The sequence below is a fragment of the Nonomuraea sp. LP-02 genome, assembly GCF_036289125.1.
GTDB lineage: Bacteria > Actinomycetota > Actinomycetes > Streptosporangiales > Streptosporangiaceae > Nonomuraea > Nonomuraea bangladeshensis.
In genome coordinates this window covers 1354620-1797275 of sequence record NZ_JAXCLK010000001.1, presented here as the reverse complement: position 1 = coordinate 1797275, position 442656 = coordinate 1354620, and the positions used below count along the sequence as shown (strand labels likewise).

Below are 442656 nucleotides of genomic sequence, written 5' to 3'. Positions count from 1 at the left end.
CCCGGTCCGGCCCCGCCACCTGCCACAGCGCGTGCGCGCGGGCGAAGGCGTCCAGATCCTCGGCAAGCACCTTCTCCGCCGTGCCGTCGTGGTAACGAGCCAGCCGATCGGCCGGAACCGTGCTGTGCACCCGCTCCCGCACCTGCGCCAGCATGTCCTGCGGCCACACATGACCCGACAACCCCGAGGCGATCAGCACCAGCCCCGCCACCCGGTCCGGCGCCACCAACGCCGCCTCCACCGCGTACGAGCCGCCCATCGAGTCACCCACCAGCACCGCCCGCTCCACGCCGAGCCCATCCATCACGCGCAGCAGATCCCGGTGATGAACGACCTCACCCACCGGATCAGCCGACTCGCCGTACCCCCGCCAGTCGTAACTGATCACCCGATGACGAGCGGACAACACCTCCCGCTGATGCCTCCACATGCGCCGGTCGGCGATGCCCGCATGGATCAGCACCAGCGCGGGCCCCTCACCGGATTCCTCGCACGCCAGACCATCGATCATCACCATGTCCCCCAGCGTAGGAGCCGAACCCGCGCCCCGGCGGCGGGGTTCGCACTCGGCGTACCGCCACCGGCTCAGGAGGTCCGCCCGCACGAGCAGGGCGGGTCGGCCCAGTGCAGGGCGATGTACGGCTCGGCCTGACCGTGGTAACGGATCCGCTCGCGCGTGACGCGGTAACGGGCGTGCGTCTCGGGCTGACCGGGCGAACGGCACGGCACGGGGACGGCCAGCACGCCGATGTCCTGGTCGACATGGGTGAGCAGGCCGTGACAGGGACCCCCGAGACAGATGGCGTTGCCGTCATGACCGGCGCCGCGCGACGCGCCCTCGCTGACCCGAAACGTCGTCACAAGCCCTCACGATACCCTCCGCACTTACGAGGATGAATACCCGTTCTCTGGCGCAGAAGCGATACATCCTACGAGTTAGACATGGCATTCAAGAGAGCAGAGCAGAACATCCTCCCCTTCTCGCAGGCGCGGCCGTGTGCTAGGTGGGGCCAGGTTGGGGCGGGATCGGCCGGGCGCAGGATCCAGGTGGCGACCTCTTCGGGTTCACCGCGGCGGCCGAGCGGGACACGCGCGGCCTCGTCGAGCTTGATCTGCGCAACGACGGTCACAGGCAGACCGGCGGCGGCCAAAGCCTGGCTCTCGGCGGGGCCGGGCGCCAGGGCGTTGACGCGGACGCCGTCACCGGCCAGTTCCACGGCCCAGCTGCACGTGAGCTGTTCGAGGGCGGCCTTGGAGCGGCGTAGTGGGCCGCGCCCCTTCCCCGGGCTCCTGGACGCAGTGCTCGAAGCGGCCCACAGCGACGACGTCGCAGTAGCCGGCGATCCACCATCATCACCTTGTAAGAAGTGACACAGCCGAGCACATCTACGGTGGTCGGCATGAGCAACCTGCGAAGCGCAGCCGCCGCCATGATGACGCTCACCCTGCTGACCACCGCATGCGGCACCACCGCCCGCGACGAGCCCGAACCCGCGGCCACAGACACCTCCGTACCCGCGGCAACCCCACCGGCCCCACCCACCGGCAGTAACGAGGAGACAGGCAAGGCCACGGCACCCGCCGCACTGCGCTTCACCGCCCAAACCCTGGACGGCAAAACCTTCCAGGGAGAAAGCCTCGCGGGCAAGCCCATCGCCTTCTGGTTCTGGGCACCCTGGTGCACCAAATGCCTCTCAGACGCACCCGCCGTCAAAGCGGCGGCCGCCCAGCACAAAGACGTCGCATTCGTCGGAATCGCCGGCCTGGACACCGAGGCCGCGATGAAGCAATTCGTCCAACGCACGGACACCAGTGACCTCGTCCACCTGTCCGACCCCAAAGGCGCCGTATGGACGAAACTCGGAGTCAGCCAACAATCCACCTTCGTGTTCATGAAACCAGACGGCTCACTCGAAAAAGCGTCCGGACCACTCGGCCAGGACGGGCTGGAGGAGCACCTCCGCACACTGACCGCCCAACAGACGCCGTGACCTCCCTCACCCAGACACCACTGGCCCTGGCACTCACCGCCGGCATGGTGGCCGCCTTCAACCCCTGCGGCTTCGCCATGCTCCCCGCCTACCTCACCCTCCTCATCAACGACAAACAGGCCCACCCCATCCGCCGCGCGCTCGTCCTGGCGACCGCGATGACCGCCGGATTCGTCACCATCTTCGGCCTGTTCGGACTGGTCGTGACCGTACTGGCCGTATCGGTGGGCAACCACCTGCCATGGGCAACCCTCGCCATCGGCGCGATTCTGGTCGCACTGGGCCTATGGCTGCTGTCCGGCCGCGAGCTCATCCTGCGCCTCCCAGGACTGGCCACCGGCCGCCCCACCACCTCACCACTCTCCCTGTACGGCTACGGCCTCTCCTACGCCGTCGCCTCCCTGTCATGCACAGCCGGACCATTCCTGGCGGTCACCTCGGCCGCACTCTCCGGACAAGGAACAGGCGGCGGAGTCGCAGCCTTCACCGCGTACGCCCTGGGCATGGGCCTGATCATCGCCGTCCTGTCGCTGACGGTCGCACTGGCCCGCGCCACCGTCGTGACCCGGCTACGGCGACTACTCCCGTACGTGTCCAGAGCCAGCGGCGCCCTGCTCACCCTCGCAGGCCTGTACGTCCTGTATTACGGCTGGTACGAACTACGCGTCTTCGCAGGCCAGAACACCGACGACCCCATCGTGGGCACGGTGACCGCCATACAGACGACCATCGCCGACTGGGTCGCCGGACTCGGCCCAGGATGGCTCACCCTCGCCCTCGCCCTTCTGCTCGCCCTGGCGACGCTGCTCCTCCGCACGGCACGCCGCCGCGACCCAGCCCGCTGACCGACTGGACTCTCCCCCACGGGGAGACCTCATGCTGAGGGCTCCAACCCGGGCAACCACCCCCGCCCGGCCAACCGATGAAGGGACCCATGACACCGCAACTGGTCCACCGCGACCCCACCACCTGCCTCAACGTCACCGGCATGGGCGAGCCCGGCGGCACCGAACACCTCTCGGCCATCGGCGCCCTCCACGCCGTGGCCGCCGCCATGGGCGGCCCAGCCGGCCCCCTCGAAGGCCGCTGGTGGGTGGAGGACACCACCCTGCCCCCGCTGGAAGTGCCGCGCGACCAGTGGCGGTGGCACCTCCTGCTGCCGCTGCCCGACGTACCCGAACCCGGGACGGTCGAGGCGGCACGCGAGCAGGCTCGCCCGTCCGGCGCCGCCGTCGACCGCGTCCAGGTGGTCATCTTCACCGAGGGAGAGTGCGTGGAGCTGCTCCACGAGGGCCCCTACAGCGAGGAGAAGGTGTCACTCGACCTGATGGACGCCTTCATGGCCGAGCACGGCCTGGTACGCAACGGCCTGCACCACGAGATCTATCTGACCGACTTCACCGATCCCGAGCCCAAGACCTTGCTGAGGCAGCCAGTGGCACGACGGTGAAGCTTTCCGGTTGTTGAGGATGTACGGGCGAAGCCCGTTCCATTGTTGATCTTGAGGGTTTTGTGCAGCCCCGGCGCCTTTACAAAGTAGATTCATAACTGCCGGGCACGGACGGCGCCGTCCAGTCGGCGAGCAGGCGCAGGGCCTCCTCGGTCGAGGACCCCGGCTCCACGTTGTACACGCACAACGTCTGGTCGGGGTCCCCCGGAGGCTGCAGGGACTCGTACGAGAAGTGCAGGTCCCCGACCAGCGGGTGATGGTAGCGCTTGGAGCCGTGCGTGCGCCGCAGCACCCGGTGGTCGTTCCACCACGTGCTGAACTCCGGGCAGCGCAACGTCAGCTCCCCCACGAGGTCGGCGAGCCGGCGGTCCCCGGGGTAACGGCCGGCTTCGAGCCGCAGCATGGCGACGGTCTCGGCGGCGATGCGCTCCCAGTCCCCCGTACGCTCCCGGGCCGCGGGATCCAGCAGGTAGTAACGGGCGAGATTACGCTGCGGAACCGGAAGGGCGTCGAAGTCCGTAAGGACGGTCCGGGCCAAGCGGTTGGCGGCCAGGATGTCCGTACGCCGCCCGACGACGAACGCGGGCACGTGGTCGAGCGTACGCAACATCAGGTGGAGCCCCGGCCGGACGCGCTGCGGGCTGACCGGCGCCCGCCGGGCGGGCCGGGCGAGCAGGTCGGTGAGGTGCTCGCGCTCGGCGAGGTCGAGTTCGAGCGCCCGCGCGAGCGCCTCGACGACCTCGGGCGACGGGTTGCCGGCGCGGCCCTGTTCGAGGCGCGTGTAGTACTCGGTGCTGACCCCGGCCAGCCGGGCGACCTCGTCGCGGCGCAGCCCGGGCACCCGGCGGGCCCGGCCGTCGGCGGGGAGCCCCGTACGGTCGGGAGTGATCCTGGCGCGCCGGGAGCGCAGGAAGTCGGCGAGCTCGCGGCTACGGTCCATGCCTCCCATTGTGGCCGGACGGGGACCCGGCGGCCCCTGGCGTAGGTGGCCCTGTCAGTACCTGCCTCCCGGGAACCTGCCTGGTCAGGGCGCGTCCAGGCCCCCTGGCGAGGGGTCACGGGGTGGTGTGCTGAAGAGGCGGAACTCCCGCACCGGACCCCGGAAAGGACCCACCTCTCATGACCACGCACACCTCCGCTCGTCCCCTCGCCGGCCGCGTCGCGGTGGTCACCGGAGCCTCCAGCGGCATCGGCGAGGCCACCGCCGAGCACCTGGCCGAGCTCGGCGCGCACGTCGTCGTCCTGGCCCGGCGCGCGGAGCGCCTGGACGCCCTGGTCGACCGCGTCGCCACGGCCGGCGGCCAAGCCCTGGCCCTCGCCGCCGACGTGACCGACGAGGCAGCGGTGCGCGCGGCCGCCGGGCGCGTCGCGAACGAGCTCGGCGGCGCCGACCTGCTGTTCAACAACGCGGGCGTCATGCTGCCCGCGCCCGTGGAGGAGCTGGCGACCGACCAGTGGCGGCACCAGATCGACCTCAACATCACGGGACTCATGAACGTCATCGGGGCGTTCGTCCCCCAACTGGTCGAGGCGGCCGCCGAGCTCGGCGTGGCGGACCTGGTCAACACCTCGTCGATCGCGGCGCAGAACATCTTCCCGAACTTCGCCGTCTACTCGGCGACCAAGGCGTACGTCACCCACCTGTCCCGGCACCTGCGCACCGAGCTGGGGCCGAAGAACGTCCGGGTGTCGGCGGTCGAGCCCGGCATCGTCGGCACCGAGCTGCAGGACCACGTCACCGACGAAGGGGCGCGGGCCTGGCTGGAGGGGGCGCGGCAGGCGATGGAGTGGTTGACGCCGCAGGACGTCGCGCGCACGATCGGGTTCCTCGCGAGCCTGCCGCCCCGGGCGAACCTCCAGCAGGTCACCATCATGCCGACCGGCCAGGCGAGCTGACGCGGCGGCGAGGGCAGGGGCCGGCCGGGTTGAGCACCAGGGAAGAGACCCGGCAGGCCCCTGCGGGCGGGCGTTGACACCTCCCAGCCTCACCCGTCACACAGAGTGACGTCAAGGCAGGGTTGTATCACCTTCGGTCACCGGACGCGGGCCAGGAACACGTACTCGCGGCCCGGCCGGTCCGGGGCTTCGCGGACCTCCTCCACGACGTATCCGTGCGCGTCCAGGTCCTGCTCGACCTCCTCACGCTCCCGGAACCGCAGCGTGGACTCCGACGTCAGCACCGCCCCGTCGGCGGCGAACACCCACGTCCCACGGAAGGTGACCAGCGGGCCGCTGACGTCGAGCAGGTCGAACCACTGCTCGACCCGGCCCACGCCCTCGACGTCGGTCACCTGGTACGACTCCGCGCGGTTCCACGCCAGCCACGCCCGGCGGGCCGGCACCCGCGTCTCGAACACCAGCCGCCCGCCCGGCCGCAACGCCCGATGCGCACCGTCCAGGGTGGCGGCCCAGTCGTCCGGCTCGACGATCGCCTGGGCGACGTTCGCGGTCATCGTGGCCAGGTCCACGGCCATCGGCGGCAGCGCGCGGGCGTCGCCGTGGATCCAGCGCACCCGCTCGGCCCCCGGCTTGGCGCGGGCGACGGCCAGCGACGCCGCCGCCGGGTCGACGCCGGTCACCTCCAGGCCCCGCGCGGCCAGCATCAGCGCGAACGTCCCGGTGCCGCACCCGACGTCCAGCACGCTGCGCGCGCCCAGCTCGGCCGCGATCGCCGCGTAGACGTCGAGGTCGGAGCGGTCGGGGTCGAGCGGGTCGTACACGGCGGCCAGCCGCGGGTCCTCGAACTCCTCTGCCATGCCGCGACCCTAGGCACAGAGCCGGACAGGCGCCACCGGATAAACACCCGCTCAGGCGGCGGGCCAGAATGGGCGCATGACACGTGCGGTGTACGTCGCGGCGGGCGAGGCGGAGAGCAACAAGGGCACGGTCGCCCTCGGCATGGTCGAGCTGCTGTCCCGGCAGGTGGGGGCGGTGGGCGTGTTCCGGCCGGTGGTGCGGGCCGGCCGCGAGGACAACCTCATCAACACCATCCGCGGCCGTTTCCAGCTCGGCCTCCCCTACGACGCCTGCGCCGGGGTCACCTACGACGAGGTGCACGCCGACGCCGACCGCGCCGCCGGCGACATCGTGGCCCGCTACCGCGAGCTGGCCGGGCGCTGCGAGGCCGTGGTGGTCGTCGGCACCGACTACACCGACGTGGGCGCGCCGACCGAGTTCGAGTTCAACGCCCGGCTCGCCGCCGACCTGGGCACGCCCGTGCTCAACGTGGTCAGCGCCAGGAACCGTACGGCTGCCGAGGTGGCCGCCGCCGTGGAGCTGTCGACGCGGCAGCTCGTCCACCACCACGCCCACGAGCTCGCCGTCGTCGTGACGCGCGCCACGGAGCCGGCCGGGCTGCAGGCCGCGTTGAAGCATCCGACGCCCGTGTTCGTGCTGCCGGAGGCCGCGTCCCTGCGCGCCCCCACCGTCGCCGACCTGCTGCAGGCGTGCGACGGCGGGTTCTTCCTCGGCGACCGTGACGGGCTCGGCCGCGAGGCGAGCGGGCTCATGGTGGGCGCGATGTCGCTCCCGAACATCCTCGACCGCTACACCGAGGGCACCGCGCTGATCATCCCGTCCGACCGGGCCGCCGCGCTGCTGCCCGGCCTGATCGCCGCCCACACCTCGCCGGGCTTCCCCTCGCTGTCCGCGGTGATCATGACCGGGGGGACGGAGCTGCCCGCGCCGGTCGAGCGCCTGCTGCGCGGCATGGTCATCCCTCTGCCGGTGATCGCCACCGACCGCGACACCTTCGACACCGCGACCCGCCTGTCGGCCGTGGAGGGCCGCTTCACGCCCGCCGCCGAGGGGAAGATCGACACGGCGCTGCGGCTGTTCGCCGAGCACGTGGACGGCCCGGTGCTGCTGGACCGGCTGGCCATCGCCAGGACCGACGTCGTCACGCCGCTCATGTTCGAGTACGAGCTGCTGGACCGGGCGCGGGCCCGCCGCCGCCGCATCGTGCTGCCCGAGGGCGAGGAGCCGCGCATCCTGCGCGCCGCCGAGGTGCTGCTGCGCCGCGGAGTGGCCGAGCTGACCCTGCTCGGCGACCGCGAGCGCATCGCGGCGCAGGCCGCCCAGCTCGGTCTGGACCTGGACGGGGCCGACGTGATCAGCCCGTTCGACCCCGAGCTGCGCGAGCGTTTCGCCCGCGAGTACGCCGCACGCCGCGCCCACAAGGGCATCACCGTCGAGCTCGCCCGCGACGCCGTCACCGACGTGTCCTACTTCGGCACGCTCATGGTGCACCTCGGCCTGGCCGACGGCATGGTGTCGGGGGCCGCGCACACCACCGCGCACACGATCCGGCCGGCGTTCGAGCTGCTGCGCCTCGGGCTGGTCTCCAGCGTGTTCTTCATGTGCCTGGCCGACCGGGTGCTGGTGTACGGCGACTGCGCGGTCAACCCCGACCCGGACGCGGCCCAGCTCGCCGACATCGCGATCGCCTCGGCCCGTACGGCCGCGCTGTTCGGCGTGGAGCCGCGGATCGCGATGTTGTCGTACTCGACGGGCGCCTCGGGCGCGGGCGCGGACGTCGACAAGGTGCGGGAGGCGACCGAGCTGGTGCGCCGGAGCCGCCCCGACCTGCCGGTGGAGGGCCCCATCCAGTACGACGCCGCCATCGATCCCGCCGTCGCCCACGCCAAGATGCCCGGCAGCGAGGTCGCCGGCCGCGCCACCGTCTTCGTGGTGCCCGACCTCAACACCGGCAACAACCTCTACAAGGCGGTGCAGCGCAGCGCCGGCGCGGTCGCGGTGGGGCCGGTGCTGCAGAACCTCCGCAAACCGGTCAACGACCTGTCCAGGGGCGCGACGGTCGCCGACATCGTCACCACCGTCGCCATCACCGCCGCGCAGGTGCGCGACGACGTCCCCGCCGAGCCCGTGACGAGCGGCGCGGACGTGGCCCTCTCCCCCGGTGCCCGCCGATGAGCGCCGTGCTTGCCGCCACGGACGCCGACATGCCCGCCGTGCGGCGCATCGCCCGCCGCTTCGGGCTGCTGACCGGCTGGCCGCGCGGGGCCGACTTCCTGGACGCGGAGCGGGCGTTCGGCACCCTCCTGATAGCGCGCGCTCCCGGTGAGGACGCCGCCGGGTTCGGCGGGACGCTGCGCCGGGCGGACCTCACCCACCTCGGCGACCTGTTCGTGCTGCCCGACCGGCAGTCCGGCGGCGTCGGCCGGGCCCTGCTGGCCGAGTTGCTGGCCGGCGACGGGCCGAAGGTCACCTTCGCCAGCTCCGATCCCCGCGCCCTGGCCCTGTACGTCCGGCACGGGCTGCGTCCCTGGACCCCGCTGCTCTACCTGACGGGCCCCGCCGCGCCGCTGCCCGCGCCGCCCGTTCGCGCGGCCCTCCCGGGGGAGGTCGCCGACGCCGACGCCCGCGCCTCCGGCGGCGCCCGCCCCGGCACCCTCGCCTGGTACGCGGCCCAGCCGGACGTCACCCTGCACGCCACCGGCGCGGACGGCTACGCCTTCGCCCGCCGCTCCGGCGACGACGCCCTGATCGGCCCGGCGGGCGGCGCCACGCCGGGCGACTGCGCGGACGCGGTGCTCGGCGCCCTGGCCGCCGTCGGCGCGCGGACCGGGCGGATCGCCGTCCCCGGCCCGCATCCCCTCGTGCCCCTGCTGCTGGGCGCGGGCTGGCACATCGCCGACCAGGACACCTTCATGGCCGACGAGGCCGCGCTCGCCCGGCTGCGCCCCGACAGGTACGTCCCCCACCCCGACCTAGGCTGAGCCGTCGCCGGACGTCCTCGCCGCCGGCCGGGGGAAGGCGTCGCGGTGCGGACCGTGGTCGGGGTCGAACTCGTGCCGGATGCGGGCGCAGTCCTCCAGCAACGCTCCCTGCAGCATCCGCAGCCGGTCGTCGCGCGTCCGGCCGAACATCGACTGCGAGACGTGCTGCTGGCGATCGCCCTCGCGCAGGGCCGCGCGCAGCTCCCGCAGGTCCTCCTCGCGTCCGCGGCCGAGCTGCAGCCGCCCGAACGTGCCGAACACCCGCGACAGCGCGTCCAGCTCCTCGGCCAGCGGGCGGGGAACCTCGGCCGCCTCCTGCGCCGGCAGCCCGCGTACGCCCGACACGAGGTCCGCCAGCCCCCTGGCCACGCCCCTCAACTGGTGGCAGGCGTGGTCCAGGCAGGTCGCGGCCTCGGCCACCTGCCGCAGCCGGCGGTCGTAGCGGCGGCGGCGCAGCGACAGGCGTACCGACTCCTCCGCCTGGTCGCTCGCCTCCTTGGCCCGCTCCAGGCGCCGCGACAGGTCCCTTGCCCGCTCCAGCCAGTCGTCGGCCGCGTCCTTCCCCCAGTCGGAGCGCAGGCCGTCGGCGATGTCCTGGGCCAGCTCCGACAGCTCGCCGGACAGGTCGCCGAGCTCGCGCATCGCGTCGTCGACGAAGCGCGGCGGCAGGATCAGCAGGTTCGCGGCGATGCCGATGGCCGCGCCCAGCAGCACGTCGCCCAGCCGGGCGAAGCCGTAGGTCTTGCCCAGGGCGAGCACCAGCAGGGCCGTGATCGGGATCTGCACGTTGCGTTCCGGCAGGTTGAGCAGGCGGGTCAGCACCAGGCCCGCCAGCACGAGCACGCCCAGGGTCACGGCGTTGACGCCCATCAGCCAGATCAGCCCCGACGCCGCCGCCATGCCGACGAAGACCGCGCCGACCTGCTGCACGCCGCGCACCACGGTGTCGTACGCGGTGGCGGAGATCGTCAGCAGCACGCCGATGGGCACGAGCACCGGCAGATCGACCTTCAGCACGTACGCGGCCAGCCACCAGCCGAACAGGCACGCGACGGTCACCTTGATCGTCTGGATGAGCTCGTCGCGCTCCAGCTGCAGCCAGCGCCCGAGTCCCTGCCGGTGGATGCTGGCGAGCGCCGCCGCCCCGCTCCGCAGGATGCGCCCGAGCGGGGAGCCGCCGTTGTCGCGCCCCCGTCCCGGTTCGGTCTCCATGTCTTTCCCCTGCCCAGCCAGGACGCCTGATAGAGACCGGTCTGTCTGGGTAGCGGCAAGCGGAGTCACCAGACACGGGAGTCGCGCATGAGGACGTTAGTCGGAGCCGAGCGGATGGCGGTCACCGAGGGCTGGGCGCCCGGGGACCGGCTTCACCTGTTCAACGTCGGGCCGCGCCACGCCGGCGTCGAGCTGACCTTCTGCGCGGAGGGCCGGCCGCCGCTCGGACCGTACCGGACGGTCGTGCCCGCCCAGCGGCACCAGGCGCTGTCGCTGGAGGAACTGGCCGGGCCCGCCGTCCTGTCCCCCGCCATCGCCTACGCGGTCGTGATCGTCGCCGACGTGGACGTGCTCGTCGACCTGACCCGCGACACCCACGAGGCGAGCCGCCGCACGGCGGCGTGAGGTCCGGCCGGCGTTTGACGCAATCTTGCCGATCGGCCGGGCGTTGCCACGCGCTCCGGCCGGCGGCGAGCGGCTACTGTCCCTGGATCATGGGAAAGGGTAATCGCATCAGACGTCAGCGCAGGCGGCTCGACCAGCAGCACGAGCCGGCGCGAACCCCGCCGCGGACGGGCGCGGAGGACGTGACGTCCTCGTCGGAGGAGTTCCTGACACGCCTGGACGCGTACCTGTCGGAACAGCCCGGCTCGCACGACTGCGGTGAGGGCGGCGCGCCCGCCGCGGCGACGATGCCGGAGGTGCTCGCCGCGCTCGCAGACGGGCGGGAGCTGCGCACGCGCGACCTGGCGGCGGCCGTGCTCGCCGGGCGCGGCTGCGCGTGCGCGGTCCGTACGGAGTTCAGCCAGGCGCTGCTGGACCTGCTCAAGAGCGACGGGCGGGTCGAGGGCACGTTGCGGCGGCCGTCGTACTGGTGGCGGGCGACGCCGGAGGCATAAGGGTTACGGTGACGGGACCGGGGCGAGGCGTGGGAGCACGTACTCGCCCACCCGGTACGCCTCCTCCAGATGCGGCCAGCCCGACAGCACGAACTCCGACACCCCCGCCTCGGCGTACTCCCCCAGCAGCGCGGCGACCTCGGCGTAGGAGCCGACCAGCGCGGTGCCCGCCCCCTCGCGGACCAGCCCCACCCCGGCCCACAGCCCGGGGTGGATCTCCAGGTCGCGGGTCGAGCCGGCGTGCAGGTCCACCATCCGGCGCTGCCCGACGGAGTCGTAGCGGGCGAAGCGGCGCTGGGCCGCCTCGACACGGGCGGGGTCCATGCCGGCGAGGAGCCGGTCGGCCACGGCCCACGCCTCGGCGGCGGTGTCGCGGGCGATGACGTGCACGCGCAGGCCGTAGCGGAGCTCGCGGCCGAGCGGCCCGGCCAGCGCGCGCAGCCGGGCGACGCGCTCGGCGACGGCGTGCGGCGGCTCGCCCCACATGAGCACGACGTCGGCGTGCCGGGCGGCGACCTGTTCGGCCGCCGGCGAGGCGCCGCCGAAGTAGAGCGTGGGGGCCGGGTCGAGCGGCCGGGCCAGCCCGCCGCGCTCGACCTGGTAGTGCTCGCCGTGGTGGTCGAAGGGCGTGCCCGCCCAGGAGCGGCGCAGCACGTGCAGGAACTCGCCGGTCCTGGCGTAGCGGGCGTCGTGGTCGAGGAAGTCGCCGTAGGCGCGCTGCTCGACGGGGTCGCCGCCGGTGACGACGTTGAGCAACAGCCGCCCGCCGGAGATCTCCTGGAACGACTGCGCCTGCTGGGCGAGCAGCGTCGGCAGCGCGTACCCGGTGCGGAAGGCGACGAGCAGCTTCAGCCGCTCGGTGTGCTGGGCGAGCGCGGCGCAGACGATCCACGGGTCGGGGCAGCCCGCGCCGACGGGGGTGAGCGCGGCCTCGAACCCGGCCTGCTCGGCGGCCCGGCCCACCTGCGTCAGGTACGCGAGGCTCGCCGGGCGGTCGGCGGGGCGGAAGGCGTCGGTCGTGGTGATGGCCGAGCGGACGTCGTGGCCGTCGCCGGTCGTCGGCAGGAACCAGTGGAAACGGAGCATCCGGGCTACCTCGCCTGCTTCGTGTCGTCAATGTCATCATCGGCCGCGGCCTGGCGCACGGCCAGCGCCACGCTCTCGCGCACCGCGGGGAAGTCCGGGTGGGTGTGCGGGTCGGGCGCGTGGGGAAGGTCCGAGCGCTGGTCGAGCAGGACGCGGCCGGGCCGCCTGCTCATCACGATCAGGCGGGTGCCCAGGTAGACGGCCTCGTCCACGCTGTGCGTGACGAACAGCACCGTCGTGCCGGTGGCCTGCCAGAGCCGGCGCAGCTCCTCCTGGAGGCGTTCCCTGGTGAGCGCGTCCAGCGCGGCGAACGGCTCGTCCATGAGCAGGATCGCCGGGCCGGGGGCGAGCGCGCGGGCGATGGCGGCCCGCTGCTGCATGCCGCCCGACAGCTCGTACGGCCGCCGCTCCGCCACGTCGCCGAGCCCGACGAGCTCCAGCAGCCCGGCCGCCCGCGCCCGCCGCTCCGGCCCCAGCAGGCCCGCCGTCCGCAGCCCGAACTCGACGTTGCGCCGCACGTTCAGCCAGGGGAACAGGCGCGGCTGCTGGAACACCACGCCCCGGTCGGGCCCCGGCCCGGTCACCGGCGCGCCGCCCACCTCGATCCGCCCGGCGGTCGGGGCCGCGAACCCGGCGACCAGCCGCAGCAGCGTGCTCTTGCCGCAGCCGGACGGCCCGACGACGGCCACGAACTCGCCCGCATCGAAGCCGGCCGTGATGCCGCGCAGCGCCTCGACGGGCTCGGCCCGCGACCAGCGGGAGCGCGGGCGGTAGGTGAGCGAGACGCCGTCGAGCCGCACGCCGGCCGCCGTACGCGACCCGCCGGTCAGCTCATCCGCTGAACGCATCGCGCAGGTCCTTCGTGGCCAGGCCCTTCTGGAAGACCGTGAGCTCGGGCACCGACGGCAGCTTGTTCTGCGCCTTGAGGAACGCGGCCGCGTCCCGCAGGTTCTCGGCGAGCTTGCCCGGCGCGTCCGGCGTGCCGAGGTAGTCGGGCCCGGCCTGCTCCTTGCCGTCGAGCAGGATCAGCTCATCGAGCTGCGCGGCGGCCTCGTCCGGGGCGAGGTTGAGCTGGCGGCCGACCGCGGCGGCCGCGGCCTGCTTGTCGGAACGCACCAGCTTGACGGCCCGGTCCTGCTGGCGCAGCCAGGTCCGCAGGGTCTCGGGGTAGGAGGTCGCGAACTGGGTGCGCACCACGGCGAGGTCGGCGGTCAGCTTGCCCTCGGCGGCCAGCTCCTTGCTGGTCACCAGCGTCTTCCCGGTCTTGCGCAGCTCGCCGAGCACCGGCGTCCAGACGTAGGCGGCGTCGATGTCGCCGCGCGTCCAGGCGGCCTGGATGTCCGGCGGCTCCAGGTCGACGACGGTGACGTCGGACTCGGCGAGCCCGGCCCGCTGGAGCGCGGCGAGCAGGCTGTAGTGGGCGGTGGAGGCGAACGGGGTGGCGATCTTCTTGCCCTTCAGCCCGTCGGCGGAGGTCGCCTCGCGGGCGACGAGCGCCTCGTTCTCGCCGATGACGTCGAAGATCCACGGCACCTGGTACGGGATGTTCAGCGGCGCGGACAGCCCACGGGTGACCGGGCTGCTGCCGGCCAGGCCGATGTCGATGCTCCCCGCCACCATCGCGGTGTTGACGTCGCCGCCGGAGTCGAACTTGATCCAGGTCACCTTGGTGTCCGGCAGCTCGTTCTCCAGCCAGCGCTGGTCCTTGACGATGAGGTCGCCGTTCGGGATGAGCTGGTAGCCGATGCGCAGCTCCTTGGGGCTGCCGTCGGCGTTGGCGGCGTTCGCGGCGCCGCCGCTCGCGCCGGTGCCGGTCGAGCAGGCGGCCAGGCAGAGGGCGAGCGCCAGGGCGGGGACGAGGCGGAGTTTCATGGGCTGGTGCCTCCGGGGGTTTCAGGCCTTGCCGCGCCAGGGCACGAGCAGGCGCTCGATGGATTGCAGGAGCGTGTCGATGAGCAGCCCGGAGGCGCCGATGACGAGCAGGCCGAGCACGACGACGTCGGTCTGGTTGTAGCGCTGCGCGTCGCGGATCATGCCGCCGATGCCGGGGACGCCGTTGACGGTCTCGGCGGCCACCACCGTGGTGTAGGCGACCCCGACGGCCACCCGGACGCCGGTGATCACCTCGGGGAGCGCGGAGGGGAGCACCACCCGGTACGGGAGCTGCCATCGGCGGGCGCCGAGCGAGCGGGCCGCGTACAGGTAGTCGGCGTGCACGCCGCGTACGGCGTCGGCGGTGGCCACGGCCACGGGCGGCAGCGCGGCCACGAACAGCAGCGCGACCTTCGGCGGCTCGTCGATGCCGAGCCAGATGATCAGCAGGCTGAAGTAGGCCAGCGGCGGCAGCGTCCGTACGAACGTGATGAGCGGGTTGAGCAACGCCCGCACCGTGGGCACGAGCCCGACGACCAGGCCGAGCGCGACGCCGCCCGCGATGCCGTAGAGGCTGCCGAGCGCGATCCTGCGCAGGCTGGCCAGCAGGTGCTCCGACAGCAGGTAGCCGCCGTAGCCGCGCTGCCCGTCGTGGGTGGAGGAGGTGAGCAGGAACTGCTGCCACACCGAGCCGGGCGACGGCACGAACACCTCCGGCCAGAGGTGGGCGGCCGCGACCGCCCACCAGATCGCCCCGAGCAGGATCACGCTCGCGGCCCGGAGCGCGACGCCACGGAACACCGGCCCAACCCCTATTCCCTATAAACGACTGGTTTAGTGGGAAATACGGTAGAGGATCCGGCCCGCGCCGCGCAAGCTGCGGCGACGCCGCTTTCACGACACGGCGAACCCCGAGAACAGCGCCAGGGCGAGCGCGAGCGCGACCACCACGTTGACCACGGTCGCCGCCGCGAACACCGCGACCGGCCGCCAGCCCGCCTCCCGCAGCGAGGCCACCCGGAACTCCAGGCCGATGCTCACGAAGGCCAGGATGAGGAACCAGGTCCGCAGGTCGTTCGCCACCCCGATGACCTCCTTGCCGTGCCCGGCGGAGACCGTGGTGAGGTACCAGGTGGCCAGCACGGAGGCGGCCACGAAGCCGAGCACGAACTTCGGGAAGCGCCGCCACAGCTCCCCCGCGCCGGGCCGGGGCGCGTCCGGCCGCCGGTCCACGCGGAAGGCGAACCAGGCCGTCAGCGCCACCACGACGACGCCGATGAGCGCGTTCTGGGTGACCTTGACGATGGTGGCGATGGCCAGCGCGTCCTCACCGGCGAGCGCGCCCGCGGCGGTCACCGCGGCGGTGGTGTCGATGTTGCCGCCGATCCACGCGCCCGCGACCTCCGGGCTCAGCCCGAGCAGCGAGGCCAGCGCGGGCAGGACGAAGATCGACGGCAGCGCGAAGGCGATCACCAGGCTGGCGCTGTAGGCGAGCTGCTCGCGCTTGGCCTGCACGGCTCCGGCCGCCGCGATGGCGGCGCTGACCCCGCAGATCGACACGGCCGACGACAGCAGCGCCCGCAGCCGGTCGTCCAGCCCCAGCCGGCCGCCCAGCCACCAGGTGAACAGGAACACCGTGCTGATCAGCACGAGGGCCTGCACGATCGCCGGCCCGGCCGCGGTCACGATCACCTTGAGGTTGATCGACGCGCCGAGCAGCACGAGCCCGGTCTTGATGAAGAACTCGGTGCGGAACCCGCCCGACAGCCGCTCCCGCAGCCCGGCCGCGGTGAGCACCGCGTTGCCGAGCAGGCCGAGGACGATCGCGTACACGGGGAACTCGACGGCCTTGGCCAGGCCCGAGCCGGCGAACCAGGACGGGACGTTCTGCTCCAGGAAACGGGTGGCGGCCCCGAGCAGCAGGACGGCGAGCACGCCGAGCGCGCTCCACTGCCACGTGCGGGTCGCGGCGGCGGTCCCGGCGGTCATCACGGCACCAGACCGGGCGGGATGACGCCGGCGAGGACGAGGACGAGCAGGGCCAGGCCGACGAGGGTCGCCGCCCAGTCCTCGTTGAACGCGGTACGGCTCTCAGGAGGTTCTTCTCGGGTGCTCATGGGGTGCCCCTCTCCGGCGGTCGGCCGACTTGAGGACACCACGGAGGAGTAAATCCGTCAAGACCTACTGATTTAGTGGGTTAGTCGCGGCGACCGTCTCGTCCTCCAGCGAGGTCGCGCCCTGCTCCCAGCAGCCCAGCACGTGCTCCGCCCACAGCCGCTCGACGGCCAGGGCGCACGCCGCGCCGTACAGGATGTCGCCGGTCAGCGGCGGCTCCTGCGTCGCCAGCCCGGTGCACAGGTCGTGCGCGGCGACCTGCTCGTGCACGGCGTCGGCCTGGACGTGCTCGTCGTAGAAGCGGGTCGCCTCGGCGTCCCCGCCGAGCCTGCGCAGGGCCGTGGCGTAGCGGCGGTTGGGCAGCGACGAGGTCATCTCCAGCGCGGCGAGGTGCCCGGCCAGCGCGCCGCGCAGCCGGCGGTGCAGCCCGAACAGCGACATGACGTTGGAGACGGCCAGCGTGATGCCCGGCACCCGGCCCAGGTAGGCGCCGTAGGAGTCGTCCAGGTCCAGGGCGGTCATGGTGCCGCGGAACAGCTCGGCGTGCATGCGCTCGGGCCTGCCGCCGCCGTACTCGTCGGACTGGACCTCCACCAGCGCGGCCTTGGGCCGGCCGTGCAGGCGCGGGATGCCCCAGGTGTGCGGGTCGGCCTCCTTCAGGTGGTAGATCGAGCGGTGGACGACGAACTCGCGGAACCGGTCGAGGTCGGCCTCGCGCTGGAGGTACGCCGCCAGGCCCGGCCCCTGCTGCTCGTCGTGGGCGACCAGTTCCTTGAGCGCGCGGCGTACCTGCTGGGGCGGCACCGGCGCGGGACGCGGCACGGCGTCCGCGAGCGCGCCCTCCAGACGGCGTTCGAGCTCGCGCCGGAAGCCCAGGAGCGACGGCTGCCACTCCCAGCGGTCGTCCACGCCGGCGAAGCCGCGGTAGTGCAGCTCGTAGCAGGCGAACAGGGCGAGCTGCAGGTCGCCGTCCGCCAGGGCCGTGGCGCAGGGGCGCGGCGCCGCCGGCGGCGGGTCCAGGTCGGCGGGCGGCCCGGCGAGACGTTCGAAGAGCTCGGCGGTGATGGGGCCGCGAGCGGCGGGCAGGCGCATCAGGCTCCGCTGCCCGGGGCCCTGAGGCCCAAACCGCGCGCCCCGGGCAGCGTGGCGGTCGCGGGCCGGGCGCGACAGGCCCGCGATGATGGGAGGGAAGATCACGATGACAGGAGCCACGCATGCAGATCGGTGTCGTCTTCCCGCAGTCCGAGATCGGCGCGGACCCGGGCGCCGTACGCGCCTACGGCCGGCGCGTCGAGGAGCTGGGCTTTCGCCACCTGCTCGCCTACGACCACGTCGTGGGCGCCGACCCGGCCGTGCACCAGGGCTGGAGCGGCCCCTACGACGTGCACACCACCTTCCACGAGCCGATGGTGCTGTTCGGCTACCTGGCCGCGCTGACGTCGCTGGAGCTGGTCACCGGCATCATCATCCTGCCGCAGCGGCAGGCGGTGCTGGCCGCCAAACAGGCCGCCGAGGTCGACCTGCTGACCGGCGGGCGCTTCCGCATGGGCGTGGGGCTGGGCTGGAACCACGTCGAGTACGAAGCGCTCGGCGCGGACTTCCGCACCCGCGGGAAGCGGATCGAGGAGCAGGTCGCCGTGATGCGCCGGCTCTGGTGCGAGCAGACCGTCACCTTCGAGGGCGAGCACCACCGGGTGAGCGCCGCCGGGCTCGCGCCGCTGCCGGTGCAGCGGCCGATCCCGGTCTGGTTCGGCGCGCAGTCGCCCCCGGCCTACCGGCGGGCGGGGCGGCTGGCCGACGGCTGGTTCCCCCAGATGGCTCCGGGGCCGGAGCTCGACCAGGCCAAGGCCATGGTCGAGGAGGCCGCCACGCAGGCCGGCCGCGACCCGTCCGGGCTCGGCATGGAGGGCCGGGTGGGGTGGACGGGCGACGCCGGGGAGCTGGCAGACCTCGCCGGACGCTGGCGGGAGGCGGGCGCGACGCATCTCGCGATCAACACGATGGGGGCCGGCCTCGGCCCGGTCGAGGGACATCTGGACGCACTGGAGGAGGCCGCCGCCGCGCTCGGACTGGAACGCGGCTGAGAGCACACCGGCGCATTACCTTCGCCGCCCGTCATGGGGATTTCGTGACCGGGGAATGACGCAGGTCAGAGGGGTGTTGTACCGTCCAGTGAGCGTGGCCTCGACCTCAGCCGTGGAGCGAGTGACCACCGGGCCGCGCTCGCCTGCGTCCGCGTCGCGGGCGCCGCGTACGATCCCACTCCCACCGCGGGCCTTCGATGCCCGCGGCCGCTGAATCCGCCACAGGCGGAACCGGGGACCCGTTCTCGACCGGGGTGAATCGGCACGTCCGTGTGCCGTAGGGCAGCTTCCGCACGCCCGAACCCGTCAGCTAACCCGGTAAGCGGCACGGAAGCACAAAGGAGCAATCCCTCATGGCCATCAGCCGTTTCATCCGTGCCCCGAAGCTGAACGCCGCGAAGCTGGCGGTGAGCGGGGCCCTCGCCGTGTCCGCCCTGGGCGCCACCGCCGCCGTGACCGCGGCCGCCGACAGCACTTCCGCGCAGCCCGCGGCCGCCGCCCAGCAGGGCGTCAGCAACCGCGACGCGCGCGTGAACGTCACCGCCCATCAGGTGCTGGACCTCGCCCGCGCCCAGGTGGGCACGTCCGAGAACGCCGCCGGCGGCGGCACCAAGTTCCAGCAGTGGTACGCCGACTCGCCCCGCGCCGGCGAGACCGTCCTGCGCGACGGCGGCAACAGGAACGCCTACCTGAACGCCCCCTGGTGCTCGATGTTCGTCTCCTGGGTCGGCGAGCAGAGCGGCGCCCGCTCCCAGATCGGCTGGGACGCCTACACCGTCTCCCACGCCAAGTGGTTCGCCGCCAACGACCGCTGGGGCACCGAGGCCAAGCCCGGCGCCGTGGTGTTCTTCTCCTGGAGCGGCAGCAAGAGCCTGAGCGCCATCAACCACGTCGGTTTCGTCGTCAAGGACAACGGCGACGGCACGATCTCCACGATCGAGGGCAACACCGGCAACGGCAAGGTCGAGGAGCGAGTCCGCCCGACCTCCCAGGTCGTCGGCTACGGCTACCCGAACTACGCCGCCTGACCTCCCGGTTCGTCCGGAGGCCAATTCCTGAGCACCGAGTCGAGGGCGTCGAGGGTTCTCGCCCAGGACACGTCCACCTCTCGCGGGGTGCGGGCGAAGCCGCCCTGCGTCTCCAGGCTGACGAAACCGTGGAACGTGCTGTGCAGCATGCGCACGGCGTCGGTCTGGGCGGGCTCGGGCAGGTCGTAGCCGCGCAGGATGGCCCGGGTCATCTCGGCGTGCCGGCGGGCGGCGCTGGCGTAGGCGGTCTCGTCGTCGAGCTGGATCTGCCCGGCGGCGTACCGGCCGGGGTGTTCCTTAGCGTAGCCGCGGTAGGCGTCGGCGAAGGCCACCAGGGCGTCCTTGCCGGCGCGGCCGGCGAGGGCGGCGGCGGCCCGCTCGGCGAGCTCGGCCAGCGCGAGGACCGCCACCCGTACCCGCAGCTCCTGGGCGTCCCTGACGTGGGAGTACAGCGCGGCGGGCTTGACGCCGAACCGGCGGGCGAGCGCCGAGACCGTCAGGTTGTGGAAGCCGAGCTCGTCGGCCAGCTCCGCCGCCGCCAGGGTCAGGCGTTCCGCGGTCAGTCCAGCTCGTGCCACGTGCCCTCCATCACTTAAAGCCTTTAAGCATTTGCATAATAGCATTAAGGAAACTAGCCTCGCCGCTCATGAGACCTCTCACCGAGCGCGAGATCCGCGCGTCCCTCATCAACTGCTCGAAGGGTGAGGCCAAGCGCGCCGACGTGCCGAAGGACCTGCCCGACCAGCCCTGGGACGACCTCGACTTCCTCGGCTGGCGGGATCCGGGCGCGCCCGAACGCGCGTACCTGGTGGCCGAGCGCGACGGCGCCCTCGTCGGCGTGGCGCTCCGCGTGACCTCGGGCGCGGCCCGCGGCTTCACCGCGCGCAGCATGTGCTCGCTCTGCCTGACCACGCACACCAACGGCGGCGTCGCGCTCATGAGCGCCCGCCGCACCGGCGAGGCGGGCCGCCAGGGCAACTCCGTCGGCCAGTACATGTGCGCCGACCTCGCCTGCTCCCTCTACCTGCGCGGCGGGAAGAAGGCCGCGGGCGGCGGCGTCATCGACGAGTCCCTCACCCTGGAGGACAAACTCGCCCGCACCCGGACGAACCTGTACGCCTTCCTGGACAAGGTGGCCGCGACATCTGCATGAGACCGGTCAGACCGCAGGGCCGCGGGTCCGGAAGGAGGCGCGGTAGGACTGCGGGGTGACGCCGACCACCCGCTTGAACCGCTCACGGAACGCGGTCGCCGACCCGAACCCGGCCTGCGCCGCGACCCGCTCGACGCCGTGGTCCGTGGTCTCCAGCAGGAGCTGGGCCCGCCGCACCCGGGCGCGCAGCAGCCACTGCAACGGCGTGGTGCCGGTCTGCTCGCGGAAGCGGCGGCCGAAGGTGCGCTCGCTCATCCCGGCGCGCGCCGCCATGCCGGCCGGCGTCAGCTCGGCGGCGAGGTTGTCCTCGATCCAGCACAGCACCGGCTCCAGCAGCGAGCCGCGCGGCGCCGGCGGCCGGGCGTGCGTGACGAACTGCGCCTGTCCGCCCTCGCGTTCCAGCGGCGTCACCGCCAGGCGGGCCGCGTCGGCGGCCACCGCCGAGCCGAGGTCGCGCCGGATCAGGTGCAGGCACAGGTCCAGCCCGGCCGCGGCGCCGGCGGAGGTGAGGATCTGGCCGTTGTCCACGTAGAGGACGGCCGGCCGCACGTCCACCAGCGGGTACGCCTCCGCCAGCCGCGCCGCCGCGGCCCAGTGCGTGGTGGCGCTGAGCCCGTCGAGCAGCCCGGCGGCGGCGAGGGTGAACGCCCCCACGCAGATGGAGGCGATCCGGACACCGCCGGCCGCCGCGGCGCGCAACGCCTCCAGCGCCGCCGGGCCGGGCGGGGCGGCCCCCTCGGAGCAGCCCGGCACGACGACGGTGTCCGCCTCGCGCAGCGCCTCCAGGCCGTGCGGGGCGACGATCGTGAAGGCGTCGCTCGCGACCTGCGGCGTCACCGCGCAGACCAGCACGCGGTACGCCCGCCGTCCGTCCACCCTGACCCGCCCGAACACCTCGACCGGCGTCGCCAGGTCGGCCGCCACCACCTGGTCCAGCGCCAGGACCGCCACCGTGTGCATGCGGGACACCGTAGGCGGTGGCGGGAACCCGTGGGAAATTGTCGTTCCAGCCACTGGGGCCGGCGATCGGCCGGCCCTAGCGTGTTCCCCCGTGTCCAACCTCATGTCCATCCTCATGCCGATCCTCATCGGGATCGTCTGCGTCTGCCTGCTCTCCCTGATCCCCGACCCGCACCGCCGCCGGGCCAACGCCGTGCTGGTCGCCGGCGCGGGTGCCGCGTACCTGAGCGGCGGCGGGCTCGGGTACGCCGAGTTCGTCCTCCCGGTCGTCATGACCTACGTCGCCTTCCGCGGCCTGGAAAGCTGGACGTGGATCGGCGTGGGCTGGCTGCTCCACACGGCCTGGGACGTCCTCCACCACCTCAACGCCAGCCCCATCCTCGCCTTCGTCGGCGACTCCTCCTTCGGCTGCGCCGTCTGCGACCCGGTCATCGCGCTGTGGTGCCTCGCGGGCGGCCCGCCGGTGCTCGCCCGGCTGCGCGACCGGCTGCGCCGGGCCGCCCCCGCCGCTTAGACGCGCCCCGAAGGACCGGAGCGCGGCGCGAAAACGTTCCGGCTCCTCGACGGTGAAGGGGACGTCCAGGAAGGCGAGGCGGAGCAGCAGCCACTGCCAGGTGTCGAGCGCCAGCACGGCCCTGGTCCGCCGCTCCCCCAGTGCCTCCAGGTCGGCGTCCTCGTAGGCGAAGGCGTCGGCGACGTCGGCCAGCGACGCCTCGACGGTGAGGACGACGCGCTCGCGGTCCTTGCCGAGTCCCTGGCGCAGGTAGTCGAGCGCGGTGTCCGCGGGCAGGGGGCGGGGGTCGTACGTGCTGGTCGAGGTGCGCAGGCCGGTGACGCGGTCGAGGCGGAAGACCCGCCAGTCGTCCTTGGCGGTGTCGCGGGCGAGCAGGTACCAGCGCAGGTTGTGGTGCACGTGCCGGTAGGGCTCGGCCCGCCGGGAGGTGACCGCGCCGTCCCTGCCGGTGTAGTCGAAGGTGACGACGAGCCGGCGCTGGATCGCCTCGGCCAGCTCGGCCAGGACGTCGGCGCTGACGCTCGGGGCCCGCCCGGTGCTGGTCTCCAGGCTCGCCCGGAGCTGGGCGGCCCGGTGCCGCAGCCGTTTCGGCAGGAACTGGTCGACCTTGCCGTAGGCGCGGGTGGCGGCCTCGTCCACGCTGCCCTCGGCGGCCCGGCCGGTCGCGGCGAGAGTGGCCAGCCCGAGAAGGGTCGCGATCGCCTCGTCGTCGTCGAGCACCAGCGGCGGCAGCGCGCTGCCCGCCACGAGCCGGTAGTGGCCGCCGGGGCCGGGCCGCGTCCGCACCGGATAGCCGTAGGCGCGCAGGCGGTCGACGTCGCGGCGCAGGGTGCGGGGGCTGACGCCGAGCCGGGCGACGAGCTCGGCGGCGGTGAACGCCCGCCCGGTCTGCAATGTGGCGAGCAGGGCGAGGATGCGCTGGGTGACGTCCGCCATGCCTCCAGTCTTCCCCGGGATGCGGCCAGGAAGTGGCCACAACTGTTCGTAGCGTCGTACGCATGCCGAAGTTCATCCGCATCCGGGGCGCCCGGACCAACAACCTGAAGAGCCTGGACGTGGACCTCCAGCGCGGCCGGCTGACCGTGTTCGCCGGGGTGTCGGGGTCGGGCAAGTCGTCGCTGGTGTTCGACACGATCGCCGCCGAGGCGGGGCACCAGCTCAACGAGACGTTCCCGCCGTTCACCCGCAACCGGCTGCCCCGATGGACCCGTCCCGAGACCGACGAGATCGCCGGGCTCTCCCCCGTCGTGCTCATCGACCAGCGCAGGATCGGCGGGAACGCCCGCTCCACGGTCGGCACGATCACCGACGCCTGGACGTACCTGCGGCTGCTGTTCTCCCGGGCCGGCACGCCGTACGTGGGCGAGTCCAACCGGTTCTCCTTCAACGACCCCGCCGGGATGTGCCCGTCCTGCTCCGGGATCGGCGAGATCGTCGTGAGCGCCGTCGAACGGTTCCTGGACCTGGACAGATCGCTCGCCGACGGGGCGATCCTGCTGCCCGGGTTCGGCAACGGCGGCTACTGGTACAGCCAGTACGCCGACATCGGCGTCTTCGACGCCGGCACCCCGCTCCGCGACTGGACGCCCGGCGAGCGCGCCGCGCTGCTGTACGGCGGCGAGCACGCCGCCCGGCTCGGCACCCGGCCGCCGAAGGACTACGAGGGCGTCGTGGAGCGCTTCGAACGCATCTACCTGCACACCTCCGACGACCTGTCCGACCGCAAGCGGGAGACCATCGAGCGCTTCACCCGGTCGGAGACCTGCCCCGACTGCCGCGGCGACCGCCTCAACGAGGCCGCCCGCACCGCGACGCTCCTCGGCCGCACGATCGGCGAGATGGCCCGCATGGAGATCACCGAGCTCGCCGCCCTGGTGGAAGAGGTACGCGACCCGGCCGTCGCGCCAGTCGTGGCGGCACTCGGCGACAAGCTGCGCGCCATGATCACCATCGGGCTCGGCTACCTGCACCTCGGCCGCGCCACCCCCACGCTGTCCGGCGGGGAGTCGCAGCGCGTCAAGACCGTCAAGCACCTGGGCAGCAGCCTGGTCGAGATGCTCTACGTCTTCGACGAGCCCACCGTCGGGCTGCACCCGCACGACATCGCCTCCATGACCGCCCTGCTGCGGCGGCTGCGCGACAAGGGCAACACCGTCCTGGTCGTCGAGCACGACCCCGCCGTCATGGCGATCGCCGACGAGATCGTCGAGATCGGCCCGGACGCGGGCGCCGGCGGCGGGCGGCTGGTGTTCCAGGGGTCCTTCGACGGGCTCCGGTCGGCCGGCACCGCCACCTCGGCGGCCCTGGCCTCCCGTACGCCGCTCAACACGGCCCCGCGCCCGCCCAAGGGCATGATCACGGTGACCGGCGCCACCCGCAACAACCTCAGGAACCTGACCGTGGACATTCCGGCCCAGGTGCTCACCGTGCTGACCGGGGTCGCCGGCTCGGGCAAGTCCAGCCTCGCCGCCGAGCTGGTCGCCCAGCACGACGCGATCGTCATCGACCAGCGGCCGGTCAGCGTCAACCGCCGCTCCACCCCCGTCACCTACACCGGCATCGCCGGGGCCGTACGCAAACTGTTCGCCCGGCACAGCGGCCTGCCCGCCGGGATGTTCAGCGCGAACTCGGCCGGCGCCTGCCCCGACTGCAAGGGCCTCGGCGTGATCTACACGGACCTCGCCTTCATGGACGGCCAGGAGAACGTCTGCGAGACCTGCCACGGCCGGCGCTTCACCGACGAGGTGCTCCGCCACCGCGTGAACGGCCTGTCCATCGCCGACCTCGACGACCTGACCATCGCCGACGCCCTCGACCGGCTGCCCGACCGGCACATCCGCGACGGGCTGCGCCACCTCGACCGGGCCGGCCTCGGCTACCTGCGCCTCGGCCAGCCGCTCACCACGCTGTCCGGGGGCGAGTGCCAGCGGGTGAAGATGGCGCGGGAGCTGCGCGAGGCCACCGAGCCGGCGCTCTACGTCCTGGACGAGCCCACCACGGGCCTGCACCTGCGCGACATCGCCGCCCTGCTCGGCGTCCTCGACCAGCTCGTCGAGCAGGGACACACGGTGGTCGTCATCGAGCACAACCTGGACGTCATCCGGCACGCCGACTGGGTCATCGACCTCGGCCCCGGTCCGGGCCGCCACGGGGGCCGCATCCTCTACCAGGGCCCGGTCACCGACCTCAAGGACACAGCCACCGCCACCGCCCTCCACGCGGACTGACCGCCCTCACAGGCAGGGTTGACGGCCCGCTCGCCGCTCCCGGCCCTTCCCGCCGGTCGGCCACACGGCGGCGGGGGCTCGTGCGGACGCCGCCGCACCGCCGCGCCGTCGTCTCGTGGGCGCCTTCCCTCCGCTGGCGACAGATCCTCCGGCAGGGGCTACCTTCCGCGCGCGGTTTCGGGTCGAATGGATGGTGTGACCCCGTGGCGAGCGCGTCTCCGGCGGGCCCTGGCCGGGCCTCCCGGCGTGGCCCCGCCCGTCGCGGCTCTGCTCGCCGCAGCCCTCCTCGGCCTGGCCCTGCTCGCCGTGGTCGTGCTCGCGGGGGCCGTGCTCGCCTGGGCGGTCGGCCCGGACTGGTGGCGGCCGGTCCTGGAACGGCTGCCGGGCCACCTGGTGCCGCCGTACCCGGCGGAGGACCTTCCCCCGCTGGCGATGACCGTCCTCGCGGCGGCCTGCTTGCTCACCGGGGCCGGTTGCTGGCTGCGCCGCCGCGCCGAGTCGCGGTCGCCCGCGCCGGACGAGTCCGTCGACACGCTGCTGCGGCGGGTCAGCACCTGGGGGGCCGTTCTCGGGCTGCTGCTGGCCTCGGGCAGCCTGGTCTACGCCGACGCCCGGTCCATCGAGGCCGCGCCGGAGCGGCGCAGCCCCGACGGCTACGCCGAGGCCGTACGGCGGCTCGGCTCAGGGGAGGCCGAGGTCCGCCTGGCCGCGATCCACACGTTGCGACGCCTGGCTCGGGAGTCGGAACGGGACCGCGTGACGACCGCCGACGTCATGGCCGCGTACGTGCGCGAGCACGGCTCGGCGGCGCCGCCGGGGCAGGTCGGGCGGCCGGCCGCCGACGTGCAGACGGCCCTGACCGTGCTCGGCAGCGTCCACGACGTCCCGGACGCCGGGCGCGACTGGGTGTGCAGCTGCGACCTGGCGCGCATCCGGGTGCCGGGCGCGGAGCTGAGCGGCCTGAACCTGGGCGTCGCCATCCTGACCTCGGCGGACCTGCGCGGGGCCCGGCTGAGCGGGGCGAACCTGGACCACGCCGACCTGACCCGCGCCGACCTGCGGGGAGCGCTGCTGGACGGGGCGGTTCTGCCGTACGCGGTCCTGTTCATGGCGGATCTCGGCGGGGCGGACCTGCACGGCGCCGACCTGCGCGGCGCGGACCTGTTCCAGACGGACCTGGGCAAGTCCTCCCTGCGCCGGGCGGACCTGCGCGGGGTGGACCTGTTCGAGGCGGACCTGCGCGGGGCCGACCTGCGCGGCGCGGACCTCACCGGCGCGAGCCTCAGCGGCGCGGACCTGCGTGGGGCGGACCTGCGCACGGCGATCCTGCGCGACGCGGACCTGAAGGAGACGAACCTCAAGGGCGCGGACCTGACCGGCGCGAACCTGAGCGGGACGGACCTGACCGGGACGGACCTGACGGACGCGAACCTCACGGACGCGGATCTGAGCGGGGCGGATCTGAGCGGAGCGGACCTGGGCGGGGCGGAGACCGGTGGCAGGACGAAGCTGCCCCCGGGGGTGCGGCTTGGTGGAGCGGCCGGTCAGGCCGTGTCGGTGGGTACCCAGTAGCGCCGTTTCCGCTCGGTCACGTCGATCAGCCGCCCGCCGTTGGCCTCGATGACCCGCCGCGAGGCGACGTTCGACAGGTCGCACATCACCAGCGCCTCGCCGATGCCCAGCGCCCGCGCGATCGGCAGCGCCGCGCCGAGCATCGCCGTCGCGTGCCCCTTCCGGCGGGCGCCGGGCCGTACGTCGTAGCCGATGTGGCCGCCGAGCTCCGCCAGCGCGGGCGTCAGCCGGTGGCGGATGGCGAGCCTGCCCAGGAAGCGGTCGCCGTCCGCCCACCACAGCGTGGTCATCGGCACGAACCCGGGCCGCACCCCGGCCTGGGTCCGTTCGGCGAGCACGCGGGCGACGTACGCCTCGAACGCGTCCGGCTCGACCAGCGCCGGCGCGTCCACGTCCGACACGAACCACGACAGCGGGTAGTCGGTGTCGGCCCGGAACTCGGCCATCGCGGCCAGGAACGACGTACGGAACGCGGCGGCCGGGTCCACGAAGCGGGGCATGGCGTCATCATGCCCGGAGGGGGCGGCCGACGTCGTGGAGGTGGCGCAGGGCCTGGCTCCAGGAGGCGATCAGGCCGCATTCGGCGTAGTCGACGCCCAGCGAGCGGCAGTAGTCGCGGACGATGGGCCGGGCCAGGCGCAGGTTCGGGGACGGCATGCCGGGGAACAGGTGGTGCTCGATCTGGTGGTTCAGGCCGCCGAGCGCGATGTCCAGGAGGCGGCCGCCGGTGACGTTCCTGGAGGTCAGGACCTGGCGGCGGAGGAAGTCCAGCTCGTCCTCCGCGGTCAGCACCGGCATGCCCTTGTGGTTGGGGGCGAACGTGCACCCCAGGTAGACGCCGTAGCACGCCTGGTGGACGAGCAGGAACACCAGCGCCTTGGCGGGCGGCAGGACCAGGAACAGCGCGCCCACGTAGGCCACGACGTGCGCGACCAGCAGCAGCCCTTCGGCCGGGCGGTTCTTCAGCGTCGGGCGGCGCAGCGCGCGGAAGCTCGACACCTTCAGGTTGAACCCTTCGAGGGTGAGCAGCGGGAAGAACAGCCACGCCTGCCACCGCCCGACGAACCGGGACAGCCCGCGCGCCGCCTCGGCCTGCCCGCGTGACCAGATGAGCACGTCGGGCGCGACGTCGGGGTCGTGGTCCTCGTGGTTGGGGTTGGCGTGGTGGCGGGTGTGCTTGTCCATCCACCAGCCGTAGCTCAGCCCGACGGCCAGGTTGCCGACCAGCAGCCCGGCGATCCTGCCGGTCCGCCGCGAGCGGGAGATCTGCCCGTGCGCGAGGTCGTGGGCCAGCAGCGTGACCTGGGCGAAGGCCACGGCCAGCAGCACCGCCACCGGAAGCTGCCACCAGGTGTCGCCCACGACGGCGAACACCACCCAGCTTCCCGCGAACAGAGCGGCCACCAGCCCGATCCGGAGGGCGTAGTAGCCGGGCCGCCGCTCCAGCAAGCCTGCCTCGGCTATGCGGCGCGACAATCGGGCGAAGTCGCTGCCCCGCTGCGGTCGGTCGAGGTCTACAACACTCACATCTGCCTCCGATGCCGGCGAAGTCGTCCACATGATGATCGCTTGCCAGCATCGCCAGAACCAGAGGGTACGCGGACCCCCGCTGTCACCCCTTCCTCAGGTAGGGCCAGCCCTACCGGCGTCTCCCGAGGATTCACCGGGCGGCGTGCGGAAAGAGCGAAGGAGGATGCGGGCCTGGAGGGCACATGGACGAGTTCGTGCCGGAGCTGATGGAGTGCGAGACCACGCTGGCGGGCTACCGCCGGGCGGCCTCTCTGGCCAACGCGCTGCTGGGGCGCGGCTGGGCGCTGATGGCCGAGGTGACGCCCACCGGTCCCGGCCGTCGTGCGGAGCGGGACCGGTGGCACGTCAAGGTGATCGCGACGCCGGGCGCGGCCGGCAGGGTGACACGGTGCCTCAAGGAGGCCGGACCCGGCGGTGAGGTCACCGTGCACGCTCTCGCCCGCGGTCTCGACGACTTCCTCGGCGAGCTGCTCGGCGGCCCGGGCCGGGACTAACCGCCGTCGCGCATCCTGCCGGTGGCGATGAACTCGACGGCGACCCGGTAGAAGCTCGCGATCGACTCGCCGCCCTCCAGGCCGTCACGGAGCTGCTTGCGGACCTTGGTGAACGGGAAGGCCGTGCTGCCGTCGGGCAGGGCCACGCCCCACCCGCCGTCGTCCCGCCAGTGCCAGTGCCCGCCCGCGGCCGCCGCGACGCACGCGCCCAGGTAGGACCCGAGCACGTTCACCAGGCCCTCCGCCTGGTCCGGGTCGAAGCCGGGCTGGGCCCGCCGGCGCTCGATGAAGCCCTCCACCCACGCGACGGACTCCGCGTCGAGGCCGAAGTCGATGCCGCTGACGGGGCCGAGCTGCTCGATCGCGAGGTCGACGTTCCGCTGGATCTGCCGGAGCCCCTCATCGTCCATGCGTGGATGGTGGCAGCGCCCGGCGCGTGCGTTCAAACGATTAACGGGCTCAGCTCGCGAACCTGTCGGTCACGGTCCTGGAGCTCGGCGCCTTGACCGAGACCTTGCCGCCCCAGCCGGTGTAGCGGGTCTCGACGTTGATGATGCTGCCCTCGAAGTCGGCGTAGAGACGGTCCACGCCCTTCGCGCGGAACGAGCTCCACAGCCTGGTCGGCAGCCCGGACGGGGCCAGCGTCAGCGTGTACGAGATCGGCGTGTCGGCGGCCCAGGAGCTCAGCTCGGAGCCGGCGAACCACGGCGAGACCTTGGTCAGCGCGGCGAACGTGATCGTTCCGGTGACCTTGCTCCCCTCCCTCTTGCCCTTCTTCAGCAGCGCCGACAGCGTCGCCGGCTCGGCGGGGTTGAGCACCTGCAGGTAGACGCCGGGCATCGCGCCGCCGCCCTTGACGCTGAGCCACGACTTGCCCTTGGGCAGGTGCTCGGCGAGTGAGTCGCCCTTGTAGTACGTCCTCCCGCCCGTGGAGATCACCCGCTCCTTGGTGTCGTCCCAGGCGGTGATGGTGAGGTCGTAGTTCAACCCCTTCTTGGCGAACTGCAGCACGCCCTTGTTCTCGTACGCGTGGAGCGTGTCGGTGCCGTCGGACCATTCGGCCGTCTCGCTGAACCGCACGCCGTGGCCCGGGACCAGCTTGGCCTTCAGCGCCCGTACGGGGTCCTTGGGCGCCGCCTGCGCGGGTGCGGCGGTCACCAGGAACACGCCGCACACCGCTAACGCGGTGATCGTTTTCTTCAACATGACGGACGATCATGCCGTGGCCGGGTCACGGCCGGGCCACGGCGGGCGCGCATCCGTCAGTAGCCGGGGAAGACGCGGCGGAGCAGGTCGAGGTCGGCGGCGCCGGTCGTGGTCACGCCGCCCGGCGTGTGGCGCGGCGCGAGCCGGCCGGAGATCAGGCGCAGCCACGCCTCGGCGGGCAGGGCGAGGGTGCCGTCCGGCTGCTCGGGAACGTCGAAGCCGACGCTGATCGGCGGCTTCAGCCGCAGCACGAAGACGGACTCGGGGTCGGTCGTGGTGACCTGGAGGTCCAGGGTGCGGCCGTCGAGCCGGTCGACCTTGCCGATCCAGGCGAACAGGTCGGGCCCCTGGTGCAGCAGGGCGGCCGTCGCGTCGGGGGCGAGCGTGGCGTGCTCGTCGAAGGCGACGCGGACGTCCCAGGAGTGCAGGGCGAGCTCGTTGAGCCGCATCCGGCTCACGGTGGCGACGTCGACCGGGGCGGGCATGAAGCCCAGGTCGACGCGGAGGCCGTCGCGGGCGGAGGCGTCCAGGGACTCGTAGAGCGCGGTCAGGGTTTCGTTGGCCTGGAGGAAGCCGTCGGCGCGCTCCCGCCGGGTCATGGCGTCCCATCGGTCCCAGACGCTCTGGTTGAAGTCGTGCCCGGGGCCGGGAGCGCCGTCGAGCGCGGCCTGCAGAACGGCCCGCCCGATCTCGGCGCCGCTGCCCAGATGGCTGACGACCTGCGAGATGTCCCATTCCGCGGCGGCCGAGGGCCTGGCCAGGTCCTCGTCGGTGAGTCCGGACACCAGCCCGGACAGCTCGTCGTGTCCGGTCCGCAGTGCGGCGATGGCCGTGTCGGCGCTGCTCATCGCGTCTCCCAAACGTTCAGGCGGGGCAGGTCGTCCCGCCCAAACTACCGCCCGCGCCGAGCATGATCATCAGCGGCCCGGCGGCCTACAGGTTGCGCAGGACCGACACCACGACGCCCAGCACCACGGCCTCGTCGCCGTCGATGTCGGCGTAGGCCGGGTTGCGCGCCTCGAGCAGGACGTGGCCGCCGCGGCGGCGGAACACCTTGACGGTGGCCTCCCCGTCGATCATGGCGGCGACGATCTGGCCGGAGTGCGCCTCGGGCTGCCGGCGCACCACGACGAGGTCGCCGTCGCAGATCGCGGCGTCGATCATCGAGTCGCCGCGCACCCGCAGCGCGAACACGGTGCCCCGGCCCGTCAGGTCGCGCGGCAGGGTGAGCTGGTCGTCCACGTGCTGCTCGGCGAGGATGGGCGTGCCCGCGGCGATGTCGCCGACCACGGGCACGCTCACCAGGTCGCTCGCCGTCTCCTGCGCGGGCTCGCGCAGGAACAGGCGTACGTCGATCGGGCGCGTCATCGTGCCGGCCCGGCGGAGGAACCCCTTCTCCTCCAGGCTCTTCAGATGCTTCGAGACCGACGACGGCGAGCGCAGGCCGACCGCCCGGCCGAGCTCTCGGGTGCTCGGCGGATAGCCGTGCCGGACCACGTGGTCGCGGATCGCCGCCAGGATCCGCTGCTGGCGCGGCGGCAGGGCCGAGGCGTGCTCGAACGCGTCGAGATCGTCGTAGGCGGTCACCTGCGACATCGTAGCCCGGCGCCGCCCGCCGGGCTCAATCGCGGCGGCTGATGCGGATCATGTTGCCCGCGGGGTCGCGGAAGGCGCAGTCGCGCACCCCGTACGGCTGGTCGGTCGGCTCCTGCATCACCTCGGCGCCGGTCGCCTGCAGCTTGTCGAAGGCGGCGTCGACGTCGTCGGCGGACAGCAGGATGCCGCCGAAGGTCCCCTTGGCCATCATCTCGGTGATGACGCGCTGCTCCTCCTCGGTGACGCCGGGGTCGGCGCCGGGCGGGTAGAGCACGATGGAGGTCTCAGGCTGTCCGGGCGGGCCGACGGTGATCCAGCGCATGCCGCCGTGGCCGACGTCCTTACGGACCTCGAAGCCGAGGGTGTCCCGGTAGAAGGCGAGGGCGGCCTCGGGATCGTCGTGCGGCAGGAAGCTCGCGTTGATGGTGATGTCCATGGCCGTCACGCTAACGGCGTCCCCGCGGCCGGTGCTTCTCGATTCCTGACCGGCCTGGTGACCTGTTTGGCCACGCACGACGGCATGCCCGCCGTCGCCTCCGCCGCCTGCCGCCGGTAGGTGCTCGGCGGCACGCCGACGAGCTCGGCGAAGCGGGTGCTGAAGGTGCCGAGCGAGGAGCAGCCGACCTCGAAGCAGACCTCCGTGACGGTGAGGTCGCCGCGGCGCAGCAGCGCCATCGCGCGCTCGATGCGCCGCGTCATCAGGTACGAGTAGGGGGACTCCCCGTAGGCGCGCCGGAACTCGCGGCTGAGGTGCCCGGACGACATGTTCACGCCGCGGGCGAGCGCCTCGACGTCCAGCGGCTGGGCGTACTCGCGGTCGATGCGGTCGCGGACGCGGCGCAGCAGCGCGAGCAGGCGCAGCCGCTGCTGCTGCGCGGCGTCCTCGGGCCCTGGTTGGTTCGGTCGCACGATGCCATCTTCCCGAGCCGGTCTCCGGCTCGTCCACCTGCCCCCGGCGGGGGCAGTGATCAGCCGCCGACGTACGCCGCCAGGTGCTCGCCGGTGAGGGTCGAGCGGGCGGCGACGAGGTCGGCCGGGGTGCCCTCGAAGACGATCCGGCCGCCGTCGTGTCCCGCGCCGGGACCGAGGTCGATGATCCAGTCGGCGTGCGCCATCACCGCCTGGTGGTGCTCGATGACGATGACCGACTTGCCGCTGTCGACGAGCCGGTCGAGCAGGCCGAGCAGGTGCTCGACGTCGGCCAGGTGCAGGCCCGTGGTGGGCTCGTCGAGGACGTAGACGCCGCCCTTCTCCCCCATGTGGGTGGCCAGCTTGAGCCGCTGCCGCTCGCCGCCGGACAGCGTGGTGAGCGGCTGGCCGAGGCTGAGGTAGCCGAGCCCGACGTCGGCGAGCCTGCGCAGGATGGCGTGCGCGGCCGGGATGCGGGTCTCGCCCGCCGCGAAGAACTCCTCGGCCTCGCTCACCGGCATGGCCAGCACCTCGCTGATGTCCCGGCCGCCGAGGCGGTGCTCCAGCACCGCGGCCTGGAAGCGCCTGCCTTCGCACTCCTCGCAGGTGGTGCTGACGCCGGCCATCATCCCGAGGTCGGTGTAGACGACGCCGGCGCCGTTGCAGGCGGGGCAGGCGCCCTCGGAGTTGGCGCTGAACAGCGCCGGCTTCACGCCGTTGGCCTTCGCGAACGCCTTGCGGATCGGTTCGAGCAGCCCGGTGTAGGTGGCCGGGTTGCTCCGCCGCGAGCCGCGGATCGGCGTCTGGTCGACCGCCACCACGCCGTCCCTGCGCGCCACCGAGCCGTGGATGAGCGAGCTCTTGCCCGATCCGGCGACGCCGGTCACCACGACCAGCACGCCGAGCGGGATGTCGACGTTCACGTCCCGCAGGTTGTGCAGGCGGGCGCCGCGCACCTCCAGCGCCCCCGACGGCTTACGCACCGACGCCTTGAGCGCGGCCCGGTCGTCCAGGTGCCGGCCGGTCAGCGTGCCGGCGGCGCGCAGCCCGTCCACGCTGCCCTCGTACACCACCTCGCCGCCGCCGGTGCCCGCGCCGGGGCCGAGGTCGACGACGTGGTCGGCGATCGCGATCATCTCGGGCTTGTGCTCGACGACCAGGACGGTGTTGCCCTTGTCGCGCAGCCGCCGCAGCAGCGTGTTCATGCGCTCGATGTCGTGCGGGTGCAGGCCGATCGACGGCTCGTCGAAGACGTACGTGACGTCGGTGAGCGACGAGCCGAGATGCCTGATCATCTTGACCCGCTGCGCCTCGCCGCCCGACAGCGTGCCGGAGGGGCGGTCCAGGCTGAGGTAGCCCAGCCCGATCTCCACGAACGAGTCCAGCGTGTGCCGCAGCGCGGCCAGCAGCGGCGCGACGGACGGCTCGTCCAGGCCGCTCACCCATTCGGCCAGGTCGCTGATCTGCATGGCGCAGAGGTCGGCGATGTTCACGCCGTGGATCTTCGAGGAGCGCGCGGCCTCGCTCAGCCGGCTGCCGTCGCACTCGGGACAGGTGGTGAAGGTGACCGCCCGGTCCACGAACGCGCGGATGTGCGGCTGCATCGCCTCGCGGTCCTTGGACAGGAACGACTTCTGGATCTTCGGGATCAGACCTTCGAGCGTGAGGTTGACGCCCTCGACCTTCACCTTGGTCGGCTCGCGGTAGAGGAAGTCCCGCAGCTCCTTCTCGGTGAACTCGCGGATCGGCTTGTCCGGGTCGAACAGCCCCGACTCGGCGTAGACCCGGACGGTGAAGAAGCTGTCGGACTTCCAGCCGGGGATGGTGAACGCGCCCTCGGAGAGCGACTTGGAGTCGTCGTAGAGCTGGGTGAGGTCGATGTCGGAGACCGTGCCCCTGCCTTCGCAGCGCGGGCACATGCCGCCGGTGAGGGTGAAGTTCTGCTTCACGGTCTTGCCGGCGCCGCGTTCGACGGTGATGGCGCCGCTGGCCCGTACGGACGGGACGTTGAAGGAGAACGCCTGTGGCGAGCCGATGTGCGGCTTCCCGAGCCGGCTGAACAGGATGCGCAGCATCGCGTTGGCGTCGGTGGCGGTGCCGACCGTGGAGCGCGGATCGGCGCCCATGCGCTGCTGGTCGACGATGATGGCCGTGGTCAGCCCGTCGAGCACGTCGACCTCGGGCCGGGCCAGCGTCGGCATGAAGCCCTGCACGAAGGCGCTGTAGGTCTCGTTGATCAGCCGCTGCGACTCGGCCGCGATCGTGTCGAACACCAGCGAGCTCTTGCCCGAGCCCGACACGCCGGTGAACACCGTCAGCCGGCGCTTCGGGATCGCGACGCTCACGTCCTTGAGGTTGTTCTCGCGGGCGCCGTGCACCCGGATCAGGTCGTGGCCGTCGGCGAGATGCGACGCAGGCGACTGCGCTTCCGTTCGGGTGTCCATGCTCATCGTGTCTCCGTGGGGTGGTCGCCCGGCTCGGGTCAGTGCACCTTACCTGCCTCGGCGCGGCCCCGGGGCGCCTGGTCACGGTAGCCGGAGGGCGAGAGCGGGCGCTTCTCGATTCCTGACCCGTCGGGGTGAGGGCGCGACCCACCTCTAAGATCATTCGCATCGTCACCCCACTCCGGGCCGCCGTCGCCCGTCACCGCTTCGGGCGCACCGCCGTCGTCGTCGCCGCGCTCTACCTGACCGTGTGCGCCGCCGCGGCGGCGTACGGCGGCGTGTTCCTGCTCGGCCAGTTCGTGACGGGGATGGTGTGGCCGTGCCGGACGTCCTGTGGCCGCTGCTCGCAGCGGGCTGCGGGTTCAACGCGTGGCTGCTGTGGCAGGCGCTGCGCGGCCCCGCTCTCCCCCGCGCCGGCGCCCGCGCGGCCGGTGGTCTGGCTGCGGCGCCTGCTCTACGCGGACGTCGCCGGCGACCTGCTGCTGTGGGAGCTGGCCGACGAGCTGTCCGGCCGGGCGGTGTACGTGGTGCGCCAGGCCGTGTGGGCGGCCACGTTGGTCCTGCTGGTACGGACCCTCTCCGGCGTCACACCCCGGTTCCGGGTGATCGCCATCGGGCTCGGCCTGGGCGGTGTCCTGGGCGCGCTGCTGCGGCTGTGGCCCGGCGGCCCCTACGTCTCGTGGTTGCCGCTGCTGGTGCTGGGCGCCAGGGCGATGATCCTCATCGGGCAGCGCCGCGACGGGCGGTGGAGCGCGGCCACCGTCCGCTTCGGCTGGGTCGCGCTGCTCGCCCCGTCCGCCTTCGCCCTGCCGCGCGCCGCGCTCGGCCGCGGTGAGGCGCTCGACGGCCTGGACCTGGTGGCGGACGTGCTCGGCGGGCTGAGCATCGTGTGGGCGGCGCGCACCGCGAACGAGCTCACCGCACCCCCGGCGAACGCCGTGCCTCCTGCCGGGAGCCGCCTGCCGCGGTCGCTCGTCGCCGCCGTGCTGATGCTCCCGCTGGCCGTGGTCGGGGCCGAGCAGGGCGTCCGGCTCACCTACACCGGCGCGGACGACGGCTGCCGCGACCGGATCCGGCCGGTCGCGGCAGCCGGGCCCGAGGAGCGGCGGGAGGCGTTCCTCTGCCTGGCCAGGCACGACACCTTCGCGGGCGGGACGATGTTCCCCGAGGACCTGCCGGACCAGCGGATCCTGGCCCGCGCGGAGAAGCTGTGCGCGCAGGCCGGCGACTCGGAGCGGATGGCGCTCTACCAGCGGGACGGAAGGGCGGACGCCGTCGAGCTGGCCCAGGCCCTGGAGTACCTGTGTCCCGGCATCGTCGCACGGCAGACGGCGGACGCGGCCCGCCGGCAGGCCGAGCAGGACCGCGAGCTGGCCGCGTGGCAGGCCGAGTCCAACGCCCGCTGCGCCGACCCGTGGCCGGGGGCGCGGGCCCGTCGGCAGGGCACGGCCGCGTACTCGCTGTCCGAAGGAGGCGGCTACACCGTCTTCGACGACCGGGACGGCACCGGCGACGAGCCTGACCGTTTCGAGGTCCCCGAGGACGGGTTCATCGCCGTGGCCGGCAGCGGCGCGGTCGTCGCCACCCGCGCCGACCTCGCCACGATGTGCCTGACGGTCAAGGCCTTCCTGGCTGCCCCGCCGCTCCGGTTGACCGGCTGGGACGAGGTGGTCGAGGTGGGGATCCTCAGTCGCAGCGGCCGGCTGGTCGTGCCGCCGTACCCCGAGGACGGCGGCAGCGGGGCGCTTCGCCCGCTGCCCGACCTGGCGGTCGGCGGGCCCGGCCACTACCGCCTGCGCGTCCACACCCGGCTGCTCGAATGGGACGAGGACGATCCCGGCGCGCCCGAAGAGGAGCATCTGGTCGTCGTCTTCCCCGGTGGCTCGGCGGAGAAGGTCGTGCACCGCTCGCGAGGATGACCAGCGCAAGAATCGGTCTCCGGCTCCGACTTACCGGCAAAGGGCAACCGGAGGAGATGACATGAAGTTTCTGCTGATCATGCACAACAACCCGCTGGTGTGGGACGCGCTGACCGAGGAGGAGCGCCAGGAGGTGATGAGCGGCCACGGCCCGTTCATGGAGACCGTGCGCGAGTCCGGGGAGCTGGTCGGCAGCATCGCGCTGGCCGACCCGACACGGAGCGCGGTGGTACGGGTGCGCGGCGGCGTGCCGGCGGTGACGGACGGCCCCTACCTGGAGGCCAAGGAGTTCCTCGGCGGCTACTACCTGGTGGAGTGCGACAGCCGGGAGCGTGCCCTGGAACTGGCCGCGCTCATCCCGGACGCCCGGGTCGACGGGCCCGGCGTCGAGGTACGGCCGGTGATCTTCGACGGCACGGCCGGCGGCTGAGCACGCGGTGAAGTTCCTGCTGAGCCTCTACCCCGCCGCAGACCGGCATGGGGGACACGAGGAGTTCCTGGCCGCGGCCGGGCGGGAGGGCGAGCTGGTCGGCGCGTACGAGCTCGCCGATCCGTCCCTGAGCGCCGTCGTCCGGGTGCGGGACGGGGTCGCGGCGGTGACTGAGGGCCCGTACCCGCCGGGCCTGGAGCATGTCCGCGGCCAGTACGTCCTCGACTGCGAGAGCCGCGAACGCGCCCTGGAGCTGGCCGCGCTGCTGCCCGCGGGCGGCGGCGTGGAGGTGCGGCCGCTGATGGACCCGGCCGGGATGGAGATGTGACCGCCTCCCCCGGCCGGCTCGGGGACCTGCTGCGCGAGCTGGCGCCGCAGGTCCTCGGGGCGCTGCTGCGCCGGCACGGCGGGTTCGAGGAGTGCGAGGACGCGACGCAGGAGGCGCTGCTCGCCGCGGCGGCGCAGTGGCCGGTCGAGGGCGTCCCGGACAGCCCGCGCTCCTGGCTGGTCTCCGTCGCCCACCGCCGCCTGGTCGACCACATCCGCAGCGAGCAGGCGCGCCGCCGCAGGGAGGTCACCGCGGCGGCGCGTGAGCTCCCGGACGCCGCGCCCGGCTACGAGGACGGTCCCGGCGACCGGGACGACACCCTCGCGCTGCTGTTCCTGTGCTGCCATCCGGCGCTGACGCCCGCCTCGCAGGTGGCGCTGACGCTGCGGGCCGTCGGCGGGCTCACCACCGCCGAGGTGGCGCGGGCCTTCCTCGTGCCGGAGGCCACCATGGCGCCGCGCATCAGCCGCGCCAAGCAGCGGATCAGGGCGGCGGGCGCGTCGTTCGCGATGCCGTCGGCGCGGGAGCGGGCCGGGCGGCTCGCGGCCGTCCTGCACGCGCTCTACCTGATCTTCAACGAGGGTTACACCGCCAGCTCAGGTCCCGAGCTGCACCGCGGCGAGCTCACGTCGGAGGCGATCCGGCTCACCCGCGCGCTGCACCGCTCCCTGCCGGCCGACGGCGAGGTGGCCGGGCTGCTGGCGCTGATGCTGCTGACCGACGCCCGCCGGGCCGCCCGGACCGGCCCGGACGGCGCTCTCGTGCCGCTGGCCGCGCAGGACCGCGCCCGGTGGGACGCCGCCCTGGTCGAGGAGGGCGTGGCGCTGGTGTCCGGCGCCATGGCCGCCTCGCCGCTCGGCCCGTACCAGCTCCAGGCGGCGATCGCCGCGCTGCACGTCCAGGCGCCGCGCGCCGAGGACACCGACTGGGAGCAGATCCGCGTGCTGTACGGGATCCTCTGCCGCATCGCGCCGAACCCGATGGCGGCGCTCAACCACGCCGTCGCGGTCGCGATGACCCGCGGCCCGCGCGCCGGGCTGGCCCTGCTCGCGGAGCTGGACGCCGATCCCCGGATGGCCGGCCACCACCGCCTGCACGCCGTCCGCGCCCACCTCCGAGAGCTGGCCGGCGACCGCGCGGCGGCCCTGGAGAGCTACCGCGAGGCGGCCCGCCGCACCACGAGCCTGCCCGAACAGCGCTATCTGCTGGGCCGCGCGGCCGAGCTCGCCGACCGGCCGTAAACCATCGGTGTGGCGCAGGTCACCTCGTCCTCCTGTCACACGCCCTGGGCGGGCGGCATCTCGTGTTCGCCCAATGAGCGATGTGGAGGAATCATCATGAACGCAGCACTGGACACCCTGCGCCGCGACTTCGGCGGCGACGTGATCGGCCCGGACGACGCCGGCTACGCCGCGGCCGGCCGATCGCTGCTGGTGCCGGGCAGCCCCGCCCTCGTCCTGCGGCCCAAGACCGTCACCGACGTACGGGCGGGCGTACGCTACGCCGCCGCCACCGGGCTGCCGCTGTCCGTGCGCGGCGGCGGGCACGGCTTCGCCGGCTTCGCCACGAACGACGGCGGCGTGGTGCTCGACCTGGCCCATCTGGCGCAGGTCGAGATCGTGGACGAGCGGCGTCACCTCGTACGGATCGGCGGCGGCGCCACCTGGGGCCAGGTCGCCGACGCCCTCGCCCCGCACGGCCTGGCGATCTCCTCGGGCGACACCAGGAGCGTCGGCGTCGGCGGGCTGACGCTGAGCGGCGGCATCGGCTGGAAGGTGCGCAAGCACGGCCTGGCCCTGGACAGTCTGGTCGCCGCCGAGGTGGTCACCGCCGCCGGGGAGGTCGTGCGGGCGAGTGCCGAGGAGAACCCCGAGCTGTTCTGGGCGCTTCGCGGCGGCGGCGGCAACTTCGGGGTGGTGACCGCGTTCGTGTTCGCGGCCCACCCGACGACGGACGTCTTCCACGGCACGATCGCCTTCCCGGCGGCGGAGGCGGCCGCGGTGCTCCAGGGGTGGGCGGAGCACCTGCGTACCGCGCCCGAGGAGCTCACCTCCATCGCCGACTTCGCCAACCCCTTCGCCGGCGGCCCGCAGGCGCCGGTGCAGGTCCACGTCGCCTTCGACGGGGACGACCCGCGGCTCGCGGCGCGGGCGATCGACCCGCTCCGCCGGCTCGGCACGGTGACCGGCGACGGCGTCACGCTGAAGCCGTACGCGGAGACGCTCGCGGAGGGCCTGGTGCCGCCGCCCGGCATCCGGCTCGTGACGCGGAGCGGGTTCGCCGGGGCGGGTGCGGTGCCCGAGGTGCTGCGCGTGCTGGTCGCGGCGGGGGCGGCGGAGGGAGCGCCGTTCATCTCCCTGCGCGCGGTCGGCGGCGCGGTGGCCCGGGTGCCGGCCGACGCCACCGCGTACGCGCACCGCGACGCCGCCCTGATGGTGGTGACCACGAACGCGGGACCCGAGCCGGTGCTCGCGGCGGCCCGTCCGGCGCTGGACACCCTCTGGCGCGACCTCGCGCCGCACGTGGACGGCGCCTACGCCAACTTCCTGGCCTCGGCCACCGAGGAGGACGTCGCGGCGGTCTACCCGGCGCCGACGTACGACCGGCTCGCCGCCGTCAAGCGCCGCCACGACCCGGAGAACCTGTTCGCCCGCAACCACAACATCCGCCCCCGCTGACCAGCGGCTACACCCGGCGCAGTCCCGCGATGAGCAGCCCGACCAGGGGGCGGGCGTCGTAGCGGGAGTCGTTCTCCGCGCCGATGCACAGGTTGCCGACGCCGCGCATGAGCTGCAGGGCGGCGACGTCCGAGCGGATCTCGCCGGCCGCCGCCGCGGCGTCGAGCAGCCGCCCGCACACCGGCACGAGCCGGTCGAGGAAGTACGCGTGCAGCGCCTCGAACCCGGCCTCGTCGGAGCGCAGCACGGCGGCCAGGCCGTGCTTGGTGACCAGGAAGTCGATGAACAGGTTGATCCACTTGCCCAGGGCGGCGTAGGGGGTCGGCCCGGCCGCCAGCAGGGCCGGGCCAGCCTCGGCCAGGGCCTCGATCTGGTGCCGGTAGACGGCGATGATGAGGTCGGCCCTGGTCGGGAAGTGGCGGTAGATCGTGGCCGTGCCGACGCCCGCCTCGGCCGCGATGTCCCGGATGGGCGCCTCGACGCCCGAGGTGACGAAGACCGCCGCGGCGGCGTCGAGCAGGGTCTTCTCGTTGCGCCGGGCGTCGGCCCGCTTGCGCGGGGCGCCCTTCTCGCTGTCGCTCACTGCGCCCTTCTCGCTGTCGCTCACCGCGCCCTTTCCGCTGTCGCTCACCGCGCCGCTCCTTCCGCCGGCACCGCCCGGCTTGCTAAACGGGACACTGTCCCGTATGTTCTAAACGGGACACAGTCCCACTTGTTCTCTCTCCCATGATGCCAGAGCGCGCGCCCGCATCCTCCTCCGCGAACCCCCGGCCGTCCGGCCGGAAGGAGCACACCCATGCCCTACGACTCCCCGCCCAGCTTCGGGATCATGACCGCGCCGATGCAGGTCGGCTACCACGACGTCCTGCGGGTCTGGCGCGAGGCGGACACGATCCCGGCGATCGGCCACGCCTGGCTGTTCGACCACCTCCTGCCGATCGCGGGCGACCTGACCGGCCCCGTCCACGAAGGCTGGACCCTGCTCGCCGCCCTCGCCGCGCAGACCCGGCGGCTGCGGCTCGGCCTGATGGTGACCAGCAACCGGTTCCGGCCGCCCGCGCTGCTTGCCAAGATCGCCACAACCGTCGACATCGTCTCCGGCGGACGCCTCGACTTCGGCATCGGCGTCGGCTCGCGCCCCGACCACCCCCTGGCCCGGCGCGAGTACGAGGCCCACGGCCTCCCCTTCCACGACACCGCCCACGCCGTGGCCAGCCTGGCCGAGGCGTGCACGGTGATCCGGCGGCTGTGGACCGAGGACAAGCCGTTCGACTTCGACGGCGCCCACCACCGGCTGAAGGGCGCGTTCGGCAACCCCAAGCCGGTGCAGCGCCCCCATCCGCCCATCCTCATCGGCGGGCGCTCGTCAGCGACGCTGCGCGTGGCCGCCGAACACGCCGACCTGTGGAACATCCCCGGCGGCGGCGACATCAACGACCTCGCCGGCCGCTCGGCCCTGCTGGACCGCTACTGCGCCGAGATCGGCCGCGACCCGGCCGCGATCACCCGCTCGATCCACCTGCCCGTCTCCTACGACCGGCCCGGCCCCACCAGGGACGCGATCGGCGCGGCGGTCGAGGCCGGATTCCGGCACGTCGTGCTCGGCCTGCCCGCCCCCTACCCCGACGGCGTCGCCCGATGGGTCGCCGACGAGCTCATCCCCACCCACTGACGCAAAGGAAGACCGCTCCCATGAGCATGACGGACACGACGACCACCGCCGCCCAGGTCGTCTCGGTGAAGCCGGTGGTGCTGCCCGCCCCCGACCGCGGCGAGGACCTGCGGGTGCGGGTCTCCGCCCCCGCGACCGGGCGGAACCTGCCGGTCGTCATCTTCTCGCACGGCTTCGGCTGGTCGATGGACGGCTACGGGCCGCTCGCCGACCACTGGGCGGCGCACGGGTTCGTGGTCGTCCAGCCCACCCACCTCGACTCGCGGACGCTCGCCCTGCCGCCCGACGATCCCCGTACCCCGCTCATCTGGCGGTGGCGGGTGGCCGACCTGACGCACGTCCTGGACCGGCTGGACGCCGTCGAGGCCGCCGTGCCCGGCCTCGCCGGACGCCTCGACCACGACCGGATCGCCGTGGCCGGGCACTCCTGGGGCGGACAGACGGCCAGCATGCTGCTCGGCGCGCGCGTCCTCGACGCCGCGGGCCGGCCGGGAGAGGACCTGTCCGACCGGCGGGTCAGGGCAGGCGTGCTGTTCGCCACCCCGGGATCAGGCGGGGCCGACCTGACGCCGTTCGCGGCCGAACACTTCCCCTTCATGAACCCGGACTTCACGCGGATGACCACGCCGGCGCTCGTGGTCGCGGGCGACCAGGACCGGTCGGCGCTGTCGGTACGGGGCCCGGACTGGTTCACCGACCCGTACCGGCTGAGCCCGGGAGGCAAGAGCCTGCTCACCCTGTTCGGGGCGGAGCACTCGCTCGGCGGGATCGTCGGCCCCGGCGCCGCCGAGACCACGGACGAGAGCCCGGCCCGCGTCGCCCTGATCCAGCGGCTCACCACCGCCTACCTCCGCAGCGCCCTCGACCCGGGCGACCCCGCCTGGCCGGCCGCGTGCGCGGCGGCGGAGCAGGGCCCGCTGGGGCGGATCGAGACGCGCTGACCGGCTCAGCCCGCCAGGCGTGGCAGGTCCTGCCGTGACTGGTCGGCCAGCATGCGGGCGACGTCGGACACCAGCCCCCGCCGCCGGTACGCGGCCCGCTGCCGCGCCGCGCCCGAGCCGTGCCGGTGCAGCACGTCCAGCCCCTCGTCCATGAGGGGCAGGTCGCCGAGGGCGCGCAGCGCGGGGCCGATGTGGTCGATCAGCGTGTCCACCAGCCGCCAGACGGGCAGCCTGCGGCCGGTGAGCTGGTCGATGTTCTCCCCCTCCAGCCCGTCGCGGGCGGCCCGCCAGCTCGCGGCGGCGAGCAGGGTCTGGTCCACGTTCGGCGCCGGCCGTCCCGCGCGTACGTCCCCGAGCGCCGTGGCGGCCAGCGCCCTGACCAGCCCCGTGAGGAGCACCACCTCGGCCACGGTCTGGCAGGTGTCGGCCACCCGGACCTCGATCGCCGGCCCCTCGGAGGAGAGCCTGGCCTGCCACTCGGGGACCACCCCGGTGGCGTGCAGCCCTTCGACCAGCCAGTCGTGGTGCTCGGCGGACCGGAACCAGGGCGGCGGCCCGGCGGCGGGACGGTGGCTCCCGGCCATGGCGCGCCCGCTCGCGCAGCCGGTGTCCGCGCCGCCGCCGATCGGCGAGTTCACGGTCAGCGCCTGCAGCACGGGCAGCCAGGGCCGCAGGTGGTTGACCACCTGGACGGCCTCCTCCCGGTCGTCAACGCCGAGCCACACGTGACAGCCGGCGTCGCCCGGCAGGTCGCCCGACAGCGCGGTGCCCGTCGCCGCCACCCCGGCGCCCGCGCCGTCGGCCGCGGCGACCACGACGGCGCGCAGCCGCAGCAGCTCCTCCCGCAGGCTCGCCAGCTCGGTGTGCGGGCCGCTGCGGGTCTCGATCTGGAATCCGGTCCGCGTCGTCAACTGGTCCCGGGCGGCGCCGCCGGCGCGCTCGCGCACGTCGCCGGCGACCGGCATCACCTTCGCGGTGGCCGGGTCCAGAAGAATGAACCCCTCCTCGACTCCCATGGTCACATCCGTTTCAGCCATGGGACCCCCTCTTCCCCGTACGTACGCGGCCTTGCGGATCAGTCTCGTGCGGCCGGGCGCGGCGTGCGCGGGAACAGGACCGCGGCGGCGATCGTGACGATCATCACGGCGGCGACGGCCAGCACGACGAAGAGGAGCGCCGGCACCAGCAGGCGCTCTGAGGAGGAGACCGAGGGCGGGAAAGGGGAGAATTCGCTCCTTTCCACCTTCAACCTATAGCGCACCCGGGGGCTTGCGGCAAGACCCCGGTCGTGCTGGACAATCGGCGGCCGAGGCCGAGAACCTGCGAAAACGCCGGAGTGCACTACGTGAATCACCGATCGACCATCAGCGTGTTCGACCTGCCCGAGCGGCTGTCCGCCAAGGCCGACCCGGCGCTGATCGCCCGCGATGAGCAGCACTTCGCGGCCGTCGCCGCGGCCTTGGAGCAGACGGTGGCCGAGTTGTCGGACCGTCTCGACGCCACGCGCAGGGCCCCCGGCGGCGCGGGCCGGGCGGCGCTGGACCGGGACCTGGAGGTCCACCGGTTGAGCGCCCGCCTGCGCACGCTGCGCCGCTTCGGGCTCGACCTGTGCCTCGGCCGCATGGTCGGCGGGGACGGGGCGGAGCCGGTCTACGTCGGACGCCTGGGCCTGACCGACCGGGAGGGCCGCCGGCTGCTGCTGGACTGGCGGTCCCCTGCGGCCGAGCCGTTCTTCGGCGCCACCCACGCCAACCCGATGGGCCTGGCCAGCCGCCGCCGCTACCGCTGGACCCGCGGCCGGATCAGCGACTACTGGGACGAGGTGTTCACCGCGGACGGGCTCGACGGGCACGCCGCGCTGGACGACCAGTCGGCCTTCATCGCCAGTCTGGGCGGCAGCCGCTCGCCGCGGATGCGGGACGTGCTCGCCACCATCCAGGCCGACCAGGACGCCGTCATCCGGGCGAGCTCCCGCGGCGCGCTGGTCGTGGACGGCGGTCCGGGCACCGGCAAGACCGTCGTCGCCCTGCACCGTTCGGCGTACCTGCTCTACGCCGATCCGCGGCTCGGCCACAACCGGGGCGGCGTGCTGTTCGTCGGGCCGCACCAGCCGTACCTGGCGTACGTCGCCGACGTCCTGCCCAGTCTCGGCGAGGAGGGCGTGCAGACCTGCACCCTGCGCGACCTCGTGCCCGAGGGCGCGACGGCGGCGGCCGAGAGCGATCCCGAGGTGGCCCGGCTGAAGGCGTCCGCGGACCTGGTGAAGGCGATCGAGCCGGCCGTCAGGTTCTACGAGAACCCGCCGACCAAGGGCATGACGATCACCACCGAGTGGGCCGACGTCCGGCTCGGCCCCGATGACTGGGCGGAGGCGTTCGCGGCGCCGGAGCCCGGCACCCCGCACAACGAGGCGCGCGACCGCATCTGGGAGGAACTGGCCGAGATCATCGTCGGCAAGCACGACGACGAGGACGTCCCCGCCGACCTGGTCCGCAGGTCGCTGCTGCGCGACCGGCAGCTGCTGACGGCCTTCAACCGCGCCTGGCCGGTGATCGAGCCGGCCGACCTCGTCGGCGACCTGTGGTCGGTGCCCGCGTACCTGCGGCTGTGCGCGCCCTGGCTCGGCAAGGAGGAGATCCGGCGGCTGCAGCGTGCCGACGCGCAGGCGTGGACGGTGTCGGACCTGCCGCTGCTGGACGCGGCCCGGCAGCGGCTCGGCGACCCGGAGTCCTCGCGGCGCAGGCGCAGGCAGGAGGCCGCCGCCGCGGCGGAGCGCGAGCGCATGGCCGGCGTGGTCGACAACCTGCTCCAGGCCGACGACGACGGCGAGGCGGCGGTGACGATGCTGCGCGGGGCGGACCTCCGGGAGGCCCTGGTGGACGAGGGCGCGCTGCCCGCCGCCGAACCCGACCGGCTGGCCGGCCCGTTCGCGCACATCGTGGTGGACGAGGCCCAGGAGCTGACCGACGCGGAGTGGCAGATGCTGCTGCTGCGCTGCCCGTCGCGGAGCTTCACCGTGGTCGGGGACCGTGCCCAGGCCAGGCATGGGTTCACCGAGTCGTGGCGGGAGCGGCTGGAACGGGTCGGGCTGGACCGGATCACCCTCGCCTCGCTCACCGTGAACTACCGGACGCCGGAGGAGATCATGGCGGAGGCCGAGCCGGTCATCCGGGCCGCGCTCCCCGACGCCAACGTGCCGACGTCCATCCGCGCCGGGGGCGTCCCCGTACGGCACGGGTCGGTGGCGGAGCTGGACACGATCGTGGACGGCTGGCTCGCCGAGCACCCCGAGGGGGTGGCCTGCGTCATCGGCGATCCGGCGTTCGAGGCGCGGCCCCGGGTCCGGTCGCTGACGCCGCAGCTGGCGAAGGGGCTGGAGTTCGACCTGGTGGTCCTCGTCGATCCGGAGCGGTTCGGCGAGGGCGTCGAAGGGGCAGTGGACCGCTACGTCGCGATGACCCGCGCGACCCAGCGGCTCGCCATCCTGACCAGCTCCTGATCCCGCGTCGCCGCGGCACTGTGACAGGGGTCACAGTGCCGTGGTGTCACAGCGGGGCCGCGGGCGGTGTCACATGCGTGGCACTTTCGACGGCGAATGGGCAGGAGCGACCATGAGCGAACGCGGCACAGGCGGCGAGCACCGGCTGGACGCGGCGACCGAGGAATTCGTCGCCCACCGGAACCTGCTGTTCACCGTCGCCTACGAGCTGCTCGGCTCGGCCGCCGACGCCGAGGACGTCCTGCAGGAGACCTGGATGCGGTGGGCGGGCGTGGACCTCGGCACCGTACGGGACCGGCGCGCCTACCTGGTGCGGATCACCACCAGGCAGGCGCTCGGCCGGCTGCGCACGCTCGGCCGGCGCAGGGAGTCCTACCTCGGGCCCTGGCTGCCCGAGCCGCTGCTGACCTCGCCGGACGTGGCCGAGGACGTCGAGCTGGCCGACAGCGTCTCCACCGCGATGCTGCTGGTGCTGGAGACGCTGCAGCCGACCGAGCGGGCGGTGTTCGTGCTGCGCGAGGTGTTCGCCGTGGACTACGACGAGATCGCCGAGACCGTCGGCAAGAGCCCGGCCGCGGTCCGGCAGATCGCGCACCGGGCGCGGGCGCACGTCGCCGAGCGGCGGCCGCGCGGCAGCGCGTCCCCCGCCGAGATCAGGAACGCGCTGGCGGCCTTCCAGGGGGCGGTCGAGACCGGCGACCTACGCCGGCTGCTCGACATCCTCGCCCCGGACGTGGTCATGCTCGGCGACGGCGGCGGGGTCGCCAAGGCCGCGCTGACCCCCCTGGTCGGGCCCGGCCAGGTCGCCACGCTGGTGGCCAGGCTGCGCACGCCCGACGCGCCGGTCATGCTGGAGCAGGCACAGATCAACGGCCATCCGGCGCTGATCATCCGGCTCGACGGCGCGATCAGCACCGTCCTCACGGTACGGATCGACGACGGCCTCATCACCGGCATCTACGCCGTCCGCAACCCCGAGAAGCTGTCGCACGTCGAGCGGGAGACCCCGGTCAGCCGATGAGGCTCAGGCCAGGGTGGCGCCGCCGTCGACGGTGATGACCTGGCCGGTGACGTAGTTGTTCGCCATGAGGAACAGGGCGGAGGCGGCGGCCTCCTCGGCGGTGCCGACACGGCCGAGCGGCGCGCCCGCTCCGGCGGCGGCGACTCCCTCGTCGGAGTCCATGCCGGGACCGAGCGCAGGAGCGGGGTGTCGATCATGCCGAAGCGTACGGCGTTCACGCGCTGACGGGCCGGGGCGAGCTCCACGGCGAGGGCCCTGGTCAGGGTCTCCACGGCGCCGGCGAACGACAGCGGCGCGCTCATCCCGGGCCTGGGGCGGGTGACGAGCGTTCCCGAGCTGAACGTGAGCGAGCCTCCGGCGGGCAGGTGGGCCGCGGCCGCACGGGCGGCGGCGAACGTGGGCCAGAGGCGGGAGTCGAGGAGCGTGCCGAGGCCGTCGCGCGACACCCCGCTCACGGGGCCCGCGCCGGCCATGCCGCCCGCGGTGACGAGGACGTGGTCGGTGTGCCCGGCCCGGTCGAAGGCCTCGTCGAGGGTGCGCTCGTCGCCGCCGTCGCCGGCGACGCCCACCACGGCGTCGTCGGGGTCCTCCTCCTGGCCCGCCTCGCGTACCCGGGCGACGGCGGCCTTCAGCCGGCCGGGGTCGCGTCCGACCAGGACGACGCGCGCGCCGACGGAACGCAGCAGGACGCCCGCCGCGAGGCCGATGCCCGAGCTCGCGCCGATGAGGACGGCGGTCGCGCCGGCGAGGCCGGTGGGCAGCGGGGAGCGTACGGGGACGGGCGCGGTGGTGTCGGTGGGCATGGGATGCCTTCCTGCTGGATGGTGAGGAATAAACCATCTGGTTGTTTTATTTCTGTTCCCGATCCTGCCGCTCGCGCGGGAGTGAGTCAACCCGATGGTTTAATTTCTCCATGGCCTATGACGCGGAGGACACCAAGCGGCGGATCTTCGCGGCCGCCACCGCCGAGTTCGCCGAGCACGGGCTGGCGGGGGCCAGGGTCGACCGGATCGCCGCCGCCGCCAAGGCCAACAAGCAGGCCATCTACCTCTACTACGGCGGCAAGGAGAAGCTCTTCGCCGCCGTCCTGCGGGCGAAGCTGGAGGAGGTCCACGTCGCGATCTCCATCGATCCCGACGCGGTGGCCGACTCCGTCGGGCAGATCTTCGACTGGCACCAGCAACATCCGGAGCTGATCCGGCTGCTGCTGTGGGAGGCGCTGGAGACGCGTGACGGCGGGCTCGGCGGGCTCGGCGCGAGCGAGACGGAGCGCCGGGTCGCGTTCCGGGAGAAGGTCTGCGGCCTCGCCGACAGCGTCGCCCCTCACCTGCCCGAGCAGGAGCGCGTGCGCGCCGCTCAGGACCTGCTCTTCACCATCATGGGGCTCATCTCCTGGAACTTCGCGGTGCCCGGGATGTGCAGGATGATGCTGGGCGAGGAGAGCGACCAGGCCGCGCTGGCCCGCCGCCGCGAGGCGGTGATCGCCGCCGCTCGCCGGCTCGCCACCGCCCACGTCGCGCAGGTAACTCCTTGATCGTTTGGCTGGCGGGCCGCTAGGGTTGGGCGCCTTTGTCCCCCTTGCGAGGAAGCCGTCATGCGCCGGTACCGTTGCGGAAGGATCGCCGCGCTGGTCGCGGTCGCGTACGTGGCCGGCGTCGGGGTGGTCGTCGCGGCGGGCTGGATCACGGTGGCGGGCGCCGTCGTGCCGGTGGAGCGGCCACACCTGATGGAGCTCGGGCCGTGGGCGCGCTGGGTGCTGCTCGCGGTGGCCGTCCTGCAGGGGTGGGCGCTCTGGCAGGTGCTGCGGGGGCCGGTGTCGCGGGACCCGCTGCGGGTTGTTCCGCCAGGCGGTGCGGCGGGTTGGTTGCGGGTCGCGCTGTACGCGAGCGTCGCGCACACGCTGCTCCTGCCCCTGTGGCCGCTGGACGACGCGGAGTGGCCGATCTGGACGGGCGCGCTGGTCCGGCTGGCCGTCATCGGGCTGTACGTGCCGGTGCTGGCCGCGTCCCTGCCCCGGTGGGCGCGGCTCGGCGCGCTCGTGGCGGGCGTCGCGGCGGTCGCGGCCGACCTCGGATACGGCCCGGCGGACACCCCGCTCTGGTTGTGGTGGGCCGTGCCCGTGCTGGTGGGCCAGGCGAGGGATCCGCGCTGGAGTCGTGGCACGGTCTGGACCGGCGCGATCTTCTCGGCGGCGTGGCTGCTCCACCCCACGTCCTTCGCCCTCCGTTTTCCCCGCGGGTTCGATCCCGGGCTGCTGTTCGAGGTGGCCGTGGTGGCGCTGGCCGCGCTCGGCGCGGTGTGGGAGGCGCGCTCGGCACACGAACTGACCCGCCCGGCGGAGGCTCGGCCCCGCGCGGGCCGCGGGCCCTCGTTTCCGCTGCCGCTCGCCGGGGTGGCGGTCGCGCTGCCGCTGATCCCCGCGGCCGTCAACCTGGCCCATGGCGTGCCGCGCGCCGTCGGCCCCGGAGGCGCCGTCGCGGACCTGCTCGGGATCAGCGACCGGGCGTCCCTGGCGTGGTACGGCCTCGACCTGCTGCTCGGGGTCGGCGCTCCGGCGGTGCTCGTCCTCGCCGCCGTGGTGTGGCGCACCCGTGCGGCGGTCCGCGCCACGGCGCTGGCGCTGCTCGGCTGCGCCGCGCTCGTCACCGTCTCCGCGCTCACCCTCCCGCCCGCCCCGCTCGGCGGCACCGGCCCTGACCTGGTGCCCGGGGAGCCGCCGGGGCCGGACCCGGCCGCGCTCTTCCCTCTGTGGCACGCCGCCGCGCTGACCGCCGCCGCCCTCCTGCTGCTCGCCCTTCGCGAAGGAAGCCCGCGCCGGCACGGGCTGCTCGCGGCGACGGCGGCGGCCCTCGCGCTGTGCTTCCTCCCGGCGGCCGACCTGGCCCCCGGGAAGGTCACCACGGCCGAGGACTGCGCGCGGGCCCCGGGGACCGGCGAGCGGGCGTACCTGTGCGCGATCCGGGTGAACGCGGTGCTCGACGTCGCCGCCGGCACCCCCGATCACGTCCTGCTCGCGCGGGGCCGCCGCCTGTGCGCCGTACACGCCCGCCAGGACCCCGCCGAGCTGGCCCGGCTGCGCACCGAGGAGGGTGTGGACCCGGAGCGGTTGCCCTGGGTGGTCGACGACATCTGCCCGAGCGCGCACGCGGCGGTCGTGGCGGCGGAGGCCGTCGAGGAGGTGGAGTACGAGCAGTCCCTGGCCGAGGAACGGCGCAAGTGCGACGCCGCTCCGCGTCACCGCCCGCTGACCACCCCCGCGAAGGCGGTCCGCGTGGCGGAACCCCAGTGGCCGGACGGGTCTCTGAGCCTGTTCGAGGCGGTCGGCGACTCCTTCGATCCGCTGAGTCAGGGGGTGTTCGCCAAGGCGCTGGCCAACGGGCTGGTGGCGGGCGGGCGCGGCCACCTGGTGATCCTGACGCACTCCGACGTGCACGCCTGCGTCACGCTGGAGACCTACGCCCGCCGCCCACCGGTGGAGACCGGCGGCTGGGAGCACGTGGTGGAGGTGGGCTACGACAGCCCGGCCGGAGACCTGCGACTGCGGGACGATCTGTCCGGCATCGTCCTGCCCGACCTGTCGCTGCGCGGGCGGCCCGGCCACTACCGCGTCCGCGTGCACGTCGCCTGGCTGCCCTGGAACGGCGGCAAGTACGGCACCCAGCGGCTGCTCGTCATGGCGTACCCGGGTGACGGAGACGACGTCCGCACGTACCGGACCCCTTGAGCATATACTTGTAATAAGACATGTATATGCAGAAAGGCATACGCCATGGAACGTCCCATCGGCTACTGGCTCAAGCACCTCGACCGGCTCATCGAGGCCGAGGCCGAGCGAGTCCTCGCCGAGGAGCACCTCACGCGCCGGCACTGGCAGGTGCTGAACGTGCTGCGCCAGGCCCCGCAGACCGCGAGCGGCCTCGGCGAGACACTGCGCCCCTTCTGGCAGCCCGGCGCGATCACCCTGGAGAACGTCACCGGCGAGCTGGCCCGGCGCGGCTGGCTCGCCGAGGACGCCGAGGGCCGCCACACCCTCACGCCCGAGGGCCTGACCGGGCATGCCGCCGTACAGGAGAAGGTGCACGGCATCCGCTCGGCGTTCCTCGCCGGCCTCACCGAGGAGGAGTACACCGGCACCGTGCGCACGCTCCAGCGGATGGCCGCCAACCTGGAGGCGCGGGGCGGCGTCACAGCAGGCGGCGCTGGACCACGTCGGCGATGACGACCCGTACGACCTTCTCGACGGCCTCCGGATCCCGCACGGCGTGGTCGCGGTCGGCGAAGAGCAGGTGCCCCGCGCCGACGAGGGAGAGCGCGAGCGCGTCCACGTCGGCGTCGGCGGCGATCCGCCCCATGGCGCGCTCCTCGCCGAGGTAGCCGCCGATCATCTCGGCGGCCTCGGCGAGGACCGGGACGCCGGCCCCCGGGCGGTCCCGGCGCAGGCGGGCGCGCAGTTCGTCGCGGAAGATGACGAGGCCGACGATCGACACCGCGACCGGGTCGAACAGCTGGATCAGCGCGGCGGTGAGGTTGCCGGCGACGGTGCCGCGCCCGGCGGTCGCGCGGAGTTCGGCGGCCTCGGCGGCGAGCCGGCGCATGCGCTCGCGCACCAGGTCGGCGAGGAAGGCGTCGAAGTCGGCGAAGTGCCGGTGCAGGACGCCCTTGGCGACGCCGGCCTCGTCGGTGACGGCCCGGCTGGTCAGCCCGGTCGCGCCGTCCCTGAGCAGGACCCGCTCCGCGGCGTCGAACAACTGCTGCCGCACATCGCGGAGCGCCACTCCCGTCGGCATCGCCCGTTCTCCCTCTCGCACGCTCGACAAGTGGGCGAGTGCCCACTATGGTGGGCGCATGCCCACTTTAACTCAGGGAACCCCTCAGGAGCCCCATCAGGCCAGGCAGACGGCCGAATCGTTCGGGGTGGACGCCGAACGCTACGACCGCGCCCGGCCCACCTATCCGGACGCCCTGATCCAGCGGATCATAGCCGCGAGCCCCGGCCCCGACCTCCTCGACGTCGGCTGCGGCACCGGCATCGAGGCCCGGCAGTTCCTCGCGGCCGGCCGCACGGTGCTCGGCGTCGAACCGGACGAGCGGATGGCCGCGTTCGCCCGCCGCACCGGCGTCGAGGTCGAGGTGGCGACGTTCGAGGACTGGGACGCCGCCGGGCGCACGTTCGACGCGGTCGTGGCCGGCCAGTCCTGGCACTGGGTGGACCCGGTCGCGGGCCCGGCCAAGGCCGCGCGGGTGCTGCGCCCCGGCGGCCTGCTCACCGCGTTCGCCCACGTGTACGAGGCGCCGCCGCCGATCGCGGAGGCACTCGCCGGCGCGCTGCGCCGCGTGCTGCCCGGCTCGCCGGCCGTCGCCGGCCCGCCGAAGGCCGCCCAGGACGTCTACCGGCAGATGTTCGAGAGTTTCGCCGGCGGCATCCGGCGGGCGGACGCGTTCGGCGAGCCCGAGCTGTGGCGCTTCGACGGGGAACGCCACTACACCCGCGCCGAATGGCTCGACCTGCTGCCCACCACCGGCGGCCTCACCCGGCTCCGGCCGGACGAGCTGGCCGCGGTGCTGGAGGACGTCGGAGCCGCCGTGGACGCGGCCGGAGGCGGCTTCACCACGGCCTTCACCACGCTGGCGGTCGCCGCGACACTCCGGTCCTGAGCGGTGACCTGCGCGTTTCCTGTGCGCATTCTGGCAGCTCTGACCTGCGAAGACGTGGTACGCGTGGATCGCCGGGCCGGATACTCTCCCAGGTAGGCGTCCTAGGGTGAGGCCCGTCCATCCGGCCTGACGATCAAGGAGCTCCCGCGCGCATGTCCGTCTCTTCTTCCGAAACCACCGTCGGCGACGACGTGCGACGGGTGCGCGGCAACGACTACCGGATCCTCCAGCCGCCCGAGGACTTCGCGCCCGAGCTGCGGGTGAGCGTGATCGTCCCGGCGTACGGCGCCCAGCACAAGCTGGATCTGGTGCTGCGGGGGCTGGCGCGGCAGACGTACCCGGCGGAGCTGACGGAGATCATCGTCGTGGACAACGGCAGCTCGCCGCCGCTGCGCCTGCCCGAGGACTCGGCCGCCCGGCTGATCCGCTGGGACCGGCCGGGCCGGGCCGCCGCCCGCAACGCGGGCCTCGCCGAGGCCACGGGCGACGTCATCCACTGGCTCGACTCCGACGTGGTGCTCACGCCGGGCGCGATCGAGGCGCACATGCGCTGGCACCACGCCGCCCCCTACCTCTCGGTCACCGGGTACATCCGCTTCACCTCGGCCCCGCTGCCCGACACGCTGCCGGAGGACCTGGAGGCGGCGTTCGAGCCCGCCCTGCCGCACGCCTGGCTGGTCGGGCTGGTCGAGCGCACCGACGGCCTCACCGCCAACCCGGCACGGCCGTTCAGCCTGCACGTCGGCGGGGCCACGTCGGTCAGCGCCCGCCTGGTCGAGGCGGCCGGCCCCATGGACGAGGACCTGGTCGTCGGCCAGGACACCGAGATGGGCTACCGCCTGGCGCAGGCCGGGGCGGTGTTCGTGCCCGAGCCGCGGGCCCGCGCCTACCATCTCGGCCCGACCATGCGGATGCGCGAGCAGCAGCGCGTCGACCGGGTCAGCCACGCCTTCGTCGCCGACCGCATCCCTGCCTACCAGTGGCTGCGTACGCATCCTGCGCGGCGGTGGAAGGTGCCGTACGTGACCGCGGTCCTGGACGGCACGGCCGGCTACGAGGCCGTCCGCACCGCCGTGGACGCCCTGCTCGCCTCCACGGTCGCGGACCTGTCGGTGGTGCTGGTCGGCCCCTGGGACAGGCTCGACCGTGACCGCCGCGCCCCGCTCAAGGACCCCGACCTGGACCTGGTCCTGGTACACGGCCACTACGAGCACGAACCCCGGGTACGCCTGGCGACCGCCGCGGAGGTGGACCCGTCGGTCCCGTTCGTGCTGCGCCTGCCCGCCGGATGGGCGCCCGGCGAGGACGGTGTGGCCAAACTGCTCGACCTGGCCCGCGCCGAAGGGCTCGGCCTGGTCCAGGTGCTGTTGCGGGAGTCGCCCGAGGGTGTGGTCGCGGCCCGCCTGGAACGGATGTCCTTCTTCGCCCGCGCCCGGCTCGTGGTCCGGCCCGGCGAGGACCTGGACGACGCCGTGGCGGACGTCTCGGGCGTGCGATGGGTGACCGGCGAGACTTACGGGTTCACCGAGGAGCCGGGCGAGCCGCTGGGGCGGCGGGCGGCGTACCAGGCGAGGGTGCGGGCCGAGGCGGAGGCGGCGCGGCTGGCCGGCGAGGCCGAACGGCTGCGCGGCCAGGTCGCCAAGTGGCGTGACGAGGCGGCGCGCTGGCGCAAGAGCACTGTGGAGCTGCGGCGTGAGGTCGGCGCGCTGCGCCGCGAGGTGCACGCGGCACAGCGCGACCGCCAGCTGGCCCAGCAGCGCGGCATGCGCGCCGTCCTGTCCAGGAGGATGCGCCGCGCGCTGGGCCGCAGGTCGCGCGGCTGACTCCCGCTGGAGCGGTCGCCGGCCGCGCGGCTGATCTCAGCAGTCGCCGGCCGCGCGGGCGTAGTCAGCCATTCCTCCGGCGAATTCGTAGAGGATGACCGGTTCGTCGCCCACCACCCAGACGTCATGCCCAGGTGAGCAGACGAAGATGTCGCCCGGTCCCGCCTCTGCCTCCGCGCCGTCGTCCATGTGCCACCGCATCCGGCCCTGGACCACGAACCCTTGGTGACGGACCTGGCAGGAGCTGGTCCCCACGATCTGCTTGACCGACTCCGACCAGCGCCAGCCGGGCTCGAACGTGGCCACGGCGAAGCTCAGCCCGGACAGGCTGCACAGTTCCAGATGTCCCTTCGGGAAGTCGCGGCGCTCGTCCGGCTTCTCGATGCTCTTGACCTCGATCATGTTGCCTCCTTCCGTCACTTTCAGTCTTTCATCGGAAAACTCCCGTACAGGGAAGGACCTGGGCAAATAGCGGTCACATGCGGGCCTCGCGGCGCAGCAGCGCCGCCAGCGCCTCCGGGTCGGCCCCGGCGACGCCCTTGGCCGCGAACCAGGTGGCCATGTTGCGCGCGTCCCGGTCCAGGAACGACGGCCCGGCCGGATGCGCGACCACGTCCACGATCTGGGGCAGGTCGATGATGACCAGCCTGCCGTCGCGGACCAGCACGTTGTACGGGGACAGGTCGCCGTGCGCCAGCCCCTCCCCCGCCAGCGTCACCATCGCCTCGACGAGCTGCTTCCACAGGTCGTCGAGACCCTCGGAGACCTGGGCCAGACGCGGCGCCGCGTAGCCGTCGGGCGTCCCGACGAACTCCTGCAGGATCTCCGTGCCGAGGATCTGCACCGGGTAAGGAACCGGCACCCCCAGCTCCCACAGCCGGCACAACGCCCCGAACTCCGCCACCGCCCACTGCGTCGCGATCATCTGCTTGCCGAAGGCGGTGCGGTTGGCCATGGCGCGGTTCGTCCGGCTCTCGCGGGTCGCGCGGCCCTCCAGGTAGCTGGAGTCGCGGTGGAACAGGCGATGGTCGGACGACCGGTAGCGCTTGGCCGCCAGCAGGCAGACCCGGTCGGTGCCCGGCACGCCCCGCGAGATCAGGTGGACGTCGGCCTCCTTGCCGGTCTTCAGGATGCCGTGTTCGGTGTCAACGGCGGCCAGCTCGGTGACCAGCCAGTCGGGGTACGGGCGCGGCCCCTTCTCCGTGGGCGTGCTCTGGTCCCAGGTGGACCAGCGGTCGCCCTCGGGAGGGCCGTCGTCGGACGCCGTCTCGGGCGTGCTCTCCAGCCAGGCGATGTCGTCGGCGTCGAGGGCGTGCTTGCCACGGCGGCGGTGTTGCGAGTGCTTCGGCACGGTGGGAATGCTCCAGATGTGAGGCCCACCGGGGTGCCGATCGGTTCAGGTCAGCGGCGGACGCCCGGCGGGAAGGTGTGGGGACGCGGAAAACGGCACGCGAACAGTCGTCGTCACGGTCTCACCCTCCCTTCGACAGGCGATCAGCTTCGCCCGCAGTATTCCGCAACCGCTCCTTCTCCAGCAACGCATTTAACGCTCGCCGATGAGGAGCGCCGGGCTCTGAGCGTCCGGCCCCCTGGAGGCCGCCCTGGCCGGGCTAGGCGTGGGCTCCTCCCGCTTCTGACCCCGGCCGCGCTCACGGGCCCGGCAGGCGCCGCACCCGCCGCGCGGCCTGGGCGGCGTCCTCGGCGGCGCTGCTCCGACGAGGACGCCGATCACTGCTGGCACGAGCTGCCGCAGCAGTGGCTCGTTCACGCGACCGATTCTTCCTCGCCCTCGTGAACCCGGCCGCCTCCGACCGGACCACCGTGACCGCGCCGGTCGTCGTGGCCGAGCTGGCCGCCCTGACCGCCAGCGCCGTGCTGATCGCCGTGGCCGAGCTGATCGCCGTGACTGCCCTGGCTGGGCTGCTCGCTCTGGCTGAGCTGGTCGTGCAGGCGGGCGCAGGCGCGGGCGAAGCGGCTTCTGCCGCCCGCCGTCGCGTACGCCGACACCTCCGGGATGGGGCCGCGGGCCCCCGTCCAGGCCGCCACGTCCGCCGCCAGGGTCACGGCCTCGGTGTGCTCGACCCGCGGCCGTTCGCCGGGGGCGGGCAGCAGCGCGGGCAGCAGGCGGGTGAGCAGGCGCCAGACGGCTTCGTACGCGCCCTGCCGCGCGGCGTCGGCGAGCACGCCCACGATCGGCCGCTCTCGGTAGTGCGGCGTGCGCCGGAGCAGCAGCGCCACCTGCGCGCCCACCTCCTCGGCCGGCAGGTCGCCCCTGGCCGCCATGCGCACCAGCAACGCCGCCGCCTCGGAATCCGCCCTGGCGACCTGGAAGGCCAGGACCAGCGCCATCGCCTCCCCGGCGGGCCCGTCCGCGTCGGCCAGGTCCCGCACCCACCGCGCGGCCACCCCGGGATGGGTGAGGTCGGGCAGGTAGTCGGCGGCGACGACCTCGCGGTGCGAGGGCAGGAGCGACGGCCACCAGTTGAGCAGGCCGCGGGACTGGAACCAGCTCCAGCGGGCCCGCGGGCCCAGCAGCTCGTCGAGCGCTTCGAGGCCGGTCGGCTCGGCCCGCAGCGTCGGCCGCAGCCGGATCTGGTAGGGCCGCTCCGCCGGCTCGTGCTCGTCGAAGAAGCGGTCGGTGGCGCCGTCGAGGTAGGACCACCGTACGTGCGTCTCCGGGTCGCGCAGCCCGCCCTCGGCCAGCCAGCGCGCGGCGGTCGCGGCGGCCGGCGAGCCGATCCGCGCTGCCTGTCCGGCCGCCTCGGGGTGGCGTCCGCGGGGCAGCCGCAGCAGCGCCTGCGCCAGGTCGGCGGGCAGCGGCTCGGCACCCGCTGCGGCGCACTCCGCCAGCCGCTCCACCAGGACGGCGGGGTCGAGGTGGCCGGTGGTCAGGGTGGGGGTGGCCAGCAGCACGGGCGGCAACGTGCCGGCCCGCAGCGCGCGGTGGATCTCGTCGAGCCGGCGCAGCAGGAACAGGTGGGGCGGCGCGACCTCGTCCGACGGCGGCAGCTTCGGCCGTGCACCGGCCACCGGCCCAGCCGCCGGTCCGCCCATCCGTCCGGCCATCGATCCGGCCATCCGTCCAGTCGCCGGTCCGCCCATCGGTCCGGTCTGCGGCTGGAGGCCGAGCAGCCGCACGGCCCCGCTCCACGCCGCCTCCAGCAGCTCGCCGATGGTCTGCTCCAGCCCGCCGATGGTCTGCTCCGGGCCGCCGACGGTCTGCTCCGGCCCGGCGGCGGCCGCCGGCTCCGGGTCGGTCACCTCCCTGGCAAGGGCGCCGATCCAGTCGCTGACGTCGACCCAGGCCTCCCCGGGGTGCACCTGCGGGTAGACGCCGCCGAACTGCTCGGCCAGCGTGCGCCGCAGCCCCTCCCGGTCGGCGGCGGCCCGCCGGACGAACGCCGCCAGCCACCGCTCCCCGTCCACCCACATGTACACGCTCTGCCACACGTCAAGCGTGGGCTCAGGAAACGGTTCGGGCGCTGCGGGCGCGGGCAGCGGCGGCGGCGTGAACGTCTCGGGCGGTTCCTGCCGCGCCACCTCGCCCCCGAACCGGCCGGCCACCCGCGTCCCCAGCGCCTCGGGCAGCAGCGGCACCGCCTCGGCGAGAACCTGGGCGGCCGGGGCGAGGGCGGCGGCGCGCTTGAGCGCGATCCTGGCGGCCCGTCCCTGCACCTCGTAGGAGGTGTGCCCGAACGCCGTGGCCAGGGCGGCGGCCAGCTCGGCGGCGTGCGGGTGCCCGGCCGTCCCGCCGGTCTCCCCCTCGATGAGGCGCAGACCGCCCAGGGCGAGCTTGGCCTCCGCGCGGAAGGTGAGCGCACCGGCCGCCTCGGCCGTCTCGGCCGGCTCCAGCGGACCGACGCGGCGGAGCTGGGCGAGGGCCAGCTCGGCGACCGAGCCGGGCGCGACGGGCAACAGCCGCAGGTAGTCACGGATGCGGGCGGCGGCCTCCTGCGGCGTCGGGTCGAGCAGCTCGTGCACCCGGACGAAGAAACGCAGGCTCACGCCGTCGCCGCCGCGCAGGAAGCGGCGCAGGCAGCCGTCCAGCAGCTCCGCCCGCGACACCCGGCCCGTTGCCAGCAGCCGCCCCATCAGGGACAGCCAAGGGGTGGGGGCCGGGGTGAGGCGTTCTTCGCGCAGCTCGCGGCCCACGCCCTCCGCCTCGAAGATCCGCGGCAGCAGCGGGCCGAGCAGCGGGTCGTCGTCGGCCGGGCCGGTGCGCACCCAGGCGGTCACGAGCGGGTCATGCTCGGGCGGCGTGGCCCCGGTGGCCCGTAACACGGCCAGCACCAGCGGGACGTCCCGGTCGTCCGGTGTGCGGATCTTCCTCGTCAGACGGGCGGCCACGTCGGCCTGCCAGCCGCCCGGGCGCGCGGCGAGCACCCGGGCCACCTCCTCCAGCCTCGGCCACGGGTGGGCGAACTCGCGGCGGGTCAGCCAGGCTGCCGTGGCGGCGGGCCCGGACAGCACGCCCGCCCCCGCGATCCGCAACATCTCCCCGTAGCCGCCGGCGCCGTCGCCCTCGTCGGGACCGGAGTGCCACGACACGTCGCGGACGACGCCGCGCAGCTCGTCGCGGAGGTCGGGCAGATGCCGGGCGGCCTCGGCCCGTTCGGCGTCGGACAGGGCGATCACGAGGTCGGCCAGGCCTCGGGCGTCGCAGGCGAGGACGCGGTCGCGGACCCGCGCGCAAGAAGGGGGGCACGTCATGGCAGCACCCTAGGGATGATCTCCGACAATCCGCGTCCGCGCCGTCAGCAGGCCGTGGGGCAGAACGTGACCTCGGGGTAGCGCGCGGACGGCTTGTCCAGGAGGGGCTGGCGCTCGGCCTTCAGGTGCTGGTCGAGGAAGGCCGCCACGTAGGAGCGGGTGAGCTCGGCGGCCCGCGCCGCGGGCAGGACGCCGGACGGGGGCGTGACGCCCAGGGCGCCGGACAGCAGCGGGCCGTCGGTGAAGGACTGGTGCTCCGCGCCTGACAGCACGATCCAGCGTTTCCACCCGGTCAGCAGCTTCCAGTCGCGGTCCCACGAGGTGTCGCGGCCGCCCGGGACGTGCTGCGGCGAGCCCAGGAACATGAACGGCCGGGAGAACCCGCTCTTGGGGATGCGGGCGTAGGTGGTGCCGTCCATGTCGATCCCGGCGCGCACGCGGGAGTCCTTCACCATGGTCGCCAGGGCGCCGGCCCCGCCGATCGACTGCCCGACCATGGCGATACGGGACCGGTCGATCCGGTCGGAGCCAGCCCATTTCGCCGGCAACTGGTCGAGCACGAAGGAGACGTCGGCCGCCCGTACCCCGACCAGCCCCGTGCCGAAGCCCGGGTCGCCGTCGCTGTCGCAGGCGAGGCATTCCGCGACCCGCCCGCCGGGGAAGGTGGTGGCGTAGCTCTCGTAGGTGTGGTCGATGCCGGCCACGACGTACCCGCGGCTGGCCAGGTCCTCGGCCAGGGACGTGAGCGTGCTCATCGGCTTGGTGAAGCCCGGGGAGAGCACCACCAGCGGCAGGTTCCCGCCCGCGGGTGCGGCGTCCTCGACGGCGTTGGTGCGCGTCCTGCTGAGCGTGTCGCCGGGCACGCCCGAGACTCCCAGTCCTCGCAGGGTGAGCTCGGATTCCTTCGGCGTCATGTACGCCGCCCGCCGCCCGTCCCGCTGCTCGGTCGGGTACCACAGCGTGACCTTGAGCTCCCTGGCGTCGGCGTCGAGGTTCCAGGGATCGGGGCGGGAGGCGTCCTTCAGGTACAGGGCGGTGGTGCCGACCCGATGGGCGCCGGTGGGGGCGGGCAGAGCGGCGGGGCCGGTCGAAGTGGCCGACCGGACGGCGGACCGGGGCGGCGTGGGCGCGGCGCAGGCGGACGCGGCCAGGACGACCAGTCCCGCGACGGCCGCCAGGATCTGTCTCATCGGAGGTCCGTTCACTCGTTGAGCAAGGTCAGGGCCTTGGCCAGCGCGGGGTCGCGCCCGGCCGCCGCGTCCTGCGGGGTGAGGGGCACGTGGTGGTCGGGCGGCACGCCGATCCGGTCGATCACCTCGCGGTCCGGGCCCAGGTGGTGCCTGGCGGGGAAGCTCAGGACGGTGTTGTTCGCCAGCAGGTACGGCTGCGCCGGCCCCGAGATCACCCCGGCCGTCCTGGTGCCGACCAGCCGGCCGAGGCGCAGGTCCTTGACGGCGGAGCTGAAGTGCTCGCACGCCGAGGCGCAACCGCGGTCGGTGAGCACCACCAGCGGCAGGCCGACCAGCTCGACGGTGTCGTCGGTCCGCGTGGTCTCGCACCTGGCGTCCACGGTGCACTGGTAGGCGGTGACCTTGCCGTGGCCGAACGCGCTCACCAGCCGGGTCGCCTCCACGGGGCTGCCGCCGCCGTTGCCGCGCAGGTCCAGCACGACACCGGACAGGGTCCGGCCGGCGCGCAGCCGGCCGATGGCCCTGAAGACGCGGTCGGCGGAGTCGGGAGCGAACCCGCGCAGCCGTACGTAGGCGATGTCGTCGTCGAGCAGCTTCGACTGCACCACTTGCAGGGCGGCCAGGTCCCGCTGGTAGAGGCCGGGTTCGAGGGCCACGCTCCAGCGGCGGCCGGTGCTCTGCCGCAGGAGCCGCAGCCGGACCGAGCGCGCCTCCGGGTACGCCGGGTAGAGGGCGGCGATCGCGGGAGTGGCCTTCCCGTCGATGAAGGGCGCCGACCCGTCGACCGATTCAATGATGTCGCCGGGGCGCAGCCCGGCCGCCCGCGCCGCGCCGCCCTGCACGGTGGTGACGAACAGCGGGGGCAGGGCGACGCCGGGGTTGCCGTCCACCTGCGGGCCGTTGACGTTCGCCAGGAGACCCAGGCCGTAGCCGTCGCCCTCGTAGGCGTCGGGCGGCCGCTCGACGTCGTGCGTCCAGCGGGCGTGGTTGTCGCCGAGGCTTGCCACCATGGCTTCGAGGGTGACGACGGCCAGCTTGTCGCGCAGGCCGGGCACCTGGTCGGTGATCCTGCGGTAGGCGGCCTCGAAGGCGGTCCAGTCGCTCGTGCGGTCGCCGGTCAGCGCCGGCATGCCCGCCTCGGGCACGTCGCGGCCGTTGCGGTTGAGCTCCTGGGTCAGGGCGGCGAATCCGGCGCTCAGCAGCGAGCGGGCGTCCAGCGTGGCGCCGCCGTAGTAGTTGCCGAGAATGCAGAAGTACGCCTGCTCGATGACGTCGATCGTGGTGGTCGTCTCCGCGGCGGGAGCGCCCCGGGGGGCTGCGCAGACCGTACCGGCCGTGCTCGCCTGGGCGCGCGGCGGCGGCGGGGCCGTGCAGGCCGTCGCCGCCGCGAGGGCGAGCCCGGCGGCCAGGATCCTGACGGCGGTCATGACAGGCGCCTGCGGATCCACCAGAAGCAGAGCCACGACAGGCCGAGGGTGAGCAGGGCGTAGATCCCGGTCTCGATCCACTGGAAGGGCCAGAACCGCTCAAGGGGCTGGTAGGTCGCCTGCTGCCGGTAGCCGAGCCGGTTGATCTCGGCGATGCAGCCGTCCCCGTCGGCCGCCGAGGGCGCGCAGGGGCCCGACGTGGTGGAGACCCTCGCGGCGCCTTCGCCGCCGGCGCCGACCGTACGCCCGGACGCGTCGACCAGGTCGGCGGACAGGACCCAGGCGCCCGCGTGACCGGGGACGGCCGCGTTCAGCTGGATCTGCACGTATCCGCCTTGTTCCCGGTTGATGCCGACCCCGTCCACGTTCGTCTTGCCGAGCTCGAAGGTCGAGGTGATCGGGGGCATCAGGTGGGGCCTGACCAGCAGCGGCATGGCGAGCTGGAACGCGGCGAAGACGGCCAGGGTGATGGCCATGGCGGGCAGCGTGCGGCGTACCAGCATGCCGACGGTCACGCCGAGGACGAAGGTGAAGGCCGCGTACCCCATCGGGGCGATGCCGCGCGCGCCGAACACCAGGGGAGCCATCAGGGCCAGGTTCTCGGTGGCCGACTTGTCCAGAGGGTCGGACCACCAGGTCACCATGAGGCCGCACAGGCCGGCGAAGGTCACGGCGGTCAGGCCCATCAGCCCGAGCTTGACCGCCAGCCAGCGGCTGCGGGTGATGCCCTGGTTCCACACCATCAGGTGCGTGCCCGCCTCCAGCTCGCGGGTGATCAGCGGTGCTCCCCAGAAGAGCCCGGCGAGGGCGGGCAGGAGCAGCACGACGAGGGCCAGGGCCACGAACGGGGTGTCGTGCCCGTCGAAGAAGCGGTCGTAGAAGCGGTCGCAGGTGCCGTCCTGGGTGCAGGCCGCGATCCCGGCCGAGTAGTCGGAGGCCAGGCCGGGCCCGGTCAGGGCCAGGACGATGGCGAGCAGGACGAGCAGGGCGGCCGTCGTCACGGCGGAACCGCGGAACTGGCGCCAGGTGAGCCAGATCATCGCCGCACCTCCAGGGCGACCCGCCGGTCCACGGTGGTCTTGTCCATGTAGGCGAGGACGAGGTCCTCCAGGCCGAGCCGGGTGACCGTCCAGGCGGGGTCGTGGATCGGGCCGTCGGTGCGGACCACGTACGTGCTCTGCCGGGCGGTGTGACGCGCGCTGACCACGTGCTGGTCGGCGGGGAGCCGGTCGGGGTCGCGGCGCGCGCCGGTGAGCCGGTAGTGGGTCGCCAGCAACCGGTCGACCTCCCCGGCGACCTGGACGCGGGAGTCGACGAGCACGATCAGGAAGTCGCACACCCGTTCCAGGTCGGAGACCAGGTGGGAGGAGAGCACCACGCTGAACTCGTGCTCGGCCGTGGCCTCCATCAGCCCCTGCAGGAACTCGCGGCGGGCCAGCGGGTCGAGCGAGGCGACCGGCTCGTCCAGGATCAGCAGCTCGGGCCGTTTGGCCAGGCCCAGGGTGAGGGCGAGCTGGGCGCGCTGGCCGCCCGAGAGCCTGCCCGCCCGCTGGGCGGGATCGAGGCCGAGCCGCGCGATCCGGTCCCGCGCCATGGCGGCGTCCCAGCGGAGGTTGAGCCGTTCGCCCAGTCGCAGGTGGTCGGCGACGCTCAGCCCGGCGTAGACGGGGGTGTCCTGGGCGACGAACCCGACCCTGGCGAGCTGCGGCGGTCCGCCGGCTGGGCGGCCGCCCAGCACGGTGATCGTGCCCGCCGTCGGCTCCAGCTGGCCGCCGGCCAGTTTCAGCAGGGTCGTCTTGCCGGCCCCGTTGGGACCCACCAACCCCACGACGTGGCCTGCCGGGAGGTCGAGGGTGCACTCGCGCAGCGCCCAGCGCCTGCCGTATTTCCTGCCCAGTCCCTGGGTCTCCAGGACGGCGTTCACGCTATGTCCTCCTGAGCGGTGGTCCGAAAGGTGGTCATGAAGAGGGCCTCGATGCTCTCGTCGTCGAGGCCGGCGCGGCGGGCCTTGTCCAGCCAGCGCCGCAGTTCCTGCCGCAGCGGGCCGTGCGCGGCCAGTGAGGCGTCGGTGAGCGTCGCCGTCACGAACGTCCCCACCCCCGGCCGGGCCGCCACCAGGCCCTCGTGCTCGAGTTCCCGGTAGGCCTTCAGGACGGTGTTGGCGTTGATCGCCAGGTGCGCCACGACTTCCTTGACGGTGGGCATCTGGTCGCCCTCGCGCAGCACGCCCAGCCGCAGCGCGTGCCGTACTTGCTGGACCAGCTGCAGGTAAGGCGAGACACCCGACCTGGCGTCCAGATGGAACTCGATCACCGGCTTCTCCATTTATCTAGCCTGCTAGTACTTTAGGATCCCAGATGTTAAGGGATCATAAGGAACGCTGTACAGGCCGGATGCTGGTCAGGCGCTAGGCGCTAGGCGACGCCGCTGAGGTCGCGGGCCTTCTCCGGGAGGTCGGGCACCTGCTGCGCGGACGCGTAGGCGGCGTCGCGGACGTCGTTGAGCCAGCTCGCCGGGGGCAGCCCCGCGATCGGGTGGCGGAGGGGGTTGAAGCGTGTCGGAAGATCCGCGTCCGTCAGGACCGGCGCGGACAGGCGCACCTGCCCGAACGGCCGCCACGGCCCCGACGGGGCGGCGGCGAGGAGCGCCACGGTGAGCGGGCCGTGCTCGACGACCTGGGCGAGCGCGTCGAGCGTGGCGGGCAACCGTACCGGCGTGTGCAGCAACGCGCCCAGCAGCACCCGCCGCTCCCCCGCCTGGTACGGGAACAGGGAGCTGTAGAGCCCCGTCCACCGGGTCGCGGGCCGCAGCAGCCGTCTGCCGAGCGCGGTGCGCCCGCTGGTGGCCAGCAGCAGGTCGGCGCTGGTGTCGTCCTGGTCCCAGCGGAGCGCGAGGCCGAGGATGTCGGGAAGCGGCGGCGGCACGCCGACGGAGCGGGACAGCCGGGCGATGCCCGGCAGGTCCATCCGCTGGTCGAGGAAGGGCACCCCCCACGGCTCCGGCGTCCCGTGCAGGCACAGGTGCGCGTCGAGGACCAGCCCGGACGCGTGGACCGGCCGCCCGTGCCGCAGGCGGGCCGCCGCGCCGAAGGCCGCGGCCAGTCCTGACCTCGTGAGTGAGGTCCACGGCTGTCGCATGGGCTGCTCCTTGGCGTCGGCACGGCGTCGGGCAACTGCCTCCACGGGACGCCAGCTACCCCGTGGACGTCACGCAATCCCCTCGGGGACCTCGGCGGGCCTCGGCGGGATGGTGTGGTTGATCCGGAAGAGGTGGTCCGGGTCGTAGGCCGCCTTCAACGCGGCCAGCCGCCGGTAGGTCTCCTCGCTGTAGGCGCGGCCGACCCGGGCGGGGTCGGAGTCGTGGTCGAACTGGAACCCCGGGAGCTGGGCGCCGGTGTCCCATCGCCGCAGCCGGCGCAGCACCTCGTCGGCGGTCCTGCGTACCTCGTCGGCCCGCTCGGGCGGGGCGGGCATCCGCAGCCACAGGTGGAAGGCCGCGCCCTGGGTGCTGACCGCGTGCGGCCGGGCCGGCGGCCGGTCGAGCGCCCCGCCCAGGTGGCGCAGCTCGATGCCGGGGAACGGCCCTCCGGGCGCCGCCGGGTCGATGAACGACACCAGCTCCGCCACGGCCTCCTCGTCCAGCTCGTACGTCAGAGCGCTGCGCAGGTGCGCCATGACCGGGTTCCTGGGGTCCTGGTAGATGCCGGCGATCTCCGGGTACGGCATCGCGCGGCAGGTGTCCACGTCGGGCCCGAGCGCGCGCAGCGGCTCCACCAGCCGCTCTCCCCGCTCCTCGTCCCCCATGCAGACCACCCGGACCAGCACGAGCGAACGGCCGCGGAACTCCTCGGGCAGCTGCGGCGCGTCGGGGAAACGCATCAGCGTCACCGAGGACGACATCTCCTCCGGCTGCTCCTTGGCCCAGGCCAGGTAGGAGCCGAGCACGTGGGCGGCCTGCCCGGCGTCCTCGACCGGGTAGCGGAGCTCTCCGCCGTAGACGGTGCGCAGCGGCAGCAGCTCGATCTCGGCCGCGACCACGACGCCGAAGTTGCTCTTGCCGCCGCGTACCGCCCAGAACAGGTCGGGTTCGCGTGCCGGCGAGACGGTGCGGAGCCGGCCGTCGGCGGTGACGACGTCGAGCGAGCGGACGTGGCCGGCGGCGAAGCCGTACGTGCGGCAGGCCAGCGGGAGCCCGCCGCCGGTCAGGTAGCCCATCACGCCGACCTGCTCGGAGGAGCCGCAGAGCGGCACCAGGCCGTGCTCGGCCGTCGCGGCGAGCACCTCGCCCCACCGCGGGCCGGCGCCGATCCGCGCGGTGCCGGCGCGCGGATCCACCGACAGCTCGCGCAGCCGCCCGGTGGCGATGAAGACGGCGCCGTCCGCGGGCACGGACGCGCCGTGCCCGGTCGACTGGACGGCGACCGGGCGTCCGGTGTCGGCGGCGAACCGTACGGCGGCGGCCACGTCGCCCGCGTCGGCGGCTTCCACGATCACCGCGGGCCGGTGCTCGACCGTCAGCAGCCAGCCCGAGCAGGTCTCCTCGAAACCCTCGTCGCCCGGGTAGAGCGTGCGGCCACGGACGCGCGAGAGGGTGAAGGCGCTGGTGCGGTCGTCGTCGCGGACGCGACCGGTCCAGGTCCCTATGGGGGTTTCCGGCATGTCGATGATCCTTCGTCAATCCGTTGGTTTGTCCAACATTGGCCCGGCCAACAATACAGATAATCGTGGGTCTGTCCAACGATTGCTAGATTGGCGCTCGTGAACATCCCCGAGGGAGCGCCGCCGCGGCGGTTGCGCGGCCTGCCGAGCAGGCTGGCGAACCAGGCGGCGCTGACGGCCAACCGGATCGTGGACCGGGCGCTCGCCCAAGCCGGCGTACGGCGCTACCACTACGCCCTGCTCGCCACGCTGGAGGAGTACGGCCCCGCCAGTCAGGCCGGTCTCGTCCGCCGTACCGGCATCGACCGCAGCGACATGGTGGCGGTCGTCAACGACCTCGCCGGACGGGACTGCCTCAAGCGCGCGCCCGATCCCGAGGACCGCCGGCGCAACATCATCACCATCACCCCGGCCGGCCGCGAGCAGCTCATCGAGCTCGACCGGCTGATCGCCGCCGCCCAGGAGGAGTTCCTCGCCCCGCTGCCCCCGGCCGACCGCGAGCACCTGATCGACCTGCTCACCCGCCTGGTCGAGCCGGGCGACGACCAGCGGCAAGGAATCGGCAGCACACGGTGATCGGTACGCCCTGCCCGGAGTGGCGCCCGCTCCCGCGAGGTACGACCTGGTTCTGACACCGGCGAGCCATCGGAGGAAACGGTGCGGAGGACCTTGCCTGCCGCGGTGGCGGCGTTCGCGGCCGCGCTGGCGCTGACGGGCGGCTGCGGCGACGGCGGGTCCGGGGCGGGCGGCTCGGGAGAGGCCGGACCTGGCGCCCCCCGGCAGGCCCGGCCGGTCATCACCCCCGACGAGGAGCTCGTCCCCGAGGAGGACAGCGGCGACCTCCCCGAAGCCACCGTCCAGGTAGGGCTCGACTGTCAGCAGATGGGGCAGAGCCGCGACTTCGCGGGCACGGCGGAGAGGATGGGCCGCGCGGCGTCCTCCGGCGACAGCTCACCCGAGACGAAGGCGATCGCCAAGGTCTGCGAAGGGGCGGCGAAGGCGAACCAGGGGCTGATGGGCGAGGCATACCACGACGCCCTTCAGGCGGAGCAGCAGAGCTCCCACCTGCATCGCCGGATGCGCCGGCCGGGCCTGCGGATGCTCAACCACACGCTGCTGGTCGCCGCCGCCGCCGAGGGCGACCGCGCCACCGCCCTGCGGGCCCGCGCCGCTCTCGAACGGCTCGGCGGGCTGCCGCCGGAATTTCTCAGGGACGCGTGCTCGGTGGCCCCCGATCCCGCCATCCTCCCGGACTGCGCGACGCTGCCGCCCACCGGCACGCAGTCGTCGTCCTCGTCGTCCTCGTCGCCCTCCGCCCCGTCGTCGTCCTCCTCGACCAGGCCCGAGCCCGGCACGGGAGGCCCATCCGCGCCGTCCCCCGAGGAACCCGTCCAGCCTCCCGGCGACGGCGGCCCCACGCAGCCGGACACCGACCACGGCCCGGCGCCGGACGAGTCGTGACCGGACCGCCGCCCGAAGACGCCTCCGAAGCTGACGACACCGGGCCGTCCCAGGACCTCACCCGCGTCTGGAGCGTCCTCGCCCACGTCGTGACGCCCACCACTTTCGTCGCGGCCGTCATGATGTACGTCGGGGCCGTCCGCGCCAACACCATGTACGCCGGTCTCGGCATCGAGCAGAGCATGCTGGGCCTGTCGTTCCAGGAATACGTGCTGCGCAGCGTCGCGCCGGCGATAGAGCCGCTGATCCTGCTCCTGGTGCTGGCCCTGATCGCGCCCACGGCGCACCGGTGGCTGCTCCGGTCGGCGGACAGGCACCGTACGGCCACGACGCGGGCGATCACGGTCACGTCCGCGCTCGGGGCCGCGGGCGTCGCAGTGGGGATCGTGGCCCTGGCCGGCTGGTGGAGAACGTCGTTCTACGTCGTGCCCACCTGCCTGGGGTTCGGCGTCTTCGTCCTCGTCTACGGCGGCTCCCTGCGCCGGCGGATCCGTCCGCGACCGGCGGGCTCCTCCGCCGACCAGCTCGTCCGGCGCACGGTCTGCGCGGCGCTCCTGCTGGTCCTGCTGCTGTGGGCGGTCACCCTGTACGCGCAGCGGCGTGGCGCCGAGGCCGCCCTGCAGTACCGGGTGGACTCCGCGGGGATGCCCAGCACGGTGGTGTACGCGGCCAGGCGGCTGCACCTGGAGGGCCCGGGAATCAAGGAGACGGCGTTGCCGGACCCCGCCGCCATGTACCGCTACCGCTACACCGGCCTGCGCCTGCTGATCCACTCCAACCAGCGGTACTTCCTCCTGCCCGCCTGCTGGGCGAGCGATCCATGGGCGCGCGCGATAGCCCTGCCCGCCGACGGATCGCTGCGCCTGGAGTTCTCCGTACGCAGGACGCGGCCGGAATGCCCGCCCTGAGCCGCGGCCCCGGCTCGCGCGATCACGCGTCCAGGTCGCAGGACCGCTCCATCAGCTCCGTCATCGCCTGCCGGAAGTCGCGGCGGCGTCGCTCGCTCCAGCCCTCGGTCAGCCGGTCGAAGACCTGCTCCTGCCACTCATGGGCGTGATCCAGCAGGGCCAGGCCGGACGGGGTGAGCGCGGCCCTGCGCCGGCGGCCGTCCGCGTCCGAGGCCTCCATGGTCAGGTAGCCGGCCTCTCTCGCGCTCCTGACCAGCCGCGACGCGCCGCTCTGGTCGATGCCGATCTCGTGCGCGACCGCGTTGACCGTGGCCGGGACGCCGCGCCCGGTCAGCGCGTGGACGGCCTCGGCGACGAGCACGAGCCGCCCCTGCTCGGCCACCTCGGGGTCGCCGGCCTGGGGCCTGCGCGACCAGTACCGTACGAACGCGAACAGGACCTGCCCCGGCCCCGGGTCGCTCATTCGGTGGCCGCCATCTCGCGGCAGATGTAGGCCAGCTCCAGTGCCTGCCGGAGATCAGGCAGCCGCAGGGCGGCCGTCACCTTCCCGTCCGCCACCCGGAACACCGTCGCCACGCGAGTCGCGGTCCCGCTGCCGGGCCAGGTGGCGTCCTCCTCCACGACCATGAGCCGCTCGCTGACCGGATGCCACGACCGCGGGCGCAGGGTGATGCCCGAGCGCTCCACCCACTCCGCGAACTGTCCCGGTGTGATCGGCCCGGCGCCCTTCGGGCCCAGGACCACGATGGGGTCGCCGACCACTCGCGCCGAACGCCGCAGATCGGCGTCGTTCACACTCGCGTGCCACTCGTTGATCGTCGCCTCGAGTACCGATTCCATTCCTCGAACTATATGCGAAACGCATACATCTCCGGAAGCCCTGGCATGCCTGCCCTCACGTACGGGCGGAAACTTCGCTGATGAGCGACGATTTCACCCCGCGGCGAGAGTCTTCACCTTCGAATACCCTTATCGACTCGACGCAAGGACAACTGTGACCAACCACGAGAAGCCGTCCGGCACACCGAATCCGCAGCCGAACGCAAGGAGCGGCCGTGCGGCCGGCCTCTGGCCCCTGGTGCACGCCGAGCGCGCCGCCCTGGCCGCCGACCTCGCGGAGTTGACCGACGAGCAGTGGGCCACGCCGTCGCTGTGCGCCGGGCTGACCGTGCGCGAGGTGCTGGCGCACCTCATCGCAGGGGCGAGCCTCAACAGCGTGCGATGGATGGCGGGCGTGATCCGCTGCCGGTTCGACTTCGACAAGCAGGTCGCCATGCGGCTGGCCGAACAGTTGGGTGTGAACGCCGCCGAGACGCACGACAAGTTCCGCCGCGTCATCACGAGCACCACCAAACCGCCTCTCCCGGTCGTGGCGATGATGGGCGAGACGATCGTGCACGCCGAGGACATCCGGCGTCCGCTGGGCATCCACCACGACTACCCCATCGAAACCCTCACCCGCACAGCCGCGTACTACTCGGGCTCCGACCTCGTCCTGCCCGCCAAGAAACGCATCGCCGGCCTGCGACTCGTCGCCGACGACGGCCCTTTCACCACCGGCTCCGGGCCGCTGGTATCCGGCAGCACCCTGGCCCTCATCATGGCGATGGCCGGGCGCGCGGCGTACTGCGACGAACTCACGGGCGACGGCGTCAAAACCCTCCGCGATCGACACAACCTGACATGACCCAGGGCTGACCCCCACCGCCGATCCGGACCGCCACCCCTGCGGAACCGCCACCCCTGCGGAACCGCCACCCCTGCGGAACCGCCACCCCTGCGGAACCGCCACCCGTCCGCGACTGCCACCCCTACGCCCGTCGGCAGCAACCTCGTCGGTGAGGTCGCTGCCGACGGCGCCCCCTCGACAGCCGACCAGGCGCTCTTCCTCGACCTCGCGCCAACCGCCTGCGGACGCTTCACCTTGACTCCGCCCCAGAGCCGATGGCCGGCCACACCTCGTCCAACGCGTCATTGCAACTCCACAAGAGCCACGAGAAGCCCTACGTCGTACGTGCTCTGGATGGCCCAGTCGGAAGATCCGCTCAAGCAGCCGCCCCCTGTTCGCACCAGCCACCCGAGCCTCGTACGGGGCCGCCCCCGCAGGACGCCACATCCCCCCAGCTGCACGTTTCTTGATTTTAAATTTCTAGAAAATAAAAATGCTAGGGTCTGCGTGTGGCTTCGGAGACGGCTGTCGTGACACCTTGCAAGCACTGCGGAGCACCGATCGAGCAGCGTCGAGGCCGGGGCCGACCCAAGTCGTACTGCCCCGAGAAGAACTGCCAGGCAGCGGCCAAACGGGACCGGGAGCTGCGCCGGGCGACTCCCGGCCTGGAGGGCGCCCTGGCCAGGGCCGAGCAGTTGTACGACCGGATGGAGAGCGGCCTGGCGGCGGCCATCGAGCCGCTGGCGCGGGCGTTGGCCGAGGAGCTCAGCCCTGCCGGCGTGGAGGCGAAACTGAGCGCGGTGCAGGCCGAGGCGCACGCGCGGGTGGCGATCGCGCGTACAGAACGGGAGCAGGCGTTCGAGCAGGTACGCCTGGCGAGGGAGGCGACCGAACACGCCCGCCGGCAGACGGCCGAGATGCGCGTGCGCCTTGAGGAGGCGGAGAGCGAGAAAGAGACCGCGCTCAACGACGCCGAACGGGCCCGGGAGCAGGCGCTCGCCGCGTTGCGTGAGGCGTCCAGCACCGAACGGCAGGCGCTGCAGGCCGCCGAGGAGGCGGGGCGGCGGGCCAAGCTCGCCGAACGGCGGGCCGAGGAGGCGGCACGGCAGACCGAGCTGGCCGAGCGGCGGGCCGAGGAGGCGCAGGCGGAGGTGACGCGCGCCCAGGAGGAGGCGAGGGCCGAGATCGAGCGCGTACGGAAGGAAGCCGAACGCGACCGGGCGGAAAAGGAGCAGGCCCGCAAGGAAACGAAAGCCGCGCTCCAGAAGCAGGAGCGGGCCGAGCGCGAGCTGATCGCGGCCCGCGCACGAGAGGAAGCCGCAGCAGAGGAACGGGAAAGAGCCCTGGAGCGGGCCCTGGCGGCCGAGCGGGCGGCCACGGAGGCCGGCCGGGACCTTGCCTCGGTCCAGGCGGCCAGGCGAGCGGCGGCCGAGGAGAAGACACGGGCGGAAGCCGTCGCCAAGGAGCTCGACCAGGCCCGGATCGAGCTGCGCATGGAACGGGTGCGGATCGAGGAGCTGCGGGCGGAGCTGGAGGCGGCTCGGGCGGAAGCGGCGCAACTGCGCGAGCGGGCGGTCGCCGCCGAGCTGCGAGCCGAACGGTGAGGCCGGACGATGCTGACACTTGACCAGATCCGGGCGTTCGTGGCGGTCGCGGAGGAACTGCACTTCGGCCGCGCCGCCGAACGCCTCCGCATGACGCAACCGCCGCTGAGCCGCCACATCCAGAAGCTCGAACGCGCCATCGGCGTGACCCTCCTCGAACGCGACAACCGGCGGGTGATCCTCACCGAGGCCGGGCGCGGCTTCCTGGAGGACGCCCGTCACATGCTCACGCTGGTCGAGACCGCCGGCGACCGCGCCCGCCGAATCGCCGGCGGCGCCAGCGGCACGTTGCGGCTCGGCTTCACCGCCGTCTCGGCGATCAGCATGCTGGGCCGGCTCCTGCGCCTGCTGGCCGAGCGACTGCCGGAGGTCGACGTCATCCTGCACGAACAGGTGACCGCCACACAGATGGACGGCATCCTGCGCGGCGAGCTCGATTTGGGCCTGGCCCGCCCACCCTTCGACCTGCCTCGCCGAACGTCCCGCTCTGGCTCGGTCCGCCCGCCCTTCGACCTGTCCCGCCCAGCGTCCCATCTGGACTTGGCCCACCCACCGGCCGGTCCGGCCAGCCCAGCGTCCCGCCTTGACTTGGCCCAGCCACCGGTCGATCCGGCGCGCCCATCGTCCGGCCCGACCGTGGCCGGCTCCTCCTCCCCCCTGGACCTGGCCCGTTGCCCCATCAACCCGGTTCGCTCGCTGTCCGACCCGGCGGCGGCCCGCCCACCGGCCGACATGAATCTTGCCCGGCCGACGTACGGCCTGACCGGAATCGACTCGCGAGTGATCTTCCGTGAGCCGCTGTGCGCGGCGGTGCCCGCGGGCCACGCGCTGGCCGCGCTCGACCGGCCGCTCGCGCCAGAAGACTTCGCCGGCCTGCCCATGGTCAGCTATCACCCCGTACGGTCGCGCTACTTCCACGAGCTCACCGTCCGTTTCCTGTCCGCCGTGCAGCCCAGGGCCGAGCAGCAGGTGCACCAGATCCTCACCGCGGTGCTGCTCGTGGCCGCGGGGCGGGGCGTGGCACTCGTGCCCGCCAGCGCACGCTCCCTCGGCATCGAGGGCGTGGTGTTCAGGGACCTCGTCCATGGCGGCGGCAGCCCTGGCGCCGGAAGCCGTTGCGGCAATCCGATGACCGGGGACGAAGGCGACAAGCGCGCGACCGAGAACGACAGCGGTCGCCACCCTGTGGAACTGCATGCCATCTGGAACCCCGGATCGGCCAATCCGGCGCTGTGGCGCGTACTCGACCTTCTGCCGGGCGTCGAGGGCCAGGACTGAACCATACGTGGGCGGGGCGCCTCCAACCTCCGATACGCAGCGTGCATGCTCGGATCGTATGCGTGAACGGCCTGCTCGCGCATCGGACCCAGGTCGTACAACCGTGGTCTGCCTGAGCCGCGAAAAGAGCAGACGACGGTCCGATGCGGAGCGGCGGCCCGGCACGGCACTCTCGAACGCGTGATCCAGTCGAACCTTCTCCGGCTACGCCGTGCCCTGCTGTCCCTGTCCGTCGCCGCCTCGGTGGCGGCGCCGGTGATCAGCGCGGCGCATCCAGCGGCGGTCCCCGCGCCCGTCCCCGCGAGCGCGGCCCCGCTGTCAGAGCTGACCGCACAGGCCCTGGCAGACAGATACGCCACCAGCCGGAGCGACGTCCTGGCCGCCACCGACGCGGCCACCCGTCATGGCGACCTGCGGCGGGCCACGGCGCTACGCGCCATGGCCGATCCCGGCCGCAGGTTCCTGTCCTTCGACGGCCGGGACGGCGGGCGGGTCGTGGAGATCTTCGGCGACCTGGCGACGGCGGGGCACGTCGCCGTCCTGGTTCCCGGCGCCGACACCAATCTCGACAAGTACGGGCTGCTGCGCGGTGGTGCGCTCCGCCTGCACCAAGCGCTCGGCGAGGGGTACGCCGTCGTCGCCTGGCTCGGTTATCGGACGCCTGCGACGATCAGTCTGGACACGCTCACGTCCGACCTGGCGGACAAGGGTGCCGCCGATCTGCGCGGCTTCGTCCGGCGACTGACGGAGAACAAGGGCGGCGGCCAGGTGTCGCTACTGTGCCACTCGTACGGCGGAGTGGTGTGCGCACGGGCGGCACCTGGCCTGGACGTCGCCCGTGTCATCCTGACCGGCAGCCCGGGCGTCGGCGTGGACAACGTCCGCGAGTTGCGGACCTCGGCGGCCGTCTGGGCGGGTCGCGCCAGCCACGACTGGATCAGCCTGGTGCCCCACACCCGTCTGCACCTGCCCTTCGTCACCCTCGGCCTGGGCACCGACCCGGTCTCCCCCGGTTTCGGCGCGCGCGTCTTCGCGGCGGGCGACGGCGGCCACAGCGACTACCTCGCGGACGGCTCCCTGTCCCTGCACAACATCGCACGGATCATCACAGGCCAGGACCCCCTCCAGGCCGGCCCCGTCCGCTCCCGACCAGACGCCGCAGCCCTTCGGACAGACCAGAGACCGTCCCTGACAACACCAGAGCCACTCCTGAGAGCACCGGACGAAGCCTCGGCACCACCAGCGGACGCTGCCGCGAAACCGCTGACCAGCAGCACGAGGAATCAGGGGCCGGACACGGGATCGAACGCCCGCGTCACGCCGCAGGCGCGGTCGGACGCGGGACAGAGCGCGGTACAGGGCCTGGGCGGACATGCACCGACGTCGCCGCGCCGAGGCGGACACGTGACGCTGTCGCCGAGCGGGGGCGGACACGTCCAGATGCCGCTGGAGGTGGGCGGACGTGCGTGATCTCGTGCGGAAGGTCGAGGAGACGACGCCGGCCGGGCGTGACCGCAGCGCGGATGCCCTACGCGCCCTGGCCATCGGCGGCGTGGTGCTCGGCCACTGGCTGGTGAGCGCCCTGGTCGTCGAGAGCGGCAGCGTTCGGGTCGCCAGTCCGCTGCGTGACATGCCGTACCTCGCCCCAGTGTCGTGGGTCCTGCAGACCATGGCGCTCTTCTTCCTGGTGGGCGGCCAGATGACGGCCAGGAGCCACGCCTCCGCGCGCGCTCGCGGTGTCGGCTACGGGCGATGGCTGCGGGTGCGTGTGGCACGGCTGCTGCGGCCGGTCGCGGCGGTGGCGGTGGTATGGACCGTGGTGGCCTTGGTGATGCTCGCCTCGGGCGCCGACTTCAAGAGTGTGCAGGCGCTGGCCAAGCTGGTGTGGTCTCCGCTGTGGTTCCTGCTGGTGTACGCGGGGCTGACGGCGCTGACACCGCTGGTCGCCCGGTTGCATCCGGCGTGGCCGCTCGCCGTTGTCGCGCTCGTCGACCTGGTGCGCTTCGGGTGGGGCGGGCCTGAGTGGGTGGGTTGGGTGAACCTGGCGGCGGGGTGGCTGGTGCCGTACTGCTTAGGGGCGGCCTGGGCCCGCGACCGGCTGAACGAGCGGACGACCGGGTGGGCGTTGCTGGCCGGCGGCGCGGCCGTCGCGGCGGTGCTGATCGTCTGGGCCGGTTATCCGGCTTCCATGGTGGGCGTGCCGGGTGCGCGGATCTCGAACCAGTCCCCGCCCACGCTCGCGGCGGTCGCGTTCGGGCTGGCCCAGTGCGGAGCCGCGCTCCTCCTGCGCGATCCGCTGCGGCGAGTGCTGGCGCGGCCCACCGTATGGGCGTTCGTGGCACTGGCGAACCTGTCCGCGATGACGATCTTTCTCTGGCACCAGACGGCGATGATCGCGGTCACCACGCTCGGGCTGCTCGCCGACCGCCCATTGCTCGGCCTGCACACCGTGCCCGACGAACCGTCCTGGGTGTTGGCCAGGCTGGCTTGGTTACCGGCGTTCGCGCTGGCGTTGTGCGTCTGCTGGGGCGCGTTCCACGCCTACGAACGGGCGCGGCCATCTGAGCCTCGGATCCGGGCGGAGGAAGCCCAAGCCCGGTCGTGAGGCCCCTGGGGCGGAAAGCCGAGCACCGTTCCCGAAGAGCAGGGACCTGACGGGTGAACCACGGGACTCGGACCTGCGACGCCAAGGCATGGACAGGAGACGCTGAGGCCTAGGAACACAAGAAGCCAGGGCCCGGGCGTCGAACGCCAGGTCCGATACGAAACGCCGTACCTGGAGACGGAACCCCGGCGGCGCAGCGAGCCGCCGAACCCGGGTCGGGAAAGTCGGGCCGGAGAGGAAGAGCCGAGCCCCGGGGCGGGGAGAGGCGGGCCCGGCTCAGGCAGCCGATCCCCTGATCGTACGAAGCTGGGTTCCGCAGACGGGAAGCTCAATGGTCATGACCGACTACTGCCATACCGACAGAGAGAGCAATGCCCAGGGTCGCAGAGATGAGGGGACGGATGAGCGGCTTGCGGCGTCGCAGAGGCGGTGAGAACAGCGTCACGGTGACGGTGTTCTCTGCGGATCGTTGATTGCGAATTGTCCTCCTATGGCCGGACGGAGGTAGCTCTGCTACCAGGGCATTGTCACCGATTGTGTGCGGAAGGAGACTTCGCGCTAGCACTCGTAGAAGGGTGCTCGGACGCGAGGAGGGGCGCGATGACCATGATCGGGAAGGTGACGCAGGAGCGGTACGAGCAGTTGGTCGCCGACGGGCTGGAGCAGCCCGCCGTCCAGGGACGAACACAGCTTCTGCTGGGCGATCTCGCCCTGGAGATCGAGCCGATCAGCCAGCGAGGCGGGTCGCACGCCGGCCCGGGCGAAGAGCCGTTCGGCGTCCGGCAGACGCTGGCCCAGTACGCCGACGACCTGGACATGCCGCTGGCCACCCTGCTCGACAACCGGTGGGTGGCCACGCCATGCTGGCCCAAGGAGCGCCGCCAGCATGGCGTGTCCTACGTCGTGCACAAGACGCTGGCCGCGATCGCGGACGAGGACGTGCGCTTCGCCAAGATCCTCGACCCGCCCTGGCACGAGAAGTCCAAGTGAGCGTCGGCGTGCTTCTCCCGTTTGGGGGCCCCATGCGCATATCGGCGACCAAGGTCGAGCTGTATACGGCGATTCGCAACGTTTGCCCTGTCCGCTATCGGCACCTCGGGGCGATGTCCCCCGTCGATATGTCCGCGCGTTCGGGGGCACGGCCAGCGCGACTCCGAGCCGTCGTTCCGTCGCGAGGAGCGGCCAACGTGCCAGGATAGATCACGTCAAGCCGTAACTCGCGTTGGCCGGTATCGCACGGCGACCGCCCCCGACCGGAACTCACGGCGGTCCACGGGCTCGAGCTGGATGCGCTCGCGCAGACCGGCGAGCAACGTCGGCCCGTGTCCGGCAAGGATCGGCTGCACAAGGAACTCGTACTCGTCTATCAGTCCCAGATCTGCCAACGCCAGGGGGAGCGTCACGCCACCCACCCACAGGCCCTCGCCTGACTCCTGCTTGAGCCGCTGAACCGCTTGCCCGAAGTCGCCTCGCACCAGCTCGGCATTCCAATCGACCGCGCTCAGCTTGCTCGACACGACGTACTTCTTCGCCCGGTCGATGGTCTCGGCGAACGGGATCTGCCACTCATCCATCCAGTCAGGCCACGTGCCCGTGGCCGGCTTACGCCACGCCGACTCCATCATCTCGTAGGTCACCCGGCCGAATAGCAGGGCATCGGCTCGCTCCATCTCAGCGGTCCAGTAACGCATCGACTCCTCGTTCGGGGGGAGCCCTGCCTCGTGATGGCAGCAGCCGTCGAGCGTGACGTTGATCGAGTATCGAAGTGGTCTCATCTCGTTGCTCTCTTTTGATGCGCGCAGCGCGTTTTCACCGGACATCTACTTAGACGACTGTCGGCGCCATTTCTCATCGGCGCCCGCAGACCAAGCGCGTGACCGATTCGGGCGCTCGGGGCGTTCAGGTTCGCAACGGGTCTCGAAGCACCCTGCGAGACCTACTGCCCCTCCACGACACCCTCGCCAAACAGCCACCGTCCGGCCACCCAGACAGCCCGGAGTGACGTCAAAACTCACCGACATCGATCAAGGAATCGGCCCCCAACCGCCTCCCGAGGTCAGCGACAAACGCCTCCCGAAGAACCCGACACAGCCAGCATCACCGAAGGCAGGGTTCAGGCCATCGTGACCGACCTGCAGCAGGCGGGCTTTCTCACACGTGAGCGCGTTGGTCGGCGCAACCGCTATGAACTTCATCTCGACCAGCACTTTCACGAGCCTGGGCTGCCCGTCGGTCTGCTGATCGCCGTCTTCACCAGGCACGACTTGGGACCGCACTCGGACCGGCCGTCCTCAGCCGAATAGCCGCGCCGGAGTCACCAGGTGGCACATCGCTCGCATGATCAACAGCGACGGCGAGGTTCAGCAACACCCTCTAAAGAAGAACCGTGTGGTCAGCGGCGGCCTCGGAACGTCCGGCGCAGGTCGTCCACCCACTCCCCCGGAATCTCCCAGGGGATGAAGTGGCCGCCATGATCATGGACGGTGAGGTTGACGTGGTTGTACCAGGCGGCCCGGCCACTGTCGAGGAAGTGCTGCACGCGCTGGTCGGTAGTGACGCCCGGCGGGTTCTCGTAGCTGACGAACGTGATGCCGGTCGGCGCCTCCACGGGCGGCCACCGTTCGTGGGACGGGATCCACGGGTAACGGTTGTTGTTGGCGTACGTGCGGATGGACGTACCGATCGAGTTCGTGACCCAGTAGATCATGGCGTGGGTGAGGAGATCATCCTTGGTGAAGACGGTCTCGACGTCGCCGCCGTTGTCGCTCCACTTGATCCAGCGTTCGAGGATCCAGGCGAGCAGCCCGGCGGGCGAGTCCGACAGCCCGTACGCCAACGTGCTCGGGGCCAGCACGTGCGCGGCCAGGTGCACGGCGAAGCGTCTGTCCAGCGCCACGACCTGGGCATGGACGTCGGCCGGCAGCCCTTCGGGTATGGGCCGGCCGCCGCTGAGGTCCCAGGCCCGGTCGCCGTTGAACATCGTCAGCATCTGGCCCGAGCCGATGTGGATGCCGTACAGCTGGGCGGCGTACTTGTGGCCGAGCTGCCCGCACACCAGCGCGCCGACGTCGCAGCCGGCGGCGGCGTAACGGTCGTGGCCGAGGACGTCGGTCATGAGTGTGTGCCAGACGTCGGCGACCTTCCAGAAGTTCATGTCCGGGCGGCCGGGCAGCGGGCCGGAAAATCCGAATCCGGGGAAGGAGGGCACGATCACGTCGAAGGCCTCGGCCGGGTCGCCGCCGTGGGCGCCCGGGTCGGCGAGCGGGTCCACGACCTTGGACCAGTGCCAGAACGTCCATGGCCAGCCGTGGGTGAGGATCAGCGGCGTCGGGCTGGGGCCTACGCCGGGGCGGCGCATGAAGTGCACCGGTACGCCGTCGACCGTCACGCGGTAGTGCTCATAGGCGTTGATCGCTGCCTCGGCCTTGCGCCAGTCGTAGCCGGTACGCCAGTAGTCGACGAGCTCACGCAGGTAGTCGGCATTGACTCCGTAGTGCCAATCCTCGTTGCCGGCGTCGGAGGGCCAGCGGGTGAGCTCCAAGCGGCGGCGCAGGTCGTCAAGGACGTCGTCGGGCACGTGGATCGGCGTGGGTTGCAGGGGGAACGAGCGGTTCCCGTGTGCGGTGGGTTCCGTGGTGGGCATGATCATCTCCTCCTGTCCGGTGCGTCGGGTTCGCCGGCGAGCCGCCGGTTCACCTCGCTCATGCGGGCCAGGGCGGGCAAGGCCGCCGCGATGGTCGCCCGCTCGGCGGGGGTGAGCTCGCCGGTGAGCTCGGCGAGATGCGCCCTGCGGTCGGCGCGCCGCCCGTGCACGATCGCGGCGCCGGCCGCGGTGACGTCGACGAGCACGGCGCGGCGGTCCGACGGGTCCGGCCGGCGCTCCACCAGGCCGTCGCGTTCCAGCTTGGCGACCATCTGGGTGATGGCGGACTGGGTGACCTGCTCACTCGCGGCCAGCTCGGTGAGACGTTTGGGGCCCTGTCTGGCCAGCGTGTGGAGCACCGACAGCGTGGTGAAGCTCAGCCGCTGCACGGCGGGCAGGCGGATGAACATCCGGGTGAACTCCTCCAGCACGGAGGTCAGGTGGGCGACATCTAGCTCGCCGGGCTGCGGTGTGGGCGGCACCGGAGAAGTATATAAGGATCTTAATTAAGTTGCTGTTGTTTTCGTCCCCGTAGTGGCGCAGGTGCACGGTATGGCCCCTGGAGTGATTGCTGACGCGCCGCCCGGATGCGAGGTGAGTGGCGCAGGCGTGGCGTGGCGTGCGGGCTCAGCGCCGCTCCGAGGCAGGTCCCGGTGCCACCCTGGTGGGTGGGCTCCGCTCCACCTGGCGCGGGTGCGCGGCATGGGCCCTGGCGCAGGTGCGCGCGGCCCGTGCACGAGTACGCGGCACGGGCCCTGGCGCAGGTTCCGGCACGGCCCTGGTGCGGGTGCTTGCGCCCGGCATGGGGCTCGGGGCGGGTGTCCGGCATGGGGCTCGGGGCGGGTGTCCGGCACATCCCCTGGGGCCGATGTGTAGTGCCGTCCGGGACGGGTGTGCGTGCCGCCGCCATCGAGCTTGCCTCGGCGTCGAGACAGGCGGCGACGCCGTCGTACCTTTTCACCCTGGCTGACGCGGTAGGGGCGGCAGCCCTCTCAGCTCGGCGTGCCGATGAACTGGTGGTCGGTGCGGATGCGGCCGTCGTCCTGCAAGGCCAGGATGTCCAGGCCGCCGCCGACGGTCTCGCCGGTGCTGGTCGACACCATCGACCAGCGTACGGCGATCAGGCCGGGCAGCAGCGCGGACGGCTCCCCCTCCGCCTCGAAGACGTGCTCCCCCGGCGCGACGAACATCTCGTAGGCCCGCCGCACCCTGGCGTCCAAGCCGTCGTGACCGCGTGCCTCCAGCGGCGGCGCCGGGAACGCCAGCCTCCCCGCCTCCTCTCGGATCGCCTGCGGCGGATCGACCAGCACCTGGACGCCGTCGGGCGCCCACAGCTCCCGGATGAGGGCAGCGCGCCGGTCCGGGTCGGGTTCGTTCCGCTGGGCGACGTAGCGGCCGGCCCATTCCTTGATCTCGGTGGGGTTGCTCATGACCGGCAGTGTGCGCCGGACGAGTGCGGCGTCGCGATTCCCTGCAGGGAATCGCGCGACGGACGCCGTCCAGTATGAATGGGTTCATGACGGTGTCGGCCGAACCCAACCACTTCGCCCGCGAGCTGCGGCGCTGGCGTGCGCGTCGTCGCCTCAGCCAGCTCGACCTGGCCATCAGGGCCGACACGACGCAGCGGCATCTGAGCTTCCTGGAGCAGGGGCGTTCGCGGCCGGGGCGGGCCATGGTGGTGCGGCTGGCCGAGTCGCTGAGCCTATCGCTGCGGGAGCGGAACGGGTTCCTGCTGGCCGCCGGGTATGCGCCGGTCTATGCGGAGTCGTCGCTGGACGCGCCCGAGCTCGGCCCGGTACGCGAGGCGCTGGACCGCATCCTCGATGGCCACCTGCCGTGTCCCGCGGTCGTCGTGCGGCCGCACGGGCTGCTGGTCGCCGCCAACGCGGCCTTCGGGGTGTTGTGCGAGGGTGCGGCCCCGGAGCTGCTGAAACCTCCGGTCAACGTACTCCGGCTGGCGCTGCACCCTGACGGCATGGCCGGCCGGGTGGTGAACCTGGCCGAGTGGGGCCGCCACATCACCGGCAGCCTGCGTGACCAGCTCGACCGCAGCCCCGATCCGGAGCTGGAGGAGTTCATCGTCGAACTGGACGGTTATCTGCCCGGGCTGGGGGCACCCGACGGGCACCTCGGCTTCGCCGCGCCGCTGCGGCTGCGCGTGCCGGAGGGTGAGCTGCGGCTCATCACCACGCTGACGTCGTTCGCGACGGCTGTGGATGTGACGCTGGCGGAGCTGCGTTTGGAGGCGTTCCTGCCCGCCGACGAGACCTCAGCGCGCATCCTGCGTGAGCGCGCAGCACGGCCCACTGAGCGGCACAGTCTACTGAGCGGCACGGCCCGCTTATCGGGACGAACTCGTTAGCCAGCGCGGTCCGTTGGCCGGTGCGGCTTGGTCAGTGGCGGCGGGCCTGATGTGGGCTTGATCCCTCCCGCCAGAAGTCGATGACCAGTTCGTCGCCCTCGACGTGGGTCCAGACCACCTCGGTCAGCTCGATCCGGAACAGATGCGACCCGTCCTCCGGCACCTCCGGCACCTCCGGCGCTCCGAGCATGTCCGCTCCGGTGATCTCGATCGCGCGCCCCGCCAGCTTGACGTCGCCCTCCCAGGACGACGGGTCGTCGCCCTCGGGGGCGCGCGAGGTCACGTGGATGGCCATGCGCGGATCGCGCCGCAGGTCGAGGGCCTTGACTGCGCCGCCCATCGACCCGATCCACAGCTCGCCGTTCTTCAATGTCGTCTCGGTGCCGCTGACCCGCGGCGAGCCGTCCTGCCGCAACGTGGCCAGCACCTTGTGCCGGTAAGCCTCCATCAGCCGGCGGGCGACCTTGCCCAGCTCAGGGGCCTGCTGCTCGAACTCCTGCCATGACGCCATGCCCGCCATGATGCCTGAAGCCTCCGACAGGACTGGGGCTCATCAGCCGCCCCGGTCGTCGTGGGTGATGCAGAGAACGTGGTCGGGGTTTGGGGAGGATCAGACGGCCGGGACGCTGGTCAACGCAGCATGAGGCCTGGGAAGCGGGCCCGCTTCTGCACCCCGAGCAGCACGGCGAGCCCACCGGCGCCGCAGAAGGTGACCTGGGACGGGTCCGTCCAGGACGAGACCGCCGGCGCCCTGGGGGCAAGGAGGCTTATCAGCCGCTGGCGCAGCCGCGCCGTCGCGAGGGTCGGCGTCGGGCGGCCGCCGTGCCGAGCGGGCCGGCGTCGATGACGATCATGGAAGTCCCCTCGGCGGGGGGAGCCGGAAAGGACGCGGAGAAGCCTGCCGGCCGAAAAGCGGCCGGGCTGTCGGCACGGGCGGCTCCCGGGCTGCCCCCCGGCGGCTCCCGGGCTGCTTCCGGACTGCTCGATCCGCGTCGGCAGGCACGTCACAGGGGTCGGACGGTCGGGCGCGCGAGGAGGACGCCTGCGCTGCGGGAGACGGGATCGTCCTCGGCCTGCATACCGACAGGGAGGCAGACTCAGTGGGATGCGGGTGGCACCGGGGTCATGGCCGCCTGACCTGTTGAGGCCCATCGTGAACGGGGCCTGTGGTCGTGGTTCGCCGGAGGCGACACGACCTGGGTGACGACGCCCGAGAAGTCCTCGGTTTTACGAGGACGGCCGTTCGCGTGCGGCGGACAGGAGGGTGAGGGCGGCGGCGCGCGCCTCGGCGCCGGGGCCGTGCGCGTCGCGGTGGGCGGCGACGACGGTGGCGCCTTCGACCAGCATGAGGAGCTGGCGGCCCAGCAGGCCGGGTTCGGCGGCTCCGGCGCGGTCCGCGATGCCGGTCAGCAGGGCGAGGTGGCGGCCCAGGTGGCGGGCGGTGATGGCGCGTACCTGCGGGACGTGGTGCTGGGCGGCGGCGTTGACCAGGGCGCAGCCGCGGAAGGCGGGCTCCTCGTACCAGTGCTGCAAGGCGTCGAACACGGCGGCGAGCTGGGCGGCCGGGTCGTCGCCGGCCGCCGCGACGGCCGACTCCACCCAGGCGATCACCCGGTCGCTGCGCGCCTCCAGCACCGCCTCCACCAGGCCGTCCTTGGTGCCGAAGTGGCGGTAGAGGGTCTCCTTGGACACGCCGAGGCGGGTGCACAGCTCGGCGACGCCGATGCCGTCGAGGCCGCGTTCGTACAGCAGGGCGGTGGCGGCCTGGAGGATGGCGGCGCGGGTGCGGGCGGGGTCGATGGTCGAGCCCTTGGGGACCGGCATGACTTGGATCGTACCGGTCGGTGCGATGACTGCTACGATCGCCGGACCGTACCGATCAGTTCGATCTACTCCAGGAGCGACCGTGACCGACATCGTCCTCGTCCCCGGCATGTGCCACGGCGGCTGGTGCTACGCCGACCTCGGCGACGAGCTGCGCCGGCGGGGCCACCGGGTCCTGCCGATCACCCTCACCGGCGTCGCCGAGCGGGCCCACCTGCTCAACGGCGCCGTCAACCTGGACACCCACATCGAGGACGTGACCGCCCTGCTGGCCGCCGAGGACGTACGCGACGCGGTGCTGGCCGGGCACAGCTACGGCGGGATGGTCATCACCGGCGCCGCCGACCGGATGCCGGAGCGGGTGGCCTCGCTGGTCTACCTGGACGCGATGGTCCCCGGCGACGGCGACTCCTGCTGGGACCTGGCCTCGGAGAACGAGCGGCGCTGGTACCTGGACGTGACCGGCGACGGCTTCGCCACGCGCCCCCTGCCGTTCTTCGACCCGCGCGCCACGCCGCACCCGCTGGCCTCGGTGCTCCAGCCGCTGCGCCTGACCGGCGGGCTGGAGCGGGTGGACCGGCGGACGTACGTGTACGCGACCGGATGGGACGGCCCGTCCCCCTTCACCACCACGTACGAGCGGCTGCGCGTGGACCCCGCCTGGCGGGTGGTCGCCGTGGACGGCGGCCACAACCTGATGCGCGACGCCCCGCACGACCTGGTGCGGGTCATCACGGAATCGGCCTGAGGGCAGAGCTCACCGGGCGAGCAGGTCGCGCAGGGCCTTGGCGACCTCGGCGGGAGCCTCCTCGGCCATGAAGTGCCCGCAGGTGACCGTCCGGTGGTCCAGATCGCCCGCCCAGGCCCGCCACAGGGCCGTCGCGTCGTAGCCGAGCGCCGCACCCCAGTCCTGCTGGAGCACGGTGACCGGCATGGTCAGGCGCCTGCCGGCCGCCCGGTCGGCCCGGTCGTGCTCGGCGTCCACGCCGGCCGAGGCGCGGTAGTCGGCCACGATCGAGGGCACGGCGGCCCGGCAGGCGTCCAGGTAGGCGGCCCGGACGCCGGGCGGGATCGCCTCCGCGTCGCCGGTCCACAGATCGAGGAAGTGGCCGAAGAAGGCGTCCGCACTCGCCGCGATCATCGTCTCGGGGAGGCCGGGCGGCTGCGCCATCAGGTACAGGTGGAAGCCGACGGCCGCGTCCACGCCCCGCATCACTTCCCACATGTCGAGGGTGGGCAGGACGTCGAGGCAGGCCAGGTGGGTGATCGCGGCCGGGTGGTCGAGCCCGGCGCGGAAGGCGACCAGGGCGCCGCGGTCGTGGCCGGCCAGCGCGAAGCGCTCGTGCCCGAGCGCGCGGGCCAGCGCGACGACGTCGGCGGCCATGGTGCGCTTGCTGTAGATGCCGGGCCCGGTCTCGGCGGGTTTGTCGCTGGCGCCGTACCCCCGCAGATCGGGGCAGATCACCGTGTGGGCGGTGGCGAGGTCGGCGGCCACGTGCCGCCACATGAGGTGGGTCTGCGGGAAGCCGTGCAGCAGCACGACGGGGCTGCCGGAGCCGGTGACGGCCACGTTCAGCGCCACACCATCGGCCACCGGGACACGGTGGTAGTCGAAGCCTGGGATGCGCATGGGGTTTCCTTTCCTTCGGGGTCGGCTCCCAGCCTGCCGGGCGGCGATGAGCATCCGATGAGCACGCTACGGTCGACAGGGTGGGGGTGCGGTTCGGGGTGCTGGGGCCGGCGACGGCCTGGGACGACGCCGGGAACACGATCGACGTCAAGGGGCCACGGCACCGGGCGGTGCTGGCCCGGCTGATCGTCGCCCGCCGCCGCGTCGTACCCGTGGACCTGCTGGTGGCCGACCTGTGGGAGGACGGCGACCCGCCGCCGGGCGCGGTGAGCGCGGTGCGGACGTTCGTGGCGGCGCTGCGCCGCGCCCTGGAGCCGGAGCGGCCGCCCCGCGCGGCGCCCCGGCTGCTGGTCACCGAGGGCCCCGGGTACGCGCTGCGCGCCGAGGCCGGCGCGGTGGACGCCTGGCGGTTCGAGCAGGCGGTGGCCGACTCCGGCACGCTGCCGCCGCGGGAGGCGCTGGAGCGGCTGGAGGAGGCGCTGGGCTGGTGGCGCGGTCCGGCGTACGCCGAGTTCGCCGGGCAGGAGTGGGCGCGGGCCGAGCGTTCACGGCTGGCGGAGCTGCGGCTGCACGCCGTCGAACGGCGGGCCGAGGCGCGCCTCGCCGTACGCCCGGCCGCCGAGGCGGTGCCCGACCTGGACGCGCACGTGGCCGAGCACCCGTGGCGGGAGGACGGCTGGCGGCTGCTGGCGCTGGCGCTGTACCGGGCGGGGCGGCAGGGGGACGCGCTGGCGGTGCTGCGGCGGGCACGGGCGCTGCTGGTGGAGGAGCTGGGCGTGGACCCGGGCCCGGCGCTGCGCAGGCTGGAGTCCGACATCCTCCATCAAGCGCCGCATCTCGACCCCACCGCTTCCGGTACGGCGGACGCGGTGTGGGCGCGGGCGGCCGCCGCCTACGACCGCAGCGCGCCGCCGGGGCCGCGGGCGCGGCTGGAGTCGACCGTGAACCTCATGCGCGACCTGGCCGTCACCGGCGGCGCGGGGCTGGAGGCGGCCGGGCGGCACCGGATGGCGGCCGTCGCGGCGGCCGAGGAACTGGGCGATGCCGAGCTGACCGCGCGGGTGATCGGGGCGTTCGACGTACCGGCGATCTGGACCCGGTCCGACGACGCGGCGCGGGCGGCGCAAGTGGTGGCGGCGGCCGAGCGCACTCTCGCCGCGCTGCCCCCGGACGGGACGAGGGCGCGGAAGGCGACGCGGGCGCGGCTGCTGGCCACCGTCGGGCTGGAGTCGCGGGGCGGGCACGGGCCACGCGGCCCGGAGGCGGCGCGGCAGGCCGAACGGCTGGCCCGCGACCTGGACGATCCGGCGCTGCTGGCCTTCGCGCTCAACGCCGTCTTCATGCAGAGCTTCGAACGGGCGGGCCTGGCCGGGCGGCGGGATGCGATCGGCGCGGAGCTGGTCGCCTTGTCGGGACGGCACGGGCTGGTCACCTTCGAGGTGCTCGGCCATCTCGTCCGGCTGCAGGCCCGCTGCGCCCTGGGCGACTTCCGGGCCGCCGACGAGCACGCCGCCGCGGCCGGGCGGCTGGCCGAGCGGCACGAGCGGCCACTGGTGGGCGTGTTCACCGGCTGGTACCGGGCGCTGCGCCTGGACGTGACGGGCGCACTGCCCGGCACCGCGCCTCACCGCCCGCCCGACACGGGGCTGGGCGGCCGGCTGGGCGGCCAGCTCGGTGGAGGGTCGGACGCCGGGTCCGGGGTGGGGCCCGGGGTGGGGCCCGGCGCGGGATTGGGCGGAGGGCTCGGTGTGGGGATCGGTGCTGCCGTGCCGTCGGCGGCGGAGGTGGCCGAGGTGGAAGGGGCCTATCGGGAGGCGGCCGGGCTGCTGGTGGGGGCCGGGATGCCGGGGCTGGAGCGAGGGCTTGCGGCGTTGGCGTTGCTGTGCGCGCGAGTACGGCGCGGCCTGCCACCCCCGGGCGGGGACGCCGACTACGGCCCGTACGAGCCCTGGGTCCGCCCCCTGATCCTGGCCGCCGCAGGACACGCGGACCCGGCCGCGGCGGCGCTGGACGAGGTGCCGGACCCGCCGCGCGACCTGCTGCTGGAGGCCATGTGGTGCCTGGTGGCGCGGGCGGCGGTCGCCACAGGCCACCGGGAGGCGGCGCGCCGGGCCCATGACGCGCTGGCCCCGGCGGCCGGCGAGCTGGCGGGCGCGGGCAGCGGCCTGCTCACCTTGGGGCCGGTCTCCGATCACCTGGCCGCGCTCACGCGCGTGTCCAGGTAGGGCGGGCCGGTTAGGGTAGAAGATCTCCGGCGAAGGGACGCAGCGATGTCGGCCAGGACCGTGATCCTCACCGGGGCCAGCGACGGCATCGGCCGCGCGGCCGCCCGCATCCTGCACGGGCGCGGCGCGCGCGTCGTGCTCGTCGGGCGTTCGCCGGACAAGACCGAGGCGCTGGCCAAAGAACTGGACGCCGACTTCCACGTGGCCGACTTCGCCCGGCTGGCCGAGGTGCGGGCGCTGGCGGAGACGCTGCTGGAGCGCTGCCCGGTCATCGACGTGCTGGCCAACAACGCCGGCGGCATCATGGGCTCGCGCCGCGTGACGGCCGACGGCCACGAGACGACCTTCCAGGTCAACCACCTGGCGCCGTTCCTGCTCACCACGCTGCTCCTGCCGCGCCTGGAGGAGAGCCGCGCCACGGTGATCAACACCTCCAGCGAGTTCAACCGGGGCGCCCGCCTCGACCTCGACGACCTCGACGGCGAACGCCGCTACTCCGGCACCCGCGCCTACGCCAACTCCAAGCTGGCCAACATCCTGTTCACCCGCGAGCTGCAGCGCCGCCACGGGGCCGCCGGGGTCAGCGCGGCCTCCTTCCATCCCGGAGTGGTCGCCACGAACTTCGCCGACGGCACCGACAGCCTGGCCCGGCTGACCTACCGCTCGCCGCTCAAGCGGCTGATGCTCACGCCGGAGCAGGGCGCCGACACCCTCGTCTGGCTGGCCACCACACCGCCCAGTGAGGGCTGGGAGCCCGGCGGCCACTACGTGAAGCGCCGGCCCGCGTCCACCCACCGCCTGGCCGGCGACCCGGAGACAGCGCGGCTGCTGTGGGAGCGCAGCGAGGCGATGCTCACCACCTGAACGCGGGAATGCCCGCGGGGCCCCGACGGTTACATGGCGCAAGAAGTTGAAATTTCAACCTGGAAGGTGTGTCATGCCCGCCGTCACCGCAGACACCCTGACGCTGCCACGCGTCACCACCCCCGACCCGGCCGCCGCCCGGCCGCGCCCCGTGCGCTCGGTGACGACCGCGCCCACCGGCTACGAGGGCGAGGGCTTCCCCGTCAGGCGTGCCTTCGCCGGCCTGCCCCAGTCGCTGCTCGACCCCTTCATCCACATGGACCAGATGGGCGAGGTCGAGTACGCCCCCGGCGAGCCGAAGGGCACCCCCTGGCACCCGCACCGCGGCTTCGAGACCGTCACCTACATCATCGACGGCATCTTCGAGCACCAGGACTCCGCCGGCGGCGGGGGCACGATCACCGACGGCGACACCCAGTGGATGACCGCCGGCAGCGGCCTGCTCCACATCGAGAAGCCGCCGGAGCACCTGGTCGTGTCCGGCGGGCTGTTCCACGGCGTCCAGCTGTGGGTCAACCTGCCCCGCGCCCACAAGTTCCACGTCCCCCGCTACCAGGACATCCGCGGCCGGCAGTCGGCGCTGCTGGCCTCCGCCGACGGCGGCACGCTGCTGCGCGTCATCGCCGGAGAGCTGGACGGCCACCCCGGCCCCGGCGTCACCTTCACCCCGATCACGATGGTGCACGCCACCCTCAGCCCCGGCGCGCGCCTGGAGCTGCCGTGGAACCCCGGCTTCAACGCCCTGGCGTACGTGCTCGCCGGACACGGCACCGCCGGCGCCGAACAACGCCCGATCACCAAGGGACAACTGACCGTCTTCGGCGCGGGCGACTCGCTCACCCTCGCCGCCGCCCCCACCCAGCCGCAGGCCGAGCCCAACCTGGAGGTGCTGCTGCTCGGCGGGCAGCCCATCCGCGAACCCGTCGTCCACTACGGGCCGTTCGTCATGAACACCCGCGCCGAGATCGTCCAGGCCATGGAGGACTACCAGGCCGGCCGCCTCGGCGTCGTCCCCGCCGCCCGACTCCCCCACACCGGTCCGGGAAAGGAGTGACCATGATCGCCGACACCTACGCGCGCGGGCGCATGTTCTTCCAGCTCAAGGACTACATCGAAGCCGCCCGCCACCTCGCCGGCGTCGTCGCGGAAGCGCCTGACGACGTCGCCGCCCGGCTGCTGCTGGCCCGCGCCTACTACCACTCCGCCCAGCTCGGGCGGGCCGAGGCCGAGCTGCGGCAGGTCATCGAGCGCGACCCGGCCGAGGCGTACGCGTACCTGCTGCTCGGCCGGACGCTCGAACGCCGCAGCCGCCCGCAGGAGGCGGCGCCGTACCTGCGGCTGCACGCCGTCATGACCGGCACCGCCTGAACCACCACCCGGACGCGGGGCATCGCCCCGCGTCCGGGACCCGCCGCTCTCAGCCGATCAGGCCGCCGAGCCGCCCCTCCAGCATGAGCAGCAACTCCCCCAGCAACCCGGCCAGCTCACGCTCCCGCCCCGGAGCCAGCCCCGCCAGCAACGCGTTCTCGTACGCCAGCTGCTCCGGCACCAGCTCCAGCACGAACGCCCGCCCGCGCTCGGTGAGCGACAGATGCGCCACCCGGCGATCCCGCTCGTCCACCCGCCGGGCCACCAGCCCGATCTGCTCCAGCCGCCGCACCCGCTTGGTCACCGCCGCCCCCGAGGCGAACGTCTCCCGCGCCAGCCGCCCCGGCGTCAACTCGCCACCGACCCGCAGCAGCGCGCACAGCAGGTCGTACTCGGCGCGATTGACCCCCGCCCGGCCCAGCGGCGCGTCCGTCGCCTGCTGCAGCAGCGCCGCGCACCGGTTGAGCCGGCCGATCACGGCGATCGCGTCGAAGTCGGCGTCATCGGCGTCGGGAAGGACCTGCCGCCACTGACGCAGCGCGACCGCCACGGCGTCCTCCACCTGCCCGCCCTTCCTCTCGATCCCCGCCGGCCCGACCCCGGCGACGGACCGATCGTACGCGCCCGCCGTCACGAATGCCGCACGGCGGTCAGCTCGGCCAGACGACGGTGACCCGCACGCTCGGCCGCCACGATCCGCTCCTCCGGCAACGCCGCCCCGCGCCACTCCCCCGCCGCCAGGTCGGCCGCCTCACGCAGCCCCACCAGCGCCGAGCGCAGCCGGTCGGCCGCCGGACGAGGCTCGGCCACCAGCCGCTCCAGCCGTTCCAGCCCGTCGTGGACGCGCCCGGCGGCCCGCCGATCCCGCAGCACCACGCACGCCACCAAACCGGCCACCGCGCCCACGCAGGTGTCCAGCCACCGATCGGCGACCAGCACCGGCACCGGCTGCGTCCCCGCGAACTGCGTCATCAGGATCGCCGTCGGCGTCACGAACACGCTCCCCAGCCAGTAGTTCCGCGTCATCGCCCGCTCCGTCACGAACTGCAGCGCCAGCACCGTCACCAACAGCGCCACCGCCCCCAGCCGCGTCACCGGCGCCAGCAGCGTGAACAACGCCACCCCGAGCAGGTTGCCCACCACCCGCTGCACCGCCCGGCTCCACGACATGGCCGTGTTGGCCGCGAACACCGACGCCGCCGTCACCACCGCCCAGTACGGCCGCCCGACCCCGAACGCCATCGACCCCCACCCGGCCACCGCCGAGCCGGCGAACACCATCACGACCACCCGCCACCGGCCCGCGACATCCCGCGCCAGCGACCGCAGCCCACGCGCGGCGTCCTCCTCGGCGGCGATCCCGTCCAGCTCCGCCCGCTCGGCCGCCGCGGTGCTCCGGTCACCGGCCGGCGGCACGGGCACCGGCCGGCCCTTGCGCAGCTCACGCGCCCAGCCGCGCAGCGCCTCTGCCCCGACTCCGCCGCTCACGCCCGACTCCGCCCGCACCAGCAACCGGCGCAGCTCCTCACGGCCCGCGCCCGCGCGCAGCAGTGTCTGCCAGGCGGCGTTCACCGCCGCCGCGGCCGCGTGCCGCGCCTTATGAACGCCATCCGTCCCGTCGTGCTGCCCCTGCCGTACCCGGAGCAGGCGAGCGGTCGCCTCCAGGGCGCGGGCCACCGCCACCCGCTCCGGCCCGTCCGGCCGGACCAGCCACGGCGCCATCCCCACCGCCCAGGCCACGGCCCCGCCCAGCACTCCCACCCCCAGGTGCATCGGCACGTCGGCGAGCCGCTGCGGCACGAACGCCGCGCTCGCGGTCAGGAAGGTGAGCACCACGTTGCCCGGCGGGCCGATGCGCGTGGCGTCGCACACCGCCTTGTGCAGCCCCGCCAGCGCCGCCGCCACCGCCACCCGTACGGCGACGGCGTCGCTGAGCGCGGCGGTCACCAGGGCGATCCCCGTGCCGGCCAGCATCCCGGCCACGACCCACGCCAGCGCCCCGGCCCGCGCCCGGTAAGGCAGCGCATGACCGTAGAGGGCGCACATGGCGCCGGTGGCGCCGTACAGGACCAGATCCAGCCGCCCCGCCGCCACCAGCGGTCCCAGCACCACGAGCAGCGCGACGACCGAGCTGAACGCGGGCTTGTGCCAGACGTCACCGAGCGGTCTCAGCCGCAACGCGGACAGGACCGGCAGACGAACGGCAAAGGCAGAAGAACGCATCCCATAAGTTTAGCAAATGTTTCACTCGTAAAATAACGGCGGCCGAAGCGGACAGGACGTGACCGCCACTCCCGGCACAATGACTCCATGCCGAAGACGTCCGCGCGCCTGCTCTCCCTGCTCACCCTGCTCCAGACCCGCCGCGACTGGCCGGGAGCGCTGCTCGCCGAACGCCTCGACGTCAGCCCCCGCACCGTCCGCCGCGACGTCGACCGCCTGCGCGAACTCGGCTACCCCATCACCGCCGCCAAAGGACCCGACGGCGGCTACCGCCTCACACCCGGCACCGACCTGCCCCCGCTCCTCTTCGACGACGACCAGGCCGTGGCCCTCGCCATCGCCCTCCACCACGCCACCGCCACCGGCGCCGACATCGCCGAAGGCGCCGCCCGCGCGCTCACCACCGTCCGCCAGGTCATGCCCGCCCGCCTGCGCCACCGCATCGACGCCCTCCACGTCACCGCCGTCGAACCCCCCACCGACCGGCCACGCCCGCGCGCCGACAGCGCCCTCCTCATGACCATCAGCGCGGCCGTCCACGCCCGCGAGGTCCTCCGCTTCGACTACCCCGGCGCCGAGGACGACGGTCCGCCGCGCCGGGTCGAGCCCCACCATCTCCTCACCTGGCGGGGGCGGTGGTATCTCCTCGCCTGGGACCTCGACCGCCACGACTGGCGCACCTTCCGCGCCGACCGCATCACCCCGAAGGTCCCGACCGGCCCCCGTTTCACCCCCCGCGAACCGCCCACGGGCGACGTGGCCACCTTCATCGCCGCCCGCTTCCGCGGCTCCGATCCCGCGACCGGCACCGCCGACTGGCCCTGCCAGGGCGAGGTCATCCTTCACCTGCCCGCCGCCGACGTGGCCCCCTATCTCCGCGACGGCATCGTCGAGGAGCTCGGGCCCGGCCGCTGCCGGCTCGTCCTCGGCTCCTGGTCGTGGCACGGCCTGGCCGCCGGGCTCGGCAGGTTCGACGCCGACATCGAGGTCGTCGGCCCGCCGGAGCTCAGGAACGCATTCGAGCGCCTGGCCCGCCGCTACGCCAGGGCCGCCGCGGGCTGACTCGCCGCTGTCCTGGTTTTCGGGTGTCGGCGGAGAGGTGACCCAACCCGACGCCTTTACAATGTAGATTCCGAACTCTGGAGGAGTCTCTGGAGCCGCCTCGCCTCCTGGATCAACCGCGACGAGCCCTTGCGTGCCGCGATGGCCGCCACCTCCGGCAGGTCCGCGCGCACCCGCCCGATCCTCGCCGCCCGCGCCCCCGCCGCGAGCAGGTCCGCCAGCCCGGCACGCGGCCGTTCGCCCTCCTCCGGCAGCAGCCCGGGGAGCAGCCGCGCCACCACCTCCCACACCGCCTCGTGCGCGCCCGCCTGCGTCGCGTCGTCGAGCACCGCGACCACCCGGTTCAGCTTGACGTACTCGCTCTTGACCAGCTTCGTGACCACCTCGGCCAGCTCGGCGGCCGGGACCTCGCCGCGCGCGGCCAGCGTGAGCAGCGCGTCCCCCGCCGCCGCCCGCCCGGCCGCCTGGGCCTGCCCCATGCCGCAGGCCAGCGCGTACGCCATGCCCGCGCCGAGCGGCCCGTCGCCGTGGACGAGATCCACGAGCACGCGCGCGTCGCTGTCGGTGGCCTCGGTGCCCTCGGCCAGCGGGGACACCAGATGGGCGGCCACCACGTCGCGGTGCGAGGGCATGACCAGCGGCCACCAGTCCATCGACCACGAATGGGCCGCCCGGATCTCCAGCAGCTCCCGCCCGCGCTCCGGCGCTCCGGCCGCGTCGATGGTGACCCGCAGCCAGGACCAGGAATCCCGGCCGACCGTCACCTCGGGATCACCCAGGCGCTCCCCCCGCATCCAGGCGGCGCACGCCCGGCCCGCCTCGGACGCCAGCCGCCCGGCGCGGGCGACGTCGGCGGCGGCGATCTCACGGGGCAGGCGGAGCAGGGCCTGGGTCAGGTCGGCGGGCAGCGCCTCCACCCCTTCGGCCTCCAGGCGCTCCAGCCGGTCCAGCAGCACGCCGGGCGCCACGTGGCCGGTGACCGCCGTCGGAGTCGCGAGGACGACCGGGTAGCGGCCGCCGTCGGCGTAGCGGCCGGCCAGCTCCGCGCACCGGCGCGCCGGCGGCTCGTCGAGGACGGCCAGGGATATCGTCCACCGCCTGGACCGCGAGGGCAGCGATCTGCTCGCCGCCGACGCGGCGAAGGCCAGGAACGCCCGCCGCAGCGCGTAGCCGGCGTGCTGGTCGAGCCCGTCCGGCCAGTGACCGAAGAAGCTCGCGTCGAGCGGCTCGGTCCAGGGACGCAGCGCCGCGCGCAGTCCCTCCGGGTCACGTTCCGACCAGGTGGCGAGCCCGGCCAGCAGCACCTCGAACGTGTGCGGATCCTCGTCGGAGAGGAAGACGTCGATGCCGCGCGCCAGCTCCTCCGGCGACCCGTACGGCGCCGGCAGCCGCCGCCCGTCCCCCGCCGCCGGCAGCGGCACCGCCTCCGGCTCGTCGGCGTCGATGGCGCCTCCGTAGCCGGCGGCGACCTTCTCCCGCAGCTCGCCGGGCAGGCCCGCGGCGGCGGCGCGGACCGCCGCGCGCTCCTCGGGGCCGGCCTGCGGCGCCAGCCGCACCGCGAGCCGCACGGCCCGCTCCTGCAGCGCCAGGGTGTCCTGGGCGAACAGCAGCGCCATCGCCCGCAGCACCGTGCCCGTCCGGCCACCGTCGCGCAGCACCGCGTCGCCCGCCCACGCGATCACGCCCCGCAGCAGCTTCTTCTCCGGCCGGAACGCCAGCGCCTCCAGCGCCTCGGTGAACGACTCCTCGCTCAGCCGCCCGGCCTCCTCCAGCCGCCGGAGCTGCGCCAGCGCCAGATCGGCCACCGCGATCGGCCCGGCGGGCAGCAGCGCCACGTAGTCCTCGGCGTGCCGGGCGATCTCGTCGAGATCGGGGTCGAGCCGGTCGTGCAGGCCCGCCAGCGGCGGGAGCGCGGCCGGGCCGTCGCGCAGCAGCCGCCGGACCAGCCCGTCGAGCACGACCGTCCGCTCCAGCAGCCCGGCCTCGACCAGGCGGACGACGTTGTCGGCCACCTCCCACAGCGGCAGCGTGGCGAGCCCGTCGATCTCGAACAGCCTCGGTCCGTACGCGGCGAGCAGCGGATCGCCCGCCGCCCGGTCCGGCTCCAGCGTGCGCAGCCAGCCGGTCTTGAAGGCGTCGGCGTCCGGCGGCGGCTCGACGCCCGTCTCGCGGACGAGCTCCGCCGCCACCCGCCACGTCCATCCGTCCACGAGCCGCAACCGCCGGGCCAGGCGCACGGCCAGGTCGGCGCGCCAGTCGTCCGGCCGGGCGCGCAGCACCTCCAGCACGCGCGGGACGTTCCGGTCGCTCAGGTCGCGGAAGTCGCGCCGCAGCAGCCACGACGCCACCGCCGACGCCCCGCCGACGACGCCGGCGCCCGTCAGCAGCAGCGGCGACAGCTCCTGGCGGTGTTCCCACGGGGAGATGCCGGCCGCGCGCCGGCGGGCGAGGCGCCTGGCCGGCTCCGCGGCCACCGACCGGCGCTCGGCCGGGGTCAGCTCGCCGACGCGGCGTATCGTGCCCTGCACGTCGCCGGCCTGTGCGAGCTTCAGCAGGTCGTCCCAGGCGCTCACGCGGGGACCTCCGATCCATCACGGCTGATCATGCTCGGGGACGTTAGCGGGACCCTCCGACAGTTCCCGGCCGCCGGTGATCTTGCCGTCCGACGGCCCTCTGGGGCAGGGTGACAACAGCGGACAGAACGGGTGAAGGGGAGCGTATGACGCAGGCGGACGAGGCGAACGCCACCCACCCCCTCACGGCCGGCGCGCGCTACGTCGCGATCGGCAGCTCCTTCGCCGCGGGCCCCGGGATCGCACCGATCGTCGACCGGCGGGCACGCCGCTCCGGACGCAACTACGCCCACCAGGTGGCCGGCGCGCTCTCCCTCCGCCTGACCGATGTCAGCTTCTCGGGAGCGACCACGGCCGACGTCCTGGAGGGGCGGCGCGGGACGCCCGCCCAGATCGAGGCCGTGACCAGCGGCACCGCGCTCGTCACGATCACCGTGGGCGGCAACGACCTCGGCTACATCGGCGGCCTGATCGCCGCCGGGGTCGCCGACGCCGCCGCTCGGCGCCTCGGCCGGATCTCCCGCCGGGCCGCCCGGTGGGCGCGCGGCCGGGTGTCGCTGGAGGTGGACGGGCAGAGCGTGGAGGCGGCCGAGCGGGCCATGACGGCGGTCGGACAGGCCGCCCGGCGGCGGGCCCCGGCCGCGCGGGTGCTGTTCGTCGACTACCTGCCCGTCGCCGGCAGCCACGAGCGGGCCGGCGTGCCCGCGCCCCGGCTGCCGCTCACGCCCGGCGAGCTGTCCCAGGTCACCCGGACGGCCGAGCTGCTGTCCCGCGCCTTCGCCACGGCGGCCGCGCGCAGCGGATCCGAGCTGGTACGCGCCTCGGCGGCCGGCCTCGACCACGGGCCGCTGTCCCCCGAGCCCTGGGTCACCGGGTACGAGGGCTCACTGCTGCGGCGCGGCGCGGCGGTGCCGTACCATCCGACCCTGGCGGGCATGACGGCGGTCGCCCGCCTGATCGTCGAGCACCTGCGCGAGCCCGGAGCCGCTCAGCCCGCGAGCTGATCCAGGAGCCTGAACCGGTCGACCTTGCCCGTCTGGTTGCGCGGCAGCGACTCGACGAACACCACCTCGCGCGGCACCTTGTACGCGGCCAGCTCGGCCTTGACCGCCTTGCGCAGGTCGTCGGCCGACGGCGGCGCGTCCGGGTCGGGCACCACGTACGCGGCCAGCCGCTGCCCGTACTCCTCGTCCGGCACGCCCAGCACCGCCACGTCGGCCACGCCCGGCCGCCCGGCCAGCAGGTCCTCGACCTCCTGCGGGAAAACGTTCTCGCCCCCGGAGACGATCATGTCGTCGTCGCGGCCGTCGATGAACAGCAGCCCGTCCTTGCCCCGGTGGCCGAGGTCGCCGGTGGGCAGCAGGCCGTCGGCCGCGCCGGTGAAGGTCAGCCCGCCGGACACCAGCACCCGGCCCACCTCGCCGGGCGGCTGCTCGGCGCCGTCGGGGCCCGCCACGCGGACGGTCGCGCCGCGCGGCGGGCGGCCGACGGTGCCGGGCGCGGCGCGCAGCTCGGCGGGCGTGGCCAGCGCCGCCCAGCCGGCCTCCGTGGAGCCGTACAGGTTGTGGAGGACCTCGCCGTAGGCGTCCATGAACGCGGCGGCCAGGCCGGGAGGGAGCGCCGAACCGCCCGAGACCACCACCCGCAGGTCCGGCAGGCGGCGCGGCGGGAGGGCCAGCAGCCGCCGCAGCATGACCGGCACGGCCACCAGCGCCGCGGCCCGTTCGACGGCCAGCGCGTCCAGCACGGCGCCGGCGTCGAACCCGCGCAGCAGCACGACCGGGCAGCCGAGCACCAGAGCGGCGCCGTACCAGAGCAGGCCCAGGCCGTGGAAGAGCGGCGGCGCGATGAGCATCGGCTCGCCGCCGCGCAGCGGCACCGTGGTCAGCATCGACACGAACGGCTCGGCCAGCTCGGGCAGCGACAGCCGGCGCGGAGCGCCCTTGGGCGTGCCGGTCGTGCCCGACGTCAGCAGCACCAGCCGTCCCGGCCGGCGCGGCGGCTCGGGGGCGGAGCCGCCCGCCAGTCCCGCGGCGGCCAGCGCGTCGAGGTCGCCCACGCGCGGCCCGTCGAACTCCACCGGCGGCAGGTCCGGCGCGGCGATCAGCACGTCCACGCCCTCCCGCGTCAGCACCTCGCGCAGCCGCGGCCCGGCGAGCCCGGTGTTGAGCAGCAGCAGATCCGCGCCCAGCCGCGACACCGCCGCGATCGCCAGCGGGAAGCCCCGGTCGTTGGGCCACATGACGGCGACCGTGCGTCCCGGCCCCACCGCGTGCCGCCGCCGCAGCTCGGCGGCCAGCCCGGCGGCCCGCGCGTCCAGCTCGGCGAACGTCAGCGAACCCGCCTCGTCCACCACGGCGGTGCGGTCCGGCCAGCGCGCCGCCGCGATCGCCACCCCGGCCGCCGGGGTGACGTGGAAATGCCGGTACGCCTCCACCACACGGGCCAGCGCGGCGGGCGGAACCGGCCCCAGCAGCCCGTTGCGGGTCAGCGTGACCGCCGCCTCCACCCCGAAACCGCCCAGCTCGACCAGCCTTGCGAACATCCGCGCACCGACGCCTTTCGCTCGAACGGGGATCGACGGAGATCGTACGTGTACCCCGGCACGGCCCTCAGGAACCCGTCACCTCCAGCGCTATGCGGACGGTGGTGCCCGCGGGCCCGGTGAGGAAGACCACCTCGTCGGACAGGCGGCGCATCAGCCAGATGCCGCGCCCGCCCGGGGCGGACGCCGCCGGCAGCGACTCGCGTTTCAGCACCTCGATCGGGACGCCGTCCCCGTCGTCGGCGACCTCGCAGACCAATCTGCCGCCCGCCGGGCCGTCCTCGCGCCACAGGCGCAGCCGGCCCCGCCCGCCGCCGTGCTCGACCGCGTTGACCAGGCACTCGTTGACCGCCGACAGGAAGTCGCCCAGCCGCTCGCCGGCCAGCCCCTGTGCGCGGGCGCAGGCCAGGACCGCGTGGCGGGTGCGTACCAGGCAGCTCTCGTCGAAGTCCACCTTCAGCAGGCCCATGTCCTCACTGTCGGCGACTTCCGGCGTTCCGAACAGTGCTCAAGGTCACAACGACCGGAGATGTGGCCTTTACAATGTAGATCAGGAAGTCAGGCGGAACCGCCCGGCGAACGCCGCCAGCTCCTCCCGCCGCCCCTCGGGATCGGGCGAGGCCGGGCTGACGACGATCCGCGTCACCCCCTGCGCGGCCAGCGTCTCGACGTCCTCCTCCGTCATGTCGAGGGCTCCCCAGCGGGTGTACTCCAGGGCGCCGGGGTCCCGTCCCGCCCCGGCGGCCGTGGCCCTCGCCAGCTCCCACTGCCCGGCCCGCTCCCGCGCGTCGAGCCGCCCGCCGGGGAACCAGCCGTCGCCGCGCAGCCCGGCCCGGCGCGCGGCGGCCCGGCTGGACCCGCCGACGTGCACCGGCAGGCCCGCCCCGCCCAGCGGCTTGGGGAAGCTGCACAGGTCGTCGAAGGCGTAGAACTCCCCCTGGTGACCGACGCCCTCCTCGCCGCCCGCCCACAGCAGCCGCAGCACGTCGAGGGCCTCGTCGGCGCGCCGGCCCCGGGTGGCGAAGTCCACCCCGACCGCCCGCGCCTCGCCGGGCAGCGCGCCGACCCCGACGGTGAGCAGCCTCATCCGCCCGCCGGACAGCACGTCCACGGTGGCCAGCCGCTTGGCGAGCGGCACCGGATGGTGGTACGGGATCAGCAGCACGGCGGTGCCGAGCAGGATGCGCCGGGTCGCCCCGGCGACGAAGGCCAGGCAGTCGAGCGGATCCAGGTACGGCAGCGCCGGCGGCAGCTCGAAGGGCCCGATCCGGGCGCCCTGGTACATGACCACGTGCTCCGGCACGTACAGGGACTCGAACCCGCACTCCTCGGCGTGCCGGGCGAACGCCACGAGGTGCTCGGGGTCGGTGCCGAAATGGGCGGCGTTGTAGCTGATTCCGAATTTCACCGTCGCAGGCTAGAACCCTGACACCGGCGTCATGGCAAGCGCGAAAGTTTCACGATCGCTTGCCGCCCGTCAGGGTGACGGCTTTAATACGCCGAGACCCCGCTCCATGCCCCGTGAATTTCTTCGCCCATCGGGAAAGCGCTTACCTTACGAGGAAGGACCCGTGATGCGGTTACGAAAGGCCGCCCTCGCCCTGGCGACGGCGCTGGCGACGGCGGCGACCGGCGCCGTCGTGACGACCGGCGCCCCCGCCCAGGCCGCCCCGCCGACCAAACAGATGGAGGACCTGGACCGCGGGCTGATCAGCGTACGCTCCGGCTCCGGCAACCTCGTCTCCTGGCGGCTGCTCGGCACCGACCCCGACGGCGTCTCCTTCAACCTCTACCGCGGCTCCACCAGGATCGTCTCCGGCCTGACCGCCTCCACCAACTACCTCGACAACGGCGCCGCCGCCGACGCCTCCTACACCGTCCGGGCCGTGGTCGGCGGGGCCGAGCAGGCCGCCTCCCCCGCCTCGCTGCGCTTCACCGGCGGCGCGTACCTCGACGTGCCGATCCAGCCCCCGTCCGGCGGCACCACCCCCGACGGCGTCTCCTACACCTACAGCGCCAACGACGCGAGCGTGGGCGACGTGGACGGCGACGGCCAGTACGAGATCATCCTGAAGTGGGACCCGTCCAACGCCAAGGACAACTCCCAGTCCGGCTACACCGGCAACGTCTTCGTGGACGCCTACCGGCTCAACGGCACCCGCCTGTGGCGCGTCGACCTCGGCCGCAACATCCGCGCCGGGGCGCACTACACCCAGTTCCAGGTCTACGACTACGACGGCGACGGCCGGGCCGAGGTCGCCATGAAGACCGCCGACGGCACCAGGGACGGCGCGGGCGCCGTCATCGGCAACTCCGGCGCCGACCACCGCAACTCCAGCGGCTACGTGCTGTCCGGCCCCGAGTACCTGACCATGTTCAACGGCCTGACCGGCGCCGCCATGTCCACGGTGAACTACGACCCGCCGCGCGGCACCGTCTCCTCCTGGGGCGACAGCTACGGCAACCGGGTGGACCGGTTCCTGGCCGGGACGGCGTACCTGGACGGGGAGCGGCCGAGCCTGATCATGGCCCGCGGCTACTACACCCGCAGCGTCATCGCCGCCTGGGACTTCCGCAACGGCACGCTCACCAAGCGGTGGACGTTCGACAGCAACGCGGCCGGCTCGCAGTACGCCGGCCAGGGCAGCCACAGCCTGTCCGTCGGCGACGTGGACGCCGACGGCCGCGACGAGATCGTCTACGGCGCCATGGCCGTCAACGACAACGGCACCGGCATGTGGTCCACCCGCACCGGCCACGGCGACGCCCAGCACCTCGGCGACTTCGACCCGGCCCGCGCCGGCCTGGAGTACTTCAAGGTCAGCGAGGGCACCAGCCAGCCCGGCTCGCTCTACATCGATCCGCGTAACGGCCAGATCCTCTGGCAGACGGCGTCCGGCTCCGACAACGGGCGCGGCGTGGCCGGGGACATCTCGACCGTGCGGGTCGCCTCGGAGTTCTGGTCCGCCGCGGACGGGAACCTGCGCAGCGTCACCGGCAACACCGCCGGCCGCAAGCCGTCCTCGATCAACTTCCTCGTCTGGTGGGACGGCGACCCGGTGCGCGAGCTGCTCGACCAGACGCGGATCGACAAGTACGGCACGGACGGCGACACCCGCCTGCTGACCGCCTCCGGCGTCCACTCCAACAACGGCACCAAGGCCACGCCGTCGCTGTCGGCCGACCTGTTCGGCGACTGGCGTGAGGAGGTCGTCTGGCCCACCTCCGACAACCGGGCCCTGCGGATCTACTCCACCACGATCCCGACCGACCGCCGCCTCTACACGCTCATGCACGACCCCCTCTACCGGGTCTCGGTCGCCTGGCAGAACACCGCCTACAACCAGCCGCCGCACACGAGCTTCTTCCTCGGCGACCGCATGCCCACGCCGCCCCGCCCGGACATCTACGTCCGCTGACCTGACCGTTGTGATCCGGCCGCCCGGCGTGAGTCCTCACGTCCCGGCGGCCGGATCACGTCCGGCGGTGATCAGTTCCAGTTCTTCCACTGCTTGCTGCCGGGCCACCAGTACTTGTCCTGGTCGGCGGCCTGGCCGCTGCCGGCCTCGCTGGTGCCGGACACGGTGCTGCCGGACAGGGCGTTGCCCGGCCGGACGTTGTCGTACTGGTTGCCGTACTTGTTGTACTCGTCGTACTCGTCGTACTCGGGCGTGACCTGCTCGACCGACTTGTACGGGTCGGCCTTCTTGTAGTTGTCGTGCTTGAAGTCGTGCTTGAAGTCGTGCTTGAGTTCGCGCCTGAGGTCCTGGCGCCTGAACCGGTGGTGGCGGTTGAAGTTGTCGTTGTAGTTGTCGACGATGACGTCGACCCGCGGGAGACGCATGCGCGGGCTGCGCAGCACCGGCTTCTCCCTCGTGACGTATCTCGTCTGCGTCACGTGCTTCACCGGCTTCGGCGGGGCGCCCCCGGCCTCGACGGTGGGGACGATGGTGCTCGCGCAGGCCACACCGAGGCCCACGGGCAGGATCATGATGCTGGCGGCCGCGCCGGTCAGAGCCAGCGCCGCGAAGCGCGCGCGGCGCGGCGCCCGCGATTGCCCAGTCTTCATATTCACGTGCTCTCGTTTCCGTTCATGGTGATGTCTACCGAAAATCCGGCACTCGCACTTCGGCGTGCGCTCAGACGGAAGCAGACGTACCCATGCGGATGTTCTCTTTTATCCCTCCAAACTCAAAGGACCCATCAAAACCCCCAGAACTCACCTGTAACAGGACGCGCCCCTTCGTCTCGGTCTACTCGGTGATCTCGTTGACCAGCCGGGACCAGAACGCCGTCAGTGCGCCGCTTCTGTAGCGGGTGTGGCGGATGCGTTCATGGCCGCCGTCGGGGTCGCAGCGGTAGACGGCCACCTCGGTGTAGGGGACGCCGTCGTCGTCGAAGCCGGTGTAGAGGTGGGCCCAGTCCCCGGGCTGCGGCGTCCAGTCCGGGAACGCGAGCCGGGCGGCGTGGTCACGCAGCGCGCTCAGCCACCTGTCCTCCCCCGATGTCGCCATACTTCACCGTGCCAGGACAGGGGCAAAGGGCGGGCAAATGGTACAAACCAGACACTAGGCGCCGCGGCGGCGGGCGCGGTAGGCGGTGGCCTTGGCGCGGTTCTGGCAGGGCAGGCCACAGAAGCGCCGGGAGGCGTTCCTGGTGACGTCGAAGAAGACCAGCTCGCAGCCCTCGGCCTCGCAGGTTCGCAGCCGGACGCCCTGGCCGACGCCGATGACCATGGCGAGGGCCGTGGCGGCGTTCGCGGCCCAGGCGTCGGCGAGGGTGGCGTCCGGGGCGTGGAAGGCCAGGACCGGCGGGTCGCCGTACAGGCTGGGGACCGCGCGGTGCCGGATCAGGACCCGGTTGAGCGCGGCCACCGCGTCCGGGGCGCCGCCGAGGATCGGGCGCAGCTCCGCGGCCGTCTCGGCCAGGCGGGCGGCGTTCTCGCCGCCGAGCCGTACCGGCGCCTCCGCGCCGGGCGACGGGCTCCAGCCCGCGCGGGCGAGCGCCGCCTCCAGAGCCGGCCCGGGATCGGGCGGGGGCTCGACGTCGCGGCCGCGTACGCGGGTCACGGCCAGCTCGTTCACCAGCAGGACGGCCAGCTCCGCCCATCGTCCGACATAACTGTCTATTTGGGATTGACCAGTGATGCGCCATGCGTCTATCGTCACTGGCATAGCTTATCTAGACAGTGAGGAATTGCCATGGATGAGATGGCCCGGCTGGCCCGCCGCATGTGGCATCAGCTCGAACCCCTGCACGCCGTGCTCTACTTCTCCCCCGAGGCGTTCGCGGAGGCCGCCACCCTCGGATACGACGTGGAGTCGCGCTGGCCGAGCTACTTCGCGTACCGGACCGCCCCGCTCGGCCGCGCCGGTACGCGGCTGGCCACGGCGGCCTGCTACAGCTTCAGCCCGGCGACGGTGGCCGGGCACGTGCCCGCCGTGTGGTCGGTCGCCGCCCCGGAGCGGGTGCTGGAGGCGCGGCTGACGGCGGTCGACCGTACGTACCGCAGCCTGTTCGGCGACCTGCTCGCCGGGCCGGAGCTGCGGGAGGCCGCCGAGTTGGCCCGGCGGGCGGCCGAGAGCGCGGGCGTGGAAGGCCGGGCGCTCACCGCCGCGAACCTGGACCTGCCGTGGGCCGACGAGCCGCATCTGATGCTGTGGCAGGCGGCGACCGTGCTGCGCGAGCACCGCGGCGACGGTCACCTGGCGGCGTTGCTGGCGGCGGAGCTGGACGGGTGCGAGGCGCTGGTGTCGTTCGCGGCGATCGGGGCCGCGCCGGAGGAGTCGTTCGCCGGGCGTGGCTGGAGCGCCGCGGAGTGGGACGCGGCCCGCGAGCGGCTGGCCGCCCGCGGTCTGGTGGACGCCGGCGGCCAGGCCACCGAACGCGGGCGCGCGCTGCGCGACCAGGTCGAGCGGATGACCGACGAGCTGGCCGCCGGGCCGTGGCGGCTGCTCGGGCAGGAGCGTGCCGACCGGCTCGCCCGGCTCGGCGGGCCGCTGCTGGGCCCGGTCTTCGAGGCGGGCCTGCTGCCGATGACCAGCACGCTCGGCATCGCCACCGTCAAGGCCCCGGACTGAACGACGCCGGGCTCGGCCCCCGACGACATGGGTGAGTGACGGCTGAACGGGGGACGAACGGGGCTGAACGCGGACGGGGAGGGGCGGGATGGGCAGAGGCGCGATCGTGTTGGCGCTGGCGGCGCTGCTGGCCACGGTGCCGGCCGCCGCCGGCTGCACCGCCGCGCCCCAACCCGCTCCCTCGCGGCAACACCAGCGGAGCCCGGCCAGTCCGCAGCCCGAGCAGACCCCTTCCGCTCAGGCCCGGGGACGGGCGAGCGAGTGCTCGGCCGCGCCGGCACTCAAGGCGGGCCGCCGCACGATGACGCACGACGGCCTGCGCCGGACCTTCCTGCTGGCCGTCCCCAAGGGCAAGGGCCCGCATCCCGTCCTGCTGGACCTGCACGGGCTCGGCTCCGACGCCGCCCAGGAGAGCTTCTACAGCCGCCTGGCCGTGGAGGGCCCGCGCCGCGGCTACGTCGTGGCCACCCCGCAGGCCGCCGACGGCCGCATGGGCTGGACGCTGCCCGGCACCTCCGGCCCGGACGACGCCGGGTTCCTCGCCGCCCTGCTCGACCGGCTGGAGAGCGGCCTGTGCGTGGACCGGGGGCGGGCGTTCGCGGCCGGCATGTCGTACGGCGCCGCCATGTCCGCCGCCCTGATCTGCGCCCTGGACGGCCGCCTGGCGGGCGTCGGGGCGGTGGGCGGGCTGAGCGTCGCCCGGCCGTGCGACCGGCCCCTCCCCACGACGCTGCTCGCCTTCCACGGCACCGCCGACCGCGCGGTCCCGTACCGGGGCGGGCATCCGTTCCCCGACGCCACCGGCGCCCTGCGCGCCCTCGCCGACCTGGTGGTCCTCCCACCGGTGGAGCGGGCCGCGGACGACTGGGCGCGGGCGTTCGGCTGCTCCGGCCGGGCCACCACCCGCCCCGCCACCGGTGTACGGCTGCGGACCTGGGCGTCGTGCCCCGCGGGCGCCACCGTACGCCTCTACACCCTCGACGGCGGCGGGCACACCTGGCCGGGCTCCGTCGAGGTGCCCCGCCTCGGCGCCACAGCCCGCAACCTGGACGCCACCGCGCTCATCCTCGACGCCTTCGACCGGACCCCGGCCCGCTGATCGGCTACCCGGCGGAGCCGCCGCTCCAGCGGCTACCCTTGTCGCTCATGACTCAGGTTGGAGAGGCGACGGCCCGCGCCCTGCTGCGCCGGCTCGCCGTCGAGCAGGCCGAATGCAAAGTTCCCTCGCTGACGGCGGCGATCGTCCGCGACGGGCGGACGGCGTGGTTCGGCGGGCGCGGCCGGGTGGGCGACGGGCCGCCCACCGCCGCCACGCAGTACCGGCTCGGCTCGATCACCAAGTCGATGGTCGCGGTGGTCGTGATGCGGCTGCGCGACGAGGGCGCGCTCGAACTCAACGACCGTCTTGACGCCCACCTGCCTGACGCGCCGCACGGCCATTTCACCATCGCCCAGTTGCTCTCGCACACCTCCGGGCTGACCGCCGAGCCGCCCACCGCCTGGTGGGAGCGCACCCCTGGCGTCCCTGTCGACGACCTGTTCAAGCGCCTGGGCCCGGATGAGGCCAAGCACCGGCCCGGCCGCCGCTTCCACTACTCGAACGTCGGGTTCGCGCTGCTCGGCGAGCTGGTGGCGCGGCGGCGCGGCGGCACCTGGTGGGACGCCGTACGCCAGGAGGTGCTGACGCCGCTCGGCATGGACGGCACCACACCGCGCCCCCGGGCCCCGCACGCCACCGGCTACGCCGTGCACCCCTGGGCCGACGTCGTGCTGCCCGAGCCCGAGCACGACGCCGACGCCATGGGCCCGGCGGGGCAGCTCTGGTCCACGCCGCACGACCTGGCGCGGTGGGCGGCGTTCCTGTGCGGCGACACGGGCGGGATTCTGAGCCCCGGCACGCTGGCCGAGATGCGCGAGCCCATCGGCGTGGACGACGGCGACTCCTGGACCTCCGGGTTCGGGCTCGGCCTGCAGCTGGCCCGTTCCGGCGGGCGGCGCCTGTCCGGCCACTCCGGCTCGATGCCGGGCTTCCTCGCCACCGTGTGGGCCGACCCGGCCGAGGGCGTGGGCGTGCTGTTCATGGCCAACACCACCTCCGGGCTCAGCGGGCGGCTGCTCACGGACCTGCTCGACATCCTCGACGAGCACGAGCCGCGCCTGCCCGACGAGTGGCGTCCGGTCGCGGCCGACCCCGCCCTGCTGGCCCTGACGGGGGTGTGGCACTGGGGGCCGAAGCCGTACGCGCTGCGGCTGCTGCCCGAGCGCGGCCTGGCGCTGGAGCCGCTGAACGGGGGCGGGCGCGCGTCGCGGTTCGTGCCGCAGGACGACGGGACGTGGCTGGGGCTCGACGGCTACTACGCGGGCGAGACGTTGCGCGTCTCACCTGACCACCTCGACCTCAACACGTTCATCTTCACGCGGGAGCCGTACGACCCGGCCGCGCCGGTCCCGGGCGGCGTCGCCGACTGGCACGCCTGACCGCTCCCCCGGCGTCCGGGCTGCGCGGCGGTGGCAGCATGGTCGTGTGCGCGTGGGGATTCTGGGGCCGATCGAGGTCGAGTCGGCCGCCGTCGGCGGCGCCCGGCTGCGCCTGCTGGTCGCCCGGCTGGCGCTGGCGGCCGGGCGGGCCGTCACGGCGGAGGAGCTGGCCGGGTGCCTGTGGCCGGACGACCCGCCCGCCGACCCGGGCAACGCGCTGCAGTCGCTGGTCTCCCGCCTGCGGCGGGCGCTCCCCAGGGCCGGGGCGCTGGTGTCGGTGCCCGGCGGCTACCGGCTGGACGCCGGGACCGACGCGGAGGCGTTCGACCGGCTCACCGCCGAGGCCCGCCGTCAGGCCGATCCGGCCGTACGTGAGCGGCTGCTGACCGAGGCGCTGGCGCTGTGGCGGGGTCCGGCCCTGGGCGAGCTGGCCGCGCTGCCGTTCGCGGCCGGCCACGCCTTACGGCTGGAGGAGGCGCGGCTGGCGGCCGTCGAGGACCGCGCGGAGGCGCGCCTGGCCCTGCCCGTCACCCCCGAAGCCGATGTCGTGGGTGAGCTGGCGGAGCTGGCCGGTCGCCACCCCCTGCGGGAGCGGCTGCACGCCCTGCGGGTCCGGGCCCTGCACGCCGCCGGGCGGCGGGCGGAGGCGCTGGCCGCGTACGAGGAGTGCCGCCGCGCCCTGTCCGCCGAGCTCGGGACCGTCCCGGGGCCCGAGCTGCGCGAGGCCCATCTGGAGGTGCTGCGGGCCGAGCCGCCCCGCCCCCGGCGGACGAACCTGCGGGCCCCGCTGACCAGCTTCGTCGGCCGCGACGCGGAGCTCGCGCGGGTCCGCGACCAGCTCCGCGCCGGCCGGCTGGTCACGCTGGTCGGGCCCGGCGGCGCGGGCAAGACCCGGCTGGCGACCACGGCAGCCGCCGCTCTGGCGGCCGAGCACACCGCGACGTGGCTGGTGGAGCTGGCCGCCGTCACCGACCCGGCTGACGTGCCGCGGGCCGTACTGTCGGTGCTGTCCGTGCTCGGCGACCAGGCGAGCCGCCATCCCGGCCTGAGCGGGACGGTCGAGTCCCTGGCCGAGGCGCTGTCGCCGGGCCGCGTCCTGCTGGTGCTGGACAACTGCGAGCACGTGGTCGAGGCCGCCGCCCGCCTGGCCGAGGAGCTGCTCGGCCGCTGCCCCCGCCTCCGGGTGCTGGCCACCAGCCGCGAGCCGCTGGGCATCCTGGGCGAGACCCTCAGTCCCGTGCCGCCGCTGCCGCCCGAGCCCGCCGTGCGGCTGCTCGCCGACCGCGCCGCGGCCATCGACCCCGCCCTCGTCCTCGACGCGGACGTCGCCGCCGAGATCTGCCGACGGCTGGACGGGCTGCCGCTCGCCATCGAGCTGGCCGCGGCCCGGCTGCGTGCCCTGACCCCGCGCGAGCTCGCCGACCGGCTCGGTGACCGGTTCCTGCTGCTGACCGGCGGCAGCCGTACCGCGCTGCCGCGTCACCGGACGCTGCGGGCCGTCGTCGCCTGGAGCTGGGACCTGCTCGACGACGACGAGCGGGTCCTCGCCGAACGGCTCGCCGTCTTCGCGGGCGGCTTCGACCTGGCCGCCGCCGAAGGCGCCGGCGGCACCCTCGACGTGCTCGCCGCCCTGGTCGACAAGTCCCTCGTCCAGGCCGCCGGGCACGGCCGCTACCGCATGCTGGAGACGATCAGGGAGTACGGGCTGGAACGGCTGGCCGACGCCGGTCTCCTGGCCGAGGCCCGCGACCGCCACGCCGCCCACTACCGCGACTTGGCCGAGCGGGCCGAGCCGCACCTGCGCGGCCCCGACCAGCTCGCCTGGATCGCGCGGCTGCTGGCCGACCACGACAACATCCTGACCGCGCTGCACCACGCGGCCGACACCGGCGACGCCGACACGGCGCTGCGGCTGGCGGCGGCGATGGGCACGTTCTGGGTCATCCGCGGCTTCAACCCCGATTCGGTCGGCTGGCTCGAACGCGCGCTCGCCCTGCCCGGCCCCGCCCCGCGGCAGGCCCGCCTCATCGTCTCCGCCGTCTGCCTGATCAACGGCGCGCTGGCCGGTGGGCACATCCGGGCGGAGCCCGCGCTGCGCGAGCTGCGCCGTACCGCCGAGGAGGTGGGGCCGGAGCCGGAGCATCCGGTGCTGGCGATGCTGCAGCCGGCGCTGGCGCTGTTCACCGACGACTCGGCGTCCGGCATGGAGGTGATCGGGCGGCGGCTGTCCCACCCGGACCCCTGGACACGCGGCATGCTGTACGTCGCGCGGGCCGCGCTGAAGGAGAACGACGGCGACCTGGCCGGCTCGCGGGAGGACCTGCTGTCGGCGTGCGCGCACCTGCGGGTGGCCGGCGAGCGGTGGGGCCTGTCGATGGCGCTGACCTCGCTGGCGGAGGCGCACGCGGTGTTCGGCGAGTTCGACGCGGCGCTGGCGGCCATGGCGGAGGCCATGACGCTGCTGCGGGAGCTCGATCCGGAGGCGGGCCTGCTGCACCAGCAGGGCTGGCGGGCGCAGATTCGGGTCAGGCAGGGCGACGTCGAGCGGGCCCGCGCGGAGTTCCGCGCGATGCTGGAGCCGGACGGCGCCGAACCGTCGGAGCACGATCTCGCCTTCGCCCACCTGGGGCTGGGTGACCTGGCCCGGATGGAGGGCGAGTGGGGGGCCGCGGGGCGGTCGTACGAGCAGGCGGCGGCGCTGCTGGAGGAGTCCGCCTCGGTCGCGCCGCAACTGCGGGCACTGGTCCTGATCGGGCAGGTCCATCTGGCGGTGGCGCGCGGCGCGCTGGAGGAGGCGGCCGGGCGCGTGGCCGAGGCGGTCGAGCTGACGTTGCTGGTGCGGGACATGCCGGTGCTGGCGAGGGCCGCGGTCGCGATCGCCGAGCTGCGGGAGGCGCAGGGCGCGCCGGAGCGGGCGGCGACGCTGACCGGCGCGGCCGAACGGCTCCGGGGCGCGCCCGACGCGGCGCTTCCCGACGTGGCCCGCCTGACGTCCCGGCTGCGCGCCCGGCTGGGCGCGGCGCGCTACGCCGCCGCGCACGCCCGTGGCCGGGCCCTGCCTCCCGCCGAGGCCGTGTCGCTGGTCCGCGCGGCGACGGCGGACACACGCAACGGCAACCGAACCGGCCCGTGAGGCGCGACGGGCCGGCGGACACGCTTCGTCAGGCGCGGCGGCGGTAGGCGGCGACGGCGAGCGGGGCGAGGACCGCCAGCATCACCACGCCCGACACCAGCGTCCACACCACGCCGGTGGCGACGGGCCCGCCCAGCATGAGCCCGCGCGCGGCCTCCATGGCGTGGTTGACCGGGTTGACCGAGACCCAGGCCCGCAGCCATCCCGGCAGCGTGTCCTTGGGGGTGACCATGCTGGTGCCGAACGTCAGCGGGAACAGCACGATGAACGCCGTCCCCTGCACCCCGCCCGGCTCCCGCATCAGCATCCCGACCAGCACGAACGCCCAGCTCACGCAGAACGCCAGGAACACCGCGAGCAGGCATGCCGCCAGCACGGGCACGATCCCCGTGTGCGCGCGGAAGCCCAGCGCGTAGCCGAAGCCGAGCAGCACCGCCTCCGCGAGCACGTACCGGATGAGGTCGCCCAGCACCGAGCCGACGAGCGGCGCGGAGCGGCCGATCGGCAGGCTGCGGAACCGGTCGAAGACCCCCTTCTTGATGTCGGTGTTGAGGTTGACGCCGGTCGCCATCCCGGCGAACAGCACGGTCTGCACCATGATCGCCGGGAGCAGGAACTGCAGGTACTCGCCGGTCGAGCCGGCGACCGCGCCGCCGAGCAGGAACACGTAGACGACGACGAACACGACCGGCTGCAGGGTGACGTCGATCAGCTGCTCGGGCGTGCGCAGGGTCTTGCGGATGCTCCGCCCGGCCAGGGCGAGGCTGTGCCGGGCGAGCCGGAACGGGCGCCGCACCTCCTCGCCGGGGGCGACGGCACGTGAAGGGGCCGCGGTCCCGGTGGTGGTCATGCGGCGCTCTCCTGTCCGGTGCGGTGGCCGGTGAGGGTGAAGAAGACCTCGTCCAGGCTGGGGAGGCGGAGCGACAGCTCGGTGACGGCGAGTCCGGCCGCGTCCAGGCGGCGGACGATCTCGGTGAACGCGGCGGCGTCGTCCACCGGCACGGTCGTCACGTCGCGGCCGGCCGGCTCGGCGGGACGGCCGGCGACCCCCGCGGCGATGGCCGCCGCCTCGGCCAGGCGGGCCGGATCGGCGGGGCGCACCAGCACGGTCTGGCCGCCGACGACGCGCTTGAGCTCGGCGGCGGTGCCGTGCGCGATGACCCGGCCGTGGTCGACGACCGAGATGGCGTCGGCCAGGGCGTCGGCCTCCTCCAGGTACTGGGTGGTGAGCAGGACGGTGACGCCGTCGGCGACGAGGCGGCGGACGATCGCCCACACGTCCTCGCGCTTGGCCGGGTCGAGGCCGGTGGTCGGCTCGTCCAGGAAGATCACCTCGGGCCGGCCGACGAGGCTCGCGGCCAGGTCGAGGCGGCGCCGCATGCCTCCCGAGTAGGTCGCGGCGCGCCGGTCGGCGGCCTCGGCCAATCCGAAGTCCGCCAGCAGGCGGGCGGCGCGCGCCTTGGCCTCGCCGGAGCGCAGGTCGAGCAGGCGGCCGATGAGGACGAGGTTCTCCGTGCCGGTCAGGTCCTCGTCGACGGAGGCGTACTGGCCGGTCAGGCCGATGAGGCGGCGGACGCGGGCAGGGTGGCGCACGACGTCCACGCCGGCGACGGCCGCGCGGCCCGCGTCGGGGCGCAGGAGCGTGGCCAGGACGCGTACGGCGGTGGTCTTGCCGGCGCCGTTGGGGCCGAGGACACCGAGGACGGTGCCGGGCGGGGCGGACAAGGAGATGCCGTTCAGGGCGGTGGTCTCGCCGAAGCGCTTGACCAGGCCCTCGGCTTCGAAGGCGTACATGGGGCCCATCGTGGGGGGCGACCCTGCCGTTTCCCGCACATAACGCTGTCAGCCCCCGCCACGGCCTGACAGCCGGGTCAGCCGGTGAGCGCGCGGGCCAGGTCGGCGGCCGGGCCCGGGGGCAGCGTGCCGTGCAGGAGCTCGACGCGGTGGACGAGGCGCGGCGCGGACACCGGCACCCCCACCGCGCCCGCCACCGCACCGTTCAGGACGGAGGCCGGCAGGACGGAGGCGGGCAGCAGGGTCAGGCCGTGCCCGGCGGCCACGAGGGCGATCAGTGTGCGCACGTCGTCGCCCCGATGCTCCAGGGCCACCGGGAAGCCGTCGCCGACGAGGGCGCGCAGCCGGGACAGCGGGCAGAGCGGCGTCCGCAGCCAGCGCGCGTCCACCAGGTCGGCCAGCCGCAGCGCCGCCCGCCCGGCCAGGGGATGGCCGGCGGGCAGGGCCACGACCACGTCCTCCTCGCCGACGCCCGCGGTCGTCATCGGCCCGGCGTCGGGCGGCCGCAGCGGGTCGCTGGGCGCGGCGAGGCCGTCGACCAGCCCGAGGTCCGCCTCCCCCTCGGCCACCAGCGCGGCGACCCGCTCGCGCCCGCACGTCACCACGGTCACCTCCAGCCGGGGCCGCGCGGCGCGGGCCCGCGCCAGCCGGTCGGCGACAGCGGCGGTGAAGCCGAGCGGGGTGACGGCCAGGCCGATCCGGTCGCGGGGCGCGGCGGCGGTCCGCAGCACGTCGGCGCGGGCCGCGCGCAGCCGCAGCAGCAGCGGCTCGGCGTGCTCCAGCAGCCGCCGCCCGGCCGGGGTCGGCTCCACGGGACGCCGGCTCAGCAGCGGCAGGCCGAGGTCGGCCTCCAACGCGGCGATCTGCTGGGAGATCGCCGACTGTGTGTAGCCCAGCTCGGTCGCGGCGGCCGAGAAGGAGCCGCACCGGGCCACGGTCACGAACGTCGTCAGCAGATGAGGATCCATCAGCACCCCTTATAGCAGGGGCAGGGCTCATCGCCGGCGCTTCACCCGGCGGCGGTGGCCTTGAGCAGATCCCGCAGCAGGACGAAGTCGACGTTCTCCGGCTTGCGGAACCGCAGGCAGCCCTTGCCCATGTCCTGGCCGGCCAGCCGCTCCTCGAACGCCTCGCGGACGTCGCCGCGCATGAGGTAGAAGGAGATGTACTGCTTCTGGCTGGCGAACGCGATCTCGCAGGTGCCGTCCCGCCCGTACGCCGGCATCCCGTACGCCATGACCTCGTCGAAGCCCACCAGCTCCTCCCGGCAGAGCTGCCGCAGCCTGGTCAGCACCTCCCTGCGTTCCGCGGGGACCTCGGTCAGGTAGCCGTCGACGTCGCCGGCCTTGCTCTGCGCCATTCCGCCAGGCTATTCCATCAGCAACCCTTATGGCAGGTGCAGGAATCATCGTTGGCGCTTCACCGGTAAGGGCCGTCACGATGGGTGGCATGAGAATCGCCCTCGTCGGGGACCGCTCCCCCAGCGTCCGCTCGCACACCCGCGTCCCCTGGGTCATGGAGGCGCTGCGCGAGCACGACGGCATCGCCCTCGACCCCTACTGGATCCCCACCACGGACGTCGCCGCCGGACTGGACGGCTTCGACGGCGTCTGGCTGCTGCCCGGCAGCCCGTACCGGGACGAGGCGGGCGCGGTCGAGGCCGTGCGCGTGGCCAGGGAGGGCGGCCTGCCGTTCCTCGGCACCTGCGCGGGCTTCCAGCATATGCTCCTCGAGTACGCCCGCCACGTGTGCGGCCTCGACGTGGCGCACGCCGAGAACGACTCGGCCGGCCGCGACTTCCTGCTCACGCCGCTGGCCTGCTCGCTGGCCGGTCACGAGAGTCTGGTCCGGCTCACGCCCGGCACCCTCGCCGCCCGGATCGTGGCCGCGCCCGAGACGCTGGAGTCGTACGTCTGCTCGTACGGGCTCAACGAGTCCTACCGGGACGCCCTGTCCGCGGGCGGGCTGGTCTTCTCCGGCCACGCCGCCGACGACGGCACCGCCCGCGTCGCCGAGCTGCCCGGCCATCCGTTCTTCCTGGCCACGCTGTTCCAGCCGGAGCTGGCCGAGCGGGACGGCCGGCCGCATCCGGTGATCTCCGCGTTCGCCGCCGCCGTGGCCCGCCACGGCGCGGCCTCACGGGTCTGAGTCAGGGCTTCTCCCAGACCGAGACGTGCCGGGTGCTCTCGCCGGTGAACGGCTCGCGCGTCCAGCCCTCCCAGCGCTCGCGCAGCCGCATCCCGGCGAGGCGGGCCATGAGGTCGAGCTCGGCCGGCCAGACGTACCGGAACGGGATCGAGCGGAACCGGCCCCTGCCCCCTGCCACCTCGACGTAGTTGGAGCTCATGGCCTGGGTGGCCACGTCGTAGACGTCGTAGGCCCACGAGCCGTCGCCGGTGTGGAACGGCACGGCCGTCTGGCCGGGCGGCAGCCGCCGCAGGTCGGGGACGCCGACCTCGACGACGAAGCAGCCGCCGGGCTCCAGGTGGGCGGCGGCGTTGCGGAAGCAGTCGACCTGGGCGTCCTGGGTGGTCAGGTTCATGATCGTGTTGAAGACGAGGTAGGCGACCGTGAACGTCCCCGGCACCTTCGTGGTGGCGAAGTCGCCGATCGTCACCTCGACGTCCGCGCCGCCCGGCTTGGCGCGCAGCCGCTCGACCATCGCCCGCGACAGGTCGACGCCGTGGACCGGCACGCCGCGGCGGGCGAGCGGCAGCGCGAGCCGGCCGGTGCCGACGCCGAGCTCCAGGGCGCGGCCCTCGCCGGCCAGCTCGGCCAGCAGGTCCACGGCCGGTTCGACCGCGTCAGGGGCGAACATGGCGGCCGAGGACTCGTCGTAGGCGGCGGCGACGCTCTCGCCGAAGAAGCCGTCGTCCGGATCATCCACGTCCGGGACGTTACCCGCGCCGCCCGGCGCGCTGCCACCGCTTTTCCGCGCGGGCCGTCAGCCCGGCCGCCTGATGCTCTCGATGATCCTGGCGAAGCCCTCCTTCCCGTGGCCGGCGTCGATCTGGCGCTGCACGAGCCGCTGGACCATGGCGACGACCTCGGTGCTGATGCCCGCGTCGGCGCTGGCGGCCACGAGGTGCGCGAGGTCGGAGAACTCCAGGCTCTGCTGTCCCGGCACGGTGTAGTCGCCGCCGTCGATCACCGCGGCGAACCCTTCGAAGCCGCCGGTCATGGCGGTCAGCCACGGGGCGGCCATGGCGGCGAACTCCCTCGCGGTCACGCCGGCCGGGGCGACCATGGCGGCGCCGTGCACGAACCCGGCGAACATGACGTACATGCCGGACAGGAGTGCGAGGTCGTACAGGGAGGCGAGGCCGGCGTCCGCGCCGAAGTAGGTGCTGCTCCCCCACAGGTCGAGCAGGTGCTTGTGCTCGTGGAAGGCGTCCGCCGACCCGCTGTAGAGGACCGACGACCCCGGCCGGCCGATCATCGGCGGCACGGCCATGATGCCGCCGTCCAGGTACGCCGCCCCCACGCGTTCCGCCCAGGCGGCCATCTCCCGCGTCTGGGCCGGTGTCGTGGTGGTGACGTTGACCAGGGTCCGGCCGGCCAGGTCGCCCGCGAGCGGTTCGAGCACCTCGCGGACCGAGGCGTCGTCCAGCAGGCAGACGATCACCAGCCGGCCGGCCCGGACCGCGTCACCGGCGGTGCCGGCGGCCCGCGCGCCCTGCTCGACCAGGCGGTCCGCCTTGCCCGGCGACCGGTTCCACACCGTCACCGGATGCCCGGCCGCCACCAGGGCGGCCGCGAGCGCGCCGCCCATCTCCCCGAGACCGAGAACGCTTACCTGAATGTCATCGTGTTTCGTCATGGCCCCAATCCTGGCCACTACCGGTAGGATTGACCAGTACGGACTAATTAGTCAGGTACTCACCTGAAAGTAAGTACTCCTGAGGAGAGAGCGGATGACGGCATCGGCACGACGGGGTCCCTACTTCTGCGGCATCGACGCGGCGATGGACGTCGTCGCCGGCAAGTGGAAGTCGCTGATCCTCTGGGAGCTGCACCACCACGGCACCCGCCGGTTCGCCGAGCTGCGCCGCGGCCTGCCCGGCGTCAGCGAGAAGATGCTGGTCCAGCATCTGCGCGAGATGGAGGAGGACGGGCTGGTGCATCGCGAGGTCTACCGCGAGGTGCCGCCGAAGGTCGAGTACTCCCTGACCGAGCACGGCGTCTCGCTCAACGCGGCGCTCGCCCCCCTGGGTGCCTGGGGCATCGAACGCATGGGGCGGATCGGCGCGGAGAAGGTCTCCGTGGTCAGCTGAGCCCCGAGGTCACGTCCGCCGCTCGGCCGTCGCCAGGGCGGCGAGCTTGCGCAGGCTGTGGCGGAACACCGCCTTGGCCAGCGGGCGCACCAGCGGCCATCCGGCCCGCCCCAGCGCCCCGAACGGCGCCACCAGCTCCTCCGTCCAGATCACCCGGCTGCCGCTCCCGAGCGCGCGCACCCGGAACGCGCCCCGGCCGCGCACCAGCCGCCCGGTGTGCTCCATCACCACCAGCTCCGGCGGCTCCCACCGGGTGATCGTCATCGTGTCCAGGAACCCGACCGGCCGCACCCCGGTGTAGGCCTCGACGGCGTCCGGGGCCACCTGGCGGGTGTCGGTCAGGAACATCCACTCCCGCTGCCTGGCCCAGTCGGTGAGCAGCGCGAACACCTGCTCGGGCGGCGCCGCCACCTCGACGGCGGCGCCGACGTACACGGCTCTGCCCACGTCGCCTCCTGTCTCTCCCGCTCCCTCCTACCCCGCGCGCCCGGTGCTAGAGTCCGGTCCGGGATGGACGACCTGAGCGAGCATCTGCAGCCGGTCCCCGGGCAGCGGCTGCGCTTCGGCAGCGGCGCCGAGGGCATCGAACGGCTGGAGGCGACGCTCGTCGGCGAGGCGTTCGCCACCCACCGCCACGACACCTACGCCCTCGGCGTGACGCTGTCCGGCGTACAGACCTTCCGCTACCGGGGCGAGCGGCGGCACTGCCTGCCGGGCGAGTGGCACGTCCTGCATCCCGACGAGCCGCACGACGGCGCGGCCGGCACCGACGAGGGGTTCGGCTACCGCATCCTGTACGTGGATCCGTTCCTGGTGCGGGAGGCGCTGGGCGGCGGGCCGCTGCCGTTCGTGGCCGATCCGATCGTCGCGCCGTCCGGGATGGACCCGTCGCTGCTGACCTGCCTGCGCCGGATGGACGAGCCGCTGGGCGAGTTCGCGCGGCTGGAGGTCGCGGTGCTGGTGGCCGACGCGCTGCGCAGGCACGCCGGCGGCCCTGCTCAGGACGGGCCGGGGCCCCTGGCGGTGGCGGCGCTGGCACGGGTGCGCGAGCTGATCGCGGCCGATCCGGCCGCGCGGCTGACGGTGGCGGAGCTGGAACGGGCGTCGGGGCTCGACCGGTGGACGCTGGCCCGCCAGTTCCGCGCCGCCTTCGGCACCAGCCCGACCCGGTTCCGCACGATGCGCCGGCTCGACGTCGTACGGCGGGCGCTCCGGCACGGCACGCCGCTGGGCGAGGCGGCCCTGGAGGCGGGATTCGCGGACCAGGCCCACATGACGCGCATGTTCAAGCGCGCCTACGGCCTCACCCCGGGCCGCTGGCTGGCCGCGCTGCGCCCTTAGCGGCTCACAGGTCTTGGCGGTTCACAGGCCTCAGCGGTTCACAGGCCGCCGGCGACGTTCAGGACGGCGCCGGTCACGTACGACGCCTCGCCCGACAGCAGCCACGCCACCGCCGCCGCGATCTCCTCCGGCCGCCCGGGACGCCCCAGCGGGACGCGCTCGGCCACCCGCCACGCCCGTCCCGGCTCGCCCGCCCGCGCGTGGATCGAGGTGTCGATCGTGCCCGGCGACACGGCGTTGACCCGCACCTCCGGAGCGAGCTCCTTGGCCAGGCCGATCGTCATGGTCTCCACGGCGGCCTTGGTGGCGGCGTAGGCGACGTACTCGCCGGGCGACCCGGTACGGGCCGCGACCGACGAGATCGTGACGATGGCCCTCCCGCCCGCCGGCCGTCCCCGCCACCGCCGCGCCGCCTCCCTGCACAGGCGCAGCGGCGCGACGAGGTTGACCTCGACCACGCGCCGCAGGTCGTCGTCCGTCAGCTCGGTGAACGGGCCGAGCCGTCCGGTGACGCCCGCGTTGTTCACCAGCCCGGTCACCTCGCCCATCGCCTCCGCCGCGGCGAACAGCGGCCCGGGGTCGTCCCTGACGTCGTGGCGCAGGCCGCGGACCCGCGGCCCGAGCCGCCGCTCCAGCTCCCGCGCCTCCGCGTCGGAGCCGGAGTGCGTGAACAGCACGCTCGCGCCGTCCGCGCTCAGCCGCTCCACGATGCTGCCGCCGATCCCCCGCGAGCCCCCGGTGACGATGGTCACCATGCCCGTCCCCTCTCCGTCCTGGCCTCGATCGCGCGGATCACGGCCACCATGTCGAGCCCGCCGTGCCCCAGCCGCAGCGTCTCGGCGAACAGCGCGTGGCAGACGTCCAGCAGCGGCGCGGCCACCCCGCGCTCCCGTGCCGCCTCGGCGATGAGCCGGTTGTTCTTCAGCACGTCCGCGACGGCCGCCTGGGCGGCGTAGTCGCCCTCGACCAGCTTGCGCGCCTTGACCCGCGAGACGTCGCTGGCCATCGGCCCGGCGCCGAGCACCCGCGCGAACGTCTCCAGGTCCAGCCCGTGCCGGGCGGCGAAGTGGGCCGACTCGGCCAGCCCGCTCACCATCGTGATGAGGAACAGGTTCACCGCCAGCTTCATCAGCAGCGCGCCGGGGACCGGCCCGCACGGCACCGTCCCTGAGCACATCGGGGCCAGCAGCGGCCGTACCTCCTCCACGGCGCCCGGTTCGCCCGCCAGCATCGCCACGAGCCGGCCGGCCTCGGCGGGGCCGCGCGAGCCCGACACCGGGGCCTCCACGTACCGGCCGCCCGCCGCGAGCACGTCGCCGGCCAGCGCCGCGGAGTACGCGGGCGCGGTCGTCCCCATGTGCACCACGATCCGGCCGGACACGCGCGCCTCGAAGCTCGGGGTGCCGCGGCCCAGCACGGCGTCCACGGCGGCCTCGTCGGCCAGCATGAGCAGCACCACCCGCGCCCGCAGGAACAGCTCGTCCGGGTCCGCCGCCACCCGCGCCCCGGCCGCCCGCGGCGCCTCGGCGCGGGACGGGGTCCGGTTCCACACCACGAGCGGCGTGCCGGCCCTGGCCAGGTTGACCGCCATCGGCTGTCCCATGAGGCCCAGCCCGGCGAACCCCACCGTCATCCGCCCCACCTCCCTCTCCGACGGCATCCGTTGTAGCGGAGGGAGGGGGCGCGGGTCTTGAACGGTTGTGATCGGGCAGACCGGAATAGGAGCGGCGGGCAGGCCGTTGTCGTGGTTGCGGGCCCCGATCCGGTGGCCCGCCCGGACGAGACGCGCCGTACCCGGCCTGCAAAGACGACGCTCCCTAGGAAGGAGCCGTCATGGCCTGGTTGTTGGTCATCGCCGCCGGTCTGTTCGAGGTCGTCATGGCCTACTCGCTCAAGCTCACCAACGGGTTCTCCGCGCTCTGGCCGAGCGTCGCCTTCGGCGTGTCCGCGGTGCTGTCGTTCGGGCTGCTCGCGCTGGCGCTGAAGAACCTGGAGGTCGGCACCGCCTACGCGGTGTGGACCGGCATCGGCGCCGTCGGCACCGCCACGCTCGGCATGATCGCGCTCGGTGAGAACACGTCCCCGCTGAAGCTGATCTCGATCGGGCTCATCCTCCTCGGCGTCGTCGGCCTCAACCTGGCCGGCGGCGGCCACTGACAGAGCCACTGAGGGAGAGCGCCCCGCCCCTCGGGGCGGGGCGCTCTCCGGGTCAGCGGCGCGAGGCGTTCTTCTCCTTGCGCCGCTCGGCCACCCGTACCCCGATGAACACCAGCACGGCGAGCACGACGATCCCGATCACCACGTTGGTGCCGACCCCGACGTACGTCTCCACGAGGTGCCACTGCTCCCCGAGCAGGTAGCCGGCGTAGACGAAGATGACGTTCCAGATCAGGCTGCCCCCGGTGGTGAGGAGCAGGAACATGGGCAGCGGCATGCGCTCCACCCCCGCCGGGATGGAGATGAGGCTGCGGAAGACGGGGATCATCCGGCCGAAGAAGACCGTCTTGCGGCCGTGCCGCTGGAAGAACGCCTCGGTCTTCTCGATGTCGGACGTCTTCAGCAGCGGCATCCGCTCCACCAGGCGGATCACGCGGTCGCGCCCGAGCATCGCGCCCACCCAGTACAGCGCCAGCGCCCCGACGACGGAGCCGATGGTGGTCCACACGATCACGTCCAGCAGGTCCAGCTCCCCCTGGCTCGCGGTGAAGCCCGCCATGGGCAGGATCACCTCGCTGGGGAGGGGCGGGAAGAGGTTCTCCAACGCGATCGCGAGGCCCGCCCCAGGGGCCCCCAGCGTCTCCATCAGTCCGATGAGCCAGTCAGTCATGAGCCTCAAGGCTAGAGATGATCAGATAAGTTCGGAATGAAGCTGCTGCCCGGGTGCACCGGGGGTAAACCTCACCCCTCCGGCCTCACGGCCGTTCTCGGCGCGTGGCGGGCGACCAGTTCCGCGCCGATCCTGGCCAGCTCGGCGCGCACCTCCTCCGGCTCGACGACCTCCACCTGGGCGCCCCATCCGGCCAGCTGCTCGGCGATCGACAGGGCCATCGGGGCGGCGACCCGCACCCGGGCCCGGCCGTCCGGCTCGTGCCCGAGCACCTCGCAGTGGCGTCCGAAGTGGTCGCGCAGGATCCCGGCGTGCCGCCCGGCGACGAGCACCACCGCCGTCACGAGGGAGCGGCGGCGTTCGACCTCGCCGACGACGCGCTCCCATTCCGCCGCGAGGTCGAAGCCGTCCGGCCGCTCGGCGGGCAGCTCGGTGGTCTCGGCGGCGGTGACGCGGTCCACCCGGTACGTCCGCCGCCCCGCCCCGGTGCCCGCCACGAGGTACCACAGGCCGTCCTTGTCCACCAGTCCGAGGGGATCGACCAGCCGCTCGGCCGGCTCGCCGCCCTTGCGCGCGTAGGTGAGGCGCACCTTGCGCCCGGCGACGACCGCGTCCTGCAGCGTCCGTACGAGGGCGGGCGGCTCCCGTCCCGCCTCGCCCCAGCCGGCCGGGTCCGACACCACCGCCCGCGCGGCCGCCTCGGCGTCCGCGCGGAAGGTGGCCGGCAGCGCCCGTACGAGCTTGCGCAGGGCCGAGGTGAGCGCCGGCGCGGCGGGCGTGGCCGGTCCGAGGAGCAGGAACAGCGCCCGCGCCTCGGCGGCGGTGAGCCCGGTCAGGTCCGTACGCGCCCCGCCCACCAGCGACCAGCCGCCCCCGCGTCCCGGCTGCGGGTAGACGGGGATGCCCGCGGCCGACAGCGCCTCCAGGTCGCGGCGGGCGGTGGCGACGGAGATCTCCAGCTCCCCGGCCAGCTCCGAGGCGGTCAGGCGGCCGCGCCCCTGGAGCAGGAGGAGGGCGGCGACCAGGCGGTCTGCGCGCATGCGTTCATCCTGGCAGGAAAAGCGCTCAGGGGATGAGCGCTTTGGGCACGATGATGGACCCATGGAGATCTTCGAGGACGCCGCCGCCTGGCGGGACTGGCTGGAGCGGCACGCCGGCAGCGCGAGCGAGGTGTGGGTCGTGCTCGCCAAGAAGGGCACCGTCGAGCCGACCCGGCTGACGTACGAGGAGGCGCTGGAGGAGGCCCTGTGCCACGGCTGGATCGACGGGCTGACCCGCTCGCGGGACGCGGCGACGTACCTGCAGCGCTACACCCCGCGCCGGCCGCGCAGCGCCTGGTCGCGGTCGAACGTTGACCGGGTGGCGCGGCTGACGTCGGCCGGCCGGATGCGCCCGGCCGGGCTCGCGGCCGTCGAACGAGCGCGGGCCGACGGCCGCTGGCCCGCCTGACCCGCGTCCCTGCCCCTGTCAGGAGGTCACGCGGCAGAAGGTCACGCGTCAGGAGGTCACGTACACGACGTGGCCGGCGCTCGCCGGATCGTCCAGGAGGGAGAGCATGCAGTCGGCCGTGTCGGCGCGGACGGTGCTGTGGCCGCCCCTGACGCAGCGGTCCCAGGAGGTGCGGTAGCGGCCGGTCGGCGGGGCGTCGCGCAGCCGGCCGGGCCGGACCACGGTCCAGTCGAGGCCGGCGCGGCGCAGCAGCTCCTCCGAGGCCGCGAGGTCGGTGTAGGAGTGGCGGAGCAGCGGCTGCAGGATGAGCGGCTTGAGCACGTACCGGGTGAAGGGGCCGTCGCCCGCGTCGGCCACCATGCCGGCCGCGCCGACGGTCAGCACGCGCCGCACGCCGGCGCGGCGCATGGCCTCGGTGATGGCGGCGACGCTGCCGGAGTGGACGGTGGTGGGGCCGCGCTCGCGGCTGCCCATGGCGCTGAGCACGGCGTCGCGGCCCTCGACGCCGGGGGCGACGGCGGCGGGGTCCATCACGTCGGCCTCGACGACCTCGACGCGGTCGCGGAGCCCGGCGGGCAGCCGGGCGGCGTCGCGCACGACGGCGGTGACCGCGTGGCCCCGGTCGAGGCCCTGGCGGACCAGTTCGAGCCCGATGCCGCCGGTCGCTCCGAAGACTGCCAGCCTCATGGGCGTCCCCTTTCTCGGAGGGGTTAGTGAATGTTCACTCACCACCCTACCTCCGAGACCCCCCGCCCGCCCTGACGGCCCGATCTACGCGCCGGGCTCGGGCGCGTAGAAGGCGGTGACGGCGGTGACGTGGGCGGCGGCCTGCTCGGCCGGGATGCCGGCCGCCTGCTCCGCCTCGCCCCATGCCCGGGCCGAGGCGGTGATGACCTGCCGCCCCTCCGGCGTCAGGTGGAAGGTGTCCTCACCCACCTTCTCGCCGCCGGAGAGGTGCAGGGCCAGGCCGAGCAGCCCGAGGTCCCAGCCGACGCCGACCCCGCCGCAGCCGAACCCCTCCCACATCTCCGGCGGGACCTCGGCGACGTGCCGCAGCTCGAACAGGGTGGCGCCGCCCTCGGACGTCAGCTCGACCTCGACCTCCGACAGGCCCGGGGCGTCGCCCATCGCCCAGCTCACCTTGAACCGCCGGGGCGGCACGCACTCCAGGACCTCGCCGCCGGCGTTGCCCTCGAACTGGTATCTGCCGCCGAGTCTCAGCTCGCCGCTCACCGGCAGGAACCAGCGCTTGAGGCGGTCGGCGTCGGTGCAGGCGTCCCACACGTCCTCGATCTCGGCCTCGTAGCGGCGGCGGATGACCAGCTCCTTGCGCTCGCCGTTGAACAACTCCCGGTGCGCCCGGGTGATCTCGTCAACCATGTTCATCAGTAGTCTCCTTCTTCTCGGTGGCCGGTCTGCGTTCGCGCTTGCCGCGGGCCAGCTCGGTGGCCAGGGCGTCGAGGCGCTGGTCCCAGAACCCGCGGAAGCGCTCCAGCCAGAGGTCGACCTCCCGCAGCGGCCCGGCCTCGACGGCGTAGAGCCGCCGGGTGCCGGCGGCCCGCACACTGGCGAACCCGTTGTCGCGCAGCACCCGCAGGTGCTGTGAGACGGCCGGCTGGGAGATGCCGAACTCCTGCTGGATGACGGCGGTGACCTCTCCGGAGCTTCGCTCACCGCCGGCGAGGAGCTCCAGGATCCGGCGCCGGACCGGATCGCCGAGGACGTCGAATGCGTGCACGTCCCGAGTATTTCAGGTCGTGCTTATATAAGTCAAATCTGGGATAAGGGCGCGCGGGTCAGTCGTCCAGGCCGCGGGCGCTCAACGCCTCGCCCAGGGCGTCGGCGTGCCGCAGCGCGCCGACCACCAGCGGCACCGCGAAGGCCCGCAGGCTGCGCTCGACCCCGCGGGCCCGCTGCGCGTCGCGTACCCGGCCCGCCAGATCCGCCAGCACCGGCACCGTCCTGATCGTCAGCGACAGCAGCAGCGACAGCCGGAACGGGTCCAGCCCGACCAGCCGCGCCGGGGCCATCAGCCGCTCCAGCACGGCCATCATCTCCGAGGTGCGCGTGGTGACCGTCACCAGCCCGGCCAGCGCCACGGCGAGCACCACCCGCAGGGTCGTGACCGTCGCCCCCTCCACGCCGACGAACGCCCACTGCAGGGCGAACAGCGCCACCGCGAACCAGCGCACCGGCCGCACCTGCGCCCACGCCGCGGCCACGCCGACGCGGGACAGGGCGTACAGGGCCGCCGTGAGCGCCGCCGCGCCCCCCAGCGCGAGCGGCGAGCGCAGCAGCACCAGGGCCGTGCAGACGACGGCGAGCCCGGCCAGCTTGGCCCCGGCGGGCAGCCGGTGCAGCGGCGAGGCGCCGGGGACGTAGGCGCCGGCCCGGCCGTTCACGCCATGAGCTTCCGGTAGTGGCCGACGGCCTCCTCGGGGGCGCCGTCGGCGACCACGCGGCCCTCGTCGAGCACGAGCACGCGGTCGAAGCCGGCCAGCAGCGGCAGGTCGTGGGTGACCACCACCACCTGCTGCGGCAGCTCGCGCAGCAGGCCGGCCACCTGGCGCGAGTGGCGCAGGTCGAGCAGCGTGGTGGGCTCGTCCATGACGATCACCTGCGGCTCCAGCACCATCACCGAGCACAGCGCGAGAAGCTGTTTCTGCCCGCCGGACAGGTGATGGGCCGGATGGTCGGCGTGACCGGCCAGGCCGTAGCGGCCGAGGACCTCGGCGACCCGCCGGTCGGCCTCCTCGCGGGGCAGGCGGTGGCGGCGCAGCGAGAACGCGACGTCCTCGGCCACCGTCGGCATGACGATCTGGGCGTCGGGGTCGGTGAACAGGAAGCCGACGTCGCGCCTGATCTTCGCCGCGTGGCGGCGGGTGTCCAGGCCGAGCACGGTGACGGTGCCGGACGTCGGCAGCGCCAGGCCGTTGATCAGGCGCGCGAGCGTGCTCTTGCCGGAGCCGTTGGCCCCGACCACGCCGATCCGCCGCTCGCCGAGCGAGGCGGTGACGCCGCGCAGCACGTCCCGCTCGCCGAGCCGGACCCGTACGTCCGCGAACTCGATCACGTTCCCCCCACTTCACACCACCTCGAACAGGGCCGCCACGCCCATGCCGCCGCCGACGGCCGCCGCGGCCAGGCCCAGCGTGCCGGGCGGGGCGCCGTCGCGTACCAGCCGGGTGAACAGCCGGGTCACCACGACCGCGCCGGTCGCTCCCCAGGGGTGGCCGAGCGCCAGCGCGCCGCCGCCGGGACAGACGCGGCCGGCGTCGGCGCCGAGCGGGTCGAGCCCGAGGGCGTCGGTGACGGCCAGGACCTGGGCGGCGAACGCCTCCACGAGCTCCACGGCCGCCACCTCTTCCATGCCGGCCCCGGCGCGTGCCAGCACGCGCCGCACGGCGGGCACCGGACCCCAGCCGGGCAGCGCGGGGTCGCAGCCGGTCACGGCCCCGGCCACCAGCCGCAGCCCGGGCCGGCCGGCGCGCAGCCGTTCCGGCACCACGGCCACGGCCGCCGCGCCGTCGCTGATCGGGGAGGAGTTACCGGCCGTCACTGTACCGGCCGTCACGGATGTGGTGAACGCGGCCGGGAGGCGGGCCAGGGACGCCACGCGCAGCGGGCGCGGGCGCTGGTCGTCGTGCCGGCCGCCGACCGGGACGATCTCCTCGGTGAAGGCGCCCGCGTCGCGGGCGGCGAGGGCGGCGGCGTGGCTGCGGGCGGCGTAGGCGTCCTGGCGGGCGCGGGTGATGCCGCGGGCCGCGGCCAGCGCCTCGGCGGCGGGTCCCATGTCGGGGTCCGGGTGGCCGTCCGGCGCGAACGGCGCCCGCGCGTAGGGCTCGCTCTCCCCCTTGCGGGTACGCAGCGGCGCGGTCGAGGCGCTCTCGGCCCCGCCCGCGATCACCAGGTCCGCATCTCCCGCGCGTACGGCCTGCGCCGCCACCAGGATCGCGGCCAGCCCGCTGCCGCACTGCCGGTCCACGGTGAGGCCGGGCACCTCGTTCCCCAGCCCGGCGGCCAGTGCCGCGACCCTGGCGACGTTGCCGCCGGGGCCCATGCAGTTGCCGAGCACGACGTCGTCCACGGGCCGCCCGTCCAGGCGGGCGTCGCGGGCGACGGCGGCGACGACCGGGGCGGCCAGCAGCTCGACGGTGAGGTCCTTGTAGGCGTGTCCGGCCGTGCCGATGGGAGTGCGGCGGGCCGCCACGACGACGGGCGCGGCCGGATCGGTCACGCCGGCCGCGCTGACGCCGGAGCCGGTCACACCGGCCGCCCCGATGCCGGAGCCGGTCACGTCAGCCGCCTGATGCCGGGGTCGCCGCCGGCGAGCCGGGACGCGACCAGCGCGCGGGCCGGCTTGCCCGCGCCGGTGCGGGGCAGGCTGGGCACCGCGTACCAGCGGCGGGGCCGCTGCGCCGCGTCCAGCCCGCTCCGCGCCACCGCCTCCAGCAGCGCCCGCGACGGCGGCGCGCCGCCGTCGCCCTCGACGACCGCGGTCACCACCGAGCCCAGGGACGGGTGCGGCGAGCCGATCACCACGATGTCGCCCACGCCGGGCACCTTGCGCAGCACCTCCTCGACGTCCTCGGGCACGACGGTGGCCCCGCCGGTCTGGATCGCGCCGTCGCCGCGCCCGCGCAGCCGCAGCGGCTCCCCCGGCCGGTAGGGGTGGGCGACGTCGCCGACGGTCATCCAGCCGTCGCCGTCGCGGCGGAGCGGCCCGCTCGCGCCGCCCAGGTAGCCCTCGGCCAGCCAGGGCGAGCGCGCCCACACCTCCCCCAGCCCGCCCGCGCCGGGCCGGACCTCGATCTCGGTCCCGGGGAACGGGCGCAGCCCCGTCCCGTCGGCGTCGGCGGCGACGAACGACAGCTCGCTCGCCCCGTAGTAGGCCACCACCCGGATCCCGGCCCGCCCGGCGGCGGCACGTACGCCGGGGGCGAGCGCGGCCCCGCCCGCCACGGCGGCGCGCACCGATCCGGAGGCGGCGAGCACGGCGGGCAGCAGGTGCGGCACCACATGCACGACCGTGGCCCGGTCCAGGTGCGCGGCCAGGCCCTCGGGGCCGCGGCCGACCGGCCGGCGGCCGGGGACGAGCGCGGTCGCGCCGGTGGCCAGGGCGTGCACGGCGGCGAAGGCGTACAGGGAGGACCACAGCGGTCCCGGCACCAGCACCACGTCGTCGGCGCTCATCCCGGCCAGGTCCGCCAGGTGCGGGAACGACCCCGTCCAGGAGGCGCGGGTGCGGACGATCGCGCGGGGGCGGCCGGTGCTGCCGGAGGTGAAGCAGGCCCAGGCGAGGTCACCGGGGGCGGGATGGGGGACGATCGCGGGGCCGGGCGCGGCCGGCAGCGGCTCGTCGACCAGCAGGTCCGGGGGCGCGGCGGCGAGCATGCGCGCCCAGCGCCGCCGGTCCCAGGCCGGGTCGCCGACGAGCGGGGTGGCCCCGGCGAGGTCGGCCGCCAGCACGGCGGTCAGCAGCGCGACCGGGTCGGCGAGCCCGATCGCGACGAGCGAGCCGGGACGTATGCCTTGACCGCGCAGCCGCCGCGCGGCGCCTTGGACGTCGCCGGCCAGCCCGGCGTAGGTGAGCTCGCGGCGCGGCCCGCGCAGCGCGACGGCGCCGGGGCGGGCGGCGGCGTGCCGCAGGACGTGTGCTGCTACCGGCATGAGCCGCTCAACGCCCCCAGCCGGTCCGGAACCGTTCGCGGTGCACGGCGGGCACCGCGTCCGGATAGGCCCGCTGGACGCCCCGCGCCACGACCGCGGCCAGCACCGCCTTGATGACGTCGCCGGGCAGGAAGGCGGCGCTGAGCGCCGCGGTCGTCGGCAGCGACGCGCCGGTGACCAGCGCCTGCACCGGGATGCCGAACAGGTAGATCACGCCGATGCCGCCGACCAGGCAGGCCACGACGAGCTGGAGCAGGCTCGGGCTGCGACCGGCCCGCTCGGTGAGCCAGCCGGTCACGGCCGCGCCGGGCAGCCAGCCGATGAGGAACCCGGCCGAGGGCCCGATGAACGCGCCCAGCCCGCCGCGCCCGCCCGCCAGCAGCGGCAGCCCGGCCGCCACCAGCACCAGCAGCACGGCGACGGCCAGCGCGCCCCGCCGCGCGCCGAGGATCACCCCGGCCAGCATCACGCCCAGGGTCTGGAGGGTGATCGGGACCAGGTTTCCGAAGACGTTGACCGAACCCGCGAGCCCGAGCACGGCGATGAGCGCGGCGAACACCGCCACCCTCGCCAGGTCTCCGGTGGGGAACCGTCGCCACTTGCCTGCATTCTTCATGGAGTCGATCTCACACCAGAACGGCATGCTTCGGTCATGGAGGGTTCCCACAACAATCCGGCCGTTCATCTGCGATCGAACGATACCCTCCGGCGGCCGGTGGACAGGGTGAAGGGTCCTCGCATTCTGGCGACGAGCACGGCCCAGGCCGCGTCAGCTCACCGGAGGTCTTTGTAGAAGAAGCTGCAGGCGGCCGGCGTGCCGTCCGGGGAGGCGGCGTAGCCGGGGACGATGCCGTAGCGGGTCCAGCCGCCGGTGAGGTAGACGTGCTCGGCGGTGCTGCCGGTCTCGGTGTCGAGCATCAGCAGGTGGACGCCGTCGGCGAGCGCGGCCCGCTCGGCGGCGGCGAGCAGCGCGCGGGACAGGCCGCGGCCCCGGGCGTCGCGGTGGACCATCAGCTTCACGATCTCGCCACGGTAGTGGGAGTTGGGCTTGGTGGCCAGGGCGAGGCCGATCGTGCCGGCGACGCCGGAGGCGTCACGGGCGACCCAGACCCGGAACGTGCCCGCGGCCACGGCCGGGGCCTGGGCCCGCCACCAGGCGGCGGCCTCCTCCAGGCTGAACGGGGACAGGAAGCCGACGGACGCGCCGTCGTCCACGGCGTCGGCGAGCAAAACGGCCAGATCCTTGATCGCGGCGTCGAACTCCTCGGCCGGCAGCAGGTCGATGGCGTACATACGCGGGGTCCTTCCAGCGGGCGCCAGTGGGGGTCAGGGCAGGACGATGAGGATGACGTAGCGGGCCGGGCCGGGGCCCGGGCAGCGGAAACGGGAGGCGCCCCACAGCAGGAAGCGCAGGCAGTCGCCGGCGTGGAGGGCGTGCGTGCGCCCGTTCGCGGTGATCTCGACCGTGCCCTCCAGCACCCAGATGTGCTGCTCCAACCCGGGGACGGGCGGCACGTCGTACGCGATGTCCGCGCCGGGCCGCAGCGTGCCCTCCACGACCTCGCCGCGCAGCCCCGGGTGCGGCGGCGAGACCGACCGGCGGACGAAGCCGGACTCCTCGTCGCGCCACACCCGCTGCTCCGCCGCGCGCACCAGCAGCGGCGGCTCCGTCTCGACCTCGGCCAGCAGCCGTGACAAGGTCCGCTCGTAGACGGCGCAGAGCTTGTTGAGCAGGGCGGCGGTGGGGCTGATCTCCGCGCGTTCGAGCCGGGACAGGGTGGAACGGCTGACGCCGGCGCGGGCGGCCAGCTCGTCGAGCGACCAGCCGCGCTCGACGCGCAGCTCCGCCAGCCGGCCCGCGAGCCGGGCGTCCAGCTCCTCCGCGCTTCTCATATACGGGAGCTTATCCCATATCCGGGACAAGCGGTCGAAGAGGCTATCCGGCGTTGAGCAGCGGGACGAGCTGCTCCTCCTCGTAGTCGAGGTGCGCCTCCAGCTCCGCCGTCAGCCGCTCCACCTCGGCCAGCAACGCGTCCGGGGCGACGTCGTCGGCCGCGAGCAGCGTACGCAGCTCCTCCAGCAGCCGCGCCACGACCTCGTGCTCGGCCCGCAGCCGCTCCAGCGCCGGCCCCAGCTCCGGATGGCGTCCCTCCATCGCGGGGAACATGAAGCCGTCCTCGCGCGAGTGGTGCACGTGCAGCCCCTGGCAGAGGGTCAGGCAGTTGACCTTGAGCTGGGCCGCCACGCGCGGGCCCGAGGCGGCGACCTCGGCGCGGATGAGGGCCAGCTCCCGCCGGAAGGCGTCGTGCACGCGCTTGAGCCCGTCGCCCATGGGGCCGGCGGGCGGGCCGGGATCGGCGGCGACGAGCGCGACCACCGGCAGGGCGCGCCCGGACTTGGTCTCGTAGTCGGCCCAGCCCGGGCTCTGCTCGACGGCGCGGGCGAACAGCCGGTCGCGCTCCTCGCCCGTGAGCACGACCGCCTCGGCCTGATAGGTGAACGTGCCGTCCTCGACGGTGACGCGCGGGTCGGCGCGCAGGTTGTGGTACCAGGCCGGGTGGCGGGGCGAGCCGCCGGCCGAGGCGATGACGAGGACGCGGTCGCCGTCGGGCAGGCACGCGACCGGTACGGTGTGCGGCGCGCCGCTACGGGCGCCGGTGGTGGTCAGCAGGAGCAGCCTGGCGCCCTCGAAGGGGCCGCCGACCCGGCCGCCGTTGGCGCGGAACTCGTCGATGATCTGCTGGTTGAAGTCCATGGGCATGCGTGTTCGTCACTCCGTGCGTGGGTGTGTGAAAAGTCGGCGGGCATGGGAGAACCCGCACGGCATGCCGTCAGAGCGAACGGGACGGGCCGACTACACCGTCCGTGGCATGGGGTGACGCGCGGGGATCCGGTGGTCAGGCACGACCGAACGTGTGAGTGTTCACGGCGTCATCCCCTTTGATCGGGCGCCTCCATGCCGCCGCCGTACACCCCGGCCGGCGTCACGCGACGCGACGGCCATTACACGCGCCCTCCGTGGATCTTGTCAAGCGCGCCCGGGGACGTTACCCGAGGCGAGCGGCGGGAAGGGACATTCGATTCCGGGCGAATCCCACGGAAGGGACGGTCATATGAGCATGCCGCCGTTAGGGACGCATGTCTGGTTCGGCGACGACGACAGCACCTTCTCCATGGACCTGCGCGTGACCGTCGTCGGCCGGACCCCGGCCGACCTGCGCGCCCGCGCGCTCGACGAGGCCCGCCTCTTCTACGGCGCGCGGGCCGAGCACGCGGGCGTCACCGTTCTCAGCGCCGACGTGGAGAAGGCGGACGACGGCTACCGCGCGACCGTGGTGTTCCGCCAGGTGACCGGCTGAGCCGGGGAGCCCGGTCACGGGGCGTCCGTCAGCCGGGTCTCGTAGGCCCAGGACGCGATGCCCACCCGGTTGCGTACGCCCAGCTTCGCCTGGATGGCGGAGATGTGGCCCTTCACGGTGCTGAGGGAGATGAAGAGCTCGGCGGCGATCTCCGGGTTCGTACGCCCCCGGGCGACCGCGCGGGCCACCTCCACCTCGCGCTCCGACAGCGGCGACGCCGGACGCCCGGTGCCTGACGCCTGACCGGCGGCCGTGACCTGGCGGAGCAGGCGCAGGGTGAGCGACGGGGAGATCAGGGCGTCTCCCGCTCTGGCCGCCCTTACCGCCTCGACCAGCAGGGCCGGGCCGGCGTCCTTGAGCACGAAGCCGACGGCCCCGCCGCGGAGCGCGCCGTGGACGTACTCGTCGAGGCCGAACGTCGTGACGACGACCACCCGCAGCGGGGACGGGACGCCCGGACCGGCGAGCGCGCGGGTCACCTCGATGCCGTTCGCGCCGGGCATCTGGACGTCGACCAGGCACACGTCCGGGCGCAGCCGCCGGGCCAGCGCGATGGCCTCGTCGCCGTCCGCGGCCTCGGCGACGACGCGGATGTCGGGCTGGTCCTCCAGGATGACCCGCAGGCTGGCGCGGACGAGCGCCTGGTCGTCGGCGAGCAGGACGCTGATGCTCATCGCGGCTCCGATCCGGTGGGCGGGGGCAGCGGGAGGGCGGCGCGCACGGACCAGCCCGGCGCGCCGGGGCGCGGGCCGGCGTGCAGGGTGCCGCCGAGTGCCGTCACGCGTTCGCGCATGCCGAGCAGGCCGTAGCCGGCGGCGCGCCGGCGGCGGGCGGGGGTGGGCGGGGCGTCGTCGGTGATCTCGACGGTGAGCGTGCCGGGCTCGCGGGCGACGGTGACGTGGACCGCGCGGGCGGCGCGGGCGTGGCGGGAGACGTTCGTCAGGGCTTCGCGGACGACGCGGTAGACGGTGGCGGTGACCTCCGGCGGCCAGGTGGCCCCGTCCTCGTCGTGCTCGGGCAGGCGCAGGTGGACGGGCGGGCCGTCGAAGCGGGCGGCGAGGCCGGCGAGGCTCTCCGGGGGCGGCGCGGGCGGGGCCGCGTCGCGGAGCAGGCCGACGAGCCGGCGCATGGCGGCGAGGGCGTCGGCGCCGGCGGTCTCGATGCCGGTCAGGGCGCTTTCGACGCGTTCCGGCCGGCGGCGGGCCAGCACCTGGGCGGCCTGCGACTGCAGGACGATGCCGGTGACGTGGTGCGCGACGACGTCGTGCAGCTCGCGGGCGAGCTGGAGGCGTTCATGGCGGCGTACGGCCTCGGCCATGGCCTCGCGGCGGGCGGCCAGCGCACGCGCGCCGAGCCCGGCCGCCAGCCCGGCGAGCCACGCCCCGGCGTTCAGCGTGGTCACGGGCGGGATCCCGGTGGCGGCGCTCAGGCCGGTCGCGGCGACCACGGCCAGCCCGCCCAGGGCGACGGCGCAGGCGGCACGGGGCGCGAGGGTCCGTACCGCCGAGGCGGTGAGCACGGCCAGCGCCAGCGCCGCGGCCGGCCCCGGCTCTGCGGGCAGCCCGGCGAGGCGGGACACCAGCGCGGCCGACAGCGCCACGAGCTGTCCCGCGACCGCCGCGAGCACCCTCCCCCGTCGCCGCGCCAGCGCGATCGCGGACACGACCGCCCCCGCCACGCACCCGAACGGCCAGTAGCCGGGCCCCCAGGAGGTCGCCACGCTGTACGCCCAGAACGCCAGCAGGGCGGCGAGGATCACGCCGAGCCCGAGGTTCGCCGCGGCGGCGGCGCTCACGGCGAAGGCTCGGCCGCCGGACGCCCGGTCGCGCGCGGCCGGCTGGTCCCGGTCAGTCACGCCGCTCAGGTTAGAAGCCGGGCCCTTCCCGCCGTACCGGCCGAAAGTATGACTCGCGCCGCCCGCGAACCCTGCTTCCGGCCCGTACCGCCACTCCCTCGCGGTCCCGAGGATGTGGGGCCATGTCACAAGAACATCTGACACGGGATGCGCGCCCCAGGATCGTCGCGCTCGACGTGATCCGCGGTCTCGCGCTGTGCGGGATCCTGGTGGCCAACGTCCAGCCCATCGCGCACGCCGGCGACGCCCTGTCCGTGCGGACCGGCGGAGGGGAGGCCGGCGACGCCTGGCTGGGGCTGCTGGTACACCAGCGGTTCTTCCCGATCTTCTCGTTCCTGTTCGGCGTGGGTTTCTCCCTGCTGCTGGAGTCGGCCGGGCGGCGGGTGGGACGGCCGCGGCTGCTCCTGCTGCGCCGGCTCCTGGCGCTGCTCGCGCTGGGGCTGGCTCACATGTTCCTGCTGTGGTACGGCGACATCCTGACCGTGTACGCGGTCGTCGGCCTGGTGGTGCTGCTGCCCTCCTCCTGGTTGCCGCGCTGGGCGGTGGCCGGACTGTCGGGCGTGGTCGTCGTGGCCGCGCTCGCGACGGGGGCGGGGACGTTCGGGCTGGTGCCGGGGCTGTTCCTGCTGGGCTCGGCGCTCACCAGGTACGGCGTGATCGCGCGCATCGAGGACTCCACCCGCGTGCCGGCCCTCCTGTGCCTGGCCTTCTCCGCCGCGGCCGCGCCCCTGGCCTGGCTGCAGAACGGCACGGGCGACTCGCGGGCCATGGGGGCCGCCGGGCTGCTGACCGCGGGCGCGTACGTCTGCGCCGTGCTCGTGCTGCTGCGCACCCCGCTGCGGCCGTTCCTGCAGGCGGTGTTCGCCCCGCTCGGGCGGATGGCGCTGACCAACTACCTGGCGGCCACCGTGCTGGTCCTGCTGGCCGCCCGCCTGGTGGGCGGTTCGCCGGACGGCTGGTCCACGGCGACGGTGCTGTCGATCGCGGGCGGCGTCCTCGTTCTGCAGGGGGTCTGGTCGGCGTTGTGGCTGCGGTGGTTCCGGCAGGGGCCGCTGGAGTGGGCGTGGCGGTGGGCGACCTGGGCCCGCCGGCCGCCCTTCAGGCGAGGGAGTCGATCCAGCGCTCCAGCCGGCGTCCTTCCGCCCGCATGAGAGCGGGGTCGCGGAAGGTGTTGGTGAGCAGCGAGACCCCCTGGTACGCGGCCAGCAGGGCGACCGCGAACTCGCGCGCGTCGTCCCGCCCCAGGGCGGCGAACTGCCGTTCCATCCAGTCGAGCAGCGCCCCATGACGGCGGCGATGGCCCGGTCGAGGCCGTCGTCGCGTTTGTCCGGCTCGGAGGCGAGGGTGCCGAGCCGGCTGCCGCTGCTGCGGTGGCCGCGCTCGATGCCGCTCGGCGGCGAGCCCGCGGACGTGGTGGCGAGGATGGAGGCGTTCGGGCGGTGGGCGGCCGGCAGCCCCGAAGATCGGCTTCCGGCCCCCGGGATCGATGTGGACGCCGGAGACGGTCACATGGTGCGCCGAGACTATGGCCTCGCTCGAGGTGCGCGAGCACGACGAGGTGGCCGGGCACCACACCCCGGAGGACCGTCCGCTGGTCATCGCGGCGGACGTGTCGTCCTGGTCACGAACCTTGACCCGCTGACAGCCCGCCCCCTCTACGATCGGAAGGCTCGCTCACTGGCTCAAGGAGAACCAACGATGGTCCAGGACGTCGCCGTCCACGCTCTGATCAGCGCCTTCGCGGGCGAGAACGTCGAGGCCAGGTTCACCGGCCCGACGACCGTCAGCCTCAGCCTGCCGGAGATCGGCGACATCCCTGCCGACGTGACGACCTACACCGAGCACGCGGGCCTCCTGCCGCCGTCCGAGATCCCCGGGTTCGCCGCCGAGTTCGCCCGCGGATTCGTCCAGGGCGTGCGCCGCCACCACAGCCGGGCCCAGGCCGTCGCCGCGGCGTCCGCGGTCGACATCGAACGGCTGCTGGCCGAGGACTCCCTGCGGATCCGCCTCTACACCGAGCAGGCGCTGGCCGACCCGCCCGGTCTGCAGGCGGCCCTGGCGACCCGCCCGCTCGCACCGGGCCTGGTCGAGACGGTGGTCATGGACCTGCCCGACTCCATCGTCCCGCTCAACCGCTCCGACCTCGGCCACCGCACCGAGAACGAGGTGTTCGGCGCGGCGCTGCGCGCCTCCATCCACCGGGAGCCGCACTACGTCGAGACCCACCAGCTCTGGGGTGTGCCGATCATGCACATTGGGCAGACCCACCGCTACATCGGCGCCCACGCGCATGTGCTCAACCGGCATCTGCGGCACGAGGGGCTGGGCGCCCTGGTGTCGTTCCCCGTCCCTGAGTACGTGCTGGTGCACGCCATCGGCGACGTGCACCTGGTCGCGGCGATGGAGACGATGCAGTCGCTCAGCCGTACGCATGTCGAGCAGGGCGAGCACGCGCTCACCCCGCAGGTCTACTGGTGGCGGCCCGGCGCGCACGAGGACCTGCCCGAGGAGCAGGCGCTCGGCAGCGGGCTCGTCCCCGACCTGCGTCCCGTCGAGATCGAGGTGGACCACGAGGAGAAGAGCGTCACGCCGCGCACCGCCGCGGCCGAGGAGCTGCTCACCCTGTGGACCCACGACGTCTAGCCGGTTCGCGGTCCTTCACGCGCCGCGCAGCGCCCGGTCGGCCTCCGCGACGAGGGCGCTCGTCCGGTACGGCTGCCAGGCCGTCCGCAGCGCGCGCAGCTCGCCGCGGACGCGGGCGGAGGCCACCAGCCGGATGTCCTCGCTCAGCCCGAGCACGGTCACCGCGGCCCGCTCGACGTCCCCGGCGCGCAGGAACGCGTGCGCCGCGCGCAGCCCGATGAGGGTGCGGGTGCGCCGCTCGACCGGGCGGCGGGCGTCCATGGAGGCCGCGAAGTGGCGGGCGGCCCCCGCGTGGTCGCCGAGCCTGGTCAGGGTCAGCCCGATCTGGTGCTCCAGCGACTCGCGCCGGTAGTTGCCGGTCCACTCCGACTCGGGGCCGGAGTCGGCGCGTTCGAGCTGCGTCTCCGTACGGTGCAGCAGGCTCAGCGCGTCGTGGCGGGTGCCGGCGGCGGCGTGCGCCTCGGCGCGCATGCCGGTGACCCATGCCTGCGTACGCGGCGGGCCGTGGCTGCCGAGCGCGGAGGCGGCCGCCTCGGCCAGGGCCAGCGCCTCCTCGTCGTGGCCCAGCTCGGCGGCCTGCACGGCCATGCTCCGCAGGGCGGTCGCGCGTGACACGACGTCGCCGGCCTCGTCGGCGAGCCGGACGGCGCTGATGTAGTAGCGCTGGGCCAGGGCGTTCGCGCCCGCGTCCATCGCCATGTACGCGGCCAGATAGCTCAGCTCGGCGGCCGCCCCGAACAGGTCAGGGCGGCGGCGGCCGGTCGTGCCGTGCAGCAGCGGCGTGACCTCCCGCGCCAGGTAGGCGGCCACGGCGGCGCGGGCGTGGCCGCCGCCGTACTGGTCGTCGAGGTCGGCGAAGCCCGCGGTCGCGGCGCGGATCCTGGTGACGTCGGCCGCGCCCGCCCGAGCCCGCCCGCCGGACGTGATCCGCGCGGCCACTCCGGCCGCGACCCTCGCGGCCGCCGGGACGCGCGTCCCCGCCGCCAGGCCCGAGAGCGCGGCCAGCGTGTACGTGCCCGCCGTGAGCACCGCGCGCCGGTTCAGCAGGTCGTCCTCCCCCAGCGTGGCCAGGCGGGCCACCGGGTCGCCGTGCCAGGGGTCTTCGGGCTGCCCGGCGCCGGGGTCCGGCCAGTCGAGGTGCGCCGCGGTGAGCTCGGGACGGCCCAGCCTCCGCCGGAACGCCTCCAGCACCGCGGCCACCCCCTCCGGGCGCGGGACGGTGCCGGTCAGCCAGTGCCCGACGGCCGAGCGGTCGTAGTGCAGGGGGTCGCCGTTCGCGGCGGCGGCCGCGTTGACGTGGCGGGCGAGGGCGGCGTGGGTCCAGGCGGCCTGCTCGATCAGCGCGGCCAGGGCCCGGTTGGCGACGGGGTGGGTGCGGCGGGGCGGCATCGCAGCTTCACATCGCTTCACATCCTGGTGCCCTCGACTCTGCGCTCAACGCAGAGCACCGTCAATAGTGCGGAACGTGACACAGCGTTCCGAAGGACGATTTATGGCGGGGGCGGCGACATGTGCGGAGAGCCGGAGAAACGATCGTCCCGTCACACCGGCGCGGTCGTCGACAGAGACCGGGACCCCGGCGTGGTACGGGACAGGCGTCCGGACGAGGACCCCTGGACGGCGCGGTGGGACACGGAGGCCGCGCGGGAGGTCCTGGCCGGCCGGCCGCTGGTCGTCGTCGACCGGTGCACCAGCGCGCTGCGCACCGGCTACACCGGCCCGTCCGCAGTCGCGGCGCTGCGGCCCGCGCTCGCCATCGGCTGCTACGCGGCCTGGGACCCCGCCCTGGCGGACCTGGTCGTCGCCGCCGAGGACCGCACCCGCGTCCGCTCCGTGGCCGAGCGCCACGGCTGGCCGCGCCGGGTGCGCCACGAGGCCGCCAGGCACCTGCTCAAGCTGGACCGCCCGCCGGTCGTCGTCACCGGCGGCGCGGACGTCCGGCTCGGCGAGCTGGCCGGTCCCGGCAGCACGCCCGCCTCGATCGATCCCGGGGTACGGGCCACGCTGGAGTCCAAGCCGCTCCTCGACGACCTCCTGCGCGCCGCCGGGGTGCCGGTCGTGTCGCGGGTCCGCAGCGTGCACGTGGATCGGCTGCCGTCGCCGGCCGAGCTGCGGCGCGCGGTCGGGGCCGAGCGGGTGGTGGTGCAGGCCGGCGGGCCCGGCGGGAGCGGCACGGTGATCGTGTCCGGGGAGGGCGACATGGGCCGCGCGGCGCGGCTGCTCGGGCCGTACCGGGTGGCCGCGTACGTGGACGGCTGGCCGGTCGCGATCACCGTGCTCAGCGTCCCGGACGGCAGGGGCGGCGTCCGTGTGTACGCCGACCGGCCCGCGCACCTGACGACCGCCGTCGCCGAGCCGTCCACCGGCCCCGTGAGCGCCGCCGGGGCAGACTGGTCGCGACCCTGGCCCGCGCCCGCCGCCGCGCTGCTCATCGAGTGCGCGGAACGGGTGGCGCTCTGGGCCTGGCGCAGGTACGGGGCCGCCGGGATGTTCGGCGTGGACGCGCTCCTCACGCCGGACGAGCGGATCTACCTGACCGCGCTGCGGTGGCGGCGGCAGCGGCGCGACGAGGTGGAGGCGGTCAGCCAGCAGGCGATGGGGCTGCCGCCGTTCGTGCTGGGGCAGCTCGCGGTGATGCTCGGCCGGCCGGTGGGCTGGCTCGGCGACGCGGCGGAGTTCAACCAGCTCACGCTGCTGCGCGCCACCCAGCCTGGCGGGCCGTTCGCGGTGCGGCTGCGGCTGGCCGAGGGCCCGCCCGCGCGGATGGCGGGCGGGCAGGGCTCCGGCGTCTACCGGCTCGACCGGGACGGGCGGGCGCGCTGGGTGCGGCGCGCCGCGCATCCGTCGCAGGCCCGTTGCGACGACGGCGAGTTTCTGCTGGCCGACCTGCCGGCGCCCGACATCGCCTGCCACGCCGGGGCCGATCTGGGCACGCTGGAGGGGGTGACCGGGGGCGGGACGCGGCCGTTCCACGGGCCGGCGAGCGTGTCGCCGTTCACCCGGGCGATCCTGTCGGCCGTGAGCGACCTCCTCGTGCCCTGGTCGCGGCCGTAGCGGCGCGGCCCTCAGGGCAGGGCGGCCAGCACCCGCTGCCGCAGCAGCGCGTACTGCTCACGGCAGCGCCGGGGACCCTCCGGTGGCCGCTGCTGAACGGTGCCACCGGAGACGACCTCATCGGGGCCGAACTGATCGGCGGTGAGATCGGTCTCGGTGCCGTCGGGCAGCCGGTTCCAGTAGTGGTAGGAGGTCCGGGCCCCGTCGACGTGGACCTCGCCGAGGATGAGGTCGCCTCCGAGCAGGTCCTGCACCACCAGCGCCGTCGTCCCGCACTGGCCCCTCGCCGGGTTGTCCGGCCGCCACTCGTCGAGGCTCGCGGGATCGCAGGTGTCCGGCCCCCAGGCGGCGCGCAGCAGCGGCCGCAGCTCATCCACGTTCAGCACCCCGGAAGTGTCGCAGGCGGGTACGACAATTCCGTTGAGGGTCGGATGAGGTTGAGGAGCAGAGTGATGCCACGTACCTGGTTGACCGATCGGTTCGGGCTGGACGTGCCGCTGGTGGGGGCGCCGATGGCGGGGGTCAGCGACGGGAGGCTGGCGGCGGCCGTGTCCGCGGCGGGCGCGCTGGGCATGTTCGGGGTGCCGGCGAACGCGCCGGGCTCGTGGGTGGCCGAGCAGGCCGCCGTCGCCGCCGGGAGCGGGCGGCCGTACGGGGTCGGACTGATGGCGTGGGCGCTGCCGGACAGTCCGGGGCAGCTCGAGGCGGTGCTCGCCGCCCGTCCCGCGCTCGTCTCCGTCAGCTACGGCGATTTCCGCCCGTACGTGGAGCCGCTGCGCGCCGCGGGCATCACCGTCGCCGCCCAGGCGGGCACCACGGAGGAGGCGCTGGCCGCCGAGCGCGCCGGTGTGGACGTCGTCGTGGCGCGCGGCGGCGAGGGCGGCGGGCACGGGCGCGACGAGGTGGCGACGCTGCCGTTGCTGCAGAGCGTCCTGGACGCGGTGAAGGTCCCGGTGCTCGCGGCGGGCGGCATCGCGACGGCGCGCGGCCTGGCCGCCGTGCTGGCGGCGGGCGCCGAGGGCGGGTGGGCGGGGACGGCGTTCCTCGGCTGCGCCGAGACGACCCTCGCCGGGCCTGCGCGGGCGCGGGTGCTGGCCGCCGGCGAGACCGGCACCGCCTACGGGCGCGTCTTCGACGTGGCCCAGCGCCTGGCCTGGCCGCCCGAGTACGGAGGGCGCGCCCTGCGCAACACCTTCTTCGACCGGTGGCACGGCAAGGAGGAGGAGCTGAGCGAGGACGAGGAGGCACGGGCCGAACTGACCGCCGCGCGGCGGGACGGCGACTACGACGCCGCTTACGTGTACGCCGGGCAGGCGGTCGGCATGGTGCGGCGCGAGCGGCCGGCCGCCGAGGTGGTGGCCGGGTTCGCGACGGTGGACGAACTGCTGTCCCGCTTCAACCGGCACTGACGCCTCCGGGCCCGACCTCTCCCGGCGTTATCCCGGGGCCTGACGCCTCCGGGCCCGGCGTCCCCCGGCCATGTCCCGGGCCTGGCGTCCCGGCCCCGACGTCCTACATCCTCAGCCCAGCCCAGCTCAGCTCAGCTCAGCTCAGCTCCAGGGCGACCTCCACACGCAAGTAGGCGTCGGCCCAGGTCCGCTCGGCCGCTTCAGCGGAGCCATCGGCGCGGGCGGAGGCGAAGGCGGTGACGACCGCCGCGACACGGTGCAGGCCGAGCGTCGCCAGCCGGTGCGCGGCGGCGGCGAGCCGGGCCTCGTAGGTGGGCGGCAGGTGGGACAGGCCGTGGTGGGCGGCCTCGGCGAGCAGCGCGCGGGCGTGGGTCAGGGCGGCGGTCAGCGGCGGTTCTGGCTCCTCGTCCCATGTAGGTGTCAGCGTGCCGCCGGTCGCGGGCCGCAGGTCGGGGACGATCACACGGTCGCCGGCCACCAGCCCGATCGGCTCGATGACGATCCCGGCCCCGGCCCGGCCGGCCCCGGCCCGGCCGACGACGCCGCTGACGAAGCGCGGCTCTCCCTCCTCGCCGGCGAGTACGGCGGCCAGCGCGTCGAGCCGGCCGGGCGCGGCGGCGGCATGCGTGGCACTGACCGTGGCGAGGTTGCCCGCCCGGTCGGCGACGACGGCGTCGAGCCGCTGGTCGCCGGGCGCGTACGCGATGGACTCGACCCCGGCGATGGCGACGGCCCTGACCAGCTCGGCCTCGACGCGCGGCCGGACGGGGCGGAGCGGGAGGGCGTCGAGCTCCCGGCCGAGCACCGCGAGGTCCGTCACCTTCAGTGACGGCGGCAGGGCGTCCCAGTCGCCCCGCGACGGGCTGACGTCCGTCCTGGAGACACGCCCGGTGGCCAGCCTGACCGTACGGCTGGCGCTGCGCACGGCGGACTCGGTGACCACGGTGCCCGCGGCCAGCCCGGCCAGCGTGGACGTGGCGATCCGCCGCCGGGCCAGCGCGGCCCCGTCCTCGTCGCTCTCCCACTGGCGTCGCAGGACCAGCACCATGGCGGCGTCGGCGTGGGCCAGGTAGATCTCGGCGATCCGCCGGTCGCCGAGAGCGCGGACCCGGCAGCCCAGGGCCTCCAGCCGTGCCCGGCGCAGCGGGGTCTCGGCGGCCTCGGTGGTGCCGAGCACGCTGCTGCGCGGGACGGCGTCCTGGCGGGTCGCCGCGCGGTGACGGGCGTGCAGCTCGGCGAGGTGCCCGGCGAGCAGTTCGGGACGGTAGTGGGCGGCGCGGTCGCGGTAGGCGGCCAGTTGCTCGGCGAGGTCGCCGACGGCCAGCAGCGGCCAGCGCAGCCCGTCGGCCTCCAGGTGGCGCGAGACGTCGGCGACGGTCGCCTCCAGGCCCTGGCCGAGGTGCGCTGCGCCCTCACGCAGGACCGTGCCGGCCAGCGCGAGGGCGCGCTCCAGCCCGGCCACCGCCCCGGCCACGGCCTGCCCGCCGACATCGACGCGGGCGTCGGGAACGCCGGGATGCAGCTCGTCGGCGACCCGGAACGCCCACACGGCCAGGGCGATGACGTCGTCGCGGCTGCCCGCGACGGCGTCGGTGTGGACGAACCCGAGGTCGCCGGGGACCAGGAAGCGCACGGTCGCGGTGGGCAGCTCGACCTGCGGCACCGGATCGGCAGGGGTGGCCCGCCGGATCCGGGCGGTGTAACCGGCCCGTTCGGCGCGGCGGGCGGCGCTCATCAGGCGGGCTCCGAGCCTGGCGGCGAGCTCGTCGTCAGTGACCTGCCCCGGCGACCAGGCCCCCAGCGACCAGGGCTCCCGCTCCTCCCCCGACGTCACGGGCGTCCCGGAGGTCCCCGGCGTCCCGGATGGATGCGCGCCCGAATAACCGGGCGCCGCAGAACCAGGCTCCGCCGAGCCGCGCGCGACGGAACCGGGCGCCCCAGGCCCAGGCTCCGCCGAACCGAGCGCCGCCGAACCCGGCGCCCCAGGCCCAGGCGCCGCCGAGCCGAGCGTCGCGGAACCGGGCGCCGCAGAACCAGGCGCCGGGGAGGCAGGAGTGGTGTGCAAACTCTGGTAGGCGAGGATCACGGCGATCACATGCCGGCAGACGCCGGTCGCGCCGCAGGTGCAGCGGCCCGCCTCTAGGCCGCCCGGCGGCAGGCTCGTGTCGGGGCCGCCGGGGAAGCCGCCGTGCACGGTGCCGTCGGCGTCGAGCCGCAGCTCCGGCGCGGCCTCCTTGGCGGCCCGCTTGACCAGGCCGCGGTTGGTGAGCGCGGCCAGGGACTCGGTGGTGAGCGCGAGCAGATCGGTCCTCATCGGCCCACGTGCTCCGCGACGAAGGACGCGAGCTCGCCGGGCGTCATCGCGCCCACGTGCGCTCCGGCGTCGGCCAGGCGCTGCCCGAGCTCCCGGTCGTAGGCGGGGTCGGCCTGCTCGTCGAGCGCGGCCAGGCACAGCACCTTGCTGCCCTGCCCGGTCAGGCCGCGCACGACCCGTACGAGCCGGTGCGGATCGCCGCCCTCGTAGAAGTCGGAGATCAGCACGACGATCGCCCGGCGCGGCTGCTCCACCAGGCCGGCCCCGTACGTCGCCGCGCGCGCGATGTCGGTGCCGCCGCCGAGCTGGACCTTCATCAGCAGCTCCACGGGATCGTCGACGTCGGAGGTGAGGTCCACCACCTCGGTGTCGAACGCGACGAGGTGGGTGCGCACGCCGGGTAGCCCCCACAGGCAGGCCGCGGTGACCGCCGAGTGGATGACCGACTCGACCATGGACCCGGACTGGTCGACGAGCAGGATCACCTGCCACTGTTCGAGGTGGCGGCGGGTGCGGGAGAAGAACAGAGGGGTCTCGATCACGACCTTGCCGGTGTCGGGCTGGTAGCGGCCGAGGTTGGCGCGCAGGGTCCTGACCATGTCGAAGTTGCGAGCCAGCCGCATCCGGCCCGGCCGCCGTGCTTTGGTGCCCGAGAAGGCGCTGCGCACCTCGGTGGCGAGCTTTTCCATGAGCTGCCGTACGACCCGCTCCACGATCCGCCTGGCCAGCCGCAGCACCTGCGGGTTCATCAGGTGCTTGGTGCGCAGCACCGCCTGGAGCAGCGCGGGGTTGGGCTCGATGCGGGCCAGCACGGCCGGGTCGGTGACGACGTCGTGGATCTCGTAGCGTTCGACGGCGTCGCGCTGCAGCCGCTCGACGGTCTCCTTGGGGAAGAGCCTGGTGATGTCGTCGAGCCAGCCGAACGTGGTCAGCGACGACGGCCCGGATCCGCCCTGCCGGCGTACGCCGCGCCTGCGGAGGTCCTCGTCGCGCCCGTAGAGCCAGTCGAGTGCGGCGTCGCGGGCCGCGGCCTCCGCGCCGAGCGGCTGCCCGCCGAGGCAGGCGGCGCCCGGCTCGCCGAGCAGCAGCCGCCAGCGTTCGAGTGTGGGGTCGGTCATCAGGGGGTCAGTCCTTCCCTGCGCAGTGCGGCGTCGACCCGCTCGTCCAGCGCCATGCCGGCGGCCACCAGCTCTGGGGCCGCGTCCAGTCTCATCAGGTCCCAGGGGGACGCGCCGCCGCCCCGCAGCCCGGTCAGCCGGGTGGCGATGACGTGCCGCTCACGGGGCGGGAAGAAGCCGAACGCCTGGCGCAGCGCGGGCAGCGCCACCAGGAAGTCGTCGTCGGCCAGCGCCGCGACCAGTTCGTCCAGCAGTTCCAGCACGCCGGCGGTGTGCAGCACCTCCTCGCGGGCGAGCGCGAACAACCCGGCCAGCCAGTCGCCCGCCGTGGCGGGGACGAACGCGCCGCGTACCGCCCGCCCGGGGTCGCCGGCGGCGTGGCCCCGCAGCGACCAGGCCAGGCCCAGCGCCGCTCCCCGCAGGTCGGGCGGCGCGTCCCGGCAGGCGGCGACCCGGTCGGCGACGCCGAGCGCCGCCTCGGTGTCCAGGCCGAGCGGCGGGCCGGCGTGCATGAGCGCGTCGCGCACGGCGGCCATGGCCTCGATCCGCCGCAGGTCGGCCGGCGCGGGCCCGCCGCGTACGCCCTCGGCCAGCCACAGCGCCCGCTCGGCGGCGGCCCGTACGACGGCGCCGAGGGTGGCGCTGCCGCTGGTGCCGAACAGTTCGCCGTGGCGCCACATGGCGAGGACGACGGCGAGGGTGCGGCCCAGCGCGCCCAGGTCGGCCGCCCGGCCGACGGCCCGCGCCAGGTCGTCCAGCACCTGCCCGGTCAGCTCGCCGACGCCGCACAGCGCCGCGTCGAGCAGGACGCCGGCCAGCTCGTCGAGGTCCGCGCCGGGGACGCGCTCGGCGAGTACGGCCGCCGCGGCGTCCTGCGGATCGACGCCGTACGCCCCGGCCTCGATGAGGGCGGGCAGGCGGTCGTCGGAGTCGGACAGCTCCCACCGCTCGGTCAGCTCCGTGCCGCCGGCCGGGCTCGGCCCCGAGGTGCGCAGCACGCCGGGGATGCCCAGCACGCGCAGCCGGTGCAGCAGCCGGCTGCGCTCGCGGCCGGCCTCCTCGCCGAGGTCGAGGCGTTCCTCGCCGGGCTCGCCGAGGACCGCGAGGACGGCGTGGACCAGCGGCGGCAGCGGGGTGTCCTGGTGCAGCCGGCCTGTGCGGTCGCCGCTGAGCGCGGCGATCATCTCGACGATGACCGGATGGGCGCCGGCCTGGAGCGGGCCGCGGCTCGCCCAGGGCAGCGGCGTCTCGATCGCCTCGCTGACGAGCGCGCCGGCCAGGCCGTCGAGCACGTCCACGCGGGCCGGGTGGCGGTGGCCGCGCATCAGCGCGAGCCCGTCGGCGGCCGTGCGGGCGGCGATCAGGTCGGCGGTCGAGACCGGCTGGCGCCGGGCGCGCAGCCGGGCGACGACCGCCTCGACGAGCCGCCGGCCGGCCCCGGCGGGGCCGTGCTCCCACAGCTGCTGGTAGTAGCCGGGCGACGGCATGCCCGCCTGGTAGCCGTCGAAGGCGTCGAGCCGCCGGAACGAGTACGGCACCAGGTAGCTGCGGGCCGTCGCGCCGCCGGGCGGCCGGGGCACCTCCGGCCAGCTCCGGTCGCCGTCCTCGGCGAGCCGGATCAGCGCCGGGCGGTGGAAGCCGCCGGTGACCACGACCACCGGCCGCCCGTCCGCGTGGGCGGCGGCGGCCCTGACCCAGTGGGCCATGTACGCCTCGCGGGCGGTGTCGTCCGGCCCCGCCTCGGTGTCGCCGCGCAGCAGGTCGAAGTAGACGGCGAGCCGCTCGGCCAGCCCGTCGGCCGGCTCGATCTCGAACAGGTGGTCCCAGAGCGCGTCGGCGTCGTCCACGGCGAAGTCACGGCACAGCCGGGCGGTGACCTCGCCGTAGCGGGCCTCGGCGTCGGCGTACCGGTTGCGTACGCCGGCCAGCGCGGGATGCCAGGCGGGCAGGTCGATGAAGCGCAGCTCGGCGTCGGCGGCGCGGCCCGCGTTCAGCGCCGTCCACTCCGGGGAGTAGTCGCAGAACGGCGTCCACGAGCCGTGCCGGCGGCCGGGGTCGCGGTAGCCGGTGTGGACCGCGATCGGCAGCTGGTGGCCCAGCAGCAGCTCGTCCATCCGGTCGTTCATGTCCGCCGGGCCCTCGACCAGCACGTACGCGGGCCGTACGGCGGCGATGGTGTCGGCGGCCAGCCGGGCGCAGGCGGGGCTGTGGTGCCGTACGCCGAGGAACGTGACCGTCATCGTCAGCCCGGCAGGAGGTGGCGGGCGTCGTACAGGGCCTTCCACTGGCCGCCGTGCCGCCGCCGCTCCAGGTAGCGCCGGAGTTTCGCCAGGTCCTCCGGGCTGTCCTTGGCGGCGGTGCCGGCCAGGCAGGCGACGAGGTCGGCGGCGGTGCCCGGCTCGCCGCGCAGGAACCAGCCGCGCAGCCCGACGGCGTGGGCGACCGAGACGGCCTCGGCGGTGCTCATCACGCCGGACAGCCGGTCGGTGACGTCGCCGCGCGCGTTCTGGCCCTCGCGCAGCTCGCGGAAGGTGGTGACGAGCACCTCCAGCACGTCGCGGCGCGGCGGTGCGGTGACGCCCGAGCGGCGCAGCAGCGCGGTGGCCTCGGACTCCACCAGCAGCAGCTCGGTGTCGAAGTCGGCGATGGGGAAGACGGTCTCGAAGGTGAAGCGGCGCTTGAGCGCGGCGCTCATCTCGTTGACGCCGCGGTCGCGGGTGTTGGCGGTGGCGATGACGGTGAACCCCTCCTGGGCGAACACCATCGACTCGGGGCCGGTCAGCTCCGGGATCGCGAGCACCCGGTCCGACAGCGGCGACAGCAGGCAGTCCTGCACCTCGAGCGGGCAGCGGGTGATCTCCTCGAACCGCACCACCTTGCCCTCGGCCATGCCGCGCAGCAGCGGCGCGGCCACCAGCGACCGGGGGGACGGGCCCTCGGCGACCAGCAGCGCGTAGTTCCACGAGTATTTGATCTGGTCCTCGGTGGTGGCCGCGCCGCCCTGGACGGTGAGCGTGGAGGTGCCGCTCACGGCGGCGGCGAGCAGCTCCGACAGCAGCGACTTGGCGGTGCCCGGCTCCCCCACCAGCATCAGGCCGCGCTGGGTGGCGAGCGCGACCAGGGACCGGTCGATGAGCGAGGGGTCGCCCACGAACTTGCGGGTGATGCCCAGCTCGTCGTCGCCGAGGATGAAGCGCCGGGCGGCCCGCAGGCTGAGCGCCCAGCCGGGCGGCCGGGCGTCGGTGTCGTGCTCGCGCAGCCGGGCCAGCTCGTCGGCGTGGCGGACCTCGGCGGGTGGCCGCTGTACGCGCTCGCTCATTTGGTGATCTCCTTCAGGTCGCGCAGGATCTCGGAGGCGGTGATCGGGTCGAGGCCGTCGACGCTGACGCCCACGAGCGTCTGTGTCTCGTTCATGTCGATCCAGCCGATCGCCACGCCCGGGTCGAGACCGACGGTGACGGTGCCGCCGGGGACGTCCCGCTCGATCCCGCTCTGCCAGCCGGCGTCCGCGGGGTGGGTCCGATGCCAGCCGCGCCGTTCCAGGCTCAGCACCGCGTGGGTCGGGATCTTGGCGGCGCAGATCTCGGCCAGCAGAGCCTCGTCGGCGGTGTAGGTCTCCCTGCCCAGTTGCGGGAACGGCTGCAGGATCTCGTAGTCGGCGAACACCTCCGCCCAGGCGGCCACCTCCTCCCCAAGCTCCAGCGGGTGCGCCACGCCGACGACGGCGTCGCCGGGCAGGGTCAGCGGGTCGTCGGCGGCGTCGGCGAAGGTGCGGTCCTCGGCCACGCGCAGGGCGCCGACGAGCCGGCCGGAGACGTCGTAGCGGCCCCACACGAGGCGGCGGACGATGTGCCAGAGCAGCGGATGGCCGACGAGCAGCCGCTCGAAGTCGGGGGCGCTCCAGCGGCGCCGGTCGACCATCGCCCGCTCCAGGCGGCGGATGTTGTCGGCGGCGACGGCGCGCACGTCCTTCTTCAGCCCGGCGAAGCGCCGGTGGGCGGCGGGCGCGAGCTCGGGGTCGTCGTTGACGCCCGGTTTGGGGAGGTTCTTCAGCCGCTTGCCCGCGGCGTCGGTGACGTACGGCTTGAGCTGCTCGTCGAAGCCGACGACGAACCGCCTGCGGCCGTAGTCGAGGGTGAGGCTGCCGTCGGCGGACAGCCCGAAGGAGGGCACCAGCCGGTCGGCCAGCTCCTGCGGCGTGAGGCCGAGCTCGGCGGCGACCTCGTCCATCTTCTGGCGGGCCCGCTTCTTCAGCCCGCCGAACTTGGCCTTCTCCGCGATGCCGTGCAGGTGCATCAACGCGACCTCGGAGCCGATGCCGGCCAGCAGGTCCAGGCCCGCGACGGCGCGCGCGTGCCCGTTCTCGCCGGGCCAGGTCCTGATCAGCGGAGCCAGCCGGCGTACGGTCTCGTCGTCGCCGACCAGCGCCTGCGCGTCCATGATCCAGCTCTCCTTGGCGGGGTGACCGGCCGCCTGCCAGCGCTGGAACAGCGCCCAGCCGAAGTCCGCGAGGGTGCGGGCGTCGCACGCCCGCCGGACCTCGTCGAGACCGGGGTACGGCTCGCCGGGCCGGGAGATCGCCAGCATGGTGGTGACGTGGCGGGCCGCCTCGGCAGGCAGGGCGCCGGCGTCGCCGCGGAGCCGGATCGGGCTGAGGACCGCGACGTCCGCCCAGTCGGGCAGGACGGGCATCCTGGCGGGCAGCGCGTCGAGCGGGTCGGCCGCGAGCAGGTCGCCGATCGCGGCCTCGGCGGCGGGGCCGTAGCCGGCGGCGGCCCGTGCGACGGCGTCGCGGTGGCCGCCCGCGACCAGTGCTGTGAGCGCCCGTCCGGCCTGCCGGCGGGCCGCGCCCGGCTTGCCGAGCGCGGCGGGGACGAGCGCCCTGGCGGCCGCGTCGGGGTGGCGGGACAGCCAGGCCAGCGCGGTGGCGCGGACGGACTTCAGCCGCGTCAGCCAGTCGGCCATGAGGACGGCGATCTCCGGCGCGGCGAACGGGAGCAGCGACGGGCCGGCGCCGCTCGGGGTGTGCCGGGCGGTGTCCAGCAGCAGGGGCAGCGCCGCCAGCTCGAACCTGGCGGCCACCCCGGGCAGCCAGTCGGCGGTGCCCCAGTGGTCGCGAGGCCGCCAGGTGGAGATCAGCGGCGCGGCCAGCTCCTCGGGCCCGGCGAGGAACAGGGCGACCACGTCACTCCAGTGGTACCGCCCGCGGCCCTCGGCGACGTCCTTCCAGGTGCGGCCGTAGACCCGGCTCCAGTGGTCGGGCGGGGCGGCGAGCCAGGCGTCCCGCTCCCCCGGCCCCCACACCACGGAAGGCTCGTCCGGGCAGGTCAGGCCACTCACCACGACCGGCTTGCGCACCGTGCGCGGACGCGTCCACGGCGGGCTGACCAGCACCTCGGGCAGGGCCTCCGCCGGCGCGACGGCGACGGGCGGGGTCAAGGCGATCTTGCCGATCCGCTGGGCGGCGGCCTGGCCGAGCGCCGGGACCACCTCGGGCACCAGGTCCGGGTGGGCGAGCACGTGGGCGCGCAGCAGCCCGTCCACGGTCTTGCCGGATGAGGCGGCGAGCAGGCGCATCGCCCGGCGCGGGAAGCGGGTCGCCGCGTGCAGGAAGGCGGGCTGGGCGTATCTGGTGTCGATGCGGTCGAGTATGGCCTGCATGGCCGCGTCGACCGGCAGGCCGGCGAGCACGTCGAGCAGCCGGCGCTCGCTGTCGGCGTCGTAGTACTGGCCGAACCAGCCGGTCAGCAGCGGCACGGCGGCCGCCGGGCCCAGGCCGTCGACGAGCGTGGCGGGCAGGGCGAAGGAGTGCATCACGCTGGAGCCGTGCGCGTGACCGGCGATGAGCGCCGCCTGCTCCGGCGTGCCGACCGCGGCGAGCAGGCGGACGGCGAGCTCCCGGTTGACCTGGCTCACCTCGGCGCAGTCGGCGTCGACCCAGCCGGTCTCGGTGGGTGCCAGGAAGGAGGCGGCCACCCGGTGGTGCAGCCCGCCGTCCCGGGACGCGGCCAGCGCCGCGACGGCCTCGGCGTACACGGCGTCGGGCGCGGCCGCGAGGGCGGCGCGGACGCGCGTGGCGGCCTCGATCCGCTTCCAGGCGATCCAGTGGATGGGGGAGCTCGCGTCGTCCAGCCGCCGGACCAGCCAGCCGTGCTCGGTGGGCACCGGGTCCAGGCAGGCCTGTTCGGCCACGGCCGACGCCGCGAACACCGGGCCGGGTCCCGCCAGCCAGGCATCGGCGAGCAGCGGCTGCCAGGTCCGGTCGTCGTACGCCAGGGACGCGGACACCACCTCGGCCACCACCGCCGCGCCAAGAGGCGTGGCCGGGGACTCGCCCTCGACATAGGCGAGGCCGGCCGCGCGCAGCTCGGGATCGGGGCAGCGTGCCAGCGCGTCGAGGATCTGCTGACGGTGGCCGTCCAGCTTCGCGGCGAGCCGGCCGGGCGCGGCGGGGTCGGGCCGTTTGACCGCCACCTCGACGCCGCCCCGCCGGGGGTAGAGTGCGCGCAGCCAGGGCGCCAGCATGGTCAGCCGGTCCTCGTCGCCCTCGTATGCGGTCATGCCGATACCTCCACGCTGTGCCGGTCTTCTTGATCGTCAGCGGTGAGTATGGCGGGACCGACCGACAAACCGGCGGCCGTCGTGGGGTCAGGGGGCGGCGGGGACGATTCCCGCCAGGTAGGCGGCCAGTTCCGCCGGTCGCGACAGCATCACCATGTGGCCGCCGGGCATCTCGTCCGGGGTGACGCCGAGCCGTTCCTCGACGTGCCGGCGGACGAAGTCCGGGGTGAAGAGCCGGTCGTCGCGGCAGAGCAGGTATCGCGTCGGCACGTCCGGCCAGGCCGGCAGGGGCCAGGGCTCGGCGCACGCCCGGTCCATGTTCATGGTGGCGGCGAGCGCGCCGTCGTGGTCCGACACCCGCCGGGCCAGGTCGCGGGGGACGTCGTGGAAGTAGAGCTCGTGCTCGTCGTCGGTGCCGGACGGGGGCCGCCCGCTGCGTTCCCACCAGTCCCCCGGCGGCTCGCCGGGAGCCGGGATCATGGCGGTCACCAGGACGAGCGCGGCGGCCGGCACGCGCGCGCAGACGAGCGGGCCGACGAAGCCGCCCCAGGAGTGGGCCACCACCACGAGCGGCCCGCGCCCTGCGACCGCCCGGGCGACGGCGTCGGCGTAGTCCCAGAGTCCCGCCCCGGGGTCGGACGCCGGCAGGTCGATCGCCACCGTATCGTGGCCGCGGTCGCGCAGCTCGGCCTCGACCAGGTGCCAGTCGAAGGCGCTCCCGCCGCCGTGGATGAGTGCGTAAGTCGTCATGCCGGTGGAGACCGGCGGCGGCGCGGAAAGTCATCGGTACGAGCGCTACGGGGCGGTCTCGGCGGGCCTGCCGTAGGTGACGGAGCGGCGTACGGGCTCGGGCGCCGCGGCGCGCAGGGCGGCGTCGGGCCGCGCGCCGAGCGCGTCGTTCACCGTGGAGAACGCCAGCCGTAACGCGACGAACGCCGTCATCGCGAAGATCTGCCCGTCGGTGAACCCGGCCGCCCGCAACTCCTCGACGTCCTCCGAGCGGGTGGCGTTGGGGTCGCGGGCCACCTTCCGCGCCCACGCGGCCATCGCCCGCTCGGGCTCCTCCAGCCCGGCGTCGTCGCCGCGCAGCAGCCCGCCCGCCGCCTCGGCCCCGGCGACCGCCGCCAGCCTGGTCCCCCAGGCCAGCGAGCAGTAGGAGTCACCGATCGTGGACGCGCACGCGGTGACCAGCACGGCGCGTTGCCGCAGCGTCAGCCCGCCGGCCGCGGCGACCTCGCCGATCAGGCCGAACAGCTTGTCCTGCGCCTCCGGCTGGTGGGCCCACAGCCGGGACAGGTTCATCACATATCCGTGGTCGGCCAGGTCCTCGTCGTAGAGCCGCCGGGCCGCCTCGCCGAGCTCGGGCTCGGGAAGGAAGTTGCTCATGCCACCGCCAGTGCCGCGTCGTGCCGGACACCTCGCCCGGCCCTTCAGCATGCCCGCTTCCCGGGCGGCGGCACAGGCCCACTATGCGCCGGCGTCTCCGTCCCCGCGCAGGGAGGCGGCGAAGCGGCGGCCCGGCTCGGGATCGACGCCGAAGCGGGCGGCGTAACGCTCGTGCGTCTCCTCCCAGCCCTCGTGAGCCTCCTCCTCGGTGACGGTCCGGCCCGACAGGTACGGCTCCAGCCGCGACAGGTAGGCGTCCCACCCGCTGGCCGTCTGCGCCGCGAGACCGAGGTCGTCGATGACGTGCACGAAGACCAGGCGGCAGCCGTCGCCCTCGGCGGTCAGGTCGAAGCTGTACGGCTGGCCGGCGTACGTCCAGGCCAGGCGGCGGGGCGGATCGACCTCGGTCACCTCGACGGTCGCGCCGCCGGCGTCGAAGGTCTCGCCGGCCGCCGGCGTCCAGTCCACGGCCGCGGGGAACCAGGCCCGCAGCTCGTCCGGCACGCTGACGGCCCGCCACACGCGCTCGACCGGGAAGGCGAGCACGCGCTCGAAGCGCAGCGCCGGGCGGCCGCCGATGGTCTCCAGGGTGCCGTCGGTCATGGGTTGTCCTCCAGGTGTCGTTCCAGGGCGTCGAGACGCTGGGACCAGAGCATCCGATAGGGCTCCAGCCACTCCGCGACCTCGGCGAGCGGTTCGGGGCGCAGCGAGTAGACGCGCTGCTTGCCGTGCGTGCGCACGGCGACGAGCCCGGCCTCGCGGAGCACCTTGAGGTGCTTGGACACGCCGGGCTGGCTGAGGTCGAGGTGTTTCACCAGCTCACCGGCGGGCCGCTCACCGGTGCGGAGCAGGTCGAGAATCCGCCTGCGATGCGGCTCCGCCAAGGCTGCGTAGGCGCTCATGCCCTACATATTGCCAGATGGCTATATGAAACGGCAATCCGGCGGGGGCCGCAGCCCCCGCCGGTCTCCCTACAGAAGGATCTTCACGTCGTCGACGGCCGCCTCCACCAGGCTCGCGGTCGAGGCGTCGGCCGCCTCGACGATCACCCGTACGCTCTGGCCCGCGAACGCGGACACGTCGACCGTCGCGACCGCCCAGGCGCCGTCACGGTTACTGGCCGCGCCGAGCTGCTGGAACACGGTGCTCGTCGTGCTTCCGGCCACCTTGACCCGCAGGTAGTCGGCGCTGGAGGAGTTGCTGCCGTGCGCGAGGTACCAGGAGAACGACAGCTTCGGCGCCCCGGCCGGCAACGTGATCGGCGGCGACTGGATGGACGTCAGGCCCCCGTCCACGTCGTGGTCGCCGGCCGACGCTCCGGCCAGCCGGCCGGTGACCAGGTCGTTGACGCCGCTGACCGTGGTGCCGAGCTGCTTGGCGCCGCTGGAGGTGGTGGCCTCCGGGTCTCCCCGCTCCCACAGGCCGCTCGTGGCGGTGCCGGCCACGGTCGTCCAGCCCCGGTCGGTCTCGAAGTCGTCCGACCAGACCACGGTGGGCGGCACGGCGGTGCCGATGCTCCAGACCGCGTACGCGATCGCGTCGGCGTTGCGGTCGAGCGCGGTGTCGCTGATGTTGGCCGTCGTGTCACAGGAGCGGTGGTAGCACGGGTCGAAGGCCTGCCCCGCCGTGCCGCCCCACAGCTGCGCCTGGGCGCTGCTCTTGATGCCCTCCGCGCCGGTGAAGGTGCCGCCGGCCGGGATGCCCTGGGAGATGAACGGGCCGTAGTCCGAGCGGCCGTCGAAGTCGGTGCCGCGCGTGGGCACGCCGATCGAGGTGAAGTAGTCCTGCAGGACCCGTTCGAGCTGGGCGGAGCCGGCCGGGCCGGGGCCGGAGCCGACCCCGTCGGAGTTGTCGCCGTCGTAGATGAAGTAGCCTGCGTTGGGCGAGCCGACCATGTCGAAGTTGAGGTAGCCCTTGATCTTGGCGCGTTCGGTCGCGGCCAGGTTGGTGACGTAGAACTGCGAGCCGCGCAGTCCCAGCTCCTCGGCGCCCCACCAGGCGAAGCGCAGGTGCTTGGTGGGCTGGAGCGCCTGCCGGGAGACCTCCAGCGCGGTCTCCAGGATCGCGGCGCTGCCGGAGCCGTTGTCGTTGATGCCGGGGCCCGCCGTCACGCTGTCGAGATGGGCGCCGATCATGAGGACGTCGTTCGCGTCGCCGCCGGGCCAGTCGGCGATCACGTTGTAGCCGGTGGCGCCGTTGTAGGTGAACGACTGCAGGGTGGTGGTGAAGCCGGCGGCGTCGAGGCGGCCTTTGACGTAGTTGGCCGAGGCGAGGTAGCCGGGCCGGCCGTGGGCGCGGTTGCCGCCGTTGGCGGTGGCGATGCTCTGTAACTGGGTCAGGTGCGCTTTGACGCCGGCCAGCGGGATGTCGGGCACGGCGAGCGCCGCCGAGGCCGGCGCGGGCGCGATGGTGAGGGCGCCGGCCAGGGCCAGGGTCACGGTGGTGAGTGCGGCGAGCAGACGTGATCTCATGCCATTCCTCTGGGGTCTGACGGGACGAGACAATTCCCCCGCGATGGTGCTGTAAGGAACGTAATGGCACACAGGGAAGTCGCCTAGACCCGATCTCCACGCCTTCGTGGTGGCCGCGAAAACATGACAGTAGGTGTCGGGTTTCGGGAAGAAGGTTGATGCTTTCGCAACACCACCGAACCAAGGACCTCGATGCACGAGACACCAGAAGAGCTGAAGCGGCTCCAGTCCCTTCTCGACGCTTCGCTCTCCCGTTCCACCTCGCACCTCCGCTCGATCGTCGCCGAGCGCACGCTCACCGCCGAGCAGCTCACCCAGGTCCTGACCGGCATGTGCACGATCGCCCTGTCGACCGTGACGGCGAAGGGCGAGCCGCGGATCAGCGGCGCGGACGGGCACTTCCTGCACGGCATGTGGCACTTCGGCACGTCGCGGGACGCCGCCAAGGCCCGCCACCTCGCCGCCCGCCCCGCCGCCAGCGTCGCGCACATGCGCGGGGAGGACCTGGGCGTGTTCACGCACGGCACCGTCGAGATCCTCAACCCCCTGGACGGCGAGCCGGCCCCGGACTGGCCGGAGCTGCTCGCGTACTTCAAGGACTTCTACGGCGCCGACGCCTTCGACTGGGAGACCGAGGTGGTCTACTACCGGCTGCGTCCGCACTGGATGACGGTGTACGCCCCCGACTTCGCCAAGCTGACGGCGTCCTAGCGTCCGGCGTCGTTGACCAGGACGCGCGCCAGGACGAACGTGACGAGCCCGGCGAGGACCACCGACAGCAGGCCGACGCGCAGGCTGACGAGGTCGGCGACGAACCCGACGAGCACCGGCGACAGCAGGAACCCGCCGCGCAGCAGCCAGCTCACCACGGTCAGGCCGGTCCCGGCGGGCAGGCCAGGCAGTTCGTCGGCGGTGTGCATGGCGGCGGGGACGAGGGTGGCCGTGCCGAGCCCGGCCAGGACGAACCCGGCCAGCGCCGAAGGAACGGACGGCACGGCCAGCGCGGCGCCCATCCCGGCGGCGGCCAGGAGGCCGCCTGCTCGGGTCACCGTCCGCTGGCCGAACCGGTCCACCACGCGGTCGCCGGACAGCCGGCCGATGGTCATGGCGGTCTGGAAGGCCACGACGGCGAGGCCGGCGGTGGCGGCGTCGGCGTGCAGGCCGGTGAGGTAGAGGGCGCCCCAGGACGCGCCGGCGTCCTCGACGAGCGCGCCGCACGCGGCCAGCACGCCGAGCGCGGCGAGCATCCACACCGCCGGCCGCGCGAACGACCGCCGCCCGGCCGGAGCCACCGGATCGCCGTCGGCGGTGGCCGGGTGGCGGGCGGCGGCGGGCGGGGCGGCGGCGCGTTCCGCGTCCTCCGGGCCGGGCAGCAGGAACCGGTAGGCGACGACGGCGACGGCGCTGATCAGCGCGGCGGAGATCCCGAGATGGACCGCCAGGGGCAGGCGGAGCCCGGCGGCGGCCGCGCCCATCAGGCCGCCGAGCACCGCGCCGATGCTCCACACCCCGTGCAGCGAGTTGAGTATGGAACGCTGGTAGAGCCGTTGCACCCGCAGGCCGTGGGCGTTCTGCGCGACGTCCACGACCGCGTCGAGCGCGCCCACGACGAACAGCGCGCCGCCGAAGGCGATCGCGTTCGGCGCGAACGGGATCGCCAGGGTCGCGAGCGTGGTGACGACGATCCCGAACGCCGCCACGCGGGCCGAGCCGAACCGGCGCACGAACACCCCGGCGAGCAGCCCGGCCAGCAGCGCGCCGATCGAGAAGCCGGCCACCGCGCCGCCGAAGACCGCGTTGCTCACGCCGAGATCTGCCTTGATCTGCGGATAGCGTGGGACGACGTTGAAGAACACGGCGCCGTTGGTGAGGAACAGCACCGCGACGGCGGCACGGGCCTGGCGCGCCTGGCGGCCGGGCGCGGAGGGAGGGGCGGCGGCGGGCATCGGCTCTCCGATCACGGTGACTGGAGCGGTGGCGGGGGCGGGGGCGGGTCCGCTCGGGCGTCGTCAGGCTCGGCGGCACGCCCGCGGGTCGTCCGTGCCGGCAAGGACCCGGTTTCCCTCAGGCATCATGTGTACGAGCGTACCGATCCGTGCTCGATCGTCCCGTCGGGGCCCGACGATCATCGCGGGTGTGCGCCGGACGGCCGGGGATGATAGGCAAGCCCTCGGACCGGAGGCCCCGGAGGAAAGGGAGTGCTCCCATGGAAGCGCCCGACGGCGACGAGCGGCGATGCCGCGCGGCAGCGGCCGGGTGGCCTCACGAGCTGCGTGAGCTTCGCCAGGCCGGCACCTACCTGGTGGACGATCGCGGCCGCATCATCGAGGTCAGCGCCCAGGCGCAGCGCCTGCTCGGCCGTACGGCCGACGAGCTGCTCGGCCGGGACGCCCACGACCTGCTGCATCGCGGCCGGCACGGCGAGAGCCTGCCCCGCAGCCGGTGCACGATGCGGCAGCCCCTTCTCGCCGGGAGCAGCGCCCAAGGGGAGCTGGAGTGGTTCGAGCGCGGGGACGGCACTCTGCTGCCGGTCTCCTGGCTGCTCACGCCGTGCGACGTCGGCGCGGGACGTACCGCCTGGCTGGTCATCTTCTACAGGACCGAGACGGCCACCCCTTCCCAGCCGGGGCCGGAGGGCGCGTCGGCCGCGATGTCGGAGCTCGACCGGCTGGCCCTGCTCGCGGAGACGACCACGACCCTCACCGCCAGCCTGGAGGTGGAGGAGACGCTGCGCCAGCTCGTCCGGCTCACGGTGCCGCTGCTGGCCGACTGGGCGGTGGTGGACCTGCTCACCGAGGACCGCGGCGTGTCGCGTGCCGTGGTCGCGCATCACGAGAACGGCGTCGTGATCCACCGGGAGGACCTCCAGGGGCCGATGCCGCCGGTGCCGGAGGAGTCACCGATGCCGCTGTCGCGGGCGCTGCGCGGCGTCACCGCGACGCTGACCGGTCCCGAGACCTACCAGAGGACGCCCGACTCCGGCATCGCGGTCGCGCAGCGCGAGCTGTTCCGCGCCACCGGCATGCACTCGGCGTGCATCGCGCCCATCCGCGGGGTGCGCGAGGTGGTCGGGGCGCTGACCCTCGGGCGCGCCGACCAGCCGGGCGCGTTCACCACGGCCGACCTGCTGCTGGTCGAGGACATCGCCCGCCGCGCCGGGCTGGCCCTGGACAACGCCCGCCTGTACGAGCGGCAGCGCCGGGTGGCCGAGACCATGCAGCGCCACCTGCTGCCGCAGCTGCCGGTCGTGCCGGGCGTGCAGATGACCGCCCGTTACGTGCCCGCGCCCCATGCCTCACAGGTGGGCGGCGACTGGTACGACGCCTTCCACCTGCCAGGGGGCGGCACCGCGCTGGTGATCGGCGACGTGGTCGGCCACGACCTCGACGCCGCCGCCGGCATGGCGCAGATCTGCAACATGCTGCGTGCCTACGCCGGAGCCCAGCAGGAGCTGCCCAGCACGGTCCTGGACCGGCTGGACCGGGCGGTGACCCGGATGGCGCAGACCACGATGGCCACCGTCATCCTCGCCCACCTGGAGCACACCGGCGACGGGCACTGGCTGGTGCGCTGGGCCAACGCCGGCCATCCCCCGCCGCTCCTCGTCGAGGACGACGGGCGGACCCGTTTCCTGGAGGCGGGGCACGGTCCGCTGCTCGGCACCGGGCTGCGTCCTCCCCGCGCCGACGCCGAGATCGAGCTGCCGCCGGGCTCGGCCCTGCTGTTCTACACCGACGGGCTCGTCGAGTCCCGCACGCACAGCCTCGAAGAGGGTTTCAGCCGGCTGCGCCGGCGGGCCGCCGACCTCGCCCGCCACCCGCTGGACGCCCTCTGCGACCTGCTGCTGGAAGGCGTGCGGCCGACGGACAACGACGACGACGTGGCCATGCTGGCGTTGCGCGTCCCCTGAGCCGGGGGGCAGGGGTCACGTGACGACCGAGGTCAGCTCGGCGACGTCGTCGTCGCTGAGCTGGAGTCCCGCGGCGGCGACGTTCTGCTCCAGGTGTTCGACGGACGACGTGCCGGGGATGGGCAGCATGACGGGCGAGCGGCGGAGCAGCCACGCGAGCGCGAGCTGCGACGGCGTCGCCGACAGCCGGGCGGCGAGGTCCGCGAGCGGGCCGCCCGCCTTCGCCAGGCTGCCCGTGGCCAGCGGGAACCAGGGGATGAAGGCGATCTGGTGGCGTTCGCAGTGGTCGAGCACGTCCTCGGCGGAGCGGTTGGCCAGGTTGTACAGGTTCTGGACCGAGGCGATCGGGGCGACGGCCTGAGCCTGCTCGATCTGGTGGACGCTGACCTCCGACAGGCCGATGTGCGCGATCTTCCCTTCGTCCTTGAGCGTCTTCAGCTCACCGACCTGGTCCTCAAGGGGGATGTCGGGGTCGACGCGGTGCAGCTGGAACAGCGCGATCCGGTCGACGCCGAGGATGCGCAGGCTCATCTCGCACTGCTGGCGCAGGTAGGCCGGCCTGCCGACGGGTGTCCACTGGTCCGGGCCCTGCCGGGTGAGCCCCGCCTTGGTGGCGATGACGATGTCCTCGTCGTACGGGGCGAGCGCGCGGCGCAGCAGCGGCTCGGCGACCAGCGGGCCGTAGGAGTCGGCGGTGTCGAAGAGGTTCACGCCGAGCTCCGCCGCCCGGCGCAGGACCCGTACGGCGTTGTCCTGGTCGTCCGGCGGCCCCCACACGCCCCGGCCGGTGAGCTGCATCGTGCCGTAGCCGAGGCGATTGACGCCGAGGACGCCGTCGATCTCGAAGCGCCCGGAAGCGCCGGCCGTCACAGTGGTCATGCGCGGGATCCTCTCCTCAGGAAGCCGCGCGCCGGGATCACGGACCCCGTCGCGCCACGGGCTCCGCTGCCCCGTCCAACGCCCGGCAAGCGGACAAGACATGACTTGAGATTCTTTTGACCGCATGCCATCCCTGCTGGAGGGCGGCCGCCGTGCGGAGGGTTCGGCTCCCGGCCGCCGGGCAGGTGCGCAGGCGTCGGCGCCGGTACGCGGAGGGGAAGAGCCATGAGCGAGCTCGATCACGGCATCGCCGATCTGAACGGCGATCAGGCGGCCGTCTTCCAGGCCGTCTCCTATCTGGAGAGCGGCCCCGCCGGGCCGGGCGACCTGGAGCAGATCGCCCGGCGGGCGGGACTCGACCGGGAACGCGCCTCGCGCGCCCTGGACGAGCTCATGAGCCCGCTCGGACTGGTCACCGCGGTGGAGGACCCGAACAGCCCCTCAGGGCACGCGGTGTACCGCGTCCAGTCCCTGGGTTGACCCTGCGCCGGTCAGGGACTGCCCGGCGCCGGAGGCGCGGGCGTTGAGCCGGTTGAGCGTGAGAGCCAGCGTCGTGCCGTACACCAGGTGTCCCGCGATCATGACCGCCCGGCGGCCGGGTCGATCCCTGCCGGCCGGCGGCAGGATGCCGAGCCTCGGGACCCAGCCCTCGTAGCTGGAGAACCAGATCGCCAGCGCGTAGCCGGCGCCGAGCGGCGCGGGGGTGTGCCGTCCTCGGGTCAGCAGCCCGTACAGGGAGCCGGCGGTGACGCCGAAACCGAAGTGGGCCAGCGCCCCAGCCACGCCCTCCCCCGGCTTGACCCGGTGCCGGTGGCCCGGCAGCATCGCCCGGACGATGCGTTTGGGCGGCTGGTCCGGCATGAGCCCCATGCGGCTCCCCGCGAGCATGACCAGACTCATCGTGGCGGTGGCGGCCATCCCGCCCAGGGCACCGTTCATCGCGTTGCGCAGCATGTATGGCGGTTGCCCCTCAGGTCACCGCGGTAACGCCGCGACGCCACCTTTTGCCGCCGGGGACGGAATTGGTAATGCCCGGCGTGGCCGCCGGAGGCAGGGGTAGGCACGCAGCGTGACCGAGAGAGGACGATCATGACAGCACAGCAGACCGCGCCGGAGCGGATGGCCGAGGCGGACGTCATCGAGTTGCTGCAGGCCCAGCACGGCATGATCAGGAACCTGTTCGACGAGGTCGAGCAGGCGTCCGCGGACCGGCGGGCGGAGGCGTTCACCCGGCTCGTGCGGCTGCTGGCCGTGCACGAGACTGCCGAGGAGGAGATCGTCCACCCGCGCGCGCGGCACGCGTTCGAGGGCGGCGACGGCATCGTGGACGACCGCCTGGCCGAGGAGCGTGAGGCGAAGGAGCTGCTGCAGCGGATGGACCAGGCCGGGGCGGACGCGCCCGACTTCATAAAGAACCTGCTCATGCTGCGCGCCGCGGTCGAGGCGCACGCGCGCAGCGAGGAGCGCTACGAGTTCACCAAGCTGTACGCCCACACCACCAAGGCCGAGCGGCGTGTGATGGCCGCGGGCGTGAAGGCGGCCGAGGCCATGGCCCCCACCCATCCGCACCCCGGCGTGGAGTCGGCGACGAAGAACATCCTCATGGGAACTCCGGCCGCCATGATGGACCGGGTCCGCGACGTCATCCGCCAGGCGATGGGGAAGAACCCCTGATCCGGTGAGCCCGGCACTGGCCGGCAAATCGGACACCGGCCACGGCCGCCCGCCACGCCCTCGTGGCTAAACTGCGGTCATGACCGCAGAGTCGACCCCCCTCACCCTCGCGCAGCTCGCCGAGCTGGCGGGGGTCTCGACCGCCACGGTCTCCAAGGTCGTCAACGGCCGCGCCGAGGTCTCGCCGGAGACGCGGGCCGCCGTCGAGGCCCTGATCCGGCGGCACGGCTACCGCAGGCAGCGCCGGCGGCCCGCGCCCGCCGCCGTGGTCGAGGTGGTCTTCCACGCTCTGGAGGGCGACTACCCGGTCGAGATCATCAAGGGCGTCGAGGAGGTGGCGCGCGAGCACCGGCTCACGGTGGCGGTGTCGGAGCTGCACCGCTCCGATCCCGCGGAGCAGGACTGGCTGGAGGGCGTGTTACGCCGCCCCACCGGGGTGGGCGTGATCGCGGTGTTCTCCAGCCTCGACGAGACGCAACGGGAGCGGCTCGCCCGGCGCGAGATCCCCCTCGTCCTGCTGGACCCGGCCGACGACCCCGGCAGGGGGATCCCGTCGGTGAGCGCGGGCAACTGGAACGGTGGGCTGGCGGCCACCCGCCATCTGCTGGAGCTGGGGCACCGCAGGATCGGCGTCATCACGGGCCCCGGCTACGCGCTGTCCGGCCGGGCCCGGCTGGACGGCTACCGCACCGCCCTGGACATGGCGGGCGTGCCCGCCGATCCCGATCTCGTCGCCTGCGGCAGCTTCCTCATCGAGGGCGGCCTGGCGGCGGCGCAGCGGCTGCTGCGGCTGCCCGATCCGCCGACGGCCATCTTCGCCACGAACGACGGCCAGGCGATCGGCGTCTACCACGCGGCCCACCGGCTCGGCCTGCGCATCCCCGACGATCTGAGCGTGGTCGGCTTCGACGACCTGCCGTCCGTACGCTGGGCCCTTCCGCCGCTCACCACGATCCGCCAGCCGCTCACGGCCATGGCCGAGGCGGCCACCACCATGCTGCTGGCGCTCGCGCACGGCGAGCCGCTGCCGCAGAGCCGGATCGAGCTCGCCACCGAGCTGGTCGTCCGCGAGAGCACCGCAGCTCCCCGCAGGTGACGTCCGCGAGCGGGGGCGGATCGGGCCTGGTGCGGTCTTGACGAGCCGGATACCCGGCCGCCCGTAGGCTGGCCCTATGACGTGGAGCCGGACCAGCCATGGTGCGGACGGGTGACAGCGGTTCGATCCCGGGCGCGGCGATCGCGTCGTCCCGCCTGGACGACCTGCTGATCGAGGCCGTGTTCAGCGTCGGGGCCCACCTGGGCGCCGTCTACGTCCTGGATCCCGGCGACGAGCTGCTGAACATGGCGGCCTCGGTCGGGGTGCCGGCCGCCACCGCCAGGGTCTGGGCGCGGCTCCGGACGAGCGACCCCGCGCCGGTCGCGCTCGCCGTACGTGAGCGGCGGCTGCTCTGGCTCGGCGACCGGGTGGCCATGGCGCGGGCCTTCCCCGCGGCGGCGCTGGCGCTGCCTTACCATTTCGGCCTCGCCGCCGTCCCGCTGTGCGCCGACGGGGCCGCCTGGGGCGGTCTGGTCCTGGGCTGGCCGACCGGCGGCGAGAGCGAGCTCCCCCGCCGCCTGCGCGACGTGATCGACGACGTCGGCGCCAGAATGGGTCACCTGCTCCAGCAGGCGCACGCGCGCGGCCAGCCGGTCGCCCCGCATCCGCTGCCCCGGGTGCTGGACCCGATCCGGGCGCACCCGCCCGGCCCGTACGCCGGGCTGACCGCGATCAGCTGCCTGAGCAGCCTGCCGGAGGGCTACTGCCATCTGGACGGGCACGGCCAGGTGACGCTCGTGACGGCGGCGGCGGCCGAGCTGCTCGCCTGCCGGCCGTCGGAGCTGCTCGGCAGGCGCTTCTGCAAGGCGTTGCCCTGGCTGGACGACCCCGTCCACGAGGACGGGTACCTCTCGGCGATCATGAGCCACCGGCCCACGGCGTTCACCGCCCGCAGGCCCGACGGGCGGCTGCTGACGTTCCACTGCTATCCCAGCCTGCCCGGCGTCACGCTGCGGATCACGCCGGCCGGCGACCCGGGGCCCGCCGTCGAGGACACCGGGGACCGGACCGGCGTGGCCGGCCTGCACGACCTCCTGCAGCTCGCCACCGCCCTCGCCCGGGCGACCACCGCGCAGGACGTGGTCGCCCTGGTGGCCGACCGGGTCCTGCCGGCCTGCGAGGCGCAGGCGATGGCCATCCTCACCTGGGACAGCGGCCGGATGCGGGTGGTGGCCGCGCGCGGATACGGCGCGGAGGCCCTGGAGTCGTTCAACGGGCGGCCGGTCGGCCACGTGGTGCACGAGCGCCACGACGGCGACGAGGCGGCCCCGGCGTTCTACGGGAGCGAGGACGAGCTCCGCGCGGCCCATCCCGACATCCGGCCCACCGGCGGCATGAGCGCCTGGACCATGCTGCCCCTCGTGGCGCTGGGCCGCTCGATCGGCACGTGCCTGCTGGCCTGGGACCGCCCGCACGAGTTCGGCGTCGAGGAACGGGCCCTGCTGAGCGCGATCGGCGGGCTGGTCACCCAGGCGTTCGAGCGGGCCTGGCTGTACGACCACAAGCACCAGCTCGCCCAGTCCCTCCAGTCGAGCCTGCTGCCGAAGGACCTCCCCGTGTTCCCCGGCCTGGAGGTGGCCGCCCGCTACGTCCCGCTGACGCCGGGCATGGACATCGGCGGCGACTTCTACGACCTGATCCGGCTCGACGACTGCCTGGCCGCGGCGGTCATCGGCGACGTCCAGGGCCATGACATGACCGCCGCCGCGCTGATGGGCCAGGCCCGCACCGCCATCCGCGCCCACGCCGCCGCCGGCACGAGCCCGGGAGAGGTGCTCGCGCGCGCCAACCGGCTGCTCACCGCGCAGACCCCCGAACGTTTCACGAGCTGCCTGTACGTCGCCTTCGACCTGCGCCGCCGGGTCGCCTTCCTGGCCAGCGCCGGGCACCTGCCGCCGGTGCTCGGCCTGCCCGGCGGGCCCGCCGAGATCATCGACCCCTCCTCCGGCCTGCTGCTCGGCATCGACCCGGACGCCGACTACGTCACCACGACCGTGAACGTGCCGCCCGGGGCGACCCTCGCCCTCTACACCGACGGCCTGGTGGAGGTGCCCGGCGGCGATCTGAACGACGGCATCGCCGCCCTGGCCGCCCGGTTCGCGCCCGCTCCCGGCCACTCACTGGACGACCTGGCGGACGACCTCATCGCGGCGGCCGGCGAGGAGCGGCGCACGGACGACAGCGCCCTGCTGCTCCTGCGCAGCGCCGCCCCGCTCTGACGGGGTGTGAGCGGGGCCGGTGGCGGGGAGATCTGCCCGGATGGGAATGGTCGGCATGGGGGCGGCCGGCGCCGCGGGATGGTTCGCCGGGCAGGGCTGGATCCAGCTGGGTGAGCTGGCCCTGGCCCTGCTGCTGTCCGCGCTGATCGGGCTGGAGCGGGAGTCCCGGCAGAAGAGCGCCGGGCTGCGTACGCACTCGCTGGTCGGCTTCGCCTCGGCGCTGATCGTGATCGTGTCCAAGCACGGCTTCTCCGACGTCCTCGGCGAGCACGTCACGCTGGACCCCTCGCGGGTGGCCGCCCAGATCGTGACCGGGATCGGTTTCATCGGCGGCGGCCTGATCTTCGTCCGGCGTGACGCGGTGCGGGGCCTGACCACGGCCGCGGTGGTCTGGCTGACCTGCGCGGTGGGCATGGCCGCCGGATCCGGTCTGTGGCTGCTGGCCGTCGTGGTGACCGCCGGCCACTTCCTCGTGGCGTTCGGCTTCCCGCCGCTGGAGGCCCGGCTGGCGCGCTCGCGGTACAGCCAGGCGCGGCTGCGCGTGACGTACCTGGACCGCCGGGGCGCGCTGCGGCAGGTGCTGTCCCTCTGCACGGACCGGGGGTTCGTCATCGCGGAGCTGAGCATGGAACGCCCCCGCGAGGGCCGGGACCCCCACGTCATCTCGGTCTGGCTGGTCGTGCAGGGTTCGGGCGCGATCGGCCCGCTCATCGCGGAGCTGGCGGAGGTCGAGGGCGTCCGCGCGGTGTCGAGCGCCGAGATCGAGGGGACGGTCGTCTGACCCCTCCGCGGAGGGGTCAGACGACCGGCTACCCCAGGACGGGGAAGTTCGCGCGCAGCACGCCGTGCGTGTCGCGGGCGCGCTTGATCTCCCGCAGCCGGGCGAGCGTCGCCGCGGGGAAGGCCTGCTCGGCCCGCTCGCCGCCGGCCAGCATCGTGTACGGCTTGCGCCCGCTGACCACCCCGCCCAGCTCCTCGGCGAGCGCGGCCTGCCGGGCGCCGACGGCCGCCGCCTGCCCGGGCTCGGCCGCCGGCCCGAACATGTAGACCAGGTACGGCTCCGTCACCGGCCCGCTCGGCCCCGCGCCGGGACGCTCGGCGGCCAGCGCGCCGCCGAGGTGCCTGACCTGCAGCCCGAACATCGGCTCGACCGGCTCCTCCGCCAGCACCTTGGCGGTGGTGTCGTCCACGGCGGTGAGCAGCTCGGTGCGCCCGCGGCCGGGCGAGGGATCGGTGGGGTCGTCGGCGATGTCGCCCAGGTCGGCCACCGCGACCGGCCCCCGCCTGTCCACGACCAGGTCGCCGATCCGGTCGAGGCGGGCCAGCAGCGCCCGGCCCTCGGCCTCGTCGCCGAGGAAGGCGGTGTCGATCCCGACCATGGGCGGGGCCTGCGGGAACCGTACCCGGCCGAACCAGGCGGTCAGCTCGTCCGGCGCCCCGGCGGTGAGCTCCAGGAAGGCGTCGAACACCTCGCGGGCGCGGTGGCCCTGCCACATCATGCGGCCGCCGTACAGGGCGGGCGCCGGGTACAGGTCGAACTCGACGGCCGTGACCAGCGCGAAGTCGCCGCCGCCGCCGCGCAGCGCCCAGAACAGGTCGGGGTCGGAGTCCGCGGTGACCCGGGCCTGCTCGCCGTCGGCGGTGACCACGTCGAAGGCGCGGACGCTGTCGGCGGCGAAACCGTGCCGTCGGCCGAACCAGCTCAGGCCGCCGCCGAGGGTGTAGCCGGTCACGCTGACCACGGGGCTGCTGCCGGCCAGGCCGGTGAGGCCGTACGGGCCGGCCGCCGCCAGCACCTTGCCCCATTTCGCGCCCGCGCCGACGCGGGCGGTGCGCGCCTCCGGATCCACGCCGACCTCGTCCAGCGCGCCGGTGCGCAGCAGGATCACGCCGTCGGCGGCGCCGGAGGCGCCGTGGCCGCTCGGCTGGGCGGCCACGGCGATCCCGGCGCGGCGCGCGTACGCGACGGTCGCGGCCACGTCGGCGGCGCTCGCCGCCTCGACCACGGCGGCCACCCGCTGCTCCACCGACAGGTTCCACGGCCTGGACGCCTGTTCGAACCCGTCGTCGCCGGGCAGCAGCACCCGGCCCTCGGTGGCCGCGCGCAACTCGGTGTGCGTCATTCCCCATCACTCCTTCAGCTCGCCCCCGTGCGGAGGTCACCCTTTGGACGATCAGCGACGCGCGGACGTGACGGTCACCTGAGTGACATGCGTCACAGCCCATCGAATGGGAACGGTCCGGAAATCGACGTTCCGTCATCCGCCGAAAACACTTCGCGTCATTTCCACGGAAAGCAATTCCGGGATGACGCGACGTCACTTGCAGAACAAAATACGGTCGCCCGTCTTTCGGCCGTGTCTGGAAGGATCAAAGGAAGCGAAGGGAGGCTTTTGAGATGGCATTGGCGAATATCGGCTTACGACGCTTGCTCGTGGACACCGGCGAGCCCCGGGACTGGGTGACGCCACGGACGGACCTCGTCACGGCGCTGCTGGGCGTGTGGTTCGGCATCGGCCTGATGATCGACGCCTGGGCGCACACCAATCTGGACGGCGAGCTGGAGACGTTCTTCACCCCCTGGCACGCGGTTTTCTATTCGGGATTCGCGGCGGTGTCCGGCTGGATGATCTGGCAGGCGTGGCGCAACGTACGCGCGGGCCGGCAGGGCCTCGCCGCCGTGCCGCGCGGATACCTGGCGGGGCTGGTGGCGATTCCGGCATTCGCCGCGTTCGGCTTCGCCGACATGATGTGGCACACGCTGCTCGGCATCGAGACGACCGTGGACATCCTGTTCAGCCCGTCGCACCTGGGGCTGATCACGACGATGCTGCTCATCATCACCACGCCGCTCCGCTCCGCCTGGAACGCCCCCGACGTGGGCCCGCGCCCGTCGCTCGGGCGGCTGCTGCCCGCGCTGGTGGGGCTCGCGTTCGCGACCACGCTGGTGTCGCTGTTCCTGTCGTACGGGGACGCCATGCAGTGGCGGCCGGCCCGCATCGTCGAGGCGTTCTCCATCGTGGACGACGGCGGTGCCGAGCGGCTGGCGACCGCGATGGTCATCAGCAACGTCATCCTGCTGGCCCCGGTGCTGCTGCTCGTGCGCCGCTGGGAGCTGCCCTTCGGCGCGATGACCCTCATGTACGCGGTGGCGGTCCTGATGTCGGGCGCGCAGACCGAGTTCGAGAACCTGCCGGTCCTGCTGGCCGTGGTGGGCGGGGGCCTGGTGGGCGACCTGCTGATCCGGTGGCTGCGGCCGTCGGCGGCGCGGCGCCGGGAGTACTGGACGTTCGCGGGGCTGTCGGGCTTCGCCACGTGGTCGCTGTACATCGGCGCGGCCTCGGCGGCGGGCGGCGGCATCCCGGCCGTGCCGGAGCTGTGGACCGGCGCGCCGATCGTGGCCGGGCTGATCGGGCTGGTGCTCGGCGTGCTGTTCCTGCCGAACGCGACCGTTCCCGCCCCCACCGGCGGGGCCGGGGCCGGCACGGCCGTCAACGTCGAGAAGGCATGAGGCCCGCCCGGCTGCTCGTACTCGCCGCGCTCCTGCTGACGGTCCTGTTGTCGTTGGGGGCGTCCCCGGCCGCGGCGCACAACGTCTCGGCCGGGGCGGACCTGCGCATCGCGCAGACGATCGCGGGCGCGGAGCTCACGGTCGTGGTCAAGGGCACCACGCGGGTGCCCGGCCCGCTGCGGATCGGCATCATCGCCTACCAGCCGGTCACCGGCCTGCCGGTCGCCCTGGAGGTGCGTTCGGCCGAGGACGGGCGCACGGTGACGGGCGAGGCGCTGGCGTCGGCCGATCCGCGTTACGCGGAGCTGCGGGTGGAGCGGACCGGGCCGCACGTGCTCACGTTGCGCGCGGGCGGAGAGAGCGCCGTGGTGCCGTTCCGGGTCCTGGTGGAGCGGGGGTCGGGGGCGGAGCTCCTGATCTACGGCGGGTTCTTCGTGGCCGGGGTGCTGCTGGTGGGCGGGCTGCTCACCGGGGCCCTGGCCCGGCCGGGGCCGGCGATGGCGGTGGCGGCCGGGGCCGCGGCGGGGGTGACGGTGGCGGCGATGGCCATCGTGTTCGAGCCGATGGTGCCGGCGGGGCCGCCCGACGGGGCCGCGCCGCCGGTCACCGCCCTGGCCGGTGGGGGGCGGCCGTACGTGCAGGAACGGGTGGCGACGGTGCCGGAGCGGCCGGTCGCGGGAGAGGAGTTCACGTTGCGGGTGGATCTGGTGGACGGCTCCACCGGGCGGCCCGCGGACGACCTGACCGCCCACCACGAGGCGCTCGCCCACCTGGTCGTCACCAGCGAGGACGGGAGCTACTTCCGCCACGTCCATCCGCTGCGCACCGGGCCCGGGCGGCTTGAGGTCCGGCTGCGCGCCGACCGGCCGGGCCGCTACCTCGCGCACGCCGAGCTGGAACGCGAGGACTCCGGCGGCCAGCTCCTGGCGGCGAGCTTCGACGTACACGGCTCAGGCGCGCAGCGAGCCGCCGGCGACGCGGGCGACGCCGGCGACGGCGCGGGCGACGGCACGAGCAGCGATGCGGGCGGCCTCACGAGCGGTGACACGGGGACGGGTGGGGCCGTGCCGGTGGTGACGCCCGCTGTTCCGGTCGCCGGGCGGCCGGCGACGGTCGAGGTGGACGCGAGCGGGCCGGTGCGGCCCTGGCTGGGCATGGCGGGTCACCTGATCGTCCGCGACCGCGACGGCGCCTTCCTCGGCCACGTGCACGAGATGGGCTCGCCGGGCGCCCGGCGGCTGCGCTTCACCTTCAGCTTCCCGGCCGGGGGAAGCTACCTGGCCTGGGTCCAGTACGCGCTGGCCGACCGGATCGTGACCGTGCCGTTCACGGTCGAGGTGAGCGCGCCGGAGAACGCGCGATGAGGCGGCGGGCCCTGATCGCCGCCGCCCTCGTCGCGGCCGCCGTGGTGATCTTCGTCGTGGGCCGGGGCATGGCGGCCGAGCCGCTGCGCGCGTCGGTCGCCGGCGCCCACTACGCGGCCACCGTCGTCATCGACCGGCCCACGACCGGCCCGATCATCGTCGAGGTCGGGGTGACCTCCGGCGACGCCTACACGGTGGCGGTCTCGGCGGTCATGACCGGCATGGGCCACGCCACGTCGGAGCTGTCCGCCCGCGCGACGGCGCCGGGCCGCTTCGTCGCCGAGGGCGAGCTGTTCCTGATGAGCGGCGCCTGGGAGGTGTCGCTGCGGGTGAACGGCGCGGCGGGCGAGGAGACCCTGGTCGTCAACGCGCTCGTGACCGGCTGAGCCCCCGGCTCAGTCCAGCCGGACGACGACCTTGCCCCGCACGCCGCCCGCCTCCAGGGCCCGGTGCGCCTCCGCGATGTCCGCCAGCGGGTACACGGTGTCCACGACCGGGCGGATCGCGCCGGACTCGACGTAGCGAGCGAGGTCGGCGAGGAGCCGGTGGTCCTGGTTCCCGCTGAAGACGCGCACCCGCCGCCGGCCGTGCACGGCGGAGAGGGCGACGTACGCCAGCGACGCGGCGGCCCGGTCGAGGTCGAAGGCGATCGCCACCATCCGGCCGCGCGGCGTCAGGAGGCGGCGGTAGGCGGGCTGCTCGGTGCCCACGGTGTCCAGGACGACGTCGAAGGGCGCCAGGTCCGCCGGGCCCGTGGTGCGGTAGTCATGGGCCTCGTGCGCGCCGAGCTCGCGTACGAGGTCGAGGTTGCGCGCCCCGGCCAGGGCGGTGACGTGGGCGCCGAGCGCCCGGCCAAGCTGCACCGCCACGACGCCCACGCCGCCGCTGCCGCCGCGGACGAGCAGGCGCTCGCCCGGCTGGAGCCGCGCCTTGTCGCGCAGGGCGGTGATCGCCGTGGTGCCGACGACCAGCGCCGCGGCCTCGGCCGGTTCGAGGCCGGCCGGGGCCAGGGACAGGTGGCGGGGGCGGATGGCCACGTACTCGGCGGCGGTGCCGAACGTCCGTCCGGGCCCGCCCCAGACCAGGTCGCCCACCCTGGGCCCGCGTACGCCGGGGGTGACGGCGACGACCTCCCCGGCGAGGTCGAGGCCGATGCGCTTCGGGAAGCCGCGGCCCATCAGCCCGGTCACCGCCCGCAGCCGGCCGGCCCTGCCGTACAGCTCGCCGCCGTTGACGCTGACGGCGCGCACGCGCACCAGCACCTCGCCCGGGGCCGGCACCGGCCTCGGGACCTTGCCCACGTAGAGCACTTCCGGTGGCCCGTACCGGTCGAACAGGGCCGCGCGCATCTCACTCGCTGTGTCCATGAACGGGACGCTAGCCAAATAAACGGATAAGGCTCTCCAGTTACGTTAAGGTGAGAAACATGCCTGGTCATCCCTCTCAGTTGCGGGCGGACGCGCGGGACAACCGGCAGCGCATCCTCGACGCCGCCAGGGAGGCGTTCGCCGCGCGCGGGCTCGGCGTGCCGATGGCGGCCGTCGCGCGGCGGGCCGGGGTCGGCATGGCGACGCTCTACCGGCGTTTCCCCTCCCGGGAGTCGCTGATCACGGAGGTGTTCGCCGACGAGCTGACCGTGTGCGCGTCCGTGGTGGAGGAGGCGCTGGCCGACCCCGACCCCTGGCGCGGGTTCTGCGCGGCGATCGAGAAGGTGTGCGCGATGCAGGTCGCCGACCGGGGCTTCACCGAGGCGTTCCTGACGGCGTTCCCCGAGGCGGTCGACTACGAGCGCGAGCGCACGCGCGTCGAGGCGAGCTTCGGCGAGGTCGTCCGGCGGGCCAAGGCGGCCGGGCGGCTGCGCGCCGACTTCGCGATGGCCGACCTGATGCTGCTGCTCAAGGCCAACTGCGCGATCGCCACCGGACCGGAGGAGGAGGCCGCGGCGGCGTCGCGGCGGCTGGTGGCCTACCTGCTGCAGTCGTTCCGCGCCGAGCACGCCGTGCCGCTGCCGCCGGCGCCGCCGCTCACCCTCGACAAGCTGATCAGCCCGTCGGCCCACTAGGTGTACGTCAGATCACGCACCCGTCCTTGCCCAGGTCGTGCGCCATCCGCCGGTAGTCGGGGCATCGGGTGAAGTCGTCGGCGGTGCACCGCATGAGGTGCTCGATCAGCGCCTTCGAGGCCGATATCTCCTGGAGCCGGCGTTCCAGCTCGGCGTGGTGCCGCCGGAGCAGGGCCTGGCGCTCGGCCTGGCCGGAGACGGTGAGGACGTCCCTGATCTGCTCCAGGCTCATGCCCGCCGCCTTGGCGCGCACGATCGTCAGGACGCGTACGACGTGGTCGCTGGTGTAACGGCGGCGGCCGTTGACCCTGGTGGCGGGGGTCAGCAGACCCATGGCCTCCCAGTGGCGCAGGACGTGGGGGGCGAGGCCGAACCGCTCCGCGAGCTCCCCGATCTGCATCCACTCGCTTGACCTCATGTTCACATTAACTTGCAGACTTGCCTCCAGGTCAAGCGATCATGCTCTCCGGAGGCAGAAGATGTTCGGCGTCGCCGCCAAGGGCGGCGGCAATGTGCCACTCGCCTGGCCACCTCCGCCGCGGTATCCGTCCGCGGCCTCGGCCTCTCGCTCGGTGTGGCCCTCTCCGGCGGCCTCCTCGCCCGCGAACTCCATGGGCCGGCCCCGGAACCAAGGGCGACGGCCGCCGTCATCCCGGACGTGCTGTTCTGGGACGCGCCGGCGGCCCTCGTCCTGGTGGCGTTGCCGGCGTTCCTGCCCCGGACCGTCAACCGGCCCACGGCATGAAGCGCGTCACGCGGCGATGTGCTCCGGGCGGACGCCCATGCCGATGAACCGGCCCATCAGGTGGCGCAGCGGCGGCAGCGTCCGGAACGCGGTGAAGATCGGGGGCGCGTGCCGGGTGGTGTCGTCGCCCAGGTCCTTGGGGTAGAGGTCGCGCAGGATGCCGAGCTGGAAGGCCTGGGTGACCCTCGCGGCGCGTTCTCTGCGTGACTGCACCCGGGCCAGGTCAGCGTCCTGTGGGGTGCCGCCCCGGGCGAGAAGCGGGCCCAGCAGGTTGGCGGCGGCCACGGCGTCCTGGACGGCCAGGTTGATGCCCACGCCGCCGGCGGGCGACATCGCGTGGGCGGCGTCGCCGATGCACAGCAGTCCCGGCCGGTGCCAGCGGGACAGCCGGTCCACCCGGACGCTCAGATGGTGCACCGCCTCCCAGTCGCGGATCTCCTCCACCCGGTCGCGCAGGGCCGGGGCCAGATGCGCCACCCGGTCACGGAACGCCGGCAGGCCGGCGGTCTTGAGCTCGTCGAAGGCGGCCGCCGGGATCGCGTAGGCGAGCTGCCAGAAGTCGCCACGGTCGATGGAGATCAGTGCCCCCTTGCCGCCCTGGAAGAAGGGCACTTGGTCCTGCGGGCGGCGGGGCAGGCGGAACCACAGCACGTCCATGGGGGGCGAGGCGCTGACGGGGGTGAGGCCGGCGCGGGCCCGTACGGTGGAGTGGCGGCCGTCGGCGCCGATCACCAGGTCGGCCCGCACCTCGACGGGGCCGTCGGCGGTGTCGGCCAGGACGCCGGTCACCCGCCCCCGATCGGTGAGCAGTTCCGTGGCCCGGGCGCGGCGCAGGAGGCGGAAGGAGGGGTAGGCCGTGGCCTTGCCGGCCAGGAAGTCCAGCACGTCCCACTGCGGCATGAATGCGATGTAGGGGCAGCGCACGTTCAACCGGCCGAAGTCGGCGAAGGTGACGTCCCGGCCGCCCATGTTGACCGCCACCCGCGACATCTTGACGTGCGGGAGGTCCAGGAACTCCTCGATCCAGCCCAGCTCGACGATCAGTTGCAGGGTCGAGGGGTGGACGGTGTCGCCGCGGAAGTCGCGCAGGAAGTCCGCGTGCTTCTCCAGCACGATCACCTCGACGCCCTGACGGGCCAGCAGCAGCCCCGCCATCATGCCCGCGGGGCCGCCCCCGACGACACAGCATTGTGCGCGCATCTCATCCTTCTTCCGGAAACAGCAGCCCGACCAGGGCCGCGATGTCGATGGGGGTGCCCAGCCGCCGGTTGACGGCGACGGTGGCGAACAGGGTCCTGGAGGCCGTGACCGTGTCGTGCGGGCGCAGCTCGCCGGCATCGATGCGGTCGAGCAGGAAGTCGCCGATGAGCCGCTGGCCCTCGCCCACCAGCGCCGCCAGCGGCGCGCGGGCCTGGACGGCGCCGAAGAACACCGCCATCAGCTCGGCGTTGTCGGCCAGCAGCCGGTCGAACGCCTCCAGCAGCTCGGTCAGCACCACGACAGCCGGCCGGGTGTCGTGGTCTTCTGTCCGCAGCTCCCGCAGGCGTGGCAGGAAGCCCCGCTCCGACAGCAGCGTGTCCACCATCGCCTCCTTGCTGTCGAAGTAGCGGTACAGCAGGCCCGGTGTCACCTCGGCGGCCTGAGCCACGTCCTTGACCGTGGCCCCGTCCACGCCCTTCTCGGCGAACACGCGCAAGGCCGCGTCCAGCAGTTGCTCCCGGCGCCATACCGCCTGCTCACTTCGTGACCTCGCCATGCCCTCACCTCGCTGAGTAAACGTTTATTCAACATAGCAAGCAGGTGCCACCGGCGCACGACGCCGGGCGCTCGCGCACGACGGCATTGATCCACTTCATCGTCAAAGGACGCGCGTGCCTGACACCCGGATTCATGCCAAATACCGGACGCACGTTTCCGGACGAACGCTGTCCACCGAAATCCCCGGTGAATTCCTCAAGTGGCCGGGATATCCTCGCGCTGAAAGGGAATCCTGCGGCGCGGGGCTCGCCGGCCACCTCTGGAGAGTACATTCATGCGATACACCCTTTTTGGGATCGGCACTCTGGGCATCATCGCCACCCTCCAGGCGTCCGGCATCGTCACCGCAGGTCACGCCCATGCCGGACCGGCCCCGGTCGTCTGCGCCAGGGGAGGAACAGGGCAACTGACGGTTCAAACTCCCTCGGTCATCCTGGCCGGCGCGCCCGGCACCACACCATTCCAGGTACAACTTGACCTGGAGGGCGTCGGTGCCGCACGACCGGTAATTCCCGGTGAGGATATCCTGGACATTCCTGCCCAGATATCCGGCCGCGTCACATTCTCCTTAAAACCCGGCAAACGGTTCGAGGATTATGACAATCGCGCGGCCGCCGCGACAGCCGAATGGGTGGCTCCCCTCCAGGGGACGGCGGCGGGCGGTCGCGCCTTCCTGCACGGTTCCGGCCACCTGGACACCGGCACGTGGAAGGCGGTTCCCGGCGCCTACCGGCTGCACGCGACGAACCTCGCGCTCACCCTTCCCGGCGCGGGACCTTGCCACGTGAGCGACATCGGGCCCCTCGGCGAGTTCTTCGTGCAGCCGCCGGCCACGGCCGGGGACGGCGACCCGGCGTCGTCGCGCCTGGTGGCGGCGATCCGCAGCATCATGTTCATGCTCGTCGTCGCAGGGGTCGGCGTCTTCCTCTACGCGAACAGGCCCGAGAGGTTCAGACGCGGTCGGAAGCCACGCACGGCCGGGCCCGGCGCTCCGCGACACGAGCGGGCCCGCGCACCGCGCGCGCTGCCGGAGCCCGCCGGTTTCGAGTCCCGGCCGCACCTGCGCCTCTTCCGTACCTTCACCTCGATCGCCGGGGGCTGCCTGCTCACGCTCGGGCTCGTCGTGAGCTGCGCGATCGACCGGCGCATCACTCTGGACGATCTGCCCGGCCTCCCGGGCCGGCCGTCCCCGCCCGTGCCGGATCGCGCCTGGCCGACGGCCATTCCCTCCCAGGCCGGCGCCCGTCCCGGCCCGCCCCCACTGCCCGGCAGGTGACGCATGACCGAGGAAGCGCGCACTCGCCTTCTGCCCGCCTGCCCACGGCAGCGCCTGGCGCTGCTCGTCCTGGTCTCGCTGCATGTGGCAGTCGCGCTGACCATGCTGATCAATCAGATCCGTCCGCCGCAGATCGACGTGGCACAAGCAGGCATTCCGGAGCTGACCAGGATCTCGAACTTCCTCGCCTCGCTCGTCTACTGGCAGTACCTGCCCGGCTGGGCACTGCTGGCGGTGCTGTCGGCCGTCGCCGTGGGACATCTGCGGTACGCCAAGGCCCGCCACGTGCCGCCGCACCGCCGTGAGCGAGTGGCACGGCGATACCGGAGAACCCTCGTGATGACACTGCTGGCGCTGCCGGCCTCGAAGATCCCGTCCCTCCTCGACGTGGCCGTCTGGCCGCGCGCCCACGCGCTGGCCTTTCTCCTGTGCCTGCCGCCGACCCTGTACGCCTTGTGGCTCGTGCACCACATGCAGCGCTTCCGGCGGGTGCCCGTGCGCTTGCTGATGACCGCCCTGGCATGGGGAGCGGTCATCGCCACCGGCTTCGGCCTGACCATGAACGAGTGGTGGAAGTCCTTCTCCACCCTGCACTTCCCGCTCCCGGAGAACCCCCTGGACATGACGCACCTGAAGGACATCGGCCTGCCCATGATCACGGGCGTCTTCGAGGAGCTCGGCAAGGGGGCGGGCGTGGCCATCCTCTTCCTGCTCCACCGGCGGCACTTCGACTCCGTCGTCTCCGGCATCGTCGTCGGCGCCGCGACCGGGCTCGGCTTCAACTTCGCCGAGAGCGTCACGTACATGGCCGCCTTCGACGGGTCGGGCGCCGGCTTCCACTTCTGGGCCCGGCAGGTGTGCGGGCTCATGGCCGCGCACACCGCGTTCACCGCCATCACCGGCGCGGCCTTCGGCATCGCCCGGCAACTGCACAGCCGCCCTCAGCAGATCATCACGATCGCCCTCGGTTTCTGCACGGCGGCGAGCGCGCACTTCTGCAACAACGCCATGCTGGACTACATCGCCAAGGAATCCCGCACGTGGTTCACCACCGATGACGCCGTTGACGTCCTGGTGCTGACACCCGCCCAGCTGCTGCTGTTCCAGGGCCCTTTGGTCGTCCTGTACGTGCTCCTCCTGCGCCGCGGGCTGCGCAGTCAAGAGGGCGGCCTGCGCGAAGCGCTGGCGGACCTGCCGCGCTCCGCCCAGGACGTGATCGACGCCCAGGAAGCAGCGGTGCTTCTCTCACCCGCCCGGCGCTTCCGGCTCAAGGTGGACGCCCTGCGCGCCGCGGGAAGCCTGCGCCACGGCGTCACCGCCTACCACCGTCTGTCGCGCCTGCACGCGGCCCAGCTCTCGCTCGCCACCGAGCGCTGGCACCACCTGCGCGGTGAGAGGGACCCGTCCGCTCTTGACGAGGAGACGTTGCACGCCCAGATCCTGCGGCTGAAGGCGGCCGTATGACCAGGCCCCCGTGCACGCTGATCGCAGGATGGCTGGCCGCGGCAGCCGCGGGCGTCATGATGTTCCTGCTCCTGGACGCCGCGCCCGCTTCGGCCGCCTGTGGCACGATCACCTACGAAGCCGATCCTTCCCATCCCTTCGAACTGCCTGAGCTGGGCTGCGATCCGGCCATCCCCGCGGTCGGCACGGGCATCGCGAGCACGCTCGCCCTCGTCGCGACCACGCTGCACGCCCTCAGGCTGTATCGTGCCGGCGCCGCCGAAGAGTGGCTCACGGGGGCACGACGCCGCCCACGCGACATTCTGGACGACTTGGCCCAGACCAGATGGGCGAAGGAAGCATATGACTCCTTCCTGGCCGACTCCAGGGACATCACGGCGATCAGTGCCAACACGCGGGACGTGCTGCGCATGAACGGCTCGTCCGGATTCACGGAGAAGGAGATCTCGGATGTCAAACGGCATCTGATGGAGACGGCACACCGCATCGAGGACCGCGAGACGGGGGAAATCGTTCTCCGGAGCTTCGACGCCGACCCGGAGATCGCCGACGCCTGGATCCGTCTGCGGTCCGGCAGGCCGCTGCCCGAGGACTTCATCCTCCTTGAGCACGAACTGGCGGAGCTGAACTACCTGCGTGAACATCCCGGCTGCACCTACCAGGAGGCGCACGCGGCAGCCAACGAGACCTACCATTGGGAGAGCCAGGTCCCTCTCAACATCCGCGAAGACATGGAAAGCGACTGGTGAATGGCGGCGATCGTCTACTTCTCGAAGGTGCACGAAGACTCGCTGAGCGTGCGCTACGTCTTCGGGGCCGACTCAGCCGCGATGACCTCGACTCTCGTCGTCGACAAGGGAGAATGCCGGGCCTGGCCGGAAGAAGGCGCGGTCGACTACCACTTCCTCAAGGCTTCCCGGAAGATCATCTCGCTTTTCGACGAGACGAATGAGTGGCCGGCGCGCGGAATGAGCGTCAGTTGACCACCTTGCTCATGCGACCGATGCGCCTCCACGATGCGCCTCCACAGTGCGCCGTCAGCGGAGACGGCGTCACCGTGATGGTGTCCGCGTCCGAGATCGCGGGCGGCCGGATCAAGCACCGGCCATCGTCGATCGAAGTGATGGCGAATCAATCCGGGGTCGCGGCTGCGCCCGGCGGCTGACTGCCGGGAAGGCCTGTCGTGCCGGCAGGCGAAGGACCAGGAGCGCCCGCGCGGAGGAACTCGCGGGCGCCGCGCAGTCTGGTGCGCAGTCGTCGCCGGGTCGCCGTGCAGTCGAGGCGTACGTCGGCGGGACCGGGGACGCCCGACCCGGCGCGCAGGCCGGTCGGCAGCCGGGCCGGGTCGAGCCCGTCGCGGCGGGCGATCAGGCAGCCGAGTTCGTGGCGGCTCACCGCGTCGGGGCCGGCCACATGGTGGACGCCGGCGGGCCCGGACGCGGCCAGCTCCAGCAGGGCCGCGGCGAGGTCGCGGACGTGCACGGGGCAGCGTACGTCGTCGGTGAACAGCACACCGTCCGCCCGGCCCGTGGCCAGCGCGTGCACCCGGGCCTCCTGGGGCGAGCCGCCGTCGCCGATGATCAGGGAGGTGCGGACGACCGCCGCCGCCGGGTCGATGGCCCGCACGGCCACCTCGGCCGCCGCCTTGGCCGCGCCGTACGGGGAGATCGGGTCGGGCTCGGCGTCCTCGGCGTAGGTGACCGCCCTGCCCGAGAAGACGGCGTCGCTCGACACGTGGACCAGGCGGGCCCCCTGCGCGGCGCAGGCGAGCGCCACGTGGGCGGCGCCGGCCGCCGTCGTGGCCCAGTCGTCCTGCCGGTAGGCGGCGTTGACGACGACGTCGGGGCGCAGCGCCGCGAGCACGGCGGCCACGGCGTCCCGGTCGCGGACGTCGAGCGGCCGCCACTCGGCCGCCGCCGCTCGCCCGGGACGGCTGAAGCAGGTGGCGGCCACCCGGTGGCCGGCCGCCGCGGCCTGCCGGACGAGCTCGCCGCCGAGGAACCCGCCGCCGCCGACGATGGTGACCCTCACGCGCGGCCCCCTGGATCAGCCGGTGACTTGCGGGCGGACGTGCCCACGTCGGCAGACTACTGCCGCGATGATCCCCTTTCGGTAGATTCGGACTGATCAACGTGTTCGTCATCCGGAGGAGTCCCGTGACCGTTCCTCAGCTGACCGATGTGCATCCGGCGTGGCTGCCGCCGGAGGCGTTCCTGGCGATCGGCTCGCGCCAGGTCCTCGTGCTGGGCGAGGGTGCGCTGGTGGACACGGTCCGCGAGGAGGTGGCGGCGGCGACGGCCCGGCACGGCGGCGGAGCACGGCCCGGCGGCTGTGTGCTCGCCCTGAGCGGCGCGGACGGCCTGCCGGAGCCGGCGCGGGCGGTCGCCGCCGAGGCCGGGCCCACCGGCGCGGAGGGGTACGCCCTGGCCCGCCGCGACGGCGTCACCGTCGTCGTCGCCGACGCCCCCGCCGGGCTGCTGTACGGGCTGTTCCACCTGGTACGCCTGGGCGAGGCGGCCTTCGCGCCCGGGGACCTGCCGGTCGAGCGGCACGCGCCCGCCGCGGCCCGGCGCATGCTCGACCACTGGGACAACATCGCCGTGCACCCCGTGATGGGCCAGGTCGAGCGCGGCTACGCGGGCGGCTCGCTGTTCTGGCGCGACGGGGAGCTGCGTGAGGACCTGAGGCGGGTGCGCGCCTACGCCCGCTTGCTGGCCGCCGCCGGGATCAACGCGGTCGCGATCAACAACGTGAACGTGCACGCCGCCGAGGCCCGCCTGCTGACCGACCGCCTCGACGAGGTTGCGGCGATCGCCGCCGAGCTGCGCCCGTACGGGATCCGCGCGCACGTGTCGGTCGGTTTCGCCTCCCCCGTCGTCCTCGGCGGCCTGCCCACCGCCGATCCTTTGGACGAGGAGGTGCGCCGGTGGTGGGCGGACGCCGCCGACCGGGTGTACGCGGCGGTGCCGGACTTCGGTGGGTTCGTGGTCAAGGCCGACTCCGAGGGGCAGCCGGGGCCGTTCGCGTACGGGCGCAGCCACGCCGAGGGAGCGGACGCCCTCGCCGCCGCGCTGGCCCCGCACGGCGGGGTGGTGCACTGGCGGGCGTTCGTCTACAACCACCGGCAGGACTGGCGTGACCGCTCCACCGACCGCGCCCGCGCCGCCTGCGACCACTTCGCCCCGCTCGACGGGCACTTCGCGGAGAACGTGATCCTCCAGGTCAAGCACGGCCCCATGGACTTCCAGCCGCGCGAGCCGATCTCGCCGGTGATCGCCGCCATGCCGGCCACGAAGCTGGCCGTGGAGCTCCAGGCGACGCAGGAGTACACCGGCCAGCAGCGGCACGTGTGCTACCTGGCGCCGATGTGGAGCGAGCTGCTGGCCTTCCGCCCGTGGGGCGAGGAGGGCCGCACCGTCGCGGACGTGGCCGTGGACGGAGGCGGGCTGGTCGCCGTCTCCAACGCGGGCGACGACCCCTACTGGACCGGCCATCCCCTGGCCCAGGCCAACCTGTACGCCTTCGGCCGGCTCGCCTGGGACCCCCGCCTTGACCCGGCCGCGATCCTCGACGAGTGGGCGGACCTGACGTTCCCCGGAACCGCGGCCGAGCTGCGCGGCACGCTGCACGCGATCATGGACGGGTCGTGGCGGACGTACGAGCGCTACACCGCCCCGCTGGGCGTCGGCTTCATGGTCCGCCCCGGCCACCACTACGGCCCGGACGTGGACGGCTACGAGTACACCCCGTGGGGCACCTACCACTTCGCCGACCGCGACGGCGTCGGCGTGGACCGCACCCGGGCCACGGGCACCGGCTTCACCGGCCAGTACCCGCGGCCGTGGGCCGACGTGTACGAGTCGCTGGAGCGGTGCCCGGACGAGCTGCTGCTCTTCTTCCACCACGTCCCGTACGGGCACGTGCTGCGCGGCGGCTCGACGGTGATCCAGCACATCTACGACACGCACTTCGCCGGGGTCGAGGAGGTGTCAGCCATGCGGGCGCACTGGGACAAGCTGGACGGCTCGGGGCTGGTGGACCCGGCGTACCACGCCCGCGTCGCGGAGCTGCTGGCCGAGCAGCAGCGCTCCGCCGAGGAGTGGCGCGACCAGGTCAACACCTACTTCTTCCGCAAGTCGGGCGTGCCGGACGCGCGCGGCCGGCGCATCCACTGACGTTCAGGCGGTGAACCACTCCTCGACCTCGGCGATCACCGGCCGGCTGTTCCTGAGCAGCGCGGCGGCGAACGCCGAGGCCAGCAGCGCCGTCAGCAGCTCGGTGCCGATCATGGTGGGGCCGGCGGCCACGACCAGCAGGGACGTGTTCGCCAGGGCCGCCTTCGGATGGCGCAGCAGGAAGTAGGAGGCCAGGCGGGCCACGTCCACCGCGCGGAAGGCGAACAGCGAGGTGATCACCAGCGCGTTGCCGGCCCAGAGCAGCCCGCCGAGCGCGACGAGCACCAGCAGCCCGGCCCACCAGCCGGGCACCCCGGCCGCGCCGAAGTTGGCCAGGGTGGTGCCGACGACCGCAACGCCCGCCAGCCAGGGCGCCCAGATCTTCAGCGCCCCGGCGGCGTTGGCCCGGTAGCCGCGCCAGAACGCCGCCGCCGGGCGCAGGTCGGCGAGGTCCCGGCTGCGCCGGCGCAGCGCGTACAGGGCGGCCGACAGCGCGGGGCCGAGCGGCAGCGCGCAGAGCGCCACCAGCGGCACGTTACTGGCGTCGCCGCCGAGCAGGGTCAGCGCGGCCAGGCCCGGCGCGACGGCGAGCAGGAACATGGCCTCGACGACCATCAGGGTGTAGATCAGCGCGGCGGCGCGGGAGAGCGGCCCCTCTCCGAAGCGCGATCCGGCCGCCGCTCCCCCGGTCCGGGTGCTCATGGCGCTCAGCCGTGCTCCTTCTTGAAACGGTCGTAGGCGGTGTTGACCAGGTTCACGTAGGAGGCCATGTTCTTGCCCTCCAGCTCCTTGACGTAGGCGTCCCACTCGCCGAGGTCGCGCTCGCCGAGGATGAACTTGAGCGTCTGCTGGGTGACGTAGTCCTTCAGCGGGGTCTCCCAGAGCGTCGCCTGCTCGCGCTCCTCCTCGTTGAACGGGTGCGGCGGCTCGATCGGCCACGCCTTGCGGGCGTTCATCACCTTCTGGAACTCCAGCTCCTCCTGCGAGAAGGTGGAGTTGAGCAGCGCGGTGGTGCCGCCGTAGGCGAACACGCCGTTGGAGAAGCCGAAGTCCTTCTGCAGGTGCTTGGGCGCGCCGGGGTTGAGCCCGACGAAGTCGATGTCCTTGGCCAGCTGGTACGCCCCGGACCCGTCCTTGGTGTACGTGACGCCCTCGACGCCCCACTTGGCGAACTCCTCGCCCTGGTCGGAGTACCAGAGCCAGTCGATGAACTGCATCATGGCGACGAAGTTCTTGTTCTCCAGCGCCTTCTTGGAGATCATGACGCCGTTCTCCAGCCGGGTGCCGATCTTGTACTCACCGACCGGGCCCATCGGCACCGGAATCTTGGCGATCTTGGCGTCGGGGACGAGCTTGGTCAGCGTCGGCCGGTAGTCGTTGATGATCGTCTGAGCGTTGGTGCTGATGACGAACGACTTGCCGGAGTTGAACTTCTGCTTGGCCTGCTCGTCCTGCTGGGTGAAGCTCTCCGGGTCGAGCAGCTTCTCCTTCACCAGCTTGGCGAGGTACTCGATCATCTGCTTGTACTGCGGCATCGCGCCCGTGTAGACGAACTTGCCGCTCGCGGTGTCGAAGGTCGCGTGCTGGTACTCCCAGCCGCCCTTGGTGCCGTACGCCTGGGCGACGAGCTTGAGCAGGTTGCCGCCCGGCGTCGGCACGCCCCAGCGGTCGGTCATCGGGTAGAGGTCGGGATACTCCGCCTTCATCGCCTTCAGCACCGTGTAGAGGTCGTCCCAGGTCTTGGGGACCTCCAGCTTCAGCTTCTCCAGGATGTCGGTCCTGACGGCCAGCGAGTAGTCGACCCAGACCTCCTCGTGCAGGCCCGGCAGCAGGTAGATGCGGCCGTCGGCCTGGCGCAGGGTGTCCAGGTCGGGGCCCATGTTCCACTTGGCGATCTTGTCCTTGAGGTTGGGCATGAGATCGAAGTAGTCGCTGACCGGCAGGATCGCGCCCGAGGAGACGAACGCCTCCTCCTGCGGGTGGTAGGTCTTCGGGATGATGAGCGGGGCCTGGCCGGAGCCCACGAGCAGGCCGCGCTTCTTCTCGTAGTCGCTGAGCGGCACCTCCACCGGCTTCAGCGTCACGTTCGTGCGCTTGGTGAGCTCCTGCCAGAGCAGCCAGTCGTTCTTGTTCGGATAGAACGAGTGGTTGTTGTAGAGCACGTCGAACGAGACCGGCTCGGTCGCCTTGAACTGCTGGTTGACGCCGTAGTTGGCCATCGCGGCGGCCCTGTTGCCTGACACGTCGGCGGCCTTCTTCGGAGTCTCGTCCTCGCCGCAGCCGGCGAGCACGAACGTGAACGCGCCCAGTCCGATGATCGCCTGACGCCGTGAGATGTCGCGCATGGGGGGAGCTTCCTTTGGTGACGGAGGGACGTTGTGGAGACAGACCTCAGCCCTTGACGGCGCCGAGCATGACGCCGGAGACGAAGTACCTCTGGACGAAGGGGTAGACCGCCAGGATCGGCAGCACGGTGAGCATGATCGTCACGGCCTGGATGTTGGCCGCGGCGGCCGACGCCTCGGCGATCCCCGCGCCCGCGGCCTCCGCGCCGGTCGCGCCGGCGATGAGGTTGCGCAGGTAGATGGTCACCGGGAACAGGTCGCCGTCGTTGAGGTAGAGGAACGCCGTGAACCAGGAGTTCCAGAACGAGACCGCGTAGAACAGCACCATGGTCGCGATGACCGCCTTGGACAGCGGCAGCACGATCCGCCACAGGACGCCGTAGGTGTTGAGGCCGTCGATGGCGGCGGCCTCCTCCAGGTCCCGCGGCAGGCCCTCGAAGAACGTCTTCATGACCAGGAGGTTGAAGACGCTGATGGCGTTCGGCAGGACGACGGACCAGATCGTGTCGGTCAGGCCGAGGCTGTTGACCAGCACGTAGTTCGGGATCAGGCCGCCGGAGAAGATCATGGTGAAGACCGCGATCCAGATGAGGAAGGTGCGGCCCTTCAGGTGCTTCTTCGACAGCACGTACGCGTAGCAGGTCGTGAGGAACATCGCGATCGTGGTCGCCACGACCGTGTAGATCACCGTGTTGCGGTAGTTCGTCCAGAACATCGGGTCCGACACGACCAGCTTGTACGTCTCGATGTTGAACCCGCGCGGGACGAGGTTGACCTGGCCCCCCACGATGTAGCGCTCCTCGCTGAACGAGCGCGCCACGATGTTGACGAACGGGTACAGCGTCACGATCACCACGCCGGTCAGGATGACGGCGTTGATCCCCTGGAAGACGCGGTAGCCGCGGGTACGGTCCAAGGTCACCACAGGCTCGTCCCTACTGCTCGGCGGGAGATCAGGTTCGCCGACACGATCAGCACCACGCCGACCAGCGCCTCGAACAGGCCGATCGCCGCGGCGTAACTGAGGTTGCTGGACTCCACGCCCATCCGGTACAGGAACGTGGTGATGACGTCGGCGGTCGGGTAGGTCAGCGGGTTGTACAGCAGCAGCACCTTCTCGAAGCCGATGGTCATGAAGGTGCCGATGTTGAGAATCAGCAGCGTGACGGCCGTGGGCCGGATGCCGGGCAGGGTGACGTGCCAGATCTGCCGCCACCGCCCGGCGCCGTCCATGCGCGCGGCCTCGTAGAGCTGCTCGTCGATGGTGGTCAGCGCGGCCAGGTAGAGGATGGTCCCCCAGCCGACCGTCTGCCAGACCTCCGAGGAGACGAAGATCGTACGGAACCACTCCGGTTTCTGGATGAACGCGGTCGGCTCGCCGCCGAGGGCCTTGACGAGCTGGTTCACCGGCCCGTCGATGGCCACGAGCTGCATGACCAGACCGGCCACGATCACCACCGACAGGAAGTGCGGCAGGTACGACACCGACTGCAGGAAACGCTTGACCTTGGCGTTGCGCACCTCGTTGAGCAGCAGCGCCAGCACGATCGGCAGCGGGAAGCAGAACAGCAGGGTGAGCGCGCCGAGGACGAGGGTGTTGGTGAAGACGTTCCAGAACGAGGGGTCGGCGAGGAACATCTTCACGTAGCGAAGGCCCACCCAGGTCTCGCCGAACAGGCTGCCGCCCGGCTCGTACTTGCGGAAGGCGATGATGTTGCCGAGCATCGGCACGTACCGGAAGATCACGAAGAACGCCAGGGGCAGCACCGCCAGCGTGTAGAGCTGCCAGTCACGGCCGAGCGCGCGCCGCCAGGAGCCCGTCCGGGCGCGGGCTTCCCGACGGTTGGGAAGCGTTTTCCCAGTGGGGTCGGGAAAAGCGGTCTCAGCCTTCTGGACCAGCACCGAAGTCGGGCCGGTGTCGTCGAATGGTTCCTGACCCCTCATGCCATCCTTCCGGCCGTCATGTCACCAACCGAAACTTTCGCGAAGATCCGTTAATATTGCGGCAACTTAGGGGCCCGCTTGACGCGTGTCAAGAGGGTGGAAGGCTGCTATGTTGCTGCGCGAGTTGTTGACGTTCACGCGGGTCAACGCGCCAATAGGGATCACCGATGACAGCAATTTGCCGGAAAGTTTCCGGAAACAACGGCCGGTGTGCTCCGTGACAAATTGCCGTCCGGGTCAGGTGGCGGCCGGGCGGGCCGGCGGACCGGACGGCGATCGGCCCGCGCCGGAGGACGTCACGGGCGGGCCGGGTGAACGGTTCAGCGGGCCGGGAAAACGGACGGGCACCGTCCGTTGACGCGGCGGGGCCCGGACCTTACGTTGGGGAGGCGTTCACGGGTGTCCCCCACCGCCCCCGGCCCCCGCAGTGAGGTGCGTCCATGGCCCTTGACGAGGCGACGACCCAGTTCCTGCTGCAGATGGGCGACACCGGGGTCAAACCGCTGCACGAGATGACGCCGGACGAGGCGCGCCTCACGTTCGCCGCGCTCCGCGACCTCTACGGCCCCGGCCCGGAGATGGTGCGCGTCGAGGAGGTGGTTATCGACGGCGAGGACGGCGGCTCGTTCGGCGCGCGCGTCCTGGTCCCGTCGGAGACGCCGCGCGGCGTGCTCCTCTACTACCACGGCGGCGGCTGGGTGATCGGCGGCATCGACGAGTTCGACACCCTGGGCCGGCAGCTCGCCGCCCGCACCGGCTGCACGGTCGCGCTGGTGGACTACCGGCTGGCCCCCGAGCACCGCTACCCCACGGCGGCCCGCGACGCCTACGCGGCCCTGACCTGGGCCGCGGCTGCGTTCCCCGGCCTGCCGATCGTGGTGGCCGGGGACAGCGCGGGCGGCAACCTGGCCGCGGTGACCGCCCAGCGCGCCCGTGACGAGGGCGGGCCGGAGATCCTGCTGCAGGTGCTGGTCTATCCGGTGACGGACTGCGACCTGGACAACGGCTCCTACACCGACCCGGCGAACCAGCTCATGCTGAGCCGCGACTCGATGGTGTGGTTCTGGGACCACTACGCGCCCGACCCCGCCGACCGCGCCAACCCGGACGCCTCGCCGCTGCGCGCCGCCGACCTGTCCGGGCTGCCGCCCGCGGTCGTCCTGACCGCCGAGCACGACGTGCTGCGCGACGAGGGCGAGGCGTACGCCGAGCGGCTGCGCGCGGCCGGGGTGCCGGTGGAGTCCCGGCGCTTCGAGGGCCAGATGCACGCCTTCTTCACCCTGGTCAACGTGCTGCCCGGCAGCGCGGCGGCCGTGACCATGGTGAGCGAGGCGGTGAGCGGCCGCCTGACGTGACGGGTGCTCAGCCGCAGTGCTCGAAGGGGCTGTCGTAGGTGGACGAGCCGGCCTTGCCGCCCCACTTGACGCACTTGTCGGCGGCCGCGGCGCGGACCGGGCCGGCGTAGTAGGCGAAGTTGCCGCTGTCGGTCACCCGCGCCTTGCCCTGAACCTCCAGGTAGGCGCTGGTGGCGGTGGCCGTGCCGAGCGAGGTCTTCTTCAGCGTGGCCACGCAGTTGTAGCCGTTGCCGGAGTTGTAGAGCAGGTAGACGGTGCCCGCCATGCCGAGCGCGGCCGAGTCGATCACCTTGTAGCCGGAGCCGCAGACCTCCTCGGGGGTGTGCGGGTTCGTCGGGGTGGTGCTGCCGGTCACGTACGTCATGTACGTCGACCAGTTCCAGTTCGAGCCGGGGTCGGTGTGGTCGGCGCCGGGGACCTCGTTGTGGCCGACGATGTGGGTGCGGTCCTTGGGGATGCCGTAGCGGTCGGCGATGTTCCTGGTCAGGGCCGCCGAGGCGCGGTACATCGCGTCGGTGAACCAGGAGGCGTCGCTGACGTAGCCCTCGTGCTCGATGCCGACCGAGCGGCGGTTGTAGTCGCCGGCGTGGAAGGCGCGGTCCTTCTCGCGCACCATCTGGGTGATGGCGCCGTTGGAGGACTTGACGACGTAGTGGGACGAGACCTTGGCGCTGGGGTTCTGGAACCAGGAGATGGTGCCGGCGTAGGAGCCCTGCGTGACGTGGATGACGATGCGGTCGATGGCGTCGCTCGACGGGCGGCTGGAGACCGCGTAGTTGGCGCTGTTCGCCGCGGCCCAGGTCGCGCCGGGGTAGTCGACGGCCGCGGCCAGGGTGTTGGGCGCGTCGAGGTCCTCGGCCTTGGCGTACGGGCCGCGCTGCGGCTGGACGGCGCGGGCCGGCACGGTGACCGTCTCGCCGGCGGGCGTGGTGGCGCGGACGCCGGTGGCCAGCAGGTCGTAGACGGTGTCGGCGTACAGGCGGGCGACGTCGGCCGAGGCGGCGCCGCCGTACCTGGCGACCGCCTGGTACCACTGGGCCGGGTCCTTGCGGGCGGCGGCGCTCAGCCCGAGGTCGTCGGCGTGCGCGCGGAGCACGGCGGCGCCGCCCGCGATGTTGGCCGCGTCGTCGTTCCGCAGCGTGGCGGCCGGCTTGCCCGTCAGGGTGGCCGCGCGCTCCAGCGAGTGGTTGGCGGGGTTGCTGACCAGGTGCATCACGCCGTAGCCGCCGCTGGCGCTGGGCGCGCCGTCGTGCCCGTCCAGGTGGGTCTCTGCGTAGGCGAGGGCCACCAGCAGGTCGCGGGGCACCTCGTACGTGGCCGCGGCGCCGGCGAACGCGGCGGCCAGCGCGCCCGCCGTGGCCGTACGGGCGGCGGGGGCGGCGTGCGCCGTGACAGGCGGCGCGGCGAGCGGGATCAGCGCGCCGGCCAGCAGCACGGCGGCGTGGCGGCGGAGTCGGGACTGCACGGAGTTCTCCTCAACGGGTTCGGGGGGAAGGAGCGGCCGCCGCGAGTGTGGAGGGGGGCGGCGGCCGCTCCGGCCGGGGGCCGGCCACGGGATCGCTCCCGGGATCAGCCGCAGTGCTCGAAGGGGCTGTCGTAGGTGGACGAGCCGGCCTTGCCGCCCCACTTGACGCACTTGTCGGCGGCCGCGGCGCGGACCGGGCCGGCGTAGTAGGCGAAGTTGCCGCTGTCGGTCACCCGCGCCTTGCCCTGGACCTCCAGGTAGGCGCTGGCGGCGGTGGCGGTGCCGAGCGAGGTCTTCTTCAGCGTGGCCACGCAGTTGTAACCGTTGCCGGAGTTGTAGAGCAGGTAGACGGTGCCCGCCGTGCCGAGCGCGGCCGAGTCGATCACCTTGTAGCCGGAGCCGCAGACCTCCTCGGGGGTGTGCGGGTTGGTGCTGCCGGAGCAGGAGTTCTTGGAAGTCAGGGTCTGGGTCGGGTAGCCGAAGGTGGTCCCGCCGAAGACGGCCTTGCGGATGTTGCCGGGGTAGCCGTCGCCCTCGCGGACCTCGTAGTGCAGGTGGGGGCTGATGTTGTTGCCGGGCTTGCTGGTGTTGCCCACGGTGCCGATCTTCTGGCCCTGCGTCACCTGGGCGCCGGCGCTGACCGAGCGCACGTTCAGGTGGGCGTAGTACGACGTCCAGCCGCCGCCGTGGTCGATCTTGACCAGGTTGCCGTAGCCGTTGACGGAGCCCTGGTGGGCCGAGATCACGACGGTGCCGGCCGCGGCGGCCACGACGGTGTCGCCGAGGTCGGCGTCCGCGGTGCTGCCGCGGTTGAAGTCGATCTCGTAGGACTGGTGGGCGCTGCTGTTGCTGGAGTTGCCGGTCCACGACTGGCCGCAGGGGAACGGAAGCTGGAAGCTCGGCGCGGCCAGGGTGGACACCTCCGGGACCTTCACCTGGTTCGGCGGGTCGTTCGGGTCCGATGCCGAGGTCGGCGCGGCCGAGGCGGTTTGGCCGCCGATGAGCCCGGCAAGCAGGACAAAGCCCACCGTAAGTACCCGCGTGGATCTCATACGGATCCTTTCTGGATCAGCTGGTGCTGCGCTTTCTGCTGGCGACCAAGATTGCGGGTACGGCATACAGGGAACCTCCAAAATCGGTATAAAGACCGAACCGGCATGAACGACGACCCGACGTACAGGCGCTCCGGCGCCATCGGAGGAGCAGGTGCGTTCGTAGTGGTTGACCAGCCGAACTTCGGCGTCCTGGGGCCCCTGCTGGTCCGCAGGGCGGACCAGACGCTGCGCGTCGCAGGTCGCAAGCCCCGGCTGCTGCTGGCCTCGCTGCTGCTGGAGGCCAACCAGATCGTCGGCTCGGACGCGCTCATCGAGGTGCTGTGGCCGGCGCGGGCGCCGTCGTCGGCGGTGGCGAACCTGCGGACGTACGTCAGCGCCCTGCGCGGCCCCGTCGCCGCGGCCGGCGGCCGGATCGTCACCCACCCCTCCGGGTACGCCGTCGAGCTGGCGGCCGGGCAGCTCGACATGCTGCTGTTCGAGGAGCTCGTGGAGCGGGCGCGGGCCGCCGGGCGCACCCGGGAGGCGGCCGGGCACCTGCGCGACGCGCTGGCGCTGTGGCGCGGCACGCCGCTGTCCGACCTGCCCGCCAGCCCGATGTGGGACGGGCGGCTGCGCGCCCTGGTGCAGGCCAGGCTCGCCGCCGCCGAGGAGCTCGCGGAGGCGAAACTCGCCCGCGAGGAGTACGCGGCGGCCGCGGACGACCTGCGGGCGCTGATCGGCGAGCACCCGTACCGGGAGGATCTGTGGCAGCGGCTCATCGTCGCGCTGCACCGGGGCGGGCGGCGGGCGGAGGCGCTGCACGCCTACACCGAGATCCGGCGGCAGCTCGTGGACGACCTCGGCATCGAGCCGGGACCGGACCTGCGTGACGCCCACGCGGCCGTGCTCGCCGACGAGGAGCCGGGCCGGCTCGGCTATCAGCCGCCCGTGCCGCACCAGCTCCCCGCCGACGTGCCCGACTTCACCGGCCGCGCCGCCGACGTGACCGCCCTGACCCGCCTCCTGTCCGAACCGGTTTCCGTGCCGCCGGCCGGGCCGCCGGCGGTCGCCGTGGTCACCGGGCCGCCCGGGATCGGGAAGACCGCGCTGGCCGTGCACTGCGCGCACGCCGTCCGCGACGCCTACCCCGAGGGCCAGCTCCACCTGTCGCTGGGCGGCACGGCCGAGACCCCGGCCGCCCCCGCCGACCTGCTGGCCGAGGCCCTGCGCGCGCTGGGCGTGGCCGGGAGCGCGCTGCCCGCCTCCGCGCACGAGCGCGCCACGCTCTACCGCTCCCTCCTCGCCGGCCGCCCCGTACTGGTCCTCCTGGACGACGCCGCCGACGCGGCCCAGGTGCGCCCTCTGTTACCCGGCAGCGGCTGCGCCGTCCTGGTGACCAGCCGCCGCCGCATCACCGAGTTACCCGGCGCCGTCCTGGTGGAGCTGGACGCGCTCACCCCCGCCGAGGGCGGCGAGCTGCTGGCCAGGATCGCCGGGACGGGCCGGGTGGCGGCCGAGCCGGAGGCGGCGCGGACGATCGTGGCCGCCTGCGCGGGGCTCCCGCTGGCGCTCCGCGTCGCCGGGGCGCGGCTGGCCGCCCGTCCCGGCTGGTCGCTGCAGGAGCTGCGGCGGCGGCTCGACGACGAGCACACCCGGCTGGACGAGCTGCGCGCCGGCGACCTGGAGGTACGCGCCTCCGTCGAGCTCAGCTACCGCCGCCTGCCCGGCGAGGCCGCCCTCACCCTGCGCGCGCTCGGCCTGCTCGGGCCGGGGACCGTACCCGGATGGGTGGCCGACGCCGTGCTCGACCGGCACCGCAGCGACGCCGTCGTGGACACGCTCGTGGACGTCAGCCTGCTCCGCCTGGTCGGCACCGATCCCCTGGGCCAGCCCCGCTACCGGCTGCCCGACCTGGTGCGCTGCACCGCGCGCGAGCGCGCGGACGGCGACGCCGAACGCCAGGCCCTGGCACGGGTGCTGGGCGGCTGGACGAGCGCCGCCGAGCACGCCGCGGCCCGCCTGCCGACCACGCTGTTCAGCGTGCCGGCCGGGGCCGCGCCCCGGTGGCGCCCGGCCGACGAGCTGCTGGGCCGCCTCACCGCCGACCCGCTCACCTGGTTCGACGCCGAACGGGAGGCGCTGGTCGAGGCCGTACGGCTGGCCGCGAGCCACGGCCCCGCGCAGGCGGCGTGGGGGCTGGCCGCGACCCTCGTCCCCTACTTCGACCTGCACTGCCGCCTGGAGGAGTGGCGGCTCACCCACCAGGTCGCGCTGGACAGCGCCACTGCCGCCGGCGACCGGCGCGGCGAGGCCGCCATGCTGCGCGGCCTCGCCCAGGTCAGCATCTATCAGGACCGCTACGCCGAGGCGGCCGGCATGCTGCGCCGCGCCCGGGTGATCTTCCGTGAGCTGGGGGACGCCCGCGGCGAGGCGATCTCGATCTGCGGGCTGGGCGCCGCCGACGAGTTCTCCGGCCGGCACCGGCGGGCGCTCGGCCGGTTCCGGCACGCGCTGGCCATGTTCCTGGCCGAGGGCGACGCCGACGGGGAGGCGTACGCGCGGCAGGCGATCGGCCGCGTCCACCTGTCGCTGCAGGACCTCGGGCAGGCGTCCCGCTGGCTCGGCGAGGCGCTGCGGCTGGCCGGCGAGCTGGGCGACGACCATCGCGAGGGCTGCGTGTCCATGCAGTTCGGCCGCCTGCACACGCTCGCCGCCGAGCCCGACGAGGCGATGCGGTTCCAGGGGCGGGCGCTGGACATCTTCGAGACGCTGGGCGACCGGCACTGCGGCGCGTACGCGCTGCGCAGCCTCGGCGGGCTGCACGCGGCGCGCGGCGACCGCTCGCATGGCTCGGCCGAGCTGCAACGCTCGCTGGAGATCTTCCAGCAGCTCGGCGACCGCAGCGGCGAGGCGGACGCCTTCCAGGCGCTCGGCGAGCTCTACCGGGCGGCCGGGCGGCCCATGCTGGCCGCCCACTACCTGCACCGCGCCGTGGACCTGCGCAGCCAGCTCCGCGCGGGCGCCCCGGCAGCGGGCTGACAGAGATCCGGCAGCGCCGCCCGGCACGGTGGGGCGCATGACGGACTACACGACGGGCGACACGACGGGCGACACGAACGTGCTCATCGCCGGCGCCGGGCCCACGGGGCTCACGCTCGCGGTGGAGCTGGCCAGACGCGGCATCGACCACCGACTGGTGGAGCGGGCGCCGGAGCCCTCGGCCGGGTCGAAGGGCAAAGGGCTGCAGCCGCGCACGCTGGAGATCCTCGACGACCTCGGGGTGATCGGACGGGTGCTGGCGACGGCGGCGCCGTACCCGCCGCTGCGGGTCAGGGTCGGCAGGGTGCCGCTCTACCAGGGCCGCATGCACCGGCGGGCGGCGGCCAGCGAGGCCGTGCCGTACCCGACCGTGCTGATGCACCCGCAGTGGCGCACCGAGGAGGTCCTGCGCGAGCGGCTGGCGGAGCTGGGCGGGAAGGTGGAGCACGGCGCGGAGCTGACCGGCTTCGAGCAGGACGCGGACGGCGTGACCGCCCGGCTGGGCACCGGCGCGACGGTCCGGGCCCGCTACCTCGTGGCGGCCGACGGGGGACGCAGCCCGGTGCGCAAGGCGCTCGGCATCGGCTTCGCGGGCGAGACGCGGGAGGAGGAGCGCATGATGCTCGGCGACGTACGGGTGGACGGGCTCGACCGGGACCACATCCACGTCTGGCTCCGGCCCGGCAAGGGCATGCTGGCGCTCTACCCGATGGCGGGCACCGGCACGTTCCAGCTCCTCGCGCCGCTCCGGCCGGGCGTGGAGCCCGACCTGACGCGGGCCGGCTTCCAGCGGGTCTTCACCGAACGCTCGATGCAGGGCCGGGCGCGGGTCACCGAGCTGTTGTGGTCCTCGCTCTACCGGGTCAACATCCGGCTGGCCGACCGCTACCGCGCCGGGCGGGTGTTCCTCGCCGGGGACGCCGCGCACGTGCACTCCCCCGCGGGCGGGCAGGGGCTCAACACCGGCGTGCAGGACGCGTACAACCTGGGCTGGAAGCTCGCCCGCGCGCTCTCCGGCGCGCCGGGCGCGCTGCTGGACACCTACGAGGAGGAGCGCCGCCCGGTCGCGGCCCGCGTGCTGGGACTCAGCACCGACCTGCACGACCGGAGGACGTTCAGGCGCGACGAGGAGACCTACCAGCTCCGGCTCGGCTACCGGGGCGGCACCCTGGCCCGCGCCGGCGGCGACCGGGTGCCGGACGGGCCGGTGCGGCTCGCCGGCGGCCGCCGGGCGCGGATGTTCGACCTGCTGAGGGGGCCGCACTTCACCCTGCTGTCGCCGGACCCCGCGCCCGCCGTCCCCGCCGGGCCGCCGGTGCGGGCGTACGCGCCCGCCGCGCCGTACGGCGGCAGGCGGCACACCCTGATCAGGCCCGACGGGTACGTGGGGATCGCCACCGACTCCGCCGAAGAGCTCGCCGGCTACCTGGCCCTGGTCTAGCGGCGCACGCCGACGGCCTCCAGGTAGTCGCCGGCCGCCAGCAGCGTCCCGTCGCCGGACCGGTTGAAGGCGACCGGCACCCCGGCCAGCTCGGCGGCGAAGCCGCGCCGGGTGTCCTCGTCGAGCGTGCCCGCCATCCGGTGGATCGGCCCGTAGTAGGCGATGAACCAGTCGGCGAAGTGCTCGGGCGAGTGGAAGGCGAACTCGAACGTACGGGTGGTGAGCGCGGTCCACTCGACCTCGCCGCCGAACAGCTCGCGCAGCCGCTCCGGCGTGCCCCACAGCATGGGCGAGCGGACCTGCGGCGGGGGCGGGGCGTACTTGCCGATCGTCCGGAACATCTCGCCCACCAGCCCATCGGGCGTCCAGGAGGCCAGCGCGACCGTGCCGCCAGGCCGGGTCACGCGCAGCAGCTCGGCGGCGGCCCGCTCCTGGTCGGGGGCGAACATCACGCCGACGGTGCTGAGCGAGACGTCGAAGGCGGCGTCGGGGAACGGCAGCGCCTCGGCGTCCCCTTCGGCGAACGCCACTTCCAGGCGCTCGGCCGCGGCCCGCTTGTGCCCCTGCTCCAGCAGGGCGGGCACGTAGTCGACGCCGGTGGACTCGGCGAAGCGCCGGGCTGCGGCGAGCGCGGCGTTGCCCTGGCCGCAGGCGACGTCGAGCACGCGCTGCCCGGCGCGCACGCCCGCCGCCTCCACGAGGCGTTCGGCCATCGGCTGCAGGGTCACGCCGACGCGGGCGTAGTCGCCGGACTCCCAGGCGAGCCGCTGGCGTTCCTTCACTTCCGCCAGACCGGCGGTCGGCTGCGGTGTCGTCCCCATAAGGTCCCTCCCGGTGTGGTGCGATCGTCCGGGGGGAGGGCGTTCCATCCCGTTCCATGCTAGGCGAGCGGGCCGCGCGGCCCTGGTCACGCCCCCGGGCGCAGCGCCTTGAAGGCGCGGACCTGCTCGGTGATGGCCCGCTCGGTCGGCAGCCGCTCCACCGACGAGGCGCCGAAGAACCCGGCCACCCCCTCGGTACGCGCCAGCACGTGCGCGGCGTCCTCCGGCTCGGCGATGGGCCCGCCGTGGCAGAGCACCAGCACGTCGGGCCGGACCGCGACGGCGGCGTCCCGCATGGCCTGCACCCGCGCGGCGGCCTCGTCCAGGCTCAGCGCGGTGCCGGCGCCGATGCTGCCTTTGGTGGTCAGGCCGACGTGCGGCACCAGCACGTCGGCCCCGGCCTCGGTCATGGCCCGCGCCTGCTCCTCGTCGAAGACGTAGGGGGCGGTGACCAGGTCGCGCTCGCGGGCCTGCCGGATCAGCTCGACCTCCAGGTCGAAGCCCATGCCGGTCTCCTCCAGGTTCTGCCGGAACGTGCCGTCGTACAGGCCGACGGTCGGGAAGTTCTGCACGCCGGCGAAGCCCATCGCCTTGAGCTGGTCGAGGAAGTACGGCATGACCCGGAACGGGTCCGTCCCGCACACCCCGGCCAGCACCGGCGTGTCCCGTACGACCGGCAGCACCTCGGCGGCCATCTCCACGACGATCTGGTTCGCGTCGCCGTACGGCAGCAGCCCGGCCAGCGAGCCCCGCCCCGCCATCCGGTAGCGGCCGGAGTTGTAGATGATGATCAGGTCCACGCCGCCAGCCTCGGCGCACTTGGCCGACAGGCCGGTGCCGGCGCCCGCGCCGATCACGGGCCGGCCGGCGGCGACCGTCGCGCGCAGCCTGCCGAGGACGTCCTGCCGGTTCATGCGGCACCTCCGGTGATCAGCTCGTCCAGCCGGTCGGCCATGGCCCGGCCGAAGGCGGGGTCGTTGATGTGCAGGTCCAGGTCCTCGACGGCGACGGCGGAGCCGCGCAGGCCCTCCACCAGGGCCTCGAAGCAGGCGGCGTCGGCGTCGGGGCGGGCGAACGCGCCGCCGGGCGCGTCCAGCGCGGAGACTCCCCGCCGGGGCAGGAACAGCGCGGCCGGGCCGCGCGCCCGGCGCAGCTTGGCGGCCACGCGGCGGCCGAGCTCGCCCATCTCCTCCGGCGTGGTGCGCATCAGCGTCACGGTCGGGTTGTGCGCGTACAGCAGGCGGCCGGCGAACTCGGGGGGCACGCTGTCCTGCGGCCCGAAGTTCACCATGTCGAGCGCGCCGGGCGCGACGACCTGCGGCACGCCGTGCCGCCCGGCGGCGGTGAGCCGGTCAGGCCCCGCCGACAGCACGCCGCCCACCAGGTCGTCGGCCAGCTCGGTGGTGGTCAGGTCGAGCACCCCGGCCAGCATGCCGCTGCCGGCCAGGCCCTCGAGCGCCCGGCCGCCGGAGCCGGTGGCGTGGAAGACCAGCACCTCGTAGCCGAGCTCGGTGAGCCGGTCGCGGGCGGCGTCCACGGCCGGGGTGGTGACCCCGAACATCGACGCCCCGACCAGCGGCCGGTCCGGCAGCCCCGCGGTCTGCGCGGCCTTGGCGAGCTGGAAGACCCGCGCCATGCCCGCGGCGGCGGCCGCCGCGTTGCCGAGGATGGCGCGCGAGAGCCGGTTGATCCCGGCGATGTCGACCACGCTGTACATCATCGTGACGTCCCTGGCCCCGACGTAGGGCGAGACGTCCCCGGCCGCCATCGTGGAGACGATGAGCTTGGGCAGCCCGATCGGCAGGTCGCGGACGGCCCGCGCGGCGATCGAGGAGCCGCCGCTGCCGCCCAGCGCCAGCACGGCGTCCACCCGGCCGTCGCCGTGCAGCCCGTCGAGGATCGCGGCCGCGCCCTCCCCCATCGCCGCGACGGCCGCGCCCCGGTCGCCCGCCTCCCGCAGCGCCCGCAGGTCCGCGCCCGCCGCCTCGGCGACCCGCCTGGCGGGGACGTCGGCGAGCAGGGTGTCCCCGTGCTCGCCCACGCCCACGTCGATCACGACGACGTCGCTGCCCAGCTCGACGAGCCGGTTGCGCAGCCACGCGTACTCCTCGCCCTTGGTGTCGAGCGTGCCGATCAGTACGACGGTCGGCATGTTCTGGTCTCACCTCACCGCTGGTCGGTCCGGGTACCGGACGGCCCCGCTGTGATGTGCCCCGTCACCCGCGTTCCACGCCGGCCGGGTTACGGGGTGACCTTCTACGGCCGGCCGAGCCGCAGGGGCAGGCTGCGCGGGCCGCGTACCTGGCCGGCCGCCCAGGTCACCCCGGCCGGGTCGGCGAGCTCGAACGCCGGCACCCGCTCCAGCCACACCTCCAGCGCCACCCGCAGCTCCATCCTGGCCAGATGGGAGCCCACGCAGCGGTGGATGCCGAGGCCGAAGGCCACGTGCCGGTTGACCTTGCGGTCGATGACGACCTCGTCCGCCTGCTCGAACTGCGCGGGGTCACGGTTGGCCGCGGGGAACGACAGCAGCACCCAGTCGTCGGCCTTCATGTCCACGCCGTTCCAGTGCATGTCCTCCTTGACCAGCCGGGCCATCGTCACGGGCGCGTACACCCGCAGGAACTCCTCCATCGCGGTCGGCACCAGGCCGGGCTCGGCGACCAGCCGCTCGCGGTCGGCGGGCGTCTTCGCCAGATGCCACAGGGACGCGCCGATGGCGCTCCAGGTCGTGTCGATGCCCGCGATGAGCAGCAGCGCCATCGTGCCGGCCACGTGGGACGGGTCGAGCTTGCGGCCGTACAGCTCGGCCTCGATGAGGTACGTCGTCAGGTCGTCGCGCGGGTGGTCGAGGTGGTCGCGGATCTGGGCGAGCAGGTAGTCGAACAGCTCGTCCATCCGCTCGATCCGCTCCTCGGGCGGCAGGTTGACGCCTTCGAGCGAGCTCTCGATGAACTCGCGGAACCGGGGCCCGTCCTCCTGCGGGAAGCCGAGCATGTCGGCGATGACGCGGACCGGGATGTGCTGGGCGTAGTCGCGGGCGGCGTCGACGACGTCGCGGCCCTCGAAGGCGTCGATGAGCTGGTGGCAGAAGGCCCGGGTGGGCCCCTCCATCCGGGAGACGGCCGTCTTGGTGAAGGCCGGCAGCAGCAGCTTGCGGGCGTCGTGGTGGAAGGGCGGGTCGGAGGAGATCGGCGGCGTGCCGCCCACCGGGGCCAGCTCCTTGGGCGGGCGGAAGTTGCTCATGATGATCGAACGGGACGAGAAGCGCTCGGTGTCGTAGGCGACGGCCGCGACGTCCTCGTAGCGGGTGGGCAGCCAGCCGCCGCCGAACCGGTCCGTGTGCGCGATGGGGCAGCGCCGGCGCAGGTCGTCCTGGATGGGGTACGGGTCCGCGGCCCACTCCGGCTCTAAGTGGGAGAAGTCGGTCGCCCAGTCGGAGACGGGGCCGGTGATGACCTCGTTGCGCGTGCCGAGCGGCTCGTCCTCGCGGGTCTCACGGAAGCCTTGGGTGAAGCGGTCGTCAACGGTCATGCCACGCCCTCCTAGAGGATCTCGATCGCCCGCTCGGGGCAGTTGGCCACCGCCAGGCGCGCCGTGCGCTCCTCGCCCTCCGGCACGGCGCCGTCGCCGACGACCTGGCCGTAGCCCTCGTCGTCCTCGGCGAACAGCGCGGGAGCCAGGTCGTAGCAACGGCCGTGCCCCTGGCAACGTTCCGGGTCGATCTTCACTTTCACTGGGGTGCTCCGCTCTCTGGTGGGGTGCCGGGGGCGAACGCCCGGACGACGCGGGTGAGCAGCGCCGTCCACTCCTCGTCCTCGACGGCGTGCAGGTCGGGGGTGATCAGCGCGCTGCCCATGGCGAGGAGCAGGCAGAAGTGGGCCAGCGCGCCCGCCGGCAGTGCGGGGTCGAGCTCGCCGTCGTCCTGGGCGGCGCGGACCAGCCCGGCGAGCCATTCGGCGCGCTCGCCGACGTAGTCGCGCATCGGGCGGGCCATGTCCTCGTCGCGGCGGGCGGCGGTGAGGGCCTCCACGATGAGGTAACCGGGCGCGTCGCGGCGGCGCGGCAGGTTCCCGCCGAGGACGAGCAGCAGCTCGGTGGCCGTACGGTCCGGGTCGGCGGCGACCAGCCTGGCCAGCGTCTGCCGCCCGTGGGCGCGCAGCGCCGCCACGATCAGCTCGGCCTTGGATCCGAAGTGGGCGTACATCGCCCCGTTGCTGACGCCCGCGGCGGCGGCGATGTCGGCGACCCGCGTGCCGTCGTAGCCGCGCTCGGCGAACACCTCCGCGGCGGCGAGCAGCAGCCTCTCCCGGGTTTCCGCGGCGCTCACGCCGGCGATGCGACCCATGTGCGAATTAAAAGAGCGTTCATTTGTTGCGTCAAGAGGTAACCCCAAAAACGTGGTCACTGTCTGACGGCCTTGCGCATCGTCGGCGCCCGCACCGCCGGACCCGCTGCGCTCCTTCATGGGCCGGCGCCGCTCCTGGTCGTCAGTGGGCCCGGGGTGGGTCAAGGAGTTCGGCGATTCCCGCCCGTCCGTACTCGTGACCGCTCGGGACGGGACTCGCGTCGCCGGCGAGCAGCGTCTCGGCGACAGCCGTACGGGCATAGAGCACGTATCTCCCCGTGCGGTGCGCGCTGGCCAATCCGGCCCTGCGGAGAGCGGTGAGGTGCTGGTTCGCGCCCGGCTCCGACAGGTCGAGACGGGCGGCCAGTTCCTTGGTCGACGCGGGTTGGTCGAGTGCGGCCAGCAGCCGGGTGCGGGTCCGGCCGAGCACGGCGGCCAGCGCCTGTGGCGGGTCGCTCTCGCGGTGCTCCCAGAGCGTCGCGACACCGCGCGGGGGGTAACGGATCGTGGGCTGCCAGGGCGGGGTCGTGATGGAGAAGACACGCGGCCAGGTGAACACCGACGGCACGAGCAACAGTCCCAGGCCGCCCAGCGGGCGCACACCCTCGCAGACCGTCCTGGGCAGGTGCAGTGTCTCTCCCTCCCACGTCACGGCGGGGTCAAGGTCGCTGAGCATGCGCCGCAGACCGCCCTCGGCCAGCAACCTGGCGCGGTAGAGCACATCGCCTTCGAGCAGGGCCCGTACGCGCGGCCAGTAGGGCGCGATGGCCGCTTCCCAGTAGCCGCGGATCTCCTCGGCCAGCCGTTCGAGGCCGCCCACGGGGTCGGCGTAGAGCTCTTGGAGTGCCCGGGTGCGCGGACCGTCCCAGACGTCGAGACCCTCCTGAACCTGGGATGCCATCGCCGTCATTCCGGCCAGCTCGACCTCCAGGTCGGGCACGGAGGTCGAGGGCGGCGGACAGACGAAGCCGACGATCGAGATCGTCGGCACCGGCACCAGGTCGGACAGCAACCGCCAGTCGACATCGGCGAGCCGCCGCCGCACACGTTCGGCCCAGGGCTTGAGCACGGCATGCGCGGCCGGATTCTTCACCACCCGCACACTGGCGACGACCTCCCACAGAGGAGAAACCGCGAAACGGACATTGGCTGCGTCCTGTGCGGTGAACGTCAGCTCAAGGCCCATCCGATTCGTCCTCTGCTTAATCAATAGCGCCGGACCGACGATTCCATCATCTAGGTGTCATGACAACTGCTGCCGAACCTCCGCTCCTGCATGACCCCTCCTTCAGAAACCTCTTCCTGGCGTCGGCGGTCAGCCAGTTCGGAACCCAGGTCGGCTACGTGGCGATGCCCCTGCTCGCGGTGATCGCGCTCAACGCGGGGCCCGGCGAAGTGGGACTGCTCAGCGCCCTCACCACCATCACCGTGCTCGTGCTCGGCCTGCCCGCAGGAGCATGGGTGGACCGGGTCAGGCGCCGCCCGGTGATGATCGCGACGGACCTGGTTCGCGCCGCGCTTCTGGTGTCGGTAACCGTCACGTGGTGGCTGGACGCTCTCACGATGACCCAGTTGTACGGCGTCGCCATCGGGACGGGAGTCGGCACGCTCTTCTTCGACGTCGCCTCCCAGAGCACAGTCCCGCACCTGGTCGGCCGGGACCGGCTCACCGCCGCGAACTCGGTGCTCGTCGGCACGAACGCGGCGATGGACGTGGGCGGCAGAAGCTCCGCCGGAGTGCTGGTGGCTCTCGCGGGCGCGCCGGTGGCGATCCTGCTCGACGCGCTCACCTACCTGTGGTCGGCCGTGTGGCTACGCCGGATCAGCAAGCCCGAACCCGCGCCCGCCCCCGTACCCGGCGAGCGACTCGGACGGCAGATCGGCGAGGGGGTGCGATTCCTCTTCGGCAACCGGGTCCTCATCGCCATCGCGGCACAAGGCGGCATGACGAACCTCGCCTTCCCGCTCTGCTCGACGCTGCTGCCCGTGCTGCTCGTCAACGAGCTCGGGCATCCCGCCTGGGTGCTCGGGGCCTACCTTGCCATCGGCGGGCTCGGTGTGCTGGCCGGTTCCTCGACGGCTCACCTGATCGGCCGTCGGCTCGGCCACGGGCGTGCCGTGTGGATCGTCGGCCTGGCCACCGCGCCGTTCGCGCTTCTGGTGCCGTTCGTGGGCTGGAGCGTCTGGATCTCGGCGGCCGCATGGAGCGTCTTGTGCTTCCGGACAGGGGTGAACAACGTGCTGCTCGTCAGCTTCAGGCAGAAGGTCACGCCCGACCCCATGCTCGGCCGGATGAACGCCACCATGCGCCTGATCCTCATGGGTGCGGTCGGCGTCGGTGGTCTGCTGGCGGGCCTTCTTGGCGAGGTCTGGGGCATCGGGACGGCAATGTGGACAGGCGCAGCGCTCATGGCGCTCAGCTGGATACCGATCTGGCTCAGCCCACTCCGCCACGAGGTGTGACGCAGGCCGCTGGTCGAGGGCGGCATCCAGGTGCTGTTCCTGGTGACGTTCGTGCGGACGCACCGGCGCTGGTTCCGCCGGTCGAGGTCGTGACCGGGCCGGCTGCCCCGTAGGGAACGACGAGCCCGGCCGATCGCGGTGATCGGCCGGGCTCGGCGGTGTGGTGCGGATCAGGCCAGGTCGAAGCGGTCGAGCTCCATGACCTTGGTCCAGGCCGCGACGAAGTCCGTGACGAACTTCTCGCGGGCGTCGTCGCTGGCGTAGACCTCGGCGAGGGCGCGCAGCTGCGAGTTGGAGCCGAAGATGAGGTCGACCGCCGTGGCGGTCCACTTCAGCTCGTCCGTGGCCGCGTCGCGGATCTCGTAGACGTTCTCCTCCGACTCCGACGCCTTCCACCGGGTGCCCGGGGAGAGCAGGTTGGCGAAGAAGTCGTTGGTGAGCACGCCGGGCCGGTCGGTGAGGACGCCGTGCTCGGCGCCGCCGTAGTTGGCCCCGAGGGAGCGCAGGCCGCCGACGAGGACGGTCATCTCCGGCGGGGTCAGGTCCAGCATGTACGCCCGGTCGACGAGCAGCACCTCGGGCTGGGTCTTCTCGCCGGCCCGCACGTAGTTGCGGAACCCGTCGGCGCGCGGCTCCAGGACGCTGAAGGACTCGACGTCGGTCTGCTCCTGCGAGGCGTCGGTGCGGCCCGGGTGGAACGGCACCGTCACGGGCACGCCGGCCTCCTGGGCAGCCTTCTCGACCGCGGCCGAGCCGCCCAGCACGATCAGGTCGGCGAGCGAGATCTTCGCGCCGCCGCCCTCGTTGAACTTGCGCTGGATGTCCTCGAGGACGGGCAGGACCGTCGCGAGCTGCTCGGGCTGGTTGACCTCCCAGTTGCGCTGCGGCTCGAGGCGGATCCTGGCGCCGTTGGCGCCGCCGCGCTTGTCGGTGGAGCGGAAGCTCGCGGCCGAGGCCCAGGCGGTGGTGACGAGCTGGGTGGTGGTGAGGCCGGAGGCCAGGATCTGCTCCTTGAGCGCGGCCACGTCGGCGTCGCTGACGAGCTCGTGGTCGACGGCCGGCACCGGGTCCTGCCACAGCTGGGGCTCGGCCACCCACGGCCCGAGGTAGCGGCTGACCGGGCCCATGTCGCGGTGCAGCAGTTTGTACCAGGCCTTGGCGAAGGCGAGCTGGAACTCGTCCGGGTTGTTGAGGAAGCGGAGCGAGATCTCGCGGTAGATCGGGTCGACGCGCAGCGACAGGTCGGTCGTCAGCATCGTCGGCTTGTGCTTCTTCGCCGGGTCGAACGGGTCGGGGATGATCTCCTCGGCGTCCTTGGCGACCCACTGCTTGGCGCCGCCGGGGCTCGTGGTGAGCTCCCACTCGTAGCCGAAGAGGATCTCGAAGAAGCGGTTGCTCCACTGGGTGGGCAGGTCGGTCCACGTCACCTCGAGGCCGCTGGTGATCGTGTCACCGGCCTTGCCGCTGCCGTGCGTGCTCAGCCAGCCGAGGCCCTGCGCCTCCAGCGGCGCGCCCTCCGGCTCCGGGCCCACGTGGTCGTCGGCGACGCCGGCGCCGTGGGTCTTGCCGAAGGTGTGGCCGCCGGCGATGAGGGCGACGGTCTCCTCGTCGTTCATCGCCATCCGGCCGAAGGTCTCGCGGATGAAGTGCGCGGCCGCGGCCGGGTCGGCGTTGCCGCGCGGGCCCTCCGGGTTGACGTAGATGAGGCCCATCTCGGTGGCGCCGACCTCCGGCGCCATCTCGCTCTCGGAGATGTAGCGCTCGTCGCCGAGCCAGGCGTCCTCGGGGCCCCAGAAGATCTCCTCGGGCTCCCAGACGTCCTTGCGGCCGAAGCCGAAGCCGAAGGTCTTGAAGCCCATCGACTCCAGGGCCACGTTGCCGGCGAGCACGAGCAGGTCGGCCCACGAGATCTTCTGGCCGTACTTCTGCTTGACCGGCCAGAGCAGGCGCCGGGCCTTGTCCAGGTTGGCGTTGTCGGGCCAGCTGTTGAGCGGGGCGAAGCGCTGCCCGCCGTCACCGGCGCCGCCGCGGCCGTCGTGGATGCGGTAGGTGCCCGCGGCGTGCCAGCTCATGCGGATCATCAGGCCGCCGTAGTGGCCGAAGTCGGCGGGCCACCAGTCCTGCGAGGTGGTGAGCACCTCGGTGATGTCGCGCTTGAGCGCCTCGACGTCGAGCTTCTCGAACTCCTTGGCGTAGTCGAAGCCCTGCCCGAGCGGGTTGCTCTTGGACGAGTGCGCGCGCAGCATCGACAGGTCGAGCTGGTTGGGCCACCAGTCGCGGTTCGTGCGCGGACGGCCGTGCCTCTTGGAGGTCGGCGAGTCGATCGCCGGGTTCTCGCTCTCGCTGCCGTGCGAGGTCACCGAGTCGTGTGCGACCGGGCAGCCGGCCGCTTCCTTGCGGTCCACGCCCTGCGCGCTCGACGGCCTGTTGTCCTGCGTGTCGCTCATCTATTTCCTTCCGGACTGCCACATCATTGGGCACTGCGTTGGTTCGTACAGTCGGGGCAGGTGCCCCAGTAGACGACCTCCGCCTCGTCGATCACGAAGCCATGGTCGTCGGAGGCGGTGAGACAAGGGGCCTCGCCGACGGCGCAGTCGACGTCCGCGATCACGCCGCAGGAGCGGCACACGAGGTGGTGGTGGTTGTCCCCCACCCGCAACTCGTAGCGGGCGGCCGCGCCGGCGGGCTCGATGCGCCGCACCAGGCCGGCCGTGGTGAGCGCGCGCAGCACGTCGTAGACCGCCTGGTGGGAGACCCTGGGGAGCTCGGCCCGCACCAGGGAGATCACCGTGTCGGTGTCGACGTGGGCATGGTCGCGCAGCGCCCCGAGCACTGCCAGCCGCGGCCGGGTCACGCGCAGCGAGGCCGCTCGAAGCTGTACCTCGAAGTCGGACGCCATGCCCACAACATATCCCCCTAAACTGGAACAGTTCAAGTTACGAGGTGAGTCGCAGACACGATCTTTACCGGAAGCGGAACGTCCGGAACGGCCTCTACGGTGGCCGCATGACTCACGACGATCCCTGGTGGGAGCCGCCGGTCGCCGGCACCGAGGCCGAACACCTCATCGGCGCGCTCGACCGCCTGCGCGCGACCTTCCGATGGAAGGCCGACGACCTCGACGCCGCCGGGCTGCGCGCCCGCGTCGGCGCCTCGTCCCTGACTCTGGGCGGCCTGCTCAAGCACCTCGCGTACGTCGAGGACCACATGTCCGGCCCGCGGCTGAGCGGCGCGCCGCTGGGCCCGCCGTGGGACGCCGTCGACTGGGCGGCCGACCCCGACTGGGATTTCACCTCGGCCGCCGCCGACCGTCCCGAGGACCTCTACGCGCTCTACGACGCCGCCGTCGAGCGCTCGCGGGCGCGGGTCGGCGAGGCGCTGGCCGCCGGCGGGCCCGGCCGGCTCGTCCACCTCGCCTGGCCGGACGGGCGCCGGCTCAGCCTGCGCCGGCTGATCTGCGACCTGATCGAGGAGTACGGGCGCCACACCGGCCACGCCGACCTGCTGCGCGAGGCGGTGGACGGGGTGACCGGCGAGGACCCGCCGCCCGGCTGGCGCCCGGTGTCCGGAGCCCCGTTCAGTGGTCGATGAAGGTCAGTAGTCGATGAACGCGTACAGGGCGAGGTGGTCCGACTTGGTGCCGCTCACGGTGTGGTCGACGGCCGACGGCCGCACGGCGCCCTTGACGAACAGGTAGTCGATCTTCCTGGACCCCATGGTCGGCTTGGCGCCGTAACCGGTCATGCCGAAGCCGGACAGGGCGGTGCGGGCGATGCCGGTGCGGTTGGCGTCGACGCCGAGCACGCGGAGCGCCGAGGCGTTCATGAGGCTCGTGGCGTCCGCGCCGACGTGGATGCCGGTGCCGCCGATGCCGGTGGAGCCGGCGCCCCCGCAGGCGTTCGCGCCGTTCTGCTCCGGCAGGTGCAGGGTGGCGGCGAAGACCGCCGTTCCCGTCTCCTTGATCGTGAAGCGGGCCGCGATGGCGCTGGTGCGCTTCCACTTGTAGGTGTAGGCGCTGCCGTCGTCGTTGCTCGGCGGCTTGTAGAGCGTGCAGCCGGCGCCGCCGGCGTACGCGGTGCCCGGCTTGAGCCAGCCGGCGCTCCAGTACTTCGACACGTCGCCGGCGGCGAGGCTCAGCGTGCGGGTGTTGTAGAGGATGCCGTTGGTCTGCTTCTTCTTCAGGTCGCCGAGCGACTGGTCGCTGCACTTGTGGCTGCCGCCCCACGGCTCGGGGTCGTCCCAGGCCACGATCGCCTTGTACGTGCCCGCCGGGTAGCCGAACTTGGCCGAGAGCTGGTCGGCGTAGGCGGTGGCCTGGCCGGTGCCGCGTACCTGCTGGACGATCAGCAGGTCGGGCGGTTTGACGCCGCTGGTGCCGGTCCTGCCGTCGTCGTCGACCAGCATGGACGTGAGGTGGTCCGGGCCCGAGACGCGGGTGCAGGTGCCGTCGGGGTTGTTGCGTACCAGGTTCTCGATGTTGTCGTTGTAGACCCGCAGGACCCGGTCGGCCGCGGCGGGCGCGGCGAGGGCGGGGGTGGTGGTGAGCGCGAGGCCGGCCGCGAGGATCAGCGCGCCGGTCCGCCTGAGGGGTGAGGCCATCCCCGCAATCTAGCGACGATCTTGCCGCGGGTGGAGCGCGCATGGCGCCGCCCCCGCCGGCGTGCGGCGGGGGCGGCGTCGTCGTCGCAGGTCAGCGACCCTTGGACGGGATGCGGCGCGGCGGGGCGATCGGCCGCGCGGGCAGCTTCGGCAGCCGCCGGGGCGCCGGGAGGCCCGGCAGGGTCTTGTCGTTCTTGCTGGTCTTGCCTGAGCGGGCACGCATGAGGAAGCTCCTTCACCGGGATCGGGGACGCGGCTCACGCCGGTCGGGCAACACGCACGGCTGCCGCGTCTGGGATGAACTGAGACGTCGGGTTGGTCGCCGCTGAGCGCGGATCACAGGTAAAGGCGCATGTCCCCGACCTTACGGGAGCGGCCCGAAGCCGAGCAATCGTATTTTTCGCCCGTTGACTTTGTCGCACCTTATGTCTCACTATATTGAGACAAAGCTTGCGACAAAAGGGAGCGGGTCATGACGGACGAGCGAACAGGCGGGTCAGGGGTGCGCGTACGACCCGGGGACGTGCGCCAGGCCGGGGACTGGCTGGCCCGGCACGGCCTCGGCGAGGCGCAGCCGACGCCGCTGCTCGCCGCGCGGCTGGCGGCGCGGCGGCGGGCACGGCTGGCCGACCACCTCATGCTGGCCGTGCTGATCATCGCGGCGGCGCTGGCGCAGCTGGGCCAGCTGCTGGTCGCGCCCGCCTCCGGCGGGCCGGAGCCGGGGTCCGGGACGTGGTGGCCGCTGCTGGTGCTGGCCGGGCTGGTCGCCGCGCTGCTGGTGACGCGGGCCCTGCTGGAGTCATGGGTACGCCGGGTCGACCGGGGCGCCGGGGCGGCGCTGGCCCGGCGGGCCGCGCACCCGGTGCGGCCCGGCTGGCGGGCCCTGCTCGGCCGGCCGTACGCCGTCTGGGCCGCGGGCACGTACGTGGCGGCGCTGGCGCTGACGGGAAGCGCGCTCACCCTCGACGACACCGGCGTCCGCCAGGCGGCGCTCGTCCTGCTCGTCGCCCTGGCCGGAGTCGGTGCGGTCGCCCTCCTACAGATGCGCGACCTGCTGGCGCGGCCGGTGGTGGCCGAGGACGAGCTGTCGCTGACCGCCGATGTGATCATGCGGATCGAGGACGCCCGCGAGAGCACGTCGCCGGGCACGGTGTGGTGCCTGCCGATGGTGCTGCTGTTCGGCATGGCGCCCGGCTGGTGGAAGGCCGCCTCGCTCAGCCTGGTGCTCCTGGGGCTGGCCGCCCTCGTCGTGATCCAGGCCCGCACGCCGGACAGCGCGGCGATGGCCAGGCGGATCGTGAGCCTGGGATGATCGTCATCGACGCGGGCTCGCCGGTGCCGCCGTTCGAGCAGCTGCGGGCCCAGCTCGCCGGGCAGATCCACGACCGGACGCTGGCCGTGGGGGCGCGGCTGCCGACCATCCGGCGGCTCGCGGCCGACCTGGGGCTGGCCGTGAACACCGTCGGCCGGGCCTACCGGGAGCTGGAGGAGGCGGGGCTGATCGAGACCCGGGGGCGGGCCGGGTCGTTCGTGACGGCGGCCGGGGAGGAGACGCGGGAACGCGCCCGGCGGGCCGCCGCCGACTACGCCGCCACGGTCGCCGCGCTCGGCCTCGGCGCGGAGGAGGCGCTGCGCATCGCCGAGGCCGCCCTGCGCTCCCCCGCCCCGTCCACCGGCACATCGTCCGGTCATGGATAATCCGCAGCGGGACGGCTTGGGTAGGCTGAGGACATGACCGCCATGGCACCCGCCCGCACCGAGACGGACCTGTCCTTCCTGCTCGATCACACCAGCCACGCGCTGCGCTCGCGGATGGCGGCGGCGCTGGCCGAGATCGGCCTGACGCCGCGCATGCACTGCGTGCTGGTGCACGCGCTGGAGAAGGAACGCACCCAGATCCAGCTCGCCGAGCTGGGCGACATGGACAAGACCACGATGGTGGTGACGGTGGACGCGCTGGAGAAGGCCGGATACGCCGAGCGCCGCCCGTCGAGCACCGACCGGCGGGCGCGCATCATCGCGGTCACCGAGAAGGGCGCGGCCGTCGCCCAGCGCAGCCAGGAGGTCGTGGACGGCGTGCACCGCGACGCCCTGCGCACGCTGCCCGACGACGAGCGCGAGGTGCTGGTCCGCGCCCTGAACCGGCTGGTCACCGGCCATCTGGCCGCCCCCGTCGAAGGCCCGGTGCAGACCCGCAGGGCACGGGAGCGCACAAAATAGATCCGAAGAGGATCGTCTACAACGAAACTATCTGTTAAGGTCTCACCTGTCTACGAGACGGGAGAGACCTGTGCCGAACATGCTCGACTCGCGTTGGACAGCCCTGGGAGTGCTGTCCGCGACGGGACTGATGACCATCCTTGACGGCAGCATCGTGACCGTGGCGATGCCCGCCATCCAGCACGACCTGGGCTTCTCGCCCGCCGGTCTGAGCTGGATGGTCAACGCCTACCTGATCCCCTTCGGCGGGCTCCTGCTGCTGGCCGGGCGGCTCGGCGACCTGATCGGGCGGCGGGCGATGTTCCTGGCCGGGAACGCGATCTTCACCGCCGCCTCCCTGCTGGCGGGCCTGGCCACCGGCCCCGGCGTGCTCATCGCCGCCCGCTTCCTGCAGGGCGTGGGCAGCGCGCTGGCCAGTGCCGTGGTGCTGGGCATCCTGGTGACGCTGTTCTCCGGACCGGCCGAGCGCGGCAAGGCGATCGCGATCTTCAGCTTCACCGGAGCGGCCGGCGCGTCCATCGGCCAGGTCCTGGGCGGGGTGCTCACCGACGGCCTGAGCTGGCCGTGGATCTTCCTCATCAATGTGCCGATCGGCCTGGTCACGGTGGCGCTCGCGCTGCGCGTCCTGCCCGCCGACCGGGGGGCGGGGCTGCGGGGCGGCGCCGACGTCCTCGGCGCCGCGCTGGTCACCTCCGGCCTGATGCTGGGCATCTACGCGATGGTCAAGGTGGAGGAGCACGGCTGGCTGTCGGCCCACACCCTCGGCCTCGGCGCGCTCTCCCTGGCCCTGCTCGGCGGGTTCGTCGCACGGCAGGCCACGGCCCGCACGCCGCTCATGCCGCTGCGGATCCTGCGCTCGCGCAACGTCGTCGGGGCCAACCTCGCGCAGATGCTGGCCCTGTCCGGGATGTTCGCCTTCCAGGTCCTCGTCGCCCTCTACATGCAGCGGGTGCTCGGCTACGGGGCGCTGGAGACCGGGCTGGCGATGTTGCCGGCCGCGCTCGGCATCGGCTCGATCTCGCTGTTCGCCTCCGCGAGGCTCGCCGCCCGGTTCGGCGCCCGCGCCGTGCTGGTGACCGGGCTGACCATGCTGGTGGCGGCGATGACGCTGCTGTCCCAGGTGCCGGCGGACGCCACGTACGCCGCCCACCTGCTGCCTCCCATGCTGCTGATCTCGGGCGGCGGGCTGGTCCTGCCCGCCCTGGCCACGCTCGGCATGTCCGGGGCGCGGGAGAGCGACGCGGGGCTCGCCTCCGGGCTGTTCAACACCACCCAGCAGGTGGGCATGGCGGTCGGCGTCGCGCTGCTGTCCACGATGGCGGCCGGGCGCACCGGCGAGCTGCTGGCCGCGGGGACGTCGCAGGCGGCGGCGCTGACCGGCGGGTACCGGCTGGCGTTCGGCATCGCGGCCGGGCTGCTGGTCGCGGCCCTCGCGGTGGCGGTCACCGTCCTGCGCCGTCCCGCCCGGGCGGAGACGGAGCAGGACGTCCCCGGCGATCAGCCGGCGGCGAGCGCGGCGGCGAAGTAGCCGAGCGAGGCGTCGACCTCGTCGAGGGCCGGGGTCCGGTTGAGGTGCCCGTGCGGCATGCCGCACGCCAGGTACGTGCTCACCGGCACCCCGGCCTCGCGCATCTGACGCTCCAGGAGCTCTCCCGAGGCGCGCAGGTCGTCGTACTCCGACAACAGGATGTGAGTGGCGGGCAGGCCGTCGAGCCGGGCCGCGCCGGGCAGCGCGTCGGGCGGGACGTCGCTGATCCGGCCCACGTAGGCGCGGACCATCCGCTCGACGTCGGCGGGGTGGAAACGCGTGAACGGCGGCAGCTCGCGCATCTCGGCGGCCAGGTCGTCGTCGAGGGCCGGGTTCGGGTAGTGCGCGAACGGATAGGCGAGAAGCAGCAGATCCGCGGCTCTTCCTCCCCCGGCGGCTGCCCGGTCGCGGGCGCGCAGGGCGGTGGCCAGGACGAGCGCCGCGCCCGCGCTGGCCCCGCCCAGCCCGGCGGGCACCCCGGGCGCGGCCTCGCCGGTCAGCCACCGCCAGGCCGCGTCCACGTCGTCGATCGGCACGGGGTGACGCACGCCGTCCCTGGCCAGCCGGTACCCGACCGAGACGACGAAGGCGCCGCTGCGCGCGGCCAGCTCGGCGCTGACCACGCGGGCCTCGGGCTTGTCCAGGTCGCCGAAGACGAACCCGCCCCCATGCGCCCACAGCAGGGCCCTGCCGGGGGTGTCGGTGACGCGGTAGGTACGGACGGGGATCGGGCCGTGCGGGCCGTCGAGGGTGACGTCCTCGACGGTGACGCCGGCCGGCTGGGACCACTCGGCCGGGTCGCGGACGTACTCGGCGAACAGGCGCTGCGCCTCCGGGTCCGTGGCCAGGTCCTCGCGGGTCACGCCGCGCAGCGGCGCCAGCTTCCTGGCGAGCTCGGGGTGGAACGGCATGGCCCCTCTTCTATCGCGCCCGCCGGGACCGGGCGCGGGCGGGGTGACCCGGAGCGTCCCGACAAGGGACTTTGGTCCCTACCGGCGGCGGGCCCGGCTGCAGGAAGGTGTCGGTGTGCCGTACCGATCCACCCAGCCAACACCCGTCAGCCGCCCGCTGTCCCGTCCGGAGGGCCTGCGCCTGCTCGGCAACGTGACCTTCGGCAGGCTCGTGTTCATCAGCCGCGCCCTGCCGGGCATCCGGCTGGTCAGCCACGTCATGGACGGCGAGGACGTGCTCGTCGGCCTGCCGGAGGACTGCGCGGTCGTCTCGCTGCTCTCCCAGGTCGCGCCGGTCGTGTACGAGGCGGACGTGCTGGACACGGCGACCCGCCACGGATGGAGCATCGTGCTCACCGGCCGCGCCGGGCTGGTCGAGAGCGACGAGGAGATCGCCCGCGCCCTGCGCCTGCTGCGGCCGTGGCCGGGCGAGGAGATCGGCGTGGTCGTCCGGATCCATCCCGAGCTGGTCACCGCCACCCGCATCGAGGAAGGCCCCTGACGGGACGGTCCCCGGGCGGACATGGCGGGCCTAGGGTGTGCGCATGAACATCTGCGTCTTCCTCTCCGCCGCCGACCTCGCCGACACCTACACCCGCCCCGCCCGCGAGCTCGCCGAACTGATCGGCAAGGGCGGCCACACCCTGGTGTGGGGCGGCTCGGACGCCGGGCTGATGAAGGTGGTCGCGGACGGGGTGCACGCCTCCGGCGGCCGGCTGATGGGCGTGTCGGTGCACTTCCTCGCGCACAAGGCGCGCCCCGGCGTGGACGACATGGTGATCGCCGCGGACCTGGGCGAACGCAAGAGGCTGCTGCTGGAGAAGGCCGACGCGGTGGTCATCATGGTGGGCGGCACCGGGACGCTGGACGAGGCGACCGAGATCCTGGAGCTGAAGAAGCACGGCCACACCGACAAGCCGGTCGTGCTGCTGAACACGGCCGGCTTCTACGACGGGCTGAAGCAGCAGTTCCAGCGTATGGAGGACGAGGGCTTCCTGCCGCGCCCGCTCACCGAGCTGATGTTCTTCGCCGAGGAGCCGGTCGGCGCGATGGCCTACCTGGAGGAGACCTTCGGCGTGCAGTGAGCGGGCCGCAGGGGGTTCAGCCGAGGAGGGCCAGTTCCTCGGCGGACAGCCGCAGCGCTCCGGCGGCGACGTTCTCGGCCAGGTGGACGGGGTCGCCGGTGCCAGGGATGGCGAGGACGTGCGGGCCCTGCGCGAGCGTCCAGGCGAGCCTGACCTGCGCCGGCGTCGCCCCGCGCGCCCGGGCGACGGCGAGCACCCGCTCGTCCTCGGCCGCCGGCGCGCCCGCCTCCCGGCCGGCGCCGGCGATGGCGAAGAACGGCACGTACGCGATGCCCTGCTCGCCGCACGCGCGCAGCAGCTCCCGCTCGGCGGCCGGGGCGCCGATGCCGAAGGCGTTCTGGACGCAGGCGACGGGCTCTATGGCGCGGGCCTCGGCCAGGTGCGCGGCGGTGGCGTTGGAGAGCCCGAGATGCCGGACGAGCCCGGCCTCGCGCAGCTCGGCGAGGGCGCCGAAGTGCTCGGCGAGCGGGGCGTCCCTGCGGCTCGGCGGGACGCGCAGGTTCACCAGGTCGAGATGGTCGCGGCCGAGCTGGCGCAGGTTCTCCTCGACCTGGCCGCGAAGCTGCTCGGGCCGGGCCCACCACCACTCGCCGGACGGGTCGCGGCCCGCCCACACCTTCGTGGCGATCACCAGGCCGTCCGGGTAGGGGGCGAGCGCCCGGTTGATCAGCTCGTTGGCCGAGAGGAGGGGCGAGAAGTAGAAGGCGGCGGTGTCGATGTGGTCGACGCCGAGCTCGACCGCGCGGCGCAGCACGGCGATCGAGCGCTCGCGGAGGGCGGCCGCCGCCGGCCGGTCCTGCCGGGAGCCGAAGGCGGTGCGGCCGGTCAGGCGCATCGCGCCGAACCCGATCCTGTTGACCGGCAGCTCGCCGCCGAGCCGCCAGATTCCTGCGATGTTCTGCTGGGTGTTCTGCTGAGTGGACATGAAAAAAGCCTCCCCGGGCCGCGGAGATGGCTCCGGCCGGAAAGGCTTGACGTGTTCCGCAATTCTAGCAGGGTTCGCGGAACGGGATGGAACGTGCTGGAACGCCCAGCGGGAGTAGGAAGAGCAACCACTACTCGACGGGGGCACCACCATGCACAGGAACATCCGCATCGCCGCGGCGATCTCGGCCGCGGCGGTGGTCGCCGTGTCGGCGGCCACCGCCCCGGCTCAGGCTGCCGGGCCGCTCGTGCTGTTCCAGGACAGCGGCTTCGCCGGCACCTCCTGGTCGTTCACGGCGACCAACGGCGACATCTCGGGCTCCGGGGGCGACCGGGTGAGCTCCATCGTCAACCAGGACGTCAACGCCTGGGTCGTGTACCAGCACGACACCTACCGCGGCAGGTCGTACTGCGTCCTGCCCGGACAAAGCCTCTACGACCTGCACGAGCAGCAGTGGCAGTTCGGCGACGCCATCTCGTCCGTACGCCGCCGCCCGGACGGGACCTGCCACGACAACCCGATGTTCCTGTCCCCCTGACGGGGGTCAGGCGGCCAGCCGTTCGACGGCGAAGGCCGTCAGGAACCCCGCGGTGGTGATGAGGCCGGTCAGCAGATGAGCGTCCTCGAACGCCTCGGGGATCATCGTGTCGGCGACCATCGCGAGGATGGCCCCGGCCGCCACGCCCATGATGACGGCGACGGCGGCCGGGGAGGCCGACTCCAGCGCGAGGTTGCCGAGCATCGCGGCCAGGCCGCTGGCCAGGGCGATGCCGCCCCAGATGCCGAAGACGTAGCCGGCGCTGCGGCCGGCCCGCTTCATGCCGGCGGCGCTGGACAGGCCCTCGGGGACGTTCGAGATGAAGACGGCGGCGACCACGGCGAGGCCGACGTCACCGCCGCCGAGCAGCGACAGGCCGAGCACCACGGACTCGGGCACCCCGTCGAGCAGGGCGCCGACGGCGATCGCCGCACCGCTGCCCTGGACGTCGGCCTCGCTCGGCTGCTGGCCGCCGGAGCGTTTGCGGTGGCGGGCGCCGTGCCGGGCGAGCAGCGCGTTGGCGGCCACGTACGCGCAGGCCCCGCCGAGGAAGCCCGCCGCGGTGGGGGCGAGCCCGCCGGTGCGCTCGGCCTCGTCCAGCAGCTCGAACGACAGCGCGGCGATGAGCACGCCGGCGCCGAAGGCCATGATCGCGGCGATCGCGCGCGGCGGGACGCGACGGAACCAGGCGACCGCGGCCCCGATGAGCAGCGCGCCTCCGGCGAGGGAACCCCAGAGTCCCGCCTCCAGCCAACCGGGCATCACCGCACCTCCGTAACGCCGATCCCACGATCTTCGCATCCGCTTCGTCCCCGGCGTCCAGTGCCCCGGAGGGCTGGAGGCGGGGGCGGCGGGCAGGGAGGAGGGGCAGGCGAGGCAACAGGCGAGGTGGGGACATGGGCGAGGCGGCGGCGGAGTGCGAGCGGGTGGCGCGGGAGGCGCTCGGGCTGGAGGAGCTGCGTCCGGGCCAGCTCGCCGCCATGACGGCGCTGGCGGAGGGCCGCGACACGCTCGCGGTGATGCCGACCGGCAGCGGCAAGTCGGCGATCTACCAGGTGCCTGCGCTGCTGCTGAAGGGCCCGACCCTGGTGGTGTCGCCGCTCATCGCGCTGCAGCGCGACCAGGTGGAGGCGCTGCGCGAGCGGGACGAGGAGGCCGCCAGCCTGGACGCCCGCACCTCGGCACGGGAGCGTACGGCCACGTTCGAGGCCCTGCGGGCGCGCGAGACGGAGTTCCTGTTCTGCGCGCCGGAGCAGCTCGCCCGGCCCGACGTGATCCGCGAGCTGAGGGCCGCAGCCCCGTCGCTCATGGTGGTGGACGAGGCCCACTGCGTGTCGTCGTGGGGGCACGACTTCCGCCCCGACTACCTGCGGCTCGGGCCGGTGGCCGAGGCGCTGGGCCGGCCGGTGATCGCCGCGCTCACCGCGACCGCCGCCCCGCCAGTGCGGGCGGAGATCGTCGAGCGGCTGGGCATGCGTGACCCGGTGGAGCTCGTGCAGGGCTTCGACCGGCCGAACATCTCGCTGGAGGTCCGCCGGATGCTGGACGACCCGGCCCCGGAGATCGTCGCGGCGGTGGCGGAGCAGGAGCGGCCCGGGATCGTGTACACGACCACGCGCCGCCGCACCGGCGAGCTGAGCGGCCTGCTGAACGAGGCGGGCGTGCGGGCGGCGGCCTACCACGCCGGGATGCGCCGCCGGGAGCGGGACGAGGTGCACGACCGGTTCATGGACGGCGGGCTGGAGGTGGTGGTCGCGACGAACGCGTTCGGGATGGGCATCGACAAGCCGGACGTACGGTTCGTCTTCCACGCCGAGGCGCCGGGGTCGCCGGACTCGTACTACCAGGAGATCGGCCGGGCGGGACGGGACGGCGAGCCGGCCGCCGCGGTGCTGTTCTACCGTCCGGAGGACCTGGGGCTGCAGCGCTACTTCACCGGCGGCGTGCCGGACGCCGGGACGCTGGCCGAGGTGGCCGCGGCGGTCGTGGCGGCCGGGCCGGGCGCCGGGCGCAAGGAGCTGCGCGAGCGTACGGGCCTGTCCCCGCGCCGCCTGACGGGCCTGCTCGACCTGCTGGAACGGGTGGGCGCGGCCCGGCTCGGCACCCGGCGCGTGGACCCCGTGCCCGGCGCGCCCGAGCCGGCGGAGGCCGCGGCGCTGGCGCGGGAGCTGGCCGAGCGGCGGCGCGAGGTGGAGCGCACCCGCCTGGAGATGATGCGCCGCTATGCCGAGACCGAGGACTGCCGCCGCCGCTTCCTGCTCGGCTACTTCGGGGAGCACCTGCCGGAGCCGTGCGGCAACTGCGACACCTGCCGGGCGGGGACGGCCGCGCGGCCCGCCGGGCCGGGCGGCGGGCCGTTCCCGCTGCACGCGCGGGTGGAGCACCGTACGTGGGGTCCCGGCCAGGTGATCCAGCGCGGCGAGGACCGGCTGACGGTCCTGTTCGAGGAGGCGGGCTACCGCGAGCTCCAGCTCGACGCGGTGCTGGAGCAGGACCTGCTGACGCGGGCGGACGGGGACACGTCCTGAGCAGTGTCTCCGAAACTTTCGGCTCACTTGTTTAAATTTTCTCTGGTGCATGGCCGCCGTGATTGCTTATTCTTCTCCCACCAAACGCCCGCATCAGCTGGTGAGGTGAGGAATGCGTTCGAAACATTTCGGTTACGTTCAGTGGTAACGGGCAGCGTCCCGCTGACGCTGCCCGGTCTGCTCGCGCTCCGCGCGCGGCAGGACGCCGGGCGGACCGCCATCGAGGTGGCGGGGGTGGGCGCGGTCACCTTCGGCGAGTGGGACGAGCGGGCCGGCCGGGTCGCCCGGGCGCTGGTCCGGCGGGGCGTCGCGGCCGGCGAACGGGTCGGGCTGCTGTTCGGCGAGCGGGACTGGATCGGCTACGCCGTGGCGTGGGCCGGCGTCCTGCGCTCCGGCTGCGTGGCGGTGCCGCTGTCGGACCGGCTGGCGCCCGCCGAGGTGCGGCACGCCTTCACGGACTGCGCGGTCGCGGCCGTCGTGCACGCGCCCGGCCTGGACCCGCCGGACGTGGGCGGCTGGCGGGCCACCCCCGCCGACCTGGAGGACACCGGTCCCGGTGTCGCGGGTGAGGCGCGCGGGGTGTTCCCCGGGGAGCTGGCGCAGATCATCTACACCTCCGGCACGACCGGGCGGGCCAAGGGCGTCGGCGCGACCCACGCCAACCTGGCCCACGGCGTGGACCCCGGCCCCCGCCGCCGCAAGCTCGCCCACTCGCGGCACTTCCTGCACGCCTTCCCGATCGGCAGCAACGCCGGGCAGACGATGCTCGTCAACGCCCTCGACGCCCGCCCGGCCGCGCTCACCCTCCCCCGCTTCACGCCGGGCCGCTTCGCCCGGCTCATCGAGTCGTACCGGGTGGGGACCGTGTTCGTGGTGCCCGCCATGGCGATCGAGCTGCTCAACGCCGGCGTGCACGAGCGCCACGACCTGACCTGCGTCCGGCTGCTCGGCTCGACCGCCGCCGGGCTGCCGCCCGCCGTGGCCGCGGGCCTGGCCGAGGCGTTCCCGAAGGCGACGATCGTCAACTACTACACCTCGACCGAGGCCGCCCCGGCCCAGACCGTGATGATCGTGGACCCGGCCCGGCCCGCCTCCGTGGGGCGCCCCGCGTCCGGGGGCGAGCTCAAGGTCCTCCGCCCCGACGGCTCGCCGGCCGGGCCGGGCGAGCAGGGCGAGATCTGGCTCCGCTCCCCCGCCGGCCCGCGCGCCTACTACGGCGACCACCGGCTGACCGGCGAGGTGTTCCGCGACGGATGGGTGCGCATGGGCGACGTCGGTCACCTCGACCGCGACGGCTACCTGTACCTGGCGGACAGAGAGGACGACGTGATCAAGTCCGGCGCGTTCAAGGTGTCCACACTCCAGGTGGAGGCCGCCCTGTACGAGCACCCGGCGGTCGCCGAGGCCGCCGTGGTCGGCCTGCCGCACCCGGTGCTCGGCCGGGTGCCCGCGGCCGCCGTCGTCGCGAGGCGCCCGCTCAGCGCCGCCGACCTGCGGGAGTTCCTGCTGGACCGGCTGGCCCTGCACGAGCTGCCCGGCCGGCTGCTGTTCGTCGGGGAGCTGCCGCGCAACCATCTCGGGAAGGTGGTCAAACCCCGCCTGCTCGACCTGCTCACCCAGGAAGAACGGCCGTGACGCCGTCGTACGCCCAGGAAGGGATGTGGATCGCCGCGCGCATGGGCGCGGGGCCGGCCTACCACCTGCCGCTGGCCCTGTGGTTCGACGGCGACCTCGACGTGGACGCGCTGCTGTCGGCGTGCGCGGCCGTGGTCGCCCGGCACCCGGTGCTCGCCACCACCGTGACCGGGGACGGCGGCGGGGCGCGGCTGACCATGGCCGGGGAGCCACCGGTGACGCTCGCGCGCCCGTCCGGGCCCGACGCCCTGGAGCGGCTGGTACGCGACGAGGTCGCCCGGCCGTTCGACCTGGACGGGGGGCCGGTGGCCCGGTTCACGCTGGCGCCCGCGGGGCCGGGGCGGCACCTGCTGCTGTTCGTCGCCCACCACCTGGTCTTCGACGGCATGTCCAAGGACATCCTGGTACGCGACCTCGCCCGCTTCTACGCGACCGGCGCGCGCGGCCCGGTCACGCCGCTGCCGTTCGCCCCGGCCGCCGCCGCCGAACGCGGGCGGGCCGAGGCCGCCCTGCCGGCGGCGCGGGCGTTCTGGGCCGGGCGCCGGACGGAACCGGCCGAGCTGGTGCTGCCCGGCCAGCGGCGGACGGTCCGCCGCCACGGTCCCGGCGTGCAGTCGGGCAGCGGCGTCGAGGCGGAGCTGGGCGAGAACGCGGCCGCGGTGGCGCGGGCGGCCGGCGCGACGACGTTCGAGGTGCTGCTCGCGGCCGTGCACGCGCTGCTTTACCGTTACACGGACCCGGCGGCGGCGGAGGCGACCGTCGTCGGGATCGACGTGACCACGCGCGACGCGGCCACCCGTGACCACGTCGGCCCGTTCGTCAACGAGCTGCCCGTCCTCGCGCGCCCGTCGGCCGGGCAGGCGTTCGCCGAGCTGGTCAAGGAGGTACGGGCCGAGCTGCGGGAGCTGTACCGGTTCCGGGAGGTGCCGCCCGCGCGAGCGCTCGGCCTGCCGCGCGGCGCCGCCGTGCCCGTGACCGTCAGCTACCGCAGGCGGGCGGACGACCCTGAGCCGGACTGGCCGGGGCTGGACGTCACGGTGGACCGGATGATGTTCGGCGGCGGCGTGCGCAACCCGCTGCACCTGCAGTTCGTGGACGGCGGGGACGGGCTCGCCCTGTGCCTGCGCCACGACCCGGCGGCGCTGGACGCCGCCGCCGTGGAGCGCTTCGCCGACGGGCTGCGCGCCCTGCTGCGGCACGCCGCCCGCGACCCCGGCGCCCGCCTGGCCGACCTGGACGTGCTGGGCCCGGCCGAGCGGCGCCGGCTGCTGACCGCGTGGAACGACACGGCGGCGGACTACCCGCCGGAGGCGACGCTGCCCGCGCTCTTCGCCGCCCAGGTGCGCGCCCGGCCGGACGCGGTCGCCGTGACCGGCGAGGGCCGCTCGCTCACCTACGCCGAGCTCGACGCCGCCTCCGACCGGCTGGCGGGCCGGCTGCGCGCGGCGGGCGTGGGGCGCGGCGACCTGGTGGCCGTGCATCTGCGCCGCTCGGCGCGGCTGCCGGTGTGCCTGCTGGCGGTGCTCAAGGCGGGGGCCGCATACCTGCCGCTCGATCCGGACCATCCGGCCGGACGGCTCGCCATGATCACCGAGGACGCGCGGCCCCGGCTGGTGCTGTCCGAGGACGTGCTGCCCCAGGGGCTGACCGTTCCCGTGGTGCCCGTGGACGGCGGCGGTCCCGCGCCCGAGCCGCCGCCCGGGGAGGGGCCGCGGCCCGGCGACCTCGCGTACGTCATCTACACCTCCGGCTCCACCGGTCGGCCGAAGGGCGTCGAGGTGGAGCACCGCAACCTGGCGAACCTGCTGCTGGCGATGCGCGACCGCCTGGACGCCGGCCCGGCGCACGTGTGGCTGGCGCTGACCTCGCCCGCGTTCGACATCTCCGCCCTGGAGCTCTACCTCCCGCTGGCCTTCGGGGGCCGGGTGGTCGTGGCTCCGCCCGGGGCGGTGCGCGCGCCCGCCGCGCTGGCCGCGCTCGCCGTCGCGGAAGGGGTGACGCACGTCCAGGCCACGCCGTCGGTGTGGCGGCTGCTGCTGCCCGGCGGCATCGGCGGGGTGACCGCGCTGGCCGGGGGCGAGGCGCTGCCGCCCGCGCTCGCAACCGAGCTGCGCGGGCGGTGCCCGCGGGTCGTCAACGTGTACGGGCCCACCGAGACGACGATCTGGAGCACGTACGCGGAGGTGGGCGCTGACGAGGAGGTCACCATCGGCCGGCCGCTCGCCAACACCCGGATCCACCTGCTCGACGAGCGGCTGCGCCCGGTCCCGCAGGGGGTGGCGGGCGAGCTGTGCGTCGGGGGCGCGGGCGTGGCGCGCGGCTACCGGGGCGCTCCCGGGCTGACGGCCGGGCGGTTCGTCGCGGACCCGTTCGGGCCGCCGGGGTCGCGGCTGTACCGCACCGGCGACCTGGCCCGCCACCGGCCGGACGGCGCGCTCGAGTTCCTGGGCCGCGAGGACGGCCAGCTCAAGCTGCTCGGGCACCGCGTGGAGCCGGCCGAGATCGAGGCCCGGCTGACGGAGCACCCCGGCGTGGCCGGTGCCGCCGTCGCGCTGCGGGGCGGGCGTCTCGTCGCCTGGGTCGTCCCGGCCCCGGGGGCGGAGCCGGATCCGGCCGAGCTGAGCGCGCATCTGGCGGGTACGCTGCCCGCGCCGATGGTGCCGGCCGCGTACGTCACCGTGGACGCCCTGCCGCTGAACCCCGTCGGCAAGCTCGACCGCGCCGCCCTCCCCGACGCCCCGCGCGCGCCCCGGCCGGCTCCCGCGCCCGCCCCCGTGCCCGCCCCCGTGCCCGCCGCCGGACTGGCCGAGGAGGTGCGCGGGATCTGGCGGGAGGTGCTGGAGCTGGACGAGGATGACGAGATCGGCCCGGACGAGGACCTGTTCGACCTCGGCGGCCACTCCCTCACCATCGCCCAGATCACCGCGCGGATCAGGGAGCGTCTCGGCGTCGAGGTCACCCTGGACGCCTTCTTCGACGATCCGACCGTCGAGGGCGTGGCCGCGGAGATCGCCCGGCTGCGCGACGCGCCGCGCGAGGAGCCCGGCGAGGGCCCGCGGCCCCGGCCGGCCGGGACGGCGCCGCCGCTGTCGTTCGCGCAGGAGCGCCTGTGGTTCCTGCAGCGGCTCGACCCGGACGACGCCTCCTACAACATGTACCTGGTGCTGCGCCTGGACGGGCCGCTCGACGTCGCCGCCCTGCTGGGGGCGCTCGAGGCGGTGGTGGCGCGGCACGAGAGCCTGCGCACGTCGTTCGGGGACGTGGACGGCGAGCCGGTCGCGGTCGTCCGTCCGCCGGGGCCGGTGGTGGTCGAGCGGCTGGACGCCGGCTCCGCGCCCGACCCGGAGGAGGAGGCCAGGCGGCTGGTGGCCGAGCGGGTCAACAGGCCGTTCGACCTGGCCGAGGCGCCGCCGCTGCGGATCAGCCTGCTCGGCCTCGGTCCCGGCACGCACGTGCTGTGCTTCGTGCTGCACCACGTGATCGCCGACGGGGCCTCGCTCGGCGTCCTGTTCGACGACCTGTTCGCCCTGTACCTGGCGCGGGTGGCGGGGCGGGAGGCGGCGCTGCCGCCGCTGCCGGTCCAGTACGGCGACGTCGCCCTGTGGCAGCGCGAGCGGGACACGGGCGCCGAGGCCGAGGAGTCGCTGGCGTACTGGCGGCGGCGCCTGGCGGACCCGCCCGCGCTGGAGCTGCCCCCCGACCTGCCGGGCGGGGGCCGCGCCGAGGGGGCGTTCCACGCCTTCCGCGTCCCCGATCAGGTCGTGGCCCGGCTCGAACGGCTGGCGCAGGAGCAGGGCGCGTCGCTGTTCATGGTGCTGGCGGCGGCGTACCAGGCGCTGCTGGCCCGGCACACCGGGCAGCGGGACGTGCTGGTCGGCACGCCGTGGGCGGCCCGCGACCGGGTCGAGCTGGAGCCGGTGATCGGCTACCTGACGGACACGCTGGTGCTGCGCGGCGACCTGGGCGGCGACCCGGCCTTCCGCGACCTGCTCGCCGCCACCCGGCGGTCGGTGCTGGAGGCGCACGCGCACCGCACGGTGCCGTTCGAGCGGCTGATCGGCGAGCTGGGGGTGCCGCGCGACCTGCGCCGCAACCCGCTGCTGTCCACCATGGTCATCCTGCACAGCCAGGCCGGCGACGGCACCCCGCCCGAGCGGATGGGCGAGCTGCGGGTGCGGCTGTTCGAGGCCGACTACCGGCAGGCCAAGTTCGACCTGGCGCTGGAGACCTGGCGCGACGAGCACGGGCTGCGGGCGGTGCTCGGCTACGACGCCGCCCGGTACGCGGCGGCCACCGCCGAGGGGCTGGCGGCGCGGTTCGCGGTGCTGCTGGAGGGCGTGGCGGCCGACCCGGACCGGCCGCTGTCGCGGCTGCCGATGCTCACCGAGGCCGACGAGGCCGCCCTGACCTGGGACGAGGCCGCGCCCATGGACGCCACGGAGCCGTGGCCGGGGCCGGGGGCGGGACCAGCGCCGGAGATGGAGCCGGTGCCGGTGCTGTTCGCGCGGGCCGTGGCCGCCGACCCGGCGGCCACGGCGCTGGTGTGCGGCGCGGACCGGATCGGCTACGGCGAGCTGGACCGGCGGGCCGCGGTGCTGGCGGCGGCGCTCCGGCGGCGCGGCGTCGCCGAGGGATCGGTCGTGGGCGTGTGCCTGGGCCGGTCCGTGGAGGCGATCGTGGCGCTGCTCGCGGTGTGGCGGGCCGGGGGCGCGTACCTGCCGCTGGACCCGGAGCACCCGGACGAGCGGCTGGCGTTCCTCATCGCCGACAGCGGCGCCCGGCTGGTGGTGACGGACGCGGAGCCGGCCCTGCGGCTGCCGCCGGGCACGCCCGTGCTGGTGCCGTCGGACTGCTCGGGCAGCGGCGACGACCGGTGGCTCGGCGGGTGGGCGGCGCCCGGCCCCCAGGACCCCGCGTACGTGATCTACACCTCCGGCTCCACCGGCCGGCCGAAGGGGGTTGTGGTCGGGCACGGGGCGCTGGCGGCGCGGGTGGCGTGGATGCGGCGGGCGTACGGGCTGGGCCCCGGCGACCGGGTGGCGCAGTTCGCCTCGCTCGGCTTCGACGCGCACGCCGAGGAGCTGTACCCGGCGCTGGCGGCGGGCGCGTCGGTGCTGCTGCTGCCCGGCGGCGCGGCCACCCTGCCGGACGTCCTGCGCACGCCGGCCGGCCGGGAGGTCACCGTGCTGGACCTGCCCACCGCGTACTGGCACCGGCTGACCGAGTCGCCCGGGGACGTGCGCTGGCCGGAGCGGCTGCGGCTGGTGATCCTCGGCGGCGAACAGGCGCACGCGGCGGCGGTGGCGCGGTGGCGGGAGTGGTTCGGTGACCGGGTGCGGCTGGTCAACACCTACGGGCCGACCGAGGCCACGGTCATCGCCACGGCGGCGACGCTGGGCGCGTCCGACGCGGTGCGCCGCCCGCCGATCGGGCGGCCGGTCGCGGGCACGACGGCGTACGTCCTCGGCCCCCACGGTGAGGCGGTGCCGCCGGGGTTCCCCGGCGAGCTGTGCCTGGGCGGGGCGGGGCTGGCGCACGGCTACCTGAACCGGCCCGCGCTGACCGCCGAGCGGTTCGTGCCGGACCCGTACGGGCGGCCGGGCTCGCGGCTGTACCGGACCGGGGACCGGGTGCGGTGGCGTCCCGGCGGGACGCTGGAGTTCCTGGGCCGCCTGGACGGCCAGCTCAAGGTGCGCGGCTTCCGGGTGGAGCCGGGCGAGGTGGAGGCGGCGCTGCTGGCCTGCCCCGGGGTGCGGCAGGCCGTGGTCACGGCGTACGAGGAGCGGCTGGTGGCCTACGTCGCCGGGGAGGCCGCGACGGAGGAGCTGCGCCGCGCCCTGGCCGGGACGCTGCCGGCGCATCTGGTGCCGTCGGCGTGGGTGCGGCTGGACGCGCTGCCGCTGACGACGGCCGGCAAGGTGGACGCCGCCGCGCTGCCGCCGCCCGGGGCCGAGCGGGCGGCCGAGCACGTGCCTCCCAGAACGGACGCCGAGGCGCTGGTGGCGGGGGTGTGGACGCGGGTGCTCGGGCTGGACGGCGGGCGGGTCGGTGCGCTGGACGACTTCTTCGCGCTCGGCGGGCACTCGCTCCTAGCCACGCGGGTGGCGGCGCTGCTGGGGAACGCGGTCGAGGTGGAGGTCCCCGTCCGCGCCGTCTTCGACCGGCCGACCGTGGCCGGCCTGGCAGAGGCGGTGGAGGAACTGCTGATGGAGCACCTGTCGGACCTGTCGGACGCCGAGGCCGCCCGCCTGCTGGACGCGGAGCCCCACCGATGAGCGACCGCGCCGACGCCCCCTCGGAGAGCCGGCCCGTGGCCGGCGGGTTGTCGGAGGTGAAGCGGGAGCTGCTGGCCAGGCGGCTGCGGCAGGGCGCGGCGGCGGCGGCCTCGGAGCCGGCCGGGGGGCGGCGCGGGATCCCGGCGCGGCCCGGCGGGGAGCCGCCGCCGCTGTCGCACGCCCAGGAGCGGCTGTGGTTCCTGGAGCAGTTCGCCCCGGGCACCGCGCAGCTCACCGTCCCCGTCCGGGTCCGGCTGCGCGGCCCCCTCGACGCCGACCGGCTGGCCGCCGCGCTCACCGCGACCGCCGCCGCCCACGACGCCCTGCGCATGCGCTTCCCCGCCACCGGCGACGGCAGGCCGTGCGTGACGGTGGCCGAGGACGGCGAGCTGCCGCTGACGGTGCGCGACGCGCCCGGCGAGGAGGCCGCCCGCGCCCTGGTGGAGGAGTTCCTGGCGGTCCCGTTCGACCTGGCGGCGGGCCCGCCGGCGCGGGCGCTGCTCGTGCGCCTGGACCCCGGCGACCACGTGCTGGCGCTCGCGGTGCACCACATCGCGGCTGACGGCTGGTCGGCGGATCTGCTGCTGCGCGAGGTGTACGCCCGCTACGACGGGGCCGCCCCGCCGCCGCCCGAGGTGACCTACGCCGACTACGCGGCCTGGCAGCGCGCCCGCCCCCCGGCCGCCGGGGACCTGGAGTTCTGGCGCGACCGGCTGGCCGGGCTGGAGCCCCTGGACCTGCCGGTGGACCGGCCCCGGCCGCCCGAGCCCACCTACTCGGGCGCGGCCTGCTCCTTCGCGCTGCCGGAGAAGACGGCCGCGGGCCTGGCCCGGCTGGGCCGCGAGCACCGGGCGACGCCGTACATGGTGCTGCTGGCCGCGTTCGCCGCCCTGCTCGGCCGGTACGCGGGCACGTCCGACGTCGCCATCGGCTCCCCCGTGGCCGGCCGCCCGTCGCCCGAGCTGGACGGGGTGGTCGGCTGCTTCGTGAACATGCTGACCATGCGGGTGGACCTGTCCGGCGACCCGTCGTTCGCGGAGCTGCTGGAGCGGGTGCGGGCGCTCGCCGTGGACGCCTTCGCCCACCAGGACCTGCCGTTCGAGCAGCTCGTCGCGGAGCTGGACCTGCCGCGCGAGGTGTCGAGGACACCGCTGTTCGGGGTGATCCTGGCGATGCAGAACTACCGGGGCGCGGCCCTGGACCCGCCCGCCGGGCTGAGCGCCGCCGACTTCCCCGTACGGTCCTGGGCCACCCGCTACGACCTGGAGCTGTACGCCGGCGACGGCGAGGGCGGCCTGCTCGTCCACAACACGGACCTGTTCGACAGGGAGACGGCCGAGCGGCTGACCGGGCACCTGTGCGCGCTGCTGGAGCGGGTCGCCGCCCGGCCGGACCTGCCGCTGTCGCGGATCGACCTCATGACCGGCGAGGAGCGCCGCCTGGTCCTGGAGGCGTGGAACGACACGGCCGCGGCCTACCCGGGCCCTGCCACCCTGCACGGCCGCGTCGAGGACCAGGCCGCGCGCACGCCGGACGCCGTGGCGGTGCGGTTCGAGGGGCGTTCGCTGACGTACGCGGAGCTGGACGCCGCCGCGGACCGGATCGCCCGCACCCTGCGCGGCCACGGGGTGGGCGCGGGGTCGGTGGTCGCGGTGTGCGCCGAACGCTCGCTCGACCTGCTGCCCGGCCTGCTGGGGGTGCTGAAGGCGGGGGCCGCGTACCTGCCGGTCGATCCCGAGTACCCGGCGGAGCGGGTGGCGTTCATGCTGGCCGACTCCGCTCCCGCGGCGCTGCTCACCCAGCGCGGGCTGCGCGCGGCGCTGCCCGCGTCCGCCGCGCTCGTGCTCGACCTGGACGATCCCGCCGCCTGGCCGGGCGGGGACGGCGGCCCGCTGCCGGAGTCCCGTCCCGGCGACGTCGCCTACGTCATCTACACCTCGGGCTCGACCGGCCGCCCGAAAGGCGTGCCGAACACCCACGGCGCCATCGCCAACCGCCTGGACTGGATGCAGGAGCGCTTCGGGCTGGACGCGGGCGACGTCGTGCTGCAGAAGACGCCGCTCAGCTTCGACGTGTCGGTGTGGGAGCTGTTCTGGCCGCTGCGCTGCGGAGCCCGGCTGACGCTGGCCGCGCCGGGCGGGCACCGGGACGCCGCCTACCTGCGCGGCCTGATCGCCGCCGAGGGCGTCACCACCGCGCACTTCGTGCCGTCCATGCTGGCGGTCTTCCTGGCGGAGGAGGGGGCGGCGGGCTGCCGGGGGCTGCGGCGGGTGATCTGCTCCGGCGAGGAACTGCCCGCCGACCTGGCCCGCCGCTGCGTGGCCACGCTGCCCGCCGCGGAGCTGCACAACCTGTACGGGCCGACGGAGGCCGCCGTGGACGTCTCCGCCTGGCACTGCCGGCCGGACGCGCTCGCCGGCCTGGCCCGGGTGCCGATCGGCGGCCCGATCGCCAACACCCGCCTGTACGTCCTCGACGCCGCCCTCGCCCCCGCGCCCGTGGGGGTGCCCGGCGAGCTGCACATCGGCGGCGCGGGGCTGGCCGTCGGCTACCTGAACCGGCCCGCGCTGACCGCCGGGCGGTTCGTACCGGACCCGTACGGACCGCCGGGCTCGCGGCTGTACCGCACCGGCGACCTGGCCCGGTGGCGTCCCGACGGGACGCTGGAGTTCCTCGGCCGCCTCGACGACCAGGTCAAGCTGCGGGGCCTGCGCATCGAGCCGGGCGAGATCGAGGCCGCCCTGCGCGCCCTGCCCGCCGTCCGCGACGCGGCGGTGGTCGTCCGCGAGGACCGCCTGGTCGCCTACGTCACCCCGCGCGGCGACAGCCCGCCGGACCACGCCGGGCTGCGGGCCGGGCTGAAGAGGACCCTGCCCGACCACATGGTGCCGGGCGCCTACGTCACGCTGGACGCCCTGCCGCTCGGCCCGAGCGGCAAGCTGGACCGCCGCCGCCTGCCCGCCCCGATGGCCGCCCGCGACGCCGGGGTGGCGCTGGTCCCCCCCGCCACGCCGACCGAGCGGGCGCTGGCCGGCATCTGGGGCGAGCTGCTCGGCCTGGACGAGGTGGGCGCGGACGACGACTTCTTCGACCTCGGCGGCCACTCGCTGCTCGCCACCCGGGTGGTCGCGCTCCTTCGCGCGCGGACCGGCGCGGCGGTGGGCGTCATGGACGTCTTCAAGCACCGGACGGTCCGCGAGCTGGCGCGGCTCGCCGACACCCCGGCGGGACTGCGCGGGCCGCGCGCCCTCCTGCACCGGCTCACCCCGGCTCCCGCCGCCGCGCCGGCGCTCACGTACGTGTGCGTCCCCTACGGCGGCGGCAGCGCCGTCGTCTACCAGCCGCTCGCCGACGCCCTGCCCGCGGACCACGCGCTGTGGTCGGTGGCGATCCCCGGCCACGACGTGGGCGTGGAGGAGGAACGGCTGCCGTTCGACGAGCTGGCCGCCGCGTGCGCCGCCGAGATCCTGGAGAAGGTGGCCGGCCCGATCGCGCTCTACGGGCACTGCGGCGTCGGCTCGGCCCTGGCCGTCGAGCTGGCCCGCCGCCTGGAGGCCGCGGGACGCGAGCTGACAGCCCTCTACATCGGCGGGATCTTCCCGTTCGCCCGGCCGCGCGGCCCGCTGCTGTCGCGCCTGGCCCGGCTGGCGGACGGCGAGCGGCTGCGCGGCGACCAGCGTTACGTCAACTGGCTCATCTCCATGGGGCTCGACATGGGCGAGCTGGACCCCGGCCAGGCCCGCCGCATCGTCGGCAACATGCGCCGCGACTCGCGCGAGGCCGAGGAGTACTACACGCGGCTGCTGGACTCCGGCGCGGAGCGGCTGCGCGCCCCCGTGATCAGCGTCGTCGGCACCGAGGACCCGGCCACGGACTTCTACCAGGAGCGGTACCGCGAGTGGCACTTCCTGGCCCCGGTGTCGGCCGTGGCCGTGCTCGCCGAGGCCGGGCACTTCTTCCTGAAATATCGGGCGGAGGAGCTGGCGGAGATCGTCACCACCGTCCACCGCACGCTCGACGCCCCCGCGACGGGGCGGCGGCCCGGCGCCACCTGGTGGCCGCACGAGGTGTCCCGCGCCGGCGACGCGGCCCCCGCGCCCGAGGGGCCGAGGCCCGGCCTCGCCCGGTTCCTGACCGTGGCCGCGAGCCAGCTCGTGTCGGTCACCGGGTCGGCGCTCACCGAGTTCGCGGTGCCGCTGTGGGTCTACACCGAGACCGGGTCGGTGCTGCGGTTCGCCCTGATGGCCGTCGCCGGGCTGCTGCCCGGCCTGCTCGCCGCGCCGATCGCCGGGGCCGTCGTGGACCGCGCGGACCGGCGGCTGGTGATGCTGGCCGGCGACGTGGCGGCGTTCGCGGTCCAGCTCGCCTTCGGCGTGCTGCTGTGGACGGGGAACCTGTCGCCCGGCCTCATCTACCCGCTGCTCGGCTGCCTGTCGGTGGCGCTGACGTTCCAGCGGATCGCGTACTTCTCGGCCGTGCCGCAGCTCGTGCCCAAGCTCTACCTCGGGCACGCCAACGGGGTCCTGCAGCTCAGCACCGGCACCGCCCAGCTCCTGGTGCCGCTGTTCGCCGTCGGGCTGCTGGCCGGGATCGGGCTGGGCGGCATCCTCGTCCTCGACGTCGTCAGCTACGCGGTCGCGATCGCCGTGCTGCTGGTCGTGCGCTTCCCGCGCACGCTGCCGTGGCGGCGGCGCGAACCGGTCAAGGACGAGATCCTGGGCGGGCTGCGCTACTCGGTCGGGCATCGCGGGTTCGTCGGCATGCTGCTGTTCTTCGTCGTGCTGAACGTCTTCCTCGCGCCGCTGCTGCTGATGTTCGGGCCGCTGGTGCTGTCCTTCGCCGGGCTGGCCGAGGTGGGGCGGGTCTCGTTCCTGGCGGGGGCGGGGACGCTGGCCGGGGCGCTGGTCATGACGGTGTGGGGCGGGCCGCGGCGGCTGCGGCTGCGCGGGGTGCTGCTGTGCGCGCTGGCACTCGGCTGCTGCTGCGCGCTCACCGGGCTGCGCGCCGACCTCGCGGTCGTCGCGGCCGGGGCGTGCGGGATGACCGCCTGGGTGACCCTGCTCAACGGCATCTACACGACGATCGTGCAGGTCAAGGTGCCGCAGCGCTTCCACGGGCGGGTCTTCGCGATGAACACGCTCATCGCCTGGTCCACGCTGCCGATCGGGTACGGCCTGGTCGCCCCGTACGCGGCCGCCGTCCTCGACCCGCTGCTGCTGGACGGCGGGCCGCTGGCCCCGACCGTGGGCGCCCTCATCGGCACCGGGCCGGGACGCGGCATCGGCCTCATGTACGTGCTGGCCGGCCTCGCCATCGTGGTGCTCGCGCTGGCCGCGACGCGGGTGCCCGCGCTGGCCCGCTTCGACCAGGAGGTGCCGGACGCGGTCGCCGACGACCTCGTCGGCCTGCGCGCGCTCGGCGCCTCCGCGACCTCTGGAGGAAACGACGTGAACGTCCCGTCCCGGGCGGGTGGTGCCCGGTGAACGCCGGGCTGGAGCGCAGGCTGGCGGAGCTGATCGCCGAGGTGTCCGAGGGCGCGGTCGGCGCCGAGGAGGCCCTGGCGGGCGAGCACAGCCTGTCGGCGCTGGGGCTCACCTCACTGGCCCGCATCCGGCTGGTGGACGCCGTCGAGGACACCTTCGGCGTGGCCGTGGACCTCGACGCGGACCTCGGCGCGGACCTCGGCGCGGACACGGGCACCGGCCCCGATGCCGGCCTGGCCACAGCCGAGCGGGTCGCCGACCTCGCCGCCGCCGTGGCCCGCCTGCTGGAGCGCGCCCCGTGACCGTGCCGTCCGCCGAGGCGCCGGTCGTGTTCGCGGCCGATCCGCCACGGGTGGGCGAGGGGCCGTTGACGTGGGGGCAGCGGCTGATGTGGCGGGCCTCGTCCCTCATGGGCGAGAGCCGGTCCTTCCTCAACTGCCCGTGGGTGCTGCCCGTCTACGGCCGGCGCGACCTCGCCGCCGTCCTGGACGCGCTGCGCGTGTTGCTCGAACGGCACGAGAGCCTGCGCACCACCTTCGCCGCGGCGGCGGACGGGCCGGTGCAGCGGGTGGCGGCGACCGGCGAGCTGGCGGTCGCCCTGACCGGCCCCGAGCCGGGCGAGCGGGCGCTCCAGGCGGCCGAGCGCATCGCCGCCGACCTCGCCCGCGTCCCGTTCGACCCCGCCGGGGAGCTGCCGCTGCGCTGCGCGGTCGTGCGGAACGACGGCCGGCCGAAGGCGCTCGCGCTCGCCTTCTCCCACCTGGCCGTGGACTACCAGGCGCTGTCCCTGCTGGCCGCCGAGTGGAAGGCGCTGCTGCGGGGCGAGGAGCTGCCGCCGCCCGCCTGGCAACCGGCCGACCAGGTCGAGCTGGAGCGCTCGGAGGCGTTCCTGGCCCGCTCGGAGCGCTCGATCGCGTACTGGCGGGGGGTGCTGGAGGAGGCGCCGCTGGAGGTGTTCGACCACGCCCCCGGCGAGCCGGAGGACCCGCGCTTCGTCGAGGTCGGGATGGAGTCCGTGACGCTCGCCGCCGCGGCCGCCGAGCTGGCCGGCCGCTGGACGGTCAGCACCGCGAGCGTGCTGCTGGCCGCCTGCGCGACGGTCCTCGCGACCGTGAGCGGCAGGAAACGGGCGGTCATGCAGCTCGTCCACAGCAACCGCCGCGACCCCCGCACCCGCGCCCTGGTGGCCACGGTGGGCCAGGACGCGCTGTTCGTCCTGGACCTGCGCGAGCCGGACTTCGCCGCCCTCTGCCGAGCCGCCCACCGCGCCGCCCTGACCGCCTACCGCAACGCCTGCTACGACCCGTTCGCCATGCGGGACATGCGCGAGGAGGTCGGCCGCCGCCGCGGACGGGAGCCGGACCTGGACGCCTTCTTCAACGACCGGCGCGGCTCCGGCGGCTGGCCGAACCTGCCCGCCGTGGCGCCGCCGACCCGCACGTACGTGCGCGACGCCTGGCCGGGCGTGCGTTTCAAGGCGTTCTTCACCGTCGGCACCGCCCCGGACACCGGCCAGCTCAGCCTCATCGCGGACACGGCGTACCTGGGGCGGGAGACGGCGCGGGGCATGCTGCTCGACGTGGAGAGCCTGCTCGCCCGCGCCCTCGCCGGCTGACCACGGGGAGCGTCAGGGGACGAGCACGAGCCGGACGGGGTCGCCCTCCTTGCGGGCCAGCCGGTCGAGCGCTGCCGGGGCCTCGGCCAGCGGCAGCACGTCGCTGACAGACCTGCTCAGGTCCAGCCGTCCCCGCCCGGCCAGCGTGACCAGGCGCTGGACGTCCTGCGGCGCGGAGCCGTAGTGGCCGAGCACAGACTGGCGGAAGTAGGCCAGGCCGATGTCGTTGGGGATGGTGATGGGCTGTCCGGCCAGGCCCACGACGACGAGCCGGCCGAACGGGCCGAGCACCGTCAGCGCCTGCTCGCGCACTGCCGGGACGCCGGCGAGGTCGAGGGCGACGTCCAGGCCGAGCCCGCCGGTCAGGTCCATGACGGTGTCGCGGAGCTTCGGGTCGGCCGGGTCGAGCACGGCGTCGGCGCCGAGCGCGAGCGCCCGTTCGCGGGCGGCGGGCAGCGGGTCGATCGCGATCACCGGGGCGGCGCCGACCAGGCGCAGGAGTTGCACGGCGTGCGCGCCGAGCCCGCCCGCGCCCCACACGGCGGCGGCGTCGCCCGGCCGGGTGGCGGCGGTCGTGGTCACGGCGGCCCACGGCGTGGAGACGGCGTCGGGGATGACGCACGCCTGCTCGAACGGCAGCCCGTCGGGGATCGGCACCACGGTCGTCGCGCTCGCCAGGGCGTACTCGGCGTAGCCGCCGTCGTAGTCGACGCCGCGGGTGAGCACGACACCGCGCAGGTCCAGCTCCCCGGCCTGGAGCAGCACCCGCTGCCCGGCCGTCCAGGCGTCCACGCCCGCGCCGAGTGCGTCGATCACGCCGGCGACCTCGTGCCCGAGGGTGACCGTGTCGCCGGTGAGCCACGCGGGCCGCAGGGTGCCGTCCAGCAGGTGCACGTCGGACAGGCAGACGCCGGCGGCGCGCACCGCGATCCGCACCTGCCCGGGGCCGGGCTCCGGGACCGGGACGCGCTCCATGCGCAGCTCGTTGGTGGGGACGTGCAGCCGGGCGGCGAGCATGTCGGTCACGGCGCTCCTTCTTCCCGCAGACTTCCCGCGGGCCCGCCCCGGGCTTTCTCCGGGGCGTCCCGCGGACTTCCATCGGATCCGGACGCGGCCGTGCGGCCGCTCCCAGGCGCGAGCATACGGCCCGCGCCCGCCGGTGCCGCGCGGCGGCGGGTCACCAGCGGTTGCGTGCCTCCTCGGCCCAGCCGGTGAGCCCGTCGAGCGTCACCCAGGATCCGTCGCCGGCCCGGATCCGGCCGCCGAAGTGGCCGAAGCACTGGTGCGTCTCGGAGCCGACGACGCCCAGCTCCGTACGCGAGATCTTCTCGTGGAACGGGGTGAACTCGACCTCGACGCCGTCCCCGGCGATGCGCCACGGCTTGAGCCAGTCGGAGCGGTCGTAGGTCCACTCCAGCTCCGCGCCGATCTTGTGCAGCCGGCCGTCGACGAACAGCCCGTTCTCGGTGGACCCGGTGCCGTCGGTCCACTTGCCGCCGAGCTGCACCGACAGCCCGGGGGCGTGGCCCGCCGCCCAGTTCCAGACCACGGAGTACGGCCACTTGCCGCGCCCGTGGTCGAGCACCGCGAAGGCGCCCTCGCCCACCTCGTGCTCGACGCCGCCCAGCACGAGCCGGCCACGCACCGGCCGGCCGACGTCCTTGACGGTGTACTGGAAGCGCCGCGGCCCCCACGGGACCACGACGCCGAGCGACTCGTGCCCCTCGGGCAGCGGGATCTCCAGGTCCAGCGTGAGGTCGGGCGCGTACGCCCGCAGCCGGGTGCCGCCCGGCTCCTGGTCGATCTCGACACGGACGCCGCCGCCCGCGACCCGGGCCGGGCCCGCCCCGCTGACCTGCGGGAACCGCGCGCCGCGGGCCAGCGGCACCACGGCGTCGTGGCTCACCTCCGCGCGGGAGGCGCGGTCGAGCACGTAGACGCCGTGGACGCCGGCGTAGTCGAGCGACGACGCCACCAGCCCGATGATGTGGGCCGGTGTCACGATCCCCCAGTATTCCCAGCGCTTACGACGGCCCCACCCGCGCAGCTCGGCCCGGTGCAGGGGGTGCCGGGTCCAGCCGACGGCCGCCGGGTTGAGCCGGCCGTCGGGCAGGCAGAGGTCCACGGGCTCGGTGATCTCCCGCTCATGGGTCAACATGGGGGAAATGTACTATCAGGCCGGGAAGTCCTTCGGGTTCACATGCCTGGTGCCGGCGTTGCCGCCCCGCACCGGGTGCAGGGTCAGCGTGTAGATCCGGGACGCCGTCGCGGTCGTGTAGTAGCGCAGCCGGTCGTTGAAGCGCTGGTAGGTGGCGGCGCGGGTGAACCGGTGCCGGGACGTGCTGTAGGCGTAGCCGGTGGTGAAGTAGAGCCGGTAGGTGCCGTCGCGCACGTCCTTGATGCTCGCCGTCGACTTGGCGCGGACGTAGATGCTGATGGCCTTGGTCTTGCCCTTGACCAGGATGACGACGCCGTCGGTCCGCAGGCCGTTCTTGATCTTGAGGACGCCCCGGCCGCCGCTGATGCGGTCGAACAGGATGGCGCCGTTGCGCGGGCGGGCCGCGGCCGTCGCGGTGGCGCTCACCGTCGTGGTGCTCACCGTCGTGGTGCTCACCGTGGCGGCAGTCGCCGTGGTGGCGCCGGCCGGGCCGGCCGTGACCAGGGTGGCGGCCATGGCGAAGGCGGCGATGAGGCCGGTTCGCGGGGCGAGAAGCTTGTTCTTCACGCGAACGTCTCCTTAAGAGGGGGGACATGGTCGAACCACGCCAACCCTAGAGAACCCGGGCGCTCCGGCCCACCTGTTATCAACTTCAGGGCCGGAGTGGTCCCCCGGCCCCCGGCGGCGGGCCGTCAGCCCTCCAGCACCTCGCGCAGCTTCACCGCGAAGGCGTCGGGGTCGCCCGGCATCCCGAAGGTGTCGTCGAGGAAGCCGCCGTGGTTGCTGGGGAAGGTGACCGGCTCGACGCCGATGCGCTCGGCGACCCCCAGGCCCCCGCGGCAGGCCAGCTGCCCCTCCGACTCGGCGCCGACGGCGATCACGATGCGGGTCGAGGCGGCCCGCAGCGCCGCGAAGTCGTGCTCGTGGTGGGTGCAGCTGATGAGGTTCTGCCCGAGCAGCGCGTCGTCGCGGCTGCCGTCGTCCTCGGCCGGCAGCCCGAACATGGCCGGGTCGGGAGCGGGCTGGTCGGCGAAGTCGGCCGGGATCTCGCCCTGCAGCCCGACGATCGTGATGAACTGCGCCATCGCCGGGCCGAACCCGTCGCGCTCGTAGGTCCTGCTGATGCCCTTGATGGCGGCCAGCGCCCGCTCGCGGTCGGGCAGGACCTGGGTGGCGGGCGGCTCGTGCGCGACGAGCGTGCGCACCTGCTCGGGGTGCCGGGCCACCAGCTCCAGCGCGTTGACCGCCCCGCCGCTGCTGCCGAACAGATCGACGGGGCCGCCGCCGAGCTCGTCGATGATCCGGTGCAGGTCGTCGGCGTGCTGCTCGGGGGTGGACTTCTCGCCGGGCTCGCCGGTCTTACGGCTCTCGCCGACGCCGCGCGGGTCGTAGGTGACGATCGTGCGCTCCGGCAGCCGCTCGGCCAGCGCGACGAACCCCGCGGCCCCCATGGGCGAGCCGACCAGCAGCAGGACGGGCTTGCCGGACTCCTCGACGGCTTCGCGCACCTCGTAGTGCAGGACCGCGCCGGGCACGTCAAGGGTGTGGGTCTTGAAGTCTCGCATCATTGCCTCCTGTGAGAAACGCTCGCACCATATCGACCAGCACTGACAGAAGAACTCATCGGGGAAAGCTGGATTTTTCCAGTCCGGCGGCCGGCTCGTCCAGGTATGCCTGGTGCAGCAGTCTCACGAACGGCCCGGCTTCGGGCAGGTCCGCTCCGCCGACGCGGCGTACGGGGACGCCGGGCGTCCAGGAGTTCATGACCACGGCCCCCGACAGCCCGGGCAGATCGGCGACGGTGACCTCGCGATCGGCCTGCGGGACGCCGAGTGCGGCGAGCCGGCGGCGCAGGATCGCCATCGTGACGCCCTCCAGCCGGGCGGCCACCGGCCACACCACGGCGGAGCCGTCCCAGAACGCGAGGTTCCAGATGGTGGCCTCGCTGAGGCGGCCCCGGCGGTCGACGAAGGCGGCGTCGTCGTAGCCGTCCGCCACGGCGCGGCGCTTGAAGTACGCCTTGGCCGTCTCGCCGGTCTGCTTGACGGCGGGGAGGAACCGTTCGTGCTCGGCCACCGCGAGCGCCAGCGGGCCCTCCGGCGGGGTCGCGGGCGGCCCGGTACGGACCAGGATCCGCAGCTCGGACCCGGATTCGGCGGCGTACACGGTGGCCCGCAGCGACACGTCGGGCGGGCCGGTCGCGACGGCCGCCCGCAGGCAGGAGAGCACCCGCTCGTCGTCCAGGTCGCGGCCGAACAGCTCGGCGGAGGCCCGGCGCAGCCGGGCCAGGTGCAGGTCGAGACCGCGTACGCGGCCGCCGCGGACCTGCATGGCGGTGAAGTGGGCGTCGCCGGCGAAGGCGAGCGGGGCGAGGTCCGCGGCGGTCGCCGGACGCCCGTCGAGGTGCGTGGCCCAGGGAGACGGCATGGCGGGGCTCCTTCCTGATCGTCCACGATCCTCGCACGGCCCGGACGCCAGTGACCGGATCCGTCCGCATCGGGGCCCGATCCTGCCTTACGGCGGGGCGGCGGCGCGGCCGAGACTGGGTGCGTGAACAGAGCACTCCTCGTCATCGACGTGCAACAGTCGTTCCTGCGGCGGCCCCTGTGGCGGGCCGCGTACAACCCCGGGATCACCGGGCCGGTCTCCCGGCTGGTGGACGTGGCCCGCGCCGAGGGCGACCTGGTCGTCTGGGTGCTGCACAGCGAGCCGGGCACCGGCGACGTCTTCGACCCGGCGCTCGGGTACGTCCGGCCGATGGACGGCCTGACCCCGCTGCCCGGCGAGGAACGGATCACCAAGACCTCGCACAACTGCTTCACCACCACCAACCTGCAGCAGATCCTCACCCGGCACGGCGTCGGCGAGCTGGTCGTGTGCGGGATCCGCACCGAGCAGTGCTGCGAGACGACCGCCAGGATCGGCAGCGACCTCGGCTTCGGCGTCTCGTTCGTCACGGACGCGACCGCGACGACGCCGATCCCGCACCGCGACGCGCCGCCCGGGGCGTCGGTGGAGGAGATCCTCGCCGACGCCCGCACGCTCGGCGTGGAGGCGATCGTCGAGCGCACCGAGTACGCGCTCGCCGGCCGCTTCGCCACGATCAGGACGGTCGCCGAGCTGGCGGGGGCGCCGAGCCCGGTAAGCTGACCGGATCGTGACCCGTGTCGCCTTCGTTCTCGTGCCCGGGCTGCACCTGCTCGACCTCGCCGGCCCCGCCCAGGTCTTCTCCACGGCCGGCGACCTCGGCCTCGGCTACACGCTGACGTACGTCGCCGAGCGCGCGTCCGTCCCCACCGCGCAGGGGCTCACCCTGACCGCCGGGACGACCTGGCCCGAGCCGGCCGCGGGTGACCTGCTCGTCGTGCCGGGCTGGCGGGCGAGGCCCACACCGGCCGGATGGGGCGAGCTCGGCCCGGCCGCGCTGGACGCGCTCCGCGCCCACCACGCGGCCGGGGGCACGGTGGCCAGCGTGTGCGCGGGGGCTGACGCGCTGGGCCGTGCCGGGCTGCTCGACGGGCGGCGCTGCACCACGCACCACGAGCTGCAGGACGAGCTGGCCGCCCGCTACCCGAAGGCGTCGGTCGTCCGCGACGTCCTCTACGTCGAGGACGGCAGGGTCATCACCTCGGCGGGCATCGCCAGCGGCATCGACCTCGCCCTGCACCTCGTGGCCACCCGCCACGGCCCCGGCGCCGCCGCCCGGGTGGCCCGCGAGATGGTGGTCTACGCCCGCCGCAACGGGGACGAGCGGCAGGCCAGCGCCATGCTCAGGCACCGCGCCCACCTCAGCGACGCCGTGCACCGCGTCCAGGACCTCATCGACGCCCGCTTCACCGAGCCGCTCCCGCTGTCGGGCCTCGCCGCCGCCGCCGGATGCAGCCCGCGCACGGTCACCCGGCTGTTCACGCGGGCGACCGGGCTGACGCCGCTGGCCTACCAGCAGCTCCTGCGGCGCGAGCGGGCCGAGCATCTGATCGGCCAGGGCGCCACGGTCGAGGCGGCCGCCCGCGCGGTCGGCTTCCAGGACGCCCGCATGCTGCGCCGGCTGCGCGCCCAGCCGCGCCCGTGGTAGGGCTGTCCCTACCTTCCATCGGGGGACGGCGGCAATGCCGGGTTCGACGGCCCGTCCCTAGAGTCGATGACGTACGGTCCGTCGAGCCAGAATCGAGCGACATGACCATGAAGAGGACGACCTTGATCGCAGGCGTGCTGGGGCTGACCGCGACGGCGGCCGGATGCGGGATCGCGGGCCCCTCGTCCCAGACCAGGTCCTCCTACGAGGTGCCCGGTGATGTGACGGGACTGCGGGTCGAGGTCGACTCGGGCACCGTGGAGCTGGTGGGCTCGGACCGGCGTACCGTGCGGGTGACCGAGCGGCTGTCCTGGCGCAAGAACAAGCCTGAGACCCGCCACGAGGTGCGGGACGGCACACTGAATCTTGCCTACGAGTGCCCCGACACGTTCGGGGCGGGCGCGATCGGCGTCGAGTGCGAGGTGAGCTACCGCGTGGAGATGCCGAAGGGCGTACGGGTGGAGGTCGGCTCCGACTCGGGGGACCTGACGCTGTCGGGGCTGGCCGGCGAGGTGCGGGTGAGGTCCGACTCGGGGGCGATCCAGGCCGACGGCCTGGCGGGCGGCAAGGTCACGGCGACGTCCGACTCGGGGGACATGACGCTCGAATTCACCGGGCAGCCGGACGCGGTGACGACCGAGACCGACTCCGGCCATACGGTGGTGCGCGTGCCCGCGGGGCCGTACCGGGTGGAGGCCAAGACGGACTCCGGTGACAAGCGGATCACCGCCGCCAACGACGCGTCGGCGCCGCGCTCGATCAAGGTCTCCAGCGACTCCGGCGACCTTGAGGTGCTCACCCGCTGAGCCGGGCCGGCCGGGTCAGGGCCATGGTGACGGACGTCCACCACGTCTCCCCCACCTGGACGGAGCCGGCGTGGACCTCCTCCTCGCGGAAGCCGAGCCGCTCGTAGAGCCGCCTGGCGCCGTGGTTGTGCGCGTAGACGCCCAGGGTGACCCGCTCGACGTCCGGCCCGGCGAAGGCGGCGTCGAGGGCGGCGCGGACCAGCGCCTCGCCGTGGCCGCGCCCCCTGGACTCCGGGGCGACGAGGACCATGCCGAGGCGGAGCGAACGGGGCGTGCCGTCGGGGCGGAGCATGACGTGGCCGACCGGCCGCCCGTCCGGCCCCGGGGCGACGAGGAGCCGGCGTGCGGGGTCGGCGGCGCGGAAGGCGAGCAGTTGCCCGCCGTCGAACGGCCAGGTGAAGGCGGCTTTCCCGGACCACAGGACGAGCGCGTCGCCGCTGTCGATCCAGGAGGCGATCACGGCGGCGTCGGCGTCGGTCAGCGGGCGCAGGGCGGTCATGGCGCAGATCATAACCGTTTGGGCGATTCCTGCCTGGGCAGCCCGTATCGCCAGACGGCAGGAGCATCGCCGACCCCCCGGGCGGCCCGGCGCCGTACGCACCTGACCGTCCGCCTGCCCGGAGCCGCCCGATGCCTTCCCGCCGCCCGCCGGAGCTCGCCTACGTCCTGCCGCTGCGCTGGGACGACGACGCCGGCCTGGACGAGCTGACCGCCTACCTGCGCCGCCTGTCCCGGCACGCCGCGATCGTCGTCGTGGACGGCAGCCCGCCCGCCCTGTTCGCCCGGCACGCCCGCCGCTGGCGCGGGCTCGCCGTCCACGTGCCGCCCGACCCCGGCCTCGCCTGCGCCAACGGCAAGGTCGCCGGGGTGCTGACGGGCATGCGGCTGGCACCCGCCGAGCACGTGGTGATCGCCGACGACGACGTACGCTACGACCCCGGCGGGCTCGCCGCCGTCCGCCGCCTGCTCGGCCATGCCGACCTGGTACGCCCCCAGAACTACTTCTCCCCGCTGCCCTGGCACGCCCGCTGGGACACCGCCCGCACCCTGCTCAACCGGGCCGTGGGCGCGGACTACCCGGGCACGTTCGGCGTGCGCCGCTCCTTCTTCGAGCGGATGGGCGGCTACGACGGCGACGTGCTGTTCGAGAACCTGGAGCTGATCCGTACCGTCCGCGCCCACGGCGGGGTCGAGCTGGCGCCACCCGGCCTGTACGTGCGCCGCCTGCCGCCCGCCGCGTCCCGTTTCTGGGGGCAGCGGGTCCGGCAGGCGTACGACGACCTGGCGCAGCCGGTGCGGCTGGCGCTGTTCCTGTCCGTGCTGCCCGCCTGCGCCGCCGCGCTGCTGCTGCGCAGACCGGGGCTGCCCGCCGCCGGGGCCGCCGTCGCGGTCGCGCTGGCCGAGGCGGGACGGCGGCGCGCGGGCGGCCGGCGGATGTTCCCGTGGGAGGCGTCGCTGTTCGCCCCGGTGTGGATCCTGGAGCGGGGCACGTGCAGCTGGCTCGCCGTCGCCGCCGCGCTGCGCGGCGGGATCCCGTACGCCGGGCGCAGGCTCAGGGTGGCCGCCCACCCGCTGCGGCGGCTCCGCCGTCAGGCGGCGGGAGGCGGGTCCGGCTCGCTGGAGGCGCGGAAGCCGATCGCCTTGTGCGTGCCGTCGCAGAACGGCTTGGTCGACGAGCCCCCGCACCGGCACAGCGCGACCGTGGCCCGCCCCGGGTCTATCGGCTCCCCGTCCTGAGTCACCAGCATGAACGCGCCCCGGACCAGCAGCGGGCCGTCCTCGCACGGCGTCACGGTCACCACGCCGTCGTCATGCACCCCGTCGTCCTGCACCCCGTCGTCCTGCACGGGCGCCGACTGCCCCACGGGCACCGGCGGAAACGCGGGGCGGGCCGGAGCCGGGCATTCTTGCATCAAGCAACGCTCTGCTACGGTGGCTTCGAGGTGAGCCGGGAAGCCTGGTCGGCGCCATTTCGCCGTGCCCGCAGAGGAAGCTCACGATGACATCCGATTTCGCCCACGGAGGCACATCCTCTCGGGTGCGCCAGTGGACGTGCGGCACGGTCGTCGTCCTCGACCTGGTCGGCCCGTTCGCCGGGCCGGACGTGCTCGTGCTGCGGCGGAGCCTGACGACGGCCCTGGCCCTGCGCAGCGTCCCGCTCGTCGTGCTCAACGCCCGGAGGGCGGGCGAGATCGACCCCGAGGCCCTGCTCGTCATCGCCGCCGCCGGACGATACGCCCGCGAGGCCGGCGGCCGGCTGATCGTCGCCGCCCGGCCCGGCGCGGCCCGGCCGCTCGACGACGTGGAGACGCGGGACACGCTGGAGGAGGCCCTCGCCGAACTGGTGAGGACGAAGCCGTGACCCGATCCCGGCAGGGCGGCGCATGCGCGTTCGTCCTCGTTGACCTTATTGCACTGTGCAAAGATGGACCACAGCCGCCGCGCACCTGGCGCAGGCAGGCCGGCAAGACGGAGGAGCGTCATGATGCACGCGGACGCGGATGAATCCGGTTTCTCCTGGATCGTCACCCAACAGGACGGCGTCGCCGTACTGAGCGCGGCAGGGGATCTGGACCTCGCCTCGGCCGACGAGTTCCAGCGCGGACTGTCGGAGGCGATCGCGCAGGCGGTGCCGCCACTGGTCGTGGCCGACATGGGAGCGGTGGAGTTCTGCGACTCCTCGGGGCTCAACGCGCTGATCCGGGCCTCGAACGCGGTGGAGTCCGCGGGCGGGCGGCTGGTGCTCAGCGGGCTGCGTCCCCGGCTGTCGCGGCTCCTGCTCGTGACCGGGCTGGACAAGCGCTTCCGCGCCGCCGGCGACGTCGCCGCCGCCGCGTCACTGCTGACGAGCCCGGACGCCGCCAGGACGCCCTGCGTCTGACGGCCCGCACCCGGCCGCCTCACATCGCCGCCGCCCGTCGTGGGCGCGGCACCGCGGCCGGGCCCGGAGGCGGCGTGCGAGGGCGGCCCCGGCCGCCGATCAGCGCCAGGAGGCCGCCCAGCGCGATGATCGCGCCGCTCGCCCAGAGCAGGCTCATGAACGGGTTCACCGCGACGCGCAGCACCGCCGTCCTGCCGTCCTCGCCGGCGTCCGTCACGGAGACGTACAGGTCGTGGAGGAGCACGCTGCGGACGGCCGGGCGGGCGACCGGCGGGCCACCGCTCGGGTAGGAGGTCAGCGACGGGCGCAGGACGTCCACGATCGTGCCCTCGCGGGCGGCGCTGACCACGGCGGTGATCGTCGTCGCGGCGGCGCCGGCGTCGCGTTCGACCGCTTCGAGCCGTACGGTGTAGCCGCCCGCCAGGACCGAACCGCCGGTCCACACCCGGGCCGTGGCCTCCTCGGCGTAGCCGGAGGAGGCGGCGACGGCGACGGCCGCCAGGGCGATCCCGGTGTGCGCCACGAGGCCGCCCGCGCGGCGCAGCCCCATCGGCTCGCCGCCGGTCCTCGCGAGCAGCCGCCCGGCGACCGCGGCCAGCACGAACGCCGCCAGCCCGAACGCGGCCAGCGCCATGACCGGCGGCGGCCCCGCGACCGCCAGGGCGGCGACGGTGCCTGCGCCCACGCCGAGCGGCCAGACGAGCCCGCGCCGCGCCCCCGCGGCCGTACCACCGTGCCGCGTTTCCGCGGCGGCGCCCCCGTACCGCGTTTCCGCGGCGGTGCCGTCGCGCGGGTGCCGGGCGCGGACGGCGGCGCCCATCAGCGCCAGCAGGGCCAGCAGGCCGGGGACGAGGGTCCCTTCGTAGTACGGCGGCCCCGCCGAAGCCCGCTCGCCCCGCAGCAGCTCCACTGCGGGCGGGAGCAGGAGGCCGAGCAGCACCGTACCGGCCAGCACGGCGAGCAGCGCGCAGCCGAGCAGCAGCAGCGGATCCGGGCGCGCGGGGTGGCGGGGCTCGCGCCGGGCGAGCAGCGCGCGGGCCCCCACGAGCGTCACCGCCAGCACGCCCAGCAGGGCGGCCCCCGCGAGCGCGGTCACCGGCAGCACAGTGACCGGCAGCTGCGTCACCGGCAGCTCGGTGACCGGCAGCTCCGTCCCGGGCAGCATGGTCCCGGGTGGCGCGGTCCCGGGCGGAGCGGTCCCGGGCGGCGTCGTGTCAGGCGGCGTGGTGGCGTTCGTGGCCAGGAACATTCCGAGCGGCACCAGCAGGAACGCGGCCAGCGCCAGCGGCGCCACCCAGGGCCGCATCGCGCGTGACGGGGCCGCGTGCAGCAGCGCGGTGGCCAGCAGCCACGGCATCAGGGCCCCGTTCTCGGCCGGGTCCCACTCCCAGGAGCCGCCCCATCCCAGCGCCCGGTACGACCACCACGCCCCGAGCACGATCCCGGCGGTCAGCGGCACCCAGGCGGCCAGCGTCCAGCGCCGGATCGTCCCGATCTCGGTACGGCCGGTGACCAGACAGGCCACGCCGTGGCCGAAGGGCACGGCGAGCGCGGCGGAGCCGAGGTACAGCAGCGCGCCGGGGCCGGGCCCGTCGGCGGCGACGGGGACGACGGGCCGCCCGGTGAAGGCGCTGACGGCGAAGAACACGGCGCACACCAGCATGACGGCCGCCATCGCGACGGACTGGAGCCGGTCGCCCGGCCGGTGCCGCCGCCCCGCGACGGCGGCGACGCCGGTGAGGGCGAGCAGCCACAGCAGCAGCGACGCTTCGAGCGCCGACCACAGGCTCGTCACCGTGTCGGAGAGCGGCACGCCGTGCCCCTCGTGCCCGATCGAGTGCCCGATGAGCCCGGTCACCTGGAGCGCCACGGCCAGCACCGCGCACCCGAGTGCGGCCCGTCCGGCCCGTACGGCGAGGGCTGCGGGACGGCCGCGCCGCCAGGCGAGAGCGGAGACCAGCGAGGCCAGCAGCCCGCACCACAGGGCGGCGGTGCCGAGCGCGGCGGTCACGTTCGCTCGATTCGGCTCGCGGGCACGGCTTCCTCCCGTGAAGAGTTCGGCGGGGGAAGCAGTTCCATGATCGCGTCTCGGGCAAGCAGGGACAAGTTTCCCCAGAACGCTGGCGTGGCGAGCCCTCCGGCCCACCGCCGCGCCTGGGCATGCGGCCGGTCAGGCGGGGCAGGCTACCGGACGGGGGAAGCGCACGTGGCGGTCCGTCACGAGAGGGGAACGGGGGCCTGATGGGCAACGCCGGCGACAAGAACGGGCGGGCCGCCCGCCGCGACGCGGACGCGCCGCCGGGCGGGCCGTGGCGGCTGCTCGGCAAGCTCATGGAGGGGTTCCTGCTGGGCGTGGTCGTCGTCAGCCTCGTACGGCGCGCGTTCGCCGGCGGGGAGCGCCGCCGCCCGTGACGCGGGGCGGCGGGCGGAGGTCAGCCGCCAATGATCCCGGCGTCGGAGAGCACGGCGAGGAACAGGCCGGTGCACAGCAGCGCGACCGGCCACACCTTCTGCGAGAGCGCCACCAGGATGCCGGCGAGCAGGGCCACGAGGGCGACAATGCTGAGGGGGTCCATGGGGATGGTCCCTGCCCGGGAAACGCCTACTCAGGCACGCCGTTCTCCTGCCGTTCTCGCGCGGCCAGCCGGGCGCGCTGCGGCTCCACCGTGTACGCGGGGTCGTTCGCGGAGGCGACGCCCGCGTGGAAGACGCCGAACCGGGTGCAGGCGGAGCCGGCCAGCAGCGCGGCGCCCGCGACGACGGCGGCGGGCCGGCTGCGGCGGCCGGCGGTCGCGCCGAGCAGCGCCCCCGCCGCCGACAGCACCTCGCCGAGCCGGGCCAGGCGGCCCTTGCCCTGCTTGAGCGGCTCGGCGACCGGGCCGAGGCGGCGTTCCATGCGCAGGGCCGCGGCGGCCTCCAGGGCGGTGCCGAGCAGAGCCGTGCCGCGGGCCGGGCCCGCCTCGGCGAGCGGCGCGGCGAGCAACCCGAGCCCGCCGGCCGCGGCCATGGCCGACCCGGCGAACAGCAGCGGCAGCTCGCGGTGCCCGTCGTGCCAGAGCGGGACGGCGGTGTCGGCGACCAGCACCGCCGTGTACGTGGCGACCGCCGCCCCGGTCAGCCCGGCCCCGGCGCCCGCGGCCCGGCCAAGGCGCGGGAAGCGGCCGGTGACGGCGGTGACGGCGGCGAGCCCGGCCTGCGGGCCGTACGCGCTGAGGATCCAGGTGCCGACGCTCATCGGCGAGGTCACCTTGAACACCCGCAGCATGTTGACGAACCTGGCCGGCTTGCCGAGATCGTGGATGAGGGCGTAGAAGGAGCCCCCGATCGCGCACAGCGCTCCCACCTTGCCGGCCCGCGCGAGCCGCGGCCGGCCGGTCAGCTCGGCCGCCTCCGCCAGGATCGAGGAGGCTCCGGCCAGACCGCCGAGGAACAGGTAGCCGGCGATGTCGTAGTCGTGCCACGTCGGCTCGTTGAGCACCGGGAGGCCGTAGTAGGAGCGGAAGTCGGCCTCCGGCACCATCGCCCGCTCGCCGCGCCGCCGGCCGCCCCGCCACCGGTCCCCGCGCTCATCGCGCCGTCCGCCCTCGCGCCGCCCGCCCTCGCGCCGCCCGTCGCCGCGCGGCTCGCGCCCGCCGGCCGAGCCCACGGTGGCCTCGCGCTCGGGCCGCAGCGCGAGGTCGTCGTCCATGCGGACGTCGGTCTGGTCGCCCGGCCGGTCCTCGCTCACGTGCGGCTCCCCCATGTGGCCGCGGCGATGCCGGCCAGCAGCACGACCGCGGCGATGCCCGTCCGCCGCCACATCGACGGCAGGTCCCTCGTCGTCACCACCGGGTCCGGCGGCAGCCCGTACACCTCGGGCTCGTCCAGCAGCAGGAAGAACGCGCCCGTGCCACCGACGCCGTCGTCCGGGTCGTGGCCGTACAGGCGGGCGGAGTCCACGCCCGCGGCGCGCACCTGCTCCAGCCGGCGCGCGGCGCGCTCGCGCAGCTCGTCCAGCTCGCCGAACTGGATGGAGTCGGTGGGGCAGCTCTTGGCGCAGGCCGGCTCCTGGCCGACGCCGAGCCGGTCGTAGCAGAGCGTGCACTTGGCCGCGACGCCGGTGGTCTCCCGCTTGCCGATCACCCCGTACGGGCAGGCGGGCACGCAGTAGCCGCACCCGTTGCAGACGTCGTCCTGGACGACGACGGTGCCGAACTCGGTGCGGAACAGCGAGCCGGTGGGGCAGACGTCCAGGCAGGCCGCGTGGGTGCAGTGCTTGCACACGTCGGAGGCCATGAGCCAGCGGAAGTCCATCCCGCCGACGCCGGGCTCCTGGTGGCCGAGCGGCTTGGGCTGCTCGACGAACGCGACGTGCCGCCAGGTGTCGGCGCTCAGGCTCAACGTGTTGTCGTAGGACATGCCGGTGAAGGTCATCCCGTCGTCCGGGATGGCGTTCCACTCCTTGCAGGCCACCTCGCACGCCTTGCAGCCGATGCAGACGCTGGTGTCGGTGAAGAAGCCCATCCGCTTCGGGTGGGCGGTGTAGCCGCTCACGGTCGCCGGGTCGACGCTCATCAGATCTCCATGCCGGTGTGCTCGGTGACGCCCGCCCGGCGCTGCTGGTCCCGGACGAGGTAGGTCAGGCCGGGGCCGCGCGGGCGGCGGCCCGGCCGGATGTCGGCCGAGAACGCCTTGACCTCCTGGATGTGGGAGTTCGGGTCGAGGGTGATCGACGACAGCTCGTTGGCGGCGTCGCCCGTGACCAGGCCGTTGGGCCCGAAGTGGAACGGCAGCCCGATCTGGTGCACGACCTTGCCGTCGAGGTGCAGGGCGGGCATCCTGCGGGTGACCAGCACCCGCGCCTCGATCGCGTTGCGGGCGGTGACGATCGTGGCCCAGTCGCCGTGCACGAGCCCGCGCTCGGCGGCCAGCTCGGGCGAGACCTCGCAGAACATCTCCGGCTGCAGCTCGGCCAGGTAGGGCACGGTGCGGCTCATCGCGCCGGAGGTGAAGTGCTCGGTCAGCCGGTAGGTGGTGACGACGTACGGGTAGAGCGCCGCGCCGGGGTCGTCACCGCTGGGGTTGGAGCGGTTGTGCTCGTGCGGGAAGAGCATGCGGGCCGGGTTGCGCTGCTGGTCCGGGTGGAGCGGGTTGCGTACCGGCGAGTCCTGCGGCTCGTAGTGGACGGGCAGCGGGCCGTCCACCACCCCGGCCGGGGCGAACAGCCAGCCCTTGCCGTCGGCCTGCATGATGAACGGGTCGATGCCGGAGAGCGCGTCGTGGCCGAGGGCGTCCGGGGCGGGCCGGTAGTCCGGCGGCTTGGTGGCGTCGAAGTCGGGCACGTCGTAGCCGGTCCAGCGGCCCTGGTCGGCATCCCACCAGACGAGCTTCTTGCGCTCGCTCCAGGGGCTGCCGTCGGGCCGGGCCGAGGCCCGGTTGTACATCAGCCGCCGGTTCTCCGGCCAGGCCCAGGCCCATTCGGCGGCGATCCAGTTCTGCTCCTCGGCGGGCTTGCGGCGGGCGGCCTGGTTGACGCCGTCCTTGTAGACCCCGCAGTAGATCCAGCAGCCGCACGAGGTGGAGCCGTCCGGCTTGAGCGCGGAGTAGCCGGGCAGGGGGTCGCCGTGCTCGTCCCAGCCGTTGATCTCGGCGAGCACGGCCTCGGCGACCGGCTCGGCGTGGCTGCCCTCGACCGGGTAGTCCCAGGTGAGGTTGAGCACCGGCGCGTCCATCGGATCGGTGGAGCCGGCCAGTTTGTCGCGGATGATGCGGCCCAGGTGGTACATGAACCACAGCTCGCTGCGGGCGTCTCCGGCCGGTTCGACGGCCTGGTGGTGCCACTGCAGCATGCGGTTGGTGTTGGTGAAGCTGCCGCTCTTCTCGGTGTGGGTGGCGGCGGGCAGGAAGAACACCTCGGTGCCGATGTCCTCGGTGCGCAGCTCGCCGGTCTCGATCTCCGGGCCGTCCTTCCACCAGGTGGCCGACTCGATGAGGTTGAAGTCGCGCACCACCAGCCAGTCCAGGTTGGCCATGCCGAGGCGCTGCATCTTCGCGTTGGCCGAGCCGACGGCGGGGTTCTCGCCGAGCAGGAAGTAGCCCTTGCAGGAGCCGTCGAGCTGGGCCATCACGGTGTCGTACGTGCTGTGGCTGCCGGTGAGCCTGGGCAGCCAGTCGAAGCGGAAGTCGTTGTCCGCGCCGGCCGCCGGCCCCCACCACGCTTTGAGCAGGCTGACCAGGTAGTTGGGCATGTCGGCCCAGTAGCCCTTGTGCGCGGCGTCGGCCATGAGGAAGGCGTTCAGCGTCTCGTGCCGGTGGGCGTGCGGCATCGGGATGTAGCCGGGCAGCAGGTTGAACAGGGTCGGGATGTCGCTGGAGCCCTGGATGCTGGCGTGCCCGCGCAGCGCCTGGATGCCGCCGCCGGGCCGGCCCATGTTGCCGAGCAGGAGCTGCAGGATGCAGGCGGCGCGGATGAACTGGGAGCCGTCGCTGTGCTGGGTCCAGCCGACCGCGTAGACGAACTCGGCGGTGCGCTCGGGCCCGGAGTTCTCCGTCAGATGGCGGCACACCTGCTCGAACAGCTCCGGCGGGACCCCGCAGGCGCGTTCGACCAGCTCCGGCGTGTAGCGGGCGAAGTGGCGCTTCAGCACCTGCAGCACGCAGCGCGGGTCGGTCATGGTCTCGTCGCGGCGCGGGGTGCCCTCCATCGAGTGGCCGATCGCGCCGTGCGTCTCGGAGCCGCCGGCCACGTGCTCGTCGTAGTCGGTGTCGTAGGCCTCGTCGCGCCGGCCCGAGGCGGCCACGGTGAGCATGCCCTCGTACTGCCAGGTCTCGCTGGAGTAGTGGCGGTGGGTCGCGTCGAAGCCGGAGAACAGGCCGTCGAGGTCCTCGGAGTCGCGGTAGTCCTCGCGCAGGATCGTGGACGCGTTGGTGTAGGCGAGGACGAACTCGCGGAAGTACAGCTCGTTGCTCAGGACGTGGTTGATGATCCCGCCGAGGAAGGCCACGTCGGAGCCGGCCCTGATGGGCACGTGCAGGTCGGCCAGCGCGCTGGTGCGGGTGAAGCGCGGGTCCACGTGGATGATCACCGCGCCGCGCGCCTTGGCCTCCATCACCCACTGGAAGCCGACCGGGTGCGCCTCGGCGAAGTTCGAGCCCTGGATGATCACGCAGTCGGAGTGCTGGAGGTCCTGGAGGAACGTGGTCGCGCCGCCCCGCCCGAACGACGTGCCGAGCCCGACCACGGTGGAGCTGTGGCACACCCTGGCCTGGTTCTCGATCTGCACCACGCCGAGCGACGTGAGCAGCTTCTTGATGAGGTAGTTCTCCTCGTTGTCCAGCGTGGCGCCGCCCAGGCTGGCCAGGCCCATCGTACGGGCGGTGCGCTTGCCGGCCTTCTCCCATTCCCAGGTCGCCCGCCGGGTGGCGATGACCCGGTCGGCGATCATGTCCATGGCTCTGTCGAGGTCGATCTCCTGCCAGTCCGCGGCGCCCGGCGGCCGGTAGAGCGCCTGGTACAGGCGGCTCTCGCCGGTGGTGAGCTGGAGCGTGGCCGCGCCCTTGGGGCACAGCCGGCCCCGGCTGACCGGGGAGTCGGGATCGCCCTCGATGTGCACGACCCGCTCGTCCTTGACGTAGACGTTCTGCGCGCAGCCCACCGCGCAGTACGGGCACACCGACTTCACCACGCGGTCGGCCGTGGCCGTACGGGCCGTGAGGCGGTCGGTGCGCGCCGACCGGACCGCCGCGCCCCGACCGGACCGGTCGGGGCCGGTGAGCTGCCGCAGGAGCGGCCAGGAGCCCAGCCCGCGAGGCAGGTTCCCAGGTAGCTTCATGGTCATCGGCTCTTTTCCGCGGCCCGCTCGCTCCGGGCCCGCGTGCGGACCCAGGCGTGCACGTCCTCCCGTGCGACGGGGTTGACCTCGCGCGGGTTGACCAGGCGCTGCGTGTGGGAGCGCAGCATGCCGGGCCGCTGCCGCTGGGCGCGGGTGACGGTGCCGCCGCCGTCGGCCGGGATGCCGGTCGCGACGAGGTACACCTGCCCGGCGGGGATGTCCAGCCGCCGGGCGATCTCGCCGTAGCCGTGCCCCAGGGCCAGCAGCCGCAGCACCTGCTCCTTGCTCGGCATGTCGCCGCCTCCGCCTCGTCCTTCTCGTCCGTGGGTTGCAGATCGTCCCGTTCCCGGCGGCAGATCGGCGGAAAACCATCGACCCGCCCGTACGGGTGCATGGTCCGGCAAAGCGGCGGCGGCACTCGCACCTGCGGGGCCGGCACTGCGACCACGGCGCCCGGATCGACCCGCCGGCCGCGACGATCCCGCGGGCCGAGAGCGTGCCCGCGTGCGGGGGCGACACGACGTGGGCGAACCTGGCCGCCGCGTACGCCGGGCATCTCGCGCAGCCGCGCGTCATGCACCGGGTCATGCTGAGCGGCGAGGTCCCGGTCGGCGCGGACGGCCGCCCTCGGAGCCGATCGTCGGTCCCGCGCCCGGGACGTGGTGACCCCGGGCCCGGTCAGGAACGGCCGCGGCCGGTGATGGCGTCGCGGATGCGGTCCACCAGCCCGGCCCCGGGCATCAGCAGGCGGTTGCCCGGCGGGGTGTCCGGCGCGGAGGGGTGGGGCCGCGTCGGGGCCGTCTTCTTGGCCCGCTCGACCTTCGCGCCCAGCTCTTCGAGCTGTTCCTGGTCGCACGCCGCGCGCAGCCGGGGGAACAGTTCGTCCTCCTCCTCCCGGAGGTGGTGGCGGACCTCGGCCATGAGCCGGTCCAGCACGGGCCAGAACCGGTCGTCGCCGGGTTCCAGGTGTTCGAGGTCCTGCATCGTCCGCTCGGCCGCGGCGTGCTCGGCGATCTCTTCGTCGGCGATCTCGTCGCCGCCGGGCACGTGCTCGCGCACGGCCGGGTAGAGGTACTGCTCCTCGGCGACGGAGTGGCGGACGAGCTCGATGACGACGTTCTCGGCCAGCAGCTTGGGCCGCTCGCCGATGGCGCCCCGCATCTCTTCGAGCTCGGAGAACATCTGCTCGACCTCGCGATGGTCGTGCGTCAGCACCTCGATGACGTCACGCTGCTCGGCCATGTCGGCTCCCTCTTCGGTGTCCTGGGGCAGGGACCTCCTCATTCCCGCAAGATGTCCGGTTTATTTGGAATTCTCCGAGGTAGTGGCCCACGACGCCCGGCCGGCAGGGCGGGCGAAGACGCGACGTCCCGTGGGAGGTGAACATCATCCTCGTCGTGGCACTGGCCATCCCGATCCTGGCCCTGATCGGCCTGATGCTCATGCAGGTTCTGGAGGAGACACTGCTGGACTCCTCCGCCCCGGCATCCGGCCCCCGTACCCCCGAAGGCGTCTCCCCCGGAACCGGTTCCCCGGCTCCCGCGGACGTCGAACGCCCCGGCTCCCCCGCGAGCACCGCGAGCACCGCGGGCACTGAGAGCACTGAGAGCACTCCGCACGCCCCCCGCCGGCGCCCGCGCCACCGGACGCACCGGTCGCCGGTCCCGCGCCCGCGCCGTCCCGAGCGGCGGGCCCTCCACCCGGCCCTCCCGCACCAGACGGCCCCGGTTGCCGCCGCCTCGGTTTCCGCCACCCCGGTTTCCGCAGCCTCGGTTTCCGCGGATCCGGCTCCCGAGGCCCCGGTTCCGGTGGCCGCCGAGAGCGCCGCATGAGCGCAGCCCGGGGTCGCGCCGACGGCGCGCCCCGGGCTCACGCCCGCCCCGCGTCAAGGCTTCGTCAGGCGGACCAGGAAGCCGTCGTGGTCGGTGTAGCTCAGGCCGTACTTGCCGGTGCTGCCGAACGTGAGGTCGTTGCTGAAGATCACGTGCTGCACGTCCCCGTCGCCCTTGCGGATGTGGCCGCCCGGCACGCAGTTCTGGGCGTTCTCCGGGTCTGAGGTGTCGTACTCGAGGTTGAAGTCGCCGCCGACGACGGTTCTGCCCGAGATCCCCTCCGCCGACCTGATCGCCGGCACCGCGCTGAACATCAGCGCCTGGCACTGCGCCAGCGCGATCGGCTCGCTGGACGAGCTCAGGTGGGTGGCGCACGCCAGGTGGTCGCCGATCGCGTACGCGCAGGCGAACGTGCGCTTCTCATTGCCGCCGTCCTGCGCGGTGTACTCGCCCGCCCAGCCGTTGACGCCCTGCCACAGCGCGGCCGGGACCCGGCCGAGCACGGCGTTGCCGAAGCTGTCGCCGTTCGTGCAGGTGATAGGGGCGCCGGTCTGCTTGTTCAGCGCCGGGTAGAAGAGCGAGTACGTCCAGTCGTCCGGCCACGCCTCGGCGAGCGACGGCTGCAGGTAGGCCGGCAGGTCGCCGGCGCAGATCTCGTTGAGCGTCACCAGGTCGGGGGCCAGGTAGTAGATCAGGTCACCGCCCTCGTAGACGGCCTGGCCACCGGCGTAGCAGCCGGCGTGCCCGCTGTTGCAGAGGTTGAGCTGGAGCTCGTGGAAGCGGCGGGCGGCCAGCGTCCCCGCGCGCTCTTCCCGCGCCGCGCCGGCGGGGGCGGCGGCGCGGGCCCGGCCGGCGCGGGCGCGGGCGGTCAGCGCGGCGGCCTCGGCGCCCATCGGGGCGACGGCTCTGACGGGCTGCGGCCCGACCGTGACGGGGGCGGGCGCGGCGGCCGCCGGCGGAGCCAGGGCCAGGACGAGCCCGCACACGGCGGCCACGGCGGCCGTCAGGCGGCGGGCGGAACGCAGGATCCTCACAGGGCGTCGCCTCCTTCCGACGCGATCGATGGTGTCCGGCGGGAGGGCCGGGCGGTAGAGCCTTTACCTCTGACCGCAAACACGACAAATGCCGCATTTCTGGTTGACGGCCGGATGTCCCCGTGGTGTCGTACGAGGTGACAGGCGCAGTCAAGGCGTGAGGGACTGAATGGGGACGCTGAGGATCCATTTCACCGCCGCCGACCTGGCCCGTGTCACCCTCGCCGACCAGCCCGACCCCCTCTGGGAGGTCGTCTTCACCCGCTTCCGGCTCCGCGACCGGATGCGCCCGCTGACCTTCCGGCCCTGGTTCTCGGCCCTGCACGCCGAGCCGGCCAGGACCGCCCGCATGCGCCTCGGCGCGCTCCTGCTCGACGTGCTCGCCCCTGCCGGGCCGTACTTCCCCGACTTCCTCACCCCGTACGAGGCGGGCCGCGGCCTCGGCCACGGGCTGGAGGCGCTGCGCCGCACCCCCAGGCGGCGGCTGGCCACCGAACTCGGCCGGCTCGCCCGCCACCGGCCGCTGCCCGGCTGGGCCAGGCCGCTCGCCGAGGGCGACGCCGGCGCCCTCGCCGGGCTCACCGACGCCCTGCGCGACTATTACGCCGCCGCCGTCGCCCCGTTCCAGGAGTCCATCGACGCCGCCTTCGCCGCCGACCGCGAAAGCCGGGCGAGGGACGTGCTCGGCGGCGGCGTCGAGGCGCTGCTCGCCGGGCTCGGGCCGCTGATGCGCTGGACGCCGCCCGTCCTCGAGGTCGACTACGTCGTGGACCAGGACCTCGCGCTGGGCGGGCGCGGGCTGCGTCTCGTGCCGTCGTACTTCTGCCAGCGCGCGCCGCTGTCGATGGCCGACCCCGGGCTGCCGCCCGTGCTGATCTACCCGATCCAGCAGCGGCACCGGTGGCGGCCGGCCGCCCGGCGGGCCGGCGCCGCCGGCCTGAGCGCGCTCATGGGCGCCAGCCGCTCGGCCGCGCTGCAGGCGCTCGACCACGGCGCCACCACCACCCAGCTCGCCCGCATGCTGGGCGTCTCCCCCGCCACCGCCAGCCGGCACGCCACCGTCCTGCGCGAGGCCGGGCTGATCGAGACCCGCCGCGACGGCACCGCCGTCCTGCACACCCGCACCCCACTGGGGACGGCCCTGCTGGAGGGCGAGGTCACCGCGGGCCCGCCACCGGACCTGACGGCCGTCAGACGAAGGTGATCACCCGGGCCGGCTACGGCACCGGGCGCTCCTCCAGGGACAGCGGGGCGTCGGCCCCGGGGTTTTTCCTCCTCTCCCCCGGCATGGCCGCCTTCCTGGAGCGGACGGCACGAGCCCCGGGCCTTTACGTTGTAGATCAGGTCAGCGGTCGCTGGAGACCGCGCGATAGTGCAGGTCCTGCACGTACGGCGTCGCGCTGATCGCGTACGGCGAGACGACCTTAGCCACCGTCGCCGAGTTCCGGGTGACGGTGGCCGAGGCGGTGCCCGGCTTGAGCGGGAACGTCCTGGCCGAGACCCCGGCGGGAGCGTCATAGGTCTGCGTCGTGCCGCCGACTGTGACCGACACCTTGGCCGCGGCCGTGAGCATGCTCAGCACCTCGACCGTGTCACGGGCCGCGGTGCTGCCGCCGCGCAGCTTCATCAGCTTGGTCTGCGCGTACGTGGGCGCCGCCGCGGCCGGCTGGACGCGGTGGGTGAGGTAGGCCACGTCGTTGGTGATCTTCGGACAGCCGAGCTTGTAGCAGGTCAGGTAGTAGGCGTTGATGTCCAGGTAGGTCCATCCGGCGTTCCTGGAGGGGGCGAACTGGGTGTTCTCGGAGTAGTCGTTCCAGGTGGTGAGCTGCACCCAGTCGGCCTTGCCGTCGATCGCGCCCTTCCACGTGGCCCGCAGGTTCTCGGTGTTGCCGGCCTCGTCGAAGACGCCCTGGTTGGGCCGCTCGTCCTGGACGGACACCGGCTGCATCCAGATCTTGTCCAGGCCGTGGGCGGTGGTGATGTTGGCGGTCAGGTTGGCGTTCGCCGCGGGGTTGCGCCCGCCCCAGTTGGAGAAGCCGTAGCTGATCGGGGCGAAGGCGTCGCGGTTCTTGCCGAAGTCGAGGAAGCAGGGCACCAGGGCGACCTTGATGCCGTGCGCGCTCTCCATGGTCTTCATCCAGTCGGCCCACCAGGCGGCGCTCCGCCCCTCGGCCTTGAACGGCGCCACGACGAGACGGTTGTCGGCGAGCCGGAGGACCGACTTCGAGGCGGCCAGCTTGGCGATGGCCGCGGCGAGCGTGGCGGCGTCGACCGAGGCCAGGCCGTTCGTGTCCGGCATGAGCACGATCTTGAAGCCGGGGTCGACGGCCTCGGCGGCCTTGACGAGGTTCTGCACCCGCGTCCAGTGCGCGCTGGTCACCGACAGGATGTCCACGGTGAAGCCGTCCAGTCCGGCGGCGACGGCCTGCTTGACCTCGGTCTTGAGGTCGGCCAGCGCGTAGTCGCCGGTGAGGGGCGCGCGGCCGGTCGGCCGGTCGCGCAGGAGCCCGCCGTAGGCGGCGTGCTTGCCGCTCTCCCCTTCCGGCTTGAGGTAGTTGCGGGCGTAGTAATCGTTTTCCGGAGCGGCATTGTCGAGCGAGATCGGGTAGGGCGTGAAGTAGTGCGCGAACACCTTCTTGCCCGAGGCCCGCAGCGCCGCCGTGCCCGGCAGCGTGAACGGCAGCGGCCCGGCGGTCTGCTCGTCCCCGGAGCCCGGCGTGTAGGTGACCGTCAGCTTCGGCCCTCGGTCGCCGGTCTCACGGGAGGACATGAGCACGGTCGTGGTGTCGGAGGTCCCGGTGAGCGCGAAGTCGTAGGTGCCGTCGCCGTCCACGGCGGCGGAGACGTCCAGCTTGGCCGTCGCCCCGGCCGTGAACCCGGTGTGCGAGCCGACGACTGCGGAGCCCAAGGCCGGGCGGGTATTCCAGGTCGTGGCCGCCTCGGTCCACGCGCCGGTCACCTCGCGGGCGGAGACGGTGGTGGCGGTCGTCCTGGCCGAGACGACGTCCAGGGTGACCTTGACGTCCTCGGCGTCCGCCGGGATGCCGGTGACCTTGAAGCGGGCCAGGGCCAGGCGCTGACCCGCGGTGGCGCTGCCGCAGCCGGAGCCGCACACGCTCAGCCAGGTGGCGGTGGCGAAGCTCTTGGCGGGCTCGGCCTGGCTGACGAAGACGTCCTCCGTCGCGGCGAAGGTCACGCTGACCGGCGCGGCCGCGGACGCCCGCGCCGGGGTGACGGCGACGGTCCCCAGCGTGACCAGGGCGGTCACCGCCGTGAGCAGCGTCCGATGTGGGTTGATCATTGAGCTCCTTCTGCGTGGCGGCGGCGTTGTCACGGGCCAGGATGGAGCAAGATCGAACGGCATTCGGTGGTTTTGCACAAAACCCTCATTTTGGAACGTCACCATATTCCGACGGCGACAATTCAGTTGCGGAGCGTGACCATCCGTGCTGACCTGGCCAGGTGACACCGGATCGCCTGCTCCATGATCTGCGTACGATGACGGGCCGGGGCATCGCCGCCGGCGAGCTGGGGGCGGCGATCTCCGCGGCCATCCGGCCCTGGGTGGGCCACGACGCGCTGCGCCTGGTGGGCACCAGTCCGGCGACCGGGCTCGGGCAGGGGTCGTTCAGCTTCTGGCACCGCTACGAGGAGGAGCTGGTGCGGGCGCTGCTGGCCCACCGCTCCGCCCACGGCGACCCCTGCCGTCCGTCGGCCCTGGCCGCTCGGCCCGCCCCGGTCGGCATCGCCGGCGGGACGGCGCAAGGAGCGGCCGGCGGGGCGGCGAGACAGGGCGCGGGGGCGCGGACGGCGTTCGTCGCGGGCGGGGCCGCCGCGGAGCTCCGGCTGCTGCTGCGGGACGGCCACGGCGTGTGGGGGTTGCTCGGGCTGGTGCGCGCCGACGGCTCCCGCCCGTTCTCGCCGGACGACGTGCGCCGGGCGGTCCGGCTCGGCCCGGCGCTGATCGCGCTGCTGCGCCGGCACGTCACGGCGGGCCCGCTCACGCCGACCGTTCCCGCGCTGCCCGCCGGGCTGGTCATCGTGGCCGAGGGCCAGGGCATCCGCACGGTGACGCCGCAGGCCCGGGCCTGGTTCGATCGGATGAGCGGCCCGGACGGGCCCGGCACGCCGGGCTGGCTCATGCCGGCGCTGGTGACGGCCCTCGCGCTCGACGCCCGGGAGAACGCCAGGGAGAACGCCCGGGAGAACAGCAGCAGCGGGCCCGGCAGCGCGTCCGGTGGCGGGCGCCCGTTCGTGTGCGCGCCGCCCGCCGGCTTCGGCCGCTGGCTGATGATCGAGGCCCAGCCCCTGGACGCCGCGGGCGAGGGCGAGGTGGCCGTCGTCATCCAGTCGCCGGCGGGCGCGCTGGTGCTGCCCTCCTTCTGCGACTGGTACGGCCTCACCCCGCGCGAGCGCCAGGTGCTGGAGTTGTTGTGCCGGGGCGCGGCCCCGAAGCAGGTCGCCCGGGTGCTCGGCCTGTCGGCGCACACGGTCCACGACCACCTCAAGGCGTTGTTCCGCAAGACGGGCGCGGGCGGCAGGGACGAGCTCATGGCGGCGTTCACCGCCTGACGCCATCCCCAATGTTGGGGGGCTGTCCCGCGCGCCCGCGTTCCCGACCATGAAGGAGCAACACCAGCCACGAAGGAGGCACTCATGACCGCCACCCAGATCACCACCGAGGCCCGCCGCCACGTCGAGCGGTTCCTCGACTTCTCCGGCCACGTCGGCGGCCTCGCCGAGGACGACGTCCTGGCGCTGCTGCGCGAGCAGGGCATCAGCACGCTGCAGGAGCTGGTCGGCAAGGCGTTCGCCGCGCCCCGCTCGGCCGCGCCGGCGCCGATGGACCCCGCCCGGCTGCTGTCCGGTTCCGCCGGGACAGCGGCCGGGCGGCAACAGCCCGTCACCCACCGGGCGCCCGCCATGGCCGTCGTCCTCGACGGCGTCGAGCACGACCCGGCCGACCTGTCCCGCTACGACGGCCGGCCGCTCACCTACGTCTACGGGGCCGACCGGCTCGTCGCGCTCACCGACGACAGCGCGCTCAACGGCGCCGTGTGGGCGGCGGCGGAGCTGCGGGCCGCGATGGCCGACCCCCGTCCGCCGACGCAGGGCGAGGTGCAGATGTTCGAGCACGTCGACTACGGCGGCGACTGGTTCTGGCTGGCGGCGCGGCATGCGTACAACGACCTGACGGGCGTCCACCACGGGCCGCTGCACCTCCACGACTGGAACGACGAGATCAGCTCACTGGGCGGCACGAACTGCGCCGTCCGCTACTACGAGCACATCAACTTCTCCGGCAGCTCCTTCTTCGTCCCTCCGAACACCGACGTCCCCAACCTCGTCCTCACCGGCTGGAACGACCGGATCTCCTCCGTCTGGAACATCGGCTGACCGGGGCCGCTCACCGCCCGGGAGCCCCTTTGGCGCTGCCGCGGACCGCGGCGGACAGCAGTTCGCCCAGCTCGCGGGGCAGGGGCAGCCGCTCCAGCTCCTCCAGCGGCACCGGCAGGGGCAGCCGCCAGTTGGGGCGCAGGCCGTCGGCGCCGGGGATGTTGGTGCGGTCAGGCGCGGCGAGGGCGTCGTCCAGGGTGGCCGTCAGCAGCAGCGACGGCGCCTCGGCCAGCAGCCGGTAGGCGGCCAGGACGGCGTCGGCGGCGCCGGCGTCCGGTTCGAGACCTCCGTGGGCGGCGAGCGCGTCGCGCAGGGCGCGTGAGCTGTCCTCGTTGGGTTCGAGCCCGAGCCGGCGCTGCTCGGCCAGGTCGCCGCCGTCCCACAGGCCCGCCACCGTGGGCAGGTCGTGGGTGGTGACGGCCGCCATCGCCCGCTCCGGCCAGGCGGCGGGATCGTCCCGCTCGAACCAGAGCAGGCGGTAGGACAGCAGGTCGCGCCCGGCGAGCGTCTCACGCACGCCGGGCTCGACCGTCCCCAGGTCCTCGCCGACCACGGGCGCGCCGGCCCGGTGGCTCTCCAGGGCGACGATGTCGAGCAGGTCGCCGGCCGGGTAGCGGACGTAGAAGCCCCGGCCGGTGCTCTCGCCCGCCGGGATCCACCACAGGCGGAACAGGCCCATCACGTGGTCGATGCGCAGCCCGCCGGAGGCGGCGATGGCGGCGCGGACGCTCTCGGCGAACGGCGCGTACCCGGCCCGGCGCAGCTTCCACGGCACGAACGGCGGCAGGCCCCAGTCCTGTCCGGCGGTGTTGAACTCGTCGGGGGGCGCGCCGACGCTGACGCCCTCGGCGAGCAGGTCCTGCCAGGACCAGGCGTCGGCCCCGTCGGGGTCCACGCCGACGGGCAGGTCCTGCATGATCGGCAGCTCGGCGGCGGCCGTGGCGAGCTGCCGCCCGACGAGCCACTGCAGCCAGGCGTGGAAGCGGAGCCGGTCCGCGTGGTCGCGGGCGAAGCGGGCCACGGCGGGGCCGTCCGGGCGGCGGTACTCGGCGGGCCAGGACCGCCGGCTCGGCCCGTGCCGCTCGGCGAGGGCGCACCACGTGACGAACTCCTCCAGCGCCCGGCCACGGTCGGCCCGCCACCGCTCGAAGTCGCCGCCGGGCGGCGCGGCGGCGTATACGTCCTCCAGCGCGGCGAGCTTGAGCCGCCAGGCGGCGTCGCGATCGAGCTCGGGCCGGTCGTTGAGGGCGCGCCCGCGGGCCACGGTCTCCTCGTCCAGGACCGCCGCCGCGCCGGGCACGTCCTCGATCCGCAGGTAGAGCGGGCTGTGGAAGCGGCGGCTGGCCGGATAGTACGGGCTCGGCTGGACGGGGACGGCCGGCGCGGTGGCGTTCAGCGGGTTGACCAGGAGGAACCCGGCGCCGCGCCCCGCCGCCCAGCTCGCGAGCCGGCGCAGGTCGGCGAGGTCGCCGACGCCCCAGCTCGTACGGGAACGCGCCGCGTAGAGCTGCACGGCCCACCCCCAGGCCCGGCGGGCGGGCAGCCGGCAGCGGCCGGGGCTGACGATGAGCCGGTGCGCGGTGTCCTCGCCGGGGCGGCGCAGGGTGTGGTAGCCGTACGGCAGGTCGGGCGGGAGCGCGCCGTCGACGCGCAGCTCTGCGCCGTCCTCCAGGACGAGGTCGGCGCGTCCTACCTGGTCGCCGCGCCGCATCACCAGGGTCTCCGGCTCCCCCGGGCCGCCGCCGCTGATGCCGGGCGGGGCGCCGATGACGGCGCGCAGGGCGGCGACCGTCTCGGGCGGCACCCGCTGGTGACGGCCGGAGGCGTCCTCGTACTCGTGGTCGATGCCCCACGCGTCGGTCATCGGCTCAGCCTTCCAGGATCGCGACGGTGTCGGGCGGCAGGGTCAGGTCGTCCCCGGACAGCGTGATCCCGGGATCGGACGCGGCCAGCAGGCGGGCGCGGCCCCGGGCGGGCACGACCCGCGTACTGTCCCCGAGGTTGGCGGCGACCAGGACCGGGCCCCGCTCGACGGACACCAGCCCGGCGGCCTCGTCGCAGTCGGCGCGCACCCGGTCGAGACGGCCGTCGGTGAGCGCGGGCAGCCGCCGCCGCAGCGCGATCAGCTCGCGGTGCCAGGCGAGCAGCCCGGCGTACGGCTCCTCGGCCGGCTCGCCCCAGTTCAGGCGCGAACGTTCGAACGTGGCGGGGTCCTGCGGGTCGGGCACCTGTCCCGGCTCCCACCCGAAGGCCGCGAACTCCCTGCGGCGGCCCTCGCTGACCGCGCGGCCCAGCTCGGGGTCCTCGTGGTCGGTGAAGTACTGGAACGGGGTGCGCGCCCCCCACTCCTCGCCCTGGAACAGCATCGGCGTGAAGGGGGCGGTGAGCAGCAGCGCGGCGGCGACCCGCAGGCGGCCCTCGCTCATCAGCGCGCCGGATCGCTCGCCCCGCGCCCGGTTGCCGACCTGGTCGTGGTTCTGGGCGCACACGACGAACTGGTGGCCGGACAGCCCCGCCGGGGACCTCCCGTGCACCCGGCCGCGGTGCGGCGACCACGTGCCGTCGTACACCCATGCCTGGCGCAGGGCCTTGGCGAGCAGGCCGAGCGGGCCGAAGTCCGCGTAGTAGCCGTCGCGCTCGCCGGTCAGCGCCGCGTGCAGGGCGTGGTGCCACTCGTCGGCCCAGGCGGCGTCGAGGCCGTAGCCGCCGCTCTCGCGGGAGCGGACGAAACGGGGGTCGTTGAGGTCGCTCTCGGCGATGAGGAACAGCGGGCGGCGCACGTGCGCGGCCAGCTCCGCGACCTCCTCGGCGAGCCGCTCCAGCACGTGCGCGGCGGAGTGGTCGGCGATGGCGTGCACGGCGTCGAGCCGCAGGCCGTCGCAGTGGTAGTCGCGCAGCCACATGAGGGCGTTGTCGATGACGAACGCGCGTACCTCGCCGCTGCCCGGCCCGTCGAAGTTGACCCCGTCGCCCCAGTTGGTGGTGTGGCGGCCGGTGAAGTACGGGCCGAACTGCGGCAGGTAGTTGCCGGAGGGGCCGAGATGGTTGTAGACGACGTCCACGACGACGCCGATTCCGTGCGCGTGACAGGCGTCCACCAGGCGTTTCATGCCGTCGGGGCCGCCGTGGGCGTGGTGGGGGGCGTACAGCGAGACGCCGTCGTAGCCCCAGCCGCGGCGGCCGGAGAACTCCGCGACCGGCATCAGCTCGATCGCGTCCACGCCCAGCGCGGCCAGGTGCGGCAGGCGCTCGATCACGCCGTCGAAGGTGCCCTCGGGCGAGAAGGTGCCGATGTGCAGCTCGTACAGGACGGCGCCGGGCAGCGGGGTGCCGCGCCAGGCGGCGTCGGTCCAGGGGAAGGCGGCGTGGTCGACGATCCTGGAGGGCCCGTGCGGGCCGTGCGGCTGGTACGCCGAGCGCGGATCGGGCCGCGGCGGGCCGCCGTCCAGCGCATAGGCGTAGTCCGTGCCCGGCCCGGCCTCCTCCACCGTGCGCTCCCACCAGCCGCCGGCCGCGGGCCGCATGGGGAGGCGGCGCTCCCCCAAGACCAGCTCCACCCGTTCGCGCTCAGGCGCCCACACCCGGAACTCGTGCGCCACCCGTGCTCCCCCACTCGGCATCCATCCGCGGCGAACGCCTGGCGCTCCGTCCCGGTGCGGGCGGAAGCCGGGCGCGCCGGTTCCTACCCGCTCCCGCCTCCGGCAAGCCCTTCCCTCGATCTGTCGGTGGTGATCTCTAATGTTCGTGCCCATGACGACTGCTCAGCAGGCGCCCGAGCGCGCCTGCCCTCCCCCCGACGAGATCTCCGCGAGCCCGAGCGGATGGGACCGCCTCCGGCAGGCCGTCGCCGCCGGTGACACGGCGGCGACGGCCGACGTGGTGCTGCGGCTCGACGCGGACGAGCGCCGCGAGATCGCCGGCCGGCTGCGCGCGTACGCGGGCGAGGCGCGCAAGGCCGCCCACGCCCGGTACGACGCGGCCCATCAGCGGGCGGAGGAGGCGGAGGACCGGGCCATGCGGGAGTTCGTCAGTGAGCATGTGGACCGGGGGGTGACCGAGGAAATCGCGCAGCGCCGGTGGTGGGAGAGCGGCTACCACCACCACCTGCAGCAGGTCGACTGGCGCATGCGCAACGCCTGGATCGCGCCCCTCCGCGTCGCGGGGGCGGGCACACTGGGCGGCCCGGCCGCGGTCGCCGACTGGCTCCTCCGCCGCGACTTCGCCGAGTGGCGCGAGACGATGCCGATCGAGCCGCTGCTGCGGGTCGTCGCCGCCCGGCCCGCCGAATGGCAGGCCGACCTCGCCACGCGCCTGGCCGCCCGGCTGCGCGGCACCCGCGCCCAGCTCGACAACGGCGCCGCCGGGCTGGCGCTGGAGCTGCTGCGCCGCACCGGCGCCGAGCCGCCGGAGCACGAGCCGCTGGTCGTCGCCTGGGCGTCCATGGAGCCCCGTCTCGCCACCGACCCGCTCGCCCCGCACCTGATCCCCCGGCTGTTCGAGGCCGAGGGCGTGGGCCGGGCGCTGCGCGACGACCGGGCCGACGCCCCTGCCGGCCGGTCCTGGCTGCGCGCGCTCGCCAAGGCCTCGCCGGTCGGCCACGAGCAGCTCGTGGCGGGCTGCCTGAGCCGGTTCCTGCGCGGCGGCACGGCCGCCGACCTGCGCTTCTTCGTACGGCTGCACGACCTGCTCGATCCGGCCCCCGACCAGGAACGGGTCCGCGACTACCTGCGGCTGCTGCCCGCCGCCCCCGGCCCGGTCGCCGAGCTGGCCCTGCGGATGCTGCGCGGGCCCGGCGTCACGCTGAGCGGCGAGGAGGTCGGCGAGGCCGTGACGGCGCTGCTGTTCAGGCCCGAGAGCAAGCTCGTACGGGCGGGGCTGACGCTGCTCGACCGGGCCGCCCGCGACGCCGCCGGCGACCTCGACGAGCTGGCGCCGGCGCTCGCCTCGGCGTTCCTGTGCGAGTCGTACGAGGTGAGGGAGCGCGCGGTCCGCTGGGCCGTCAAGCACGCGCGGCGGCTGTCGGCCGCAGGCGCCGAGACGGTGCGGGAGGCGGCGGCCGTCCTGCCGCCCGACCTCGCGGCCCGCCTGACCCCCGGCTACGGCGCGGTCGAGACCGAGGCCGCGCCGGACGACGCCTTCGAGCCGGGCGAACTGCCGGTGTTCGACGCGCCCGGCCGCCATCCGGTCCGCCCGGCGATGGAGACGCTGGCCGGCACCTTCAACCGGCTGGATCACGAGTTCGCCTTCGAACGCTGGCTCGACGGCTTCGTCCGGCACCCGCACGCCAGGAGAGCGCCGGACGAAGTGACGGATCTGCCCCGGGTGAGCAAGTGGTTCAACCTGGAGCAGTGGACGGAGGCGCTGCTCCGCGCCGCCGCCGGGGAGGACATCGCCGCCGAGGGGCGGCTGTCCGTCCCGGCGCCGGTCGCGCCGCTCTACGGGGCCCTGATGCGGCGTTGCGCCGAGGTCCACGCCGCGCTGGTGGAGGGGACGCTGCCTCCGTACCTGCTGGCCACGCCCACCTGCACCTCCGGTCACCTCGACCCGGCCGAGCTGGTGGCCAGGCTCGAAGGCTACGAACGTGACGGCGTCCGGCACCTGCCCGACGACCTTGGGCAGGCGCTGCTGAGGCTGCCGCGCGCGGTGGACCCCGATGTGGTGGCCCGCGCGGGCCGGCTGACCTCCGAGGCGGGCGCCACGCTGGCGCGCTGGCTGACCGACCGGCCCGAGCCCGTCACGAGCGTCGAGTGGCCCGCGACTCCCGGCGGACGCCCTCAGCCGCTCGTCCGGCACGAGCCGACCGGCATCGCGTTCGTGGACACGCTGTTCCGCGATTCGCCACGCCGCCACTGGGTGAGCTACCACCAGTCGGCGTGGTGGCTCGTGCTGCCCTCCGACCGGGAGGTCCTGGCCATGCACCTCGTCCCCTATCTGTACGGCGACTGGCAGGGACCGGGCAGGCTGCGGACGGAGATCTCCAGGCTCTGCCACCAGGAGGGGCCCGTGGGCGAGGGCATGGCGCTGCTGCTGGGCAGCCTGCTGGGCGCGGACGGCTGGGCCGCCGAACGCTGCAGGGAGCCGCTGCTGCGCGCGGTCGCCACAGGCTCCCTGCCCGCCGTCGAGTGCGGCCGGCAACTGGGACGGTGCCTGCGCCTGCTCGACGACGTCAAACCCGTCGTGGTGGTGCGGGCCCTCGACGAGTGCGCGCGGCAGAGCGCCCACCGGGAGGTCTGGCAGATCATGAGCGGCCTGCTGCCGATCTACCTGCCGGAGCAGGGCGAACGGGCCACCACCGCGCACACCCGGATGCTGGAGCTCGCCGCCGACGTGGCCGGGTGGGCCGGCGCGCGTGGCGTGATCCCCGAGGTCGCGGCCATCGCCGCGCGCACCGGGTCGAGCGGGCTCGTCCGCGCGGCCCGCCGGCTGCACGGGCAACTCGCGCAGGAGGACGCCCGCCCCGGCCGCTGACCGTCACGCCCGCCGGCCGTCAGCCGCCCTGGGTCCACACCGTCCGCCAGCGCGAGCACTTGCCGGTCGGCCGCGTGGCGGTGCCCCGGCAGACCTGGATCCTGATCTGCAGGACGCCGCCGACGTTCTTGCGGAACGTACCGGTGCCCGGCACGCAGTTGTAGATCCCGTGGGTGCGCCAGCGGCCGTTGCGGGCGCTCTGATACTTGATCACCGCCCACGAGCAGCCCTTGCCGTAGGTGTCGTCGAGGTTGCCCGTCACCGCCAGGCCCGACTGGCCGACGACGACCTTGCCCCAGGCGGTGGCCATGCCGTCGGTGGAGCGGATGGCGCCCCACTTCCAGCTCGTGGGCGCGGCGGCGGCGGGCTGCGCGGACGCGGTCAGCGCGACGGCGGCGGCGACCGCGGCGGTGGTCAGGGCGCGGATCAGCAGAGGTCTCTTCACATGTCCCAGAGGTACCGGGGCCGACTTGCGGACGGCTTGGAAGCGAGCGGCACCGGGCGGCCACCGGGGCGGCACCGCTAGAAGGCGAACCCGCCGGGACGTCCGTTGCGGTCGGCGATCAGCCCGGCCAGGGTGGCGACGGCGATCTCCGGCGGGGTGCGGGAGCCGATGTTGAGCCCGATCGGGCGGTGGACGCGGGCCACCTCCTCCGGCGGCACGCCGAGGTCGGCCAGCGCCCGCACGTGCGGGCCGGAGTGGCGGGGGCTGCCCATGATGCCGATCCAGCGGGCCGGCGACTTCAGCAGGTCGCGCAGGACGCGGCCGATCTCGTCGCGGTGGTGGTCGGTGAGCACGACGTCGGCGGTGGCGTCCACGTGCTCGCCGACCTCGCGTACGGCGGGGAAGCCGTCGAGGCCGCGCGCGGGGTCGGGCTCCAGCAGGACCGGCCGGAAGCCCAGCTCGGCGCCGAGGCGCAGCAGGCACTCGGCCACCGGGGAGGCGAAGACGGCGACCAGCGTGCGACCTGGCTCGCCGCCGGTCTCCTGCACGGGCGCGTCGCCGTGGGCCGCCTCGCAGGCCGGGTCCTCGTCGTGGGTGTGGGTCATGTCCGCAGTGTGACACGTGACGACGGGCCGCAGGGGGTGCCCTGACCGTCCGGCAACGATTCCATCACGGGGTGAATATCCGGCGCCGGCCGGGAAGTAGCCATGCCGGTTATCCCCGGCTGGGGCCCATGGAAGAGGCCGCAGCCGAGGGCCCTCCCGGAGGTTCCTGATGACGCGCCCGCACCCCCCGACCGGCCCCGGCGCCGATCACCCCACCCCCGCCGACGGGCCCGCCGGCAACCCAGGCGGCGCGACCGGCGCCCCAGACAGTGCAGCCAGGGGTGAGGCGTACCGGCAGCTCGCGGACGACGCGCGTGGTGAGCCCGCCGCCTCGCTGGCGCGGCGCGGTGAGGCCGAAGCCTACTTCGGCCGTCCCGGACGTGCTCTGACCCGGCACCCGTTCGCGTTCGGCTTCACCGCCGCGCTGGGCGTGCTGAGCGCGTGGCTGCTGGTGCAGGCGCTGGCCGCGTCGGCGTCGGTGCTGATCCTCATCGTGGTCTCGCTGTTCCTCGCCATCGGGCTCAATCCCGCCGTACGCCGGCTGGAGGAGCGCGGGCTGTCGCGCCAGTGGGCGATCGCGGCGGTCTTCACCGCCGTGATCATCTTCTTCGTCGGCTTCGGCGTGGCCGTGGTGCCCCCGCTGGCCACGCAGACCGGCGACTTCGTCACGCAGCTCCCCACCTACATCGGCGAGCTCCAGAACCATCCGCAGATCCGCGCGCTCGACCAGCAGTACCAGTTGCTCGACCGGCTGCAGCAGTACCTGCTCAGCGGCGATCTCGGACGGCAGGTCTTCGGCGGGCTGCTGGGCGCGGCCGGGGTGGTGGTCAGCGCCGTGTTCTCGGCGCTGACGGTGCTCATCCTGACGTTGTACCTGCTGGCGTCGCTGCGCTCGATCACCTCCCTCGGCTACCGGCTGGTGCCCGCCAGCCGCCGCGAGCGCGTCCAGTTGCTGGGCGACGAGGTCATCAAGCGGATCGGCGGCTACGTGGCGGGCAACCTGCTGATCTCGCTGATCGCGGGCGTCACGACGTTCGTCTTCCTGTCGATCGCCCGCGTGCCGTACGCGCTCGCGCTCTCCCTCATCGTGGCGATCACCGACCTGATCCCCCTGGTCGGCGCCACGATCGGGGCGGCCATCGGGACACTCGTCGGGTTGTTCGTGTCGGTGCCGACGGGCATCGCCTGCCTGATCTTCTTCATCGTCTACCAGCAGATCGAGAACTACCTGATCGCGCCCCGGATCATGATGTCGTCCGTGGACGTGCCGGCCGCGGTCACCATCATCGCGGCCCTGATCGGCGGGACGCTGCTCGGCGTCGTGGGGGCGCTGCTGGCCATCCCGATCGCGGCGGCGATCCAGCTCGTCCTGTACGAGGTGACGCTGCCGCGACAGGACCGGCACTGATCGACAGGTGTAACCGGACAACTACTGTGGGTATTCGTGGTCTGTCAGCCAGTTTTCACCCATAGGAGAAGTCATGCGTCGCGTTCTGCTCGTTCTCGCCCTCGCCGTCGCCGCCGCCCTGGTGACGCTGTTCCTGCCGCCGGGGCGGCGCTGGATGAAACGCTGATCGGCCGGAGATCTGGGCGGCGCGCCGCTCGTACGCGCGGCGCCGGCTCAGTCGTCCGCAAGTGCCCGCTCGCCGGCCGGGTCAGCGGCCGAGCCGGGTGCTGACGCCCGTGACGAGCCGGCCGAACAGCCAGGTGGCCAGCCGGTCGGGCAGGGCGACGGCGCCGCGCAGGGCGGCCTCGCCCTGGAACGCCGTACGCGGCCCGGCGGTCGCGACGCCCCGGGTGGCGGCGGCCGAGGCCAGGGCGGCCCGTCGCCTGCGGGCGCGCTCGTAGGCGGGCAGCGCGGCGGCGGCGTTCGCGCCGGTGGCTCCCTCGAGGACCTGGCTCAGCGTCGCGACGTCCTCCAGCGCCTGGCCCGCGCCCTGGGCCAGGATGGGCGGCATGGCGTGCGCGGCGTCCCCGATGAGCACGCTTCGCCCGCGCCGCCAGGGAAGGGAGGCGCGGCGCCGGGTGTGCGGGAAGAGCTGGAGGTCCTTCTCGGACAGCGCCGCCAGCAGGGCGGGGACGGGCGGGCCGTAGCTCGCGTACCGCTCGCGCAGGGCGGCCAGGGCGCGCTCAGGGTCGGCCTCGTCGCCGGGCCGCCATCGCAGGTCGATGAGCCATTGGAGCATGCCGTCGCCCGCGGGGAGCAAGCCGACGAGGCCGTGGCGGCCGAGGAAGAGCAGGGAGCGGGAGCCGAGGTCGAAGGGGGCGGGGATCAGTCCCTGCCAGGAGGCCGCGCCGGTCGGGCGGGCGCCGGTCCCCGGGGCGGCGCCGAAGAGGGCGGCACGGACCGGGCTGTTGACGCCGTCGGCGGCGATGAGCAGGTCGGCGACGTGCTCCGTGCCGTCCTCGGTCTCGGCGCGGACGGTCCGGCCGTCGTCGTGGAGCCGGGTGACGCGGGCGCCGAACCGTACGGTGTCCTCCGGCAGGCCCTCGGCGAGCCGGGCGATCAGGGTGCGGCGGGGGATGACCATCGTCGGCGCGCCGAGCTCGCGTTCCAGCCGGGCGGTGTCCACCGTCATCACCGGCCGGCCGCAGGCGCTGCGGGCCTCCAGGACGTCGAGCCGCCGGCCCAGGCCGTCCAGGGGGACGCCGAGGTCGCGCAGGACGGTGGTGCCGTTGCTCCACAGGATGATCGCGCAGCCGCCGTCGCGCAGCGCGGGCGCGCGTTCGAGGACGGTGACCTCGTGTCCCGCCGTCCGTAACCCCCTGGCCGCGGCCAGCCCGGCGATGCCGGCTCCCACGATGACGATGCGCATGACCCATCCCTCTACGGTTAGTAGTACTACATCCAGTAGAGCAGAAGGGGTCCGCGGTCCATGATCCGGATGCGGCGTCGGCCGGGTCAGCGCAGGAGGGTCGCCACCGTCACGGCGGTCAGCACCGTCGCGAGGGGGATGGCGGGAAGGACGGCGGGCGCGTACGCGAGCACCAGCGCTCCCCCGGCGCCCCCGACGGGGACCGCGGCCAGGACCGTCAGGTCGCGCAGCCGGGCCCTCTGCGGGCCGCCGACCGTGATGAGCGCGGCGACGACGCCGGTGAGCGTCCCGGTCAGGTACGTCGTCGACACCTTGTGGCCGCCGCCGAGCCCGCGCATCGCCGCGCTCTGCAGACCCATCGCCCCGGCCGCCAGGGCGAGCAGCCCGTGCAGCGGGACCGGAGCGGGCCGGGCGCCTGCCACCACCCAGCCGGCGGCGAACACGGCGAGCACGGCCAGCTCCGCCGCCAGCGCCGCGATCACCCCTCGCGGGCACCTCCAGCGGGCCCCGGCCGCCGCCTCCCGCCTGCCGCGGAAGCGGCTCGTGAGGCGGGTGCCGGCGAGGACGCCCGCCACGTAACCGCCGATGGCCGTGGCCCCCGTCAGGAGCTGAGCGAAGGCGGCGGTGCCGATCGCGAACCCGCACACCACCAGGTTGCCGGTCATGACGCTGCTGAACACGCCGCCGAGCCGGGCGAAGCCGGCCACGTCCAGTGTCCCGGTGCCGACCGTGAGCGTGACGGCCAGCACGGTCAGCCACCCTCCGCCGCCGGCCGGTGGGCCGCCCTGGGGCGCGGCCTTGTCTCCGGCCGGATGATCGCCGCCGGCCGGTGGGACCGGGTGCGGCGGACCGCCGGGCATCAGCCGGGCGCGGGCGTGCGGGCGCCGGGCATCGTCCCCGCCACGATGAGCCTCATCCTCGCCTCCGCCTTCGTCCCGCTTCCGGAGCTTTACCCCGCCCGCCAGGACGGGCCGATCCGGCGGGCGCGATCATTGCCGGGTCTTTGCGCGGGCGCCGGTCAGGAGGGCGGGCTCACGTAGTGGTGCAGGAGCGCGGGCTCGCCGGCCGCGTTCAGCCAGGTGGCGCGGCTGCTGCCGGTCCGGCGCCAGCCGGAGCGCTCGTAGTGGGCGATGGCCGCCCTCCCCTCGGAGGAGACCTCCAGCGTGACCGGCCGCCCCCCGGCGGCGGCGCGGACGGTGTCGAGGAGCAGCCCGGCGACCCCCCGCCCCCGCGCGGCCGGGACGACGAACAGCCGGGTGACCTCCAGGTCGGCGGTCAGCCCCACGTGCCCGAGCACCGCCGCGTCCTCGGCGGCCACCCACGCCCGTTCCAGCTCGCGAGGCGTCAGCCAGCCGCCGGGGTCGTCCGGCCAGTCCACGGGGTAACGGTCGGCGGTGCGCACCTCGGCGAGGGCCTTGACGCACGCCTCCAGGTCGCCGGGGGTTCTCGGGCGGATCAGCACGCGGACCAGCGTAGAGCGGCGGCCCGTGGTCAGCGGAACCGGCCCGCGATCTGGTCGAGCGCCTGGTCGATGAGCTGGCGGAAGTCGCGTTCGTCGTTGCCTGAGCACCACCACTGGGTGGCGACGCGCATGGCGGCCAGGAACGCGGCGGTGATCACCTCCGGCTGTACGCCGGCGGGCAGGGCGCGGCCGGCGACCGCCTCGGTGAGCTCGTTCTCCAGCCGGACCCTGACGGCGAGCTGCCGGGCCAGCAGGGAGGGGTGGCGCATGGCGAGGCGGGTGCGGACGAGCAGCTCGCGGTCGCCGCCGCCGGCCTCGTCGTAGAGGACCTCCAGGGCGGCGCGCAGCGCCTGCCAGGCGGTCAGCTCGGGCGGCATGTCGCGTACGCGCCGCACGAGCGTGCCGAAGCGCTGCTCGTCGCCGTACAGGAGGGCGTCCTCCTTGCCGGCGAAGTAGTTGCTGAACGTGCGGCGGGAGATGTTGGCCGCGTCGGCGATGGCCTCGACGGTGACGTTGTCGAGTCCGTGTTCGAGGGTGAGCCGGAGCGCTGCCTCGTGAACCGCCTGGCGGGTCTCGGCCTTCTTGCGCTCGCGCAGCCCTGGCGTGCTGCTCATGATGGAAAGAAGTCTACCCGCCGGGAATATATGCCCAGTGCGCAAAGTTTCCCGATGTGCATGTAAGGTATCGGGGTCCCGCGATCCGGGATCATCCCCTGACGTTCGTTCCCCCACAGGAGGTTGCGCGTGAGCGCACAGCCGGCAGCGCCGTCCGCGGCGGAGCCGATGACCCATCGGCAGGTACTCGAAGCACTGAGTGGCCTGCTGCTCGTGCTGTTCGTCGCCATGATCAGCGGCACCGTCGTCTCGGTGGCGCTCCCGCAGATCATCGGCGCGCTGAACGGCAGCCAGTCGCAGTACACCTGGGTCGTCACCGCGTCCCTGCTGGCCTCGACCGCCTCGACCCCGATCTGGGGCAAGCTCGCGGACCTGTTCAACAAGAAGCTGCTGCTCCAGATCGCCATCGTGATCTTCATGGTGTCCTCGCTGGCCTGCGGCTTCGCCCAGAACACCGGGCAGCTCATCGCCTTCCGCGCCCTCCAGGGCCTCGGCATGGGCGCGCTGCAGATCCTCGCCCAGGTCGTCATCGCCGCCATGATCAGCCCGAAGGAGCGCGGCCGCTACAACGGCTACCTCGGCGCGGTCATGGCCGTGGCCACCGTCGGCGGCCCGCTGCTCGGCGGCTTCATCGCCGACACCTCGTGGCTCGGCTGGCGCTGGTGCTTCTTCATCGCGGTGCCGTTCACCGTCGCCGCCTTCGCGCTGCTGGCCAAGACCCTGCACCTGCCCACCGTGCGCCGCACGGACGTGACCATCGACTACTGGGGCGCCGCCCTCATCGCGGCGGGCGTCAGCGTCCTGCTCATCTGGGTGACCTTCGTCGGCAACTCCTTCGACTGGCTGTCCTGGCAGACGGCCGCCATGGTCGGCGGCGGCGTGGTGCTGCTCGCCCTGGCCACGTTGGTGGAGTCCAAGGTGCGCGAGCCGGTCGTGCCGCTGCACGTCGTCCGCCGCCGCGACCCGGCCCTCGCCATCCTGGCCAGCCTCGCGGTCGGCATGGCGATGTTCGGCGGCGCGGTGTTCCTCGGCCAGTACTTCCAGATCGGCCGCGGGTACGGCCCCACCGCCGCGGGCCTGCTGACCATCCCGATGATGGTCGGCGTGCTGTTCTCCTCGACGATCAGCGGCCGGATGGTGTCCAGGAGCGGGCAGACGAAGCCGTACATCCTGGTCGGGCTGGTCGTGCTGCTGGCGGGCTTCGTCGGATTGTCGACCATCGACCACGAGACGTCGCTGGTGCTGGTGTCGCTGTACATGCTGGCCGTCGGCGTCGGCGTCGGCATGTCCATGCAGAACCTGGTGCTGGTCATCCAGAACACCGTCCCGCTGCGCGAGATCGGCGCGGCCAGCGGCGCGATCACGTTCTTCCGCTCGCTCGGCGGCACGGTCGGCGTGTCGGTGCTCGGCGCCATCCTGGCCAACCGGGTGGCGACCAGCATCGCCGAGGGCCTCGCCAAGGCGGGCATCCCGGTCACGGGAAGCAAGGCGGGCAGCAGCCTCAACATCGCCGAGATGCCCGAAGCGATCAAGCCGATCGTCCGGGCCGCGTACGGCGACGCCACCGGCCACATCTTCCTCGTCTCGGCGGGCATCGCCGTGGTCGGCCTGATCGCCGCGGCGTTCCTGCGGCCCGCCAAGCTGCGCGACAGCCTGGACCTGCCCGACCCGGCCGGCGAGGCCGCCGAGCAGGAGGTCGCGGGCAAGGCCTGAGACCCTCGACATCAAGGCCGCGTCCCCTGTGGGGCGCGGCCTTCTTCTTTGTTCGGAAACTCTCCGAAACTTTCAAGAGCGGCCGGACGAGTTCTCCCTGGTTGTGGGCGTCATGGACGTACCGGCGGGATCGCCACGACCGCACGAGGCGTTGACACCCCTCTTGACGAATCCGATACTTTCGCCAGCCTGCCGATATTTTCGAGGTGGAGGAGATCCGATGAACGATGCCCCGACCCGTCACCGACCCCGCCGCGGCGGCCGTCTCCGGCTGCTCCTCGGCGGTGTCTCATCCCTCGTGCTGATCCTGTCCGCGCTGGTCCTGCCCGGCACCGCCGGCGCCGACACGACCGTCACCTCGAACCAGACCGGCACCAACAACGGCTACTTCTACTCGTTCTGGACCGACAGCTCCGGCACCGTCTCCATGAACCTCGGTTCCGGCGGCAACTACAGCACGTCCTGGAGGAACACCGGCAACTTCGTCGCCGGCAAGGGCTGGAGCACCGGCGCCCGCAGGACCGTGACCTACTCGGGCAGCTTCAACCCGTCGGGCAACGCCTACCTGACCCTCTACGGGTGGACCAGGAACCCGCTCATCGAGTACTACATCGTCGACAACTGGGGCACCTACCGGCCCACCGGGACGTACAAGGGCACCGTGACCACCGACGGCGGCACGTACGACATCTACCGGACCACCCGCTACAACGCCCCCTCCATCGAGGGCACCAGGACCTTCGACCAGTACTGGAGCGTCCGGCAGTCGAAGCGGACCGGCGGGACCATCACCGCCGGCAACCACTTCGACGCCTGGGCCCGCAACGGCATGAACCTCGGCAGCCACGACTACCAGATCCTCGCGACGGAGGGCTACCAGAGCAGCGGCAGCTCCAACATCACGCTCGGCAGCACCTCCGGAGGCGGCGGCGGAGACGGCGGGGGCGGCACCCCCGGCGGCTGCACCGCGACGCTCTCCGCCGGGCAGCAGTGGAGCGACCGCTACAACCTCAACGTCGCCGTCAGCGGATCGAGCAACTGGACCGTGACGATGAACGTCCCCTCCCCCGCGAAGGTCATCGCCACCTGGAACGTCAGCGCCAGTTACCCGAACGCCCAGACCCTCACCGCCCGGCCCAACGGCAGCGGCAACAACTGGGGGGTGACGATCCAGCACAACGGCAACTACACCTGGCCGACGGTCTCCTGCAGCGCGAGCTGACCTCCTGGCCCCCTCGCCGCGCCCACCGCCGGACCGTGCCCATGACATTCGTCAGGGGACGGCCGGCGGTGGGCTGTATAGGCTGCTTCGCGTGAAGGGCCGGCTGTGGAACTGTCTCTACCTCGTCGTCCTGGTGTGGCCGCTGCCCACGTTCCTGGCCTCCTCCCCCTCCTCCGGGCAGGTGGCGCTGGCGGCGGCCGGACTGGCCGCCTTCGTCGGGCTCTACCTGTGGGTCATGTGGTGCGCGGAGCGGTCGCGCCGCGCGCAGGGCCTCGCCCTGGCCCTGCTGTACGTGGTCGCCGCCGCGATGACGCCGCTGCTGGGCGAGCTGTGGTTGTTGTCGATGTGGTTCTTCCTCATCGCGGCGGTGGCCGTGTCGTTTTCGGAGCGGACGCTGCCGGTGGCGGCCGGGGCGACGATCCTGGCCGTCACGCTGGCGTTCCCGCTGCTGCTCGGCCTGTCGCTGGCCGAACGCTGGTGGTTCCCGCTGCAGGGCGTGATCTTCGCCGTCGCGATGCGCGCCTTCCTCCGCCTGGAGTCCGCGAACCGGGCGCTCAGCCAGGCCAACGCCGAGGTGGAGCGGCTGGCCGTGGACAACGAGCGGCTGCGCTTCGCCCGCGACATGCACGATCTCCTCGGTCACAGCCTGGCGGTGATGACCGTGAAGAGCCAGCTCGCGGCGCGGCTGGTCACCGCCGACCCGGAGCGGGCGCGGGCGGAGGTGGAGGAGGTGGAGGAGCTGTCCCGGCAGGCGCTGGCGGACGTGCGGGAGGCGATCACCGGCTACCGGGAGCTGTCGCTGGCCGACGAGCTGGACGGGGCGCGGCGGGCGCTCGCCACCGCCGGGGTGCGGCTGGAGGTGGCCGCCGGGCCGCTGCCCGCCGACGTGGAGCCGGTGCTGGCCTGGGTGGTGCGGGAGGGGACGACCAACGTGGTACGGCACAGCGGGGCCCGCCACTGCCGGATCCTGCTGGGGGTGCGGGGCGGGGAGGCGTACGCGGAGGTGAGCGACGACGGCGGCGGATGCCGCGCGGACGTCGCGTGCGCGGCGGGCAACGGGCTGCGCGGGCTGGCCGAGCGGGTCGAGGTGGCGGGCGGCGTCCTGGACGGCGGCCCCGCCGAGGGCGGCGGCTTCCGGTTGAGCGCCCGCCTGCCGCTGGCGGGCGCGCCCGCATGATCAGGGTGCTTCTGGCCGACGACCAGCACCTCGTACGCGAGGCGCTGGCGGCGCTGCTCGGCCTGGAGCCGGACCTGGAGGTGGTCGGCCAGGTGAGCCGGGGCGACGAGGTGGCCCCGGCCGTCGCCGCGCTCCGCCCCGACGTGGTGCTGCTCGACATCGAGATGCCCGGCCGCGACGGCCTCACCGTCGCCGGGGACCTGACGGGTGTGCGGGTGATCATCCTGACCACGTTCGGCCGGCCGGGCTACCTGCGGCGGGCGATGGACGCCGGCGTCGCCGGGTACGTCGTCAAGGACGCGCGGGCCGGGGAGCTGGCCGACGCGGTGCGGCGGGTGCACGCGGGCGGCCGGGTGTTCGACCGCAAGCTGGCCGCCGCCAGCGTCTCCACGGGCGCGAACCCGCTGACCGGCCGGGAACGTGACGTCCTGCGGGCCGCGGCCGAGGGCGGCACCGTGGCCGACATCGCCCGCCGCCTCCACCTGTCGGACGGCACCGTGCGCAACTACCTGTCGTCGGCCATCGGCAAGCTCGGCGTACGCAACCGCGCCGAGGCCGCCCGCGCCGCCGAGGCCAAGGGCTGGCTGTGATCCGCGCGCCCTGCTGACGAACGTCACTACCGGCCCCGCCGGGCCGTGGCGACGCTGGAGGCATGGGAAAACGGCTTCTGCCCGCTCTCGGGCTTTTCGTGCTCTCCCCGCTGGCGGGCGAGTTCCTGCTGGGGAACCTGCCCGTCACCGCGCTGCCCGCGCTGATCGTCCTGGCCCCGCTGTACGGCGGCGGCGCCCTGCTCATCCGCGAGCTGGCCCGTCGCAAGGGCGCGGGCTGGCCGGGCATGGTGCTGCTCGCGGTCGCGTACGGGGTGGTGGAGGAGGGTCTGCTCACGCGGTCCCTGTTCGATCCGCACTTCGCCGGGATGGACCTGGCGTCGTACGCGTGGCTGCCGGGCGTGGGCGTGAGCGCCTGGTGGACGACGTTCGTGCTGGGCGGCGTGCACGCGGCGGGCAGCGTTCTCGCGCCGATCGCGGTCATGGAGGCGCTGGTGCCGTCCAGGGCGGAGGAGCCGTGGCTGGGCCGGCCCGGCCTGGTCGTGGCCGGGGTGCTGTACGTGCTGGGCGCGGCGGCGACCGCGCTGAACCCGGACGCCTACCGCGCGTCGGCCGGGCAGCTCGCGGGGGCGGCCGTGGTGGCGGCCCTGCTGGTCGTCCTCGCCCTGCGCCGCCCCACCACGCTCCAGGAACGGACGGCGAAGCGGGCGCCGGGGGCGGGGCCGGTGCTGGGGCTCACACTGGTGGCGGGGCTCGCCTTCTGGCTGGCCGCGCTGACGATCGACGTCCTCGGCGCGTGGCCGGCCGTGGCCGCGAACGTGGCCCTGTACGCGGCGGCGTACGCGCTCGTCGCCCGCTGGGCGCGGCGGGCGGGCTGGGGGCCGGAACAGCGGTTCGCGCTGGGCGCGGGCTGGATGCTCACCTACGCCTGGCACTCCTTCCCGCAGCCCCCGGCCCTGCCCGCCACCCCGGCGGTGGACCTCGCCGGGAACGTGGCCTTCGCGGCGGCCGCCGTCGTCCTGCTCGCCGTGGCCTGGTCCCGGGTACGGCCGGCGCGCGGGGCGGAGGAGACCGCCACGCTCTGACCCTCTGCGGCGGGGTGTTTTGCCCGGTCCTGACCGTTGCTCTGGCACCGTGGAGTATGGCCATATTGGGGGAAGAACGCTGGCAGACCGCCATCCGGGACCGCGCCGCTACGCTGGCTTTTCCGGAGTGGACACCGCGCGCGGAAGACTGGGCGCAGCTCCATACGGGTTTCATCGACGATGGGACGCCCTATACCGAGGTCTCGGTCTACCGGGACGACGACGGCCGGCAGCGCATCCATTACCGCCGCTACATCGCCGAGGAGCTGCAGCATTTCTGGACCCGGCTGATGAACGAGTCCGGCGACTGATCCCGCCAGCGTCATCCCGGACAACGCAAGGTGCCCTGCGGCGAGAAGCCGCAGGGCACCTGCACGTCAGGCGTCAGCCCTGGTCGCCCGGCACGTTGTTCTTCCAGTCCTCGGGCTTGGCGGCACCGGGCTTCTTCTCGGCGCCGTTGCGGCCCGGCATCGCGCCCTTGGCCTTGCCCTTGTTCTTGTCCTTGTCGCCGCTCTTCGGCTTGCGCGCGTCCTGAGCCATCCGACTTCCCTTTCTGCGTGTCACGGAGAGAAGCGGTTCGCTACCCCCCGTACACGCGGATGCCCTCAGCGGAGGCAGACGAACGACCAAGCGGCCAAGATGCGACAAAGCACGTTAAATAACGCCAGGCCTGGCCGGAACCCCGTGCGGCATGATGGCGAACGTGACGGACATCGATCCCGCGAGCGCGCGGGCCCTGGCCGAGAGCCTGCGGCAGGTCTACACCGCCGTGGCCGAGAGCATCGGCACCGACAACGCGGCCTCCCCACTGATCACTCAGGTCACCGGGCACCTCGGCTGCCCGCTCAGCGACGTGGTGGTGGTCGAGGAGAAGTACCGCCTCTACGAGCACGCCGCGCTGCAGACCGCCACCGACCTCTACCTCGACCGGCACTCGCCGGGCGCCCGCTGGTTCGGCGTCGTCGGCGGCGAGCGCCGCTGGGAGAGCATCATCAACATGCTGCTGGCGGCGATGCGCGACGGCAGCCGGCTGCTCGGCCGCCCCGACTATGGCACGGCCTCGGTCGGGCCCGAGGCCACGATCGAGGTCGTGCAGCTCGGCCTGGTGGCCACCGTCGCGCCGGACGGCACGCCGGTGGTCCTCGCGCTGAGCGACCGCGAGGACTACGAGCCGCACAGCCTGCTCACCGTGCTCGCGGCCGAGCGGGGCACCGCGACGGCGGTGCGCGAGGAGATCGACCGGCTCAAGCGGGAGCACGACCCGTTCCGCGGCCAGGTGCTCAGCTTCGGCTTCAGCGAGCACCGGGACAACGAGCTGCTCACCTTCCTGCCCCGCCCCGAACTGACCGCCGAGGAGGTGGTGCTGCCGGAGGGACGGCTGGAGGCGATCGAGGAGCACATCGTCGGCATCGCCGAGCTGGCCGACCGGCTGACCGCCGCCGGCCAGCACCTGCGCCGTGGCCTGCTGCTGTACGGGCCGCCGGGAACGGGCAAGACCCACACCACCCGCTACCTGATCGGGCGGCTGCGCGAGCACACGGCGGTGCTCATCACCGGGCCCGCCATGCGGCGCATCGACTACGCGGTGGCGCTGGCCCGCAAGCTGCAGCCGTCCCTCGTGATCATCGAGGACGTCGACCTCATCGCCGAGGACCGCGGCCACCACGAGACCAGCCCCCTGCTGTTCTCCCTGCTGGACGCGATGGACGGCATCGGCGGCGACGCGGACGTGACGTTCGTGCTGACCACGAACCGGGTCGAGGCGCTGGAGCGGGCCCTGGTCCAGCGGCCGGGACGGGTGGACCTCGCGGTGGAGGTGCCGCGGCCGGACGCGGCGGCGCGGGAGCGGCTGGTCCGGCTCTACGCGCGCGACCGGCGGATCGACGCCGACACCGGGAAGGTGGTCGCCGCGACCGAGGGCGTGACGGCGTCGTTCGTGAAGGAGCTGATGCGGCGGGTGATCCTCATCGCGCTGCGCGCCGGCGCGCCCACGCTCACCGACGAGCACTTCGACACGGCGCTGCGGGCGATGGCGGGCGACGACCAGTCGCTCACCCGGGCCCTCCTCGGGTCGCAGGAAGGGGCGTCGCAGCGGGTGGTCCTCGCCGACCCTAAGGACGCCCGCACCCCGGCCCGCCTGTCACCGCCCGCCTGCTGACCCACGCCGGTCACTCGCCGGCGGCCCTGGCGGGGCCGGTGGCCTCGCCGGGCAGCAGGGTGGCGGCGGCGCCGGTGATGGCGAGCAGCCGGGCCGGCATGCCGTGCACGCCGGTCAGCAGGAGGGAGCCGCCGCACCGCCGCGCCTCGCGCTGCACGCCGAGCAGCGCGCTCAGGCCGGCGCAGTCGCTGAAGCTCAGGCCGGCCGCGTCGATGACGATCCTGCGTACGCCACGGCTCAGCAGGTCGTCGCAGGCGGCGCTGAGCCGCGGGCGGGTGAGGAGGTCGAGCTCGCCGTCGAGGCGCACCACGGCGTGCCCGTCGCGCTCCTCGACCCGGACCGTCAGCCAGCCGGGCGGCTGTCGGGTGGATTCGTCGGTGGTCATCGGCATCGGGTGGCTCCTGTCACGACGGAAGAGAGGCGGCGCGGCGGTCGGGGTCTCCGTCCGGTCGCTCCTGGCCGGGCGGGTGGTCGTCGGTGAACAGGGACAGCAGCCCTTCGATCGGGTGGGCGGCGTCGGCGGGGTGGCGGAACGGACGGGTGGGGTCGACGCTGTAGCGGGTGCGTCTGCCCACGCGGGTGCGGGTGATGTAGCCGCCGCGTTCCAGGTCGGTCACGATGTTCTGGGCGGCGCGTTCGGTGATGCCGATCGCGGCCGCGATGTCGCGTACCCGCGCGCCGGGATCGCGGGCGATCTCGGTGAGCACCCGGGCGTGGTTGGTCAGGAACGTCCAGGACCGGTCCGCCGGGGAGGAACGCACATGCTCCATTGATCCTCCTGTGGTCGCGGATGGGTGGGGTGCGCACGTCCTGGCGAAATACTATTACGGAAAAGTTTTTCGTGAAAGCCGGAGGGGTGCGCCGCGCGCCGCTCAGTGAGCGATCGGACCGGCGTAGTCCATGTAGAGGCGGAGCCGGGAGTGGCCGCCGGGGTGGTCGAGGTCGACCCGGTCGCAGACGCTGCGGATGATGAACAGGCCCATGCCCCTCGTGGGGTTGGGGGCCGGGAGCCGCCTCAGGTGCTCGGGGAGGAGGGTGCCGCCCTCGTCCATGATCTCGACGACCATGCCCCGGTCGCCGGCGCGGGCGACGAGCCGGCCGCCCTCCCCTCCGTGGTCCAGCACGTTCGTGACGGCCTCGTTGACCGCCAGGACCAGCAGCTCCACCCGTCTGGCCGTCATGCCGGACGTCAGGGCGTGATCACGGAGGACCGCCCGCACCGCGGCCAGGTCCGTGCCGGTGGGGAGGCTCAGTTCGAGCAGGTCGCTCAACGTGTCATGTCCCGTCTCGTCAGCGTGCCGCGGCTCACGGGCGAATCCGTCCAGGATGAGCCCGCCCGTCCGCCGGAGAGGCAGTCGGGTGCTCCTGAGCCCGGCACGACGGTCATTCCGGACGGGTCAGCCCGTTCGTGGCGTGGTCGAGGTCGTCGTAGGCGGGCAGCTGCTCCTCCAGGCGGGTGATCTCCAGCAGCGCCGCCATGCTCGCGTTCACCTCGATGAGCCGCAGGCCGCCGCTCCGCTCCCGCGCCCGCTCCTGCGCGATGACCAGCGCGCGCAGCCCGCTGGAGTCGCAGAAGACCAGGCCGCCCAGGTCGCAGACGATGTGCGGGCACTCGTGCGGCGCGCCGCCGAGCAGCTCGTCGAACGCGCGCGACAGGTCGGGCTGGGTCTGCCTGTCGAGCTCGCCGCTCAGGGTCAGCAACCAGTAGCCAGGCCGGCGCTCCACCTCGATCGCGAGAGCCGTCACCGCTTTCCCCTCAAGGTCCATGATCCAGGCCGGACGTCTCGTCCGGACCGTCGCGGAACCCCCGCGGCGGCTTGGCGGAAAGCCTACGCGGGCGCGACCCGCCCGCGGTACGCCCCTCCCGGCGCCGCTCTTCAGGGACTCGCCCGCAATCGTCTTCACTGGTCGTCGGCAATCATGTTTCCTCGTGGCCCGCGAATGGTCGCGCCCGATCCTCGCGGTGGCCGCGGCCATGGCGCCCGAATCCGGCGTCACGCACGCTTCCGCAGCGGTTCAAGGCAGATGTCCGGAGCATGGTCAGCCGCCCCTTCCCCCGGCCGCCGGAGCGAAACCCGACGCCCAGGCGTTGATGAAGGGCGGCATTCAGCCGGGGAGCAGGGCGGAGCTGAGGCCGAGGACGGCGGTCACGAGATTGTCGCCGAGCCGCCGCCAGGCCCGTTCCGCCTCGTCCCGCGTGGCCTCCCCGGCGGCCAGCTCGGTCTCCAGGTCGGCGCACATGTGGACGAGGAGCAGCCGGATCATGGCCGCGTGCCGCTCGGTGAGCTCGGCGTCCCGCCCGGCCCCGGCCGCCGGGTGGAGGCGGTCGAGGCGCTGGAAGGAGGGCGTGCAGGTGTACGCCCGCCGCGCGTGCTCGCGCAGCCCCGGGTCCACGATGGCCTGCGCGAGGAAGCGCCCGTACCAGGAGGGGGTGCCGAGCTCGACGTGATGCTCGATGCCGGGCTCGACGACGCAGGCGATCCACTCGCGCGGCGACGCCTCCCCCCGCTCCTCGAGTACGGCCACCAGCCGGGACCGGTGCCGTTCGACCGCGGCCGCGTGCTGCTCCAGGATGGCGACGATCAGCTCGTCCCGGGAGCTGAAGTGGTACTGCACGGCGGAGTTGTTGCGCTGCCCGGCCGCCTCGCGGATCATCCGCATGGAGACGCCGGCGAAGCCGTGCTCGGCGTACAGGCGTTCGGCGGTGCGCATGAGCTTGTCCCGGGCGCGCAGCGAGCGCGGGGACGGCCGGGAGGACGGCGCGGGGACCGCCGTGCTGACGTTCATGACCGTCCTTGATGATGAATTCGGTGCAATCTTTCCCCGATTATCACCACGGACGCGGCCTGCTCACCAGGTGACCCAGACCTCCTGGAGCCCGCCGGCGATGCCGCCCGTACGCAGTCGCAGGTCGGACGGGTGGTCGCGGAGCCCGAGTCCGGGCAGCCGCCGGGTCAGCAGGCCGAGCACGACCTGCAGCTCCACGCGGGCCAGCGGCTGGCCCAGGCAGTAGTGCGGGCCGGCGCCGAAGGTGAGGTGCTGGGCGACGTTGGGCCGCCGCGGGTCGAAACGGTCAGGGTCGGGGAACTTCGCCGGATCGCGGTTGGCGGCCGTGGTGCTGGGGATCACCGTGCTGCCCGCCGGCACGACGGTGCCGCTCAGCTCGACGTCCTCGGTGATGTACCGGGGCACGCCGCCGATGATGGACAGCGTGCTGTCCAGGCGCAGCACCTCCTCGACGGTCCCCGGGATCAGGTCGGGGTCGTCGACGACCGCCTCGTAGCGGGAGCGATCGGCCAGCAGCACGGCCGTCATGATCGCGATCATGTTGGAGGTGGTCTCGTGCCCGGCCAGCAGCAGCCCGCGCACGGTCGAGATCAGCTCGTCCTTGCCGAGCCGGCCGTCCTCGGCGTCGCTGATCTGAGTGAGCTCGCTGAGCAGGTCGTCGCCGGGATCGGCGCGGTTGCGGTCGACGAGGTCCGACACGTAGGCGTTGAACTCGCTGTATGCCTGGTCGACCTCCTGCTGCGTGTAGGCGGTCAGCGTGAGCATCACCCGCGACCAGTGCGCGAACTTGTCCTGGTCCTCGGGCGGCGCGCCGACCAGGGCGCAGATGACGCGCACCGGCAGGGGCAGCGCGAGCCCGGTCGTCAGGTTGCCCGGGGAGCCCTTGGCGAGCATGGCGTCCAGCAGGTCCTCGGCCATGGCCTGGACGCGGGGCCGCCACACCTCCATCTTCCGCTGCGTGAACCAGCCGCTGAGCAGCCGCCGCCACCGCAGGTGGCCCTGCCCGTCGCGGATGGCGGAACCGCCGGCGCGCTGCCGGCTGAACACGCCGCCGTCCTCGGTGGTGGCCAGCCGGGCCGCGCCCTCCCTGGCCAGGTCGCGGCTGAAGCGCGGGTCGGCCATCACGGAGCGGGCGTCGTCGTAGCGCGTGACGAGGGTGGCCACGTCGCCGCTCGGCAGGCGTACGTGCGCCACCGGGCAGCCTTCGCGCAGCTCGGCGAGCCGCGGCGGCGGCTCCAGCGCGGTGGGGCGGTCGAACGGGAATGCGGGGATCTCGTCAGCCATCGCTTTGGCCCTCCAGCCGGTGAGTCCGACCCTCCGAATATAAGATGATCATCTTATTCCGGCAACGTCCACCCGCCACCGGGCAGGTTGTTCTCGCGCGCTTCTGGGTACTGGCGAGGCTTCCGATCGAGAGGGGGCGGCGTGAGCCGAGGCGGTTCCCAGCAGGCGACCCTGGCGGCCCTGGCGGCCAACATCGGGATCGCGGTGATGAAGTTCGTGGCGTTCCTCTTCACGGGCTCGTCCTCGATGCTCGCCGAGGGCATCCATTCCGTCGCCGACTCCGGCAACCAGGGGCTGCTGCTGCTCGGCAGGTCGCGCTCGAAACGCGGGCCCACCCCGGCCCACCCGTTCGGGTACGGGCGCGAGCGGTACTTCTACGCCTTCCTCGTGTCGGTGGTGCTGTTCTTCGGCGGCGGCCTGTTCGCCCTGTACGAGGGCTACGAGAAGATCAGCCACCCGCATCCGCTGGAGAGCTGGCCGTGGGCGGTCGGGGTGCTGCTGGGCGCGATCGTCATGGAGGGCCTGTCGCTGCGCACCGCCGTCCGCAACGCCAACCAGCTGCGCAAGAACCGGTCCTGGACGCGCTACATCCGCGACGCCAAGGCCCCGGAGCTGCCGGTGGTGCTGCTGGAGGACGCCGCGGCCCTGACCGGCCTGGCCTTCGCCCTGATCGGCGTCACCCTCGCCCTGATCACCGGCAACACGGTCTACGACGGGGTCGGCTCGGTCGCGATCGGCGTCCTGCTGATCATCGTGGCGGTGACGCTCGCCAGGGAGACCAAGAGCATGATCATCGGCGAGGCGGCCTCCCCCGAGATCCAGCGCTCCATCGAGGACGTACTCAGGGACGACGACGTCATCGCCGGCTACACCCAGCTCCGCACCCTGCACCTGGGGCCCGAGGACCTGCTCGTGGCCGCCCGCGTCACCGTCGCCGGCCACCGGGAGTCGGACGCGGTCGCCGAGGCGCTCGGCGAGACCGAGCGGCGCATCCGCGAGAGGGTGCCGATCGCCTCCGTCGTCTACCTCTCGCCGGCCCCCGCCGACCGGCGGGAGCGGCGGCAGGACGACCCGGATCAGGTGAAGCGGCGGTAGCTGACGGCGCGGCCGTCGTTGGCGACGGTCCCGACGCTGACGGTCGAGCCGGCGTGCGGCGCGTGGATCATCTTGCCGTCGCCGATGTAGACGCCGACGTGCCCGGCGGGGTTGCCGAAGAAGACCAGGTCGCCGGGTTGCGGCGTGCTGACCGGCGTGCCGCTCGCCTGGTAGCCGGCGGCGGTGGTGTCGCCGATCTTGATGCCCGCCTGGTTGAGCACGTAGTAGACGAGGCCGCTGCAGTCGAAGGCCGACGGGCCGTTGGCGCCCCACACGTACGGCTTGCCGAGATGCAGCTTGACGGCCTCCACGATGCGGTCGCCGGTGGCGGTGCCCTTCTCGAACGGCAGGGGCGTCGGCGGCGGGCCGTCCCCGGCGTAGCCGGCCCCGGGTCCGCCCCCGGCTCCGCCCATGGGGCCGCCCCCGCCTCCGTCGTTGCCCTGCAGGGTCGTCTTCGGCAGCGGAGCGGGCTCCCACTTCACGGTGTGGCCCGGTCCCGGCACGAACGTCTGGTCGCCGGACGCCTTGATCGCGGCGAACGTCGCCGCCCGGTCGCTCGGCGCCTTGGTCTCGGGGGACGCCCAGTCGCCCAGGAACTTCTTGACGTCCTTCATGGCCTGGGTCACGGCCGTCTCGGCGTCCTTGCCGTGCGGCCGGGCGTCGGCGAGCGCCTTGGCGACCAGGGGCTTGACCGCGGCGTCGTCCTCCTTCTTGTCGGCCTTCGGGTGGGCCGTCCGCCACCCGCGCACGTCGTCCAGCAGCGTGTTGCAGATCCCCTCGACCTTCGACTTGGCCGTCTCCAGCGCCTGGGCGGCGTTGTCGAGGGCGCCCGCGCTGTTGGTCAGGGCGTGGTGGAAGGCCGTGCCCGCGCGCTGGTAGCCGCCCATGTAGGTGACGAAGGCGTCCGCGGACCCGCCGTTCCACGCGTTGTCGACGGTGCGGACCGCGGCGCTGACCCGCCCGGCGTAGCCGTCGACCTTGCCGGCCGCGCCGCGCCACCGCTTGGCGATGCCGCGGATGGTCTCGGGGCTGCCGCTGACCTTGCGCAGCAGCTCGGCCAGCTCGGCGCCGTCCGGCAGCGCGGCGACCTGCTCGGCGACGCCCATCAGGCGTCCGCCCCGCTGGCCTGGTTGGCCTTGCGGACGTTCTGCCGCACCTTGTCCAGCGCCGCCTCGACGCCTTTGAGCTTGGAGCCGGCCTGGCCCAGCTCGCCGCCCGCCTCCTTCTCGATCGCGTCGACGGCGGAGGCCAGGCCGGAGGAGTCGGCCAGCTTGCCGAAGATCAAGGAGTCGGTGGCGCCGGTGGGATAGCCGCCGCCCAGCTCGGTCGCTTCCTTCCCCACCCTCAGCGCGACGGACGCACAGTCCTCCAACGCCTGGAAGTGGACTTCTAGCCCGCCCATCGCCAGCTCACCCCGTGTGTTCGCCGTGATCTCCGTCGGTGCGGGATCCATCTTGCACCAAGTGCCCCATCTGACGCATCCGTCCGGCCGGATCGAGCCCGCCTTACCGATGTATCGGCACCGTGCGCAAGTGATTACTGGTAAGGGTTGAACCATGATCTTCTTCAGGCGTGCGGCCCAGGCCGCCGTGCTCGCGTCCCTGACCGTCCCGATCGTCCTCGTCGCCGCCGCGCCACCGGCCGCGGCCGAGGCGGGCTCGGCGGCGCGGGCACGTCGCCTGCTGGATCAGCTCAAGGTCGCCCGGCCGCTGCCCATCCGCGGGTACAGCCACCGGCGGTTCATGCCGCGCTGGGCGCACCACAAGGGCGCCTGCGACGCGCGCGAGACGGTGCTGGCCCGCGACGGGCGGCGGGTACGCAGGAACGCCGCCTGCCACCCGGTCAAGGGGGTCTGGTACAGCCCGTACGACGGCAAGTGGCTGAAGAGCGAGCGGCTGGTGGACGTGGACCACGTGGTGCCGCTCGCCTACGCCTGGCGCTCCGGGGCCAGCCGGTGGAGCCAGGCGAAGCGGCGGGCGTTCGCCAACGACCTGACCCGCCCCGAGCTCATCACGGTCAGCCACTCCGCGAACCTCGCCAAGGGCGGCCAGGGCCCGCAGAGCTGGCGGCCGCAGCGGCGCGCCCACTGGTGCCGGTACGCCACCTCGTGGATCACCGTGAAGCACCACTACCGGCTGTTCGTCACGCGGAGGGAGCGGGTGGCGCTGCTCAACATGCTGCGTACGTGCCGGTGACGCCGCTTGACCTGCACTTACGTCGCTCTTAACGGGTTACGTGCACTCTTGTGGTCATATGAACCGTATCGGGAGGACACGATGACAACCTCTGGGCCGGACGACTTCAGCACCGCCGAGGTTCTCGGCGAGGAGCCGCCCAGGCGCCGGTATCCCCGTTCGCTGGTGCTGGCCGGGGTCACCGCGGCGGTCCTGGTCGCCGGAGCGGGGGTCGCGACGGCGGCGGCACTGTCGCCGTCCCCGTCCCCGTCCCCCACCGCGACGGCCGGTGACGGCGCGTCGCCGTCGCCTTCCGGCACGCCCTCGGACGGCAAGGGCTGGGGCCGGGGCCACCGGGCCGGCCTCGGTGGCCCCGCCCTGCACGGCGAGTACGTGGTCCGCGGCGAGGACGGCGGCTACGTGACGATCGCCACCCAGTACGGCGACGTCACCGCCGCCGACCAGGACTCCGTCACGGTCAAGAGCGAGGACGGCTACACCAAGGAGTACGCGCTCACCTCCGAGACCCGGATCAACCGGGGCGGCGACGGCGCCGACGCGATCAAGACCGGTCAGAAGGTCATGGTCGCCGCCAAGGTGGACGCCGGCACGGCCACCGCCGTCGTGGTCCGCGACGTCACCGACCGCGCGGGCACGGCCCGCGAGCACGGCAAGGGCTGGGGCAAGGGTTGGGGCGGCAAGGGCTACGGCGGCGGCGGGGACGGCGGCGCGGGCCACGGCAGGTGGCATCACGAGCCCCCGGCGTCCTCCCCCGCCCCGAGCCCGCCGGAGAGCCCTGCCGCCTCCTGACCCCGGCCGGCCTGCGTCAGGGGGACGCGGACCGGCTCGCCCGTGGACAGGGTGACCACGACCTCGTCCGCCGTCACCCGTACCTCCGGCAGGGGCGGCTCCCCGGGGGCGGCGGTGAGCAGGATCTGGCTGACGTACACGGCCGTGCCGCCCGGGTGGGCCGGGCGGGTGACGTACGGGGTGACCGAGCGCGGGCCGAAGGCGTTGACGTCCTCGCCGGTGACGACGCCGGCGGAGGTGAAGCCGTGCAGGCCGCGCGCCGCGCTGGTCAGCCCGTCCGGCCGCCGGGCCACGGCGTGGACGCCCTCGGTGGACGTGACAGGGGGAAGCCGGTCGGCGAGGGCGTGGCCGCCGTCGCGGACCAGGTGGCCGGCGGGCGCGGTGACCTGGTGGACGCGGATCTCGGCCGGCCCGTCCACGACCGAGGTGGTCACCACGCGGACGTCCCCGTCCCCGTAGGCGGAGGCGGCCACGCGCTCCCCGACGGCCAGCGGCTCGATGCGGCGGCGGCGGGAGGGGACGCCCTTCGGGGACACGACGGCGAGTTGGTTGTCGGCCGCGTCCGGCGCGAAGTCGGGACCGGTGTGGCTGGTGTAGGCGAGCCGCAGGTAGAGCGGGTCGGGCTCGCCGTCCTGGCGCTGGACGCGGTCCCGGTCGCTGCCGTGGTTGAGCAGGCGTACGACGCCGTCGGCGCGGGTGGCGTGCAGCAGCCAGCCGGCCGGGCGCACGGGCACGACCTGGTCGGCGAGGTCGACCGGGGCGGGCTCCTCCGGCGCGGCCCAGGCCGGGTGGTCCGGCGGCAGGAGCAGGCCGAGGAACGCCTTGCTCGCCCAGTACGGCGAGGCTGGACCCGAGTAGTCCTGGGTGCCGGGCGGGAAGGGGGCGTACCAGCCGCAGGTGAGCAGCCCGCGCTCGTCGGGCGCGCCGCGCTCGGCGAAGTGGCGCAGGACGCCGCTCGCGATGCGCCGGGTGCGGCCGGGCGGCAGCGGCGAGGCGCCGGTGAGCTCGCCCAGCCACAGCGGGACGGCCGTCGCGAAGCGGTAGATGAGGGAGCGGCCCTGGTGCACGGGCCCGCCGTCGGCGGCGAAGAAGTGCTGGTAGTCCTCCAGGAACAGGCGCAGGCGGGCGGCGTAGCGCTCCTGGCGGGCGGTATCGCCGGACATCCTGGCCCACAGCGACGGGTAGAGGTGCAGCGCCCAGCCGGTGTAGTAGTCGAAGTTCTTGCCCTTGCCGTCGGAGTACCAGCCGTCGCCGGTGTACCAGTCCTCGATGCGCTCCAGGCCGGCGGCGATCTCGGCGGGCTCGTACGGGCCGCCCGCCTCCGCCAGGAACTGCTCGACGACCACCTGGAACAGCACCCAGTTGTTGTCCGGCGTACGCCGCCCCAGGAACCCGGCCAGCCAGGCGAGCACCCGCTCCCGTACGGCCGGGTCGAGCCGGTCGTACAGCCAGGGCCGGGTCTCGTGCAGCGCCAGCGCGATGGAGGCGGCCTCGACCAGCGGCTGGGACATGTCGGTCAGCGGCGGCCAGGCGCAGGGGTGCGCGGGGTCGGTGCCCGCGGCCAGCCCCTCGGCGTAACGTTCCAGCAACGCGGGCGGGACGTCGCCGCCGGCGCCGGCGATGCGGAAGGCGGCGAGCAGGAACGTCCGGGCGAAGCCCTCCAGGCCGTCGCTGACGGGCCCGGACCGGCTCGGGCCGCCGGGCAGGCGGTACTGGGCGAAGCCGTCGGTGGCGTACGGGACCACGGCGTCGAGCAGGCGGTCGGCCATGGCCTCCCAGTGCGCGCGAGTCCAGCCGGTGCGGGGTGACAGGCGGTGGTCAGGGGGTGGGAGAGGCATGGAACGGGATCCTACGCCGTTCGATGGAAAGCGGTTTCCCTCACTGCCGCACCGGTCACGGCGCGGCCAGGATCAGGGCGGCGGCGTGCTCGCCGATCATCATGGCGTCGAACGCGGTGGGCGAGCGCAGCGGCACCGGCACGATCGACAGGTCGGCGACCCGCAGCCCCTCGACGCCGCGTACCCGGCAGTCCTCCCCCACCACGGCCGCCGCGTCGCCCTCCGGCCCCATGGCCGCGCCGCCGAGCAGGTGATCGATGTCCATGCGGTGACCGTAACCGTGTCCCGCCACCTCGTTCTTGGACGAATCTGACCGCCACGCCACCGCGCCGCATTGCATGGACATGCAGAGGTGTGTATATACTTCTGCTCGTGTCCAAGGTACTCACCTCCCTGCCTGTCGGTGAACGAGTCGGGATCGCCTTCTCCGGTGGTCTCGACACGTCGGTAGCGGTCGCGTGGATGCGGGAGAAGGGTGCAGTGCCGTGCACCTACACCGCCGAGATCGGCCAGTACGACGAGCCCGACATCGCCTCCGTCCCCGGCCGCGCCACCGCCTACGGCGCCGAGGTCGCCCGCCTCGTCGACGGCCGGGCGGCGCTCGTGGAGGAAGGGCTCGCGGCGCTGGCCTGCGGCGCGTTCCACATCCGCTCCGGCGGGCGCACCTACTTCAACACCACCCCGCTCGGCCGGGCGGTCACCGGCACCCTCCTCGTGCGCGCCATGCTGGAGGACGGCGTGCAGATCTGGGGTGACGGCTCGACGTTCAAGGGCAACGACATCGAGCGCTTCTACCGCTACGGCCTGCTGGCCAACCCCTCCCTGCGCATCTACAAGCCGTGGCTCGACGCCGACTTCGTGCACGAGCTCGGCGGCCGCAAGGAGATGTCGGAGTGGCTGCTGGCCCACGACCTGCCCTACCGCGACAGCACCGAGAAGGCCTACTCGACCGACGCCAACATCTGGGGCGCGACCCACGAGGCCAAGTCGCTGGAGCACCTCGACACCGGCATCGAGATCGTCGAGCCGATCATGGGCGTGCGGTTCTGGGACCCCGAGGTGGAGATCGTCCCCGAGGACGTCACGATCGGCTTCGAGCAGGGCCGCCCGGTCACGATCAACGGCAAGGAGTTCGTCTCCGCCGTCGACCTGGTCCTGGAGGCCAACGCCATCGGCGGCCGGCACGGGCTCGGCATGTCCGACCAGATCGAGAACCGCATCATCGAGGCCAAGAGCCGCGGCGTCTACGAGGCCCCCGGCATGGCGCTGCTGCACGCCGCCTACGAGCGGCTGGTCAACGCCATCCACAACGAGGACACCCTGGCGAGCTACCACGTCGAGGGCCGCAAGCTCGGCCGGCTGCTGTACGAGGGCCGCTGGCTCGACCCGCAGGCGCTGATGCTGCGCGAGTCGCTGCAGCGCTGGGTCGGCATGGCCATCACCGGCGAGGTGACGCTGCGGCTGCGCCGCGGCGAGGACTACTCGATCCTCGACACCTCCGGCCCGGCGTTCAGCTACCACCCGGACAAGCTGTCCATGGAGCGCACGGAGGACTCCGCGTTCGGGCCGGTCGACCGCATCGGCCAGCTCACCATGCGCAACCTCGACATCGCCGACTCCCGGTCCAAGCTGGAGCAGTACGCCCGGCTCGGCATGGTCGGCGGCGGGCAGCCGACTCTGGTGGGCGCGGCGCAGGCCGCCTCGACCGGCCTCATCGGCGCCATGGACGAGGGCGGCGCGGAGGCCATCGCCTCGCGCGGCGAGGCCGCGGTGGAGGAGGAGCTGCTGGACCAGGCCGCGATGGAGTTCGGCACCGACTGACCGTGAGCGCTGTGCAGTAGGCCGCGGGGGGATGTTCCCCCGCGGCCTACGCGTTCCTGCTCGGCAGCAGGCGGGCCGCGTCGAGGGCCAGCGCCAGGTCCACCAGGTCACGGGGGCGGGCCAGCGAGCGGCCGGTGAGCTGCTCGATCCTGCGCACCCGGTTGACGATCGTGTTGCGGTGGCAGAACAGGCGGGCCGCGGCCCTGGCGGCCGAGCCGTCGCAGGCGAGCCAGGTCTCCAGCGTGGTCAGCAGCGTGTCGCGGTCGGCGGAGTCGAGCGCGAGCAGCGGCCCGAGCGCGCTGTCCAGGAGGTGGAAGGCGAGGTCGGGCCGGGTGAGCATGAGCGCGGCCGGCACCCGGCCGTCCAGGCGGGCGATCTCGGGCCCGCCGTCCACGCAGGTGCGCATGGCGAGCAGGGCCAGCTCGTGGGCGGCCCCCAGCTCGGCCAGGCCGGTCACGACGGGGCTGACGCCGGCCACGCCGCTGATGACGTAGCTGAGCTCCCTGCACAGGTCGTCCAGGCCGGCCGCGCCGAGCGCGGCCACGGCCACCTCGTGCCCGGTGCGCATCCGCCACAGCAGGCGCATGCCGTCCAGCGACTCGGGCAGCAGGGCGTCGTCCTGCCGGCCGCCGCGGCGTACGGTGACGACCGCGTAGCCGCCGTGCTCGGGCAGGTCGAGCGCGGCCCCGGCGGCGCGCACCACCCCGGCGTCGGCGGTGCCGTCGAGCAGCGCGTCGAGCAGCGCGTTGACGCGTTCCCTGCTGCGGCCGAGTATCTCCTGCTCCCGCCGGTTGTAGGTGTCGCAGGCCACCATGGACTGCCGGTCGATGGCGTGCCAGACGTGCCCGGCGGCGCGCACCAGCACGCTCAGCCGTTCGGGCCGCTCGCGTTCCATGTGGTCGACGAGCGCCGACCAGACGACCTGACCGGCCAGGCGGTACATCCGCAGCAGGGAGTCCAGGGGCAGGCCCTGCTCGGCGCGGCGGCGGGCCATGTTGGCGGTGAAGACCAGGTCGCGCCGTTCGGAGGGCGGCTGCAGGATGGCGGTGAGCCCTAAGCGGACGCCTTCGAGCGTGCTCTTCCAGTGCTCGTCGTAGGGGACGCAGGCGCAGTACACCTCGTCGCCGTCGCGGGTGCGGGCGACCAGCTCGCCGGTCAGCTCGGGCAGGTGCTCCAGCAGGACCACGGCGGCGGTGCGCAACGTCTGGCGGACGTCCTCGTCCACGACCGTAGGGGGACGCATTCCCCGAGGCTGCCATTGCCCTCCGCTCCAGAACAAGGCTCTGTAGCGTTTTGTGATCCATCGTTGTGCGGCTGCACAACCGGGGCCCGGCCGCGGTGGGCAGGCCGCCTGACTTCCCGCCGGCATCTGGACGACGGCGCACGTCAGCGGTTTGGGTGAGCCGGCATGGGGTCTTGGGAGGAAGTCGTATGGCCGAACTGACCGTCGGCGATCTCGTCGTGGACTACGGGCCGGTGCGCGCCCTGGACGGCGTGTCGATGCGGGTCCCGTCCGGCGCGGTCGTGGCCGTGCTCGGCGCGAACGGCGCGGGCAAGACGACGCTGCTGCGCGCGGTCTCGGGAACGCTCCGGTTCCAGCGCGGCCGGATCGCGCGCGGCGCGGTCGAACTGGACGGCGTCCGCCTGTCCGGCCTCGCGGCGGCGGCGGTCGTGCGGTGCGGCGTCACGCACGTGCCGGAGGGCCGGCGGGTGTTCGCCCGCATGACCGTGGAGGAGAACCTGCGCGCGGGCGGCCTCGGCACGCCGCGCCGGGCCGCCGCCGAGGCGAGGGAGCGGGTGCGCGAGCTGTTCCCGGTGCTCGCCGAGCGCTCCCGCCAGCCGGCGGGGCTGCTGTCGGGCGGCGAGCAGCAGATGCTGGCCATCGGCCGGGCGCTCATGGCGGGGCCGTCGGTGCTGCTGCTCGACGAGCCCACGCTGGGGCTGGCCCCGCAGATGGCCGCCAGGATCGCCGAGACGATCAGGGCGATCAACGCGGCGGGCACGTCGGTGCTGCTCGTCGAGCAGAACGTGGCCACGGCGCTGTCGCTGGCCTCCTACGCGTACGTGCTGGAGGTCGGCGGGGTGGCGATGGAGGGCCCGGCGGCGGCGCTGGCCGCCAGCGACGAGGTGAGGCGGCGCTACCTGGGCGTCAGCGACGAGGCGCCGGCCGAGGCCCGCGCGCGGGCGACGCTGTCGAGGTGGTCGGCGTGACCCCGGCATCAGGCGCGACCCCGGACGCGGGCGCGACCCCAAACTCGGGCGGGACCCCGAACTCGGGCGCGACCCAGGACGCGGGCGCGACCCCGGAATCCGGCGCGGCCTCGACATACCGACCGGGCGGTATGCCACCGCTGGAGGTCCGGGACGTGACCGTCCGCTTCGCCGGGCTGACGGCGCTCGACGGCGTCAGCTTCACCGTCGAGCCTGGCACGGTGCACGCGCTCATCGGCCCGAACGGGGCCGGCAAGTCCACCTGCTTCAACGTGCTGTCCGGCGTCTACCGGGCCACCTCCGGGAGCGTCCGGCTGGGCGGGGCCGAGCTGACCGCGCTGCGCCCGCACGAGGTGGCGGCGCTCGGCGTGGCCCGCACGTTCCAGAACATCGCGCTCTCCCCCCGCCTGCCGGTGCGCGACAACCTGCTGCTCGGCCGGCACCGGCTCACCCGCGCCGGCTTCGTCGCGGCCGGGCTGCGGCTGCCCCGCGCCCGCCGCGAGGAGCGCGCCCACGAGGCGAGGGTCGCCGAGATCGCCGCGTTCGTCGGGCTCGGCGACCTGCTCGGCACGCCGGTCGGGCTGCTGCCGTACGGGGTGCGCAAACGGGTGGAGCTGGCCCGCGCCCTGGCGATGGAGCCGCGCCTGCTGCTGCTCGACGAGCCGGTCGCCGGGATGAACAGCGGCGAGCGGGTGGAGATGGCCGAGCTGATCGTCTCGGTCAGGGAGAGCCTCGGGATCTCGATCCTGCTGGTGGAGCACGACATGGGCATGGTCATGCGCCTCGCCGACCGGGTGACCGTGCTGGACTTCGGCCGCCGCATCGCCGACGGCCCGCCCGCCGAGGTGCAGAACGATCCCAAGGTCGTCGGCGCGTACCTGGGCACCGAGGAGGGCTCGTGATCACATTCCTGGAGCTGCTCGTCAACGGGATCTCCATCGGGGCCGTGTACGCGCTCATCGCGCTCGGCTTCGTCGTCATCTTCAAGGCGACCGAGGTGGTGAACTTCGCGCACGCCTCGCTGCTGCTGGCGGGCGGCTACGTGGTGGCGCGGCTGCACGGCGCGATCGGCTTCTGGCCCGCGCTGCTGGCCGGGATCGCCGTGGCCGCCGTGCTCGGCGCGCTGGTGGAGTTCCTCGTCATCCGCCGGTCCAAGGCGGCCAACCACAGCGTGCTCGCGATCGTGACGATCGGCGTGGACATCGTGCTGACCACCGAGCTGACCCGCAGGATCGGCACCGAGGTGCTGGCCATGGGCGACCCGTGGGGGTCGCGGGTGGTGCACCTCGGTCCGGTCCCGGTGGCCGAGACCCGGCTGGTCGCGCTGGTCACGGCGGCGCTGCTGATCGCGGTGTTCCTGCTGGCGTTCAAGTTCACCGGGTGGGGCGTGGCGATGCGGGCCACGGCCGAGGACCCGGAGACGGCCGCGCTGATGGGCGTGCGGCTCGGCCGGGTGTCACTCAGCGCGTGGGCGGTGGCCGGGGCGCTGGCGGCGGTGGCCGCGCTGTTCCTGTGCGTCTTCCCCACGCCCGGCCTGGACCGCGGCGCCTCGTTCGCGGCGTTGAAGGCGTTCCCCGCGGCCATTCTCGGCGGCCTGGACTCCACGACGGGCGCGCTGGTCGGCGGCCTGGTCGTCGGGGTCACCGAGGCGCTGATGACCGGCTACCAGAACGACCTGACCTTCCTGGGCCGCGGGATCGGCGACGTGGCGCCGTTCCTCGTCATGATCGCCATCCTGCTGCTGCGGCCCGCCGGCCTGTTCGGCACGAAGGAGCTCGCCCGTGTCTAGGCATCTGATCAGGGCCGGCGTGCTGGCCGCCTTCGTGGCGGTGCCTTTCTACCTGGAGGGGTTCTGGCTGCAGGCGGGGCTGTTCGCGATGTCGGCCGCGGTCGGCGCGATCGGGCTCAACCTGCTGACCGGCGCCACCGGCCAGCTCTCCATGGGCCACGCGTTCTTCCTGGCGGTGGGCGCCTACGCCTACGTGTACTTCGCCGCCGAGCCCACGGAGGCGCTGGGCGGCCTGGGCCTGCCCACGCCGCTCGCCGCCGTGCTCGCCGTGGTCCTGTCGGGGGCGGCGGGCGGGCTGTTCAGCCCGATCGCCGGGCGGCTCAAGGGTGCCTACCTGGGCATCGCCACGCTGGCGCTGATCTTCCTCGGCCAGCACCTGCTGTTCAACGCGGGGCCGGTGACGGGCGGCTTCAACGGCCGCGCGGTGCCGCCCCTGGAGCTGTTCGGCTTCGTCCTCGCCGACACGCCGGAGCTGGTCGTCATGGACGTGCCGTTCGGCGCGCTGGAGCGGCTGTGGTTCCTCGGCGGGGCGGTGCTGCTGGCGGCGGCGCTGTTCGCCCGCGGCGTGCTGCGCGGCCGTCCCGGGCGGGCCATGAACACCATCCGCGACCACGAGATCGCCGCCGGGGTGATGGGCGTGCCGGTCGCCCGCTACCGGGCCGGGGTGTTCGTGCTGTCGTCCATGTACGGCGGCCTCGCCGGCGTGCTGCTCGCCCTGGTCTTCCAGCGCACGGTGCCGGACTACTTCGGCATGCTGCTCTCCCTCGACTACCTCGCGATGATCGTGATCGGCGGCCTCGGATCGGTCGGCGGCGCGGTGATCGGGGCGGTCTTCGTCTCCCTGCTGCCGCAGCTGCTGACCCGCTACGGCGACGCGCTGCCGCTCGTGGCCGCGCCGGGCTCCGGCGACGGCGTCTCCCCCGCCGAGGCCGCCCGCCTCCTGTACGGCGCGGCCGTGGTCGCGGTCGTGCTCTTCCTGCCGGGCGGGCTGCTCGGCCTGCTCCACTCGCTGCGCCGGAGGCTGTCCGGCCTGCGGCTCCCCCTGTCCGCGAACCCCACCCCGTCCCCTGAGACCAGGAGCTGACATGTCCAGTAACCGCAAGGCCGTCGCGGCCGCGCTCGTGACCCTGGCGCTGGCCGCCACCGCCTGCGCCAGCGGCAAGGCCACCGGCGGCGGCGACCAGGCGAGCGCCACCGGCGGCGACGGCGTCAAGACGGGTCCCGGCGTGACCGCCGACACGATCACCCTGAGCCTGCTCACCGACCTGACCGGCCCGTACGCCTCCCTCGGCAAGAGCCTCACCCAGGCCCAGCAGCTCTACTTCGACCAGGTCAACCAGGCGGGCGGCGTCTGCGGCAGGAAGATCGAGACCGTGGTGCGCGACCACGGCTACGACGCCCAGAAGGCGATGGCGTCCTACGCCGAGGTGGCGCCGAAGACCGCCGCGATCCCGCAGTTCATCGGCTCGCCGATGGTGACCGCGCTCAAGGACAAGATCAACGCCGACAAGGTGCTCACCATCCCGATGGCGTGGGCGACCGGGCTGCTCGGCAGCGAGGCCATCCAGGTCACCGGCACCACGTACGACGTGGACATGATCAACGGCGTGGACTATCTGGTGAAGGAGAAGGGACTGAAGTCCGGCGACAAGATCGGTCACCTGTACTTCGAGGGCGACTACGGCGAGAGCGCCCTCGCCGGGTCCACGTACGCGGCCGGCAAGCTCGGCCTCACCGTGGTCGAGCAGAAGATCAAGGCGACGGACCAGGACATGACGGCCCAGGTGGCGGCGTTCAAGAAGGCGGGGGTGAAGGCCGTGCTGGTCTCGGTCGGCCCGCGCCAGGCCGCCTCGCTGGTGGGCGTGGCCCTGGCCGGCGGGATGGACGTGCCGTTCATGGGCAGCAACTCGGCCTACAGCCCGCAGCTGCTCGAGACGCCGGCCGCGCCCGCGCTGCTGAAGGACTTCTACTACGTGACCGCCGGCGCGCCGATCAGCGCGCCGCTGCCCGCGTACCAGAAGCTCATCGCCGACTACCGGGCCAAGTACGCCGGCCAGCCGCTCGACAGCGGCGTGGCGGCCGGCTGGACGGCGGCCGTCATCGTCGGCGACGCCCTGCGCAAGGCGTGCGAGAGCAAGGACCTCAGCCGGGCCGGCATCCTCGCGGCCCACCGCTCGCAGAAGGCGTGGGAGGCCGGGCTGGGCGGCACGCCGATGGACTTCAGCGTCTACGACCGGCCCGCCTCGCGCGCGTCGTACATCGTCAAGCCGGACAAGGACGCCGTCGGCGGCGCCACGCTCGTCAAGGAGGCCGCCGTGTCCGAGCTGGCCGAGGGCTACACCGTCCCCACGGCGGGCTGAGCCAGGGACATGGCCGCGTTGCTGGAGGTCTCCGGGCTCACCATGCGCTTCGGCGGGGTCACCGCGCTCTCGGGCGTGGACCTCGCCGTCGGTGAGGGCGAGCTCGTCGGCCTCATCGGGCCCAACGGGGCGGGCAAGAGCACTTTGTTCGACTGCCTGACCCGGCGGTGCGCGCCGCAGGAGGGCCGCGTGCTGCTGGCGGGCGAGGACCTGGCCCGGCTGCCCGCGCACCGGGTGGCGGGGCGCGGGGTGGCCCGCACCTTCCAGAACACCGCGCTGTTCCCCGGCCTGTCGGTGCGGGAGAACGTCATGGCGGGCGCGCACCGGCACGGCCGGGCCGGGTTCTGGGGGGCGGCGCTCGGGCTGGCGGCGGCCGAGGAGCGGCGGCTGCGGGAGACGGCCGACGCGCTGCTGGCCCGGTTCGGGCTGGGCGAGTACGCCGACCATCCGCCCGAGGCGCTGCCGTACGGGACGACCAAGCTCGTCGAGATCGCGCGGGCGCTGGCGTCGGGGCCGCGGCTGCTGCTGCTCGACGAGCCGGCGGGCGGGCTCGCCCCGGCCGAGGTGCCGGCGTTCGCCAGGCTGATCCGGCGGCTGCACGCGGAGCTGCGGCTGACGATCGTCGTCGTGGAGCACCACCTGGACTTCGTGCTGTCGTTGTGCCGCAGGATCGTCTGCCTGGAACGGGGACACAAGATCGCCGACGGCCCGGCGGAGGTCGTCCGCCGGGACCCCGCCGTGGTGGCGGCCTGCCTGGGAGTCACGCCATGACGGGCCCGCCCGTGGTAGGCGGAGCAGTGGCGGGCGGGGCCGGGCTGGAGGTGCGGGGGCTGCGGGCCGAGTACGGGGCGGCCCGTGTGCTGCACGGCGTCGACCTGACCGTGCCGGAGGGCGAGATCGCGGTGCTGCTCGGCCCGAACGGCGCGGGCCGCACGACGCTGCTGCGCGCCCTGTCCGGCCTGGTACGGGCGCGCGGCACGGCCACCCTCGGCGGGACGCGGCTGCTCGGCCGCGCCCCCGACGAGATCGCCAGGCTCGGGGTCGCGCACGTCACCCAGGAGGGCGGCACGTTCGGCCCGCTGACCGTCGAGGAGAACCTGCGGGTGGGCGCGCGGGCCCGCCCGTGGCCGCGGCGCGGCGCCGGCGAGGACCTGGACCGGCTGTTCGGCTGGTTCCCGGTGCTCCGGGCGCAGCTCAGCCAGCCCGCGGGCACGCTGAGCGGCGGCGAGCAGCGCCTGCTCGCCATCGCCCGCGCGCTGATGGCCCGCCCCCGGCTGCTGCTCATGGACGAGCCGATGCGCGGCCTGGCCCCCCGTACGGCGGGCCTGCTCTTCCGCACCATCCACGCGATCAACAGGGACGAGGGGACCACGATGGTCATCGTCGAGCACAACGTGCCGGCGGCGCTGGAGGTGGCGCACCGGTCCTTCCTCATGGAGGCGGGCCGGATCACCGCCAGGCGCGTCCGAGGGAGGTGGTGATCCGGTGTTCGGTCAGCAACTCCTGGAAGGGCTGGGCGCGGGCGCGGGGTACGCGGCCCTCGCGCTGGCCCTGGTGCTCACCTACCGCTTCACCGGGATCGTCAACTTCGCGCAGGGCGAGCTGGCCATGCTCGCCGCCTACGTGGCCTGGCAGCTCGTCGTGTCCGGCATGCCGTACTGGGTGGCGCTGCCGGTGACGGTGGCGCTCGCTTTCGCCGCGGGCGTGGTGACCGAGCGGCTGGTCATCCGCAGGCTGGAGAGCGGCGCGGGCGAGGTGACGCTGGTGGTGACCACGATCGGCCTGTACGTGCTGGTGAACGCGCTGGCCACACTGGTGTGGACGGCGGCGCTGCGGGCCTTCCCGAGCCCGTTCCCCGACAGCCCGCCGGGGCTCGCCGCGCTGGCGGCGGCGGGCGTGGCCGGGACGGTGCTGGGGGCGCTCGCGCTGGTGGTGCGGCGTACCGGGCTCGGCCTGGTGATGCGGGCCGTCGCGGCGGACGCCCGCTCGGCGCGGCTGGCGGGCGTGCGCGTGGGGCGGGTGCTGGCGCTGGGCTGGGGCGCGGCGGCGGCGGTCGGCGCGCTGTCGGGGGTGCTGCTCGCCCCGACGCTCTTCCTGGAGCCCTCGATGATGACCGGGGTGCTGGTCTACGCCTTCGCCGCCGCGACGCTGGGCGGGTTCGACAGCGCGCTCGGCGCGGTGGCGGGCGGGCTGGCCGTCGGGGTCGCCGAGACGCTGGCGGGCACGTACCTCGGGTTCGTCGGGGCGGATCTGAAGATCGCGGTGCCGCTGGTGATCGTGGTCGCGGTGCTGCTGCTGCGCCCGCAGGGCCTGTTCGGCTCGGCTCCGGTGGAGCGGGCATGACCGGCGTCCAGGGGGCCGCGCTCACCGGGCACCGGCGGCCGGCGGTGGGGCTGGCGGCCGGCGACCGGCGGCCGACGTGGCCGTGGCGGCGGGCCGCGCTCGCCGTTGCCATCGTGGTTACTGGGGTGGCGGCCGTGGGGCTGCCGTTCGTGCTGCCGCCGTACCGGCTGTTCCAGGTGACGCTGGTGCTGGTGTACGCCGTGGCGCTGCTCGGACTGGACCTCGTGGTGGGACACAGCGGGCAGATCTCGCTGGGGCACGGGGCCTTCTTCGGCGTCGGGGCGTACGTGGCGGCGGTCATGATCGGGCGGCTGGGGCTGCCGTACCCGGTGACGCTGCCCGCCGCCGCGCTGGTCACGTACGGGCTGGGCTGGGCGGCCGGGCTGCCCGCGCTGCGGCTGCGCGGCCTGTACCTGGCCGTGGTGACCTTCTCCGTCGCGGTGGTGCTGCCGCCGCTGCTCAAGCGGTTCCCCGAGGTCACCGGCGGCGCGATGGGGATGCCGGTGGCCACGCCGCGCGGGGCCGGGCTCGACGACGACCAGTGGATCTACTTCCTGGTGCTGGCGACGGCGGCGGTGGCCGTGGCCGGGATCCGCAACCTGACGCGCTCGCGCGGCGGGCGGGCGCTCACCGCGATCCGGCAGCATCCGGCGGCGGCCGAGGTGCTCGGCATGCGCGCCGGGTCCCACCTGACGCGGGCGTTCGCCTGGAGCGCGATGTACGCGGGCGCGGCGGGCGCCCTCTACACGTGGACGACCGGGTTCGTCGCGCCGGACACCTTCACGCTGAGCCTGTCCATCACCCTGCTGGCCGGGGCGGTGATCGGCGGCCTGGCGACGCCGGCCGGGCCGCTGCTCGGCGCGCTGGTGGTGACGGCGGTGCCGGCCGCGGCCCGCGAGCTGAACCCGGCCGCCCCGGGCCTGGTGTCCGGGCTGCTCATCGTCGTGGTGATCTACGTGGCCCCGACCGGCCTGGCGGGGCTGCTGCGCCGGGCCGCCGCCGCCGTGGCCGCCCGTCTCCCGGCGGGGAGGCGGGCATGAGGCGCGTCCTGCTGGTCCTGACGCTCCTGCTGCTGACGGGGTGCCGGACGGACGGCGGCGGCGCCGTGCTCACCGGCGAGTGCGCGGGCCAGGACGGCACCGGCATCGGCGCGGACCATGTCAAGGTGGGCGGGATCTACCCGCTGTCCGGGCCCGCCTCCGCCTACGCCGCGGTCGCGCAGGGCGCGGGCGCGTACTTCGCGCACATCAACCGGCACGGCGGCGTGGACGGGCGGCGCGTCGAGTTCATCGTCCGCGACGACGCCTACGAGCCGGCCCGCGCGGTCGAGGAGGCCCGCAGGCTGGTGCTGCACGAGCGGGTGTTCGCGCTGTTCCAGACGCTCGGCACGCCCTCGACGGCGGCGGTGCGCGAGTTCGCGCACCGGTGGAAGGTGCCGCAGGTGTTCGTCGCGACAGGGGCCACCGCGTGGGGCGCCGAGGCCGCGCGCCGGCCCTGGACGATCGGCTTCCAGCCGAGCTACGTCGCCGAGGCCCGCGTCTACGCCCGCTACCTCGCCGAGGAGCTGCCGCACGCCCGCGTCGCGGTGCTCTACCAGAACGACGACTTCGGCCACGAGCTGCTGGACGGCTTCCGCCGCGCGATCGCCGGCACTTCGGTGCGGATCGTGGCCGAGCGCGGCTACGAGGTGACCGACCCCGGCGTGCAGGGCCAGCTCGCCAACCTCGCCGCGTCGAAGGCGGACGTGCTGCTCGACGTGAGCACGCCGAAGTTCGCCGCGCAGGCGCTGGCCGCCGACGCCGCCATGACCGGCTGGAACCCGCTGCACATACTGAACGGCGTGGCCGCCTCCCCCGCCGTGCTCAAGCCGGTCGGCTACGACAAGGTGCAGGGTGTGATCACCGCCGGGTTCCAGAAGGATCCGGCCGCGCCGGAGTGGGCCGACGACCCGGCCGTGCGGACGTATCTGACGGCGCTGGAGCGCTACGCCCCCGAGGCCGACCCCGGCAGCCAGCAGGTGGTCTTCGGCTGGGCGGCGGCGGAGGCGTTCGTCAAGACGCTGCGGAGCATGCGCTGCCCCTCGCGGGAGGCGCTGCGCGCGGCGGCGCACCGGCTGGACGACGTCCGGCTCGGCATGCTGCTGCCGGGGATCACGCTGGCCACCGGGCCGGGTGACGCCTTCCCGATCGAGGCCGAGCAGCTTTCGCGCTTCGAGGGCGAGCGGTGGGTGCCGTTCGGGCGGGTGATCGACACCCGCGCCGGGTGATCAGGCGCGTGATCAGGCTGGACGTCGGTGGACGAGCATGTCGTCGTCCGGCAGCGTCGCGGTGCCCGGGGAGCGCAGCAACGACGTCGCGCCCGCCCAGCGCCGCAGCGTCGCGACGGCCTCCCTCTGCTCGGCGTCGGGCAGGGAGGCGATGTTGGCGCCGTGGTTGGCGCCCGGCACGACGTACAGGTACGAGTCACGCCCGGACGGGGTGAACCGCTCGGCGCTCCACGGGTCGTTCTGGCCGTAGACGAACATCATCCGCTCCGACTGGCTGCGCACCCAGAGGTCCACGTCGAGCATGGGCAGGGGCTGGTGCCGGGCGCGCAGCTCGGCGGGCAGCACCGAGTTGGGCTGGTAGAGGCCGCGGTACCGGGTCAGGCCGCGCAGGTGGGCGAAGGCGAGGTCGGGCCAGCCGAGCTGGGTGGCGGCCTGGTGGTAGTAGGGCCAGTAGTACTCGAGGCCCTGGTCGGTGTAGAAGCCGAAGAACGCGACGTTGTCGATCCAGGCGTAGAGCTGCTCGTCGGTGGCGGTGGCGGGCGGCACCGAGGCGCAGTCCGCGGCCGTCGAGTACTGCCAGAAGGCCCACACCGTGTCCAGGACGGTCATCTCGTACGAGCGGTCGGCGCTGCCGAGGGTCCTGGTGAAGGTGTAGCCGTTGCGGGCGGCGTCCGCCTCCAGCAGGGGGACCATCCGGTCGCGGCGCAGCAGGGCCTGGCGCTGCACGGTTTCAAGCGCCTGCCGGCAGGGCGCGGTGCCGACCTCGGCGAAGAAGCGGTCGTAGTCGCGGTCGACCTGGTTGACCGGGTCGTCGGGGGCGACGTAGGCCACGACGCCGTCCACGTCGCCGGGGTAGAAGCGGCGGTGGTAGACGGAGGTCATGCCGCCCTTGCTGGCGCCGGTCTGGATCCAGCGGCTCGGGTAGATCGTCCTGAGCGCCTGGACGATGCGGTGCTCGTCCGTGGCCTCCTGCCAGATGTTCAGGTCGCGCCAGTCGGCGGGGACGGGGCGCGAGGAGCGGAAGAAGCGGTGCTCGACGGAGACCTGGTTGGCGTCGAGGATCCTGGTGGGCTCGGTCCGCGAGGGGGCGGGGGCGACGGGCAGGCCGTAGCCGCCGGTGTAGAGGACCACGGGCACGTCGACGGCGCGGTGGAGCAGGGTGAGGCGCTGCTGGAACGTCCCCTTGCGCGGGTCGCGGTGGTCGATCGGCTGGGTGTAGCTGAGGACGAAGAACCGGTAGCCGGCCGGTTGCGTCTCCGACACCACGGTCATGCCGGGGATGGCCCTGAGCTGGTCCAGCGGGTCCTGCTCCTCCTCCGCCGCGGCGGCCGGCGCGCTGAGGGGCGCGGTGACGGCGGTCAGGATGAGCAGAACGGTCAGGAGCAGGCTTCGCACGGTGGCGCCTCCAGCCGGACGTGAGCACGGGTCCGACCGCAGTGTCCCCGCGATCTTCCCGCAGGGCAAGGGTTGACTTCTCCCGTTCTGTCCCCCGGGGCTCGCCCCGGCGAGGGCCGGACCGCGCTCGCGGCACCCGCCGGACATATTGCCGCATTTCAGCGTTTATCATTTTTTCGGCATTTGTAGTTATGCGAATGTCGATCCAATGAATCCAACTAGTTATCAATACTCCGCCCATTGGCCGCCACCGAAACATAGATTTCTTCTCATCTCTCGGAAAGGGGCGGGACAATGGGATCTGAATACGGGCCGGTGCAGGTGCTGGTACGCGACGGGGTCATGCAGGTCGGCAGCGACACCTACGCGCTGCGGACCATCACGCACATCGGACAGCGGAAATTGGTGGCGGACAAGGGCGCGGCATGGCGGAAATTCGTCGTCCGCGCCCTGCTCACCCTGATCTTCGGCGGCGTTCTCGTGGGGGCGCTGGGCGACGTGTGGACGCTCGCGGTCGTCGCCGTCCTCGCGATGCTGATCTGGCGGCTCGTGACGGTGCTCCGGCTGCCGCCGGTGTACGGCCTGGTCATCGGCACCGCCGGAGTCGAGCGCGAGGCCGTCTGGGGCACCGACAGGGCCGAGATCGACCAGCTCTCCGCCGACCTCACCGCCGCCGTGGGCAAACTCGACCTGCCGCCCATGACCTTCAACATCACCCACGCCGTGGGCCGCAACGAGGTCATCAACCAGTACGGCGCCGGCAGCATCGGGAAAGCGACCCACCACGGCGCCGGAAACATCGAGACCCGGTGAACGGCGGCGACGAGATCCACCAATACGGGCCGAACAGCATCGGAAAAGCGGTGCATCACGGGACCGGAGACATCGTGGCCGGCGGGAATCATCAGTCGTCCCCGCAGCCGCCGCAGCCGGTTTCCCCGGGACCGCCCGGAAGGGCACGTGGAAGAGCGCCCGGAAGAAGGCACCGGAAATCGCGGAGAAATGGGGCGGCGGCCGCCGGCTGCGCGGTGCTGTCGGCGGTCGTGAGCGCGCTGATCAATCTGCTCACCGCGTCGTGGAGCTGGTGGGCGTTCGCGGCCGCCGCCGTCCTGCTGTCGGTCTGGGCGGCGGTCGCGTACGCGGGGGAGAAGGACCAGCGGGGCTGACGCCTCCTCCCCCCGCGCGGCACTACCTCGACGGGCCATCGCCGCTGCCGTCAAGACGACCGCGCCAGGGCTTCCCCAGCAGTTCGGCGTGGGCCCGGACTCCGCTGCCACTCTGCTCATCGCAGCTGGAGACAACCCCGAACGGCTCGCCAGCGAGGCATCGTTCGCCGCCCTGTGCGGTGTCAGCCCTGTCGAGGCTTCGTCAGGCAAGAGTCAACGCCATCGGTTGAACCGTGGCGGCAATCGCCAGGCGAATGCCGCCCTGTTCCGGGTAGTCATCACCCGTATGCGGCGTCATGAGCCCACTCGCGATTACATCGCCCGCCGCACGCAGGATGGACTCTCCAAGCGAGAGACATCCGTTGTCTGAAGCGCTACCTATCGAGAGCCCTCTTCAAGATCATCAAAGCTGCTCTCACACCCCCTGCTTCGACGGAAGGGGCTTGACGAACATAGGGGCATCAAACACCGGCGCCACGGCGTGAACGTGCAGGTCCTGGCCGATCCGGCCGACCGGATCGTCTGGGCCTCACCTGCGTTGCCCGGTGCCACGCACGACCTGACCGCCGCCCGCGCCGCCGGCCTGATCGACGCGCTCACCGCCGCAGGAGTGACGACCTTCGCCGACAAGGGATATCAAAGCGCGGGCGGCAGCATCCGCACCCCGTTCAAAGGCCACCGGCTGCGGCCTCCGCTGTCACGCCCTCAGCGCTCGGCCAACCGCGCACATGCCCGCATCCGCGCGCTGCGGGGAACGCTCCGCTGCCACCTTGAAGACCTGGAAAGTCCTGTCCCGCCTGCGCTGCTGCCCACACCGCACCACCATACGGTCGTGCAGGCCATCCTCGTCCTGCAGCTCATCGAAGAAGGCCGCTACTCAGGATGAAAAGTGCTCCTTGACCATCAGATCCGCCGTTAGTTTTGCGGTCCCCTTTCGTTGGGAGGTCGTCGAGCGCGCCGAGCCGTCGCAGTCCTCCGGCTGGCGTGAAGGAGCCAGTTGACACCATCAGGAAGCCGCAGGTCGGGCACTGAATGCAATCATTGAGCCCCACAAGTTGAGCAACTGCTGATCTCATCAAAGATATGGCGATGAGTTATGGCATTGGTCATGATGGTTGCCGTGCTGAGCGTCCGGCCTGTCGAGGTGCCCAAGTATCGTGCACGAGTGCTGGCCCTGTTTGCGGTGGAGGAGTTCAGTACGGGACTCGCCGTGACATTGTCGTGTAAGTTACGTCTGTCGAGCCCCATGCCGCCGCACTGTGTCGTCGTTGCGCCGGACCGACGGGCGCTAGCTGAGTGCAGCATGCGGGTGATGTGCCAAATGCGCTTGTTTGTGTTCATCCGCTTGGATGTTAGGACAGGAATGACAAAGGATCCTGCTCTTGACTTGTGCGGTTGTGAAGAAGGATCTGGTTCTCCGTCTTCAGAGGGCAGGACGTGGAGTGGTGTGATGAGACTTGCCCAGCCTTGAAGAGTTTTTCGATCTGGAGCGGCGGTTCACCGGCCTCGGTGTGCCGGAGACCGCCATTACAGCCGAGGAATGTTTTCGCCGGCTGATCGATGATGGTCTGTGGTGGGATGCGTGCGCGGAAGCGCTCCACTCACGGCCGGACTTGCTCCGCGCCTGGATGCGCGATGGATGCTGGGCGCTCGACGTGATCGATGACACAGATGCCGTCAAACTCCCGGGAACGAGCGTCGACGGCTGGGGTGTTGCTGCCGTAGGTGCCTGGCATGTGGTCTCCCTGGCGTGGCTGTTGAGCGAGATGCAGCGGCAGGATGGCGAAAGCGTGGACAGTGTGCTGGCGGGGGCCGTGCACCGCTGGCGTGACACCAATCTTCTACCCGTTCATGGCGTCAGCCGGCTGCCATCGTGGGTCGCCGCGCGCCATCCATACTTCATGGGCCGACTGGACGAACTGGGTGGCGGGTTGGCTCGCTCGATGGTCGCGTTCGAGGTTGGGTTGCTGTCGGCCCGGTCTCCGCGTCGGCTGCGCCGGGAACGCATGATCAGGGTTCTGTTCGACGACAGCCACTCGGGTCTGTTGGGGACGTTGCGCATGGGGATCGTACGCGGCGGTCCTTCGGGGTTGTTCCCCGACCCGCGCACGATGTTTGACTTTCAGGCTGATGCGGCGTTCCAGGATGCCCTCACCGTGGCTTGGAGACGTCAGAGCGACGGCAAAAGCGACATGCCGTGCGTGCTGTGGCGGTTATCGATCGACGACACGCGGTTGCGGCTGGTTTCAGGGGCGTCGCTGGGGGCGGCGTTCGCGGTGCTGCTGGAGGAGATTCTCGGACCGCCGACCCGGTCCTCTTTCGTGGTGTCCGCAGTGGTGCGAACTCGCTGGGCATTCTCGCATCTGCTGCGCACGCCGCGTAAGCGACAGGCTGTGACTGGCCGCATAGAGGCGAGCGGGCAGTTGGGCAGTGTCGGCGGCATGGCCGCCAAGTTTGAGCGGGCGGCCCAGAGCGGGCTGAGTGTGGTAGCGCCGCAGGCCAACCAGCACAGTGACGGCCACCTGGCAGATGGTGTGCGTGTTGCCTGGGCCACTACTGTGGCCATGGCACGTCGTCACCTGTATCGGCTCGACCCGCGACGCATGGGAATCCTGGCCATCTGCTTAGCGGTCCTCCTGCCCTCCGCGGTACTCGGCCTCGTCATGTGGCGCGATGATGGATCCGCTCAGTTGAAGGCCGCGTTGTCACGCCGCCTGGCAGAGGCTGGTGTGCGGGTGTCTGCCACCGACCCACAACTGGCCGCGCTGCTCACGGTTGCAGCACACAAGGCGGCGCCCACAGCCGAGGCGAGGCAAAGCATGATGTCCGTCCTCGCTTCACCCGCGCGTGCCGTTCTCGATGGCCACATCCAAAATCCTCTGAGGTCGGTGGCGCTCTCACCCTCCGGGCGGACGGTGGTGACGGGAAGTGACGACGAAAAGCCGATGTGGTGGGATGTGCCGAGCCGCAGACCCGCCAGCCCGATCAACAACGACTTCTATTCCGGCCAGTCGGTCGTCAAAGTCGTCTTCAGCCCCGACGGCCGCTTCGTGGCGGCCACCCACAACCATGGTGGAGGCAGTCTTTGGGACGGCCGCACTCGGGGACGCCTGCACTATTTCGGCCACTACGGCAGCACGACCGCGATCAGCTTCACGCCTGACAGCAAACGACTGCTGTTCTCTGACTACAGCAGGCGCCTTCTCTTTTGGGACATCGCTGAGCAGCGTGTCATAGATGCCGGCTATCCGAAGCTTGGCCAGAGCACCGACCTCTATGATGATCTCGTCTTCAGCCCCGACGGCCGCACGCTGGCCACCATGGTTTACGGAGCTGACGGCGCATCGGTGCAGCTGTGGGATGTCGCCATGCGGGTACGGCGAGGCCGGGCGATCCGCGTAGCAAGGGTGCGTCCAGCCTTCAGTGCGGACGGGAGAACCGTGGCGGTGGCGGGTGCCGACGGCGGACTGATGTTCCTGGACGCTCGGCGGGGTACACGCAAGGCGACGCTGCCGACGGGGCGCGTCTCGGCGCTTGGCTTCAACCCCCGGCTGGGCCTGTGGATCGTCGGAGATGAGGAGGGAGTTATCCGGCTGTGGGACCGCGAGCTCAGGGAGGCGGTCGGGATGGCGCTGACGGGCCACGACGGCCCCGTGAACTCGATCGACATCGATCGCGGCGGCACCACGCTGGTGTCCGGAGGCGAGGACGGCAAGGTCCGGCTGTGGGACCTGTCGTACTCCCATCCTCTGCTGGGCCCACTGAATGCCGGAAACGACGACATCGCCTTCCTGGCCTTCTCACCCGATGCCGCCATGTTGTGGACGGACAGTGGCTGGTCGTTCCAGCGCAGCGAGGGTGGCTGGACGCGCGGTCGTGACACCGACCTGGTGCGTGTCATATCCAACGACGGAAAGATGTGGGCGACTCAGCGTGAGGGAGGGGTCACGGCGGAAGGAAGCGTGGATCCCGGTCCGATCACCCTCCACTCTTTCTCCTCCGATAAGCCGCTGCGCACGTTCGATCGGGTCGACGGCGTCACGGCTGAGCTCCTGGCACTGAACCGTGACGGGAGTCGCATGGTGGTCTCGCTCCCAGGAGACGGGACCGGCGAGATGGCGGTCGCCGTGGTGGATACGGCGACGGGGCAGAGAGTTGGGAAGCCCATCGAAGTGCCGCTGGCCATCGAGCACCTGGCATTCGGCAACGAGAACGCGTCCTTGGCGATGAGTTACCGGTTCGACGGTGAGAGCCTGGACCAACGTGTGGATCTCTGGGATCTCACCGGTCCTCGCTTTGTACGCCGCTTGGAGCAGAACGCGGGTGTTATCGAGGCCCTGGCGATCAGCCACGACGGCACACACGTCGCCGCCGCCACTTCCGATCGGACCATCCGTCTATGGAATGCCCCAACCGGACAGTTGGTCGGCCCGCCTGTCCCTGCCGGCCAAGAAGTCGTTGGCTCCCTCGTCTTTTCCCCCGACGGGCGGAGGTTAATGGCCGCCAGTGGATTCACCCCGCGGATACCGGCCGGATACAAGAACATGCGTTGGTGGGACGTCGAGTCCAGGCGCACTGTGGCTCAGCCGATCGAAGGCGGCTTCACAGCGCTAGCCTTCACAGCGGACGGAACTCAGATGGCGACCGGTGGCGATAAGGGTCGCGTCTGGCTCTGGAATGTCAGCGTCCCCACTGATCTGGACCATGTGCTATGCACGATGACCGGAAAGCGCAGGATCACGCCGGAGGAATGGCAGGCTCACACGCAGCAGACAACGGTCCCGAGAATCTGCTCGCCTTGACTGTGATACGGCAATCTCTGGGCACGCGCTATGCCGAGTGGCTACCTTATGATCGTGGCTCAGTCCGCCCCCTCGGGATTCGGCGTCCCTCCGCCTCCTCGCGAGCGTCTCCTGCATCGCCTGCGCCGCTGGCGGCTCTCGCTCAGCGCCCATCACGGCGTCCGTTACTGGACGTGGACGCGCGGGCTGCCGATCCTGCTCGCGTTCGGAGCGCTGTTCGTGGCTAACGGCCTGTTGATCGGCTGGCGCGAGGCGTACGAGGTCACTCTGGCCATCACCTCACCCGCCGACACCGCGATACCCGTCTTGGCCTGGTTTCTATCAGTCGCCGGGTGGTTACTCGCCCCGGCCGCGGTAGGAGCGATCGCTGGGTTCATGGTCAGCAATGCGATCACGTCACGGCGGACCAGATCGATTGAGGAACTGCTGGGCCAAGGGGAGCGATCACGGGATCGCGAAGGCGGCTCAGCGTGATCCCACTGCTTCGAGATCTGTGCTTTGCGCACCGAATGTTCCGTGTGCCGGACGGCTTCGCCGTGACCTTCGTCAGACAGCATGACAACGACTGGCAACAGGCCCAGAAGCACTGGGAGTACATTGTCCATCGCGTGCTCGACAGTAAGGACGTGCCGGCTCGGGCTTCGGCGCCTGAAGCGATGCGGATTGCTGTCACCGGAGCCTCAACCCTCCTGCACGATGCGCATCAGCAAGGTGTGGCGTGCTTCATATGTCTCGAGGAGGCGTACAAGAGTGCGGGGAGGCAGTCATGACCGAGCGGCTGGGCGGCGAGAGCCTGGAAGACATCTACGCCGAGTATCTTGTTCTGGCCTTCCCTGAGGCGGACGCTCATCAGGTCAGAGCGCAGGCCGCGTCGGCGGCTGAGCGAGCCCGACAGGCTATGCAGGCACCGTACGAGCCGGCCACTCCTCGTATGCGCGAACACCTGACGCAGGCACTGCGGCAGCTGAACGGACATGAGCTCACCCGCGCGGGCCTTGCCCAGGTGCGATATCTCGGGGTTACCGTCGTGGCCGAGATGGTCGCGCGCGCAGGCGGTCGTGGAGAGCTACGGCTCGCCGTGACCGGCGGTTACACCGGAATGTGGCTGGCCCTCACAGCCGGGCGGGCCGATCTGCATTACCTGGCCTGCGTCGATGCCAACGGCCGAGCTGTGTTCGCCGACATCCCGGCCGCCGACTGGACCGTCGAACTGGTGGACGAGGTGCCATCATCATCGGCCGTGATCCCACTGCCAGTGCTTCGTCCGCTTCTGCACGCGGCCGCCGCCGCCACACACGACTTCGTTCTGGTCCTGCCCAGCGGAGTGCTGTTCCACGTGAACCGCTCCGGTCCCCTGGACTCGTACGTTCTGGAGATCATGGCAGTCCCAACTCAGGTAGAGGACGGTCCCGGTGTCTTCCTCATCCGGTACATGACTGAGGGAACCCCGTCCGGCATGCTCGTGCCCGTCGCCGCACGGGCTCCCGTTTGGCGCACGCGCGTCCGCCTGCCTGGTTTCTCGCCCGACAACGGGTGGGAGACCACCCCCCTGCTGAACCCGCAGGCAGTGCCCCCGGACGATGATCTGCTGGCCCGTTCGATCGAGGCGGCCATAGATCGAGCCACACTCCGTGCCTGGCACGGGCTTGTGCCCCACCTTCCGCCGGATACGGCTGAGATCGTCTCAGCTCAGCTCAGCGCACGCTGAGCGAGGTCGAAGGGTGTCAAAACCAGGCCGTGTCCCGTGTCTACCTGTTCTGATATTCCCATGGTCGGCCATAGACCAAAGGTATGATCACGGCGTGCAGCTGCGGTAACAACGGCTCGCCAAGTCCGTGCATGACGCGGGCTGGGCGCAGTTCACGGCGATGCTCGTCTAAGGCCACCCGGCACGACCGGAGCCTGGTGAAGATCGGCCGCTGGTTCCCCGGCTCGAAACTGTGCTCGGTGTGCGGTGCGGTCGCTGATTCCATGCCGCTGAACGTCCGGTCGTGGGCCTGCCCGTGCGGGGCTGTCCACGACCGGGACGTCAACGCCGCCAAGAACATCCTCGCCGCCGGGCGGGCGGAGAGGCTGAACGCCTGCGGAGGGACCGTGAAACCCGCCGCCTAGCGGAGGGTTTCAAGGTGAAACAGGAAGCCGCAGAGGTGCCGCAGACGCGGCACGGACGGAATCCCCAGCCTTCACTTCAAGCCGGGGAGTGCATCAAGTCGTGAGCACGACCTTGTTGCAGTCGTCCAACTTGTTCTTGAACAGCTCGAAGCCGCGCGGCGCCTCGCTGAGCGGCATGCGGTGCGAGATGACGAAGCTCGGGTCGATCTCGCCCGCGCGGATCCGGTCCAGCAGCGGCCGCATGTAGCGTTGCACGTGGCACTGCCCGGTCCGGATGGTCAGCGAACGGTTCATCACGGTGCCCATCGGGAACTTGTCGACGAACCCGCCGTAGACGCCGATCACCGACACCACGCCGCCGTTGCGGCAGGCCATGATGGCCTCGCGCAGCGCGTACGGGCGCTCGGTCTCCATCCGGGCGGCCTGCTTGGTGCGGTCGTAGGCGTACATGGCCGGGGTCGGGTGGTGCGCCTCCATGCCGACGGCGTCGATGCAGGCGTCGGGGCCGCGCCCGCCGGTCATGTCGCGCAGCGCGTCCAGCACGTTCACCTCCTCGTAGTTGAGCACCTCGGCGCCGGTCCGCTGGACCCGCTTGAGCCGGTACGGGAAGCGGTCGATGACGATGACCCGGTCCGCGCCGAGCAGGAACGCGCTGGCCGCGGCGAACTGCCCGACCGGACCCGCGCCCCAGATCGCGATCGTCTGGCCCGGCTTGATCTCGCACATCTCCGCGCCCATGAAGCCGGTGGGGAAGATGTCGGACAGGAACAGCACCTTCTCGTCCGGCAGGTCGTCCTCGATCTTGATGGGGCCGACGTCGGCGAACGGGACGCGCACGTACTCGGCCTGCCCGCCGGGGAAGCCCCCCAGCATGTGCGAGTAGCCGAAGATCCCGGCGGGCGCGTGGCCCATCAGCTTCTCGGCCATGCCCGCGTTGGGGTTGGAGTTCTCGCACACCGAGTACAGCTCGGCCTCGCAGGCGAAGCAGGCGCCGCAGGCGATCGGGAACGGCACCACCACGCGGTCCCCGACGTGCAGGTTGCGCACGCCGGGGCCGACCTCGACGACCTCGCCCATGAACTCGTGGCCGAGGATGTCGCCCCTCTTCACGGTCGGGATGTAGCCGTCCACGAGATGCAGGTCGGAGCCGCAGATCGCGGTCGAGGACACGCGGACGATCGCGTCACGCGCGTTGAGGATCTGCGGGTCCGGGACGTTCTGGACCTCGACGCTGTTGCGGCCGGTCCACACGTTGGCCTTCATGCGCGTGCTCCGATCGGTTGTGCGGGACGCTGGTGGAACTGGCGCCGGGCGCTGGGGCCCTCGGGACTGCCCTCGGAACGGACGACCTCGCCGGTCTCCATGACCTGCTTGAAGCGGCGCAGGTCGTCGCGAACCTGCTGCTCGGGGTGCTCGCCGAACATGCGGGCGACGGCGGCGGCGAGCTTGCGGCCGCGCATGCCGTACTCGAGGGAGACGTCCACGACGGTGCCGCGTCCGGCGGGGCCGTCGGTGAAGCTGACCAGGCCCGCGTTCCGGACGCCCTTGCCGGGCACCGAGCGCCAGGCGATGAGGTCGCCGGTCCGCTCGTCGATGATCTCGGCCTCCCATTCCAGGTCGACCAGCGGGCCCTTGGCCCGCCAGCGGGAGCGGCCCCCGCCGAGGGTGCGCACGGACTCCAGGTGGGTCATGAAGGTCGGCAGGTTCTCCAGGTCGCGCCAGAAGCGGTAGACCTCGGCGCGCGGCTTGTTGATGGTGATGGAGGCGCGTACCTGGAGCGGGCTGCGGGCCTTGCGGGCGTGCATCCCGGCGCAGGCCGCGTCGAGGGCGGCGATGCCGGCGACCGCGCCGAGTGCGCACAGTGCGCGGCGGCGCCGGCGGCCGGTGCGGGTGGCGGCGGCCGTGCCGAGCAGGCCGAGGTCCATCGCGTCGCCGGCCATCCTGGTCCACGTCCACCGGGCGGGCGTCTTGCCGCCGAGCAGCAGTGCGGCGTGCAGCAGCTCGCGTCCCCCCGCGAGCCTGGCGATCGTCTTGGCCCCCGGCGCGTCGTCGACGCCGCACAGGCGGGTCACGGCCCGGGGCGCCGCGAGCTGCGCTGTGCCGAGCGCGAGGCTGGTCCAGCCGAGCGCACGGCCGAATCGGTCGGTCATCATGCGGTCCTCACAGGTGTCGGATGTGCGGGCGAGCGCCGGGAGACGCACGCCTCTCGGTGCCCTTCGCGCCCCGTACCCCTGACAAAAGGGATGACACACCCGTTTTCCGGCACGAAATACCCTCTGCGTCCGGCGGGCGCTCAACCTTTATTGTGATCGACATGGATCCGACGCATCCCGGCCCCGTTTACCGCACCGTGACCGACCCGAGCGGAATGCTGGCCCTCCAGACTTTCGGACGTCCGGATGGGGAAGACATGGTTTTCCGCATTTCCGGCTCCGTCTACGCCAACATTCCCGGCGACGCGCTTAAACCGGATATTCCGCATGGCCGGAAATTGTTCGGGATCGAGGGCTACAACATTCGCCGCCTTTACCGGGTGCCCGGCACCGACCGGCTCCACCAGCTCTCCCGCGAGATCGTCTACTACACCGACCCCGGCGACCCCGGGCACGTCCTGCGCGAATGGGCGAACCCCCTCGACGGCCGCACCTACCCGGTCGTGCCGATCAACAACGACGCGGTCAACTTCGGCCCGTTCCCCATCACCCCCGCCTTCGCCGGGCCGCCCATGCGCCGGCTGCACGACGAGACCGTCTGGACCAATGACATCGCCGTCCGTGCCGACTACGGCGCCACCCTGGGCGAGACGTTCGGCCTGGTCGGCGGCGTCTACACGGCGCAGGAGATGTTCGAGTTCCAGGTGGACGAGCGCGAGGTGGCGGCGCGGACCGTCCCCGGCGAGATCCCGGACGGCGCGATGCGGGTCAAGGTGAGCTGGACGCGCACGGCCCCGTGGGCGCCGTTCATGGGCCTGGCCGAGAGCGAGGTGCGCGGGCAGCTCACCTACCGCGCCCACGCCTGGTCGCTCGGCTCCTACGCCGACGTCGAGCCGTGGCTGCGCGCCGAGGTGGAGGCCCACCACCCGCTCTACACCGCCGCGCCGGACGAGCCGGGGCCGAGCCAGAACTCCTGGACCTCCTTCCACGCCAAGCAACTCGACAAGGGCGCCATGACCTGGGCCGGCTGGTGCGCGGCCCACGGCCGGCCGTGAGCACGCCGGTCCTCGACCCGCTGACCGGCCGGGCCGAGCGGCCCCTGCGCCCCGTCCCGCCGGACCGGCTCGCCGCGATCGCGGCCGGGCTGCGGGCGCGGGCCGCCGGATGGGCGGCGGAGGGGCCGGCCGGGCGCGGCCCGGTGCTCGCCCGCTTCGCCGCGGCGCTGGCCCGCGACGAGGACCTGCTGGCCGCGCTGGTGGCCGACACCGGGCGGGTCACGGAATCGGCGCTGGAGCGACAGGTCGTCGCGGCGGCGTTCGAGCGGTGGGCGCGGCGGGCGCCCGCGCTGCTCGCCCCGCCCGCCGGGTTCGCCGCCGAGCTGCCCGGGGTGCACGTGGCCGGGGACGCGGTGCCGTACGAGCTGGTCGGGGCGATCACGCCGTGGAACTTCCCGCTGCTGCTCGGCCTCCTCGACGCCGCCCCGGCGCTGGCCGCCGGCTGCGCGGTGCTGGTCAAGCCGAGCGAGGTGACGCCGCGCTTCATCGAGCCGCTGACCCGGCTGGTGCCGGGCGAGCTGCCGCTGGCGGTCGTCGAGGGCGGTCCGGCCACCGGGGCGGCGCTGGTGGGGCTGGTGGACGCCGTGGTGTTCACCGGCAGCGTCCCCACCGGGCGGCAGGTGGCCGAGGCTGCGGCCCGCGCGTTCGTCCCCGCGCACCTGGAGCTCGGCGGCAAGGACCCGGCGATCGTCCTGGCCGGGGCGGACCTCGACCGGGCCTCCTCGGCGATCCTGTGGGGCGGCACCGCCAACGCCGGCCAGTCCTGCCAGTCGATCGAGCGCGTCTACGTCGCCCGCGAGGTCCACGACGCCTTCCTGGCGCTGCTCGCGGCCAAGGCGGAGCGGACCCGGCTGACCTGCGAGGGCGGCCCCATCGGGCCGATCATCGCGCCCGACCAGCCCGGCGTGATCGCCGCCCACCTGGCCGACGCCCTGGCGCGGGGCGCCGTCGCGCACACCGGCGGGACGATCGAGCGGCACGGCGGCGGCCACTGGTGCCGCCCCACCGTGCTGTCCGGCGTGGACCACTCGATGCTGGTGATGACGGAGGAGACGTTCGGGCCGGTGCTGCCGGTCATGGCCGTGGACGGGCCGGACGAGGCGGTCGCGCTGGCGGCCGACTCGGCGTACGGGCTGTCGGCCGCCGTGTTCGCCGCCACCGAGGAGGAGGCCATGGCGGTGGCCGCCCGGCTGCCGGTCGGCGCGGTCAGCGTCAACGACGCCGCGCTCACCGCGCTGGTGCACGAGGGCGAGAAGCACTCCTTCCGCCTGTCCGGGCTCGGCGGCTCGCGCATGGGCCCGGCGTCGATCGCCCGGTTCCTGCGCCGCCGGGCCTTCCTCGTCAACCGATCCCCCGCCGCCGACCCCTGGTGGCACCCGACGGAGGAGTAGCCGATGGGACTGCGCGAGGAGATGCCGCTGCTGGCCCGGCACGAGGGCGAGTGGGAGGGGGAATACCTCCACCTCGGCCGCGACGGCGCCCTGCTCGACCGGCACCGCGTCCACATGACGTGCCGCATCGTCGGCGACGCCGCCTACCACCAGACCAACCGCTACACGTGGGACGACGGCCGCACCGAGGTGCACGAGTTCCCCGCCGTCCACCTGGGCGGCGGCCGGTGCCGCATCGACACCGACCGGCTGGAGGGCGAGTTCCGCGAGGTGGACGACAGCACGATCTACCTCACCTGGCGCTACAAGGGCCGGCCGCTGCGGCTGTTCGAGCTGATCGTGCTGAGCGAGGACGGCCGCTCCCGCAGCCGGGTGTGGCAGTGGCTGGAGGACGGCGTGTGCGTGCGCCGGACGCTCATCGACGAGCGGAGGACCGGCGCGTGACCGCCTACCTGGCCCTGGCGCTGCAGCTCGGCACGCGGGCGATCAACGCGGCCGCCGACCCGCGCGCCGAGATCGCCGCCGCCGTCGCCCATGTCTCCGACCGGGTCGCGGGCTCCAAGGCGTGGCTCGGGCCGGAGCTGCGGCTGGTGGTGCTGCCCGAGTACGCGCTGACCGGCTTCCCGATGCGCGAGAGCCTGCCGGAGTGGCGCGAGCGGGCGGCGCTCGACCCCGGCGGGCCCGAATACCGCATGCTGGCCGGGATCGCCGTCCGCGACGAGGTGTTCCTGTGCGTCAACGCCTACGAGCGCGACGAGCACTTCCCCGGGCTGTACTTCCAGGCGACGGTGATCCTCTCCCCCGCCGGGGAGGTGGTGCTGCGCTACCGGCGGCTGCACTCGCTGTTCACGCCGACGCCGTACGACGTGTGGGAGCGCTACACGGAGGTGTACGGCATCGACGGGGTGCTGCCGGTGGCCCGCACCGAGATCGGCAACCTGGCGGCGCTGGCCTCGGAGGAGGTCCAGATGCCGGAGCTGGCCCGCGCGCTCGCCCTGCGCGGGGCCGAGGTGTTCTGCAACCCCACCTCGGAGGCGTCCTCGCCGGACCTGACGCCGAAGGCGATCGCCCGCCGCGCCCGCGCCGTGGAGAACCTGGCGTACGTGGTGGCGGCCAACTCCGGCGGCCTGACCGGCATCGCCGTCCCCGGCGACTCCGTCAACGGCGGCTCGGAGCTGATCGACCACCAGGGCCGGGCCCTCGCACGGGCGGGGGCGGGCGAGACGCTGGTGGCCGCGGCCGAGCTGGACTTGGCGGCGCTGCGCCGCGCGCGCCGCCGCCCCGGCCTGGCGAACCTGCCGAGCCGGGTCAAGGCGGCGCTGTGGGCCGACGAGTACGCCCGCCACGACGTCGAACGCCCCTGCGGCCTGGAGTCTGGCCCCCGTGAGCGCGCCTGGTTCCGTACCCGCCAGTCCGAGACCATCGCCCGCCTCCTCGGCCCGGAGGAGCCTCCGGCCTAGCTCTCCTTCGCCAGGGAGCCGCCGTCGGTGGACAGATGCACCACGTTGTCCTCGATCCTGGCGACCTGGTCGGGCGCGACGTACAGGTCGCGCGCGAACAGCCCGCGGCCGTCCACCTTCACGAAGCCGGTCCGCAGCAGCCGGGCCGCCAGCACGGGCGGCACGTCGGGCTCGGCGTCCCTGAAGACGTCCGACAGCACGGGCACGAAGCCGGGGCCGCGCCCGGACCGCTGTCCGTCGGTGGTGGCCGCCTGCGGGTCGCCCATCTTGACCAGCTCCACCGTCCCGACCTCCTTGCCGTCGCGGTCGACGACCTTCATGCCGGTGTGCACCTGGCTGATGCCGGGCCGCTGAGGGATCTGCACGGCAACGCTCCTTCGCTCTCGGTCCGGCCGTCACGACTACCCAGCGCGGGGGCGGAAAGTCCTGCCGAACTGGGTGGACGCGGCGTGGGATCGCGGCTCACGATGGCGGGGTGAGCCCGCCTCTTGGCCGGAGGACCACCGCATGCCCGATCTGGACGGATTGTCGTACGAGCCGCTGACCCCCGTCTCCTTCCTCGACCGGGCCGCCGACGCGCACGGCGACCGGATCGCCGTGATCGACGGGGACCGCCGCGTCACCTACCACGAGCTGCGCGACCGCTGCCGCCGGATGGCGGGCGCGCTGGCGTCCCTGGCGCGGGGCCGTCCGGTGGCGGTGCTCGCGCCGAACACCTCCGTGCTGCTGGAGGCGAACTTCGGGGTGCCGTGGGCGGGCGTGCCGCTGGTGGCGATCAACACCCGGCTCGCGCCGGGCGAGGTCGGCTACATCCTGGAGCACTCGGGGGCGGGCGTGCTGGTGCACGACCCGGTCTTCGACGGCCTGGTGGACGCGGCGTTCGCCGGGCTGGCCGAGCCGCCGCGCCGGATCCGGGCCGGCGCGGCGTACGAGGACCTGCTCGCGCAAGCGCCGCCGCTGGCGCTCACCCCGGCCGACGAGCGGGCGCTGCTGTCGATCAACTACACCTCCGGCACCACCGGCCGCCCGAAGGGCGTCATGTACCACCATCGCGGCGCTTACCTGCAGGCCCTCGCCATGGTGGGGCACGCCGGGCTGTCGCCGGCCACCGTGCACCTGTGGACGCTGCCGATGTTCCACTGCAACGGCTGGTGCTTCCCGTGGGCGGTGACGGCGGCGGCCGGGACGCACGTGTGCCTGCCGAAGCCGGACCCGGCCGAGGTGTGGCGGCTGCTGCGGGCCGAGGGCGTCACCCATCTGGAGGGCGCGCCGACCGTGCTGTCCATGATCGCCCACGCGCCGGACGCGGCTCCGCTGGAGCGCACGGTGCGGGTCTCGACGGGCGGCGCGCCGCCGTCCCCGGCGATCCTGCGCCGCATGTCGGGCCTCGGCTTCGACGTCATCCACCTGTACGGGCTCACCGAGACGTTCGGCCCGGCGATGATCTGCGACTGGCGGCCGGAGTGGGACGAGCTGACCGGCGAGCGCCAGGCGCGGCTGAAGGCCCGCCAGGGCGTCGGCAACATGATCGCCTGCACCGCCCGCGTCGTGGCCGCGGACGGCGGCGACGTGCCCGCCGACGGCACGACGGTCGGGGAGATCGCGCTGCGCGGCAACAACGTCATGCTCGGCTACTACCGCGATCCCGAGGCGACCGCGGCGGCCGCGCCGGACGGCTGGTTCCGCACCGGCGACCTCGGCGTCCGCCATCCCGACGGGTACGTGGAACTGCGCGACCGCAGCAAGGACGTGATCATCTCGGGCGGCGAGAACATCGCCTCGGTGGAGGTCGAGCAGGCCATCGCCGACCATCCGGCGGTGCTGGAGGTGGCGGTCGTCGCGGTGCCGGACGAGCACTGGGGCGAGGTGCCCGCCGCGTACGTGACGCTGCGCGACGGCGCGACGGCCACCGCGGAGGAGATCATGGAGCACGTACGGGCCCGGCTGGCGCGGTTCAAGGTGCCGAAGCGCGTGGAGTTCGGCGAGCTGCCGAAGACCTCCACCGGCAAGATCCAGAAGTACGTCCTGCGGGACAAGGCCTGGGCAGGCCAGGAGCGCCGCATCCACTGACCCCACTTTCAGACAATCTGCAGAAAAGGTAAGTACCCTCCCCCACCATGAAGTGGCAGCGTAAGATCACCACCGCGCTGGAAAGGCACACGGGCCTGCGCATCGAGCGGGTGTCCAAGACCTCCGGCCCGGCCGCCAAACCGGTCGTGCCCGCCAAGAAGGCCGCCGACGCCTCGTTCCGCCCGCCGGCGGACCCCGAGGCGGACCGGCTGCTGAGGGCGCCCGTGTTCGTCATCTCCCCTGTGCGGTCCGGCTCGACGCTGCTGCGCTCGATGCTGAACTCCCACCCCGACCTGCACGCCCCGCACGAGCTGCACGTCCGGCGGCTCGGCGTCGACTTCGGCACGAACCTGGCGGAGAAGGCGATGGCCGCGCTCGGCCACAACAAGGCCGACCTGGAGCACCTGCTCTGGGACCGGGTGCTCCACCGGGAGCTGGTCCGCAGCGGCAAGCGGTACGTCGTGGACAAGACGCCCGCCAACGCCTTCGCCTACGAGCGCCTGGCCGCCTGCTGGCCGGACGCGCGCTTCGTGTTCCTGCTGCGCCATCCCGCCTCGATCGCGACCTCCTGGCACGAGGCCAGCCCGGACCGGCGCACGCCCGAGGAGGCGGCGAAGGACGCGCTGCGCTACATGAAGGCGGTGGAGCGTGCCAGGAAGGCGCTGCCCGGCCTGACCGTGCGCTACGAGGAGCTGACCGCCGCCCCGGAGCGGACGCTGCGCGAGATCTGCGACTTCCTCGCCATCGCGTGGGAGCCCGCCATGCTGCGCTACGGCACCCCCGAGGTGGTGACCAAGGGCCTCGGCGACTGGAAGGACAAGATCCGCTCCGGGCAGGTGCAGCCGGGCCGCGAGCTGCCAGGGCCGGACGAGATCCCCGACGTCCTCAAGGGGATGGCGCGCACGTGGGGGTACCTCCCGTGAGGATCCGCTACATGCTGCTGCACGCGTACGGGATGGGCGGCACCATCCGCACGGTCGTCAACCAGGCCAACGCGATGGCCGAGGCGGGCCACGACGTGGAGATCGTCAGCGTGGTGCGCCGGCGCGGCAAGCCGCAGTTCGCCATCGACCCGCGGGTGCGCCTGTCCGCGCTGGTCGACCAGCGCGACGGGGTGTCGGCCGACTCCCTGGTGCGCAAGGTGTGGCGGCGGGCCCGCGGCAAGATCGTCCCGTACGGCGAGTTCGCCGCCGAGTGGTTCACCGAGCGCGTCGAGGCCGCCGTGATGGACTACGTGTCGTCGCTGAACGACGGCATCCTCGTCACCACCCGCCCGGCGCTCAACCTGATCTCCGCCCGCCGCGCCTCGCGCAAGGTCATCAGGATCGCCCAGGAGCACATGAACCTGGGCGCCTACCACGAGGCCGTACGCGAGCAGATCGCCCGCCACTACGGACGCTTCGACGCGGTCGCCGTGCTGACCGAGACCAGCCGCGCCGAGTACCACGCCATCCTGGACGACACGCCCATCGTGCGCATCCCGAACGCCGTCCACATGGACCACCGCGAGCACTCCGACCAGAGCAACCCGGTGGTGATCGCGGCCGGGCGGCTGGTGCCCCAGAAGGGCTACGACATGCTCATCCCGGCCTTCGCCTCGGTGGCGGAGGAGCACCCGGAGTGGCGGCTGCGCATCTTCGGCACCGGTCCTTCGCAGCAGAAGCTGCGGCAGCGCATCGACGAGACCGGCATGGACGGGCGGATCACGCTGATGGGCCGCAGCGACCGCATCCACGAGGAGCTGGCGCGGTCGTCGATCTACGCGCTCAGCTCGCGCATCGAGGGCCTGCCGATGGCGATGATCGAGGCGATGGGCCACGCCCTGCCCGTGGTCGCCTTCGACTGCCCGACCGGGCCCGCCGACGTGCTGGTCTCCGGCCAGAACGGCGTCCTGGTGCCGCCGCGCGATGTGCAGAAGCTGGGCGAGGAGCTGGGCCGGCTCATGGCCGACCGTGAGCTGCGGGCACGCCTCGGAGCCGCGGCGGCGGCGACGGCGCACGCCTACACGCCGGAGGTCGTGATGCCGCTGTGGGAGGAGCTGTTCATGCTGCTGAGCAGAGGCCGGCCGGTCCCCGCCGACTTCGGCAAGGCGCGCTGACCCCACCGGTCCCGCATCATACGCGTCAAATCCCGGTCCGGTCCGCCGTCGCCGGGGCATGCCGGGAGCGGGCCGGGAAAGGACCTCCTGAGAACCGACAGGGTGCTCAGGAGGTCGTCAATGGCCGCGTCACAAGGCATGTTCCGCCGCAAACCGGTCGAGCAGATCGCGGAGGAGCACGAGGGTGAGCTGTCCCGGTCGCTGGGGCTGTGGCAGCTCACCGCGATCGGCGTCGGCGGCATCATCGGGGCGGGCATCTTCGCCCTCGCGGGCGCGGTGGCCAACCAGACGGCCGGGCCGGCGGTGCTGGTGTCGTTCCTGCTGGCGGGGGTGGCGAGCGGGGCGGCGGCGTTCTCCTACGCCGAGTTCGCGGGCATGATCCCGAAGGCCGGCTCCGCCTACACCTACGGCTACGCGGTGCTCGGCGAGATCGTCGGCTGGTTCATCGGCTGGGACCTGCTGCTGGAGTACACCGCGATCGTGGCGGTGGTCGCCATCGGCATCTCCGGCTACTTCGGCTTCCTGGTGGAGGAGCTGGGTCTCGGGCTGCCCGCCTGGATGCTGGGCGCGCCAGGCACCGGGAACGGCCACGTGGTGGACCTGTTCGCCATGCTGTTGTGCCTGCTCATCGCCTTCCTGCTGAACCGCGGCATCAAGACGGCGGCCCGGTTCGAGACGTCCGTGGTGGCGATCAAGGTCGCGGTGGTGCTGGTGGTGATCGTGGTCGGGTTCTTCTTCATCGACCCGGCCAACTACTCGCCGTTCTTCCCGTTCGGCGTCGGCGGGGCGATCACCGGCGCGGCGACGGTGTTCTTCGCGGTGTTCGGCTACGACGCGATGAGCACGGCGGCCGAGGAGGCGCGCGACGCCCGGCGGCACATGCCGAAGGCCATCATCTACTCGCTGGTCATCTCGATGATCCTGTACGTGCTGGCCACGCTGGTGCTCACCGGCATGCAGAACTACCGGGAGATCGACCCGGTGAGCGGCTTCTCCTCGGCGTTCGCCTCCGTCGGGCTGCGAGGGCTGGCGTCGCTGATCGCGGTGGGCGCCATCATCGGCATCCTGACCGTGATGTTCACGTTCATGCTGGGCGTCACCCGCGTGTGGTTCTCGATGAGCAGGGACGGGCTGCTGCCCGCCTGGTTCGCCCGGCTGCACCCGGTGCGGCGGGTGCCCTCGCGGGTCACCTGGATCGTGGGCGTGGCCTCGGCGCTGATCGCCGGGTTCCTGCCGATCAGGGAGGCGGCCGAGCTGACCAACATCGGGATCCTGCTGGCGTTCGTGGTGGTGTGCGCGGCGGTGATCGTGCTCCGCTACCGGCAGCCTGACCTGCACCGGGAGTTCCGTACGCCGGGGATGCCGGTGGTGCCGGCGATCGGCGTGGTGTTCTCCCTCTGGCTGATCACGTTCCTGGAGCCGCTGACCTGGCTGCGCTTCGCGGTGTGGTTCCTGATCGGGCTCGTGGTCTATCTCGCCTATGGCCGGAAGCACTCGGCGCTCAACCAGGGCTGAGCCCGGTTTTGCCATCCCCATACCAACACAAAAGCGGACGAAAAGGGTCATTGCATAGCCTGGGTCGCGGGGGCTTCCATCATGACCATCGCTGCGCCGAATACTGGGCCGAACACTGGGCCGAACACTGGGCCGAACACTGGGCCGAACACTGGGCCGAACACTGGGCCGAACACTGGGCCGGACGGGTGGCAGACCATGTCGCCGACCGGCTCGCTGCCGGCCGAGCTGAACAGCTTCGTGGGCCGCCGGCGGGAGATCGCCGAGGTCAAGCGGCTGCTGGGCGAGGGCAGGCTGGTGACGCTGGCCGGCGTCGGCGGCGTCGGCAAGTCGCGGCTGGCGCTTCGGGTGGCCTTCGACCTGCGGCGGGCGTACCACGACGGGGTGTGGCTGGTGGAGCTGGCCGCGCTGGAGAGCGCCGAGCTGCTGGTCGCGACCGTCATGGCGGCGCTGGGCATCCAGGACAGCGCGTCGCGGCCCTCCCTCGAGGTGCTGGCCGCCCACCTGCGCGACCGGCGGACGCTGGTGGTGCTGGACAACTGCGAGCACCTGCTGGACCCGTGCGCGGCCCTGGCCGACCGGCTCGTACGCGCCGCCCCCGGCCTGCGGATCCTCGCCACCAGCAGGCAGGCGCTCGGCGTCACGGGCGAGCAGGTGCTGCAGGTGCCGACGCTCGCCGTCCCTGAGGCCGCCGAGGCCGGTGCGCGGGCGGATGCCCAGACCGACGCGGTGCGGCTGTTCGCCGAACGGGCGCGGGCCGTGCTGCCCGGCTTCGAGATCACCGACGCCAACCGCGAGGCCGTCGCCCGCGTCTGCCGCCGGCTCGACGGCATCCCGCTCGCCATCGAACTCGCGGCCGTACGGCTGCGCGCGCTGTCGGTCGAGCAGCTCCTGGAGCGGCTGGACGACCGCTTCCGGCTGCTCACCACCGGGGCCAGGACCGCCATGCCGCGCCAGCAGACCCTCCGCTCGCTCATCGACTGGAGCCACGCCCTCTGCACCGAGCAGGAACGGCTGCTGTGGAGCCGGCTGTCGGTGTTCTCCGGCGGGCTCGACCTGGAGGCGGCCGAGCAGGTGTGCTCCGGCGGCGGCATCCCGCCCGAGGACGTGATGGACCTGGTCGGCGGGCTGGTGGACAAGTCGGTGCTGGCCCGCGAGGAGCACCGGCAGAGCGTCAGGTACCGGCTGCTGGAGACCATCAGGCAGTACGGGCGCGAACGGCTGCGCGAGTCCGGCGAGGAGGCGGAGCTGCGTGCCCGGCACCGCGCCTACTTCCGCGACCTGGCCCTGCGGGCCCGGCGCGGCTGGTACGGGCCGGACCAGGTCGCCTGGTTCGCCCGCCTGCGCGCCGACCACGGCAACCTGCGCACCGCCCTGGACTCCGCCCTGCCCTCCGGCTCGCCCGGTTCCTCCCCGTATACGCCAGGGCCGGAGGGCACCCGCGACGGGCTGGTGCTCGCCACGGCGCTCTGCTTCCAGTGGATCGCGGCCGGGGCGCTCCGCGAGGGCCGGGCGTGGCTGGCGCGGCTGCTGGCCGCCGCGCCCGAGCCGACGCCGGAGCGGGCCGAGGCGCTGTGCGTCCAGGCCCGCCTCGCGGTGCTGCAGAGCGACTTCGAGGAGGCGGACACGCTCCTGCGGGAGTGCCGGGAGCTGGGCGCCACCCTGCCCGATCCGCCGCCGGCCGCGTCCGTCACGTACGTCGCCGGCCTGGCCGCCCTGATGCGCCACGACCCCAAGGAAGCGGTGACGCTGCTCGGCGAGGCCGCCGACGGCCACCGGGCGGACGGCGAGGAGAGCGGCGTGGTCAACGCGCTGATGTACCTGGCGACGGCGCACGGCCTGCTCGGCGACGACGAGCGGGCGATCGACCGGTTCAAGGAGTGCCTGGCGAGGTGCGAGGCGCGCCACGAACACTGGTTCCGTTCCTACACGCTGTGGCTGTTCGGCATCGAGACCTGGCGGCAGGGCGACCCGGACCGCGCGATCGAGATGGAGCGCGAGGCCATCCGGCTCAAGCAGCCGTTCGACGACCGGCTCGGCATCGCGCTCTGCGTCGAGGCGCTGGCCTGGATGACCGCGGACGCCTCAGCCGAGCGGGCCGCGACGCTGCTCGGCGCGTCGCAGGAGAGCTGGCGGGCGTTCGGCGGGCCGCTGTTCGGCTACCTGGAGGGCTACCACGACGCCGCCGAGGCGGCGGCCCGCGAGCGCCTCGGCGCCCGCGGGTTCGCCGCCGCCTTCCGCAAGGGCGTGGAGCTGCCCCCCGCCGACGTGCCCGGGTACGCAACGGGCAGCGAGAAGCAGCGGCCACGCGCCCAGCAGACCGGCGAAACCTCGCCGCTGACCCGCCGCGAGCGGGAGATCGCGGCGCTGGTCGCCCGCGGCATGAGCAACAAGGAGATCGCGGCCACCCTGGTGATCGCGCAGCGCACCGCCGAGGCGCACGTCGAGCACATCCTGTGCAAGCTCGGCTTCACCTCCCGGGCCCAGATCGCGGCCTTGGTCGCCGGCCAGGGCGATCACGCCGAGGGCTGAGGCGTGCGCAGCCGTACCGGACCGAACAGGCCGCTCGCGCGCTGGCCGGCGAAGACGAAGTGCGTCGGGCTCACCTCGTCCAGGTACGGTCCCAGCGTGCCGAGCACCAGGATCTCCACCACGTTCGCGCCCTCGGCGAGCTCGACCGGGAACCGGTACGGCGAGCAGACCCGCACCCCGCAGGGCTTCCCATTGACCACGACCTCGGCCGTGCCCCGTACCCGGCCGAGGTCGAGCAGGCCGGGCCCGGCGGCCGGGACGGTGACGGTGGTCCGGTAGCGCACGCCGCCGCTGTAGCCGGGCAGGCCCCGCTCCTCCCAGTCGCCGAGCCGCATGCGGCCGGGACCGCAGGTGAAGCGGACCGGCCCGGTGAAGGCCGCCCCCGCCCGCGCCCCGGGCCCGGTGACCACCCGCACCTCGATCGGCCCGCTCCCGAGCTCGCCGCGGAGCTCGGCGGGCAACTCGACGGGGCCGGTCGTGGGCAGGTCCACGGCGGTCGCGCCCGGCGGCGGGTCGAGCAGGAAACGCTCCTCCCCCGGCCGGTCTCCGGGCACCGCGAACCCGGCGGGCGGCGCGGACGGCCGTCCGTCCAGCCAGGCCGCCTCCGGCAGCGGGTGCGGGCGGAGCCGCAGCCAGAGCGCGGCGGGGTCGCCGTGCTGGCGGCGGCGTACGCGGGGCCGCGGCGACCAGTGCGGCCCCGAGACGGCCAGGCCGTCGGCCAGGATCCAGCCGTCCGACTCCACGGCGATCGTGTTGCGGCCGGGCCGCAGCAGGGGGGCGAGGTCGTAGCGGCGCACGCGCGGGATGTCGGCCTCCGCGTACGGGTCGAACCCGCCCTGCCGGCCCGCCTCCACCCCGTTGACCAGCACCCGGCAGAACGTGGTGGACGCCACCTGCAGCACCCGGTCCTCGCCGTCCGCCTCCACGGTGGTCTCCAGACGGGGCCCGGCGATCCATTCGGGCCGGGCGGCGTCGGCCGGGTCGTCGGCCAGGCAGGCGTAGGCCCGCAGGTCCAGCTCCTCGTCAGGGACGAGCAGCAGCTCCAGCAGGTGCTCGCCGGGCGGCACGGGGTCACGGGTGACGGCGGCGTACCCGGCGTCGTCGAGCGGGCGGGGCTCGCCGTCGAGCCAGAGCGTCTTGGCCGCGCCCGCGCCGAGCGCCAGCCACCGCGGCGGTCCCGGCGGCACGGTGAGCACGCTGCGGAACCGGGCCTCCGCCCCGGCGGCGACCCGGCCGAAGGCCAGGAACTCGACCGGCACGTGCCCCTTGGGGCCGAGGGTGTCGCGGTGCACGGGGTCCTTGCGCAGGCCGCGCGAGGCCGACCAGACCGAGGGCGTCCACGGGCCGTCGCCGACCCGCTGCTCGCCGCGCGGGCCGAAGGTGACGTGCACGGGCTCGCCGCCGGGCGTGCGCAGCGTCCAGTGTTCGACGCCGGCGCCGCCACCGAAGTCCGCCCAGGTGTCGTCGAGGGTGGGGACCAGCTCGACGTCCCATTCGTCCCCGAGGTCCGTCTCCACCGGGTACGCCGGCGTTGGCGGGGCCGGGTCGGCGGCGCGGTCGGCCGCGGGGCCGTCGAAGACCAGCAGCGCGGCGGGCCCGTCGTCGAACGGCACGACCACCTCGACGGCGTCGCCGCGCCGGACGTGGGGCAGCGGGACCGGGTCGCCGCCCGCGAAGGGGCGCAGCAGCCGGGGCGCGCCCGCCACGTCCCGTACGGTGACGCGCAGCTCGCGGGCGTACCTGGCGGGGTCGAAGTCGATGTCGGCGTCCAGCCAGCCCAGGTCCACGCCCCGCTCCTCGGGGCGGCCGACGCCGATCCTGCTGGCCATCGGATGCGTCGCGGTCAGGAACACCAGCGTGGCGTCGCCGGTCTCGCGGACCAGCGCGGGCACCGGGGCCTCCACCCGGCGCGGCATCGCGGCCAGCGCCTCCCCCACGTCCTCGGGGGTGGCGGCGAGCCGGGCCCGGCCGCGCAGCGCCGCCGGCACGGCGCCGACGGCCACCAGCAGCCCGCCCGCGTCGGCGAACGCGGCCAGCCGCGCGGCCACGTCGTCGTCCAGCACGGTGACGGCGGGCAGCACGATCGCCCGGTACGCCTCGGTGGACACCGCGAGCCGCCCGTCCGCGACCTCCGCGCGCCGTACCGAGTCCTCGTCGATCACGTCGGCGTCGAGGCCCAGCCGGTCGAGCACCCCGGGTTTCGTGGCGAACCACGCCATGTCGCCCACCAGCGCCCGGTAGACCTCGTCGGCCCGCGCCGCCTCCGGCCCCGCCGGGCCGCCGCCCGCCAGGGGCGTGCCGGACTGGACGGTCGCGGTCGGCAGCAGGACGGCGACGTCGCAGGCGTGACGGCCCAGCGACAGGGCGGCGCACAGGCGGGTCACCGCGTCGGCGAACACCCGGTGGTGCCGCCAGTACGGCTGCCGCCAGTCGGTGGACGGCGGCGCCCACTCCCACCAGCCGCGCCGGGTCGTGTAGTAGACCGCGTGCGGGTTGTAGAGCGTCGCCCCGGCCCGCAGCCAGGGCAGCAGCCAGTCGAAGGTCTCCTCCAGGGTGCCGCCCCAGCCGCTGGAGTGGAACGCCTCGATCCAGACGCGGGGCCGGCCGTACAGGTGGGCCAGCGAGGCGTGCAGGCGGGCGTCGCCGTGGTGGTCGGAGCCGGGCGCGGAGAACCAGCGGTGCGTGCGGGCGTAGTCGGCGTACAGCTCGACGCCCGCCACCGGATGCCCGGCGCGGGCCGGGTCCTGCTGGTCGCAGCCGTTCAGCAGGCCGTGCCGCTCGTGCCAGGCGGCGAGCGGGCGGAAGAACGCCTCCTCGGCCAGCTCGGCGCGGGTCCGCTGGTAGGCGGCCCAGTCGGGGTCGGCGAGCGAGAACTCCTTCCCGCGCCGCGCCAGGTGCTCCTCGGCGAAGCGGGCCGACCAGGTGGGCAGCGTGGGCAGCTCGTCCTGGAACGACCCGGCGATCACCCGCCCGAACCAGTGCCCGACGCGCCGCTCGAACTCGCCGTGCACCCGGTCGAGCAGCACCGCGCACGCCTCGGCCGACAGGTAGTCGAAGCCGCGCGTGGTGACCTCACCGCCGGGGCCGAGCCACTGCCCGGCGAACTCCGGCCGCTCCTGCACCAGGCGGGCCTGGAGGTCGGCGCCGGAGAAGCCGAGCTGGTCGTAGAACCACAGGCGGGCGCCGAGCTCGAAGGCGTCGGCGCACACCCCGTCCAGCAGCTCCCACCACGCCTCGGACAGGAACGGCGGGTCGTCGGCGTCGGCGCCGAACAGCGGCCCCGACGGGGCGAGGTTGAGTATGACGAGGTTGTGCACGCCCCCGGCGACCAGCCGCTCCATCTGCCAGCGCAGCCGGTCGCGGCGCAGGGGCTCGCCGCTCCACCACCAGATGGCGGCCGGCGAGTACGCGCGCGGCGGGTCCCGGAAGATCCGGGCGGCCTCGCTCATCCCTTCAACCCGCTGGAGAAGCCCTTGATGACGTAGCGCTGCAGGGCGAGGAAGACCGCCACGATGGGCAGCGCGCCGAGCACGAGGCCGGCGAAGACCAGGCCGTGCTGGGAGACGTACTGGCCGACGTAGGCGAAGACGCTGACCGGGACCGTCTCGAAACCGGAGCCGCCGAGGTAGACCAGCGGGGTGAAGAAGTCGTTCCAGATGAAGACCGCGTTCAGGATGAGCACGGTGCCGGTGATGGGCCGCAGCAGCGGGAAGACGACGCGGGTGAACGCCGTCAGGTGGCCGGCGCCGTCGATCTGGGCGGCGCTGGCGTACTCGCGGGGCAGCGCCCGGATGAAGCCGGTGTAGAGGAACACGGTGAACGGCAGCTGGATCCCGGTGTAGAAGAGGATCATCCCGGCGTGCGTGCCGATGAGCCCGAGGTCGGTGACCAGCCGGTAGAGCGGGATCATGCCGAGCTGGAAGGGCAGCACGATGCCGAGCAGGAACAGGATGTACAGCCCGTAGCCGAGCCGGGTCTGCACGCGGGCCAGGAAGTAGGCGGCGAACGAGCCGAGCGCGATGAGCGCGACCAGGCTGACCACGGTGATGACGGTGCTGTTGACCAGCGACGGGCCGAGCGCGGCGGCCGACCAGGCGGTGGCGAAGTTGTCCAGCGTGGGCGGGTTAGGCAGGGCCAGCGGCGCCTGCGAGATCTGCGCCGGGTCCTTCAGCGCCAGCGACACCAGCGTGTAGACGGGGAACAGGAACGCCACCGCCACCGCGATCATGACGATCTCCAGCAGGAACGTCCGCCGCATCAGACGCTCACCTCCCGGCCGCGCAGGTAGGAGACCTGGATGAGCGAGACCGCGGCCACGAACAGCGCCAGCACCAGCGCGACCGCGGTGCTGTAGCCGAACTTGCCGAAGACGAACGCCTGCTTGTACAGCACGGTGGACAGGGTCTCGGTGGCATAGCCCGGGCCGCCGTTGGTGGCGGCGAAGACCTGGTCGAACAGCTTGAGCCCGCCGATCGTGGACAGCATGAGGTTGATCGTGACGGCGGGCGCGAGCAGCGGCCAGGTGACGTACCTGAACCGCTGGAACGTGCCCGCCCCGTCGATCATCGCGGCCTCGTGCAGCTCCTTGGGCACGCCCTCCAGCCCGGCCAGGAAGATGACCATGCTGTAGCCGGCGTACTGCCACACGACCATGCCGGCGATCGACCACAGCGCCACCGACGAGTCGCCGAGCCAGTCCACGTGCAGGCCGAGCAGCCCGTTGAGCCCGGCCTCCGGGTCGGGGTTGTAGATGTACTTCCACAGGAAGGCCACCATGACCGGGCTGACGACGACCGGCGCGAAGAAGACCACGCGCAGCAGGGCGCGGCTCTTCAGCTTGGCGTGCACGCCGAGCGCCAGCAGCAGCCCGACGCCGTTCTGCACGGCGACGACGGCCAAGGTCAGCAGCAGCGTGTTGCCGATCGAGCCCATGGCCTGCTCGTCGCCGAGCAGGGTGCGGAAGTTGGCCAGGCCGACGAACGACCAGTCCTCGCCGATGCCGCTCCAGTCGGTGAAGGCGTACACGACGCCGCTGATCGCCGGGTAGAGCACGACCAGCGCGTACACCGCGAGGGCGGGGGCGGCGAACAGCCAGGGCGGGGTGGTGGCGCTGCGGCGCGGACGGGCGGCACTGGCCGGCCGCGCGCGCCGGACGGTCAAGGGGGTCACTTCCGGTACGCCTCGTCCATCTTCTTCAGTGCTTCGTCGATCGTGGAGTCGCCGGCCAGCAGCTTCTGGACGACCGCGAAGTGCACGGGCTGGACCTCGGCGTTGGGCCAGCGCTGGTCCATGAACGGCACCGCGCGGTCCTTGGTGAACGGCAGGAACGACTCCACCGCCGGGTCGATGGTGGAGGAGGCGTCCTGGGTGAGCGGGATGGCGGCGATCTCCTTGGCCCAGGCGTTGATGTTCTCCTGCTTGCCGAGGAAGTCGACGAACGCCTTGGCCGCCTCGGCGTTCCTGCCCTTGGCGCCGGCGCCGAGCCCGACGACGACGCCGGCCGGGATCCACACCGAGGCGGCGTCGTCGGCGCCCGGCAGGGGGAACATCGACAGGTCGTCGGGCGAGGAGGCGGCCTTGCGGAAGTCGGGCAGCACGGCCGAGACCTGCACGGCCATGGCGGCCTTGCCGGTGGCGACCATCGAGGTCTGCTGCTCGAAGGTGGTGCCGTTGGGCTTGTCGTTGAAGAAGCCGCGCTTCTGCAGCTCCAGGTACATCTCGAAGGCCTGCTGCCAGCCGGAGCCGGCGAAGGTGGCCTGCCCGGCCTGCTGCTTGTCGTCGAAGGTGGGGTCCTTGGCGTAGACGGTGGAGGGCACCAGCGCGTACGTGATGAGCTGGGTGACCCACGGCGTCTGCGCGCCGAGCGCGATCGGCACGACGCCGGCCTTCTTGAGCTTGTCGCAGACGGCCAGGAACTCGGTCCACGTGGCAGGCGGCGCGTCGATGCCGGCCTGCTGGAAGACCTTCTTGTTGTAGACGGCGCCGATGACCGACGAGCCGGCCGAGTACAGGTAGGTCTTGCCGTCGAGCTGGAAGGCGGGCTTGAAGCCCGCAGGGATGGTCCGCGTCCACGCCTGCGCCGACAGGTCGGCGAGCAGGCCGGCCTGGGCGATCTGGGTCATCGACATGGCGCTGCCGCTGCCGGGATAGACCACGTGCAGGTCGGGGGCGTTGCCCGCGCCGAGCTGGGTGCGCAGCGAGGTCTGCACCTGGTCGGTGGGCGCGTACGAGGGCGTGACGCGCACGCCGGGCGTGGCCTGGGCGTAGGCGGCGGCCAGTTTGTCCATCGGCGCCTTCTGGTCGGAGACGCCGACGAACTTGAGCTCGGTGGTGGTGCCGCCGCCCGTCGTCGCGGTCGTCTCCGGCCGGGTGGAGCAGGCGGTCGCGGCGCTCGCCAGCGCCAGACCGCCCATCAGGCGGAAGAACTGCCCGCGGCTCACCCGGGCGTCGTGCAGAAGGCCGGTCATGCTCGCCTACCTCCATGAATTGATTGTTAATTTAACAGCCAATTCTGTTACAAGTGATGGATGCAGGGAGGTTACGAGTCGCCCCAGCGGGGTGTCAAGAGTAGGATGCGCAGCCGTCTCACCAGTGTGGAGAGGGCGGAGAGGGCTTCGGTGGATTCCCGTCAGCACACCCCCAGCAGGTCCGCCCGGTGGCGCGGCATGGCCGAGCACATCGTGCGCCAGGGCTCGGCCTCGGTCGCCGAGCTCGCGGAGAGCTTCGGCGTGAGCGTGATGACGGTCCACCGCGACCTCGACGAGCTCGAACGCCAGGGCATGGTGCGCAAGGTCCGCGGTGGGGCGACGGCCCAGGCCAGCAACGTGTGGGAGAGCAACATCGCCTACCGGCTGCAGGCCCACACCGCCGAGAAGGACGCCATCGCGCGGGTCGTGGCGGCCCAGATCGAGCCGGGCAGCTCGATCATGCTCGACGATTCGACCACGGCCCTGGCCGTGGCCCGCCATCTGAGTGAGCTCGCGCCGCTCACGGTGGTGACGAACTTCCTGGAGGCGATCCGGCTGCTGGCCGGCATCCCCGACATCCGGCTCATCGCGCTGGGCGGCGAATATCACGCGAGCCATGATTCGTTTCTCGGGCTCGGCTGCGTGGACGCCGCCGAGGCCGTGAGCACCGACGTGGTCGTGGTGTCCACCTCGGCCGTCTCCGACCAGTACGCCTTCCACCAGGAGCAGGAGATCGTCCTGGTCAAGCGGGCGATGCTGCGTTCGGGCACCCGGCGCATCCTGGCCGTGGACGGCTCGAAGCTGGCCAGGGTGGCGCTGCACCGCGTGGCGCCGCTCGACGACTTCGACGTCATCGTGGTCGACTCCGGCGCCCCCGCCGACCTGCTGCAGCGCCTGCACGACCGGCACCGCAACGTCCAGGTCGCGCACCTGTGACCCTGCCGGTAGCTCTGCCGGCGCCCGGCGGGCGGCGAATGTAACGTCGCGGACGTTATTTGTAACTTCACTCTTGTTAAGTGCACAGCCTGCTTGCTACAAAGTGAGGGCTTTCGCCCCCCAGCGTAGGAAGCAGGAGCATGGATCATCCCTCCCGTAGATCCTTCCTCGGCCTCGGCGGCGCCGCCTTCGCCCTGGCCTTCACCTCCGACCTGGCCGACCCGTGGACCGCGCGGGCCGGCACGCGCGCCCTGGCCGGCGGCGACTACCCCTTCCGGCTCGGCGTCGCCTCCGGCGACCCGCTCCCCGACCGGGTCGTGCTCTGGACCCGGCTCGCGCCCGAGCCGCTGCAGCCGCTCGGCGGCCTGCCGTACGAGAAGATCAAGGTGGAGTGGGAGATCGCCGAGGACGAGGCGTTCACCCGGCGCGTGCGCCACGGCTCGGCCTGGGCCAGGCCCGAGTACGGCCACTCGGTGCACGTGGACGCCACCGGCCTGCGGCCCGGCCGCGACTACCACTACCGCTTCCGCGCCGGCGGCGAGCTCAGCCCCACCGGCCGCACCAGGACCGCCCCCGCCCGCGACGCCAGCCCCGAGGCGCTGCGCCTGGCCTTCGCCTCGTGCGCGTCCTGGCAGGACGGCTACTACAGCGCCTACCGCCACCTCGCCGACGAGCGCCCCGACGTGGTCTTCCACCTGGGCGACTACATCTACGAGTTCGGCATCGTGCCGACCGGCGGCAACCGCAACACGCCCGTCCCCGAGCAGTTCCGGGTGCAGTGCGACACCCTCGACCGCTACCGCGTCCAGTACGGCCTCTACAAGAGCGACCCCGACCTGCAGGCCGCCCACCACGCCGCGCCGTGGATCGTCACCTGGGACGACCACGAGGTGCTCGACAACTGGGCCGGCCGGTACGGCCCCGGCGGCGAGGTGAGCGAGCAGGACTACCTCGTCATCCGCGCCAACGCCTTCCGCGCCTTCTGGGAGAACATGCCGGTCCGCCTGCCCTCGGTCGAGGGCCCGGACGCGCGCATCTACCGGCGCTTCACCTTCGGCGACCTCGCCGAGTTCAACGTGCTCGACACCCGCCAGTACCGCGACGACCAGGTCTGCGGCGACGGCCAGCAGGTGGACTGCGCCGACCGGCTCGACCCGGCCCGCCAGATGATCGGCGCCGAGCAGGAGAAGTGGCTGCTGGACGGCCTCGGCGCCTCCCGCGCCCGGTGGAACGTGCTCGCCCAGCAGGTCGCCATGATGCAGCTCGACTTCGACGCGGGACCGGCGCAGAAGCTCAGCATGGACCTGTGGGACGGCTACAAGGCCGCCAAGGACCGCCTGCTGACCGGCCTGGTCGAGCGCCGGGTCAGCAACCCGGTCGTGCTGACCGGCGACATCCACTACAACCTCGCCGGCGACCTGCGGACGAACTTCGACGACCCCGCCTCGCCGGCCGTCGGCGTCGAGCTGGTCTGCACGTCCGTCAGCAGCGGCGGCAACGGCAACGCCAACACGGGCGTGCCGCCCGGCGGCAGCGACCCCGTCAACCCGCACCTGCGCTTCTCCAGCTACCAGCGCGGCTACGTCTCCTGCGAGGTCACGCGGAGCCAGTGGCGGGCCGACTTCCGGGTCGTCCCGTACGTGGACCGGCCCGGCGCGCCGGTCTCCACCCGGGCCAGCCTGGTCACCCTCGACGGCGCCCCCGGCCTGCACGCGCTCTAGGAGGAAGGTCCGAACATGCGTCACCTCACCGCCGCGCTCGCCGCCACCGCGGTCCTGGTCACGACCGCCGCCACGCCCGCGACGGCCGGGCAGGCCGCCGCCACGCCCGCGCCCCCGTCCCCTGCGTCCGTCCTCCCCTCCTCCGCCTCGGAGCCGCCGTCGTCGGTCTCGGTCAAGGTGCGGCCCGGCACGTCCAAGGGCACCGGCGCGCTGACCCCGATCGCCGGCGCCGACCGCCTGGTCGCCCCGCTCGGCGTGGACCCGGCCTGCCCCGCCAGGATCGACATCGGCCTGCGCAGCGACGCGAAGAAGGCCGGCTACGCCACCGCCGCCGTCGAGGTGGACCCGCCGCTGACCGCGTCGCGCGCGATGCTCACCAGCTACCTGCCGCCCGGCTACGAGCTGTCCGCCAAGCTGCTGGTGGCCGTGCCGCCCGGCACCGCCGAGGGCACCTACGGCCTGCGCCTGCGCACCTCCACCCGCAGCCTGGAGGTGCCGGTCGAGGTCATGCCCGTGGACCGGCTCGACAACGGCGGCAATGTCGCCCTGCGCCGCCCCGTCACCGCCTCCTCGCAGCACACCAACGCCAACTACCCGCCGTGCAGCGTCGCCGACGGCGACCGCTCCTCCAACGGCTGGGCCGGCGGCAACGGCTGGAACGACGCCACCGCGCGTTCCTTCCCCGACACTGTCGCCATCGCGCTCGGCGGCGCGCGCCAGATCTCCCGCGTGGACCTGTACACGCTCGACACCGAGCGTTACCCGGCCTACCGCTACGGCGTGCGCGACTGGGACGTCCAGGTCCAGGTGGGCGGCCAGTGGCAGACGGTCGCGCAGGTGCGCGGCAACACCGCGGGGAACGTGCGCTCGGACTTCGCGCCGGTCACCGCGGACGCGGTCCGCGTCGTGGTGCTCGCCTCGAACGGCGCCAACGACTACACCCGCATCATCGAGGTCGAAGTCCGCTGAGCGAAGGGAGAACACCGGTGAGCGGCACGTTCACTCGGATCACACCGCCCCCCGTCAAGGTGGGGCTGGTCGCCGGAGGACTGGGGGCGTACTGGCCGCAGTTCCCCGACCTGCTGCCGCAGTTGCGGCGCTCGTCGGCGCGGGTGGCCGAACGCATGAAGGCGCTGGACTGCGAGGTCGTGGACGTCGGCTTCATCTCCGACGCGCAGGAGGGCGCGGCGGCGGCCGAGAAGCTGCGCGCCGCCGGATGCGACCTGATCGTCGGGTTCCTGACGACGTACATGACGGCCACCATGCTCGTGCCGATCGCGCAGCGCAGCGGTGCGCCCGTGCTGCTCATCAACCTGCAGCCGACCGAGTCGATGGACCACGCGACCTTCGACACCGGCCAGTGGCTCGCCTACTGCGGCGCCTGCCCGCTGCCGGAGATGGCCAACGCCTTCACCCGCTGCGGCATCCCGTTCCGCTCGGTGTCGGGCTATCTGGAGGACGAGCGGGCGTGGGAGCGCATCGGCCGCTGGGTGAAGGCGGCCGGGGTGCGCGCCGCGCTGGGCCGCGGCCGGCACGGGCTGATGGGCCACCTCTACCCCGGCATGCTGGACGTGGCCACCGACCTCACCCTGGTCAGCGCCAACTTCGGCGGCCACGTGGAGGTGCTGGAGTTCGACGACCTGCGGGTACGGGTGGAGAAGGTCTCCGACGACGAGGCCGCCGACCGGGTCGCGCTGGCCCGCGAGGTCTTCGAGCTGGACGGCTCGGTCAACGAGGAGGACCTCCAGTGGGCCGCCCGCGTCTCGGTCGGCCTGGACCGGCTGGTCGAGGACTTCGCCCTGGACAGCCTCGCCTACTACCACCGCGGCCTGGACGGCGAGATCCACGAGCGGCTCGGCGCCGGCATGATCCTCGGCGCGTCCCTGCTCACGGCCCGCGGCGTCCCGGCGGCCGGCGAGTACGAGCTGCGCACCTCACTCGCCATGCTGATCATGGACCGGCTGGGCGGCGGCGGCTCCTTCACCGAGTTGCAGGCGCTCGACTTCGCCCGCGGCCACGTCGAGATGGGCCACGACGGCCCCGCCCACCTGGCGATCAGCTCCCGCCGCCCGCTGCTGCGCGGCCTCGGCGTCTACCACGGCAAGCGCGGCTGGGGCGTGTCGGTCGAGTTCGACGTGACGCGCGGCCCGGTCACCGCGTTCGGGTTGCGCCAGGACCGGGACGGCGGCTACGGCTTCGTGGTCTCGGAGGGCGAGGTCGTCGAGGGGCCGCTGCTGCAGATCGGCAACACGACCTCGCGGGTGGACTTCGGCTGCGACCCCGGCGAGTGGACCGACGCCTGGAGCGCCAGCGGCATCTCCCACCACTGGGCCCTCGGCACCGGCCACCGCCTGGCCGAGCTCCGCGCGCTCGCCGACCTGCTCGGCGCCGGGATCACCCACGTCCAGCCGGGGCGATGAACGGGGGTAAACCCGTACGATGAGGGCGTGCGCGGACTCATCCGCTCGTTAGGGCGCTCGGTGTGGAACGAGCCGCGGGCGCCCGGCGCGCCGCGGCGGGTCTGGCGGGACTGGGTGCTCGTCGCGGTGCTCGTGCCGGTCGCGGTCCTGGAGGGCGTACTGCGTCCGGACCTGCCGTCGCGGGTCCCGGCGGTGGTGCTCACCGTCGCGCTGGTGCCGTTGCTGCTGTGGCGGCGTCAGCGCCCGCTGCTCATGCTGGTGACCGCGTTCGTGGCCAGCGGGGCCGCGGCGCTGGCCGCGGGCGGGCAGGACGTCGAGACGCACACGATGGCGTTCGTGCTGATCCTCGTCTACGCGCTGTTCCGGTGGGGGTCGGGGCGGGAGGCGGTCGCCGGTCTCGGCGTCGCGCTGGTCGCGCTGGGCCTGTCGGCGGCGCAGGGCCGACTCGTGATGGGCGACCTGGTCGCGGGGCTGGCGGTGACGGCGGCGGCGCTCGGGCTGGGCGGCGCGCTGCGCTTCCGCGCGGGCGCGCGCTCGCGCGAGCTGGACCAGGTGAAGCTGCTGGAGCGCGAGCAACTGGCCCGCGAGCTGCACGACCTCGTGGCCCACCACGTCTCGGCGATGGCGATCAGGGCGCAGGCCGGGCTGGCCGCGGCGGCGGCCGAGCAGCCGGACGCCGCGGCCGACGCCCTCCGGGTGATCGAGGCCGAGGCGTCGCGCACGCTGGCCGAGATGCGCACCATGGTGCACGTGCTGCGCCGCAACGAGCCGGCCGAGCTGACGCCGGGCAAGCAGCTGGGCGACCTGACCGAGCTGGCCGGCCGGGCGCGGGTCGGGCCGGCCGTGGACGTACGGATCAGCGGCGACGTCGAGGGCGTCCCGCCGTCGGTGGGGGCGGCGATCTACCGCATCGCGCAGGAGTCGGTCACCAACGCCCGGCGGCACGCCCGGCACGCCACCCGCATCGAGGTGGACGTCGCGGCCGACGACGCGGCGGTGCGGCTGCGGGTGTCCGACGACGGCGACGGCGTCGTGGCCCGGCAGATCTCCTCGGCCGGGTACGGCCTGATCGGCATGATCGAACGCGCGGGCCTGCTGGGCGGCACCTGCGAGGCGGGCCCGAACCCGGGCCGCGGCTGGACGGTCACCGCGGTCCTGCCCAGAACGGGGACGGCGACGTGAGCGACCAGGACCAGAACCCCATCCGGGTGATCGTCGCCGACGACCAGGAGATCGCCAGGACCGGCCTGCGGATGATCCTCGACCTCCAGCCCGGCATCGAGGTGGTCGCCGAGGCCGGCGACGGGCGGCGCGCGGTCGAGCTGGCCAGGCGGCTGCGCCCGGACGTGTGCCTGTTCGACATCCGCATGCCCGCGCTGGACGGCATCGAGGCGACCCGCCTGCTGGCCGGCCCGGCCGTCGCCGACCCCATCGCGGTGGTCGTCATCACGACCTTCGACCTGGACGAGTACGTCTACGCCGCGCTGCGCGCCGGCGCCCGCGGCTTCCTGCTGAAGGACGCCGGGCCCGACCTGCTGGCGCAGGCGGTGCGGGCGGCGGCCGGCGGCGACGCGCTCATCGCCCCGAACGTCACCGCCCGGCTGCTCGGCGCGTTCGCCGGGTCGGCCCCGTCGGCGCCGCCCGCGCAGCCGGTCGAGCCGCTGACCGAGCGGGAGGAGGAGATCCTGGCGACGGTGGCGCGCGGCCGGACCAACAGCGAGATCGCCGCCGAGCTGCACATCTCGCTCAGCACGGTCAAGAGCCACGTCGCGAGCCTGATGACCAAGCTGGGCGTGCGCAACCGGGTCGAGATCGCGATGTGGGCCTACGAGACCGACCGGGTCAGGCGCTGACCCCGGTGGCCGTGCTGCGGCGGATCAGCCATTCGGCCACGGCCAGGTTGACCGCCCATCCGGCGCCGAGCAGCAGCGCCCGCGTCGTGCCCGTGGGGTCGCCGCCGGCGGCGCCCGTCCAGAGGCCCAGGATGAGCGCCTGGCTGCCCGCGCCGAGGCCCAGCGCGTAGGCGCGGATCATCCAGGCGCGGTGGCGGGCGTACCGGCGGCGCAGCACGGCGGCCAGGCCGAGGACGAGCGCGGCCGCCATGAGCGAGCCGAACCCGAGCCGGAAGGCGGCCAGCAGGTCGCCGCCGTCCTGACGCGGGTAGGAGAGCGTCATCCATATGCCGGACAGCGCCACGACCAGCCCGAGCGGCAGCAGGATCCGCCCCATCAGCCGGTGCCTGGCGGGCGGCCGGCGGCCCCCGAACTGGAAGGCCCCGAGCACGGTGTAGCCGGTCGCCGCGATGATGTGCGCCACGACGGGCACGGGCATGGCGGCGAAGCGGGCGCCGTCCGGCAGGACGTCCGGGCCGCCGGACAGGGCGGACAGCCGGAGCGCGCCGGCCACCAGGGGGACGGCGGAGAGCGCGATCAGCGCGACGGGCACGAGCCGCGACGCGCGCCGCCCGGCTGAGCCGGCGGGAACGGATGCCTGGGTCATGCCTCGATGGTGGCGGCCGGGACGGGGACGGCTCATCGGCGCTTCGGCCCTGATCCAGGCGTCCCAAAGGCCACTCGGAAGGTCGTACTTTCGGCGGTTACCCCGGGGTGGGGGCGCGCTCACACTGGCGTTCGTCAGTCCCCACCCACCAAGGAGCGCCCCGTGAAGGCCTTCGTTCTCGACTCCTACGGCTCCCCCGACGCCCTGAAGCTCACCGAGCTGCCCCGCCCCGTGCCCGGCCCCGGCGAGGTGCTGGTACGGGTGCGCGCCACGTCCGTCCAGCCCTTCGACTGGCACCTGATGCGCGGCGAGCCGCGCCTGGCCCGCCTCATGCCCGGCGGCCCCGGCCTGTTCCGGCCGAGCCTGCCGATCCTCGGCGCGGACGTCGCCGGCGTCGTCGAGGAGACCGGCCCCGGCGTGACCGAGGTCGCCCCCGGCGACGAGGTGTACGCCATGTCCGGCGGGGGCGGCTTCGGCGAGTACGCCGCCGTCAAGGTCGCCGACCTGGCGCCCAAGCCGAAGACGCTGTCGTTCGAGGAGGCCGCGGCGGTGCCGATGGCGGCGCAGACCGCCCTGCTGGCCCTGCGCGACGACGGCGGCCTGGAGGAAGGGCAGCGGGTCCTGGTCAACGGCGCCTCCGGCGGCGTGGGAACGTTCACGGTGCAGCTCGCGCGGGCGTTCGGCGGGAAGGTCACCGGCGTGTGCAGCCCGGCGAACCTCGACCTGGTGCGCTCGCTCGGCGCCGAGGAGGTGGTGGACTACACCAAGGAGGACGTCCTGGGCCTCGGCCGCCGCTTCGACCTGGTCGTCGACATCGCGGGCAGCCACCCCGGGCGGGCCTACCGGCGGCTGATCCGGCCGAAGGGGCGGCACGTGCAGGTGGGCGGGCGGGGCAGCCGGTGGCTGCAGCCGATGGGGCGGATGTTCGGGACGATGGCGTCCGCGCCGTTCCTGCCGCACCGGGTCGCCATCACCAACGGCCCGTGGACGGAGACCCGGCGCAACCTGATCACGCTGGGCGCGCTCATCGACGCGGACGAGGTGCGGCCGGTGATCGACCGGCGGTACACGTTCGAGGACGTCCCGGCGGCCGTCCGCTACCAGGAGGAGGGCCACGCGCGCGGCAAGGTCGTCGTCACTGTGACGGAGCCGTGACTCCTCCGGGCGCGTGCCCGCAGGTCAGCCCGCCCGGCCGGGGGCCGGGGCGGGGAAAGCGCTCATAATCCCGATTTTGTCGGGCATTCTAGGGAACCGCGCAGGACGCACGACAGTGATGGGAGTCCTTGATGCCGTTCCTGACCCAGCTCGCCGACGTCGCCCGCCGCACCGGCAGCCCGGTCACCGAGGTGGCCGGGTGGCGGACCCGGGGCCACGGGCCGCAGCCGGAGGTGCAGGGCGTCGTCTGCCACCACACGGCCGGCCCGGCCGGCGGCGGCGACTACCCGTCGCTGGCCGTGGTGCGCGACGGGCGGCCCGGCCTCGGCGGCCCGCTGTCGCACTTCGGGCTCGGCCGTTCCGGCCGCATCTACGTGATCGCCGCCGGGCGGTGCTGGCACAACGCCCCCTCGACCTCGCCCTGGCACGACAACTCCAGCTCGCTCGGCATCGAGGCCGAGAACAACGGGACCCAGCCCTGGCCGGCCGCGCAGCGGGAGTCCTACGTCCGGCTGTGCGCGGAGCTGTGCCGCGCGTTCAAGCTGCCGGCCTCGCGGGTCAAGGCGCACCGCGAGGTCAACACCGCCAAGCCCGACCCCCACTCCATCGACATGAACGACTTCCGGGCGTCGGTGGCCGCCATCATCAAGGCCGGCCCCGACGCCTTCTGGACGGAGGAACTCGTGAGGAACCTGCCGGTGATCAGGCTCGGCGACGACAACTACGACGTCAAGACCGTGCGCGGCTGCCTGTTCGCCCGCGGGCACGTGCCCCCGGCCGTGTACGCCGACCTCCCCGGCGGGTTGCGCGCCTGGCTGGAGTCCACGGTCGCCGACGACGGCCTCATGGCGCTGGTGAGCGCGTTCCAGCAGGCGCGGGGGCTCAGCGCGGACGGCGTCGTCGGCCCGGAGACCTGGCCGCCGCTGCTGCGGGTCTGACCCCCGGCCGCGACCCGGTCATGAGCAGGTGGTGCGGTTCGCCGGGACCGTGCCGTCCAGGAGGAAACGGTTCACGGTGTCGTCCACGCAGGCGCTGCCCGAGCCGTACGCGCCGTGGCCCTCGCCCCGGTGGATGAGCTCCACGCCGACGCCCAGCCGTTCGGCCATCGTGGCCGCGCCCTCGTACGGCGTCGCCGGGTCGCCGGTGGTGCCGACCACGAGGATGGGCGGCGCGCCGGTGGCGCGCACGTCGGTCGCGGGCGCCGCGCCGGCCACCGGCCAGCCCGTGCACTGCAGCAGCGACCAGGCCAGCAGCTCGCCGAAGACCGGCGAGGCGGCGCGGAACTCCGGCAGCCGGGAGCGGACGTGCGCGGCGGTGTAGCGGTCGCTGGAGTCGGCGCAGTTGACGGCGGCGTTGGCGGACTGCAGGGTCGTGTAGCGGCCGTCGTCGCCACGGCCGTGGAGGGCGTCGGCGAAGTACATCAGCAGGTCACCCTTGCCGTCCTCGATCGCCGAGCGCAGCGCGAGCCGCAGGTACGGCCACAACTCGCGAGAGTAGAGCGCGGCGGCGATGCCGTACAGGGCCTGGGTCTGGGTGAGCGGGCGCCCGCCGGTGGTGGGCAGCGGGCGGGTGTCGAGGCGGGCGAGCAGCCTCGCGACCCGCCGCTCGCCCCGCCGGTTGTCCTGCTCTCCGCCCTTCCGCCTGGCGGTTCGCCCGTCGGGGACCGGGCAGTCGCGCCGCCCGGCGCAGTCGCGCAGGAAGTTGCCCAGTGCCCGCTGGAACCCCTTCGCCTGGTGCAGGGCGATCTGCTCGGCGTTCTCGGTGGGGTTCACGGCGCCGTCCAGCACCATCCGGCCCACCCGGCGCGGGAACAGGTGGGCGTAGACGCCGCCGAGCTTGGTGCCGTACGAGATGCCGAAGTAGTGCAGCCGCTCCTCGCCGAGCGCCTGCCGCAGGAGGTCGAGGTCGCGGGCGGCGTTCTCGGTGCCGACGTACGGCAGCACGGCGCGGGCGCGGCGGGCGCAGGCGGCGGTGAACGCGCGGAAGCCGCCGGTCAGGGCGCGCTCCTCGGCCGGGACGTCGGGGGTGCCGTCCAGGTCGCGCCAGGCGTCGAACGCCCGCCTGTCCAGACAGCGCACCCCGTCGCTGCGGCCCACGCCGCGCGGGTCGAAGCTCACCAGGTCGTAACGCCGGTGCAGCTTCAGGTAGTCGTCCTTGGCCTTCTGCGGCAGCGTGGCCACGCCGGACTCGCCGGGGCCGCCGAAGTTGAAGACGAGCGAGCCGAGCCGCCGCTCGCCCGCGCCCGGCCCGGCCTTGGCGCGGACGAGCGCCAGCGGTAGCCGGGGACCGCCCGGACGGGCGTGGTCCAGCGGCACCTTCAGCGTCGCGCACTCCCAGGCGGTGCCGTCGGGCAGCGGCTCGGGCCGGTCGCCGTTCCCCTGGGCCGGGCACCGCTTCCACGTGAGCTCCTGCCCGGCCGGGACGGCGGGCGGGACGGCCACGGTGGGGGCCACGGTGGTGGTCACCAGGGGCAGCAGGGCGGCCATGACCGCGAATCTCCTCATGCACGCTCCTCGGGCAGGCGGCCGGTCGCCGCGCGACGACATCCTGGCTGCCCGCCCGCCCCGGCGTACGGTGGTTTCCCGCGCCTTGGCGCGGCCACGACCACGTCATCGACGTCCTGCCCCGGGCCGGATGAAACTTTCATCGGCCCCTGCCGGACCTGCTCCGGTCGCCGGGCTGGTGGGCGGCGTGACCCGCGAAAAGGGGTGTGCCGGCGGCGTGGTTCGCGCCCGGCCGGATGACGGAGGCACCGGACCCCTTGCACGTCCGACAATAATCTCGCCGCGAGTGGACCCGCCCTACTCCCCCATCAGGAGGACGTGCATGCGAAGCCGCATCGCGCTGTTGCTCGCCGCCATCGCCGTCGCACTGCTGCCGCTCAGCCCGGCACAGGCCGCGTACGGACCCCCGAGCCCGATCATCCTGCAGGTGAACGCGAGCGACGGCACCCAGCTCGCCCGCGTCGAGGGCACGGTCGCCTTCGACGACGGGAACACGCGGTTCACCTACTCGCTGGTGCTGTGCCGCCGTTCGAGCTTCCAGGCGCCGTACGTCAGGATCTACGTCAACGGCGTCGTCTACAACACCCTCTTCTGGAACCCCTCCACGACCGTCCCCTGGTGCTTCTACTCCGGCTTCGCCTCCCCGCACTCGGGCGAGGTCGACTACGGGGCCGTCGTCCAGAACGTGCGCTTCGAGCTGATCGGGTCCAGCTTCCCGAACAACGTCTACAAGGAACACCGCAGCGGCTTCACCTACGACAACCCCTACAACTGACGCTCCCGCACAACGGCAGAAGGCCACGCCGATTCGGCCTTCTGCCGTTGCGGTCTTGCCATGATCGTCGCCGCCGTGATCCTGCAATCGAGCTGTGCCTTCCCGTACGAGGGTGGCAACATCACGGAATGCGCGGGTGGGCTCTCCGAGGAGGAGATGTCGGCCGTGGCGGGGCTCGTGGCGTTGGCGCTGTTCGCGCTCCAGTCTTGGTTGATCGCCCTACGGTACGGCAGGAAGAAGGCCGGGCTGTCGGCTGAAGGGTGACCGGCGGGCCGTCAGAGCTCCACGCCCTCGCGGAGCAGGGACCAGGCGCGGCGGACGGTGGCGCGGCGCTCGCGGGCGGGGATGTGGGCGAGGGCGCCGGCGATCATGCCGAAGATCAGCACGAGGTCGTCGGCCGAGACGCCGGGGCGGATGCGCGGGGCCCTCCGTGGGTCGTCGAGGACGCCCTGGAGCAGGCCGACCACGCGCTCGCGCAGGCCGAGGATGCGCGGGTCGGGCTCGGTGGAGGCCCGTGAGACGAGCTCGATGAACGCGGTCGAGGCGACGGCGTTCTCGGTCATCACCGCGAGCAGGTCGTCGATGGTGCGGCCCGGCTCGGCGGCGAGCGCCTCCAGGGCGGCGACCTGCTCCTCGAACACGGCCATGGCCAGCGCGACGCGGTCGGGGAAGTGCCGGTAGAGGCTGCCCTGGCCGACGCCGGCGGCGCGGGCGACGGAGCTGAGCGGCGCTCCGTAGCCCTCGGTGGCGAAGACCTGGCGCGCGGCGGTGATCAGCGCGGCGCGGTTCTCGGCGGCGGCGCTGGGTCCTCTGTTCGGTCGACGCGGCCCCGGCATGAAGGCTATCGTAACAACCGGACAGAGATGTCCGGTTGGCGAGCACCCCCAGGAAGGCCCGCCGCCCGAGCGGAAGGACTTGCTCATGAACGCATTCGACGACCGTGTCGCCCTCGTCACGGGAGCGGGCTCGGGGATCGGCCGGGCCATGGCGGTGGCCTTCGCCAAGGCCGGCGCCCGGGTGGTGGCCGCCGACGTGGACCGGGCGCGGGCCGAGGAGACGGCCGCCATCGTCGGCGAGGCCGCGCTCGCCGTCACCGCCGACGTCGGCGACCAGGCGTCGGTCGCGGCGCTGACGGAGGCGGCGATCAGCGCGTACGGGCGGATCGACGTGCTCTGCAACAACGCCGGCATCCTGGACACCATGGCGCTGCCCGCCGAGATCGCCCCCGAGGTGTGGGACCGGGTGATCCGCGTCAACCTGACCGGCGCGTTCCTGGTCACCCACGCGGTGCTGCCGCACCTGCTGCGCCAGGGCCGGGGCGCGATCGTCAACACCGCCTCCGAGGCGGGCATCCGCGGCGGCGCGGCCGGAGCCGCCTACACCGCCTCCAAGCACGGGGTCATCGGCCTGACCAGGAGCGTCGCCTGGGCGTACGCCAAGGACGGCATCCGCTGCAACGCCATCCTGCCCGGCCCCACCGCGACCAACATCGCCGACGGCGCCACCTTCGACCCGGCCGGCGCCGCCCGCCTGTCGCCGGTGCTGGCCCTGGGCGAGCTCATGGCGCAGCCGGAGCAGATGGCCGACGCGGCGCTCTACCTGGCCTCGGACGCCGCCTCGTTCGTCAACGGCGCGATCGTCCCCGTGGACGGCGGCTGGTCCGCCGGATAGGAGGGGCGCTCAGCGGGCGGGCAGCTCCTCGTCCAGCCCGGCCGGGGCGCCGGCGAGGTGGCGGGCGGCGGCGCGGCGGCCGGGGATGGCGGTGACGATGAGCGCCGCCAGCACCGCCACGCCCGCCCCGATGACGAACCCGGTACGGAAGCCCGCCTCGGACGGCAGCGTCGCAGGACCGAGCTGGATCGTCATGTTGGCCAGCACCGCGCCGAGCACGGCGCTGGCCGACGAGGTGCCGATCGAGCGCATGAGGCTGTTGAGGCCGTTGGCGGCGGCCGTCTCGGTACGCGGGACCGCCGCCATGATGATCGACGGCATGGCCGCGTACGCGAAGCCGATCCCGGCGGCCACCACGGCCGAGAAGATCAGGATGCCCCAGGCGTGCCTCATGAGGACGAGGGCCAGCAGGTAGCCGGCGGCGATGACGAGCGCGCCGAGCAGCAGGGACGTCTTCGGCCCGCGCGCCGCCGACAGGCGGGCCGCCACGGGCGAGATCGCCATCATGACCAGCCCGCCGGGCGCCATCCACAGACCGGCCTCGACCATCGAGCGGCCCAGGCCGTAGCCGGTGGCGGCGGGGAGCTGGAGGAGCTGCGGGGTGATGAGCGACATCGCGTACATCGCGAAGCCGATCACGATGGAGGCCAGGTTCGTCATCAGCACCTGGCGGCGGGCGGAGGTGCGCAGGTCGATCAGCGGCGCGGGCACGCGCAGCTCCCACCAGCCCCACAGCAGCAGGACGAGCGCCGAGGCCCCGAACATGCCGAGCGTGATCCCGCTGGTCCAGCCCCACTCGCTGCCCTTGGAGACGGGCAGCAGGAACAGCACCAGGCCGGCCGACAGGCCGATCGCGCCGACCACGTCCAGGCGGCCGGGCGACCTGACCGGCGACTCGGGGACGATCACCAGGATCAGCACGCTCATCAGCAGCCCGAGCCCGGCCGCCGCCCAGAACAGCGCGTGCCAGCTCACGTACTGGGCGACGAGCGCGGCGGCGGGCAGGCCGAGCGCGCCGCCGACGCCGAGCGAGGAGCTCATGAGCCCGATGGCCGAGCCGAGCCGCTGCGGCGGGAGCACGTCGCGCATGATGGCGATGCCGAGCGGGATCACGCCCATGCCGAGGCCCTGGAGGGCGCGGCCGGCGACCATGGGGACCAGCGTCTCGGCGGGCGCGCACACGAACGAGCCGGCGGACAGCAGGAGGGCGCTGGCGACCATGACGCGGCGTTTGCCGTAGAGGTCGCCGAGGCGGCCGGAGACGGGCATGGCGACCGCGCCGGCGAGCAGCGTGGCGGTGATGGCCCAGAAGGCGTTCGCGGTGGTGGTGTGCAGGAGGGCCGGGAGGGTGGCGATGAGGGGGACGATGAGGGTCTGCATCAGCGAGACCGTGATGCCCGCCGCCGCCAGCACTCCGACGATCAGCCCGCTGCGCGGCACTGTGCCCGGTTCGTCCATGCGTCGCTCCCCCGATGTCGGCCTGCCGCCAGGCGCAAATGGTGTGCATCATACATATGCCCACTCAGCGGATATTCTTGACTCCTGCGACGGGAGGCAAGGTGCGCAGGGAGATCGCCGACATCGAGCGGGAGCTCATGCTGATCGGCCGTTACAAGGAGCTGGTGGCGGCCGGCCGGCCCGACGAGCGGCCGCTGGAACGCAGCAGCTACATCCTGCTGAGCCGGTTGGAGGCCGAGGGGCCGCTGTCGATCGGGCAGCTCGCGCGGGCGTTCGGGCTCGACACCTCCACCGTGAACCGGCAGACCGCCGTGCTGCTCCGGGCCGGGCTGGCCGAGCGCATCCCCGACCCGGAGGGCGGCATGGCGCGCAAGCTCCGCGTCACCGAGGAGGGGCTGCGGCGGGCGCGGGCCGAGCGGGAGGGCCGGCTGCGCGGGCTGGCCAAGGTGCTGGAGAACTGGACGGCGGAGGAGCTGGAGTCCTTCGCCGGCGGGCTCGCGCACTTCAACGCCAGCATGGAGCGCTGAGAACGTCCGCTCGATGACGCCGGGAGGTCATTCGCCGGCGAAGACCCGCAGGTGCAGGGCGAGCGTGCCGTAGTAGCCGACCAGCGTGATCAGCTCGAACAGGCCGCGCTCCCCCAGCGCCGCCACCGCCCCCGCGTACTCCTCGTCGTCCAGCCGGCCACGCGCCGTGAGCGCCGCGACGGCCCGCAGCGCGGCGCGCTCGGCGGGGTCGTCCGGCTCGGGCAGGCCGCCCTCGCGCAGCGTCGCCAGCTCGTCCTCGGTGAGGCCGCACGCGCGGCCGACCGCCTCGTGCGCCTCGCGCTCGAACGCGCTGTCCCAGGACGCCGCCACGGCCAGGATCGCCAGCTCCCGTGCGCGGGCGGGCAGCACCGAGCCGTAGCGCACCGCGGCCCCCACCGCCTGCAGCGCGCCGCCGACCGGCGGACTGAGCAGCATCGCGTTGAACGGGCCGCGCAGCCGTCCCTCCTCGTCGGCCAGCGCGAACAGCTGCGGGCCCCGCGACCGGGGGCCGCCGGCGATGGCCTGGTAGACCTGCCGCTGCTCCTCGTCCAGCTCGTCCGGGCGCAGTCCGGCCAGGCGTCGCCCGGGGTCGCTCCGCTCCACTTACGGCCTCCGTCCGTCCGTTTAGGTGCGCATTACAGCGTGCCTCCTATCGTGACGCCCGAGGAACTCTCGGGAGCGTTCATGTCACAGAGAAAGGTCAAGCGCAGGCGTGCCGAGCTGCGGCGCGAGGAGGCTGCGCGGCAGGTCAGGCACAAGCGGGCGAGGCGCAGGTTCGTGCTGGTCGCCGTCACGCTGGTGGCGGTGGTGGCGGTCGCCACGGGGGTGCTGGTGGTCACCTCGCTCGGCAAGCCGCCGGAGACGGCCGCCCCGGCCGTGTCCGTCTCGCCGACGGCTTCCACGTCCCCCACGGCGACCGCCTCGCCCTCGCCCTCGCCCTCGCGGTAGGAGGCCGGCGGTCACGCGTGGGCGACGGCCGGGAGTGCGGCGTGCTCGGCGTGCGTCTTGAGCATCGCCAGGCTCTGGCGCAGCCGGCGTTCGGGGTCCGTGCCCAGCAGCCGGGCCACGATGTGGCCCGCCGCCCCCGCCACCGGGTTGTACGAGAGCCGCACCTGCACCTGCGTCCGGCCGCCCGGCACCGGGGCCAGCCGCAACGTGCCCGCGTGGGCGATGAGCTCGCCCTCGGCCGACTTCCAGGCGAGTTCGCGGCCCTCCACGCGGCGGGTCTCGCTCGCGTCGAACCGTACGGGTGTGCCGCCCGGGCCGCTGACCAGCCAGTGGGAGGTGCGGCCGTCGGCGGACAGGCGTACCTCGTACACGTGCGGCATGAACTTCGGGAACGCCGAGTAGTCGCTGATCAGGCCCCAGACGGCGTCCGGGGGCGCGTTCACGGTGACGGCGGCGGTGACGTCGATCCCGCGGCGCCCGGCGTTGATCCCGGTCAGGCGGCGCAGCGGCAGGTTCGTCGCGGCGCGCACGGCGAGCACCACGGCCACGCCGCGCGCCGCCGTCGAGAACGGGCCCGGTAGCCGCAGGGTCCAGAGGACGACCGCGGCGGCGCCCGCCAGGAAGCGGACGCTCGGCGACCACTGGACCTGCAGCAGTTCGGGAACCGGCCGCCGGAGCCTGCCGCCGTGCAGCCGGGACGTCCCTCCGGCCTCGCGGTGGGCGGTCCAGACGGCCTCGACCCCCTTCACGCCCGGAACGCGGCGAATCGCCCGGCGGGTCCGTTCGTCCTCCGCCGCCAGCACGTCGCCGGCGAGCGTGACGATCCCCTCGTCCACGCGGACCTCGACGGCGTGCGCGTGGCTGACGTGGCGGCCCAGCTCGGCGCGTACGCGCTCGTACAGCACCCGGTCGTCGACGGACTGGCTCCTGCAGCGGTAGCGGACCGCCGCGGCCAGCCCCCGGCTGCGGTTGGCCAGGTCGCGGCTCAGGACGCCGAGGCCGTCGCGCAGCTTGTGTGTGGCGTGGGCGGCCTTGTCCCGCCCGATGGCCCGGCGGCTGCGTCCCCGTACCGGGTCGCAGAAGTACGCCACCGCGGCCCCGGCACAGAACCCTGCCCCCGCCGTGAAGGCCCTCCCCGGCCCGCGCCGCCCTCCGGCGGCTCTGTCGTCCGTGCTCACGCGCATGATGTCCCCCCTCATCCGCCCCTCGACCAGCGGCTACCCGCCCCCGGCCCCTGTCATGCGTCATCGCGGTTCATCGCACCGGCCCAAAAAGTGTCCCTTTTGTCGGCATATGTCGTTTTTCGAGGGAGGGTCCGGGCATGGAGGGACGGATTCCGACCGGGCGCGTACGCGCAAAGGAGCGGGCCATGAACGAAACCGGCAAAGTTGCGCTGGCCCTCGTCGCCGGCTACTACCTCGGCAGGCGGCACAAGCTGCGCATGGCCACGGCCATGGCGGCGACGGTGCTCTTCCGCCGGCTCAAACGGAACGGAGGCGACCTGCTGAGCGCCTCACCGGAACTGGGCGAGCTGACCGGACGGCTGCGCGGAGAACTGCTGGATCTGACCAAGTCCGCCGCCATGACGGCCGCGGTCCGGCAGATAGAGGCCCTGGCCGACCGGCTGGAGCAGGCCGGGCAGGCAGAAAAGGGCGGCGAAGAGGGCGCTGAAGAAGGCACCGAGAAGGGCGCTGAAAAGGGCGCCGAAGAGGGCGCCGGCGAAGGCGCCGAGGAGAGCGCCGACCAGGAGGGCGGCGGCGGTGAGGAGGAAGAGGAGGAGGAGCCCCGCAGCGCGAAGTCCCGCCTCCCGAAGCCGCGCGTGCCGAAGCCGCACGTGCCCAGGGCCGCCGATCGGGTCAGAGCGGCCGCGTCGGGCGTGGCCCGCCGACGGTCCTCCGATCGGGACAAGACGAGGGAGTGAGCGCGATGACCGAAGCGCTGAGGGCGGCGGAAAAGGTCGTCGGCAAGGGCAAGGAGACCGTGGGCAAGACCCCGGTGGTCGGCAAGGCGGCCTCGAAGCTGCCGACGGGAGAGCTCAGCTCCGCCCTGAAGCGGCTGGGGGTGGTCGCGGCCGAGCGGGCGCTGTCGTCGGTGATCGGCAAGGTCGAGGGCGTGCACGGGCGGCTGAACGACTTCACGCCGGGCGGCTCGCGCGGCGGCTCGGGCGGTGACTCTGGAGGCGGCTCGGAGGGCGGCTCGGAGGGCGGCTCGGGAGGCGGGCTGCTCAGCGGCGCCAAGCAGTTGCTCGGCGGGTCGGGGGGCGGCTCGATCGGCGGCTCGACGCTGGCCGGAGCGGCGAAGGGCGCCATCAAGGGCGTGTTCGGCAAGATCGGCAAGATCTTCAAGGGCGGCAAAGGCTCGGGCGGCAAGTCGCTCAAGGTCACCAACATCGTCGAGGCGATCGACATCGGAGCGCCACGCCGGGTGGTCTACAACCAGTGGACGCAGTTCCGGGACTTCCCGACGTTCATGAAGAAGGTCGAGAACATCGACCAGCAGTCCGATGAGAGGCTGAACTGGAAGGCGCAGATCTTCTGGTCGCACCGCGCCTGGCGGGCCAAGATCCTGGAGCAGGCGCCGGACGAGCGGATCATCTGGCGGTCGGAGGGCGACAAGGGGTACGTGGACGGCTCGGTCACCTTCCACGAGCTCACGCCCGACCTGACCCGCGTCGTGGTGATCCTGGAGTACTACCCGAAGGGGCTGTTCGAGCACACCGGCAACCTGTGGCGAGCCCAGGGACGGCGGGTGCGGCTGGAGCTGAAGCACTTCGCCCGGCACGTCATGTCCCACGTGATGCTGCATCCCGAGGAGATCGCCGAGGACGGCTGGCGGGGCAAGATCCACGACGGCGAGGTGACCCCGGCGGAGGAAGAGGAAGGCGCCCCCGAAGAGGAGGAAGGCCCCGAGGAAGAAGGCCCCGAGGAGGAAGGCGCAGAGGAGGAAGGCGCAGAGGAGGAGCCCGAAGAGGAGGAAGAGCCCGAGGAAGAGGGGCCGGAAGAGGAGGAGCCCGAGGAGGAAGAGGAGCCCGAGGAGGGAGAGCCTTCGGAGGAGGAGCCTGAGGAGCCGGAGGACTACGAAGAGGCCGAGGAAGAGGAGGAGCCCGAAGAGGAAGAGGAGCCCGAGGAGGAGGAGCCGGCTGCTGAGGAGAAGCGCGGGGTGCGGGCGGAGCCGCGCCGGGCGGGCAATCCCCGAGAGTCGATGCGCCCGATCCGCCGCAGGTCCTGACCATGGCGGTTCCGGGTGAGCAGAGCCAGGGCGCGCGCCTTCGGGCGCCCGCCCTGTACGTGTACGGCATCATCCCCGCCGACGTCGAGGTGGACGGGCACGCGCAGGGCGTCGGCGTCCCCGGCACCATGCGGGTGATCCGCCACCGCGAGATCGCCGCCCTCGTGAGCGAGACGGACCAGACGACACCCCGGCCCACCGACAGGGCCGTGCACGAGGACCTGCTGGACGCCACCGCCGCCGAGGTCCCGGTGCTGCCGCTCCCCTGCGGGACGGTCGTCCCGGACCGGGCGGCGATCTTGGACGGCCTGCTGAAGCCGCGTCACGACGAGTTCGCCCACGCGCTCCGGGAGCTGGAGGGGCGGGCCGAGTACCTCGTCGAGCTGCGCTACCCCGCGCAGGAACGGCCGCGAGAGCCCGACGTGCGCGCCCTGGTCGAGGCGCTCGCCCCGGTCTCGGTGCGCCTGTCGCCGGGCCGGCCGACCGGCAGGCGGGACACGGCCCGGCTGGCGGTCCTCGCCGAGACCGGCCGGGCCGGCGAGCTGGAGCGCGCTCTGGACAGCCTGGCCGAGGGCTGGGCGGGCCGGGTCGAGCTGCGCCTGTTCGGCCCGCTGGCCCCGTACGACTTCACGCCGTCCGGCTGAGGTCAGCGGGAGGCGGCCAGGCGGTTGGTGAGCAGCGCCTCCATGACGGCCTGCGCGGCGGGCAGCAGGTTGCCCGCCTGCGCGAGCACCCGCGAGGCGGGCCCGTCGACGACGGCGGCCTCGACCTCGGCCCCGCGGCGGAGCGGCAGATGGTGCAGGAAGATCGGGTCGGGCCCGGCCGCGGAGAGCAGGTCGGGGGTGACCCGGTAGGGGGTGAGCGCCGCCGTCGCCGCCGTGGAGACGGGCCAGGCGCCGGTGCAGACGGCGTCGGCCTCCTTGACCGCCTCGTACGGGTCGGGGGTGACGATCACCTTTCCGCCGCCGGCCTCCTCGGCCCTGGCCAGGACGGCGGGGTCCGGTCCCGCGCTTTCGGGGGCCGCGACGGCCAGGGTCAGGCCGGTCAGGGCGACGGCCTCGATGAGGCTGTGGGTGACGTTGGAGGCCGGGCCGACGCAGGCGAGCTTGCGGCCCCGCAGGTCGCCGAGGTGCTCGCGGAGCGTCATGAGGTCGGCGAGCGTCTGGAGCGGATGGTGGTCGTCGGTCAGCGCGTTGAGCACCGGCACGTGCGCCGCCCGCGCGAACCTGACCGCCTCGGCGTCGTCGCCGATCTGCAGGACCACGAGCGCCGTGTACGCGCCGATCACCTGGGACGGCTCGCCCAGGCGCCCCGCCCGGACACGCTCCCGCGTGCCGGATCCGGCGTGCAGCGGGGTCCCTCCCAGGCGGGCGACGGCGGTCTCGATCGGGACGCGGATCCGGGCGCACGGCCGCGTGCAGTACATCAGCACGGTACGCCGGCGCAGCAGCCCGGGCGCCGCGAGCGGCCGGGCCTTGAAGTGGTCGGCACGGTCGAGCAGGAACCGCAGCTCGTGCCGGTCCAGGTCGGCGATGCGCAGCAGGTGCCTCACAGGGGCCGCTCCTCTCGGCGGGCGACGCGGGCGACGCGGGCGATGGGGGTCGCCACCCCAGCACACCACTGGGCCTACCCACCAGTACGGAGGCTAAGGAATCCAAATGGACGGACTTTTGTCCCTACGGCAGCCGGAAGGCCAAAACGCAGGTACCGGTGGGGATGGAGGCGGTCAGGCGGACCCGGTGGACGGTCTCCGGGCGGCCGTCGTGGCCGCGCACCTCCTGTTCCTCCTGCGACGCCCGCCACGGTTCGGGCACGCGGAGCGTCACCGGCCCCCACGAGACCGTTCCCCGGCCGACGACCGGCCGGCGGCGCGAGACGAACACCTCCTCCACCTGGCACTCCCCGCCGTGGAAGGCGAAGGCGTCGGCGACGTCGAGCCGGCCGGGACGCCAGGTGAAGGTGCGGACGAGGCGGGCCAGGCGCGGCGTGCCGTACGCGGCGGTGAGGTCGAGGGCGAGCAGCAGCGGGTCGCCGGGGACGTGCGCGACGACCCGCGCGGCGCGTTCGCGCCCCGGGAGCTGGGCAGCGCCGTCGATCAGGGGGACCGAGTGCCAGTCCGCGGCGGCCTGCGGGGTGCGGTAGCGGAGCGGGCCGAAGTAGTCGCGGGTGTACTCGGGCGCGCCGAGGTCGTCCAGGATCGGCTCGCCGCCCGCGTACAGGACGAAGTGGCCGAGGTCGAGGTGGTTGTGCGGCTCGTCGTTGTGGCCGCCTTTGGCGGCGAACGCGCTCCCCGCCGCGCGGGCGGCGACGATCCCCGCGTGCGGCAGGAACGCCTGCGGGGCCGGCGGACGGCGGGCCGCGCCGGTGGTCCACCAGAGGGTACGGCTGAGGTGCGCCCAGCGGTAGCAGGGGTCGTCGTGGAAGGACGGCTCGTCCGGCCGGGCGGGCACGGGGACGCCCAGGCGCCCGGCCAGCCGGTCGAGCAGCCCTGCCGGGTACGTCCCGCGTCCGGTCGCGTCGGCGAAGGCCGGGCGGTGGCCGCCGCCGAGGTCGATGGCCGCGGGGTAGGCGGCCATGGCGCGTACGTGGGGGTCGTCGAGCAGGTCGCGGCCGGTGCGTGCGCGCAGCGCCTCGGCGAAGTAGACGAAGTACCCGAAACCGTAGGCCCAGTAGTCGGGGCCCTCCAGGCAGGCTCCGTCAGGGGCGGCCCCTGACCGGTACGACACCAGGGCCGCCTCGACGCGCGGCAGCAGGGCGGGCAGCCGGTCGGAGTCCAGGGCCAGGGCGGCCGTCCCGGTCGCGCCGGCGCAGACGGCGGCCCAGTTGTGCGCGCACGTCTCCCACCACCAGCGACGGTCCTGGACGGGCGCGAGGACGCGGCGGTCCACCTCGTCCCGGACGCGGGCGCGCACGGCCGGCGCGATCCGGTCTCCCAGGAGGGTGACCGCCTCGGCCAGGGTGTGGGCGGTCTCGGCGGCGAACAGGTCCACGTGCCGCTCCCGGTCCGCCGGGTCGTCGCCGTCCGGGGCGTGGGCGGGCAGGATCCAGGTGTGCTCGTCGCAGACGGACCCGAGGAGGTCGTCGAGCGCCGGGTCGGGGCGGGCGTACAGGTGGGCGTCCAGATGGGCGGCCAGGAGCAGGGCGGCAAGGCGGCGGCGCCGCTCGAAATAGGCGGCCTCGTACGCGAGCCGGTCGCCGGACTCGGCGAAGCGCCGCCACAGGGAGGGGGTCAGCGCGGGCGCCTCCGTCTCCCGCGCCCGCGCCGCCTCCACCCTGACCTCCCGCACGAACCGCTCCAGCACGGCAGGCAAGGGGGATGGGGCAGGCATCAGGCGATGTGGGGAAGGTCGGACGGGTGGACGGCGCCGTGGAGGGGGTGGCCGCGGGCGAGGCGTTCGACCTCGGCGACCGCGAACTCGCCGAGCCGCCGCAGCTCCCGCCCCCGCGCCCCGCTGATGTGCGGGGTGACGAGCACGTTGGGCAGCCCGAGCAGCGGATGCCCCGGGGGCAGCGGCTCGGGCTCGGTCACGTCGAGCACGGCGCCGATGCGCCCGCTCGCGCAGTGCCGGACCAGGGCGGCGGTGTCGATGAGCGCGCCCCGGGCGGTGTTGACCACGACCGCGCCGTCCCGCAGCAGCGCGAGGCGACGCCCGTCGAGCAGGTGGCGGGTCTCCGGCAGCTCCGGCGCGTGCACGGTGACCAGTTCGGCCTGCCGGCACAGCTCGTCGAGCGGCACGTGCCGGGCGCCGAGCGCGGCGGCCTCGTCCGGCCCGACGTACGGGTCGCTGAGCAGGATCTCGGCCCCGTGCCCGCGCAGCCGCGCGATGACCAGCCGGCCCACCCGGGAGGCGCCGACGACGCCGACGGCCGCCCCGGTCAGCCCGCCCCCGTCGCCGGGGGTGGCCACGCCGGGCAGGGCGTCGCCGGACCAGCCGGCCGTCGCGTACGCCCGCGCCCGCGCGAACGCCTGCTTGGCGGCCAGGACGAGCATGGCGAGGGTGTAGTCGGCGACCGGCACCGCGTTGGCCGCCGCCGCCGAGGAGACCGCGATGCCGCGTTCGAAGACGGCCGGCGTCAGGTGTCCTTTGACGCTGCCGGCGGCGTGCACGACCGCGCGCAGGCGCGGCGCGGCGGCGAGCACGGCGGCGTCGATGCGCGGGCAGCCCCAGCCGGTGATGAGGATGTCGGCGTCGAGCGGGCCGTCGAAGGAGTCGATCACGCCGCCGGCGACCCCGGCCACCGCCGCGAGCCGGCGCATCAGGTCGAGGGGGAACAGCTCGGGCAGCAGGAGCGGCTGCATGGCGAACGCCACACGCGGCATCATCGGCCCGTCGCCCGGGCCGTCATCGCGCCGCCACCGGGGGCCCGAGGCGCCGTACGGAGCCGCGGACGACGATGTGCGTGCCGAGCGTGAGGACGCGCGCGGCCCCGGCGCCGTCCGGGGCGCCGGACGAGGGCGGCCCGGGGGTGAGGCGGCCGAGCGCCAGCCGGACCGCGGTGCGCCCGAGCTCGTCGTGGGGCAGGTGCACCGTGGTCAGGCCGAGGTCCTGCGCCGGTGGGACGTCGTCGTAGCCGACGATCGAGATGTCCTCGGGCACGCGCAGCCCGTGCTCGCGCAGCGCCTGGATGGCGCCGGCGGCCACCAGGTCGTTGCCGGCGAAGACGGCCGTGAAGGACGGCGGGCCGGCGGCGAGGCGGCGGCGCATGGCGGCGTAGCCGGCCTCGCGGTCGAACTCGGCCTCCACCTCCAGGCCGGGGTCGGCGGGGACGCCGTGCTCGGCGAGGGCGGCGCGGTAGCCGGCCACGCGGCTGTCGGAGGTGGTGTGGCCGGGCCGCAGCCCGAGGTAGAGGATCCTGCGGTGGCCGGCCGACAGCAGGTGGGCGGTGACGGCGTGCGCGCCGCCGGTGTTGTCGAAGCCGACGACCAGCGCCGGCACCCCCTCCCCCAGCGGCGGCCGGCCGCACAGCACCAGGCGGGAGCCGGCGGCGGCGAGCGCGTGGGCGTACTCGGTCATGCGCTCGCGGTATTCGTCGTCGACGACCACGCTGCCGACGAGGATGACGGCCTCGGCCCGCTGTTCGCGCAGGAGCCGCACGATGGACAGCTCGCGGCCGGTGTCGCCGCCGGTGGTGCAGATGAGCGAGAGCCGCCCCTCCTGGGCGGCCTGTTCCTCGACGCCCTGGGCGATGAGCGCGTAGTAGGGGACGGCGACGCTGTTGACGACGATGGCGATGGCCCCGGGGCGGGCCGCGGACAGGGCGCGGGCGTGGGCGTTGGGGACGTAGTCCAGCTCGCGCACGGCCCGGACGACCTTGTTGCGGGTGGCGGCGAGCACGGGGTACTCGCCGCCGAGCACGCGGGACACCGTGGCCACCGAGACGCCGGCCCGCTTGGCCACGTCCCTGATGGTGACGCGGTTGGACGGGGTCATGCGGGCCTCCTGCTGGTAACCGGTTACCTGATCGCTGTCCTGGACGGTAAGAGATCCGCTTTCCGCCGTCAACCCCGCCTGCACCGCGTTTGTAACGAAAAGTTAACAGCGTGTTGACGCGTCGCGTCGATCGCGTTTACCGTCCGGCTCACGACGTCTGAAGTAACCGGTTACCTGGCATCGGCCCCGATCCTTCCCCCAGAGAGGTGGCCCCGATGGACGGACCACTCACCCGGCGCGGACTGCTCAGAGGATCCGTGCTCTTCGTCGCCGGCGCCGCCCTGTCAGCGTGCGGCGGCGATCCCCTCGCCAAGACGAGATCCACGCCCGCCGGCGGCGCCCCGAAGATCACGCTCAACCACTGGTACCACGAGTACGGCGAGGAGGGCACCCAGCAGGCGGCGATGCGGTACGCGGCCGACTTCACCAAGGCCAATCCCGACATCGCGGTCAAGGTCTCGTGGATCCCCGGCGACTACGCCACCAAGTGGACCGCCGCCGTGCTGACCGCCGACGGGCCGGACGTGTACGAGGTCAACGACGTCAGCCCCAACATGGTCAAGGCCGGCCAGGTGACGCCGATGGACGAGGTGCTGGGCGCGGAGAAGTCCGACTTCGACCCGAAGGTGCTGGCGCCGTACACGTGGGGCGGTCACGTCTACGCGGTGCCCATGATCATCGACCCGATGTTGCTGTTCTACCGCAAGTCCCTGTTCCAGAAGGCGGGGGTGGCGGTGCCGGGCAGCTTCGCCGAGCTGGTCGCGGCGGCGAAGAAGCTGACGGCGGGCAAGCAGAAGGGATTGTTCGCCGGCAACGACGGCGTCGGCGCGCTCAACACGATGGTGCCCTGGTCGAACGGCAACCTGCTGATCGACGACCGGAAGATCACCTACGCCGACCCCAAGGTGGTCGAGGCGCTGACCGGGCTGAAGGAGCTCCACGACGCGAAGACGACGCTGCAGGGCTACTCGACCGACTGGTGGGACCCGGGCGCGCTGATCAACGGCGCGGCGGCCATGCAGTGGGTGGGCCTGTGGGCGGTGCCCGGCATGACCGAGGCCCTGGGCGACGACTTCGACGCCTTCCCGCTGCCGGCGTTCGGGCCGGGCGGGCGCCCGGTGGTGAACATGGGCGGCTGGGTGCAGGTCGTCAACGGCAAGAGCCGCAACCTGGACGCGGCCAAGCGGTACGTCCGCTGGCTGTGGGTGGAGAACACCGCCGCGCAGACCGACTGGAGCCTCGCCTACGGCTTCCACGTCCCGCCCCGCGTCAGCGCCGCCGCCAAGGCGGACAAGCTGACCAGCGGCCCGGCCAGGACCGTGATGGACGCGGTCGCCGCGCACGGCGTCAAGCAGCCGGCGCTCTGGACCGCCGAGGTGCGCCAGCCCTACACCGACGCCGTCACCGCGATCGTCAAGAAGGGCGCCGACCCCGAGAAGACGCTGGCCGAGGCGGCCAAACGTTCGCAGGACATCCTGGACAAGGTGCCCGTGCTATGACGACCACGGCCGGCCTCGCGAGGCTGCGCACCGGCCGGTGGCCGGCCTGGCGCGCGTTCGTCCTGCTCACGCTGCCGATGGTGGCGGGGCTGTTCCTGTTCAAGTACGTCGCCATCGGCTGGGGGCTGCTGCTCAGCTTCAACGACGCCCGGGGCACGATCAGCCTGGGCTCCTGGAACGGGCTGGACAACTACCGGCGGCTGCTGTCGGACCCGGCCTTCACCCGGTCGCTGGTGACGATCCTGCTGTTCACGCTGTTCATCGTGCCGGTGACGTTCGCGCTCGCGCTCGGGCTGGCGGTGCTGGTGAACCGGCTGCGGCGGGGACGGGCGCTGTTCCGCACCACGTTCTTCGTGCCGGCGGCGGTGTCGTACGTGGTGGGCGCGCTGATCTGGAAGATGAGCCTGTTCAACGGCACGCCGTCGGGGGTGGCCAACAGCCTGGCCTACCTGCTGGGCCACGAGGACGCCATCGGCTGGGTCGCGACCGTCGATCCGCCGTTGTACTGGATCGTGCTGGTCACCGTGCGGCTGTGGCTGCAGACCGGCTTCTACATGATCCTGTTCCTGGCCGGGATCCAGCAGGTGCCCGCCCAGCTCTACGAGGCCGCGCGGGTGGACGGCGCCCACTCCGAGTGGACGCTGTTCCGGCACATCACCTGGCCCATGCTGCGCAACACGTCGGTGGCGGTCACGCTGCTGCTGATCATCAACGCGTTCCAGGCGTTCGACGAGTTCTACAACATCCTGGCCTCCAACCTGTCGGGGCTGGGCGGCGCGGACGGCCGCACGCCGCTGATCTACCTGTTCCAGACCGCGCTCGGCGAGCAGAACTACGGCGCGGGATCGGCGGGCGCGTTCGTGGTGACCGCGCTGATCGTGGCGTTCACGCTGCTGCAGGGGCGGTTCGCCGGGTTCGGCAGGACGGCCGAGGAGGAGGCCCGATGAGGAGGCTGCGGCTGGGCTCGTACGCGGCGGTGGTGGTCTTCGCGGTGCCGTTCCTGCTGCCGTTCTACCTGCTGGTCCGCAACGCGCTGATGACCCGGCGGGAGCTGGGCTCGCTCGACTGGCACTGGTGGCCGGAGACGGTGACGTTCCAGGGGTTCGCCGACGCCTTCGGCAACGACGCGGTGCCGCTCGCGCACGCGCTCGGGAACTCCACGCTGATCTCGGCGATCTCCGCGCCGCTCGCCACGCTGCTGGCCTCGATGGCCGGGTACGCGCTGGCCCGCATCCCGGTCGCGGCGGCGCGGCCGGTGTTCTTCTTCATCATCGCCACGATGATGGTGCCGGGCGCGGCCACGTTCATCCCGACGTTCGTCGTGGTCGGGTCGATGGGCGGGGTCAACACGCTGTGGGGGCTGATCGCGCCCGGCCTGTTCAGCGCGTTCGCGGTGCTGCTGTTCCGCGGCTTCTACCTGCGCTTCCCGCGCGAGCTGGAGGACGCGGGGCGGGTGGACGGCCTCGGCCACCTCGGGCTGTACGTCCGGCTGGCGCTGCCGAACTCGGGGGCGCTGTTCGCCTCGCTCGGCATCCTGTCGTTCATCGAGCACTGGAACGCGTTCCTGTGGCCGCTGGTGATCGGCCAGGACCCGGAGTACTGGACGGTCCAGGTCGCGCTGTCCACGAACCTCAACCAGCAGGCGCTCAACCTGCCCGCGCTGTTCGCCGGCGCGCTGGTGGCGATCCTGCCGCTCGTCGTGCTCTTCCTCGTCGCCCAGCGCTGGATCGTGCGGGGCGTCCTGCTCACCGGCGTCAAAGGCTGACTCCCCCGCTTTTCGAAGGAGCTTCCATGTCCCGTGTGCTGCCCCTGCTGGCCGGGCTGTTACTGATCCTGCTGCCCGCGGCGCCCGCCCGCGCCGCGCCCGTGACCGTGCCGGTCGGCGCGCCGTTCACCGACACCTCGGGCGGCGCGCTGCACGCGCACGGCGGCGGGGTGCTCAAGGTCGGCTCGTACTACTACTGGTTCGGCGAGAACCGCAACGCCGACGGCACCTTCCGTTACGTCTCCGCCTACCGGTCGGCGGACCTGCGGAACTGGGAGTTCAGGAACCACGTGCTCACCCAGTCCAGCGCGGCCGAGCTGCAGGTCGCCAACATCGAGCGGCCGAAGGTGATGTACAACGCGGCGACCGGCCGGTTCGTCATGTGGATGCACAAGGAGAACGGCAGCGACTACGGCGAGGCGCGGGCCGCGGTCGCCGTGTCGGCCACGGTGGACGGGAACTACACCTACCTGCGGAGTTTCCGGCCGCTCGGGCACATGTCACGCGACATCACGACCTTCACCGACACCGACGGCGCGGGTTACATGATCTCGGCCGCGGACGAGAACTACGACCTGCACGTCTACCGGCTGACCGCCGACTTCACCGACGTCGCGTCGCTCGTGCGGGTGTGGGACGGCGACCACCGGGAGGCCCCGGCGCTGTTCAAGCGGGGCGGCGTGTACTTCATGCTGACCTCGGGCGCCACCGGCTGGCAACCCAACCAGGCCAGGTACGCCACCGCCACCGCCATCACCGGCTCCTGGAGCGCCTGGCAGGACGTCGGCGACGCGACCACCTTCGGCTCGCAGCCGGCGTACGTGCTGCCGGTGCAGGGCACGTCCGGCACGTCGTACCTGTATCTGGGCGACCGGTGGGCCGGGGCGTGGGGCGGGCCGGTCAACGACTCGCGGTACGTGTGGCTGCCGATCCAGTTCGCCTCCGCGACGTCGATGAGCCTGTCGTACGCGCGGGAGCTGACCGTCGACGCGGCGGCCGGCACGATCACCGCCGTGGGCTCCGGCCACGACCGGCTGACCGTGCGCCACTCGGGCAAGTGCGCCGACGTGCGCAACGCCTCCGGCGCGAACCTGACCGCCGTCATCCAGTACACCTGCGGCGGCGGCTTCAACCAGCAGTGGCGCGTCCAGTCGGTGAGCGGCGGCTACGTGCAGGTCGTCGCCAGGCACTCGGGCAAGTGCCTGGACGTGAACGGGCAGAGCACCGCCGACGGGGCCGCGATCCAGCAGTACGCCTGCGGCTCGGGCGCCAACCAGCAGTGGTCGGTGCAGGACGCGGGCGGCGGGTACGTGCGGCTGGTGGCCAGGCACTCGGGCAAGTGCGCGGACCTGCCGTCGTCGTCGCAGGCCGACGACGTGCAGTTCAAGCAGTATCCGTGCAACGGCGGCCAGAACCAGCAGTTCCTGCGCACCCCGCTCTAGGGGCGACTGCAGGGGCGGCTCGTCCCCAGAAGCGGTCATGTCCTGGTCAAAGCCCCACCCCCGCCCGAATCGACACAATTCGTGACGTTATAGTGACAAATTGTGAACGAGAAGCTCGTGGAAATAGCCTGGCCCGGCCTCGGTATCACCGTGGCCGCCGAACTCGACCAGCGGAACCCGGCCCTCGCCCAGTGCTTCTGGGACGCGCTGCCGTACCGAAGTCTGCAGGGCCACGCCCTGGTCGCCGGCCATCACCTCTACCACGTCGCACCGGTCCACTCGCTGCTGCACGCGCCCGCGGAGCACCGCGTGGACCGGCGCACCGTCCCGGACGGGACCCTGTTCGGCTCGCGCCTGCAGCACCTCGGCATCAAGTACGGCGAGCTCACCGAACCCATGACCGCCACACCCATCGGCCAGGTGCTGCCGGAGCACCTGGACGGCCTGATCGAGGCGGGCCGCGAGGTCTGGCGGGCCGTCTACACCACCAAGGAGCCGGTCATCGCCGAGGTGCGCCGCGCCGGAGAGACCGGCGGGCACCGGCTGCACCGGCTCCCGGTCGGCGACCCGCAGGTCAACGCGCTCATCTCGGACGTGCACGCCGAGACCGAGCGCATCTGGCTCGACCCGCCGCGCGAGCTGGTGGACCTGCACGAAGGCCGCATCGCCTCCCGCGCGGGAAGCTACGAGACGGTCCTGACCACGCTGCTGTTCGTCAACGGCGAAACCCGCCCGCTCGGCTACAGCTGCTACGGCGGCCTCATCCGCGCGGCCATGGAGGGCATGCCGATGCCGTGGCTGCGGCAGATGACCCGGCTGCTGGCCCACACCCCGGCGGAGTTCCTCGGCTACTGCGGCCTGGACACGCTGTGGGGATTCACCCGGCGGCTCCTGGACAACCTCGACCGCATCAACGACCACGTCGACTTCATGTCGGTGATGGCCACGATGGCCCTCTACTGCAACTGCCTCGGCGGGTGGAACCTGCACCTGTTCCCGTGGGAGGCGGGCGACAGCCTGCGCCGCGTGGAGGCCCCCGTGGAGGCCCACGTATGACCGACACGCGCGTGGCGGTGATCGGCGGCGGCGTCATCGGCCTGTCGATCGCCTACCATCTCGCGGAGGCCGGAGTCGAGACGACGCTGCTGGAACGCGGCGCGCTCGGCTCCGGCGCCTCGCGCGCCACCGCCGACGTGGTCCGGTCGTACTTCGCCGGCAACCCCGTCAGCTCGGCGCTGGCCGTACGGAGCCTGGAGGCCTACCGGGACTTCCCGGTCCGGCCGGGGGCCGACCTGCCGCTGCGGCAGGTCGGCTACCTCGTCCTGTTCTCCACGCCCGAGCAGGTCGCCGCCTTCGAGGCCGACCTGCCCGAGCAGCGGCGGGCGGGCGTGGACGTGCGGCTCATCGGCGTGGAGGAGGCCAGGGAGCGCAACCGGCTCATCGGCGACCTCCCGCTGCTGGCCGCCGCCTGGTCGCCGCAGGCGTACGTCTCCGACACCGCCGCCATCGTCACGGCCTACGCCGAGGCGGCCCGGCGCTCCGGCGCCACGCTGATCACCGACCGCCCGGTCTCCAGGATCGACTCCTCGGCCGGGCGGGTGTTCACCGAGGACGGCGGCGAGCTGACGGCCGAGGCGGTCATCTGCGCGGCCGGCGCCTGGTCGCCCGCCCTCGTCCGCGGCGCGGGCGTGGACCTGCCGATGACCGAACCCATCGAGCAGGAGCTGCTGGTCACCGATCCGCTGCCGCCCGGCACGCCGGAGATCCCGTGCACCCTGCACGCGGCGAGCGGCCTGCTGTCGCGGACCCGCGGCGACCGGCTGCTCGTCGGCATGGGATATCCGGGTCCTGACCGGGAGGCGTGGCGGCGCGAGGTGGCGGAGCGGTTCGCGGAGACGTACCCGAGCCTGTCGGGGCTGGCCCTGCACCCGGCCGTCACCGGGCTGCGCGACGCCAGCCCGGACCGGCGCGCCTTCATCGGCCATCTGCCGGGGCCGCCGGCGTTCCTGTACGCCACCGGCTTCTCCGGGCACGGCCTGTGCAACGCGCCGGCCGCCGGCGAGCTCGTCCGCGACCTCTACCTCGACCAGGACCCCGGCATCGACGTGACCGCGTTCGCGGTCGGCAGACAACGAACGGGATGACCCATGACCGAGCTCGTGCGTTTCATCATCGATCCCGCGGCGCCGGACCCGCATTCCGACAACGACCGGTTGCGCGCGGCCGGGCCGCTCGTGCCGGTGACCGCCGAGGGCGTGGACGCCTGGGCGGCCACCCGGTACGCGACCCTGATGACCGTCCTGACCCATCCCGACCTCACGAGGGAGATCCAGTACTGGGACCCGCTGGAACGCTCCACCTTGCCACCGGGGACCGCCATCGACCGCATCGTCACCGACATCTCCATGCTGAACGCCGACGGCGAGGAGCACCGGCGGCTGCGCGCGCCGCTCGCCGCCGGCTTCACCCCGCGCCGGGTGCAGGGCCTGCGGCCCAAGATCGAGGCGCTGACCGGCGCGCTGATCGACGACCTCGCCACCCTGCCCGCGCACGAACCCGTGGACCTGCGGGCGCGCTTCGCCTATCCGCTGCCGCGTGACGTCATCTCCGAGATGATCGGCATCCCGCCGGCCCACCAGGAGCGGATGCACGAGCTGACCGACGCCGTCGCGCACGTCAGCGAGGACCTGGCGGACGGCCCGCGGGTGCGCGAGGAGCTGCACGCGCTGCTGCACCGGATCATCGAGGAGCGGCGGCGCTCGCCCGGCGAGGACATCATCACCGACCTCATCAGGCTGCGCGAGCAGGACGGCGGCAGGCTCTCGGAGGACGAGCTGTTCGCCACCATCGACCTGCTGTTCATCGCCGGCCACGTGACGACGGTCAACCTCATCACCAACGCGATCGGCGCCCTGCTGCACACGCCCGGCCAGCTCGCCCTGCTGCGCTCGGGGAAGTGCCCGTTCAGCGCGGCCGTGGAGGAGACGCTGCGCTGGGACTCGCCGATCGCCTACTTCCCGTTCCGGTACGCCAAGCGCGACGTCGAGATCGACGGCGTGCACCTGCGCGCGGGCGAGGCCGTACTGGCCTGCTTCGCCTCCTCCGGACGGGACCCGGAGCAGTTCGGCGCGGACGCCGACCGCTTCGACCTCACCGATCCGCCGGCCTCGCACCTGGCCTTCGGGCACGGGCCGCACTTCTGCCTGGGCGCGCCGCTGGCCCGGCTGGAGGCGGAGATCGCGTTGCGGGCCCTGTTCACGGCCTTCCCGGCGATCAGGGCCGCCGGGCCACGGGAGGAGTTGCGCCAGATCGACACGTTGCTCGGCAACAGCACCCGTACGATGCCGGTCGTCCTCGGGCCCCGCGCCCGGTAGACGGCAGCGGCGCCGGAGGAATCGTGTTCCTCCGGCGCCCCGGCCACACGGGGGCGATAGCCTTTCACCGTGTCTCAGCCTGATCTGCACGCTCCGATGCGCCTGGCGACCACCATCCGCCCCTACGACTGGGGGTCGGTGACGGCCCTGCCCGCGTTGTTCGGCACGGAGCCGACCGGGCAGCCGCAGGCCGAGCTCTGGATGGGCGCCCATCCCGGCGCGCCCTCCACCGTCGGGGGCGTCCCGCTCGACGCCGTCATCGCCGCCGACCCGGCCGCCGCCCTCGGCCCCGGCACCGCCGCGCGCTTCGGCGGGCGGCTCCCCTACCTGCTCAAGATCCTGGCCGTGGCCCGCCCGCTGTCGCTGCAGGTGCATCCCAGCGCCGAGCAGGCACGCGCCGGCTACGCCGCGGAGAACGCGCGCGGCATCCCGCTCGACGCCCGCGAGCGCACCTACAAGGACGACGCGCACAAGCCCGAGATGGTGTGCGCGGTCACGCCGTTCCACGGGCTGTGCGGCTTCCGCTCCCCCGCCGCCACCGCCGGCCTGCTCGACCGGCTCGGCGTGCCCGGCCTGCGCCCCTGGATCGGCGCGCTGCGCGACGGCGAGCCCGCCGCGGCCCTGCGGACGGTCTTCGCCGAGATGCTCGCCGACGCGGCCGCGCCGCTGCGCGCGGAGGTCGAGCGCGCCCTGCTCGCCGCCGCCGACCCCGGCCTCGCCCCGTACGCGGAGATCGCCCGCGCCTGTCCCGGCGACCGGGGCGTGACCGCCGCCCTGCTGCTGCACCACGTCGAGCTGGCCCCCGGCGAGGCCCTCTACCTCGGGGCCGGCGTGCCGCACGCCTACCTCGGCGGCGTCGCCGTCGAGATCATGGCCAACTCCGACAACGTGCTGCGCTGCGGCCTGACCTCCAAGCACATCGACGTGCCCGAGCTGATGCGGGTGGTCGGCTTCGCGCCCGGCGAGCCGCACCGGATCGCCGCCGAGCGGGGCGGTCCAGGCGAGCTCCGCTATCTGCCGCCCGCGCCGGAGTTCGCGCTGGCCCGGCACGAGCTCGACGGCGAGCGGGGGCACGAGCTGCCCGGCGGCGTGCCGCAGATCGTGGTGTGCGTCGAGGGCGAGGCCCGGCTGGACGGCATCGCGGCGCTGCGACCCGGAGAGTCGGCTTTCCTCCCCGCCGAGGTTTCAAGCACCCGCCTTGAGGGTAAGGGGACGGCCTACCGGGCGGCCCCAGGAGCTTGAAAACCGGGCATGCTTGACAACTCGGGCATCTCGACGATGCAGCTTCATCCGCGGCGAACAGTGCCGTAAGTCCCCGTGCCTGCGGCCCTTCGCCGCTACCCCCAGGTTCCGCCGCCCGGCCATCATCATGGTGTCCCCGTTTTCCGGAGGTGAACCGATCATGGTTGGCGGTCGCATGCTCATGGAGGCGCCGGCTCTCGACGTCGAGCTGCTGGCGGTCAGGAAACGGCTCTCCGAGCTGGAGGAGCAGGTGCGCACGCTCAGCGCGGCGAACCTGGCCCTCGTCCGCGCGATGGAAGGGCTCGACAAGCGCGTACGCGCCCGCGAGGACGATCGGCCCCTGGCCCCCACCCTCTGAGGGCGCACGGGGACTGATCGTGCCGGGGCTCCTCGACGAGGAGCGCCCTCCACCACCTGCGGGTCCGGGCCGGCCACCTGGCCCGGCGCTGCCGCTGATCCCCGGCGGCAGCGACGACGCCCGCGACTTCACCGGCCTCCGCCCCCTCAGGGGCGCCGGCGGGCCCTGATGACGTAGTCCACGTGGGCGCCGGGGGTGCCGTCGGGCGCGGCGCGCTCGCGGGTGAACTCCTCGCAGGTCAGCACCTCCCATTCCGGCTCGCTCAGCTCGACCGCGTCGAGGACGTCGCCCGGCGTCGGGAAGGCGACCTCGACGGGCGGCCGCTCCACCCACGACGGCCAGCCCAGGTGCCCGATGATCAGCAGCGTCCCGCCGGGGACGACGGCCGCGGCGGCCTTGCGCAGGACCTCCTCGCGCGGCAACTGCACCGGCGAGTGCAGGTAGCTCGCGCTGACCAGGTCGTAGGAGCCGTCGGGGAAGGACGTCGCCAGGTCATGGCGGCGCCACTCGATCCGGTCGGCCACGCCCGCCCGCTCCGCCTCCTCGGCGGCGCGGTCCAGCGCCACCTGGGAGATGTCGGCGGCGGTGACCCGCCAGCCGCGCTGGGCCAGCCAGACGGCGTCGGCTCCCTCGCCGCAGCCGAGGTCGAGCGCGCGGCCCGGCGGCAGGTCGGCGGCCTCGCGGACGAGAGCGACGTTGGGCGCGCCGCTCCAGATGCGGTCCTGCTCGCCGTAGCGGCCGTCCCAGAACTCCTCCGCCGTGACCCCTTCGGGCACCTCGAACCCGCTGTTCCCGTGGCCGTGCCCGTGCCCGTGACCGTGCCCGTGACCGTGCCCGTGCTGGTTCTGCGGGGCGGAAGCGCGGAGGGCGGCGACCGCGCGGCGGTTCTCCTGCTCGATCAGGTCCCCGTTGATGGCCGCCCCCGCCCGTACGCCGCCCGCCGCCGCGGCGATGACCTGGTCGGTCACGTTGACGGCGTTGCCCGTCACCCACACGCCCGGCACGCGGGTGGCGCCGGTCGCGTCCGCGGGCACGTGGGTGCCGATCGCGTGCCCGGCCATGACCAGCTCCTCCGTCTCCAGTCCCAGGCCGGGCAGCAGGTCGGCGCGGGCGCTGAGCCGGGAGCCGGTGGCGAGCGCCTCGCACGCCACCACCCGCCCGCCGTCCAGCCGCACCCCGGCCAGCCGGTCCCCGTCGATCTCCAGGCCGATCACCCGCTCTTCCACCACGGTGACGCCCCGCGCGGCCAGCTTCTCGCGCTGCTCGTCGTCCGGCCGGGGCCCGTCGTGCAGGAAGAACGTCACATTCTCGCTCCACTGCCGCCACAGCAGCGCCTGGTGCACCCCCAGCGGCCCGGTGGACAGCACCCCGATGGCCCGGTCGCGCACCTCCCACCCGTGGCAGTACGGGCAGTGCAGCACGTCCCTACCCCACCGCCCGGCGAGGCCCGGCACGTCCGGCAGCTCGTCCACCAGGCCGGTGGCAAGCAGCAGCCGCTCGGCCACGACCGCCGTGCCGTCCGCCAGCGTCACCCGGAACGGGCCCGGCTCCTCGCCGCCCATGTGCTCGGCGGCGACGACGGTCCCGGTGACGATCTCGCCGCCGTACCCGGCGACCTCCTCGCGGCCGGCGGCCAGCAACTCGTGCGGCGGCATGCCCTCCCTGGTCAGGAAGGTGTGCACGCCCTGGGCGGGGGCGTTGCGCGGCCGGCCCGCGTCCACGACCAGGACCTTGCGCCGCGCCCGGCCCAGGGTCAGCGCCCCGCTCAGCCCGGCGGCCCCGCCCCCCACGATCACCACGTCGTACTTCGTGTTCACCACTTCGGCTCCTTCCGCGTCGCCTCGTGACGCAACTGTCCGCGATCAGGGGCCGAATTGACAAACTTCGTTGCCGGAATGGCAAAATCAACAGGGTGGAGGACCTCGACGAGACACTGCAGTCGGTGGGGCCGCGGCTGCGCGCCCTGCGCCAGGAGCGCGACGTGACGCTGGCGGAGCTGTCCAAGAGCACCGGCATCTCGGTCAGCACGCTGTCGCGGCTGGAGTCCGGGCACCGCAAGCCCACCCTGGAGCTGCTGCTGCCGCTGGCCCGCGCCCACCAGGTGCAGCTCGACGAGCTGGTGGGCGCGCCCGTCACCGGCGATCCGCGGGTGACCATGCGGCCGGTCAAGCGCAACGGCGTGACCTGGATCCCGCTGAGCCGGAGCCCCGGCGGGCTGCAGGCGGTCAAGCTGATCTACCCGCCCGGCTGGCCGGGCTTCGTGCCCGAGCAGAAGGTCCACGAGGGCTACGACTGGCTGTACGTGCTCTCGGGGCGGCTGCGGCTGCTGCTCGGCCCGCACGAGGTGGTGCTGAAGGCGGGCGAGGCGGCCGAGTTCGACACCCGCACCCCGCACGCCTTCCAGAACGTGGGCGACGAGCCGGCCGAGGTGCTGGCCCTGTTCGGGCCGCAGGGCGAGCGCATGCACGTACGCGCTCGTCCTGCTCCCAAATAGCCCCGGGGTCAGCCGCGGGTGTCGTCGGTGCCGAAGCCGTCCAGCGCCTGGCGCTCCTCGGCGGCCTGCAACTCCTGGAAGACGGTGATGTGCATGCCGCCCGGCGCGTCGAGGCGGGCGTTCAGCGACTGCCACGGGGTGACGGTCGGCGGCGCCACCTCGCTCGCGCCGGCCGCCACCAGCCGCTCGGCCGTGCCGCGCGAGTCGTCCACCTCGAACGCCACCCGGAACTTGGGCGCGACCTGCCGCCCCACCTCGACCTCGTCGATCATCTTCTTCTGCGCCGGGTTGGCGATCTCCAGGGTGGCCCGGCCGGCGTCGAGGATCGCCACCCGGGCGCCGTCACCGGTGGAGAAGGCCGCCTCCTCGTGCAGCCCCAGGACGTCCCGGTAGAAGGTCAGCGCGGCCTCGTAGTCCTCGGCCTCGACGACCAGGCGAAGCTGGCGGACCGGCTGACGGACCGGGCCGCGGTCCTCGGCGTTCGTGCTCAATGCGTGCTCCTCAGTGCTGCGCGGATGCTTCCCTCTCCGCAACCCGCGCGGGCCGCGCGATCATCCCGGGCCGGTCAGCCGCGTCCGTAGCGGTCCTCGGCCCGCCAGAAGTACCAGAACCCGCCGACGAGAGTGACCAGCGCCCAGCACAGGCACGACAGCCACACCGTGGGCGGGGGCGTGTGGCGGCTGAGGAGCAGGTCGCGCATGAACTCGATGAACGAGGCCGCCGGATTCAGGTACATCGCCGTCGCGACCCACTCGGGCAGCCCGGCCGAGCCGACGACCTTGTCGTGGATGGCGAAGAACACGCCCGAGGCGTACAGCCAGGTGCGCATGATGAACGGCAGGAGCTGGCCGAGGTCGCGCAGGGACGCCCCGAGCCGGGCCATGACCAGCCCCGCCCCGATGTTGAACATCGTCTGCAGCAGCAGGACCACCGGGACCATCAGCCAGAACCAGCTGATCGGCTCCCCGGTGATCAGCACGATCACCAGCAGCACGCCCATGGAGACGGCGAGCTGCTGCAGCTCCTGGATCGTGTACGCCAGCGGCAGCGAGGCCCGTGGGAAGTGCAGCGCCCGGATGAGGGACAGGTTCCCGGAGATGGACTTGGCCCCCGCGGTGACCGTGCGCTGCGTGTAGGTGAACACGAACATCCCGGTCAGCAGGAACGCCGGATAGTTCGGGATGTTCTTGCTGCCGCCCAGGATGAGGCCGAACATCACGTAATAGATCGCCGCGTTCAGCAACGGCGTGAGGACCTGCCACAACTGCCCCAGCGCCGACCCCGAGTATTTCGAGACGTTGCGCGAGGTGGCGTAGGTCAGGATGAAATGGCGCCGTTCCCAGAGCTGGCGCAGGTATGCGGGGAAGCGGGGGCGCGCGATGGCGGGGCGCAGCCCGTGCTTCCTGGCGAGCTCGGCGAGCGACCCGCTCTCGGGCGCGGTCTCTTCCAGTTGGCTCATGGGCACCTCGGTCGCGACGGTCCGACAACCGGGGATGCTAGCAAGGGAGCCGCGTGTCTTCCCTGCTTATGGCCGTGGACGGGCGGCGCGGCGTCAGGGAACGGTCACGCCGGTGACGGCGAAGCGCTCCACTTCGGCGACGTGGCCGCCGGTGGAGGCCACGACGGTCAGCGTCGTGCCGGGCGCCGGCCTGAAGGTGACCTGGGCCGACCAGGGGGACTTCTCACCGCCCGCGCCCACGCAGCAGTGCTCGCCGAGTGCCTCGCCGCCGCCGGGGCGGCGCACCTGGACGCGGATGCTCTCGTCCACGCCGGTGATCCGGCCGCCGACCGTCATCGGGGAGCCGACGGAGGCGCCGTACTCGGGGGTGGTGAGGGAGAAGGTGGTGTCGTCGGTGCCGACGACCTCCCAGGGGGCGTCCGCGCCCTTCCCGTAGCGGACCAGGTGGACGACGGCGGCGACCATCGGGCGCGGGCCCTCCTCGGCGGCGAGCCCGACGTGCACGCGGGCGTGGACGCCGTCGAGGTTCGTCTTCACCGCGCGGTCGATCTCGCTGAAGCCGAGGTGGTCGCGGGCGAAGCGGACCGCGGTCCTGGCCGGGTCGAGGTGCCAGGCGCCGGCGCCGTCCTCGCGGTGGCGGCTCCGCCACGCCTCCGCGGCCGCGGCGTCGGCGAACGGCCACAGCGGCTGGTAGCGCCCGGCCACGAGGTCACGGGACCTCGGCGGCGAGGCGCTCTCCGGCGATCCGGGGGTCGACGGCGGCGAGGAGGTCTCGGCGGGCGGAGTCGCTGAGGGCTGCGTCACCGAGGGCGGGGTCGCTGAGGGCTGCGTGACCGAGGGCGGGGTGCGGCCCGGCTCGCCCCCGCAGCCCGCCGCGGCCGCCCCCAGCGCGACCAGCAGGACCACGGCGCGCCCTGTACGTGCTGTCATGTCATGCCTCCTGGGGGTGGGGGTTCGGCCTGCCGTCGGGGGTCCTACCCTGCCAGCCTGAAGCCCCACCGCGCCGGGACTTCAGGCCGAATACGCTCCCGTCAGCCGGCGGCGGAACACCCAGTACGTCCACGCCTGGTACCCCAGCACCACGGGCGTGAAGACGGCCGCCACCCAGGTCATCACGGTCAGCGTGTACGGCGAGGAGGCCGCGTTCGTCACGGTGAGGCTGTTGGCCGGGTCGAGGGCGGGCAGCACGTTCGGCCACATGCTGGTGAACAGGGTGGCGACGAACGCGGCGATGGCCAGGGCGCTGCCGGTGAAGGCCCACCCGTCGCGCCCGCGCAGTGTGGCGATCAGCGCGACGGCGAGCCCGATCGCGGCCACGGCGACCGCGGCCCAGGACAGGACGCCGGCCCGCGCCATGAGGAGGAAGGCGAGGACCACGGCGACGGTGACCGGCGCGAGCGCGGCGGCGATCCTGGCCGCGCCCTTGCGCAGCTCGCCGGTGGTGCGCAGGGCGAGGAAGACCGCGCCGTGCTGGGTGCAGAGCAGCAGCATGGCCAGGCCGCCGAGCAGCGCGAACGGGTTGAGCAGGGTGAACAGGGTGCCGGTGTACTCGTGGTCGGCGTCGAGCGGCACGCCCCGCACCATGTTGGCGAAGGCGACGCCCCACAGCAGGGCCGGGCCGAGCGAGCCCCAGAAGAAGGCGCGGTCCCAGCCCTTGGTGCTGTCGCTCTTGCCGCGGTACTCCAGGGCCACGCCGCGCACGATCAGCGCCAGCAGGATGAGGAACAGCGGCAGGTAGAAGCCGCTGAAGAGGGTGGCGTACCACTCGGGGAAGGCGGCGAAGGTGGCGCCGCCGGCGACCAGCAGCCACACCTCGTTGCCGTCCCAGACGGGGCCGATCGTCTTGACGATGGTGCGGCGCTCGCCGTCGCTGCCGCCGAGGAAGGGCAGCAGGATGCCGACGCCGAAGTCGAAGCCCTCCAGGACGAAGTAGCCGGTCCACAGCACGGCGATGAGCAAGAACCAGACGGTGGTGAGTTCCATGGCCGGATCAGTTCCTTAGTAGGACAGGGCGGGCACGGGAGCTTCGGGTTCGAGCTCCTCCTGCGCGCCGCGCTTGATGAACTTGAGCAGCAGCCGCACCTCGATCACGGCGAGGACCGCGTACACGAGGGTGAATCCGACCAGGGTGATCGCGACGGAGGGGACGTCGGCGCTGGGCGAGACGGCGGCGGCGGTGCGCATGAGGCCGAACACCGTCCACGGCTGGCGGCCCATCTCGGTGAAGATCCAGCCGAGCGAGTTGGCGACGAACGGCAGTCCGATGCCGAGCATGGCCAGGCGGTAGGCCCACTTGCCGGCGGGCAGCCGGCCACGCCTGGTGAGCCAGAGCCCGGCGAGGGCCAGCAGCGCGGACAGCATGCCGAAGCCGATCATGAGCCGGAACGACCAGTACGCCAGGCCGACGACCGGCCGGTAGTCGCCGGGGCCGTACAGGGCCTGGTATCGCTCCTGGATGTCGTTGATGCCCTCGACCTTGCCGTCCAGGGTGTTGGTGGCGAGGAGGCTGAGGCCGTAGGGGATCTGCAGGTTGACGTGGTTGCGGCCGTTCTCGACGTCGCCGATCGCGAACAGCGAGAACCCGGCCGAGGTCTCGTCGTCCCACAGCGCCTCGGCGGCGGCCATCTTCATCGGCTGCTGCTCGGTCATGATCTGCGCCTGCCAGTGGCCGGACAGCGACACGCCGACCGCGGCGACCAGGCTGACGACCATGGCGAGCCGGGCCGCGGGGCGGAAGACGTCCACCTCGCGCCGGCGCATGAGGAACCAGGCGCTGACGCCGAGCACGAAGCCGCCCGCGACGAGGAACCCGCCGGCGATGACGTGCGGGAAGGTGACGAGCGTGGTGGAGTTGGTGAGCACCGCCCAGATGTCGGTCAGCTCGGCGCGGCCGTTGTTGATGCGGTAGCCGACCGGGTGCTGCATCCAGGAGTTGGCCGCGAGGATGAAGTACGCGGAGACGTTGGTGCCGATGGCGGCCAGCCAGATCGTGGCCAGGTGCACCTTCTTGGGCAGCTTGTCCCAGCCGAAGATCCACAGCCCGAGGAACGTCGACTCCATGAAGAACGCGATCAGCCCCTCCATGGCGAGCGGGGCCCCGAAGACGTCCCCGACGAAGCGCGAGTAGTCGCTCCAGTTCATCCCGAACTGGAACTCCTGCACGATGCCGGTCACCACGCCCATCGCGAAGTTGATGAGGAACAGCCGCCCCCAGAACCGGGTCATGCGCAGGTACTCCTGCTTGCCGGTGCGGTACCACGCGGTCTGGAGCCCGGCCACGATCACCGACAGGCCGATGGTCAGCGGCACGAACAGGAAGTGGTAGACGGTGGTGATCCCGAACTGCCATCGGGAGAGGTCGAGGACGTCCATGCGGATCAGCGTCTTGCATGATCTCGGGCCTCACCTAGGGACCGGGGGCCCTGCGACGCGGGACCTTGGTCCTCTCCCTCCGGGACCTCCGCCTGTCTGGGCCGGCTACCTGAGCAGGTCGCTCACGGGGCGGCGGACCGTCTCGGCGTCGTCGAAGGTGATCCCGAGCCGCATGATCATCTGCGGGTACGCGCCGTCGCACAGCTCCTCGCGCAGGAACGCGCGCAGGTGGTCCATCTCCAGGACCTGGGTGTGGAAGGCCGCGGACACGCCGTACGCGTTCGCCTTCAGCAGCACGTGCTGCAGCGCCTCGCCGGCCTTCAGCCAGTCCTCCCTGGTGTCGCCGGCGGTGGTGAGCACCATCACGACGCCGGGCGAGGTCGAGCCGGCCTGGTCGGCGGGGTTGCCCCAGTCGTGACGCCAGGCGTAGTCGCGCTGCGCGAAGGCGGGCTCGGTGCGCGGCTCGTCGTGCGGGTAGGCCCCGGCGGGCACGCCGTCCTTGCGCGCGCTGCCCGGCGGCCGGGCCCAGCGGACGACCTCCAGGTGGCGGGGCCGGTCCTCGCTCTGCACGATCTGGGCGGCCCGGGTCAGCGCCGCGACCGCCTCGGCGGCCGGCGGGGCGAGGACGAGCAGCGCGGCGCCCTCCTCCCCAGCGGCCGTCGCCAGCGCCTGGACCAGCCGGTCCGGCACCGGCAGGGTGGTGAACCCGGACCGGTGCGTACGCCGCCGCTCGATCTCCCCGGCCAGCACCCGCGTGTGCTCGTCGGGCTCGGTCCCGGCGCCGGGCCGGACGAGGGCGAGCAGCGACGGGCGGTCGGGGTCGGGCAGGACGCGCACGACGGGCTCGAAGCCCGCGCGGCGGATCGCGGTGCGGACGTTGAACAGCGCCGCGCCGCAGCTGATGAGCAGCTCCCGGCCGGCCGGGTCGCCGACGCGCAGCCGGCGCTCGGTGTCGGCGCGCAGGGCGATCTCGTCGCCGGACACGGCGAACGACCAGGGCTGGGTGTTGTGCACGGACGGGGCCCAGCGCGCGGCTTCCAGCGCGGACTGGACGGCGTCGCTCGCCGTACGGATGCTCATGTCTCCACCTCCAGCGGACGATACGACCAGTTCATCACGGGGTAGGGCGGCAGGTGAGGGCCGAAGGTCCCCTCGGGGCAGAGGCGTCGGGCATCGCGAGCGGCCCGGCCGGCACGCGGCCTGACCAAGGACCGCCTGACCAAGGACCGCCTGCCTCGGGACTTCCGTCCCTACTCCCCCGGCCCGCCGGGGGATGTGATGGAGGCGACCGCGAAGGAGGCAGGCATGCGAATGACCGTAGCGGACGTCATGACCGGCGAGGTCGTCTCCGTCACCGAGGAGACGCCGTTCAAGGACATCGCCCAGGCCCTCATCGAGCACGGCATCAGCGCCGTCCCGGTCGTCGACGGCGACCGGCACGTGGTCGGCGTCGTGTCCGAGGCCGACCTGCTGCGCAAGGAGGAGTTCCGCGAGGAGTTCTACCGCGAGGGCTACCGTCCCCCGCTCCGCGCCCGGCTGCGCCACCCCAAGGGCCGGCAGAAGGCCGAGGGCGACACGGCCGCGGAGCTCATGACCCGTCCCGCCGTCACGATCACCGGCGAGGCCTCGGCCGTCTCGGCCGCCCGGCTCATGGACGCCCACGACGTCAAGCGGCTGGCCGTGGTGGACCACAACGGCCGCCTGACCGGCGTCGTCAGCCGGCGCGACCTGGTCAAGGTGTTCCTGCGCCCGGACGAGGAGATCGCCGAGGAGGTCCGCGACGAGATCCTGGACCAGGCGCTGTGGGTGGACACCGCGGGCGTCCACGTGGAGGTGCACCAGGGCGTCGTCACGCTCACCGGCTGGATGGACCGCCGCACCGAGGCGGCCATCGCGGTGCGCATGACCGGCCGGGTCAACGGCGTGGTCGGCGTGGCCGACAAGCTGACCTGGAAGCAGGACGACACGAGGTGGGAGGCGCAGTAGCCATGCTGGTGCGCGAGGTCATGAGCACCCCGGCGATCACGGTGCGCCGCACCGATCCGGTGCGGCACGCCGTCCGGGTGCTCCACCGCAACGACATCACGGCCGCCCCCGTCGTGGACGAGGGCGGCCGGCTGGTGGGCGTCGTCAGCGAGATGGACCTGCTGCGCGGCGAGTTCGGCCCCGACCCGCGCGCCACCGCGCGCCGCCTGCCGCTCCCCGAGATGCCGCCGCCCCGGCAGGTGCACGACGTCATGACCGGCGCCGGCGAGGTCGTCACCGTCACGGAGACCACCGACGTCACGACCGCGATCGAGCTCATGGTGGGGAGGCGGATCAAGAGCCTGCCCGTCCTGCAGGGCGAGGAGATCGTGGGCATGGTCAGCCGTCGCGACCTCATGGCGATGCTGACCCGTACCGACGAGGAGCTGCGCGCGGCGGTCGAGGCCGCGCTGCGCGAGCAGTACCCCTTCGGCCCGCGCTGGACGGTCGCCGTGCACGACGGCGTCGCCGAGCTGCGCGGCCCCCGTCACGAGCACGCGGACAAGATCGCCGACGTGCTCGCCCGGACCGTGCCCGGCATCGTCAGGGTGAGGCATCCGAGATGATCGGCACGGCGCGACCGGCTTCCCTCGGATGATCTTGGCGCGGTAGCCTTCGACGTCCCCTCGCCGTGGAAGGACCGCCGGTGTTCCGTCTCCTGGCCGTGCTGGCGGCCGTCACGCCCGCTGTGCTCGCGTCGATGCTTCCCCCCGAGACGTGCGGGTACTTCGGCTACCAGATGCCGGAGCCCTCCGCGCTCGCCGTGGTGCTGGGCCTCTGGATGGCCGTGGCGGCGCTCGGCGACACCCTCGTCAGCGGGCGGGTCGCGACGGCCGCCGCCGTGGCGTTGCTCGTCCCGGCGCTCTACACGCCGCTCGCCACGGTGCTGTCGGGCGCCGCGCACGACTGCTCGGACCTGGTCGGATGGCCGTACGTGGCCGCGGCGGTCATCGGCGTGATGGCGGCCAGGGCCGCGCGGGACGTCACTCCGGCAGGTCGCGGGTGACGTCGGGGACGGGCGACCCGAGGCGGGGCGGGCGGCGGTAGCCGGTGGGCGGCGGCCGTTCGGGGATCTCCAGCGGCGCCCGCCGCACCTCGTGGTACGGGATCGAGGCCAGCAGGTGGGAGATCATGTTGATGCGGCCCCGCCGTTTGTCCTCGCTCTCCACGTCGTACCAGGGGGCCTCGGGGATGTGGGTGTGCACCATCATCTCGTCCTTGGCCCGCGAGTAGTCCTCCCACCGGGTGATCGACTCCAGGTCCATCTCCGACAGCTTCCACCGCCGCATCGGGTCCCCGAGCCGGTCGCGGAAGCGCCGCTCCTGCTCGGCGTCGCTCACCGAGAACCAGTACTTGCGCAGCAGGATGCCGTCCTCGACCAGCAGCCGCTCGAAGATCGGGCACTGGTGCAGGAACCGGGTGTACTCCTCCTGGGTGCAGAAACCCATGACCCGCTCCACCCCGGCCCGGTTGTACCAGCTCCGGTCGAACAGCACGATCTCCCCGGCCGCCGGCAGGTGCGCCACGTAGCGCTGGAAGTACCACTGCGTGCGCTCCCGCTCGGTGGGGGCGGGCAGGGCGGCGATGCGGGCCACGCGCGGGTTGAGGTATTCGGCCACCCGCTTGATCGTGCTGCCCTTCCCCGCGGCGTCCCTGCCCTCGAAGATCACGACGACCCGGTGGCCACCGGTCTTCACCCACTCCTGCAGCTCGACCAGCTCCGCCTGCAGGCGGAGCAGCTCCTTCTCGTACGTCTTGCGCTTCAACCGGCCGGTCCTCCCATCGGTGCTCATCCTGGCAGCCAACCGTGTCCCGGCCCGCCGGGGCAAGGATCAGCGCACCACGGCGACGGCGCAGCGGGCGTGGTGGAGGACGCCGCGGCTGACCGAGCCGAGCAGGGCCGAGCCCATCGCCCCGCGCCCGTGCGAGCCGACCACCACGAGGTCGGCCTGCGCGCCGGCCGCCGTCAGCACGTCCACGGGGTGCCCGGAGTGCGTCTCCTCGATGATCTCGACGGCCGGGTGCTCCGCGCGGAAGGACTCCAGCGCGGCGGCGACGAGCTGGTGCTGGGCTTCGCGGATCTCGTCCACGTCGTAGGCGATCTCCGGCGCGAACGCGTGCACCGGAAGCTGCCAGGCGTGCACCGCCCGCAGCTTGGCGCCGCGCAGCTCGGCCTGGCGGAAGGCGTAGGCGAGGGCGGGCCGGCACTCGGGCGAGTCGTCGACGCCGACCACGATCTCGCCGCCGGCGGGCTGCCGTGCGGCGCGCACCACGACGACGGGGCAGCGGACGTGCCCGGCCACGTGGGTGCTGACGGAGCCGAGCAGCGCCCCGGCGAAGCCGCCGAGCCCCCGGCCGCCGACCACGATCTCGCTCGCGCCCTCGGCCTCCTCGCGCAGCACGACGGCGGGGGCGCCTTCCACCTCGCGCGTCTCCACCTCGGCGTGCGGCTGCCGCTCGCGTACCAGCGCGACGGCCTCGTCCAGGATCCTGCGGCCCTCGCGCAGCAGCGCGTCGGGCAGGACGGGGGTGGGGAACCTGCCGATCTGGTACGGCGTGCGGTCCACGGCGTGCACGATCCGCAGCGGCTCCCGCACCCGCAGCGCGTCAGCGGCGGCCCATTCCACGGCCGCTCGCGCCGCCACCGATCCGTCGACGCCCACAACGATCATGACTTCCTCCTTGGCCGCTCCTGCTGACACCTCCAGTCGACCGCGCGGGCGGTGGCCGGGTGCAGGGCCGGAGGTCCCGGGGCGCCGGGTCCAACGGCCCATCGGCGGGCCGGGCCAGGGCTGGCCAGGGGTCTCGCGGGTAGCGTTCAAAACATGGCCACCGTTTCGGCGGAGCTGCGTCCGGCGCCGAGGTGGCTCAGGAACGGGGGAACCATCATGACCGGAACCGGCGATCTGGGCCGGCGCCTGATCCATCACCGTGAGCGTCTCGGCCTGACCCGCGAGCAGGTCGCCGCCCGCGCCGAGATGTCGGCGGGCTACCTGCAGTACCTGGAGGAGTACGCCGACATGCCGGACACCGGGTCGCTGCACCGGCTGGCCGACGCCCTGGGCACGACGATGGACGAGCTGCTCGGCGGCGGCCTGGAACGGCCTCCCGGGCGCGGCCCGGCGATGGCCCACCCTTCGCTCGAGGTGCTGGACGAGGACGAGTGCCGGCGGCTGATCGAGCCGGGCGGGATCGGGCGGGTGGCCTTCTCCGGCTCGCGCGGGCCGACGGTGCTGCCGGTGAACTACCGGATGCACGGCGGCGCGGTCGTCTTCCGCACCGCCCACGGCGGGCCGATGGACCAGGACCTGCGGTCGGGGGTGGTAGGCGTCGAGATCATGATCGCCTTCGAGGTGGACCACATCGACGAGGCCCGCAGGGAGGGGTGGAGCGTGCTGGTGCAGGGGGCCGCGCACCACGTGCCGGAGGAGGAGTCGGCCGCGACGGCCGGCGCCGGGGTGACGCCGTGGGCGGGCGGCGAGCGCCACCTGTACGTCAGGATCGTCCCGCAGCAGATCACCGGGCGGCGCATCCACGGGCTGTGATCACCTGGTCAGGGCGCCGTAGTGCGCGGCGACGGCGGCGAACGCCTCCTTCGGCTCCCACGGCAGGTCCGGGTAGGTGGTGCCGCGGCCGTCGGCCAGCACCTTGACGATGCCGTAGCTGGCCAGGTCGAGGTCGTCGCGCGGGTCGCCGTCCGGGCGGTGCACGTGGTCGTAGAGGGCCAGGATGAACACGAACGCGCTGTCCACGCCGGCGGCGTCGAACACCTCCAGCAGCTCGCGCACGTGCGCGGCCTGGCCGGGCTCGTCGCGCTCGTACACGCCGCGCAGGCGGACCGGGCCGTGCTCGTCGTCGTACTCGACGGCGTCCAGGGCGGTGGCGCCCAGGTCGCCCGCGCCCCGGTAGCCGGCCGCGCCGAACTCGGTGACGGCGACCGGCTTGCCCTGCGCGACCAGGGCGCGCACGCCGTCCTCGAAGCGGTCGGCGACCTCGGCCGACCGGTAGAGGTCCACGGAGACGAGGTCGAACGGCGTCCAGTCGACGCGTTCGAGCGGGATGGAGGCGTAGGTGACCCGGCCGCCGAACCGTTCGCGGACCAGCGCCACGGCCTCGCAGAGGAAGTCGTTGACCCGGGAGCTCACCTCGGCGACGCGCTCCGGCAGGCCCTCGCCGCGCAGGAGCCCGTCGAGCCGTTCCCTGAGGCCGCCGCCGGGCAGGAAGCCGGGGTTCATCAGGCTCAGCTCGGCGCCGGTGACGAAGACGACCTCGGCGCCGCGCCGCCTGACGCGCTCCGCGCGCTCGGCGCAGTCGGCGAACAGCTCCAGGCACTCCTTGCGGGTCAGCTCCAGCGGGTAGGGCGAGAACCAGACCTCCAGGCCGAGCTCGGCGGCGCAGGCGGCGGCGAACTCCAGCCGGTCGGGGTCGCCGCCGATCACGCGTACGGCGGTGCAGTGCAGGTCGTCGCGGATGATCCGCAGCTCGCGGCGGACCATGTCGTGGTCGAACTCCCGGCGGGAGAGCTTGCCCTTGTTGAGGAAGCCGGTCTCGTAGCTGATGCCTTTGGCGCGCATGACCGCACGCCTCCTTTCATTTAGGGTACGGCCAGTACCGTAGACTCGAGCAGCGCAGGGCACAACCCCGCTCCGTTAAGGTACGGACGTGAGCGATTCGACGAAGCGGCCCCGCCGCCGGGGCGCCGCGCTCGAGGAGGCGATCCTGCGCGCCGCGGCCGACGAGCTGGCCGCGTCCGGCTACGCCGGCTTCACGATGGACCGCGTCGCCGCCCGCGCGGGCACCAACAAGAACGCCCTCTACCGCCGCTGGCCCAACCGCCTCGCCCTCGGCGTGGCGGCCTACCGCCTGCTGGCCGCGACCGTCCAGCCTCCCGACACCGGCGACCTGCGCGAGGACGCCCTGGAGATGCTGCGCAGGGCCAACCGGCACTGGAGCTCACCGCTCGGCATGATCCTGCGCGAGCTGATGGCGGCGGCCGGGGGCGCGAGCGAGCTGCTGACCCGCCTGCCCGACCAGTCGACCGACACGACGGCCGCCACCTGGCTGACCATGCTCGGGCGCGCGGTGGCCCGCGGCGAGGCCGCCCCGGAGGCGCTGCACCCGCGGGTCGCCACCGTGGCCATGGTGCTGCTGCGCAACGAGTTCGTGGTGCGCGGCCTCCCTACCGCGCCCGACGACGTCCTCGTCGAGATCGTCGACGAGGTGTTCCTGCCGCTGGTGCGCAGGCGCGGCGCGGCGGGCTCATGACGTCTCCAGCACGATGGTGGTGCCCTGCGTGTCGGAGCGCAGGGTGAAGTGCTCGACGTTGTTCCTCGCCAGCCAGAGCCCCCGGCCCCGCGGATGGTCCGGCGGCGGCAGGCGGGGCTCGGCCGCGCCGCCCGGCCCCTGGTCGTCCACGCGGCAGAGGAGCCGGGGGCCCTGCTGCCACAGGCGCAGCCGGCCGTGCCCGCCGCCGTGCCGTACCGCGTTGGTGGTGATCTCGTTGACCGCGACGACGAAGCGGTACAGCGTCAGGCCGCTCAGCCCCCATCCACGGCAGGCGCGCTCCACCTCGTGCCGGAGCCGGACCAGCGTGTGACGGTCGAACTCGCACGCCAGCAGGGCCTGCGGGCCGGCCGGTTGCGCCTCGGAGTTCCCTTGCCCGCTCATCGCGTCTCTCCGGGCAGGAGCGGGCGCGCGGCCAGGATGCAGGTGTCGTCGTCGGGGTTGGCGTGGCGGAGCTGTCTCAGCAGGTCGGCCAGCGGATGGGGGGCGGGCTCGGCGGTGATCCGGTCGAGGACGGCCAGCACGGGGGCGAGCCCTTCGTCGAGGTTGCGCCGGCGATGCTCGACGAGGCCGTCGGTGTAGAGCAGCAGCACGTCGCCGGGGCGCAGGCGGGTGGAGGTGGTGGCGTAGCGGGCGTCGGGGAAGGCGCCGAGCAGCGGCCCGCCGGGCCGGTCCAGCTCGACGGTCCGGCCGGCGCGGGCCAGCAGCGGCGGAGGGTGCCCGGCGCGGGCCCACACCAGGCGGCCGGTGGCCGGTTCGTAGCGGGCCACGACGGCGGTGGCCGTCACGGGCACCCCGCGCGGCGGGCCGGTCGGGTCGCCCGCGAACAGCAGCCGGTTGAGCGCGGCGAGCAGCCGGGCCGGGTCGCGGGTGGTGGTGACGGACAGCGCGGCCAGGGCGTGGCGGAGCCGGGCCATCGCGGCGGCCGCCTCGATGCCGTGCCCCGCCACGTCGCCCACGGCGAGCAGGACGGCGCCGTCGCCGGCGGGCGCCGCGTGGTACCAGTCGCCGCCGACTCTGCTGGCCTGCTCGGCGGGCAGGTAGCGGACCGCGACCCGCAGGCCGGGCAGGTCGATCGGCTCGTGCGGCATCGGCAGCACGATCTGCTGGAGCCGCCCGGCCAGCTCGTGCTCGGCGGCGAGGATGCGCTGGTGCTCGCGGAGCTGCTCCTCGACCTCGGTGAGCCTGAGCCGGCTGGTCTCGCGGGCGGTGACGTCCTGGAGGATCCCGTACACCTTGACCGGGGCGCCCGCCGCGTCGCGGACCGCGTCCACGACCATGCGGACGTGCTTGACGCGGCCCGCCACCTCGATGCGGAAGGTGGCGTCCACGGCCTCGCCGCGGCCGAACGCCTCCGCCGCCTCGCGGCGGACGGGCAGGTCCTCGGGCAGGACCAGCGCCTCGCTCTCCTCGCGGGGCAGCGGCCCGGCGGCGGGGTCGCGCTCGTAGATCTGGTAGAGCCCGGCCGACCAGCGGGTCCGCCCGTCGACCAGGTCCCATTCCGCCCAGCCCATGTTGCCGAGGCGCTCGGTCTGGGCGATGCGCTCGGCCAGCCGCGTCTCCTCGTCGTGGCGGACCCAGCTCTGCAGCAGGCCGTCGCCGACCGGCCACACCTTCACGGTGAGCAGCACCTCGACGGGCGCGCCGTCCGCCGAGCCGGCGTAGGGGACGGGGCCGACCTCGCGCGGCCGGCCGTCGCGCAGCGTCTCGCGCCAGGCGTCCCAGATGGGGCCGCCGACCACCGAAGGGTAGATCTCGCTCATCCTGCGGCCGAGGATCTCCGCGCGGTCGCGCCCCGACAGGTCCACCACGGACGGGGCGGCGGCGGCGATGACGTAGTCGGCGACCTGGCCCGTCACGTCGTACTCGGGGAGGATCAGGATGTGACGCTCGGGCAGGGCGTCGATGACCTGCCGCACGGCCTCGATCCACGCCCGCCGCGGCGGCGCGGGCTCGCCGGGCGCCTGACCCGCCGGCCCAGGGGAGAGTGGGGCGGGCGACAGCGTGGGCGGCGGGGCGGGTGGCAGCGTGGCGTGGCGGGCGGGGCTCCGGCGGGACGGCAGGGCGGCCTCCACGGTGGCGGCCAGCCCGGCCTCGCCGCGCGGCGGCAGGCGTTCCAGCGCCGCCAGCACCTCGGCGGCCAGCTCATGGACGGGCCGCCGCCGCTCGGCCGCCAGCCGCACCAGGTAGGCGTGGGCCTCCCCCACCCGGCAGCCGGTCCGCCCGGCCAGCAGGCCGCTCGCCCGCGCCAGCAGCACCTCGGGGTGGGAGCGCGCCCGCGCGAGGCGGGCGTCGAGGTCGGCCAGCCGGCCGCGGTAGCCCTCCAGCGGGTCCGTCATTCGAGGCCGAACGCCGTCAGCAGCCCCGTCGTGCGCAGTTGGTCCAGCATGCGGCGGGTGGGGTTCTCGACGCGGAAGTCGGCCTGCGCGGCCAGGGCCACGCGCATGGCGTCGACCAGCACGCCGATCCCCGTGGAGTCCATGAACGTCACCCCCGCCAGGTCGACGCGGACCGCCGCGGGCCGCCGCTCGGACACCGCGTCCGTGATGATCTTGTGGATCTCGGTCGAGTTCGTGAAGTCGATCTCGCCGCGCAGCGTCACGCGCAGCGCGCCGTCGTCGTTGGTGTCGACCAACACCTCATGCATGGTGTTTACCCCCTCCAATACCGTTCGAGAAGATGAAACCGGCATGAACGCCACGACTTACCGACTCCGCGACTCTGCGTCTCACACGGGTTGCACTAGGCGTATTCTTCCGCAACCCATCGCGCTCTGTCAGTGGTAAGTCGCACCGCAGTGCCGGTCGGGCGCCGGTTCAGCGGGGCACGCGCAGGACGAGCATGGCGACGTCGTCGTCGTTGTCGCCCGGCCGCACCCCGGACAGCAGCAGGTCGCAGAGAGAGTCCAGGGGCCGCTCGGTCAGCCCGGCGGCGTAGGCGGCCAGCTTGTCGAGCCCTTCGTCGAGGATGCGGCTCGGCGACTCGATCAGCCCGTCGGTGTAGAGCAGCAGCGTGGAGCCGGGCGGCAGCTCGACGGCGGCCTCCGTCCGCAGCGCGCGCAAGCCGGTGCCGAGCAGGAGGCCGTGGCCGTCCTCCAGGTAGCGGGCCCGCCCGCCGTGCTCCACCAGCAGCGGCGGCGGATGACCGGCGTTGGTCCAGCGCAGCGTCCAGCGGCCGGACGGCTCGGGCTCCAGCCGGGCGAGGACCATGGTGGCCATGACGGGCTGGACCATCCGCGTCACGGCCTGGTCGAGCCGGTCCACGATGGCGTGCGGCGGATCGTCCTGGCCGCCCGCGTAGGCGCGCAGCATGTTGCAGACCTGCGCCATGCCGGCCGCGGCGTCGAGGTCGTGGCCGATGACGTCGCCGATCACCAGGGCGGTCGCGCCGCCGGGCATGGGGAAGGCGTCGTACCAGTCGCCGCCGACCTGCGAGGAGTGGGGCGCGGGCCGGTAGCAGGCGGTCATCAGCAGGCCGGGCACCGACGGGAGCTGCGGCAGCAGGTGGCGCTGCATGGTCTCGGCGACCCGGCGCTGCCGCTCGTACAGGCGGGCGTTGTCCAGCGCGAGGCCGGCCCGGCGCGCGATGTCCTCCACCAGCAGCAGCTCGCTCCGGGTGAACGCCTCAGGGCGGGAGGCGCGGCCGAGGGTCAGCGCCCCGACCGTCTCCCGGACGCCGCGGATCGGCGCGATGCTCGCCGAGTGCATGCCGGTCGCCCGGAACAGCTCCTGCTGGACGACCGCGAGGGCCGAGTCGGGCCGGCCCCGGTAGGTCTCGGGCCCGGCCAGGGCCGCCGTGACCCCGCGCAGCGCCCGTGACAGCGGCATCGAGGACGCCTCCGGCACCGGCGGCATGGCTCGCTCCAGGTCCTCGTGGTGGACGAGCATGCCGTTCTCGTGGTGGACGACGAGCTGCCGCGTCACGCCGCCCTCCTCGGTGAGCAGGTCCACGACCGCCCAGTCGGCGAGCAGCGGCACCACCAGCCGGACGAGCTGGCGCAGGATCTGCTGGACGTCGAGGGTGGAGGTGAGCGTGGCCGTCGTCTCCGCGAGCAGGGCCAGCCGGTCCAGCTCCGACATCGGCCCCTCGCCGTCGGCCGCCCACGGGCCGGGGAGCGCGGCCGGGCTGACCTGGTGGAAGATCACCAGCGCGCCCCGCTCCCCCGGCGCGAGCTCGCAGGGGGCGACGGTCCAGGCCATCGACAGCAGGGAGCCGTCGCCGCGCTCGAACCACGCGAGCTCGCTCTGGAGGGTGCGCCCGGACAGGAACGCCTGCCTCACCATGCAGCGGATGCGGGGGATCGACTCGCCGCGGCTGTTGCGGTGCAGCAGCTCGTGGGCGTTGCGGCCGAGCAGGTCGGCGGCCCTGCGGCCGACCAGCCGCTCGGCCTCGGCGTTCGCCGCGACGATGAGGCCCTGGTCGTCCACGACGTACACGCCGGCGTCGATGAGCTCGGGCAGCCGCCAGCCCCGCGCGGCCGAGGCCGACCCGCCCGGGACCCGCCCGCCCGGAACCGGCCCGTTCCCGGCCCGCCCTCTCTCCACGCCCTCGCCCTCCGGCCTGTCCGTCCTCTGCCTGTCCGTCCTTTGTCTGTCCGTCCTTTGTCTGTCCGTCCTCTGGCTGTCCGTCCTCTGGCTGTCCGGCCTCTGCCTGTCCGGCCTCTGCCTGTCCGGCCTCTGCCTGTCCGGCCTCTGGCTGTCCGGCCTCCGGCCGCGTGGCCCGCGGGCCGCTGCTGCCGCCGGCACCTTCCAGGGTCCGGAACTCCCTCGACTCACCTCCCGCTCTCTCTACCCGCCGGACCTGACCCCATTACCGTCAGCTCCGCCCTCGTGACGGAATGTCGCCGTGGCGCTACTCCTTCCGTGGGGCGTCGTAGACGCCGACGGCCCAGGCGCCCGGCTGCTCGCCCACCTCGGCGGCCAGGCGGTCGCGCACCTCGGGATCCCGCAGCGCCCGAGCCTGGTCGGTCTCGTCGCAGCCGGTCCGGTCACAGCCGGCGATGGACTCCATCACCTTCCTGATCGGGGCGTCCGCCGGGAAGACCCAGGTCTCCAGCGACTGAGGGCGCTTCAGCCAGCCGGACGGCGCCGACAGCCCGTCGTGGTGCCCGCCGCCGCCCTTCCCGCACCGTCCGCTCGTGCCGCCCGGCTCCCCGCCCTTGGTGTCGATGAACGTGACGACCCAGGCCCGCGGGTCGGCGCAGACCACCTTGTATCCGGTGTAGACGCTGGCCGGGGAGAAGGTGACGGTCCGGGGGACGCCGACCGTGGAGAACCGCTCGGCGTGGATGAGCGGCAGCTCGAACCGTTCGGTGAACAGCACCACCTGGTAGCTCGCGGGCGGCTCGGGGGCGCGGTCCATCCTGGCCGTGTCCGCGGGCTGGCGCGCGGTCATCGAGACCGGCGGCGCTTCCTGCCGGATGACCGGGAGGGCGAACGCCAGCGTGACGGCGGCGGCGAGCGCCCCGCCCGCGGCCAGCGCCCGGCGGCCCCGGCGGATGCGGCGGCCCCGCCGGACGATCGCGTCGAGGCTCGCGGCAGGCTCGCCGCCGGCCGGGTGGTGGCCGCGCTCGTCGAGCAGCGCGCGCAGGTCGCTTTCCGTGTGGCTCATCGCGAGGTCCTCTCCAACGTCATGGTCTGGATGTCGGGATCGACGCGCAGCCGGGTGAGCGCCCGGCCGAGCTGGCTCTTCACCGCTCCCGGCGAGCAGCCGAGGATGTCGGCGACCTGGGTGAGCGTCCGGCCCTCGAAATAGTGCAGGACGATCACCGCGCGCTGGCGCGGCGACAGCGCGCCGATCGCGTTCCACAGCGCGGCCTGGTCCTCCAGCCGGGCGGCCGGGTCACGCGGGTCGGCCGTGTCGGGCAGCGTGGCGGCCGGGATCTCGCCCCGCCAGCGCCGTCTCCACCAGGAGGAGTGGGTGTTCACGATGATCCGGTAGACGTACGGATCGGGGTTGCCCTCGATCCGCCGCCAGGCCAGCCATGCCTTGGCCAGCGCCGTCTGCACCAGGTCCTCGGCCGTGCCCCAGTCCCGGGCGAGGAGGTATGCCATCCGGCACAGGCGCAGGTGACGCTGCGCCACGTACTCGGCGAACCCGTCGTCCATCAATCAGCTCCGTGTTGTCGGTTCCGGCGATGACTACCGGCCGGGAGGGCGATTCGGTTGACGGCGACTCGCAGATGTACATGCCTTTTGGTGCCTTCTGGGCTATGGTCACCGGTATGACGGGACCGTGGCGGGCTGCACCCGGGTCCATCGCACGTCTCGGCGTGATGGGCCTGGTTCTGCTGTCCATGGTGCTCATGGTCTGCACGAACGCCGGCTCTCGCGCGGGCGCCGCGCACGCGTCGGCGTCGGTCTCCCACTCCGGCTGGACCCCCGACGGACTGGACGCCCGCCTGTCGAGCCTCCCGCCCGTGCATCACGTCACCGCCCGCGAGCTCCACATGCTGCCGCTCTGGCCGCGCGGTGACCGCGCCCCGGACGCGCACCTGGCGCTGCTGCCCGGGACGTGCGCCGAGCCGGCCGCCTTCCGCGACCCCCAGCAGCTCGGGCACTGTGCCGCGGGCTCGCGCAGCCCGCCGTCGATCTGACCGGTTCCCGCCCTGCGTTCTGCGTTCCTCCCGGGCCGCCCGCCGTCGCGGGTCGTGGCCCTTCCCCGTGGTTTCCCTTCCGAGAAGGAGCCGATCTTCGTCATGGCCGGCGTTGGATCCCTTCACGACCTCATGCGGCACTACGACCAGCACCTGGAGGGGCTGGAGAGCCTGCGTACCCTGCTGAACGACCAGCTCGCCGCCACCAGGCGCCTCCGGGACTCCCGGTCGGCGCGCCGGGCGGCCGCCATCGAGGCGGCGCTGGAGCGCCTGGACCGCGGATGCTACGGCACCTGCCTGCGTTGCGGCGCGCTGATCCCGTTCGAGCAGCTCATGCGGCGGCCTCAGCGCCGCCACTGCGACGGCTGCGCCGAGACCCCGACCCGGGCCGCCTGACGGCCCGCCGGTGACCGGCGGCCGGACTCGGGTCCGCCGCGCTCGTCCCGCGCGGCGGTCCCGGGCCAAGCCGCCGGAAAGATCGTGATAAGTTCGGCGTCGCCGTGCATCGCCCGCGACCTGAGGAGGTGAGACCGATCAACGCTGTGACAGATCGGGGCTCCCTCCCTCGCATGGCCTAGGGAGCGCCCGCAGCAGTCATCCCGAAAGGCATGAACCGCTTTGCGCTTCACTTCTCCGGCGTCGTCCGACGGCGTCACCGAACGATCGTTCACCCTCGGCGAGATCCCCGGCGTGCTCTGGACGCCGCAGGACGCCACCGGCCCCCGGCCCCTGATCCTGATGGGGCACGGCGGCGGGCAGCACAAGAAGGCGCCGGGCGTCGTGGCCCGCGCGCGGCGCTTCGCCGCCGAGGGCGGCTTCGCGGTGGCCGCGATCGACGCACCCCACCACGGCGAGCGGCCGAAGACCGAGGAGTTCGCCCGGATCACGGCCGGGCTGCGGGCCGGCATGGCCGCGGGCGAGGACGTGGGCGAGCATCTCGCCGCGATGCACACGTTCCTGGCCGGGCAGGCCGTGCCCGAATGGCGGGCGGTCCTCACCGCCCTGCGGGAGCTCGACACCGTCGGCGACGGGCCGGCGGGCTATTGGGGCATGTCGATGGGCTGCGCGCTCGGCGTCCCCCTCGTCGCCGCCGAGCCGCGGATCGGCGCCGCGGTGCTGGGCCTGCTCGGTGCGGACGGGCCGGCCGCGAGCGCCGCGGAGGTCGCCGTCCCGGTGCTGTTCCTGCTCCAGTGGGACGACGACAGGGTGCCACGGGAGCAGGGCCTGGCGCTGTTCGACGCCCTGGCCTCGCCCGGCAAGACGCTGCACGCGAACCCCGGCGGGCACGGGGAGATCCCCGAGCCGGAGACCGGCAGCGCGCTGCGGTTCTTCGCCCGGCACCTGAGTTAGGGCCTGCGCCTTGCGGCCCCGCCTCCGGACGCGTACGTCAGGAGGCGGGGGTGGCGGATGCCGCGACCTGGGCCGGCCGCCGCAGTTGCGCGGTGACGGGGTGGTCCGCGGGCGTCTCGGCCGCCGCCGGGGGCTGCTGCGGCTCGGCGCGGTGCCCCTGGCAGTAGCCGTTGCTGACGATCAGCCGGCCGCGCGCCGCGGTGTAGGCGCTGTTGTCGGGGGCGACGAGCACGCCTTGGCAGGTGGGGCAGACGACGGGTTGGTCGGCGGTCATGGTGGCCCTTTCGGTGAGGGAATCGTCGTACGGGCATGCGATCAGGAGGGCTTTTGCCCAGGACACGCCGGGTCACACCCCGCGCTTCCGCATCCGTCGCCGTCCCAGCGCGTTCGGGAGGCGCGCCACCTCGCAGTATGCCCCGCGCGCAGGCTTGTCGCGGCGCGCGGGGCACGGGGTGGGCAAGGATCGTCATCCCGCGAGTACGTTTCCTTACATCCCGCGAGGGACAACTTCTCCCGTGGAACGGGGGGTCACCGCCGCCAAGGTGATATTCATCTCAACTCCGGCAAGCCGTACCAACTATTGAGATCCGCCGTGAAGCCGGACCGAACGCCCGCGCGGCATGACGGCGACGGCTCGGCCGCGGCCGGGGCCGTACGGGGCAGGACGGTCGCGGCGATGAGCACGGCGGCGAGCAGCAGCCCGGCGGCCACGACGTCGACCTGTCACGACTGCCGCGCCTCGCCGCCCTGGGCGACCAGTGGCCCGCCCTCGCCGCGTGACACCTACCGGGAGGCGCTGCGGGCCTTCGTCGACGGGCTCCTCGCCCAGGCCGCCGCGGCGGCCCGCTGACCCCTTTTCCCATCATAGATACAAGCATGCATCCATGCCCGGTACGCTGGGCGTATGCCTGCCGCCGCCAGACGTCCCTCCGCCGCCGATGCCGCGTACACGCTGACCAAGGAGCTGATCCTCTCCGGCGAGCTGTCCGGCGGCAGCCTCATCAGCGAGGGCGAGATCGCCGGCCGGGTCCAGGTGAGCAGGACCCCGGTGCGCGAGGCGTTCCTGCGGCTGGAGTCGGAGGAGCTGCTGGCGCTGCACCCCAAGCGCGGCGCGGTGGTCGTGCCGGTGCCGCCCGGCGAGGCGGCGGACGTGCTGGAGCTGCGGCTGGCGCTGGAACGCTCCGCCGCCGAGCGCGTCTCCCGCACCGGCCTGGCCGCCGAGCATCTCGACCGGATGCGCGAGCTGCTGCGGCGGCAGCGCGCCCTCGCCGCGGCGGCGGACGTCGGCGGGTTCGCCGCCGCCGACGAGGCGTTCCACCGGTGCGTCGTGGAGGCGTCGGGGAACCGGCTGGCCGGCCGGTTCTACGTCACCCTGGGCGATCGGCAGCGCCGGATGAGCGTGTCCGCGCTGACTCCCCGGCCGGAGCGGCTGTCGCTGCTGGCCGACGAGCACGAAACCCTGCTCGGCCACCTGGTGGACGGCGACCCCGCCGCCTTCGCCACGGCACTGCTCGCCCACCTCACCGCCACGCACGGCTCCGCCGCCACCGGCCCCCGCTGACGCACGGAAGTCCCTTTCTCGCATGCTCCGCACCCGTCCGTCCACGCCGTCCTGGCGGGCCGTCGCCCTGGCGATGTTCGCCTGCGGCTGGGGCGGCAACCAGTTCACGCCGCTCCTGCTCATGTACCGCCGGCTGGGCGGCTACTCGGCGCTCAGCGTCGACGCCTTCCTCGGCGCGTACGTCGTGGGCCTCGTCCCCGGCCTGCTGCTCGCCGGACCGGTGTCCGACCGGCGCGGACGCCGTCCGGTGCTGGTGGCTGGCACCGCCGCCTCGGCCGTCGCGAGCCTGGTGCTCTGCTTCGGCGGCGGGAGCGCCTGGCCCATCTACGCGGGCCGGCTGCTCACCGGCGTCGCCGTCGGCATCGCCATGGCCGTGGGCACGAGCTGGGTCAAGGAGCTGTCCAGCGGGTCCGACCAGGCGCTGCCAGCCCGCCGCGCCTCGCTCTGCCAGACGGCCGGGTTCGCGCTCGGCGCCGGGGTGGCGGGCGCGCTGGCACAGTGGGGGCCGTGGCCGATGGTGACCCCGTACGCGGTCCACGTCGTGCTCACCGCGGCAGTGCCGGTGCTGCTCCTGCGGGTGCCGGAGACCCGGCCGCGGGCCGCGGCCTCCCCACGGCGGGGCCTGCTGCGGGCGCTCCTGGCGGACCTGCGCGTGCCCGCCCCGGCCAGGAGGCGGTTCCGGCTGGTGGTGCTGCCGATGGCGCCGTGGGTGTTCGGGTCGGCGGGCCTCGCCTACGCCGTCATGCCGCAGCTCGTCGGTTTCCGCGTGGGCGACTGGGGCCTCGCGTACGCGACCGGGCTCACCGTGCTCACCCTCGGCATGGGTCTGGCCGTGCAGCCCGTGGCCAAGAGGCTGCACGCCAGGGCCCGCGCCGGACGCGCGCCGGTGGCGGCGATGACGGCGATGCTCGCCGGCACGGCGCTGTGCGCGGCGAACGCGGTGCTGCTGTCCGCCTGGCTCGCCGCCGCGGCGGCGGCCGTCCTGGGCGCCGCCTACGGCATCGCGGTGGTCTCCGGCCTGCTGGAGATCCAGCGCATGGCCGGCCCGGACGACCTCGCCGGGCTGACCGGCGTCTACTACACGCTCGCCTACGCCGGATTCCTGCTGCCCGCCTTGCTCGCCTCCCTGTCGGGGTGGCTGTCGTACCCGGTCATGCTGACCGCGGTCGCCGGGGCGGCGCTGCTCTGCCTCGCCCTGGTCGCGACCGGCGCCCGGACGACCACCGCCTGAGCGCCGGCCTCACCACACCTGCAGCAGCGCGCCGAACTCCTTGTCCACGTCCCAGACGCGCGGGAAGGTGAGCACCCGCCCACCGTCGAGGCCGCCGCAGTACACCTGCTTGCCCCAGGCCGACACGATGCCCTGGGCCGCCACCTGCCACCAGGCCGCGCCCGGGTAGGAGAAGATCGGGCCGCCGCTGTCGCCGGCGGCCACGGCGCAGCCGCCGGAGACGTGCTTGGCGCGCACCATGTGCTTGACCTGCTGCCCGTTCGTGTACGTGCCGCTCCAGCCGACCTCGGTCACCCTGATCAGGCAGACCTGGCCGAGGCTGGCCCCGGAGTTGCAGACGAAGTTGCCGACGTGCGCCTTCCACAGGGCCACGACCTGGGCGTTCGAGGCTGAGGACGGGCTGCCGTTGAAGGCGTTGGCGGTGGCGTCGGCGAGCACGATCGCGGCGTCGCGCTTGGTGACGTACCAGGAGTACTGGCCCATGCGGTTCGCCGGGTCGCCGGTGCCGCCGCCGTCGTAGAAGGTGTCCCAGAGCTTGCCGCAGTGGGCGGCGGTGAGGAAGCCTGGGGAGCCGTTCTTGTCGTAGACGGCGAAGCCGGAGGTGCAGCCCGCGCCGGAGGCGGCGTTCCTGGTGCGGCCGCCCGCGTAGTAGCTGGGGACGTCGTCGCGCCGGTCCCACGCCGGGCTCATCTCCTCGCCGCCCTCCACGGTGATCGGCGCGCTCGCCCCCGAGGGACGCAGCAGCGCGCCAGGGGTGACGTCCTCGGCGGCGACCGAGAGGCGTACCCCGCTGCCGTCGGGCGCCGGGGCGGCGCCCGTGACCTGGCCGGACTCGGTCCACTCGGCCGCCTCCGCCAGGAGCCGCGCCTGGCTGTAGGCGGCCGGGAGCACCCGTACGGGCGCGCGCAGCCGCCCCTCCTCCAGCGCGCTCCGGACATCCGGCGGCACCTCGCCGTGCCAGTACACGCGGACCTCGTGGTTCTCCGGGGCCACGATCATCCCGGCGTACCCTTCGGCGTTCTCGGCGGAGTCGAGGACGCGGTCGGCCGCCGCGTTCAGTCGCGCCTGCTCGGCGAACAGCTCCGCCCAGCCGGCGAACCCGCCGGGCACGGGCTCGCGTGGCCCCGTCACGTCGCCGGCCGGCGGTTTGCCGTCGGGGACGCGTGCGCGTACCGGGTCGTCGCCGGTCCTGGCGGCCGAGGCGGTTCCCGCGCCCAGGACGGGCAGCAGGACGCAGACGGCCACAGCCACGAGACGTAAAAGGATTTTTCTGGACATGGTCCCCCCATGAGGTCGGTGAAGGGCCATCACAGCGCGCTCGGCGGCCGGGCACCGCGTCCTTCTACCGCCTGGGAGAGTGCTCCCGGAGCTTGCGCGCCGCCACCCGGATTTCCGGTCTCCACCTGCGGACACGCATACCTTGAGCGCTTTTCGTGAAGAAAGAGCGTCATGGACACCAGCCCCCGCGGCGACACCCCGCTACCGGACCTGCTCGACGCCACCCCCGGCCTGTGGGTGGACGACCGCGAGGAGGACGACCCGGTGCTGCTGCGCGCCGACGGCCGCCCGGTCGACACCTGGCGCCAGCACTATCCGTACGACTCCCGCCTGTCCCGCGACGAGTACGAGCGCGACAAGCGGCTGCTGCAGATCGAACTGGTCAAGCTGCAGTACTGGATCAAGGACACCGGGAAGCGGCTGGTGATCCTCTTCGAGGGGCGCGACGCGGCCGGCAAGGGCGGCACGATCAAGCGGTTCACGGAGCACCTCAACCCGCGCGGCGCGACCGTCGTGGCCCTGGAGAAGCCGAGCGAGCGCGAGCGCGCCCAGTGGTACTTCCAGCGGTACATCGCCCACCTGCCGGCCAAGGGGGAGATCGTGCTGTTCGACCGTTCCTGGTACAACCGGGCGGGCGTGGAGCGGGTCATGGGGTTCTGCACTGAGGAGGAGTACCTCGAGTTCATCGAGCAGACGCCACGGCTGGAGGACCTGCTGGTGGAGTCGGGGCTGCACCTGGTCAAGCTATGGTTCTCGGTGTCGCGGGCCGAGCAGCGCACCCGCTTCATCATCCGGCAGGTGGACCCGGTCAGGCAGTGGAAACTGTCGTCGATGGACCTCGCCTCGCTGCACAAGTGGGACGACTACACCCGGGCGAAGGAGGACATGTTCCTGCACACCGACACCGAGCGCGCCCCGTGGACGGTCATCAAGAGCAACGACAAGAAACGCGCCCGGCTGGAGGCCATGCGGCACGTGCTCAGCCTCTTCGACTACGAGGGCAAGGACCGCGAGGTCGTCGGCACCCCGGACCCGCTCATCGTGATCTCGGCCGGGGACATCTTCGACGAGGACCACGCCCTGCCGGACTCGCCGTAGCCCTGTCAGCGCCCGCCGCGCACCGGGGACGCCGCCGCCCGCCTGCGGTCCGCGTGGGACCCCGGCCACGTACGGGGCGGCAGCGGTGGGCGCCGCTTCGGCCCCTTCGGCCGGTCGTCGGGGAACGCCGCCCCTTGACCGCTTTGCCGCTTGACCGTGCCGCCCGACTCTCCTGCCGAGCCGAGTGCCCAGCCGATGCCGGATGTCCGATAAGTTCTCTTTCGGCCATACCTTTGCTCACTCCCGGAGGGCCGATACCGGTGCGCGGAACGCTGCTGATCGCAGCCCTGGTCGGAAGCCTGGCCGGCTGCGCCGCCGTCCCCGGTCGCATCACCTGGCCCTCCGGCGACTCCCCACCCACCCCGGCCACCTCATCGGCGACCACCCCGCCCGTCACGCCATCGGCCACTCCCACCCCCGCTCCCTCCGCGACCCGGGCGGCGCTGACCGGCCCGGAGGCGGCGCGGGCCCTGCGCACCTGGGTGAGCACGTACAACGCGACGCTGCGGAAGCCCAAGTGGTGGCGGCAGAACGCCCGCCTCGACGCGCTGTTCATCGACGGAGCTCTGCACGAGGGCGTACTCGAACGCAACCACGAGGATTTCGACCGGAAGCCGGGCCACAAGCCGATCGTCCTGACCGGCGACCCGGTGATCTACCTGCCCCGGCCGGAGAAGCAGCCGTCGATCGGCGACTGGTTCATCGCGCAGGCCACCTACAAGGACACCAAGGGCCACGCCCGCCCGCACGTGCTCGCGTTCTTCCGCTCCCCCGGCCAGTCGTTCCGGCTGGCCGTCGCGACCCCGATCCACTGGGGCCAGAAAATGCCGAAGCCGCTGCTCGACGCCGACGGCCACGTCACGGACATGGACGACGACCTGGCCGCCGCCGTGGCGAAGGAGTACCAGAACTTCTGGAACCACGAGAAGAAGGAGGGCGCCTCCGGCTACCGCCTGGCCAAGGAGAGCTTCAGCCGCAAGGCGTTCCCCGCCGTGTACAAGGGGCTGTACGTCCGCTTCGCCCGCCACGGCTCGATCTTCGGCTTCCGCACCGCGGACGGCGGCTCGTTCCTCCTGTTCGCCCTGCTCAACAACGACAAGAGCGTCAACCAGGTGCTGAGCGAGGCCCTGCTGGTGCCCAAGGGCAGCAGGACCATCCAGGAGCTGGGCGCCAACTGGTTCTCCTGAGCCGGCCGGCCACCACTCACGCGCCTGAACGCTCAGCGGCTCGCCATGATGATCAGCAGAACGATGACGGCGACGACGCAGAGGACGATCTCCAACCCGCTCATCCCTTCCGAAGACTGCTGCCTGTGCACGTGCCGGTCCCAGCTCTCGCGCCTTCTGCGCGAGTCGTCGTCGGACTGCCGGATGCGCCGGAGGTGATCGTCCAGCCCGCGCTGCCGGGATCGGTCGAAGTCGTCGAAGGGCATGGCGATGTCGTCCTTCTCAATGGTTGCCACTACTTGTAACGAGAATACTACGCATTGTCGTCATTCGCGGGTAACATCGTCACTCCTCGGCCACGGGCCGAAAATGAGCAGATTGATGGGCGAAGTGTCCAAAACGCAGATATCAGGAATCCACTTGCGGGTCAAATATCTGCACTGTTTAATATTCGTACTCTCGGCGACAGGGATCAGCAGACCGGACATCCGAGACAACCCTCACAACTGGGCGTGCGGCGTCGAATTCTCCACCAGCAGGAGAGGTTTCGTTGACAACCCATAGGCGCGCGAAGAAGGACCACACCCCTTTGCGCGCCACGCTCCTCTGCATAGGGGCCATTGGGGCAATTGGTTTGATTGTTACCTATGTGAGGTCGGACAACGTCCTCACCGGACTGGTCGCCGCGATTCTCTCCTTCGGGGGAACCATCATCGCCGCCTGGATCGCGCGGTCGAAGCCGGAAGAGGGACAACCCGGGCCGGCCCAGTGGATCATCACGATCACAAGATGGCCGGTGATCGCCGCACTGTTCGCACTCAATGCGATCGTCGGCGCGATCACCTATGTGAGCGCCTATGTCAACGAGAACCAGTCGGTCGACGCGACCGCCCAAATACACCTCGACAACGTGAAAGGCCTGCTGCCCGAGCAGGGGCACGCGACCATCGAGATCACGGTCAAGCCTTGGCGGAAGAAGGCACTGATCACGTTACAGGCGTCGGACCACCGACCGGAGCTGGGAACGTGTCGCGTCAGCACCGAGCTTCAAGTGACGCCGCTCATCGCCAGGAACCCGGGTCCGACCATGCGAACCCTGCCCGAGGAAGAGTTCCAGGTGGACATAAGGCCGGGCGCCGAAAAGCTCACCCTCGAAGTAGTCGTGATCAACAAAGCCAAAGACGCCAATTGTGCGGTCGATCTTTCCGTCCTCAAAGTCACCCTGTCGAATGATTGAAGAGGATCAGTCTGTCATGCGCAAGACATACAGCCTGCTCGCTGCGGCCATGGCAATGTCGACCCTGCTCGCGTGCAGCTCCGGGCCAACGTGCCCGCCGTCCTCCGGAAAAGGCACCTCACTCCTCTCCGGGACGATCGCGGTAGGCGTCACGAACGACTCACCGGGATTCGCCGTCGGCGGCGCATCAGGGAAACTGAGCGGCTTCGACATCCAGGTCATGAAGGCGCTCGAAGATCCGGCGAGCCGCCGGGCGACGGCAGCCACCATCCTCACCGTGGCCAATCGCGCCGCCAGCCTCAAGGACGGGCACGCCGAACTCGTCATCGCGACATTTTCCATCACCAGCGATCGCAAGGCCGACGGCATCGACTTCGCCGGCCCCTACATGACCACCCCGCAAGCTCTGCTCGTCAGGGCGGATGACGACAGAATGAAGACCCGAGAGGATCTCGCCGGAAAAGTGGTGTGCGCTGTCGAGGACACCACCGGCAACAAAGTCGAAATTCAGGGCGCAAATTTGGACAACCCCGCCCCCACCACCAACGCATGCGTGGACAAACTGGAGAACAAGATCGCCGACGCCGTCTTCGACGACGAGATCATACTGCACGGCTTCATACAGGCCCGTCCCGGCAAATACAAGATCATCTTCCCCGGCGCGTTCGGCACCATACAGCAATACGGCATCGCCATGGAAAGAGGTCATGCAGCAGATTGCGAAGCGATCACCAAAATCATCATCGACTACGTCAGGAAGCAGTGGACGACTGATTTCAAGGCCCACCTGACGAGCGCCGTGGACGCATATCCGGAAGATTTCGAGACCAGGTTCAAGCCCGCACCGTCAGACATCAGCCGGGTCTCCTGCAAACCGTAGGCGCTCACGACATGCGTGCTCCGGTTCATGGCGGGCGGTGTGCTCAACGTTCGGCGCGTTGATCGGCCACCTCGTCGGCCCGGCGAGGCGGCGAACAGCGCGTGAATGGCGTCGGGCTAGGCCATCACCCCGCGCGGAGCCGCGCCAGGTGATAGTCGAGCAACGCCGCAACCTCTTCGGGCGTGTAGTGCCCGACCAGGGTGGCGTTCACGATGCCCTGCGCGAAGGCGTACAGAATGCGCGCCTCCTCGTCGGCATTCAGGTGGGCGGCCAGTTGCCCGGCGGTCTGGGCGGCCCTGAACTGCTCGGCGAGGAAGGACAGCAGGACCGGATACCCCATCCGCATCGCGACCGCCTGGTTCTCGGACACCACCGAGCTCGCCTGGAACGCCAGCCCGATGCGGTTCAGGTAGCTGCGCTCCTCGTCCAGAGGCAACAGCTCCAGCATGGTCGCCCGCAGGACGTCGAGCGGCGTGGACTGGCGCGCGGCGACGACCGCCACCCGTTCCCCGATCCAGATCCCGATGCGTTCCAGCGCCAGCAGCAGCATCTGTTCCTTCGTCGTGACGTAGTACTGCACCGCCCCCATGGACATGCCGGCCTCGGCGGCGACCTCCCTGAGGCTGACGCTGTCCATGCCCTTGCCGTGGATGACGCGGTGCACGGCCTCGGCGATGTGCCGCCGCCGGGCGTCGTGGTCGACGATCTTCGGCATATCCCGTCACTTTCTCATGCGACTGTATAGAAAAAGCCATCACGCTCGTTTACCATGCGAGTGCATGATAAACGAGGCTACAGGGGGAACCGGATGCGGGTTCTGATCATCGGAGTCGGCACGCGCGGAGACGTGGCGCCGTACACGGGGCTGGGGGTGCGGTTACGCGAGGCCGGGCACGAGGTGACGATCGCCGCGCACCAGCCGTACGCGGAGCTGGTGACCGATGCGGGCCTGGAGTACTTCCCGCTTCCCGGAGACCCGCTCCACGCGCTGACCGGCCGCTTCTCCATCAGCGCCTTCAAAGAGTACAGCGAGCAGCTCATGGACGGCTTGGCCGAGCTCGCCGGGCAGGAGGCCGACCTGCTCCTGTTCGGCGTGGCGGGCGCGCCGGGTCATCACGTCGCCGAGGCCATGGGCGTGCCGAGCATGGGGGTGCATCTGCAGCCGATCGACCCTACGGGGGACTTTCCGCCGGTCATGAGCCTGTTCCAGCGGTCGCTCGGGCGGTGGGGGAACCGCAGGGCGGCCCGGCTCGCGTTCGAGGTGCCCGCCGCCGGCCCGTTGCTCGCCGGGATGAGCACGAAGATGCGGGCCCGGCTCGGGCTGCCCCCGATGACTCCCCGCGCCCTCTACCGGCACCGGGAAAGCACGCGCTGGCCGGTCTTCCACGGGGTCAGCCCGCTGGTGCTGCCGCGCCCGGCCGACTGGCGGCCAGGGCTGGAGATCACCGGTTACTGGTGGCCGCCCCGGCCGCGAGGCTGGCAGCCGGATCCGGTGCTGCGCGACTTCCTGACATCGGGGCCCGCACCGGTCTTCGTCGGCTTCGGCAGCCTGGCCGGCACGCGGGCCGAACAGTACACAGAGCTGGTCGTGCACGCACTGCGGCGGGCCGGGCTGCGCGGCGTGTTGCAGACCGGCCTGCAGGGACACATCTCCGACGATCTGCTGGCGGTCGGCGACGTACCGCACGACTGGCTCTTCCCCCAACTGGCGGCCGTCGCCCACGCCTGCGGCGCCGGCACCACCGGAATCGGGGTACGGGCGGGGGTGCCCGCCGTGGCCGTGCCGGTCATGAACGACCAGCCGTTCTGGGCGTCCAGGCTGACGGCATTAGGCGTGGCCCCCACCGCGATCCCGTTTCGCCGCCTGACGCCCGCACGGCTGGCCGCCGCGCTCACCACCGCGATCACTGACCCGACCTACCGGCAGCGGGCCCAGGCCCTCTCGGTCCGGGTCTCGGCAGAGGACGGCGCGGCGCCCGTCGTGGAGGCGGTGAACCAGCTCCAGGCCACACACGGGCCCGGCCGCCGACCGGGATGAAGACCTCGACCAGGAAGTCCACCAGCGTGCCAGGACGCACGAGCGGCAGCTGCCCGGCGTCATGGCTCAGCGGGCAGCGGGGCGTCATCGTTCATGGCGGCTGAGGTCAGGGATTGGCGTACATCTGGACGAGGACCCGGTCGAAGCGCAGCTCCGCGAGGTCCTGCCGGGGCATCGTCCAGTACACCGTGGCCATCGGAAGGCCCTCCCACTGCGCGAGGAGCACCCAGTCCTCAGGCCCCTCCAGCACTGTCGCGGACCCGCGGACAGGATCTCCCCAGCCCTCGTGGTCCGCCGCGTTCCCCCCGATCTGCAGCGGCACGTGCCGGGCCGGCCGCAGCTCGGCCGCGGCCTCGTCCCACACGCGGGCCAGGTCCGATCGGAAATGCAGGTCGTGGTACCCGCTGTGGAGAGGGAGGGACACCGCGCGCGCCAGCCGCAGCTCACCGTGGCCGCGCAGGTCGGCGTCCAGGTCCTCGGGCGAGTCGTACTCGTACGGTTCGTAGTCGAGGTCCTGTCGGCGTTCCTCGACGGGGACCCCGGCCGGGAGGTAGACCGCGCTGCCGGCGAGCTCCACCTCCAGCCCCAGCTCGGGCACTGCGAACAACAACAGGTGACCGTCGGACGGCAGGGGCAGGTCGGTCGCCCCCTCCGGGATCGCGGCCAGGTCGATGGTCGCGATGAGCTGGTGGGCGACGGGGTCGTCCGTATCCGAGGTCCCGGGCGCGGGCATGCCGGGCGGCAACATCAACGGGCCGCCGAACCGGCCGACGACCGGGCCGTCCGCCTCCGGGTACAGCATCGCGCCACGGCGGGCGGTACGCAGCCACCGCTCGACGTTCTCCGGCGGCAGACCGCGCTCGGCCGCCGTCGCGCGAAAACGGTCGAGCAGGTCGCGCAGCTCCTCGGGCAGCGTGTCCCGCACCTCGCCCGCGCCCTGTCTCGTGTGCTCCGGCACGTCTTCTCCCTGCCGTCGTCGGGCCGCTCATGACCTCAGGGAAGCTACCGCAAACATGGCAGGCGACCGAGCGGCCGCCTGGGCCCGTCGTTCCAGGTGCCGCCGGCGGGCGTCATGAAGGGTTTGATCCCATGTTCCTCGGCCCCTGCGCGGATGCGGGCGATCGCGCGGGCGGCCGGAGGCTGAGACAGAACTGAGGCAGAACCGAGGTCCGCGCAGTGGCGAGAGACCAATACGGCGTAGCGTGCCAGAGGCGTGGCCCTGCGAGTACGCCACCTCATCTGACGTGCGATTTTCTCAGCGGACAGGGAGCCCGGTGACGGCGCGGCCGATGATCAAGCGCTGGATCTCCGACGTGCCCTCGAAGATGGTGAAGATCTTGGCGTCGCGGTGGAAGCGCTCCACCGGGTGCTCGCGGGTGTAGCCGGCCCCGCCCAGGATCTGGATCGCCTGTTCCGTCACCCACACCGCCGTCTCGCTGGCCACGAGTTTGGACATCGAGCCCTCCGCCTGCTCGAACCGCCGGCCGTTGCGGGCCATCCAGGCGGCGCGCCAGGTCATGAAGCGGGCGATGTCGACGCGGGTGGCCATGTCGGCGAGGAGGAAGGCGACGGCCTGGTTCTCGGCGATGCGGCGGCCGAACTGCTCGCGCTCGCGGGCGTAGTCGCGGGCGTGCTCGAAGGCGGCGCGGGCGACGCCGACGGCCATGGCGGCCACGGCCGGGCGGGTGGTCTCGAAGGTGCGCAGCGCGGCCTGCTCGCCGGCGCGCTCGCCGTTGCGGACGCGAGCCAGCCGGGCCTCCAGCTTCTCCGGGCCGCCGAGCAGGCAGGAGCCGGGTACGCGGACGTCGTCGAGGACGACCTCGGCGGTGTGCGAGGCGCGGATGCCGTGCTTGCGGAACTTCTGCCCCATGGACAGGCCGGGCGTGCCGGGCGGGATGATGAAGGACGCCTGGCCGCGGGTGCCGAGCTCGGGGTCGACCGCGGCGACGACGATGTGGACGTTCGCGATGCCGCCGTTCGTGGCCCAGGTCTTGACGCCGTTCAGTATCCAGTCGCCGCCGTCGCGGACGGCGCGGGTGCGGATGGCGCCGACGTCGGAGCCGGCGTCGGGCTCGGAGGCGCAGAAGGCGCCGAGCTTGACGTCGTTCTCGGTGCCGAACATCTGCGGCAGCCACTCCCCCATCTGCTCGGGGGTGCCGTTGGCGGACACGGCGGCGGCCAGGCCGGTGCCGACGATGGACAGGCCGATGCCGGCGTCACCCCAGAAGATCTCCTCGAACGCGACCGGCAGGCCGAGGCCGCTCTCCTCCAGCCACTGGGTGGCGAAGAAGTCGAGGGAGTACAGGCCGGCCTTGGCGGCCTCCTGGATGACCGGCCAGGGGGTCTCTTCGCGCTCGTCCCACTCGGCGCCCGCGGGGCGGATCACGTCGCGGGCGAACTCGTGCACCCAGTCGCGTACCTGCTTGACGTCGTCGCTGAGCTCCGGGCAGAACCCGCTCATGGGCCGCACACTCCCCTTCCGACCCCGCCGCCGGGGTTACCAGTGGTAACACCTTACCGGTCAGTAGGCCCCGGCAGGAAGGCGGCCGGAAAGGGTGAGCATCGGCGGGCGTTCGGCGATGGCGATGTCCCGGCTGGTCACGTCGTGGCCGGTGAGCCCGCGCCGGAACTGCGCCAGCAGGCAGGACGGCTCGTGCCGGGTCTGGATCTTGCCCTGGCGCCGCAGGCGGGACCAGGCGGCCAGCATGATCTGGCAGGACATCGCCCCCAGGGCCTCGGTCGACTGCGGCGCGTGCTCGCGCGAGCCCAGGTCCACCTGGGCGAAGGCGTCCAGCCCCGCCAGGTCGAGCAGGTCGATGAGCAGGCCGAGCTCGACGCCGTAACCGGTCAGGAAGGGCACCCGTTCCAGTGCGGAGCGGCGGCCGGCGTACTCGCCCGCCAGCGGCTGGACGAACCCGGCCAGCTCGGGCCAGTGCAGGTTGATGAGGGGGCGCGCGACCAGCTCGGTGACCCGGCCGCCGCCGTTCGGCGCGCCGTCGAGCGGGCGGTCGTAGCAGCCCTTGACGTAGGCGAGGGTCGGATCGGCGAGCAGCGGGCCGAGCACGCCGCCGACGAGCGAGGCCCGGAAGTGCCTGATGTCGGCGTCGGCGAAGACCACGACGTCGCCCCGGGTGACCGCGAGCGACTTCCACAGCGCCTCACCCTTGCCGTCGAGCGGCCGCAGGTGGGGCAGGATCTCGTCCTGGGCGTGCACGCGGGCGCCCGCCCGCGCGGCGACGCGGGCGGTGTCGTCACGGGAGCGGGAGTCGATGACGACGACCTCGTCCAGCAGGCCGTCCAGTTCGCGGCGCAGGATCTCGACGATCTCGCCGACGGTCGCGCGCTCGTCGCGGGCCGGGAGCACCACGCTGACGGTCGTCGTCCCCTTGGCGGCCAGCAGGTCCCGGACGGGCCAGTCGCGGGCCGACGACGTACGGCGCCGCAGCCATCCGCGCACTTCGGGCAGCATCCTCCGACCACCTCCTCCCCACCCCCCGATACCCGTTATGTCGGGTTATGTACCATTTGCGTGGCGTTCCAGGAAGGTGTAGACGTCCGCCTCGTCCACACCGGGGAACGACCCCGGCGGCAGCGCGGCGAGGACGTGGGAGTTGGCGCGGGCCGACGGCCAGGCGTAACCCTCCCAGCGCTCGGCCAGCTCGGCGGGCGGGCGCCGGCAGCACTCGCCGTTCGGGCAGTCGGACTTGGTGCGGTGGGTGGTCTCGCGCCCCCGGAACCACCGCGACTCCTTGTACGGCACCCCGAGCGTGATCGCGAAGTCCCGCTCGCGCGAGGGGTCCACGTGGGCGACGCAGAAGTACGTGCCGGTCGGCGAGTCGGAGTACTGGTAGTAGACCGAGAAGCGGTCCGGCGACAGGAACACCTGCCGCCCCGACCACTGCAGGCACATCCGCTGCCCCTCGATCGCGCCCTGCTCGTCGGCGGGGAAGACGATGCCGTCGTTCTCGTACGCCTTGTAGATGGTGCCGCCCGCGTCGTTGCGCACGAAGTGGCAGACGAGGCCCAGGTGATGCGTGGCGAGGTTGGTGAAGCGGTGGGCGGCCATCTCGTACGACACCGCGAAGACGTCCCGCAGGTCCTCGACCGACAGCGCCCGGTCGGACTTGGCCTCCTGGAGGTAGAGCGCGGCGGCCCGCTCGGGCACCAGCACGGCGGCGGCGAAGTAGTTGGCCTCGGTGCGCTGGCGCAGGAAGTCGGCGAAGTCGCGGGGCTTGTCGTGGCCGAGGGCGAGGTGGCCGAGCGTCTGGAGCAGGATCGTACGCGGGGTGTGCATGCCGAGCTGCTCGTGCTTGACGTAGATGCGGCGGTTGCGCATGTCGGTGATGGAACGCACCGACCGCGGCAGGTCCTGGGCGGTGTGCACCGTGTAGCCGAAGTGCGTGACCAGGCTCTGGATCGTGCTCTGCGAGAGCGCGCCGCTGCGGTAGCCGACCGCGTCCAGGGCCTCGGCGGCGGCCTGCTCGATCTCGGGGAAGTAGTTGCCGACCTCGCGCTGACGGCGGCGCAGCTCGGCGTTGGCCACCCGGGCCTCCTCCGGGGTGGCGGTGCCGCGGGCCTGGCGGGCGCGCAGCTCGCCGTACAGGCCGAGCACGTGCTCCAGGACGTCGTTGGGCACGCGGGCGGAGACCTTCAGCCGAGGCAGGCCGAGCCCCGCGTAGAGGGGGTCGCGCTGGGCCTCCTCCAGGGCGATCTCCAGCTGGGCGCGGCGGTTGGGCGGCTGGCGGCGCAGCAGCTCCTCGACGGGCACGCCGAGCGCTGCGGCCAGCGATTTGAGCAGGGAGAGCTTCGGCTCACGTTTGCCGTTCTCCAGGAGGGAGAGCTGACTGGGTGCCCGGTTGACCCGAGCGCCGAGGTCCGACAGCGTCAGGCCGCGCTGTTTGCGCAGGTGGCGCAGGCGCTGGCCAAACGCGATGAGATCGAGCTCCTGCGTCAAAGACAGCGGTTCTTCGCCCAGCAACGAGGCCATGTACGCATCTTAGACAGAAAATCTGCTCATCTTCTAGCCCATCGGGGACCCCGAGCGGGACCGCCTGCGGACGCCCCGGATTGGTCTAGGCCAACGGTAAAACTCGCGAATTCTTCCCTACTGAATACCCGCCAGTAATGGACAAGGAGGAAAATTTCACGATTCTTCTGCTCGACTGCGCCTGTTGACCGGTGTCCTCCCGGGCACACACTCGGCACAGGCACCCAGGGGACGAAAAAGGAGTGACCATGATCGATCGCCTCAAGGGAGCTGCTCAGCAGCTGCAGGACGAATGGGACAACAACCCTCGCTGGGAGGGCATCGAGCGCACCTACAGCGCCGAGGACGTCATCCGGCTGCGCGGCAGCGTCCAGGAGGAGCACACGCTGGCCCGGCTCGGCGCCGAGCGGCTGTGGCAGCTCCTGCACACCGAGGACTACGTCCACTCGCTCGGCGCCCTGACCGGCAACCAGGCCGTGCAGCAGGTGAAGGCGGGCCTCAAGGCGATCTACCTGTCCGGCTGGCAGGTCGCCGCGGACGCGAACCTCGGCGGGCAGACGTACCCGGACCAGAGCCTGTACCCGGCCAACTCCGTGCCGGCCGTCGTGCGCCGCATCAACAACGCGCTGCTGCGCGCCGACCAGATCACCTGGTCGGAGGGCGTCGAGGCCCCGTACTGGCTCGCGCCCATCGTCGCCGACGCCGAGGCCGGCTTCGGCGGCGTGCTCAACGCGTTCGAGCTGATGAAGGGCATGATCGCGGCCGGCGCCGCGGGCGTGCACTGGGAGGACCAGCTCGCCTCCGAGAAGAAGTGCGGCCACCTGGGCGGCAAGGTGCTGATCCCGACCGGGCAGCACATCAAGACGCTCAACGCCGCCCGCCTCGCCGCCGACGTCTGCGACGTCCCCTCACTGGTCATCGCGCGGACCGACGCCCAGGCCGCGACGCTCCTGACCAGCGACGTGGACCCGCGCGACCAGGAGTTCACCACCGGTGAGCGCACCGCCGAGGGCTTCTACCGGGTCCGCAACGGCATCCAGGCGTGCATCGCGCGCGGCCTGGCGTACGCGCCGTACTCGGACCTGCTCTGGATGGAGACCGGCACGCCCGACCTGGACGTGGCCCGCGAGTTCGCCGAGGCGATCAAGGCCGAGTATCCCGACCAGATGCTCGCCTACAACTGCTCGCCGTCGTTCAACTGGAAGAAGCACCTGGACGACTCGACCATCGCCAAGTTCCAGCGCGAGCTGGGCCACATGGGGTACAAGTTCCAGTTCATCACCCTGGCCGGCTTCCACTCGCTGAACTACTCGATGTTCGACCTCGCCCAGGGCTACGCCACCGACGGCATGACGGCCTACGTCGAGCTCCAGGAGCGCGAGTTCGCCGCCGAGCGGCGCGGCTACACCGCCACCCGGCACCAGCGCGAGGTCGGCACCGGCTACTTCGACCTGGTCAGCACCGCCGTGGCGCCCGACTCCTCGACCACCGCGCTCAAGGGCTCGACCGAGGAGGAGCAGTTCGGCCACTAGGGCACCCCTGATCTCGCCGGCCACCTCCAGGGCATGGGACGGTTCCCCGGCGAACGCGGGCCGCGCCGGTCCCCCCAGCACCGGCGCGGCCCGCACCTGCTCCTCAGGCCCGCCGCCCCGGCCGGGCGGGGAGCAGCGGCGCCGCGCCGACCAGCCAGTCGGCCAGCCGGTCGCGCTCGACCAGGACCAGCGGCTCCCGCGCGCCCAGCGCCTCCTGCCGGGCCTGCCGGGTGAGGCGGCCGGAGGTGACGAGCACGCCGGTGTGCCCGGCGTAGGTGTTGGCGAGCGCGCCCAGGAAGTTGCGCACCTCCGGCGCGCCCACCGACCCGACGTAGCGCTTGCACTGGACGGCGTAACGGCCGTGACCGGGAGCGACGGCCGTGATGTCCACCCCGAAGTCGCCGCTGCCGCCGCACTCGCGGACCTGGCGGAACCCCTCGGCGATCATCCGCTCGGCCACCAGGTGCTCGAACTCCCGGCCCGACATCAGATCGACCTTCTCCAGCTCGGCGTTGGCGGCGAGGAACCGCCGCCGCCCCGCCTCGATCGCGCGGCGCCGCAGGACCAGCCCGCCGGCGAAGAGCATCACGAGCAGGCCCGCGATGGCCGCCGCCCAGCCCGGATGCTCGGCCGCGAACCAGGCCACGCCGCCGCCGGTGGCCACGATCGCGACGGCCGCGACGTCCCACCGCCGCCAGGACGTCGCACCGCCCCTGCGCCGCGCGGCCGTCACGGCGCCCCACCGCCGCCGGGACGTCGCAGCGCCCCGACGCCGCGAGGACGTGGCGGCACCCTTACGCCGCCGGGACGTCGCGGCGGTCCGCCGCCTCGGCGTCCCGCCGCCGGTGCGCCTTCCAGAGCCCCTCGCCATGGCCCCTCCCTCCGGGCGATGCCGAAGGTCAGTATGCGTGCCGGGACCGACAGAATCCGGGGCTCAGACCGCGCCCGGTATGACCTGCGCCAGCTCCGGGACGCGGGCGCGGTAGCCGTCGAGCAGGGCGCGGGCCGTGGAGACCGAGTCGACCAGCGGATGCAGGGCGAACGCCGCAACGGCCAGCTCGGCCGACCCGCTCAGCGCGGCCTCGATGGTGGTCTGCTCGACCGCCTTCACCTGCTGCAGCAGCCCCAGGAACCGGCCCGGCAGCGGGCGGGTGGCCAGCGGGCGCACTCCCGCGCCGCCCACCGCGCACGGGACCTCCACGACCGCCTCGGCGGGCAGGCCGGGGACGGCCGACCCGTTGCGCACGTTGAGGATCATCGTGGCCGGCTCGCCGCGCGACAGGGCTGCCATCAGCGCGAGCGCGATGCCCTCGTAGCCGCCCGCCTCCAGGTCGGCCGCGTCGCGCTCGCCCGCCTCGGCCGTGTCGCGGACGTCGGCCATGTACGACTCGTCGCGCTCCCTGCGCGCCCGCCGCCACTCGGCCAGCGCCTGCCCGGGTTCGGCCTGGACGGCGGCGTAGAAGGCGTCCTGCCGGCCGAGCAGGCTCTCGCCCCGGGTGCGGCCCCGGCCGGCGGCGATCGCCTCGCGGGTGAAGTAGTAGTAATAGAGGTATTCGTTCGGCAGGGCGCCGAGCGTGCGCACCCAGCCGGGCCCGAACAGCCGGGCCTCCTCGACCTGGCGCAGCGCCGTCTCGTCGGCGAGCAGGCCGGGCAGCACGTCCTCGCCGTCGTGGCCGAGCCCGCGCAGCCAGCCCAGGTGGTTGAGCCCCACGTAGTCGGGCTCGACGCGGGCCGGGTCGAGCCCGAGCGCGGCGGCGGCGCGGCGGATCAGGCCGATCGGCGAGTCGCAGATGCCGATCACCCGGTCGCCGAGGACGCCCCGCATCGCCTCGGTGATCATGCCGGCCGGGTTGGTGAAGTTGATGACCCAGGCGCGCGGCGCCAGCTCGGCGATCCGCTCGGCCATCCGCACGGCGACCGGCACGGTGCGCAGGCCGTACGCGATGCCGCCGGGACCGGTGGTCTCCTGGCCGAGCAGCCCCAGCTCCAGCGCGACCCGCTCGTCCGCCGAGCGCCCGGCCAGGCCGCCGACCCGCATGGCGGAGAAGACGAAGTCGGCCCCCCGCACCGCCTCGTCCAGCGAGGTGGTGACGCGCACCGCGGGCGGGTCGTCGTGACCTGCGGCGAGCTGACGCAGCACATGGGCGACGACCGCCAGCCGGTCGGCGGAGACGTCGTGGAGCACGACCTCCTCCACCCGCGGCTTGGCCTGGTCGCGCAGCAGCGCGCCGTACACGAGCGGCACGCGGAAGCCGCCGCCCCCGATCACGGCCAGTCTCATACGAACTCCCTCACCCTCACGCGAGCAGCACCTCGGCGCCCGCGGCCGTCAGGTTGCGCAGCGTGGCCGGATCGGCCCCGGCGTTCGTGACGACCACGTCGACGTCCTCGGGCCCGCACACGCGCAGGGCGCCCGTCCCGGGGAACTTGTGCCGGTCGACCAGCAGCAGCACCTGCCCCGCCGCGGCGATCATGGCCCGCTTGAGCGGCACCTCGGCGAGCGTGGTGTCGACGAGCTGCCCGTCGGGGCGCACGCCGCTGGCGCCCAGGAACACCCGGTCGGCCACCACCTGCTTCAGCGCGGCCTCGGTGAGCACCCCGACCAGCGAGTGGTAGGAACGCCGGACCATGCCGCCGAGCAGCAGCAGCTCGACCTCGGGATCGCAGCGGAGCGCGTCGAGCACGGCGAGGCTGGAGGTGACGACCGTGACGCGCCGCCCGCGCAGCCGCCGGGCCAGGCACGCGGTGGTGGTGCCGATGTCGAGCAGCACCACGTCGCCGTCGCGGACCAGCTCGGCCGCGCGCGCCGCCACGGCCTCCTTGTCCTGCCCGTCGACCTCGGCCACCTCGGCGAAGGGACGGTCGGCGTCGGCGTCCACGCCGGCCAGGGCTCCGCCGCGGACGCGCCGCAGCGTGCCGTCGCGGTCGAGCACCTCGAGGTCCCTGCGGATGGTGGACGGGCTCACGCCGAGCTGGCTGGCGAGATCGCGGACGCTGGTGGCGCCTGAGAGCCGGACGCGGCGCATGATCTCGGCATGCCGGAGGCGCTGAAGCACGGCGTCACCTTATCAGTCATTTCCGCCCAACAGTAAGCACCAAGTAAGCAATTCGTACGCATTTGGTACCACCAATCGCGCAGAGGGCTTGAAGTGTGCGAGCAAACGTGCAAGATTGCGCACATCGCGGCGTGTCGAGGAGGCCTCATTCCCGTGACTGTTCAGGCGTACGACCCTCTCGCCGGCGAACGCACCCCCGGCAGCCCGCAGTTCGACGTGTTCCTGGCGGGCACGGTCTTCCTGGACATCATCTTCACCGGGCTGCCCGCCATGCCCGCCGCCGGCACCGAGATCTGGGCCGACGGCATGGGCTCGTGCCCCGGCGGCATCGCCAACCTCGCCATCGCCACCAGCCGCCTCGGCCTGCGCACCTCCCTCGCCGCGGCCTTCGGCGACGACGACTACGGCGACTTCTGCTGGCGCACCCTGGAGGAGCAGGAGTCGGTCGACCTGTCCAGGTCGCGCCGCTTCGAGCACTGGCACTCGCCCGTCACCGTCTCCATGGCCGTCGACCGCGACCGCAGCATGGTGACCCACGGCCACCCCTCGCCCATGTCCGCCTCCGAGATGATCGGCAAGCCGCCCCGCTCCAAGGCCGTGATCGTCACCCTCTCCGACGACGAGCCGCTCGGCACCCCCGGCAGCGCGTGCAACTGGGCCGAGCTGGCGCACCACGACGGCGCGCTGATCTTCGCCGACGTCGGCTGGGACCCGTCCGGCTCCTGGTCCTCCGGGGTGCTGGAGCAGTTGTCGATCTGCCACGCCTTCATGCCGAACGCCGTCGAGGCCATGGCCTACACCCGCATGGACACCCCGCGCGACGCGCTCTACGCCATCGCCGACCACGTGCCGGTCGCCGTGGTGACCGACGGCGCCAACGGCGCGATGGCCATCGACTCCACCACCGGCGAGGAGGCATTCGTGCCCGCGCCGCGGGTCAACGCGCTCGACCCCACCGGCGCCGGCGACGTGTTCGGCGCGGGTTTCGTGCTCGGCACCCTCTGCGGCTGGCCGCTCACCGACCGCGTCGCCTTCGCCCAGGTGTGCGCGGCCCTCGCCGTGCAGCAGTTCGGCGGCTCGCTCGCCGCGCCCGGCTGGGGCGACATCGCCGACTGGTGGCACGAGGTACGCGCCACGGCCCCCCACAGCGGCGCCTACGGCAGCTCGCTCGCCCGCCGCTACGCCTTCCTGGACCGGCTGGTCCCCACCGACCCGGTCGGCGCGGTACGCCGCGCCGCCGCCACCATCGCCCGCTACGCCGACGTCGGCGTCGCCCCCCAGCCCCAGCCGGGCGGCGAGGCCACCCCGGTGACGGACGCCGGATCCAGGAAAGAGGGTCCGCGGGACGACTCGCACGGGGGTGGCCCCGCGCACGACGACCCCGCGCACGACGACGGGGACCCCGGCACCTCCCGCGTGCCCGCGCAGAAGGAGTAACCATGACGTCCACGACGCGACGGACGGGCCGCACCCCGGCGATCGCGCTGCTCGCCGCCGCCGCCCTCGCCCTGACCGCGTGCGCACCCGGATCCTCCGCGCCGCCCGCCCCGCAGAGCCAGGCCCCGTCCGCCGTGCGCACCGACGCCGCCGCCCTCGGCGACGTCACGCTCACCGTGTGGGACCAGGAGGTCCGCGGCGGGCAGGCGGCGCAGATGAAGCAGCTCAACGACGCCTTCCAGGCCAAATACCCCAACATCAAGCTCAACCGGGTGTCCCGCTCCTTCGACGACCTCAACACCACCCTCCGCCTCGCCCTCAGCGGCAACGAGCCCCCGGACGTCGTCGAGGCCAACAACGGCCGCTCCTCCATGGGCGCGTTCGTCAAGGCCGGCCAGCTCCTCCCGCTCGACGCCTACGCCGACGCCTACGGCTGGAAGCAGCGCTATCCCGAGTCCGTCCTTCGCTACTCCCGCTACAGCGCCGACGGCAAGCTCTTCGGCGAGGGCAACCTGTACGGCCTCCCCCAGGTCGGCGAGGTCGTCGGCGTCTTCTACAACAAGGCCAAGCTCACCAAGCTCGGGCTGCAGCCACCGAAGACGTGGGCCGACTTCGAGACGGCGCTCGGCACCGCCAAGACCGCCGGCGAGGTGCCCCTGCAGCTCGGCAACCTCGACAAGTGGCCCGCCATCCACGTCTTCGGCACCGTCCAGGGCCGGCACGTGCCCGCGGAGCAGATCTCCGCGCTCGCCTTCGGCCGCAAGGGCGCCTCCTGGAACACGCCCGAGAACACCGCCGCCGCCGAGCAGCTCGTCGGCTGGGTCGACAAGGGCTACTTCGCCAAGGGCTTCAACGGCCAGGGCTACGACCCCGCCTGGCAGGCGTTCGGCAAGGGCGAGGGCGTCTTCCTCATCGCGGGCACCTGGCTGCTCGCCGACCTGGAGAAGGCGCTCGGCGGCGACCTCGGCTTCATGCTGCCGCCGGGCGTGTCCGCCGACGCACCGCCGGTCGCGACGGGAGGCACCGGGCTGCCGTTCGCCATCACCGCCAAGAGCCCCCACCCGGACGCGGCGGCCGCGTACGTCGACTTCATCACCAGCGCGGACGCGATGAAGGTGCTCACCTCGACCGGCAACCTGCCGGTCGCCGAGACCGGGGAGCAGAGCGTCAAGGCGGGGCCGCAGCAGGACGTCTTCACCGCCTTCGGCACCGTCACCGGGAAGGACGGGCTGGTCCCGTACCTCGACTACGCGACCCCGACCTTCGCCGACACGCTCGGCGCGGCGCTGCAGGACCTGCTCGCCGGGAAGGCGACCCCGCAGGAGTTCCTGGCCACGCTGGAGAAGGACTACAAGACCTTCGCCGAGAGCAACTGATGGCACGGCGGAGGGCGGCGGGGCGGCCTCCGGGCGAGCCCCGTCGCGTCGCCTACCTCTACCTGCTGCCGGCGTTCGTGATCTACGCGGCGTTCCTGCTGTTCCCGATCGGGCGGGCGGTGCAGTTCTCCCTCTACGACTGGGACGGGCTGTCCGTGGGCAGGTGGGCGGGCCTGGACAACTACGCCGCCATCGTGGCCGACGAGGGGCTGCGCGCCGCCTTCGGGCACGCGCTGGTGCTCGTCGTGTTCTACGCGCTGATCCCCGTGGCCATCGGCCTGGCGCTGGCGGCCGTGCTCAACCACGCCAAGGTGCGCGGGCTCGGCTTCTTCCGCACGGTGGTGTTCCTGCCGCAGGTGGTGGCGATGGTCGTGGTGGCGGTGGCGTGGCGGCGCGTCTACGCGCCCGACGGCACGCTCAACGCGCTGCTCGGCGCGCTCGGGCTGGACTCGCTGACGCGGGGCTGGCTCGGCGACTACACCTTCGCGCTGCCCGCCGTCGGGGTGGTCGGCACGTGGGTCGAGACGGGGCTGGTGACCGTGCTGCTGCTGGCCGGCATGAGCCGGGTGCCGCCCGACCTGTACGAGGCCGCGCGCCTCGACGGCGCCGGCGCGGTCAGGGAGTTCTTCGCCGTGACGCTGCCGTCGGTGCGCGGGGAGATCGCGGTCGCCCTGACGCTGACGGTCATCGCCGCGCTGCGCACGTTCGACCTGGTGTACGTGACGACACGCGGCGGTCCCGGCACGTCCACCACGGTGCCGTCGTACGAGGTCTACCACCGGGCCTTCGGGCTCGGCCAGGTGGGCTCGGCGGCGGCCGTCGGGGTGACGCTGGCGCTGCTCATCTTCGTGATCTCGTTCGGGATCAACCGGTTCGCCGACAGGGGGCTCACGTGATCTCGCGCGGGGAGCGGGTGGCCAACTACGTCATCCTGTCGGTGTTCGCGGTGTTCGCACTGCTGCCGATCGTGACGATCCTGGGGGCGGCGCTGGGCCCGTCCGACAGCGGCGGGACGGCGGGGCCGGCGAACTTCGCGGCGGCCTGGGAGGTGGGCCGGTTCGGGACCTACCTGCGTACGAGCATCGCGGTGTCGGCGTTCGTCGTGGTGGTCAGCGTGGTGCTGTCGGTCATGAGCGGGTACGCGTTCGGCACGATGCGCTTTCGCGGGCAGTCGGCGCTGTTCTACCTGTTCATGCTCGGAATCATGATGCCGAGCGAGGCCGTCGCGGTGCCGCTCTACTTCGACCTGCGCTCGCTGGGGCTGATCGACACGTTCTGGTCGGTGGCGTTGCCGCAGGTGGCGTTGTCGGTGGCGTTCGGTACGTTCTGGATGCGGGCCTACTTCCGCGCCTCGAACCGGGCGATCGTGGAGGCGGCGCGCATCGACGGGGCCTCGACGTGGCGGATCCTGTGGCAGGTGCTGGTGCCGCCGGCGCGGCCGGCGGTGGTGACGCTGACGGTGCTGGTCTTCATGTGGACGTGGAACGAGTTCCTCATCCCGCTGATCATGGTGACCAGCGAGTCGCTGCGTACGGCGCCGCTCGGCCTGGCGTTCTTCCAGGGCCAGCACACCTCGGGCTTCACGCTGCTCGCGGCCGGGTCGGTGATCGTGGCGACGCCGGTCGTGATCTTCTATCTGTTCCTCCAGCGACACTTCGTCCGCGGGCTGCTCCAAGGGGCGGTTCGCGAGTAGACCCTCCGGAGGCGCCATGCGATTGTTCCTGTCCGCCCTTCTGATGCTCGTCCCGGGAGCCGCCGCCCTGCCCGCCCTGCCCTCCCAAGCGGCGGCCGCGGCGGCCCCGGCCGCGCCCGTGGACCTCGACGCGCTGTTCGTCGGCGCGCATCCGGACGACGAGGCGTTCAGCCTGTCCACGCTCGGCCAGTGGAACGAGGACCACCGCGTCCGCACGGGCGTGGTCACCGTCACGCGGGGCGAGGGCGGCGGCAACGCCGTCGGCCCCGAGGAGGGGCCCGCGCTGGGGCTGCTGCGCGAGGCCGAGGAGCGCGCGGCGGTCGGCGGGGCCGGCGTGCGCGAGGTGTTCAACCTGGACGACGTCGACTTCTACTACACGGTGAGCGCCCCGCTGACCGACCAGGTCTGGGGCGGCGACACGCTGGAGAAGGTGGTCAGGGTCGTCCGTCAGACCCGGCCGGAGATCCTGCTGACCATGGACCCGGCCCCGACGCCCGGCAACCACGGCAACCATCAGCAGGCGGCCAGGCTGGCGATCGAGGCGTTCTACGCGGCGGCCGACCCGAAGGCGTTCCCCGAGCAGATCACGCGGGAAGGGCTGAAGCCGTTCGCGCCGGCGCGGCTGCTGACCGGCGGCGGGCGCGGCACGTCGCAGGTCGGGCCGTCCTGCGGGGCGACCTTCCGTCCGGCGAACCCGGCGCAGAACGTGTACGGCGTGTGGAGCGGGCGGACCTCGACCGGCGGCCGGACGTGGGCGGCCATCGAACGGGACTCCCAGCGCGTCTACGCCTCCCAAGGATGGGCCGTCTTCCCCGACGTGCCCGCCGACCCCGCGCAGCTCGGCTGTGACTTCTTCACCCAGGTGGACGCGCGGGTGCCGTTCCCCGAGCCGGGCACCCCGGCCGCGGCGGCGCCCACGGCGATCCTGGACGGCGTGCTGACCCGCCCGTCGGGGTCCGTGCCGCTCGGCACCGGGCTCTCGCTGCGTACCGGCACGTTCGACGTCCGGCCGGGGACGCCGTTCACCGTCGAGGTCTCGGTGACCGCCCGCGAACCGCTAGGCCGCTCGTCGGCCGCGCTGCGCGTCCCCGAGGGCTGGACCGTCGCCGGCTCCGGCGGCCTCGGCCGGATCACCGCCGGGCGGCCGGCCTCGGCGCGGTTCACCGTCACACCGGCGACGGGGGCGGCGGGCCGGGCGCGGATCGGCGCGGTGCTGACCACCGAGCGGGGCCGCGGCTACACCGACCGGCAGGTCGAGGCGAGCCCCGCCGTACGCGGCCAGCAGCAGTTCCTCCCGCAGGTCGCCCAGTACGAGAAGTGGACCTCGGGCGTCGGCGTGCCACAGCTGCGCGGCCTGGTGACGCCGGTGCTGACGCTGCCGTCGGGCGGCTCGCGGCAGGTCGGCGTCGTGGTGACGAACGTCGGCGACGCGCCGCGCTCCGGCACCGTACGCGTGGACCTGCCCGCGGGCTTCGCCGCCGACCGGGCCGAGGCCGCCTATGCCGAGCTGGCGCCGGGCGCGTCGGCGACGGTGCCGTTCACGGTCACGAACACCGACGCCTCGCTGAAGACGTCCAACGAGGGCGGCGACTACGCCTACACCGTCACCGTGGACGGCGTGGTCACCGGCCGGCCCGCGCTGGAGCTGGTGCCGGCGGCCACGATCCCGCAGGCCGGCGCCGCGCTCGACGTGGACGGGGACGACTCCGGCTATCCGGGGCCCGCGATCGACGTCTCCCGGCTGTGGGAGGGCACGGCGTGCTCGTCGGCGGCCGACTGCTCGGCCACGGCCCGGCTGGCCTGGCACGAGGACACGCTGTACGTGGCGGTCCGGGTCAAGGACGACGTGCTCGGCACCCGGCTGGCCGCCACCGACTGCAAGCGGCACTGGCGTACCGACGCGGTGGAGATCGCGCTCGACCCGCGCGGCACGTCGGAGAACACCTCGACGACGTTCAAGGCGGCGGTGCTGCCGGTGACCGCCGAGGGGCCGCCGTGCGCGCTGCGCGACGCGGACAACCGGCAGGGCCCGGCCACCGGGATGCGGATCGCCTCCAAGGTCTCCCCCGGTGAGTACACGGTCGAGGCGGCGATCCCGCTGGAGCTGCTGCCCGGCTCGGTGGATCCGGAGCACCTCGGGCTCAACATCCTGGTGTACGACTCCGACACCCAGGACAAGACCGGGCAGACCCGGATCGGCTGGTCGACGTGGGGCGGCGTGCAGGGCGACCCGTACCGGTGGGGCGTGGCGTCGCTGGCGGGATACCGGACCACGGAGCGGCCGGCGCCCGAACCGGTCATCCCGGACACGGCGCTGTCCAGCCTCGACTCGCCGCAGTCGCTGGAGCAGGCGGTCCGGGTGAACGTGCCACCGGCCGGCGGCCCCGCGGCGGCGGACGCCGGGCAGGTGGTCACGGCGGTCCGGGCCGGGAACGCGGTCACGGTGACGTTCCGGGCGGCGGGGCCGGGCAAGGCCCACCTGTTCGTACGGGACGCGCGGGGCACGGCGGGCTCGGCGGTCGCCGCCGTACCGCGCCGGGGCACGACGACCGTGAAGGTCCCGCTGACCCGGGCCCTCGCCGCCGATCCTGCCGTGGTCGCCGGCTGGGAGTCCTCGCGCGGCGGCGCCTCGGCCTCCCAGGCCCGCGTACGCTGACCCGCACCCCGTAGGGGGCACGCGGGTGCCGGCCGCCCGCCAGTTGGTCCGGCCGGCACCCGTGCCCCCGTCCGGCCCGGTCAGGAGCTTCCCGTGGCCGTCGGCGTCGGCTGGGCCGACGTGGACGGGTCCGGGGACTCGCCGGGGCCGTCCTGGGGGATCGTGGTGATCGAGGCGGTCGGGCGCGGGCAGTCACGGCGGGCCGCCGCGTGGCCGCGCCGCCGGCTCGCCGGGTTCGCGCACTCGCCCGGATCGGGGCCGCCCGGATCGGGGTCGCCGGGGTCTCCGGCGGTGGGCGGCCGGGAGGTGTCCTCCCGGTCCGGGACCGGGGGGACGACGGCGACGGTGCCCGCCGTGCGGGTGCGGGTGACGTACACGGTGGGGGTCCGGCCGGAAGGCGGCTCGACGGCGGGGACCGTCATCGGGGTGTCCACGCGGCCGGGCGGCGGCGGGCCGCCGGTGCGGGTGGCATGGGGAGGACGCAGGGTGGAGTCGGCGCTGGACTGCGGCACCACGGCGGGCGGCGGCGCGACGGACCCGCCTTCCACGTCCTGCCCGGGACCGGACGCGGCGGCGATGACGGTGACGGCCGCGATCGAGACGGTGGCGAGGGCGGCGAAGGTCGCGTGCGACAAATGGGCCCCGGCCCGCCTTCGGCGACGCCCGTCCCCCGGCCCGGACGACGGCCCGGACGACGGCCCGGACGACGGCCCCGGCGGCCCGGAGGACGGCGCGGACGGCTCCCCCGGCCACACCCCAGGCGGAGGTCCGGACCGCGCCCCCGGGGGCGGGTCGTCGCCCACCGGGTACGGCACCGGAGTCCAGATCCGCCCGAGCACCCCCTCCACCGCCTGCCGCAGATCCCACGGAACGCCGATCCCGCCCGCCGCCAGCAGCGCCCGCAGCAGTTCCGCGGCGCCGGGCCGCTGGCCGGGGTCCTTGGCCAGCGCCGCTTCCACCGCGGGCCGCAGCAGGACGGGCAGGCGGTCCAGCCGGGGCGGCTCGAAGAGGATGCGCCGGGTGATCGCCTCCGTCTCGTCGCCCCCGTGGCCGCTCCCGTACGGGTGGTGCCCGGACGCGGCGAACGCCACCACGCACCCCCAGGCGAAGACGTCGGCCGCCGGGAGGGCGGGCCCGCCGGTCAGCCGTTCGGGCGCGACCCATCCGGGGCTGCCCATGACCTGCCCGGCCTGGGTGTGGGCGTCCGCGCCGCGCTCGCCGGTGAGGTCGCGGGCGATGCCGAAGTCGATGACGCGCGGCCCGCGCGGCGACAGCAGCACGTTGGCGGGCTTGAGGTCGCGGTGCACGAACCCCGCCTCGTGCACGGCCACCAGGCCGGCCGCCGCGCCGAGCGCGACGCCGTAGGCGAGGCCGGGCGTTAGGGGTCCGGCGGCGAGGACGACCTGCGAGAGCGCGGGTCCCGGGATGTACTCGGTGACGAGGTACGGCCGCTCGTGGTCGGCGCCGTCCTCCAGCACGGCGGCGGTGCAGAACGGCACCAATCTGCGCGAGAAGGCGACTTCTTCGGCGAAGCGGGCCAGCAGCGTGGCATCGTGGAGGTGCGCCGCGTGTGGCGTCTTGAGCGCGACGAGGCCGCCCCGAGGGTGCTCGGCCAGGTAGACGACTCCCATCCCGCCCGCTCCCAGACGGCCGAGGAGCGGATATCGGCCGATGACGATCGGGTCGCCCGCCGCCAGGGGCCGCACGCCGGGAGGCATGCCGCTCTCACCACGCGCCATCCGGATTTCGCCTCTCCTGTCTGGAACACGGCCAAGGCACACTGTGGCCGGATCCGCGGAGGCTGTCCGCATGTCTTACTTAAGGGGTATTGGAGGTAAGGCGGTCATTCCCTGAAGGTGAGGAATGGGAGGGCCTGAAGCTGCGGGTGGGGCCGGTGTTCCTGGACCCCGGGGACCAGGGCCTTGATCGACTGGCGTAGCCACCCAACGATCATCCGGCCTCATGGAGCACTGTGCGCGGAGCGGGCAGGCGTCCGCCGGCTGGCGTCGATCGCGCGCTGGTAGCGCTCCGTCAGGGCGTGCAGTGCGTCAACCAGTTCCGGGGCGTCAACGACCGTGAAATCCGCGTCCAGCAGGCCCAGATGGAGGGCGAGCATCTGCGGATGGTCCGAGCCTGGCTCGAAGGCGCACCGGTCATCGCCAAGGGACTCCACCTCCACGGGGATCGGCAGCCGACCTCGCACGTACGACGCGGGCGCGTGCACGATCACCCGCGCCCGGTACCGCCAGGTCGCCTCGCCGGATCCGCGGGCCACCCGCGCCGTGATCTCCGCGTCGGGCGGTAACCGGCGGGGCGTGAAGCGCGGCCCGGCCGGCGTCCGCGGCTCGATCCGGTCGACCCGGAAGGTACGCCAGGCGTCCCGGTCCAGGTCCCAGGCCACCAGATACCAGCGCCGCCGGTCGTTCACCAGGCGGTACGGCTCGACCGAGCGCCGACTTGCCGCGCCGGCATGCGCCCGATAGTCGAACCTGAGCCGCTCATGGTCCCGGCACGCGCTCGCGATCACGGTCAGCACGTCCGGATCCACCCGCGGGCCAGGCGACGGCATCGGCAGCGCGTACGACTGGAAGGCGCTGACCTGGTGGCGCAGCCGCGCGGGAAGCATCTGCTGCAGCTTGGCCAGCGCACGCACCGAGGTCTCCTCGATGCCCGCGATCGAGCCGTTCGCGGCGGTACGCAATCCGACGGCGACCGCTACCGCCTCCTCGTCGTCCAGCAGCAGCGGCGGCAGGGCGCCACCCGTGCCGAGCCGGTACCCGCCGGCCACACCCGGCCGCGCGTCGACCGGATAGCCCAGCCCGCGCAACCGGCCGATGTCATTACGGATCGTGCGGGTGGTGACGCCGAGCCGGGCGGCGAGCTCGGTACCGGTCCAGTCGCGTTGAGCCTGCAGCAGGGACAGCAGGCGCAGCAGCCGCGCCGAGGTTTCCGACATTCTTCGATCCTGACGACTATCCAGGAACGGTTCTTTCCCCTATCGTCCCTACTCTTCTCCAGGTGAGCGCAAGAGCGCCCGGACAACCCCCAGGCCGTACCGGCCTCTGTCGACTAGGAGAAGCGCCATCAGCGACGGCATTCTGCCCTTCCACATCGAGATCCCCCAGGCCGACGTCGACCACCTGCACGACCGGCTGGTCAACGCCCGCTGGCCCGGCGAGTCGCCGGGCGTGGAGTGGGCCCGCGGCGTACCGGCGGCCTACCTGAGGGAACTCGCCGACTACTGGCGCATGCAGTACGACTGGCGCGCCCAGGAGGCGCGGCTCAACCAGTACCCGCAGTTCACCACCGAGATCGACGGCCAGCGCATCCACTTCCTGCACGTCAGGTCCGACCAGCCCGACGCGAAACCGCTGCTGATCACCCACGGCTACCCCAGCTCCGTCGCCGAGTTCCTGCACCTGATCGAGCCGCTGGTCGACCCGGTGGACGGTCAGGCCTTCCATGTCGTCGCCCCGTCCCTGCCCGGGTACACCTTCTCCACCCCGCTCGGCGGGACGGGCTGGGCGATGGGCCGCACCGCACGCGCCTGGGCCGAGCTGATGCGCCGGCTCGGCTACGAGCGGTACGGCCTGCATGGCGGCGACATCGGCGCGGGCGTGTCCGGCATGGTCGCCGGCCTCGACGGCGAGCACGTCATCGGCGTACACGTGGTGACCGATCCGCTGACTGCCGCGAGCACCGCCACCTTCCTGCCTGGAATGGCGGACCGGCTGAATGAGAACGACCCGCTCGACAAGCTGATCCTGGACCGGATGGACGCCTTCACCAGGGAGGGTTCCGGCTACCTGGCGATCCAGAACAGCCGGCCGCAGACCATCGGCTACGGGCTGGTCGACTCGCCGCTGCTGCAGCTCGCCTGGATCGCCGAGAAGTTCCACGAGTGGACCGACCTGCCGATCGGCCGCGACCAGTTGCTCACCACGGTCAGCCTGTACTGGTTCACCGGCTGCGGCGTCACTGCCGCGCACACCCTGTACGAGCAGGCGCACTCCTCGGAGTGGGGTGCGCCGCCGGCCGTACCGCAGGGGTTCGCGGTCTTCGGAGCGGACGACACCGTACGAAAGCTGGTCCCGGCGCCGGCCGACGCGCACTGGACCGAGTTCCGGCGCGGCAGGCACTTCCCGGCGATGGAGGCCCCGGCCGAGCTGGCCGCGGACCTGCAAGCCTTCTTCGCACCACTGAAGTGACCGATGAGCTGACCCAGCGCGGCACTTAGCCGGGCAGGCGAGTAGCAGGGCACCCCAGTGCGGAGATGACAAATGCGACCCCTGATGACCCCGCTGCCGCCGCGTGCCGCCCTCCATGCGATTGGCAGCCTCCACCCTGGGGCGGCTGCTGGCCCCTCTGGACGGCGACGCCCAAGGGTCAGCTCGCGAGGGCAGCGGCCTCCTCGGCCTCCACCTTCCGGTTCCAGTCACGCTTGACCTCGCGCCAGGCCTCGTCGTCCACGCCGCGGCGCCAGTAGCCGGAGATCGACAGCCGCTCCAGCGGGATGCCGCGCTCGACGCGCAGGTGGCGGCGCAGCTCCTTGACGAAGCCGGCCTCGCCGTGGACGAACGCGTGCACGTCCCCGTCCGGGAACTCCAGCTCGCGGACCGCCTTGACCAGCCGCTCCCCCACCGGGCGGTCGCCCCGGTAGAGCCAGGTGATGTGCGCCTCGGCCGCCGTGCCGAGCTTCAGCTCGTCCTGCGGCCCCTCCACCTCGACGAGCACGTACGCGAGCGTCCCGTCCGGCAGGGCCTCCAGCGAGGCGGCGATGGCGGGCAGCGCGCTCTCGTCGCCCACCATGAGGTGCCAGCCCGCCTCCGGGGAGGGCGCGTAGCCGCCGCCCGGCCCCAGCAGGAACACCTCGTCGCCGGGCGCGGCCCGCTCGGCCCAGGGGCCGGCGAGGCCCTCGTCGCCGTGGACCACGAAGTCGAGGGTCAGCTCCAGCGCGTCGGGGTCCCAGGCGCGCACCGTGTAGGTGCGCAGGCGCGGCCACACCTCGCGGGGCATGGTCTCCCTGCACGCCTTCACGCTGAACGGACGGGGATATTCGACGCCCTCGTACGGAAAGACGATCTTGACGTAGTGGTCGGTGAGGCCGGAGGTCGCGAAGTCCGCCAGCCCGTCGCCCCCGACCACGACGCGGACCATGTGCGGCGAGAGCCGCTCGGTCCGCTGGACGATCCCCCGGTGGTGGTCCACGGGCCTGTCAGCCATATGTCACTGCCCCCTGACGCAAGTAAGGTATACCTAACCTTACACGCTGCCGGGCGAACGGGGCCAGGAAGACCCCTCAATCGGGGAACGCTCAGGCGGCCGCCTCGTCATCCCGCACCGCCGGCCTGGCACCGGCGGCGGCGAGGAACCTGGCGATGTGCCGGAAGGCCATCCGGGCCTCGGGCAGCACGTCGGCGAGGATCGGGAAGACGTGCGGCATGCGCCGCCACTCCTCGTACCGGACGGGAACCCCGGCGCGGCGCGCCGCCTCGGCCACCCGCCGCCCCTCGTCGCGCAGCACCTCGGTGGAGCCGGTCATGATCATGAGCGGCGGCAGCCCGGTGAAGTCGCCGAGCACCGGCGAGACCAGCGGGTCGCGGGGGTCGAGCCCGTCGGTCCAGCGGCGGGCCAGCCACCGTACCCGGCTGGCCGGCAGCAGCGGGTCCTGCCAGCGGTTGGCGCGGCGCGGGATGTCGGTGAGGTCGGTCCACGGCGACATGCAGACGGCGGCGGCGGGCAGCGGCATGCCACGGTCGCGCAGCGCCAGCAGCGTGGCCAGCGTCAGGTGCCCGCCGGCGGAGTCGCCCGCGACGATGACGTCCTCGGGGGCGTGGCCGCGCCGCAGCAGGCACTCGTAGGCGTCGAGGGCGTCGGCCAGCGAGTCGGCCAGCTTGTGCACGGGGCCCTGCCGGTAGTCGAGCGCCAGCACGGGACGCCTGGCCACCACCGACAGCCGCCAGGTGATGGAGCGGTGGGTACGCGGCGAGCACGAGAAGTAGCCGCCGCCGTGGAAGTACAGCAGCACCTTGTTCTCCTCCAGCTCCTCACCCCCGCGCACCCACTCGCCGCCGCAGTCGGAGAAGGCGGCGGGCACGATCGACACGTGGGCCGGCTGCGGCGCCTGCACGAGCCGGGCGAGTTCGCCGACGCGGGCGGCGCCGGCCAGCGCGAGTGGATGCCGCATGAGGAGCGTGGACGCCGGCTTCAGCGTGCCCCACATGACTCCGGTCAGCGCGCGGGCCTGCCAGCTCAAGGGGTATTCGGGTATCACATCCCCATTGATCCGCATAACGACCCTCCGACAGGTCTCATTCCCCCGGATACGGCCCTCGCTACCGGCCAGTAGGTATCTCATTTCTTACCCGGATATTTCCTAAATATTTCCGGCGGCGAGGGCGTGTTAAATCCGTTGCGGGCTCGCGGGCCACCGACGGATAATTCCCTGCTTTCCCATCGGCAGGCCCGTGCGCGGGCCCGGACACGGTTCGTCACCGTGCCCTCACACACCGGAGGTGCAAAACCGTCCCGCTCTATGCCCGGCTCGTCCGGTACGGCTTCCGCAAGCACGCCACCTACGTGTGGGCCGCGCTCGCCGGCGCGTTCACGAACAGCGTGTTCGGCGTCCTGCGCGCCTACATCCTCATCGCCCTCTGGCAGGCCCGCCCCGGCCTGGCCGGATACGACCTCACCGACGCCGTCACCTACTGCTTCGTCACCCAGGCGCTCATCGCCCCGATGCAGCTCTTCGGCGGCGGCCTCGGCCTGCCCGAGCGCATCCGCAGCGGCGACATCGCGCTCGACCTGGTCCGCCCCGCCCCGCTGCAGCTCTGGACGCTGGCCGAGGACATCGGCCGGGCCGTCTACCTGTTCCTGGTGCGCGGCCTGCCGCCGATGGCGGTCGGCGCGGCGGTGTTCGGGATCACGCTGCCCGCCACGGCCGGGCAGTGCGCGGCGTTCCTGGCCGGCCTCGTGCTCGCGGTCGTGGTCAGCTTCGGCTGGCGCTACCTGGTCGCGCTGTCGGTCTGCTGGCTCGTCGACGACCGCGGCGTGGCCGTGCTGTCGCTGGTGCTCAGCACGTTCTTCTCCGGCATGATGCTGCCCCTGCGGATCTTCCCCGGCGCGCTCGGTGACCTCGCCGCCGCGCTGCCGTGGGCGGCCATGGTCCAGGTGCCCACCGACCTCTATCTCGGGGCCGCCCCCGTCCTGCCGTCCCTGGCCTTCCAGGCGTTCTGGGCGGCCGTGCTGCTCGGGCTCGGCGCGCTGGCCACCCGGGCGATCCGCCACAAGGTGGTGATCCAGGGTGGTTAGGACCTACTTCCTGCTGGCCTGGACGTGGACGCGCGCCGCGGCCGCCTATCCCGTCTCGTTCTGGCTGATGACCGTGCTCAGCCTGGCCGTGGCCGCCATGGACCTGGCCGTCATCCTCGTCGTCTTCGCCAACACCACCAGCCTCGCCGGCTTCTCCCGCGAGGAGGTCCTGTTCCTCTACGGGGCGGCGAGCCTGCCGTTCACGCTGTGCGACATGTTCGTCAGCAACCTCGACCGGGTGAGCCGGCACATCAAGGACGGCACGCTCGACACCTTCCTCATCCGGCCGGCGGGCGCCTGGCTGCAGCTCGCCACCGACCGCTTCACCCCCAGCCGCGCCGGCCGGGTCGTCCAGGCCGGCGTGGTGCTCGTCTGGGCGGTCGCGGCGCTCGACCTCGATCCGGGCCGGCTGTGGATGCTGCCGGTGATGACGGCCACGGGGCTGGTCATCTTCACCTCGTTGTGGACGCTGGCCGGGGCGGCCCAGTTCGCGCTGACCGACGCCCCCGAGGTGGTCAACGCCTTCACCTACGGCGGTCACCAGCTCACCCAGTACCCCCTCGCCATCTACGGGCGCGACCTGGTGCGCGGCGTCACGTACGTGCTGCCGCTCGCCTTCGTCAACTGGCAGCCCGGCCTGTACGTGCTGGACCGCGCCGACCCGTTCGGCACGCCGGAGTTCATGCGTTTCCTCGGGCCGGTCGCCGCGCCGGCCCTCGCCCTGCTGGCCGCGCTGGCCTGGCGGCGGGGTGTCAGGCACTACCGATCCACCGGGAGTTGACGATGATCGAGCTCGACCGGGCGGGACGTACGTTCAAGGTCAGGAGGAACGTCGTCCACGCCGTACGCGACCTGTCGTTCACCGTGTCCGCCGGAGAGTTCGTCGGCTGCCTCGGGCCGAACGGCGCGGGCAAGTCCACCACGATCAAGATGCTCTGCGGCATCCTCACGCCCACCTCCGGCCGGGTGCGGGTGGCCGGGCTGGACCCCTCGCGCCGGCGCACCGCGCTCGCCCGGCGCATCGGGGTGGTCTTCGGGCAGCGCACCACGTTGTGGTGGGACCTGCCGCTGGCCGACAGCTTCGAGCTGATCCGGCTGCTCTACAAGGTCGAGCGGGCCGCCTTCCGCGCCCGGCTGGCGGAGCTGACCGACGCGCTCGACCTGGGCGCGTTCCTGCGTACGCCGGTGCGCCAGCTCAGCCTCGGCCAGCGCATGCGCGGCGATCTCGCGGCGGCGCTGCTGCACGCGCCCGAGGTGCTGGTACTGGACGAGCCCACCATCGGCCTCGACGTGGTCAGCAAGGCCGGCATCCGCGAGTTCCTGCTGCGGGTCAACGCCGAGCAGGGCACCACGGTGCTGCTGACCACCCACGATCTCGGCGACGTCGAACGGCTGTGCCGCCGGGTCATGCTCATCGACCACGGCCGGCTGGCCTTCGACGGCACGCTGGCGGACCTGATGGCGACCGCGCCGGCTGACGCGGACATCGAGGACGTCGTCACCCGCCTCTACAAGGGCGAGGCGGTGCTCGCCGACGGCCGGCCGGCGGGGCCGGATCAGTAGTAGCCGCCTTCCTGGGAGCTCTCGTAGTCGTCGTCGACGTCGTCGTACGGGCGCGACCAGCGCGACGGCATCAGCACGGGGATGAACAGGGCCACGCCGAGCAGGGCCAGCACGCCCGTCGTCAGGAGGGTCTGCGCGCCGGCGCCGGCCTCCCTGACGATCTGGTCCACCGACGGCTCGGCGGGGACGAGAGAGATCGCGCGCGCCGGGTCGAGCGCGTAGACGACGGTCCAGGACAGCAGCGCCATGGACGGCACGAAAGTGGCGAGCGGCGAGATCCGGCCCGCCACCACGAGCCCGTACACCAGGCCGACCGCGGCCATCGCGCCGAGCGCGATCCAGAGCTTCTGGTTGTCGGCGGGGGTGACCGGGGCCTGCCCCGTGACGTGCGCTGCGGCCTGCGCGGCGGCCTGGGTCACGGCCCAGCCACCACCCGCCAGGACGGCCGCCGTGACCACCAACCCGATGAGGAAACCGCCTAAGTGCCGCAACGTTCTCACCTCTATGTCAACGTAGATCGGCACGACCCTAGCGACAAACAGTGTGCAACGCCCAGGCATCGCCCGGTTGAGGCCACATGCAACCCTGCCCCGTGAGACGATGTGGCACACCCATGCGCGCGCGACTCCCCCTGAGGCTGGCGCGGACGGCGGCCTTCTCCGCCGTCTGCGTGACCCTCGCCGCCCTCGCCCACCTGCTGGGCGGCGGCTCCGGGCCCGCTCCGTGGGCCGCCGGGCTGGGGCTCGCGGCGTCGGCCGGGCTGGGGCTCGCGCTGACCGGCCGGGAGCGCTCGGCCCCGGTCGTCAACGTCGTGCTCGTCGGCGCGCAACTCGGGCTGCACGAGCTGTTCGCCCGCGCCGGCTCCCAGAGCATCGCCTACGTCCCCGTGCACGGGCACGGGCAGGGCCTCGCGGTCAACGCCGGCATGCTGACCGCCCACCTCACCGCCACGCTCCTCACGGGGGTGTGGCTGGCGCGCGGCGAGGCCGCGCTGTGGGCCCTGCTCCGGCGGGCCGGGCGGCGTCTCACGCTGCTGCGGCCGGTCGCCGTGCCCGCCGTGCGGCCCCGCCCGCCGGTGGCCGCCGCGCGGGCCGTCCCTCTCGCGCCGGTTCTCCGGCACTGCCTGGCCAGGCGTGGTCCTCCACTTCCCGCCTGACCGTCTGACACCCCTGTTCTTCCCTTTCCTCTCAAGTGGAGTTTCCGCATGTCCTTCGTACGCCGGGCCGCGACCGTGATCGCCGCCGCCACCGCACTCACCGCCGGGCTCGCCCTGCCCGCCCTCGCCCACGTCACCATCCAGCCCGGCTCGGCCGAGCAGGGCGGCTTCACCAAGGTCGCCTTCCGGGTGCCCAACGAGCGTGACGACGCCTCGACCACGACGATCGAGGTCACCTTCCCCGCCGACCACCCGCTGGCGTTCGTGTCGGTCAAGCCCGTGCCCGGGTGGAAGGTGAAGGTCACCGAGGGCAAGCTGCCCACGCCGGTCAAGACCGAGTACGGCGAGCTCAAGGAGGCCGTGACCAAGGTCGTCTGGTCCGGCGGCAAGATCGAGCCGGGGCAGTTCCAGGAGTTCGAGGTGTCCATGGGGCAGCTGCCCACCGACACCGACCAGCTCGTCTTCCCGACAAAGCAGACCTACTCCAGCGGTGAGGTCGTCGACTGGTCCGAGGCGCCCAAGACCGACGGCTCGGAGGCCGAGCACCCGGCGCCGCTGCTCAAGCTCACCCCGGCCACCGGCGACGACGGCCACGGCGCCGTCGCCCCGAGCACGGCCCCCGCTTCCGCCGTGCCTACCGTGTCCCCGGCCGCGCCCGCGGCGCCGGCCGCCGCGGCCGGCAGCACGGACGGCACCGCCCGACTGCTGGGCGGAGCGGGCCTCGCGGTGGGCGTGATCGGCGTCATCATCGGCGCCCTCGGCCTGCGCCGCCGCCCCAGCGCCTGACCCGCGCGCCCGGCGGCGCGACCGCCGGGCGCCCGGGGCGGGAGAAAGTTAGTTACGGCAATATAATCGTTTCATGGCGCTGACGAACCTCGGCCTCCGCACCGGGCAGGCCCGGCCCGTGAGGCCGATGCTCGTCCTGGCCATCTGCTGCACCAGCCTGTTCATCGTCGGGCTGGACAACACGATCGTGAACATCGCGCTGCCGTCCATCCGGCGCGACCTCGGCGCCTCCCTCTCCGGCCTGCAGTGGATCATCGACGCCTACACCGTCGTGCTGGCCTCGCTGCTCATGCTGTCCGGCTCGACCGGCGACCGCGTCGGGCGGCGGCGCACCTTCCAGACCGGGCTCGTGCTGTTCACGCTGGGCTCCCTGGCCTGCTCGCTCGCGCCGGGCCTGGGGTGGCTGATCGCGGCCCGCGCCCTGCAGGCCGTCGGCGGCTCGATGCTCAACCCGGTCGCCATGTCGATCATCACCAACACCTTCACCGAGCCGCGCAGCCGGGCCCGCGCGATCGGCGTGTGGGGCGCGGTCGTCGGCGTCAGCATGGCGCTCGGGCCGCCGCTCGGCGGCGCGCTCGTGGCCTCGGTCGGCTGGCGGTCCATCTTCTGGATCAACATCCCGGTCGGGCTGGCGGCGCTCGTGCTGTGCGCGCTGTTCGTGCCCGAGTCGCGCGCGCCGCGCCCGCGGCCGGTGGACGTCGTGGGGCAGGCCCTGGTCGTCGTGCTGCTGGCGAGCCTCACGTACGGGCTGATCGAGGCGCCTTCCGCCGGCTGGGGCTCGGCGCAGACGCTGGGCTGCTTCGCGCTGGCCGCGCTGGCGCTGGCGGTGCTGGTGCCGTACGAGCTGCGCCGCCGCGAGCCGCTGATCAACCCGCGCTTCTTCCGCAGCGCGCCGTTCGCGGGGGCCACGCTGATCGCGGTGTGCGGCTTCGCCGCGCTCGGCGGCTTCCTCTTCCTCAACACCCTCTACCTGCAGGAGAGCCTCGGCTACTCGGCCCTGCACGCCGGTCTGCTGACGCTGCCCCTGGCCGCGCTCACGGCGGTGTCCTCGCCGGTGTCCGGCCGCCTCGTCGGCACGGCGGGGCCGCGCGTCCCGCTGGTCGTCGCCGGGGTGGGGCTCACGGCCAGCATGCTGATGATGACCGGCCTGACCGCGCACACGCCGCTCTGGCAGCTGCTGACCGCGTACGTGCTGTTCGGGCTGGGGTTCGGGATGCTCAACGCGCCCATCACCAACACGGCCGTCTCCGGGATGCCGGTCGCGCAGGCGGGGGTGGCCGCCGCCGTGGCCTCCACCAGCCGGCAGATCGGCCAGACGCTCGGCGTGGCGGTGATCGGCGCGCTGGTCACCTCCGCCGTACGCGGCCCGCTGCCCACCGGTTTCCCGCAGGCCAGCCACATCGGCTGGTGGGTGGGCGCCGGGTGTGGCGCGGCGATCCTGCTGCTCGGCGTCCTCACCACGGGCCGCCGGGCCGAGCGGAGCGCCGCCCGCACCGCCGAGCGGCTCATCCAGGACGGAAGCCCCTCATGAGCGGCCCTGAGGCCCCCGACGACCGCGCCGCGGCACTCTCCCGTGTGTGGGCGGCGATGCGCGCGCTGGTGCTGGAGGACGACCGCCGCAAGGAGGTCGCCGACGCCCTCGGCATGAGTTTCTCGCGCGCCAAGGCGCTGCGCCGGCTGCTGCCCGGCCCGCTGACCATGCGCGAGCTGACGGCCTGGCTGGGCACCGACAGGCCGTACACGACGCTGGTGGTCGACGACCTGGAGAGCCGCGGCTACGTGCGGCGCACCGTCCATCCCGGCGACCGCCGCCACCGGATCGTCACGCTCACCGACGCGGGGCGGGCCGCCGCGGAGCGGGCCGATCGTATCCTGGCCCGCCCGCCGGACGCCCTCGCCGCCCTCGCCCCCGACGAGCTGGCCGCCCTCGACCGCCTCATGGCCGCGGTCGGCGCCGCCGGAGCCGCTCAGGACGTGATGTCCTTGCCGGAGAAGCGGGCCCAGGCGATCGAGCCGAACAGCGCGATGTAGGCGGCGAAGGACAGCAGCCCGTCGCGGAGCGCCGCGAAGTCGACGGGGTCGCGCAGCACCGCGTCGAACGCGGTGAACCTGGTCGGCAGCAGGTACGGCGTGACCGGCGCGAGCGCCGGCACCGCGCGCACCACCTGGCAGACGACGAGCAGCACCAGGGTCCCCGCGATGGCGCCGATGGCGACCTCGGTGAAGGTCGACAGCGCCAGCGCGACGGCGGCCAGCGCGGCCATGGCGGCGCCCACGTAGCCGACGGCGAGGAGGATGCGCAGCAGCCCCTCCCCCATCGTGATCGTGGTGCCGGACAGCAGCGTCACCGAGCCGCCGGGGAACAGCGCGAGCCCCGTCAGCAGCGCCGTCACGGCCACGACGGCGGTGACCGCGTAGCCGAAGACGACCGCGTTGAGGTACTTGACCGCCAGCAGGCGGCCCCGGCCCGCGGGGGCGGCCAGCAGGTAGCGCAGGGTGCCGCCGCCCGCCTCGCCGGCGATCGCGTCGCCCGCCACCACGCTCACCGCCACCGGCATGAGCAGCAGCACGAGGAACGAGAACGACAGGAACGTCAGCATGAGGCTGTTCCCGGCGAGGTTCTGGACGATGCCGCCCATCTCGCCGTCACCGGCCGTGCCCGAGGCGAGCCGCAGGCCGATGCCGAGGATGACCGGGACGACGCCGAGCACCGCGAGCAGCGCCATGTTGCGGGGGCGGCGGAAGGTCAGGGCCAGCTCCGAGGCGAGCAGCCGCCAGAACGTCCCCATGCCGCCTCCCCAGACCGGGTGCTCCCCGGCGACCTCCCCGGTGTCGCGGGTCAGGGGCTCGGGCGCGCGGCGTTCGACGGTGCGCAGGGTCTCCGTCACCGGCACCAGGCCGGGCATGCGGCGCGACTGCTCCGCCGCGGCGGTGCCCGGGCCCGCCTGGGTACGGGTCTCAGCCGTCGACATCGAATCCCTCTCCTGTCAGTCCGACGAACACGTCCTCAAGGCTCGGCCGGACGACCGCGAGCCCTCGTACCGCCACCTCCTGCCCCACCAGAGCGGCATTGATCATCTCGGGCCGGTGACCGCCCAGTTCGGCGGTGAGCTCGCCCGCGCCCTCCCGTACGCCGGTCAGGCCGAGCTCGCCGAGCACCCGCGCCGCCTCGGTCACGTCCGGCGTCTCGACCCGGATGAGCGGGACCCGGCCGGCGCTCAGCGAGCCGATCGTGCCCTGCACGACCAGCCGCCCGGCCCGCATGATCGCCGCGTGCGTGCACATCTGCTCGATCTCGGCCAGCAGGTGCGAGGAGACGAAGACGGTGGTGCCGTCGGCGGCGATCTCCTTGACGAGGGCGCGCACCTCGCGGGTGCCCTGCGGGTCGAGCCCGTTGGTGGGCTCGTCCAGGATGAGCAGCTCGCGCGGGCCGAGCAGGGCGGCGGCGATGGCCAGCCGCTGGCGCATGCCGAGCGAGTACGTCCGGTAGCGCTTGCCCGCCGCGGCCGACAGCCCGACCCGGTCGAGCGCGTCGGCGATCCGCCGCCGGGCGGTGGCGCGGCGCGCCGACGGGTCGGCGGCGTCGAAGCGCATGAGGTTGGCCGCGCCCGACAGGTACGGGTAGAACGCCGGCCCCTCGACCAGCGCCCCCACGCGCGGCAGCGCCCTGGCGGACGGCAGGCCGAGCACCTCGTACCCGCCGGCCGTGGGCGTGACCAGGCCGAGCAGCATGCGGATCGTGGTGGTCTTGCCCGAGCCGTTGGGCCCGAGGAAGCCGTACACGGAGCCACGCGGCACGGTCAGGTCCAGCGCGTCCACCGCCACCTGGCCGCCGCGGAAGCGTTTGGTGAGGCCGCGGGTGACGATGGCGGCGGCGGAGTCACCGGCGGGCGGGGCCGCCCCGAAGGGCGCCCCCGCTTCCTGCGTCGTGCCGGTCGTGGTGACGGGTGTCACTGCGTCCCCGCCACGCGGACGAGCTCCTCCGGGGTGACCGCGCCGGCCAGCAGGCGGCCGTCGTCGGTCAGCAGTGCGGTCAGCAGCTTCGTCCTGATCAGCTTGCCGGAGCCCCACGTGCCGTTCACCGGGGTGGCGGACTTGAGCACGCTGTCCAGGAGCGCGTTCGCCTGCGCGCCCCGGCCGTCCTGCCCGGCCGGCCCGGCGGCCTCACTCTGGAGGTCGGAGAGGGAGAACGGCACGACCGCGACGGTCGTCCAGCCGTCGCCGACCAGCTTGGCCTTGCCGGCCATGTCGGCGGCGTGCTCGGCGCGCTCCTCGGCCTTCGCGCCGATGCTCTCCTCGCCGATCGTGGCCTCCTCCACCTTGGCGCCCGCGGGCGGGGTGAAGGTGAAGTTCTCCGCGGCCGGCGGGGTGAAGGTCACCTGGGTGAAGCCCACCTGGTAGGCGGGCTCGGCCGACCCCTTGGCGTAGAGCTGCACCTGGAGCGGCATGTACGTCTCGCCGTCGAGCGCGATCCGCACCTCCTGCACCAGCGAGCCGTCCGCCTTGGGGGCCAGGACGAGCTGGTAGACCGGCCGGCCGGCCACCTCGGCGGTGTTGATCACCCGGACCGCGGTGTGCTCGTCCACCTGGGCGAGCAGCCGCTGCGCCGCCTGCTGCGGCGTCACGTCGGTCGGCTGCGGCGTCGGCAGCCCGTGCTGCTCGCCGGCGTCGGCCTTGATCCGCAGCCGGGTGGCGGTGTTGGTGGCGCTGTCCCAGTACCAGGACTGGTCGCCGTTGTAGATCAGGTTGGTCTCGTTGAGGTGGGTGGGCATGGCGACGCGGATCTTGTTCTCGCCGCCGTACCAGACCTTCACCTCGTGTGTGCCGGACAGCAGGCTGAGCGGGCCGGTGTCCCCGCCGGTGACGGGCAACGCGGGCAGGCCGAGCGAAGCGGTCTGCTGCACGGTGCCCGACATCGGCCTCATGCCCTGGTCCTTGGCGGTGGCCGCCGCGGCGTCGGCGAGCAGTTGCTCGGCCGAGCGCTCCGGCAGCGTGGGCTCGCCGCTCACCGCGGCGATGACGGGGCCGGCGCCGATCGCGGCTCCGATCACGGCCGCCGCCGCGATCGGGACTCCCCACCTCACGAACGTGCCTCTACGCATCTCACTCCTTAACGGTATGTCGATGCTCATAGCCTGCGTGAGGCATCCTTAGGCGGACCTGAGACAGTCTGAGACCCCTCTCAGTCTTCTCAGCGCGCTCTCAGCGACAGAACGGGAGAATCACCGCATGAGGGTACTGGTCGTCGAGGACGAGCGGCGGATGGCGGCGGCGCTCCAGCGCGGGCTCCAGGCCGAGGGCTTCGCCGTGGATCTCGCCCACGACGGCGAGGAGGGCCTGCACGCGGCCCGCCACGGCGACTACGACGTCGTGGTGCTCGACATCATGCTGCCCCGGCTGTCCGGCTACAACGTCTGCAAGCGGCTGCGCGCCGAGGAGAACTGGGTGCCGATCCTCATGCTGTCGGCCAAGGACGGCGAGTACGACATGGCCGACGGGCTCGACCTGGGCGCCGACGACTACCTGACCAAGCCGTTCTCGTACGTGGTGCTGGTGGCCCGGCTGCGGGCGCTGCTGCGCCGCGACGCGGGCCGGCGCCCGGCGGTGCTGCAGGCCGGCGACCTGTCGCTGGACCCGGCGCGGCGGCGGGTGGAGCGCGACGGCACCGCGATCGAGCTGACGCCGCGGGAGTTCGCGCTGCTGGAGTACCTGCTGCGGCGGCGCGACGAGGTGGTGTCGAAGTCGGAGATCCTGGAGCACGTGTGGGACACCTTCGACACCGACCCGAACGTCGTCGAGGTGTACGTCGGCTACCTGCGCCGCAAGATCGACGTCCCGTTCGGCAGGAACGCGCTGCAGACCGTGCGCGGCGCCGGCTACCGGCTGGCGGGCGACGGTGGCTGACGGGTCGCCCGGCTCGCCGCTGGCGTGGTGGCGGCGGCAGGGACTGCGCTTCCGGCTGTCGGCGGTCGCCGTCGCGGTGCTCGCGCTGGCGCTGGCGCTGTCGGCCTCGGTGCTGCTCAGCGTCCTCGACCGGGCGCTGATGGCGACCGTGGACGACGGCACCAGGCGGCAGGCGGACGTCGTGCGCGTGGCGGCCGACTCCGGCACGCTCACCACGCCGATCACCACCCACGACGGCACGATCGTGCAGGTGCTCGACGCACAGGACCGGATCACGCACGTCACGTACGGCGCCGACCGGCTGGTGCCGCTGCTGGACGCCGCCGGCCGGGAGCGGGCGCTGGCGTCCGGCAAGGCGGTGGAGGTGGACGGGCGGCCGTACGCCGTCCCGGGTTTCCTGCACGTGGTCGTGCTGCGCGCGGACCGCGGCCAGACCGTGCTAGCGGCCCGGTCCATCAGCGAGATCCGCACCAGCCTCGGCACGGCCGGGCGGGTCCTGATGGTGGGCACGCCCGCGCTGGTGGTGCTGCTCGCCGTGGCGAGCTGGCTGATGATCGGCCGCACGCTGCGCCCGATCGCGGCGCTGCGCCGGGGAGCAGCCGAGATCACGCACACGGCGCGCTCCCGGCGGCTGCCCGTGCCGGCCTCCCGCGACGAGGTGCACCATCTGGCCACCACGCTCAACGACATGCTGGCCAGGCTGGAGGAGGCCGAGCAGCGTCAGCGGGCGCTCGTCTCCGACGCCGCGCACGAGCTGCGCAGCCCGCTCGCCAGCATCCGGCTGCAACTGGAGGTCGCGCTCGGCCATCCCGAGGGCCAGGACTGGCAGGAGACCGCCGAGGGCGCGCTGGAGGACACCCTGCGCCTGTCCCGGCTGGCCGAGGACCTGCTCGCGCTGGCCCGGCTGGACGAGCGCGGCGGCGTCCCGGCCAGGCGCGAGCCGGTGGAGCTCGACGAGGTCGTACGCCGGGCCGTGGACCGCTACACCGAGGCCCGGCTGACGATCTGCGACCCGGTCGTGGTCCGCGGCGACGCGCTCGACCTGAGCCGGGTGCTGACCAACCTCATGGACAACGCCTCACGGCACACCTCCTCGAAGATCGAGGTGGCGCTGACCGCCGACGGCGTGCTGACCGTCACCGACGACGGTCCCGGCATCCCGGAGCAGGACCGCGAGCGGGTGTTCAACCGCTTCACCAGGCTCGACTCCGGGCGGAGCAGGGACGAGGGCGGCACCGGGCTCGGGCTGGCCATCGTGCGCGAGACCGTGCGGGCGCACGGCGGCACGGTGGTCCTGGAGGACGCCGCGCCCGGACTGCGTGCGGTGGTGCGGCTTCCCGTGTCCCGATGAGGTGTTCCCGTGTCCCGGGGAGGATCTGCCCCCGGCCGCCGTCGCCGTAGAAGGGCGAGGCCGTGCTCTGAGGGCTGGATGAGGGGCCGCTGGAAGGGGCTCCCTCGGGGGCCGGGCCGCGTCGCCGGGCCCCGGGCTCGGACGATGCCGGGCCTTGTCGGTGCGCTTCGGTGCGGTTGGGGGGTTTCTGCAGGGGGTTTGGGTGGGGGTGAGGGTTCTCGGGGGGGTCGTCTGTGTCGGGGGTTTCGGGGGTTTCGGGGTTTCAGGGGTGAGTGGAGCGTTCCCCGGTTCGGTCGGTCAGGCGGCGGTCGTTCCCTTCTCCGCGGTGGCCAGGAAGTCCTGGGCGATCAGCGGCAGCCGGCGACGGGCGTGCACGACGGCGATGACGCGCCGCACTGCCGGTTCGAGCGAGCGCACCACGAGGCCCGCGCGGGCGGCCTGCTCGGCCATGCCGCGGTACCACAGGAGCGAGGCCCGGCCGGCGCGGACGGCGTTGAGCCAGCCGTTGCGCTCGTCGGTCTCCAGTACGACCGTCGGGGTGACGGCGTACCTGCCGAACATCGCGTCGAGCTCCCTGCGCCGGGTGCTGCCGCGGGCCGGGAGGGCCAGGCGCATGCCGTGCAGCCTGCCCATCGGCACCGGGTTGGGCAGTTCGAGCCCGGGCGGGGAGATCAGCACGATCTCCTGGCGTTCGAGGGGGTGGGTGACGAGGTCGGCGGGCACCGGCAGGTCGGTGAGACCGAGGTCGGCCCGCTGGTCCCTGATGGCGTTGACGACCGCTTCGCGGCCCTCGCAGCGCACGATCTGGACGCGGACACCGGGGTGCTCGGCGGCGTAGGCGGGCAACAGCCGCCCCGCCAGACCGGGCTCCAGGCTGGGCGTCGAGGCGATGCGCAGTTCGGCGTCGGACGCGCCGGTGTGCTGGGCCAGGCCCTCGATCTCGTGGACGGCGTCGAGCGCCTCCCGTGCCAGCTTGACCACCCGCCGGCCTTGCGCGGTGACGACGACGCCGCGGCCGGAACGGGCGAACAGGGTCATGCCGAGCTCGCGCTCGAGATCGCGGATCGCGCGGGAGAGCGCGGGCTGCGCGATGTACAGCGACCTGGCCGCGTCGGTCATGGTGCGGTGCTCCGCAGTCGCGACCACATAGCGGAGCTGCTGGAGATTCATGCCAAGAAAGCTAGGACACCACCCGCTCCCCAGACCGAAAGATAACCGAGATCACCTCGAATGATTTCGGACTGTGACCGTGCACTGCTACATCCGTGACGGGTGATAAATCAGTATGCTTTTGCCCCAAATTTGCCAAGGGTCCGTCAAGTCGCCGGACGAAGCTCGGCAATGGGACAACGGGGCAAACGGGGAGACAGGGTGACAGGTAACGGGCAATATCCACCCCCGCCACAGGGGCCCGGACAGCCACAGAGGCCACCCGCGCTCCCGTGGCCGCCGCCCGGCCACGGCCGGCAGCAGCAGCCGCAGGGCGGTCCGTACGGGCCGCCGCCCCAGCCGCCCCCGCCCGCCTACCCGCCCCAGGGGCCCGGCCATCCGCCCCAGGGGCCCGGCTACCCGCCCCAGGGTCCCGGCTACCCACCCCAGGGCCCCGCGTACCCACCGCAGGGGCCGGGGCAACCGCCGTACCCGCCGCAGGGAGTGCCGCAGGACGGCATGACGCGGCCCTACACGCAGCAGATGCCGCCGCCGCCACCCCCGCCGCCGCAGTACGCCCAGCACTACCGGCAGCCCGCACCCCCTCCCCCGCCACCTCCGCCGCCGCGGATGCCGCCACGGCAGTGGCAGCCTCCGCCGCCGCGCCGCAAGTCGGGCATGGGCGTGATCGGGGTGCTCGGCGCGGTGTTCGGCTCGCTGGCGGCGCTGTTCGTGCTGATCGTCGTCGGCGCGGCCCTGCTGAAGAGCTCGTCGCGGTCGGAGACGACGACGCCGATCGCGGTCCCGACGTACGAGCCCACGCCGGAACGCAGCCGCGCCACCCGGCCGCCGACCCGCCGCCCGACCGAGCAGCCGACCCGGCAGCCGACCCGCACCCCGGAGGAGACGGTGACGCCGCCGGCGCAGGTGCAGGTCAACACGAGCCTCAAGAACAACAGCCTCTACCGGGCGGGCACGCTGCCCCGGATCTCCTGCCGGGCGGGCAACGCGAGCATCTTCAGCCACAGCCAGCTCAAGGCGCTGATCCTGAAGACGGGCAAGTGCATGGACCGCGCGTGGGGGCCGGTCCTGCAGAAGCAGGGCTTCGACTTCCGGCCGCCGGGCTACGCCATCGCCTCCGGCCGGGGCCGGGGCGCCTGCGGCGACTACCCGAGCGCCGGGAGCATGGTGCCGTACTACTGCCCGCGCAACTCCACGATCTACGCCTCGACCTCGGCGATGGCCCGCGGCAACGGCAACGCCCGCGGCTACGGCCAGATCATCTCCTGGCACGGCGGCATCATCAGCATGATGGCCCACGAGTACGGCCACCACGTCCAGAACGTCACGGGCCTGATGAACTCCTGGTGGGACAGCACGCTGGCCACCTCCAGCCGGAGCACCAAGCTCGGGCTCAGCAGGCGGCTGGAGCTGCAGGCCACCTGCCTCGGCGGCATGTGGATGCGCTCGGTCGCCGCCTCCTATCCGGTGACCACGTCGCTGCGCAGCCGGCTGTACTGGTTCTACGGCCAGGTGGGCGATTATCCGGGCTATCCGCGCGACCACGGGACGCCCGCCAACAACAACCGCTGGTTCCGTCAGGGATGGGAGAAGAACAAGGCGTACCAGTGCAACACGTGGATGGCTCCGTCCTCCACGGTGTCCTGAGAGGCACCTGTGAAAATCACGCGGAGTTCATCTCGACTTGGGGAAGTGTCTGTGTTGTCCAGATATGGGGACTAGAATCCTGGCATTCTTGTCCCCGCATGGGGGCCGTTCTGCCTGGTAGGCGTCTGAAGGAGCCGGTGTGAGAAAGCGCGACGGGGTGGGCACCGTGCCTGGAGGCAGAAAGGAACGCCCGGCGCGCCGGCCCCGCCCGGCTCCCGGCGCCCCTCGCTTCGCCCGGCCGCTCACGCCCGCCTCCGTGCTCGGCTGGACCGCACTGTCCGCCGTCGCGCCCGGCGCCGCGCACCTGCGCGCCGGGCGCCGCCGTACCGGGCTGATCCTCATCAGCGGGTACGCGGTGCTGCTGCTCGCCGCCCTCGCCTTCGGGCTGACCCGCAACCTGACCGACGCCGCCGCGTTCGTCGGCGACGGGATGATGCTCGCGGTGATCATCATCGCCTCCGCGCTCGCGCTGGCCTGGTTCGCCGTCGTGGTCAGCTCGTACGTGGTGCTCAGCCCCAAACGGCTCAACCAGCAGGGCCAGATCCTGACCGGCATCGTCGTGGGCGTGCTGTGCGTGGCGGTGATGGCGCCGTTCGCGTTCGTCGCCGACACCATGGTCACCCTGCGCAACACCGTGAAGGACATCTTCCCGTCCTCCTCCGACCCGGGCACGCCGACGGTCGCGCACAACCCCGAGGACCCCTGGGCCGGCAAGACCCGCGTCAACTTCCTGCTCATCGGCGGCGACGCGGCCGGCAACCGCACCGGCGTGCGGACCGACAGCATGAACGTGGCCAGCATCGACATCAAGACCGGCAACACGGTGCTGTTCAGCCTGCCGCGCAACCTCCAGCACGTGCACTTCCCGGCCAGCTCGCCGCTGCACAAGCAGTTCCCCAACGGCTACATGGCCGAGCTGCCCAACGGCGGCCTGCTCAACGAGGTCTGGCAGTACGCCAACGACAACCCGCAGATCATGGGCGCCAAGAACATGGGCCCCCGGGCGCTGATGGACGCCATCGGCTACACCCTCGGCCTCAAGATCGACTACTACGCCCTCATCAACATGTACGGCTTCGCCGCCCTCGTCGACGCCATCGGCGGACTGAAGGTCCACGTGGAGGCGGACGTCAAGTGGGGCGGCCTGTACGGCACCGCCGGCACCATCAAGGCCGGCTACCGCCGCCTCAGCGGCGAGCAGGCCCTCTGGTACGGCCGCTCCCGCGTCAACAGCGACGACTTCTCCCGCATGGCCCGCCAGCGCTGCGTCATCGGCGCCTTCGCCCAGCAGGCCACGCCCCAGGTCATCCTCACCAACTTCAGGAAGATCGCCGGCGCCACCAAGCGCATGGCGCAGACGAACATCCCGCAGCCCCTGCTCCCGCCGATCATGGAGCTGGCCGTCAAGGTGAAGGACGCCAAGATCACCAGCCTGCAGTTCGTGCCGCCGGAGTTCTACTCGGGCCGCCCGGACTGGGTCAAGATCCGCCAGGCCACCAAGAAGGCGATCTCCGACTCCCTCCGCCCGGCCCGCCAGGCCCAGACGGCGAACGTCACCGCCTCCCCCAGCGTCACCGCCCCCTCCGCGTCCCCGACGCGGGCCCAGGCCGGGACGCCGACGCAGACGCCCACCCGCAACACCCAGAAGGCCGGCGCCAAGTCCCTGGACGAGCTCTGCGGCCTCTGACGGGCCGGCTCCGTCAAGCGGGGGCGGCGCTCCTGCGGGGCAGCAGGGCGAAGGCGCCGACGTACAGCAGGGCGGCGACGACGAGCAGGCCCTTGTAGCCGATCACCAGGGCCGCGTACTCCAGGCAGCCGCCGACCATCGCCCCGAGCAGGTTCGCGCCGAAGGACGTGGTGGCGTCGGCGGTCTCGGCGAAGCGCTTGGCGAAGACCACGTTGGCCGCGAAGATCGGCAGGAAGGCGACCGTTACGGCGGCCAGGGCGCGCAGCGGCACCGGCAGTGACAGCAGCCAGGCGTTCGGGACGAGCCAGGCGAGCACCAGGCCGGCCAGCAGCACGGCGTACATCACGGGCAGCGGCGGGGTGCGGAAGCGGCGGGTGATCTCGACGGCGGCGAGCACCGCGACCAGCACGCCGGCGAAGACGACGGCGTTGACCACCCACGTGGTGCCGAACAGCAGCGCGAAGCCGGTCACGCTCTTGGTCTCCAGCAGCATGAACGCCACGCCCAGCAGGAACAGGTCGCTGTAGGGGCGCATGCGCCGGTAGGGGCCGGCGACGACGCGGACGGCGAGCAGGCTGACGGCGAGGATGAGCCCGAGCGTGACGAGGTAGAGCGGCGGGATCGTCGCGTCGTGCAGGTAGAGGAAGGGCCGGTCGTCGTCGGCGGGCGGCGGCGTGCCCGCGGCGGCGCCGGGCCACTCGGCGGCGCAGCGCTGGTCGGCGGCCGTCAGCCCGGCGGTGATGACGGCCTGCTGCCCGGCGGTGCTGACGACGTCCACGCACGGCTTGTGGCCGAAGGCGCGCTGCATGGTGGCGGCGAGCCGGTCCACCAGCCAGCTCTCCCGGTAGTAGTTGTACATCGAGAACGTGCCGCCGGGCTTGAGGTGGGCGCGGGCGGCCCGCATGGCCTCCTCGGTGAACAGGTAGCTCTCCAGCCGCAGCGAGCTGGCCCCGGAGACGAGGGTGAGCGAGTCGGGCAGCGCGAACAGGATCAGGTCGTAGGAGCCGCCGCCGCGCTCCAGGAAGGCCCGGCCGTCGGTGATGTGCGTGGTGACGCGGGGGTCGTCGTAGGGGCGGTCGGGGTGCACCGAGCCGCCCAGCTCGCGCAGCTTGGGGTCGATCTCGACGGCGTCCACCCGCCGGGCGCCCTTGGACAGGGCGATCGCGACGTCGGTGCCGCTGCCCGCGCCGACGATGAGCACGTCCTGGGGCGGCTTGGAGGCCCGCTCGTACGGCAGCCCGTACTGGGCCTCCCACTGCAGGCGGGCGGCGGCGGGCACGGCCTGCTGGTGCGGGATGCCGTTGACCGCGATGTCGGTGACGGGCACCCCGAGCACCGTGAGGGGCTTGGAGGTGACCTTGTAGTACGGCGACCAGACCGCCCCGGCGGTGAGCGTCTCGGTGAGCAGCAGCCCGACGACGGCCAGGGAGGGGACGGTGACCAGCCCGAGGTAGAGCGAGCGCGGCCGGGGCACGAGCAGCACGCCGTAGCAGATCGCCGCGATCAGCCCCCAGAAGACCGGCGGCGCGCTCAGGAACGACAGCGCGGTGAACGCCGCGATGCCGGTGAGGCTGCCGATGAGGTCGTACCGGTAGGCCTCCAGGCGGGGCAGCTCGGGGAAGCAGCGGCCGACCAGCTCGGCGGGCCCCATGAGGACGAGCGCGGCGGCGCAGAAGATGACCGGCAGGATGAGCCAGGCGGGCGGCCCGCTGGTGGACAGGCTCGTCCAGTAGAGGACGCCCTCGGTGTCGCGGTCGACGGTGACGGGGAAGGCCAGCACCACGATGGCGAGCACGGCGAGCACGACCGGCGAGTAGTACGGCTGCCGCCGCGAGCGCCCCACGCGCAGGAACCCGAGCCCGATGCCGAGGAACGACCCGAGCAGCACGAAGTTCGTGAAGTAGCTCAGGTGGACGATGTTCGACCCGGTCCAGCGGATCAGCGCCAGCTCCAGGAAGAGCATGAAGGCGCTGGCGAGCACGAGCCTCGGCCGTACCGCCAGCCAGTGGGCCTTCTCTCCGTCGTCGACCGGCTTGCGCGCCTGGAGCGTCATGGAGCCTCACCGTAGTGAACGGACCGGGATCATGGAAGCCTGACAGGCCGGAAGAAATGTCGTCCGCTTCGCGGTTTTTGCGGCGTTTCCGCAGGTCAAACCTCCCGAAGGCGCTGGACGGGCTCCGCCGGATGGAGCAAGGTTGGGTGACTCGCTCCCCACGACCTCCGGTGGTGACCATGCGCGTGATGATCCAGCTCCGCCCCTCCCCCGATCTGGCCGCGGCCGTCGCCGACCCGTCCTCGCAGGTCACCACGGCCGACGTGGCCGCCGACCTGGCCGCCGGTCTGGTGGCGGGCCTGCCGGGCGTCGAGCTCGATCCGGCGTTCGCGCCCGTGACGGTGCCGCGGCCGGTCCACCGGGCGGGCGGCGACCCGCTCCCGCTCAACCGGCCGCTCGACGTCTCACTGGCCCCCGGCGACGCCTCGGTGCTGGTACGCGGCACGATCCCGGACGACGAGCCGGCTTCCGGCGTCGCGCTGCGGCCGGACGTCGTCGGGGTGTTCTCCGACCCGCTCGTGGAGCCCTCGCCCGTCCCCGTGGGCGAGGCGCCGGTCGGCGACTGGCACGACGTCGAGCGGCTGCTCGGCGTGGCCGGGCTGCACGCCGAGGGGCTGGACGGCGCCGGCGTGGCGCTGGCGGTGCTGGACACCGGCGTCAACGCCGCGCACGCCGCCCGCAGGCTCGGCAGGGCGGTGACGGTCGACACCGCCCGGTGCTGGCGACCGCCGGGCGGCCGGCCGGCTCCGGCGCCGGGCGAGTCCGGGGTGGGCCACGGGACGATGTGCGCCTTCGACGCGCTGATCGCCGCGCCGCGGGCCGCGCTCATCGACATCCCGCTGCTGCCGCCCGCCCTGCCGCCCGCCCGGCCGGGAGGCACCGCCACGGGCGGTCTGCTGTCGGACGCGGTGGCCGCCTTCGCACACCTGCGCGGCGTGCTGGAGGGCCAGCCGGCCGAGACGCGGGCGCTGGTGGTGAGCAACTCGTGGGGGTCGTTCTCGCCGGAGGGCGACTTCCCCGCCGGGCATCCGGGCAACTACTCCGACAACGCGGCGCACCCGTTCAACCTCATGGTGGCCGCGCTCGACCGGATGGGGGCGGACGTGCTGTTCGCGGCGGGCGACCGCGGACGGGAGCGCCCCGGCGGGCCCCGCCCGTACCCGAGCCGGCCCATCGCGGGCGCGAACTCCCACCCCCGCGCGCTGTCGGTCGGCGGCGTGGACGTCAACGGCGCGCGGACGGGCTGCTCCTTCCGGGGCCCCGGGCGGCTGACCGCCCGCAAGCCGGACGTGTGCGCGTACACGCGCTTCGCCGGCTCGCGGGCGCTCGGCGAGAGCGCGGCCGACTCGGGCACCTCGGCGGCGGCGCCGGTCGCGGCCGGGCTGGTGGCCGCGGTCCGCACCAGGTGGCCGGCCGCCCTGCTGTCGCCGGCGCAGCTCCGGGCGCTGCTGCGGCGCACCGCCGAGGACCGCAGCGAGGTCGGCTTCGACTACGACTACGGGTACGGCACCGTCGACCCCGGCGCGATCGTGGCCGCGCTCGACCGGCGCTCGCGGAGCGCGGCCTGATCACTCAGGCGTTCTCGCGGTTGAACACGCGCGTGCCGACGGTGAGGCTGACCGCGGCGAAGACCACGGTCACCGCCACGCCGAGCGCCACGGTCCCGTTGGCGTAGTGGCCGTGGAACAGCTCGCGCAGCGCCTCCAGCGGGTAGCGGAAGGGGCTGAGGCGGGAGAGGGCGTCGAGCCAGCCCGGCGCCATCGACATCGGCAGGAACGACCCGGACAGCAGCACCAGCGGGATCACCGCGGTGGACATCACGGGCGCGAACAGGTTCTGGTCGAGGGTGAGCGCGACCGCGTACGACAGGGCGGCCAGGCTGACGCCGAGCACCAGCACCAGCGCGAACCCCGCCAGCACCCCGGCTGCCGGGGCCCGCAGGCCGAGGGCGTAGGCGGCGGCCAGCAGCAGCGCCGTCTGGATGATCAGCGTGACGGCGTTGTTGAGCACCCGGCCGAGCAGCAGCGCCAGCCGGCTGACCGGGGTGACGCGCAGGCGTTCGAGCACGCCGGAGCTCCGCTCGAAGACCACCCCGAACCCGGCCAGGCCCATGCTCATCAGCCCGAGCTGGATGATCAGGCCGGGCACGAGCGTCTCCCACGTGCCGATCGTCACGAACAGCGGCCCGAACAGCACCAGGAACAGCAGCGGCTGCACCGCCCCGAAGACGATGCCGACCTTCTGCCGCAGCGTCGTGCGCACGCCGTGGCGGAACAGCACCCAGGTGTCGCGCAGCATCAGACCCCCGCCTCCTCGCGCAGCGAGCGGCCGGTGATGTCGAGGAAGACGTCGTCGAGGGTGCGCCCGCCGCTCTTCAGCGCGGCCGGCGCGCCCTCGGCCACGATGCGGCCGTGGTCGATGATCAGCAGCCGGTCGCAGAGGGCGTCGGCCTCGTCCAGGTAGTGGGTGGTGAGGAAGACCGTGAGGCCGCGCTCGGCGCGCAGGGCGCGGACGTGGTCCCACAGGTTGGCCCGGCTCTGCGGGTCGAGGCCGGTCGTGGGCTCGTCGAGGAAGAGCAGGACCGGCTCGTGCAGCAGGGCGAAGGCGATGTCGAAGCGACGCCGCTGGCCGCCCGACAGCGCGGCGCCCGGCCGCTCCTCCAGCCCGGTGAGCTCCAGCCGGTCGAGGAGGGCGCGGGTGCGGGCGGCGGACTCCGCGCGGCCGAGGCCGTACAGCATGCCCTGCAGCTCCAGCTCGCCGCGCAGCGGCTCGGCGGGCGGGACGCCGCCGCCCTGCGACACGTAGCCGATGCGCCGGCGCACGCCGCGCGGGTCGGCGAGCAGGTCGCGGCCGGCCACGACGGCGGTGCCCGAGGTGGGCCGCAGCAGGGTGGTCAGCATGCGCATGGTGGTGGTCTTGCCGGCGCCGTTGGGGCCGAGGAACCCGACGATCTCGCCGGGCTCCACGGTGATGTCCACGCCGGCGACGGCGGTCGCGTCGCCGAAGGTCTTCGTCAGACCCGTTGTCTCAATCATTTCATCGCCTCCAAGATTGAGGTAACCACAATTTTAGAGTGACTGCAATTTGGGTAGCATGCAGGCATGGAAGAGGGGCTGCGGGAGCGGAAGAAGCGCGAGACCAGGCAGCGCATCGCCGACATCGCGATGGGGCTGTTCATGGCCAAAGGGTTCGACAACGTGACCGTGGCCGAGGTGGCGCGGGCGGCCGACGTGTCGGTGAACACGGTCTTCAACTACTTCGGGACGAAGGAGGACCTGTTCGCCGACCGGCAGGAGGTCGCCGTGGACCTGCCGGCGCGGGTGCTGCGGGAGCGGGAGCCGGGCGAGAGCGTGGTGCGGGCCTTCCGCCGCGACTTCCTCGACGCCATCGCCGGCCGCGACTGGCGCTACGGGCTCAACCAGGGCGCCGACGTCTTCGCCGGAATCGTCGCCGCCAGTCCCGCGCTGGTCGCCAGGATGCGCGAGCTCCAGGAGCAGCGCGAGACGGCGCTGACGCGGGCGCTGGCCGACGAGCTCGACGCCGCGCCGGAGGACCTCGCCCCGCGGCTGGTGGCGGCGCAGATCCTCGCCGCCACGCGGCTGCTCGGGGCGTACGCGGCCGGCCGCATGGGCGCGGGCGAGGACTGGCCGGGCATCGAGCCCGACCTCAGGACACAGGCGGAGCGGGCGTTCGACCTGCTGGAGTCGGGGCTCGGCGACTACGGCCGGCGGGCCCCGGCGGAAGCCTCAGGAGGTGACGATGGCGACGGTGACCCCGAAGGCGACGAACAGCAGAGTGAGCGCCATTAGCGCGGTGGCGACCATGCCGCAGACACGCCCGGCCTGGACCTGGCCGCGGTTGGCGAAGACGTAGCCGCTCTCGTCGATCTCGCGCAGCGCCGTGTTGCCCATCGACCAGGCGAACGGACCGATGAAGAGGCACACCACCAGGCTCAGGATGCCGAGCACGAGGATGGTCGTGCCGTTGGGGTGGTTGTGCACCTGGGGACCGTAATAGGGCGGGTCGTACGGGGGATATGACATGGGTCCTTATATACCGCGACCGCCTTGATCATGTTGCGCCATCATGGGACGGCACCTGTTCCATTC

General features: G+C 73.5%; 430 protein-coding genes, 5 pseudogenes and 2 riboswitches (1 of these 437 cut by a window edge). Of the genes and pseudogenes, 214 read left to right on the top strand and 221 right to left on the bottom strand.

Features of this window, described 5'->3' with window-relative positions; all coding sequences use genetic code 11:
• The 3 genes from SMD20_RS08400 to SMD20_RS08390 form a co-directional block, all read right to left on the bottom strand.
• On the bottom strand, positions 1-517 hold the 5' portion of the coding sequence (locus SMD20_RS08400) for an alpha/beta fold hydrolase (RefSeq protein WP_329577232.1). The gene continues 323 nt to the left of window position 1, outside the view; the window shows 517 of its 840 coding nt (coding positions 1-517); the start codon lies at positions 515-517; its stop codon lies off the left edge, out of view.
• 68 nt (positions 518-585) lie between these two features.
• Positions 586-861 (bottom strand): hypothetical protein, encoded by a 276-nt coding sequence (locus tag SMD20_RS08395; RefSeq protein ID WP_329577229.1) that lies wholly within the window; start codon positions 859-861, stop codon positions 586-588.
• Positions 862-929: 68 nt separating this feature from the next.
• Positions 930-1319, bottom strand: coding sequence for an SDR family oxidoreductase (locus tag SMD20_RS08390; protein WP_329592475.1), 390 nt, complete (start codon positions 1317-1319; stop codon positions 930-932).
• 81 nt (positions 1320-1400) lie between these two features.
• Here SMD20_RS08390 and SMD20_RS08385 point away from each other — a divergent pair, with 81 nt between their 5' ends.
• From SMD20_RS08385 to SMD20_RS08375, 3 genes are all read left to right on the top strand, one after another.
• Positions 1401-1991 carry a redoxin domain-containing protein gene (locus tag SMD20_RS08385; protein WP_329577227.1) on the top strand — a complete coding sequence of 197 codons (591 nt, stop codon included), beginning with the start codon at positions 1401-1403 and terminating at the stop codon, positions 1989-1991.
• Entirely contained in the window at positions 1988-2836 is an 849-nt protein-coding gene (locus SMD20_RS08380) for a cytochrome c biogenesis CcdA family protein (protein WP_329577224.1), read from the top strand. The genes SMD20_RS08385 and SMD20_RS08380 overlap by 4 nt, the downstream gene beginning before the upstream one ends.
• An 89-nt stretch (positions 2837-2925) precedes the next feature.
• Positions 2926-3441 (top strand): GyrI-like domain-containing protein, encoded by a 516-nt coding sequence (locus SMD20_RS08375; protein WP_329577221.1) that lies wholly within the window; start codon positions 2926-2928, stop codon positions 3439-3441.
• Between the two features lie 79 nt (positions 3442-3520).
• Here SMD20_RS08375 and SMD20_RS08370 read toward each other — a convergent pair whose 3' ends face one another.
• Entirely contained in the window at positions 3521-4381 is an 861-nt protein-coding gene (locus SMD20_RS08370) for a helix-turn-helix transcriptional regulator (protein ID WP_329577218.1), read from the bottom strand.
• 179 nt (positions 4382-4560) lie between these two features.
• Here SMD20_RS08370 and SMD20_RS08365 point away from each other — a divergent pair, with 179 nt between their 5' ends.
• Entirely contained in the window at positions 4561-5337 is a 777-nt protein-coding gene (locus SMD20_RS08365; RefSeq protein ID WP_329577215.1) for an SDR family oxidoreductase, read from the top strand.
• A gap of 137 nt (positions 5338-5474) precedes the next feature.
• Here SMD20_RS08365 and SMD20_RS08360 read toward each other — a convergent pair whose 3' ends face one another.
• Positions 5475-6197, bottom strand: coding sequence for a class I SAM-dependent methyltransferase (locus SMD20_RS08360; protein WP_329577213.1), 723 nt, complete (start codon positions 6195-6197; stop codon positions 5475-5477).
• Positions 6198-6273: 76 nt separating this feature from the next.
• Here SMD20_RS08360 and pta point away from each other — a divergent pair, with 76 nt between their 5' ends.
• Together pta and SMD20_RS08350 are read left to right on the top strand one after the other, a co-directional pair.
• The gene (gene pta / locus SMD20_RS08355) at positions 6274-8373 is read left to right on the top strand and encodes a phosphate acetyltransferase (RefSeq protein WP_329577210.1); all 2100 of its coding nucleotides are present in this window, start codon (positions 6274-6276) and stop codon (positions 8371-8373) included.
• Complete coding sequence (locus tag SMD20_RS08350; RefSeq protein WP_329577207.1) at positions 8370-9179, top strand: GNAT family N-acetyltransferase; 810 nt, start codon at positions 8370-8372, stop codon at positions 9177-9179. Before pta ends, SMD20_RS08350 begins: the two co-directional genes overlap by 4 nt.
• On the opposite strand, the gene SMD20_RS08345 is transcribed toward SMD20_RS08350, so the two are convergent.
• Entirely contained in the window at positions 9171-10391 is a 1221-nt protein-coding gene (locus SMD20_RS08345) for an FUSC family protein (protein WP_329577204.1), read from the bottom strand. The genes SMD20_RS08350 and SMD20_RS08345 overlap by 9 nt on opposite strands.
• 87 nt (positions 10392-10478) lie before the next feature.
• Between SMD20_RS08345 and SMD20_RS08340 the strand changes: the two genes are divergently transcribed.
• A complete protein-coding gene (locus tag SMD20_RS08340) occupies positions 10479-10796 on the top strand; it encodes a sensory rhodopsin transducer (RefSeq protein ID WP_329577201.1) in 318 nt (105 codons plus the stop codon).
• An 89-nt stretch (positions 10797-10885) separates the two neighbouring features.
• Positions 10886-11290, top strand: coding sequence for a hypothetical protein (locus tag SMD20_RS08335; RefSeq protein ID WP_329577199.1), 405 nt, complete (start codon positions 10886-10888; stop codon positions 11288-11290).
• Between the two features lie 3 nt (positions 11291-11293).
• On the opposite strand, the gene SMD20_RS08330 is transcribed toward SMD20_RS08335, so the two are convergent.
• The 7 genes from SMD20_RS08330 to SMD20_RS08300 form a co-directional block, all read right to left on the bottom strand.
• Positions 11294-12376 (bottom strand): LLM class flavin-dependent oxidoreductase, encoded by a 1083-nt coding sequence (locus SMD20_RS08330; RefSeq protein WP_329577196.1) that lies wholly within the window; start codon positions 12374-12376, stop codon positions 11294-11296.
• Positions 12377-12381: 5 nt separating this feature from the next.
• Positions 12382-13224, bottom strand: a complete 843-nt coding sequence (locus tag SMD20_RS08325) for an ABC transporter ATP-binding protein (protein WP_329577194.1) — start codon at positions 13222-13224, stop codon at positions 12382-12384.
• Positions 13208-14248, bottom strand: a complete 1041-nt coding sequence (locus tag SMD20_RS08320; RefSeq protein ID WP_329577191.1) for a taurine ABC transporter substrate-binding protein — start codon at positions 14246-14248, stop codon at positions 13208-13210. Before SMD20_RS08320 ends, SMD20_RS08325 begins: the two co-directional genes overlap by 17 nt.
• Before the next feature lie 21 nt (positions 14249-14269).
• Positions 14270-15049 carry an ABC transporter permease gene (locus SMD20_RS08315; protein ID WP_329577188.1) on the bottom strand — a complete coding sequence of 260 codons (780 nt, stop codon included), beginning with the start codon at positions 15047-15049 and terminating at the stop codon, positions 14270-14272.
• Between the two features lie 93 nt (positions 15050-15142).
• Complete coding sequence (locus SMD20_RS08310) at positions 15143-16237, bottom strand: YeiH family protein (RefSeq protein ID WP_329577185.1); 1095 nt, start codon at positions 16235-16237, stop codon at positions 15143-15145.
• The gene (locus tag SMD20_RS08305; protein WP_329577183.1) at positions 16237-16365 is read right to left on the bottom strand and encodes a hypothetical protein; all 129 of its coding nucleotides are present in this window, start codon (positions 16363-16365) and stop codon (positions 16237-16239) included. The genes SMD20_RS08310 and SMD20_RS08305 overlap by 1 nt, the downstream gene beginning before the upstream one ends.
• A gap of 64 nt (positions 16366-16429) precedes the next feature.
• Positions 16430-17455 (bottom strand): iron-containing redox enzyme family protein, encoded by a 1026-nt coding sequence (locus SMD20_RS08300; protein ID WP_329577181.1) that lies wholly within the window; start codon positions 17453-17455, stop codon positions 16430-16432.
• 122 nt (positions 17456-17577) lie between these two features.
• Between SMD20_RS08300 and SMD20_RS08295 the strand changes: the two genes are divergently transcribed.
• Complete coding sequence (locus SMD20_RS08295; protein WP_329577178.1) at positions 17578-18447, top strand: LLM class F420-dependent oxidoreductase; 870 nt, start codon at positions 17578-17580, stop codon at positions 18445-18447.
• 198 nt (positions 18448-18645) lie between these two features.
• Positions 18646-18786: riboswitch (cyclic di-AMP (ydaO/yuaA leader) on the top strand.
• A 14-nt stretch (positions 18787-18800) separates the two neighbouring features.
• Entirely contained in the window at positions 18801-19475 is a 675-nt protein-coding gene (locus SMD20_RS08290) for a CHAP domain-containing protein (protein ID WP_329577176.1), read from the top strand.
• On the opposite strand, the gene SMD20_RS08285 is transcribed toward SMD20_RS08290, so the two are convergent.
• Complete coding sequence (locus SMD20_RS08285) at positions 19463-20053, bottom strand: TetR/AcrR family transcriptional regulator (protein ID WP_329577174.1); 591 nt, start codon at positions 20051-20053, stop codon at positions 19463-19465. The genes SMD20_RS08290 and SMD20_RS08285 overlap by 13 nt on opposite strands.
• Before the next feature lie 68 nt (positions 20054-20121).
• Here SMD20_RS08285 and SMD20_RS08280 point away from each other — a divergent pair, with 68 nt between their 5' ends.
• On the top strand, positions 20122-20628 hold the full coding sequence (locus tag SMD20_RS08280; RefSeq protein ID WP_329577170.1) for an FBP domain-containing protein: 507 nt from the start codon (positions 20122-20124) through the stop codon (positions 20626-20628).
• Positions 20629-20634: 6 nt separating this feature from the next.
• Here SMD20_RS08280 and SMD20_RS08275 read toward each other — a convergent pair whose 3' ends face one another.
• The gene (locus tag SMD20_RS08275; protein ID WP_329577166.1) at positions 20635-21588 is read right to left on the bottom strand and encodes a GlxA family transcriptional regulator; all 954 of its coding nucleotides are present in this window, start codon (positions 21586-21588) and stop codon (positions 20635-20637) included.
• Here SMD20_RS08275 and SMD20_RS08270 point away from each other — a divergent pair.
• A complete protein-coding gene (locus tag SMD20_RS08270; protein WP_329592473.1) occupies positions 21587-22102 on the top strand; it encodes a DUF6010 family protein in 516 nt (171 codons plus the stop codon). The two genes, SMD20_RS08275 and SMD20_RS08270, sit on opposite strands and share 2 nt — an antisense overlap.
• 318 nt (positions 22103-22420) lie before the next feature.
• On the opposite strand, the pseudogene SMD20_RS08265 reads toward SMD20_RS08270, so the two are convergent.
• Positions 22421-23038 (bottom strand): annotated as a pseudogene (locus SMD20_RS08265) (helix-turn-helix transcriptional regulator); the annotation flags it as partial.
• A gap of 62 nt (positions 23039-23100) precedes the next feature.
• On the opposite strand from SMD20_RS08265, the gene SMD20_RS08260 reads away from it, so the two are divergent.
• Positions 23101-25329, top strand: coding sequence for an excinuclease ABC subunit UvrA (locus SMD20_RS08260; protein WP_329577163.1), 2229 nt, complete (start codon positions 23101-23103; stop codon positions 25327-25329).
• Positions 25330-25524: 195 nt separating this feature from the next.
• Positions 25525-26901, top strand: a complete 1377-nt coding sequence (locus SMD20_RS08255; protein WP_329577160.1) for a pentapeptide repeat-containing protein — start codon at positions 25525-25527, stop codon at positions 26899-26901.
• Here SMD20_RS08255 and SMD20_RS08250 read toward each other — a convergent pair.
• Positions 26874-27401, bottom strand: a complete 528-nt coding sequence (locus tag SMD20_RS08250; protein ID WP_329577157.1) for a GNAT family N-acetyltransferase — start codon at positions 27399-27401, stop codon at positions 26874-26876. The genes SMD20_RS08255 and SMD20_RS08250 overlap by 28 nt on opposite strands.
• A gap of 7 nt (positions 27402-27408) precedes the next feature.
• The gene (locus tag SMD20_RS08245; protein WP_442942455.1) at positions 27409-28461 is read right to left on the bottom strand and encodes a fatty acid desaturase family protein; all 1053 of its coding nucleotides are present in this window, start codon (positions 28459-28461) and stop codon (positions 27409-27411) included.
• Between the two features lie 152 nt (positions 28462-28613).
• On the opposite strand from SMD20_RS08245, the gene SMD20_RS08240 reads away from it, so the two are divergent.
• A complete protein-coding gene (locus tag SMD20_RS08240; RefSeq protein ID WP_329577151.1) occupies positions 28614-28925 on the top strand; it encodes a hypothetical protein in 312 nt (103 codons plus the stop codon).
• Here the strand turns inward: SMD20_RS08240 and SMD20_RS08235 are convergent.
• The 7 genes from SMD20_RS08235 to SMD20_RS08205 all read right to left on the bottom strand — a co-directional run bounded on the left by SMD20_RS08235 (position 28922) and on the right by SMD20_RS08205 (position 35080).
• Positions 28922-29335, bottom strand: a complete 414-nt coding sequence (locus SMD20_RS08235; protein ID WP_329577149.1) for a hypothetical protein — start codon at positions 29333-29335, stop codon at positions 28922-28924. The two genes, SMD20_RS08240 and SMD20_RS08235, sit on opposite strands and share 4 nt — an antisense overlap.
• A gap of 49 nt (positions 29336-29384) precedes the next feature.
• Positions 29385-30131: a hypothetical protein gene (locus SMD20_RS08230; RefSeq protein ID WP_329577146.1), complete on the bottom strand. Its 747-nt coding sequence runs from the start codon at positions 30129-30131 to the stop codon at positions 29385-29387.
• Positions 30132-30187: 56 nt separating this feature from the next.
• On the bottom strand, positions 30188-30979 hold the full coding sequence (locus SMD20_RS08225) for a maleylpyruvate isomerase family mycothiol-dependent enzyme (protein WP_329577143.1): 792 nt from the start codon (positions 30977-30979) through the stop codon (positions 30188-30190).
• 85 nt (positions 30980-31064) lie between these two features.
• Positions 31065-31727 carry a transcriptional repressor LexA gene (lexA, locus tag SMD20_RS08220; protein WP_329577140.1) on the bottom strand — a complete coding sequence of 221 codons (663 nt, stop codon included), beginning with the start codon at positions 31725-31727 and terminating at the stop codon, positions 31065-31067.
• A 25-nt stretch (positions 31728-31752) separates the two neighbouring features.
• Complete coding sequence (locus SMD20_RS08215; protein WP_329577138.1) at positions 31753-32163, bottom strand: VOC family protein; 411 nt, start codon at positions 32161-32163, stop codon at positions 31753-31755.
• 5 nt (positions 32164-32168) lie between these two features.
• The gene (locus SMD20_RS08210) at positions 32169-32636 is read right to left on the bottom strand and encodes a helix-turn-helix transcriptional regulator (RefSeq protein WP_329577135.1); all 468 of its coding nucleotides are present in this window, start codon (positions 32634-32636) and stop codon (positions 32169-32171) included.
• A 59-nt stretch (positions 32637-32695) separates the two neighbouring features.
• Positions 32696-35080 (bottom strand): excinuclease ABC subunit UvrA, encoded by a 2385-nt coding sequence (locus SMD20_RS08205; protein ID WP_329577132.1) that lies wholly within the window; start codon positions 35078-35080, stop codon positions 32696-32698.
• Positions 35081-35214: 134 nt separating this feature from the next.
• Between SMD20_RS08205 and SMD20_RS08200 the strand changes: the two genes are divergently transcribed.
• From SMD20_RS08200 to SMD20_RS08180, 5 genes are all read left to right on the top strand, one after another.
• Positions 35215-36999 (top strand): hypothetical protein, encoded by a 1785-nt coding sequence (locus SMD20_RS08200; RefSeq protein WP_329577129.1) that lies wholly within the window; start codon positions 35215-35217, stop codon positions 36997-36999.
• Between the two features lie 61 nt (positions 37000-37060).
• On the top strand, positions 37061-37429 hold the full coding sequence (locus SMD20_RS08195; protein WP_329577126.1) for a YciI family protein: 369 nt from the start codon (positions 37061-37063) through the stop codon (positions 37427-37429).
• Between the two features lie 7 nt (positions 37430-37436).
• Positions 37437-37757, top strand: a complete 321-nt coding sequence (locus SMD20_RS08190) for a YciI family protein (RefSeq protein WP_329577123.1) — start codon at positions 37437-37439, stop codon at positions 37755-37757.
• On the top strand, positions 37754-38998 hold the full coding sequence (locus SMD20_RS08185) for an RNA polymerase sigma factor (RefSeq protein ID WP_329577120.1): 1245 nt from the start codon (positions 37754-37756) through the stop codon (positions 38996-38998). The genes SMD20_RS08190 and SMD20_RS08185 overlap by 4 nt, the downstream gene beginning before the upstream one ends.
• Positions 38999-39094: 96 nt before the next feature.
• Entirely contained in the window at positions 39095-40435 is a 1341-nt protein-coding gene (locus tag SMD20_RS08180) for an FAD-binding oxidoreductase (protein ID WP_329577117.1), read from the top strand.
• A gap of 7 nt (positions 40436-40442) precedes the next feature.
• Here the strand turns inward: SMD20_RS08180 and SMD20_RS08175 are convergent, their stop codons facing one another.
• A complete protein-coding gene (locus SMD20_RS08175) occupies positions 40443-41042 on the bottom strand; it encodes a TetR/AcrR family transcriptional regulator (protein ID WP_329592472.1) in 600 nt (199 codons plus the stop codon).
• Positions 41043-41231: 189 nt separating this feature from the next.
• Here SMD20_RS08175 and SMD20_RS08170 point away from each other — a divergent pair, with 189 nt between their 5' ends.
• Both SMD20_RS08170 and SMD20_RS08165 read left to right on the top strand, forming a co-directional pair.
• Positions 41232-42107, top strand: coding sequence for an LLM class flavin-dependent oxidoreductase (locus SMD20_RS08170; protein WP_329577115.1), 876 nt, complete (start codon positions 41232-41234; stop codon positions 42105-42107).
• A gap of 20 nt (positions 42108-42127) precedes the next feature.
• Positions 42128-43048, top strand: coding sequence for an alpha/beta hydrolase family protein (locus SMD20_RS08165; RefSeq protein ID WP_329577112.1), 921 nt, complete (start codon positions 42128-42130; stop codon positions 43046-43048).
• A gap of 5 nt (positions 43049-43053) precedes the next feature.
• Here SMD20_RS08165 and SMD20_RS08160 read toward each other — a convergent pair whose 3' ends face one another.
• Both SMD20_RS08160 and SMD20_RS08155 read right to left on the bottom strand, forming a co-directional pair.
• Positions 43054-44085, bottom strand: a complete 1032-nt coding sequence (locus tag SMD20_RS08160; RefSeq protein ID WP_329577108.1) for a carboxylate-amine ligase — start codon at positions 44083-44085, stop codon at positions 43054-43056.
• A gap of 38 nt (positions 44086-44123) precedes the next feature.
• Positions 44124-44291, bottom strand: coding sequence for a hypothetical protein (locus SMD20_RS08155; RefSeq protein WP_329577105.1), 168 nt, complete (start codon positions 44289-44291; stop codon positions 44124-44126).
• A gap of 102 nt (positions 44292-44393) precedes the next feature.
• On the opposite strand from SMD20_RS08155, the gene helR reads away from it, so the two are divergent.
• Both helR and SMD20_RS08145 read left to right on the top strand, forming a co-directional pair.
• Complete coding sequence (gene helR / locus SMD20_RS08150; protein ID WP_329577102.1) at positions 44394-46547, top strand: RNA polymerase recycling motor ATPase HelR; 2154 nt, start codon at positions 44394-44396, stop codon at positions 46545-46547.
• 112 nt (positions 46548-46659) lie between these two features.
• Positions 46660-47568 carry an RNA polymerase sigma-70 factor gene (locus SMD20_RS08145; RefSeq protein ID WP_329577099.1) on the top strand — a complete coding sequence of 303 codons (909 nt, stop codon included), beginning with the start codon at positions 46660-46662 and terminating at the stop codon, positions 47566-47568.
• 3 nt (positions 47569-47571) lie between these two features.
• Here the strand turns inward: SMD20_RS08145 and SMD20_RS48325 are convergent, their stop codons facing one another.
• Positions 47572-47730, bottom strand: coding sequence for an SDR family oxidoreductase (locus SMD20_RS48325; RefSeq protein ID WP_442942590.1), 159 nt, complete (start codon positions 47728-47730; stop codon positions 47572-47574).
• A gap of 56 nt (positions 47731-47786) precedes the next feature.
• Positions 47787-48371: pseudogene (locus tag SMD20_RS08140) on the bottom strand (SDR family oxidoreductase); the annotation flags it as partial.
• A gap of 110 nt (positions 48372-48481) precedes the next feature.
• On the opposite strand from SMD20_RS08140, the gene SMD20_RS08135 reads away from it, so the two are divergent.
• Genes SMD20_RS08135 through SMD20_RS08125 form a run of 3 tightly spaced genes read left to right on the top strand, consistent with a single transcriptional unit; the run spans position 48482 to position 51787 of the window.
• Positions 48482-49102: a TetR family transcriptional regulator gene (locus SMD20_RS08135; RefSeq protein WP_329577095.1), complete on the top strand. Its 621-nt coding sequence runs from the start codon at positions 48482-48484 to the stop codon at positions 49100-49102.
• A 60-nt stretch (positions 49103-49162) separates the two neighbouring features.
• Positions 49163-51292: a hypothetical protein gene (locus tag SMD20_RS08130; RefSeq protein WP_329577093.1), complete on the top strand. Its 2130-nt coding sequence runs from the start codon at positions 49163-49165 to the stop codon at positions 51290-51292.
• 45 nt (positions 51293-51337) lie between these two features.
• Positions 51338-51787: a MarR family winged helix-turn-helix transcriptional regulator gene (locus SMD20_RS08125; RefSeq protein WP_329577090.1), complete on the top strand. Its 450-nt coding sequence runs from the start codon at positions 51338-51340 to the stop codon at positions 51785-51787.
• Here the strand turns inward: SMD20_RS08125 and SMD20_RS08120 are convergent.
• Positions 51753-52355: a TetR/AcrR family transcriptional regulator gene (locus tag SMD20_RS08120; RefSeq protein ID WP_329577087.1), complete on the bottom strand. Its 603-nt coding sequence runs from the start codon at positions 52353-52355 to the stop codon at positions 51753-51755. The genes SMD20_RS08125 and SMD20_RS08120 overlap by 35 nt on opposite strands.
• A 58-nt stretch (positions 52356-52413) precedes the next feature.
• Between SMD20_RS08120 and SMD20_RS08115 the strand changes: the two genes are divergently transcribed.
• Positions 52414-53223 (top strand): class I SAM-dependent methyltransferase, encoded by an 810-nt coding sequence (locus SMD20_RS08115; RefSeq protein ID WP_329577085.1) that lies wholly within the window; start codon positions 52414-52416, stop codon positions 53221-53223.
• A gap of 152 nt (positions 53224-53375) precedes the next feature.
• The gene (locus tag SMD20_RS08110) at positions 53376-55046 is read left to right on the top strand and encodes a glycosyltransferase (RefSeq protein ID WP_329577082.1); all 1671 of its coding nucleotides are present in this window, start codon (positions 53376-53378) and stop codon (positions 55044-55046) included.
• 36 nt (positions 55047-55082) lie between these two features.
• Here the strand turns inward: SMD20_RS08110 and SMD20_RS08105 are convergent, their stop codons facing one another.
• The 11 genes from SMD20_RS08105 to SMD20_RS08055 all read right to left on the bottom strand — a co-directional run bounded on the left by SMD20_RS08105 (position 55083) and on the right by SMD20_RS08055 (position 67031).
• The gene (locus SMD20_RS08105) at positions 55083-55448 is read right to left on the bottom strand and encodes a cupin domain-containing protein (RefSeq protein WP_329577080.1); all 366 of its coding nucleotides are present in this window, start codon (positions 55446-55448) and stop codon (positions 55083-55085) included.
• Positions 55449-55521: 73 nt separating this feature from the next.
• Positions 55522-56397 carry a serine protein kinase RIO gene (locus SMD20_RS08100; protein ID WP_329577077.1) on the bottom strand — a complete coding sequence of 292 codons (876 nt, stop codon included), beginning with the start codon at positions 56395-56397 and terminating at the stop codon, positions 55522-55524.
• Positions 56398-56589: 192 nt separating this feature from the next.
• Positions 56590-56814 carry a hypothetical protein gene (locus SMD20_RS08095; protein ID WP_329577074.1) on the bottom strand — a complete coding sequence of 75 codons (225 nt, stop codon included), beginning with the start codon at positions 56812-56814 and terminating at the stop codon, positions 56590-56592.
• On the bottom strand, positions 56811-59756 hold the full coding sequence (locus SMD20_RS08090; RefSeq protein WP_329577071.1) for a DUF7824 domain-containing protein: 2946 nt from the start codon (positions 59754-59756) through the stop codon (positions 56811-56813). Before SMD20_RS08090 ends, SMD20_RS08095 begins: the two co-directional genes overlap by 4 nt.
• Before the next feature lie 44 nt (positions 59757-59800).
• Positions 59801-60946: an alpha/beta hydrolase family protein gene (locus SMD20_RS08085; RefSeq protein WP_329577067.1), complete on the bottom strand. Its 1146-nt coding sequence runs from the start codon at positions 60944-60946 to the stop codon at positions 59801-59803.
• 11 nt (positions 60947-60957) lie between these two features.
• The gene (locus SMD20_RS08080; protein WP_329577065.1) at positions 60958-62373 is read right to left on the bottom strand and encodes a S41 family peptidase; all 1416 of its coding nucleotides are present in this window, start codon (positions 62371-62373) and stop codon (positions 60958-60960) included.
• Positions 62370-63413, bottom strand: coding sequence for an ABC transporter permease (locus tag SMD20_RS08075; RefSeq protein ID WP_329577063.1), 1044 nt, complete (start codon positions 63411-63413; stop codon positions 62370-62372). The genes SMD20_RS08080 and SMD20_RS08075 overlap by 4 nt, the downstream gene beginning before the upstream one ends.
• Positions 63410-64297, bottom strand: a complete 888-nt coding sequence (locus tag SMD20_RS08070; protein ID WP_329577060.1) for an ABC transporter ATP-binding protein — start codon at positions 64295-64297, stop codon at positions 63410-63412. Before SMD20_RS08070 ends, SMD20_RS08075 begins: the two co-directional genes overlap by 4 nt.
• Positions 64294-64698, bottom strand: coding sequence for a GntR family transcriptional regulator (locus SMD20_RS08065; RefSeq protein WP_091085672.1), 405 nt, complete (start codon positions 64696-64698; stop codon positions 64294-64296). Before SMD20_RS08065 ends, SMD20_RS08070 begins: the two co-directional genes overlap by 4 nt.
• 89 nt (positions 64699-64787) lie before the next feature.
• Positions 64788-65510, bottom strand: coding sequence for a hypothetical protein (locus tag SMD20_RS08060; RefSeq protein ID WP_329577056.1), 723 nt, complete (start codon positions 65508-65510; stop codon positions 64788-64790).
• A 69-nt stretch (positions 65511-65579) separates the two neighbouring features.
• Entirely contained in the window at positions 65580-67031 is a 1452-nt protein-coding gene (locus SMD20_RS08055; protein ID WP_329577053.1) for an FAD-binding oxidoreductase, read from the bottom strand.
• A 99-nt stretch (positions 67032-67130) separates the two neighbouring features.
• Between SMD20_RS08055 and SMD20_RS08050 the strand changes: the two genes are divergently transcribed.
• From SMD20_RS08050 to SMD20_RS08040, 3 genes are all read left to right on the top strand, one after another.
• Complete coding sequence (locus SMD20_RS08050; RefSeq protein ID WP_329577052.1) at positions 67131-67607, top strand: MarR family winged helix-turn-helix transcriptional regulator; 477 nt, start codon at positions 67131-67133, stop codon at positions 67605-67607.
• A gap of 81 nt (positions 67608-67688) precedes the next feature.
• Complete coding sequence (locus SMD20_RS08045; RefSeq protein WP_329577049.1) at positions 67689-68492, top strand: hypothetical protein; 804 nt, start codon at positions 67689-67691, stop codon at positions 68490-68492.
• Positions 68489-69400: a hypothetical protein gene (locus tag SMD20_RS08040; RefSeq protein ID WP_329577046.1), complete on the top strand. Its 912-nt coding sequence runs from the start codon at positions 68489-68491 to the stop codon at positions 69398-69400. Before SMD20_RS08045 ends, SMD20_RS08040 begins: the two co-directional genes overlap by 4 nt.
• A 22-nt stretch (positions 69401-69422) precedes the next feature.
• Here SMD20_RS08040 and SMD20_RS08035 read toward each other — a convergent pair whose 3' ends face one another.
• Both SMD20_RS08035 and SMD20_RS08030 read right to left on the bottom strand, forming a co-directional pair.
• Complete coding sequence (locus SMD20_RS08035) at positions 69423-69863, bottom strand: MarR family winged helix-turn-helix transcriptional regulator (protein ID WP_329577043.1); 441 nt, start codon at positions 69861-69863, stop codon at positions 69423-69425.
• A complete protein-coding gene (locus SMD20_RS08030) occupies positions 69860-70240 on the bottom strand; it encodes a hypothetical protein (RefSeq protein ID WP_091085689.1) in 381 nt (126 codons plus the stop codon). Before SMD20_RS08030 ends, SMD20_RS08035 begins: the two co-directional genes overlap by 4 nt.
• 154 nt (positions 70241-70394) lie before the next feature.
• Here SMD20_RS08030 and SMD20_RS08025 point away from each other — a divergent pair, with 154 nt between their 5' ends.
• The 6 genes from SMD20_RS08025 to SMD20_RS08000 all read left to right on the top strand — a co-directional run bounded on the left by SMD20_RS08025 (position 70395) and on the right by SMD20_RS08000 (position 77546).
• Positions 70395-71087 (top strand): maleylpyruvate isomerase family mycothiol-dependent enzyme, encoded by a 693-nt coding sequence (locus tag SMD20_RS08025; protein ID WP_329577038.1) that lies wholly within the window; start codon positions 70395-70397, stop codon positions 71085-71087.
• A 512-nt stretch (positions 71088-71599) separates the two neighbouring features.
• A complete protein-coding gene (locus SMD20_RS08020) occupies positions 71600-72673 on the top strand; it encodes a hypothetical protein (RefSeq protein ID WP_329577035.1) in 1074 nt (357 codons plus the stop codon).
• A 9-nt stretch (positions 72674-72682) separates the two neighbouring features.
• Complete coding sequence (locus SMD20_RS08015; protein WP_329577032.1) at positions 72683-73951, top strand: LysR family transcriptional regulator; 1269 nt, start codon at positions 72683-72685, stop codon at positions 73949-73951.
• 180 nt (positions 73952-74131) lie between these two features.
• Positions 74132-75421 (top strand): alpha/beta hydrolase, encoded by a 1290-nt coding sequence (locus SMD20_RS08010; protein ID WP_329577029.1) that lies wholly within the window; start codon positions 74132-74134, stop codon positions 75419-75421.
• Positions 75414-76556, top strand: coding sequence for an acyltransferase family protein (locus tag SMD20_RS08005; protein ID WP_329577026.1), 1143 nt, complete (start codon positions 75414-75416; stop codon positions 76554-76556). Before SMD20_RS08010 ends, SMD20_RS08005 begins: the two co-directional genes overlap by 8 nt.
• Before the next feature lie 600 nt (positions 76557-77156).
• Positions 77157-77546, top strand: a complete 390-nt coding sequence (locus tag SMD20_RS08000) for a DUF6192 family protein (protein WP_329577023.1) — start codon at positions 77157-77159, stop codon at positions 77544-77546.
• A 215-nt stretch (positions 77547-77761) separates the two neighbouring features.
• On the opposite strand, the gene SMD20_RS07995 is transcribed toward SMD20_RS08000, so the two are convergent.
• The 5 genes from SMD20_RS07995 to SMD20_RS07975 form a co-directional block, all read right to left on the bottom strand.
• On the bottom strand, positions 77762-78376 hold the full coding sequence (locus SMD20_RS07995; RefSeq protein WP_329577020.1) for a dihydrofolate reductase family protein: 615 nt from the start codon (positions 78374-78376) through the stop codon (positions 77762-77764).
• A gap of 204 nt (positions 78377-78580) precedes the next feature.
• Positions 78581-78817 carry a hypothetical protein gene (locus SMD20_RS07990; RefSeq protein ID WP_329577017.1) on the bottom strand — a complete coding sequence of 79 codons (237 nt, stop codon included), beginning with the start codon at positions 78815-78817 and terminating at the stop codon, positions 78581-78583.
• Positions 78818-78948: 131 nt separating this feature from the next.
• Positions 78949-80199 carry an epoxide hydrolase family protein gene (locus SMD20_RS07985; RefSeq protein WP_329577015.1) on the bottom strand — a complete coding sequence of 417 codons (1251 nt, stop codon included), beginning with the start codon at positions 80197-80199 and terminating at the stop codon, positions 78949-78951.
• A gap of 2 nt (positions 80200-80201) precedes the next feature.
• Positions 80202-80681 carry a MarR family winged helix-turn-helix transcriptional regulator gene (locus SMD20_RS07980; RefSeq protein ID WP_329577013.1) on the bottom strand — a complete coding sequence of 160 codons (480 nt, stop codon included), beginning with the start codon at positions 80679-80681 and terminating at the stop codon, positions 80202-80204.
• A gap of 510 nt (positions 80682-81191) precedes the next feature.
• Positions 81192-81629, bottom strand: a complete 438-nt coding sequence (locus SMD20_RS07975; protein WP_329577011.1) for a hypothetical protein — start codon at positions 81627-81629, stop codon at positions 81192-81194.
• Positions 81630-81715: 86 nt separating this feature from the next.
• Between SMD20_RS07975 and SMD20_RS07970 the strand changes: the two genes are divergently transcribed.
• The gene (locus SMD20_RS07970; protein ID WP_329577008.1) at positions 81716-82561 is read left to right on the top strand and encodes an MmyB family transcriptional regulator; all 846 of its coding nucleotides are present in this window, start codon (positions 81716-81718) and stop codon (positions 82559-82561) included.
• A 31-nt stretch (positions 82562-82592) separates the two neighbouring features.
• Here SMD20_RS07970 and SMD20_RS07965 read toward each other — a convergent pair whose 3' ends face one another.
• Both SMD20_RS07965 and SMD20_RS07960 read right to left on the bottom strand, forming a co-directional pair.
• Complete coding sequence (locus SMD20_RS07965) at positions 82593-83072, bottom strand: pyridoxamine 5'-phosphate oxidase family protein (RefSeq protein WP_329577005.1); 480 nt, start codon at positions 83070-83072, stop codon at positions 82593-82595.
• A gap of 716 nt (positions 83073-83788) precedes the next feature.
• A complete protein-coding gene (locus SMD20_RS07960) occupies positions 83789-84385 on the bottom strand; it encodes a TetR/AcrR family transcriptional regulator (RefSeq protein ID WP_329577001.1) in 597 nt (198 codons plus the stop codon).
• A gap of 82 nt (positions 84386-84467) precedes the next feature.
• Between SMD20_RS07960 and SMD20_RS07955 the strand changes: the two genes are divergently transcribed.
• Positions 84468-85133, top strand: a complete 666-nt coding sequence (locus SMD20_RS07955; protein ID WP_329576999.1) for an alpha/beta fold hydrolase — start codon at positions 84468-84470, stop codon at positions 85131-85133.
• Between the two features lie 9 nt (positions 85134-85142).
• Here SMD20_RS07955 and SMD20_RS07950 read toward each other — a convergent pair whose 3' ends face one another.
• Positions 85143-86015, bottom strand: coding sequence for an alpha/beta fold hydrolase (locus SMD20_RS07950; RefSeq protein WP_329576997.1), 873 nt, complete (start codon positions 86013-86015; stop codon positions 85143-85145).
• 80 nt (positions 86016-86095) lie between these two features.
• Here SMD20_RS07950 and SMD20_RS07945 point away from each other — a divergent pair, with 80 nt between their 5' ends.
• The 4 genes from SMD20_RS07945 (at position 86096) to SMD20_RS07930 (ending at position 90472) form a co-directional block, all read left to right on the top strand.
• Positions 86096-88240 (top strand): AfsR/SARP family transcriptional regulator, encoded by a 2145-nt coding sequence (locus SMD20_RS07945; RefSeq protein ID WP_329576995.1) that lies wholly within the window; start codon positions 86096-86098, stop codon positions 88238-88240.
• Between the two features lie 45 nt (positions 88241-88285).
• Positions 88286-89104 carry an SDR family NAD(P)-dependent oxidoreductase gene (locus SMD20_RS07940; protein ID WP_329576993.1) on the top strand — a complete coding sequence of 273 codons (819 nt, stop codon included), beginning with the start codon at positions 88286-88288 and terminating at the stop codon, positions 89102-89104.
• Between the two features lie 73 nt (positions 89105-89177).
• On the top strand, positions 89178-90158 hold the full coding sequence (locus tag SMD20_RS07935; RefSeq protein ID WP_329576990.1) for a pirin family protein: 981 nt from the start codon (positions 89178-89180) through the stop codon (positions 90156-90158).
• A 2-nt stretch (positions 90159-90160) separates the two neighbouring features.
• A complete protein-coding gene (locus tag SMD20_RS07930) occupies positions 90161-90472 on the top strand; it encodes a tetratricopeptide repeat protein (RefSeq protein ID WP_329576987.1) in 312 nt (103 codons plus the stop codon).
• A 49-nt stretch (positions 90473-90521) separates the two neighbouring features.
• Here SMD20_RS07930 and SMD20_RS07925 read toward each other — a convergent pair whose 3' ends face one another.
• Both SMD20_RS07925 and SMD20_RS07920 read right to left on the bottom strand, forming a co-directional pair.
• Positions 90522-91034, bottom strand: coding sequence for a MarR family winged helix-turn-helix transcriptional regulator (locus SMD20_RS07925; RefSeq protein ID WP_329576983.1), 513 nt, complete (start codon positions 91032-91034; stop codon positions 90522-90524).
• Positions 91035-91102: 68 nt separating this feature from the next.
• A complete protein-coding gene (locus tag SMD20_RS07920; RefSeq protein WP_329576980.1) occupies positions 91103-92695 on the bottom strand; it encodes an FUSC family protein in 1593 nt (530 codons plus the stop codon).
• An 87-nt stretch (positions 92696-92782) separates the two neighbouring features.
• Between SMD20_RS07920 and SMD20_RS07915 the strand changes: the two genes are divergently transcribed.
• Complete coding sequence (locus tag SMD20_RS07915; RefSeq protein WP_329576977.1) at positions 92783-93757, top strand: helix-turn-helix transcriptional regulator; 975 nt, start codon at positions 92783-92785, stop codon at positions 93755-93757.
• A 56-nt stretch (positions 93758-93813) separates the two neighbouring features.
• Here SMD20_RS07915 and SMD20_RS07910 read toward each other — a convergent pair whose 3' ends face one another.
• On the bottom strand, positions 93814-96330 hold the full coding sequence (locus tag SMD20_RS07910) for a DUF7825 domain-containing protein (RefSeq protein ID WP_329576974.1): 2517 nt from the start codon (positions 96328-96330) through the stop codon (positions 93814-93816).
• 146 nt (positions 96331-96476) lie between these two features.
• On the opposite strand from SMD20_RS07910, the gene SMD20_RS07905 reads away from it, so the two are divergent.
• A complete protein-coding gene (locus tag SMD20_RS07905) occupies positions 96477-97334 on the top strand; it encodes an SGNH/GDSL hydrolase family protein (RefSeq protein WP_329576971.1) in 858 nt (285 codons plus the stop codon).
• On the opposite strand, the gene SMD20_RS07900 is transcribed toward SMD20_RS07905, so the two are convergent.
• The 3 genes from SMD20_RS07900 to SMD20_RS07890 form a co-directional block, all read right to left on the bottom strand.
• On the bottom strand, positions 97319-98875 hold the full coding sequence (locus SMD20_RS07900) for an AMP-binding protein (protein ID WP_329576968.1): 1557 nt from the start codon (positions 98873-98875) through the stop codon (positions 97319-97321). The two genes, SMD20_RS07905 and SMD20_RS07900, sit on opposite strands and share 16 nt — an antisense overlap.
• 67 nt (positions 98876-98942) lie before the next feature.
• Positions 98943-99344, bottom strand: a complete 402-nt coding sequence (locus SMD20_RS07895; protein WP_329576966.1) for an ATP-binding protein — start codon at positions 99342-99344, stop codon at positions 98943-98945.
• Between the two features lie 81 nt (positions 99345-99425).
• Positions 99426-100283 (bottom strand): TIGR03619 family F420-dependent LLM class oxidoreductase, encoded by an 858-nt coding sequence (locus tag SMD20_RS07890; protein WP_329576963.1) that lies wholly within the window; start codon positions 100281-100283, stop codon positions 99426-99428.
• Between the two features lie 166 nt (positions 100284-100449).
• On the opposite strand from SMD20_RS07890, the gene SMD20_RS07885 reads away from it, so the two are divergent.
• Positions 100450-102294: a rhamnogalacturonan lyase gene (locus SMD20_RS07885; protein ID WP_329592470.1), complete on the top strand. Its 1845-nt coding sequence runs from the start codon at positions 100450-100452 to the stop codon at positions 102292-102294.
• A gap of 71 nt (positions 102295-102365) precedes the next feature.
• Here SMD20_RS07885 and SMD20_RS07880 read toward each other — a convergent pair whose 3' ends face one another.
• From SMD20_RS07880 to SMD20_RS07870, 3 genes are all read right to left on the bottom strand, one after another.
• On the bottom strand, positions 102366-102944 hold the full coding sequence (locus SMD20_RS07880) for a hypothetical protein (protein ID WP_329576960.1): 579 nt from the start codon (positions 102942-102944) through the stop codon (positions 102366-102368).
• A 184-nt stretch (positions 102945-103128) separates the two neighbouring features.
• Complete coding sequence (locus tag SMD20_RS07875; protein ID WP_329576957.1) at positions 103129-103389, bottom strand: hypothetical protein; 261 nt, start codon at positions 103387-103389, stop codon at positions 103129-103131.
• A 54-nt stretch (positions 103390-103443) separates the two neighbouring features.
• Entirely contained in the window at positions 103444-104043 is a 600-nt protein-coding gene (locus SMD20_RS07870; RefSeq protein ID WP_329576954.1) for a CGNR zinc finger domain-containing protein, read from the bottom strand.
• 33 nt (positions 104044-104076) lie between these two features.
• Here SMD20_RS07870 and SMD20_RS07865 point away from each other — a divergent pair, with 33 nt between their 5' ends.
• From SMD20_RS07865 to SMD20_RS07850, 4 genes are all read left to right on the top strand, one after another.
• A complete protein-coding gene (locus SMD20_RS07865; protein ID WP_329576951.1) occupies positions 104077-104955 on the top strand; it encodes an SCO6745 family protein in 879 nt (292 codons plus the stop codon).
• An 88-nt stretch (positions 104956-105043) separates the two neighbouring features.
• Positions 105044-106054, top strand: a complete 1011-nt coding sequence (locus SMD20_RS07860) for an alpha/beta hydrolase family esterase (RefSeq protein WP_329576948.1) — start codon at positions 105044-105046, stop codon at positions 106052-106054.
• A 47-nt stretch (positions 106055-106101) separates the two neighbouring features.
• Positions 106102-107433 carry a serine hydrolase domain-containing protein gene (locus SMD20_RS07855; RefSeq protein ID WP_329576945.1) on the top strand — a complete coding sequence of 444 codons (1332 nt, stop codon included), beginning with the start codon at positions 106102-106104 and terminating at the stop codon, positions 107431-107433.
• 46 nt (positions 107434-107479) lie between these two features.
• Positions 107480-110566 carry a BTAD domain-containing putative transcriptional regulator gene (locus tag SMD20_RS07850; protein WP_329576942.1) on the top strand — a complete coding sequence of 1029 codons (3087 nt, stop codon included), beginning with the start codon at positions 107480-107482 and terminating at the stop codon, positions 110564-110566.
• 28 nt (positions 110567-110594) lie between these two features.
• Here SMD20_RS07850 and SMD20_RS07845 read toward each other — a convergent pair whose 3' ends face one another.
• From SMD20_RS07845 to SMD20_RS07830, 4 genes are all read right to left on the bottom strand, one after another.
• Entirely contained in the window at positions 110595-111416 is an 822-nt protein-coding gene (locus SMD20_RS07845) for an ABC transporter permease (protein ID WP_329576941.1), read from the bottom strand.
• On the bottom strand, positions 111413-112360 hold the full coding sequence (locus SMD20_RS07840; protein ID WP_329576938.1) for an ATP-binding cassette domain-containing protein: 948 nt from the start codon (positions 112358-112360) through the stop codon (positions 111413-111415). The genes SMD20_RS07845 and SMD20_RS07840 overlap by 4 nt, the downstream gene beginning before the upstream one ends.
• A gap of 77 nt (positions 112361-112437) precedes the next feature.
• Complete coding sequence (locus SMD20_RS07835; RefSeq protein ID WP_329576935.1) at positions 112438-113328, bottom strand: LysR family transcriptional regulator; 891 nt, start codon at positions 113326-113328, stop codon at positions 112438-112440.
• 41 nt (positions 113329-113369) lie between these two features.
• Entirely contained in the window at positions 113370-113720 is a 351-nt protein-coding gene (locus SMD20_RS07830; protein WP_329576934.1) for an iron chaperone, read from the bottom strand.
• An 89-nt stretch (positions 113721-113809) separates the two neighbouring features.
• Here SMD20_RS07830 and SMD20_RS07825 point away from each other — a divergent pair, with 89 nt between their 5' ends.
• Positions 113810-114508, top strand: coding sequence for a CTP synthase C-terminal region-related (seleno)protein (locus tag SMD20_RS07825; RefSeq protein ID WP_329576931.1), 699 nt, complete (start codon positions 113810-113812; stop codon positions 114506-114508).
• 1 nt (position 114509) lies between these two features.
• Here SMD20_RS07825 and SMD20_RS07820 read toward each other — a convergent pair whose 3' ends face one another.
• Both SMD20_RS07820 and SMD20_RS07815 read right to left on the bottom strand, forming a co-directional pair.
• A complete protein-coding gene (locus tag SMD20_RS07820; protein ID WP_329592468.1) occupies positions 114510-115178 on the bottom strand; it encodes a class I SAM-dependent DNA methyltransferase in 669 nt (222 codons plus the stop codon).
• 126 nt (positions 115179-115304) lie between these two features.
• Entirely contained in the window at positions 115305-116180 is an 876-nt protein-coding gene (locus SMD20_RS07815; protein ID WP_329576928.1) for an NAD(P)-dependent oxidoreductase, read from the bottom strand.
• Between the two features lie 94 nt (positions 116181-116274).
• On the opposite strand from SMD20_RS07815, the gene SMD20_RS07810 reads away from it, so the two are divergent.
• Complete coding sequence (locus tag SMD20_RS07810; RefSeq protein WP_329576926.1) at positions 116275-116634, top strand: winged helix-turn-helix transcriptional regulator; 360 nt, start codon at positions 116275-116277, stop codon at positions 116632-116634.
• 9 nt (positions 116635-116643) lie between these two features.
• Here the strand turns inward: SMD20_RS07810 and SMD20_RS07805 are convergent, their stop codons facing one another.
• On the bottom strand, positions 116644-117081 hold the full coding sequence (locus SMD20_RS07805; RefSeq protein WP_329576923.1) for an SRPBCC family protein: 438 nt from the start codon (positions 117079-117081) through the stop codon (positions 116644-116646).
• Between the two features lie 63 nt (positions 117082-117144).
• Between SMD20_RS07805 and SMD20_RS07800 the strand changes: the two genes are divergently transcribed.
• Entirely contained in the window at positions 117145-117975 is an 831-nt protein-coding gene (locus tag SMD20_RS07800) for a helix-turn-helix domain-containing protein (RefSeq protein WP_329576920.1), read from the top strand.
• Positions 117976-118013: 38 nt separating this feature from the next.
• On the opposite strand, the gene SMD20_RS07795 is transcribed toward SMD20_RS07800, so the two are convergent.
• On the bottom strand, positions 118014-118730 hold the full coding sequence (locus tag SMD20_RS07795) for an SDR family NAD(P)-dependent oxidoreductase (RefSeq protein ID WP_329576918.1): 717 nt from the start codon (positions 118728-118730) through the stop codon (positions 118014-118016).
• Entirely contained in the window at positions 118724-119635 is a 912-nt protein-coding gene (locus tag SMD20_RS07790; protein ID WP_329576915.1) for an NAD(P)-dependent oxidoreductase, read from the bottom strand. Before SMD20_RS07790 ends, SMD20_RS07795 begins: the two co-directional genes overlap by 7 nt.
• Positions 119636-119724: 89 nt before the next feature.
• Positions 119725-119792, top strand: a riboswitch (guanidine-III (ykkC-III) riboswitch).
• Positions 119793-119808: 16 nt separating this feature from the next.
• Here SMD20_RS07790 and SMD20_RS07785 point away from each other — a divergent pair.
• Positions 119809-120132 carry a DMT family transporter gene (locus tag SMD20_RS07785; RefSeq protein WP_329576912.1) on the top strand — a complete coding sequence of 108 codons (324 nt, stop codon included), beginning with the start codon at positions 119809-119811 and terminating at the stop codon, positions 120130-120132.
• Positions 120133-120184: 52 nt separating this feature from the next.
• Here the strand turns inward: SMD20_RS07785 and SMD20_RS07780 are convergent, their stop codons facing one another.
• Together SMD20_RS07780 and SMD20_RS07775 are read right to left on the bottom strand one after the other, a co-directional pair.
• Complete coding sequence (locus tag SMD20_RS07780; RefSeq protein ID WP_329576909.1) at positions 120185-120802, bottom strand: DedA family protein; 618 nt, start codon at positions 120800-120802, stop codon at positions 120185-120187.
• 71 nt (positions 120803-120873) lie between these two features.
• A complete protein-coding gene (locus SMD20_RS07775; protein WP_329576906.1) occupies positions 120874-121842 on the bottom strand; it encodes a helix-turn-helix transcriptional regulator in 969 nt (322 codons plus the stop codon).
• A gap of 61 nt (positions 121843-121903) precedes the next feature.
• Between SMD20_RS07775 and SMD20_RS07770 the strand changes: the two genes are divergently transcribed.
• Positions 121904-122251 carry a YdeI/OmpD-associated family protein gene (locus SMD20_RS07770; RefSeq protein WP_329576903.1) on the top strand — a complete coding sequence of 116 codons (348 nt, stop codon included), beginning with the start codon at positions 121904-121906 and terminating at the stop codon, positions 122249-122251.
• Between the two features lie 48 nt (positions 122252-122299).
• Here the strand turns inward: SMD20_RS07770 and SMD20_RS07765 are convergent, their stop codons facing one another.
• The 11 genes from SMD20_RS07765 to SMD20_RS07715 all read right to left on the bottom strand — a co-directional run bounded on the left by SMD20_RS07765 (position 122300) and on the right by SMD20_RS07715 (position 130682).
• A complete protein-coding gene (locus tag SMD20_RS07765) occupies positions 122300-122938 on the bottom strand; it encodes an NAD(P)-dependent oxidoreductase (protein WP_329576900.1) in 639 nt (212 codons plus the stop codon).
• Between the two features lie 84 nt (positions 122939-123022).
• On the bottom strand, positions 123023-123637 hold the full coding sequence (locus SMD20_RS07760; RefSeq protein ID WP_329576898.1) for an SRPBCC family protein: 615 nt from the start codon (positions 123635-123637) through the stop codon (positions 123023-123025).
• Entirely contained in the window at positions 123624-123989 is a 366-nt protein-coding gene (locus tag SMD20_RS07755) for an ArsR/SmtB family transcription factor (RefSeq protein ID WP_329576895.1), read from the bottom strand. The genes SMD20_RS07760 and SMD20_RS07755 overlap by 14 nt, the downstream gene beginning before the upstream one ends.
• 58 nt (positions 123990-124047) lie before the next feature.
• Positions 124048-124653 (bottom strand): energy-coupling factor transporter transmembrane component T family protein, encoded by a 606-nt coding sequence (locus SMD20_RS07750; protein WP_329576892.1) that lies wholly within the window; start codon positions 124651-124653, stop codon positions 124048-124050.
• The gene (locus SMD20_RS07745; protein WP_329576891.1) at positions 124650-125324 is read right to left on the bottom strand and encodes an energy-coupling factor ABC transporter ATP-binding protein; all 675 of its coding nucleotides are present in this window, start codon (positions 125322-125324) and stop codon (positions 124650-124652) included. The genes SMD20_RS07750 and SMD20_RS07745 overlap by 4 nt, the downstream gene beginning before the upstream one ends.
• Positions 125325-125336: 12 nt before the next feature.
• Positions 125337-126548, bottom strand: coding sequence for a thiolase family protein (locus SMD20_RS07740; protein ID WP_329576888.1), 1212 nt, complete (start codon positions 126546-126548; stop codon positions 125337-125339).
• Complete coding sequence (locus tag SMD20_RS07735; RefSeq protein ID WP_329576885.1) at positions 126545-127921, bottom strand: AMP-binding protein; 1377 nt, start codon at positions 127919-127921, stop codon at positions 126545-126547. The genes SMD20_RS07740 and SMD20_RS07735 overlap by 4 nt, the downstream gene beginning before the upstream one ends.
• A 7-nt stretch (positions 127922-127928) precedes the next feature.
• Positions 127929-128537: a biotin transporter BioY gene (locus tag SMD20_RS07730; RefSeq protein ID WP_329576882.1), complete on the bottom strand. Its 609-nt coding sequence runs from the start codon at positions 128535-128537 to the stop codon at positions 127929-127931.
• A gap of 158 nt (positions 128538-128695) precedes the next feature.
• Positions 128696-129214: a GNAT family N-acetyltransferase gene (locus SMD20_RS07725; protein ID WP_329576879.1), complete on the bottom strand. Its 519-nt coding sequence runs from the start codon at positions 129212-129214 to the stop codon at positions 128696-128698.
• A gap of 33 nt (positions 129215-129247) precedes the next feature.
• Positions 129248-129814, bottom strand: a complete 567-nt coding sequence (locus tag SMD20_RS07720) for a helix-turn-helix domain-containing protein (RefSeq protein ID WP_329576876.1) — start codon at positions 129812-129814, stop codon at positions 129248-129250.
• Positions 129815-129857: 43 nt separating this feature from the next.
• Positions 129858-130682: a nitroreductase/quinone reductase family protein gene (locus tag SMD20_RS07715; protein ID WP_329576873.1), complete on the bottom strand. Its 825-nt coding sequence runs from the start codon at positions 130680-130682 to the stop codon at positions 129858-129860.
• Positions 130683-131034: 352 nt separating this feature from the next.
• Between SMD20_RS07715 and SMD20_RS07710 the strand changes: the two genes are divergently transcribed.
• Positions 131035-131280, top strand: a complete 246-nt coding sequence (locus SMD20_RS07710; RefSeq protein WP_329576870.1) for a hypothetical protein — start codon at positions 131035-131037, stop codon at positions 131278-131280.
• A gap of 14 nt (positions 131281-131294) precedes the next feature.
• On the opposite strand, the gene SMD20_RS07705 is transcribed toward SMD20_RS07710, so the two are convergent.
• Complete coding sequence (locus SMD20_RS07705; RefSeq protein WP_329576868.1) at positions 131295-131954, bottom strand: response regulator transcription factor; 660 nt, start codon at positions 131952-131954, stop codon at positions 131295-131297.
• Positions 131951-133135 (bottom strand): sensor histidine kinase, encoded by a 1185-nt coding sequence (locus SMD20_RS07700; protein WP_329576864.1) that lies wholly within the window; start codon positions 133133-133135, stop codon positions 131951-131953. Before SMD20_RS07700 ends, SMD20_RS07705 begins: the two co-directional genes overlap by 4 nt.
• Before the next feature lie 122 nt (positions 133136-133257).
• Here SMD20_RS07700 and SMD20_RS07695 point away from each other — a divergent pair, with 122 nt between their 5' ends.
• Entirely contained in the window at positions 133258-134286 is a 1029-nt protein-coding gene (locus tag SMD20_RS07695) for a DUF418 domain-containing protein (protein ID WP_329576862.1), read from the top strand.
• On the opposite strand, the gene SMD20_RS07690 is transcribed toward SMD20_RS07695, so the two are convergent.
• Positions 134234-134401 (bottom strand): hypothetical protein, encoded by a 168-nt coding sequence (locus SMD20_RS07690; RefSeq protein ID WP_329576860.1) that lies wholly within the window; start codon positions 134399-134401, stop codon positions 134234-134236. The genes SMD20_RS07695 and SMD20_RS07690 overlap by 53 nt on opposite strands.
• Before the next feature lie 432 nt (positions 134402-134833).
• Here SMD20_RS07690 and SMD20_RS07685 point away from each other — a divergent pair, with 432 nt between their 5' ends.
• Positions 134834-135778 carry a hypothetical protein gene (locus SMD20_RS07685; RefSeq protein WP_329576857.1) on the top strand — a complete coding sequence of 315 codons (945 nt, stop codon included), beginning with the start codon at positions 134834-134836 and terminating at the stop codon, positions 135776-135778.
• A 15-nt stretch (positions 135779-135793) separates the two neighbouring features.
• On the opposite strand, the gene SMD20_RS07680 is transcribed toward SMD20_RS07685, so the two are convergent.
• Complete coding sequence (locus SMD20_RS07680; protein ID WP_329576855.1) at positions 135794-137167, bottom strand: hypothetical protein; 1374 nt, start codon at positions 137165-137167, stop codon at positions 135794-135796.
• A 192-nt stretch (positions 137168-137359) separates the two neighbouring features.
• Here SMD20_RS07680 and SMD20_RS07675 point away from each other — a divergent pair, with 192 nt between their 5' ends.
• A complete protein-coding gene (locus SMD20_RS07675; protein WP_329576853.1) occupies positions 137360-138832 on the top strand; it encodes a hypothetical protein in 1473 nt (490 codons plus the stop codon).
• Between the two features lie 11 nt (positions 138833-138843).
• Here SMD20_RS07675 and SMD20_RS07670 read toward each other — a convergent pair whose 3' ends face one another.
• Positions 138844-139218 carry a YunG family protein gene (locus SMD20_RS07670; protein WP_329576851.1) on the bottom strand — a complete coding sequence of 125 codons (375 nt, stop codon included), beginning with the start codon at positions 139216-139218 and terminating at the stop codon, positions 138844-138846.
• Positions 139219-139284: 66 nt separating this feature from the next.
• Between SMD20_RS07670 and SMD20_RS07665 the strand changes: the two genes are divergently transcribed.
• Positions 139285-140241, top strand: coding sequence for an NAD(P)H-dependent flavin oxidoreductase (locus SMD20_RS07665; protein WP_329576848.1), 957 nt, complete (start codon positions 139285-139287; stop codon positions 140239-140241).
• A gap of 136 nt (positions 140242-140377) precedes the next feature.
• On the opposite strand, the gene SMD20_RS07660 is transcribed toward SMD20_RS07665, so the two are convergent.
• The 10 genes from SMD20_RS07660 to SMD20_RS07615 form a co-directional block, all read right to left on the bottom strand.
• The gene (locus SMD20_RS07660) at positions 140378-142555 is read right to left on the bottom strand and encodes a hypothetical protein (RefSeq protein WP_329576845.1); all 2178 of its coding nucleotides are present in this window, start codon (positions 142553-142555) and stop codon (positions 140378-140380) included.
• Positions 142552-143673, bottom strand: coding sequence for a VWA domain-containing protein (locus SMD20_RS07655; protein ID WP_329576842.1), 1122 nt, complete (start codon positions 143671-143673; stop codon positions 142552-142554). Before SMD20_RS07655 ends, SMD20_RS07660 begins: the two co-directional genes overlap by 4 nt.
• Positions 143673-145913 (bottom strand): DUF5682 family protein, encoded by a 2241-nt coding sequence (locus SMD20_RS07650; RefSeq protein ID WP_329576839.1) that lies wholly within the window; start codon positions 145911-145913, stop codon positions 143673-143675. Before SMD20_RS07650 ends, SMD20_RS07655 begins: the two co-directional genes overlap by 1 nt.
• A 2-nt stretch (positions 145914-145915) precedes the next feature.
• Entirely contained in the window at positions 145916-146992 is a 1077-nt protein-coding gene (locus tag SMD20_RS07645) for an ATP-binding protein (RefSeq protein WP_329576836.1), read from the bottom strand.
• Positions 146989-150234 carry a DUF4132 domain-containing protein gene (locus SMD20_RS07640; RefSeq protein ID WP_329576833.1) on the bottom strand — a complete coding sequence of 1082 codons (3246 nt, stop codon included), beginning with the start codon at positions 150232-150234 and terminating at the stop codon, positions 146989-146991. The genes SMD20_RS07645 and SMD20_RS07640 overlap by 4 nt, the downstream gene beginning before the upstream one ends.
• Positions 150235-150321: 87 nt before the next feature.
• Positions 150322-150984 (bottom strand): alpha/beta fold hydrolase, encoded by a 663-nt coding sequence (locus tag SMD20_RS07635; protein WP_329576831.1) that lies wholly within the window; start codon positions 150982-150984, stop codon positions 150322-150324.
• Positions 150985-151029: 45 nt separating this feature from the next.
• Positions 151030-151620 (bottom strand): carboxymuconolactone decarboxylase family protein, encoded by a 591-nt coding sequence (locus SMD20_RS07630; protein ID WP_329576828.1) that lies wholly within the window; start codon positions 151618-151620, stop codon positions 151030-151032.
• A gap of 81 nt (positions 151621-151701) precedes the next feature.
• Positions 151702-152223, bottom strand: coding sequence for an SRPBCC domain-containing protein (locus SMD20_RS07625; protein ID WP_329576825.1), 522 nt, complete (start codon positions 152221-152223; stop codon positions 151702-151704).
• Positions 152220-152522, bottom strand: coding sequence for an ArsR/SmtB family transcription factor (locus SMD20_RS07620; protein WP_026213755.1), 303 nt, complete (start codon positions 152520-152522; stop codon positions 152220-152222). Before SMD20_RS07620 ends, SMD20_RS07625 begins: the two co-directional genes overlap by 4 nt.
• Before the next feature lie 69 nt (positions 152523-152591).
• Positions 152592-154091: a M28 family peptidase gene (locus tag SMD20_RS07615; protein ID WP_329576818.1), complete on the bottom strand. Its 1500-nt coding sequence runs from the start codon at positions 154089-154091 to the stop codon at positions 152592-152594.
• A gap of 192 nt (positions 154092-154283) precedes the next feature.
• Between SMD20_RS07615 and SMD20_RS07610 the strand changes: the two genes are divergently transcribed.
• Positions 154284-154802 carry a pyridoxamine 5'-phosphate oxidase family protein gene (locus SMD20_RS07610; protein ID WP_329576814.1) on the top strand — a complete coding sequence of 173 codons (519 nt, stop codon included), beginning with the start codon at positions 154284-154286 and terminating at the stop codon, positions 154800-154802.
• Here the strand turns inward: SMD20_RS07610 and SMD20_RS07605 are convergent.
• Positions 154799-156037 (bottom strand): MFS transporter, encoded by a 1239-nt coding sequence (locus tag SMD20_RS07605; protein ID WP_329576811.1) that lies wholly within the window; start codon positions 156035-156037, stop codon positions 154799-154801. The two genes, SMD20_RS07610 and SMD20_RS07605, sit on opposite strands and share 4 nt — an antisense overlap.
• 260 nt (positions 156038-156297) lie before the next feature.
• Between SMD20_RS07605 and SMD20_RS07600 the strand changes: the two genes are divergently transcribed.
• On the top strand, positions 156298-158001 hold the full coding sequence (locus SMD20_RS07600) for a SpoIIE family protein phosphatase (RefSeq protein ID WP_329576808.1): 1704 nt from the start codon (positions 156298-156300) through the stop codon (positions 157999-158001).
• A 15-nt stretch (positions 158002-158016) separates the two neighbouring features.
• Here the strand turns inward: SMD20_RS07600 and SMD20_RS07595 are convergent, their stop codons facing one another.
• Positions 158017-158880, bottom strand: a complete 864-nt coding sequence (locus SMD20_RS07595) for an aldo/keto reductase (protein ID WP_329576805.1) — start codon at positions 158878-158880, stop codon at positions 158017-158019.
• Between the two features lie 225 nt (positions 158881-159105).
• On the opposite strand from SMD20_RS07595, the gene SMD20_RS07590 reads away from it, so the two are divergent.
• Positions 159106-159360 carry a hypothetical protein gene (locus SMD20_RS07590; RefSeq protein ID WP_329576803.1) on the top strand — a complete coding sequence of 85 codons (255 nt, stop codon included), beginning with the start codon at positions 159106-159108 and terminating at the stop codon, positions 159358-159360.
• On the opposite strand, the gene SMD20_RS07585 is transcribed toward SMD20_RS07590, so the two are convergent.
• The gene (locus SMD20_RS07585; RefSeq protein ID WP_329576800.1) at positions 159322-159819 is read right to left on the bottom strand and encodes a DUF6789 family protein; all 498 of its coding nucleotides are present in this window, start codon (positions 159817-159819) and stop codon (positions 159322-159324) included. The two genes, SMD20_RS07590 and SMD20_RS07585, sit on opposite strands and share 39 nt — an antisense overlap.
• Before the next feature lie 150 nt (positions 159820-159969).
• Between SMD20_RS07585 and SMD20_RS07580 the strand changes: the two genes are divergently transcribed.
• The 4 genes from SMD20_RS07580 (at position 159970) to SMD20_RS07565 (ending at position 164650) form a co-directional block, all read left to right on the top strand.
• Positions 159970-160554 (top strand): hemerythrin domain-containing protein, encoded by a 585-nt coding sequence (locus SMD20_RS07580; RefSeq protein ID WP_329576797.1) that lies wholly within the window; start codon positions 159970-159972, stop codon positions 160552-160554.
• Between the two features lie 79 nt (positions 160555-160633).
• Positions 160634-161650, top strand: coding sequence for a LacI family DNA-binding transcriptional regulator (locus SMD20_RS07575; RefSeq protein WP_329576794.1), 1017 nt, complete (start codon positions 160634-160636; stop codon positions 161648-161650).
• Between the two features lie 98 nt (positions 161651-161748).
• Positions 161749-163869, top strand: coding sequence for a SpoIIE family protein phosphatase (locus tag SMD20_RS07570; protein WP_329576791.1), 2121 nt, complete (start codon positions 161749-161751; stop codon positions 163867-163869).
• A gap of 40 nt (positions 163870-163909) precedes the next feature.
• On the top strand, positions 163910-164650 hold the full coding sequence (locus tag SMD20_RS07565) for an MgtC/SapB family protein (protein ID WP_329576788.1): 741 nt from the start codon (positions 163910-163912) through the stop codon (positions 164648-164650).
• 28 nt (positions 164651-164678) lie between these two features.
• Here SMD20_RS07565 and SMD20_RS07560 read toward each other — a convergent pair whose 3' ends face one another.
• Entirely contained in the window at positions 164679-165992 is a 1314-nt protein-coding gene (locus SMD20_RS07560) for an FAD-binding oxidoreductase (RefSeq protein WP_329576785.1), read from the bottom strand.
• A 311-nt stretch (positions 165993-166303) separates the two neighbouring features.
• On the opposite strand from SMD20_RS07560, the gene SMD20_RS07555 reads away from it, so the two are divergent.
• Genes SMD20_RS07555 through SMD20_RS07545 form a run of 3 tightly spaced genes read left to right on the top strand, consistent with a single transcriptional unit; the run spans position 166304 to position 169130 of the window.
• A complete protein-coding gene (locus tag SMD20_RS07555) occupies positions 166304-167380 on the top strand; it encodes a hypothetical protein (protein ID WP_329576782.1) in 1077 nt (358 codons plus the stop codon).
• A complete protein-coding gene (locus SMD20_RS07550; protein WP_329576779.1) occupies positions 167377-168744 on the top strand; it encodes a hypothetical protein in 1368 nt (455 codons plus the stop codon). The genes SMD20_RS07555 and SMD20_RS07550 overlap by 4 nt, the downstream gene beginning before the upstream one ends.
• Complete coding sequence (locus SMD20_RS07545; protein WP_329576776.1) at positions 168741-169130, top strand: hypothetical protein; 390 nt, start codon at positions 168741-168743, stop codon at positions 169128-169130. Before SMD20_RS07550 ends, SMD20_RS07545 begins: the two co-directional genes overlap by 4 nt.
• Before the next feature lie 9 nt (positions 169131-169139).
• On the opposite strand, the gene SMD20_RS07540 is transcribed toward SMD20_RS07545, so the two are convergent.
• Positions 169140-170111 (bottom strand): NAD(P)-dependent alcohol dehydrogenase, encoded by a 972-nt coding sequence (locus SMD20_RS07540; protein WP_329576774.1) that lies wholly within the window; start codon positions 170109-170111, stop codon positions 169140-169142.
• Between the two features lie 59 nt (positions 170112-170170).
• Here SMD20_RS07540 and SMD20_RS07535 point away from each other — a divergent pair, with 59 nt between their 5' ends.
• Positions 170171-170806 carry a TetR/AcrR family transcriptional regulator gene (locus tag SMD20_RS07535; RefSeq protein WP_329576772.1) on the top strand — a complete coding sequence of 212 codons (636 nt, stop codon included), beginning with the start codon at positions 170171-170173 and terminating at the stop codon, positions 170804-170806.
• A gap of 7 nt (positions 170807-170813) precedes the next feature.
• On the opposite strand, the gene SMD20_RS07530 is transcribed toward SMD20_RS07535, so the two are convergent.
• Positions 170814-171224: a MerR family transcriptional regulator gene (locus tag SMD20_RS07530; protein WP_329576769.1), complete on the bottom strand. Its 411-nt coding sequence runs from the start codon at positions 171222-171224 to the stop codon at positions 170814-170816.
• 156 nt (positions 171225-171380) lie between these two features.
• On the opposite strand from SMD20_RS07530, the gene SMD20_RS07525 reads away from it, so the two are divergent.
• Positions 171381-171551 carry a hypothetical protein gene (locus SMD20_RS07525; protein WP_329576767.1) on the top strand — a complete coding sequence of 57 codons (171 nt, stop codon included), beginning with the start codon at positions 171381-171383 and terminating at the stop codon, positions 171549-171551.
• A gap of 6 nt (positions 171552-171557) precedes the next feature.
• Here the strand turns inward: SMD20_RS07525 and SMD20_RS07520 are convergent, their stop codons facing one another.
• Positions 171558-172751 (bottom strand): FAD-dependent oxidoreductase, encoded by a 1194-nt coding sequence (locus SMD20_RS07520; protein WP_329576764.1) that lies wholly within the window; start codon positions 172749-172751, stop codon positions 171558-171560.
• 1 nt (position 172752) lies between these two features.
• Positions 172753-173307 carry a TetR/AcrR family transcriptional regulator gene (locus SMD20_RS07515; protein WP_329576761.1) on the bottom strand — a complete coding sequence of 185 codons (555 nt, stop codon included), beginning with the start codon at positions 173305-173307 and terminating at the stop codon, positions 172753-172755.
• 276 nt (positions 173308-173583) lie between these two features.
• Here SMD20_RS07515 and SMD20_RS07510 point away from each other — a divergent pair, with 276 nt between their 5' ends.
• Genes SMD20_RS07510 through SMD20_RS07490 form a run of 5 tightly spaced genes read left to right on the top strand, consistent with a single transcriptional unit; the run spans position 173584 to position 177214 of the window.
• Positions 173584-174585, top strand: a complete 1002-nt coding sequence (locus tag SMD20_RS07510; protein ID WP_329576757.1) for a hypothetical protein — start codon at positions 173584-173586, stop codon at positions 174583-174585.
• A 3-nt stretch (positions 174586-174588) separates the two neighbouring features.
• Complete coding sequence (locus SMD20_RS07505; RefSeq protein ID WP_329576754.1) at positions 174589-176049, top strand: PrsW family intramembrane metalloprotease; 1461 nt, start codon at positions 174589-174591, stop codon at positions 176047-176049.
• Entirely contained in the window at positions 176046-176798 is a 753-nt protein-coding gene (locus SMD20_RS07500) for a hypothetical protein (RefSeq protein ID WP_329576751.1), read from the top strand. The genes SMD20_RS07505 and SMD20_RS07500 overlap by 4 nt, the downstream gene beginning before the upstream one ends.
• Positions 176799-177032, top strand: coding sequence for a hypothetical protein (locus SMD20_RS07495; protein WP_329576748.1), 234 nt, complete (start codon positions 176799-176801; stop codon positions 177030-177032).
• On the top strand, positions 177029-177214 hold the full coding sequence (locus SMD20_RS07490) for a hypothetical protein (protein ID WP_329576745.1): 186 nt from the start codon (positions 177029-177031) through the stop codon (positions 177212-177214). The genes SMD20_RS07495 and SMD20_RS07490 overlap by 4 nt, the downstream gene beginning before the upstream one ends.
• On the opposite strand, the gene SMD20_RS07485 is transcribed toward SMD20_RS07490, so the two are convergent.
• Entirely contained in the window at positions 177181-178080 is a 900-nt protein-coding gene (locus SMD20_RS07485; RefSeq protein WP_329576743.1) for a sugar nucleotide-binding protein, read from the bottom strand. The two genes, SMD20_RS07490 and SMD20_RS07485, sit on opposite strands and share 34 nt — an antisense overlap.
• A gap of 125 nt (positions 178081-178205) precedes the next feature.
• Here SMD20_RS07485 and SMD20_RS07480 point away from each other — a divergent pair, with 125 nt between their 5' ends.
• Complete coding sequence (locus tag SMD20_RS07480) at positions 178206-180224, top strand: alpha-glucuronidase (RefSeq protein ID WP_329576740.1); 2019 nt, start codon at positions 178206-178208, stop codon at positions 180222-180224.
• 3 nt (positions 180225-180227) lie between these two features.
• Here SMD20_RS07480 and SMD20_RS07475 read toward each other — a convergent pair whose 3' ends face one another.
• The 4 genes from SMD20_RS07475 to SMD20_RS07460 are packed head-to-tail and all read right to left on the bottom strand — an operon-like array spanning position 180228 to position 184513.
• Entirely contained in the window at positions 180228-180926 is a 699-nt protein-coding gene (locus SMD20_RS07475; RefSeq protein ID WP_329576739.1) for a hypothetical protein, read from the bottom strand.
• A gap of 5 nt (positions 180927-180931) precedes the next feature.
• Positions 180932-182569 (bottom strand): ABC transporter substrate-binding protein, encoded by a 1638-nt coding sequence (locus SMD20_RS07470; protein WP_329576736.1) that lies wholly within the window; start codon positions 182567-182569, stop codon positions 180932-180934.
• A gap of 46 nt (positions 182570-182615) precedes the next feature.
• Complete coding sequence (locus SMD20_RS07465) at positions 182616-183491, bottom strand: carbohydrate ABC transporter permease (RefSeq protein WP_329576735.1); 876 nt, start codon at positions 183489-183491, stop codon at positions 182616-182618.
• Entirely contained in the window at positions 183488-184513 is a 1026-nt protein-coding gene (locus SMD20_RS07460; protein ID WP_329576732.1) for an ABC transporter permease, read from the bottom strand. Before SMD20_RS07460 ends, SMD20_RS07465 begins: the two co-directional genes overlap by 4 nt.
• A gap of 109 nt (positions 184514-184622) precedes the next feature.
• On the opposite strand from SMD20_RS07460, the gene SMD20_RS07455 reads away from it, so the two are divergent.
• Together SMD20_RS07455 and SMD20_RS07450 are read left to right on the top strand one after the other, a co-directional pair.
• Positions 184623-184871: a hypothetical protein gene (locus tag SMD20_RS07455; RefSeq protein WP_329576729.1), complete on the top strand. Its 249-nt coding sequence runs from the start codon at positions 184623-184625 to the stop codon at positions 184869-184871.
• Between the two features lie 121 nt (positions 184872-184992).
• Positions 184993-185868, top strand: coding sequence for an alpha/beta hydrolase (locus tag SMD20_RS07450; protein WP_442942589.1), 876 nt, complete (start codon positions 184993-184995; stop codon positions 185866-185868).
• 7 nt (positions 185869-185875) lie between these two features.
• Here the strand turns inward: SMD20_RS07450 and SMD20_RS07445 are convergent, their stop codons facing one another.
• Positions 185876-187333: an N-acetylmuramoyl-L-alanine amidase gene (locus SMD20_RS07445; protein ID WP_329576723.1), complete on the bottom strand. Its 1458-nt coding sequence runs from the start codon at positions 187331-187333 to the stop codon at positions 185876-185878.
• Between the two features lie 104 nt (positions 187334-187437).
• The gene (locus tag SMD20_RS07440) at positions 187438-188361 is read right to left on the bottom strand and encodes a M23 family metallopeptidase (protein ID WP_329576720.1); all 924 of its coding nucleotides are present in this window, start codon (positions 188359-188361) and stop codon (positions 187438-187440) included.
• Positions 188362-188550: 189 nt separating this feature from the next.
• Here SMD20_RS07440 and SMD20_RS07435 point away from each other — a divergent pair, with 189 nt between their 5' ends.
• Complete coding sequence (locus tag SMD20_RS07435) at positions 188551-191406, top strand: AfsR/SARP family transcriptional regulator (RefSeq protein ID WP_329576718.1); 2856 nt, start codon at positions 188551-188553, stop codon at positions 191404-191406.
• Between the two features lie 37 nt (positions 191407-191443).
• The gene (locus SMD20_RS07430; RefSeq protein ID WP_329576715.1) at positions 191444-192847 is read left to right on the top strand and encodes an FAD-dependent monooxygenase; all 1404 of its coding nucleotides are present in this window, start codon (positions 191444-191446) and stop codon (positions 192845-192847) included.
• Here the strand turns inward: SMD20_RS07430 and SMD20_RS07425 are convergent.
• From SMD20_RS07425 to SMD20_RS07395, 7 genes are all read right to left on the bottom strand, one after another.
• Positions 192844-193668, bottom strand: coding sequence for a class I SAM-dependent methyltransferase (locus SMD20_RS07425; RefSeq protein ID WP_329576712.1), 825 nt, complete (start codon positions 193666-193668; stop codon positions 192844-192846). The two genes, SMD20_RS07430 and SMD20_RS07425, sit on opposite strands and share 4 nt — an antisense overlap.
• Positions 193669-193754: 86 nt before the next feature.
• Entirely contained in the window at positions 193755-194582 is an 828-nt protein-coding gene (locus tag SMD20_RS07420; protein WP_329576709.1) for a phosphoenolpyruvate hydrolase family protein, read from the bottom strand.
• The gene (locus tag SMD20_RS07415) at positions 194579-195820 is read right to left on the bottom strand and encodes a Tm-1-like ATP-binding domain-containing protein (protein WP_329576707.1); all 1242 of its coding nucleotides are present in this window, start codon (positions 195818-195820) and stop codon (positions 194579-194581) included. Before SMD20_RS07415 ends, SMD20_RS07420 begins: the two co-directional genes overlap by 4 nt.
• A gap of 104 nt (positions 195821-195924) precedes the next feature.
• Positions 195925-197202 (bottom strand): cytochrome P450, encoded by a 1278-nt coding sequence (locus tag SMD20_RS07410; RefSeq protein ID WP_329576704.1) that lies wholly within the window; start codon positions 197200-197202, stop codon positions 195925-195927.
• 11 nt (positions 197203-197213) lie between these two features.
• The gene (locus SMD20_RS07405) at positions 197214-197405 is read right to left on the bottom strand and encodes a ferredoxin (RefSeq protein WP_091085938.1); all 192 of its coding nucleotides are present in this window, start codon (positions 197403-197405) and stop codon (positions 197214-197216) included.
• Complete coding sequence (locus tag SMD20_RS07400) at positions 197402-198016, bottom strand: helix-turn-helix domain-containing protein (protein WP_329576695.1); 615 nt, start codon at positions 198014-198016, stop codon at positions 197402-197404. Before SMD20_RS07400 ends, SMD20_RS07405 begins: the two co-directional genes overlap by 4 nt.
• A gap of 142 nt (positions 198017-198158) precedes the next feature.
• Positions 198159-199202, bottom strand: a complete 1044-nt coding sequence (locus tag SMD20_RS07395; RefSeq protein ID WP_329576692.1) for an ArsR/SmtB family transcription factor — start codon at positions 199200-199202, stop codon at positions 198159-198161.
• A 59-nt stretch (positions 199203-199261) separates the two neighbouring features.
• Here SMD20_RS07395 and SMD20_RS07390 point away from each other — a divergent pair, with 59 nt between their 5' ends.
• Complete coding sequence (locus SMD20_RS07390) at positions 199262-200479, top strand: MFS transporter (RefSeq protein WP_329576689.1); 1218 nt, start codon at positions 199262-199264, stop codon at positions 200477-200479.
• Between the two features lie 170 nt (positions 200480-200649).
• Here SMD20_RS07390 and katG read toward each other — a convergent pair whose 3' ends face one another.
• Complete coding sequence (katG, locus tag SMD20_RS07385; protein ID WP_329576687.1) at positions 200650-202926, bottom strand: catalase/peroxidase HPI; 2277 nt, start codon at positions 202924-202926, stop codon at positions 200650-200652.
• Positions 202927-202949: 23 nt separating this feature from the next.
• Positions 202950-203378: a Fur family transcriptional regulator gene (locus SMD20_RS07380; RefSeq protein ID WP_329576685.1), complete on the bottom strand. Its 429-nt coding sequence runs from the start codon at positions 203376-203378 to the stop codon at positions 202950-202952.
• Positions 203379-203485: 107 nt separating this feature from the next.
• Here SMD20_RS07380 and SMD20_RS07375 point away from each other — a divergent pair, with 107 nt between their 5' ends.
• Entirely contained in the window at positions 203486-204070 is a 585-nt protein-coding gene (locus SMD20_RS07375; protein WP_329576682.1) for a mycothiol transferase, read from the top strand.
• 3 nt (positions 204071-204073) lie between these two features.
• On the opposite strand, the gene SMD20_RS07370 is transcribed toward SMD20_RS07375, so the two are convergent.
• Complete coding sequence (locus tag SMD20_RS07370; protein WP_329576680.1) at positions 204074-205078, bottom strand: hypothetical protein; 1005 nt, start codon at positions 205076-205078, stop codon at positions 204074-204076.
• Positions 205079-205169: 91 nt separating this feature from the next.
• Positions 205170-205301 carry a hypothetical protein gene (locus SMD20_RS07365; RefSeq protein ID WP_329576677.1) on the bottom strand — a complete coding sequence of 44 codons (132 nt, stop codon included), beginning with the start codon at positions 205299-205301 and terminating at the stop codon, positions 205170-205172.
• 249 nt (positions 205302-205550) lie between these two features.
• On the opposite strand from SMD20_RS07365, the gene SMD20_RS07360 reads away from it, so the two are divergent.
• The 4 genes from SMD20_RS07360 to SMD20_RS07345 all read left to right on the top strand — a co-directional run bounded on the left by SMD20_RS07360 (position 205551) and on the right by SMD20_RS07345 (position 208826).
• Positions 205551-206390, top strand: coding sequence for a hypothetical protein (locus SMD20_RS07360; RefSeq protein ID WP_329576674.1), 840 nt, complete (start codon positions 205551-205553; stop codon positions 206388-206390).
• Entirely contained in the window at positions 206387-206776 is a 390-nt protein-coding gene (locus SMD20_RS07355) for a GntR family transcriptional regulator (RefSeq protein ID WP_329576672.1), read from the top strand. The genes SMD20_RS07360 and SMD20_RS07355 overlap by 4 nt, the downstream gene beginning before the upstream one ends.
• Positions 206777-206809: 33 nt before the next feature.
• Positions 206810-207298, top strand: a complete 489-nt coding sequence (locus SMD20_RS07350; protein WP_329576670.1) for a MarR family winged helix-turn-helix transcriptional regulator — start codon at positions 206810-206812, stop codon at positions 207296-207298.
• A 130-nt stretch (positions 207299-207428) separates the two neighbouring features.
• Positions 207429-208826 carry an MFS transporter gene (locus tag SMD20_RS07345; protein WP_329576667.1) on the top strand — a complete coding sequence of 466 codons (1398 nt, stop codon included), beginning with the start codon at positions 207429-207431 and terminating at the stop codon, positions 208824-208826.
• Here the strand turns inward: SMD20_RS07345 and SMD20_RS07340 are convergent.
• Positions 208796-209737: an alpha/beta hydrolase gene (locus tag SMD20_RS07340; RefSeq protein WP_329576665.1), complete on the bottom strand. Its 942-nt coding sequence runs from the start codon at positions 209735-209737 to the stop codon at positions 208796-208798. The genes SMD20_RS07345 and SMD20_RS07340 overlap by 31 nt on opposite strands.
• A gap of 115 nt (positions 209738-209852) precedes the next feature.
• On the opposite strand from SMD20_RS07340, the gene SMD20_RS07335 reads away from it, so the two are divergent.
• Positions 209853-210278: a pyridoxamine 5'-phosphate oxidase family protein gene (locus SMD20_RS07335; RefSeq protein ID WP_329576662.1), complete on the top strand. Its 426-nt coding sequence runs from the start codon at positions 209853-209855 to the stop codon at positions 210276-210278.
• Between the two features lie 43 nt (positions 210279-210321).
• Positions 210322-210861 (top strand): TIGR00730 family Rossman fold protein, encoded by a 540-nt coding sequence (locus tag SMD20_RS07330; protein WP_329576659.1) that lies wholly within the window; start codon positions 210322-210324, stop codon positions 210859-210861.
• Between the two features lie 16 nt (positions 210862-210877).
• Here SMD20_RS07330 and SMD20_RS07325 read toward each other — a convergent pair whose 3' ends face one another.
• Positions 210878-211786 (bottom strand): aldo/keto reductase, encoded by a 909-nt coding sequence (locus tag SMD20_RS07325; RefSeq protein ID WP_329576656.1) that lies wholly within the window; start codon positions 211784-211786, stop codon positions 210878-210880.
• Between the two features lie 151 nt (positions 211787-211937).
• Here SMD20_RS07325 and SMD20_RS07320 point away from each other — a divergent pair, with 151 nt between their 5' ends.
• Positions 211938-212324 carry a beta/gamma crystallin-related protein gene (locus tag SMD20_RS07320; protein WP_329576654.1) on the top strand — a complete coding sequence of 129 codons (387 nt, stop codon included), beginning with the start codon at positions 211938-211940 and terminating at the stop codon, positions 212322-212324.
• 6 nt (positions 212325-212330) lie between these two features.
• Here the strand turns inward: SMD20_RS07320 and SMD20_RS07315 are convergent, their stop codons facing one another.
• The gene (locus tag SMD20_RS07315; protein WP_329576652.1) at positions 212331-213086 is read right to left on the bottom strand and encodes a ZIP family metal transporter; all 756 of its coding nucleotides are present in this window, start codon (positions 213084-213086) and stop codon (positions 212331-212333) included.
• A gap of 134 nt (positions 213087-213220) precedes the next feature.
• Between SMD20_RS07315 and SMD20_RS07310 the strand changes: the two genes are divergently transcribed.
• The 6 genes from SMD20_RS07310 (at position 213221) to SMD20_RS07285 (ending at position 229860) form a co-directional block, all read left to right on the top strand.
• Positions 213221-214852 carry a RecQ family ATP-dependent DNA helicase gene (locus tag SMD20_RS07310; protein WP_329576650.1) on the top strand — a complete coding sequence of 544 codons (1632 nt, stop codon included), beginning with the start codon at positions 213221-213223 and terminating at the stop codon, positions 214850-214852.
• A 141-nt stretch (positions 214853-214993) separates the two neighbouring features.
• Positions 214994-216487, top strand: a complete 1494-nt coding sequence (locus SMD20_RS07305) for a class I adenylate-forming enzyme family protein (protein ID WP_329576646.1) — start codon at positions 214994-214996, stop codon at positions 216485-216487.
• The gene (locus SMD20_RS07300; protein WP_329576643.1) at positions 216484-222762 is read left to right on the top strand and encodes a non-ribosomal peptide synthetase; all 6279 of its coding nucleotides are present in this window, start codon (positions 216484-216486) and stop codon (positions 222760-222762) included. Before SMD20_RS07305 ends, SMD20_RS07300 begins: the two co-directional genes overlap by 4 nt.
• On the top strand, positions 222759-228245 hold the full coding sequence (locus SMD20_RS07295; RefSeq protein ID WP_329576640.1) for a non-ribosomal peptide synthetase/MFS transporter: 5487 nt from the start codon (positions 222759-222761) through the stop codon (positions 228243-228245). Before SMD20_RS07300 ends, SMD20_RS07295 begins: the two co-directional genes overlap by 4 nt.
• Positions 228242-228547: an acyl carrier protein gene (locus SMD20_RS07290; protein ID WP_329576638.1), complete on the top strand. Its 306-nt coding sequence runs from the start codon at positions 228242-228244 to the stop codon at positions 228545-228547. The genes SMD20_RS07295 and SMD20_RS07290 overlap by 4 nt, the downstream gene beginning before the upstream one ends.
• Positions 228544-229860 carry a condensation domain-containing protein gene (locus SMD20_RS07285; RefSeq protein WP_329576635.1) on the top strand — a complete coding sequence of 439 codons (1317 nt, stop codon included), beginning with the start codon at positions 228544-228546 and terminating at the stop codon, positions 229858-229860. Before SMD20_RS07290 ends, SMD20_RS07285 begins: the two co-directional genes overlap by 4 nt.
• Before the next feature lie 12 nt (positions 229861-229872).
• Here the strand turns inward: SMD20_RS07285 and SMD20_RS07280 are convergent, their stop codons facing one another.
• The 5 genes from SMD20_RS07280 to SMD20_RS07260 form a co-directional block, all read right to left on the bottom strand.
• A complete protein-coding gene (locus SMD20_RS07280; protein ID WP_329592466.1) occupies positions 229873-230877 on the bottom strand; it encodes a zinc-binding dehydrogenase in 1005 nt (334 codons plus the stop codon).
• A 160-nt stretch (positions 230878-231037) separates the two neighbouring features.
• On the bottom strand, positions 231038-232018 hold the full coding sequence (locus tag SMD20_RS07275) for a DUF2804 domain-containing protein (protein WP_329576632.1): 981 nt from the start codon (positions 232016-232018) through the stop codon (positions 231038-231040).
• A 15-nt stretch (positions 232019-232033) separates the two neighbouring features.
• The gene (locus tag SMD20_RS07270; protein ID WP_329576630.1) at positions 232034-232585 is read right to left on the bottom strand and encodes a hypothetical protein; all 552 of its coding nucleotides are present in this window, start codon (positions 232583-232585) and stop codon (positions 232034-232036) included.
• 125 nt (positions 232586-232710) lie between these two features.
• Positions 232711-233583 (bottom strand): alpha/beta fold hydrolase, encoded by an 873-nt coding sequence (locus SMD20_RS07265; protein WP_329576627.1) that lies wholly within the window; start codon positions 233581-233583, stop codon positions 232711-232713.
• A gap of 55 nt (positions 233584-233638) precedes the next feature.
• Positions 233639-234445: an aminotransferase class IV family protein gene (locus tag SMD20_RS07260; protein ID WP_329576625.1), complete on the bottom strand. Its 807-nt coding sequence runs from the start codon at positions 234443-234445 to the stop codon at positions 233639-233641.
• A 123-nt stretch (positions 234446-234568) separates the two neighbouring features.
• Here SMD20_RS07260 and SMD20_RS07255 point away from each other — a divergent pair, with 123 nt between their 5' ends.
• The 3 genes from SMD20_RS07255 (at position 234569) to SMD20_RS07245 (ending at position 236899) form a co-directional block, all read left to right on the top strand.
• Complete coding sequence (locus SMD20_RS07255) at positions 234569-235168, top strand: cysteine hydrolase family protein (RefSeq protein ID WP_329576622.1); 600 nt, start codon at positions 234569-234571, stop codon at positions 235166-235168.
• Between the two features lie 7 nt (positions 235169-235175).
• Complete coding sequence (locus tag SMD20_RS07250) at positions 235176-236093, top strand: GlxA family transcriptional regulator (RefSeq protein ID WP_329576620.1); 918 nt, start codon at positions 235176-235178, stop codon at positions 236091-236093.
• 101 nt (positions 236094-236194) lie between these two features.
• Positions 236195-236899 (top strand): DUF4097 family beta strand repeat-containing protein, encoded by a 705-nt coding sequence (locus SMD20_RS07245; protein ID WP_329576618.1) that lies wholly within the window; start codon positions 236195-236197, stop codon positions 236897-236899.
• Here the strand turns inward: SMD20_RS07245 and SMD20_RS07240 are convergent.
• Positions 236889-237398, bottom strand: coding sequence for a GNAT family N-acetyltransferase (locus tag SMD20_RS07240; RefSeq protein WP_329576615.1), 510 nt, complete (start codon positions 237396-237398; stop codon positions 236889-236891). The two genes, SMD20_RS07245 and SMD20_RS07240, sit on opposite strands and share 11 nt — an antisense overlap.
• Positions 237399-237529: 131 nt before the next feature.
• On the opposite strand from SMD20_RS07240, the gene SMD20_RS07235 reads away from it, so the two are divergent.
• The gene (locus tag SMD20_RS07235) at positions 237530-238636 is read left to right on the top strand and encodes a glycosyltransferase (protein ID WP_329576612.1); all 1107 of its coding nucleotides are present in this window, start codon (positions 237530-237532) and stop codon (positions 238634-238636) included.
• Here SMD20_RS07235 and SMD20_RS48320 read toward each other — a convergent pair.
• Positions 238600-238812, bottom strand: a pseudogene (locus SMD20_RS48320) (hypothetical protein); the annotation flags it as partial. The gene SMD20_RS07235 and the pseudogene SMD20_RS48320 sit on opposite strands and share 37 nt — an antisense overlap.
• Before the next feature lie 125 nt (positions 238813-238937).
• Between SMD20_RS48320 and SMD20_RS07230 the strand changes: the two are divergent.
• Entirely contained in the window at positions 238938-239261 is a 324-nt protein-coding gene (locus SMD20_RS07230; RefSeq protein WP_329576611.1) for a hypothetical protein, read from the top strand.
• 120 nt (positions 239262-239381) lie between these two features.
• The gene (locus SMD20_RS07225) at positions 239382-239780 is read left to right on the top strand and encodes an STAS domain-containing protein (protein WP_329576609.1); all 399 of its coding nucleotides are present in this window, start codon (positions 239382-239384) and stop codon (positions 239778-239780) included.
• 19 nt (positions 239781-239799) lie between these two features.
• Here SMD20_RS07225 and SMD20_RS07220 read toward each other — a convergent pair whose 3' ends face one another.
• Positions 239800-241791, bottom strand: a complete 1992-nt coding sequence (locus SMD20_RS07220) for a cytochrome c-type biogenesis CcmF C-terminal domain-containing protein (protein WP_329576606.1) — start codon at positions 241789-241791, stop codon at positions 239800-239802.
• A gap of 230 nt (positions 241792-242021) precedes the next feature.
• Here SMD20_RS07220 and SMD20_RS07215 point away from each other — a divergent pair, with 230 nt between their 5' ends.
• A complete protein-coding gene (locus tag SMD20_RS07215; RefSeq protein WP_329576603.1) occupies positions 242022-242192 on the top strand; it encodes a hypothetical protein in 171 nt (56 codons plus the stop codon).
• 20 nt (positions 242193-242212) lie between these two features.
• Here SMD20_RS07215 and SMD20_RS07210 read toward each other — a convergent pair whose 3' ends face one another.
• From SMD20_RS07210 to SMD20_RS07185, 6 genes are all read right to left on the bottom strand, one after another.
• A complete protein-coding gene (locus SMD20_RS07210) occupies positions 242213-242356 on the bottom strand; it encodes a hypothetical protein (protein WP_329576601.1) in 144 nt (47 codons plus the stop codon).
• A 26-nt stretch (positions 242357-242382) separates the two neighbouring features.
• The gene (nrfD, locus tag SMD20_RS07205) at positions 242383-243468 is read right to left on the bottom strand and encodes an NrfD/PsrC family molybdoenzyme membrane anchor subunit (protein WP_442942588.1); all 1086 of its coding nucleotides are present in this window, start codon (positions 243466-243468) and stop codon (positions 242383-242385) included.
• A gap of 35 nt (positions 243469-243503) precedes the next feature.
• The gene (locus SMD20_RS07200; protein ID WP_329576595.1) at positions 243504-244334 is read right to left on the bottom strand and encodes a 4Fe-4S dicluster domain-containing protein; all 831 of its coding nucleotides are present in this window, start codon (positions 244332-244334) and stop codon (positions 243504-243506) included.
• Positions 244334-247591, bottom strand: coding sequence for a formate dehydrogenase (fdh, locus tag SMD20_RS07195; RefSeq protein WP_329576592.1), 3258 nt, complete (start codon positions 247589-247591; stop codon positions 244334-244336). The genes SMD20_RS07200 and fdh overlap by 1 nt, the downstream gene beginning before the upstream one ends.
• Before the next feature lie 2 nt (positions 247592-247593).
• On the bottom strand, positions 247594-247884 hold the full coding sequence (locus tag SMD20_RS07190; RefSeq protein ID WP_329576589.1) for a hypothetical protein: 291 nt from the start codon (positions 247882-247884) through the stop codon (positions 247594-247596).
• A 385-nt stretch (positions 247885-248269) separates the two neighbouring features.
• Complete coding sequence (locus tag SMD20_RS07185) at positions 248270-248833, bottom strand: hemerythrin domain-containing protein (RefSeq protein WP_329576586.1); 564 nt, start codon at positions 248831-248833, stop codon at positions 248270-248272.
• A gap of 155 nt (positions 248834-248988) precedes the next feature.
• Between SMD20_RS07185 and SMD20_RS07180 the strand changes: the two genes are divergently transcribed.
• On the top strand, positions 248989-249423 hold the full coding sequence (locus tag SMD20_RS07180; protein WP_329576583.1) for a hypothetical protein: 435 nt from the start codon (positions 248989-248991) through the stop codon (positions 249421-249423).
• A gap of 53 nt (positions 249424-249476) precedes the next feature.
• On the opposite strand, the gene SMD20_RS07175 is transcribed toward SMD20_RS07180, so the two are convergent.
• Entirely contained in the window at positions 249477-250457 is a 981-nt protein-coding gene (locus SMD20_RS07175) for an endonuclease/exonuclease/phosphatase family protein (RefSeq protein WP_329576580.1), read from the bottom strand.
• Positions 250458-250626: 169 nt separating this feature from the next.
• Between SMD20_RS07175 and SMD20_RS07170 the strand changes: the two genes are divergently transcribed.
• Entirely contained in the window at positions 250627-251661 is a 1035-nt protein-coding gene (locus SMD20_RS07170; protein ID WP_329576578.1) for an ArsR/SmtB family transcription factor, read from the top strand.
• Positions 251662-251802: 141 nt separating this feature from the next.
• Here the strand turns inward: SMD20_RS07170 and SMD20_RS07165 are convergent, their stop codons facing one another.
• The gene (locus SMD20_RS07165) at positions 251803-253758 is read right to left on the bottom strand and encodes an endo-1,3-alpha-glucanase family glycosylhydrolase (RefSeq protein ID WP_329576575.1); all 1956 of its coding nucleotides are present in this window, start codon (positions 253756-253758) and stop codon (positions 251803-251805) included.
• A 161-nt stretch (positions 253759-253919) separates the two neighbouring features.
• Here SMD20_RS07165 and SMD20_RS07160 point away from each other — a divergent pair, with 161 nt between their 5' ends.
• Both SMD20_RS07160 and SMD20_RS07155 read left to right on the top strand, forming a co-directional pair.
• Positions 253920-255029: a helix-turn-helix transcriptional regulator gene (locus SMD20_RS07160; RefSeq protein WP_329576572.1), complete on the top strand. Its 1110-nt coding sequence runs from the start codon at positions 253920-253922 to the stop codon at positions 255027-255029.
• Positions 255030-255113: 84 nt separating this feature from the next.
• Positions 255114-255854 (top strand): peptidase inhibitor family I36 protein, encoded by a 741-nt coding sequence (locus SMD20_RS07155; RefSeq protein ID WP_329576569.1) that lies wholly within the window; start codon positions 255114-255116, stop codon positions 255852-255854.
• A 10-nt stretch (positions 255855-255864) separates the two neighbouring features.
• Here SMD20_RS07155 and malQ read toward each other — a convergent pair whose 3' ends face one another.
• Both malQ and treZ read right to left on the bottom strand, forming a co-directional pair.
• Positions 255865-257718, bottom strand: a complete 1854-nt coding sequence (gene malQ, locus SMD20_RS07150; RefSeq protein ID WP_329576566.1) for a 4-alpha-glucanotransferase — start codon at positions 257716-257718, stop codon at positions 255865-255867.
• 4 nt (positions 257719-257722) lie between these two features.
• A complete protein-coding gene (gene treZ, locus SMD20_RS07145; protein ID WP_442942452.1) occupies positions 257723-259474 on the bottom strand; it encodes a malto-oligosyltrehalose trehalohydrolase in 1752 nt (583 codons plus the stop codon).
• A 130-nt stretch (positions 259475-259604) separates the two neighbouring features.
• Here treZ and SMD20_RS07140 point away from each other — a divergent pair, with 130 nt between their 5' ends.
• Positions 259605-262322, top strand: a complete 2718-nt coding sequence (locus SMD20_RS07140; protein WP_329576558.1) for a hypothetical protein — start codon at positions 259605-259607, stop codon at positions 262320-262322.
• Between the two features lie 19 nt (positions 262323-262341).
• Here the strand turns inward: SMD20_RS07140 and SMD20_RS07135 are convergent, their stop codons facing one another.
• Together SMD20_RS07135 and SMD20_RS07130 are read right to left on the bottom strand one after the other, a co-directional pair.
• A complete protein-coding gene (locus SMD20_RS07135; RefSeq protein WP_329576555.1) occupies positions 262342-262767 on the bottom strand; it encodes a hypothetical protein in 426 nt (141 codons plus the stop codon).
• Between the two features lie 77 nt (positions 262768-262844).
• Positions 262845-263372, bottom strand: coding sequence for an XdhC family protein (locus tag SMD20_RS07130; protein ID WP_329576552.1), 528 nt, complete (start codon positions 263370-263372; stop codon positions 262845-262847).
• A gap of 169 nt (positions 263373-263541) precedes the next feature.
• On the opposite strand from SMD20_RS07130, the gene SMD20_RS07125 reads away from it, so the two are divergent.
• The gene (locus SMD20_RS07125) at positions 263542-264780 is read left to right on the top strand and encodes an AI-2E family transporter (protein ID WP_329576549.1); all 1239 of its coding nucleotides are present in this window, start codon (positions 263542-263544) and stop codon (positions 264778-264780) included.
• Between the two features lie 247 nt (positions 264781-265027).
• Here SMD20_RS07125 and SMD20_RS07120 read toward each other — a convergent pair whose 3' ends face one another.
• Together SMD20_RS07120 and SMD20_RS07115 are read right to left on the bottom strand one after the other, a co-directional pair.
• Positions 265028-266188 (bottom strand): FAD-dependent oxidoreductase, encoded by a 1161-nt coding sequence (locus tag SMD20_RS07120; protein ID WP_329576546.1) that lies wholly within the window; start codon positions 266186-266188, stop codon positions 265028-265030.
• A gap of 86 nt (positions 266189-266274) precedes the next feature.
• The gene (locus tag SMD20_RS07115; RefSeq protein WP_329576543.1) at positions 266275-266937 is read right to left on the bottom strand and encodes a YoaK family protein; all 663 of its coding nucleotides are present in this window, start codon (positions 266935-266937) and stop codon (positions 266275-266277) included.
• 63 nt (positions 266938-267000) lie between these two features.
• Here SMD20_RS07115 and SMD20_RS07110 point away from each other — a divergent pair, with 63 nt between their 5' ends.
• Positions 267001-267228 (top strand): hypothetical protein, encoded by a 228-nt coding sequence (locus tag SMD20_RS07110; RefSeq protein ID WP_329576540.1) that lies wholly within the window; start codon positions 267001-267003, stop codon positions 267226-267228.
• Here SMD20_RS07110 and SMD20_RS07105 read toward each other — a convergent pair.
• Both SMD20_RS07105 and SMD20_RS07100 read right to left on the bottom strand, forming a co-directional pair.
• Entirely contained in the window at positions 267207-267650 is a 444-nt protein-coding gene (locus SMD20_RS07105) for a GNAT family N-acetyltransferase (RefSeq protein ID WP_329576538.1), read from the bottom strand. The genes SMD20_RS07110 and SMD20_RS07105 overlap by 22 nt on opposite strands.
• Positions 267651-267679: 29 nt before the next feature.
• Positions 267680-268264, bottom strand: coding sequence for a TetR/AcrR family transcriptional regulator (locus SMD20_RS07100; protein WP_329576536.1), 585 nt, complete (start codon positions 268262-268264; stop codon positions 267680-267682).
• 168 nt (positions 268265-268432) lie between these two features.
• On the opposite strand from SMD20_RS07100, the gene SMD20_RS07095 reads away from it, so the two are divergent.
• The 6 genes from SMD20_RS07095 to SMD20_RS07070 all read left to right on the top strand — a co-directional run bounded on the left by SMD20_RS07095 (position 268433) and on the right by SMD20_RS07070 (position 274320).
• The gene (locus SMD20_RS07095; RefSeq protein ID WP_329592465.1) at positions 268433-269977 is read left to right on the top strand and encodes an MDR family MFS transporter; all 1545 of its coding nucleotides are present in this window, start codon (positions 268433-268435) and stop codon (positions 269975-269977) included.
• A 220-nt stretch (positions 269978-270197) separates the two neighbouring features.
• Positions 270198-271199, top strand: coding sequence for a glycoside hydrolase family 11 protein (locus SMD20_RS07090; RefSeq protein ID WP_329576533.1), 1002 nt, complete (start codon positions 270198-270200; stop codon positions 271197-271199).
• A gap of 91 nt (positions 271200-271290) precedes the next feature.
• Positions 271291-272376, top strand: coding sequence for a sensor histidine kinase (locus SMD20_RS07085; RefSeq protein WP_329576528.1), 1086 nt, complete (start codon positions 271291-271293; stop codon positions 272374-272376).
• Positions 272373-272966 carry a response regulator transcription factor gene (locus SMD20_RS07080; protein ID WP_329576526.1) on the top strand — a complete coding sequence of 198 codons (594 nt, stop codon included), beginning with the start codon at positions 272373-272375 and terminating at the stop codon, positions 272964-272966. Before SMD20_RS07085 ends, SMD20_RS07080 begins: the two co-directional genes overlap by 4 nt.
• A 62-nt stretch (positions 272967-273028) precedes the next feature.
• Positions 273029-274009, top strand: a complete 981-nt coding sequence (locus SMD20_RS07075; protein ID WP_329576523.1) for a hypothetical protein — start codon at positions 273029-273031, stop codon at positions 274007-274009.
• A 56-nt stretch (positions 274010-274065) separates the two neighbouring features.
• Positions 274066-274320 carry a hypothetical protein gene (locus SMD20_RS07070; protein WP_329576520.1) on the top strand — a complete coding sequence of 85 codons (255 nt, stop codon included), beginning with the start codon at positions 274066-274068 and terminating at the stop codon, positions 274318-274320.
• A 73-nt stretch (positions 274321-274393) separates the two neighbouring features.
• On the opposite strand, the gene SMD20_RS07065 is transcribed toward SMD20_RS07070, so the two are convergent.
• Positions 274394-274549: a hypothetical protein gene (locus tag SMD20_RS07065; protein ID WP_329576518.1), complete on the bottom strand. Its 156-nt coding sequence runs from the start codon at positions 274547-274549 to the stop codon at positions 274394-274396.
• 163 nt (positions 274550-274712) lie between these two features.
• Here SMD20_RS07065 and SMD20_RS07060 point away from each other — a divergent pair, with 163 nt between their 5' ends.
• Positions 274713-276167: an ATP-binding protein gene (locus SMD20_RS07060; protein ID WP_329576515.1), complete on the top strand. Its 1455-nt coding sequence runs from the start codon at positions 274713-274715 to the stop codon at positions 276165-276167.
• Between the two features lie 10 nt (positions 276168-276177).
• Here the strand turns inward: SMD20_RS07060 and SMD20_RS07055 are convergent, their stop codons facing one another.
• The 6 genes from SMD20_RS07055 to SMD20_RS07030 all read right to left on the bottom strand — a co-directional run bounded on the left by SMD20_RS07055 (position 276178) and on the right by SMD20_RS07030 (position 280238).
• A complete protein-coding gene (locus SMD20_RS07055; RefSeq protein WP_329576513.1) occupies positions 276178-276558 on the bottom strand; it encodes an STAS domain-containing protein in 381 nt (126 codons plus the stop codon).
• Between the two features lie 13 nt (positions 276559-276571).
• Entirely contained in the window at positions 276572-276937 is a 366-nt protein-coding gene (locus SMD20_RS07050; protein WP_329576511.1) for a MarR family transcriptional regulator, read from the bottom strand.
• Positions 276938-277039: 102 nt separating this feature from the next.
• The gene (locus SMD20_RS07045; RefSeq protein ID WP_329576509.1) at positions 277040-277438 is read right to left on the bottom strand and encodes an ATP-binding protein; all 399 of its coding nucleotides are present in this window, start codon (positions 277436-277438) and stop codon (positions 277040-277042) included.
• Between the two features lie 112 nt (positions 277439-277550).
• Positions 277551-277913 (bottom strand): STAS domain-containing protein, encoded by a 363-nt coding sequence (locus SMD20_RS07040; protein ID WP_329576506.1) that lies wholly within the window; start codon positions 277911-277913, stop codon positions 277551-277553.
• A gap of 360 nt (positions 277914-278273) precedes the next feature.
• Positions 278274-278954: a TetR/AcrR family transcriptional regulator gene (locus SMD20_RS07035; protein WP_329576503.1), complete on the bottom strand. Its 681-nt coding sequence runs from the start codon at positions 278952-278954 to the stop codon at positions 278274-278276.
• Positions 278955-279017: 63 nt separating this feature from the next.
• Positions 279018-280238 carry a cytochrome P450 gene (locus SMD20_RS07030; RefSeq protein WP_329576500.1) on the bottom strand — a complete coding sequence of 407 codons (1221 nt, stop codon included), beginning with the start codon at positions 280236-280238 and terminating at the stop codon, positions 279018-279020.
• 141 nt (positions 280239-280379) lie between these two features.
• Here SMD20_RS07030 and SMD20_RS07025 point away from each other — a divergent pair, with 141 nt between their 5' ends.
• Positions 280380-281333, top strand: a complete 954-nt coding sequence (locus SMD20_RS07025; RefSeq protein ID WP_329576498.1) for a cation diffusion facilitator family transporter — start codon at positions 280380-280382, stop codon at positions 281331-281333.
• Here SMD20_RS07025 and SMD20_RS07020 read toward each other — a convergent pair.
• Both SMD20_RS07020 and SMD20_RS07015 read right to left on the bottom strand, forming a co-directional pair.
• Positions 281315-282439, bottom strand: a complete 1125-nt coding sequence (locus SMD20_RS07020; protein ID WP_329576495.1) for a bifunctional WXG100 family type VII secretion target/C40 family peptidase — start codon at positions 282437-282439, stop codon at positions 281315-281317. The genes SMD20_RS07025 and SMD20_RS07020 overlap by 19 nt on opposite strands.
• The gene (locus tag SMD20_RS07015; protein WP_329576493.1) at positions 282439-282735 is read right to left on the bottom strand and encodes a hypothetical protein; all 297 of its coding nucleotides are present in this window, start codon (positions 282733-282735) and stop codon (positions 282439-282441) included. Before SMD20_RS07015 ends, SMD20_RS07020 begins: the two co-directional genes overlap by 1 nt.
• Before the next feature lie 154 nt (positions 282736-282889).
• Between SMD20_RS07015 and SMD20_RS07010 the strand changes: the two genes are divergently transcribed.
• Together SMD20_RS07010 and SMD20_RS07005 are read left to right on the top strand one after the other, a co-directional pair.
• Positions 282890-283528, top strand: coding sequence for an HNH endonuclease family protein (locus SMD20_RS07010; protein ID WP_329576490.1), 639 nt, complete (start codon positions 282890-282892; stop codon positions 283526-283528).
• Between the two features lie 81 nt (positions 283529-283609).
• Positions 283610-284317 (top strand): hypothetical protein, encoded by a 708-nt coding sequence (locus tag SMD20_RS07005; RefSeq protein ID WP_329576487.1) that lies wholly within the window; start codon positions 283610-283612, stop codon positions 284315-284317.
• Here SMD20_RS07005 and SMD20_RS07000 read toward each other — a convergent pair.
• Together SMD20_RS07000 and SMD20_RS06995 are read right to left on the bottom strand one after the other, a co-directional pair.
• The gene (locus SMD20_RS07000; RefSeq protein WP_329576485.1) at positions 284257-286155 is read right to left on the bottom strand and encodes a DUF2264 domain-containing protein; all 1899 of its coding nucleotides are present in this window, start codon (positions 286153-286155) and stop codon (positions 284257-284259) included. The genes SMD20_RS07005 and SMD20_RS07000 overlap by 61 nt on opposite strands.
• 55 nt (positions 286156-286210) lie before the next feature.
• Complete coding sequence (locus SMD20_RS06995; protein WP_329592463.1) at positions 286211-286495, bottom strand: GMC oxidoreductase; 285 nt, start codon at positions 286493-286495, stop codon at positions 286211-286213.
• Positions 286496-286527: 32 nt separating this feature from the next.
• On the opposite strand from SMD20_RS06995, the gene argG reads away from it, so the two are divergent.
• Positions 286528-287976: an argininosuccinate synthase gene (argG, locus tag SMD20_RS06990; protein ID WP_329576481.1), complete on the top strand. Its 1449-nt coding sequence runs from the start codon at positions 286528-286530 to the stop codon at positions 287974-287976.
• Positions 287977-288022: 46 nt separating this feature from the next.
• Here the strand turns inward: argG and SMD20_RS06985 are convergent, their stop codons facing one another.
• A complete protein-coding gene (locus SMD20_RS06985) occupies positions 288023-289219 on the bottom strand; it encodes a helix-turn-helix domain-containing protein (protein ID WP_329576477.1) in 1197 nt (398 codons plus the stop codon).
• Positions 289220-289407: 188 nt separating this feature from the next.
• Between SMD20_RS06985 and SMD20_RS06980 the strand changes: the two genes are divergently transcribed.
• The 10 genes from SMD20_RS06980 (at position 289408) to SMD20_RS06935 (ending at position 298945) form a co-directional block, all read left to right on the top strand.
• Complete coding sequence (locus tag SMD20_RS06980) at positions 289408-290187, top strand: ABC transporter ATP-binding protein (RefSeq protein WP_329576474.1); 780 nt, start codon at positions 289408-289410, stop codon at positions 290185-290187.
• A 131-nt stretch (positions 290188-290318) separates the two neighbouring features.
• Entirely contained in the window at positions 290319-291089 is a 771-nt protein-coding gene (locus tag SMD20_RS06975) for an ABC transporter ATP-binding protein (protein WP_329592461.1), read from the top strand.
• Positions 291086-291976, top strand: a complete 891-nt coding sequence (locus SMD20_RS06970; protein ID WP_329576472.1) for a branched-chain amino acid ABC transporter permease — start codon at positions 291086-291088, stop codon at positions 291974-291976. Before SMD20_RS06975 ends, SMD20_RS06970 begins: the two co-directional genes overlap by 4 nt.
• A complete protein-coding gene (locus tag SMD20_RS06965) occupies positions 291969-293060 on the top strand; it encodes a branched-chain amino acid ABC transporter permease (RefSeq protein ID WP_329576469.1) in 1092 nt (363 codons plus the stop codon). Before SMD20_RS06970 ends, SMD20_RS06965 begins: the two co-directional genes overlap by 8 nt.
• Before the next feature lies 1 nt (position 293061).
• Positions 293062-294336, top strand: a complete 1275-nt coding sequence (locus SMD20_RS06960) for an ABC transporter substrate-binding protein (RefSeq protein ID WP_329576467.1) — start codon at positions 293062-293064, stop codon at positions 294334-294336.
• 9 nt (positions 294337-294345) lie between these two features.
• Positions 294346-295107: an ABC transporter ATP-binding protein gene (locus SMD20_RS06955; protein ID WP_329576464.1), complete on the top strand. Its 762-nt coding sequence runs from the start codon at positions 294346-294348 to the stop codon at positions 295105-295107.
• On the top strand, positions 295104-295817 hold the full coding sequence (locus tag SMD20_RS06950; RefSeq protein ID WP_329576460.1) for an ABC transporter ATP-binding protein: 714 nt from the start codon (positions 295104-295106) through the stop codon (positions 295815-295817). Before SMD20_RS06955 ends, SMD20_RS06950 begins: the two co-directional genes overlap by 4 nt.
• Before the next feature lie 4 nt (positions 295818-295821).
• Positions 295822-296679: a branched-chain amino acid ABC transporter permease gene (locus SMD20_RS06945; protein ID WP_329576458.1), complete on the top strand. Its 858-nt coding sequence runs from the start codon at positions 295822-295824 to the stop codon at positions 296677-296679.
• Complete coding sequence (locus SMD20_RS06940; protein ID WP_329576454.1) at positions 296676-297719, top strand: branched-chain amino acid ABC transporter permease; 1044 nt, start codon at positions 296676-296678, stop codon at positions 297717-297719. The genes SMD20_RS06945 and SMD20_RS06940 overlap by 4 nt, the downstream gene beginning before the upstream one ends.
• Positions 297716-298945 (top strand): ABC transporter substrate-binding protein, encoded by a 1230-nt coding sequence (locus tag SMD20_RS06935; RefSeq protein ID WP_329576452.1) that lies wholly within the window; start codon positions 297716-297718, stop codon positions 298943-298945. The genes SMD20_RS06940 and SMD20_RS06935 overlap by 4 nt, the downstream gene beginning before the upstream one ends.
• A gap of 12 nt (positions 298946-298957) precedes the next feature.
• Here the strand turns inward: SMD20_RS06935 and SMD20_RS06930 are convergent, their stop codons facing one another.
• A complete protein-coding gene (locus SMD20_RS06930; protein ID WP_329576450.1) occupies positions 298958-300340 on the bottom strand; it encodes a S28 family serine protease in 1383 nt (460 codons plus the stop codon).
• Between the two features lie 294 nt (positions 300341-300634).
• Between SMD20_RS06930 and SMD20_RS06925 the strand changes: the two genes are divergently transcribed.
• The 9 genes and pseudogenes from SMD20_RS06925 (at position 300635) to SMD20_RS06885 (ending at position 308420) form a co-directional block, all read left to right on the top strand.
• Positions 300635-301153: a DUF6232 family protein gene (locus tag SMD20_RS06925; RefSeq protein WP_329576448.1), complete on the top strand. Its 519-nt coding sequence runs from the start codon at positions 300635-300637 to the stop codon at positions 301151-301153.
• A 230-nt stretch (positions 301154-301383) separates the two neighbouring features.
• The gene (locus SMD20_RS06920; RefSeq protein ID WP_329576445.1) at positions 301384-301506 is read left to right on the top strand and encodes a hypothetical protein; all 123 of its coding nucleotides are present in this window, start codon (positions 301384-301386) and stop codon (positions 301504-301506) included.
• Between the two features lie 88 nt (positions 301507-301594).
• Positions 301595-301876, top strand: coding sequence for a transposase (locus SMD20_RS06915; protein ID WP_442942448.1), 282 nt, complete (start codon positions 301595-301597; stop codon positions 301874-301876).
• A gap of 93 nt (positions 301877-301969) precedes the next feature.
• Positions 301970-302392 (top strand): annotated as a pseudogene (locus tag SMD20_RS06910) (transposase family protein); the annotation flags it as partial.
• Between the two features lie 571 nt (positions 302393-302963).
• Complete coding sequence (locus SMD20_RS06905) at positions 302964-306308, top strand: WD40 repeat domain-containing protein (RefSeq protein WP_329576442.1); 3345 nt, start codon at positions 302964-302966, stop codon at positions 306306-306308.
• Between the two features lie 54 nt (positions 306309-306362).
• Positions 306363-306782, top strand: a complete 420-nt coding sequence (locus SMD20_RS06900; RefSeq protein WP_329576439.1) for a DUF6313 family protein — start codon at positions 306363-306365, stop codon at positions 306780-306782.
• The gene (locus SMD20_RS06895; protein WP_329576436.1) at positions 306779-307078 is read left to right on the top strand and encodes a DUF6313 family protein; all 300 of its coding nucleotides are present in this window, start codon (positions 306779-306781) and stop codon (positions 307076-307078) included. Before SMD20_RS06900 ends, SMD20_RS06895 begins: the two co-directional genes overlap by 4 nt.
• Positions 307075-308016, top strand: coding sequence for a hypothetical protein (locus SMD20_RS06890; RefSeq protein ID WP_329576433.1), 942 nt, complete (start codon positions 307075-307077; stop codon positions 308014-308016). The genes SMD20_RS06895 and SMD20_RS06890 overlap by 4 nt, the downstream gene beginning before the upstream one ends.
• Before the next feature lie 83 nt (positions 308017-308099).
• Positions 308100-308420 carry a transposase gene (locus SMD20_RS06885; protein ID WP_329576431.1) on the top strand — a complete coding sequence of 107 codons (321 nt, stop codon included), beginning with the start codon at positions 308100-308102 and terminating at the stop codon, positions 308418-308420.
• Between the two features lie 93 nt (positions 308421-308513).
• Here SMD20_RS06885 and SMD20_RS06880 read toward each other — a convergent pair whose 3' ends face one another.
• Together SMD20_RS06880 and SMD20_RS06875 are read right to left on the bottom strand one after the other, a co-directional pair.
• The gene (locus SMD20_RS06880; RefSeq protein WP_329576429.1) at positions 308514-309683 is read right to left on the bottom strand and encodes a zinc-dependent alcohol dehydrogenase; all 1170 of its coding nucleotides are present in this window, start codon (positions 309681-309683) and stop codon (positions 308514-308516) included.
• Positions 309680-310573: an SRPBCC family protein gene (locus tag SMD20_RS06875; RefSeq protein WP_329576426.1), complete on the bottom strand. Its 894-nt coding sequence runs from the start codon at positions 310571-310573 to the stop codon at positions 309680-309682. Before SMD20_RS06875 ends, SMD20_RS06880 begins: the two co-directional genes overlap by 4 nt.
• 20 nt (positions 310574-310593) lie before the next feature.
• Between SMD20_RS06875 and SMD20_RS06870 the strand changes: the two genes are divergently transcribed.
• The 4 genes from SMD20_RS06870 to SMD20_RS06855 are packed head-to-tail and all read left to right on the top strand — an operon-like array spanning position 310594 to position 314479.
• On the top strand, positions 310594-311628 hold the full coding sequence (locus tag SMD20_RS06870) for a DUF1838 family protein (RefSeq protein ID WP_329576424.1): 1035 nt from the start codon (positions 310594-310596) through the stop codon (positions 311626-311628).
• A complete protein-coding gene (locus SMD20_RS06865) occupies positions 311625-313019 on the top strand; it encodes an aldehyde dehydrogenase family protein (protein ID WP_329576421.1) in 1395 nt (464 codons plus the stop codon). Before SMD20_RS06870 ends, SMD20_RS06865 begins: the two co-directional genes overlap by 4 nt.
• A gap of 3 nt (positions 313020-313022) precedes the next feature.
• Positions 313023-313463, top strand: a complete 441-nt coding sequence (locus SMD20_RS06860; RefSeq protein ID WP_329576419.1) for a hypothetical protein — start codon at positions 313023-313025, stop codon at positions 313461-313463.
• Positions 313460-314479, top strand: coding sequence for a nitrilase-related carbon-nitrogen hydrolase (locus SMD20_RS06855; protein ID WP_329576417.1), 1020 nt, complete (start codon positions 313460-313462; stop codon positions 314477-314479). Before SMD20_RS06860 ends, SMD20_RS06855 begins: the two co-directional genes overlap by 4 nt.
• On the opposite strand, the gene SMD20_RS06850 is transcribed toward SMD20_RS06855, so the two are convergent.
• Positions 314476-314844: a hypothetical protein gene (locus tag SMD20_RS06850; protein ID WP_329576414.1), complete on the bottom strand. Its 369-nt coding sequence runs from the start codon at positions 314842-314844 to the stop codon at positions 314476-314478. The genes SMD20_RS06855 and SMD20_RS06850 overlap by 4 nt on opposite strands.
• 142 nt (positions 314845-314986) lie before the next feature.
• On the opposite strand from SMD20_RS06850, the gene SMD20_RS06845 reads away from it, so the two are divergent.
• The 5 genes from SMD20_RS06845 (at position 314987) to SMD20_RS06825 (ending at position 322694) form a co-directional block, all read left to right on the top strand.
• Positions 314987-316549, top strand: a complete 1563-nt coding sequence (locus tag SMD20_RS06845) for an acyl--CoA ligase family protein (RefSeq protein WP_329576411.1) — start codon at positions 314987-314989, stop codon at positions 316547-316549.
• 47 nt (positions 316550-316596) lie between these two features.
• Complete coding sequence (locus SMD20_RS06840; RefSeq protein WP_329576407.1) at positions 316597-317472, top strand: sulfotransferase family protein; 876 nt, start codon at positions 316597-316599, stop codon at positions 317470-317472.
• The gene (locus SMD20_RS06835) at positions 317469-318647 is read left to right on the top strand and encodes a glycosyltransferase family 4 protein (RefSeq protein WP_329576404.1); all 1179 of its coding nucleotides are present in this window, start codon (positions 317469-317471) and stop codon (positions 318645-318647) included. Before SMD20_RS06840 ends, SMD20_RS06835 begins: the two co-directional genes overlap by 4 nt.
• Before the next feature lie 120 nt (positions 318648-318767).
• On the top strand, positions 318768-320162 hold the full coding sequence (locus tag SMD20_RS06830; protein ID WP_329576401.1) for an amino acid permease: 1395 nt from the start codon (positions 318768-318770) through the stop codon (positions 320160-320162).
• Between the two features lie 198 nt (positions 320163-320360).
• Entirely contained in the window at positions 320361-322694 is a 2334-nt protein-coding gene (locus SMD20_RS06825; protein ID WP_329576398.1) for an ATP-binding protein, read from the top strand.
• On the opposite strand, the gene SMD20_RS06820 is transcribed toward SMD20_RS06825, so the two are convergent.
• The 4 genes from SMD20_RS06820 to SMD20_RS06805 are packed head-to-tail and all read right to left on the bottom strand — an operon-like array spanning position 322679 to position 329161.
• Positions 322679-326143 carry a hypothetical protein gene (locus SMD20_RS06820; RefSeq protein ID WP_329576395.1) on the bottom strand — a complete coding sequence of 1155 codons (3465 nt, stop codon included), beginning with the start codon at positions 326141-326143 and terminating at the stop codon, positions 322679-322681. The two genes, SMD20_RS06825 and SMD20_RS06820, sit on opposite strands and share 16 nt — an antisense overlap.
• Positions 326140-326952, bottom strand: a complete 813-nt coding sequence (locus tag SMD20_RS06815) for a carbohydrate ABC transporter permease (protein ID WP_329576393.1) — start codon at positions 326950-326952, stop codon at positions 326140-326142. Before SMD20_RS06815 ends, SMD20_RS06820 begins: the two co-directional genes overlap by 4 nt.
• Positions 326952-327863 (bottom strand): carbohydrate ABC transporter permease, encoded by a 912-nt coding sequence (locus SMD20_RS06810; protein ID WP_329576390.1) that lies wholly within the window; start codon positions 327861-327863, stop codon positions 326952-326954. Before SMD20_RS06810 ends, SMD20_RS06815 begins: the two co-directional genes overlap by 1 nt.
• The gene (locus tag SMD20_RS06805; protein ID WP_329576387.1) at positions 327860-329161 is read right to left on the bottom strand and encodes an extracellular solute-binding protein; all 1302 of its coding nucleotides are present in this window, start codon (positions 329159-329161) and stop codon (positions 327860-327862) included. Before SMD20_RS06805 ends, SMD20_RS06810 begins: the two co-directional genes overlap by 4 nt.
• A gap of 150 nt (positions 329162-329311) precedes the next feature.
• Here SMD20_RS06805 and SMD20_RS06800 point away from each other — a divergent pair, with 150 nt between their 5' ends.
• From SMD20_RS06800 to SMD20_RS06775, 6 genes are all read left to right on the top strand, one after another.
• Entirely contained in the window at positions 329312-330097 is a 786-nt protein-coding gene (locus SMD20_RS06800; RefSeq protein ID WP_329576384.1) for a DeoR/GlpR family DNA-binding transcription regulator, read from the top strand.
• A gap of 140 nt (positions 330098-330237) precedes the next feature.
• The gene (locus SMD20_RS06795) at positions 330238-331818 is read left to right on the top strand and encodes an alkaline phosphatase D family protein (protein ID WP_329576381.1); all 1581 of its coding nucleotides are present in this window, start codon (positions 330238-330240) and stop codon (positions 331816-331818) included.
• A 15-nt stretch (positions 331819-331833) separates the two neighbouring features.
• On the top strand, positions 331834-332787 hold the full coding sequence (locus tag SMD20_RS06790) for a discoidin domain-containing protein (protein ID WP_329576378.1): 954 nt from the start codon (positions 331834-331836) through the stop codon (positions 332785-332787).
• A 17-nt stretch (positions 332788-332804) separates the two neighbouring features.
• Positions 332805-334238, top strand: a complete 1434-nt coding sequence (locus tag SMD20_RS06785; RefSeq protein WP_329576376.1) for an L-fucose/L-arabinose isomerase family protein — start codon at positions 332805-332807, stop codon at positions 334236-334238.
• A 27-nt stretch (positions 334239-334265) separates the two neighbouring features.
• Complete coding sequence (locus SMD20_RS06780; RefSeq protein WP_329576373.1) at positions 334266-335420, top strand: sensor histidine kinase; 1155 nt, start codon at positions 334266-334268, stop codon at positions 335418-335420.
• On the top strand, positions 335417-336091 hold the full coding sequence (locus tag SMD20_RS06775) for a response regulator transcription factor (RefSeq protein ID WP_329576370.1): 675 nt from the start codon (positions 335417-335419) through the stop codon (positions 336089-336091). The genes SMD20_RS06780 and SMD20_RS06775 overlap by 4 nt, the downstream gene beginning before the upstream one ends.
• Here the strand turns inward: SMD20_RS06775 and SMD20_RS06770 are convergent.
• Complete coding sequence (locus tag SMD20_RS06770) at positions 336081-336737, bottom strand: DUF2306 domain-containing protein (protein ID WP_329576367.1); 657 nt, start codon at positions 336735-336737, stop codon at positions 336081-336083. The two genes, SMD20_RS06775 and SMD20_RS06770, sit on opposite strands and share 11 nt — an antisense overlap.
• Before the next feature lie 162 nt (positions 336738-336899).
• Here SMD20_RS06770 and SMD20_RS06765 point away from each other — a divergent pair, with 162 nt between their 5' ends.
• Positions 336900-337892: an NAD(P)-dependent alcohol dehydrogenase gene (locus SMD20_RS06765; RefSeq protein WP_329576364.1), complete on the top strand. Its 993-nt coding sequence runs from the start codon at positions 336900-336902 to the stop codon at positions 337890-337892.
• Between the two features lie 131 nt (positions 337893-338023).
• Positions 338024-338830: a peptidoglycan recognition protein family protein gene (locus tag SMD20_RS06760; RefSeq protein WP_329576361.1), complete on the top strand. Its 807-nt coding sequence runs from the start codon at positions 338024-338026 to the stop codon at positions 338828-338830.
• 18 nt (positions 338831-338848) lie between these two features.
• On the opposite strand, the gene SMD20_RS06755 is transcribed toward SMD20_RS06760, so the two are convergent.
• A complete protein-coding gene (locus SMD20_RS06755) occupies positions 338849-340396 on the bottom strand; it encodes an alpha/beta hydrolase (protein WP_329576359.1) in 1548 nt (515 codons plus the stop codon).
• A gap of 322 nt (positions 340397-340718) precedes the next feature.
• On the opposite strand from SMD20_RS06755, the gene SMD20_RS06750 reads away from it, so the two are divergent.
• Complete coding sequence (locus tag SMD20_RS06750; protein ID WP_329576356.1) at positions 340719-341171, top strand: hypothetical protein; 453 nt, start codon at positions 340719-340721, stop codon at positions 341169-341171.
• A gap of 60 nt (positions 341172-341231) precedes the next feature.
• The gene (locus SMD20_RS06745; protein WP_329576353.1) at positions 341232-341435 is read left to right on the top strand and encodes a hypothetical protein; all 204 of its coding nucleotides are present in this window, start codon (positions 341232-341234) and stop codon (positions 341433-341435) included.
• 11 nt (positions 341436-341446) lie between these two features.
• Here SMD20_RS06745 and SMD20_RS06740 read toward each other — a convergent pair whose 3' ends face one another.
• Entirely contained in the window at positions 341447-342007 is a 561-nt protein-coding gene (locus SMD20_RS06740; RefSeq protein WP_329576350.1) for a helix-turn-helix domain-containing protein, read from the bottom strand.
• Positions 342008-342092: 85 nt separating this feature from the next.
• On the opposite strand from SMD20_RS06740, the gene SMD20_RS06735 reads away from it, so the two are divergent.
• On the top strand, positions 342093-342842 hold the full coding sequence (locus SMD20_RS06735) for an SDR family NAD(P)-dependent oxidoreductase (protein ID WP_329576344.1): 750 nt from the start codon (positions 342093-342095) through the stop codon (positions 342840-342842).
• A gap of 9 nt (positions 342843-342851) precedes the next feature.
• Here SMD20_RS06735 and SMD20_RS06730 read toward each other — a convergent pair whose 3' ends face one another.
• Entirely contained in the window at positions 342852-344300 is a 1449-nt protein-coding gene (locus SMD20_RS06730; RefSeq protein ID WP_329576341.1) for an MFS transporter, read from the bottom strand.
• 101 nt (positions 344301-344401) lie between these two features.
• On the opposite strand from SMD20_RS06730, the gene SMD20_RS06725 reads away from it, so the two are divergent.
• Complete coding sequence (locus SMD20_RS06725; RefSeq protein ID WP_329576338.1) at positions 344402-344827, top strand: MarR family winged helix-turn-helix transcriptional regulator; 426 nt, start codon at positions 344402-344404, stop codon at positions 344825-344827.
• Between the two features lie 27 nt (positions 344828-344854).
• On the opposite strand, the gene SMD20_RS06720 is transcribed toward SMD20_RS06725, so the two are convergent.
• Positions 344855-345430: a carboxymuconolactone decarboxylase family protein gene (locus SMD20_RS06720; RefSeq protein ID WP_329576335.1), complete on the bottom strand. Its 576-nt coding sequence runs from the start codon at positions 345428-345430 to the stop codon at positions 344855-344857.
• Between the two features lie 81 nt (positions 345431-345511).
• On the opposite strand from SMD20_RS06720, the gene SMD20_RS06715 reads away from it, so the two are divergent.
• Positions 345512-345775 carry a hypothetical protein gene (locus SMD20_RS06715; RefSeq protein ID WP_329576332.1) on the top strand — a complete coding sequence of 88 codons (264 nt, stop codon included), beginning with the start codon at positions 345512-345514 and terminating at the stop codon, positions 345773-345775.
• 11 nt (positions 345776-345786) lie between these two features.
• On the opposite strand, the gene SMD20_RS06710 is transcribed toward SMD20_RS06715, so the two are convergent.
• Positions 345787-346959 (bottom strand): SRPBCC family protein, encoded by a 1173-nt coding sequence (locus SMD20_RS06710; protein ID WP_329576329.1) that lies wholly within the window; start codon positions 346957-346959, stop codon positions 345787-345789.
• Positions 346960-347144: 185 nt separating this feature from the next.
• On the opposite strand from SMD20_RS06710, the gene SMD20_RS06705 reads away from it, so the two are divergent.
• The 3 genes from SMD20_RS06705 to SMD20_RS06695 are packed head-to-tail and all read left to right on the top strand — an operon-like array spanning position 347145 to position 349647.
• On the top strand, positions 347145-347696 hold the full coding sequence (locus tag SMD20_RS06705; protein ID WP_329576326.1) for a hypothetical protein: 552 nt from the start codon (positions 347145-347147) through the stop codon (positions 347694-347696).
• Between the two features lie 5 nt (positions 347697-347701).
• Positions 347702-349003 carry an SRPBCC family protein gene (locus SMD20_RS06700; protein ID WP_329576323.1) on the top strand — a complete coding sequence of 434 codons (1302 nt, stop codon included), beginning with the start codon at positions 347702-347704 and terminating at the stop codon, positions 349001-349003.
• 2 nt (positions 349004-349005) lie between these two features.
• A complete protein-coding gene (locus tag SMD20_RS06695; RefSeq protein ID WP_329576320.1) occupies positions 349006-349647 on the top strand; it encodes a GvpL/GvpF family gas vesicle protein in 642 nt (213 codons plus the stop codon).
• A gap of 2 nt (positions 349648-349649) precedes the next feature.
• On the opposite strand, the gene SMD20_RS06690 is transcribed toward SMD20_RS06695, so the two are convergent.
• From SMD20_RS06690 to SMD20_RS06675, 4 genes are all read right to left on the bottom strand, one after another.
• Positions 349650-350555, bottom strand: coding sequence for an ornithine carbamoyltransferase (locus SMD20_RS06690; protein WP_329576315.1), 906 nt, complete (start codon positions 350553-350555; stop codon positions 349650-349652).
• Between the two features lie 124 nt (positions 350556-350679).
• On the bottom strand, positions 350680-352332 hold the full coding sequence (locus tag SMD20_RS06685) for a heparinase II/III domain-containing protein (RefSeq protein ID WP_329576312.1): 1653 nt from the start codon (positions 352330-352332) through the stop codon (positions 350680-350682).
• Positions 352332-353324: a hydroxyacid dehydrogenase gene (locus SMD20_RS06680; RefSeq protein WP_442942587.1), complete on the bottom strand. Its 993-nt coding sequence runs from the start codon at positions 353322-353324 to the stop codon at positions 352332-352334. The genes SMD20_RS06685 and SMD20_RS06680 overlap by 1 nt, the downstream gene beginning before the upstream one ends.
• 22 nt (positions 353325-353346) lie before the next feature.
• Positions 353347-354435: a LacI family DNA-binding transcriptional regulator gene (locus SMD20_RS06675; protein WP_329576306.1), complete on the bottom strand. Its 1089-nt coding sequence runs from the start codon at positions 354433-354435 to the stop codon at positions 353347-353349.
• A gap of 215 nt (positions 354436-354650) precedes the next feature.
• On the opposite strand from SMD20_RS06675, the gene SMD20_RS06670 reads away from it, so the two are divergent.
• The 9 genes from SMD20_RS06670 (at position 354651) to SMD20_RS06630 (ending at position 364115) form a co-directional block, all read left to right on the top strand.
• The gene (locus tag SMD20_RS06670; RefSeq protein ID WP_329576303.1) at positions 354651-355934 is read left to right on the top strand and encodes an ABC transporter substrate-binding protein; all 1284 of its coding nucleotides are present in this window, start codon (positions 354651-354653) and stop codon (positions 355932-355934) included.
• Positions 355931-356881 (top strand): carbohydrate ABC transporter permease, encoded by a 951-nt coding sequence (locus tag SMD20_RS06665; protein ID WP_329576301.1) that lies wholly within the window; start codon positions 355931-355933, stop codon positions 356879-356881. The genes SMD20_RS06670 and SMD20_RS06665 overlap by 4 nt, the downstream gene beginning before the upstream one ends.
• Positions 356878-357699, top strand: a complete 822-nt coding sequence (locus tag SMD20_RS06660; protein WP_329576298.1) for a carbohydrate ABC transporter permease — start codon at positions 356878-356880, stop codon at positions 357697-357699. Before SMD20_RS06665 ends, SMD20_RS06660 begins: the two co-directional genes overlap by 4 nt.
• A 26-nt stretch (positions 357700-357725) precedes the next feature.
• Positions 357726-359141 (top strand): RICIN domain-containing protein, encoded by a 1416-nt coding sequence (locus SMD20_RS06655; RefSeq protein WP_329576295.1) that lies wholly within the window; start codon positions 357726-357728, stop codon positions 359139-359141.
• Between the two features lie 102 nt (positions 359142-359243).
• Positions 359244-360197, top strand: coding sequence for a hypothetical protein (locus tag SMD20_RS06650; RefSeq protein WP_329576292.1), 954 nt, complete (start codon positions 359244-359246; stop codon positions 360195-360197).
• Positions 360194-361285 (top strand): NAD(P)/FAD-dependent oxidoreductase, encoded by a 1092-nt coding sequence (locus SMD20_RS06645; protein ID WP_329576289.1) that lies wholly within the window; start codon positions 360194-360196, stop codon positions 361283-361285. The genes SMD20_RS06650 and SMD20_RS06645 overlap by 4 nt, the downstream gene beginning before the upstream one ends.
• A gap of 3 nt (positions 361286-361288) precedes the next feature.
• Positions 361289-362515, top strand: a complete 1227-nt coding sequence (locus SMD20_RS06640) for a cytochrome P450 family protein (RefSeq protein WP_329576286.1) — start codon at positions 361289-361291, stop codon at positions 362513-362515.
• 69 nt (positions 362516-362584) lie between these two features.
• Positions 362585-363757 carry a mannose-6-phosphate isomerase, class I gene (gene manA, locus SMD20_RS06635; protein WP_329576284.1) on the top strand — a complete coding sequence of 391 codons (1173 nt, stop codon included), beginning with the start codon at positions 362585-362587 and terminating at the stop codon, positions 363755-363757.
• Positions 363758-363917: 160 nt separating this feature from the next.
• Positions 363918-364115, top strand: a complete 198-nt coding sequence (locus SMD20_RS06630; RefSeq protein ID WP_329576281.1) for a hypothetical protein — start codon at positions 363918-363920, stop codon at positions 364113-364115.
• Between the two features lie 146 nt (positions 364116-364261).
• Here SMD20_RS06630 and SMD20_RS06625 read toward each other — a convergent pair whose 3' ends face one another.
• A complete protein-coding gene (locus SMD20_RS06625) occupies positions 364262-365935 on the bottom strand; it encodes a bifunctional NAD(P)/FAD-dependent oxidoreductase/class I SAM-dependent methyltransferase (protein WP_329576278.1) in 1674 nt (557 codons plus the stop codon).
• A 92-nt stretch (positions 365936-366027) separates the two neighbouring features.
• On the opposite strand from SMD20_RS06625, the gene SMD20_RS06620 reads away from it, so the two are divergent.
• The gene (locus SMD20_RS06620) at positions 366028-366609 is read left to right on the top strand and encodes a helix-turn-helix domain-containing protein (protein WP_329576275.1); all 582 of its coding nucleotides are present in this window, start codon (positions 366028-366030) and stop codon (positions 366607-366609) included.
• A gap of 8 nt (positions 366610-366617) precedes the next feature.
• On the opposite strand, the gene SMD20_RS06615 is transcribed toward SMD20_RS06620, so the two are convergent.
• The 6 genes from SMD20_RS06615 to SMD20_RS06590 all read right to left on the bottom strand — a co-directional run bounded on the left by SMD20_RS06615 (position 366618) and on the right by SMD20_RS06590 (position 372520).
• Complete coding sequence (locus SMD20_RS06615) at positions 366618-367100, bottom strand: VOC family protein (protein ID WP_329576273.1); 483 nt, start codon at positions 367098-367100, stop codon at positions 366618-366620.
• A 74-nt stretch (positions 367101-367174) separates the two neighbouring features.
• Positions 367175-368068, bottom strand: a complete 894-nt coding sequence (locus SMD20_RS06610) for an ABC transporter permease (protein WP_329576270.1) — start codon at positions 368066-368068, stop codon at positions 367175-367177.
• Positions 368069-368161: 93 nt separating this feature from the next.
• The gene (locus tag SMD20_RS06605; protein ID WP_329576267.1) at positions 368162-368998 is read right to left on the bottom strand and encodes a hypothetical protein; all 837 of its coding nucleotides are present in this window, start codon (positions 368996-368998) and stop codon (positions 368162-368164) included.
• 81 nt (positions 368999-369079) lie between these two features.
• Complete coding sequence (gene cydB / locus SMD20_RS06600; RefSeq protein WP_329576263.1) at positions 369080-370051, bottom strand: cytochrome d ubiquinol oxidase subunit II; 972 nt, start codon at positions 370049-370051, stop codon at positions 369080-369082.
• A gap of 15 nt (positions 370052-370066) precedes the next feature.
• A complete protein-coding gene (locus SMD20_RS06595) occupies positions 370067-371440 on the bottom strand; it encodes a cytochrome ubiquinol oxidase subunit I (protein ID WP_329576260.1) in 1374 nt (457 codons plus the stop codon).
• A 105-nt stretch (positions 371441-371545) separates the two neighbouring features.
• Complete coding sequence (locus SMD20_RS06590) at positions 371546-372520, bottom strand: Acg family FMN-binding oxidoreductase (protein ID WP_329576257.1); 975 nt, start codon at positions 372518-372520, stop codon at positions 371546-371548.
• A 225-nt stretch (positions 372521-372745) separates the two neighbouring features.
• Between SMD20_RS06590 and SMD20_RS06585 the strand changes: the two genes are divergently transcribed.
• From SMD20_RS06585 to SMD20_RS06575, 3 genes are all read left to right on the top strand, one after another.
• A complete protein-coding gene (locus SMD20_RS06585) occupies positions 372746-373426 on the top strand; it encodes a CBS domain-containing protein (protein ID WP_329576255.1) in 681 nt (226 codons plus the stop codon).
• Positions 373411-374031 carry a CBS domain-containing protein gene (locus SMD20_RS06580; protein ID WP_329576252.1) on the top strand — a complete coding sequence of 207 codons (621 nt, stop codon included), beginning with the start codon at positions 373411-373413 and terminating at the stop codon, positions 374029-374031. Before SMD20_RS06585 ends, SMD20_RS06580 begins: the two co-directional genes overlap by 16 nt.
• An 80-nt stretch (positions 374032-374111) precedes the next feature.
• Complete coding sequence (locus tag SMD20_RS06575; RefSeq protein WP_329576249.1) at positions 374112-374471, top strand: hypothetical protein; 360 nt, start codon at positions 374112-374114, stop codon at positions 374469-374471.
• Here the strand turns inward: SMD20_RS06575 and ppk2 (SMD20_RS06570) are convergent.
• Positions 374449-375258, bottom strand: a complete 810-nt coding sequence (gene ppk2 / locus SMD20_RS06570; RefSeq protein WP_329576246.1) for a polyphosphate kinase 2 — start codon at positions 375256-375258, stop codon at positions 374449-374451. The genes SMD20_RS06575 and ppk2 (SMD20_RS06570) overlap by 23 nt on opposite strands.
• A 39-nt stretch (positions 375259-375297) precedes the next feature.
• On the bottom strand, positions 375298-376137 hold the full coding sequence (locus tag SMD20_RS06565) for a universal stress protein (protein WP_329576243.1): 840 nt from the start codon (positions 376135-376137) through the stop codon (positions 375298-375300).
• 216 nt (positions 376138-376353) lie between these two features.
• Here SMD20_RS06565 and SMD20_RS06560 point away from each other — a divergent pair, with 216 nt between their 5' ends.
• The gene (locus SMD20_RS06560; protein ID WP_329576239.1) at positions 376354-377010 is read left to right on the top strand and encodes a helix-turn-helix domain-containing protein; all 657 of its coding nucleotides are present in this window, start codon (positions 376354-376356) and stop codon (positions 377008-377010) included.
• Here the strand turns inward: SMD20_RS06560 and SMD20_RS06555 are convergent, their stop codons facing one another.
• Positions 377011-378039 (bottom strand): hypothetical protein, encoded by a 1029-nt coding sequence (locus tag SMD20_RS06555; protein WP_329576236.1) that lies wholly within the window; start codon positions 378037-378039, stop codon positions 377011-377013.
• Between the two features lie 88 nt (positions 378040-378127).
• Between SMD20_RS06555 and SMD20_RS06550 the strand changes: the two genes are divergently transcribed.
• A complete protein-coding gene (locus SMD20_RS06550; protein ID WP_329576233.1) occupies positions 378128-378730 on the top strand; it encodes a TetR/AcrR family transcriptional regulator in 603 nt (200 codons plus the stop codon).
• Here SMD20_RS06550 and SMD20_RS06545 read toward each other — a convergent pair.
• The 4 genes from SMD20_RS06545 to SMD20_RS06530 all read right to left on the bottom strand — a co-directional run bounded on the left by SMD20_RS06545 (position 378725) and on the right by SMD20_RS06530 (position 383292).
• Entirely contained in the window at positions 378725-379132 is a 408-nt protein-coding gene (locus tag SMD20_RS06545) for an ATP-binding protein (protein ID WP_329576230.1), read from the bottom strand. The two genes, SMD20_RS06550 and SMD20_RS06545, sit on opposite strands and share 6 nt — an antisense overlap.
• The gene (locus tag SMD20_RS06540) at positions 379129-381087 is read right to left on the bottom strand and encodes a SpoIIE family protein phosphatase (RefSeq protein ID WP_329576227.1); all 1959 of its coding nucleotides are present in this window, start codon (positions 381085-381087) and stop codon (positions 379129-379131) included. The genes SMD20_RS06545 and SMD20_RS06540 overlap by 4 nt, the downstream gene beginning before the upstream one ends.
• A complete protein-coding gene (locus SMD20_RS06535) occupies positions 381084-381395 on the bottom strand; it encodes an STAS domain-containing protein (RefSeq protein ID WP_329576224.1) in 312 nt (103 codons plus the stop codon). Before SMD20_RS06535 ends, SMD20_RS06540 begins: the two co-directional genes overlap by 4 nt.
• Positions 381396-381564: 169 nt before the next feature.
• Positions 381565-383292 carry a SpoIIE family protein phosphatase gene (locus tag SMD20_RS06530; protein ID WP_329576221.1) on the bottom strand — a complete coding sequence of 576 codons (1728 nt, stop codon included), beginning with the start codon at positions 383290-383292 and terminating at the stop codon, positions 381565-381567.
• Positions 383293-383363: 71 nt separating this feature from the next.
• On the opposite strand from SMD20_RS06530, the pseudogene SMD20_RS48315 reads away from it, so the two are divergent.
• Positions 383364-383552: pseudogene (locus SMD20_RS48315) on the top strand (hypothetical protein); the annotation flags it as partial.
• 47 nt (positions 383553-383599) lie between these two features.
• Here SMD20_RS48315 and SMD20_RS06525 read toward each other — a convergent pair.
• Positions 383600-384358, bottom strand: coding sequence for a hypothetical protein (locus SMD20_RS06525; protein ID WP_329576218.1), 759 nt, complete (start codon positions 384356-384358; stop codon positions 383600-383602).
• Positions 384355-384855, bottom strand: coding sequence for a SigE family RNA polymerase sigma factor (locus SMD20_RS06520; RefSeq protein WP_329576216.1), 501 nt, complete (start codon positions 384853-384855; stop codon positions 384355-384357). The genes SMD20_RS06525 and SMD20_RS06520 overlap by 4 nt, the downstream gene beginning before the upstream one ends.
• A gap of 116 nt (positions 384856-384971) precedes the next feature.
• Here SMD20_RS06520 and SMD20_RS06515 point away from each other — a divergent pair, with 116 nt between their 5' ends.
• The 3 genes from SMD20_RS06515 to SMD20_RS06505 all read left to right on the top strand — a co-directional run bounded on the left by SMD20_RS06515 (position 384972) and on the right by SMD20_RS06505 (position 386693).
• Positions 384972-385343 carry a hypothetical protein gene (locus tag SMD20_RS06515; RefSeq protein WP_329576212.1) on the top strand — a complete coding sequence of 124 codons (372 nt, stop codon included), beginning with the start codon at positions 384972-384974 and terminating at the stop codon, positions 385341-385343.
• A 102-nt stretch (positions 385344-385445) separates the two neighbouring features.
• Entirely contained in the window at positions 385446-385739 is a 294-nt protein-coding gene (locus SMD20_RS06510) for a TraR/DksA C4-type zinc finger protein (protein ID WP_329576209.1), read from the top strand.
• 222 nt (positions 385740-385961) lie between these two features.
• The gene (locus tag SMD20_RS06505) at positions 385962-386693 is read left to right on the top strand and encodes a dienelactone hydrolase family protein (RefSeq protein ID WP_329576206.1); all 732 of its coding nucleotides are present in this window, start codon (positions 385962-385964) and stop codon (positions 386691-386693) included.
• Positions 386694-386730: 37 nt separating this feature from the next.
• Here SMD20_RS06505 and SMD20_RS06500 read toward each other — a convergent pair whose 3' ends face one another.
• On the bottom strand, positions 386731-386967 hold the full coding sequence (locus SMD20_RS06500; RefSeq protein ID WP_329576204.1) for a hypothetical protein: 237 nt from the start codon (positions 386965-386967) through the stop codon (positions 386731-386733).
• Positions 386968-387285: 318 nt separating this feature from the next.
• Here SMD20_RS06500 and SMD20_RS06495 point away from each other — a divergent pair, with 318 nt between their 5' ends.
• The 3 genes from SMD20_RS06495 to SMD20_RS06485 are packed head-to-tail and all read left to right on the top strand — an operon-like array spanning position 387286 to position 389485.
• On the top strand, positions 387286-387543 hold the full coding sequence (locus tag SMD20_RS06495; protein ID WP_329576201.1) for a hypothetical protein: 258 nt from the start codon (positions 387286-387288) through the stop codon (positions 387541-387543).
• Between the two features lie 54 nt (positions 387544-387597).
• Entirely contained in the window at positions 387598-388254 is a 657-nt protein-coding gene (locus tag SMD20_RS06490; protein WP_329576199.1) for a GntR family transcriptional regulator, read from the top strand.
• A 22-nt stretch (positions 388255-388276) separates the two neighbouring features.
• Positions 388277-389485, top strand: coding sequence for an MFS transporter (locus SMD20_RS06485; protein WP_329576196.1), 1209 nt, complete (start codon positions 388277-388279; stop codon positions 389483-389485).
• A gap of 9 nt (positions 389486-389494) precedes the next feature.
• Here SMD20_RS06485 and SMD20_RS06480 read toward each other — a convergent pair whose 3' ends face one another.
• Positions 389495-390736 carry a hypothetical protein gene (locus tag SMD20_RS06480; RefSeq protein WP_329576193.1) on the bottom strand — a complete coding sequence of 414 codons (1242 nt, stop codon included), beginning with the start codon at positions 390734-390736 and terminating at the stop codon, positions 389495-389497.
• A gap of 198 nt (positions 390737-390934) precedes the next feature.
• Here SMD20_RS06480 and ppk2 (SMD20_RS06475) point away from each other — a divergent pair, with 198 nt between their 5' ends.
• Together ppk2 (SMD20_RS06475) and SMD20_RS06470 are read left to right on the top strand one after the other, a co-directional pair.
• Entirely contained in the window at positions 390935-391861 is a 927-nt protein-coding gene (gene ppk2 / locus SMD20_RS06475; RefSeq protein WP_329576190.1) for a polyphosphate kinase 2, read from the top strand.
• 260 nt (positions 391862-392121) lie between these two features.
• The gene (locus SMD20_RS06470; RefSeq protein ID WP_329576188.1) at positions 392122-393048 is read left to right on the top strand and encodes a hypothetical protein; all 927 of its coding nucleotides are present in this window, start codon (positions 392122-392124) and stop codon (positions 393046-393048) included.
• 32 nt (positions 393049-393080) lie between these two features.
• Here SMD20_RS06470 and SMD20_RS06465 read toward each other — a convergent pair whose 3' ends face one another.
• Positions 393081-393323 carry a hypothetical protein gene (locus SMD20_RS06465; RefSeq protein WP_329576185.1) on the bottom strand — a complete coding sequence of 81 codons (243 nt, stop codon included), beginning with the start codon at positions 393321-393323 and terminating at the stop codon, positions 393081-393083.
• 293 nt (positions 393324-393616) lie between these two features.
• Between SMD20_RS06465 and SMD20_RS06460 the strand changes: the two genes are divergently transcribed.
• Both SMD20_RS06460 and SMD20_RS06455 read left to right on the top strand, forming a co-directional pair.
• Positions 393617-394264: a hypothetical protein gene (locus tag SMD20_RS06460; protein ID WP_329576182.1), complete on the top strand. Its 648-nt coding sequence runs from the start codon at positions 393617-393619 to the stop codon at positions 394262-394264.
• A 16-nt stretch (positions 394265-394280) separates the two neighbouring features.
• Complete coding sequence (locus SMD20_RS06455) at positions 394281-395144, top strand: transporter substrate-binding domain-containing protein (protein WP_329576179.1); 864 nt, start codon at positions 394281-394283, stop codon at positions 395142-395144.
• A 124-nt stretch (positions 395145-395268) separates the two neighbouring features.
• Here the strand turns inward: SMD20_RS06455 and SMD20_RS06450 are convergent, their stop codons facing one another.
• Positions 395269-395859 (bottom strand): TetR/AcrR family transcriptional regulator, encoded by a 591-nt coding sequence (locus SMD20_RS06450; RefSeq protein WP_329576176.1) that lies wholly within the window; start codon positions 395857-395859, stop codon positions 395269-395271.
• 93 nt (positions 395860-395952) lie between these two features.
• On the opposite strand from SMD20_RS06450, the gene SMD20_RS06445 reads away from it, so the two are divergent.
• Positions 395953-397182 (top strand): glycosyltransferase, encoded by a 1230-nt coding sequence (locus tag SMD20_RS06445; RefSeq protein ID WP_329576174.1) that lies wholly within the window; start codon positions 395953-395955, stop codon positions 397180-397182.
• 106 nt (positions 397183-397288) lie between these two features.
• Here SMD20_RS06445 and SMD20_RS06440 read toward each other — a convergent pair whose 3' ends face one another.
• The 4 genes from SMD20_RS06440 to SMD20_RS06425 form a co-directional block, all read right to left on the bottom strand.
• A complete protein-coding gene (locus SMD20_RS06440) occupies positions 397289-398140 on the bottom strand; it encodes a DUF1963 domain-containing protein (RefSeq protein ID WP_329576171.1) in 852 nt (283 codons plus the stop codon).
• Between the two features lie 297 nt (positions 398141-398437).
• Positions 398438-399643 carry an acyl-CoA dehydrogenase family protein gene (locus SMD20_RS06435; RefSeq protein WP_329576168.1) on the bottom strand — a complete coding sequence of 402 codons (1206 nt, stop codon included), beginning with the start codon at positions 399641-399643 and terminating at the stop codon, positions 398438-398440.
• A gap of 60 nt (positions 399644-399703) precedes the next feature.
• Entirely contained in the window at positions 399704-400651 is a 948-nt protein-coding gene (locus tag SMD20_RS06430; protein WP_329576165.1) for a glucosyl-3-phosphoglycerate synthase, read from the bottom strand.
• 45 nt (positions 400652-400696) lie between these two features.
• Positions 400697-402169: a helix-turn-helix domain-containing protein gene (locus SMD20_RS06425; protein WP_442942446.1), complete on the bottom strand. Its 1473-nt coding sequence runs from the start codon at positions 402167-402169 to the stop codon at positions 400697-400699.
• A gap of 248 nt (positions 402170-402417) precedes the next feature.
• Here SMD20_RS06425 and aceA point away from each other — a divergent pair, with 248 nt between their 5' ends.
• Positions 402418-403701 carry an isocitrate lyase gene (aceA, locus tag SMD20_RS06420; protein WP_329576162.1) on the top strand — a complete coding sequence of 428 codons (1284 nt, stop codon included), beginning with the start codon at positions 402418-402420 and terminating at the stop codon, positions 403699-403701.
• A 103-nt stretch (positions 403702-403804) separates the two neighbouring features.
• On the opposite strand, the gene SMD20_RS06415 is transcribed toward aceA, so the two are convergent.
• From SMD20_RS06415 to SMD20_RS06405, 3 genes are all read right to left on the bottom strand, one after another.
• On the bottom strand, positions 403805-404434 hold the full coding sequence (locus SMD20_RS06415; RefSeq protein WP_329576159.1) for a restriction endonuclease: 630 nt from the start codon (positions 404432-404434) through the stop codon (positions 403805-403807).
• Positions 404435-404635: 201 nt separating this feature from the next.
• Entirely contained in the window at positions 404636-405982 is a 1347-nt protein-coding gene (locus SMD20_RS06410) for a 6-phospho-beta-glucosidase (protein ID WP_329576157.1), read from the bottom strand.
• A 16-nt stretch (positions 405983-405998) separates the two neighbouring features.
• On the bottom strand, positions 405999-406757 hold the full coding sequence (locus SMD20_RS06405; protein ID WP_329576154.1) for a DeoR/GlpR family DNA-binding transcription regulator: 759 nt from the start codon (positions 406755-406757) through the stop codon (positions 405999-406001).
• A 153-nt stretch (positions 406758-406910) separates the two neighbouring features.
• Here SMD20_RS06405 and SMD20_RS06400 point away from each other — a divergent pair, with 153 nt between their 5' ends.
• From SMD20_RS06400 to SMD20_RS06380, 5 genes are read left to right on the top strand one after another with little or no spacing between them, the layout of a single operon-like run.
• Positions 406911-408194 (top strand): carbohydrate kinase family protein, encoded by a 1284-nt coding sequence (locus tag SMD20_RS06400; RefSeq protein ID WP_329576152.1) that lies wholly within the window; start codon positions 406911-406913, stop codon positions 408192-408194.
• A gap of 2 nt (positions 408195-408196) precedes the next feature.
• Positions 408197-409570: an extracellular solute-binding protein gene (locus tag SMD20_RS06395; RefSeq protein WP_329576149.1), complete on the top strand. Its 1374-nt coding sequence runs from the start codon at positions 408197-408199 to the stop codon at positions 409568-409570.
• The gene (locus SMD20_RS06390; RefSeq protein WP_329576146.1) at positions 409570-410466 is read left to right on the top strand and encodes a carbohydrate ABC transporter permease; all 897 of its coding nucleotides are present in this window, start codon (positions 409570-409572) and stop codon (positions 410464-410466) included. The genes SMD20_RS06395 and SMD20_RS06390 overlap by 1 nt, the downstream gene beginning before the upstream one ends.
• Positions 410463-411263: a carbohydrate ABC transporter permease gene (locus SMD20_RS06385; protein ID WP_329576143.1), complete on the top strand. Its 801-nt coding sequence runs from the start codon at positions 410463-410465 to the stop codon at positions 411261-411263. Before SMD20_RS06390 ends, SMD20_RS06385 begins: the two co-directional genes overlap by 4 nt.
• Before the next feature lie 16 nt (positions 411264-411279).
• Positions 411280-413919 carry a sugar-binding protein gene (locus tag SMD20_RS06380; protein WP_329576140.1) on the top strand — a complete coding sequence of 880 codons (2640 nt, stop codon included), beginning with the start codon at positions 411280-411282 and terminating at the stop codon, positions 413917-413919.
• 80 nt (positions 413920-413999) lie between these two features.
• Here the strand turns inward: SMD20_RS06380 and SMD20_RS06375 are convergent, their stop codons facing one another.
• Together SMD20_RS06375 and SMD20_RS06370 are read right to left on the bottom strand one after the other, a co-directional pair.
• A complete protein-coding gene (locus SMD20_RS06375; RefSeq protein WP_329576138.1) occupies positions 414000-415658 on the bottom strand; it encodes a serine/threonine-protein kinase in 1659 nt (552 codons plus the stop codon).
• 221 nt (positions 415659-415879) lie between these two features.
• A complete protein-coding gene (locus tag SMD20_RS06370) occupies positions 415880-416875 on the bottom strand; it encodes a helix-turn-helix transcriptional regulator (protein WP_329576136.1) in 996 nt (331 codons plus the stop codon).
• Between the two features lie 106 nt (positions 416876-416981).
• Between SMD20_RS06370 and SMD20_RS06365 the strand changes: the two genes are divergently transcribed.
• Positions 416982-418127, top strand: a complete 1146-nt coding sequence (locus tag SMD20_RS06365) for an epoxide hydrolase family protein (RefSeq protein ID WP_329592456.1) — start codon at positions 416982-416984, stop codon at positions 418125-418127.
• A gap of 178 nt (positions 418128-418305) precedes the next feature.
• Here SMD20_RS06365 and SMD20_RS06360 read toward each other — a convergent pair whose 3' ends face one another.
• Together SMD20_RS06360 and SMD20_RS06355 are read right to left on the bottom strand one after the other, a co-directional pair.
• A complete protein-coding gene (locus SMD20_RS06360; RefSeq protein ID WP_329576133.1) occupies positions 418306-419142 on the bottom strand; it encodes a siderophore-interacting protein in 837 nt (278 codons plus the stop codon).
• Between the two features lie 91 nt (positions 419143-419233).
• A complete protein-coding gene (locus SMD20_RS06355) occupies positions 419234-420175 on the bottom strand; it encodes an alpha/beta hydrolase (protein WP_329576130.1) in 942 nt (313 codons plus the stop codon).
• Between the two features lie 323 nt (positions 420176-420498).
• Between SMD20_RS06355 and SMD20_RS06350 the strand changes: the two genes are divergently transcribed.
• The 3 genes from SMD20_RS06350 to SMD20_RS06340 are packed head-to-tail and all read left to right on the top strand — an operon-like array spanning position 420499 to position 422793.
• Entirely contained in the window at positions 420499-421230 is a 732-nt protein-coding gene (locus SMD20_RS06350) for an ABC transporter permease (RefSeq protein ID WP_329576127.1), read from the top strand.
• Positions 421223-422011 (top strand): ABC transporter permease, encoded by a 789-nt coding sequence (locus SMD20_RS06345; RefSeq protein WP_329576124.1) that lies wholly within the window; start codon positions 421223-421225, stop codon positions 422009-422011. Before SMD20_RS06350 ends, SMD20_RS06345 begins: the two co-directional genes overlap by 8 nt.
• A gap of 2 nt (positions 422012-422013) precedes the next feature.
• On the top strand, positions 422014-422793 hold the full coding sequence (locus SMD20_RS06340; RefSeq protein ID WP_329576121.1) for an ABC transporter ATP-binding protein: 780 nt from the start codon (positions 422014-422016) through the stop codon (positions 422791-422793).
• Here the strand turns inward: SMD20_RS06340 and SMD20_RS06335 are convergent.
• Positions 422787-423293, bottom strand: a complete 507-nt coding sequence (locus SMD20_RS06335; RefSeq protein WP_329576119.1) for a hypothetical protein — start codon at positions 423291-423293, stop codon at positions 422787-422789. The genes SMD20_RS06340 and SMD20_RS06335 overlap by 7 nt on opposite strands.
• Positions 423294-423406: 113 nt before the next feature.
• On the opposite strand from SMD20_RS06335, the gene SMD20_RS06330 reads away from it, so the two are divergent.
• The 4 genes from SMD20_RS06330 to SMD20_RS06315 all read left to right on the top strand — a co-directional run bounded on the left by SMD20_RS06330 (position 423407) and on the right by SMD20_RS06315 (position 426766).
• On the top strand, positions 423407-423949 hold the full coding sequence (locus SMD20_RS06330; RefSeq protein WP_329576116.1) for an MFS transporter: 543 nt from the start codon (positions 423407-423409) through the stop codon (positions 423947-423949).
• 48 nt (positions 423950-423997) lie between these two features.
• Positions 423998-424735: a YcnI family copper-binding membrane protein gene (locus tag SMD20_RS06325; protein ID WP_329576114.1), complete on the top strand. Its 738-nt coding sequence runs from the start codon at positions 423998-424000 to the stop codon at positions 424733-424735.
• A 73-nt stretch (positions 424736-424808) separates the two neighbouring features.
• On the top strand, positions 424809-426266 hold the full coding sequence (locus tag SMD20_RS06320) for an MFS transporter (protein ID WP_329576109.1): 1458 nt from the start codon (positions 424809-424811) through the stop codon (positions 426264-426266).
• Complete coding sequence (locus SMD20_RS06315; RefSeq protein WP_329576107.1) at positions 426263-426766, top strand: MarR family winged helix-turn-helix transcriptional regulator; 504 nt, start codon at positions 426263-426265, stop codon at positions 426764-426766. Before SMD20_RS06320 ends, SMD20_RS06315 begins: the two co-directional genes overlap by 4 nt.
• Here the strand turns inward: SMD20_RS06315 and SMD20_RS06310 are convergent.
• Genes SMD20_RS06310 through SMD20_RS06300 form a run of 3 tightly spaced genes read right to left on the bottom strand, consistent with a single transcriptional unit; the run spans position 426703 to position 429837 of the window.
• On the bottom strand, positions 426703-427707 hold the full coding sequence (locus SMD20_RS06310; RefSeq protein ID WP_329576104.1) for an ABC transporter permease: 1005 nt from the start codon (positions 427705-427707) through the stop codon (positions 426703-426705). The two genes, SMD20_RS06315 and SMD20_RS06310, sit on opposite strands and share 64 nt — an antisense overlap.
• A complete protein-coding gene (locus tag SMD20_RS06305) occupies positions 427694-428689 on the bottom strand; it encodes an ABC transporter ATP-binding protein (protein ID WP_329576101.1) in 996 nt (331 codons plus the stop codon). The genes SMD20_RS06310 and SMD20_RS06305 overlap by 14 nt, the downstream gene beginning before the upstream one ends.
• Entirely contained in the window at positions 428686-429837 is a 1152-nt protein-coding gene (locus SMD20_RS06300; RefSeq protein WP_329576098.1) for a LolA family protein, read from the bottom strand. The genes SMD20_RS06305 and SMD20_RS06300 overlap by 4 nt, the downstream gene beginning before the upstream one ends.
• 127 nt (positions 429838-429964) lie before the next feature.
• Between SMD20_RS06300 and SMD20_RS06295 the strand changes: the two genes are divergently transcribed.
• Positions 429965-430639 carry a response regulator transcription factor gene (locus SMD20_RS06295; RefSeq protein WP_329576095.1) on the top strand — a complete coding sequence of 225 codons (675 nt, stop codon included), beginning with the start codon at positions 429965-429967 and terminating at the stop codon, positions 430637-430639.
• A complete protein-coding gene (locus tag SMD20_RS06290) occupies positions 430632-431990 on the top strand; it encodes a sensor histidine kinase (protein WP_329576094.1) in 1359 nt (452 codons plus the stop codon). Before SMD20_RS06295 ends, SMD20_RS06290 begins: the two co-directional genes overlap by 8 nt.
• Before the next feature lie 297 nt (positions 431991-432287).
• Here the strand turns inward: SMD20_RS06290 and SMD20_RS06285 are convergent, their stop codons facing one another.
• Complete coding sequence (locus tag SMD20_RS06285; protein ID WP_329576091.1) at positions 432288-433160, bottom strand: LysR family transcriptional regulator; 873 nt, start codon at positions 433158-433160, stop codon at positions 432288-432290.
• Between the two features lie 498 nt (positions 433161-433658).
• Here SMD20_RS06285 and SMD20_RS06280 point away from each other — a divergent pair, with 498 nt between their 5' ends.
• Positions 433659-434807 carry a neutral zinc metallopeptidase gene (locus SMD20_RS06280; protein ID WP_329576088.1) on the top strand — a complete coding sequence of 383 codons (1149 nt, stop codon included), beginning with the start codon at positions 433659-433661 and terminating at the stop codon, positions 434805-434807.
• Between the two features lie 139 nt (positions 434808-434946).
• Positions 434947-436494, top strand: a complete 1548-nt coding sequence (locus SMD20_RS06275) for an LCP family protein (protein WP_329576085.1) — start codon at positions 434947-434949, stop codon at positions 436492-436494.
• A 13-nt stretch (positions 436495-436507) separates the two neighbouring features.
• On the opposite strand, the gene SMD20_RS06270 is transcribed toward SMD20_RS06275, so the two are convergent.
• Positions 436508-438547, bottom strand: coding sequence for a spermidine synthase (locus SMD20_RS06270; protein WP_329576082.1), 2040 nt, complete (start codon positions 438545-438547; stop codon positions 436508-436510).
• A 179-nt stretch (positions 438548-438726) separates the two neighbouring features.
• On the opposite strand from SMD20_RS06270, the gene SMD20_RS06265 reads away from it, so the two are divergent.
• Positions 438727-440115 carry a S8 family serine peptidase gene (locus tag SMD20_RS06265; protein ID WP_329576079.1) on the top strand — a complete coding sequence of 463 codons (1389 nt, stop codon included), beginning with the start codon at positions 438727-438729 and terminating at the stop codon, positions 440113-440115.
• A 4-nt stretch (positions 440116-440119) separates the two neighbouring features.
• On the opposite strand, the gene SMD20_RS06260 is transcribed toward SMD20_RS06265, so the two are convergent.
• Together SMD20_RS06260 and SMD20_RS06255 are read right to left on the bottom strand one after the other, a co-directional pair.
• The gene (locus SMD20_RS06260) at positions 440120-440845 is read right to left on the bottom strand and encodes an ABC transporter permease (protein WP_329576076.1); all 726 of its coding nucleotides are present in this window, start codon (positions 440843-440845) and stop codon (positions 440120-440122) included.
• Positions 440845-441582, bottom strand: coding sequence for an ABC transporter ATP-binding protein (locus tag SMD20_RS06255; RefSeq protein ID WP_329576073.1), 738 nt, complete (start codon positions 441580-441582; stop codon positions 440845-440847). Before SMD20_RS06255 ends, SMD20_RS06260 begins: the two co-directional genes overlap by 1 nt.
• A gap of 66 nt (positions 441583-441648) precedes the next feature.
• On the opposite strand from SMD20_RS06255, the gene SMD20_RS06250 reads away from it, so the two are divergent.
• Positions 441649-442356 carry a TetR/AcrR family transcriptional regulator gene (locus SMD20_RS06250; protein WP_329576070.1) on the top strand — a complete coding sequence of 236 codons (708 nt, stop codon included), beginning with the start codon at positions 441649-441651 and terminating at the stop codon, positions 442354-442356.
• Here the strand turns inward: SMD20_RS06250 and SMD20_RS06245 are convergent.
• Positions 442294-442590: a DUF4190 domain-containing protein gene (locus SMD20_RS06245; RefSeq protein WP_329576067.1), complete on the bottom strand. Its 297-nt coding sequence runs from the start codon at positions 442588-442590 to the stop codon at positions 442294-442296. The two genes, SMD20_RS06250 and SMD20_RS06245, sit on opposite strands and share 63 nt — an antisense overlap.
• Positions 442591-442656 lie beyond the last annotated feature (66 nt).

Bases quoted from the DNA above. Each gene is read 5' to 3' on its own strand.
- SMD20_RS08385 (WP_329577227.1), top strand. From the start codon at position 1,401: ATGAGCAACCTGCGAAGCGCAGCCGCCGCCATGATGACGCTCACCCTG.
- SMD20_RS08375 (WP_329577221.1), top strand. From the start codon at position 2,926: ATGACACCGCAACTGGTCCACCGCGACCCCACCACCTGCCTCAACGTC.
- SMD20_RS08370 (WP_329577218.1), bottom strand. From the start codon at position 4,381: ATGGACCGTAGCCGCGAGCTCGCCGACTTCCTGCGCTCCCGGCGCGCC.
- SMD20_RS08365 (WP_329577215.1), top strand. From the start codon at position 4,561: ATGACCACGCACACCTCCGCTCGTCCCCTCGCCGGCCGCGTCGCGGTG.
- SMD20_RS08360 (WP_329577213.1), bottom strand. From the start codon at position 6,197: ATGGCAGAGGAGTTCGAGGACCCGCGGCTGGCCGCCGTGTACGACCCG.
- pta (WP_329577210.1), top strand. From the start codon at position 6,274: ATGACACGTGCGGTGTACGTCGCGGCGGGCGAGGCGGAGAGCAACAAG.
- SMD20_RS08350 (WP_329577207.1), top strand. From the start codon at position 8,370: ATGAGCGCCGTGCTTGCCGCCACGGACGCCGACATGCCCGCCGTGCGG.
- SMD20_RS08345 (WP_329577204.1), bottom strand. From the start codon at position 10,391: ATGGAGACCGAACCGGGACGGGGGCGCGACAACGGCGGCTCCCCGCTC.
- SMD20_RS08340 (WP_329577201.1), top strand. From the start codon at position 10,479: ATGAGGACGTTAGTCGGAGCCGAGCGGATGGCGGTCACCGAGGGCTGG.
- SMD20_RS08335 (WP_329577199.1), top strand. From the start codon at position 10,886: ATGGGAAAGGGTAATCGCATCAGACGTCAGCGCAGGCGGCTCGACCAG.
- SMD20_RS08330 (WP_329577196.1), bottom strand. From the start codon at position 12,376: ATGCTCCGTTTCCACTGGTTCCTGCCGACGACCGGCGACGGCCACGAC.
- SMD20_RS08325 (WP_329577194.1), bottom strand. From the start codon at position 13,224: ATGCGTTCAGCGGATGAGCTGACCGGCGGGTCGCGTACGGCGGCCGGC.
- SMD20_RS08320 (WP_329577191.1), bottom strand. From the start codon at position 14,248: ATGAAACTCCGCCTCGTCCCCGCCCTGGCGCTCGCCCTCTGCCTGGCC.
- SMD20_RS08310 (WP_329577185.1), bottom strand. From the start codon at position 16,237: ATGACCGCCGGGACCGCCGCCGCGACCCGCACGTGGCAGTGGAGCGCG.
- SMD20_RS08305 (WP_329577183.1), bottom strand. From the start codon at position 16,365: ATGAGCACCCGAGAAGAACCTCCTGAGAGCCGTACCGCGTTCAACGAG.
- SMD20_RS08300 (WP_329577181.1), bottom strand. From the start codon at position 17,455: ATGCGCCTGCCCGCCGCTCGCGGCCCCATCACCGCCGAGCTCTTCGAA.
- SMD20_RS08295 (WP_329577178.1), top strand. From the start codon at position 17,578: ATGCAGATCGGTGTCGTCTTCCCGCAGTCCGAGATCGGCGCGGACCCG.
- SMD20_RS08290 (WP_329577176.1), top strand. From the start codon at position 18,801: ATGGCCATCAGCCGTTTCATCCGTGCCCCGAAGCTGAACGCCGCGAAG.
- SMD20_RS08280 (WP_329577170.1), top strand. From the start codon at position 20,122: ATGAGACCTCTCACCGAGCGCGAGATCCGCGCGTCCCTCATCAACTGC.
- SMD20_RS08270 (WP_329592473.1), top strand. From the start codon at position 21,587: ATGCGGGACACCGTAGGCGGTGGCGGGAACCCGTGGGAAATTGTCGTT.
- SMD20_RS08275 (WP_329577166.1), bottom strand. From the start codon at position 21,588: ATGCACACGGTGGCGGTCCTGGCGCTGGACCAGGTGGTGGCGGCCGAC.
- SMD20_RS08260 (WP_329577163.1), top strand. From the start codon at position 23,101: ATGCCGAAGTTCATCCGCATCCGGGGCGCCCGGACCAACAACCTGAAG.
- SMD20_RS08250 (WP_329577157.1), bottom strand. From the start codon at position 27,401: ATGCCCCGCTTCGTGGACCCGGCCGCCGCGTTCCGTACGTCGTTCCTG.
- SMD20_RS08245 (WP_442942455.1), bottom strand. From the start codon at position 28,461: ATGTGGACGACTTCGCCGGCATCGGAGGCAGATGTGAGTGTTGTAGAC.
- SMD20_RS08240 (WP_329577151.1), top strand. From the start codon at position 28,614: ATGGACGAGTTCGTGCCGGAGCTGATGGAGTGCGAGACCACGCTGGCG.
- SMD20_RS08235 (WP_329577149.1), bottom strand. From the start codon at position 29,335: ATGGACGATGAGGGGCTCCGGCAGATCCAGCGGAACGTCGACCTCGCG.
- SMD20_RS08230 (WP_329577146.1), bottom strand. From the start codon at position 30,131: ATGTTGAAGAAAACGATCACCGCGTTAGCGGTGTGCGGCGTGTTCCTG.
- SMD20_RS08225 (WP_329577143.1), bottom strand. From the start codon at position 30,979: ATGAGCAGCGCCGACACGGCCATCGCCGCACTGCGGACCGGACACGAC.
- lexA (WP_329577140.1), bottom strand. From the start codon at position 31,727: ATGTCGCAGGTGACCGCCTACGACGATCTCGACGCGTTCGAGCACGCC.
- SMD20_RS08215 (WP_329577138.1), bottom strand. From the start codon at position 32,163: ATGGACATCACCATCAACGCGAGCTTCCTGCCGCACGACGATCCCGAG.
- SMD20_RS08205 (WP_329577132.1), bottom strand. From the start codon at position 35,080: ATGGACACCCGAACGGAAGCGCAGTCGCCTGCGTCGCATCTCGCCGAC.
- SMD20_RS08195 (WP_329577126.1), top strand. From the start codon at position 37,061: ATGAAGTTTCTGCTGATCATGCACAACAACCCGCTGGTGTGGGACGCG.
- SMD20_RS08180 (WP_329577117.1), top strand. From the start codon at position 39,095: ATGAACGCAGCACTGGACACCCTGCGCCGCGACTTCGGCGGCGACGTG.
- SMD20_RS08170 (WP_329577115.1), top strand. From the start codon at position 41,232: ATGCCCTACGACTCCCCGCCCAGCTTCGGGATCATGACCGCGCCGATG.
- SMD20_RS08165 (WP_329577112.1), top strand. From the start codon at position 42,128: ATGAGCATGACGGACACGACGACCACCGCCGCCCAGGTCGTCTCGGTG.
- SMD20_RS08160 (WP_329577108.1), bottom strand. From the start codon at position 44,085: ATGGCTGAAACGGATGTGACCATGGGAGTCGAGGAGGGGTTCATTCTT.
- SMD20_RS08145 (WP_329577099.1), top strand. From the start codon at position 46,660: ATGAGCGAACGCGGCACAGGCGGCGAGCACCGGCTGGACGCGGCGACC.
- SMD20_RS48325 (WP_442942590.1), bottom strand. From the start codon at position 47,730: ATGGACTCCGACGAGGGAGTCGCCGCCGCCGGAGCGGGCGCGCCGCTC.
- SMD20_RS08135 (WP_329577095.1), top strand. From the start codon at position 48,482: ATGGCCTATGACGCGGAGGACACCAAGCGGCGGATCTTCGCGGCCGCC.
- SMD20_RS08130 (WP_329577093.1), top strand. From the start codon at position 49,163: ATGCGCCGGTACCGTTGCGGAAGGATCGCCGCGCTGGTCGCGGTCGCG.
- SMD20_RS08125 (WP_329577090.1), top strand. From the start codon at position 51,338: ATGGAACGTCCCATCGGCTACTGGCTCAAGCACCTCGACCGGCTCATC.
- SMD20_RS08120 (WP_329577087.1), bottom strand. From the start codon at position 52,355: ATGCCGACGGGAGTGGCGCTCCGCGATGTGCGGCAGCAGTTGTTCGAC.
- SMD20_RS08115 (WP_329577085.1), top strand. From the start codon at position 52,414: ATGCCCACTTTAACTCAGGGAACCCCTCAGGAGCCCCATCAGGCCAGG.
- SMD20_RS08110 (WP_329577082.1), top strand. From the start codon at position 53,376: ATGTCCGTCTCTTCTTCCGAAACCACCGTCGGCGACGACGTGCGACGG.
- SMD20_RS08105 (WP_329577080.1), bottom strand. From the start codon at position 55,448: ATGATCGAGGTCAAGAGCATCGAGAAGCCGGACGAGCGCCGCGACTTC.
- SMD20_RS08090 (WP_329577071.1), bottom strand. From the start codon at position 59,756: ATGACGTGCCCCCCTTCTTGCGCGCGGGTCCGCGACCGCGTCCTCGCC.
- SMD20_RS08085 (WP_329577067.1), bottom strand. From the start codon at position 60,946: ATGAGACAGATCCTGGCGGCCGTCGCGGGACTGGTCGTCCTGGCCGCG.
- SMD20_RS08080 (WP_329577065.1), bottom strand. From the start codon at position 62,373: ATGACCGCCGTCAGGATCCTGGCCGCCGGGCTCGCCCTCGCGGCGGCG.
- SMD20_RS08075 (WP_329577063.1), bottom strand. From the start codon at position 63,413: ATGATCTGGCTCACCTGGCGCCAGTTCCGCGGTTCCGCCGTGACGACG.
- SMD20_RS08065 (WP_091085672.1), bottom strand. From the start codon at position 64,698: ATGGAGAAGCCGGTGATCGAGTTCCATCTGGACGCCAGGTCGGGTGTC.
- SMD20_RS08060 (WP_329577056.1), bottom strand. From the start codon at position 65,510: ATGCGACAGCCGTGGACCTCACTCACGAGGTCAGGACTGGCCGCGGCC.
- SMD20_RS08055 (WP_329577053.1), bottom strand. From the start codon at position 67,031: ATGCCGGAAACCCCCATAGGGACCTGGACCGGTCGCGTCCGCGACGAC.
- SMD20_RS08035 (WP_329577043.1), bottom strand. From the start codon at position 69,863: ATGAGCGACCCGGGGCCGGGGCAGGTCCTGTTCGCGTTCGTACGGTAC.
- SMD20_RS08030 (WP_091085689.1), bottom strand. From the start codon at position 70,240: ATGGAATCGGTACTCGAGGCGACGATCAACGAGTGGCACGCGAGTGTG.
- SMD20_RS08015 (WP_329577032.1), top strand. From the start codon at position 72,683: ATGCTGACACTTGACCAGATCCGGGCGTTCGTGGCGGTCGCGGAGGAA.
- SMD20_RS08000 (WP_329577023.1), top strand. From the start codon at position 77,157: ATGACCATGATCGGGAAGGTGACGCAGGAGCGGTACGAGCAGTTGGTC.
- SMD20_RS07995 (WP_329577020.1), bottom strand. From the start codon at position 78,376: ATGTCCGGTGAAAACGCGCTGCGCGCATCAAAAGAGAGCAACGAGATG.
- SMD20_RS07985 (WP_329577015.1), bottom strand. From the start codon at position 80,199: ATGCCCACCACGGAACCCACCGCACACGGGAACCGCTCGTTCCCCCTG.
- SMD20_RS07975 (WP_329577011.1), bottom strand. From the start codon at position 81,629: ATGAGCAACCCCACCGAGATCAAGGAATGGGCCGGCCGCTACGTCGCC.
- SMD20_RS07970 (WP_329577008.1), top strand. From the start codon at position 81,716: ATGACGGTGTCGGCCGAACCCAACCACTTCGCCCGCGAGCTGCGGCGC.
- SMD20_RS07965 (WP_329577005.1), bottom strand. From the start codon at position 83,072: ATGGCGTCATGGCAGGAGTTCGAGCAGCAGGCCCCTGAGCTGGGCAAG.
- SMD20_RS07960 (WP_329577001.1), bottom strand. From the start codon at position 84,385: ATGCCGGTCCCCAAGGGCTCGACCATCGACCCCGCCCGCACCCGCGCC.
- SMD20_RS07950 (WP_329576997.1), bottom strand. From the start codon at position 86,015: ATGCGCATCCCAGGCTTCGACTACCACCGTGTCCCGGTGGCCGATGGT.
- SMD20_RS07940 (WP_329576993.1), top strand. From the start codon at position 88,286: ATGTCGGCCAGGACCGTGATCCTCACCGGGGCCAGCGACGGCATCGGC.
- SMD20_RS07935 (WP_329576990.1), top strand. From the start codon at position 89,178: ATGCCCGCCGTCACCGCAGACACCCTGACGCTGCCACGCGTCACCACC.
- SMD20_RS07930 (WP_329576987.1), top strand. From the start codon at position 90,161: ATGATCGCCGACACCTACGCGCGCGGGCGCATGTTCTTCCAGCTCAAG.
- SMD20_RS07920 (WP_329576980.1), bottom strand. From the start codon at position 92,695: ATGCGTTCTTCTGCCTTTGCCGTTCGTCTGCCGGTCCTGTCCGCGTTG.
- SMD20_RS07915 (WP_329576977.1), top strand. From the start codon at position 92,783: ATGCCGAAGACGTCCGCGCGCCTGCTCTCCCTGCTCACCCTGCTCCAG.
- SMD20_RS07905 (WP_329576971.1), top strand. From the start codon at position 96,477: ATGACGCAGGCGGACGAGGCGAACGCCACCCACCCCCTCACGGCCGGC.
- SMD20_RS07900 (WP_329576968.1), bottom strand. From the start codon at position 98,875: ATGTTCGCAAGGCTGGTCGAGCTGGGCGGTTTCGGGGTGGAGGCGGCG.
- SMD20_RS07895 (WP_329576966.1), bottom strand. From the start codon at position 99,344: ATGGGCCTGCTGAAGGTGGACTTCGACGAGAGCTGCCTGGTACGCACC.
- SMD20_RS07885 (WP_329592470.1), top strand. From the start codon at position 100,450: ATGCGGTTACGAAAGGCCGCCCTCGCCCTGGCGACGGCGCTGGCGACG.
- SMD20_RS07880 (WP_329576960.1), bottom strand. From the start codon at position 102,944: ATGAAGACTGGGCAATCGCGGGCGCCGCGCCGCGCGCGCTTCGCGGCG.
- SMD20_RS07875 (WP_329576957.1), bottom strand. From the start codon at position 103,389: ATGGCGACATCGGGGGAGGACAGGTGGCTGAGCGCGCTGCGTGACCAC.
- SMD20_RS07865 (WP_329576951.1), top strand. From the start codon at position 104,077: ATGGATGAGATGGCCCGGCTGGCCCGCCGCATGTGGCATCAGCTCGAA.
- SMD20_RS07860 (WP_329576948.1), top strand. From the start codon at position 105,044: ATGGGCAGAGGCGCGATCGTGTTGGCGCTGGCGGCGCTGCTGGCCACG.
- SMD20_RS07855 (WP_329576945.1), top strand. From the start codon at position 106,102: ATGACTCAGGTTGGAGAGGCGACGGCCCGCGCCCTGCTGCGCCGGCTC.
- SMD20_RS07845 (WP_329576941.1), bottom strand. From the start codon at position 111,416: ATGACCACCACCGGGACCGCGGCCCCTTCACGTGCCGTCGCCCCCGGC.
- SMD20_RS07840 (WP_329576938.1), bottom strand. From the start codon at position 112,360: ATGTACGCCTTCGAAGCCGAGGGCCTGGTCAAGCGCTTCGGCGAGACC.
- SMD20_RS07835 (WP_329576935.1), bottom strand. From the start codon at position 113,328: ATGGATCCTCATCTGCTGACGACGTTCGTGACCGTGGCCCGGTGCGGC.
- SMD20_RS07830 (WP_329576934.1), bottom strand. From the start codon at position 113,720: ATGGCGCAGAGCAAGGCCGGCGACGTCGACGGCTACCTGACCGAGGTC.
- SMD20_RS07825 (WP_329576931.1), top strand. From the start codon at position 113,810: ATGAGAATCGCCCTCGTCGGGGACCGCTCCCCCAGCGTCCGCTCGCAC.
- SMD20_RS07820 (WP_329592468.1), bottom strand. From the start codon at position 115,178: ATGTTCGCCCCTGACGCGGTCGAACCGGCCGTGGACCTGCTGGCCGAG.
- SMD20_RS07815 (WP_329576928.1), bottom strand. From the start codon at position 116,180: ATGACGAAACACGATGACATTCAGGTAAGCGTTCTCGGTCTCGGGGAG.
- SMD20_RS07810 (WP_329576926.1), top strand. From the start codon at position 116,275: ATGACGGCATCGGCACGACGGGGTCCCTACTTCTGCGGCATCGACGCG.
- SMD20_RS07800 (WP_329576920.1), top strand. From the start codon at position 117,145: ATGGACGACCTGAGCGAGCATCTGCAGCCGGTCCCCGGGCAGCGGCTG.
- SMD20_RS07795 (WP_329576918.1), bottom strand. From the start codon at position 118,730: ATGGTGACCATCGTCACCGGGGGCTCGCGGGGGATCGGCGGCAGCATC.
- SMD20_RS07790 (WP_329576915.1), bottom strand. From the start codon at position 119,635: ATGCCGTCGGAGAGGGAGGTGGGGCGGATGACGGTGGGGTTCGCCGGG.
- SMD20_RS07785 (WP_329576912.1), top strand. From the start codon at position 119,809: ATGGCCTGGTTGTTGGTCATCGCCGCCGGTCTGTTCGAGGTCGTCATG.
- SMD20_RS07780 (WP_329576909.1), bottom strand. From the start codon at position 120,802: ATGACTGACTGGCTCATCGGACTGATGGAGACGCTGGGGGCCCCTGGG.
- SMD20_RS07775 (WP_329576906.1), bottom strand. From the start codon at position 121,842: ATGCGCGCAGACCGCCTGGTCGCCGCCCTCCTCCTGCTCCAGGGGCGC.
- SMD20_RS07770 (WP_329576903.1), top strand. From the start codon at position 121,904: ATGGAGATCTTCGAGGACGCCGCCGCCTGGCGGGACTGGCTGGAGCGG.
- SMD20_RS07765 (WP_329576900.1), bottom strand. From the start codon at position 122,938: ATGAGGCTGGCAGTCTTCGGAGCGACCGGCGGCATCGGGCTCGAACTG.
- SMD20_RS07760 (WP_329576898.1), bottom strand. From the start codon at position 123,637: ATGAACATGGTTGACGAGATCACCCGGGCGCACCGGGAGTTGTTCAAC.
- SMD20_RS07735 (WP_329576885.1), bottom strand. From the start codon at position 127,921: ATGCCGGTAGCAGCACACGTCCTGCGGCACGCCGCCGCCCGCCCCGGC.
- SMD20_RS07730 (WP_329576882.1), bottom strand. From the start codon at position 128,537: ATGAAGAATGCAGGCAAGTGGCGACGGTTCCCCACCGGAGACCTGGCG.
- SMD20_RS07725 (WP_329576879.1), bottom strand. From the start codon at position 129,214: ATGTACGCCATCGACCTGCTGCCGGCCGAGGAGTTCGACGCCGCGATC.
- SMD20_RS07720 (WP_329576876.1), bottom strand. From the start codon at position 129,814: ATGAGAAGCGCGGAGGAGCTGGACGCCCGGCTCGCGGGCCGGCTGGCG.
- SMD20_RS07715 (WP_329576873.1), bottom strand. From the start codon at position 130,682: ATGCCCATGGACTTCAACCAGCAGATCATCGACGAGTTCCGCGCCAAC.
- SMD20_RS07710 (WP_329576870.1), top strand. From the start codon at position 131,035: ATGAGCATGCCGCCGTTAGGGACGCATGTCTGGTTCGGCGACGACGAC.
- SMD20_RS07705 (WP_329576868.1), bottom strand. From the start codon at position 131,954: ATGAGCATCAGCGTCCTGCTCGCCGACGACCAGGCGCTCGTCCGCGCC.
- SMD20_RS07695 (WP_329576862.1), top strand. From the start codon at position 133,258: ATGTCACAAGAACATCTGACACGGGATGCGCGCCCCAGGATCGTCGCG.
- SMD20_RS07690 (WP_329576860.1), bottom strand. From the start codon at position 134,401: ATGGAACGGCAGTTCGCCGCCCTGGGGCGGGACGACGCGCGCGAGTTC.
- SMD20_RS07685 (WP_329576857.1), top strand. From the start codon at position 134,834: ATGGTCCAGGACGTCGCCGTCCACGCTCTGATCAGCGCCTTCGCGGGC.
- SMD20_RS07680 (WP_329576855.1), bottom strand. From the start codon at position 137,167: ATGCCGCCCCGCCGCACCCACCCCGTCGCCAACCGGGCCCTGGCCGCG.
- SMD20_RS07665 (WP_329576848.1), top strand. From the start codon at position 139,285: ATGCCACGTACCTGGTTGACCGATCGGTTCGGGCTGGACGTGCCGCTG.
- SMD20_RS07660 (WP_329576845.1), bottom strand. From the start codon at position 142,555: ATGAGGACCGATCTGCTCGCGCTCACCACCGAGTCCCTGGCCGCGCTC.
- SMD20_RS07655 (WP_329576842.1), bottom strand. From the start codon at position 143,673: ATGACCGACCCCACACTCGAACGCTGGCGGCTGCTGCTCGGCGAGCCG.
- SMD20_RS07650 (WP_329576839.1), bottom strand. From the start codon at position 145,913: ATGACGGTCACGTTCCTCGGCGTACGGCACCACAGCCCCGCCTGCGCC.
- SMD20_RS07645 (WP_329576836.1), bottom strand. From the start codon at position 146,992: ATGAGCGAGCGCGTACAGCGGCCACCCGCCGAGGTCCGCCACGCCGAC.
- SMD20_RS07640 (WP_329576833.1), bottom strand. From the start codon at position 150,234: ATGACCGCATACGAGGGCGACGAGGACCGGCTGACCATGCTGGCGCCC.
- SMD20_RS07635 (WP_329576831.1), bottom strand. From the start codon at position 150,984: ATGACGACTTACGCACTCATCCACGGCGGCGGGAGCGCCTTCGACTGG.
- SMD20_RS07630 (WP_329576828.1), bottom strand. From the start codon at position 151,620: ATGAGCAACTTCCTTCCCGAGCCCGAGCTCGGCGAGGCGGCCCGGCGG.
- SMD20_RS07625 (WP_329576825.1), bottom strand. From the start codon at position 152,223: ATGACCGACGGCACCCTGGAGACCATCGGCGGCCGCCCGGCGCTGCGC.
- SMD20_RS07620 (WP_026213755.1), bottom strand. From the start codon at position 152,522: ATGAGCGCCTACGCAGCCTTGGCGGAGCCGCATCGCAGGCGGATTCTC.
- SMD20_RS07615 (WP_329576818.1), bottom strand. From the start codon at position 154,091: ATGAGATCACGTCTGCTCGCCGCACTCACCACCGTGACCCTGGCCCTG.
- SMD20_RS07610 (WP_329576814.1), top strand. From the start codon at position 154,284: ATGCACGAGACACCAGAAGAGCTGAAGCGGCTCCAGTCCCTTCTCGAC.
- SMD20_RS07605 (WP_329576811.1), bottom strand. From the start codon at position 156,037: ATGCCCGCCGCCGCCCCTCCCTCCGCGCCCGGCCGCCAGGCGCGCCAG.
- SMD20_RS07600 (WP_329576808.1), top strand. From the start codon at position 156,298: ATGGAAGCGCCCGACGGCGACGAGCGGCGATGCCGCGCGGCAGCGGCC.
- SMD20_RS07595 (WP_329576805.1), bottom strand. From the start codon at position 158,880: ATGACCACTGTGACGGCCGGCGCTTCCGGGCGCTTCGAGATCGACGGC.
- SMD20_RS07590 (WP_329576803.1), top strand. From the start codon at position 159,106: ATGAGCGAGCTCGATCACGGCATCGCCGATCTGAACGGCGATCAGGCG.
- SMD20_RS07585 (WP_329576800.1), bottom strand. From the start codon at position 159,819: ATGAACGGTGCCCTGGGCGGGATGGCCGCCACCGCCACGATGAGTCTG.
- SMD20_RS07580 (WP_329576797.1), top strand. From the start codon at position 159,970: ATGACAGCACAGCAGACCGCGCCGGAGCGGATGGCCGAGGCGGACGTC.
- SMD20_RS07575 (WP_329576794.1), top strand. From the start codon at position 160,634: ATGACCGCAGAGTCGACCCCCCTCACCCTCGCGCAGCTCGCCGAGCTG.
- SMD20_RS07570 (WP_329576791.1), top strand. From the start codon at position 161,749: ATGGTGCGGACGGGTGACAGCGGTTCGATCCCGGGCGCGGCGATCGCG.
- SMD20_RS07565 (WP_329576788.1), top strand. From the start codon at position 163,910: ATGGGAATGGTCGGCATGGGGGCGGCCGGCGCCGCGGGATGGTTCGCC.
- SMD20_RS07560 (WP_329576785.1), bottom strand. From the start codon at position 165,992: ATGACGCACACCGAGTTGCGCGCGGCCACCGAGGGCCGGGTGCTGCTG.
- SMD20_RS07550 (WP_329576779.1), top strand. From the start codon at position 167,377: ATGAGGCCCGCCCGGCTGCTCGTACTCGCCGCGCTCCTGCTGACGGTC.
- SMD20_RS07545 (WP_329576776.1), top strand. From the start codon at position 168,741: ATGAGGCGGCGGGCCCTGATCGCCGCCGCCCTCGTCGCGGCCGCCGTG.
- SMD20_RS07540 (WP_329576774.1), bottom strand. From the start codon at position 170,111: ATGGACACAGCGAGTGAGATGCGCGCGGCCCTGTTCGACCGGTACGGG.
- SMD20_RS07535 (WP_329576772.1), top strand. From the start codon at position 170,171: ATGCCTGGTCATCCCTCTCAGTTGCGGGCGGACGCGCGGGACAACCGG.
- SMD20_RS07530 (WP_329576769.1), bottom strand. From the start codon at position 171,224: ATGAGGTCAAGCGAGTGGATGCAGATCGGGGAGCTCGCGGAGCGGTTC.
- SMD20_RS07520 (WP_329576764.1), bottom strand. From the start codon at position 172,751: ATGCGCGCACAATGCTGTGTCGTCGGGGGCGGCCCCGCGGGCATGATG.
- SMD20_RS07515 (WP_329576761.1), bottom strand. From the start codon at position 173,307: ATGGCGAGGTCACGAAGTGAGCAGGCGGTATGGCGCCGGGAGCAACTG.
- SMD20_RS07510 (WP_329576757.1), top strand. From the start codon at position 173,584: ATGCGATACACCCTTTTTGGGATCGGCACTCTGGGCATCATCGCCACC.
- SMD20_RS07505 (WP_329576754.1), top strand. From the start codon at position 174,589: ATGACCGAGGAAGCGCGCACTCGCCTTCTGCCCGCCTGCCCACGGCAG.
- SMD20_RS07500 (WP_329576751.1), top strand. From the start codon at position 176,046: ATGACCAGGCCCCCGTGCACGCTGATCGCAGGATGGCTGGCCGCGGCA.
- SMD20_RS07495 (WP_329576748.1), top strand. From the start codon at position 176,799: ATGGCGGCGATCGTCTACTTCTCGAAGGTGCACGAAGACTCGCTGAGC.
- SMD20_RS07475 (WP_329576739.1), bottom strand. From the start codon at position 180,926: ATGAGCACCCGGACCGGGGGAGCGGCGGCCGGATCGCGCTTCGGAGAG.
- SMD20_RS07470 (WP_329576736.1), bottom strand. From the start codon at position 182,569: ATGCGCGACATCTCACGGCGTCAGGCGATCATCGGACTGGGCGCGTTC.
- SMD20_RS07460 (WP_329576732.1), bottom strand. From the start codon at position 184,513: ATGAGGGGTCAGGAACCATTCGACGACACCGGCCCGACTTCGGTGCTG.
- SMD20_RS07455 (WP_329576729.1), top strand. From the start codon at position 184,623: ATGTTGCTGCGCGAGTTGTTGACGTTCACGCGGGTCAACGCGCCAATA.
- SMD20_RS07450 (WP_442942589.1), top strand. From the start codon at position 184,993: ATGGGCGACACCGGGGTCAAACCGCTGCACGAGATGACGCCGGACGAG.
- SMD20_RS07430 (WP_329576715.1), top strand. From the start codon at position 191,444: ATGACGGACTACACGACGGGCGACACGACGGGCGACACGAACGTGCTC.
- SMD20_RS07425 (WP_329576712.1), bottom strand. From the start codon at position 193,668: ATGGGGACGACACCGCAGCCGACCGCCGGTCTGGCGGAAGTGAAGGAA.
- SMD20_RS07420 (WP_329576709.1), bottom strand. From the start codon at position 194,582: ATGAACCGGCAGGACGTCCTCGGCAGGCTGCGCGCGACGGTCGCCGCC.
- SMD20_RS07415 (WP_329576707.1), bottom strand. From the start codon at position 195,820: ATGCCGACCGTCGTACTGATCGGCACGCTCGACACCAAGGGCGAGGAG.
- SMD20_RS07410 (WP_329576704.1), bottom strand. From the start codon at position 197,202: ATGACCGTTGACGACCGCTTCACCCAAGGCTTCCGTGAGACCCGCGAG.
- SMD20_RS07400 (WP_329576695.1), bottom strand. From the start codon at position 198,016: ATGGGTCGCATCGCCGGCGTGAGCGCCGCGGAAACCCGGGAGAGGCTG.
- SMD20_RS07395 (WP_329576692.1), bottom strand. From the start codon at position 199,202: ATGGGCCTTGAGCTGACGTTCACCGCACAGGACGCAGCCAATGTCCGT.
- SMD20_RS07390 (WP_329576689.1), top strand. From the start codon at position 199,262: ATGACAACTGCTGCCGAACCTCCGCTCCTGCATGACCCCTCCTTCAGA.
- katG (WP_329576687.1), bottom strand. From the start codon at position 202,926: ATGAGCGACACGCAGGACAACAGGCCGTCGAGCGCGCAGGGCGTGGAC.
- SMD20_RS07380 (WP_329576685.1), bottom strand. From the start codon at position 203,378: ATGGCGTCCGACTTCGAGGTACAGCTTCGAGCGGCCTCGCTGCGCGTG.
- SMD20_RS07375 (WP_329576682.1), top strand. From the start codon at position 203,486: ATGACTCACGACGATCCCTGGTGGGAGCCGCCGGTCGCCGGCACCGAG.
- SMD20_RS07370 (WP_329576680.1), bottom strand. From the start codon at position 205,078: ATGGCCTCACCCCTCAGGCGGACCGGCGCGCTGATCCTCGCGGCCGGC.
- SMD20_RS07365 (WP_329576677.1), bottom strand. From the start codon at position 205,301: ATGCGTGCCCGCTCAGGCAAGACCAGCAAGAACGACAAGACCCTGCCG.
- SMD20_RS07360 (WP_329576674.1), top strand. From the start codon at position 205,551: ATGACGGACGAGCGAACAGGCGGGTCAGGGGTGCGCGTACGACCCGGG.
- SMD20_RS07355 (WP_329576672.1), top strand. From the start codon at position 206,387: ATGATCGTCATCGACGCGGGCTCGCCGGTGCCGCCGTTCGAGCAGCTG.
- SMD20_RS07350 (WP_329576670.1), top strand. From the start codon at position 206,810: ATGACCGCCATGGCACCCGCCCGCACCGAGACGGACCTGTCCTTCCTG.
- SMD20_RS07345 (WP_329576667.1), top strand. From the start codon at position 207,429: ATGACCATCCTTGACGGCAGCATCGTGACCGTGGCGATGCCCGCCATC.
- SMD20_RS07340 (WP_329576665.1), bottom strand. From the start codon at position 209,737: ATGCCGTTCCACCCCGAGCTCGCCAGGAAGCTGGCGCCGCTGCGCGGC.
- SMD20_RS07330 (WP_329576659.1), top strand. From the start codon at position 210,322: ATGAACATCTGCGTCTTCCTCTCCGCCGCCGACCTCGCCGACACCTAC.
- SMD20_RS07325 (WP_329576656.1), bottom strand. From the start codon at position 211,786: ATGTCCACTCAGCAGAACACCCAGCAGAACATCGCAGGAATCTGGCGG.
- SMD20_RS07320 (WP_329576654.1), top strand. From the start codon at position 211,938: ATGCACAGGAACATCCGCATCGCCGCGGCGATCTCGGCCGCGGCGGTG.
- SMD20_RS07315 (WP_329576652.1), bottom strand. From the start codon at position 213,086: ATGCCCGGTTGGCTGGAGGCGGGACTCTGGGGTTCCCTCGCCGGAGGC.
- SMD20_RS07310 (WP_329576650.1), top strand. From the start codon at position 213,221: ATGGGCGAGGCGGCGGCGGAGTGCGAGCGGGTGGCGCGGGAGGCGCTC.
- SMD20_RS07295 (WP_329576640.1), top strand. From the start codon at position 222,759: ATGAGCGACCGCGCCGACGCCCCCTCGGAGAGCCGGCCCGTGGCCGGC.
- SMD20_RS07280 (WP_329592466.1), bottom strand. From the start codon at position 230,877: ATGCTCGCCGCCCGGCTGCACGTCCCCACCAACGAGCTGCGCATGGAG.
- SMD20_RS07275 (WP_329576632.1), bottom strand. From the start codon at position 232,018: ATGTTGACCCATGAGCGGGAGATCACCGAGCCCGTGGACCTCTGCCTG.
- SMD20_RS07265 (WP_329576627.1), bottom strand. From the start codon at position 233,583: ATGCGAGACTTCAAGACCCACACCCTTGACGTGCCCGGCGCGGTCCTG.
- SMD20_RS07260 (WP_329576625.1), bottom strand. From the start codon at position 234,445: ATGCCGTCTCCCTGGGCCACGCACCTCGACGGGCGTCCGGCGACCGCC.
- SMD20_RS07245 (WP_329576618.1), top strand. From the start codon at position 236,195: ATGACCATGAAGAGGACGACCTTGATCGCAGGCGTGCTGGGGCTGACC.
- SMD20_RS07240 (WP_329576615.1), bottom strand. From the start codon at position 237,398: ATGACCGCCCTGCGCCCGCTGACCGACGCCGACGCCGCCGTGATCGCC.
- SMD20_RS07235 (WP_329576612.1), top strand. From the start codon at position 237,530: ATGCCTTCCCGCCGCCCGCCGGAGCTCGCCTACGTCCTGCCGCTGCGC.
- SMD20_RS07225 (WP_329576609.1), top strand. From the start codon at position 239,382: ATGATGCACGCGGACGCGGATGAATCCGGTTTCTCCTGGATCGTCACC.
- SMD20_RS07215 (WP_329576603.1), top strand. From the start codon at position 242,022: ATGGGCAACGCCGGCGACAAGAACGGGCGGGCCGCCCGCCGCGACGCG.
- SMD20_RS07210 (WP_329576601.1), bottom strand. From the start codon at position 242,356: ATGGACCCCCTCAGCATTGTCGCCCTCGTGGCCCTGCTCGCCGGCATC.
- nrfD (WP_442942588.1), bottom strand. From the start codon at position 243,468: ATGGACGACGACCTCGCGCTGCGGCCCGAGCGCGAGGCCACCGTGGGC.
- SMD20_RS07200 (WP_329576595.1), bottom strand. From the start codon at position 244,334: ATGAGCGTCGACCCGGCGACCGTGAGCGGCTACACCGCCCACCCGAAG.
- fdh (WP_329576592.1), bottom strand. From the start codon at position 247,591: ATGAAGCTACCTGGGAACCTGCCTCGCGGGCTGGGCTCCTGGCCGCTC.
- SMD20_RS07190 (WP_329576589.1), bottom strand. From the start codon at position 247,884: ATGCCGAGCAAGGAGCAGGTGCTGCGGCTGCTGGCCCTGGGGCACGGC.
- SMD20_RS07185 (WP_329576586.1), bottom strand. From the start codon at position 248,833: ATGGCCGAGCAGCGTGACGTCATCGAGGTGCTGACGCACGACCATCGC.
- SMD20_RS07170 (WP_329576578.1), top strand. From the start codon at position 250,627: ATGGGGACGCTGAGGATCCATTTCACCGCCGCCGACCTGGCCCGTGTC.
- SMD20_RS07165 (WP_329576575.1), bottom strand. From the start codon at position 253,758: ATGATCAACCCACATCGGACGCTGCTCACGGCGGTGACCGCCCTGGTC.
- SMD20_RS07155 (WP_329576569.1), top strand. From the start codon at position 255,114: ATGACCGCCACCCAGATCACCACCGAGGCCCGCCGCCACGTCGAGCGG.
- malQ (WP_329576566.1), bottom strand. From the start codon at position 257,718: ATGACCGACGCGTGGGGCATCGACCACGAGTACGAGGACGCCTCCGGC.
- treZ (WP_442942452.1), bottom strand. From the start codon at position 259,474: ATGCCGAGTGGGGGAGCACGGGTGGCGCACGAGTTCCGGGTGTGGGCG.
- SMD20_RS07140 (WP_329576558.1), top strand. From the start codon at position 259,605: ATGACGACTGCTCAGCAGGCGCCCGAGCGCGCCTGCCCTCCCCCCGAC.
- SMD20_RS07130 (WP_329576552.1), bottom strand. From the start codon at position 263,372: ATGACCCACACCCACGACGAGGACCCGGCCTGCGAGGCGGCCCACGGC.
- SMD20_RS07125 (WP_329576549.1), top strand. From the start codon at position 263,542: ATGACGCGCCCGCACCCCCCGACCGGCCCCGGCGCCGATCACCCCACC.
- SMD20_RS07120 (WP_329576546.1), bottom strand. From the start codon at position 266,188: ATGCGCATCGTCATCGTGGGAGCCGGCATCGCCGGGCTGGCCGCGGCC.
- SMD20_RS07110 (WP_329576540.1), top strand. From the start codon at position 267,001: ATGATCGCCGCCGGCCGGTGGGACCGGGTGCGGCGGACCGCCGGGCAT.
- SMD20_RS07100 (WP_329576536.1), bottom strand. From the start codon at position 268,264: ATGAGCAGCACGCCAGGGCTGCGCGAGCGCAAGAAGGCCGAGACCCGC.
- SMD20_RS07095 (WP_329592465.1), top strand. From the start codon at position 268,433: ATGACCCATCGGCAGGTACTCGAAGCACTGAGTGGCCTGCTGCTCGTG.
- SMD20_RS07090 (WP_329576533.1), top strand. From the start codon at position 270,198: ATGAACGATGCCCCGACCCGTCACCGACCCCGCCGCGGCGGCCGTCTC.
- SMD20_RS07080 (WP_329576526.1), top strand. From the start codon at position 272,373: ATGATCAGGGTGCTTCTGGCCGACGACCAGCACCTCGTACGCGAGGCG.
- SMD20_RS07075 (WP_329576523.1), top strand. From the start codon at position 273,029: ATGGGAAAACGGCTTCTGCCCGCTCTCGGGCTTTTCGTGCTCTCCCCG.
- SMD20_RS07070 (WP_329576520.1), top strand. From the start codon at position 274,066: ATGGCCATATTGGGGGAAGAACGCTGGCAGACCGCCATCCGGGACCGC.
- SMD20_RS07065 (WP_329576518.1), bottom strand. From the start codon at position 274,549: ATGGCTCAGGACGCGCGCAAGCCGAAGAGCGGCGACAAGGACAAGAAC.
- SMD20_RS07055 (WP_329576513.1), bottom strand. From the start codon at position 276,558: ATGCCGATGACCACCGACGAATCCACCCGACAGCCGCCCGGCTGGCTG.
- SMD20_RS07050 (WP_329576511.1), bottom strand. From the start codon at position 276,937: ATGGAGCATGTGCGTTCCTCCCCGGCGGACCGGTCCTGGACGTTCCTG.
- SMD20_RS07035 (WP_329576503.1), bottom strand. From the start codon at position 278,954: ATGAACGTCAGCACGGCGGTCCCCGCGCCGTCCTCCCGGCCGTCCCCG.
- SMD20_RS07030 (WP_329576500.1), bottom strand. From the start codon at position 280,238: ATGGCTGACGAGATCCCCGCATTCCCGTTCGACCGCCCCACCGCGCTG.
- SMD20_RS07020 (WP_329576495.1), bottom strand. From the start codon at position 282,439: ATGGGCGTCGCCGAGCAGGTCGCCGCGCTGCCGGACGGCGCCGAGCTG.
- SMD20_RS07015 (WP_329576493.1), bottom strand. From the start codon at position 282,735: ATGGGCGGGCTAGAAGTCCACTTCCAGGCGTTGGAGGACTGTGCGTCC.
- SMD20_RS07010 (WP_329576490.1), top strand. From the start codon at position 282,890: ATGATCTTCTTCAGGCGTGCGGCCCAGGCCGCCGTGCTCGCGTCCCTG.
- SMD20_RS07005 (WP_329576487.1), top strand. From the start codon at position 283,610: ATGACAACCTCTGGGCCGGACGACTTCAGCACCGCCGAGGTTCTCGGC.
- SMD20_RS07000 (WP_329576485.1), bottom strand. From the start codon at position 286,155: ATGCCTCTCCCACCCCCTGACCACCGCCTGTCACCCCGCACCGGCTGG.
- SMD20_RS06995 (WP_329592463.1), bottom strand. From the start codon at position 286,495: ATGCAATGCGGCGCGGTGGCGTGGCGGTCAGATTCGTCCAAGAACGAG.
- SMD20_RS06985 (WP_329576477.1), bottom strand. From the start codon at position 289,219: ATGCGTCCCCCTACGGTCGTGGACGAGGACGTCCGCCAGACGTTGCGC.
- SMD20_RS06980 (WP_329576474.1), top strand. From the start codon at position 289,408: ATGGCCGAACTGACCGTCGGCGATCTCGTCGTGGACTACGGGCCGGTG.
- SMD20_RS06975 (WP_329592461.1), top strand. From the start codon at position 290,319: ATGCCACCGCTGGAGGTCCGGGACGTGACCGTCCGCTTCGCCGGGCTG.
- SMD20_RS06960 (WP_329576467.1), top strand. From the start codon at position 293,062: ATGTCCAGTAACCGCAAGGCCGTCGCGGCCGCGCTCGTGACCCTGGCG.
- SMD20_RS06955 (WP_329576464.1), top strand. From the start codon at position 294,346: ATGGCCGCGTTGCTGGAGGTCTCCGGGCTCACCATGCGCTTCGGCGGG.
- SMD20_RS06950 (WP_329576460.1), top strand. From the start codon at position 295,104: ATGACGGGCCCGCCCGTGGTAGGCGGAGCAGTGGCGGGCGGGGCCGGG.
- SMD20_RS06940 (WP_329576454.1), top strand. From the start codon at position 296,676: ATGACCGGCGTCCAGGGGGCCGCGCTCACCGGGCACCGGCGGCCGGCG.
- SMD20_RS06935 (WP_329576452.1), top strand. From the start codon at position 297,716: ATGAGGCGCGTCCTGCTGGTCCTGACGCTCCTGCTGCTGACGGGGTGC.
- SMD20_RS06925 (WP_329576448.1), top strand. From the start codon at position 300,635: ATGGGATCTGAATACGGGCCGGTGCAGGTGCTGGTACGCGACGGGGTC.
- SMD20_RS06890 (WP_329576433.1), top strand. From the start codon at position 307,075: ATGACCGAGCGGCTGGGCGGCGAGAGCCTGGAAGACATCTACGCCGAG.
- SMD20_RS06885 (WP_329576431.1), top strand. From the start codon at position 308,100: ATGATCACGGCGTGCAGCTGCGGTAACAACGGCTCGCCAAGTCCGTGC.
- SMD20_RS06880 (WP_329576429.1), bottom strand. From the start codon at position 309,683: ATGAAGGCCAACGTGTGGACCGGCCGCAACAGCGTCGAGGTCCAGAAC.
- SMD20_RS06875 (WP_329576426.1), bottom strand. From the start codon at position 310,573: ATGATGACCGACCGATTCGGCCGTGCGCTCGGCTGGACCAGCCTCGCG.
- SMD20_RS06870 (WP_329576424.1), top strand. From the start codon at position 310,594: ATGTGCGGGCGAGCGCCGGGAGACGCACGCCTCTCGGTGCCCTTCGCG.
- SMD20_RS06860 (WP_329576419.1), top strand. From the start codon at position 313,023: ATGGGACTGCGCGAGGAGATGCCGCTGCTGGCCCGGCACGAGGGCGAG.
- SMD20_RS06845 (WP_329576411.1), top strand. From the start codon at position 314,987: ATGCCCGATCTGGACGGATTGTCGTACGAGCCGCTGACCCCCGTCTCC.
- SMD20_RS06840 (WP_329576407.1), top strand. From the start codon at position 316,597: ATGAAGTGGCAGCGTAAGATCACCACCGCGCTGGAAAGGCACACGGGC.
- SMD20_RS06830 (WP_329576401.1), top strand. From the start codon at position 318,768: ATGGCCGCGTCACAAGGCATGTTCCGCCGCAAACCGGTCGAGCAGATC.
- SMD20_RS06825 (WP_329576398.1), top strand. From the start codon at position 320,361: ATGTCGCCGACCGGCTCGCTGCCGGCCGAGCTGAACAGCTTCGTGGGC.
- SMD20_RS06820 (WP_329576395.1), bottom strand. From the start codon at position 326,143: ATGAGCGAGGCCGCCCGGATCTTCCGGGACCCGCCGCGCGCGTACTCG.
- SMD20_RS06815 (WP_329576393.1), bottom strand. From the start codon at position 326,952: ATGCGGCGGACGTTCCTGCTGGAGATCGTCATGATCGCGGTGGCGGTG.
- SMD20_RS06805 (WP_329576387.1), bottom strand. From the start codon at position 329,161: ATGACCGGCCTTCTGCACGACGCCCGGGTGAGCCGCGGGCAGTTCTTC.
- SMD20_RS06795 (WP_329576381.1), top strand. From the start codon at position 330,238: ATGGATCATCCCTCCCGTAGATCCTTCCTCGGCCTCGGCGGCGCCGCC.
- SMD20_RS06790 (WP_329576378.1), top strand. From the start codon at position 331,834: ATGCGTCACCTCACCGCCGCGCTCGCCGCCACCGCGGTCCTGGTCACG.
- SMD20_RS06770 (WP_329576367.1), bottom strand. From the start codon at position 336,737: ATGACCCAGGCATCCGTTCCCGCCGGCTCAGCCGGGCGGCGCGCGTCG.
- SMD20_RS06760 (WP_329576361.1), top strand. From the start codon at position 338,024: ATGCCGTTCCTGACCCAGCTCGCCGACGTCGCCCGCCGCACCGGCAGC.
- SMD20_RS06755 (WP_329576359.1), bottom strand. From the start codon at position 340,396: ATGAGGAGATTCGCGGTCATGGCCGCCCTGCTGCCCCTGGTGACCACC.
- SMD20_RS06750 (WP_329576356.1), top strand. From the start codon at position 340,719: ATGCGAAGCCGCATCGCGCTGTTGCTCGCCGCCATCGCCGTCGCACTG.
- SMD20_RS06745 (WP_329576353.1), top strand. From the start codon at position 341,232: ATGATCGTCGCCGCCGTGATCCTGCAATCGAGCTGTGCCTTCCCGTAC.
- SMD20_RS06740 (WP_329576350.1), bottom strand. From the start codon at position 342,007: ATGCCGGGGCCGCGTCGACCGAACAGAGGACCCAGCGCCGCCGCCGAG.
- SMD20_RS06735 (WP_329576344.1), top strand. From the start codon at position 342,093: ATGAACGCATTCGACGACCGTGTCGCCCTCGTCACGGGAGCGGGCTCG.
- SMD20_RS06730 (WP_329576341.1), bottom strand. From the start codon at position 344,300: ATGGACGAACCGGGCACAGTGCCGCGCAGCGGGCTGATCGTCGGAGTG.
- SMD20_RS06715 (WP_329576332.1), top strand. From the start codon at position 345,512: ATGTCACAGAGAAAGGTCAAGCGCAGGCGTGCCGAGCTGCGGCGCGAG.
- SMD20_RS06710 (WP_329576329.1), bottom strand. From the start codon at position 346,959: ATGCGCGTGAGCACGGACGACAGAGCCGCCGGAGGGCGGCGCGGGCCG.
- SMD20_RS06705 (WP_329576326.1), top strand. From the start codon at position 347,145: ATGAACGAAACCGGCAAAGTTGCGCTGGCCCTCGTCGCCGGCTACTAC.
- SMD20_RS06700 (WP_329576323.1), top strand. From the start codon at position 347,702: ATGACCGAAGCGCTGAGGGCGGCGGAAAAGGTCGTCGGCAAGGGCAAG.
- SMD20_RS06695 (WP_329576320.1), top strand. From the start codon at position 349,006: ATGGCGGTTCCGGGTGAGCAGAGCCAGGGCGCGCGCCTTCGGGCGCCC.
- SMD20_RS06685 (WP_329576312.1), bottom strand. From the start codon at position 352,332: ATGCCTGCCCCATCCCCCTTGCCTGCCGTGCTGGAGCGGTTCGTGCGG.
- SMD20_RS06680 (WP_442942587.1), bottom strand. From the start codon at position 353,324: ATGCCGCGTGTGGCGTTCGCCATGCAGCCGCTCCTGCTGCCCGAGCTG.
- SMD20_RS06675 (WP_329576306.1), bottom strand. From the start codon at position 354,435: ATGACCCCGTCCAACCGCGTCACCATCAGGGACGTGGCCAAGCGGGCC.
- SMD20_RS06670 (WP_329576303.1), top strand. From the start codon at position 354,651: ATGGACGGACCACTCACCCGGCGCGGACTGCTCAGAGGATCCGTGCTC.
- SMD20_RS06665 (WP_329576301.1), top strand. From the start codon at position 355,931: ATGACGACCACGGCCGGCCTCGCGAGGCTGCGCACCGGCCGGTGGCCG.
- SMD20_RS06660 (WP_329576298.1), top strand. From the start codon at position 356,878: ATGAGGAGGCTGCGGCTGGGCTCGTACGCGGCGGTGGTGGTCTTCGCG.
- SMD20_RS06655 (WP_329576295.1), top strand. From the start codon at position 357,726: ATGTCCCGTGTGCTGCCCCTGCTGGCCGGGCTGTTACTGATCCTGCTG.
- SMD20_RS06645 (WP_329576289.1), top strand. From the start codon at position 360,194: ATGACCGACACGCGCGTGGCGGTGATCGGCGGCGGCGTCATCGGCCTG.
- SMD20_RS06640 (WP_329576286.1), top strand. From the start codon at position 361,289: ATGACCGAGCTCGTGCGTTTCATCATCGATCCCGCGGCGCCGGACCCG.
- SMD20_RS06630 (WP_329576281.1), top strand. From the start codon at position 363,918: ATGGTTGGCGGTCGCATGCTCATGGAGGCGCCGGCTCTCGACGTCGAG.
- SMD20_RS06610 (WP_329576270.1), bottom strand. From the start codon at position 368,068: ATGAGCCAACTGGAAGAGACCGCGCCCGAGAGCGGGTCGCTCGCCGAG.
- SMD20_RS06605 (WP_329576267.1), bottom strand. From the start codon at position 368,998: ATGACAGCACGTACAGGGCGCGCCGTGGTCCTGCTGGTCGCGCTGGGG.
- cydB (WP_329576263.1), bottom strand. From the start codon at position 370,051: ATGGAACTCACCACCGTCTGGTTCTTGCTCATCGCCGTGCTGTGGACC.
- SMD20_RS06595 (WP_329576260.1), bottom strand. From the start codon at position 371,440: ATGGACGTCCTCGACCTCTCCCGATGGCAGTTCGGGATCACCACCGTC.
- SMD20_RS06590 (WP_329576257.1), bottom strand. From the start codon at position 372,520: ATGAGCATCCGTACGGCGAGCGACGCCGTCCAGTCCGCGCTGGAAGCC.
- SMD20_RS06585 (WP_329576255.1), top strand. From the start codon at position 372,746: ATGCGAATGACCGTAGCGGACGTCATGACCGGCGAGGTCGTCTCCGTC.
- ppk2 (WP_329576246.1), bottom strand. From the start codon at position 375,258: ATGAGCACCGATGGGAGGACCGGCCGGTTGAAGCGCAAGACGTACGAG.
- SMD20_RS06565 (WP_329576243.1), bottom strand. From the start codon at position 376,137: ATGATCGTTGTGGGCGTCGACGGATCGGTGGCGGCGCGAGCGGCCGTG.
- SMD20_RS06560 (WP_329576239.1), top strand. From the start codon at position 376,354: ATGACCGGAACCGGCGATCTGGGCCGGCGCCTGATCCATCACCGTGAG.
- SMD20_RS06555 (WP_329576236.1), bottom strand. From the start codon at position 378,039: ATGCGCGCCAAAGGCATCAGCTACGAGACCGGCTTCCTCAACAAGGGC.
- SMD20_RS06545 (WP_329576230.1), bottom strand. From the start codon at position 379,132: ATGAGCGGGCAAGGGAACTCCGAGGCGCAACCGGCCGGCCCGCAGGCC.
- SMD20_RS06540 (WP_329576227.1), bottom strand. From the start codon at position 381,087: ATGACGGACCCGCTGGAGGGCTACCGCGGCCGGCTGGCCGACCTCGAC.
- SMD20_RS06535 (WP_329576224.1), bottom strand. From the start codon at position 381,395: ATGCATGAGGTGTTGGTCGACACCAACGACGACGGCGCGCTGCGCGTG.
- SMD20_RS06525 (WP_329576218.1), bottom strand. From the start codon at position 384,358: ATGAGCCACACGGAAAGCGACCTGCGCGCGCTGCTCGACGAGCGCGGC.
- SMD20_RS06520 (WP_329576216.1), bottom strand. From the start codon at position 384,855: ATGGACGACGGGTTCGCCGAGTACGTGGCGCAGCGTCACCTGCGCCTG.
- SMD20_RS06515 (WP_329576212.1), top strand. From the start codon at position 384,972: ATGACGGGACCGTGGCGGGCTGCACCCGGGTCCATCGCACGTCTCGGC.
- SMD20_RS06510 (WP_329576209.1), top strand. From the start codon at position 385,446: ATGGCCGGCGTTGGATCCCTTCACGACCTCATGCGGCACTACGACCAG.
- SMD20_RS06500 (WP_329576204.1), bottom strand. From the start codon at position 386,967: ATGACCGCCGACCAACCCGTCGTCTGCCCCACCTGCCAAGGCGTGCTC.
- SMD20_RS06490 (WP_329576199.1), top strand. From the start codon at position 387,598: ATGCCTGCCGCCGCCAGACGTCCCTCCGCCGCCGATGCCGCGTACACG.
- SMD20_RS06485 (WP_329576196.1), top strand. From the start codon at position 388,277: ATGCTCCGCACCCGTCCGTCCACGCCGTCCTGGCGGGCCGTCGCCCTG.
- ppk2 (WP_329576190.1), top strand. From the start codon at position 390,935: ATGGACACCAGCCCCCGCGGCGACACCCCGCTACCGGACCTGCTCGAC.
- SMD20_RS06455 (WP_329576179.1), top strand. From the start codon at position 394,281: ATGCGCAAGACATACAGCCTGCTCGCTGCGGCCATGGCAATGTCGACC.
- SMD20_RS06450 (WP_329576176.1), bottom strand. From the start codon at position 395,859: ATGCCGAAGATCGTCGACCACGACGCCCGGCGGCGGCACATCGCCGAG.
- SMD20_RS06445 (WP_329576174.1), top strand. From the start codon at position 395,953: ATGCGGGTTCTGATCATCGGAGTCGGCACGCGCGGAGACGTGGCGCCG.
- SMD20_RS06435 (WP_329576168.1), bottom strand. From the start codon at position 399,643: ATGAGCGGGTTCTGCCCGGAGCTCAGCGACGACGTCAAGCAGGTACGC.
- SMD20_RS06430 (WP_329576165.1), bottom strand. From the start codon at position 400,651: ATGCTGCCCGAAGTGCGCGGATGGCTGCGGCGCCGTACGTCGTCGGCC.
- SMD20_RS06425 (WP_442942446.1), bottom strand. From the start codon at position 402,169: ATGGCCTCGTTGCTGGGCGAAGAACCGCTGTCTTTGACGCAGGAGCTC.
- aceA (WP_329576162.1), top strand. From the start codon at position 402,418: ATGATCGATCGCCTCAAGGGAGCTGCTCAGCAGCTGCAGGACGAATGG.
- SMD20_RS06410 (WP_329576157.1), bottom strand. From the start codon at position 405,982: ATGAGACTGGCCGTGATCGGGGGCGGCGGCTTCCGCGTGCCGCTCGTG.
- SMD20_RS06395 (WP_329576149.1), top strand. From the start codon at position 408,197: ATGACGTCCACGACGCGACGGACGGGCCGCACCCCGGCGATCGCGCTG.
- SMD20_RS06390 (WP_329576146.1), top strand. From the start codon at position 409,570: ATGGCACGGCGGAGGGCGGCGGGGCGGCCTCCGGGCGAGCCCCGTCGC.
- SMD20_RS06380 (WP_329576140.1), top strand. From the start codon at position 411,280: ATGCGATTGTTCCTGTCCGCCCTTCTGATGCTCGTCCCGGGAGCCGCC.
- SMD20_RS06375 (WP_329576138.1), bottom strand. From the start codon at position 415,658: ATGGCGCGTGGTGAGAGCGGCATGCCTCCCGGCGTGCGGCCCCTGGCG.
- SMD20_RS06370 (WP_329576136.1), bottom strand. From the start codon at position 416,875: ATGTCGGAAACCTCGGCGCGGCTGCTGCGCCTGCTGTCCCTGCTGCAG.
- SMD20_RS06360 (WP_329576133.1), bottom strand. From the start codon at position 419,142: ATGGCTGACAGGCCCGTGGACCACCACCGGGGGATCGTCCAGCGGACC.
- SMD20_RS06340 (WP_329576121.1), top strand. From the start codon at position 422,014: ATGATCGAGCTCGACCGGGCGGGACGTACGTTCAAGGTCAGGAGGAAC.
- SMD20_RS06330 (WP_329576116.1), top strand. From the start codon at position 423,407: ATGCGCGCGCGACTCCCCCTGAGGCTGGCGCGGACGGCGGCCTTCTCC.
- SMD20_RS06325 (WP_329576114.1), top strand. From the start codon at position 423,998: ATGTCCTTCGTACGCCGGGCCGCGACCGTGATCGCCGCCGCCACCGCA.
- SMD20_RS06320 (WP_329576109.1), top strand. From the start codon at position 424,809: ATGGCGCTGACGAACCTCGGCCTCCGCACCGGGCAGGCCCGGCCCGTG.
- SMD20_RS06315 (WP_329576107.1), top strand. From the start codon at position 426,263: ATGAGCGGCCCTGAGGCCCCCGACGACCGCGCCGCGGCACTCTCCCGT.
- SMD20_RS06310 (WP_329576104.1), bottom strand. From the start codon at position 427,707: ATGTCGACGGCTGAGACCCGTACCCAGGCGGGCCCGGGCACCGCCGCG.
- SMD20_RS06300 (WP_329576098.1), bottom strand. From the start codon at position 429,837: ATGCGTAGAGGCACGTTCGTGAGGTGGGGAGTCCCGATCGCGGCGGCG.
- SMD20_RS06295 (WP_329576095.1), top strand. From the start codon at position 429,965: ATGAGGGTACTGGTCGTCGAGGACGAGCGGCGGATGGCGGCGGCGCTC.
- SMD20_RS06285 (WP_329576091.1), bottom strand. From the start codon at position 433,160: ATGAATCTCCAGCAGCTCCGCTATGTGGTCGCGACTGCGGAGCACCGC.
- SMD20_RS06280 (WP_329576088.1), top strand. From the start codon at position 433,659: ATGACGCGGCCCTACACGCAGCAGATGCCGCCGCCGCCACCCCCGCCG.
- SMD20_RS06270 (WP_329576082.1), bottom strand. From the start codon at position 438,547: ATGACGCTCCAGGCGCGCAAGCCGGTCGACGACGGAGAGAAGGCCCAC.
- SMD20_RS06265 (WP_329576079.1), top strand. From the start codon at position 438,727: ATGCGCGTGATGATCCAGCTCCGCCCCTCCCCCGATCTGGCCGCGGCC.
- SMD20_RS06260 (WP_329576076.1), bottom strand. From the start codon at position 440,845: ATGCTGCGCGACACCTGGGTGCTGTTCCGCCACGGCGTGCGCACGACG.
- SMD20_RS06255 (WP_329576073.1), bottom strand. From the start codon at position 441,582: ATGATTGAGACAACGGGTCTGACGAAGACCTTCGGCGACGCGACCGCC.
- SMD20_RS06250 (WP_329576070.1), top strand. From the start codon at position 441,649: ATGGAAGAGGGGCTGCGGGAGCGGAAGAAGCGCGAGACCAGGCAGCGC.
- SMD20_RS06245 (WP_329576067.1), bottom strand. From the start codon at position 442,590: ATGTCATATCCCCCGTACGACCCGCCCTATTACGGTCCCCAGGTGCAC.